The sequence below is a fragment of the Dictyobacter sp. Z7_2 genome (assembly GCF_057551105.1).
In genome coordinates this window covers 691,662-1,153,034 of the sequence record NZ_BAAJPE010000001.1, presented here as the reverse complement: position 1 = coordinate 1,153,034, position 461,373 = coordinate 691,662, and the positions used below count along the sequence as shown (strand labels likewise).

The 461,373-nt window shown below is 50.1% G+C and carries 312 protein-coding genes and 7 pseudogenes (2 of these 319 running past the window's edge); 161 read left to right on the top strand and 158 right to left on the bottom strand.

Going from position 1 to position 461,373, the window contains the following annotated elements:
* Positions 1-1,094 carry the 5' portion of a GTP-binding protein gene (locus tag AC27N8_RS04320; RefSeq protein WP_487064310.1) on the bottom strand. It extends 886 nt beyond the left edge of the window, so the window shows 1,094 of its 1,980 coding nt (coding positions 1-1,094); it begins with the start codon at positions 1,092-1,094; its stop codon lies beyond the left edge, outside the window.
* Between the two features lie 323 nt (positions 1,095-1,417).
* On the bottom strand, positions 1,418-3,997 hold the full coding sequence (gene fxsT, locus AC27N8_RS04315; RefSeq protein WP_487064308.1) for an FxSxx-COOH system tetratricopeptide repeat protein: 2,580 nt from the start codon (positions 3,995-3,997) through the stop codon (positions 1,418-1,420).
* A gap of 497 nt (positions 3,998-4,494) precedes the next feature.
* On the opposite strand from fxsT, the gene AC27N8_RS04310 reads away from it, so the two are divergent.
* The 3 genes from AC27N8_RS04310 (at position 4,495) to AC27N8_RS04300 (ending at position 9,508) form a co-directional block, all read left to right on the top strand.
* Positions 4,495-7,614 carry an FHA domain-containing protein gene (locus AC27N8_RS04310; protein ID WP_487064306.1) on the top strand — a complete coding sequence of 1,040 codons (3,120 nt, stop codon included), beginning with the start codon at positions 4,495-4,497 and terminating at the stop codon, positions 7,612-7,614.
* A gap of 84 nt (positions 7,615-7,698) precedes the next feature.
* Positions 7,699-8,670, top strand: coding sequence for a catalase family peroxidase (locus AC27N8_RS04305; protein ID WP_487064304.1), 972 nt, complete (start codon positions 7,699-7,701; stop codon positions 8,668-8,670).
* 316 nt (positions 8,671-8,986) lie between these two features.
* A complete protein-coding gene (locus AC27N8_RS04300) occupies positions 8,987-9,508 on the top strand; it encodes a DinB family protein (RefSeq protein ID WP_487064302.1) in 522 nt (173 codons plus the stop codon).
* A gap of 48 nt (positions 9,509-9,556) precedes the next feature.
* On the opposite strand, the gene AC27N8_RS04295 is transcribed toward AC27N8_RS04300, so the two are convergent.
* The 3 genes from AC27N8_RS04295 to AC27N8_RS04285 form a co-directional block, all read right to left on the bottom strand.
* Positions 9,557-10,345: a DUF6585 family protein gene (locus tag AC27N8_RS04295; protein ID WP_487064300.1), complete on the bottom strand. Its 789-nt coding sequence runs from the start codon at positions 10,343-10,345 to the stop codon at positions 9,557-9,559.
* Between the two features lie 219 nt (positions 10,346-10,564).
* Positions 10,565-11,785: an MFS transporter gene (locus AC27N8_RS04290; protein ID WP_487064298.1), complete on the bottom strand. Its 1,221-nt coding sequence runs from the start codon at positions 11,783-11,785 to the stop codon at positions 10,565-10,567.
* 104 nt (positions 11,786-11,889) lie between these two features.
* Positions 11,890-12,012, bottom strand: coding sequence for a hypothetical protein (locus tag AC27N8_RS04285; protein WP_487064296.1), 123 nt, complete (start codon positions 12,010-12,012; stop codon positions 11,890-11,892).
* A gap of 274 nt (positions 12,013-12,286) precedes the next feature.
* Here AC27N8_RS04285 and AC27N8_RS04280 point away from each other — a divergent pair, with 274 nt between their 5' ends.
* Positions 12,287-13,069, top strand: coding sequence for an SDR family oxidoreductase (locus AC27N8_RS04280; protein ID WP_487064294.1), 783 nt, complete (start codon positions 12,287-12,289; stop codon positions 13,067-13,069).
* Positions 13,070-13,297: 228 nt separating this feature from the next.
* Here AC27N8_RS04280 and AC27N8_RS04275 read toward each other — a convergent pair whose 3' ends face one another.
* Entirely contained in the window at positions 13,298-14,347 is a 1,050-nt protein-coding gene (locus tag AC27N8_RS04275; protein WP_487064292.1) for a chemotaxis protein CheB, read from the bottom strand.
* 141 nt (positions 14,348-14,488) lie between these two features.
* On the bottom strand, positions 14,489-15,151 hold the full coding sequence (locus tag AC27N8_RS04270) for a TetR/AcrR family transcriptional regulator (protein WP_487064290.1): 663 nt from the start codon (positions 15,149-15,151) through the stop codon (positions 14,489-14,491).
* 209 nt (positions 15,152-15,360) lie between these two features.
* Between AC27N8_RS04270 and AC27N8_RS04265 the strand changes: the two genes are divergently transcribed.
* From AC27N8_RS04265 to AC27N8_RS04250, 4 genes are all read left to right on the top strand, one after another.
* Entirely contained in the window at positions 15,361-15,588 is a 228-nt protein-coding gene (locus AC27N8_RS04265) for a ferredoxin (RefSeq protein WP_487064288.1), read from the top strand.
* Positions 15,575-16,888 carry an NAD(P)/FAD-dependent oxidoreductase gene (locus tag AC27N8_RS04260; protein WP_487064286.1) on the top strand — a complete coding sequence of 438 codons (1,314 nt, stop codon included), beginning with the start codon at positions 15,575-15,577 and terminating at the stop codon, positions 16,886-16,888. The genes AC27N8_RS04265 and AC27N8_RS04260 overlap by 14 nt, the downstream gene beginning before the upstream one ends.
* Before the next feature lie 44 nt (positions 16,889-16,932).
* Complete coding sequence (locus AC27N8_RS04255) at positions 16,933-18,195, top strand: cytochrome P450 (RefSeq protein WP_487064284.1); 1,263 nt, start codon at positions 16,933-16,935, stop codon at positions 18,193-18,195.
* A 336-nt stretch (positions 18,196-18,531) separates the two neighbouring features.
* A complete protein-coding gene (locus tag AC27N8_RS04250; protein ID WP_487064282.1) occupies positions 18,532-19,677 on the top strand; it encodes a glutathione-independent formaldehyde dehydrogenase in 1,146 nt (381 codons plus the stop codon).
* A 58-nt stretch (positions 19,678-19,735) separates the two neighbouring features.
* On the opposite strand, the gene AC27N8_RS04245 is transcribed toward AC27N8_RS04250, so the two are convergent.
* The gene (locus AC27N8_RS04245; RefSeq protein ID WP_487064280.1) at positions 19,736-21,316 is read right to left on the bottom strand and encodes a sensor histidine kinase; all 1,581 of its coding nucleotides are present in this window, start codon (positions 21,314-21,316) and stop codon (positions 19,736-19,738) included.
* A gap of 4 nt (positions 21,317-21,320) precedes the next feature.
* Entirely contained in the window at positions 21,321-22,028 is a 708-nt protein-coding gene (locus AC27N8_RS04240) for a response regulator transcription factor (RefSeq protein ID WP_487064278.1), read from the bottom strand.
* 99 nt (positions 22,029-22,127) lie between these two features.
* Here AC27N8_RS04240 and AC27N8_RS04235 point away from each other — a divergent pair, with 99 nt between their 5' ends.
* Positions 22,128-22,493, top strand: a complete 366-nt coding sequence (locus tag AC27N8_RS04235; RefSeq protein WP_487064276.1) for a hypothetical protein — start codon at positions 22,128-22,130, stop codon at positions 22,491-22,493.
* Positions 22,494-22,573: 80 nt separating this feature from the next.
* Here AC27N8_RS04235 and AC27N8_RS04230 read toward each other — a convergent pair whose 3' ends face one another.
* From AC27N8_RS04230 to AC27N8_RS04210, 5 genes are all read right to left on the bottom strand, one after another.
* Positions 22,574-22,999 carry a CsbD family protein gene (locus tag AC27N8_RS04230; RefSeq protein ID WP_487064274.1) on the bottom strand — a complete coding sequence of 142 codons (426 nt, stop codon included), beginning with the start codon at positions 22,997-22,999 and terminating at the stop codon, positions 22,574-22,576.
* A gap of 125 nt (positions 23,000-23,124) precedes the next feature.
* Complete coding sequence (locus tag AC27N8_RS04225; protein ID WP_487064272.1) at positions 23,125-23,823, bottom strand: response regulator; 699 nt, start codon at positions 23,821-23,823, stop codon at positions 23,125-23,127.
* On the bottom strand, positions 23,820-25,556 hold the full coding sequence (locus AC27N8_RS04220) for a sensor histidine kinase (protein ID WP_487064270.1): 1,737 nt from the start codon (positions 25,554-25,556) through the stop codon (positions 23,820-23,822). Before AC27N8_RS04220 ends, AC27N8_RS04225 begins: the two co-directional genes overlap by 4 nt.
* Positions 25,557-25,688: 132 nt before the next feature.
* Positions 25,689-26,159 carry a hypothetical protein gene (locus AC27N8_RS04215; protein ID WP_487064268.1) on the bottom strand — a complete coding sequence of 157 codons (471 nt, stop codon included), beginning with the start codon at positions 26,157-26,159 and terminating at the stop codon, positions 25,689-25,691.
* An 82-nt stretch (positions 26,160-26,241) separates the two neighbouring features.
* The gene (locus AC27N8_RS04210; RefSeq protein WP_487064266.1) at positions 26,242-28,227 is read right to left on the bottom strand and encodes an APC family permease; all 1,986 of its coding nucleotides are present in this window, start codon (positions 28,225-28,227) and stop codon (positions 26,242-26,244) included.
* A 199-nt stretch (positions 28,228-28,426) separates the two neighbouring features.
* Between AC27N8_RS04210 and AC27N8_RS04205 the strand changes: the two genes are divergently transcribed.
* The gene (locus AC27N8_RS04205) at positions 28,427-28,690 is read left to right on the top strand and encodes a hypothetical protein (protein ID WP_487064264.1); all 264 of its coding nucleotides are present in this window, start codon (positions 28,427-28,429) and stop codon (positions 28,688-28,690) included.
* Positions 28,691-28,700: 10 nt separating this feature from the next.
* Here AC27N8_RS04205 and AC27N8_RS04200 read toward each other — a convergent pair whose 3' ends face one another.
* On the bottom strand, positions 28,701-30,284 hold the full coding sequence (locus AC27N8_RS04200) for a glycoside hydrolase family 64 protein (protein WP_487064262.1): 1,584 nt from the start codon (positions 30,282-30,284) through the stop codon (positions 28,701-28,703).
* Between the two features lie 116 nt (positions 30,285-30,400).
* Complete coding sequence (locus AC27N8_RS04195; RefSeq protein WP_487064260.1) at positions 30,401-31,993, bottom strand: glycoside hydrolase family 16 protein; 1,593 nt, start codon at positions 31,991-31,993, stop codon at positions 30,401-30,403.
* Positions 31,994-32,758: 765 nt separating this feature from the next.
* On the opposite strand from AC27N8_RS04195, the gene AC27N8_RS04190 reads away from it, so the two are divergent.
* Positions 32,759-33,484 carry a type 1 glutamine amidotransferase gene (locus tag AC27N8_RS04190; RefSeq protein WP_487064258.1) on the top strand — a complete coding sequence of 242 codons (726 nt, stop codon included), beginning with the start codon at positions 32,759-32,761 and terminating at the stop codon, positions 33,482-33,484.
* An 87-nt stretch (positions 33,485-33,571) separates the two neighbouring features.
* On the opposite strand, the gene AC27N8_RS04185 is transcribed toward AC27N8_RS04190, so the two are convergent.
* A complete protein-coding gene (locus tag AC27N8_RS04185) occupies positions 33,572-34,411 on the bottom strand; it encodes a sugar phosphate isomerase/epimerase family protein (RefSeq protein WP_487064256.1) in 840 nt (279 codons plus the stop codon).
* A 336-nt stretch (positions 34,412-34,747) separates the two neighbouring features.
* On the opposite strand from AC27N8_RS04185, the gene AC27N8_RS04180 reads away from it, so the two are divergent.
* From AC27N8_RS04180 to AC27N8_RS04155, 6 genes are all read left to right on the top strand, one after another.
* Entirely contained in the window at positions 34,748-35,548 is an 801-nt protein-coding gene (locus tag AC27N8_RS04180) for a helix-turn-helix domain-containing protein (RefSeq protein ID WP_487064254.1), read from the top strand.
* A 162-nt stretch (positions 35,549-35,710) separates the two neighbouring features.
* The gene (locus AC27N8_RS04175; RefSeq protein ID WP_487064252.1) at positions 35,711-36,130 is read left to right on the top strand and encodes a VOC family protein; all 420 of its coding nucleotides are present in this window, start codon (positions 35,711-35,713) and stop codon (positions 36,128-36,130) included.
* A gap of 285 nt (positions 36,131-36,415) precedes the next feature.
* Positions 36,416-37,405: a 3-oxoacyl-ACP synthase III family protein gene (locus AC27N8_RS04170; RefSeq protein WP_487064250.1), complete on the top strand. Its 990-nt coding sequence runs from the start codon at positions 36,416-36,418 to the stop codon at positions 37,403-37,405.
* A gap of 16 nt (positions 37,406-37,421) precedes the next feature.
* A complete protein-coding gene (locus AC27N8_RS04165; RefSeq protein WP_487064248.1) occupies positions 37,422-38,399 on the top strand; it encodes an NAD-dependent epimerase/dehydratase family protein in 978 nt (325 codons plus the stop codon).
* A complete protein-coding gene (locus AC27N8_RS04160; RefSeq protein WP_487064246.1) occupies positions 38,396-39,232 on the top strand; it encodes an MBL fold metallo-hydrolase in 837 nt (278 codons plus the stop codon). The genes AC27N8_RS04165 and AC27N8_RS04160 overlap by 4 nt, the downstream gene beginning before the upstream one ends.
* Before the next feature lies 1 nt (position 39,233).
* Positions 39,234-40,589 carry a F390 synthetase-related protein gene (locus AC27N8_RS04155; RefSeq protein ID WP_487064244.1) on the top strand — a complete coding sequence of 452 codons (1,356 nt, stop codon included), beginning with the start codon at positions 39,234-39,236 and terminating at the stop codon, positions 40,587-40,589.
* Here the strand turns inward: AC27N8_RS04155 and AC27N8_RS04150 are convergent.
* The 8 genes from AC27N8_RS04150 to AC27N8_RS04115 all read right to left on the bottom strand — a co-directional run bounded on the left by AC27N8_RS04150 (position 40,552) and on the right by AC27N8_RS04115 (position 49,647).
* The gene (locus tag AC27N8_RS04150; RefSeq protein ID WP_487064242.1) at positions 40,552-41,829 is read right to left on the bottom strand and encodes a GNAT family N-acetyltransferase; all 1,278 of its coding nucleotides are present in this window, start codon (positions 41,827-41,829) and stop codon (positions 40,552-40,554) included. The genes AC27N8_RS04155 and AC27N8_RS04150 overlap by 38 nt on opposite strands.
* Positions 41,830-42,891: 1,062 nt before the next feature.
* Positions 42,892-43,677 (bottom strand): hypothetical protein, encoded by a 786-nt coding sequence (locus tag AC27N8_RS04145; protein ID WP_487064241.1) that lies wholly within the window; start codon positions 43,675-43,677, stop codon positions 42,892-42,894.
* Between the two features lie 261 nt (positions 43,678-43,938).
* Positions 43,939-45,129 (bottom strand): glycosyltransferase, encoded by a 1,191-nt coding sequence (locus tag AC27N8_RS04140; RefSeq protein WP_487064239.1) that lies wholly within the window; start codon positions 45,127-45,129, stop codon positions 43,939-43,941.
* On the bottom strand, positions 45,126-46,316 hold the full coding sequence (locus AC27N8_RS04135) for a glycosyltransferase family 2 protein (protein ID WP_487064237.1): 1,191 nt from the start codon (positions 46,314-46,316) through the stop codon (positions 45,126-45,128). Before AC27N8_RS04135 ends, AC27N8_RS04140 begins: the two co-directional genes overlap by 4 nt.
* Entirely contained in the window at positions 46,313-47,170 is an 858-nt protein-coding gene (locus AC27N8_RS04130) for an alpha/beta fold hydrolase (RefSeq protein WP_487064235.1), read from the bottom strand. Before AC27N8_RS04130 ends, AC27N8_RS04135 begins: the two co-directional genes overlap by 4 nt.
* A 92-nt stretch (positions 47,171-47,262) precedes the next feature.
* Positions 47,263-48,126: an ABC transporter permease gene (locus AC27N8_RS04125; RefSeq protein ID WP_487064233.1), complete on the bottom strand. Its 864-nt coding sequence runs from the start codon at positions 48,124-48,126 to the stop codon at positions 47,263-47,265.
* The gene (locus AC27N8_RS04120) at positions 48,123-49,148 is read right to left on the bottom strand and encodes an ABC transporter ATP-binding protein (RefSeq protein WP_487064231.1); all 1,026 of its coding nucleotides are present in this window, start codon (positions 49,146-49,148) and stop codon (positions 48,123-48,125) included. Before AC27N8_RS04120 ends, AC27N8_RS04125 begins: the two co-directional genes overlap by 4 nt.
* A 1-nt stretch (position 49,149) precedes the next feature.
* On the bottom strand, positions 49,150-49,647 hold the full coding sequence (locus AC27N8_RS04115) for a MarR family winged helix-turn-helix transcriptional regulator (RefSeq protein WP_487064229.1): 498 nt from the start codon (positions 49,645-49,647) through the stop codon (positions 49,150-49,152).
* A gap of 157 nt (positions 49,648-49,804) precedes the next feature.
* Between AC27N8_RS04115 and AC27N8_RS04110 the strand changes: the two genes are divergently transcribed.
* Positions 49,805-49,975, top strand: a complete 171-nt coding sequence (locus tag AC27N8_RS04110) for a hypothetical protein (protein WP_487064227.1) — start codon at positions 49,805-49,807, stop codon at positions 49,973-49,975.
* A gap of 16 nt (positions 49,976-49,991) precedes the next feature.
* Here AC27N8_RS04110 and AC27N8_RS04105 read toward each other — a convergent pair whose 3' ends face one another.
* Entirely contained in the window at positions 49,992-50,486 is a 495-nt protein-coding gene (locus tag AC27N8_RS04105) for a DinB family protein (RefSeq protein ID WP_487064225.1), read from the bottom strand.
* A 225-nt stretch (positions 50,487-50,711) separates the two neighbouring features.
* On the opposite strand from AC27N8_RS04105, the gene AC27N8_RS04100 reads away from it, so the two are divergent.
* Both AC27N8_RS04100 and AC27N8_RS04095 read left to right on the top strand, forming a co-directional pair.
* Positions 50,712-51,641 carry a helix-turn-helix transcriptional regulator gene (locus AC27N8_RS04100; RefSeq protein ID WP_487064223.1) on the top strand — a complete coding sequence of 310 codons (930 nt, stop codon included), beginning with the start codon at positions 50,712-50,714 and terminating at the stop codon, positions 51,639-51,641.
* 101 nt (positions 51,642-51,742) lie between these two features.
* Positions 51,743-52,621 (top strand): patatin-like phospholipase family protein, encoded by an 879-nt coding sequence (locus AC27N8_RS04095; RefSeq protein ID WP_487064221.1) that lies wholly within the window; start codon positions 51,743-51,745, stop codon positions 52,619-52,621.
* A gap of 166 nt (positions 52,622-52,787) precedes the next feature.
* Here AC27N8_RS04095 and AC27N8_RS04090 read toward each other — a convergent pair whose 3' ends face one another.
* The 3 genes from AC27N8_RS04090 to AC27N8_RS04080 all read right to left on the bottom strand — a co-directional run bounded on the left by AC27N8_RS04090 (position 52,788) and on the right by AC27N8_RS04080 (position 55,559).
* A complete protein-coding gene (locus AC27N8_RS04090; protein ID WP_487064219.1) occupies positions 52,788-53,426 on the bottom strand; it encodes a hypothetical protein in 639 nt (212 codons plus the stop codon).
* Between the two features lie 138 nt (positions 53,427-53,564).
* Entirely contained in the window at positions 53,565-53,954 is a 390-nt protein-coding gene (locus AC27N8_RS04085; RefSeq protein ID WP_487064217.1) for a hypothetical protein, read from the bottom strand.
* A gap of 159 nt (positions 53,955-54,113) precedes the next feature.
* Positions 54,114-55,559: an alpha-L-fucosidase gene (locus AC27N8_RS04080; protein ID WP_487064215.1), complete on the bottom strand. Its 1,446-nt coding sequence runs from the start codon at positions 55,557-55,559 to the stop codon at positions 54,114-54,116.
* A gap of 363 nt (positions 55,560-55,922) precedes the next feature.
* On the opposite strand from AC27N8_RS04080, the gene AC27N8_RS04075 reads away from it, so the two are divergent.
* Positions 55,923-56,972: an ABC transporter ATP-binding protein gene (locus tag AC27N8_RS04075; RefSeq protein ID WP_487064213.1), complete on the top strand. Its 1,050-nt coding sequence runs from the start codon at positions 55,923-55,925 to the stop codon at positions 56,970-56,972.
* 18 nt (positions 56,973-56,990) lie between these two features.
* Entirely contained in the window at positions 56,991-58,013 is a 1,023-nt protein-coding gene (locus AC27N8_RS04070; protein WP_487064211.1) for an ABC transporter permease subunit, read from the top strand.
* A 29-nt stretch (positions 58,014-58,042) separates the two neighbouring features.
* On the opposite strand, the gene AC27N8_RS04065 is transcribed toward AC27N8_RS04070, so the two are convergent.
* Complete coding sequence (locus tag AC27N8_RS04065) at positions 58,043-58,300, bottom strand: hypothetical protein (protein WP_487064209.1); 258 nt, start codon at positions 58,298-58,300, stop codon at positions 58,043-58,045.
* On the opposite strand from AC27N8_RS04065, the gene AC27N8_RS04060 reads away from it, so the two are divergent.
* From AC27N8_RS04060 to AC27N8_RS04050, 3 genes are all read left to right on the top strand, one after another.
* Positions 58,294-58,599: a hypothetical protein gene (locus tag AC27N8_RS04060; RefSeq protein ID WP_487064207.1), complete on the top strand. Its 306-nt coding sequence runs from the start codon at positions 58,294-58,296 to the stop codon at positions 58,597-58,599. The two genes, AC27N8_RS04065 and AC27N8_RS04060, sit on opposite strands and share 7 nt — an antisense overlap.
* Before the next feature lie 82 nt (positions 58,600-58,681).
* Positions 58,682-60,271, top strand: a complete 1,590-nt coding sequence (locus AC27N8_RS04055) for a HAMP domain-containing sensor histidine kinase (protein WP_487064205.1) — start codon at positions 58,682-58,684, stop codon at positions 60,269-60,271.
* Complete coding sequence (locus AC27N8_RS04050) at positions 60,249-60,893, top strand: response regulator (RefSeq protein ID WP_487064203.1); 645 nt, start codon at positions 60,249-60,251, stop codon at positions 60,891-60,893. The genes AC27N8_RS04055 and AC27N8_RS04050 overlap by 23 nt, the downstream gene beginning before the upstream one ends.
* Before the next feature lie 219 nt (positions 60,894-61,112).
* Here the strand turns inward: AC27N8_RS04050 and AC27N8_RS04045 are convergent, their stop codons facing one another.
* The gene (locus AC27N8_RS04045) at positions 61,113-63,890 is read right to left on the bottom strand and encodes a winged helix-turn-helix domain-containing protein (RefSeq protein WP_487064201.1); all 2,778 of its coding nucleotides are present in this window, start codon (positions 63,888-63,890) and stop codon (positions 61,113-61,115) included.
* A 216-nt stretch (positions 63,891-64,106) separates the two neighbouring features.
* Between AC27N8_RS04045 and AC27N8_RS04040 the strand changes: the two genes are divergently transcribed.
* From AC27N8_RS04040 to AC27N8_RS04030, 3 genes are all read left to right on the top strand, one after another.
* Entirely contained in the window at positions 64,107-64,685 is a 579-nt protein-coding gene (locus tag AC27N8_RS04040) for a hypothetical protein (RefSeq protein ID WP_487064199.1), read from the top strand.
* A gap of 65 nt (positions 64,686-64,750) precedes the next feature.
* The gene (locus AC27N8_RS04035; protein ID WP_487064197.1) at positions 64,751-65,776 is read left to right on the top strand and encodes an aldo/keto reductase; all 1,026 of its coding nucleotides are present in this window, start codon (positions 64,751-64,753) and stop codon (positions 65,774-65,776) included.
* Between the two features lie 149 nt (positions 65,777-65,925).
* Positions 65,926-66,639, top strand: coding sequence for an alpha/beta fold hydrolase (locus AC27N8_RS04030; RefSeq protein WP_487064195.1), 714 nt, complete (start codon positions 65,926-65,928; stop codon positions 66,637-66,639).
* Between the two features lie 74 nt (positions 66,640-66,713).
* Here AC27N8_RS04030 and AC27N8_RS04025 read toward each other — a convergent pair whose 3' ends face one another.
* Positions 66,714-68,087 carry a M20/M25/M40 family metallo-hydrolase gene (locus AC27N8_RS04025; RefSeq protein ID WP_487064193.1) on the bottom strand — a complete coding sequence of 458 codons (1,374 nt, stop codon included), beginning with the start codon at positions 68,085-68,087 and terminating at the stop codon, positions 66,714-66,716.
* Between the two features lie 186 nt (positions 68,088-68,273).
* Positions 68,274-69,659: a TolB family protein gene (locus tag AC27N8_RS04020; protein ID WP_487064191.1), complete on the bottom strand. Its 1,386-nt coding sequence runs from the start codon at positions 69,657-69,659 to the stop codon at positions 68,274-68,276.
* A gap of 440 nt (positions 69,660-70,099) precedes the next feature.
* Between AC27N8_RS04020 and AC27N8_RS04015 the strand changes: the two genes are divergently transcribed.
* Both AC27N8_RS04015 and AC27N8_RS04010 read left to right on the top strand, forming a co-directional pair.
* Positions 70,100-71,185, top strand: a complete 1,086-nt coding sequence (locus AC27N8_RS04015) for a methyl-accepting chemotaxis protein (RefSeq protein ID WP_487064189.1) — start codon at positions 70,100-70,102, stop codon at positions 71,183-71,185.
* 287 nt (positions 71,186-71,472) lie between these two features.
* Positions 71,473-72,075: a response regulator transcription factor gene (locus AC27N8_RS04010; RefSeq protein ID WP_487064187.1), complete on the top strand. Its 603-nt coding sequence runs from the start codon at positions 71,473-71,475 to the stop codon at positions 72,073-72,075.
* A 116-nt stretch (positions 72,076-72,191) separates the two neighbouring features.
* Here AC27N8_RS04010 and AC27N8_RS04005 read toward each other — a convergent pair whose 3' ends face one another.
* Positions 72,192-73,652 (bottom strand): glycosyl hydrolase, encoded by a 1,461-nt coding sequence (locus AC27N8_RS04005; RefSeq protein WP_487064185.1) that lies wholly within the window; start codon positions 73,650-73,652, stop codon positions 72,192-72,194.
* Positions 73,653-73,855: 203 nt separating this feature from the next.
* On the opposite strand from AC27N8_RS04005, the gene AC27N8_RS04000 reads away from it, so the two are divergent.
* The 3 genes from AC27N8_RS04000 (at position 73,856) to AC27N8_RS03990 (ending at position 78,404) form a co-directional block, all read left to right on the top strand.
* Positions 73,856-74,455, top strand: a complete 600-nt coding sequence (locus AC27N8_RS04000; protein WP_487064183.1) for a GNAT family N-acetyltransferase — start codon at positions 73,856-73,858, stop codon at positions 74,453-74,455.
* A gap of 211 nt (positions 74,456-74,666) precedes the next feature.
* The gene (locus tag AC27N8_RS03995) at positions 74,667-77,192 is read left to right on the top strand and encodes an ATP-binding protein (RefSeq protein ID WP_487064181.1); all 2,526 of its coding nucleotides are present in this window, start codon (positions 74,667-74,669) and stop codon (positions 77,190-77,192) included.
* Positions 77,193-77,318: 126 nt separating this feature from the next.
* Complete coding sequence (locus AC27N8_RS03990) at positions 77,319-78,404, top strand: cobalamin-independent methionine synthase II family protein (RefSeq protein WP_487064179.1); 1,086 nt, start codon at positions 77,319-77,321, stop codon at positions 78,402-78,404.
* 29 nt (positions 78,405-78,433) lie between these two features.
* Here AC27N8_RS03990 and AC27N8_RS03985 read toward each other — a convergent pair whose 3' ends face one another.
* Both AC27N8_RS03985 and AC27N8_RS03980 read right to left on the bottom strand, forming a co-directional pair.
* Positions 78,434-78,589, bottom strand: coding sequence for a hypothetical protein (locus tag AC27N8_RS03985; protein ID WP_487064177.1), 156 nt, complete (start codon positions 78,587-78,589; stop codon positions 78,434-78,436).
* A complete protein-coding gene (locus tag AC27N8_RS03980; protein WP_487064175.1) occupies positions 78,577-78,777 on the bottom strand; it encodes a hypothetical protein in 201 nt (66 codons plus the stop codon). The genes AC27N8_RS03985 and AC27N8_RS03980 overlap by 13 nt, the downstream gene beginning before the upstream one ends.
* Before the next feature lie 89 nt (positions 78,778-78,866).
* Here AC27N8_RS03980 and AC27N8_RS03975 point away from each other — a divergent pair, with 89 nt between their 5' ends.
* Positions 78,867-81,215, top strand: coding sequence for a leucine-rich repeat domain-containing protein (locus AC27N8_RS03975; RefSeq protein WP_487064173.1), 2,349 nt, complete (start codon positions 78,867-78,869; stop codon positions 81,213-81,215).
* A 52-nt stretch (positions 81,216-81,267) separates the two neighbouring features.
* Here AC27N8_RS03975 and AC27N8_RS03970 read toward each other — a convergent pair whose 3' ends face one another.
* The 4 genes from AC27N8_RS03970 to AC27N8_RS03955 all read right to left on the bottom strand — a co-directional run bounded on the left by AC27N8_RS03970 (position 81,268) and on the right by AC27N8_RS03955 (position 86,174).
* A complete protein-coding gene (locus AC27N8_RS03970) occupies positions 81,268-81,894 on the bottom strand; it encodes a hypothetical protein (RefSeq protein ID WP_487064171.1) in 627 nt (208 codons plus the stop codon).
* A gap of 133 nt (positions 81,895-82,027) precedes the next feature.
* On the bottom strand, positions 82,028-84,442 hold the full coding sequence (locus tag AC27N8_RS03965; RefSeq protein WP_487064169.1) for an alpha-mannosidase: 2,415 nt from the start codon (positions 84,440-84,442) through the stop codon (positions 82,028-82,030).
* 27 nt (positions 84,443-84,469) lie between these two features.
* On the bottom strand, positions 84,470-85,660 hold the full coding sequence (locus AC27N8_RS03960; RefSeq protein WP_487064167.1) for a GntR family transcriptional regulator: 1,191 nt from the start codon (positions 85,658-85,660) through the stop codon (positions 84,470-84,472).
* A 337-nt stretch (positions 85,661-85,997) separates the two neighbouring features.
* Entirely contained in the window at positions 85,998-86,174 is a 177-nt protein-coding gene (locus AC27N8_RS03955) for a hypothetical protein (protein WP_487064165.1), read from the bottom strand.
* A 181-nt stretch (positions 86,175-86,355) separates the two neighbouring features.
* On the opposite strand from AC27N8_RS03955, the gene AC27N8_RS03950 reads away from it, so the two are divergent.
* From AC27N8_RS03950 to AC27N8_RS03930, 5 genes are all read left to right on the top strand, one after another.
* On the top strand, positions 86,356-87,012 hold the full coding sequence (locus AC27N8_RS03950) for a D-sedoheptulose-7-phosphate isomerase (RefSeq protein ID WP_487064163.1): 657 nt from the start codon (positions 86,356-86,358) through the stop codon (positions 87,010-87,012).
* On the top strand, positions 86,987-87,952 hold the full coding sequence (locus AC27N8_RS03945) for an ROK family protein (RefSeq protein WP_487064161.1): 966 nt from the start codon (positions 86,987-86,989) through the stop codon (positions 87,950-87,952). The genes AC27N8_RS03950 and AC27N8_RS03945 overlap by 26 nt, the downstream gene beginning before the upstream one ends.
* A 247-nt stretch (positions 87,953-88,199) precedes the next feature.
* Positions 88,200-88,679: a hypothetical protein gene (locus AC27N8_RS03940; protein ID WP_487064159.1), complete on the top strand. Its 480-nt coding sequence runs from the start codon at positions 88,200-88,202 to the stop codon at positions 88,677-88,679.
* On the top strand, positions 88,613-89,257 hold the full coding sequence (locus tag AC27N8_RS03935; RefSeq protein ID WP_487064157.1) for a hypothetical protein: 645 nt from the start codon (positions 88,613-88,615) through the stop codon (positions 89,255-89,257). The genes AC27N8_RS03940 and AC27N8_RS03935 overlap by 67 nt, the downstream gene beginning before the upstream one ends.
* Complete coding sequence (locus AC27N8_RS03930) at positions 89,254-89,919, top strand: bifunctional nuclease family protein (RefSeq protein ID WP_487064155.1); 666 nt, start codon at positions 89,254-89,256, stop codon at positions 89,917-89,919. The genes AC27N8_RS03935 and AC27N8_RS03930 overlap by 4 nt, the downstream gene beginning before the upstream one ends.
* Here AC27N8_RS03930 and AC27N8_RS03925 read toward each other — a convergent pair.
* On the bottom strand, positions 89,813-90,241 hold the full coding sequence (locus AC27N8_RS03925) for an integrase catalytic domain-containing protein (protein ID WP_487067900.1): 429 nt from the start codon (positions 90,239-90,241) through the stop codon (positions 89,813-89,815). The two genes, AC27N8_RS03930 and AC27N8_RS03925, sit on opposite strands and share 107 nt — an antisense overlap.
* A gap of 92 nt (positions 90,242-90,333) precedes the next feature.
* On the opposite strand from AC27N8_RS03925, the gene AC27N8_RS03920 reads away from it, so the two are divergent.
* On the top strand, positions 90,334-90,627 hold the full coding sequence (locus tag AC27N8_RS03920) for a hypothetical protein (protein ID WP_487064153.1): 294 nt from the start codon (positions 90,334-90,336) through the stop codon (positions 90,625-90,627).
* Between the two features lie 215 nt (positions 90,628-90,842).
* Positions 90,843-91,769 (top strand): LLM class flavin-dependent oxidoreductase, encoded by a 927-nt coding sequence (locus AC27N8_RS03915; protein ID WP_487064151.1) that lies wholly within the window; start codon positions 90,843-90,845, stop codon positions 91,767-91,769.
* A 119-nt stretch (positions 91,770-91,888) separates the two neighbouring features.
* Here the strand turns inward: AC27N8_RS03915 and AC27N8_RS03910 are convergent, their stop codons facing one another.
* Together AC27N8_RS03910 and AC27N8_RS03905 are read right to left on the bottom strand one after the other, a co-directional pair.
* Positions 91,889-92,743: a 3-hydroxyacyl-CoA dehydrogenase family protein gene (locus tag AC27N8_RS03910; RefSeq protein ID WP_487064149.1), complete on the bottom strand. Its 855-nt coding sequence runs from the start codon at positions 92,741-92,743 to the stop codon at positions 91,889-91,891.
* Between the two features lie 296 nt (positions 92,744-93,039).
* Positions 93,040-96,372, bottom strand: coding sequence for an AfsR/SARP family transcriptional regulator (locus AC27N8_RS03905; RefSeq protein WP_487064147.1), 3,333 nt, complete (start codon positions 96,370-96,372; stop codon positions 93,040-93,042).
* Positions 96,373-96,765: 393 nt separating this feature from the next.
* On the opposite strand from AC27N8_RS03905, the gene AC27N8_RS03900 reads away from it, so the two are divergent.
* The 3 genes from AC27N8_RS03900 (at position 96,766) to AC27N8_RS03890 (ending at position 98,036) form a co-directional block, all read left to right on the top strand.
* Positions 96,766-96,936 (top strand): hypothetical protein, encoded by a 171-nt coding sequence (locus AC27N8_RS03900; RefSeq protein ID WP_487064145.1) that lies wholly within the window; start codon positions 96,766-96,768, stop codon positions 96,934-96,936.
* A gap of 34 nt (positions 96,937-96,970) precedes the next feature.
* Entirely contained in the window at positions 96,971-97,186 is a 216-nt protein-coding gene (locus tag AC27N8_RS03895; protein WP_487064143.1) for an Os1348 family NHLP clan protein, read from the top strand.
* Positions 97,187-97,277: 91 nt separating this feature from the next.
* A complete protein-coding gene (locus AC27N8_RS03890) occupies positions 97,278-98,036 on the top strand; it encodes a helix-turn-helix transcriptional regulator (protein ID WP_487064141.1) in 759 nt (252 codons plus the stop codon).
* Positions 98,037-98,080: 44 nt separating this feature from the next.
* Here AC27N8_RS03890 and AC27N8_RS03885 read toward each other — a convergent pair whose 3' ends face one another.
* The 4 genes from AC27N8_RS03885 to AC27N8_RS03870 form a co-directional block, all read right to left on the bottom strand.
* Positions 98,081-98,353: a hypothetical protein gene (locus AC27N8_RS03885; protein WP_487064139.1), complete on the bottom strand. Its 273-nt coding sequence runs from the start codon at positions 98,351-98,353 to the stop codon at positions 98,081-98,083.
* Entirely contained in the window at positions 98,350-106,242 is a 7,893-nt protein-coding gene (locus AC27N8_RS03880) for an amino acid adenylation domain-containing protein (protein ID WP_487064137.1), read from the bottom strand. The genes AC27N8_RS03885 and AC27N8_RS03880 overlap by 4 nt, the downstream gene beginning before the upstream one ends.
* Before the next feature lie 127 nt (positions 106,243-106,369).
* Positions 106,370-109,750 (bottom strand): non-ribosomal peptide synthetase, encoded by a 3,381-nt coding sequence (locus AC27N8_RS03875; RefSeq protein ID WP_487064135.1) that lies wholly within the window; start codon positions 109,748-109,750, stop codon positions 106,370-106,372.
* Positions 109,751-110,156: 406 nt separating this feature from the next.
* On the bottom strand, positions 110,157-111,224 hold the full coding sequence (locus AC27N8_RS03870; protein WP_487064133.1) for an HAD-IIIC family phosphatase: 1,068 nt from the start codon (positions 111,222-111,224) through the stop codon (positions 110,157-110,159).
* Positions 111,225-111,329: 105 nt separating this feature from the next.
* On the opposite strand from AC27N8_RS03870, the gene AC27N8_RS03865 reads away from it, so the two are divergent.
* On the top strand, positions 111,330-111,620 hold the full coding sequence (locus AC27N8_RS03865) for a hypothetical protein (protein WP_487064131.1): 291 nt from the start codon (positions 111,330-111,332) through the stop codon (positions 111,618-111,620).
* Here AC27N8_RS03865 and AC27N8_RS03860 read toward each other — a convergent pair.
* The 5 genes from AC27N8_RS03860 to AC27N8_RS03840 all read right to left on the bottom strand — a co-directional run bounded on the left by AC27N8_RS03860 (position 111,592) and on the right by AC27N8_RS03840 (position 123,043).
* Positions 111,592-112,719 (bottom strand): acyl-CoA dehydrogenase family protein, encoded by a 1,128-nt coding sequence (locus AC27N8_RS03860; RefSeq protein WP_487064129.1) that lies wholly within the window; start codon positions 112,717-112,719, stop codon positions 111,592-111,594. The two genes, AC27N8_RS03865 and AC27N8_RS03860, sit on opposite strands and share 29 nt — an antisense overlap.
* Positions 112,720-112,743: 24 nt before the next feature.
* A complete protein-coding gene (locus AC27N8_RS03855; protein WP_487064127.1) occupies positions 112,744-113,001 on the bottom strand; it encodes an acyl carrier protein in 258 nt (85 codons plus the stop codon).
* Between the two features lie 99 nt (positions 113,002-113,100).
* Complete coding sequence (locus AC27N8_RS03850) at positions 113,101-120,339, bottom strand: amino acid adenylation domain-containing protein (RefSeq protein ID WP_487064125.1); 7,239 nt, start codon at positions 120,337-120,339, stop codon at positions 113,101-113,103.
* 303 nt (positions 120,340-120,642) lie between these two features.
* Positions 120,643-121,047 (bottom strand): hypothetical protein, encoded by a 405-nt coding sequence (locus AC27N8_RS03845; RefSeq protein WP_487064123.1) that lies wholly within the window; start codon positions 121,045-121,047, stop codon positions 120,643-120,645.
* A 106-nt stretch (positions 121,048-121,153) separates the two neighbouring features.
* Positions 121,154-123,043: a hypothetical protein gene (locus AC27N8_RS03840; RefSeq protein WP_487064121.1), complete on the bottom strand. Its 1,890-nt coding sequence runs from the start codon at positions 123,041-123,043 to the stop codon at positions 121,154-121,156.
* Positions 123,044-123,708: 665 nt separating this feature from the next.
* Between AC27N8_RS03840 and AC27N8_RS03835 the strand changes: the two genes are divergently transcribed.
* Positions 123,709-124,188, top strand: coding sequence for a response regulator transcription factor (locus AC27N8_RS03835; protein WP_487064119.1), 480 nt, complete (start codon positions 123,709-123,711; stop codon positions 124,186-124,188).
* Between the two features lie 19 nt (positions 124,189-124,207).
* Here the strand turns inward: AC27N8_RS03835 and AC27N8_RS03830 are convergent, their stop codons facing one another.
* The 3 genes from AC27N8_RS03830 to AC27N8_RS03820 all read right to left on the bottom strand — a co-directional run bounded on the left by AC27N8_RS03830 (position 124,208) and on the right by AC27N8_RS03820 (position 129,853).
* Complete coding sequence (locus AC27N8_RS03830; RefSeq protein ID WP_487064117.1) at positions 124,208-125,749, bottom strand: FAD-dependent monooxygenase; 1,542 nt, start codon at positions 125,747-125,749, stop codon at positions 124,208-124,210.
* Positions 125,750-125,936: 187 nt separating this feature from the next.
* The gene (locus AC27N8_RS03825; protein WP_487064115.1) at positions 125,937-129,041 is read right to left on the bottom strand and encodes a winged helix-turn-helix domain-containing protein; all 3,105 of its coding nucleotides are present in this window, start codon (positions 129,039-129,041) and stop codon (positions 125,937-125,939) included.
* A 320-nt stretch (positions 129,042-129,361) separates the two neighbouring features.
* Entirely contained in the window at positions 129,362-129,853 is a 492-nt protein-coding gene (locus AC27N8_RS03820; protein WP_487064113.1) for a cupin domain-containing protein, read from the bottom strand.
* A 391-nt stretch (positions 129,854-130,244) separates the two neighbouring features.
* Here AC27N8_RS03820 and AC27N8_RS03815 point away from each other — a divergent pair, with 391 nt between their 5' ends.
* From AC27N8_RS03815 to AC27N8_RS03805, 3 genes are all read left to right on the top strand, one after another.
* A complete protein-coding gene (locus AC27N8_RS03815) occupies positions 130,245-133,019 on the top strand; it encodes a tetratricopeptide repeat protein (protein WP_487064111.1) in 2,775 nt (924 codons plus the stop codon).
* Between the two features lie 79 nt (positions 133,020-133,098).
* On the top strand, positions 133,099-133,509 hold the full coding sequence (locus AC27N8_RS03810) for a MerR family transcriptional regulator (RefSeq protein WP_487064109.1): 411 nt from the start codon (positions 133,099-133,101) through the stop codon (positions 133,507-133,509).
* A gap of 12 nt (positions 133,510-133,521) precedes the next feature.
* Entirely contained in the window at positions 133,522-136,878 is a 3,357-nt protein-coding gene (locus tag AC27N8_RS03805; RefSeq protein WP_487064107.1) for a hypothetical protein, read from the top strand.
* Between the two features lie 42 nt (positions 136,879-136,920).
* Here the strand turns inward: AC27N8_RS03805 and AC27N8_RS03800 are convergent, their stop codons facing one another.
* Positions 136,921-137,571, bottom strand: a complete 651-nt coding sequence (locus tag AC27N8_RS03800; protein WP_487064105.1) for a TetR/AcrR family transcriptional regulator — start codon at positions 137,569-137,571, stop codon at positions 136,921-136,923.
* A 173-nt stretch (positions 137,572-137,744) separates the two neighbouring features.
* Between AC27N8_RS03800 and AC27N8_RS03795 the strand changes: the two genes are divergently transcribed.
* Positions 137,745-138,845 (top strand): saccharopine dehydrogenase NADP-binding domain-containing protein, encoded by a 1,101-nt coding sequence (locus AC27N8_RS03795; protein ID WP_487064103.1) that lies wholly within the window; start codon positions 137,745-137,747, stop codon positions 138,843-138,845.
* Between the two features lie 15 nt (positions 138,846-138,860).
* Entirely contained in the window at positions 138,861-139,970 is a 1,110-nt protein-coding gene (locus AC27N8_RS03790; protein WP_487064101.1) for a zinc-binding alcohol dehydrogenase family protein, read from the top strand.
* A gap of 114 nt (positions 139,971-140,084) precedes the next feature.
* Here AC27N8_RS03790 and AC27N8_RS03785 read toward each other — a convergent pair whose 3' ends face one another.
* The 10 genes from AC27N8_RS03785 to AC27N8_RS03740 all read right to left on the bottom strand — a co-directional run bounded on the left by AC27N8_RS03785 (position 140,085) and on the right by AC27N8_RS03740 (position 169,384).
* Positions 140,085-141,035 carry a ribonucleotide-diphosphate reductase subunit beta gene (locus tag AC27N8_RS03785; protein WP_487064099.1) on the bottom strand — a complete coding sequence of 317 codons (951 nt, stop codon included), beginning with the start codon at positions 141,033-141,035 and terminating at the stop codon, positions 140,085-140,087.
* 62 nt (positions 141,036-141,097) lie between these two features.
* The gene (locus tag AC27N8_RS03780) at positions 141,098-141,391 is read right to left on the bottom strand and encodes a hypothetical protein (RefSeq protein ID WP_487064097.1); all 294 of its coding nucleotides are present in this window, start codon (positions 141,389-141,391) and stop codon (positions 141,098-141,100) included.
* A 51-nt stretch (positions 141,392-141,442) separates the two neighbouring features.
* Complete coding sequence (locus AC27N8_RS03775; protein ID WP_487064095.1) at positions 141,443-141,670, bottom strand: MbtH family protein; 228 nt, start codon at positions 141,668-141,670, stop codon at positions 141,443-141,445.
* Positions 141,671-141,752: 82 nt separating this feature from the next.
* Positions 141,753-142,499, bottom strand: a complete 747-nt coding sequence (locus tag AC27N8_RS03770; RefSeq protein WP_487064093.1) for a thioesterase II family protein — start codon at positions 142,497-142,499, stop codon at positions 141,753-141,755.
* Between the two features lie 68 nt (positions 142,500-142,567).
* On the bottom strand, positions 142,568-143,359 hold the full coding sequence (locus AC27N8_RS03765; RefSeq protein WP_487064091.1) for an ABC transporter permease: 792 nt from the start codon (positions 143,357-143,359) through the stop codon (positions 142,568-142,570).
* Entirely contained in the window at positions 143,328-144,326 is a 999-nt protein-coding gene (locus tag AC27N8_RS03760; protein ID WP_487064089.1) for an ABC transporter ATP-binding protein, read from the bottom strand. The genes AC27N8_RS03765 and AC27N8_RS03760 overlap by 32 nt, the downstream gene beginning before the upstream one ends.
* 89 nt (positions 144,327-144,415) lie before the next feature.
* Positions 144,416-153,358 carry a type I polyketide synthase gene (locus AC27N8_RS03755; protein WP_487064087.1) on the bottom strand — a complete coding sequence of 2,981 codons (8,943 nt, stop codon included), beginning with the start codon at positions 153,356-153,358 and terminating at the stop codon, positions 144,416-144,418.
* A gap of 9 nt (positions 153,359-153,367) precedes the next feature.
* A complete protein-coding gene (locus AC27N8_RS03750) occupies positions 153,368-162,448 on the bottom strand; it encodes an SDR family oxidoreductase (protein ID WP_487064085.1) in 9,081 nt (3,026 codons plus the stop codon).
* Positions 162,449-162,600: 152 nt separating this feature from the next.
* Positions 162,601-167,592 (bottom strand): type I polyketide synthase, encoded by a 4,992-nt coding sequence (locus AC27N8_RS03745; RefSeq protein WP_487064083.1) that lies wholly within the window; start codon positions 167,590-167,592, stop codon positions 162,601-162,603.
* A 1-nt stretch (position 167,593) separates the two neighbouring features.
* Positions 167,594-169,384: a fatty acyl-AMP ligase gene (locus AC27N8_RS03740; protein ID WP_487064081.1), complete on the bottom strand. Its 1,791-nt coding sequence runs from the start codon at positions 169,382-169,384 to the stop codon at positions 167,594-167,596.
* Between the two features lie 237 nt (positions 169,385-169,621).
* Between AC27N8_RS03740 and AC27N8_RS03735 the strand changes: the two genes are divergently transcribed.
* From AC27N8_RS03735 to AC27N8_RS03720, 4 genes are all read left to right on the top strand, one after another.
* A complete protein-coding gene (locus AC27N8_RS03735) occupies positions 169,622-169,879 on the top strand; it encodes a hypothetical protein (protein WP_487064079.1) in 258 nt (85 codons plus the stop codon).
* A 371-nt stretch (positions 169,880-170,250) separates the two neighbouring features.
* Complete coding sequence (locus tag AC27N8_RS03730; protein ID WP_487064077.1) at positions 170,251-172,449, top strand: protein kinase domain-containing protein; 2,199 nt, start codon at positions 170,251-170,253, stop codon at positions 172,447-172,449.
* Between the two features lie 58 nt (positions 172,450-172,507).
* On the top strand, positions 172,508-175,009 hold the full coding sequence (locus AC27N8_RS03725; protein WP_487064075.1) for a protein kinase domain-containing protein: 2,502 nt from the start codon (positions 172,508-172,510) through the stop codon (positions 175,007-175,009).
* Positions 175,010-175,038: 29 nt separating this feature from the next.
* Positions 175,039-176,931, top strand: a complete 1,893-nt coding sequence (locus AC27N8_RS03720; RefSeq protein WP_487064073.1) for a protein kinase domain-containing protein — start codon at positions 175,039-175,041, stop codon at positions 176,929-176,931.
* Positions 176,932-176,985: 54 nt separating this feature from the next.
* Here the strand turns inward: AC27N8_RS03720 and AC27N8_RS03715 are convergent, their stop codons facing one another.
* Together AC27N8_RS03715 and AC27N8_RS03710 are read right to left on the bottom strand one after the other, a co-directional pair.
* Entirely contained in the window at positions 176,986-177,471 is a 486-nt protein-coding gene (locus AC27N8_RS03715) for a PNPOx family protein (RefSeq protein ID WP_487064071.1), read from the bottom strand.
* A 221-nt stretch (positions 177,472-177,692) separates the two neighbouring features.
* Complete coding sequence (locus tag AC27N8_RS03710) at positions 177,693-178,664, bottom strand: zinc-binding dehydrogenase (RefSeq protein WP_487064069.1); 972 nt, start codon at positions 178,662-178,664, stop codon at positions 177,693-177,695.
* Positions 178,665-178,911: 247 nt separating this feature from the next.
* On the opposite strand from AC27N8_RS03710, the gene AC27N8_RS03705 reads away from it, so the two are divergent.
* From AC27N8_RS03705 to AC27N8_RS03680, 6 genes are all read left to right on the top strand, one after another.
* Complete coding sequence (locus AC27N8_RS03705; protein WP_487064067.1) at positions 178,912-179,505, top strand: TetR/AcrR family transcriptional regulator; 594 nt, start codon at positions 178,912-178,914, stop codon at positions 179,503-179,505.
* 296 nt (positions 179,506-179,801) lie between these two features.
* Positions 179,802-180,767, top strand: coding sequence for an aldo/keto reductase (locus tag AC27N8_RS03700; RefSeq protein WP_487064065.1), 966 nt, complete (start codon positions 179,802-179,804; stop codon positions 180,765-180,767).
* Between the two features lie 78 nt (positions 180,768-180,845).
* Entirely contained in the window at positions 180,846-181,601 is a 756-nt protein-coding gene (locus AC27N8_RS03695; protein ID WP_487064063.1) for a carboxymuconolactone decarboxylase family protein, read from the top strand.
* A 64-nt stretch (positions 181,602-181,665) separates the two neighbouring features.
* A complete protein-coding gene (locus tag AC27N8_RS03690) occupies positions 181,666-181,896 on the top strand; it encodes a hypothetical protein (RefSeq protein ID WP_487064061.1) in 231 nt (76 codons plus the stop codon).
* Positions 181,881-182,123, top strand: a complete 243-nt coding sequence (locus AC27N8_RS03685; RefSeq protein ID WP_487064059.1) for a hypothetical protein — start codon at positions 181,881-181,883, stop codon at positions 182,121-182,123. Before AC27N8_RS03690 ends, AC27N8_RS03685 begins: the two co-directional genes overlap by 16 nt.
* A gap of 272 nt (positions 182,124-182,395) precedes the next feature.
* Positions 182,396-183,235, top strand: a complete 840-nt coding sequence (locus tag AC27N8_RS03680; protein WP_487064057.1) for a class I SAM-dependent methyltransferase — start codon at positions 182,396-182,398, stop codon at positions 183,233-183,235.
* A 151-nt stretch (positions 183,236-183,386) separates the two neighbouring features.
* On the opposite strand, the gene AC27N8_RS03675 is transcribed toward AC27N8_RS03680, so the two are convergent.
* From AC27N8_RS03675 to AC27N8_RS03665, 3 genes are all read right to left on the bottom strand, one after another.
* Positions 183,387-184,628: an MFS transporter gene (locus AC27N8_RS03675; RefSeq protein ID WP_487064055.1), complete on the bottom strand. Its 1,242-nt coding sequence runs from the start codon at positions 184,626-184,628 to the stop codon at positions 183,387-183,389.
* A gap of 289 nt (positions 184,629-184,917) precedes the next feature.
* A complete protein-coding gene (locus AC27N8_RS03670; protein WP_487064053.1) occupies positions 184,918-185,364 on the bottom strand; it encodes a nuclear transport factor 2 family protein in 447 nt (148 codons plus the stop codon).
* A 78-nt stretch (positions 185,365-185,442) separates the two neighbouring features.
* Complete coding sequence (locus tag AC27N8_RS03665; RefSeq protein WP_487064051.1) at positions 185,443-186,045, bottom strand: TetR/AcrR family transcriptional regulator; 603 nt, start codon at positions 186,043-186,045, stop codon at positions 185,443-185,445.
* 174 nt (positions 186,046-186,219) lie between these two features.
* Here AC27N8_RS03665 and AC27N8_RS03660 point away from each other — a divergent pair, with 174 nt between their 5' ends.
* Together AC27N8_RS03660 and AC27N8_RS03655 are read left to right on the top strand one after the other, a co-directional pair.
* The gene (locus tag AC27N8_RS03660) at positions 186,220-189,345 is read left to right on the top strand and encodes a tetratricopeptide repeat protein (RefSeq protein WP_487064049.1); all 3,126 of its coding nucleotides are present in this window, start codon (positions 186,220-186,222) and stop codon (positions 189,343-189,345) included.
* 44 nt (positions 189,346-189,389) lie between these two features.
* Entirely contained in the window at positions 189,390-190,220 is an 831-nt protein-coding gene (locus AC27N8_RS03655) for an inositol monophosphatase family protein (protein ID WP_487064047.1), read from the top strand.
* 92 nt (positions 190,221-190,312) lie between these two features.
* Here the strand turns inward: AC27N8_RS03655 and AC27N8_RS03650 are convergent, their stop codons facing one another.
* A complete protein-coding gene (locus AC27N8_RS03650; RefSeq protein ID WP_487064045.1) occupies positions 190,313-191,638 on the bottom strand; it encodes a glycosyltransferase in 1,326 nt (441 codons plus the stop codon).
* A 351-nt stretch (positions 191,639-191,989) separates the two neighbouring features.
* Between AC27N8_RS03650 and AC27N8_RS03645 the strand changes: the two genes are divergently transcribed.
* From AC27N8_RS03645 to AC27N8_RS03630, 4 genes are all read left to right on the top strand, one after another.
* Positions 191,990-192,697, top strand: coding sequence for a response regulator transcription factor (locus tag AC27N8_RS03645; protein WP_487064043.1), 708 nt, complete (start codon positions 191,990-191,992; stop codon positions 192,695-192,697).
* Positions 192,681-194,075, top strand: a complete 1,395-nt coding sequence (locus AC27N8_RS03640; RefSeq protein ID WP_487064041.1) for a sensor histidine kinase — start codon at positions 192,681-192,683, stop codon at positions 194,073-194,075. Before AC27N8_RS03645 ends, AC27N8_RS03640 begins: the two co-directional genes overlap by 17 nt.
* 304 nt (positions 194,076-194,379) lie before the next feature.
* Positions 194,380-195,936: a GMC family oxidoreductase gene (locus AC27N8_RS03635; protein ID WP_487064039.1), complete on the top strand. Its 1,557-nt coding sequence runs from the start codon at positions 194,380-194,382 to the stop codon at positions 195,934-195,936.
* Between the two features lie 96 nt (positions 195,937-196,032).
* On the top strand, positions 196,033-196,587 hold the full coding sequence (locus AC27N8_RS03630; RefSeq protein ID WP_487064037.1) for a DUF4334 domain-containing protein: 555 nt from the start codon (positions 196,033-196,035) through the stop codon (positions 196,585-196,587).
* A gap of 191 nt (positions 196,588-196,778) precedes the next feature.
* Here AC27N8_RS03630 and AC27N8_RS03625 read toward each other — a convergent pair whose 3' ends face one another.
* The gene (locus AC27N8_RS03625; protein ID WP_487064035.1) at positions 196,779-198,131 is read right to left on the bottom strand and encodes a dihydrolipoyl dehydrogenase family protein; all 1,353 of its coding nucleotides are present in this window, start codon (positions 198,129-198,131) and stop codon (positions 196,779-196,781) included.
* Positions 198,132-198,351: 220 nt separating this feature from the next.
* On the opposite strand from AC27N8_RS03625, the gene AC27N8_RS03620 reads away from it, so the two are divergent.
* Both AC27N8_RS03620 and AC27N8_RS03615 read left to right on the top strand, forming a co-directional pair.
* A complete protein-coding gene (locus AC27N8_RS03620; RefSeq protein WP_487064033.1) occupies positions 198,352-199,689 on the top strand; it encodes a glycoside hydrolase family 18 protein in 1,338 nt (445 codons plus the stop codon).
* A 378-nt stretch (positions 199,690-200,067) separates the two neighbouring features.
* The gene (locus AC27N8_RS03615) at positions 200,068-201,819 is read left to right on the top strand and encodes a serine/threonine protein kinase (protein WP_487064031.1); all 1,752 of its coding nucleotides are present in this window, start codon (positions 200,068-200,070) and stop codon (positions 201,817-201,819) included.
* 328 nt (positions 201,820-202,147) lie between these two features.
* Here AC27N8_RS03615 and AC27N8_RS03610 read toward each other — a convergent pair whose 3' ends face one another.
* Positions 202,148-202,597, bottom strand: a complete 450-nt coding sequence (locus AC27N8_RS03610; RefSeq protein ID WP_487064029.1) for a nitroreductase family deazaflavin-dependent oxidoreductase — start codon at positions 202,595-202,597, stop codon at positions 202,148-202,150.
* A gap of 264 nt (positions 202,598-202,861) precedes the next feature.
* Here AC27N8_RS03610 and AC27N8_RS03605 point away from each other — a divergent pair, with 264 nt between their 5' ends.
* The gene (locus AC27N8_RS03605) at positions 202,862-203,455 is read left to right on the top strand and encodes a TetR/AcrR family transcriptional regulator (protein WP_487064027.1); all 594 of its coding nucleotides are present in this window, start codon (positions 202,862-202,864) and stop codon (positions 203,453-203,455) included.
* A 111-nt stretch (positions 203,456-203,566) separates the two neighbouring features.
* On the opposite strand, the gene AC27N8_RS03600 is transcribed toward AC27N8_RS03605, so the two are convergent.
* Complete coding sequence (locus AC27N8_RS03600; RefSeq protein WP_487064025.1) at positions 203,567-204,370, bottom strand: DUF899 family protein; 804 nt, start codon at positions 204,368-204,370, stop codon at positions 203,567-203,569.
* A gap of 412 nt (positions 204,371-204,782) precedes the next feature.
* Here AC27N8_RS03600 and AC27N8_RS03595 point away from each other — a divergent pair, with 412 nt between their 5' ends.
* On the top strand, positions 204,783-205,994 hold the full coding sequence (locus tag AC27N8_RS03595; protein ID WP_487064023.1) for a hypothetical protein: 1,212 nt from the start codon (positions 204,783-204,785) through the stop codon (positions 205,992-205,994).
* Positions 205,995-206,057: 63 nt separating this feature from the next.
* Here the strand turns inward: AC27N8_RS03595 and AC27N8_RS03590 are convergent, their stop codons facing one another.
* The 4 genes from AC27N8_RS03590 to AC27N8_RS03575 form a co-directional block, all read right to left on the bottom strand.
* On the bottom strand, positions 206,058-206,990 hold the full coding sequence (locus AC27N8_RS03590; protein WP_487064021.1) for a tetratricopeptide repeat protein: 933 nt from the start codon (positions 206,988-206,990) through the stop codon (positions 206,058-206,060).
* 36 nt (positions 206,991-207,026) lie between these two features.
* A complete protein-coding gene (locus AC27N8_RS03585) occupies positions 207,027-208,358 on the bottom strand; it encodes an AAA family ATPase (protein ID WP_487064019.1) in 1,332 nt (443 codons plus the stop codon).
* Between the two features lie 344 nt (positions 208,359-208,702).
* On the bottom strand, positions 208,703-209,698 hold the full coding sequence (locus tag AC27N8_RS03580) for a fumarylacetoacetate hydrolase family protein (RefSeq protein WP_487064017.1): 996 nt from the start codon (positions 209,696-209,698) through the stop codon (positions 208,703-208,705).
* 93 nt (positions 209,699-209,791) lie between these two features.
* The gene (locus tag AC27N8_RS03575; protein WP_487064015.1) at positions 209,792-210,550 is read right to left on the bottom strand and encodes an SDR family NAD(P)-dependent oxidoreductase; all 759 of its coding nucleotides are present in this window, start codon (positions 210,548-210,550) and stop codon (positions 209,792-209,794) included.
* Between the two features lie 276 nt (positions 210,551-210,826).
* Here AC27N8_RS03575 and AC27N8_RS03570 point away from each other — a divergent pair, with 276 nt between their 5' ends.
* Genes AC27N8_RS03570 through AC27N8_RS03560 form a run of 3 tightly spaced genes read left to right on the top strand, consistent with a single transcriptional unit; the run spans position 210,827 to position 216,503 of the window.
* Positions 210,827-212,506 (top strand): acetate--CoA ligase, encoded by a 1,680-nt coding sequence (locus AC27N8_RS03570; RefSeq protein WP_487064013.1) that lies wholly within the window; start codon positions 210,827-210,829, stop codon positions 212,504-212,506.
* A 7-nt stretch (positions 212,507-212,513) separates the two neighbouring features.
* The gene (locus AC27N8_RS03565; protein ID WP_487067899.1) at positions 212,514-214,250 is read left to right on the top strand and encodes an acyl-CoA mutase large subunit family protein; all 1,737 of its coding nucleotides are present in this window, start codon (positions 212,514-212,516) and stop codon (positions 214,248-214,250) included.
* Between the two features lie 30 nt (positions 214,251-214,280).
* A complete protein-coding gene (locus tag AC27N8_RS03560) occupies positions 214,281-216,503 on the top strand; it encodes an amylo-alpha-1,6-glucosidase (protein WP_487064011.1) in 2,223 nt (740 codons plus the stop codon).
* Positions 216,504-216,564: 61 nt separating this feature from the next.
* On the opposite strand, the gene AC27N8_RS03555 is transcribed toward AC27N8_RS03560, so the two are convergent.
* The 13 genes from AC27N8_RS03555 to AC27N8_RS03495 form a co-directional block, all read right to left on the bottom strand.
* The gene (locus tag AC27N8_RS03555; RefSeq protein ID WP_487064009.1) at positions 216,565-217,152 is read right to left on the bottom strand and encodes a hypothetical protein; all 588 of its coding nucleotides are present in this window, start codon (positions 217,150-217,152) and stop codon (positions 216,565-216,567) included.
* Between the two features lie 867 nt (positions 217,153-218,019).
* On the bottom strand, positions 218,020-218,700 hold the full coding sequence (locus AC27N8_RS03550) for a methyltransferase family protein (protein WP_487064007.1): 681 nt from the start codon (positions 218,698-218,700) through the stop codon (positions 218,020-218,022).
* Positions 218,701-218,777: 77 nt separating this feature from the next.
* On the bottom strand, positions 218,778-218,987 hold the full coding sequence (locus tag AC27N8_RS03545) for a hypothetical protein (RefSeq protein ID WP_487064005.1): 210 nt from the start codon (positions 218,985-218,987) through the stop codon (positions 218,778-218,780).
* Between the two features lie 75 nt (positions 218,988-219,062).
* Positions 219,063-219,794, bottom strand: coding sequence for an ABC transporter ATP-binding protein (locus AC27N8_RS03540; protein WP_487064003.1), 732 nt, complete (start codon positions 219,792-219,794; stop codon positions 219,063-219,065).
* Positions 219,795-219,878: 84 nt separating this feature from the next.
* Entirely contained in the window at positions 219,879-220,643 is a 765-nt protein-coding gene (locus tag AC27N8_RS03535) for an ABC transporter ATP-binding protein (RefSeq protein WP_487064001.1), read from the bottom strand.
* A 4-nt stretch (positions 220,644-220,647) separates the two neighbouring features.
* Complete coding sequence (locus AC27N8_RS03530; RefSeq protein WP_487063999.1) at positions 220,648-221,688, bottom strand: branched-chain amino acid ABC transporter permease; 1,041 nt, start codon at positions 221,686-221,688, stop codon at positions 220,648-220,650.
* Positions 221,685-222,560 carry a branched-chain amino acid ABC transporter permease gene (locus tag AC27N8_RS03525; protein WP_487063997.1) on the bottom strand — a complete coding sequence of 292 codons (876 nt, stop codon included), beginning with the start codon at positions 222,558-222,560 and terminating at the stop codon, positions 221,685-221,687. Before AC27N8_RS03525 ends, AC27N8_RS03530 begins: the two co-directional genes overlap by 4 nt.
* Before the next feature lie 97 nt (positions 222,561-222,657).
* Positions 222,658-223,857 (bottom strand): amino acid ABC transporter substrate-binding protein, encoded by a 1,200-nt coding sequence (locus AC27N8_RS03520; protein WP_487063995.1) that lies wholly within the window; start codon positions 223,855-223,857, stop codon positions 222,658-222,660.
* A gap of 156 nt (positions 223,858-224,013) precedes the next feature.
* A complete protein-coding gene (locus tag AC27N8_RS03515) occupies positions 224,014-225,372 on the bottom strand; it encodes a dihydrolipoamide acetyltransferase family protein (RefSeq protein WP_487063993.1) in 1,359 nt (452 codons plus the stop codon).
* 74 nt (positions 225,373-225,446) lie between these two features.
* The gene (locus AC27N8_RS03510; RefSeq protein WP_487063991.1) at positions 225,447-226,781 is read right to left on the bottom strand and encodes a M24 family metallopeptidase; all 1,335 of its coding nucleotides are present in this window, start codon (positions 226,779-226,781) and stop codon (positions 225,447-225,449) included.
* Between the two features lie 27 nt (positions 226,782-226,808).
* On the bottom strand, positions 226,809-227,834 hold the full coding sequence (locus AC27N8_RS03505; RefSeq protein ID WP_487063989.1) for an alpha-ketoacid dehydrogenase subunit beta: 1,026 nt from the start codon (positions 227,832-227,834) through the stop codon (positions 226,809-226,811).
* Positions 227,821-228,849 carry a thiamine pyrophosphate-dependent dehydrogenase E1 component subunit alpha gene (locus AC27N8_RS03500; protein ID WP_487063987.1) on the bottom strand — a complete coding sequence of 343 codons (1,029 nt, stop codon included), beginning with the start codon at positions 228,847-228,849 and terminating at the stop codon, positions 227,821-227,823. Before AC27N8_RS03500 ends, AC27N8_RS03505 begins: the two co-directional genes overlap by 14 nt.
* A gap of 242 nt (positions 228,850-229,091) precedes the next feature.
* Entirely contained in the window at positions 229,092-229,784 is a 693-nt protein-coding gene (locus AC27N8_RS03495; protein ID WP_487063985.1) for a FadR/GntR family transcriptional regulator, read from the bottom strand.
* Between the two features lie 372 nt (positions 229,785-230,156).
* On the opposite strand from AC27N8_RS03495, the gene AC27N8_RS03490 reads away from it, so the two are divergent.
* On the top strand, positions 230,157-233,627 hold the full coding sequence (locus AC27N8_RS03490; protein ID WP_487063983.1) for an ATP-binding protein: 3,471 nt from the start codon (positions 230,157-230,159) through the stop codon (positions 233,625-233,627).
* 157 nt (positions 233,628-233,784) lie between these two features.
* On the top strand, positions 233,785-234,633 hold the full coding sequence (locus tag AC27N8_RS03485; protein ID WP_487063981.1) for a COG4705 family protein: 849 nt from the start codon (positions 233,785-233,787) through the stop codon (positions 234,631-234,633).
* 15 nt (positions 234,634-234,648) lie between these two features.
* Here AC27N8_RS03485 and AC27N8_RS03480 read toward each other — a convergent pair whose 3' ends face one another.
* Positions 234,649-235,560: a LysR family transcriptional regulator gene (locus AC27N8_RS03480; RefSeq protein WP_487063979.1), complete on the bottom strand. Its 912-nt coding sequence runs from the start codon at positions 235,558-235,560 to the stop codon at positions 234,649-234,651.
* A 194-nt stretch (positions 235,561-235,754) separates the two neighbouring features.
* Here AC27N8_RS03480 and AC27N8_RS03475 point away from each other — a divergent pair, with 194 nt between their 5' ends.
* The 5 genes from AC27N8_RS03475 to AC27N8_RS03455 all read left to right on the top strand — a co-directional run bounded on the left by AC27N8_RS03475 (position 235,755) and on the right by AC27N8_RS03455 (position 241,244).
* Positions 235,755-236,555 (top strand): class I SAM-dependent methyltransferase, encoded by an 801-nt coding sequence (locus AC27N8_RS03475; RefSeq protein WP_487063977.1) that lies wholly within the window; start codon positions 235,755-235,757, stop codon positions 236,553-236,555.
* Positions 236,556-236,876: 321 nt separating this feature from the next.
* A complete protein-coding gene (locus AC27N8_RS03470) occupies positions 236,877-237,641 on the top strand; it encodes a GNAT family N-acetyltransferase (RefSeq protein WP_487063975.1) in 765 nt (254 codons plus the stop codon).
* 195 nt (positions 237,642-237,836) lie between these two features.
* Positions 237,837-238,523, top strand: a complete 687-nt coding sequence (locus tag AC27N8_RS03465; RefSeq protein WP_487063973.1) for an AlkZ-related protein — start codon at positions 237,837-237,839, stop codon at positions 238,521-238,523.
* 52 nt (positions 238,524-238,575) lie between these two features.
* Positions 238,576-239,940 carry a DEAD/DEAH box helicase gene (locus AC27N8_RS03460; RefSeq protein ID WP_487063971.1) on the top strand — a complete coding sequence of 455 codons (1,365 nt, stop codon included), beginning with the start codon at positions 238,576-238,578 and terminating at the stop codon, positions 239,938-239,940.
* Entirely contained in the window at positions 239,940-241,244 is a 1,305-nt protein-coding gene (locus AC27N8_RS03455; protein ID WP_487063969.1) for a DUF790 family protein, read from the top strand. Before AC27N8_RS03460 ends, AC27N8_RS03455 begins: the two co-directional genes overlap by 1 nt.
* 106 nt (positions 241,245-241,350) lie before the next feature.
* Here AC27N8_RS03455 and AC27N8_RS03450 read toward each other — a convergent pair whose 3' ends face one another.
* The 7 genes and pseudogenes from AC27N8_RS03450 to AC27N8_RS03420 form a co-directional block, all read right to left on the bottom strand.
* Positions 241,351-242,304 (bottom strand): GNAT family N-acetyltransferase, encoded by a 954-nt coding sequence (locus AC27N8_RS03450; protein ID WP_487063967.1) that lies wholly within the window; start codon positions 242,302-242,304, stop codon positions 241,351-241,353.
* Positions 242,305-242,447: 143 nt separating this feature from the next.
* Complete coding sequence (locus tag AC27N8_RS03445; RefSeq protein WP_487063965.1) at positions 242,448-243,257, bottom strand: phosphotransferase enzyme family protein; 810 nt, start codon at positions 243,255-243,257, stop codon at positions 242,448-242,450.
* A gap of 477 nt (positions 243,258-243,734) precedes the next feature.
* Positions 243,735-244,613 carry a hypothetical protein gene (locus AC27N8_RS03440; protein WP_487063963.1) on the bottom strand — a complete coding sequence of 293 codons (879 nt, stop codon included), beginning with the start codon at positions 244,611-244,613 and terminating at the stop codon, positions 243,735-243,737.
* A 736-nt stretch (positions 244,614-245,349) separates the two neighbouring features.
* Positions 245,350-246,273: a toll/interleukin-1 receptor domain-containing protein gene (locus tag AC27N8_RS03435; protein ID WP_487063961.1), complete on the bottom strand. Its 924-nt coding sequence runs from the start codon at positions 246,271-246,273 to the stop codon at positions 245,350-245,352.
* Positions 246,274-246,350: 77 nt separating this feature from the next.
* Positions 246,351-246,803 (bottom strand): hypothetical protein, encoded by a 453-nt coding sequence (locus AC27N8_RS03430; RefSeq protein ID WP_487063959.1) that lies wholly within the window; start codon positions 246,801-246,803, stop codon positions 246,351-246,353.
* Between the two features lie 965 nt (positions 246,804-247,768).
* Positions 247,769-248,191: a hypothetical protein gene (locus AC27N8_RS03425; RefSeq protein ID WP_487063957.1), complete on the bottom strand. Its 423-nt coding sequence runs from the start codon at positions 248,189-248,191 to the stop codon at positions 247,769-247,771.
* A gap of 366 nt (positions 248,192-248,557) precedes the next feature.
* Positions 248,558-248,836, bottom strand: a pseudogene (locus AC27N8_RS03420) (tyrosine-type recombinase/integrase); the annotation flags it as partial.
* Positions 248,837-249,920: 1,084 nt separating this feature from the next.
* On the opposite strand from AC27N8_RS03420, the gene AC27N8_RS03415 reads away from it, so the two are divergent.
* Positions 249,921-250,184 carry a hypothetical protein gene (locus AC27N8_RS03415; protein ID WP_487063955.1) on the top strand — a complete coding sequence of 88 codons (264 nt, stop codon included), beginning with the start codon at positions 249,921-249,923 and terminating at the stop codon, positions 250,182-250,184.
* A 60-nt stretch (positions 250,185-250,244) separates the two neighbouring features.
* Here AC27N8_RS03415 and AC27N8_RS03410 read toward each other — a convergent pair whose 3' ends face one another.
* On the bottom strand, positions 250,245-250,598 hold the full coding sequence (locus AC27N8_RS03410; protein ID WP_487063953.1) for a DUF4158 domain-containing protein: 354 nt from the start codon (positions 250,596-250,598) through the stop codon (positions 250,245-250,247).
* A 178-nt stretch (positions 250,599-250,776) separates the two neighbouring features.
* Here AC27N8_RS03410 and AC27N8_RS03405 point away from each other — a divergent pair, with 178 nt between their 5' ends.
* From AC27N8_RS03405 to AC27N8_RS03390, 4 genes are all read left to right on the top strand, one after another.
* Positions 250,777-251,553 carry a tyrosine-type recombinase/integrase gene (locus AC27N8_RS03405; protein ID WP_487063951.1) on the top strand — a complete coding sequence of 259 codons (777 nt, stop codon included), beginning with the start codon at positions 250,777-250,779 and terminating at the stop codon, positions 251,551-251,553.
* 246 nt (positions 251,554-251,799) lie between these two features.
* Positions 251,800-253,287, top strand: a complete 1,488-nt coding sequence (locus AC27N8_RS03400; RefSeq protein ID WP_487063949.1) for a hypothetical protein — start codon at positions 251,800-251,802, stop codon at positions 253,285-253,287.
* Positions 253,288-253,333: 46 nt separating this feature from the next.
* Complete coding sequence (locus AC27N8_RS03395; RefSeq protein ID WP_487063947.1) at positions 253,334-253,981, top strand: toll/interleukin-1 receptor domain-containing protein; 648 nt, start codon at positions 253,334-253,336, stop codon at positions 253,979-253,981.
* 22 nt (positions 253,982-254,003) lie between these two features.
* Positions 254,004-254,384: a hypothetical protein gene (locus AC27N8_RS03390; RefSeq protein WP_487063945.1), complete on the top strand. Its 381-nt coding sequence runs from the start codon at positions 254,004-254,006 to the stop codon at positions 254,382-254,384.
* 49 nt (positions 254,385-254,433) lie between these two features.
* On the opposite strand, the gene AC27N8_RS03385 is transcribed toward AC27N8_RS03390, so the two are convergent.
* Positions 254,434-254,613: a hypothetical protein gene (locus AC27N8_RS03385; RefSeq protein WP_487063943.1), complete on the bottom strand. Its 180-nt coding sequence runs from the start codon at positions 254,611-254,613 to the stop codon at positions 254,434-254,436.
* A gap of 257 nt (positions 254,614-254,870) precedes the next feature.
* On the opposite strand from AC27N8_RS03385, the pseudogene AC27N8_RS03380 reads away from it, so the two are divergent.
* Positions 254,871-255,355: pseudogene (locus tag AC27N8_RS03380) on the top strand (Tn3 family transposase).
* Between the two features lie 321 nt (positions 255,356-255,676).
* Here the strand turns inward: AC27N8_RS03380 and AC27N8_RS03375 are convergent.
* From AC27N8_RS03375 to AC27N8_RS03350, 6 genes are all read right to left on the bottom strand, one after another.
* A protein-coding gene (locus tag AC27N8_RS03375) for an IS3 family transposase (protein WP_487063828.1) occupies positions 255,677-256,851 on the bottom strand; the annotation gives its coding sequence in 2 pieces (ribosomal slippage) (positions 255,677-256,576 and positions 256,579-256,851; 1,173 coding nt in all).
* Between the two features lie 49 nt (positions 256,852-256,900).
* Positions 256,901-258,085 carry a trypsin-like serine peptidase gene (locus AC27N8_RS03370; RefSeq protein WP_487063941.1) on the bottom strand — a complete coding sequence of 395 codons (1,185 nt, stop codon included), beginning with the start codon at positions 258,083-258,085 and terminating at the stop codon, positions 256,901-256,903.
* Between the two features lie 42 nt (positions 258,086-258,127).
* Positions 258,128-258,652, bottom strand: a complete 525-nt coding sequence (locus AC27N8_RS03365) for a hypothetical protein (RefSeq protein WP_487063939.1) — start codon at positions 258,650-258,652, stop codon at positions 258,128-258,130.
* Positions 258,653-258,922: 270 nt separating this feature from the next.
* Positions 258,923-259,111: a hypothetical protein gene (locus AC27N8_RS03360; protein ID WP_487063937.1), complete on the bottom strand. Its 189-nt coding sequence runs from the start codon at positions 259,109-259,111 to the stop codon at positions 258,923-258,925.
* 247 nt (positions 259,112-259,358) lie between these two features.
* Positions 259,359-259,940, bottom strand: coding sequence for an ATP-binding protein (locus AC27N8_RS03355; protein WP_487063935.1), 582 nt, complete (start codon positions 259,938-259,940; stop codon positions 259,359-259,361).
* Between the two features lie 116 nt (positions 259,941-260,056).
* Positions 260,057-261,040, bottom strand: coding sequence for a hypothetical protein (locus AC27N8_RS03350; RefSeq protein ID WP_487063933.1), 984 nt, complete (start codon positions 261,038-261,040; stop codon positions 260,057-260,059).
* 154 nt (positions 261,041-261,194) lie between these two features.
* Between AC27N8_RS03350 and AC27N8_RS03345 the strand changes: the two genes are divergently transcribed.
* Positions 261,195-262,160: a DUF1998 domain-containing protein gene (locus AC27N8_RS03345; RefSeq protein ID WP_487063931.1), complete on the top strand. Its 966-nt coding sequence runs from the start codon at positions 261,195-261,197 to the stop codon at positions 262,158-262,160.
* A 77-nt stretch (positions 262,161-262,237) separates the two neighbouring features.
* Positions 262,238-263,938 (top strand): phospholipase D-like domain-containing protein, encoded by a 1,701-nt coding sequence (locus AC27N8_RS03340; RefSeq protein WP_487063929.1) that lies wholly within the window; start codon positions 262,238-262,240, stop codon positions 263,936-263,938.
* A 24-nt stretch (positions 263,939-263,962) separates the two neighbouring features.
* On the opposite strand, the gene AC27N8_RS03335 is transcribed toward AC27N8_RS03340, so the two are convergent.
* Both AC27N8_RS03335 and AC27N8_RS03330 read right to left on the bottom strand, forming a co-directional pair.
* The gene (locus tag AC27N8_RS03335; protein WP_487063927.1) at positions 263,963-264,514 is read right to left on the bottom strand and encodes an ImmA/IrrE family metallo-endopeptidase; all 552 of its coding nucleotides are present in this window, start codon (positions 264,512-264,514) and stop codon (positions 263,963-263,965) included.
* Positions 264,515-264,889, bottom strand: coding sequence for a helix-turn-helix domain-containing protein (locus tag AC27N8_RS03330; protein WP_487063925.1), 375 nt, complete (start codon positions 264,887-264,889; stop codon positions 264,515-264,517).
* A 152-nt stretch (positions 264,890-265,041) separates the two neighbouring features.
* On the opposite strand from AC27N8_RS03330, the gene AC27N8_RS03325 reads away from it, so the two are divergent.
* The 3 genes from AC27N8_RS03325 to AC27N8_RS03315 are packed head-to-tail and all read left to right on the top strand — an operon-like array spanning position 265,042 to position 272,598.
* Positions 265,042-266,184, top strand: a complete 1,143-nt coding sequence (locus AC27N8_RS03325; RefSeq protein WP_487063923.1) for a restriction endonuclease-related protein — start codon at positions 265,042-265,044, stop codon at positions 266,182-266,184.
* 23 nt (positions 266,185-266,207) lie between these two features.
* The gene (locus AC27N8_RS03320) at positions 266,208-269,729 is read left to right on the top strand and encodes a pPIWI_RE_Z domain-containing protein (RefSeq protein ID WP_487063921.1); all 3,522 of its coding nucleotides are present in this window, start codon (positions 266,208-266,210) and stop codon (positions 269,727-269,729) included.
* A gap of 19 nt (positions 269,730-269,748) precedes the next feature.
* Positions 269,749-272,598, top strand: a complete 2,850-nt coding sequence (locus tag AC27N8_RS03315; protein ID WP_487063919.1) for an RNaseH domain-containing protein — start codon at positions 269,749-269,751, stop codon at positions 272,596-272,598.
* Positions 272,599-272,837: 239 nt separating this feature from the next.
* Here the strand turns inward: AC27N8_RS03315 and AC27N8_RS03310 are convergent, their stop codons facing one another.
* The 4 genes from AC27N8_RS03310 to AC27N8_RS03295 all read right to left on the bottom strand — a co-directional run bounded on the left by AC27N8_RS03310 (position 272,838) and on the right by AC27N8_RS03295 (position 277,128).
* Complete coding sequence (locus AC27N8_RS03310; protein ID WP_487063917.1) at positions 272,838-274,025, bottom strand: MFS transporter; 1,188 nt, start codon at positions 274,023-274,025, stop codon at positions 272,838-272,840.
* 322 nt (positions 274,026-274,347) lie between these two features.
* Complete coding sequence (locus tag AC27N8_RS03305) at positions 274,348-275,415, bottom strand: DUF2332 domain-containing protein (protein ID WP_487063915.1); 1,068 nt, start codon at positions 275,413-275,415, stop codon at positions 274,348-274,350.
* Positions 275,416-275,451: 36 nt separating this feature from the next.
* Positions 275,452-276,537 carry a hypothetical protein gene (locus AC27N8_RS03300; protein WP_487063913.1) on the bottom strand — a complete coding sequence of 362 codons (1,086 nt, stop codon included), beginning with the start codon at positions 276,535-276,537 and terminating at the stop codon, positions 275,452-275,454.
* Positions 276,538-276,576: 39 nt separating this feature from the next.
* Complete coding sequence (locus AC27N8_RS03295) at positions 276,577-277,128, bottom strand: hypothetical protein (protein ID WP_487063911.1); 552 nt, start codon at positions 277,126-277,128, stop codon at positions 276,577-276,579.
* Between the two features lie 876 nt (positions 277,129-278,004).
* Here AC27N8_RS03295 and AC27N8_RS03290 point away from each other — a divergent pair.
* The 7 genes from AC27N8_RS03290 to AC27N8_RS03260 all read left to right on the top strand — a co-directional run bounded on the left by AC27N8_RS03290 (position 278,005) and on the right by AC27N8_RS03260 (position 283,360).
* Positions 278,005-278,247 carry a hypothetical protein gene (locus AC27N8_RS03290; RefSeq protein ID WP_487063909.1) on the top strand — a complete coding sequence of 81 codons (243 nt, stop codon included), beginning with the start codon at positions 278,005-278,007 and terminating at the stop codon, positions 278,245-278,247.
* Positions 278,248-278,428: 181 nt separating this feature from the next.
* Complete coding sequence (locus AC27N8_RS03285; RefSeq protein WP_487063907.1) at positions 278,429-278,716, top strand: hypothetical protein; 288 nt, start codon at positions 278,429-278,431, stop codon at positions 278,714-278,716.
* 674 nt (positions 278,717-279,390) lie between these two features.
* Positions 279,391-279,738 (top strand): hypothetical protein, encoded by a 348-nt coding sequence (locus tag AC27N8_RS03280; RefSeq protein WP_487063905.1) that lies wholly within the window; start codon positions 279,391-279,393, stop codon positions 279,736-279,738.
* Positions 279,739-280,019: 281 nt separating this feature from the next.
* Positions 280,020-280,211 carry a hypothetical protein gene (locus AC27N8_RS03275; protein ID WP_487063903.1) on the top strand — a complete coding sequence of 64 codons (192 nt, stop codon included), beginning with the start codon at positions 280,020-280,022 and terminating at the stop codon, positions 280,209-280,211.
* Between the two features lie 5 nt (positions 280,212-280,216).
* The gene (locus AC27N8_RS03270; RefSeq protein ID WP_487063901.1) at positions 280,217-281,200 is read left to right on the top strand and encodes an MvdC/MvdD family ATP grasp protein; all 984 of its coding nucleotides are present in this window, start codon (positions 280,217-280,219) and stop codon (positions 281,198-281,200) included.
* Positions 281,197-282,360 (top strand): methyltransferase domain-containing protein, encoded by a 1,164-nt coding sequence (locus AC27N8_RS03265; protein ID WP_487063899.1) that lies wholly within the window; start codon positions 281,197-281,199, stop codon positions 282,358-282,360. Before AC27N8_RS03270 ends, AC27N8_RS03265 begins: the two co-directional genes overlap by 4 nt.
* Positions 282,361-282,748: 388 nt before the next feature.
* The gene (locus AC27N8_RS03260; RefSeq protein ID WP_487063897.1) at positions 282,749-283,360 is read left to right on the top strand and encodes a hypothetical protein; all 612 of its coding nucleotides are present in this window, start codon (positions 282,749-282,751) and stop codon (positions 283,358-283,360) included.
* Positions 283,361-283,461: 101 nt separating this feature from the next.
* Here AC27N8_RS03260 and AC27N8_RS03255 read toward each other — a convergent pair whose 3' ends face one another.
* The gene (locus AC27N8_RS03255) at positions 283,462-283,797 is read right to left on the bottom strand and encodes a DUF5990 family protein (RefSeq protein ID WP_487063895.1); all 336 of its coding nucleotides are present in this window, start codon (positions 283,795-283,797) and stop codon (positions 283,462-283,464) included.
* A 3-nt stretch (positions 283,798-283,800) separates the two neighbouring features.
* Between AC27N8_RS03255 and AC27N8_RS03250 the strand changes: the two genes are divergently transcribed.
* Positions 283,801-284,349 carry a hypothetical protein gene (locus tag AC27N8_RS03250; protein WP_487063893.1) on the top strand — a complete coding sequence of 183 codons (549 nt, stop codon included), beginning with the start codon at positions 283,801-283,803 and terminating at the stop codon, positions 284,347-284,349.
* A gap of 15 nt (positions 284,350-284,364) precedes the next feature.
* Here the strand turns inward: AC27N8_RS03250 and recD2 are convergent, their stop codons facing one another.
* Both recD2 and AC27N8_RS03240 read right to left on the bottom strand, forming a co-directional pair.
* Positions 284,365-286,572, bottom strand: a complete 2,208-nt coding sequence (recD2, locus tag AC27N8_RS03245) for an SF1B family DNA helicase RecD2 (protein ID WP_487067898.1) — start codon at positions 286,570-286,572, stop codon at positions 284,365-284,367.
* A gap of 207 nt (positions 286,573-286,779) precedes the next feature.
* The gene (locus AC27N8_RS03240; RefSeq protein WP_487063891.1) at positions 286,780-286,968 is read right to left on the bottom strand and encodes an AMP-binding protein; all 189 of its coding nucleotides are present in this window, start codon (positions 286,966-286,968) and stop codon (positions 286,780-286,782) included.
* Positions 286,969-287,129: 161 nt separating this feature from the next.
* Between AC27N8_RS03240 and AC27N8_RS03235 the strand changes: the two genes are divergently transcribed.
* The 4 genes from AC27N8_RS03235 (at position 287,130) to AC27N8_RS03220 (ending at position 289,613) form a co-directional block, all read left to right on the top strand.
* A complete protein-coding gene (locus AC27N8_RS03235; RefSeq protein WP_487067897.1) occupies positions 287,130-287,543 on the top strand; it encodes an ArsR/SmtB family transcription factor in 414 nt (137 codons plus the stop codon).
* Positions 287,540-288,046: an SRPBCC domain-containing protein gene (locus AC27N8_RS03230; RefSeq protein ID WP_487063889.1), complete on the top strand. Its 507-nt coding sequence runs from the start codon at positions 287,540-287,542 to the stop codon at positions 288,044-288,046. The genes AC27N8_RS03235 and AC27N8_RS03230 overlap by 4 nt, the downstream gene beginning before the upstream one ends.
* Positions 288,047-288,238: 192 nt before the next feature.
* A complete protein-coding gene (locus tag AC27N8_RS03225; protein ID WP_487063887.1) occupies positions 288,239-288,799 on the top strand; it encodes a dihydrofolate reductase family protein in 561 nt (186 codons plus the stop codon).
* Between the two features lie 262 nt (positions 288,800-289,061).
* Positions 289,062-289,613 (top strand): dihydrofolate reductase family protein, encoded by a 552-nt coding sequence (locus tag AC27N8_RS03220; RefSeq protein ID WP_487063885.1) that lies wholly within the window; start codon positions 289,062-289,064, stop codon positions 289,611-289,613.
* 95 nt (positions 289,614-289,708) lie between these two features.
* Here the strand turns inward: AC27N8_RS03220 and AC27N8_RS03215 are convergent.
* A pseudogene (locus tag AC27N8_RS03215) lies at positions 289,709-289,906 on the bottom strand (IS3 family transposase); the annotation flags it as partial.
* Positions 289,907-290,018: 112 nt separating this feature from the next.
* Here AC27N8_RS03215 and AC27N8_RS03210 point away from each other — a divergent pair.
* Complete coding sequence (locus AC27N8_RS03210; protein WP_487067896.1) at positions 290,019-291,173, top strand: epoxide hydrolase family protein; 1,155 nt, start codon at positions 290,019-290,021, stop codon at positions 291,171-291,173.
* Positions 291,174-291,539: 366 nt separating this feature from the next.
* Here the strand turns inward: AC27N8_RS03210 and AC27N8_RS03205 are convergent, their stop codons facing one another.
* Positions 291,540-292,589: an aldo/keto reductase gene (locus AC27N8_RS03205; protein WP_487063883.1), complete on the bottom strand. Its 1,050-nt coding sequence runs from the start codon at positions 292,587-292,589 to the stop codon at positions 291,540-291,542.
* Between the two features lie 241 nt (positions 292,590-292,830).
* On the opposite strand from AC27N8_RS03205, the gene AC27N8_RS03200 reads away from it, so the two are divergent.
* On the top strand, positions 292,831-293,217 hold the full coding sequence (locus AC27N8_RS03200; RefSeq protein ID WP_487063881.1) for a winged helix-turn-helix transcriptional regulator: 387 nt from the start codon (positions 292,831-292,833) through the stop codon (positions 293,215-293,217).
* Between the two features lie 1,160 nt (positions 293,218-294,377).
* Positions 294,378-294,971, top strand: coding sequence for a hypothetical protein (locus AC27N8_RS03195; protein WP_487063879.1), 594 nt, complete (start codon positions 294,378-294,380; stop codon positions 294,969-294,971).
* Here the strand turns inward: AC27N8_RS03195 and AC27N8_RS03190 are convergent.
* A complete protein-coding gene (locus tag AC27N8_RS03190; protein WP_487063877.1) occupies positions 294,911-295,816 on the bottom strand; it encodes a LysR family transcriptional regulator in 906 nt (301 codons plus the stop codon). The genes AC27N8_RS03195 and AC27N8_RS03190 overlap by 61 nt on opposite strands.
* A gap of 186 nt (positions 295,817-296,002) precedes the next feature.
* Between AC27N8_RS03190 and AC27N8_RS03185 the strand changes: the two genes are divergently transcribed.
* The 5 genes and pseudogenes from AC27N8_RS03185 to AC27N8_RS03165 all read left to right on the top strand — a co-directional run bounded on the left by AC27N8_RS03185 (position 296,003) and on the right by AC27N8_RS03165 (position 300,554).
* Entirely contained in the window at positions 296,003-296,863 is an 861-nt protein-coding gene (locus AC27N8_RS03185; RefSeq protein ID WP_487063875.1) for an SDR family oxidoreductase, read from the top strand.
* A gap of 420 nt (positions 296,864-297,283) precedes the next feature.
* The gene (locus AC27N8_RS03180; RefSeq protein ID WP_487067895.1) at positions 297,284-298,297 is read left to right on the top strand and encodes an NADP-dependent oxidoreductase; all 1,014 of its coding nucleotides are present in this window, start codon (positions 297,284-297,286) and stop codon (positions 298,295-298,297) included.
* Between the two features lie 161 nt (positions 298,298-298,458).
* Positions 298,459-299,610, top strand: a pseudogene (locus tag AC27N8_RS03175) (IS3 family transposase).
* Between the two features lie 87 nt (positions 299,611-299,697).
* Positions 299,698-300,030 carry a hypothetical protein gene (locus AC27N8_RS03170; protein ID WP_487063873.1) on the top strand — a complete coding sequence of 111 codons (333 nt, stop codon included), beginning with the start codon at positions 299,698-299,700 and terminating at the stop codon, positions 300,028-300,030.
* Between the two features lie 86 nt (positions 300,031-300,116).
* Positions 300,117-300,554, top strand: a complete 438-nt coding sequence (locus AC27N8_RS03165; RefSeq protein ID WP_487063872.1) for a hypothetical protein — start codon at positions 300,117-300,119, stop codon at positions 300,552-300,554.
* Between the two features lie 37 nt (positions 300,555-300,591).
* Here the strand turns inward: AC27N8_RS03165 and AC27N8_RS03160 are convergent, their stop codons facing one another.
* Both AC27N8_RS03160 and AC27N8_RS03155 read right to left on the bottom strand, forming a co-directional pair.
* Positions 300,592-301,116 (bottom strand): hypothetical protein, encoded by a 525-nt coding sequence (locus tag AC27N8_RS03160; protein WP_487063870.1) that lies wholly within the window; start codon positions 301,114-301,116, stop codon positions 300,592-300,594.
* A 1,001-nt stretch (positions 301,117-302,117) separates the two neighbouring features.
* A complete protein-coding gene (locus AC27N8_RS03155) occupies positions 302,118-304,388 on the bottom strand; it encodes a hypothetical protein (protein ID WP_487063868.1) in 2,271 nt (756 codons plus the stop codon).
* 1,378 nt (positions 304,389-305,766) lie between these two features.
* Here AC27N8_RS03155 and AC27N8_RS03150 point away from each other — a divergent pair.
* Genes AC27N8_RS03150 through AC27N8_RS03140 form a run of 3 tightly spaced genes read left to right on the top strand, consistent with a single transcriptional unit; the run spans position 305,767 to position 309,707 of the window.
* Positions 305,767-306,369, top strand: a complete 603-nt coding sequence (locus AC27N8_RS03150; protein WP_487063866.1) for a hypothetical protein — start codon at positions 305,767-305,769, stop codon at positions 306,367-306,369.
* Positions 306,350-307,009 carry a helix-turn-helix transcriptional regulator gene (locus AC27N8_RS03145; RefSeq protein WP_487063864.1) on the top strand — a complete coding sequence of 220 codons (660 nt, stop codon included), beginning with the start codon at positions 306,350-306,352 and terminating at the stop codon, positions 307,007-307,009. Before AC27N8_RS03150 ends, AC27N8_RS03145 begins: the two co-directional genes overlap by 20 nt.
* Positions 306,996-309,707 carry an NB-ARC domain-containing protein gene (locus AC27N8_RS03140; RefSeq protein ID WP_487063862.1) on the top strand — a complete coding sequence of 904 codons (2,712 nt, stop codon included), beginning with the start codon at positions 306,996-306,998 and terminating at the stop codon, positions 309,705-309,707. Before AC27N8_RS03145 ends, AC27N8_RS03140 begins: the two co-directional genes overlap by 14 nt.
* Before the next feature lie 287 nt (positions 309,708-309,994).
* Here AC27N8_RS03140 and AC27N8_RS03135 read toward each other — a convergent pair whose 3' ends face one another.
* Together AC27N8_RS03135 and AC27N8_RS03130 are read right to left on the bottom strand one after the other, a co-directional pair.
* Positions 309,995-311,719, bottom strand: a complete 1,725-nt coding sequence (locus tag AC27N8_RS03135; protein ID WP_487063860.1) for a DUF2357 domain-containing protein — start codon at positions 311,717-311,719, stop codon at positions 309,995-309,997.
* Positions 311,694-313,073, bottom strand: coding sequence for an McrB family protein (locus AC27N8_RS03130; protein ID WP_487063858.1), 1,380 nt, complete (start codon positions 313,071-313,073; stop codon positions 311,694-311,696). The genes AC27N8_RS03135 and AC27N8_RS03130 overlap by 26 nt, the downstream gene beginning before the upstream one ends.
* A gap of 190 nt (positions 313,074-313,263) precedes the next feature.
* Between AC27N8_RS03130 and AC27N8_RS03125 the strand changes: the two genes are divergently transcribed.
* The 8 genes from AC27N8_RS03125 (at position 313,264) to AC27N8_RS03090 (ending at position 336,470) form a co-directional block, all read left to right on the top strand.
* A complete protein-coding gene (locus AC27N8_RS03125) occupies positions 313,264-318,642 on the top strand; it encodes a DEAD/DEAH box helicase (protein WP_487063856.1) in 5,379 nt (1,792 codons plus the stop codon).
* Positions 318,639-321,542 carry a helicase-related protein gene (locus AC27N8_RS03120; RefSeq protein ID WP_487063854.1) on the top strand — a complete coding sequence of 968 codons (2,904 nt, stop codon included), beginning with the start codon at positions 318,639-318,641 and terminating at the stop codon, positions 321,540-321,542. The genes AC27N8_RS03125 and AC27N8_RS03120 overlap by 4 nt, the downstream gene beginning before the upstream one ends.
* 46 nt (positions 321,543-321,588) lie before the next feature.
* Entirely contained in the window at positions 321,589-325,638 is a 4,050-nt protein-coding gene (locus tag AC27N8_RS03115; protein WP_487063852.1) for an Eco57I restriction-modification methylase domain-containing protein, read from the top strand.
* A gap of 231 nt (positions 325,639-325,869) precedes the next feature.
* Complete coding sequence (locus AC27N8_RS03110) at positions 325,870-326,910, top strand: 5'-methylthioadenosine/S-adenosylhomocysteine nucleosidase family protein (protein WP_487063850.1); 1,041 nt, start codon at positions 325,870-325,872, stop codon at positions 326,908-326,910.
* Between the two features lie 19 nt (positions 326,911-326,929).
* Positions 326,930-330,574, top strand: coding sequence for a hypothetical protein (locus tag AC27N8_RS03105; protein ID WP_487063848.1), 3,645 nt, complete (start codon positions 326,930-326,932; stop codon positions 330,572-330,574).
* Between the two features lie 172 nt (positions 330,575-330,746).
* Positions 330,747-333,173: an AAA family ATPase gene (locus tag AC27N8_RS03100; protein ID WP_487063846.1), complete on the top strand. Its 2,427-nt coding sequence runs from the start codon at positions 330,747-330,749 to the stop codon at positions 333,171-333,173.
* Positions 333,170-334,480 (top strand): McrC family protein, encoded by a 1,311-nt coding sequence (locus AC27N8_RS03095; protein WP_487063844.1) that lies wholly within the window; start codon positions 333,170-333,172, stop codon positions 334,478-334,480. Before AC27N8_RS03100 ends, AC27N8_RS03095 begins: the two co-directional genes overlap by 4 nt.
* Positions 334,481-334,535: 55 nt before the next feature.
* Positions 334,536-336,470 carry a DUF262 domain-containing protein gene (locus AC27N8_RS03090; RefSeq protein WP_487063842.1) on the top strand — a complete coding sequence of 645 codons (1,935 nt, stop codon included), beginning with the start codon at positions 334,536-334,538 and terminating at the stop codon, positions 336,468-336,470.
* Positions 336,471-336,626: 156 nt separating this feature from the next.
* Here AC27N8_RS03090 and AC27N8_RS03085 read toward each other — a convergent pair whose 3' ends face one another.
* The 5 genes from AC27N8_RS03085 to AC27N8_RS03065 all read right to left on the bottom strand — a co-directional run bounded on the left by AC27N8_RS03085 (position 336,627) and on the right by AC27N8_RS03065 (position 344,695).
* Positions 336,627-338,216: a VWA domain-containing protein gene (locus AC27N8_RS03085; protein ID WP_487063840.1), complete on the bottom strand. Its 1,590-nt coding sequence runs from the start codon at positions 338,214-338,216 to the stop codon at positions 336,627-336,629.
* Between the two features lie 45 nt (positions 338,217-338,261).
* Positions 338,262-340,736: a phosphorylase family protein gene (locus tag AC27N8_RS03080; RefSeq protein WP_487063838.1), complete on the bottom strand. Its 2,475-nt coding sequence runs from the start codon at positions 340,734-340,736 to the stop codon at positions 338,262-338,264.
* 149 nt (positions 340,737-340,885) lie between these two features.
* Positions 340,886-341,794, bottom strand: coding sequence for a hypothetical protein (locus AC27N8_RS03075; protein WP_487063836.1), 909 nt, complete (start codon positions 341,792-341,794; stop codon positions 340,886-340,888).
* The gene (locus AC27N8_RS03070; RefSeq protein WP_487063834.1) at positions 341,791-343,704 is read right to left on the bottom strand and encodes a hypothetical protein; all 1,914 of its coding nucleotides are present in this window, start codon (positions 343,702-343,704) and stop codon (positions 341,791-341,793) included. Before AC27N8_RS03070 ends, AC27N8_RS03075 begins: the two co-directional genes overlap by 4 nt.
* A 58-nt stretch (positions 343,705-343,762) precedes the next feature.
* On the bottom strand, positions 343,763-344,695 hold the full coding sequence (locus AC27N8_RS03065; protein ID WP_487063832.1) for a 5'-methylthioadenosine/S-adenosylhomocysteine nucleosidase family protein: 933 nt from the start codon (positions 344,693-344,695) through the stop codon (positions 343,763-343,765).
* Positions 344,696-344,968: 273 nt separating this feature from the next.
* On the opposite strand from AC27N8_RS03065, the gene AC27N8_RS03060 reads away from it, so the two are divergent.
* Entirely contained in the window at positions 344,969-347,698 is a 2,730-nt protein-coding gene (locus tag AC27N8_RS03060) for a WD40 domain-containing protein (RefSeq protein ID WP_487063830.1), read from the top strand.
* A gap of 15 nt (positions 347,699-347,713) precedes the next feature.
* On the opposite strand, the gene AC27N8_RS03055 is transcribed toward AC27N8_RS03060, so the two are convergent.
* From AC27N8_RS03055 to AC27N8_RS03030, 6 genes are all read right to left on the bottom strand, one after another.
* Positions 347,714-348,888 (bottom strand): IS3 family transposase gene (locus AC27N8_RS03055; RefSeq protein ID WP_487063828.1). Its coding sequence is split into 2 segments (ribosomal slippage): positions 347,714-348,613 and positions 348,616-348,888, totalling 1,173 coding nucleotides; the frame shifts between segments, so codons are not numbered across the junction.
* 35 nt (positions 348,889-348,923) lie between these two features.
* Positions 348,924-349,271: a P-loop domain-containing protein gene (locus AC27N8_RS03050; RefSeq protein ID WP_487063826.1), complete on the bottom strand. Its 348-nt coding sequence runs from the start codon at positions 349,269-349,271 to the stop codon at positions 348,924-348,926.
* A gap of 66 nt (positions 349,272-349,337) precedes the next feature.
* On the bottom strand, positions 349,338-351,251 hold the full coding sequence (locus AC27N8_RS03045; RefSeq protein ID WP_487063824.1) for a tetratricopeptide repeat protein: 1,914 nt from the start codon (positions 351,249-351,251) through the stop codon (positions 349,338-349,340).
* A 411-nt stretch (positions 351,252-351,662) separates the two neighbouring features.
* Positions 351,663-351,929 carry a hypothetical protein gene (locus AC27N8_RS03040; RefSeq protein ID WP_487063822.1) on the bottom strand — a complete coding sequence of 89 codons (267 nt, stop codon included), beginning with the start codon at positions 351,927-351,929 and terminating at the stop codon, positions 351,663-351,665.
* A 253-nt stretch (positions 351,930-352,182) separates the two neighbouring features.
* Entirely contained in the window at positions 352,183-352,440 is a 258-nt protein-coding gene (locus tag AC27N8_RS03035) for a hypothetical protein (RefSeq protein ID WP_487063820.1), read from the bottom strand.
* Positions 352,441-352,461: 21 nt separating this feature from the next.
* Positions 352,462-352,803: a hypothetical protein gene (locus AC27N8_RS03030; protein WP_487063818.1), complete on the bottom strand. Its 342-nt coding sequence runs from the start codon at positions 352,801-352,803 to the stop codon at positions 352,462-352,464.
* Positions 352,804-352,945: 142 nt separating this feature from the next.
* Here AC27N8_RS03030 and AC27N8_RS03025 point away from each other — a divergent pair, with 142 nt between their 5' ends.
* A complete protein-coding gene (locus tag AC27N8_RS03025) occupies positions 352,946-353,596 on the top strand; it encodes a hypothetical protein (RefSeq protein ID WP_487063816.1) in 651 nt (216 codons plus the stop codon).
* Here AC27N8_RS03025 and AC27N8_RS03020 read toward each other — a convergent pair.
* Positions 353,490-354,644, bottom strand: a complete 1,155-nt coding sequence (locus AC27N8_RS03020) for an ATP-binding protein (RefSeq protein ID WP_487063813.1) — start codon at positions 354,642-354,644, stop codon at positions 353,490-353,492. The two genes, AC27N8_RS03025 and AC27N8_RS03020, sit on opposite strands and share 107 nt — an antisense overlap.
* Before the next feature lie 545 nt (positions 354,645-355,189).
* On the opposite strand from AC27N8_RS03020, the gene AC27N8_RS03015 reads away from it, so the two are divergent.
* Together AC27N8_RS03015 and AC27N8_RS03010 are read left to right on the top strand one after the other, a co-directional pair.
* Complete coding sequence (locus AC27N8_RS03015; protein WP_487063811.1) at positions 355,190-356,431, top strand: TIR domain-containing protein; 1,242 nt, start codon at positions 355,190-355,192, stop codon at positions 356,429-356,431.
* Positions 356,403-360,551 (top strand): toll/interleukin-1 receptor domain-containing protein, encoded by a 4,149-nt coding sequence (locus AC27N8_RS03010; protein WP_487063809.1) that lies wholly within the window; start codon positions 356,403-356,405, stop codon positions 360,549-360,551. The genes AC27N8_RS03015 and AC27N8_RS03010 overlap by 29 nt, the downstream gene beginning before the upstream one ends.
* A 14-nt stretch (positions 360,552-360,565) precedes the next feature.
* Here AC27N8_RS03010 and AC27N8_RS03005 read toward each other — a convergent pair whose 3' ends face one another.
* From AC27N8_RS03005 to AC27N8_RS02990, 4 genes are all read right to left on the bottom strand, one after another.
* Positions 360,566-361,390: an endonuclease/exonuclease/phosphatase family protein gene (locus tag AC27N8_RS03005; protein WP_487063807.1), complete on the bottom strand. Its 825-nt coding sequence runs from the start codon at positions 361,388-361,390 to the stop codon at positions 360,566-360,568.
* A gap of 73 nt (positions 361,391-361,463) precedes the next feature.
* Entirely contained in the window at positions 361,464-361,898 is a 435-nt protein-coding gene (locus AC27N8_RS03000) for an SRPBCC family protein (RefSeq protein WP_487063805.1), read from the bottom strand.
* Between the two features lie 205 nt (positions 361,899-362,103).
* Positions 362,104-362,823: a hypothetical protein gene (locus AC27N8_RS02995; protein WP_487063803.1), complete on the bottom strand. Its 720-nt coding sequence runs from the start codon at positions 362,821-362,823 to the stop codon at positions 362,104-362,106.
* Between the two features lie 61 nt (positions 362,824-362,884).
* On the bottom strand, positions 362,885-366,025 hold the full coding sequence (locus AC27N8_RS02990; RefSeq protein ID WP_487063801.1) for a WD40 domain-containing protein: 3,141 nt from the start codon (positions 366,023-366,025) through the stop codon (positions 362,885-362,887).
* Positions 366,026-366,475: 450 nt separating this feature from the next.
* Between AC27N8_RS02990 and AC27N8_RS02985 the strand changes: the two genes are divergently transcribed.
* The 3 genes from AC27N8_RS02985 to AC27N8_RS02975 are packed head-to-tail and all read left to right on the top strand — an operon-like array spanning position 366,476 to position 371,854.
* Positions 366,476-368,455, top strand: a complete 1,980-nt coding sequence (locus tag AC27N8_RS02985; protein ID WP_487063799.1) for a VMAP-C domain-containing protein — start codon at positions 366,476-366,478, stop codon at positions 368,453-368,455.
* Between the two features lie 2 nt (positions 368,456-368,457).
* Entirely contained in the window at positions 368,458-369,450 is a 993-nt protein-coding gene (locus AC27N8_RS02980; protein ID WP_487063797.1) for an AAA family ATPase, read from the top strand.
* 7 nt (positions 369,451-369,457) lie between these two features.
* Positions 369,458-371,854: an SAV_2336 N-terminal domain-related protein gene (locus tag AC27N8_RS02975; RefSeq protein ID WP_487063795.1), complete on the top strand. Its 2,397-nt coding sequence runs from the start codon at positions 369,458-369,460 to the stop codon at positions 371,852-371,854.
* Between the two features lie 751 nt (positions 371,855-372,605).
* Here the strand turns inward: AC27N8_RS02975 and AC27N8_RS02970 are convergent.
* A complete protein-coding gene (locus AC27N8_RS02970) occupies positions 372,606-373,916 on the bottom strand; it encodes an NF041680 family putative transposase (RefSeq protein ID WP_487063793.1) in 1,311 nt (436 codons plus the stop codon).
* A 109-nt stretch (positions 373,917-374,025) separates the two neighbouring features.
* Here AC27N8_RS02970 and AC27N8_RS02965 point away from each other — a divergent pair.
* Positions 374,026-375,116: pseudogene (locus AC27N8_RS02965) on the top strand (IS3 family transposase); the annotation flags it as partial.
* A 412-nt stretch (positions 375,117-375,528) separates the two neighbouring features.
* Here AC27N8_RS02965 and AC27N8_RS02960 read toward each other — a convergent pair.
* Together AC27N8_RS02960 and AC27N8_RS02955 are read right to left on the bottom strand one after the other, a co-directional pair.
* Positions 375,529-375,957, bottom strand: coding sequence for a hypothetical protein (locus AC27N8_RS02960; RefSeq protein ID WP_487063791.1), 429 nt, complete (start codon positions 375,955-375,957; stop codon positions 375,529-375,531).
* A 36-nt stretch (positions 375,958-375,993) separates the two neighbouring features.
* Positions 375,994-376,626: a hypothetical protein gene (locus tag AC27N8_RS02955; protein ID WP_487063789.1), complete on the bottom strand. Its 633-nt coding sequence runs from the start codon at positions 376,624-376,626 to the stop codon at positions 375,994-375,996.
* A 149-nt stretch (positions 376,627-376,775) separates the two neighbouring features.
* Between AC27N8_RS02955 and AC27N8_RS02950 the strand changes: the two genes are divergently transcribed.
* Positions 376,776-377,051, top strand: coding sequence for a hypothetical protein (locus AC27N8_RS02950; protein ID WP_487063787.1), 276 nt, complete (start codon positions 376,776-376,778; stop codon positions 377,049-377,051).
* A gap of 5 nt (positions 377,052-377,056) precedes the next feature.
* Here AC27N8_RS02950 and AC27N8_RS02945 read toward each other — a convergent pair whose 3' ends face one another.
* Positions 377,057-379,411, bottom strand: coding sequence for a caspase family protein (locus AC27N8_RS02945; RefSeq protein WP_487063785.1), 2,355 nt, complete (start codon positions 379,409-379,411; stop codon positions 377,057-377,059).
* A 240-nt stretch (positions 379,412-379,651) separates the two neighbouring features.
* Here AC27N8_RS02945 and AC27N8_RS02940 point away from each other — a divergent pair, with 240 nt between their 5' ends.
* From AC27N8_RS02940 to AC27N8_RS02895, 10 genes and pseudogenes are all read left to right on the top strand, one after another.
* Entirely contained in the window at positions 379,652-380,335 is a 684-nt protein-coding gene (locus AC27N8_RS02940) for a transposase family protein (RefSeq protein ID WP_487063783.1), read from the top strand.
* Positions 380,335-380,865: an ISAs1 family transposase gene (locus AC27N8_RS02935; RefSeq protein WP_487063781.1), complete on the top strand. Its 531-nt coding sequence runs from the start codon at positions 380,335-380,337 to the stop codon at positions 380,863-380,865. The genes AC27N8_RS02940 and AC27N8_RS02935 overlap by 1 nt, the downstream gene beginning before the upstream one ends.
* An 818-nt stretch (positions 380,866-381,683) precedes the next feature.
* A pseudogene (locus AC27N8_RS02930) lies at positions 381,684-381,884 on the top strand (ATP-dependent helicase); the annotation flags it as partial.
* Positions 381,884-383,188 (top strand): DUF790 family protein, encoded by a 1,305-nt coding sequence (locus AC27N8_RS02925; protein ID WP_487063779.1) that lies wholly within the window; start codon positions 381,884-381,886, stop codon positions 383,186-383,188. The pseudogene AC27N8_RS02930 and the gene AC27N8_RS02925, both read left to right, overlap by 1 nt.
* Positions 383,189-383,684: 496 nt before the next feature.
* A complete protein-coding gene (locus tag AC27N8_RS02920; protein WP_487063777.1) occupies positions 383,685-384,320 on the top strand; it encodes a TetR/AcrR family transcriptional regulator in 636 nt (211 codons plus the stop codon).
* Between the two features lie 71 nt (positions 384,321-384,391).
* Positions 384,392-385,240, top strand: coding sequence for an alpha/beta fold hydrolase (locus AC27N8_RS02915; protein WP_487063775.1), 849 nt, complete (start codon positions 384,392-384,394; stop codon positions 385,238-385,240).
* Positions 385,241-385,591: 351 nt separating this feature from the next.
* The gene (locus AC27N8_RS02910; protein WP_487063773.1) at positions 385,592-386,284 is read left to right on the top strand and encodes a hypothetical protein; all 693 of its coding nucleotides are present in this window, start codon (positions 385,592-385,594) and stop codon (positions 386,282-386,284) included.
* A gap of 295 nt (positions 386,285-386,579) precedes the next feature.
* On the top strand, positions 386,580-387,011 hold the full coding sequence (locus AC27N8_RS02905; RefSeq protein WP_487063771.1) for an ester cyclase: 432 nt from the start codon (positions 386,580-386,582) through the stop codon (positions 387,009-387,011).
* Positions 387,012-387,053: 42 nt separating this feature from the next.
* Positions 387,054-387,797, top strand: a complete 744-nt coding sequence (locus tag AC27N8_RS02900; protein WP_487063769.1) for a DUF998 domain-containing protein — start codon at positions 387,054-387,056, stop codon at positions 387,795-387,797.
* Positions 387,798-388,403: 606 nt separating this feature from the next.
* Positions 388,404-388,541, top strand: coding sequence for a hypothetical protein (locus AC27N8_RS02895; protein WP_487063767.1), 138 nt, complete (start codon positions 388,404-388,406; stop codon positions 388,539-388,541).
* Positions 388,542-388,609: 68 nt separating this feature from the next.
* Here the strand turns inward: AC27N8_RS02895 and AC27N8_RS02890 are convergent, their stop codons facing one another.
* Both AC27N8_RS02890 and AC27N8_RS02885 read right to left on the bottom strand, forming a co-directional pair.
* Positions 388,610-389,434: an ABC transporter permease gene (locus AC27N8_RS02890; protein WP_487063765.1), complete on the bottom strand. Its 825-nt coding sequence runs from the start codon at positions 389,432-389,434 to the stop codon at positions 388,610-388,612.
* Entirely contained in the window at positions 389,424-390,374 is a 951-nt protein-coding gene (locus tag AC27N8_RS02885; RefSeq protein WP_487067894.1) for an ABC transporter ATP-binding protein, read from the bottom strand. The genes AC27N8_RS02890 and AC27N8_RS02885 overlap by 11 nt, the downstream gene beginning before the upstream one ends.
* Before the next feature lie 217 nt (positions 390,375-390,591).
* On the opposite strand from AC27N8_RS02885, the gene AC27N8_RS02880 reads away from it, so the two are divergent.
* Both AC27N8_RS02880 and AC27N8_RS02875 read left to right on the top strand, forming a co-directional pair.
* Complete coding sequence (locus AC27N8_RS02880) at positions 390,592-395,856, top strand: beta-ketoacyl synthase N-terminal-like domain-containing protein (RefSeq protein ID WP_487063763.1); 5,265 nt, start codon at positions 390,592-390,594, stop codon at positions 395,854-395,856.
* A 6-nt stretch (positions 395,857-395,862) separates the two neighbouring features.
* A complete protein-coding gene (locus AC27N8_RS02875) occupies positions 395,863-402,786 on the top strand; it encodes a MupA/Atu3671 family FMN-dependent luciferase-like monooxygenase (RefSeq protein WP_487063761.1) in 6,924 nt (2,307 codons plus the stop codon).
* On the opposite strand, the gene AC27N8_RS02870 is transcribed toward AC27N8_RS02875, so the two are convergent.
* The 3 genes from AC27N8_RS02870 to AC27N8_RS02860 form a co-directional block, all read right to left on the bottom strand.
* A complete protein-coding gene (locus AC27N8_RS02870) occupies positions 402,780-422,555 on the bottom strand; it encodes a non-ribosomal peptide synthetase (RefSeq protein WP_487063759.1) in 19,776 nt (6,591 codons plus the stop codon). The genes AC27N8_RS02875 and AC27N8_RS02870 overlap by 7 nt on opposite strands.
* Positions 422,556-422,639: 84 nt before the next feature.
* The gene (locus AC27N8_RS02865) at positions 422,640-430,604 is read right to left on the bottom strand and encodes an amino acid adenylation domain-containing protein (protein ID WP_487063757.1); all 7,965 of its coding nucleotides are present in this window, start codon (positions 430,602-430,604) and stop codon (positions 422,640-422,642) included.
* 15 nt (positions 430,605-430,619) lie between these two features.
* Positions 430,620-437,495 (bottom strand): amino acid adenylation domain-containing protein, encoded by a 6,876-nt coding sequence (locus AC27N8_RS02860; RefSeq protein ID WP_487063755.1) that lies wholly within the window; start codon positions 437,493-437,495, stop codon positions 430,620-430,622.
* A gap of 827 nt (positions 437,496-438,322) precedes the next feature.
* On the opposite strand from AC27N8_RS02860, the gene AC27N8_RS02855 reads away from it, so the two are divergent.
* On the top strand, positions 438,323-438,886 hold the full coding sequence (locus AC27N8_RS02855) for a GNAT family N-acetyltransferase (protein ID WP_487063753.1): 564 nt from the start codon (positions 438,323-438,325) through the stop codon (positions 438,884-438,886).
* A 249-nt stretch (positions 438,887-439,135) separates the two neighbouring features.
* Here AC27N8_RS02855 and AC27N8_RS02850 read toward each other — a convergent pair whose 3' ends face one another.
* From AC27N8_RS02850 to AC27N8_RS02830, 5 genes and pseudogenes are all read right to left on the bottom strand, one after another.
* Positions 439,136-439,345: a hypothetical protein gene (locus AC27N8_RS02850; RefSeq protein ID WP_487063751.1), complete on the bottom strand. Its 210-nt coding sequence runs from the start codon at positions 439,343-439,345 to the stop codon at positions 439,136-439,138.
* Positions 439,346-439,727: 382 nt separating this feature from the next.
* Positions 439,728-439,979 (bottom strand): annotated as a pseudogene (locus tag AC27N8_RS02845) (MBOAT family O-acyltransferase); the annotation flags it as partial.
* Positions 439,980-440,190: 211 nt separating this feature from the next.
* A complete protein-coding gene (locus AC27N8_RS02840; RefSeq protein WP_487063749.1) occupies positions 440,191-440,964 on the bottom strand; it encodes a hypothetical protein in 774 nt (257 codons plus the stop codon).
* Positions 440,965-441,584: 620 nt separating this feature from the next.
* Positions 441,585-441,983 (bottom strand): VOC family protein, encoded by a 399-nt coding sequence (locus tag AC27N8_RS02835; RefSeq protein WP_487063747.1) that lies wholly within the window; start codon positions 441,981-441,983, stop codon positions 441,585-441,587.
* A 184-nt stretch (positions 441,984-442,167) separates the two neighbouring features.
* On the bottom strand, positions 442,168-442,359 hold the full coding sequence (locus AC27N8_RS02830) for a hypothetical protein (RefSeq protein ID WP_487063745.1): 192 nt from the start codon (positions 442,357-442,359) through the stop codon (positions 442,168-442,170).
* A gap of 320 nt (positions 442,360-442,679) precedes the next feature.
* On the opposite strand from AC27N8_RS02830, the gene AC27N8_RS02825 reads away from it, so the two are divergent.
* From AC27N8_RS02825 to AC27N8_RS02800, 6 genes are all read left to right on the top strand, one after another.
* Complete coding sequence (locus AC27N8_RS02825) at positions 442,680-443,021, top strand: cupin domain-containing protein (protein WP_487063743.1); 342 nt, start codon at positions 442,680-442,682, stop codon at positions 443,019-443,021.
* Between the two features lie 305 nt (positions 443,022-443,326).
* Positions 443,327-443,644 carry a hypothetical protein gene (locus tag AC27N8_RS02820; RefSeq protein WP_487063741.1) on the top strand — a complete coding sequence of 106 codons (318 nt, stop codon included), beginning with the start codon at positions 443,327-443,329 and terminating at the stop codon, positions 443,642-443,644.
* A gap of 334 nt (positions 443,645-443,978) precedes the next feature.
* Complete coding sequence (locus AC27N8_RS02815) at positions 443,979-444,254, top strand: metal-sensitive transcriptional regulator (RefSeq protein WP_487063739.1); 276 nt, start codon at positions 443,979-443,981, stop codon at positions 444,252-444,254.
* A 31-nt stretch (positions 444,255-444,285) separates the two neighbouring features.
* Positions 444,286-445,494, top strand: coding sequence for a permease (locus AC27N8_RS02810; protein WP_487063737.1), 1,209 nt, complete (start codon positions 444,286-444,288; stop codon positions 445,492-445,494).
* A gap of 414 nt (positions 445,495-445,908) precedes the next feature.
* Entirely contained in the window at positions 445,909-446,658 is a 750-nt protein-coding gene (locus AC27N8_RS02805) for a hypothetical protein (RefSeq protein WP_487063735.1), read from the top strand.
* 208 nt (positions 446,659-446,866) lie between these two features.
* The gene (locus AC27N8_RS02800) at positions 446,867-447,115 is read left to right on the top strand and encodes an AAA family ATPase (protein ID WP_487063733.1); all 249 of its coding nucleotides are present in this window, start codon (positions 446,867-446,869) and stop codon (positions 447,113-447,115) included.
* A 3-nt stretch (positions 447,116-447,118) separates the two neighbouring features.
* On the opposite strand, the gene AC27N8_RS02795 is transcribed toward AC27N8_RS02800, so the two are convergent.
* Together AC27N8_RS02795 and AC27N8_RS02790 are read right to left on the bottom strand one after the other, a co-directional pair.
* Positions 447,119-448,285, bottom strand: coding sequence for an epoxide hydrolase family protein (locus AC27N8_RS02795; RefSeq protein WP_487063731.1), 1,167 nt, complete (start codon positions 448,283-448,285; stop codon positions 447,119-447,121).
* Positions 448,286-448,829: 544 nt separating this feature from the next.
* A complete protein-coding gene (locus tag AC27N8_RS02790) occupies positions 448,830-449,660 on the bottom strand; it encodes an alpha/beta fold hydrolase (protein WP_487063729.1) in 831 nt (276 codons plus the stop codon).
* 656 nt (positions 449,661-450,316) lie between these two features.
* Here AC27N8_RS02790 and AC27N8_RS02785 point away from each other — a divergent pair.
* The 5 genes from AC27N8_RS02785 to AC27N8_RS02765 all read left to right on the top strand — a co-directional run bounded on the left by AC27N8_RS02785 (position 450,317) and on the right by AC27N8_RS02765 (position 455,044).
* Positions 450,317-451,162, top strand: coding sequence for a sugar nucleotide-binding protein (locus AC27N8_RS02785; protein WP_487063727.1), 846 nt, complete (start codon positions 450,317-450,319; stop codon positions 451,160-451,162).
* Positions 451,163-451,493: 331 nt separating this feature from the next.
* Entirely contained in the window at positions 451,494-451,994 is a 501-nt protein-coding gene (locus AC27N8_RS02780) for a MarR family winged helix-turn-helix transcriptional regulator (RefSeq protein WP_487063725.1), read from the top strand.
* A gap of 103 nt (positions 451,995-452,097) precedes the next feature.
* The gene (locus AC27N8_RS02775) at positions 452,098-452,832 is read left to right on the top strand and encodes an N-acyl homoserine lactonase family protein (RefSeq protein WP_487063723.1); all 735 of its coding nucleotides are present in this window, start codon (positions 452,098-452,100) and stop codon (positions 452,830-452,832) included.
* A 42-nt stretch (positions 452,833-452,874) separates the two neighbouring features.
* Positions 452,875-454,572, top strand: coding sequence for an FAD-dependent monooxygenase (locus tag AC27N8_RS02770; RefSeq protein WP_487063721.1), 1,698 nt, complete (start codon positions 452,875-452,877; stop codon positions 454,570-454,572).
* 289 nt (positions 454,573-454,861) lie between these two features.
* Complete coding sequence (locus AC27N8_RS02765) at positions 454,862-455,044, top strand: hypothetical protein (protein WP_487063719.1); 183 nt, start codon at positions 454,862-454,864, stop codon at positions 455,042-455,044.
* Positions 455,045-455,056: 12 nt separating this feature from the next.
* Here the strand turns inward: AC27N8_RS02765 and AC27N8_RS02760 are convergent, their stop codons facing one another.
* Complete coding sequence (locus AC27N8_RS02760; RefSeq protein ID WP_487063717.1) at positions 455,057-455,497, bottom strand: VOC family protein; 441 nt, start codon at positions 455,495-455,497, stop codon at positions 455,057-455,059.
* 122 nt (positions 455,498-455,619) lie between these two features.
* Positions 455,620-456,216, bottom strand: coding sequence for a dihydrofolate reductase family protein (locus AC27N8_RS02755; RefSeq protein ID WP_487063715.1), 597 nt, complete (start codon positions 456,214-456,216; stop codon positions 455,620-455,622).
* A 544-nt stretch (positions 456,217-456,760) separates the two neighbouring features.
* Here AC27N8_RS02755 and AC27N8_RS02750 point away from each other — a divergent pair.
* The 5 genes from AC27N8_RS02750 to AC27N8_RS02730 form a co-directional block, all read left to right on the top strand.
* Positions 456,761-457,279 (top strand): hypothetical protein, encoded by a 519-nt coding sequence (locus AC27N8_RS02750; RefSeq protein ID WP_487063713.1) that lies wholly within the window; start codon positions 456,761-456,763, stop codon positions 457,277-457,279.
* A gap of 211 nt (positions 457,280-457,490) precedes the next feature.
* Positions 457,491-458,360, top strand: coding sequence for an AraC family transcriptional regulator (locus tag AC27N8_RS02745; RefSeq protein ID WP_487063711.1), 870 nt, complete (start codon positions 457,491-457,493; stop codon positions 458,358-458,360).
* Between the two features lie 366 nt (positions 458,361-458,726).
* Positions 458,727-459,470, top strand: coding sequence for an SDR family oxidoreductase (locus AC27N8_RS02740; protein ID WP_487063709.1), 744 nt, complete (start codon positions 458,727-458,729; stop codon positions 459,468-459,470).
* Between the two features lie 114 nt (positions 459,471-459,584).
* Positions 459,585-460,502 (top strand): SDR family oxidoreductase, encoded by a 918-nt coding sequence (locus AC27N8_RS02735; RefSeq protein WP_487063707.1) that lies wholly within the window; start codon positions 459,585-459,587, stop codon positions 460,500-460,502.
* Positions 460,503-460,872: 370 nt separating this feature from the next.
* Positions 460,873-461,373, top strand: partial view of an alpha/beta hydrolase gene (locus AC27N8_RS02730; protein ID WP_487063705.1) — the 5' portion only. Its footprint extends 636 nt past the window's final position; only the first 501 of its 1,137 coding nucleotides appear in the window; the start codon lies at positions 460,873-460,875; its stop codon lies off the right edge, out of view.

The following is a 461,373-nucleotide window of genomic DNA, read 5'->3' as shown; positions in this document are numbered from 1 at the left end:
TCCATCTGCGGGGCGGCAAAGTGGATGGCTTTAATTTTGTCAGACCATACACCTGGCACGTCGCCAATTTTGACGTCTTTGAGACCCCAGACTTTACAAAACTCGCCTGCTTCCACCCTTTGCACCTGGATCGTTTTCCCGGCGGAAAATATGTGCAGTTTTTTAATCTTATCTGTATAGGTCTCGAGGCTACTATCATGATTCTTTCTGCTGACGTGGATGTATTCTCGTGTGCGTATACTGCCTGAAAACACTCTTACATAGGCGATTTTTTCTCCTGCTGCCGCTTTTTCAATTTTGAAGACCACTCCAGATAAGGGAGCGTCCTCCAGACAATCATTGGTGGGAAACATCGTGGCAAGATTGGCCAGCAACTCAGTGATGCCAACTCCTGTGATGGCCGAGCCAAAAAAGATGGGATATACTTTCGCTTCTCGGATGAGATGCTGTAACGCCTTTTTTAGCTGATCCTCGGCAATCGCTGCTCCGCTGACATAAGCTTCCAGGAAGGCTTCATCGTGTAGCGCGACGAGTTCGATACAGTCCTCTAGAAAAGCGCGATCTCCGTCGCGATTGAGGCTGTTTTCAAGGATAGATGCTTGTCTGGTGCCGATTTTTTCGACACGATAGAGGGGTAGCACATGCTCTGCGAGCCTGGCTTTGATGCTCTCGACGAGCGTCTGGGACTGTGCTCCACTGCGATCTATCTTATTTATGAAGAGGATGGTGGGAATCCCAAGCTGCATCAGAATTTTCATTAAAATTTTTGTCTGCGCTTGAATTCCTTCTACCGCTGATATGACGAGAATGGCTCCGTCGAGGACACTGAAGGATCGCTCCACCTCTGCCATGAAGTCGGCGTGTCCGGGAGTATCGATCAGGTTAACTTTAAGATCCTGTACAAAGAAAGAGACAACCGATGCTTTGATCGTGATCCCTCTTCTCTTTTCCAGATCCATCGAATCGGTCTGGGTATTTCCTTGATCTACGCGACCAATTTCCTCAATGACATGTGTCTCATATAATATGCGCTCGGTCAGGCTTGTCTTGCCGGCATCTACGTGTGCGACAATCCCTATATTCGTTATTGGCATGGATTAAAATCCTCTTGTTTTCTTGCATATACATCTCCTCTTGAATGTTGTTATATTGCCGCATGATAATCGTTCTCCAATCTTGTGTCATAAAGCCGTTATTGGCTACTTTCTATTCGCAACGCGCATTATGCTGATGCATAAGCGATTGTTACCATACTTTATATTGATACTAAATGTCAAGCGAAGCAAGGACACCGTAGCACGCTGGCGGGCCTGATCTTACGAGAAACTGGGACATTGCACGCGAGCGTGCAACGCTACACTGTCTTCGCTTCGCTTGACAGCTTTTTGCTGGTCTCCCAAAGTAGTCTCATCTCCCATCAGTGAACTTCAAGGAGAAGAGTTGCTTCCTCTATGCGGCCTGTCCTTTGCAACAGGTCGATCAATGGTTGGCGACTGGCGATGGTGGTGCGGTGATTGATGCCAAAGAGCTGCGCGTGAATGGTATAGACGCGTTGATAGAGGGAGATAGCTTCATGCGTCTTATCCTGAGTTTGCAGAAAGCTTGCATAGTCTTGCAGCGAGATAAGTGTGTCGGGATGCTCAGGTCCCAATTGCTGCTCGCGAATACGCAATGCCTGTTGATAGAGCGGCTCAGCTTTGTCATATTTTTGTTGTCGCATATAGAGATTAGCCAGCCCGCGAATCGGGTCGCTGGCATGGAAGTTCTCAGGTCCAAAATGCAGTTCTCGGATATATATTGCTCGTTGATAGAGCGGCTCAGCTTCGTCATATTTTTGTTGTCGCATATAGAAATTAGCCATCTCATGCAAAGAAAAGGCGACTAAAGGATGCTCAGGTCCCAGATGGTGCTCTCGGAGGTGTAACGCCCGCTGATAAAAACTCTCGGCTTCCGCATAACGTTCCGCATGGGCACAGAGATAGGCCAGGCCAAGCAGCGCATACGTTAAATCAAGATGTTCCGGTCCCCATTGTCGCGTCAAAATATCCAATGACCGTTGGTAGAGAACCTCCGCTTCGGCATATTTCTCCTGCTGGATATACACCCAGGCGAGCCCATTGAGCATTTTGTCTTCGAATGCATGCGCTAATCCAGATTCCTTCCTGACTTGCAGGGCTTGCTGATAGAAGGATTCCGCTTCCTTATACTTGCCTCGGATATTGTAGAGGTTGGCCTGTCCATTTAATGCCAGGATCATCAAGGAATAATCCGGGTCTTTTTGAGCCTTCCAGATGCCTGTCGCTTGCTGGTAGTATGCTTCGGCCTCGACAAACTTTCCCTGTTGCGCATGGATATAGGCTAACCTCTCCAGGCACTCGGCTATTTTGAATGTGTCCGGGTTCTCTTGTTGTTCCCAGATAGAGACGGCTCGCTGGTAGAGGGGAGTCGCGAGCACATATAAGATGCGATTTTTGAGGTATGTGGCGGCGCGATAAAGCAGCTCTGCTGCATCCACGAGGAGGATCTGATGCTCTTGAATCAGGAGATCAGTGGCCTGTACCTGTTCCAGATAGCGTTGACAGAGCTCCCATGTTGCAGATGTCAGGTCACGGGGAAAGATATGATGTAGCGCCCGTACCAGACGCTCGGCCCACTGTCGTTGTTCGTGTAAGGACATGCGATCCATCTGCACGGCCTGCACCAGGCGGTGGATGCTGATGCGGCGGTCCTGAGCTAAGCGTTTCACCAGGGAAAAGGTCAGCAAAGTTTCCAACATTTGATTAAAGAGTAAGGGATTACTCACCGCCTCGCGCAGCGCTGGCGGCCAATACTGTCCTCCCTCGATCAGGAGCTCTTCCGGGATATCGTCCGGCGAGAGCAAGGCGCCGAGCTGTAAGAGTTCGGAGGCGGCTGGATTAGTCTGTTCGACCTGTTGAAATGAGAGGGACCAGGTGGTCGCCACGGAGTCAGGATATCCCATGCTCTGCTTGCCACGTCGTGCCAGCAGCGTAGAGCGGTAGGCTTGATACAATTGTCGATACGTACTCAATGTACATCCGGTCTCTTCGATGTATGCGCCAGCTTGATCAAGCGCCAGAGGGAACTGCCCCAGCGCCACCACGATATTGCTGGCCTCATTCATATCCTCGTCGGAGGCGTGCGCGAAGCGATGCGCTCGACGTAGCAAGAGCATTGTGCTCTCGATGATCCCCATCGTATCGACCTCATAGGAGGAGACCTGCGAGCCAACCGCATTGGCTCGTGTCGTGAGGAGAATATCCCCGTTGCCATGGCGCGGAAGATAGCTGTGGGCCAGCGAGAGATCATCGGCATTGTCCAGGATCAGCAGCCAGGAAGAGGGGGTCTGCTCTAACCAGCGTAGCACCTTCGCCGCAATTTTATGCTGATCCGTCTCTTCTTGAGCAGATATAGTTGGTAAGAGGGAAGCCAGCATGGCAAAGCTGGTCAGGATGCTTTCTGCGCTGACTGCTGAGATCCAGAGAGTATGTCGGTAGCGCGTTTGAGAGCGATAGGCATACTCGACGGCGACCTGCGTTTTGCCGATGCCTCCCAGACCCTTGATGACCTGCGATTGTGTCAGGGCGATCTGCTGGATCTGGTGTGAAGCGTCGCCTGTAGCGCGGGTAAACTGTTGTTCAAGCTGAGAGAGCAATTCCTCGCGTCCGGTAAAATGCGGATTGCGCAGATAAGGAATCGTCCAGAGGACTGTTTCTTGAACGGGAATGGCCTCTGATAGCTTCTCGCCCTCTGAGGAGGAACGTGCTTCAGATGATGTGGCGGCCTCGACCAATCCCAGTTCCTGAGCACTGAGACCAAAGATAGTGCAGAGCTTGGCGCGATAATAGGCGCTGGGCTGTTGCGTGCCACGCTCCCAGCGCTGCACGGTGATCCGCGCGATATTTAACTGGTTCGCAATATCTTGCTGGCGCCAGTTGCGCTGGATACGATATTGACGTAAAAGATCATTTCTTGACATAGAACCTCTCATTCCTGAGGTGTGCGGCTTCCTCTGCGCTACCCATCAGTTTCCACTTCATTTTCTTGGTTGGGGATAGATATAACAAGTTTCTGTATCGGAATTGTCACTTCGAGATGCTCAGTGCCAGGTGGCAGCTTCCCGGAAACTCTTGCTGAGTGGAAAACGCTGACGATCCCAGTCCTAAGGATTAAGGTCATAGAAAAATAATATAGCAAATGTAACCTCATCTAGCAAGCAAATAAGAGCTGCACACGGCAAAAGTAATAGATGCTCGTGTTTTATATATTTTGCTGTCGGGCTCCAACAAGTAAAAAGTATGCAGATCATATTTGTTTCTTCTACTCATCGCCCGGCGTTTTTTATATGGCGGCAGTAAAATTTCAGAGCAAGAAGCGAAAGGGATACATATTTTCTGGTTATCTATCATTTTAACTGAGATGAATTTGGCTTAACTTAAGTATCCTGGTATTGGACAAAAGAGAGAAACAGGTTCTATGGATGTCACATTCCCGCGCTCGGCTTTGGCATATCTCTTCTTTCTGACAGGACCCCTGGCGGGCATCACGGTTCCTGTAACGCAGTTGGAGGTGACACTGGGTCGTCATTCCACAAATGATATTGTCTTGCATGATCCAGAAGTCTCGCGCTTTCACGCTCACCTGACGTATCGGCAGGGAGGGTGGCAGATTGAAAAACTTTCACAGACGAGCTTTGTGCATGTCAATCAATGCAGTATTGAGCGAGAGTTGCTGGTGCAGAATAGTACCGTGAGCCTGGGCAAAAATGTTTCTTTCTGTTTCTGTCTGCCACCTCCCTCAGGCTCTGCGGCCGACACCGAGGCTGCAAAAGCTCCTGAGGAGTTTACGACTGTACCTGTCGCATTTTTGCCCGCTGAGACAGATGATCAGGCTTTAGAGACCGTAGCAGCGCCTTTATCCCCTGTGCCCGGTATGGCAGAGCCGGTTGATCAGGCTTTACCGGATGTGGCGGAAGCGGTTGACCAGGATTTTGGCACGGTAGTTGTCTCTCCTGCGGCTTCGGGTATGCCATCGCTTGAAGTGATCAACACGCACGCGGGTACCCGGACGCAGTATGTGCTCGCCAAAAAAACGCTCGATATCGGTAGCGATCCCACGAACACGATTGTGATCGGGGAGCCGGGCATCGCCGATTTTCATATGCAAATTGTTCAGCAGGAGAAAAATTGGCTGTTATTGCACCCTCATCCTCTGCGCCATGACTCACGCGCCGGCTTCCTCTACGCGGGACGCAAGATCCAGGGCAATCAATCTTTTCGCAAGCTGCTGATTGAAGGGGATACCTTTCGCCTGGATACTCTTGAGGGCACGCTGATCACTTTGATCTTTCACGACGGTCGCGATGTGGTACAGGCATCATCATTGCGGATGCAGCACATTGCCCTGGTGAACGCTGAGATCACTTTTGGTCGCAGCGCGGACAACAGCGTCGTGCTGGATCATCCGCAGGTATCAGGTCATCACGCTCGCCTGGTCAGAGTGGATAACCGCTATGCGATTATCGATGTAGGAAGTACGAATCATATCTACGTGAACGGATTGCAGGTCAGTTATCAGCAACTGCAATGCGCCGATGAGATCCGTATCGGTCCCTATAAACTTGTCTTTGACGGCGTGCAGCTGACTCTCTATGACGAAAGTGGTGGGATTCGTATTGATGCGCTTGGTCTCAGGCAGGTCAGTCAGAATCAGACGGTCCTGCTGGACAACATCTCGCTGAGTATTCCTCCTCGTTCGTTTGTGGCGCTGGTCGGAGCATCCGGTGCAGGGAAATCGATGTTGCTGGATGCTCTCAACGGCCTGCGTCCGGCCCAGCAGGGAGCCGTCTTCTACAATGGACAGGATTATTATCAGAACCTGGCTGCTTTTCGGACGCAGATTGGCTATGTACCTCAGGATGAGATTATTCATCGCGACATCACAGTGGAGCGTGTCCTGCATTATACCGCCAGGCTGCGGCTGCCAAAGGATTTTACTGCGGAGCAGATCTCGCGGCGGATCGATGAGGTGCTGGATGATGTTGAGATGCAGCATCGCCGTCAGTTGCTCGTGCGCCAATTGTCGGGAGGACAGCGCAAGCGCGTTTCTATCGCTCTGGAGTTACTGGCGAAACCGAGCGTGTTCTTTCTGGATGAGCCTACTTCAGGACTCGATCCCGGTCTCGATCGCAAAATGATGGTCTTGCTGCGCAAGCTCGCGGATAAAGGTCATACCGTCGTGCTGGTCACGCACGCGACCAATAATATCAACGTCTGTGACTATGTCTGTTTTCTGGCTCCCGGTGGACATCTGGCGTACTTTGGCCCTCCCGAGCAAGCAAAAACGTATTTTGACAAGGGCGACTTCCCCGAAATTTATAGCGCCCTGGAGCCTAACGATAACGTGGATGCTGCTCCATTGGAGGTTGTCGCACAATTTCAGCGCTCGGCAACCTACCAGAAATATATCGGCGAGCCACTGAATTTAAGGCCGAAGGGCGTTCACAAGTCAGCGGCTTATCTGCGACCGAGATCCGAACCGGCTTCACAGCGTTTGATCGCATGGAGGCAATTTCTATTGCTCTCGATGCGATACATTGAACTCTTGAAGAATGATCGTGGCAACCTTGCCATCTTGCTGCTCCAGGCGCCAGTGATCGGAATATTGCTACTGGTCTTTATTCGAGGTATCGGTCCCGATGGTTTTAATCCCACGGCGGTCGTGCAATGTACATCTACAGTCGCCATTGTGGCGACGGCCGGCTTTCCCGATGTCCCGACGCCAACCAATCCTATCATTTCGCACAGCTGTCAGAGGATAGAGAATTTCTTGCTGTATACGCGAACCGGTCAGGCGTACGCGCACAAGCGAGGCGGTGCTATCAGCGCCTTGCAGGATTTTGTCGTGGTTGGTCCAGGGTATGCACCAACCATCCTTTTTATCATGGCGTTTTCGGCCGTCATGTTTGGGAGCATTAATTCTATCCGCGAGATCGTCAAAGAGGTGCCGATCTATCGGCGCGAGCGGGCTGTGAATCTGGGTATTTTCCCGTATATGGCCTCGAAGATTGCTGTACTCGGTGTCTTATGTCTGTTTCAAAGCTTTATCCTGATGCTCTGTGTCACGATTTTTGATCCCTTTGGGCAGAGCATCTTTCTCTATCCCTTTCTAGAAATATATATCACCATCGCTCTGACATCTCTGGCAGGCCTGATGATGGGTCTCACGGTGTCGGCGTTTGTCTCTAATAACGATCGCGCCATGAGCTTTCTCCCCCTGATACTGATCCCGCAAGTTGTATTTTCGGGGACCATCTTTCCTCTGACCGCCTGGTACCTGCAATATCCAGCGCTCCTCTTCCCGATCCGCTGGGCCATGGCCGCTCTGGGATCATCGGCTGGTCTGCACAGCGACAAGATTTTCAATGATCAGCTTTTCGGTAATATCGATACCTATCATGGAACCCTTTTTTCCATCTATAGTCATGCTGATGCTCTGCGTTATCTGGAATATATGTGGCTGGCTTTAGGCATCATTATTATCCTCTTCGGGATTGCCATCGTTTATGGCTTAAAGCACAAAGATAAGCGTGTGTAAGCACAGAGCCGATAGGAGGATCTCGATTTGTAGTATCATGAATAAAGGCATACGATATTGTAGAATGTAGAACAGGAGAAATATATGTCGGAATATAGCGCAGGTGAGAGCTCTCAACGTCCAGTGGATGAAATGTCGGCTACCGATGCTATCAATACAATTGAAAAGGTGACTGGTCGACACGCTGGCTATCGACGTCTGCATGCTCGCGGCGGAGTGTATCAAGGAACGTTTACGGCGAGTGGTCAGGTCAGCCATCTGACCACGGCCCGCTATCTTACCGATGCCGTGACACCTATCCTGGTGCGATTTTCAAACGGCGCAGGCAATCCCGATGATAATGATACCAGATCGGGGATACGCGGTATGGCGGTTCGCTTTCTCGTCGATGGACATGCGGATGCCGATCTGGTGGCTGCAAGTACTCCCGCGTTTCCCAGTCACAACGCGGAGGGATTTATTGAACTTATCAGTTTGTTATCCGAGGTGGGAAGCGGAAAGTATGGTCCTCAGCAGGTGCAGGCAAAGCTTGGAGCGTATATGCAGCGCTATCCAGAAAGCATCCCCTTATTTCAACGCCTCGATAAGAGTCGTCCATCTGCCAGCGCCGCAACGACACGCTATAATGGTTTGCATGCCTACCTCTTAGTCGATCCGAACGGTGTGCGCCATCCCTATCGCTATCGACTGATCCCGGATCTCGGCGAAATTGATCTGACTCCTGAAGAGGCCGCGCAACGAGATGCACATTTCTGGCTGCCGGAAATCGATCAGCGCTTAGCCTCCGGACCAATTGGATTTACGCTGGTGTTTCAAATGGCTGAGCCGGGCGATCCGACCAACGATCCCTCCAGCGTCTGGCCGGAAGAGCGTCCGCTCATCGTTGCCGGACACCTTGAAATTACCGCCCCAGCACCCGATGCCGATGCTCTGGAGCGCGAAGTATTTGATCCCACGCGCATCCCGGCAGGCATCGAGCTCTCAGACGATCCTGTGCTTCTCTTCCGCACGCAGGCATATGCTGTCTCGGCAGCAAGACGCCTCCAGGGCGAGTAACACGTACTGTAGGGTGCGCTTCATTTTTTGCAGCAAGACAATCCTGAAGCTGTCAAGCGAAGCGATGACAGTGTAGCGTCGAACGCTTGCGTGCGATGTCCCAGAAGCTCGCACGATCAGGCCCGCAACCAGCTCTCTCGTACGTTGAGTGGGACATCGCACGCAAGTGTTCGACGCTACGGGATGCGTGACGATTCAGGTAAGATTGAAGAAGTTTTGTGTCAGTTCCTCATGTTATGATACCTGTGCCACTATCCAAAGGATTAACATATTTCCTGGTTGGCGGCACGGTATTATAAGTAAGGAGGAGACAAATATGATAGAACAGACTCTTTCACTCGCCTCGTTCTATGGCGGTTGGGCTTCCTACCAGAAAAACCTGGTCGCCATGATCGCGCCACTTACCGTCGAGCAACTTGCTCTGAAGCCCTCACCGCATCACTGGACGATAGGGGAGATCGCGCAGCATGTGATTGGGAACCGTGTGTGGTGGTTCCAGGTGTGGATGGGCGAAGGGAGCCCTGAGCTTGCTCCTATTGCGCACTGGGACCCGGCGGATGTGGTGGAGCAGGCTGCACTCAGTCCAGCCGAACTGGTTGCCGGGCTTGAAGCCACCTGGCTTATGATCGCCGATGCGCTTGCTCGTTGGACTCCTGCTGATCTTGAGTATGCTTTACCCAGCCCATCACGCCTGAGCGAAGAGGAGAAAGTCATCTTTGGCACACCCACGCGACGATGGATTATCTGGCATGTGCTCGAACATGAGATCCATCATGGTGGAGAACTTTCCTTTGCGCTCGGCATGTATGGCCTGCGGGGCATCTATGGGCAGGCATGATCCTGGCTGAGATTGATGCTCTGGAGAATGGAGTAGATATGGATCTGTCTATCTTCCACGAGCCAGCCGTATCATCTCTTCGGAAATGCCTACCAGGATAGCTAAATTGGGGACCTTTCCGATCGGGATAGTCCCCACGTTCAGCATCTTGCCACTCACCGAGATGAGCACATATTGGGTGACCTCGATCTTGCGCACCTGCGACCAGGGGATAAATTTGCGCATATCGCTGATACCCTGCTGGTTGACGCTGAACGGTCCAAAGGCCAGAGTTTGTCCCGCTCGGATAGTATCCAAAGCGTCAGGAAGCTGTTCTCGCGTCACGCCCTGAACAATGGCCCTCCCCAACTCGGTGATATCTTTCGTCAAGTCATCTAATCTGGTTTGATCGCCATCTCTATGACGCAATGTGTACGTGTAAGTGTACCTGCCGCCACTCCGCTCATCTCCGCTGTGTCGAACGATGCTCTCCCAGACTTCGGCTACCTGTTGCCAGGGGAATACCTGTATCTGCTCTCCGGTGTCGACAACAATTCCGCGCTGAAAAAGGTACACACGGTGATGAAGCATCCGTATGGTTTGATATACCTTAAAGATGGCAAAGCCAAAAAGCGCAAGGGATACTCCGAACAGCACAATTCTCAGCACAAGTGCCATATCGGAGAAGAACGTGTATGTTATTAAAAGAAATACAACTCCTATGATGAAGATGATGGCCGCTTCGATGAAAGATTTAATAATCCTGGCTTTGTAGACTTTGATACATGTCCCAAGGGGCTGAGCGTTCACTGCTTGCTGCACTGGTAACGGCAACATATCCTGCGATAGCATAAGCATAAATCCGGATATTCCTTTCTCAATTATAGAAGGAAGAGTGTCTTCTTGAGAACTATTTCATTATAGCTTCTTCTTGCGGCAAAAGCTATCAAATTCACTGGAATTTCATGTGTGATGGATCATTATATAGAACATAGTGAATAGACATGAAATTCATGAGAAGCATGCACGTTTATGCAATCAGCAATCAGCAATCAGCATTCAGATGTACCTTCGTATTTATGAATGCTGCGATGGCTTTTTCATCATCCAGGGGATCAGGCCACAGAGCAGGAGCAGGCATATCCCCATGCCGAGGCCAGTTGCCATCCCTCCCTGATCTCCAAGCGAGCCAATCCACGGATTCAGGACGATGCCCGTACATGAGCCAATCAGCGAGAGGGCTGAAAGGGCTGTGGCCCGAGACTTATCCGGGAGAGCCAGGTTGAGCTGGTCATTAATCAGGGGATCGCGCCAGGATGAGCATGCCACAATGGATATGACAAGTGCTCCTGTCAAGCATGGCTGTATCGTCTGCATCAAAAGAAGATAGGCGCATGCTGGCAAAAGGCAGGAAAGAAGTAGCATCATCTTTACCCCGAGGTGGCGGAGAAACTTGTCCATGCGTGCGATCAGGAGAAATTGGAGCCCTACCGCGAGTGCCATGATCGGTCCAAACAAAACCACCGGAATATTTGCACGCACAAAATAGATCTGGTTGTACCAGAAGATAGCATTAATCAAAGTAAAGGCCGCCGAGTTGAAGACCCCTAATCCAATCAGGCGCGGCTGATGGTGTATGGATTGCCACGCGATCCATACAATCTCCCTGATCTTTGTGTGCTCCTGACTGGCGACAACGGCCTGCGAGATCTGCTGTCTGGGAATACACCACGCCGCCAGCAGCGAGCAGATCAGAGGTCCAATGCTCATGGCCACCGCCAGCGTTGGACTATACGCCCCGATAAAGCTTCCGGTCGTCAGCCCCAAAAAGAATCCTCCAGTCGAGGCTGCGCTGAGCAGCGCAAAGGCTGCGTTGCCCTGCTTCTCGCGCCATTCTGCGCTGAGACTGCTATAGAGGAGAGCACTTTCACTCCCCGATGTGCAGGCGATCGCAAAGCCGCTCAAGACATTGGCAAAGGCGAAGATCCAAAAGCCATAGAACAAGGTAAAGCATAGCAGCCCAACCAGATTAAAGATACAGCCAAGGATAATCATCTGGCGATAGCTAAAGCGATCCGCCCAGATGCTCGTCGGGACGTCAGCGATCCAGATTGCGCCCGAAAGAAAGGACTCCATGAGGAACATCGCCGTGAAATTGAGTCCACGCTGCTGCTGAAAAAGGACAATCGTCGTCGAGTAGAAAAAGATATTTGCGCAAAAGCGCGACAGGACGAGCCAGCGCACGGTTGGTAGTGCCAGCAGATCGTGTGCGGGCAGTAGACGCAAGAAAAAGCGCATACCAAAACACTCCTATCAGACAGAGATTTGGGAAAACAAAAAAGCCGCAGGAGACTGATTGACAGATCGTCCACGGCTTTCGTGTTGCGCATTGACTGGTTTTTCTAGCGTCGATACCAACTAAAAAAGGGCACAGCACGGCTATGGGCGATCTGTCGGATATCGCAGATGCGTTGTGCTCGCGCCGCCCATAGATGAGCTATCTGTTGCTGTGTCGTCTGTGCCAATGAAGTGGACCTCGTGTAGGCTCTCTATCCTTTTTAGGAAAGGGCCGGAAGAATTTTAAGACAATATAGCAGAGAATGAATGTTGAGTCAACTGCTCTACCTCTCGAATTACTACCTGGTATTCTTAATGACAAAAACGATAGAAGGGAGAGAAACGCTTAACTCATCAATAGGGATCTTGAAACTATTTTAGTGCTCCTCCGTGCCAAAAAGAGAGATGAGACGAAACGGTACTTATTTTTTTTGGGAATGTAGTAAGGAAAGGAAGTCTGTTATGGATCTGACAGGTAAAGTTGCCTTGATTACGGGGGCTGGATCGGGCATCGGCAAAGCGACGGCGATGCTTCTGGCGCAACAGGGGGCTCGTGTAGCTATCATCAGTCATACCGCCGATGAGATATCTGCGGCGGCCTCCGAGATTACTCAATCTGGGCAGGAGGCGCTGGCGCTCACGGCCGATGTATCGCAGGAAGATCAGGTGCAGAAGGCGGTTCAGCAGACCATCGATAAGTGGGGGCGTATTGATATTGTTTTTGCCAACGCTGGTATCAATGGAGTCTGGACCGCTATCGATGAGCTCTCGCTGGCGGATTGGTCTAAAACTATCGATACGAACCTGACGGGTACCTTTTTGACGATCAAGCACACCGTCCCCTATCTGAAGAAGCAGGGAGGCTCCATTGTAGTGACGGCTTCGGTGAATGGGACACGTATCTTTAGCAACACTGGCGCGACGGCCTACTCGGCGACGAAAGCGGCTCAGGTGGCGATGACGAAGATGCTGGCCGTTGAGCTGGCACCGCACAATATTCGTGTGAACGTTGTCTGTCCTGGAGCTACCGATACCGAGATTAATGACAATACGCAGCAGCAGAACGTCGATGAGATCAAGTTTCCAGTTGAGTACCCGAAAGGTCAGATTCCTCTGGGTGAAGGAAAACCCGCGACCTCTGAGCAGGTGGGAGAAATAGTCCTGTTCCTGACTTCGGATGCCGCAAGCTACATTACGGGCACCGAGATCTGGATCGATGGAGCGTCTTCGCTGATCAGAGGCTAAGAGCGTACGGATCTCCTGGTTTTGCTATGTACTATAAAAAAGGCTTCACGAAAAGTGAAGCTTTTTTTGGCTTTTTTCGTGTTAGTAGCGAGGCGAGTTGAAGAAGCTTGCCTGCATACAGTAGAAAAAGTTCATTCTCTCAACCGCACTGAGCAGAATCATCCGTGCGTGCTACTCATTGCTAATGATGGCATAGGAATAGCCTTCCAGGTGAGAGAGAATGAATTTTTATTGTTGTTGGTCGATATGAGGTCCCAGATGAGTTTCACCATGTGAGGGATCAGTTATCTCTGAAAAAATGCCACTCCGCAATACATCGGTAAGAACATCCGTATTTTGCTCAATCTCCTGGATACGTTTAGATAATGCTTTACTCCAACTGTGCTGATTGTTTTTCTGTGCCCGTTGTTGCATATACCTGGTGAGGCTGGCTTTTTCCTGAAGCGTCTTGAGGGCGGTCCACAGAGCCTCTTCGATCTTTTCTGCCTGCGCGACTTGCATACTTTGTGGTGAAAAGGCGTGTCCAATGCGGCAGCGATATTGCATCAAGGTATTGTCCTGAAATTCCCACAGGACCCCGCCACATTCTGGACAAGAAAAAGCTGAAGGAGAACCTGCCGGTTGGTTCGTATGGAAAGTTGAGCGATCCAATTTTGCCATTCCAATCTCATGGTTCAGGATAGGATCTGCTGAACGGATCTGTGAATCTGAAATATCTTCTTGTCCTATCTTGCTCAGGAACGTTCCTATGTTAGCGAGAGGAGCGCAATAATCGGCCTGTAGATATTTGAGAGCACTTTCTGGCATGCCTGGATACAGTGCATCTTTGGGGTCCTGGACGATCGCCAGTCCTTGCTGGCGTTTGATAGCAAGCAAACCAGCGGCACCATCATCGAGTGCGCCAGTCAGGATAACTCCAATAACTCGTGGACCATAAATCAGGGCGGCTGAGCGAAAGAGTGGATCGATGGCTGGACGGTGCCGATTTTCTTTGGGACCTCGCACGATACGAATAGAGTCCTGTTCTAAAAGCATATGATGATCTGGCGGCGCGATGTAAATATGTCGATGTTCAATCGGTGTCTGATCCTCAGGTTGGATTACGTCGAGTTGGCTGTTACGCTTGAGGATCTGTGGTAACAGGCTCGGAGTTTTTACCGGGATGTGCAGGACAATAAAGACTGCGGCGGGAAAATCTGAGGGGAGATGGCTGACAAGTTCTTTCAAGGCTTCCACACCACCAGCAGAGGCTCCAATGACCACGATATCGCGCTTCATACTTCATAATCTCCGTTTCATTTTTGGTTCGAGTAAAGGTGCAATACATCCAATGTGTACCTGGATAGGTTCTAGACGATTGTTTTCCTTTAGTAGATACGAGAAATAAGCATATTTCGTGTCATTATCAAGGTAAATATTTTATGCTTGTTCGGCGGCAAAAAGCGGGGTAAGGTAGGCTATGACCATGGTTTTAAGTGCGGTAAGGACGATTGTTTGTTCGTCGGCCGGAACGCTCTGGGATAGTTCGAGGAGGGTCTGGGTGACGTTGTAGAGGATGCGCAGGGTGAGGGAGCGCTCGTGGCTAGTGAGGTGGGGGACACGGCTGGCGAACAGTTCTTCCAGACGCGTGAGCAACTCTTGATGGATCTGTTGGGCCTCGGTGGCGAATTCGCTGGAGGCGCTGCCTCCTGTGAAGAATGCTTTGACTCCGCCGTGGGCTTCGTGTAAGCTGATGAGCGCATAAATCAGGCTGTCGAATGATTGGGCGAGCGGCTGAAAAAAGAAGTCGTCTGTCAGGATAGTCTGGATCATGTCACGGTACTGCTGGTGATAACGGGCAATCACGGCTTGCAGGATGGCTTTTTTGTGTGGGAAAAATTGGTAGAGTGAGCCTATCGAGGTGTGTGCATGTGTCGCAATGGCGTTCGTACTTGTGGCCTGATAGCCGATCTCGGCAAAGAGCTGTTCGGCGGCATCCAGAATCATCGTCACACGTTGTTGTCCACGCGTTTGTTGCGGTTGGCGGCGTAAAAGTGCCTCCGGGGTAGTCTGCTCTCTCTCTTGTGCCTGAACCTGATCCATAAATTTGACTCTCCTTCTTACGTCTCGTCTTATCCTGAACGCAAGATACCAGATAAAGTATAGCATAAGTTTCCAGATTGCCCTCCTTTTTTTGCATCAAAATGGCAGGAAGGATCGTATATAAACATGTCAATGTGAGCGAATCGCTCATGTTTTACCTATTGTTTAGTGCCAATTGAGTCAGACTATCCAGGAAAGGATACCGCAAGATGAGAATTTCTGTCGACCTTAACCGTTGTCAGGGGTATGGGCAATGCTGTTTCGCCGACCCAAGCGTATTTCAGTTCCATGGAGAAGAAGCCCTGGAGTTCGATCCCGCTCCAGGCGACGAACGCCGTCTGCATGTTATCAGGGCGGCGAACGCGTGTCCTGTGCAGGCCATTCATATTGGTGAGTCCTATGAAGAGCAAAAAGAGAGGCTGGATGCTCATGCGTAATGGTCATACGCTTGGGAGGCGACAAGATGAACGTATTGTCATCGTGGGCGCATCTCTCGCAGGCCTGCGGGCAGCCGAAGCGTTGCGCCGTGACGGCTTTGCAGGGACGCTGACGATTGTGGGCGATGAGAAATATCTGCCCTATGATCGTCCCCCGCTGTCGAAGCAGGTTCTGGCTGGTCGCCTGCCGGTCGAGCATACACCGCTGGCTATGCTTGAGGATGTGCAGGCGACATGGATACTTGGAGTAGCCGCTCTCGCTCTAGATGTGGAGCGGCATCACATCTCCTTGAGCACTGGTGAGCAGTTGGCATTCGATCAGTTGTTGATCGCCACGGGGACACGCGCCAGACCCTGGCCTAAGGCGCTGGGAGGCAATCTGGATGGTGTCTTTCTGATTCGGGATCGGGATGATGCGCAGCGCTTGCGCGAACGTTTGATTAACAATCCTGAGCGGGTTTTGATTGCCGGTGGAGGCTTTATCGGGTGCGAGGTGGCCAGCGTCTGTCGTGAATTGGATCTGGCGGTAACGCTGGTCGAGCGAGGACCCACACCGTTGTATGGCGCAATCGGGAGCCGTATGGGCAGTATTGTGGCTCGCTTACAGGTGGAACATGGGGTCGATCTCCGTACCATGATGACGGTCGCGGCCTTTGAGGGCGATGAAGCTGGACGCTTGCGCCGCGCCATTTTGTCCGATGGTAGTCAGCTGGATGTCGATGTGGCTGTAGTGGCTCTGGGTGCCTTGCATAATACCGAGTGGCTGCAAGGTTCGGGTTTGGTGGCCGATGAGCGTGGCGTTGTCTGTGATACCTATTGCCGTGTCCTGGATGTCCAGGGCCAGGTGGTTGAAGGCATCTTTGCCGCAGGCGATGTGGCTCGCTGGCCGCAGCATCTCTATGATGACGATCTCATCGCGGTTGAACACTGGGGGAACGCGGTCGATCAAGCTGAGAATGCGGCATATAACATGTTGAGCGCAGCGCATAGCTATCGTGCCTATAAACACATACCATCCTTCTGGTCCAGTCAATTTGGTATTAATATTAAATCGGTTGGCCTTCCCAATCTGGGTGATGAAGTTATCGTTACGCAGGGGTCGATCGAACGCTATCGCTTTGTGGCCGCCTATGGACGTCAGGGACGTGTGATTGCGGCCGTGTCTTTTGATCAGGGACGCTGGCTGGAGGCTTATAACGCGCTGATCGAGAGTCGAGCCGCGTATCCGCCACAGCTGGCGGCCGCTGATCAACCGGAGGATATGCAGTCACAAGCACCGGGCTTCCGCGTTCTGGCATAGCCGGCTTGAATGTGACGTGTAGATTGATGAAAGGATAATAAATCATGACCCAAAAGTCAAAGATAGATTTCAAGCAAATTCTGGATCATTCGCACATCGATAATCCCTATCCACTGTACGCCGAATTCCGTGAGACTCCAGTAGCGTTGCAGGAAGATGGTAGTTATCTCGTCAGTACGTATAATGAGATCGTTTCTCTGCTGCATGATCCGCGTATCAGTTCAGATATGAGTAAGTCCAATGCTTTTCAGCAGATGTGGCAGCAGGCAGAGCAGGAACGAGAACAGTTGATCGCCGAGGGCCAATCTGTCGCGGAAGAGGAAGAGTGGATGCCTTCCTTCATCTTTCAAGATCCCCCGGATCATGATCGCCTGCGCCGGATCGTGATGAGCCAGTTCACGCCGGAGCGTATCAATAGCATGGATACGCGGATCCAGCAGATCGTCAAAGAGCATCTGGATCAGCATACCCAGGGCGGACAGATCGATATTGTGGATGATCTGGCCTATCCACTGCCGGTGACGGTTATCTGTCAATTGCTGGGCGTGCCGCGTGAAGATGAAGCGCGTTTCCATGCCTGGGCAGAGCCTCTGGCGAGTGCGCTTGATCCAGGACAGATCCAGACGGAAGAGCAGCAGAAGCAAATCATGGAAGCCGGTCGGCAGATGCAAGAGTATATGGAGCAGCTGCTCCAGAAGTTGCAGGCTCATCCAGATGATGGACTGCTCTCAGGGATGATGACCGCTAACGATGTCGATGGTCCCATGTCGCCTCATGAGCTGGTAGGAACGGCTGTTCTGCTGTTGGTTGCTGGACACGAGACGACCGTCAACCTGATCACCAATGGAACCCTGGCGATGTTGCGTTCGCCTGAGCTACTGGAGCAACTACGTCAGGACCCTGAACTGGTGATTTCCTATGTTGAGGAGCTACTCCGCTATGATCCACCAGTCCACTTTCGGACGCGGACAGCGTTGGCCGACATTGAGATCGCTGGTACGACGATTCCCAGGGGCGCAACGATCATTCTGGTGCTGGCTTCTGGGAGCCATGATGCTCGACGCTTCGAGCGTTCAGAGGAGTTTATTGCGGATCGTCAAGGGAACGAGCATCTGGGCTTTGGGAGTGGTATCCACTATTGCGTAGGGGCTCCTCTGGCCCGTATTGAAGCACATATCGCGCTCGGTGAGATGAGTCGACGTCTTATTGATCCTCAACTGGCGCTCGATCCACCACCTTATAGAGATAACGCTGCTCTACGTGGTCCTCGCCATCTCCCGGTCGATTTTAAAGGATTACGAGATTAATTGATACGGTTTCCTGGCGTGAGAGAATAGGGTGTTCGCATCCTATTCTCTTGCGCTTTCTCCTCCCCTGATTGCTTGACTCCTGCTAGAAAGCCTCTGACACTTTTTCATACCGCTGTTCGTGTTGTCTGGTAGCCACTGCCTGCCTCCCTTTTTTGAAGACAGGTAGAGGTGATGCGCCCTGTGTTTCTGGCGTAAAAGGATGCTCTCACCGATGACGATCTCCTCTCTATCTCTGCCGTTGTTGAGCGTGATGAGAGGCTTGTATCTCTCTGAGGGGGAGTCTGGGTAGAAAAAGAAGATCGAACATTTAGATAGATAAAGGAGAATGATGGTATGAAGGCACTTGTATATAATGGTCCTCGTGATGTGAGCGTGCAAGATGTTCCCGATTCAAAAATTGAGCGACCTACCGACGCTGTGGTGAGGATTACAAGCACAAACATCTGCGGCTCTGATCTGCATATGTATGAAGGTCGGACCGATCTGGAAAAAGGGAGAGTGATTGGGCACGAAAACCTCGGCGAGGTAATTGAGGTCGGCAATGCGGTGGATCGGGTCAAAGTTGGCGATATGGTCTGTCTTCCTTTTAACATTGGCTGCGGCTTCTGTCAGAACTGTGAGAGAGGATTGACCGGTTTTTGTCTGACCACCAATCCCGATCCTAAGATGGCTGGCGCTGCCTACGGCTTTGCTGATATGGGACCATATAGTGGTGGGCAGTCAGAGTATCTACGGGTGCCATATGCAGATTTCAACTGTCTGGTGCTCCCCGATGATGCCAGGGAGAAGGAGAACGATTATGTCATGCTGGCCGATATCTTGCCGACTGGTTGGCATGCCACCGAACTTGCTAAGGTTAAGCCAGGCGATAGCGTGGTCATTTATGGGGCGGGGCCGGTGGGGTTGATGGCAGCTTATTCTGCCAGCATCAAGGGTGCCAGCAGAATCATGGTTGTGGATCGTCTTCATGATCGCTTAAAGCTGGCGGAATCTATCGGTGCGATTGCGATTGACGACTCAAAAGGATCACCCGTTGAACAGGTATTGGCGCTGACCAATGGGAAAGGGGCCGATAAGGGTTGCGAATGCGTCGGTTTCCAGGCACATGATACGCAAGGCCATGAGCATCCTAATATGACGCTCAACAACCTCGTGCAGTCAGTGAAGGCGACCGGAACGATCGGTGTCGTCGGCGTTTTTGCGCCACAAGATCCGGGTGGTCCCGATAAAGAAAGCCAACATGGCGAGATCACGTTTGACTATGGCACCTTCTTTATCAAAGGACAGTCGATGGGTACAGGTCAGGCCAATGTCAAAGCCTATAACCGCCAACTCTGTGAGCTCATTCACATTGGTAAGGTGAAACCATCGTTTATTGTCTCGCACAACCTGCCATTGAAAAGTGCTCCCGATGCTTACAAGCATTTTGATGCTCGTGATGATGGCTGGACGAAAGTTGTCCTTAAACCTTTAAGTTAAGGTATCAACGTGCTGTCACATATCCTAACAGGTCAGGAATGATCTACTTCCTGGCCTGTCAGGCTGTGCAAGGAGATCGTTCCATGTGGTCCGTTGTTTGCGCTACCGTTAAAAAGATAGTAAACACGCTACCCTCACCAAGTATGCTGGAGACCGTGACATGCCCTCCCATGGCCTCGATCCACTCTTTGACCATGGCCAGGCCCAGACCGGCTCCTCCATGCGTTTGATACTCTGAGGTTTGATAGAAGCGCTCCCAGATATGTCCTAATTGATCTGGAGCAATCCCCTCTCCGGTATCCTCGATGCTGACGGCAACCTGTTCTGCTCGCGTCTCGGCGCTGACAATAATCACTCCTCCGGGCGAGGTGTGCCCCAGGGCGTTGCGAATGATGTTTCTGACCGCTTGCTCCAGACGTTGCAGATCTGCGTTGACGCTGGGTAAACTGTCGGGAAGGTTGAGGGTGATTTCAACGAGGCTAGCACGCCACGCGAGTGGCGCTTCGTTTTTGATCATGGTCTGGAGTAAGGGATGAATGTCGCAGGCACTGATACGGAGTGGCAGCCGTTTTACTTCCGCTTTGGCCAGGACAAATAAGTCCTCGGTGCGCTGCTGTAGCTGTCGAACTTCGCGCTCCATCACTTTGAGGTCCTGCACGACGGCGGGCGGAGAAATCATCTGCTCGTTGTTCAGATTGCTTTCCAGATAGCCTAACAACGTGGCGATCGGCGTGCGCAACTCATGCGAGACGTTGGCGAAGAGTTCACGTCGCTCTTTGAGGAGCGAGGCCACGCGGTCGCGTTCGTATTGTAGATCTTCAATTTTTTGCTGCAAGTCGTCGGCCATGAGATTAAAGTTGGTTTGTAGTTGTGCCACTTCATCCTGTCCAACGACAGGAATGCGGCTGGCATACTTTCCTTGACTCAGATCGGTGGTGGCGGCGACCAGATCAGTGAGCTGCTTGATCGTGCGACGCGTCACGAGCTGGGAAAAGAGGATCAGCGGTGGTGCGAATATCAATAGAATCAATGTGGTTAAGCCACTCATGAAGAACAAAGTAGGGATCAAGTTGAGAAATCCCCAGGCCTGCTGGGTCGTGACACCCCATGCTTCCACACTGCACACACAGACTGCCAGGATTGCTGCGATGATTAAGATATGTGCATAGGTGATATTCCAGGCCAGCGATTGTTGCTTACGCCGATGCCAGTAGCGAAATAAACGCACCATCCAACTGATACAAAAGATCCAACCGCCATTGACGATTGCCAATATGGTAAACGAACTCACTGGCGGAGTATCGTATCTCCTGGGGATGGCAATGAATGGAATGTAATAGGGTACAAAAAAAATGACCTCAAGGAGCAGCATGAGAAGCGTGGCACCGCCGATTTGCAGGATGGTTTGTTTCTTTCTCCAGCGCCGGGTTGGTTGTACACGCAGGACAAACAAGAGGAGGCAGAGTGGATTAATGGTGTAGTTAAGCATCCATAGCAGTTGTGCGTCATAGTTGTGGGAGGGATGTGTGAGCATCTGGAAGCTGTAGCTGGCGATCCAGAGGATAACTCCTATGAGAAATGCTTCACGTAGGGCTTGAGGCCAGGTTAGTGAGAACCAGATGGCAGTGCGGCGTTTCACGTTGCTAGCTCCTCTCACGACGCAGACGGTAGCCAATGCCTCGCACAGTCTCAATCTGCTCACCGGCCGCGCCGATCTTTTTGCGCAGGCGTAGGATCGTATTATCAACCGAGCGATCACCGTCAAGATGCGCCTCATGCCAGATCGTTTGTTGTAGATACGCACGGCTAAATGTGCGCCCCGGGCTGCGTAGCAGCAAGTGCAGGACCTCAAATTCTGTCCGGCTCAAATCGAGTGGGAGTCCCTCAAGGCTCGCCATATGTGCCTGCGCGTCGAGCGTGATCGACCCATAGCTGACAATATCCGTTGCTTCGCGGCTATCGTTCTCCACTATGCCCCGGATGTATTCAAGACGTCGCTGCAAGACATGGATGCGTGCAATCAACTCGCGCAGGCTAAATGGTTTGGTCAGATAATCATCGGCTCCCAGCTCTAATCCCAGCACGCGATCAAACTCATCGCCTCTGGCTGTGAGCATCAAAACGGGCATCGCCGAATTCTGTCGCAGGCGCCGTAGCACCTCCAGGCCATCCAACTCGGGCAGCATCCAATCGAGGATCATGATATCTGGCCGCTCCTGCTGCTGGAGCTGCAAAGCCGCTAAGCCATCCGTGGCGTGCAGCACCTGATACTGGTTGGCGCGCAGTTCGCGGATAATCACCTGGGCAAGTTCAAGGGCATCCTCTACTAATAAGATAGTGGTTGTTTTCATCACACCGTCCCTCCTGTCCCTTGAACTCTAGCGTATTCTCCTCCAAAAGGCAACGTTCTGGCCGCTTTTCTTGAGCTGCGACAGAGTTGCGACAGAGCGATGACACGAACGCGACTGCCATCCAATGCTACTACTCTATCAATGGTCATCGCACCGATGGGGTTATCGGTAGTGTGCGTCCAAAACAGCTCCGGAAGGCGATGGGGTGAGACGCTCACCGACGTAGCGGCGCGGCTCCGCCGTGCTGTCACTTCCCGCACGAATACGTCCCATGTGCATCTGAAAGCAACGCAGACGAGACGATCCACGGTGGGAAGATCCCGCAATGGAACCCCATGGGGAGCGTGGTCGTACGAGTCACAGACAGCACGGCGGAGCCGCGCCGCTACGTCGGTGGGCATCACACCCTATCGCCTTCTAGAGCTATTTTGGACACACATCACCAATACCGCATCGGCGCGATGACTTTTGACAGAGTAGTTACGTTATTAAAAAGCGCCTGGATCAATACGATGATTGATCCAGGCGCTTTGTGAGAAGGGGGCTTACTTATCTGTATCCAGAGCGCCGCCAACCTTCTGTTCGGCTTCGCCAAATTTTGACTCGACGGTGCCGCCGAACTGTTTGGCCTTACCTTTGGCCTCAAGCTTAGGATTATCGGTAATCTCGCCGATCTTCTCCTCGATTTTTCCGACGATCTTGTTCAGGCCACCTTTGGCTTCATGTTCGTGGCCGTGGGCGCCTAAATTCGCGCTTTTGTTATCCAGGGTATGGTCAACTTTTTGTTCTGCGTTACCATATGTGGCCTGCGTTGCGCCGCTCGCCTGATTGACATCTCCACGAGCCTCTAGATCAGGATCGTTGCTGAACTGGCCGGCTTTTTCCTGTCCCTTGCCCAGTGCCTGATCAAATTTGCCTTTTAACGTGTCTTCTTTGCCTTGTGTGCCAAGATCTTTATCTTCGTAAGTCATAGTATACTACTCCTTTTTTATGTGAGATTGTACGGTATATTTGTTGTTTTTCTGTAATTTAACGTCTCTTCTATGTATACTCTTCAGCGTCGCAAATAGATACAAATTGCCAGTCAGTGGAAAGATTAGCCCTCGTCGTCGTTAAAGCGATAGCCCACGCCCGAGATTGTGATGAGGAAGCGAGGATGCGCCGGATCAGGCTCAATCTTGCGTCGCAGATGGCCGATATAGACGTGGAGATAATGAGATTTTTCGTCGTGGCGGGTGCCCCATACCTGAGTCAATAGCATATGTTGCGTCATGATTTTTCCACTATTCAGCACAAATACTTTGAGTAGATCATATTCAGTCGGCGTCAATTTGACCTCTTGATGGTTGACTTTGACCAGTTGTTGGGCAAAATCGATATATAATGGTCCAATTGTCATTGCCGGCTCCGTCCTTGGCTGCATGCGCGCCGAGTGGCGCAGGGCAACTCTGATCCGTGCGAGCACCTCATGGATGCCAAAGGGCTTGGAGATATAATCATCGGCACCAAGGTCGAGCGCATGGACTTTATCACGTTCCTTATTCTTGACGGAGATCACGATAATGGGAAAATCCGATTGTTCTCTCACACGTCGACAGACCTCCAGCCCACTCATGCCAGGCAAGGCCAGATCAAGCAACATCAGATCGGGAGTGCTCTGCTCAATGGCCTCTAAGGCTTGCTCTCCTCTCTCGGCAACCTGAACGTCATAGCCATGACCGGTCAGACTGCGTTGCAAGGCACGCACAATCTCTATCTCATCGTCGACAACCAGTACACGCACTTTTCGTTTCATCCCAACTCCAATTCATCTGTGTTGCCCAGGGGGAGCGTAAAGCTGAGGATAGTACCTCCACCTGCGCGTGATTCGATCCATATGCGACCTCCATGAGCTTCAATCAGCCCACGGCAGATGGCTAAACCCAGTCCTGAGCCTTGCTTCTTGTCAGACGTCTGTGTCTGTCCGAGTACGCGATAAAATTTGTCAAAGACATGCTCCCGCTCTTCTGGTGCGATGCCTGGACCTCGATCCGCAATGCTGACCAGCACGGTTTCCTTCTCTTTATCTCCGTTGTGATCGGCTCTATTGTCGTGAGGATTGCGACCGGCACCAGTCGATGGGAGATTCCGTATCTGGATACTGACATCGATGGGCGAGCCTGCTGGTGTGTGGTAAATCGCGTTTGTGAGCAGGTTTGTGACCACCTGTTCGATCAGAACAGCATCTAATTCTACCGGTGGCAACTGCTCGGGTAGAATCGTCTGTACTTCTCGTCCTGCGAGCAGCGGCTGCATCTGATCCAGTACGTCACGTACCAGGGCATCCAGTGGATACCATTCTTTTTCTGGATGGAGCGAGCCAGCTTCGATACGCGACATATCCAATAGATTCTCTACCAGCGCATTGAGCCGATCGGCTTCGCGCTCGATGGCCGTCATAAAGCCGCGCCGCGTCTCCTCATCCCAGGGAACATCCTCCTCAAGCAGGCTCGTTGCCGCCGTCTTGATCGTCGAAAGCGGCGTGCGCAGGTCATGGGAGACGGAAGAGAGGAGCGCTGAACGGAGCGCATCGGTCTGCTTGAGGACGTTGACGCGAATGCTTTGTTGTCTGAGATGTCCGCGCTCGATGACTGCGACCGCTTGTTCGAGGAAGGTTGAGAAAAATACTGCATCTGGCGTGGGATGATTGGGCTCAAGGCTCAGGATCTCGTCGATGGTCGCTCCTTGCTCGCCCGGCTCGATCTGGAGACGCAGCACTCCCAGGACCTGAAACTCTGTTTTGAGCGGTACCAGACGTACATAGCGTCTGGCTGGAGATCCATGTTTCAGGTTTTGCTCTGTATTGTCCCCATGATCGCTTACGTGCTCGTCGAGCTGAGTCCTCTCTGGAATATCCACGATCTTCGGCTGTTGCAGCAGTTGGGCTGCTGCCTCGCGTTCTTCAGAGGAGAGCATCTCCCTTTCGCTGAACTGAAATTCGCCCGCCTCGTTGGGGAGGAGCAGCCGACAGTCTTGTATCCCCCAGGGAGAAAAGATCTTGATGATAGCTTGCGCCAGGATGGTGAGCTGTCGCTCCAGATCTTCTTCGCGGTTGGTGGCTCGCACCAGATCGTAGAGGATATGCGTTTCACGTTCACGACGATTGGCTGTCTCGGCCCGTTGACGCAGCATTGACGCAAATTGGCTGGTGATGATGGCGGTGACCAGGAAGACAATCAAAGTCAGGACATCTTCAAATTTGTCTACGTTTAACGTGTAGAGAGGTGGTACAAAGAAAAAGTCGAATGAGAAGAAAGCTATAAAAGATGCCAGCAGTGCTGCGGCCAGTCCACGCAGGCTGGCGAGCGAGAGAATGGCCAGCAGATAGAGCAGGAAGCTGTCGGGGATTCTTTGGTAGAGTTGAAAAAGCCAGATGGCTCCCGACAGGAGGAAAATACTCCCCAGGGCTAATAAGCAATCAAGGAGATACCATTTCCAGGCGGCGCTCTCTTTCGGTTTGCGCATGCGTAACGGTTCTGTCTGGCTCATTTCCCCTCTTCGTCTTCTCTAAAGCTACCTCTGAGATGCTTAGCATAAAAGATAGGAGTGTGCGCTGTCAATAGCTTAAAGAGAAGAATTGAATGATTTGAGCTTTATTATCGCGTGTGGTGTGCTACCTGATCACGTGATGGTGCTCCAGCGCGTCAACTTTTGAGCGCTCTTTTTTAAGCTGAGCCAGAATGGATGGACGGGTAAATTTGTCACATAGATGGGGAAACGCAGATCTTCAAGCAGTTGTTTGACTTCTTTGGTGTCAAGCAGAACTCCTGATCCATTGCGTACAAAGAGGAAAATGCCGAGACATTCCATCTCTTGCGCAAAGGCGCGGATACTACGTACTGGATGCGTGGTATGTAGTTCCACGCGGTTGATAGGTATACCCATACGATCGGCTTTGTTTTGTGTAAACTCCAGAAAATCGGTCGATTGTTGAATATCTTCCCAGCGTATCGTGCGCTTCTCTGATCTCCCACGCGGACAAAGTAGCGATAGCAGGATCAATGTGGCCTGGCTATGATGAGCCAGGGATAGCGCATTCGTGATGGCTGCCCCATCAATCCCATGTGTAAACGGTAGTAAAAAGTAGCGCATAGCTATCTCCCGGCTATTATCAGAGGTCTACCGATCTCCTTTTCAGTTAATCAGATCTTTTTCACTCTCAAAACGCTCCTGCTCACCAATGTTTGAGGAAATGAGCGACCTTGCCGCCAGCAGTACTTTCGTAGCGAATCCGGTCCGGATTAATGTCGCCGATCTGACTCGCCGTGGCAGCTGAGAGGATCACATCACTGGGCTGGAGCATCTTCCACACACCAGAGGTCTCGGTGTTCTCGCGCTGTCGATAGACGAAGCTGCGCGAAATTTTGGCGGCTCGGGCGAGGCGTTCGGCCTTGCCAAAGGTTTCTCGTGCCGAGACATCATTGAGATAGGGATCAACGATCTCAAATTGTTGTGGCGCGTGACTTGCGTGATAATTTCCCAGATACAGGAAGATGACTGGTCTCCCATGGGTGCTGTTGATCGCCGTCTCGATGACCTTCACGTTCATGGGATCACCAGGAGTAAGCAGCGCGAGCAAAGAATCGGGCGCAAAATCTCCAAGCTGAAAGGCAGCCAGTGGTGGACGTCCACGACGCATATAGTTCACGGATGCGATACCCATACCGATCAGAGCAACCGTCCCGCCAAAGAGGGCCGATTGCGGTTTGGATACCAGGCTGATCAGCCAGGCCAGCGCGACCAATGCCGTGGTAAGTATCCCTAACCAGAAGTCGAGCCTGGTCCATAACGCGTGGACGATGTGGCGTGAGGTAGAGGAAAGGGTGCGTTTGTTGGCTGCTGGGGTTCCATTCGTCTTATGTACATTGGTGGCCGGTATCTCCTCACCGATCAAGAGCGATGCGGGCACGGCACTTGCAAAAACGTCAAGATTATTTTTGGCGACGATCGCTGATACCTGCATTTTTTTCGAGCGGGATCGTTCTCGCTGGCGAATAATATCTAATCCCAGACAGGTAATCGTGAAGGCGCCGAGCAGCCCAAAGGCGTAGAGATTTCCGAGCTCGTTGATCTGACCGTTGACAAGCAGGAGGATCGCGATAGGGATTCCGGTGGCCAGGGCGATCGACCAGTGAGGGGTATCACGGAAATGGTTTCTTTTAAGGATAAAAGAAGGGAAAAAATCCATGCGCGAGAGCGCTATAAAAACGTGATACGCTCCAATAATAGCGGTATTGCTGGCGAAGACCAGAATGAGGCTGGCACTGACTGCTACTTCGGTCTGCAAAATTGCGTTTCCCCAGTGACCACCCAGCGATGAGATGAGTTGGGTCGAGAGCTCTGTATCAGCGGCCTGCGTCGGTTGCAAGAGGGTCGAAAGTAAGGTGAGGAGAGGGCTCGTTGCTCCAATTGTGAGTACAACCAGCAAGAGCGCTACACTGATGACCTTTTTTCGCGGCTTCTTCATCACAGGAGAAAGCTGTGAAATGCTCTCCAGACCCGAAAAGGCCAGGAAAGCTCCGGCGAAGCCAATCAGGAGCGAGGTTGGTGTTAAGGTTGCGTGCCGGAAGGATGTCAGGAAGAGGGAGATGACATCGGCGAACGAGATGTGCGTAAAGACGGTCCAGAGAATGGCCAGATCGCTGGCGAAGGCGATCAGTGCGCCAATCATGCTCACTTTAGCACTCTCGCTAATGCCGATCCAGTTCAAAAAGCCGAGCAGGATCAAGACCCCAATCGTAATCCAGAGGACCGACGGCAGGACTGCTGGCACGACGACTCCGAAGTACTGGATCGCCGAGAGGCAACTGATCGCAGCCGTCAGAAAGTAACTTACGAGGATCAGCATGCCTCCGAGTGCGCCAGCCCACGAACTGATCGCCTGAGCGGCTACCGAGACCACACCGCCACCTTCAGGGAAGCGCTGACTGACCTCCGCGTACTTGAGCGTCAGCAGCACGAAGACGATCATGGTCAGGAGCACAAAAAAACCAGCAAGAGCACCAACCGAGCTGTAGAGGATACCCGGCACATAATAAATGGATGAGCCAATATCGGCAAAGACAACTGCCCAGCAGAGCAGTGGGCCAAGGCTGACTTTTCCATGCTCATGACTTTGAGCAGGCAAGGACACGTCGCGCGTGGACGCTATCTGTTTCATACAAACTCCTCGTTATGGAGGCACGTCGTTCCTCCATCGCAACGAACATTACAGTGATATCGGCTCGAAAGGGAGTTTTACTGATCAACAGTGTAGCATATTTCTAAAAATTATGTCAAAAAAGCGCTCATATTTCTAAAAATTAGCTAAAAATAATCAGGCCATTTATAAATATAGCCTCAAAATGCTCCAGGCGTCAATGCTCACCGACGTAGCGGCGCGGCTCCGCCGTGCTGTCTGTGACTCGTATGATGCGGCTGGGATGCGTCTATCAATGGGACCCCATGGGCAACGTGGTCGTACGAGTCACAGACAGCACGGCGGAGCCGCGCCGCTACGTCGGGAGCTTGATCTCTTTGGGGGTGATGATTCCTTATTTAAACAGTATTGGACGCCAGCGTACGACGCTGCTTTGAGAATGAGAACTTGCCAACAGACGTTGGCAAGTTCTCAGGTGGCTTGAGGAGGGGATTTTACCAGCCGATGCCGATGGTCAGGCTGGTGGGCGGATTGGCGTTCGGCAGAATTTCAACCGAGCTCTGATTATTGACGTCGTCGTAAGGGAAGCCGTAGGCTTTGCTATTGATGCTGACTTGATGCCAGAACATCGCATAATCATTGTGTACAGAATTTGTGTAGTAGGCGGAGGGTGTGCCCCAGGTGGCGGTGTTTTGAGCGACTCCTCGGTTAAAGGCGGCGCAGAGATTGGAGCCGAGTTGTAATTCCTGGGAGGTCATGCCTGGCCATGCCAGAGAATTGACACATCCCAGTACGTCGCTACTGGTGGGTTTGTTCAGGACATAGGAGCCGGAGCCATTGACGGTGAACTGTAGTTGTCCATTGACTACTTTTCCGGCGAAGGTTGAACCTCCAGTTGTCAGATTAAAGGTATTGGTCGTGTAGTAGCTCCATGTCTGGTCGATATATGACTGCATGTAATTAGCCTGACTCCCACCAGGGGCGAAGATTGACGATGACTTCGGCGCCAGGATGCGATAGGTGGAGGAGAGCGGGGTGAAGGCTGAACCGACGGCTGTGGCGTACCTTGAGTAGACCTGTGCTCTGGAGAGCGTGATGCCAACCGTCTGATCGTATCCGCTAGAGGTCTGCTGCAGGCGTGCCGTCATCGGAAATCCAAACATATCGACCTGCGTTGGATTGCCTCCAAACGCGGTGACACCGTATTGATAGGTAAGCTCGTACCAATCGAAGTACGTGCTGGCGTTGGGATCGCTGGCATTGTTGATATCTGGTCCGCCCCAGCCACTGTTGTCAGATGCGATCGGGATATACATCGGTGCTCCGAGAGAGATGTACATGCGGGCTCCTGAGAAGACTGTGGGCATGGTGATAGTGCTTACTTGCGCCATGGTGAAGGCCATGTTGGCGTAGTTGACACCGTTTTTGGTGAGATGATTCGATGCGTTTGCGTCTAAGTGGTTGATGTGGGTGAATGTGCCGTTGGGCAGTAGATATGACCACTGACCAGGTGTCACCTGTCCTAAAACCATGATATAAATCTGGCTATTGGTCCACGTTCCACCGGTGTTATTTTGTAAGATGAGAGGGAATGTGCCAGCACCACCGGTGTTTCCACCACCGGTAGATGTAGGAGTCGGTGTGGGAGAGGACGCTCCAAAGGAGTAGCTATATGATCCGGTGTCGTATTGTAGTCCACTTTGCTGGTATGTGAATGAGTAAGCGATCACGTTGCCTGTACTCAGGCCACCGATAGTATACTCCCAACGGGCCGTGCCGCTGTTGTAGGTCATATTCAGGTTTTGTTGATTGGCACCGTTCACCGTATAATGCAGGATCACGTAGCCAGCGGTCCAGCCGCCGGGCTGGAACCAGATTTGAGCCTGCGTAGAGCTGGTTGCACTGGCTCCCTGTGTAAATGTGCTGGTTGCTGCGTGCGCTTCCTGACTCAATCCCGGTGAGAAAAATGCCAGTACAGAGCACAAAGCTAGCAGAGCGGAGCAGGCGAGCAGGACGATGCGTTTGCGCCAGGAAAACTTGCGCGAATGTGAGGTGGTGCGTACATCATGTTTATTCATAGATAGGAACTCCCTTTCCTGAGCGAAAAAAGTAGTGCTATCTGGCTTGCCTACAGCCAGTGGATGCGAAGAGTGAAGCAGGCACTGGTCGTAGGCAATCTCGATAGAGCATTATGCTATGGATGTGTCCATGAGTACGAACCGGTGTCATACTGGAGGCCACCTTTTTGATAGGTGAATGAGTATGTCACGGTGTTACCAGAATTTATACCACCAGCGGTAAACTCCCAACGAGAAGAGCCGCTGTTGTAGGTCATATTCAGGTTTTGTTGATTGGCACCGTTCACCGTATAATGCAGGATCACATAACCAGCGGTCCAACCGCTCGGCTGGAACCAGATTTGAGCCTGACTGGAACTGGTACTGCTTGCTCCTACACCAAAGCTGCCATTAGGAATAGGTGTCGGAGTAGGATTGACTGCTCCAAAGGTATAGCTATACGTCCCTGAGTCGTATTGCAGCCCATTTTGCTGATAGGTGAAGGAGTAGGAGATGGCATTTCCCGTACTGAGCCCACCGGCAGTGTACTCCCAGCGAGAGGTGCTGCTGTTGTAGGTCATATTCAGATTTTGTTGATTCCCGCCGTTCACCGTATAATGCAGGATGGCATAACCGGCTGTCCAGCCGCTCGGTTGGAACCAGAACTGAGCCTGACTGGAACTGGTGCTACTTACTCCCTGCGTAAAGCCGCTACCGGATGAGGCGGTGGGAGTGGGGGTAGGCACTGTCGTCGTAGGAGTGACTCCTCCTGTGGAGCCGCCGGATGTGAATACCTGGACGTTATCGACCAGCATGGAGGCTCCCGATTGAGTCGAGGCGGTTGGACCACCACCGAAGGCGTCGGGGAAACCACCGCCCATGGCGAGGTCAAAGATGATGAAGAAGCCGTGATCGACGGCCGCAGTCCAGGTGGCCGCAGGAACCTGATTGGCGTTGACGCTGAAGTAGTTAGCACCATCCAGATACCAGCGTATCTGTTCAGGTGAGACGCTTCTATCAACGATGACTGAATAGGTGTGGTAGCTTGTCTGACAACCTGAGCAGGCATGCTGTCCGCTACCGATACCGGTGGTCTCGTTGCAAGGACCTCCTGAACCAACACCGCAATGCAGTGTTCCGAAGACCGAGCTCAGTCCATTGATATCTTCCATGGCATCAATCTCGCCATCGTTGGGCCAGTTGCCATCGACTCTGAATTGCGCACCGAGCATCCAGAAGGCCGGCCAGTAGCCAGCGGCGGCGGCACCAGAGACGTTGGGCTGCTGAATGGTGGCTGTCATCTCTAATTGTCCGCCAACAGGAGCCGCGAAATCGGAGCGCTGCGTCTCGATACGTCCAGAGGTCCAGTTGCCGCTACCGTCGCGGAGCGCTGTGATTTTCAAATGACCACTACCATCTTGCTGGACGTTGGCTGTGCTGCTCGACATGTTCTCGATTTCGCCTGTGCCCCAACCGGTACCGGTGTCATATTTCCAATTGGAGGTATTAAGTCCCGTGCCTCCGCTCCCATTAAAATCTTCATTGAAAATTTGTGTCCAGGTGGCCGCATGAGCACTTGGCGTCGTGACTAGATTGGCGAAGGCCAGTACCCCTGAACCGATAATAAATGCAACGCAGATACCCAGTATGACTATCTTATGAGAAAGTGAGCGTTTGGGTTGATTAGTAGACCTGACATCCCTGTTGTCTGCATGCTTGAATATTCGCATGACATGCTCCTTCCGATCTATGCTGCCGCACGTGGGCAGAAAAACAGACGTGCTTTCAACTTTGTGGCTGAGGCGTTACAAACAACGTTGTTTGTAATTTCTGTCTCGAAGAGAGACGTTTCTCATCTGTGTGAAATACCTCCTTTGAAAAAACATGACGACTTGATGATAGGATGAAAGAATTATTGACACATAGGGTACTTGGTGCCTGATTTTCTCTCGTTTTAATCGCTCGCCTAAAAGGGTAGTGCTGGTTGAGGTACTAACGAATTAAGGAAATGAGTAAATACGGCTCTTAAGAATCCATCTGGACGACGAACTCCGACGATGTACCAATCTAGCAAGTACGCAGAGAAAACAGCAACTGGAATAGGGGGACTGCATATGCCAGAGGTTAAGCGCCTGGGGCTTTTGAGGTGAAAAGTGTTTCCTACAACCCGCTGAAAAGCATATTGGACGCCATGAGTGGCAAGTGGGCAACAGGTTGTCCGAACCATTTTCTGAAAGAAGGTTCTGGTAGTACAGTACCTACCTTGAACAGTGAGCTTTCCTTGCATAAATCTTCCTGCTTCTTTGCACTTATTGGATGAAAGGAAATTATGTGAAACCGGTTTCACACTCAAACTATAACCGTAAAATTGTTTCCTGTCAAGTCGTATTACTCTGAATAAGATTTTAGAGGATGACTGTGAAAAAATGATAGAATTATCTTATGTGTAATGTGTAGGTATGTAAGGCCAAAGAAACTCTCTAAAGGAAAAAGATATGGCTGACAAGAAACATGCACTTGTGCTGCAACATTTTCATGAGAATCCACCAGGGCGTGTCGGAAATCTGCTTGATGCTCATGCAATTCCTTATGATTTGATTCATGTCGGTCTGGACTCCTTGCCTGATCCTGCTACATATGGTGCTATTATTGTGCTGGGTGGCACGCAGCATCTCTATAATAGAGGCAAGTATCCTTACACCGTGCACGAAGAAATCTACATTTCTAAGGCGATTAAGGATAGAGTTCCTTATCTGGGGATGTGTCTGGGTGGGCAATTGCTCGCGAACACATTCAAGGCTCCCATACGCCGGTTACCAAAGGAGCATATCGGTTTTTTGCGCATAGACTTTACTGAAGCCGGTCAAAATGATCCCCTGTATCGCGGACTCCCGGGCTATCAGCAGGCGTTTCAATGGCATGAAGATTGCTTTGATGTACCGTTAGGTGCGGTCTCGTTAGCCCATCATGAGAACGGTGCCAATCAGGCATTTCGTTATCTCGAATTCGCCTACGGTTTGCAGTATCATATCGAGCTCACGGAAGAGATGTTGGATGTATGGTTGCATGATCCTGCATTAAAACAGGAATTCATTGCTGCGTATGGGATCGAGCAATATGAGAAGGTGGAGCGAGAAGCGATTGATCTCTATCCGACCTATGCGCTGCATGCGCAGACGTTGGTCGAAAACTTCTTACGCATAAGTCTTCTTATCGAGTAGTCTGCACGTGGTATTTTTACGCAGATTTTCAGGTATATATTGCCTTCCCTGGCAATATATATCGTCCGTGACTACAATTACCGTGCTTTAAAGATAGGGCTGTACAATCGCTCGTTCCTGCGCTAATCCCCTCCACTCGTCATCGCTGGGACCATCGTAGATAAGCGTATACGGTCCGACGAAATGAGCTTCACGTGTGATGTCCAGGCAATGGACATAATCTGACTGATCCATGTGATCGGGGGTCGGAAAATGCGCTTTTGTGTGGCAGGATTCCGCGTAACGGGCGATAGATGCGAGCTGCGTGTATTTGTCAGCTCCCTTCCAGTTGCCGAAGTCCAGGCAGAGGCCAACGTAGCCCTCTAACTGCTCAAACAAAGTGTGCACGGTCTCTGCATTGGAGAGGAGTCCGAACCAGTTCTCGGTCATCAGGCGCAGGCCGTTCTCTTCTGCTCTGGGCACTAGATGATTGAGTGCCTGGCCGCTTCTGTGTAGAGCGTCACCAGAGGTGGTTTTGCCCGCAATCACACGAGCGCGTCGGGCACCCAGGTGTCCAGCAATCTCCAGCCAGCGCTCGATCCAGGCCAGATCGCGTTCGGCGTGCTCAGGATGCGTCACGTCGCCCTCGTCGATCAGGAGCGAGAAGAGCTCAATCTTTGCCGACTGTAACGCCGAGCGTAGCTCTGCGAGATAACCCGTATCGAGGTTCGGGAGATGAAAATGGCAGATCTCTAACGTCGTGATGCCAAATGCTGCCAGGCGCTCTGGCAGTTCCAAAAGCGTGACTTGTCCTCGATTGTGCGTCTCAAGTGGAATCTGAAATCCCTGTGCCGCGCCATAAATAGCTGGATCTCCTAGCGTGCGATGCAGGCTCCAGGTTGAAACAGAGAACCTTCTCTGATCGGCGGATGTCTGTGGCGATACCATGAAAATGTCCTTTCTGAGATACGTCGAAGTATCAGAACAGCTTCATCTTATAACATTATGCTGGCCAGCACAACCGAATTGCCCATGAATACACATGAGATCTCTTCTGAATAGCCTGTATCACATGTGGAGGGTAGGCGGAGGTGCGAATACTGGTCTAATACGCCATCAACCTAAGCGTTGATGCGCATTGGGCCACGTCCCCGTTGTGATCAAGCGAATTATGACGCCTGTAACGATCGCATTCTGCTCAAGCTGGCCTGTTCTTTTCCGTTTATGGTTGGGCGGAAAAGAACAGGTCTGTGAAGAAACTTCTGTTTGAGAAGGAAGAATACTATGCAAACAGCCACCCACGTTTTCGATGCAGATCCGGTGTCTGACGTAACCTATGTTGCTCAGACACTGGCGGTGGAACTCGCTCTTCAAGCCATGCACACGCATCTACAAGAACTGCTGACGCTTGAAGATCTGGCTTCGGTCGCCTGTCTCAGTCCCTCGCATTTTACGCGTGTCTTTCGCCGTCTGATAGGCATACCTCCTGGCGAGTTCCTGGCCGCGTTGCGCTTTCAAGCGGCGCGGCGTCTGCTCTTGACGACTCAGCTGAGCGTGACCGATATTTGCTTTGAGGTGGGATACACAAGCATGGGCTCTTTCACTACGCGCTTTACGCAGCGGGTAGGACTCTCTCCGCGCATGCTGCGTCAACGCGCTCATAGGTTTGAACCGCCGCCAGTTGTACCGGCTGAGCTTTATCTCATGCCAGCGTCTGGCATCCAGATAAACAATACGCTGCTGGGCTGGATTAAGACTCCTGAGAGCTTTCGGGGAACGATCTATGTTGGCCTGTTCCGCAGCCCCATTCCGCAAGGGGCGCCTGTGCGTTGTACCCGACTCAACGCGTCAGGAATGTATCGATTGGATGGCATGACTGATGGCGTCTATTATCTTCGAGCGGCCGCTTTTCCCAGCGCTTCAGACGTCCAATCATCGCTGCTGCCCGGCGATAAGATGCTGCTTGGCAACAACCCGGGTCCGCTGATCGTTCATCGCGGACAGATATCTGGCGATCCCAATCTTGTGTTGCATCCTCCGCGTCTGGGCGATCCGCCACTCGTGATGGGCTTACCTCTGTTGTGATGGAGGCAGCGAACATTTGTTCAAAATGATCGGATTGGAGAAGTTTTTTGCTTTTTTCTCTGCTATGATGATGACATTACCCCACCCTCTACAAAGAGTATTCACAGACTATTCAAGAGCATGCTATAAAAAAACAATAGTTTTATGGAAGGTGAAATTATCATGACACAGATTAATGCATACTTATTTTTCAGCGGCAACTGCCGCGAAGCGATGACGTTCTATCAGAAATGCCTGGGAGGAGAACTTAATCTGCAAACCGTTGGGGAATCATCAATGGCCAGTCAGATGCCTCCCGCATCCCATAAAAGCATCATGCACTCCAGCCTGACGGCTGAGCGCTTTACGTTCATGGCCTCCGATATGATGGACCCATCGGATATGATTACAGGCAATACCATTTCTCTCTGTATCAGTTGCGGTAGCGAACAGGAAATACGAACGCTTTTTGCCGATCTTTCGGTCGATGGAAAAGTTGAACATCCCTTGAAAGAAGAATTCTGGGGTGCTATATTTGGCGATCTGACCGATAAGTTTGGCGTCAATTGGATGCTTAGTTTCGATAAAAATCAGCCAGCTTGACCTTGTTCTAAACGTCACTTGAAAAGAAGCGACTCCCGTTCTGTTACTTCAGATAACAGAACGGGAGTCGCTTCTTTTCATTGCAGGGCAAACTTTATGCGTATGCACGTGCAAAGAGATATAATATTTGTCTGATCAGATTTTATTTTGAGATAGCCAGAAGGTAAATAATAGGTCATTTGCCCTATGCGCTGCTCATGGTCATAGGTGTAATTTGAGCGGGTAAAATGACGGTTTGTCTGTGCTTTTTTGTTTTTCTGGCCAATAATATAAAAGGTGGAATGCATGCTTCTAGCGAAAATTGCGGGCCTGGGATGGTATTTACCAGAACGGCGTGTGACTAATGATGACTTAGAGCAGCAATACGGTATGCACGCCGATTGGATTGTGCGTGCTACTGGAGTGAAGGAGCGACGCTATGTTACATCTGAGACAACGGTCAGTATGGCTGCTATTGCGGCCAGGCGAGCGCTGACTCAGGCTGGCTTGACTGTTCATGATCTGGACGCAATTGTCTTTGCATCGTCGGCACCGCAGCAGGTCATTCCATGCACAGCGGTGTTTATACAGCGCGAGATCAACGCTCCAGATGGAAAAAGTGCTTGCTTTGATATCAATGCTACCTGCCTGAGTTTTTTATTTGCTTTGCAGACGGTGTCTCATCTTGTGGCCTCGGGGGTATATAGGAATGTGCTGATCTGTAGTAGCGAACCGGCCTCGCTTTCCATTAATCCGGCTGAGCGCGAGAGCGCTGTTCTATTTGGGGATGCTGCCGCCGCTGCGATTATTACGAAGAGTCAGAGCGATGAGCAGAGTTGTCTCTGGCATGCTCAATTTGAGACGCACAGTAGCGGAGCCGATCTGACGCAGATTCTTGGTGGCGGAACACTCCATCATCCCAACGCCGCCAGCACGACGCCAGAGATGAATCTCTTTCACATGGAGGGTCCAGCCATCTTCAAGCAAGCGCTTCCGCTGATTGATCCCTTTTTGACGCAATTTTTCACGGCGCTTGGCTGGGAGCGGCAGCAGGTGGATGTGGTGGTACCTCATCAGGCCAGTCGCCATGCGCTTGAACTCCTGTCGCGCAAACTCGGTTTTCAACGTGAGAAGGTAGTGAATGATCTTGCCTTGAGAGGGAACTGTGTTTCGGCTTCGATTCCACTGGCGCTGGCGGAAGCGGTCGAGCAGGGACGCATCCAGCGCGGTATGCGTCTTCTACTCGTGGGCACGGGCGCTGGACTCACTCTGGGCGCGGTTGCCCTGACATTTTAGTCATGAGGGGATATCTATGAAGGTTCTTGTGACTGGCGGGACGGGGTTCCTGGGACAGCATCTCGTCAGACGTTTGCTGCTGGCTAATCATGATGTCTCTATGGCTGGCCGTGATTTTACTCAGGTAGCAGCGCTCTGCGCGACTGGCGCACGACCAATTGTGGCCGATCTGCGCAATGATGCTGTTATCCGTCGGGCCTGTGTGGGGATGGAGGTCGTCTTCCATGTCGGAGCTTTATCGGCGGCCTGGGGCAAAAAAGTGGACTTCCATGCTATCAACGTGGGAGGCACACAGGCTGTCATCGCAGGATGTCAGGAACATCGCGTGCGGCGGCTGATCTATGTCTCGTCGCCGAGCGTTGTATTTAGAGGCAGAGATATCTATCATGCGACCGATGATCTTCCTTATCCACAGCATTTTACATCGGTCTATGCGCTGACAAAAAAGCTCGGAGAGGATCTGGTCAATGCTGCCGGGCACAGCCTGGAGACGGTCATCCTGCGTCCCAAGGCCATTTTTGGACCCGGAGATCGTACGCTCTTCCCGCAATTGATCGCGGCCGCACGTCGTAAGCGTCTGCCGCAGATTGGCAATGGCGAGAATCTGGTCGATCTGACCTATGTTGAGAATGTCGTACAGGCTCTCGTGTTGGCTATGGATGCGCGTGCGGCTGTTGGTCAGACGTATACGATCACGAACGATGAACATATCCTTCTGTGGAGAACGATTCGCCAGGTCTTAGGCGAACTGGATCTTGACACGCATTTGCGCCAGATTCCTCTCCCCGTGATGCTTGTGGCCGCTACGTTGATGGAGGCACAGGCAACCATCATGGGCAAGGAGCCTCTGCTCACCCGGTACTCGGCGGCGATCCTGGGATGTACACAGACCTATGATATCAGTGGTGCGAAGCGCGACCTGTGCTATGTACCGCAGATATCGGTAGCGGAGGGGATCAGGCGTACGCTAGCAGCAGTGAAAGTAGAAAAATGATTCAAAACGTGCCCAAACTTCAATGTACGATTCTTGATACTGGCTACTGTACCGCCTGGGAAGATCATCTCATGCGTGGCGGAGCGCATAAACAGATTGCCTGTCATTCGCTGGTGGCGCTGCTGCGCCATCCAGACCACGGATGGATCTTGTGGGATACCGGTTATGCGCCACGCATGCTTGACGTGACACGTCAGTTGCCATTTTCGCTCTATCGACGAGCGACACCGTTGCATCTTGATCCAGAACTGAGCGTCGTCGCGCAGCTTGGACGCTGGCAACTGCGTGCGGGAGATATCCAGCACGTGATTATCTCGCATTTTCATGCCGATCATATTGCGGGCCTGCGCGATTTTCCACAGGCCGAGCTGATCGCCTCAGAAATGGCTTATGCTGATGTGGCGGAGCGCCGTGGCTTCCAGGCGCTCAAGCGAGCCTTTATTCCCGAATTGCTGCCGCAGGATTTCATTAAACGCGCTCGCTTGCTGTCAAACTTTACCGATCAAGCGCTGCCGGCGCTCGGAGCGACGCATGACCTCTTCGGAGACCAATCGCTCTTACTGGTCCCGTTACCCGGACACGCTCATGGACAAATAGGGATGCTCGCCAATACGGAGCGCGGCAGGATACTCTTCGCTGCCGATGGATGTTGGCTGCGCAAGTCAATTGAAGAACGTCGTGCGCCATCACGTCTGACGCATCTCTTTGTCGATGATGCTCGTTCTGTCAGTCGCACTATCAATAATCTCGCTGATTTCGCGCAGGTTTATCAAGATATCACAATTGTCCCCAGCCATTGTCCGGAAGCGTACGAGCAAGAAGTGGAAAAATAAGATGAAACCATCCAGTCTGGCACTCACCGCAGGTCATTTTGTCCGCGCTCGCTGGTATGAAAAGCGTCTCCATGGAGGGTCATTGCAACACTATCAAGAAGCGCGAGCGCAGCGGATCGTGAAGTATGCTCAGCAGCATGCTCCCTTCTATCGTGAGCATTGGGCCGGCCATGATCTACACGATTGGCGTTCGCTTCCTGTTGTCGATAAGCAGTTGATGATGCAACATTTCGATACCTTCAATACGCGCGGCGTGAAGCGCGATGATGCGATGCAGGTGGCGCTCCAGGCCGAGCAGAGCCGCGATTTTCAGCCTCAGATCGCTGATTTAACGGTTGGTTTATCGTCGGGTACCTCTGGCCATCGAGGCTTATTTCTGGTCAGCCCGCAGGAACAGGCATCATGGGCGGGAACCATCCTGGCGCGCACACTGCATAATCTAAAGCTCAAGCGGCTCAAGGTGGCGTTCTTCCTGCGCTCGAACAGCAATCTGTACGAAGAGATCGGGCAGGGACTGATCCAGTTTCGCTATTTCGATCTGATGACACCCCTACGGGAGGCCGTGCAAGCTCTGAATAGCTTTCGGCCTCAGATTGTGATTGGACCTCCCTCGCTGTTGGGCTTGCTCGCCGATGCGCGAGGTGAAGGCCAACTGCACATGCATCCCGAGCGGTTGATCTCGGTGGCCGAGGTGTTGGAGCCTCATGATCGTGATCGGCTGCAAAAGACGTTTGGGATTCCGGTCCATCAGATCTACCAGTGCACGGAGGGCTTTCTGGCTACGAGCTGTGTCAAAGGCGCGCTGCACATTCAGGAGGATCTGGTCGCGCTTCAGTTTGAGGTTGTCCCCGGGAGTAATGGCGCACGCGTCATGCCGATCATCACCGACTTATGGCGTCAGACGCAGCCGATCATCCGTTATCGGCTGAACGACATCCTCGAACTTGAGCCCGGTCCCTGCACCTGCGGCTCCACGTTTCAAGTGATCCGCTCGATTGAGGGACGCTGCGATGATCTCTGCTATTTTGAAGCCGATAACGGCGAGATCCGACCGTTTTTTCCTGATACGATCCGACGCATGATCTTGCTCGCCAGCCCTCAGATCCTGGACTATCGCGTGCTACAGGAGCAGCAAAGTCAGTTACGCATCCATTTGTCTGTGACTGATCCCACGACATTTGCGGCCGTCAGCCAGGCGGTGCGGACAAGCGTCGAGAGCACTATCGCGCACTATGCCTGTCGGCCCGCACAGATCCAGATTGAAGCAGGATTACCCATGCAGGCATCTGATATCAAGCGCCGCCGTGTCCAATCGCTGCTCAGCCGCCAGCGCGATGATCCTCAAGGAGGGCAATGATCTCTGCGCGGTGGAAATGGGTGGCCCATCCTATTGCCGTGGATTGAAATACAGCGTCCTTGATTTCCAGATCATTAGGGACTGTGAGTAGAAGTTTTACTAACGCGATATCGTCACGATCGATCGCAACATGCAGTGGAGTCGTCTGCCATTTACCCCGTTGGAGATGTACCAGCTCTGGATGTTTCTCGAGCAAGATGGGAAGCTGCTCTTTCCATCCCAGATCCCAGGCCGAGAGAAGATCCAGAGCAGCTCCGTGCTCGACAAGCCATGTCGCTGATGCTGGTTGCTGGCAGCGCACAGCGATGTCCAGCGGTGTCAGACCATTGAGCGTGGGCTGGTCGAGTATCTTCTCGTTAAGGCGGTTGAATGCCTCATCGAGCATTGTCGTATCGCCGCGTCCGATTGCCTCTAGAAACGTTATTTCGCTGGCAGTGGGCGCGGGTGCTGCGAGTATGTGCTTGCTCAAAAACCATGTGTAGCCGTAACCCATAGACTGAAAGCCTACGCGTTGGTAGACAGGGCGACCCATCTCGGTGGCATTGAGCACCACGTGATGGCAGCCAAGCTTCTGGGCTAACTCGCATGCGGCCTGTACCAGTGCGGTCCCAATGCCCTGATTACGTGCTCGGGACTTAACCTCCATATCAAATAATCCACCCACGCCCCAAACGCCGGTCGTTACATTCAGCATACACCGTCCGACTTCTCGATCGTGCTGGAATGCTACCAGATACCAGATGCGACGTGGCTTGATGCGAGCCAGCGCGACACGTATCCGAGTAGCTTTGTTCCTGGTATAAGGAAGCTCATCTTCTCCTGTAATCTGGATCTCAAAGGTAGAAGCGTGAGGACGATTGCTCTGAATCTGACGCAGCTCACACCACATCCAGTGCGGACGCCAGTTCGGCTCAACTCCGCGAGCAAAGAGACGTGATTCGAGGCTCACAGGCGCCGTCGGGTGTAGATACCAGCAGACCGCTCCATGCAAAGGTCGCTGACCTCGATACCAGTTCAGAATGCGATCGAGTAGCTGGTCGTCCTGGATGGCGTCCTCTGAGGGGAGTGTAAGGTGCTCGTACGTGCCCAAAATCTCCCCCTCGCGTATAAGCTCGCTTTTACCTTCAGCCGTTGACAGGCGTTCGTAGCAGGCCTGGACGTTGAGGCGTAGCGCTTGCCAGCGCTGCTCAGTCGTAGGATCTTCTTCTAGAAAGACTTCTGTTTCATGTTCTTGATTCATCTGCCTGTTCTTTCTCGATGTAATGTATATTTATATATATCTTTAGAACGAACAGCGTCGAAAGCCATTGATCGCTATCATTCACAGGGAGAGATGGGTGGGTTGCAAGCACTGCCTGCAACAAGAGGACGTGTTTGGGAGCAGGATCAATCTTCCGGCAAGCCTGATCATGAAGCGAGGCAGCAGGTGTGCTGAGGCGACGCTCCCCAGCGGTTGGGCGGATATTTCAAATGGATGGGAAGCGGTCTTCCGAGATGCCGTTCAGACATGTGGATGTTGTCCGGACGAGCTAAAGGATGCTGTTGGCGAAATAGGTCTAGACAAGTAGACCAGTCGATCCGACGTGAGAGATCTTCCGAATTGCCGTTTATACATGCCTAGGGTAACCAGACGCGCTAAAGCCGGTCTCTACCTTGACACGCCATAAATAACGCATACTCCGCTGGAGCACCACTATCTATGAAAATTTATTTTCAGGAGAATGGCTAAAAGCTGATTAATCACCTTTTTCTGGTACTATTGCCCACATTCATGTATCTTGTTTTGCTCTGTATTACACATTTTTTTACGCCCACGGGATGAGCAACGAGATGACCCATTTCTCCCTCGGCCGTCCCGACCGGCCAACGTAGTGCTCTGTCAAAGGTCATGGCAACGTCGTCGAAGCGACTGGCCTGTCACTCCACGGCTTCACGGATCTGTTTGGGAGACACATCTCCCATATGAGAGAGGCGCAATGGTCTTTGACCGTGTCGTTGCGCATCTCGTGGATGCGAAAAATGTGCAATAGTGTCAAGAAAGGTGAATAATCCTATTTTTGCCATTTATGGCGTGCCAAGGTATTTACCGGCTTTATCGCGTCCGTTTATCCTAGACATGTATAAGAGGCAATTTGGAAGAGCATTTCACATCCATTGAAACCCCCCCTCAAAACGTTGGAGATCGTGGTTTCATCACGTTCGCTGCTTTTGCTAATTGACGCGTTGTGACGGAAACAATGCGATAAGGATTTCAATTGGAATTAATACAAGCATTATAGGAATTCACCAATGTGTGAACTTATCATTCAAGACTCGGTATTTGTTTTGTCACTCTCGCCCACTCTTTTTGTATATCTCTTAAATTGTCTTTGTCTGTTGCAAAGCGAATAACCGTGTAATCACTATAGCTTGCTATATTACCGTTGCGCATAAAATCGAATTCTTTCGAGTTATGAGCAACCTCATATCCCGCAGCTCTTAGTTCCCTTTTGGTTTTTTTACTAAGAACAAACGGCCCTCCTATATATTGCTGACTCAAGTCTGAGGTAAATCCCGATGCATCAGTTTCATACCCCTTTTGGTTGAGATTATGTACTGCGTCTCTAACCTGGGGCTCTAATCTATCGCTTCCTGCCATTTGAATAGCATGGTTGCGTAGGTCATTCATATTATCGAATGGTTGTTTGAGTAGCTCTTTTCTACTCGGCCCACTGTTGTCGTTATGACGACGATGATCAGTTTGCTCACCCATAAGATTTTGCAAGGAAGTTCTAGCACTGTCTCCTGAATATGTGCTTGGAGTGTCACGGTCGACATGAACTTGGCTGACCCCCCACCCTTCAGCGGGAGTTATAGACGGACCCTGACGTAAAAAATCGTTATGAGATCTCCTTAAAGCCTCTCCTTGTGATCTAAGTAAGTCGTAAGAGGGCATCTCACCCTCCCTTGGTTGCTGTGCACGTGATGCATCGGATTTTTTTAATCCTTCAGATAGAAGTGATTTTTTTGGCATATAATTATCGAGCAATATCACATAAATAAATTGCTCGTCCTCCTTTCTTTTTACAAAAACGATATGCTTGGACACATTCCATGTGTGATATCAATGGCTGGTAATGAGCCTGTCGCTTTATACTATTTAGTCGAGAGGATAATGCCAAAAATATATCTCATTGCCCCTTTTGAATATAGGGGGAAAGAAGGACAAAAGGTTTTAGTGGTATAAAAGATGGTGAGGAGCTCGAGCGGTCGGCTTTTTTTACCTCACAATGCAGTCTCAGCGGCCCCACGTAAGCCGTTCAAAAACGATTATTTACTGTACATTTTTAGTAATATCCTGACTTTATATCTATCTGGTGCGTTTTTGGATGTATTGGAAACTTCCGCCACGCTTGACTTGCACGATATGCCCTCGCCAGTTGACGCGTTGTGGCGAAAACAATGCGATCAGGATTTGAAATGGGATCAGTATAGTCATCACAGGTATCCACCAGCGCTTGCCTGGTGGAGTTGCCTGATAAAGATACATCTGGTTCAGGCGCTCGATGATGCTGAGGCTACAGCCGAAGTAGAGAAGTGTGTACATGAGTTTTAGCCAGCCTGGGCGTATGAGTAGCGAGAGGAGTAGCAGTGCCGGAAAGAGCGTCGGTAGCACTCCGATGCAATACAGGACGGCCTGATCAAATTTGGAGACGTGACGAAGGATCGATTCGCGTGGGAAGATAAACCAGCGCTGGATCAGGCTGGCATAGTGCGCGGCATCGCGTACGTGTGTACTGATGCCATGGCGCAGTGGTGTTTGTGCCAACGTATATCCATGGGTGCGGCAGAGGTGTGCAATCGCAAAATCATCGGCAAATATCTGGCTCATCGCCTCAAAGCCGCCCATGCCATCGAGCACCGTGCTGCGCATGACATAAAACATACCATTGATCGTAAAGGGCTTGGTGAGCGCCAGATAGGGGATGTAGGTGAGCAGGCTGTTGCTGTTGACGAAGGCTGCTACCATGCTCGACCAGGCATTTGAAAAGTTGACATAATAAGGGAGTCCGAATGCCAGTCCGACGTTAGGCTGATCGAGAAAAGCGAGTGCGCTATCCAATCCATCGATGGGAAGCATGGTATCGTCATCGAGCACGCAGATAACATCGCCGTGCGCTACTTTACGGCCCTCGATGAGCTTAAACGTCTTGGGACTGATATTATCGGGCGTCTGCGGGACGAGGATCAGCTGGGTCTGGCGGTCTGGATAGCGAGCGATGAGCTGCTGGCAGATGCGGATGCCTTCTTTATCCTCCTGATCGAGTAGCCAGATAAATTCTAAGCTGCTCGCACTTTTTAATTTGAGACTGTTCTCCAGGCAGGTTGTCATGGTTGGATCACCACTCAATATGGGCTGAATGATGCTTACGAGCGCAGGCGTATGCTGCGTGACTGGTAATGGACGCTGAAAGAAACGCGTCACCAGCCATTGTTTCCAGAGGCGCTCGCCGAGCATGAAGGCCGCGAGTCCCCAACCCATTTTTTGTAGCTTATTCAAGGTAGTATCTCCATTTTTCCTCCGAGATGAATGCGCAGGCGTTGTCCACGCCATTCAACGTCGTCATTTGATAGTAGCACTCCGAGCACCTGAAGCGGACCGAGAATGGCGATAAGTGGTACAAGGAGCCAGTTTTTGAGTGGCGTCGACCGTTTTAAATAGTAGAGCTCGCATACGATATGGCCTGTCCCAATGATGCCCAGACCGGCTATGAGCGCTTGCCAGGCGGAACGTTTCAGTGTCAGGACAGCTACTACGACCAGCAGGGCTGGCAAGAGTTGTCCGCTGCTCGCGAGGAGCGAAATACCTTGCTCTTTAGATGTCATAAATGGGAGCATGGTTTGACGTGGGAAGGTAAACCAGCGCTTCATCTGCTTGCTATAAGCTTTGAATGAGCCGAAGTAGTTATCCACATCGTAGATCATAGGGGTCTGGACGATGTGCAGACCGGCTTTGCGGACACGACGAGCGATCTCATGATCATCGTCGACGCGCCGTTCGAGCTGAGTAAGTCCTCCCACTTGCTCAAAGGTGGCACGCGAGAGCGCGAAGCAGTGACCGGTGATCGTGTATGGCTCCGTGAGATAGCTGAGCGGGATGTAGCTGATGAGCGCATTGATATTCACGAAGGTACTCATCAGGCTTGACCAGAGCGTGCTCCAGTTGGTATAGCAGGCCAGGCCAAAGGCTGCTCCGACGCCTGATTGGAATAGATAAGGGAGCAATTGGTGCAATGCTTGAGGTCGTAGCGCCACATCATCATCGATGAAGCAGAGGATTTCACCCGTGGCTTGAGGAAGTGCCAGCATCAGTTTTTCTACTTTCGTGGCGACCTCTCCATTCCGGGCCTCGGCCAGAAAGATCTGTGCCTGCAAGTGAGGATATCCTGCGAGCAGTGCTGCTACCTCCTGCTGAATCTCTACATCTTTCGTATCGCAAACGAAGAGATGCTGTATGGTTCCTGGATAGTCCAGTCTGGCTCGGGAACGCAGGCTTTTGGTGAGCCCACTGACGCCACGGGTAAGCGGCTGCAACAGTGTGACAGAGGGCCAATCTCCAGGCTCGGGCGGCGGTGTTCGCTTGAAAAAGTGTATGATGGTGGCTAACTTTGTCATACGATCGAGCGCCAGGAATGTCAGTAAGATGCAAGAGAGCCAATCCTGGGGAGTGTGGGATCGGTGGGTCATTCCTTCTCCTCTAAAAATTGCGCAATGATGGAAAAAAAGATCTCTGTATTGGTCGCCCAGGCCGCATGGCCTGTGCGATGAAAGGTATGTATGCGAGCCGTGGGATAGAGATTTTTAAGTGTGGCTCTGGCTCTAGCCGGTACATAGTTATCGTTATCGGCCTCGATAATCAGTATACTGCCAGCCCAGCTATTGAGATCTTCATCCCCGAACGTATAGTGGCGATAATAATCAAGACACGCTTGAATGCGGCTGACATAATCCTCTTTTGTCAGAGTCCCAATCACGTAGCGATCGAAATAGCGACCCCAGAAGCGCAATTCAGCTGCTCCCCACCTCGTTGAGAGGTATGTCCCACTTCTGAGCAGGAGGCGTATCCATGCAAGCGGCAGCCAGGTCAGGAGTCGTTGATAGATTGTATGGATGCCGATTCGCTCTCTCCCTGGAGGGCTGGTATGATCCAGGATGAGTTTGCTCACTTTGTGTGGATAACGCCGTACCAGACACTGTGCCACCATTCCGCTATAAGAGCCTCCGAGCACAAAGGCTGTATCAACGTTTTCATGTTCCAGGATAGAGACCAGTCCCTCTACCAGGGAGGCCATGGTCGTCACTCCCGCTGGATAGTCGGGCGAGATGACGCGATACTTGCTTTCGAAACTTATGATATGTTGAAAGGCGAGCTCGCCGAGACCGGGGGCGCCAGGGAGCAGGAGTAACGTATCCTGATTGTGCTGACCGCTGATGAGATATTTCCATGCAATACCGGTCACGTTGTGGTAGTGATACAGATGCGTCGAACGGAAATATCGCAATTGTTTGCCGAGCTGCTGTGCTTTTACAGGTAACCCCATGATTGAAGCATGCTTCCTTTTAGACCTTTTGCTATATGCATTGTAATGCATATGCATATAGCTTGCTATGGGGTGAATGGCCTATGCAGAGATTAATTCTTTACGCGTCGCTGAAATGTGGTCAGGCCAAGCAAGAGAAAGACCAGACATGAGACGATCAGCCCCAGGAAGACCCAGGGGAGTCCGAGCGTTGCCTGTCGTTGTCCATTCACCAGTGGCATCATCGCGTAGCGCAGTCCCTCCGAGGCGTAGGTGAGCGGATTGATCAGTGTGACGATTTGAAACCAGCGTAGTGTGCTAAGCGTTCCCCACGGATATTGGACGCATCCGGTAAACATCAATGGCGTCAGGATGAGCGCAAAGGCCAGTCCGATCTGTCCCGGCTCTACCAATGTGCCCAGTGTGAGACCGATGCAGCCAGCGGCTAAGGCTGTCAGGATCATGACGGCTACAATCACGCCGATGGCGTCATTGCGTACGACAAATTCGCTGCCCAGGATAAAGTAAGCCAGAGGAAAAATAACGGCTCCAGCGATGAGTCCGCGAATGGCTCCGAAGACAACTTTTTCGATGGCCACCAGACTGGTCGGGAGGGGCGATAAGAGACGATCATCGATCTCGCGCCCAATGCCCAGATCCAGGACAAGCGGCTGCGCGACTCCTTGCAGCGACGTGGTGACGACTGTCAGTGCTACGATGCCTGGCAGAAGGAGTGCGCCGTAGCCGTGCCTGGCGATCCCGACTCCGGGCAAGATAACTCCAAAGACGAAGAGAAAGAAAAGAGGCTGCAATAAGAACTGCGTTAAAAAGGCCGCGAGTTGACGCCGGGTGACCAGGAGGTCGCGGGAGAGGATGCCCAGAAAGACCATGCTGATCGAACGTAGACGTCTTTTGCGTCCTGCTGGCTGTGCTGTGGCTTCTATGGATGGAGTGTGCGGACTTGTGACCGTCTTCATGAGCGTAGATTCCTTCCGGTGAGATAAATGAACACATCTTCTAAGCTGGGCTTGACGAGATGCAAGTCCTGGAGATCGACACCTATTTCTATCAGTGCACGTGCGGCCTGCCCGACGAGGATCTGGACATCCTCAGCGTAGACGCGGTAAAGAGTGACACCCTCGCTTGCCGGGAGTGGCGTATCCTCGACTTTGGAGACTCCTGGCAGGGCACGCAGGGCCGCAAGCGCCGCTTCAGCTGGAGCTGTTTGTACTGCCAGTGAGGACCTCGCTGTGGATACCTGCTTCGGAAGTGTCAGGCGTAGTTCCAGCATGCTGCCTCCAGGGATCATTTTCTTAAGCTCTGCCGGCGTCGCAAGTGCCAGGATGCGTCCATGATCCATGATCGCGATGCGATCGCAGAGCTGATCGGCCTCCTCCATATCGTGAGTTGTCAATACAATCGTCGTGCCCTGGCTATGCAATTGGCGAATACGCTCCCAGAGGAAGAGGCGAGCCTGAGGATCGAGGTTATTGGTTGGTTCATCGAGGAAGAGCACCTCGGGCGTATGCATCAAAGCGCGTGCCAGCATCACCCGCTGCGCCATACCGCCTGAGAAGCGTCCCAGGATATCGTTTTTGCGCTTCTCCAGACCGAACTCTGTGAGAAGTTCATCTGCTCGCGCCTCCCGCTCCGCTCGCGGGATCAGATGGTAGCGAGCGTGGAAGGTTAATATTTCGCGCACTTGCAGGCTACGGTCCAGATTGCTCATCTGTGGGACGACGGCGATATGCTCTTTGACGCTCACTGGATCTCCCATGACATCAATACCAATAATCTGAGCGGAACCACCCGTCGGACGCACACTGGTGGTCAGGACGCCGATGGTTGTTGTCTTGCCCGCGCCATTGGGACCGAGCAGGCCAAAGACCTCACCCTGTTGTACCGAGAATGAGACGTCATCGACCGAGTTAAAGGTGGCTTTGGCGTAACGCTTGATCAGGTTTTTCACCTCAATGGCGTTTGGAGTTGCACTCATCATATCAATCCTCCAACAAATGCGAAAAAACAGGCAGGATCGCCTGGAGCTGTGACTGTTCTTCGGGACTTAGGTGTTCAATGCGACGCTGTAATAGCGCGACACGCTGCCGATCATATGCAATGATTGCCTGTCGCCCCTGAGGAGTAATCTCTATCCAGATATTTCTCCAGTCCGCATCATCATGGATGCGTTGCACATACTCATGGGCAAGCAAGCGCTTGACGAGACCAGTCACCGTTGGCGGTGTCACCTCCAGATGCGTTGCCAGCGCTTGCATCGTGCTTCGGTTCTGTGTCAGCAGGATGCGTAACAGCTTGAACTGAACCGGCGTTGCCAGAGGAGATACTACTTCCTGCTGATCATTACTCTCTGAAGCGAAAATAGTTCCACTTGTGGAAAGATCTTTGCGCACCCGTGAGAGGACGCGGCTGAACTTATCGAGGAGATCTGCCGCCAGATCTGCCGTATTCAGGTTATCCTGTTGCATATACTCGCTCAATCTAACAATCCTCATAGATAAGACAATTGGCCAACCTCTTTTGTTTTACCAGATAAATAGTTAATAGCATTTTCTTTTAATCAGGTAAATACTTAGCCTGGTTAAGTAATAGCATAGCATAAAGATAGAGCAGGTATCAAGAGGAGAATACTTCTCAATGGATGCGCATCCACGTAGCGGCGTCTGCTTGGCCACGCTGACCACTCGACGTACGATCAAGCCGTATGAAGTGCGCTGGGGAGCGTCTCGTACGAGTCACTGGTCGGCGTGGCAAGCAGACGCCGCTACGTTGGCGAGCGTTTGCGCCTGGGGTGAGGACCTCTCATAGACACGTGAGAGGAAATCTAGCCGGGGAAATCTGCCGGGATGTTGTGTATGCCGAGGGTGAGCGAGAGCTCGCCGCCGTGATGCAGGTCATGCTCCATCACGTGCCAGACGACCCAGGCACGCGATACATCAACGGGCTCGTCGTGGAAAATCTGATGCATGTCGGCAGGACTCCAGCGTGCCAGGCAATCCGTCATAAATTGTCCCGTGCGGTCGATGCCCTGAGCCAGCTTGTTGGCGCTGGGAATAGGTGCTCCACGCTTGAGTGCAAGCTCATTCCACTCTATATATGGCCTCATCTCCTCGCCGCAATTTTCGCCCAGGAACGCGATGAACCAGTAGGCTCGACAACCAATGATGTGCAGGGCATTTTCGCCAATAGAGCGCAGGTGGGGCGCAGGGCGTAGTCCGAGTTGCTCGGAGGTGAGCGGGGCGAGCGCCTCTTTGATGTGATCCTGGTACTCTTTCCAGGAGGTGTAGAATGTTGTAAGCGTGAGTTGATCTTCAGCCATGGATTGGATCTCCTTTTGCAGTGTTTCTTATAGGCTATCATACAATGCGGAAAGAAGTTGTCCTAATAGCGGCGGTTTCATCCGGACTGGAAAAACTGTTTCACATCTGATATACTCCCCCATGACCATTACCAATTGTTTCCAGGCTTTCTGGAATGAGGGCGCTCCACAAGCCGATTTGAACGATGAGCCCCCTCAGAGGGAGCCGATGGAGAGGACCCCCGCATGAATCGTATTGATCGTCTGACTGCCATTCTCTTCTTTTTACAAGGAGGAAAACGCACTGCTGGAGAGATCTCCCATCGTTTTGAAGTCTCCAGGCGCACTATTCTGCGTGATATTCAGGCTCTTTGCGAGATGGGCCTCCCCATTGCAGCCGATCTGGGACCCTCGGGTGGCTATCACTTACCACCAGATTATTCCTTGCCACCGCTCGCCCTGACGTTACATGAAGCTCTCTTATTACGTCTGGCGCTCCAGGGGCTCTCACAACTCAGCGAGACCCCCTTCAAACGGGAGCGTGAGTCGCTGCTGGACAAAGTGGAGACCCTGTTGCCCCGCCGTGAGAGCAAGGCACTTGACCAATTTACAGAAGCGCTTTCTCTCGTCGTTCCCTCACGACCCTATCCGACGCCGTTTCTCGATCCTCTTCTGGAAAGCGTGCTTGTCAAACAGTGGATGACTGTGACCTATCGTTCTGAGAAGGGCGTTTCGCAGCAAACGATCCTTCCGACACGCGTCTATACCAATTTGGGTCTCTGGTATTGTGAGGCGTATTCCTTCGAGCGGAAAGCCATGCGTGTGTATCGTATCGATCGTTTTCTGGAAGTCAGTGCAGCCCTGTCGCCTCCACCGCTGGAGCATCCTGCATCAACTGTGATTCATTTTCATCCCTCATTCCCGCTGGTCCATATCCATCTGACCGCTCGTGGTGTCCTGCGACTGGAGAGCGAACCTCATCTAATGCACCTCCTTCAACATACTGAAAAAGGAGAAGGGCAGCTCATCACGCATTTGCATCCTGAGGAGTACGAGTGGTTAGTACGTGTGTTGTTGAGCCTTGGTACCGACGCGACGGTACTTGAACCAGAAGCGTTGCGCCAGCGTGTTCAGCAGGAAGCGAACGAGATTGCTCATCACTATACTCAAAGGTGACATAGGGTTGTCACCATGCTTGTAGTATGATCTACCAGGTGTAGGACGCTACTTTTCTCCTACAGTTTCGGGTAAAATTTTTATAGAGGTGAGATGAGCAGATGACAGAGACAAAACAACAACCAACAAAAGCACTGGTACTCGGTGGAGGGGGAGTTGTGGGAATTTCCTGGGAGACTGGCATACTTGCCGGACTGGGTCATGCTGGGATAGATGTTCGTGATGCCGATCTCTTTATCGGAACTTCGGCAGGTTCTAATGTCGCAGCGCAGATCACCAGCGGCCTGTCGTTGGACGAACTCTTTCAGCGACAGATTGATCCAGCGTTACAGGCCCAAGAATTGGCACCTCAGCTCGATTTCGTGCAGATGTTAGCTGATTTCGCACGTGCCTTCGCGCAGGGAGGGACTCATGCTGAGATTATGCAACGTGTGGGTGCTCTCGCGCTCGCTGCTCCTACCACATTCGGGGAGGCCCAGCGTCGGGAGGTGATTGGCTCGCGCCTGCCAGTGCATAGCTGGCCTCAAAGCCGCTTAGAAATCGTCGCTGTCGATGTCTTCAGTGGCGAGCGGACTGTTTTCACACGGGAGTCCGGCGTTGAGCTCGTCGACGCGGTGATGGCGAGTAGCGCATTACCTTATGGCTGGCCGCCAGCGACAATCAATCAGAGTCGCTATATCGATGGCGGATGCTATTCGCTGGCCAATCTGGATCTGGCCGCTGGCTTTGACAAGATCCTTGTGCTCCAGCCCGAGATTCCTCCGGTTGCAGTGTTGGAAAGCCTGGAGGAACAAATCGAGCGCTTGCGGCGCGAGGGAGCACAGATCGAAGTCATCACGCCCGACGAAGCGATGAAGGCTGCATTGGCAGCTGTTGGAGGCAATGCGCTTGATCCCACCTTGCGAGGCATCGCTACCAATCTGGGGCGCGAACAGAGCCAGCACGAGGCCGCTCGCGTGGCTGCTCTATGGCATAAGTAGTCCGTAAGAGGTCGAGCGAAGCGAAGACCCCGTAGCGTCGCACGCGAGCGTGCGATGTCCCACTCGACGTACGAGCAGGCAGGCTAGTGTGGTGCGCCGAGATTCTGCTGGCTCATACGAGTCACAGGGACATCGCACGCGAGCGTGCGACGCTACTCATGGCCATTCAGGTGCGACGATCTTCTATCTCCCAGATGTGATCGGTGACGTGCCAGGTGATGCGTCGAATCGCGTAGGTAGTCGGCCAGCCTCTGGCTGTCAATGGTGAGCCGTCGGAGGGCTTGCTCAGGACGTCGGCGATCTCCTGGCGGAGTGCATCCAGAGCAATCTGGTCCTGAGGAGGGAATGGCTTGTGGCGGACTCCAATCTTGCGAGCGTAGGCTCGTTCGGCCTCGATCACGTGGCGGGCGACTTCGTCACGTTCTCGACCGCCGCCGCGTGGTCCTTTGCGCAGATCGTTGGGTGAGGTTGCCACTACCTCGTCCATGATTTTCCACGCCGCTTGTAGGAGAGAGACTCCTCGCCTGGCCGCTGCGGCATCGATAGGATCTGTATCGGTCGCGACGATGATCGATGGCGCTCCAAAATCGGTCGTAGTATTGCCGGGTACGCGCTCGACGATGATCAGATTATCTGGCTCGAAGTCCAATCCGGCCCGTTGGGCGATGATCCGGTAGCGTGGTATGGTGTCGGTCAAGGCCTGCATCGCCTCTTGCTCTGATTTACCGAAACGGCACCAACCAGGCCATTCTAACGAACAGGCGGCGATCTTTTTTGTGCCCACTTCCAGATAGATTGTGGTCATATGCATTTCCCTTCAGTTGCTTGACTGCGCCGAGACGCGCACGATGGATTGAGATCTCTGGCAGTATATCCTGATTGCAGGTTAGAAATGGTCCTCTATTCCAGGATTTTTTCTGAACGGGAAAAACAATGCTTCAGTCTATGCCCTTCTTGACGCCTGGGGACGTAGTGCAACAATCAGGAGAAGCACAATCAGAGAGATCTCAATCAATTTGTCGATGTAGTCAAAGGGATCATATTCTGCGTGAGTGACGACGATCCATACGACGACTGTCAGCGCAGTGTAGGCGATGAGCACCCAGCGTACGATGGGCTGGATGCGCACAAATGATGGCAGGTAGAGTACTCCTAATAAGACAAGGTAGCCAATGCCATTGCATAAAAACAGTAATGGAAACTTGCCTGTGGGCATGCCATGGCCGAATGCGAGCAGTAGATGGACGATGGCCGTCAGGATGGTTAGGACGATAATACCTCCATCCAGTGGGCCATCATTGTCAGCAACGTAGGATTGGGTCATGCTTTTCATCTCTATAACCTCTTCTTGCGTAATAATGAGAAAATTCTATCAATTACAGAGATAAAAAATATCTATCTGATAGGTTTCTCATGGCTTTCTTATCGCTATCACCTATTACTACGCCAGGTGGTTACAGTTATAGCTGTTGCAGAGCAATTTTGCTTTGAATTAATAAATCCTTAAAGTGCCTGCGTAATCGCCTGGTTTCTGTCTGGGAAGTTGAATATGTAATCCGTTGGTATCACGTGTCCAGGTAAGCGCTTCTGCTGAACCAAGGAGCTCTACGCTGGTAATCGCTTGCGGATACAATTCGCTGTCGCTGGCGAGCGTCTTTATCACAACGTAGTGCTGTTCCGGCCACGCCAGAAAGATGGCATAGAGGTTTTCATCCTTGACGGTGAAGCGGATATCCTGACTGGTGAAGGCTGCTTGTTTTTGATCACCGAAATTCCCTTCCGCGATCTGAGTTGGTCCCTCGCCGAAGGTTTTCCAGGGATGTGTCTCATAGATGGCTTCGCCGTTGATGGCTAACCAGCGTCCCAATGATCGCAGAATCTCCTGGTCCTCTTCAGGGAAGGTCCCATCGGCACGCGGACTGACGTTCAAGAGCAGTGTGCCGTTTTTGCTGACGACGTCGACCAGATCACCTATGAGCGAGGAGACGCTTTTATACTGCAATCCTTTGATGTATCCCCAGGAGTTGTAGGCGATGGCTGTGTCGCTCTGCCAGAAGCGCGGCGCGATGCCGGTGGTCTGTCCACGTTCGATATCGAAGACCGCGGCTCCTTCGGCAAAGGAGCGTTCAGGACGATCGACCTGTTTGTAGTTGATAACTACTTCTTTTTGCCATTGTGCGGCGCGGTTATAGTAATAGGCCGCGAAGGTTTGTAGATAGGGCTGAAAGACCGGCTCCTCGATCCACCAATCGAAATAGATCTGCTGCGGTTGATAGAGATCAACCAGTTCACAGAGCCGCTTCAGCCAGTCTGCCAGGAAAGCCTCATCTGGCTCTTCATCTTTGGGATGGGGAGGACCATAGAAATCAGCGGAGCTCGCACTCTGTACATCAGAAGGAAACTTCAAACCCCCATCGAAAAACCACCAGTGCTCTGCGCGATGATAGGAGCAGCCAAAGGTGAGTCCTTGTTCACGTACCGCTGTCGCCAGCTCACCGATCACATCGCGTTGTGGACCCATCTGAACCGCGTTCCACGGCGAGAAAGAGCTGCGGTACATGGCGAAGCCGTCGTGATGTTCTGCGACTGGTACTATGTATCTGGCCCCGGCCTGCTGAAAGAGGGTGGCCCAGGCTACTGGATCAAAATGCTCACCCTTGAATGAGGGGATGAAATCCTTATAGCCAAATGTATCTTGCGAGCCGTACGTCTCTCGATGATGCTGAAAATCAGGCTGATCCTGCTGGTACATATTGCGTGAGTACCACTCGCTCCCAAAAGCGGGGACCGCATAGACACCCCAATGGATGAAAATACCAAATTTGGCATTTTTATACCAGGCAGGCACCTGATAGGTCTGGAGCGATTCCCAGTTGTTCTCGAATGGACCGCTGGCAACCACCTGACGGATGGTTTCATTTATCAATGCCTTGTTCATCGAAGTTCGTCCTTCCTTTTTAGCGCTGAACATGCTTACTGACGCCTGTGCTCTGATCACAAATAATTTGTGGTGTAGAGAAGCAGGCAGGGGGTTAATTGTATTATGCCGTTGTGTGGGTTGCGTATGTCAATGTTTGCTGGCCCATACTGATGTATGGGTATTGCCTCCCTCAAAAGTATGAGAATGAATCACCCTCTTATGTGATCTCATAGCATGCTTCCTCATGTTACACTGCGCATACAAAGTTGTTGCACCGTTCTTTGCTTTAGAAATATGAATATTTCTCATCAATGATGAATTGATGTTAAAAGTGCAAGATTGAAATGTATAAATCATGACGATTAAAAAGGAGTTACCATTATGGAAGATCAGTCTCCTCAGTCTGAAAAAGAATGTATTATCAGTACGTCCCGACTAACAAAATCGTTTGGCAAGATGTGTGCAGTCAACGATCTTCAGCTTCAGGTGATGCGTGGCGATGTCTTTGGTTTCCTGGGTCCCAATGGATCAGGAAAAACGACGACGATTCGTATGTTACTGGGCCTGATTCGACCAACCAGCGGACGGATCCAGCTTTTTGGGCAGGATGCTGCGACCCATCGTGCGGCTGTCCAGCCGCGTATCGGGGCGATTGTTGAAACGCCTGTCTTCTATCCCTACCTGTCGGGCATGGATAATCTACGGACGATAGCCGCCAGCTCTAACATGCAGCTGGGTCGTGTCAACCAGGGCCGTCTTGATGAAGTCCTCGAGATTGTTGATCTGCGAGCGCGTGCCAATGATGCGTACCGTAAATATTCTCTGGGAATGAAGCAGCGATTGGGTATCGCGGCAGCTCTGCTGGCCGATCCGGAGTTGGTATTGCTCGATGAGCCCACGAACGGTCTTGATCCCGAGGGAGTACACGAGATCCGACAATTAATCTTACGCCTGTCAACACTGGGCAAGACCGTGTTTATCTCCAGCCATATCCTCTCCGAGGTGCAACAGGTGTGTAACCGGGTGGCCATTCTGCAAAAAGGCAATCTGATCAAGCAGGGGAGTGTGGAAGAACTCTTGAGCGAGGGAGAGCAGCTCATCATCAATCTGGATACACCCGAAGAGACCGTGATAGCCTTGCATCTCCTCCAGAAAATGAGTGAAGAGAGTCCATGGGTCGCCGATGTCAGGAAAGCTACTGAAGCAGAGAATATGGTTGCATTACGTCTGCATGGTACTTCTGTCTATACTTCGGAGCTTTCGAAGCTTCTGGCTAAAAATAACATTTTTGTGTCTGAAATGTATCGCCGACGTGTCAGCCTGGAGGAGTTCTATCTGGATATCACCACGCAAGCTCCCAGAGATCCTCGTCCAACCATGGCTGATCTGGGCACTCCTGTTTTAACAGCACCAATGAGTATGAATAAATAATTGAAAGTGAGTCAGATAATGAGTACCACACTTCCATCAACTTCTCCCGTGCCAGCAGGCACATCATCAATTGCGATGGGGAGAACTGACTATATCAGCGTTCTGTTTCGTCTGGTTGCCATGGAACTCTATAAGTTGCGACGGCGTTTGCTATCCAAAATGTTATTGGCCTGTGGTATTGCAGCGGTTGTTTTAGGAATGCTCTTTTATGCACTTATCGTTGGCATCGCTGCAAATGCAGACGCCAGCACTTTTGCGCCACTCCCCTGTTCCCAATCCAAGGTTGAGGGATGCCTGACGCACAAACCAAGTCAGGCTGAGTTGGCAGGATATAAGCAGAAGGAGGTTCGTGATCTCTCGACTCCTCTTCGTCTACCTGACTCCGTTGTTGTGATTATCATAGCTGCTGTCACCTATGGCCTGCTGACACCTCTAATTATCATTCTGACCGGGTCGATGGTTGGAGGAGAATATAGTCTTGGCACCGTGCGCTTGATCTTTACACGTGGTCCAACCCGTATCCAATTCTTGCTGGCAAAATTAATCACGGCACTCATCTGTGTGGCTCTGGGAGTACTGATAATCACACTGCTAGGTATCCTCCTTGGCTATATACTCAATCCCATCTCAGGTGTAACACCTGACTTTCACTTCTTGACCGTTCAATGGCTTGGACAGGCGTTATTATTGCTACTCACTGCAACTTTTGTCTGGTTCGTCTATGCGATGGTCACGCTCTTCTTTGGCACGCTTGGACGTTCCACAACGGCGGCCATCGTCGGTGGCATCCTCTGGCTTTTCGCCGAGCCCATTCTGAGTACTATATTGAACGTTGTCTCCGGAAACGTTGGCGGTAGCATTGGCAACGTTTTGCACGCCATCCCAGAATACCTGATCAGCACGAATGCCGCCACGTTATTGGAATCCCAGACGTCATTTTCGTCACAGGACGCACATGCGCTCATCGTGCTCGCTGTTTACCTGATCATCTTCATTGGTCTGTCGTGCTGGCTCACCATTCGACGTGATGTTACCCAATAATATATGGCTGCTAGTAATCTCTTACACCCTTACACATTAGATTTCATCAGGTTGCAGATCTCTTCCCCCGAAGAGATCTGCAACCCAACGTAGCGGCTCCGCCGTGCTGTCACTTCCCGCACGAAAACGTCCCATGTGCCGATGGAAGCAACGCCGACGAAACGATCCATGGTGGGAAGATTGCTCAATGGAACCTCATGAGGAGCGTGGTCAGACGAGTCACAGACAGCACGGCGGAGCCGCGCCGCTACTGCTCTGTCAAAACACAGAAGGACGTTGCGTGGCAAAGGAGGATGGTCCCTTGAACCAGGCGCTCAGGCTCGCCGACGTAGCGGCGCGGCTCCGCCGTGCTGTCACTTCCCGCACGAACACGTCCCATGTGCATCTGAAAGCAACGCAGACGAGACGATCCACGGTGGGAAGATCACGCAATGGAACCCCATGGGGAGCGTGGTCGTACGAGTCACAGACAGCACGGCGGAGCCGCGCCGCTACGTCGGTGAGCCTCTCACCCCATCGCCTTCTGGAGATGTTTTGGAGACACGTTTCCCATGCGACAGAGGTGCGATGGCCTTTGGCAGGGTAGTAGCGTCGGACGAGAGGGCAAATATTCAACAAGTGGTAAAGTGAAGTATAATTATGTATAAATGGTGTCTATCGGGAGGAATATGAAGCAGAAGGGTGTTACTAAGCTACCAACGCAATCGCTAGCGTTCCATCCTCGTCTCAGATGGTCAGGACTCCAGGCGCGTATGACATTTTCTTATGTCTGGATTACGGTTGTGTGTGTGATCTTTCTTGAGATTATTGTGCTTATGCTGGTGCTCGCGATTGCGTTCGTGGTGGTTTTGATGTTAGATCGCAGTGTTGGGATTTCTTTAACTGCGGTTGAGCAGACAGCGCAGATCGATGCCAATAAATTTACGGCTCAACTTACGACGACGAAGCTTACCGATTTGAAACTTGGCGACCCTCAGGTTACTGATCTTACGGGCAGGAGTATAAATGATACCAGTTATGCGATTCCATATGTCAAACAGAGCTATCCCGCCTCGGAATCTGTTGCCTTTGCTCTGCTTATCACCCCTGATAAAAACATCGCGGTGAGCTCGTATCCGGGTCGTTTTGCTGTCAAACATTCTGCCGTGCCACTGCTACCTTATGCCATGCCAGGTATTACTAAAGCGCTCACTGGAGGGTCCGATAAGGGTGTCACCTACAGGACAGCGACTGATACACAGGTGATAGGTGCCGCAGCGCCAATTTTGTACAAACATACTGTTGTCGGTGCAGTGTATGTAGAAGTTCCTGCTTTTTATGCTGATCCATCTGAAAATACATGGAATATTTTAGGAATTGTGGGCTGGATCATGCTTTTTAGCACCATTGTAGCAGTGCTTGTGATTGCCCCAATTGGTGGCCTATTTGGCCTGGTCACGACACGTAGTCTGGTCAAGCGTTTACTCCGTCTGGTATCCGCTACGACGCTGTTCGCCGATGGCGATTATGGGCAGCGCGTCGCCGTGACACGCAAAGATGAGGTTGGTCAGTTGGAGGAACAATTCAATCGGATGGCGGAACAGTTGCGTGAGAGCATCATACAGCGCCAGAAGCTGGCAGAACAAAATGCGCGCTTGTCGGAACGGTCGCGTATCTCGCGTGAACTCCATGACGCCATCTCGCAAGATCTCTTCTCATTGAGTATGTTAGCAGGCGGCCTACAGATAGCGTTGCCTTCTGATTCGCCTTTGCAAACGCAACTCACAACTTTAAGCTCAACGGCGACAAATACTATTCGTGAGATGCGTGCATTGTTGCTTGAATTACGTCCGTTATCGCTTGAAGATCTTGGTCTGGCCGACGGACTCCAGGAACTGGCGACAAGCTATAATACGCGTCTGGGTATCTCTATTCAGACAGAAATCACTGCCGTAGAGGTGAGTGCGAAGGCGGCACATACGCTGTTGCGCATCAGCCAGGAGGCGCTGACAAACGCCGTGCGTCATGCGCATGCCACTGAGATTATCCTCACGCTTGTCCCACTGGAACAGCAGGTCATGCTGAGTATCTGTGACAATGGTTCTGGCTTTGAAGCCGACGAGGGTCGAACTCAGCATGGCCTGGGACTGCATCTTATGCAGGAACGTATCCAGGAATTGGATGGTACATTCACGCTTGAGAGCACACCCGGACAGGGTACATGTATACGCGTTTATTTAGCACAGGAGCAAGCAGGTGATTCAAGTCTTAATTGTTGATGACCACGCTGTCGTAAGGCAAGGTCTTCGTTTCCTGTTAGAGCAACAAGCCGACATGACCGTGATCGGCGAGGGTAGCAATGGCGCTGAGGCTATCAAGCTGGCCACCGAACTCCTGCCCGATGTGATTCTGCTCGATCTGCTGATGCCCGAAATGGATGGTGTGACCGCTGTGCGAGAGATTAAACGTATCACGCCAGCCACGCAGATCATTGTACTGACCTCGTACTACGAAGACGATCAGATCTTTGGAGTGATTAAATCTGGAGCGCTCTCCTATCTGCTCAAGGATACCACTCCTCCTGACCTGATCGCCGCCGTACGGGCCGCAGCACGAGGCGAAAGTATTTTGCATCCCATGGTTGCCGCCCGTGTCCTGCGCGAAATGAAGCAGCAAGCCCAAAATCCGCTTAATGAGCTGACACCACGCGAATTAGAGGTCCTGATGCGCATCGCTCGTGGCCGCTCCAATCACGAAATCGCGCTGGATCTCTCGATCGGCGACCAGACAGTTAAAACGCACGTCTCCAATATCCTCTCGAAGCTCCATCTGGCCGATCGCACCCAGGCCGCAATCTATGCGCTGCAACAGCGCCTGGTGCCGCTGGAGGAGAAAGATTAGCCTTTGCTATCCTTTTGCTGATCAGAAATGGAGTCGGATCTTTGCTTCGTCCCTTCCCTGGTAGGCTACCACGCCGCTAAGGAACGTGCTATCATTGGACGTACATCGGTTTGCGTGCGTGAAGCACCCTCTACATAAATGTCGAGCGAAGCAAGGATACCGATGGCAAAAAACGAGCCCCACCCCTACATGGAACCGCTAGAGATCGGGTAAGCAATGCTAATGTAACGCCATCCCCAGTTCCCTTGCACGTGCAAGCGCCTGGGTGCGGCTCTCTACAGCTAGCTTGCGGAACATATTATTGATATGAGTCTTCACAGTACCCACAGAGACCACAAGCTGCTCTGCCATCTGTTGATTCGTATAACCACGCGCAATGAGCTGGAGGATCTCATACTCACGGGCGCTCAGAAGCTGTCCTCTGGACATATCAGCGCTTGCAACAGTCACAACAGGCTCACCACTCCTTTCGGCAATCCCCCCTAACAAGAGATGAATGTAACGTGTATGCCTTCCTTGCGCCAGGAGGCGGCGCAAGAGGGTTAGCATCCACTCGCCCTCATCAAGGAACAAGCGTATATATCCCTCTGCCTCGGTTTGGCCGAGAAGATCTGCCACCCGCTCAAGCGCACTCTCCATCTTACCCTGCATAGTATCAATCTTTGCGTATAGTCTAGCAACAATAAACGACTCTCCTGGGACTCTCGGAAAAACCTGACCCTCGACCTGGCACGTGTCGAGCTGTTGCCGGGCTTCTTCCCACCGCTGATCGGCAAGGAGGAGGCGAATCTGCGTGAAGTGGATGATATGCCTGAATGCCTTCTCTGGGAGCGCTTTCCCCAACGTCTGACCAAACCAGGCAGTTGCAGCTGCGACCTTCCCTTGCCTCAACCACAGGTCGATGCGTGCGGCTGTCAGCTCAACTTGAAAATTGGGGTTGCGCGTCTCTGACACACGACTCTCAGCACGCTCCAATATCTGCCAGGCGGCTACCAGATCACCCTGGGAAAGCTTTAATCGCAATGAAGCCAGTAGACCTGTCAGGATCACTTCGGGCACATCCGCCCACGCACCTATCTGCAGACTCTCCTCAATCAGAGCCTCTGCCTCTGCAAGTTGATTCCACTCGCGAAGAATCCCGGCAAACTCGATGCAGGCAAACGCAGTCACAGGAAGATGCTTCCCCTTCTCTTCATGGACTAATTGAAGTACCTTGCGATATACTTGAGCGGCTTGTTGGAGCTGCCCCTGTTCCAAACAGAGTTGTCCCAGTTGATGGCTGGCAAAGATCACCAGCGAAGCACTTTCGCGCATCTGCCCATAGACAATCGCTTCTGTGAAGGCATCACGAGCCAGTACAATGTCGCCTCTGGCACGCGAAGCAGAGCCCAATGCGAGCGTTGCCACACAACGTGCAAAGAGATGATCTTTGGCAATCAACGCCACCGCCACCTTTCCCTGCTGAACGGCCTGAATAAAATCTCTTTTCACTAAGGCCAACACGGCCGAGATGGCAGCAATTTCCCCTTGAAGCTCCAATGTGGCTTGCGTCTCCCCACCCTCTTGTCTCTGACGCTCCAAAAGCTGGGTAATCTCCCCAATCTGGCTATCGACCTTCTCAAATTGCCCCAGAAGAGTAAAGGTCCACAACAATGCAACAGCCAGCGTCAGATGCTGCTGGAGAAGCGTGGCAGGCAATGACTCTAGCCAATGGCGCAACATGCCAACTTCCCCTCGCAGCAACAGGATAGGAGTGGCCAGCTCAATCATCTCAACCGCCTGAGCATGCTCTTCAGCTGCCAGGGCATGCTCTATTGCATCCTCAAAAAAGCCATGCTGCCGATACCAATGGCAGGCCTGACGATGAATCATCGCTCCCCATTCAGGATACTGCCGTTGCAACCGTTCACGTAAAAATTGGGCAAATAAGTGATGATAACGATACCACTGACGCTCCTCGTCAAGTGGAACGAGAAAGACCTGCTGGCTTTCCAGTATCCTTAACATCTCTACGCTATCGTCTGATGACACAACATGCGGCAATCCGATACTATCCAGGGCTGTACAGAGCGCAGCATTGAAGCGCTGCAACAACGCTGTCTTGAGCAGGAAATGTTGAACCTGTTCGGGCTGCCGGTCAAAAACTTCCTCTGCAAGATAATCAGCGACTAAGCGATGATTTCCCTTAAACTGCGCAATAGCCTCTCGATAGCTATGATGATTACGCAAATAGAACGCCGCCAATTGGAGTCCTGTGACCCAGCCTTCGGTACGTATCATCAGTTCGTGAATCTCGCTATCTTCTGGTCGTCGCTCCAGAAACGTTGTGAAGAGTTGCGCGGCCTCTGTGAACGTGAAACGGAAATCGCGCTCTTGCACCTCCAACAGGTGGTTGGCGGCACGCAACCGGGCAAGGGAGAGGGGAAGATCACGGCGACTCGCAATGACCAGATGAAAACGCTCAGGCTGATGACTCAGGAAAAACTGTAATATGATATGCACGGTCTCATCGGTAATCACGTGATAATCATCCAGTACCAAAAGCATATCGTGCTCAAGCGATCCCAGATCGTTCATCAGAGGAATCAGCGCATCTTCCAGGTTCAGTGGTCCAGCAGTATGAAAAAGCTCCATCGTAGTTCTGCCCAGCATTGCATCCAAGCGCTGCAACGCGGCAATGAGGTACGTCAAAAAGCGTACCCCATCGTTATCCCGCTCATCTAACGTAAGCCAAGCACAAGGAGAGGCTGTTTGCGCCACCCAGGCACTCAGCAGGGTCGTTTTTCCAGCACCCGCAGGAGCAGTAAGCAGGCCGAGTTTGTAATGGATTATATCATTGAGAAGTTTCAGAAGCGCTGGGCGGGCAACAAGCGTAGGGACAGGCCGAGGAATATAGAGCTTCGCCGCTAAAAGAAGGGGCCGACTGTTGCCCTTCAGAAGACCGACACCCGCTCCATCCACCGCTTCCGTCTGACTATGTGGTCCTGTCTGCATCATTTTACCTACTTTCGTGTGCCAGGGAGAGCACTAGCCTGTCGCGCATCTCTCTCTCCGAAAATTTCTCTCTGTATTCTACCATAAGGCCTGGAGATGGTCAGAAGGAGACGCCCACATTTCTCCACCCGCGTTCTACCTTTTAGTAGATAGGCTTATCTTCTCCAAACTTGTATAGTCAGGCATAGATTAAATAAAAGACGAAAAGGAATGTCTACTATGGAACAAAATACATCTGGCCTCTCTGTCCAGGCATCGGCTATACAGACAGCACGCCAGCTACGCCTGCTCTACTTTATACGCGCCATTTTTGCCTTTCTCTGGGCACTTCTTCTCTTTAGCGTACAAAAAAGTTTCCCAACGGTGACTATTGTCCTTCTTATCATCTATCCAGCTTTTGACGCAGTCTCTGCCGCTTATGATGGCTATATTCATCGGGCAACACACGCCATTATGGCCCAGATACTCAACGTGATCATTAGCCTGCTCACTGTCATCGCTGTTCTTATTGCTTTACAGATGGGGGTCCCGGCCATCCTTCGTGTCTTCGGTGTCTGGGCCATCATCACTGGAGCCCTGGAATTTATTCTCGCATTACGACGCTGGCGCACCCATAAAGGTCAGGCCGTCTTGCTCTTTGGCGGTGCCCTCTCAGTCATTGCTGGTACTACCTTTATCGTCCTCGCTGGACAACCTACCTTTGGCCCGGGCAGCGTGGCAGGATATGCTCTGATGGGAAGCTGGCAATTCCTCTTCTCTGCCATCCGGCTTGGCAAAAAGCAGCAACAAGCAACTTAATCAGGGATAACATACTCTGCTTCGCTAAACCGTTTATCGCATATGTAAAGGAAAGTGTGATTCTGGTGCAAGTCGATGATCAATGTACGTTAGGCACGTCGGGACTCGTTGTCCCGGCGATGGGGGTTGGTATCTGGAGTTGGGGTGATAAAAACTTCTGGGGATATGGTCAGTCATTCACACGCGATGACGTATTGCAGGCGTATCACGCTTGCCTGGATAATGGTCTGAATTTCTTTGATACGGCTGAGATCTATGGCGATGGCGCATCGGAGCGCTTGCTTGGTGAGTGTCGTAAGCAGGATGAGCGTCCTATCGTGATAGCCAGCAAATTTGCGCCGCCGTTTACCCGTTTTTCGCGGAAACGTACTTCAGCCCGTAGCCTATTGGACGCATTGGATGACAGCCTGCAACGTCTGGGAGTCGAGCAGATTGACCTCTATCAAATCCACTGGGCGTCTCCTGTGCTTAAGGTGGATGCGCTCATGGACGTGTTGGCGGAGGCAGTACAGGCAAACAAGATACGTGCTGTGGGTGTCAGTAACTATAGTGCGGATTTGATGCGTGAAGCGCATGCACGCCTGGCACGTTACAATATTCCACTGGCTTCTAATCAGGTTCACTACAGCCTCTTGCATCGCTTCCCGGAAACCAACGGTGTGCTGGATACCTGTCGTGCGTTGAATGTGGCGCTGATTGCCTATGCTCCTTTGGAGCAGGGTATTCTGAGTGGCAAATTTCGCACTGGAGGGTCGAGGTCGCTTGGTCGACATTTGTATCCAAGACTCGATCTCTATGGGCAGACCAGGGGATCAGTATCAACATTTCGGCGCTTGCTCTACGGCGCTCGTGACATGCGGCCTCAAAAATTGGAGCCGTTGTTTAGCGTGCTGGAAGAAATTGCTCAGGTCCACAAGAAGACGATGGCTCAGGTAGCGCTCAACTGGCTGATGAGCAAGGATACGTGCGTTATACCTATTCCGGGGGCCAAAAACGTGCGACAGGTAAACGAGAATGCCGGAGCGTTGGGGTGGCGTCTGACGGGGGAAGAGCATGCTCGTATCAGTCAGATAGAAGTTGCTACGCGCTAATCGTGTTGGTATCAGACCCAGCTTACGGAGGAAAGGTCAATCTGGACCTAAGCATACTTGCATGAGACGATGTTCAAACGAGCATCATTTGATGTCCTTCAAAAACGCGTTACCCAGTGGGGCAGCTCAGAACCCCAGAAAGGAAAGAGATGAGCACATATATACTTATTCACGGAGCAGGGACCGGAGCATGGTGTTGGGACAAAGTCGCACCTAGACTTCGCCAGGCAGGGCACCAGGCTATTGTTTTTGATCTTCCAGGACATGGGCAGGACAAAACCCCTGTTGCAGAAGTCACTTTCGAACGGTATCTCCAGCGTACGGCTGAAGTGCTTACGGCACAAGAAGAGCCAGTGATTCTGGTAGGGCATAGCCTGGCTGGAATACTTCTCTCCCAAATAGCCGAACTTTACCCAACAACAATCCAGCAATTAGTATATCTCACAGCCTACCTTTTAGAAGATGGCGAGACCGTGTTACAAGCGGCTCAACGAGATACCAATGCCCAGGCGTTTTCTCATGCCGTCGTCGATGAGACTGGAACCGCTTTCTCTTATCCACCAGAGAAACTGCAAGAGTTCTTTTACGCAGACTGCTCTCAAGAGGATATTGAGCGTGCCAAGCAACTGACGGTTCCCCAGTCCATGCAGCCGGGAAGCATCCCCCTTCACGTAACAGCTGAGCGCTTCGGTCGGATACCCAGAGTCTATATTGAATGTCTTCAGGATAAAGTGATTAGTCCCGCTTTTCAAAGGAAGATGTCAGGTGCATGGCCCTGCCGGAACGTTTTCTCTCTGGAGACGAGTCACTCGCCGTTCTTTTCCGCTCCCGACGACCTTTCCAGGCTGCTCCTTTCGGTATAGTGCCCCTATCTGCTGGTGAGGAAGAAGAAGCGCCATACGACGATATGGTATCTCCTTGTTGTTTTGTTTCATGGTCAGGTCCGATGGGGCAAATCTGCTCGTGAAAACTTCTCCACGACCTCATAGAGTACGCGTGTGCCCCATTGCAGTGCGCGAATGTTGATCCGCTCATCGTGGCCATGGATGCCGCCCCAGCCACTATCATCGATGTAGCGTGTGGGAGAGAAGCCATAGACTTTGGTGCCCAATCGACTGACATGTTTGGCATCAGTTGCTCCGGTGAGCATGGTGGGTATGATTGTTGCTTCTGGCTCGTGGGCGTGCATGACATCTTTGATGACTTCGAAGAGCGGCGAGGCCGGATCGGCCTCCAGTGGCTCCGATGGATTGATGAACTCGATCTCGCTATCGGCCCCGAAGATGGCGTAGAGCTCCTCTAGATAGCTCTCTAGCGTCTGACCTGGCAGAATGCGTCCATCGGCATACATCTCGGCTTCCGAGGGGATGACGTTGATCTGGGAGCCGGCTTTGAGCATGGTGGGCGAGATGGTGTTTCTCGACATGGCATGCAGTTCGTTTTTGAGCACTTCGTCGATGGATAATTGGTCGATGGCTTCACTGGCATCCTTCTCATCAACAAGGATTTTCATGAATGCTGCTGCAATCTCGGGTGTCTGGGCGCTGGCAATCCCTTCGATGTAACCACGCAGGGTGGCTGTGAAGTGGACAGGTGGCTGATTGGGCTCTTTGCTGAGCAGTGCCGCCAGTCGGAGAATGGCGTTCTTCTGATGCGGTATCGAGCCGTGACCGGGGTCCCCATGTGTCCGAATTTTAAAGCGTGCCGTACCTTTTTCCGCCGTTTCTACGGTGTAGTAGAGTTGGTCATTGATCTTGAAGCCGTCGCCGCCTCCCTCGTTCAGGCCGTATGCGGCCCGGATGAGCTCTGGATGATGATCGACGATCCATTTTGCTCCCTGCTGACCACCGGTCTCCTCATCGGCTTCGGCCATGTAGATTACATCGCGCTTGAGAGGAATACCAGTCCGTTTGAGCAGTAGCATCGTCATCAATTCCATCGTAACCATATTTTTCATGTCGAGCGCACCGCGTCCATAGATATATCCGTCAGCGCTATCGCCGCTGAACGGTCCATGACTCCACTTTTCTGGCTCGACCGCCACCACGTCTGTATGCGACATGAGTAATAAGGGAGGTTCGGAACCATCTCCTTTTAGACGCGTCACCAGCGTGGCTCGATCGGGACTGGGACCGACGATCACGCATTCGAAGCCCTCTTTTTCGAGGATGGTGCGCAGGTATTCGGCCGCTTTGATCTCGTTGCCGGGAGGATTGCGTGTGTCTAAGCGCAAAATGTCGCGCAGATAGCTGAGAACTTCTTTATCTATCGCGTTCCAATCGATGGCTATTGAGCTGTTTGCTTCAGACATGTTTCTTTGCCTTTCTGAATGTGGGAGGAAGATGCTCTCTCTACTGTATGCTATTTTTTCGAAAAGCTCAAATGCGCTATCATTAAAAATATTTATTGTATGTTTTATGCATAAGTGCAGCACAGGGATGCAAAATCCCTGTGCTGTATTAGAGGTGTATTTATATAAAAGATTTTATGGTGTAATTTATGCGGTTGCCCACCCGATCAGCATTTTGATATGGGTGGCGATAATTGTGTTTTTCCCTCCATTCATGTTGCCGATGATCAGCGAGTTTTCTCCATCAGTATTAGTGCTCTCCAACGCATATTTCTGTCCATCGAAGGAAGCATTTGTCCAGGGGAGAAATTTGGCGGCCAGGCTCCACATAGGATAGGCAGAAAGTTTTGTACTTGCCAGCAGTTTAAGACCGGTTCCATTTGTCTGGATGCGGTAGAGTTGGGAACCGGAGGCCTCATTATTTACCTCAAACAGTAGTGTCTTCCCTTGCGCTGCCCGTGCGAGGATCTGGCTGTTGACTGGGGCTTGAAAGATTAGTTGTAATGGTCCGCCTGTAATGGGTTCGATACTGATGCTGGGTACCGTTGGATCAATGCGCGTAGTTGGTTCGCTGCTACAAATCAACTGCGTCCTATCAGATGTGATATCGTAACTCAGGCAGCCATCTTGCTTCAGTGGCGTCGTGATGGATTTCAGATTTGTGCTCTGTTGATCCACTTGTTTGCGGATATCGAGCAATTGGTAGATCTGATGCGGTACTGGACCGCTGTTTGCAACGCCAGGGGTGGCTAATAAGTAGAGACTGTTGTTGTTTGCCCACCTGATCGGTACAAATGTATCGGTGGGCATGCCCGATTGTGGTAGATGCTTGCTTGAATAGTTCAGCATCCGAGCCTGAGAACTCAGGTCATCTACCTGTGCTACTGCCTGGTTGGTTGATCCCTGCCGGAGCGTAGTGGGATAGCCTGGCTGTTGCTTTGAAAGCTCAATCTGTATTTTTCCTGTCGAGGTATCCAGCAGGTTCAAAGTATTTGTGGCTATATCATGAGTCCTCTCATTAAAGACCAGGTGTCGCAGATCCGGTGATAGCAGAGCCCCCTCAAGGAAATCTGTTCCCTGTGCGCAATATATGGTTTGAGCGTACTTACCATCTATGCGCACCAGTTGGATCTCATTTGTTCCGTCTGCTCGCTGTAAGGTAAGCGTAATCCACTGACCATTGGGGGATATACTGGCCTCTATACTGTAGTTGGGATCAGCAAATGTGAATAGGTTTGTGGTTTTTCCTGTTCTTGTATCATACTTATATATCACCTTGTTGGCATTATGCTGTGATAGGTATACGACCGTCTGGCTTTGTCTGGTCGTGAGTGGTGGCAGCTGGGCGGCTCGTCCAGTTCCGGGGGCGGGACAACTGGTTGATGTGTGTATAGGAAGAGTTGGCGTATGTACTGTGCCTGTTGCGCCTGTTGCCCCATTCAGCGTTGTAAAAGAGCTGCAGGCTGATAAAAGTAGCATCATACAGAAAAGCCAGGACCATAGTAAGGATAAACGTAAAGATTTGTTTGACATAGTCTTTTTCTCTTTCTTTCTTTTTTTTCTTTCTCATCATACTGGAGAAGGGATGGTATATATTTGCTGGATCGCTGCAAGCGTCTTGCGGCTTTGTCCTATTAGCAGTATGGAGCAGAATGGACGATGCGGACACAGTCTTTCCACATCGTTTTCTCATCGTTTCCACATCGTTTGCGCGCTTTTCTCCTGCCAGGGGTGCTTTTGGGGATGGTATTTATGCTGAGGAGGTGTTGAGGGAGCGAGATGCATGTAAAAATAGAACCCGGGAGTAGCGTTTATATCTGAGAGCCTTTGATGGTTGTAGCAATTCAAAAGTATTGATACACGATTAGAAAATGAAGTAGCTTTCTCCATTTTATATCTACATCTCTCGATCCTGAATTTTTATAAGCATAGATAGTATGTGTATAAGTGGCAGCATAAGGAGTATTGAGCGCATGGATAGCTTTCCCGTATCTGATTCTATAAGACAATCGAACCCACCACGTCGTCCCTCTCAGGCTCCGGAACCGCCTCCGGCCGGAGGGAATCTCTTCCGGTCGCTATGGAATTGGTGGTCTACATTCACGGGACCACGTAAGGAGTCTTTCGAGAAGAATATCTTTGCTCAGGAACGCTTGCGCCGTGCTCATTTGTTGAGTGCTTTGTTGATACTGATCGTTTTCGTGGTGATCTTGCTTTTGTTCAGCGTCTATCCATCCTCGTCCTCACTATGGATACCCATCATTATTTTATCGCTTGGTGGCATAATCATCACGCTCTTCAATCGAGCCGGATATACGACAATCAGCTCGATCTGCTATGTCTTGCTGATAGATGTTGCGCTGACTGGCTTTCTCTTATTCAAGCCCATGTCTGCTCTGAATAGTACGAACATGACAGCTTTTGATCTCTTTATCGTCACCGTTCTGGTCGGTGGAGTCATTCTTCCGAGAGCACTGATACCGTTGACTGGTATCCTGCAAATCCTGCTTATCTGCTTGATCTTCTTCCTGCGTCCGCACGATGCGACTTTGACTGCGCTGATTAATCTGGCTGGGAATGCCTATGTGGCTCTGACGGCGACGATTGTCCTGCACGTGGTCGGCACGACGCTGGCCTGGTTAAATGCATGGAGCGTTGAACGAGCGCTGGTGCGGGCCAGTCAGGCGGAAGAACTGGCGGCCGCACGTGCCGCGTTAAGCGAGCAAGCCCTGGTCACGGAGACACAGAAGCGACGTCTGGAAGAGGGGATTACTTCTATTCTGGAGACGCATCGACAGATAGCATCAGGCAATCTGGCGGCACGCGCGCCGGTGCATGAAGATCATGAACTGTGGCAGCTGGGACATGCCCTCAATTTTTTACTGATGCGTGTGCAGCAGCAAACCCAGGACTATCATGTCCTCCAGACGACCTGTCAGGAGATAGAGCAGGTGGTTACTGCGCTGAGTGCCACACATACGGGTTCACGGTCGCAGCCACCTCTTCCAACATGTCGTACTCCACTGGCTCAACGTTTGTTGCTCGCTTTGAGACGTTGATCGCGACGTGCCACGGCGCTACGTTAGGTTGCTTGATTCTTCAGTCTGCGAGCCAACGCTGGACTATTTCCCCCGTGAAATGGATCAATTTTTAAAAATTCGCAGAAATGCACTGAAATGCATACCAGATGGGTGCACTGGATATCTTATTATAAGTTCATAGGAATAAGAATATGTAAGAAATCAGTATATTGTAGAAAATTATTTGCGGAGGTCTGTTGCACATGTACACTCACTATCCCATGATAATGAATAATATTCCACATTATGACTTACAGGATGAGTCTATGCGTCTCAAAACTATTGAAGACATGCAAATGGCTATGCAATTATTGCAGACAGGGCAACAGCTCTGCGAGCAGGCCCAAGGAGATGTCTCATCTTTATGTGATGAGGTGAAACGCCTCTCGCAAGATCGAGCGTATTTATCGCTGGGTCATACGCGTCGCCAGCGTAAGGAGAGCCCTACGCTCTCATTGAGCCTGACATTGCCGATTCAATTTAGTCATATCGTCTATGGTACGTTGGCTATTACCAGTGATCCACTCTGCAAAGAGCGCCCCTCGATCCCTGTGCCAGCGGCACAGCTGCTCGGGCAAATTTGCGGCTGGTTGCTCTATACGTTGGAGCAGTCCTCTTTTTTGCGCGGGCAATGCCGCAGCCTGGATTATCATGTGAGTGGACCACTGACGAAACGCGAACGACAGGTGCTCATGCTGATGTGTCGCGGGCATGATCAGGAGTCGATCGCCAATTTACTATGTATCGCGCCTGCGACCGTCGGAAAACATCGGCAGCATATTTATGAGCAGTTAGGTGTGCATTGTGAGAACGATGCCTTATTGGCCGCGTACCAAACGGGCTTATTCTCCATCATCGACCCCGAGTAGCGTCGCACGCTCGCGTGCGATGTCCCACTTGACGTACGATGAGTCTGGCCAGCGTCGCACACCGAAATCCAGCTGTCTCGTACGAGAAACTGGACATCGCACGCGAGCGTGCGACGCTACTTGGGATCATCCTCCAGGAAGCGTAGAGGCAGGTGTTCGGTCTCCGTGAGAATATATATCGGTTCTGAGGTGATCTGTAGCGTCACCTCTCCATCTACTGGTTGTAGCGCCTGCCGCTTGCCTGTAAAGCTGATGGAGGTGATGGGATCGGCGCTGGCTATGGCAATTTTTTGATGTCCGGGCGTTGACCAGAATATGTGTAAGTTATGGCTAAAACGCATATGATAGACATCACCTTCAGCCTCCTCTTTGGCCAGAAACGATCGTCCGGCCAGCAGGCGGATCAGGACCGCGTAGGCCGTATATGAAGGCTTGGGCGTGTAATATCCGGTGGCATCGGGCATTCTCAGCAGACCAAAATTCTGTTCCAACTCCATGGAATTCGTTCCGTCATTGATATAGTCGTACCAGAAATACTTCTGTACCCCGACTGAGAGGCTAAGTACAATGCTTCTCACCAGATAATGTGCCTGCTCAAACTCATTGGTGATGTTAAAGACGTCCGACCATCCCAATTCCGTCAGCCAGATGGGTTTCGCTTGCCCATTATTGTGGGCGCGTATCAGATCTTGTAGGGATTGGAGGCTGTGTGTCAGGCCACGGAACTCGGGTGTATCGACAGAGAGTAGCGAGTAGGGATGAACGGAGATTACGTCGCTATAGGGGAGTGCTCCGGCCTCAAAGAGAGCTTTAAACCAGTCGAGATCAACTCCAAAGGTTGCTCCCACCACGACAGTTACATCCGGGCGGATCGATTTAATCGCTTGATGGGCGGCGCGCAGCATCTGAGCATAATTTTTTGGATCATGAGCACCTGGTCCAGTCGAAAAATGTCCTTTGTTGTATTCATTGTATATCTCGACGGCCTTCAACTGCTGACCATAGTGGGCAACAAGCTCTCTGGCATAGTTGGCGTAGGCGGTAAAACCAACCTCGTCATGAGGTGTCAGGCCATCGTCATAGAAAGGATTATTGTAGTCTATAATCAGCAGCGGATTGAGGCTGCTGCTTTGAAATGCATTCATAAATGTATCAATCGGCTCAAAATGATATTCGCCCCTGGTGGTCTCAACATTGGCCCAGAGAGCATCATCCCGCACCTGGCTGGCTCCCATCAAGGCCAGCTCCCGCGTCGCACCGAGTGGGTTGATCCCGGAGAAATGCGTACTGACGCCGAAGGTTCCATCCATGGGTGGGGTAAAAGGCGAGATGACGGTGAACGGGATCGTCTGGGGTGGAGAGTCGGTCTCGGCATGCTCCTGTATCTTGAGAACATAGTAATCGACCGGGAAGGACGGCAACGACAAAATAGTGCGGTTCTCCTTCACGTCGACCTGTCCCTGCGTGATCAGCGTTCCATTGCGATCACTCACGGTGTACGAGATCGTCCCGGTCGCTGTAGACGTGGGGATTTCAAAGCGGGGCGCTTCTGTCTCAAGAAAGATAGTGCTTGGCATATACTGGCTGCTCCTTGCTCTATATTGATAGTTATTTACTTATATATACTCCGATTGTCCTTAAAGAGTTTTTCTCGCGATTTTGGATCAACTCTTGAGCAACTTTGGAGCAATTTTTTGCTGTTCCAGTCTCTCTTGCTTACCTTATACTGACAACTAGAAGAAATCAATCTATTTCTCTGAAAAAAGAAAGAATGAATGTAATGGCTTCCGTGAAACTGATGAATCCTGGCGTTATCCAGCGGACGCATACAGAGAGCGCTGCCTGGTTTGTGCGACCAGCGACCTTTACTGAAGAGGATCAACGGTATCTTACCTCGATGTGTTACGTCTCCGTCTTCCCGATGCGGCGCTATCCATTTCCGCGTGGAGATGAAAGAGTTATTCCACGTTTACCTCAAATCTCTCCCTGGCGTAGCGAATGGGGAGTTCCTGGCGATATCGCTCTGCTGGCGATAGATTCCAGGACCCAGAAACGCCTGGGGGCAGTCTGGTGCCGTCTTTTTCCGGCGCTCCATGACTTTGTGCCGGGTTTCTATCAAAGCGATGTGCCTGTGCTGGCGCTTGCTGTCGAGCCCGCTGCTCGTCATCGGGGCATCGGTGGATCGTTGCTGCGAGCGTTGAAATATGTGGCCTATCGAGAAGGATATAAGGCACTCAGTCTCGGGGTGGTTTCGCCAGGTCTGGCGCGCTCGCTGTACGAACAATGTGGATTTCAAGATCGTCAGATAGAGACGTATCCCGGTCTCATCACCATGGTTGCCGATTTAAATCTCTCGACCAACAAATTGCCGCCGCTCTGATCCTATCTCAGAAACGCACAATTGCATACTTGACATACCTCTTCTGCATCTTCTCAGATTGATGCATAGTCTCTCCGTTGCTTCTGGCATGGCCTTTGCTAAGTTTTGCTCCTCTCATGTGATAAAATCAAGGTGATAAACGATCCACTGGCACATAACGAGCATGCTGATGTCAATGTATATGTCAATGTATAAAGAAGAAACGATGTCTATGCTAAAGAGAGATGATGCGCATTCTTTAGATGCGCTTACGGCTTTCCGTGAGATGATTACATCTGCCCGCCGTGGGACAGGACATTTACAAAAGGAGCTGGCCGATGCTCTCGGTATTGATGCTCAGGTGCTGAGTCGCAAGCTCCATGGGACGAGGAAGTCTTTTCTCACACATGCCGAAGTGAAGCAGATCATTCGACTCCTGGCGGAGTGGGACGCGCTGACGACTCAAGATGAGGTCTGGCATCTTCTGGCGTTGATGGGTCTCAAAAAAGATAGTTTCTCGCCAGAGGAGTGGAGGTCAGCACCTTTGAATCGACTTGAAAAGGGATCTCCTCCGCATGTATCTGCCGCTGTTCCTCCGCCTCCACCTTCTCAGCACACCTTCTCCTCGCTGCCTAATCCCATTACCTCGCTGGTTGGACGTGAATATCATGTCCAATTGCTGCTGGACCGGCTCCGACACGCGTCTGTGCGCCTGCTGACGCTGTGTGGGATGGGGGGTGTGGGAAAGACGCGTCTGGCCCTGGAGGTGGCCGATGCGGTGCAGCAGGATTTTTCCGATGGTGTTTTTTTTGTCTCGTTAGCTGCGTTGCGTGATGTGGCTCTGCTTCCCGCTCTGCTTGTACAGACGTTGCACCTTGTGGAGCCTAGAGAAGAGGGCGATATCGATGGGCAGAGCACCTTTTCGCATCAGGATGTGCTCCAAAAATTTTGCCGCGACAAACATATCCTGCTGGTATTTGATAATGTGGAACAAATTCCAGGGATCGCCACGTTTATCAGCTCTTTGTTGCAGCATACGCACGCTCTAAAAATTATGGTGACAAGTCGGATCGTATTGCATCTGTATGGGGAATCCGAATTCGATGTGCCACCGCTGCCCGTATGTCCTCCGGAAGATATCTTTAACCTCGACACCTGCGAACAGTTTGGCGCTATTCGTCTCTTTCTTGAGCGAGCACAGGCGATCGATCCTACGTTCTGTCTCACGCCGCACAATGCAGAGACTATCTCGCGTATCTGTACCCGTCTGGATGGATTGCCACTTGCCATCGAATTAGCCGCCGCTCGTACCAAGGTGTTACCGCTACCCAAAATTTTACAGTTGCTGATGAGTGGCACCAGTCAGACGCTTCTGCGCACCACGGCCTATGATGTGCTCCCACGTCATCAGACGTTACAGGCCACCCTGAATTGGAGCTATGAACTGCTGAGCCCACAGTCGCAGGCTATCTTCCGTAGCTACAGCGTCTTTGTCGGCGGATGGACCCTGGATGCGGCGCAGGCCGTTGTCAGATGCGACGATCAGGAGGTAGGCATCGATGACGTTTTTGAGCAGATGGAGTTTCTGATCAATCAGAGCCTGGTGAAACGGATGCCTTCTGAGGATCTATCCTGGGATGAGCATGTGGAGCCGCGTTTTTATCTCCTGGAGACGATTCGCGAGTATGCTTTGGGACAACTGAATGCAGCTGGCGAGCGAGCCGCCGTGGAGCGACGTCATGCTTATTATTATCTGGCACTTGTCGAACGCATCGAGTCTTATTCCTCCGTGGCAGAGCAGCCGGCCGCGATAGCGCTCCTCGTGCGCGAACAAGGGAATCTGCGTGCGGCGTTGACCTGGGCGATGGCTCATGACGAGGCCGAGGTCGCTTTACGCATGAGTAGTGCCCTGGGACGCTTCTGGGAGATACGGATGCAGTTCCGTGAAGCTCATCGTTGGATCGATGCCGTGTTTAAAATGCAGGCGGATACATCGTTAGCTATTCGAGCCCAATTGCTGATGGGTGCTGCACGCCTCGCTCTCTGGGAGATTGGCTACGAGCGTTCACGCGAACTGGCTCAGGAAGCTCTGGCAATCTATGATGCTACGGGGGATCACGTCGGCAAGGTCTGGGCTCTGTTCCAGATCGGCGATACCTGGCATATCCAGGGCGATTATGCTCAGTCGAGCATGTATCTGGAAGAATGCTTACAACTCCTCAAGGCTCAGGAGGACTGGCGTAGTTACGCCTTTACTCTGAGTAGATTGGGCGCTCTGGCAACGCTGCGCGGCGATGTGCAGCAAGCACGTGCCTGGCTGGATGAAGCTATCCATTTCTTGCGCGAATCGACTGAGCCTGGCTTGCTGACTATGACACTGATTTATCTGGGCATCCTCACGTTTCTCCAGAATGATCTGAAACCCAGTCGCTCCTATTTGAGTGAGGGACTCTCTCTTGCGCAGCAAACGGGCAATCGCTACATGCTGGCGACTGATCTGCTGGTTTTTGGCTGCATGCTCGGACGCACGCAGGGACCTTCCTATACCGCGTATTTATGCAGTGCCGCAGAAGCGCTCTATAAAAGCATGAACACCTCTGTGCCAGTCGCCTATCGTCCGCTGTATCAGTCCACGCTGGGCAGGATACAGTCGCAGGTTGATCGTGTCACCTGGGAGGGCTGGTGGGCCGAGGGTCAAGCTCTCCCATTAGAAGATATTTGTTCGCTGGCCATTTCTGCCAGCGCGTTGCAAGGATAATCCATAGGCGCTGATGGATCATCTATCCCGCTAGACGTATTTGAGGGAAGCTTGAAGCGCTCATGTTTTATAATACGGTTGTCATAAAGATAGTTGGAACCTTAATCTCAAAGAGGGAGAACAAAAATGGCTTCACACAGCGAAGTGGTAGGAAGTTTGCTCAGACCTACATATCTGGTAGAAGCGCGGCAGCAGTTTGAGCTTGGACAGTTGACTGCGGCGGCGTTCAAGGTGGTAGAGGATCGGGCGGTGAGAGAAGCGATTGCTTTGCAGGAAGATGCCGGTATCGAGGTGCTTACTGATGGAGAGTTGCGTCGTTACGCTTTCTATGGACATCTGATCGATGCCCTCTCCGGGTTCGACAAATATGGCGGCTGGGCCATTCCTTTTCGCGATGAGAGCGGAGAAGAGTTGGTGCTCAAGCGTCCCGTCGTGGTAGAGAAGCTGCAGTGGAAACGCAGTATGTGCGCGGAAGAATGGGTCTATCTACGCTCCCGCACCGCTCATGCCGGCAAAGTCACGCTGATCAGTGCTCAGCAGGCCGCCGCGTACTATGATCCCGAAAAATCAAAGGCGACGTACCCATCCCGTGATGCCTATCTGGCCGATATCGTGGATTTTTCGCGCCGTGAGGTAGATGAACTGGTACGGCTTGGCTGCACGTATATTCAAATCGATGCTCCTCAATATGCAGCTCTACTCGATCCCAAGATGCGCGAGGGATATCGCCAGCGCGGCAATGATCCCGATAAGATCATCGATACCTGTATCGAAATGGATAATGCGATTATCCGTGACCATCCTGGCATCACCTTTGGCATTCATGTCTGTCGCGGCAACAATCAGAGTAAATTCTATGCCAGCGGCGACTATGAGCCAATCGCTCGCCTCTTTACAAACACGCTCTTCCAGCGCTTCCTGCTCGAATACGATGATGTTCGTTCAGGCGGATTTGAACCCCTGCGACATGTGCCGGAGGATCGCTTTGTGGTCCTTGGCCTGGTGACAACCAAGAAGCCACGGCTGGAGACCGCCGAGGAATTGCATCGACGTATCGAGGAGGCTGCTCGTTTCTTCCCGCTGGAACGGCTTGGATTGAGTCCTCAGTGTGGCTTTGCATCCACAATGGAAGGCAATCATCTCACCTTTGACGACCAGCGACAGAAGCTGGAGCTTGTCTCCCGCGTCGCTCACGAGGTGTGGGGCTCCTGAGCGCTTCCTTATGCTCCTGGCGCCAATGCTCACCGACGTAGTACTCTGTCAAAAGTCATCACGCCGATGCGGTATCGGTGATGTGTGTCCAAAACAGCTCCGGAAGGCGATGGGGTGAGAGGCTCACCGACGTAGCGGCGCGGCTCCGCCGTGCTGTCTGTGACTCGTACGATCACGCTCCCCATGGGGTTCCATTGCGTGATCTTCCCACCGTGGATCGTCTCGTCTGCGTTGCTTTCAGATGCACATGGGACGTTATCGTGCGTGCAGTGACAGCACGGCGGAGCCGCGCCGCTACGTCGGTGAGCTTGCTCTCTTTGGGGGTGATGATTCCTATTCCTTTAAGAAGTAGATATCTGATGTAACTATTCATGACCGGGTTGATGACAGACAAAAAGAAGAGAAAAGAAGGAAAACGAAGAGGGATCAGATAGATCCTCCATAAAAAGGGAAAATGGTGGCATGATTGAGAGCAACGACGATGACCAGGATATTGTTTCACAAACCCTGACCAATATCATCTCGTTAGAACACCCTGATGTCCAATTTCTTTCATCTCTGGCCTCTTTAGAAATATGTGACAGTGATCAATTGACGGATCTGGGTCCCCTCGTGCACCTCTCCACCCTCACGACACTGACTCTTACTAACGTTCCAGCTTTGAGTGATCTTAGCCCCCTGGCTCACTTGCCCGCCTTGACTTCCCTCACTTTGGACAACCTCGAGCTTTTGACTGATGTGAGTTTCCTGGCTCACCTGGACAAGCTGACGTTTCTTGATTTAACTTTCTGCGATCAATTGACCGACCTGCGTCTTCCTTCTGGTTTGTCGGCCTTGACTGCACTCAGTATCATCGGTTGTGCTCAATTGACGGAGCTGCATGTTCCACCAACCCTGGCAGCCTTGACTTTCCTCGCTTTGCATGACCTCCATCGATTGAAGGAAGTACATTTTTCGCCGGCTATGCCAGCCTTGACCGAAATCAGCATAATGGGTTGCAATCAATTGATGGATCTGCATTTTTTCCCAGATTTGCCTGCTCTGACAACTCTCACGTTGTGCGACTTCAATCAGTTGACTGATCTCAAGCTACCTGATCACTTGCCAGCCCTGACGACTCTCGAGTTGTATAACTTTAGCCAGTTAACAGACGTGAGTGGATTAGCAAATGTGCCGGTCCTGACCTCTTTCAAATTGACATTCTGCCCTCAGTTAGTGGATCTGCATCTCCCGCCTGCCTTGCTGGCTTTGACCGACCTTCATATAAGCGGATGCCCTCAGTTGGCGGATCTGCATTTCCCATTTGAATTGCCGGCCTTGACCGACTTCGTCATATTTGATTGTGATCGCTTGAGGCATCTGCATTTTCCGCCTGAATTGCTGGCCTTAACTAGCCTCCACATATTTGATTGTGATCGCTTGACAGATCTGCACCTTGCGCCAGACATGCCTGTTTTGGATCAACTCTACATAAGTGGCTGCCCTCACTTGACGCATTTCCCTCTTCCACTCAACATGCCAGCCCTGACCCTCCTTACGTTGTATGGCGACAGCCAGCAAACCAACCTCGCACTGCCAACACACCTCCCTGCTCTCGTCTCTCTCTCCCTGGATGACTACCCTCGCTTAACCGATGTCAGTGGAGTAGAAAACATGCCAGCCCTGACCTCTCTCTCCCTGAAAAACTGTCCTCGCTTAATGGATATCAGCGGATTGGAAAACATACCCGCTCTCGCTTACCTTTCCCTGAATGACTGCGAGATGTTGACTGATGTGATCATGAAAGAAAACTGGCCCTCCTTGACCTCTCTCGTTATGAACAATTGCCATCACTTGACGGATCTGCATTTCCCACAGAACATGCCCGTCTTGGACTCCCTCATACTGGAAAATTGCTCTCATTTGACGGATCTGCATCTCCCACAGAGCTTGCCAGCCTTGAGCTACCTTAGCCTGAAAAACTGCTCTCACTTGACGGATCTGCATCTCCCACAGAGCCTGCCCGCCTTGACCACTCTCAATGTGAGGGATTGCTCTCACTTGACGAATCTTTATCTCTCACAGCACTTGCCTCCCTTAATCGAGCTCAACGCCAGCGATTGCCCTCTGTTGGAGCAGATATATTCCCTGCCTTATCTGTCAGTTTCTGGCTCATCTGATGACCTCACGAGTGAAGAGACCAAGAGCCACGCATCTTTGACGCCGCACCAGCTCCCTGTAGCCAGGGATTTTCCCTCCGTCCGATTTCTTACGCTCCGTGGCTGTCACCACTTCCATCTCCACGGCTTACCTCCCCGCTTATGGGATATTGAGGAACTGGATATTCGTGATTGTCCCTTGATCACAGAGATTCCAGAGACATTGCACATTCGTTCCTGGCTCGATCTTGGCGGCGCCTCGTTACGTTCCTTACCCGCACACCTCGCGTCTCTTGAGTTACGCTGGTATGGGATACCAATTACAGCGCGTCTCGCCTTTGCGCCAGAATCGATTACTGTGGCAGAGATCCTCGCCGAGCCGAATGTCGAACTGCGGCGCGTGCTGATTGAACGCATGGGGTATCAAAGGTTCATACAACTGAGTGCGGCCGACGTTCTCGATGAGGATCAGGACCCCGGAGGTCCACGCCAACTCTTGCGTGTCTCGCTACCGGACGACGAAGATCTCGTTGTGCTGGCGGTTCGCGACCCCTCGACAACGCGCTCCTACCTGCTGCGCGTTCCTCCTGATATGACGAGTTGCCAGCAAGCCGCTGCCTGGATTGCTGGCTTCGATCATCCAGAGGACTACCAACCTCTCTTAGAAACGTGATATGGTATCTGCTTCTTCATCAGAGATGATCGGTGGAGAAGCAGATGTATGATTAATTGGCCTCTTTAGGGAGAGAAGATCGTTTCCTTTCTTCGTAGTGGCCTTCTATGAAGCCCATTAGCGGCCCCAATATCAAAGCAGCTAACGTCGTATAGAGGCCCAGGAAGGATATAAGGTATGCAAAACTTACAATAGTTACCAGTATCGATAACGGTATGAAATACAAAATTGCCCAAAAGATTCCTGAGGGATTTGCGCGTGAGAATAAGAATTCTAGATTCATCAAGATGATGAGCGCTGTAAAAGGATAAGCCAATATTTCTGCCAGTATTGCTGCTACTAGTCCATTTTTCCAGGTGGGATGCGCCGCTTTACTAACAATCAGATGCCAGCAGCCAACGGCGCTCAGTGTTGGTCCTGCCGCCAGCAAGAGAAATGAGTGCCAGGTCTCTGAGGGTCGCAGTGTTAGCGTGTGGCTGCTATCTTGCGTCAATATTGTGAACCCAAAAAAGCCCGCTGAAAGTAGTACTGCTAGCCCACCTATGGGGATAAGCCAGTAGCGACGCCAACTTTTAATCGCTATAGGGAGTTGTTGTTCATGCTCATTCGTGCTGACTTGTATATCAGGCCGGGCTAAAGGTGCTATCTTTTCATTCTCATGACCAGTATCGGTATCCATAAGTATCCTCGTTCTTCCTAGAAATGCTCAATGCACTATAAAGTAATTAGCCCTACGATAGAAGTGAACATGTTCACTTCTATCGTAGGGCTAATTTGAGATATTGTCAAGAGGATATTTATTTAGTCAGGATTCAGCTTAATAGATCTTCTTCAAGGCCGTTTGTTATTTTCCACAGATTCGTCCCATCATTGCGCAGAGTCAGGAGTCCATAGGGCTTGATCGCGTGTGTTTCCTGCTCTGTATCGAGCGTAATTGTATCGGATTGTCCCTCAACCTCCAGTAGGCGCATCACCAGACCCCGCTCATCTTCGGCTCCTTTGAGCCACGTGACGAGGCTGGATCTGGCTGTAACCGGGAGCAAATTTCCGCTATGGGAGGCGTGACCGCCACGGGAGACATGTGGCGTCACGACCGGAGGCCGTAAAAGCTCGTCCGCCAAACGGTAAGCCGCCAGCATATCGATATCGTTCCCGCTGTGCATACGTAGCGTAAATTCTTGCTCGCCCTGATCGGTATAGAGATAGTCGTTTTCGGGCTGGAGCACGTATGGGTCGTGATGCGCGTAGACTGGCGAGCGTAGTGCTGTGATGTAGAGCGCGTTATCGAGGGCAGTATAAGAATATTTGGCATCATTGGCGAGCGCGAAGCCCTGTCCATTTTGATCTGACACCAGCACCCAGCGCTGAGCTGGATATTCTCTCCCATCGGCTGGACGCAGCATGGAGCCGGCGGGGACCTCGTAACGGAAGGTAGGAGCAGAGAATGCCAGTGGATAGCGTAAGCGCAGCAGCTTATTCTTTTCGTGCCAGTCGATCCGCACATGGATCTCCAAAGGGAGGGCGGGATCGTCGTAGAGCGCATAGGTGCTCACGATCGATGAAGCGCCGATGCGTGTCCAGACGCGGATACTGGTACGGAGTGGACCCTGCTCGATGACTTCGCTGCGCTCAAAGCTGGCGGATGGTCCTGTCAAGCCAAACCCTTCCAGGTTGTGACTCCAGGTATCAGAGAGATCCTCGACCAGCAATGACTGATGGGCGGTTCCTGCAAAGACATCGTGTCCGCTCGCTTTTGCAATCAGATGGGCAATCCCGCCGGTTGTGGTATCTATTTCGAGGCTCCAGGCGGCGTTCTCGATGCGCGTAGATGATGCTGTATGCAGCGAGGTTGATGTCTGAATGCCTGGCTCTCCTGCTGCGACCGTGTAGAGCTGATAACTAAATGGTGCCAGCGAGGACGCAAAGAGCAGGCGACGGATTCCCATCCCAGGGACAAAGCCTTCGGGAGGCAATTCTTGATACATGACCTCTTTGCCTGTATGATCAAGTAGACGCACTGGATGATGTCGGCGCTCCAACCACGGCTCGTACTCTATGGGCATCTGCTGTGCGCTGCCGGTGAGGTTGAAGACCAGAAATGAGGCGGCCTGCGGATCGGGACCAGGAGCGACAATTGCAGCCAGTTGACGTACCGCCGTATTGAGTATCTCATCGGCTCCCTGTATGATCCCTCCGAGCGTTTCGAACGCATCGCGCATTGCGCTGGCGATACAGGCTCCGCCCAGGATGTCATGGAATTGGTTGAACAGGAGCTTTTTCCAGAGCTGGCGTAATGAGTTGTGTGGATAGCTGGCGTGAGCTGTGCGTGCTGCAAGGGCGCTGGCCGCCTCGGCCTGAGCCAGACTGGCCTCCGCACGGCGATTGAGTGACTTGATGCTTGAGACCGCCGAATAGCAGCCAATCGCATGCATCTGAAGCTCGTCGCGTACCTGTGGACGATCCAGAGCGTTCACCGCTGCAAAAAAGCGCGCTGGATCGCTGAAGATTACCGCACGCCCTTCGCTCTGTACTTGATGGATAAGCTCCAGGTTCTCGCGTGTTGGTCCTCCTCCATGATTGCCCACGCCATAAAACGTCATCAGAGGCTGTGCGGACTGTACGGCATAGGCTTCAGCCCGCTCAATCTTGTCGCTGAGTGAGCGGCCGGATGTCTGATATTCATCGGTCAGGCGAAACGTGCTCACAGATGAGCCATCGGGTGAGACCCAATCAAAGAGTGCGGCTGGTAAGGTCTTTTCGTGTTTGCCTGGACGCATAAAGACATACTGCTCAAAGCCAGTATGGCGTAGCAATGTTGGTAGTGTGCCCGCATGACCGAATGAGTCGACATTATATCCAATGCGGACATCGACATCGAATTTCTGACGGAAATAGCTCTTGCCATAGAGTCCCTGGCGAATAAATGCCTCGCCATCCGGGAGATTGCAGTCGGGCTGGAGCCACCAACCGTTGACGATGACCCAGCGACCCTGACGCACAAAATGCTGGATGCGTTCAAATAAGACTGGTTCAAGCTGTTCGATCCAGTGATAAATAATCGCCTCGCCGCGTGTGAAGATAAAGTCGGGATCTTCCTCCAGGCGATCGATGGCGGCCCAGCAGGTGCCGATAGCTTCGGCACAGCCTTCGGTCCAGCGCCATTGCCAGACGGGGTCGATATGAGCATTACCCACCATGTGTACTGCTTGCGATGTTGATGAAACCATTAAATATGACCCTTCTGTGTCTTTCTGTTACTTGCCTATCGATATATTTGAGTCCTGCTGTACCCGTAAGCGTGCGCCGCACGAATCGCGCACAACAAGGCTGGTCGGGAGTTCAATGTACTTGGCTGGTCCGATCTGTCCGTTGATACGGCTGATCAGCAGGTCGCCAGCCTGTCGGCCCATATCAGTAAATGATTGCGCGATGGTTGTCAGTGGAGGACTGGTATGAGCCGAGAAGGAGCGATTGTCAAATCCCACCAGAGCGAGATCTTCAGGGATGCGCAGTCCCTGACGCTGTGCGAGCTGCATAATCTTCAATGCGGTGCCATCGCTGGAAACAAAGAGTGCACCGGGACGATCCGGCCGCGCCAGGAAGCGGCTATAGTCATCGGGGGCGTCATTTGATGTCTGATCGATGGGTGGATAGACCAGCGTTTCGTCGTAAGCGATCCCATAGTCCTGCAATGCCTGACGATATCCCTCCCAGCGTCCACGAGTAGAAGTGGTACGCATGTCCTCGGCTGAGGTGTAGACAAAGCCAATGCGCCGCTGTCCCAGGATCAGTAAATGCTCGGTCGCTCGATATCCACCGCTATGATTATCGATGCCGACATAGTCGGCTTCAAGATCGGGATAGTAGCGGTCGACGAGCACCAGAGGCACTCCCGCCGCTTTCAGTTGCCAGATCGCCTCGATATAGGTCGTATTGCCGAGCGGATAGATCACCAATCCGGCCACCTTATCCAGCAGCAAACGTTGGATATCAAAGGCCAGCTGCTGCGGAGAAGGCTCTGAGAATACAAAGCTGAGCTGATAATTGTGTGATTTGGCCGCCTGCTCAACGCCCAGCAACAGATCCATATTCATATCTTCTGGCAGGCCAACGGCTGGCTTGCCCGGCTGGATAGGTGGCAGCGATGGCGAATAGACAAGGGCAATGCGTTTTTGAGCCACCGGCTCTCCAGCAGATTGCACGGGCGAAGCCTGACGTACAAACGTGCCACGTCGATGTGTGCGTTCGATTAATCCCTCGCGTTCCAGGACATCCAGGGCCAGCCGTACGGTCCCCCGGCTGATATGATATTCTTCCGCCAGCGCCAGCTCCGAGGGAAGACGTCCCCCGGCTGGATACTGCTTCTCCAGAATACGCTGTCGTAAATGCTGTGTGAATTGTACGTGAAGCGCATGAGCATCTTCACCTTTGTCGAACGTGAGCAATCATTCCTCTCAATCCGTCTAGCGCTGCCAGGTCGCTAGCATCTTTGTAGCTCATAATATCATCTTGTGGTATATACTAGAATTGGCCGTTGGTCTGAATAGAGATGGCTCACCTGTTTAATCATTTGCCCCTCTTCTGTATAAAAATGCTCTTTCTTGAGCACTTCCTCTCACATAACTATACTCTCTCTTTGCAAATAATTCAACCATAACGAAAAATCACCCTCGGGTTGACAAATATTTGTTTGTAGTATATACCATAATTACTACCTGGTAATACCAGGCTGACGACGCGATCATGCGAATTGCCGCTCTGCTACTACTCTGCCAAAGATCATCACGCCTCTGTCTCAGAGGAGATATGTTCCCAAAACAGATCCGTGAAGTCGTGGGGTGAGACGCCCACCGACGTAGCGGCGCGGCTCCGCCGTGCTGTCACTTCCCGCACGACACCGTCCCACGTGCCGATGGAAGCAACGCCAACAAGACGCTCCACGGTGGGAAGATTGTGCAATGGAACCTCATGAGGAGCATGGTCGGACGAGTCACAGACAGCGCGGCGGAGCCGCGCCGCTACGTCGGTAGGCGTCTCACCCCATGAGGTGCATATCTCAGATGAGAGATCGGCGCGATGATCATTGACAGAGCATTACGAATGTTGACTGAGTTCCACTTTGCCGTGGACTTTGGGAGGAATGATGCATCCATTACTTGAGGAGTTTCGTGATCGCTATCCTGACATGGCTGCGTGCCTGGAGGATATTCAACGGGCTCTGTCGCTGCTGGAGATGGCTTTCCAGCGTGGAGGCAAGTTGCTGGTCTGTGGCAACGGGGGAAGCGCGGCCGATAGCGAGCATATCGTGGGCGAGTTGATGAAGGGATTTCTACTCAAGCGACCGCTGTCAGCAGCGGCACGTCAGACGCTCACGGAGACCTTTCCGGCCGACCATGATTATTTAACGACGCATTTACAGGGAGCGTTGCCGGCGATTTCTCTGACCAGCCAATCTGTGCTGCTGACGGCCACGGCCAATGATGTGGCGGCCGATATGGTTTTTGCGCAACAGGTGTATGGCTATGGCGCGAAGGACGATGTGGTGATGGGTATTAGCACGTCTGGGAATTCACAGAATATCTGCCGGGCACTCCAGGTGGCACGGGCATTTGGCATGCAGACCATCGGCTTAATGGGAGCTAATGAAGGGCATATGCTGCCATTATGCGATGTCACCATCCGTGTGCCCGCCTATAGCGTGACAGCGATCCAGGAGCGACATCTACCGATCTACCATGTCATCTGTGCGTACCTTGAGGAGAAATTTTTTCATGAAGCCAATCTTGATCGGCATTGATATCGGTGGGACAAAATGTGCTGTCTGTCTGGGTCAGGCTTCTGAGACCACTATCCATATTCTGGAGCGACAGGCCTTTCCTACGCCAGCCACTCCCGCGCAGACTCTGGCACAGATCGTGGCGGCGGTTACGGCTGTCAGAGGAGAGCATGAGATAGCGGCCATTGGTGTGAGTTGTGGCGGCCCTCTGGATAGTCGGCGCGGCATGATTTATTCTCCTCCCAATTTACCGGGCTGGGATGATATCGATATTGTGACGCCTTTGCGCGAGCGCTTTGGTGTTCCAGTCGGCCTCCAAAACGATGCCAACGCTGGTGCGCTGGCCGAATGGCAGTGGGGAGCCGGACAAGGATGTCAAAATCTGATCTTTTTGACCTTTGGGACAGGTATGGGCGCTGGCCTGATCCTCAATGGCTCCCTCTATGCCGGAGCCAACGATCTGGCAGGCGAAGTGGGTCATCTGCGTCTGGCGTCCGCTGGTCCATGGGGCTATGGCAAAGCGGGATCGTTTGAGGGCTTTTGTAGTGGCGGAGGGATCGCTCATCTTGCGCGGCAACTGGCGCGTGAGCACCTGGAAGCCGGTGAGTCCGTTGATTATTGTGCGACACTGGCCGAGCTAGATTTGGTGACAGCCGCACGCGTGGGCGAGGCCGCGCAGGTAGGAGATCCTACCGCCTTGCAGGTGTGGGAGACCGTCGCTCGACGCCTCGGACAGGGATTGGCTATGCTGGTTGATCTGCTTAATCCCGAACGCATTATACTCGGGAGTATCTACGTGCGGCAGCGAGCACTGCTGGAGTCATTGACACTACAGGTTTTGCAAACGGAGGCGCTACCTCAGGCACTTGCCGTGTGCAAGATTGTCCCCGCTGGCCTCGATGAGCAGACCGGCGATGCCGCAAGTCTGGCCGTCGCCCATTATCTCCTCTCAAGCCAGTAGTAGCGTGCATCTCGGCTCGTAAGATGCGCATCCCGTGAGAATTCATACCCATAGGTGCGAACGTAAGCGATCACATGCTCTTCCAAGCTCATCCCAAAGAAGAGAAGAGAGGAAAAAGAAGAAGGTGATCTCTCAAAAGAAGAACAGAAGCAAAAAGTACTTGAAATGGCCAAAAAAAGAGACAAGACAGGTCCTTCTCCGCTATGGTGACAGAAATTCAACCGTCAGTCACCAAAGGAGAAGAACCATGTCACATCTGAGCTATCATACGCAACTTTTGCACCAAGAGCAAGCCCTGAGCCAGATTGATGATGCCGCCTGGCGAGAAATCGTCGATCTCTTACCAGCCGAGACGATCGCACAAGCACGAACCTGCAAAGCCTTTCTTCGGGCCAACGGGCTCCACGATCCGCTTGATCTGCTTCGTGGCATGATTTCCTACGTCTTTTGCATGAACTCCTTCCGGGAAGTGGGAGCATGGGCACTGAGTACCGGACTGAGTATGAATGGAGAACGCTCCTGGGCCAAACGCACCAGACAAGCTGCCGATTGGCTTCTCTGGCTCATTGAGACCCTCTTGATTGTCTCGGATCACTCCGAACACGTGCAACGGCCACACGGGTTCCAGGGACGGGTTCATCTGGTGGATGCGACTCATCTGTGTACCTGGAAACGCGTCGTCTCCACTGTAGCTATGATCTCTTTGGCAAACGACTCGAACAGGTGACGCTAACCGATCACCATGTGGGAGAAGGGCTGCGTCACTTCTGCTTCCAGCCGGGCGATATTGTGGTGGGAGACTGTGCCTATTGTCGTCGCCAGGCTCTCATTGATCAGGTGGATGCCGGCGTTGATGTGCTGGTTCGTCTTCATTGGGTCAGTGCTCCGTTGCTGCACCTCGATGGGATCACCCCGTTTAACTTATCGAACTGGCTCACGGGATTGGATGCGCATGCATCCAGCGATGAGGCCGCCTCCGGAGAGATCACTGTCCTCATGAAAGGAGCCGTACGCTCTCGTGTGGTTCCCATGCGCCTGGTCGCTGTCCGTTTGAGCGAAGCGGCCTCCACACGAGCACAGAAGAAGCGCAAAGCCAAAGCGAGCAAGAATGGGCGCACCAGTCGGGATCTGACCATTCAGGTCGCCGATTGGTTACTGGTACTCACCTCGCTCTCCAGCGAGCAGTGGGACACCTCGCCGTATGATGCTGACGTATGTGGTCAGTGCAAAGTGAGCAAAAGCCTGGCGAAGTCTCAGGGAGATGAGGTATATTCTGGAGAGAGAATAAATGGAGGGTATTCATGATTTCTGTAAAGGTAGAGGGTGTCAGAAGAAATTTTACGATTGGCAGTCCCTTACTGTACAGCGTTTCCTTGATCGACGAAACAGGCCAGTATCTCCTGGTGTTCGGTATTGAGCGCCACGAAGCCTTGCCCATTGTTGCAGCCTTAAATCATTTGACTCTCTCACGCCCAGGGATCATCCATCTGATGGCTGAGACACTCACGTTGCTTCACCATAAGCTGGAAGCAGTATGCATAGAAAGTTACTCAATGCTTCCTCCACTCTATCATCTGTGTGAGTGCAAACTCCATTGGCGCTCTGGCGAGATGGTGCAAGAGCAAACAAAGCACATGCGAGCAGGCGATGCCATTGGGCTGGCTCTGCTTCTGGAAGCTCCTATCTTGGTCTCAGACGAACTGTTCAAGCAAATCGGAGTCTCATTAGTCGATGGGCAGACGCCTGAGCTGGCCTTTGCCTGGTACCTGCTCAAGCGAGAAGGGATCATCTTACCGGAAGGCAAAAAGCTCCGCCTAGGCTTTAGTGGGACGCCGCTACGTGATGCCTTGGTCAAAGAGTTCAAAGCTGCCCTTTTAGGGAAAGCGCCAGTCTTTCCAGAGGAGGATATGCAACAGCACAAAAAGGAGTATCTGGCCTTCTTGCTCGGAGAAAGTACCCCGGCGTGAAGCGCTGCCGAGGGTCAATCCGATCTTTGCGAATGTCCAGAGCTTCGTAGATTGCTATTGCACGCTTTGAATAGAAGACCCCACCACTATCCGTCACAATGGCCTCTGGAGCACCATAGTTGCGCAGGGCACGGGCGAGTACCTGCAAATATGCGGCAGTGTCCTGTCTTTCCGAGATGGCAGAAGCAAGCAGCATTCTTGAAAAGTTCTCAAGAATGCTAATAACATATAATGAACCTTTGATATTTTGAAGCTGTTGATGCTCGATATACCTGATATCTATGCTCCAATACTCGTGCCTCCGAGAGGCTTTAAAGGGCATCTCTTTCTTGGGCTTGGTCGGGCCTTTGGGCTTGTCCCACCCATAGAGGGCTCGGTGCTTCGCCATGATACGGCCACAGGTACGAGGAGACCATGCTCGTTGGCTGGATCTTGATGGAACAGAAAGCGACACGCTGGCGTGCGACCTTGAAAGAGAAAGGGAAACGGACAGGGCAACCCGTGAGCACGTGGGCATTGTGTGCTGTCCTCGTTCAAAGTTTTCGCTCGATGATCCTTGGCTGCTGGACGTGGTCTCAGATGGAGGCATCCATGCCACGCATGGACCGACTGTTGCGGTATCACCCGCAAGAGGATCGTCCCCATCACGAATCCGAACTCATCGCCCATTTGGGTCCCATTGGACCCAAGATGAGGTCGATTTCATGATCGGAAGACCCTCTGTCCGCTTACGTTCGCACCTATGGGCGTAAAACCCCTGTGCTACTCTCTTCGGCGGGAAAGACCTCAAGTTACAACTAGCGAAGTTCTGTCATGAACTCATATAATGGTAGCTGTAAGATGTGCTCTATTAGCGCGACGCTTCTGAGCACGCTTGAGTCATTCTCGTTAGAGAATATGCTACTTTGTTCATTGGAGAAAACATGCGTATTGGATTACAGATAGGTTTGACGAACGAGCAACCGAAGCCCCTTGGAGAATATCTCATTCGCGTGGCGGAGCAGGCTGATCAGGCGGGCTTTGCCTCGCTGGTGATGCCCGATCACTTTTCGCTGCGTCCAGAGAGTACGCCCTTTATCAGGAGGGAGAATAGCGATACCCCGCTACCAGCGGTCACCGATTTCTTTGAGGCCTGGAGCTCGCTGGCCTTTATCGCGGCCCGCACCACGCGTATCAGACTGAGTACGCTGGTCTCCGGGGTCACGATGCGCTATCCGGCTGTCCTGGTGAAGACGGTGGATACACTCGACGCTCTCTCGAATGGGCGAGCCTACCTGGGTGTCGGTGCGAGCCCGGATTTTGGTGCCGATGAGCATCAAAGGATGGGCCTGCCGTTTCCGCCAGCGGGTGAGCGGGTTGCACGCTTCGAAGAGGTTCTCCAGATGGCTCTACAGCTCTGGTCAGGCGAGGATAAACCGTTTGAGGGTAAATATTATCAACTTACGAGCACGATTGGCACACAATTATTTATCCAGCGGCCGCACCCGCCCATTTTGATTGCGGGCAGCGGCAATAAGATGCTGCGCTTGATGGCTCGTTACGCTGATGTCGTCAATGTTGGCTTTGGCCGCGATCTTGATGACCTGAGCAAGAAATTCGATAGTATTCGTGATCATTGTGAGAAAATAAATCGCCCTTATGAGCAGATTGAGAAGACAACGTTTTTTACCGTTCCCTTTGTGCAAAATGGCCGCCTGAGTCAGGAGGCGCTCGATGCCATGGGAGCTCTGGCCGAGCTTGGCGTTGACGAAGTAATGGTGCGTTATCCAGATGATCCCGCAACCTTTGAATTGCTCGCCAATGAACTTATCCCCCTGGTAAACAAAATCCCTGTCAACCCCCAAAAGTAGCGTCGTACACTCGTGTACGATGTCCCACTCGACGTACGAGACAGCAAGATCTCGGCGAGCCACGCTGACCTGCTTGATCGTACGTCGAGTGGGACATCGTGCCCGAGGGCACGACGCTACTAGTATTTGTAAAAGCCCTGGCCGTTTTTGCGACCGTACAGGCCGGCGTCAACCATCTTGACGAGTAGTGGGCAGGGGCGATATTTGCTATCGCTAAAGCTCTCGTAGAGCACTTCGATCGAGTACAGGATCGTATCCAGTCCGATCAGGTCGGCTGTTTCGAGCGGTCCCATGGTGTGACCAAAGCACTCTTTGAAGATCTTGTCGATGTCTTCGACGCTGGCAACCTGATCCTGGACCAGGAAGACTGCTTCGTTGACGGTCAGCATCAGGACGCGGTTGGAGACGAAGCCGGGGACGTCGTTGACGACGACTCCCTCTTTCCCCATCTCCTTGAGGAGGTCTTTGGCTGTGGCGATGGTCTCGTCGGTAGTGTGATAGCCGCGAATGACTTCGACCGTCGATTTCATTGGCACGGGATTCATGAAATGCATGCCCAGTACTTGCTTTGGACGCTTGGTCGCGGAACCGATACGCGTGATCGAGATGGCTGAAGTGTTGGCTGCAAACACACAATGCTCGGGACAGACAGCTTCTAATTGTTCATAGACAGGCTTTTTAATGGGCCATTTTTCTGTCACATTCTCGATGACAAAATCGGCTTCGCTAAAAGGGGCGTACTCCGTTGTAAAGGTGATGCGCTCGATCAACTCGGGGATACTTTCCTGACCGGCCGCATTTCGATTGAACATCCTCTGGAGGCGGATATTGTTCGTGATGCTCTCACGCGCCTGTTTGAGAATCTCTTCGCTTGTATCCAACAGGATTACACGATGCCCCGTCTGAATGAGGTTCTGTGCAACCCCGACGCCCATCACGCCTGCTCCGACAACGCCAACTGTTCGTTTGCTCATAGCATGACCTCCAATTATACTAGTCAGAAATATGAAATTTGACTGCTCTTCGTGAAATACTCACATGTCGAAATGAGCCATGAGAAATACGGTAACACTTGCTAAAAATTCGGATGTGGAGTATATCCCGTATTCGCATGAATAATTGTTCGCTTGCTGTTCTTGTGGCAATTATATCATCGACTGTCTATGTTTTACAATGCATATCTTGTCCTTTAGGGCTGATTTTATTTCATGCTCGGCTTCATTTTCAGGTTGATTTTATCTCATCCTCACTTTTTTGATCTCCGGATGGATTATTCGGCAATGCTGCGGTAAAGCTTTTGCAGGGCTGGACCAGGAGTCGTTTGCAACTCTTCCTGGAGATTCTGGCTGCAGCGCTGAAACTGTCGTAATGCCATCTCTCTTTTGTTCTGCTGTAAATAGCAATGCATGATGCCGTAATGAGCTCGCTCGTCGCAGGAATCGAGCGTTAGAAGATGTTGCCAGTGTTGCAAGCTATCTTTCCAATCCTCCTTTCTCCAGGCGATCTGCGCCAGCTGATGATGGGCATCTATATACATCTGGCGTAACTTATCCCGGCGCACGCTACACCAGTCACTGTAGAAAGCCTGTAAGTAGTCGCCGCTGTAGAGATTGATCATGTGAGTGAAGGCGGTAAAGGCGGCATCATCTTGTTTATTTCCCAACGCTTTTTTAGCTTGCTTATATTGTTCATTGAAAACTTCCACGTCATACCAGATTTTTGTGCCGCCGATGGCTGAGAGGTTTAAGCTGTAGAGACCTGATTGGAAGAGGATACTATTCTCTCCAAAGGCCTTGCGCAAGTAGTAGATGGTGGTACGAACCGTCGAATTGATTTGATCGCTGTCGTGATCGGGCCAGAGGATCGTGATGATCTGCTCTTTACGCATCGGACGACCATTTTCCAGGAGCAAAAAGAAAAGTTCCATGGCCCGGGCCATGCGCCAACGTGTGACAGGTATACCATTCAGCAGCACTTTTGGCTCGCCCAGAGCCATGATTTGTATCGGGCTGATTTCGTCTTGAGCGGGCTCCAGCAGTGGCTGTACTTCTGCCTGTACAGGAAGCTCTTGCATCAGCTGCTCGACTGCAATCTCTAAGGGAGGGTCCGGATCTGGGTTTGTCACAACTCCTTGATCCAACAGGGATCGCAGCTCGGGGTAACGATCCAATTCGACCTGAATAAAAGAATCGAAATCTCCTTTTTGGTTGAGGTCTATGATCTGCTGGCTGGTGCGCTGCGCGAGACGTTTTTTATCCTCTCTGAGATAGCAGACGGCCAGACGCAAGAGCGAGCTAATGTAAAGAATCTGGATGTTGGTCTGCTTGACGAGGCTGGTGGCCTCTTCCAGGGTGGTTTCGGCCTGCTCAAAAATTTGCTGCGCAAGATAGACGGTCCCGCGTGTGAGCAGAAACAGTCCTTTCTCGTAGCCACCCTGTGCATCTGTCTTAAATGAAATTTGATCGAGAAATAATTGAGCAGTGGGGGTATCACCCATAAATATATATGCCAGAGCCATATTGCAGAGGATACAACAGGTAAGATAGTGATCATCGCTGTCACGAGCCAGGTTCAGACTATCCTCCAGATCGTAGAGCGCCTGGGTATATTGGCCCTGACTATTATGGAAATCTCCAAAAGCAAGTAAGACATAGGCCTCATTATTCTTAAACTGGGACGTGGCACGCGTTTGTTGTAGGGCTCGATTAAGGATCTCTTCCGCTTGCGAGTACAATCCCTGGCGCATTTTTAGCAAGCCCATGCTGGTCAGGCAGAAGATAATTCCCTGCGAATTGTTGAGTTTGTCCCAGATCTGTAAGGAGCGCGTCTGATGGTATTCGGCCAGAGCATGATTGCCGATCCAGCTATAGGCGTTGGCCACCAGTCGATGTAAGGTCGCCGTCTGACGTTCGTTCTTTTGGGCTCGGCTCATTTGCAGAGCAAATTGGAGCTGAGTAATGCCTTCCTGGATCTGTCCAGCTCCGACAATCAGTGCAATGCCGAGGTATTGATAGGCTCTAATATGGAGCTTCCGCTCGTCGGGAGGGAGCAATGTCAGCGCTTGCCGACAAAGTTCCTGCGTGGATTGAAACTCTCCCTGAAAGAACATCAGGTGAGCGCGAGCAATCGTGAGATCTGCCTGAAGCATGGTCAGCTGAAGCTGATCCTGAAGCGAGGGATCTGTGTGAAGTAGGATCTCAGCGGTGTCCAGCAGCGGCGCGGCCTGGGAGAAGTCACCGAGCCGTAGATAGATGTTGGATGCCATCAAGAGGAGTTGGGCATGTTGTTTAAAAATAGTTTCTGGGAGCATCTTCAGCCAACTCAGCATCATCTCGCTTTGTTCCTCATAAATAAACGTCGAGGCCATCTCTAAAATGATGCTGGCCGCAAAATCGTATTCGCGGGCCTGACATGCATGCATCAGCGCTTGCTCATGTTGATGGTCAGCCAGTAGAATGTGAGCCGCATGGTTCTGGAGCGCTCGATAGCGCGTCAGGGCGTATTGCTGTAGATGTTCGACTAAAAGGTGTCGCAATAATGGATGGCAGGTATAGAGCTTGGCTTGACCCAACTCACTTTTGCGTTTATTGCGCACAACAAATAACCCTCGCTGTTCGGCGTATGAAAGTCGTTCTGTCGCATCGTTGATCGCGAGGAGCGCGTTGCAGTGCTCGGGAGTGAGTTGGGTCAGAATGGATGTTTGTTCCAGAAATTGATAGGTGCTTGTTTCATGTTTGAAAACTTCATCGGTGATATAACTCAGGATCTGTGCGTCCTCGCTGCTCTCCTCGGGCTCCTCCCAACTTTCCGCCTGGACGGGCGCGCTGTTGTGAATGGAGGAGTGTCCAAGGCGCGAACTCAATAAGATGCCAGCGATCCAACCTTCTGACCTCTGAGCAATCTCTTCTGACTCGTGCTGCGAGAGCGTTGTGAGTCCCTGAAGGTGTCCCAGATCATAAATTTCCTGAGGAGAGAAGCGTAATTTCTGGCTCCCCAGGCCGAACATCTGACGGCGAGCGATCAGGGTCACAAGTGTAAGATCAGGCATGGCCCGACTCTCAATCACGACCACTCCTCGTGGAGGCAAGTTGGCGATCAGATGGTCGATCATTTGATTGATGATGGCGTTCTGCTGTACTTCATGATAATTGCAAAAGATAAGGGCGAAGGGTATTGACGCTTCCTGGTTGAGTGCGTCTATGAGCAGGTCGTTGTGCGCAAGTAGTCTGGATGTGTCACTGCCATCTCCGCTGGTCTCGGCGTAGCTTTGTTCTAGCCAGGGCGCAAAGTTGATGCCGAATGCTAACAGGCTATGCCGAATGCTGACCAGCAGGTTGTTCAGAAACAGTGCTGGATCGGCGTCGGTGGGGTCTAAAACATACCAACAACAGGCAGATGAGAGTTGGCTGGCTGTGTCAACGAGTAGTGTTGTTTTGCCGTAACCGGCTGGAGCACATAACAGCACTAATTTATAATGAGACGATTGACTGGCGCTGTGAGATTCAATGGCTTCGGTGAGTGCTTGCACAAGCCCTTCGCGGTGGAGCATGGTAGAAGGGAGGGTTGGCACTTCGAATTTATCTGATCGTTGGGCAAGATCCATTGACAGCTGTCTCCTTGTTGAAGGGTTTCAACTTATAGATACTAGAGGGCTCGCCTGGTAATGCTAATAAGAAAATGGAAATAGAAAAGAATTCTCAATGGATAGGAATTCTTTTAGGAAAGGCATGTAAAAATATCAATTGGGACCTGGTGGCCGATAGAAGCAAAAGTGAATTGATCAGATAAATCACCTCTAACAGCCTTCTCTCTATTTTTAACATTTTTCAGATGGTATAGCAAGAGATTATTGCACTATGTAGCGAGTAATCTGAGTGCTGACTCACTGCTGACTTTTCTGCTTCTTCTATAATGACACTTTTCCAACAGTCGCTCAATATACTGTAGGCAGTTAGATGAAATATGAATCAACCTTTTATTCAAAGGAGTCGAAACCATGGATCTGCTGCTGAATGGCTACTACGTAATGGCTTCCTGCATTCATTTTTTGGTAATCGTCACTGTCGTGTTAGGCCTGCTGGCTGTTGTGTCGGCCCTGACATCTGGTATCTCCGAGAGAGTTTCCATTACGCATTTGTTCTGTACCGTTGATCCATGGAACGGCTAAGAGCGCATATATATTTAGAGGAGTGAAGCCCCATATGTCATGGCAGACGATTAACCATATTGTGGGACTAGCAATGGTCGACACAGACTTTGCCAGCGAGCTACTGGCTCATCCACTCTCCACCATCCAGGAGTTTGGCTTTGACCTGACTGATAAGGAAAGAGAAGCTCTACAGAATATCAAAGCAGATACACTTGTGGAACTCAGTCAGCTATTGACGGAAAAACTCGCCGCCGATGAACCGTTATAGCGCCTTGCGGAACGTTCCCGCTGCATGACTATTGTTTCCTCTATCTCTGACATACGTGTATCTAGCGACATCAGGAAGGATGACTATCAAAATGATTCTCAATGAGAAACGTAATACAAGATCGAGCTTATTTTATGGGGTGACTGGCGCAGCCTTTGTCTTTGTGACGTTCGCCGCCGCCACGATATTATCAGGTCTACTGCATATCGCCCCGATCGCACAGCCATCATGGTGGATAATTGCTCTGCTCTGGGGTATCCTGATCATTTTTACTGCGACGCTTCAGATTCTGTTTCGACAACATATGCGTTATATTCCCTCCTGGGCCTATCAACAACGCAAACGACTCCTCAAGCAACGCAGAATGGAGACGGCCTTTCACATCGACAGCGAACCACCGCGCCGAGAGTTGCCACGCATGGAAGATCATCTTGGCTTGCTCGCGCCTCAGATCGCCAATGCGCTTGAGCATCCGTTCCGCGCTATGGGCGTACGCACCGAGGAATTTCATCAGGAGATCCATGCAGCCATCCATGCCCTCTACCATCTGGACGCCGACCGTCAGGCGCTCACGAACTGCTTGCAGAGTCTCTTGCTGGCGGCACAGGATAATTGGATGACTCTGGCAACGTTCTCTCCGCGTGAGCAAGAGATTATGGAGCTTCTTTTGCAGGATATCTCCTATAAAGACATGAGCCTGCGCCTCTATGTGAGCTCAAGTACGATCAAAACGCATATCTATCACATCTTTCAGAAGCTTGAGGTCTCAAATCGTGAAGAGGCCGCCCGGTTGATTCAGAAATATGGCTGGTTTCAGCCGCCACAGGTCAAGCAATTGTCAGTGCAATAGCCCGACGTTTATGCCCGGACTCGGACGGCCTCTTTCTCTAATAATCATTTCCAGGAAAAGATGGCATTGACCAGGAAAATAGTCAGACACATCATGCCAATGCCGCATAAACTAATATAACTATTTTGTACAGACGTAAGTATAACCATCGAAAAAATGCCAATCGTGACGACCGAAATGATCTCCAGGATCAGACGTTGACTGGCGGTAAGGCTTCCTCGGGCCTCAGGTTGCAATTTGCCTGCTGCTTGCCAGCCTTGATACTGACCTTCGCGATATCCTTCATACTGTTGTGCTACTGATTCCAAAGGTCTCATAATTCATCTGTCCTTTCTGATGTGGGTGCATTGGATAAAAGTTGAGCAAAGTCTGCTCGTGTGTATTCTGGATGTGCGCTGAGCTGATCGAGTATGAGTCGATAGCGAGCCTGGATGCGTTGAATCGTGGCGCGTTCAAAGAGCTGAGTATTATATTCGATGCTCATATTCATGCTCTCCCGGGCGATGTCCAGCGCCACCGTGAGATCAAATTTAGCCGTGGAGGTGTGCATATCCAGTCCCTTCACCTCCAGATTGGGCAGCGCCAGATCAACGGTCGCGTTATTCTGGAGCACAAACAGTACTTGAAACAGTGGAGAGATGCCCGGTTGCCGCACAGGATGCACGGCTTCGACGATCTGTTCAAAGGGCACATCTTGATGGTCATAAGCTCCCAGAGTCACATCGCGCACGCGGTGCAGGAGCTCGCGGCCCGTCGGATTGCCCGCGAGATTGGTACGGAGCGCCAGAGTGTTCACGAAGAAGCCGACGAGTGGCTCCAGGGCGGTGTGCGAACGATTGGCTATCGGAGAGCCTACTGTAATATCCTCTTGTTGGCTCTCCTGGGCGAGCAGGATCAGGAAGCCTGTCAGCAGAGTCATAAAGATGGTTACACCTTCGTGCTGACTGAACACCTGAAGCTGCTGGGCCAGTGATAAGGGCCAGTGTACAGAACAATGATCTCCCGGTACGGATTGTGTGACGATGCGTGGATGATCAGCCGGTAGGTGCAAGATGGGTGCGTCACTGAGTTGTCGCTTCCAGTAGCCGAGATGAGCAGCCAGCAGCGGTCCTTGCAGATATTGTCGCTGCCAGGCGACGAAGTCGACGTACTGGATGGCGAGTTCGGGCAGCGGCGAAGGTTTGCCTGTCAGGAAGGCATTATAAAGAGCGTTTAACTCTTGCGCCAGTACGCCAAGCGACCAGCCATCGCTGATGATGTGATGCATGACGAAGATCACGATATGCTTGCGCGGACCGAGACGTAGTATGTGGGTACGCAGGAGCGGTCCCTGTGCCAGATCGAATGGGTGCTGGACATGACGGTGAATCTCCTCTAAAAGAAGCGCCTGCCTTTCTGGTAAATCGCCATCCGGGAAGTCGATGATTTCTAGCGCTGCCTGCCCTAAGAGCTGAATGCGCTGGACCGGCGTCAGATGCTTCTTCGGAAAGATCGTGCGCAATACTTCGTGACGGCGTATGATCTCACTCATACATTGTTGCAAGACATCCAGTTTCAAGTTGCCGGTAAAATGTAAGACAATCGGAATATTATAAGTAGCGCTACTCCCTTCTAACTGATCCAGGAACCAGAGGCGTTGCTGCGCAAAGGAAAGTGGATACTCTTCCGTATGTGCAATCGGTACCAGAGCAGGAATATTATGCATCTGCGTTTCTGGCTGTTGGCTGGCCCGGGCTTGTTCAATGACGCTGGCTAGCTCGGCGATGGTCGAGGCGGCAAAGAACTGACGAATGGTGATGGTTACATGAAGCTCTTCCTGAAGAGCGGCGAGCATCTGCATTGCCAGCAAGGAATGTCCACCAATCTCGAAGAAATTGTCGTCGCGTTCGAGCGTCGGCAGCTTGAGGATCTTTTTCCAGATGTGCGCCAGCAACTCTTCAAGTGTCCCCTGTGGCACGTTTGCGCTGACATCCTCTGCTACGCGCTGCTGCTCCAGTGATCCCAGCTTTTGACGATCGATCTCTCCGCCGGGCGTGAGCGGAAATTCTGTGATGACGATGATCGCCGTGGGCAGCAAGGCCGCAGGAAGCTGTCTTTTGAGCGTGAGTCGCAAAAGTGCGACATCCAGGATACAATCGGCCTGCGGCTGTACGTATGCAATTAGCTGTGAGAGACCTTTTTGACTCTCGCTTGCAAGGACGACCACCTGGTGGATAGATGGTTGGCCTCGTAGGACCTGCTCGATCTCGCCCAGTTCCAGGTGGATCGTTCGTCGGTTCGCCTGCTGATCCAGCCTGTCCACATAGACAAGCTGTCCATCGATCCTCTGGTAGACCCGGTCGCCTGTGCGGTACATACGCCTCCCCTCTTCCTCGGACAATGGATCGGGCACAAAGTGTTCTGCGGTCAGGCCGGGCTGTCCCATATATCCTCTGCTAATCCCTTCGCCCGCCAGATATAATTCTCCGCGCAGTCCCGGTGGCACCGGCTGCTGCAAGTCGTCCAGAATATAGCCCCGGACGTTGGGGAGCGGCTTGCCTATCGCCAGATCTCCATTGATCTCCTGAGGCGATAACGCGGCGGGAACGTCGTAAAGTGTTGCGGTGACCGTCGTCTCGGCTGAACCGTAGGTATTGCTGAGCTTGATGCGATTGTCTACCAGCTCTTGCCACTGCCGCCAGAGTTCGACCTCTACTTTCTCCCCTCCGATCATGACCAGACGTAAGCCCGTAGGAAGTGGACGTGGAGAGCGATCCAGCTCATGTATCCACTTATACCAGTAGGAGGTTGGCAGATCAACGACACTGATCCTGGCAGCCTCCAGATAATCATGGAACTGTTCGATGGAGAGGCGTTGCGTGGGATGAAGTATCAGCGCCGCTCCGACGAGCCAGGTTGGAAAGATCTCCTCCACGGCTTTGTCAACGCTCAAGGAATTGAATTGCAATACCCGATCCCCGGCGGTCAGATGATAGTGGTGTGCGATGGCGCTGCTATGGTTGACTACGTTCTGATGTGTCACCAGCACTCCTCTGGGGCGTCCCGGCGAGTCGGCTGTATAGATGACATAGGCGAGCTGCTGGGGATTTTGCTCAGTAATCAGGGCATCTTTGCTCTCCTCCAGCCACCATGTTTCCGCCTCCGCCAGATAAAGCCGTGCGCTGTTGGTTGCTTGCAGGAGCGCATCATATTTTTGTTGCGTAAGCACTAACGTGAGATGAGCATCCGTGACGATAGCGTCCAACTGCTCCTGCGAGAGCTGTGGATTCAGCAGTACATAGGCTCCGCCGGCTTTCAGGATCGCTAACAAGCCGATCATTTGCTCCAGTGAGCTCTCCAGACACAGTCCGACCAGGACATCAACATCAATCCCTTGGCGCTGCAAGCTGTGTGCAATCTGATTCGTGCGCTGATCCAGTTCACGGTACGTGAGCTTCTGTGTGCCGTCTTGCAGGGCGATGGCGTTTGGTGTCCGTGTCGCTTGCTCACTAAAGAGTTCGTGCAGCAGTCGCTTGATAGGATAAGGGCCGGGCGTATGCTGCCAGTCCTGCACCAGTTGTTGACGCTCCCTGTCTGTGAGCAAGGAGATCTCTTGAATATGCATCTCGGGCTGCTCGACGAAGGCGCATAGGAGCATGTGATAGTGGCGCTGAAGGCGCTCGATCGTGGCCGCAGTGAATAATTGTGTATTGTATTTGATGGTCAATTGCAGACCATCAGGATGTTCGCGCATCACAAAGGCGAGGTCGAATTGCGTCGCCGGCGGCGTCACATCGACGTATTGGACGTGCAGATCATCTAGCTCTGGCGTGTAGGTCGGCGTGTTTTGCAGGAGAAAATGGACCTGGCGCAGGGGCAAGCGCGTGGGATCTCGTGGAGGCTGTGCCGCTTCCACGACTTGCTCGAATGGGACTTCATGATGACGGTAAGCGTCGAGAGCCAGCGTGGCGACGTGATGCAGCAATTGGTTCAGCGCTGGATTGCCCGAAAGATCAGCACGCAGAGCCAGATCATTGACGAATAAGCCTACCAGCATTTCTAATTCTGGATGGAGGCGATTGGCAACCGATGTGCCAACCACGAGATCTTCCTGTCCACTGTAGCGTGCCAGCAGGACAAAGAAGGCGGTGAGCAAGGTGATGAACAGCGTCACTTCTTCTTCCTGGCTGACCTTGAGGAGCTGCTGTGTCAGTTGTTGCGAGAGCTGGAAGTTCAGAGCACTCGCCGCAAACGTCTGGATGAGGGGTCGTGGATAATCTGTCGGCAGGGCCAGCGTGGGAGGCAATGGGGTAAAGCATGCTTTCCAGTAAGCAAGGTCCGCCGCGAAATGTGGAGCTCGATGAACGCGCTGCCAGATGACAAAATCTGTGTAGCGGATCGGTAGCTCTGGTAGCGGCGAAGGACGGCCAGGTCTGAAGGCGTTGTAGAGCTGACCGAGCTCTGCGCCGATGACTGAGAGCGACCAGCCATCGGCGATAATATGATGCATGGTGATGAGCAGCACATGTTGGCTGGTCTGGAGCTGGAGCAGGCGGATGCGTAGCAATGGTCCAAGGGCGATGTCGAAGGGACGCTGAACTTCCTGCTGGATTTCGCGCAGCACATAAGGGGCCATATGTATGTTTTGTGCCGACTGCTGTTCGCCTGCTTCTTCCCGCGTGCTTAGATCGACAAAGGTAAATGGCGGCGTGATGTGGTCATCGATAAACTGAAAAGGATTTCCATTGTTGATGCGGACCGTGCTACGGAGTGTCTCGTGACGGCGGATAATCTCGCGTAACGCTTGATAGAGCGCCAGACGATCAAGTGAGCCGCTCAGGGTGAAAACAAGTGGGACGTTGAACATAGCATTCGCATGCTCAAGCTGATCATCAAACCAGATGCGTTGCTGGGCAAAGGACAGCGGTAGTGGCGTATCCGGCGCAAGCACGCGATCATGCACAGAGGCGATCGGCTCCAGCGCTGTGTGTACCGCTGTGTGCTGGAGCTTTTCGGCTATCTGCGCAATGGTCGGGTTGGCAAAAAGATCTTCTACAGCGAGCGACTGTTGGAAATCGCGTTTGATACGCGCCAGCAGGCGGAATGCATGTAACGAATTGCCTCCGAGCGAGAAAAAGTTGTCGTGACGTCCAATCGTAGGCACAAGCAGGATCTCTTGCCAGAGATTGGCTAACCATTGTTCCTGCTTGCTCTGTGAGAGCGTATGTGGCGCTGCGCTCAGACGGAAGCGGGCATCACTGGGACTTGGCAACGCTTTGCGATCGACTTTGCCGTTGAGAGTCTGTGGCAGGCGCTCGAGTTGGATCAAGAAGCTCGGAACCATGTATGCTGGCAGACGATCCTGGAGGTACTGGCGGATCTGTGTCGTATCGTAATCAGACTGTGGCTGAGCGACCAGATAGGCGACCAATTGCTTGTTGCCTGGAACCTCCTCGATGGCAACGACGACGACGTCCGCGATGGTCGGATGCTGGCGCAATTGGGATTCGATCTCGCCGAGCTCGATGCGGAAGCCGCGTATCTTTACCTGATGATCTATGCGCCCGAGATAGTCGATATTCCCATCGGGACGATAGCGTACCAGATCGCCCGTTTTGTACAGGCGGCGACCGGAGATGCGGCTGAATGGATCAGAAACGAAGCGCTCGGCGGTGAGTTTGGGATGATTGAGATAACCATGAGCCTGTCCATCGCCGCCGAGGTAGAGCTCTCCAATAATCCCGATCGGTACCGGCTGCATCTGCGCATCGAGAATATACGCCTGCGTATTCGCCAGTGGACGACCAATCGAGACGGCTCCCGCTTCCTTCGGATCGAGTGTGGTCTCGGTCGAATAGGTTGTATCTTCGGTGGGACCGTACAGGTTGCAGACGCGCCGCACGCTGGTCTGCTCGTAGAGCGCTTGCACGAGATCTCGCGTGAGCGCCTCGCCTGCCAGATTTACTGTCCGCAACGAATCCGGTAGCTCGTTTGCGTTGAGTAAGGCGGTGGCGGCTGATGGGACGGTGTTAAGCAGCGTAATATGTTCTTGCTGTGCCAACTGTGGCAGGTCGAGGACGGAGACTGCCAGGATCGTCTTTCCGCCCCAGCTCAGAGGCGCGAAGATTTCAAAAATCGAGAGGTCAAAACAGATTGAGGTTCCGAAGAGAACTCCTGCTAGCTCATCATCTGAAAACTGCTGGCGCGACCAGTGCAGGAACGCCTGCGCACTTCTGTGACTGATACAGACTCCTTTCGGTCGGCCCGTTGAGCCGGAGGTGTAGATGATATAGGCAAGCTGCTCATTATGCATCTCGCACTGCAAGTTATCCGTGCTCTCCTGAGTGAAGAGCCCCGGCGTATCCAGGCAGAGAGCTTGCTCGGATGAGAATGGCATGCGTCCAAGCAGCTCCTGCTGCGTCAGGATCAGGACTGGCTGGGCATCCTGGATGGTGTACGCGAGGCGATCGCTCGGATAGGTCGGATCGAGCGGCAGGTAGGCCGCTCCGACTTTAAGGATGGCGAATACGCTGACAACCAGGTCGAGCGTACGCGTATGACAAAGTCCCACGATCTGTTCTGGTTCGACACCCTGACGCTGTAGAAGATGCGCCAATTGATTGGCTCGCTGGTTGAGCTGCTGATACGTCAACTGCTGCTGACCGTCGCTGAGTGCGATGGCCTGAGGCGTGCGCCGCACCTGTCGCTCGAAGAGATGGTGGATACCTTCCGTGAGTGTCAGCGGCTCGGTCAGATACGCTTCGTTCCAGGTATGTAAGATCGCTTCTCGTTCTTCCTCGGTCAGACAGGACAATGCGGAAAAGCTTTGCTCTGGTTCCTGCAAGAATGACTGTAGTAATTGGCGATAGTGTGCTTGTAAGCGCTCGATACTGGCTTTGTCGAAGAGATCGCTATTATAAGCAACCGAGAGCGCCAGCTGCTGATCATGCGCATGAAAAATAAAGGCGAGATCCTGTAGGGACGGCTCCGGCAGCGATGGATAGATATAGGCGGAAGTCCCGGTCAACGCTGGATGCTGATGAAATGTAAATGAGGCCTGAAAAAATGGGATACGCGTCAGATCATGCTGTGGATCAATCGCCTCGACGATCTGCTCCAAAGGGATCTCAGCGTGTCGATGCGCCGCGTTGAGTGTGCTATGTACCTGCTGCGCGACCTCACTGGCGGTCAAGCCCTCCGACAGCTGCACGCGGATCGGTATCTGCGTGGCAAAGTTGCCGATGATGGCTGTCAGTTCGGGGCTGCGATGCTCATCGAGGAAGCCCGCGACGATATCTGTTTGGCTGCTGTAGCGGTGCAGGAGCAGCCCAAAGATGGTAAATAGCAGGTGATCCAGTGGCAGCTTTTGCTGTTTACAAAAAACACGTGCCGCCTGTATCAAGGATGATGGTAATTCCAGCGTCGTTTGCGCTGGTTGGATCAGTGTCTGTGCAGCGCGGGCATGATCGTAGGGCAGATTCAGCGTCAGCGTTGCGCCGGTAAGCTGTTGCTTCCAGTAGCTCTGCTGTTCTTTGAGTACCGCCGCTTGAAGATAGTGCTGCTGCCAGTCTGCAAAGTCAGCATAAGTCAGGGAATCTGCTGGTTGCGCTGTCTGCTGACCGGTGACGGCTGCTTGATACAGCGTGATCAGTTCCTGACAGCAGAGATCCAGGCTGTAGCGATCGGCCAGCAGCGGATGCAGCGAGAGCAGCAAGATCTGTTCGTGCTGGTTAAGTCGTACCAGGCTGGCTTTGAGCAAGGGTTCATGCGCGACATCAAAGCTAGATGGTTGATGGGTTCTGAGTAGTCCGATGAGCGTTGAGGATTTCTCCTCCTCGACGATCGAAAGTGTCGCTGAAAGATCGGATTGAATGATCTGCACTGGCTGGTCGTGCTGTGTGGGAAAGGTCGCTCGCAAGATTTCATGACGCTCGACCAGCGTTTGTAAGCTCTGTTGCAGCAGATCTAGCTGTAGCTCCTCCTTGAAGCCGAGCACAGCCGTCAATGGTTGCGCTGGCTGGATTTGTTCTCGCCACCAGGATTGCTCCTGCGAGCGCGAGAGCGGATAACTTGAGCGGTCGGGACGTGCCAATACAATCGGCCGTGTGTCCTCAGACGTCTTGCGCTGTTGAGACTGGCTGGCTGCCGCCTCTTTCTGGAGGAGCTGTTTTAAGAGCATTTTCTTTTTGTCACTAAGATCTATGGATCTTCGATAGGTCGTACTCATATGCCTGTTCCTTTTGATTTCATGCGTCTCAACAACTCCCTGTGCATGATAATTGGCAGTATTTTCTGCGTCGATGTGCATCCTTTTATGACTGGATTGATAGGTGTTTTTTTAACTCAAGATGTAATTATTCTTGCAGCATTGCATCGACTTCATCTTCTGAAAGATTGGCAATCGATAATAGTAGATGTGCAGTCGTTTCAACACTTTCGCGTGTCTCTTCATCTTGCAATAGCATCTCGGCAATCCCGGCGATTGTTGGTTTGTCAAAAAATGGGCGTAGGAGGAGTTCAACCTCAAATGTTTCGTAGACGCGAGCCAATAATTGTGTTGCCAGCAAGGAGTGTCCACCCAGGGTGAAGAAGTTATGATGGACGCCGATGCGCTCCTGATTGAGCACTCCGCGCCATATGTCTGTGAGCACTTCTTCAAGTTCGGTGGTTGGTGCCACATAGTCTTCTATCTCTGCGAGCGGATTCAGTTCGACTGCCGGGAGCGCTTTGCGATTGATCTTTCCGCTGACGGTTAATGGGAAAGCGTCGATGATCACATAGGCCGAAGGAAGCATGTACTCGGGCAAGACATTTCTCAATCGCTCCTGTACCTCTGGTAGGTTGAACGTGCTGTCGCTCTGCGGCAAGAGATAGGCGACGAGCTGAGGATGTCCGGGAAGATCTTCGCGTAGCAGCACGACCGTTTCCTGAATCTCTGGCTGACTGCGCAGGGCTTGCTCGATCTCTCCCAACTCGATGCGGAAACCGCGCAGCTTGACTTGCTGATCCAGGCGCTCGACATAGACGATCTCGCCGTCTCGCCTCCGATAGACGCGATCGCCAGTCCGATACATGCGCCTGCCCTCTTCTCCGCTGAATGGATCAGGAACAAAGCGTTCTCCCGTACTCCTTGCCTGTCCCAGATAGCCTCGACTGACTCCGGCTCCGCCGACATATAATTCTCCGCGCACGCCCAATGGCACGAGTTCCTGTCGCTCGTCCAGGACATAGCTGATGACGTTGGAGAGCGGATTGCCGATAGGAAAGGCGCCGATTTTTTCGGCAGGTGAAAGTGTCGTTGGGACATCGTAAGCGAGCGCGGTCACGGTTGTCTCGGTGGGACCATAGGTATTGCTCAAGACGACTTGATTGCCTACCTGCTCCTCCCATTGACGCCAGCGCTCACCATCGGCTTTTTCTCCGCCAATGATGACCAGGCGTAATGTCGGCGGTAACGGTAGTGGATGTCGGGCCAGTTCCTGCGCCCACACGTGCCAGTAAGCTGTCGGTAGGTCGACGATGCTGATCTGGTGCTCTTCCAGCCAGGCGTGAAATTGCTCGAACGATGTGGGCAGCTCGTTGGGACGCAAGATGAGTGTCGCTCCGCTGAGCCAGGCGGGAAAGATCTCTTCCACGGCGGCATCAAAGCTCAAAGAGCTGAATTGCAGGATGTGGTCTTCCGCCGTGATGTCGTAGCGCTGCATGATGGCTGAGCAATGGTTAATCACGTTGCTATGCGTAATCAGTACACCCTTTGGTCGTCCAGTTGAGCCTGAGGTGAAGATGACATAGGCTAGCTGCTTGGCATGATCCTGATTGACTGGCGTGAGCTGACTTTCATCTTCCCACCATGCCGACTCTTCCAGGTCCAGCCAGGTCCGGCCTACCTGCTCCAGATGCTCCAACTCCTTCTGCTTGCTCAAGACCAGTTCTATCTGCGCGTCGAGCAGGATCGCTTCGATGCGTTCCGCTGGCATAGTTGGGTCCAATGGAACATAGGTGCCGCCAGCCTTCAAGATCGCCAGGAGACCAACCATCTGCTCAAGCGAGCGCTCCAGACAGAGTCCGACCAGCACCTCCGGACCTACTCCCCGACGCTGCAAGCTGTGCGCGATCTGATTGGTCAACTGATCCAGTTCTTGATACGTGAGCTTCCTCTGATCATCCTGGAGCGCAATCGAGTTTGGTGTGCGAGCCGCTTGTTCGGTAAACAGATCGTGCAGCAGACGTGTCGTCGGATAGTCCTGCTCGGTCTGGTTCCAGCTCTGGATCTGTTGCGCACGTTCCTCGGGCGTCAAAATAACGATGTCCTGAATTGTGATCTCCGGATTCTCGCAGAAGCAGTCGAGGACCGTTATGTAGTGCCTTTGAAATTGTGTGATAAATTCGGCTGAGAAGAGGTCGGCGTTATATTCGATATAGCAGACTAATTCCTGTGGCAGCTCCTGCACGTTGAGCAGGAGATCGAACTTGGCATCCTCACGCTCGATCTCGATGCCCTCGAAGGTAACTCCTTCGAAGCTAGCGGTCGTCATCGCGCTATTTTGCAGTACCAGCATGACCTGGAAGAGCGGATTATGCTGGAGGTCTCTGTCCGCCGGAAGCGTGCGCTCGAAGGGCACATTCTGATGTTTCTGACCATCCAGGGTGATCTTGCGCGTGCGCTGTAGCAGCTCGTGGATGGTTGGATTATCCGCTAATTCGCTGCGAAAAACGAGCGTGTTGGCAAAGAAGCCGATCAGCTTTTCCACTTCGGGCACGCTACGATTGGCTCCCGAGGAGCCAACGATCACGTCGGTGACGCCGTTATACCGTGCCAGCGTGACCTGAAGCGCTGCCAGGAGCGCCATAAAATTTGTCACTGCCTCGCGCTGACAGGCGGCCCGTAGATTCTCCTTGAACGAGGCGGGCAGCGTAAAGAAGTGGGTTGCGCCTCGATAACTGGATGTGATTGGCCCCGTTCGATCAGGTGGCAGGCTGACCGCTGTCGGAGCCTCCTCCAACTGCTCGCGCCAGTACTCAAGCGACTTTTCTAGAGCCTCTTCCGGGAGCAGGTTGCGCTGCCAGTAGGCGTAATCGGGATATTGGACAGGTAGCGGCTCTAATGGAGATGCTAATCCCAGACTATAGGCTTTATATAACGTTATCAGTTCTTCAAAGAAGATATTTACAGACCAGAAGTCGGCGATAATATGGTGCAGTACCATGACCAGGATATGTTCTTGCTCCGAAATGTGTAACATGCTGACACGTAACAGAGGTCCCGTGGCGAGATCAAATGGTCGCTGCGTCTCGCTCTGGACAAAGTTTTCCACGTGGGCAGCGAGATCCTGTGCGGCATCCTCGGCCAGCTCAGAGCCAGCGATTTCAATCGATTGAGTAGGAGAAATACGCTGTACAGGTTGTCCATCGCGCTGCTCAAAGGTTGTCCGCAGCGCCTCATGGCGACGGACAATCTCATCCAGGCACGCCTGCAATATCTGCTGACTGATGGCTCCGCGCACACGGAGCGCCAGCGGAATGTGATAAGCGCCGCTTCCAGGCTCCAATTGTTCAAGAAACCAGACGCGCTGCTGCGTCAGAGAAACCGGTGCCATCTCTCGCTCTGGACGCGGTGGAATCGTCAAGATGGGCTGCGTGGATATGGTTTCGTTGCGCATCCGGCTCTTTAAAAGAGCCATCTGCTCAGGTGTCAGAGCCGCTCGGCGTTTCGCTAATTCTTGTTGCAGTGACATAGCTTCTTTCTCCCTCAATTCATATGTGCTTTGTCAAAGGTCATCGCGCTAGGCAGAATGCCCCTTTGCACTAGGCGTAAATGCTTGCCGACGTAGCGCCGTGGTCTTGTAATTCGCTTGATCGCGACGTACCTGGCGACCAGTTCACGCACGAAAAATCTTGCTATAAGGATCTGCATGCACAATTGCCAGTCGCTTTGAGCAAGGATGATCGGTAAAACGATATTCGTAGCATGATCTTTCTCTTCTTCGGCATTGTGTGACAAAATTGGGCGTTACGTACGTCACGAGTCCGCCGGGCGCAAGACCACGGCGCTACGTCTGCTGGCTTGATCTCTTCAGTGGAGACGTATCACTATCTGGAGCACAAGATCACGGCGCTACTGCGTTTGACTTGCAAGCAATATTAAGATTGTTCTTGCAAGTGGAGTTTTACATAAGGAGGAACGGGGGCAATGGTGGTCAGGTCATGTTCAAAGACCAGCATGCCGTCGTGATTGGCGACCTCCCGAAAACCTCCTAACTTATACGTGATCAGCATCATGCGATTCTTCTCGTTGGGCACAAACTCGGCGCGCAGTCGCACGCCAGCGGCTTTGGCCTGGCGCATGATATGACTGATCAAGGTGTTGCCGACTCCACGCGACATGACGCGGCAGGACATCAGTAGTAGCTTGAGTGTCCAGTATTCGGGCTCGCACTTGATCAGAGCTACTCCGATCTTGCCGTAGGAGCCATACTTGTCTTCCAGTCCGGCGATGAGGAGTTGATGATCCTCTGAGATGCGGAAGGCGTTCAGTTCGTCATATGAGTAGGTATAGCCTGTCGTGTTTAATTGATGCGTGCGGACGGTTAATTCTTCCGCTCGTTGCAGATCTTTCTCCTCGGCGGTCGTGATGGTGAAAACCATATCCAGAGTAGCCAGGAACTCCTCGGTCGGGCCAACGTATTCCTGTTCGGCCTGATTGCGCTCGACGTCGCTCTGATACATCTGGCGACGCTTTGCCGAATCCTCGGTGATAAAGCGTGGATTGGTCCCCGGGAAGTCCAGGATCTGCTCGATGCCTGCGATGTCGAGGCAGAGGACCTGCGGATGCACATGCGCGACTTCCTCACGCTCAAAGCCCTGGTCGTCGACGAAGATCAGCGTGTCCTTGCCTATGTTGATCGATTTGGCGATGGTCTCGATGGCGCTCGATTTGGCGTTCCAGCCGATCTGTGGATAGAGGAAGTACTGCTGGATGCCCAACTCCTTCAACTTCTGCATCGTCGTGTCGTGATCGTTTTTGCTGGCGATCGAGTGCAGGATGCCGCGCTGATCCAGCGTCTTGATGATCTCGATCACATGCGTGCGCAACTGTACCTGTTGATCCTCAAGTAGAGTACCATCCCACAACGTGTTATCCAGATCCCAGATAACGCACTTGATGGTGCCGACTGCCTGTGCCTTTTTGGCGGGTGCTTGCTGTATCATCCTGATGTTGGCCCTTTCCATAATTTTACCTGGTCATGTTTTCAAACGTAATGCTTTATCAACTGTCATCGCGTCTCTGTCGCATCGGAGACGCGTCTCCCAAACATGCCCGAAAGGCGATGGGATGAGACGCTCACCCACGTAGCGCCGTGGTCTTGTAATTCGCTTGATCGCGACGTACCCGGCGGCCAGTTCACGTACGGAAACGTCCCCCATCGACGATATTTCGTCTTATCTTGCCGCATTGGGTGGCAAAAACGAGCGGATCATACGTCACGTGGCCGCCGGGCGCAAGACCACGGCGCTACGTCTGCTGGCCTATCACCTCACGGCTTTGCGGATCTGTTTTGGATGCTTGCATACGACGCTACTGGTATCCGCCGCTGGCGATGGTGATCTGCTGAATCTGCGTGCTGCCCTCGATAATCTCCATCACGCGGGAATCGCGCAGATAGCGCTGCACCGAGTAATCGCTGCTACAGCCGTTGGCTCCGTGCAGCTGGACGGCGTCGTTGGCCGATTGGCTGGCTTTGACGGATGCAAAATACTTGGCTATCCAGGTTTGCATCACGGTATTGGGATCTCCCTGCTCTTTGGAGTAGCCTGCTTGCAGGCAGAGTAGCCGGGCCGCACTCAGATTGGTGATCATCTCGGTAAGCATCTGCTGTATCAACTGGTGCTCTTTGAGATAGACTCCGAATTGCTTGCGCTGACTGCTGTAGCTCAGAGAGTCCTCCAGGCAGGCTCGCTGGATGCCGACCGATCCCCAGGCGACGCAGTAGCGTCCGACATCGAGGGCCGAGCTGGCGATGGAGGCCAGGCCGAAGCCGCGTCCTCCCAGCTGATTCTGGGCCGGGATCTGGCAATCGTTCAGGAATAGCTCGGCGACCATCGAGGCGCGTGTCCCCAGGATGCCTGTGATCGGACTTGTCGAGAAGCCGGGCGTGTCACGCTCGACCAGAAAGGCTGAGACGCTTGATCCGTTGCGTGCGAAGATTAAGAAAAGATCGGCGATCTGACCATAGGTCATCCATTTTTTATGGCCCTGCAAGCTGTATCCCTGCTCGTTGGACGTGGCCGTCGTCTGGATACTTTTGGCGTCGCTTCCGACTTCGGGCTCACTCAGTCCAAAGGCCGCGATCGTCTGGCCCGAAGCCAGGCGCGGGAGCCAGTAGGCTTTCTGCGCTTTGCTTCCCCAGCGCGAGATGGCGTAGCTGACCATGCTATGGACAGTGAGCAGGCTGCGCAAAGACGAGCATCCCCGGCCGAGCGCTTCATTGAGCAGTCCAAAGGTGATCATATCCATGCCGGTGCCACCATACTCCGGAGAGATAATGGCACCGAGATATCCTTGCTGCGCCATGCGCTGAATGATCTCCAGGGGCACGCGCTCCTCGCGATCGTAGCGGTCGGCATTGGGCTGTATCTCTGCTTGCACAAAGGCTCGAAAGCTATCCTGACTCTCTTGCTGTTGTGGCGTCAGTTCTATACGCATACATTGCTCCATAACTGGCATTGGCTAATTGACGGATGCTACTTCTGATGTCGTCTTCTTCTCAATCAGAGCTGCAATGGCGTTGACGGTGCGGAAATTGTCGATATCCAGATCGTCGTTGCTGACCTCGATGCCGAAGTCCTTCTCGACGAACAGTACCAGCTGCATCGCAAACAGCGAGTTTACGAAGCCCAGTGCGAAGATATCCTGGTCATCTTGCAGATCGTAGTTCTGGATGTAGCGAGCGAGAAAGGTCTTGATCAGAGTTTTGTTGCTTTCCATGATGTGATTGCTCCTTCTTTAGCATGAATTCTTTGACGTGAAATTTTTACTCAACCAACGAAATGTCGTGCGCCTATCAGGGATGAGATCAGCTTGATCTTATCCCTGGAGACGGCCCTGGATCTGTCTCGCCAGAACTTCGGCGTGCGGGTCCTGGAGAATGGTATAGTGATCACCTGGTAAGGTGTGGGTCTCGATGATCTGGGTCGCAAATTGGTTCCAGCCGTGCGTGAGCTCGTCTGCACCATTCTGCGAGAAGGCGCTGGCCTGGAAGAGGTCGACTGGACCTGCATACTCTTGCAGCTTGTACTGAGAGAAGGCTATTCTATTCTTTTTGAAGGTCGTGAACAGGCGTGTGATGTAGGCGAGATCGACTCCAGAGGGCAGGATGTTGGCTCGTTGAACCTCTAATAAGAGATATTCTAGCTGTGTCTCCGCTGACACGTCGGGTATCTCGATGGCGCTCTGGATGAATGTGGTATCCGCTCCTTTCACTAGATCGCTAATAAATTGGGCCAGTAGTGTGCGTTCGCTCTCATCCTCATCGGCATCGGGCAGGTAGCTGTCGATGATGCCCAGGAATGAGACCTGTTGGCCGCTGGCCTGAAGTTGTCGCGCCAGCTCAAAGGCGATAATCCCTCCTATTGACCAGCCGCACAGCTGATATGGACCCTCCGGTTGCTGCGTGCGTATGGCTTCTATATAATGAGCTGCCATCTCTTCGATCGAGGGTGCTCTCTCCTGGAGCGCATGCACGGCGAAGGATTGCAGTCCATAGACTGGTTGATCGGTTCCGAGATGATGCGCCAGCTGCATGTAGCTGAGCACTTCTCCACCGACGGCATGAATACAGAACAGAGGTGACTTCTGCCCGGTTGATTGGATCTCAACCAGTGAGCGTGAAGTTGTCTGCTCTCCCTGCTGCCGCATGATCTCGCTGAGCTGAGCAATCGTGGCTCCCTCAAAGAGCGTGGATAGCGGAAGATCTATCTGGAACAGGCGCTGGATCTGGGAGAGCAGTCGCACTCCGAGCAGCGAATGCCCACCGAGCTGAAAGAAGTTGTCTGTGATCCCAATCGGACTTACCCCTAATAAGCGCTCCCAGATCGAAGCCAGTTGCAATTCGATGGCATCCCGTGGAGCAATATATTGCTCGGGCGTGGATGCGTTTAACGCACGGCGCTGAGAGAGCGTCTGGCGATCGACTTTTCCATGCGCTGTCAGAGGTAGCTCGTCTATCAAAGAGAAAGAGGCAGGTAACATATAATCCGGCAACTGCTCTTTGAGATAGGTACGCAGCTTATCTTTGGTCAGCGTGACGTTATCCTGTGGCACCACATAGGCCATCAGGCGCTTCTCGCCGGAGAGGCTCTCGCTGAGCACAACGACCGCTTCACGCACTCCAGGATAACTGAGTAGCAGCATCTCGATCTCGCCCAGCTCGATGCGAAATCCTCGGATCTTGATCTGCTGATCGCGGCGACCCAGGAACTCGATTGTGCCATCGGGAAGGTAGCGAGCCATATCGCCGGTCTGATAGAGACGAGCGCCAGGCTGTCCGCTAAAAGGATCGTTTACGAAACGCGCTGCGGTCTGGGCCGGCTTGCCGAGATAGCCTTGCGCCACGCTCTTTCCTCCGATAAAGAGCTCTCCGGGCACGCCGATGGGCTGCATCTCGCCGACGCGATTGAGTACGTACAGCTGCGTGTTGGTGATCGGACGTCCAATCGTTGGTAAGCGATTCTCCTGCGGCTGCGCTGAAATCGGTATCCAGGATGCAGCCACGGTATTTTCCGTGGGGCCGTATTGATTAACCAGCGTGAATGGCATATCCTCGGACGGCGTGCGATGGAGTTGATCTCCACCTGTGAGTAGTAAGCGCAGGCGTGTCGAGGCAGGCCATTTCAGATGTAAAGCCATCTCTACCAGTGCCGTTGGCAGGAATGCGACGCTGATTTCGTGCTTGGCCAGCCAGGGGATCAGGATGTTCGGAGAGAGTCGCGATTTCTCGTCAACCAGATAGAGATGTGCTCCAATGGTCAGATAGGGCCAGATCTCCGCTACGGTGGCGTCAAAGCCGAGATTGGCAAGCTGCGTGGCTCTGTCGGCGGCCGTGATTTCATAAGCTTCCTGATGCCAGAAGATCAGGTTGAGTAGCGCTCGATGGCTGATAATGACGCCTTTCGGTGCGCCTGTCGAGCCGGATGTATAGATCACATAGGCCGGATAATCCGCTGTGATGGTGCGCGGCAGGTTCGCCGTTGGCTGTGATCCCAGCTGCTCCCAGGCTTGCTCGAGTGTGAGTTTGGGGACCGCACACTTCGCCAGACGAGACAGCGTTGCTTTGTGGGTCAGCACGAGCGCCACATCTGCTTCGGTGAGCATCAAGGATGCGCGGGCTGGCGGGGTCGATGGATCGATTGGTAAGTAGGCTGCTCCCGCTTTGAAGATGGCTAAGAGGCCCACTATCATCTCGATGCTGCGCTGGACATACATACCTACGTAGCGACCGGGCTCAACTCCCTGCTCCTGGAGGACGCGCGCCAGCTGATTGGCCTGCTGGTTGAGTCGCGCATAGGTGATGACTCTGCCCTGATCCCAGAGCGCGGGCGCTTCGGGATTGAGTCTGGCTTGCTCCTCGACCAGTTCAAAGACCAGTTGCCTGGTGGAGTAGACTTTCTCAGTCGCATTCCACTGTTGCAGGAGCAGGCGCTCCTCGTGTGTCAGCAATGGCAGATGCGCGATCGTCTGTGCCGGATTATCAATGATGCCTGTGATTAAGGTTTGGAAATGCGTCCCCATGCGGACAATTGTGTCCTGATCAAACAGATCGGTATTGTATTCGAACTCGGCGGTGAGACCCTGCCCATTGCGATTGACCGCCAGAGTCAGGTCAAATTTGGCCGTATCCTGATTAATGGGAAGCTGCGTGACCTCCAGAGGCGCAAGATCTATCATCTCTTGATCCTGAGCTCCGTCCATCTGAATGACAAACATGACCTGGATCAGTGGTGAGCGTCCCCCCAGATCGCGCCCGGGCTGGATCGCTTCGATCACTTGCTCGAATGGCAGATCCTGATAGGCAAAGGCGTCCAGGACCGTCTGGCGCACACGATGGAGCACGTCCAGGAATGATGGGTCGTTGGACAGATCTGTCCGCAATGCCAGCGTGTTGACGAAGAAGCCGATCAGACCTTCGGTCTCGGCTTGCGTGCGATTGGCGATCGGTGTCCCCACCACGATATCATCCTGACCGCTATAGCGATTGAGGAAGACCTGGAAGGCCGAGAATAAGGTCATGAAGAGCGTGGTTCCGGCACGATAGCCGAGCGCCTTCAGGCCATCGGTGACCTCTGGCGAGATCTCAAATTGATAGTTCGCTCCACGGAAGTTTTGTACCGCTCCGCGAGGTCGATCTGTCGGCAAGGAGAGCAGGTCAGGCGCACCGGAGAGCTGCTTTTTCCAGTAGCTCAGCTGGCGGTCCAAAATGTCCCCCTGTAACCAGTTGCGCTGCCAGATGGTATAGTCCAGATACTGCAAATGCAGCGGCGCTAATGGTGAGTCCTGTCCCTCCGAGAACGCCGCATAGAGCGTTGCCAGCTCTCGTCTGATGACGTTGAGCGACCAGCCGTCGGAGATAATATGATGCATGCAGATGAACAGGACGTGCGTGCTGTCGTCGATGCGGATCAGATGGGTGCGCCATAATGGGCCGGTGGCGAGATGAAAGGGCTGTTCAGCCTCCTCGGTGAGCAGGCGTGCTGCTTCGGGCGCACGTTCTGCAACTGGTAGATCGCTCAGGTCCGTGAATGGGAGGGACATAAATGTCCCCGGGCGCGTGATCGCCTGGACAGGAATGTCACCTTTAATTGGAAAGGCGGTGCGCAGTATCGCATGGCGCTTCACGATCTCGTTGAGGCTGAGTTCCAGCGCTTCACGATTGAGCTGTCCAACGATGTTCCAGGCAAAGGGCATATTATAAGTGGTCATGTTTGGATCAAGGCGATCGAGTATCCAGAGGCGCTGCTGCGCGTACGAGAGCGGGATCGATGGCGATTTTGACCAGTCACGAGGTACGCGTGTGATCGGCGGCTGGAGCAGGTGATGCTCTTCCTGACGCGCTTGCACTACAGCTTCTGCTAATCCCTCAATCGTCGGCGCCTCAAACAGACGGCGTAACGGAAGCTCAACTCCCATGATTGTCCGCAGGCGCGAAATGACTTGCGCTCCGAGTAGAGAATGTCCACCATGCTCAAAGAAATTATCGCGTATCCCGATCGCCTCGCGACCGAGCACCTGGCTCCAGATCTCAGCGATTGCCTCCTCAACGCTATCGCGTGGGAACAGTATCTCTTCGGAGTCAGTCTCTACGCTCAGTCTGGTCGCCAGCAGGGCCTGTCGATCGATCTTGCCGCTGGTCGTTTGTGGCAGCGTCGGCAGAAAGACGAAGAAGGTTGGAAGCATATGATCCGGAAGCGTTTGCTGTAAAAATGTGCGGAGCTTTATGGCTGACAGCTCTGCTCCTTCGCGTGGAGCGATATATGCTACCAGGACCTGCTCGGCTCCGGTCAGATCTTTCCGCACGATGACGGCACTGAGTTGTATGTCCGCATGCTGCGACAGGCTATGCTCGATCTCTCCGAGCTCAATGCGGAAGCCGCGTAGCTTGATCTGATTATCCTGGCGACCCAGATAGATTAGTTTTCCAGCGGCTGTCCAACGCGCCAGATCGCCGGTCCGATAGAGACGAGCGCCAGGCTGTTCGCTAAAGGGATTGGGAATGTAGCGCTCGGCGGTCAGTCTGGGACGTCCCAGATAGCCTCGCGTCACGCCTGCACCTCCCAGGTAGATCTCGCCGATCACCCCGACCGGAACTGGCGAGCCATGCTCATCCAGCAGATATGTCTGTCGATGTCCTAACGGACGTCCGATGGAAGGTTCGCCTGCATTGTCTTTGCTGATCAGCTCGCCGGTCGAGTATGTGGTATCCTCGGTTGGGCCGTACAGGTTATAGATGCGCTCGACGTTGGGCAACTGATACAGATCCTGCACCAGTGCCTGCGGTAGAGGCTCTCCTGCCAGATTGATGACGCGTATGGATTGTGGAATGCTCTCACTCTGCATCAACTGGCGCATGACAGATGGGACCGTGTTGAGCAGTGTGATCCGCTCGCGAGCTGCTCCGGTCGGCAGATGAAGCGCGTTCTCGACCAGATAGATTGTGCCTCCGGTGCTGAGTGGGACGAAGATCTCAAAGACCGATAGATCGAAGCATATCGATGTGCCGGCCAGGACGCCCTGTAAGTCGGTGGACGAGTATTCCTGCTTGCCCCAGGAGATCAATGCCTCGGCGTTGCGATGCGTGATGCAGACGCCCTTCGGCTTGCCGGTCGAGCCAGATGTATAGATGATGTAAGCTAACTGCTCCGGGTTTGCGGCGATCCCTTCAACGCATGTCGTCTCTTCCTGAGCCAGACTGGCGCGTTCCTGATCGAGAAAGAGCGTGCTCTCTGGCTGGATAATTCCTTCCCACAGGCTGGCCTGCTGCGTATTGGTGATGAGGAGGCTGGCTTGCGTGTCCTGATACTGAAAGTGCAGGCGCTCCGCCGGATAGTTGGGGTCGAGTGGGAGATAGGCTCCGCCCGCCTTGAGGATACCAAGCATGGCGACGATCAGATCCGCGCTACGGGGCAAACTGAGGCCGACAATCACTTCGGGACCAACTCCACGCTTGCGTAAGGCGTGAGCCAGCTGATTCGCCTGCTGCTCTATCTGGGAGTAGCTTAGTTCCACTCCATTGGCGCTCAAGGCCAATTGTCCGGGCGTGCGTGCGGCTTGCTCTTCAAAAAATCGATGGACAAGTTTGTCCTGTAGAGCATCCAGCTGATGCGTGTTCCAACGGCTGACTACCTGCTCGCGCTCGGCGGCGGCGAACCAGGCCAGTTCGGAGAGCGAGAGTTCAGGTTGCGCGACCAATGTCTCCAGGAGTGTCTGAAAGCGTTGAATGAAGCGGTCAATTGTGTCCGCGTTGAAGAGGTCGCAGTTATACTCAAAGTTTCCGGTGATAATGGCTTCCCCATTTTTTTCTTCATCAACCAGGGCTAAGAGCAGATCAAACTTGGCGACCTTGTTCTCCTCATCTATCTGTGACACGGCGAGACTCTCGGGTTGCAGCGCAGAAGGCATCTCGGTCTGGAGCGTAAAGAGGACCTGGAACAGTGGCGAGTAGCTTAAATTGCGTTCAACCTGGAGCGCATCGACCACCATCTCAAACGGCACCTCGCGATGACTAAATCCGTCCAGCGTAACGTCGCGGACGCGCTGCAAAACTTCGCGGAAGCTCGGATTCCCGGACAGATTTGTCCGCAGCACCAGCGTATTGATGAAGAAACCAATCAACTGCTCAAGCTCGGTGCGCTGACGATTGGCAATCGGCGTGCCAACGGGGATATCATCTTGCTGTGTGTGATGGGATAGCCAGACCTTGAAGGCCGCGAGCAGGGTCATGAAGAGCGTCACCCCTTCACGTTGACTGAGCTCTTTGAGCTCTGCGGTCAGGCGTGGCGAGATCTGGAATGACGTCGTCGCGCCGCGAAAGGTCTGATGCGCTGGGCGGGCCTGATCGGTTGGTAGCTGCAATAAAGCCGGTGAGCCCTGCAATTGATTTTTCCAGTAACCGATCTGCCGCTCAAGCGTCTTGCCCTGGAGCCATTGACGCTGCCAGATGGCATAATCGATATATTGTAGTGGCAGTTCTGGCAGCGAAGATGCTTTTCCGGCGGCGAAATCTTGATACAGGGTGAGCAGCTCTTTGCAGAAGATTTCAACCGACCACGCGTCCGATGCGATGTGATGCATCGACAGGTTCAGGATATACTCTTCCTCATCCAGCTTGAGCAGCTGACCATGTAGCAGCTCTCCCGCCGTCAGATCAAAGGGAAGCTCCGCCTCCGCAGTGACCATCTGCAAAGCCTGCACCTGTCGCTGCTCGGCGTCCAGATGAACCAGGCTCACGATCGGCAGCTGGAAAGGTGTCGGAGCCACGATGCTTTGCCAGGGGACGCCATCGATCGCGACGAAGGCGGTACGAAAAACCTCATGGCGACGCACAATCTCGGTCAGAGCCTGCATGAGAGCATCGGTATCAACCTTCCCACGCAAGTGCAGTGCCAGCGGAATGTTGTAGATAGCTGCTCCCGGATCGAGCTGGTCTAAGAGCCAGAGTCGCTGCTGAGCGAATGAGAGGGCGAAAAGTTCCCCCTCCTTTTTGACGATCGGCTTTAAGCTGGTGCTCACCTCGGCAGAGACAATACCCTCCTGCTTCTTCAGTCTTCGCAAGAGTTCTTTCTTTCCGGTAGAAAGATGCACTGCACTATGTTGTGTATCGCTTATCACAAGATAACCCTTCTTTCATTCTCTATTTGGTCTCGATGTAGTTCTCCTGGAAAAAGGAACTCTTTGCTCTCACTTCGTTTTCGCAAGAACCTTTGCTCGCAAGTGTCGCGTGTGGCTCTCCCGGACCAGATTGTCCAGAGCGTTGATATGGTCATAGTGTACCGATGCCACCGCGATATTACATGTATCTTTGGGTACATTTTTATATGCGTACCCCCGGAGAGGTAGTAAGTACTCTGTCAAAAGTCATCGCGCCGATGCGGTATTGGTGATGTGTGTCCAAAACAGCTCCAGAAGGCGATGGGGTGAGAGGCTCACCGACGTAGCGGCGCGGCTCCGCCGTGCTGTCTGTGACTCGTCCGACCACGCTCCCCATGGGGTTCCATTGCGTGATCTTCCCACCGTGGATCGTCTCGTCTGCGTTGCATTCAGATGCGCATGGGACGTGTTCGTGCTGTCTGTGACTCGTCCGACCACGCTCCCCATGGGGTTCCATTGCGTGATCTTCCCACCGTGGATCGTCTCGTCTGCGTTGCATTCAGATGCGCATGGGACGTGTTCGTGCGGGAAGTGACAGCACGGCGGAGCCGCGCCGCTACGTCGGCGAGCCTGAGCGCCTGGTTCAAGGGGCCATCCTCCTTTGCCACGCAACGTCCTTCTGTGTTTTGACAGAGCACTACGTATGCTTGCTTGCTCTCTTCAGGGGATCGTTTTTTTGCGGGAAAGTGCGAAATGGTCCCGGTATATCTCCTGGCGTTTAGTGTTTTTTGTAGGCATCGAGGATCTCGTAGTAGAGTCCCTGGCGGACCCAGGTCGTGATCGACTCGCGTAGTCGCTCGTCGGCGGAGCCATCGAGCAGGGCCTGCGCCTCCTCGTCTGACAGCACGACGTGCAGGCGCGGGGCCTCGGCGATCAGCTCGGCGTCGGTAAACGACCGTTCCGCGATCTCGCGGCGGATGTGCATCTCGTAGTAGAGCTCTGCGACGGCGCCATCGACGTGCTCCTCCTCCGGCTCGCGTTGCTGCTGAGCGGTGTCAGAGCGCCGCTCGTGGTACATGCGCTGATAATTGCCATCCTGGCGCATATCCGCGATGGTCGAGATCTGATCGTCGACGCGCTTCTGGAGCTCATGGAAGAAGAGCGGCATCCCATTGGGCTGTCCATAGCTATCGCGGCTGCGGAATTTTTTGTGGCGGATATGATCGCGTACGGTGAACATCAGATCGGAGAAGTACAGGTCGGGATCGTTCATGGTGTACTCGTCATTGACCTGATTGATGTTCAGCAGTCGGTTGTAGAGCGTGCGGGCACGCGTGCGCGATGAGTTGGGCTGTGCGTCATGCAGGTCGTTGGAGATATGATGCAGTGCCGCTCTGGACCTCTTCTGGAGGATGACCGGCAGTTCTGGATCATTGACGGCCACCATCGGGACAGCCTCAGCCGGATCAACGGGATCATCCAGCAGATCGGACCCATCTCTGTATGCTTTTTCTTCCTGCTCGTCTGCTTCGTTTACTTGCTCGAGAGCACTCACGATCCAGCGCTCAAAGCGAGCATCATCCGCATTTTGAGTGCTCACTTGTTGATTGCTTGCTTGTATAGAAGCCTCGTCCTCGTCAGAGGGACATCTATCCTCATCCAAGTGAGACAGATCCAGAGCGGTAGCAGCCATATAGGCATGATCATTCTCTCCATGAAAAAATTGCGTGGGTGTCTGTTTCGAATTCGAGTTCGACGTATCTAAAATTTTTATATTTTGATTTGTATTCTTCGAGTTCGAGTTCGAACTCGAAGAAAGTAACGTAATATTATTTATAATATTACTCGAATTCGAAACGTGCGCGGGCGTGTGCGCATGCGCGTGCATCTGATCAGGAGAGAAGACGGAGGATGTGGACACCAATGTCCCCAGGTGTTTTTTTGCAGGTGAGGACATGGATGTCCCTGCGACCATTTCCGCGACTGAGGACATGGATGTCCCCAGGTGTTTTTTTGCGGGTAAGGACATGGATGTCCCCGAGTACTGCTCATCGGATGAGGACATGGATGTTCCCGAGTACTGCTCATCGGATGAGGACATGGATGTCCCCGAGTATTGCTCATCAGGTGAGGACATGGATGTCTCTGGGGGATCAAGATACGCCAGCATATCCAGATCATCAAAGCCTTCTTTCTCTTGGCCCTCATTGGCCACGATCTCGGGATGCTGGCGCTTCCACTCTTCGTGCGCACAACTGCACGCGAAAATTTTGTCGAGGAAGGGATTGCAGTCGAACGATTTGAGTTTCGTCTTTTTTCCGCGCTCGTCGTAGCAGGGCGTGATGATGATCAGTCCCTTCTCGGCCATCGCCTTGAGCTTGCGGCGGATCTGACGCATACTCAATTTGAAGCGTCCCAGCAGCAGGTTGGGATCGAAGCAAGCGACGGGACCGTTCTTCAGGGGGCTACTGTACACGACGGCACGGAGTATCGCCAGCTCCCAATCGGTCGCCTGGGTATCGGGATAGTATTTTTCAATCGCAAAGGGGAGGATCATCATCCCATCGGAAAGCAGTTCCCATCCGAAGTAATTCTTCCAGGCCAGCTCCAGTGGGGAATCTGGACCCAGTATGTCTGTCACGTGTGCGGCGGTAAGGCATGCGCTCATTGGCTGACCTCCTATCGTATCTGCTCTGAAGAGCGTTGAGGCTATCTACGGACATCTCTGTCAGCTGACCATGTCCGTGTTATCGAAGAGAGCTGCATCATCACAGATCGCGTGTTGCTTGCTGATGTCATAGCGGTCGATGGATCGATCTGGCGAGCGCTGGAGAAGCATCAAAGCGGGCAGCAGAAGCATAGCGCAAGCAGAGGCCCGGCATGTCTGGAGCGATCTGATCTGGCAGAAAAAGGAAGGGCGATGCCTGAGGATGTAAGAAGCTGATGAGTTATTTCCACCACCGCTACCCCCTCACATCCACTCGTTTCTAAGGCGGCTTTTCGCCTTTTGAACTACAAACCCATCCTGACTACATCCCATAATACTGAGAAGATTGGGAAATGGCAATACTTATAATTACGTATTTTTTGAGGGCCTATCCATACTTAAAAATAACTACATATGAGGGGTCCTGTAGAGCATGCAGGCTGGCGTGTAGCTCAGGTAGAGCCATGGATGAAGAACTATCCACGGGAAGGTGACGTAATTTCATCCTGGCAGTCGATTGTTCTTCAACCCGCGCTACTGTTATAAACAAGGCAAGACAATATCGTGTTATCGGCAAGAGCATACGTATTTGCGTACATGCATAGGAATGGTGGAAGTTTCAAATTATGGCATATATGATGAAGAGTGGCCGCCCTCAGGAGCTGATGCAGGGACAGACTGCCTTGCTTGAGTCCTCCTCACTTGATGAGCAATTTTCGCGTACGTCCAGATATGACACGCATTCTGAAGCCCCTACTTTTCCCAGGCACGGCGGCCAACTGATGGATTGGATTGAATGCTTGCCTGAGGAGACCTTTTATCATCTGGCACGCATCGTTGTGACCAAAATGGACCCCAATCAGATTGCCGCCTGGCAGGAGAGTCCGACCGAATATTCCAGCTCGCTTGATCCCTTGAGCAAGCGAGAGCTGGAAGTGTTAGCGTACATCGCGGCTGGCCTATCGAATCAGGAGATCGCCGAGGCGCTGATTCTCACGGTCGGAACTGTCAAAAGGCACGTGAATAACATCTATACGAAAATCAACGTACATAATCGCATCCAGGCCGTCAAATACGCCCAGATGCATCGCCTTCTTCCTGCCTAGACAAGACATGCGTTTGGAGTTAGCGTGAACCAAACCAGGTGCGCAACGCGGATTCGACGTCGAGGCTGGCGTTTTCTGCGGTCCAACAGATGTAGCCATCGGGGCGGATCAGGACAGCACTGGCAGCAAAATCAGCGGGCGTACTGGCCTGGATATAGTCTACGTGCGCTGACCATCTGACCGCGACGGTAGTCAGATCGTCGTGGTGACCCAGGTCGAGGAGCAGACCGCGACCGGCATGCAATAACTCGCTGACACGCGTCTGACCTGCTGAAGAATCCAGATCCAGATCAAGCATACGGCGGCCAATCAGCTCCGAAGAGTCCGCGCCCGGCATAGCATACTGTACATCAAGAGCGGAGATCATGCCCGAAAGGTAGCGATTCGTGTCCGGGAGGCGCATCAGATCAATGAACAGCTCGCGTAGAGCGGCCCCATCCCCCTCCTCGTCGCTCTGGAGCATCATCAACAGCCCCTGCGCACGCGTGTTCTGGAGCACACGTGCGCCTACGGGATGGCGCTCTGTGTGATAGCTCTCCAGGAGCCCTGCGGGGGCGTGGCCTTGCACCTGTGCGGCCAGCTTCCAGCCCAGATTGAAGGCGTCCTGGATGCCCGTGTTGAGACCCTGACCACCGGCTGGAAGGTGAATATGAGCTGCATCCCCTGCGAAGAAGACTCGGCCTACCTGATAGTGCTCAACCTGGCGTGAGGCGTCGCTGAAACGCGATGCCCACAGGATTTCTTGCAACTCGACATCGGAACCATACGAAGCCTGTAAAGCGGCACGCACCTCTGCTTCAGTAATCGGCGTATCGCGCGCCATTTTCTGCTGTTCGGAGCCGCCAAAGATCAGGCGGCTGACGCCCTCGCCGAGTGGGGCAAGAACGCCGACTGCATTGCCTTTGTGGTGAATATGTTCACTGAAGTGCCTGCTGCGCGTGGGTACTTTGCCTGCTTCCCCGGTGAGCCGTACATCGGCCACCACCATGGACAACTTACCATCTTGACCAGGGAAATTAACGCCGACGAGCTTACGCACCGTGCTATGACCGCCATCACAGGCAACCAGATAGCGTGCTCGCAGGTGCGTCTCGCCGGTTGGACCACTAACGAGGGCCGTCACACTCGACTCGTCCTGTTCCAGGCCAACGATTGCCCGTCCTCGTAAGAGAGGGATGGCGTACCGGGCCAGCTTCTCTTCGAGAAACGTTTCTACCCGCCATTGGGGAATTGATAGCGGGTAAGGATAGCGTGTCTTCCAGGGAAGATAATCCAGTGGGACCGGCAATCCGGCGAAGTGACCACCAACCGCATCGCGGGGCAGTGCCTGCTCTTGAAGCTCTGCGAGCAGGCCGCGCAGGTCCAGAACCTCCGCCGTGCGAGGCTGTACTCCGGTGGCCTTTGACTGTCCGCTGCGTGTGGGCAGTTTTTCCAGAACCACTACGCGCACGCCAGCCAGGCCCAGTTCATTCGCGAGGAACAGCCCAACGGGACCTGCTCCCACGACGATAACATCTGTATCCATTTCCTGTGTCAGATTGCTTTTGTCAGGTGAAATCATAGAAAGAAACTTCCTTTCGTCTTTGGAACTTCTCAAGAAGATCATGTCTCTTCGTCAGAAGAGGCCATTTATGGCCTGTACCCAGGTAGGGCTACCGTTTACGGCGCCCGTAAAGATCGCTATAAGGAGTGTAGTGCATGGCACAGGATAGGCACATCGCTCAACTGCATGAGACGGTGGATGATTTTTACAGGAGATGTAACAGGCGCGCAAGCTCGCTTGCCTGAAGGCGATTATGTACATTGAGCTTACTATAAATGCTCTGGACCTGGGTACGAACGGTGTGAACAGAGACAACGAGTTCCTGGGCAATGGCGGGATTGGAGTATCCAGAGGCCAGCAGGCGTAAGACCTGGCGCTCTCTGGTGGTGAGAGGTTCATCAGGTAGCGTGTTGGCCTGGATGCGAGAGGCTGACGGTTCCTGGGAGAATGCGCTTAGCAGGGTCTGAAGATAGGTCTGGAGAGACTTTTCTCGGACCTGGGTGAAGGCAACACGTAGCAGGCGTGCCATGATTTCACCTTCATTCAGGAATGGACGGATATAGTTTCCTGTGCGTCCCAGTTCCAAAGCCTCTCGCAGGGTATCCTGTGCCTCGTGTATCTGCTCCGCACGAGCACGAGCGCAGGCCAGGATGATTTGAAGCTCCATCATGCTCTGTATGCGCTTTGCTGCTCGGGCATCTTTGAGCAGGGACTCCAGGAGAGCTAGCGCCTCGATCTGTCTGTCACTGGCCAGCAGGAAGCGAGCCAGAAGTAATTCCTCCCGTTCGCGCAGGGCGAGCGATGGCGTTGCCAGGCGCTGTGCACGAAGATTGTTCCAACGTTGGACAGCGGAGAGGTCGCCGTCCAGGAAACACAGGAAGGCCTGACAGAAAGCGATTTCTCGATAAAGCTGAGGTGTTTCGTGCTCCTGAAGCTGTTGGATGAGCGCGTCACACTGTTGCGCGATGTTGGATTGACCCTGGGCGTGCTGGATGAACAGCAGCAGCATTTGTGCGCCGATGCTGTGTGAGAGCAGGAATAGTTGCTCGCCGAGGCGAAGCGCCTCCTGAGCCTGTTGTTCCGCCTTCGGCAGTTCATTCCAGAGGTAGGAGAGCCATGCCAATCCCAGGTATACCAGACACATATCGTCCAGATCCTTCTGTTGCCTGGCCTCAGCCAGCATCTGGTGCAGAGAGGATGCGGCCTGGTGCAGATCGCCCTGCTCGGCACTGATCATGCTCAACCGTCCCATCATTGCCCGCTTGAGTGTCTGATTGCTGCTATCTGCGCAACGCACCAGCACTGTGAGGAAGCACTGGCGTGCGGCGTCCAGATTGCCGATCATAAATTCGATCTGCCCAATCACATTCGCGCTGATGCTATGCCAGGCATCACCTTCTTCCAGGCAGGCCAGCGCTCGTTCGGAAAATATTCGTGCCTCCCTGGCGTTCTGCTGACGCCAGGACGCCAGTCCACGCATGGCAAAGAGTCGTCCTCGTTCGCGTCCCTCGCCCGTCTCACCCAGACCCTCTTCTGCCAGCAGGAGCAGTCGTTCGATCTGAACCAGCAGAGATGGCGACAAGAGAGCGCCGTTCTGGGAATACAACAGGACAGCGGCGTAATCGAGGCAGAGATGCGGGCGTTGCTGGAACATGGTGGCAGGTAATTGCTCAAACCAATGTGTCATGAGAGACATATCGCCGGTGGGTGGTACTGAGGAGCGTTCTCCGATCTGTTCAAGCAGTTGCGCCGCTTGCGAGCTATCCTGTGCCTGCAACGCTGTTTCGACGGCCTCCGACCACTGTCCCTGCTGCTCATACCACTGGCTGGCTCGACGCAGCACGGACCACATCTCCTTTTCTCCCAGGCGTTGACGCGCCTCGTATTGGAGTGCCTCGGCAAAGAGTGGATGATAACGGTACCAGCGTTCGCCTCCACCAGACGTTTCAAGAAAAAGGTTTGCCTGTTCCAGGGTATGTAGCACACGTTCACTATCGCTTCTGTCCATCACGGCATTGCAGAGAGAGGCCGTCAATTGCTTAAGTCCGCTCGTCTGGAGCAGAAAATGCTGAAGAGCGGGAGGCTGTGCCTCAAAGACCTCTGCCAGAAAATAGTCCAGCACCGGTCGATGGCTACCCGTGAACGTCGCCAGAAACTGCTCGATCTCCTGTTCGGACGTGTATTTTTGTAGAGTGAGAGCGGCCAGACGCAGGCTAGCAGCCCATCCCTGCAAGCGGGCATCAAGGTCGAGCAGACGTTCTGCGGAAAGGTGCGGCGTACGGGCCAGACTCAGGAATTCTTGCGTCTCTTGCAGGGAGAAGCGCAGATCTGCTGCGCGGATCTCACTCAATTCATTGCGTGCGCGCAATCTGGGCAGAGGCAGCGCAGGCTCGCTGCGTGCGCTGATAATCAGGTGGAGGGTGGCCGGCTGATGATCGAGTAAAAAGCTGAGCGTTTCGTGAATCCTGGTCGCTGTGATCAGATGATAGTCTTCTAGAATCAGGATATGTGACTGACGGCTGCCGGCCAGTTCATTGACAAAAGCTGTCACGACGCCCTCAAGGGAGGCTGGCTCAACCGATGGTTGCCAGCGTTTTTGCAGTTGAGTCAGCGCCGCCTGACCGAAATCTGTCCGGGCGATCCGGCAGGCGGCGATAAGATAGCTCCAGAAGCGTGTGGGATCGTTATCATTTGCGTCCAGGGTGAGCCAGGCCACAGACTCCGCCGCGTCGGCGTCGATAGAGGTAGCACGGGCGGCAAGCCACTGGCTCAGCAGGGTAGTCTTGCCCGAGCCAGCAGGAGCGCAGAGCAGCGTGAGTTGGCGTGCAAGTCCCTCGTTCATCTGCATCAGCAGGTGCTCACGTGCGATATGAGCACCGTGCAGGCGCGGCACCTGGATTTTTGGGGTGAGGAAGGAATTGTCTGGCTGCGCCGCTTCAGTGAACTGTCCCTCTGTTTGAGGGAGGGAGAAGACGTCGTTCCCGAGAGTGGAGGCGAGCGTCTCTAAATGTGCGAACGTCAGATGCTCTGAGCGCCCGGCGTATTTTTTTCTGGTGTGTCGCTGCCAGGTACGATAGGCATACCAGTAGCCCTCCCCATAGCGTCGCCGCTCCTTGAGGAGTGTAATATTATGGTCTGATCGACCTTGAAAAGCGAAGGAGGGACACTGCTCCAGCCAGGAGAACCAGCGCTCATCCTCCTGCGTCCATGTCTGGTAATCTCCTGAGGCGTGCATTTCATAGCAATCCTGCTCCGCAGACCAGGTAATAGTATACGCTGCTCCCTTTGGCATAGGCTCCTGTCTCATCATATGCGTAATTCCCCAACACGTCTAGTGGGGAGTATAACAGAGAAGCCAATGCTGCTCAAGCTCTGTGGTGTGATTCATTTTTTGTAATCGGCGCGCTGTTGGATGCAGCATCCCCATGACCAGTGTCGAGCGAAGCAGGGAGATGGAGAGCCAGGGGGAAACCCTCTGGAAAGGTTGGCTCTCTCTCCATCTTGTTGAAACAGTAGGTTCAATGCTTCCTCTCTGCCTTTGGCCCAATCTCTCAGCATTTTCAACCGCGAAAACACTGTTCGCGTGCCGATGCAAAGGGCTTTCGTTGCATGGAAGCCACAGGTAACCTGTTACAAAGCAACCTCAATCCCATATTTTGCAGCGAGAGTTATCACCTTCTGCAAGTCGATTGGTCCGGGAGGAGGTGGTGTGAGAGAACTGGCAGGTTCACCCAGCACTTCTACGAGATGTTCAAATCCCAATGGGCCACCTGGAGAGGTGATCACTTCTAACTTTAAGGGCGTTTCCCCTATGATCTTGAAGGAATGAAGGATTCCGCGTGGCAAGAAGACGTAATCGCCAGGGGAGGCGCTCCAGACCTGATCACCACAGGTAATCGTGGCTTCACCTTCAAGAACACGGAAGATTTCATCTTGCCCATGATGAATGTGTGGGGGTGGTTCCGTCCCTATAGGGTGAGTGAGCAATTGAAGCCCAAAGGCGTTGTGCGTCTGTTCACTCGTTAAAAGAATAATGGCCAATCCACCGAGAAACCAGAATGCTTTTCCCTCTTCAGGTGAAGGAGTTGAAGAAGGAACGAAACCCTGTTGTTGATATACCATACTTTCTCTCTTTGCTTTACTATTTTCCTGGGCTCTTTTTTGCAAGTGCAAGCAACGATTGAGAGCGCTCAGCTGCCTTGCTCACAATTCAAAAAAAGAGGAGCCAGATCACATAGGAAGTATATCTTTCACATCTTTCCTTTGTTAGATCGTCCATTGATCGTTGACCTGTCGGCTGCTTATCGTCTGGCTGCTCTATTGGATATTGTCAATTTTGGCATCAGGGCGTTTCTATAGTACCTCTGCCTACATAGTCCTCCTCTCTCGAGCGAAATAGAAGACATGAGTTACAATAGGGAGACAAAAACGTCCTTATGGAAAGATTAATGGCATGGCTTCTCAGCGTGTCTCTCTTCAAAATCATAGGACACATTTTCCAGGAGAACAAGAGATGGGGAAGGACTTTCATCCAAATGAGCGCTTACATCAGCAGCGCCTGTTACGCAACTGGCGCCTTCAGGATGTTGCTGACCACTTAGGGATTACGGTAACGACGGTCCAACGCTGGGAAAAAGGGCGTCAGTATCCCAGCGTCTACTACCGTGCGCGACTCTGCGAACTCTTTAGCCTCAGCGCTCGGGAGCTGGGACTTCTAGAAGAGATCGCCTCTCTCCATGAAGATCTCCCCACGCCACCCATCTTCGACGGTGTAACGCAAGAACAGGGGCTCTGGCAGGTTCCCTATGCACGCAACCCCAACTTTACTGGACGCGTTGCCATTCTCGATGCCCTGCAAGAGCGTTTTGTTCCTTCTCATTTCAGGCAAGCCATGGAGAAGCAGCCGACCGTGTTTCCCCAGGCTCAGGCCCTCACGGGGCTCGGAGGGATCGGCAAAACACAGATCGCGCTCGAGTACGCCTACCTGGCATATGAACAGAAACGCTTTACCCATGTTTTTTGGATAACCGCTAGTAATGAAGAAAGTATCCAGAGCGGCTTGGCCTCTCTTGCCGAGGTGATGCTCACCCCACAAGAACTTTCTGGGTTGGATCAGCAACGACGAGTCGTAGCAACTCGGAGGTGGTTTGAGCAGTGTGAACAGCCCTGGTTGCTGATTGTGGACGATGTAGAGAGTGCTGATGGTTTGTCCTTTGTCCACGCTCTTCTTCCTCAGCGAGGCAATGGATGCATCCTGCTGACGACACGGGCCAGTGCGGTTGGTGCCTTTATGTCTTCCATTGAAGTGGACAATATGACAGTGGATGAAGGCATTCAGCTGTTGCTACAGCGGTCACAACAAGGAGCGCATGTCGCCTCTGAAGAGATCGCAGAGGCGCGTCGGATTGTCCTGGCTCTCGCACAATTTTCGCTGGCTCTCGATCAAGCGGGCGCCTACATCGAGGAAACAAGATGCTCATTTTCTCACTATTTACCTCTCTACCAGCATCATCGCCGCTCTCTCCTCGCTCGGCGTGGCATTCAGGCCACGCGCTATCCTGACTCTGTCGCAACCACCTGGTCCCTCTCGTTACAAAAAATAGCTCAAGAGAATCCAGCAGCGGCGCAACTCTTCTGCTTGTGTGCCTTTCTGGCACCCGATCACATTCCTGAGGAACTCCTTACCGAAGGGGCACACCATTGGCCGCCGATCCTCCAACAAGCTGTCAGTGATGCGTTCACCTTCAATCGATTGCTTCAAGATCTTCTGGCCTTTTCCCTGATCAAGCGCTTCAGCAGAGATAAGACGTTGAGTGTTCACCGCCTGGTGCAGATCGTTCAGCAAGAGCAATTGACTGAGGAGGAGCAACATCAGTGGGCGGAACGCGTTGTCTATGCGGTGCATTCCATCTTCCCTCGCGATCCGAAAAATGAAGTAAGTACCTGGCCTCGTTGTTCACGTTATCTCGAGCAGGCACGGATGTGTGCGACGCTCATTGCTCATTACCATCTGTGGTTTCCTGAGGCCGCTGAGCTTCTCGACCGGACTGCTACCTACCTGAGTGAGCGGGCCTCCTACACTGTCGCTGAGCCATTCTTCCAGCAAGCTCTGGCGATTCGAGAGCACATCTTCGATATCCATCACCCCGATAGACCTCAAAGTCTCAATAATCTCGCGCTCCTCTATTTGCGCCAGGGACGCTATAGCGCCGCTGAACCCTTATTTCAACAAGCATTGGCGTTGCGAGAACAACTCTTTGGTGCACATCATCCAGACACCATCCAGAGCCTGCATAATTTGGCACTCCTCTATTTGTTACAAGGACACTATCCGCAGGCGGAACCCTTGTCTCAACATGCCCTTTTCGTTGCTGAACAGCAATTGGCTCCTGGATACGAGAAGACGGTGCTCTGTATACAAAATCTGGCACTCCTCTATTTGCGTCAAAGGCGCTATCGTGCCGCCGCATCCTTATTTCAGCAAGCCCTGATGCTCTGGGAGTTGCAGGTGACATCGGAACCTCTATTGAGCATGAGCTCTTCAGAAAAGGCGAGCACCCTGGCAAGGGCACAAAGTGAATCGTTGCAGAGAGATTCACTCTATCAACGAGCGTTAGCGATCCCAAAGATCACAACAATGGACTCAGAAGAGGGTGCAAATACTGGAGAGAGCGGTTCACCAGAAGCAGCGGAGCTGTCCGTACAAGTAGAAGCATTGTACCAGCGGGTACTGGCGCTGGCTGAGCAGTTCAGACCAGATTATTATGCGCAACTCCCTTTCTTTCTGAAAGGCATTGCGGATCTTTTGATGGCTCAAAATCAGCCTGCACGAGCAGAGAGGCTCTATCGCTCTGCATTAGAAATTTGGGAGCACGAGGTCAAATCGGAAAACTTTTATACGGCAGATGTCTTGCACGAGCTGGCCCTTCTCTATCAATATCAGGGCGACGTCAACCAGGCGATCTCTCTCTTTCACCGAGCTCTTTCCATCCGTGAAGTGATCTGGACCTTTCCCCATCCAGATCTGGCTGAAACACAGTTGGCCCTTGCTGTTCTACTGTATGGACAGGGAAAGAACGAAGAAGCTTATGAGCTCTACAAACAAGCTCTTCAAGTGCAAATGGAGACGATTGGAAGGGAACATCCGCATACTGGTAAGACTCGCCAGCGCTTCATGACCCTATTACGTGAAATGGGCCGTACGCAGGAAGCAGAGACGCTAGAAGAGAAGATTTCTCAAGAAGAGCCACTAAAATCGGACGCTCCTCAGGACATGGTTAGGAGATGATAAAGGCTCTTGCTTCTTACGTGTCCAAAGTATAAACTGTAGGCTCAACTCTATCGTCAAGTCTTTTAAAGGAGTCTTCATGTTCATCAAAGAATTGGAAGAGAGGACTGGTCTGACACGTCACACCATTCGTTTTTATGAGAAGCGGGGATTCCTTGAGGAGCGCTCATTCCGTCGCAAAGAAAATAACTACCGGGATTATTCTGAGGAGACGGTCGGCTATCTCATGATGCTTAAAACCGGTCAGGCAGCAGGATTTACTCTGGCGGAGCTTAAAGAGTTCATCGGCGCCTACGAGAAGAATGAATTGCCTCCCCAGCGAAAAATCGAGGTGATTTGTCAGAAGATGAAAGATATCGAGAGGAAAAGGGCAGAACTGGATCAGATGCAGGCGTCCCTCGCCGAGATGCTGGCAAAAAAGCTGGCGTGGATCGAAGCCGCAGAAAATGGGACTGATCCTGGAGAGATCTGTGTCATTCCCGGTCATTGAGGTTTTCTATTGATGAATACCCAACAAATTTTTCAGGACATCGAACCACTTTCCTATAGTCGAAGAATCCAATATATTATCGAAGTTGGTAAACGTTCCTTAACTGATTCCTCGCTACAGGATGCTTTGCGGGATATGGAGCAGGGAGATTTTTATGAGCGTACTCTTTGTTTGCATGCTTGTTTAGGCAACCGCAATAGTAGCTATGCTCTAGTCGCCCTCAGTGACTCCTCGGCCATTATTCGTCAGCAGGCTGTAAAAATAGTACCTCTCATTTGTGACCAGACACAGATCACGCGAGCCCTGCGTGATCTCTCTTCTGACATTTATATGGCTTTTGTTAAGAGGGTTTATAAAGCGGGCTTTCGGCAGGCCATCGATAATTTTATCCAGATACTGGCGCATGACGACGACTACCGTTTGCCAATGGTACTTCCTTTTGCCTCATCTGCAATTGTCGAGCATTATCTTCCGCGTGTCATTGATCGCTTACAGATACAACAGTGGAAGCGACTGGCCAAATTACAGTCCGGGCTGGTGATCAACGTCATGCAAAGGCAGAGCGAGATAACCAGCGAACTTGATGCCGAGTATATCAACCGACTTAACATAATGCTGCCGATCCTGGTCGAGCATGATGCTTATAAGCTTCTGACATTGGTACAATCGCTTGCAGCCAGGCTTTCATTACATCAACTCGATCTCCAGTCCCTGCTTATAAAGTATCCTGTTGAGATCATTGATCTTTATTTAGCCTGCGAGAATGATTTTGAGATAGACCTTACCGATATTGTTCAACGTGTTCCATTAGAGCATATCCAGATGCTCCTGCAAGGACAGCACATCAAGCTCTCCAGCATAAAATACTGGTTTCGCAGATTGCCTGCGTCGCAACGATTAGAACTCTATACGACGGTGCTGCATACGTTTCGTGAAGAGGATGGCGCTTTGCCAGTTAATATTATCAAGTTTCTCCCACAGGCACAAAGAGAACAGGAAGCCCAATCCTATTGGTCATCATCCCATATTTCTGCGGATAATCTCGAAGGCCGCATCGACTACGCACCATTTTTAAGCTGGCATGAGGCGGTTAACAATCTCAGTGCAGATATCCACCAGGGTGACATCTCCAGACGTGGTCGTGCATTAGAGACCCTGGCACAAACGGTCATCTATCATCGTGATCATCTGCATGAACTGCTCGCAATCTTCTCCTCTCATCTCAACGAACCAGATCCAGTACGCGCAAAGATGTTTGCTGGACTCTTGAAACTGCCACCAACTCTGTGGCAAGATCGCGATCTTATAGAAGTTGAGCCACTGATTAAGGCCGCCATTACATCTACAGATGCCTCTAAGAGCACGCTTGCGACCATTTTCAGTCTGCTGATACGCCTGCTGCCTGCACAACCAGTATTTGTCTGCCCACTTATCGTCGGGACCATCAAGATACATGGTTTCTTCGAGACGCTGCGCGAATTTGATGATGATTACTATGAATCAACCATCACAACAATAGAACGCTATCTTACAACCAGGGACGTGCAGATACTAGCTCTCACCCTCTTACCAGTATTAGAAAATTGGATTGAACAGCAGAAATTTGCTGAATTAATTGCTTGCGCCGAAGAATTTGGAAGGCACATCAGCACCTTTACCGGACTTCTGCGCCTCCTCGAACAAGCTCTCACGCACGTTCAGGAGGCCGAGACAGCAGAAGAAATTCTCCTTTTGCTCTTAAAATGGAGCAGCCAACAGATAGATCGCATCATTCCTGCACTGCTACAGCAAGACGCGAGCTGGATACTCTTACCCAGTGTTACATCTTACATGCAGCTTCGCCGCCAAAACCTGTTGAGCGATTACCTGGAGCGCACAACCATCAAGGGGAGATTTTGTCTGGAGGAGAAAAAGTTTATTTTGCCGATGCGGAGAAACTTTCGTCTCCTCACGCATAAACAGCAAGCAATGTTTGCACACAGATTGGAGCAAGAGCTTCCATCCTTAGACCCTGCCGATACGCGGGTAAAAGTTCGTGCTATCAGAAGACTTGGTCTTTTACCGGCGATACCACCGATGCGCCTCGTCACCTTGATCGAGAATGCACACAAGATGGGAGAGCTTGAAGAAGGTCTCTACCGACATGTGGCATTGCAAGCGCTCTCCCAACATGACACTGGCATCGATTATATTGATACCTTTGTCCAGCAGCTCCAGCGACCGGATGCCTACAAAGAGTTTTTTGCCCTCCGTAATCTCGTGAAACGCCTCCCGGAGACGCGTGTTTTTACCCTGATAACATCCATTTCCTCACAGCGCATCATGATCCAGAAAGAGTCTATCCATATATTGGGTGTATTGCACCTTGAAGCGGCCTACCAAAAACTCCTCAAATTGGCGGCAACAAAAGACATCCACCCAGACGTTTATATCGCTATCATCCAGGCACTCTGGCACCATCTCGATCGGGAGGAGACCTGGGAGATACTTACTCAGGCCTCTAAGGATCCTTCAGGCAAACTGGTCGCTCAAATTGGAAAAATCCCGTTAGGGGTCCTCACCACACAAGAGAAAAGACGTGCCTTAACACTCTTCAAAAATATCCTTGATCACTCCACAAACGAAACGTGTCGAACGTTCCTCCAACGTTTGGCAGATATGTCGCTGCGCGATGAAGGACAGATACTTACTCCGACTCTCATTCAGCTTATGCATTCAGAGGATAATGCTAAGTACCAACTCGCTATCAAAGCATTAAAGGCAATTTGTACCGACCATGATACGGTATTCATGCAACAGGCAATCAACCAACTGCGCATAGAGAAATCTCAATCCCAGAGGATGCACCTCATAGAGACCTTATTGATCTCGTTTTCGACTCAAGAGCGTCGAGGGAGATATCCTGTAAAGAGCCGCAGGGGGATTAAAGAGGTCCAGAGCATTGTTCGCACGGTTCTGGCGGAACTTGCAACCGATCCAATTACAATCACGCAGCGTTTACAAGCTGCTTTGCGCATCCTTCCCGTCCAAGAATTTTTAGCATTGTTGCTACAAACGGCACAAGCGGATACATTACATGCGGAGGCTCTCATGACTATCTGTGCAGATATCCACCGGCCTGTTAGATCATCCTTCTTGGATGGGTCGCACACTCCACTTGATGATCTTCGAAAAATTGAGGTCGGCCTTGCCGATCAAGCAGATGAAAGACTACGACGTATTGCGCTCTCAGCATTGTTGCAACAGGCCAACTACGGCCAACATATAGAACAATGGACACCTGCATTGCTCCAACGTTTACAGAGATATCAGGATGATCCTTCTGCTCTGGTCGCAGGAGCCGCCCTGGTTGCGCATCCAAAGATGTAACCAATGTCCTGGCTCCGCTCGAACTCTCAATGCAAAACGGAACTAGGATGAGACCCATTCTTTCCAGGGCTTAGGAGTTTCATACCCGCGTGCAGCGACATATCCGTAAAACGCGAAGCGGTGAAACCACGCCGCGATTTGTCTGGGGGGAGTGCTCATTTCGCTCTCCAGCCACCAGATGATGGTGCCGATCAGGACATGCGCGAGTTGCAGGGCAGAGAGCTCCTGGGGGATGGCTGAATAGACCTGTTTGCTGGTTTTCTCATATTGTTCGAGTTGTTTCTGCCCCTCAAGAAAGAGCGTGATGATATACTCACGCATTCTATCAGCGAACCATGGGCTCCCGTTTTTTCCCAGCATCGCTCTGTACAGACGGTTATGTTCAGCGACATGTTCAAATAATCGTGTCCAGATCTCTGGTGGATTTGTCTCCTTATTCTCATAAGTGTCTTTGTTGAAAGGCTGCAAGTTCTCCACCAGTTGATTGACGGTCTCCTCAAAGATCTTCGCCACCAGATCGTATTTATCCTGATAATGACGGTAGAACGTGGCTCGATTGACCATGGCACGTTCGGCGATATCGCCCACGGTGAGGGCATCGAACCCTTTCTCGACGATCAGTTCAATCATCGCTTCTTGCAAGAATTTATGGGTACGCCGGATGCGTAAGTCTAGCAGTGCTTCGTGCGACATATTTCCCCTCTTTGTTGCATACGTAACAAACGACAAGTATTGATGCTTGCTCAATCATTGCATCGAGGCTACACTCTGTAGTGTAACAGATCGAAGCCTTTGCAACAACCCGTTGCGTCGATAGAAAAATATATTGATCAACACAATATCAAGAGCAAATCAAGAGGGATAGTATGTCACAAAATAACGAAACAAACGCAGTATGGATTTTGGGAGCCACGGGGCGCGTAGGACGCGCAGTGGCGGCTCATCTCATTGAGAGCGGCATCACACCTGTGCTGGTTGGACGTGATGGGGAACGCTTGCGTCAGTTGTCCACACGACTTCATCAAGAGCTACGGACTGTAGTCGCTGGTTCATACGGGGAGATGGCGACTGAGATCAGGCGGCAGCGACCAGCACTCGTTATCAACACAGTTGGCCCTTTCACCGAAACTACGCTACCCATCGTTCGTGCCTGTCTCCCACACAGTCACTATATCGATCTATCCAATGACTTCGTCTCCTCATTGGCGCTGCATGACCTGCATCAGGAAGCAGTCGCCGCAGGCCGCACGCTGGTGACAGGAGCGGGCTTTGGCGTGCTGGCCACTGAGAGTGTTGTCATCAAGTTGTGTCAGGACCGTCCAACGCCTGACCGCGTGCGGACTGATATGCTGCCCTCTCTTGCGATGGAGGAAGGTGTGCTGGGCGAAGCTCTGGCGTCAACTATCATTGATGCTTTGCCTTATGGCGGACGGTGTTACAGGAATGGTCGCCTCGTACGGAATCAGGTTGGCAGCAGCATGGCCGCCATAGCCCTTCCCGACGGCTCAAGTATCACCGCCGCCAGCGTTCCGTTTGGTGAACTTATCGCCGCGCAGCGAGCCAGTGGGGCTCCCAACGTACTGTCCGCCTCCAGCGAGATTCCTACTGGTCCGGTTGTCCGTGCGATTTTTCCATTGGCAAGGATACTATCACAGATCAAGCCATTACGCACTTTCGCAAAGCGCCGGCTGGCTGGTGTGAAAATCTCCGCTCGTGAACGTACACGAGAGCACTCATGGGGACACGCCTCCATTCACTGGTCGGATGGGACACATCTGGAAGGCTGGCTGCGTCTCGGCGATGCCGAAGAGTTTACCTCTGCAGTCACAGCGGAAGTCGCAAGGAGACTGTTAAAGGGCGAAGGCCGGCCTGGATCGTACACTCCTGGTGCTCTCTTCGGGCCAGAACTCGCCGAAGCCGTCGGCGGCGAGTTTATACTAGCAAATTCATATAGTACAGTACATTAAAAGGATAAATCACACATGCCAACGAATACAGCTGCGTGGATCGAAGCGAAACGAGCGAAACTTGAAGTGAAGTCTGCGCCATACACCCATCCACGTGCAGGAGAAATCGTCGTCAAGAACTATGCCGTATCCATCAACCCTATCGACTGGATTATACAGGCTGCCGGGAATATTGTGTTCCCCTGGATAAAATATCCATTTATTCTCGGCTCAGATCTCGCTGGCGAGGTCATCGAGGTCGGAGAAGGTGTCACGCGTTTTTCGGTCGGTGATCGGGTGCTTGGACATGCACTGGGAACGGATAAGCAACGCAATAGCGCGGCGGCAGGTTCCTTTCAGGAATACACCATCCTGCTCGCTCATATGGCAGCACCCATCCCTGACACGTTGTCTTACGAGAAAGCGACCGTTATTCCTCTGGCCCTGTCCACAGCCTCCTGTGGGCTCTTCCAGAAAGATCAGCTGGCGCTCCAGTATCCCACTGTGAACCCGAAGCCCACGGGTAAGACCCTGCTCATCTGGGGAGGCTCAACGAGCGTCGGCAGCAATGCCATCCAGCTCGCCGTCGCGGCCGGCTACGAAGTCATCACAACGGCGTCCCCACGCAACTTCGACTACGTTAAAAAGCTTGGAGCAAGTCAGGTCTTCGACTATCATAGCAAGACCGCCGTCAAAGATATTATCGCTGCTTTTGCTGGCAAGACGAGTGCTGGTGCCCTTGCCATCGGAACAGGATCAGCCGCGTACTGTGTGGATATCATCCATGCCTGTCATGGGAACAAATTTGTCTCGATGGCCAGTCCACCCATCTCGTTCGAAAACTTTACGCGGAATGGGCAGCTTCCGGGGCTCATGTTTCGGTTTCTGTCATCGAACGCATCATTGCAAGTGAAATCACGTTTCCGGGGCATTGGTACTAAATCCATTTTCGGCAGCACGCTGGCGGAAAATGAGGTTGGTAAGGTTATCTACGAAGATTTTCTCCCTCAGGCTCTGGCAGAAAATCGCTACGTAGCAGTGCCGGAACCATATGTGCTTGGCTCTGGACTCGAATATCTTCAAGCTGGGATGGATGCTCAGAGGAAAGGCGTCTCTGCTAAAAAAGTCGTTGTTGCACTCCAGTAACTCGTACGAAACCCTCGATCTCGGGCACGCCATGTCTCACTGCGAGAAATTGCTGCCTGGCAGTACTCGATGCTGGCGATCCGTCTCGTACGAGTCACAGGATATTGTATTCATTTAAAAGGCGGGCACCGCTGGGAGTGCCAGATTGGGCATGTCGATGCTCAGGCCGATGACCTTGAGCTTCTTCTGTAATGAGCGTTGTCCATAGCGTTGAGCTTCCCAGGGATCTTCGTGCTTGTGCAAGAGGATCGGGACAAAGGTGTCCACGGGAGCCAGAGCGTCCAGGGCCACGGGAGCATAGGTCTCGATGGCCTGCTGGACCACCTGGGCGTAGCTGTGATCCTCTTGAATGATGTCGCGCAGGAACTTGACTCCAAAGATGACGTGACGGGATTCATCGCGGGCGACCGCCGTAAAGCCTCCCCGGAAGGCCGGAAAGAGGTTCTTCTTGCGGCACTGCTCCAGCAATTGGCGCTGACCCGCCAGGGCCATGGTGCCTTCGACCAGGATGTGGTAAAGAGTGACTCCCTCGACCAGCAGGGACTTGTCTTCGGGATCATTGCGCAGGCGTTGAGCCATATCCGCCAGCATATCGACCAGAATTGTCCGCATCGACGAATTCATAAACTGCTGTGAGAAAAGCAATGTCTCCTCCACACTGCCTTCATCGATCTGTAAGACCTCTTTGAAGAAGCGATCGAAGAAGATCGTATGGCGTGTCTCATCGACAAGTTGAGTTGTCACGTAGAAACGCATCTCCTCATCGGGCATCGCCGTTACATAGGGAGCCAGCGCATCGGTCACGCAAGCCTCGCCCTGAAAAAAGGAGGCCGCCGTTCTAATGAAATCTAATTGATCATCCTCCGTCATTTGTCGCCATTGCAGCATATCGGGCTTGAAGTCGATCTCCTGAGCCTTCCAGTGCTGCCGCTCCCAGCGATAGTACAGCTCCCGATACGACGGCAGATGAATTAATCCCTGGTCGATGACCTGCAAAACCGAGTCGATGGACGTTTTTTGTAATTGCGTCAAAGAAGCATTGTCGGATGTGATTTCAGTAACCATGGATGGGTCCCTCCTCTATTTTTAACATCGTACGCTTGCGTACGCTATATTTTAGATGAAAATCACCTTTCCCCGAAGAGATCAAGCCAGCCAACGTAGCGGCGCGGCTCCGCCGTGCTGTCACTCCACGCACGAAACCGTTCCACGTGCATCTGGAAGTAACGTAGCCGAGACGATCCACGGTGGGAAAGATGTCCCAATGGAACCGCATAAGGAGCGTGATCGTACGAGTCACAGACAGCACGGCGGAGCCGCGCCGCTACGTTGGTGGGCATCTCAGCCCATTGGGATGCATATCTCCAATGCCACATCGGGGCGTTCGTGAAGACCATGTATCGTAGGGTTTGTGCGCCCATTTGGTGCTTGCATACGATATCCGGCCGGACATCGTATGCAAGCGTCCAGGCTTATGCGCGTTGCGCCTTTGACGCTTCCATGTGTCGGCGCAAACTCAGGGGGCGCATATCGGTCCAGACTTCTTCGATGTATTCCAGGCAAGCATCTTTGGTGCCACTTTTTCCTGCATCATACCAACCGAGGGCATTGGCACGCGCACTCGGCCAGATGGAATACTGCTCTTCGTGATTCACGACAACTTTGTATTCTTCGGTGATGGTCTGATTGCTTGTTGGCATGTGATTTTCCTTTCAAATGGCCTTGTAAATTACTGTGCAAGAACAAGGTTATAGATAGATGTGAGGGCGACTGCCCTCATGGCTAGAGATACAATAAGAGCGATCGGGTTAGCGTGGCCAGAAAACGCTTCTGGTCTGTCTGTAAGAAAAAGTGACCACCGGGAAACATGTGTAAAGAGAAAGAGGCGTTAGTCTGCTCCCGCCAGGAGGCCATCAAAGTCTCGGGTGCGCGAGCATCCTGAGAGCCTCCGTATGCTGAGATAGGTAGATCCAGGGGTGGCGCTATCGTATAGGAATAGGTGTCGTAGACAGAGAGGTCCGCACGTAGAATCGGGAGGACCATCTCGATGAATTCTGGATTGCGTAATAATTCTTTTGAGATGCCGCCAAAGCGCTCGACTTCGGCCAGGAATGCCTTATCGTTCAATTGCGAGATGGGTGCGGCTGCAGGCGGCAATTGGGGGGCGTGACAGCCAGAGACAAAGAGATGCTCAGGCTGTCGTGCTCCCTGGCTGCGTAATCTTCTGGCAACTTCAAACGCTACCAGCGAGCCCAGACTATGTCCATAGAGCGCAAAGGGTTGATCGAGATAAGGTATCAACGCATCGGTTGCCGCCTTGACGAGCGGAGCCATCTGCGCATACGGCTTCTCGCGAAAACGATTCTCGCGACCGGGCAGCTGGATTGGACAGATATCGATCTCGGACGGAAAGCTATCCTGCCAGCTACGAAAGGATAGGGCACCTGCTCCCGAATGTGGGAAGCAGAAGAGGCGTAAACGAACCCCGGGTCTGGGGACAACCTTGACCCATGCATTCATCGTGATCATTTTTATCTCCTTATCGCCGGGGCGTAAAAACTTTACACCCCTGGACTTGTTTGGTAATGCGATCTCTTTTAATAATGCCCGATTGAGCCCTGTACTTTGGCGAGATGCTCGCCCCATTTAAAGATCAGGATACCAACCAGGAGATAGCAGACCGAGTTGATACAGAGTAGGACGAGGCTCCCTTTGGCCCAGGCTTGCGCCAGCGATAATTGGTCGAGTGTGACCTGACGCACTACGATGATGCCTTGCGTGATGGGCAAGGTCTGTGTGATAGCTGTCAGCCAGCCTGGAAAACGGCTGACTGGCAACAATGATCCGGTCAGGAAGAGCAGCAGGTTCTGGACAAGATCGGCCAGCGAGCTGATCTGCTTGAAGATCAAGGCCATGCCGCTCAGGATCAGCGTGAAGCCAAAGAGTCCGGCCAGCGTGATTGCCAGGGCGACGAGCGTCTCCCAGTGCAAGGGGATGCGTATTCCTAGCAGCAAGGCGACGAGCGTCATGGGAACGACGACGATGACTGTTGTCGAGATCAGTAAGGCGATCATGCGAGCCATGAGCAGGATACTGGCAGGCATCGGACTCATATACATCTGCTCCAGAGTGCCGGCTTGAGCTTCGCCCATCAGATCCTCGCTACTACTCATGATCACAATGCGGGCGTAGAACCAGACCAGATAGCCCAGAAGAATCGAGGCGAGCGGCGCTGGATCAAGTTGACCATTTTCGATAAAATAGCTGACTCCAATAAAAATTAAGCTGACGGTGACAATCTGCATCAGAATATCGAATTTATACGCCCAGAGGACGATCATGCGTTTGCGAATTTCATTAGCGATGATTAACGAGGTCTGGTAGAGCATTTCTTTCTTCTTTCTCTTGTTCAATGACGCGGACAAAAACGTTTTCGAGGTCCGGCTCCTGCTGGCTGACGGATAAAATTGGCAGATCCCAGTCGTGTAATCTGGTAAGGATCGTGTGTAGCTCTTCCTGGCTGGTGAGTACTCCCTCCAGGAGCGTCTCGCCGTTTTCAGATGTTTTAGTCCAATCTCTGAAGTAGTCTTCTTGCCGTAGCGTTAAGATCCCGCGCACCTTGAGCTGATAGCGGTTGCGCTCGAATAGATAGAGCAGCTCATTGAGTGGCTGATTGGCGAGAATCTTGCCTTTATACATAATCGCGACGTTTTCGCACAGATCCTGGGCCAGATCGAGTTGATGGGTGGTCAAAATGACGGTCTTGCCCTCTTCTTTGGCCAGGTTAGCAATCCAATTTTTTACCGTGATGGCGGCCTGGATATCCAGGCCGAGCGTGGGCTCATCCAGCAGCACGATCGGCGGATCTGAGATCAGGGCGCAGGCCACTGCAACCTTTTGTTGCATACCTCGGGAGAAGAAGCGCAGAGGCTCGTTGCGACGGTCCCAGAGCTCCAGTTCCTCCAACAGGCGCTGGCTGCGGTCCTTCAAGGAGCGTCCTGAGCAGCCCTTGAGTGCTCCGAAGTACAATAGATTTTGCCAGGCGGTCAGACGCCAGTATACGTTACGCGTTCCTTCCAGGACTGCACCGATCTGGGTGGCGGCCTGGCTGCGTTGATGTCTGACATCATAGCCGTTTACGTTGATAGTTCCCGTGGTTGGAATAATCAAGCCGCAGATCATTTTGATGGTGGTCGTTTTGCCAGCTCCATTGGCGCCCAGGACTCCGAAGACCTGCTTGCCTCCGATGGAAAGAGTCATATTTTCGACGGCGGTAAATGGTGCCTTTTTGAAACCTTTGTAGGTCTTGCTGAGATTCTCTAGCTTGATGCCATCTCGGTCAGGATGGATGCTCATAATTTTCTTTCTTTCTCTTTCTCTGAGTGAATCCCTGGCTGCATAGCCGTACAGGTCGAAACTCTGTATGGCTATGCGGTCGCTAACGGTTATCCAACGATTGTCAGATCTCTCTGTTCGATCTCTTCGATATATGCCAGCTCGATGGCTGCGGCCAGTTCGGCTACGCTGACGGCTTCAAAGATGATCTCCAGCGATAGGTTGACCTGGAAGCTTTGACGGAGCCGTGCGATAAGTTGCGCTCCGATCAACGAATGGCCTCCCAGTTCGAAGAAGTTGTCATTGATGCCGATCTGCTCGATGCCGAGGAGCTCACCCCAGATGTCGATGATGCCTTCCTCAAGTTCGGTCTCGGGCGCCACATACGGCGTGCTCAGAGCTGGTCGCGGATAGGCGGTCGATTGCATCTTGCGCAGCGTCGTGACCGCGCCGATGATCGCGTCGATGGAGAAGGTTTTGCTGCCCTCGACCATGCTCGGGAAATCTTGCGTGGCGACCACGATATGTGTCAGGCGGCGAGCCATGATGCGCGCTAGCGCTTCCATGCCCTCCTCGAAGGAGATGCCATAGTCGCGGCGCTTCTCGATAAAGTAGTGACGCACCTCTGGAGGGAAGCCCTCCAGGCCAGCGGCCCAGGCATCCCAGAGCCACTCGCCCCAATCGATCGAGATGGTCATGCCGTAATCGCTGCTGTGCTTATGCGCAAAGGCATCGAGGAAGGCATTGGCCGCGCAGTAGTCTACCTGTCCGGGACCTCCTCCGGTGCTGGAACTCATGGATGAGAAGAAGATCAGGAAATCCAGTTGCTGTCCTGCTAGCAGCTTCTCAAGGACCATCGTCCCCTGGACTTTCGGGGCCAGTACCGACGCCGCCTGTGCCGGTGTCTTTAGTTGGATCAAACCTCCTGGTGGCAATGCCGCCGCGTGGATCACTCCATGCAAGCTTCCAAAGATTTCTTGCGTTTGTTGCATCACGGAGCGCATCTGCTCCTCATTGGCGACATCGGCCGTCGCCACGAGGATCTGTGTCCCCAACTCCTCAAGTACCTGGATCTGACGAATACGCCTGCCTACCTCGCTCCCTTCTGTCTGGAGATGCTTATCCCACTCGTCGCGTGGTGGCAGTCCAGAACGCCCGACCAGCACCAGCTTCGCCTGATAGGCGCGGGCCAGATGCTCAGCCAGGGCTAATCCGACGCCGCCCAGTCCGCCGATAATCATATAGACACCCTCGGAGCGGAATGGGATCTCCTGTGGCTGGCTCTGCTCAAGTCTGAGTGGCTCGTATGTTTGTATCCAGCGATGTCGACCGCGTAAGGCGATATAGGCATCATCTAAGGGGGTTAGCAACTCTTTCAGCAGCGCGTCGGACTGGCGCGTCGATAGCTCGCTTTGCGCCAGGTCGATGCTGCGGCAGCGAATGTGTCCGTATTCCTGCTGGATGACTTTACAGGGACCGATCGCCAGCGCTTTCGTCGGCACCAGATCTTCGTTGCCGGTGACATCTTGCATGTCGCTGGAAACGACGTCGATCTGGAACTGGCTTGAGCCTCTGCTGCCGAGCGCCTGAGCCAGGGCGAGTAGACTATAGAAGCCGTGCTCGCTCAAGTATTCATCTGCCAGCGCCTGCTCGTCGGCGGTGACCAGCCAGAGATGGGCGATGCGCGTTGGCAAGGTTCCCTGTCTGCTCAATGCCTGGAGCAGTATCTGATAGTCGTCGCGCTCCGAGGGACGAATCTGGAAAGATGTCGCGTCTCGTTGTTGATAACTTGTGCCGCTGGTGACCGTGACCACTTTGTAACCGCGTCCTTGCAGATCGGCGGCGAGACGCTCACCGACTCCGGCCTTGTCCATGAATAGCAGCCAGATGTCATTGGTTGTAGTGGCTTGCTCCTCTCCATATTTTTTCGCTCTGGGTGCCTGTTGCCAGGAAGGCGAGAAGAACCAGTCGGCCGGATCTTCGATCTTCGCCATTTCGCCAGCGATGGCGCGTTCGGCTGAGACGGCGGGACTTTTTGTGCTGCTCGTGCCAGTACCGGCACTGAGCCAGTAGCGTTGACGCTCAAAGGGATAGGTTGGCAATGGAATGCGCTGACGATGTTCGCGGGCTGTAAATCCAGACCAATCGATGTGCGCTCCATTGAGCCAGAGCTGTCCCAGCGAGCGCAGCAGCGTCTCCTGTGCCGAGCGATGTTCGTAGATCGAGGCCATGGTGGCAATGACTGTCACCAGACGCTTCTGCTCGCTCATCTGATGCTGCTTTACCGCTCCGCTGAGCATCTGTCCGACACCGACTTCGAGGAGCAGCCATTCCTTTTCGCCCAGGAGCTGTGAGACGCAGTCGCTAAAGCGTACCGGCTGGCAGAGATGCTGTCCCCAATAGTTGGCATCCTGTACTTGCTCGCTAGTGATCCACTCTCCGCTGACGTTCGAGAGATAGGGAATGGTCGGCATTCGACGCGGTAGAGCCTCGATCAACTCGATCAACTGCTCCCGGATCGGCTCCATGGCGCTGGTGTGGAAAGCGTGATCGCTGGCGATGCGTCGATTGACGATCTCGTTGTCTTGCAGGCGCTGCGCCACCTGAGCCAGAGCATCCTCGGGACCCGAGAGGATACATGCTCCCGGACTGGTTAAGATGGCGACCTCAACACCATCCTCAGGGATGAGTAATGGCTGTACCTGCTCGGCTGCTGCGTAGACGGCCAGCATGCCAGCCGCTGGCAGTGTGGCGACCAGTTGAGCGCGTTGGACAACCAGGCTCAGCGCATCTTCAAGCGTGAAGACTCCGGCGATGGTGGCGGCCATGTATTCGCCCAGACTATAGCCCAGGAGCGCTTGCGGACGTACTCCCCAGGAATGGAGCAGGCGTGTCAGGGCATATTCCAGGATGAAGGTGCTGCACTGCGCCTGGACTGGATCGGTGATGCGTGCCGCCTGGGAACTGGTATCGCGTCCCAGCATGGCTCGTAGATCCAGATCCTGCTTCTTGCCCTTCTGCTCAGGAGCTTTCGTGAATATCGGTAGCAATTCTAGCTGGAAACGCTGCTGGACAAAGGTGCAGCAACGGTCGATATATTCGCGGAACACGGGCTCTTGCGCATAGAGATCACCCGCCATGCCTGCATATTGTTCTCCCACCCCTGCGAAGAGGAAGGCGACAGGACGATCGGTACGCTTTTCGTTCTGGATGAATAATGGATTGGCCAGCTGAGTCATTGCGTCTTCGTGCGACGTACTGACGATCATGGTACGCTGTTCCATCTGCTTGCGACCGACCTGCAAGGTGTGAGCGATATCGGCCAGAGGCACATCGGTGTGGCTTTGCAGATACTCGCTCAGCCTGCGACCACTGGCTTCCAGGGCTGTCGAAGTGCGTGCTGAGAGTAGCAGGAGTTGGTACGGACGCGATGGATCTGAGCGGATCGGCTCGGGCGCTTCCTCGACGATCACATGGACGTTGGTGCCGCCCATGCCCAAAGAATTGACGCCAGCGCGACGAGGTCCATTATATCTGGGCCAGGGAGCCAGGCTGGTATTGACATAAAAGGGACTATTGGCGAAATCGATCGCATCGTTGGGCGAGCTAAAGTTCAGGCTGGCTGGAATCTCGCGATGCTTGAGCGACTCGACGACTTTGATCAGTCCCGAGACGCCCGATGCACGATCCATATGCCCGACGTTGGTCTTGACGGAGCCGATGGCACAGAAGTTGTTGCGCTGTGTCTGGCTGCGATAGGCTTTGGTCAGCGATGCCACTTCGATAGGATCTCCCATCTCGGTGGCGGTCCCGTGCGCCTCGACGTAGCTGATGCTCTCCGGAGAGATATCGGCATGCGTCATGGCGCGCATAACCACCTCGGCCTGTCCGTTGACGCTGGGAGCGGTATAGCTGACCTTCAATGATCCGTCGTTGTTGATGGCCGATCCTTTGATGACTGCATGGATGGTGTCGCCGTCCGCGATGGCATCCGCCAGGCGCTTGAGGACGACGACGGCCGAGCCATCGCCGAAGGTGCTGCCGGTGGCGCGTGCATCGAAGGTATAGCAGTGTCCATCGACGGACTCCTGGCCGCCTTCCTGGTACAGATAGCCTGCCTTGCTGGGGAGGCGTATCGAGACGCCGCCAGCCATGGCGATATCGGTCTCGCCGTTGATCAAGCTCTGGCAGGCCAGATGGGTCGCAACCAGCGATGTCGAGCAGAACGTCTGCACGGTCAGGCTTGGACCTCTGAGGTTCATCTTGTAGGCGATATTTGTTGCCAGCGAATCCTTATCGTTGCCGATCACCAACTGATAATCGAGCAGGCCCTCAAGCACCTCTGGATGCTTGGCTAGCTCAAGCATGTAGCTGCTGATATTGGTGCCGCCAAACATTCCGATCAGGCCCTGATAGCGTTCCGCGTCGTAGCCAGCATGCTCCAATGCTTCCCAGGTGCATTCCAGGAACAGGCGTTGCTGTGGATCGGTGAGTTCGGCTTCACGTGGACTGTAGCCGAAGAAGGCGGCGTCAAAGGTCTCGACCTCCTCGGTCTTGAGGATCGGACGCGCTCGGACGTAGGCTGGATCATTGATCAGCTCTGGATCAAGTCCCGAGGCGAGCAGCTCCTCTTCGGTGAAGAAGGTAAGAGACTCCACACCATCATGCAGATTCTGCCAGAAGGCTTCGACCGAACTGGCTCCAGGAAAGCGTCCGCTCATACCGATGATTGCGATGTCCGACTGGCGTAATCCCTGACGAGCCTGGGCACGTCGTTCCGCCAGGATATTCTGCTCTGGCTCCTCTTCCTCGATCGCTGGACGCAGATACTGTATCATCGTGCTGATCGTCGGAGCTTCAAAAATTGCAATCGCGGGCAGCTGGATCTGGAGCGTCTTGCGAATACGCGAGATGAGCTGAAGCGCCGTCAGCGAATTGCCTCCCAGATCAAAGAAATTGTCGGATCGCTCGACCTGCTCAACGCCCAGCGTCTGCTGCCAGATCTCGGACAGGATACGTTCGTAGTCGGCCGGGACAGGTGCTGGACCAGCGTTTTTGCCCTGCTGTGAGCTATCTCCATCTAACGATTCAAGATAGATCCACTGTCGGAGGCGTGCATCGAGATCGCCGGTCGAGTTGACCAGATGGGTCTCACCAGAGGTGAGTGCTCGTGTAAAGGCGTCCCCGCCCTCTTCGGGAGTCATCGTAAAGACGGCAATCGTGGCTCCCAGATCGCCATGCGGGTTCTCCTTGACCTGCCACGAATCCCAGTTGATGCAGATCCAGGGATATTTCGCCTGCTGATTATATTGAGCTGCAAAGGCATCCATGAAACGGTTCGCCGCCGTGTAGGCCGACAGTCCCAGTCCTCCCAGAATGGTCGAGAGCGACGAGAAGAGGATGCAGAAGTCGAGCGGGCGATCTTTTAACACCTGCTCCAGAGCATAGAGCCCCTGTACTTTGGGGCCGAAATGCCAGTCGCAGAGCCTCGGCTCAAGATCCTGCACCGAGCTAAAGGCACCGTCATCGGAGATACCAGCGGCATGAATCACGCCATGCAGAGCACCAAAGGTTGCCTCAGTCTGTGCAAAGGCCGCGCTCAACTGATCGCTATGCGCGACGTCGGCCTGCAAGATCAGGACCTCGCTGCCGAGCTCCTCAATCAACTGGATCTGCTTGATACGTCGATAGTTCGCATCATCAGCTTCATGGTTTGCCAGCCAGTCTGACCACTCCTCGCGAGCGGGCATTGCCGAACGTCCCACCAGAGCCAGGCGAGCCTGAACTTGCTGCGCCAGATAAGTTGCCAGGAGTAGCCCGACACCTCCCAGGCCGCCAGTGATCAGATAGATGCCTCTCTCTCGGAAGGGGACAGTCTCTGGAGCAAGAATCGTTTTTGCGCTATAGGTCTCGATCCAGCGCTGCTCCTGACGATAGGCAACGGTGCGCTCGACATCCTTGGACAATATCTCAAGCAGAAGCTGCTCGAAAGCCTGTTCGGACTCCGGTAGCTGCTCCAGATCGATACTCCGGCAGAGCACGTCTGGATTTTCCTGCGAGGCCACTTTGCAGAGTCCCAGTAGCGGACTCTTTTCGGGCCAGAGCGCTTCTTGTCCGGTGACTGCCTGGACGTTATTGGTAAGAACCGTCATATGCAGCGATGCGCCAGCGGTCTGCTGCTCAAAGGTTTGCAGCAGGAAGAGCATATTGTACAGGCCGCGCTCCTGGATCGCTTGAAAGCCAGCGGCTCCAGCGGCGATCTCGCCGGGCACGATCAGCGACGAGCAATGGATAATGTGCTCAGGGAGCGTTCCCTGCTCGGATAGCTGCTCAAAGAGCTGTTGATAGGCTTTTTTCTGCGTCCCATCGATCGCAAAGGTACGCTCATCCAACTTCTCCAGCGGAGCATCTCCCTGGACCTGTGGCTGTACACGCGTGACGCGAGCTCCGCGCAGTTCAAGCTTCCGGGCAAGCTGCTCGCCGACATTGTGCGCATCGAGCATCACCAGATAGCCTTGCGCGAGAGCCGGTCGATCGGGCTGTCCGAGCGGAACCTGTTGCCAGGTTGGCTTGTAGAACCAGTCATCTCTGGAGCGCTTGCTATCGATCGTGATGGATGGCGCTGTGATTAATTTGTTGGCCTTGCTTGAGCGTAGTTCAATCCAGAAGCGCTGGCGCTCGAAGGGATAGGTCGGGAGCGGTACGCGTCCGCGCTGCTCCTGGGCGGAGAACTCCTCCCACTTGATCGAAGCACCGTGCTCCCAGAGTTTGCCAAGGGTGGCCAACAAGACTTTTTGCCCGCCCTCATCCTGACTATCTGACGACCCGAAGCTCACGAGGTGTAGAGGCTGTTTGGGATTGTTCGTGCTCTGTGTCTTGAGTTGCTCGATCCAGTGCTGTCCGGTGCCCATGGTAAGTAGAATGCTCTCGTGATCGTCCAGGAGCACTTCTGGATACGAGATCGCTGCCGACAGATGTTGCGCCAGTTCATTGGCATTTTGTGCCTGCTTGTCGGTCAACCATCCCTTCTGCAACGATGACGCCGTAGGGATCTGTGGGGCATTGAGCTGAAACTGTTCCAGCAGATGCGTGAGCGTTTTCTCATCGGTCGTACTCGCCTGGGCCAGCTTCAGACCGTCCTCCAGCGAGATAATCCCGGCGACGATGGCGGCGACGATGGAGCCTGCTCCCTGTCCGAGCGCTGCGCCCGTCTTGATCCCCCAATGTTGCAGCGTATGAGTCAACGCGTACGACCACAGCACATAGCCGACCAGTCTCTGAACGGGATTATTGGTCTGCTTGAGCAGATCCTCGACCGAGCAGTGGAATTGCTGCTTGATAAAGGCCGAGCCATGTTGCAGAGCTTCGCGGATACGAGGTTCGATCAGCAGGTCCTCGCTGACGCTAAATGTATCCTGGAGGTCAGGGAAGAGCAGCGTGACCCGTCTCTGCGAGCTATTTTGCTGCACCGAGGGCTGCTGTGACGCTGCCTTCAACAATGCAATCGCTTCCGTTCTATCGCGACACACGAATGTTTGTCGATGATGGAATGGCGTGCGACCAACCTGCAACGTATAGGCGACATCCAGCAGATCAAACTCATCGTGCTCAAGCAGATAATCAGAGAGCCTCTCAGCCATCTGCTCCAGCGCCTCCGGGCTGCGGGCTGCTAATGGTAAGACTTTCCAATTGCGTCCAGGACGCAGTGCCGCTTGATGCGGAGCCTCCTCCAGTACGACATGGGCATTGGTACCACCGAGTCCAAATGAGTTGACTCCGGCTCGCCGTACGCCTGCGCTGCCGGGTTCCCATGCTCGTAGGCGGGTATTGACGAAAAAGGGACTGTGCTCTAAATCGATATCGGAGCTGGTCTTCTCAAAGTTCAGGCTTGGCGGTAACTGTCGATTGTACAGCGCCAGCGTCGTTTTGATCAGGCCAGTGACGCCGGAAGCGCGATCCAGATGTCCAATATTGGGCTTGACAGAGCCGAGGGCGCAATATTGACGCTCCGAGGTCTCCGGTCCGAACGCTCTGAGCAGGGCGGCCAGCTCGATCGCATCGCCGAGCTTGGTGCCTGTGCCGTGAGCCTCGATATAGCCGATACTGTCGAAAGAGACGCCGCTCTGGCTGATCGCATTAGCGATCACAGCGCTCTGTCCATTGACGCCGGGAGCGGTATAGCCGACGCGAATACTGCCATCATTATTGCTGGCCGAGCCACGGATCACTGAGTAGATATGATCCCGCGCTTCCAGAGCGTCTTTGAGCCGCTTGATGACAACCACGGCGACTCCGCTTCCGATGACGCTTCCTTGCGATTTCGCGTCAAAGGTATGACACTGTCCGTCGGGCGAGAGGATACCTCCATCCTCGTAGATGTAGCCCGATGGCTGCGGCAGCGTGAGTGCCGCGCCACCAGCCAGGGCGATGTCACAATCGTAGGTGAGTAGGCTCTGACAGGCCAGATGTGTGGCCACCAGGGAGGTCGAGCAATAGGTCTGGACCGAGACGCCTGGACCTTTCAGGTTCATCTTATATGAAACTGTGGAGGCCAGCGCGTCGGCGTCGTTGCCGATTGATACCTGTAGCTTGTTGACCAGATGCCCCAATTGGTCTTTCTGGGAGACCAGATTCTGATCTCGATACTCGGATGGTCGTGATCCGGCGAAGACTCCGATCAAGCCGGCGTAGCTATCGGGTGGATAGCCAGCCTGCTCGAGCGCTTCCCAGGAGCACTCTAAGAAAAGTCGATGTTGCGGATCAAGGCATTGGGCCTCGCGTGGCGTGAAGCCAAAGAATGAGGCATCAAAGTCCGTGATCCCATCCAGCTCTGTCCCTGCTTTGACGTATTGCGGGTTGCTGATGAGCTCTGGATCGATACCAGCATCCAGTAGCTCCTGATCCGCAAACGTCTTGATTGAGATAACTCCCTCAATCAGGTTCTTCCAGAGCCCTGGCACATCGTTGGCGCCGGGAAAACGTCCCGACATACCAACGATCGCCAGCGCTGTATCATACATGTCGTCTTGTAAGATTGCATCGCTATTGGTCATATTATCCCTCTATCTAGCAGCACGCTCGCGCATACGCAACTTCAAGTTCTCACGTCGTTTATCGCTCCGCTCCTGACGGACCTCTTGCTCCTCCTGGACCGGCTTCTCATCCTTGCTCAGGAAGGCGGCCATCGACTCAGGGGTGGGAGCCTCGTAGAGCACATACGATGGAAGCGTCTGTAGTTTGAGAGCCTTACGCGTTTGTGTGATCACTTCGATGCCGATGAGCGAGTTGCCACCAAGATCGAAGAAATTGTCCTGAATACCAATACCATCGATGCCAAGGATGTCCTCCCAGACTGCGAGGATTGCTCGTTCCAGATCGGTCTGGGGAGCCGTATACTCGTTGCGCATCGGTGGACGCTCGTGTCGCTGGCGGCTTTGACGCGCCTGCTTGAACTGCTCAAGTGCCGTGGCCGCGTTGTGATGACGGCTCAGTTGCGAGATCACCTGGAAATCCTGGGTTGAGACAACGACTTCGGAGAAGGGTTGAGCCAGAATACGTTGCAGCGCTTCTGCACCGTCCTCAAAGCTGATACCGAACTTCTGGCGATTTGCTTTGAAGAAGGCCTGCGTCTCCTCGTCATAGCCCGAGAGTCCAGCCGACCAGGCGTTCCATTGCCATTCACCCCAATTGATGGAGATCGTACGGCGAGCCCCTTCTGGCTGCTGAATAGCGTGAGCGTCCAGGAAGGCATTGCCCGCGCAGTAGTCGATCTGACCAGGTCCTCCACCGGTCGCCGAGGTGATAGATGAGAAGAGGACCAGGAAGTCCGGTGAGCAATCGCGCAGCGCATATTCCAGCGCCAGTGTGCCCTGGATTTTAGAGGCCATCACCTCGTTGGTCTGTTCTAGCGTCTTGTTCTGGGTCAGACCTACCGCCGGTAAGCCAGCAGCGTGGATCACTCCGTTGATCGTGCCAAAGGTGGCGATGGTCTTCTGGATCACTCCTTCCATGATGTCTTTATTGGCAACGTCTGCCGCCAGCGGTAAGACCTTCGATCCGAGCGCTTCAAGTGCCAGGATCTGGTTGACCTGTCGTCCCACACCATTATCAGGTCCTTGCGTTTGCATGATGTGTTCCCATTGAGATCGCTCAGGTGCGCCACTACGCGAGGTCAGGACAAGGTTGGCTTTCAGGGTCCGTGCCAGGTAGGTTGCCATACCCAGGCCAATGCCTCCCAATCCGCCGGTGATCAGGTACGTTCCGCCCTGGCGTAAGGGGGTCTCCTCCAGGCTTTGGGCCGGGATATGGAGTGGCTCGAAGGTGAGTAGCCAGCGACCAGTACGTCGTAGCGCGACCATCGGCTCTTTGGTCGGAGTGGTCAGCTCTCCGAGCAGATGTCCAATCAGCGTACGCCATTGCGCTGGCTGGGTTGGGACTACCACATCGACGCTGCGGCAGGTGAGCAACATGTATTCCTGTGCGATGATACGCGCCGGACCAATCACCAGCGCTTTCTCTTCACAGATGCTCTCCTGACCGGTCACATCCTGGAGGCCGTTCGAGACGATGACCATATGGCAGGTCTCTTCAAGCTCGACCTCGCCCAGAGCCTGTGTCAGGAACATCAGGCTATTGAAGCCTCGCTCCTGCATGGATTCCAGACGACGCTCGGCGGTGAGGTAGTTCAAGGAGTCAGTCACAGTCCAGCAATGCACGACCTGTTGCGGTAGCCATTGGCGCTGCTGCAAGCTCGCGATAAGTTGCGTATAATCGGCTCTCTCGCCTGGTCGTAGCGCAAACGATGTCTCTGAATACTGAATGAAGCTCTTGCCAGGTATGACCGTGATCACTTCGTGCTGACGCTCGTTGAGTTGCTGCTGGAGCTTCTCTCCGACGCCCTGGTTGTCCAGGAAGATGAGCCAGCGGCGCGTGACTTCAGCTTCCGCTACGAACGGTATCGGTAGCTGAGGAGCAGTGTGTTTCCAGCTGGGTAGGTAGAACCAATCGGAAAGCTCTTCCTTTTTCAGTCTGGCGAGCACATCGTGTGCCGTCTCTCCCTCTTTCGGTCCCTGCTCGGTTGTCTCTTGAGCGCCTGTCAGTGGTGGCGTGCTCTCGATCCAGTAGCGCTGACGCTCAAAGGGATACGTAGGTAGAATCACGCGATGGCGTGTCTCATGAGCATAGTAGCCCTTCCAATCGAGCGGTACTCCGGCGATCCAGGCTTTGCCGAGCGTGTTCAGCAGGAAGGAGTAGGGATCTTGCTTTTGCTGTCCGTGCGGAGCTGGCAGCGTCGGCATGATCAGATCACGTCGCGTACCCTGACCGGCTGGATGTTGCTTCGCGAAGAAGCTCAATGCCTGTCCAGGGCCAACTTCGAGCAACAGGCAATCGGTCTCTTCCAGTAGATGTCCAACGCCGTCGGCGAAGCGGACCGTCTGGCACATGTGCTTGGCCCAGTATGCTGGATCAAGTGCATCCTCCTCGGTGATCCAGGTCCCCGTGACGTTGGATAGGTAAGGGATGCGTGGCGCATGCAATTTGACGCTCTGAGCCAGTTCCGTGACCTTTTCGCTCAGCGGATCAAGCATCTGCGAATGGAAGGCGTGGGTGGTCTCGACGCGTCGGCAGGCGATATCGTTGGCCAGCAGACGCTTCTCGGTGCGCTCGATCGCTGAGGTCGGACCCGCCAGCACACAGGCTGTTGAGCTGTTCTGAATCGCCAGATTGGTCTGTGCATCCAGGTACGGTGTGACCTCAGCCTCCGATAACATCACCGCCAGCATCGAGCCCTGTTCCATCTCGTCGATCAATTGAGCGCGACCCGCTACCAGACGGAGAGCGTCTTTGAGTGTGAGCACTCCTGCGATACTGGCCGCGACATATTCTCCCAGGCTATAGCCGAGCATGGCCTGTGGCTTGAGTCCCCAGCTCAGCAGCAATTGTGCCAGGGCGTATTCGACCGCGAAGACGGTTGGCTGAGCCAGCGCTGTGCGTGTCGGCTCCGCGCCTTTGCTGCGTCCGTTGCGATTGAATAGACTTTGCTTGCCTGCTTTGTCATCGGCCGCCGGATCAGGCTGCTCATATGGCTGGTCGAGCTGCAAGATGCTGTGCAGATCCAGATTGTATTCTTTGTTCAAGAAGGTATGGCAGGCGTCGATGCTTTTGTGGAACGTCTCTTCCTGATGATAGAGCGCTTTGGCGACATCGATGTAGCGCTCGCCGAGTCCTGGGAAGAGGAAGGCTACCTGCTGATCTGTGCGTCGCTCAACGCCTCCGAGTCCCTGGGACTGCTTGCCGGTTGGCGCTTCGAGCGCTTTGATCGCTTCTTCAACGGTGCGGCACAGGAAGGTGAAGCGATGATCCATCAGCTTGCGACCAACGTGGAGCGTGTAGGCGACGTCGGCCAGCGATTGATCGGGATTGGCTACCAGATGATCATGCAGGCGCTGCTTGCTCTGTGCCAGCGCGCTGGAGGTCCGAGCTGAGAGCGTCAGGAACTGCCATGGACGAGAGGGACCAGAGTCTCCTCGCTCGGGCGCTTCCTCGACGATGACGTGCGCGTTGGTGCCACCGAGTCCGAGCGAGTTGATACCTGCGCGGCGTGGTGTCTCACCATTGGTCGTCCAGGGCGACAGCTGGGTGTTGACGTAAAATGGACTGTGCTCGAAGTCGATCTCGGGATTTGGCTCCTGGAAGTGCAGGTTGGCAGGGATCTCTTTGTGCTTGAGGGCCTGGACGGTCTTGATCAGACCACTGACGCCCGCTGCACGGTCGAGATGTCCGACGTTCGTTTTGACCGAGCCGATGGCGCAGTAGCCGCTCTGATCCGTCTGTGTGCGGAACGCCTTGGTCAGCGATGCGACCTCGATTGGATCTCCGAGCTCGGTGGCTGTGCCGTGCGCTTCGATATAGCTGATGCTCTCGGGCGAGATGCCTGCTACTTCGAGCGCCTTCATGACGACCTCTGATTGACCGACGACGCTGGGGGCGGTATAGCTGACCTTGAGTGAGCCGTCGTTGTTGATGGCGGAGCCTTTGATGACGGCGTGGATCAGATCGCCGTCGGCGACGGCCTCGCTTAAACGCTTCAGGACGACGATACCGACGCCATCGCCGAACATGCTGCCCTTGGCCTGAGAGTCGAAGGTGCGGCAGTGACCATCGGGCGACTCCATGCCGCCTTCCTCGTAGACATGTCCGGCCTTCACGGGGACGCGGATTGAGACGCCACCTGCGAGTGCCATGTCGCTTTCTCCGTTCAGGAGGCTCTGACAGGCCAGGTGCACCGCGACCAGTGAGGTCGAGCAGAAGGTCTGGACGGCGAAGCTTGGTCCCTTGAGATTGAGCTTATATGAGACGTTGGTAGTCAGGGAGTCTTTATCGTTGCCGATGACCAGCTGATATCCATCTCCTTGGATGACTGCCGGATGGTTGAGCATACCCATCATGTAGGTGCTGATGTTGGAGCCGCCAAAGACGCCGACCAGTCCCTCGTAGGCTGTCGGATTGTAGCCGGCTAACTCCAGCGATTCCCAGGCGCATTCGAGGAAGAGCCGATGTTGTGGATCGGTCAATTCCGCCTCACGTGGGCTGTAGCCAAAGAAGAGAGCATCGAACTTCTGGACATCCTCCGCTGGCAGGATCGGTCGGGCTGGCACGTAGGATGGTGAGCGTACCTCGCGTGGATCGCAGCCAGCCTCGATCAACTCTTCTTCGGTAAAGAAGCTGACAGACTCGACGCCGTTGCGCAAATTATCCCAGAAGGTATCGACATCGGGAGCGCCAGGGAAGCGTCCATTGATAGCGATAATTGCGATATCCTCGTGTCCCGCTGATTGACGCACTTGCTTACGACGCTCTTTGAGCAGATCTTTCTCCTCTTCGGCCTCCTCTTCTCCTTCGTCGGGCAAGAGATAGCGAGCCAGAGCGCTCACGGTCGGAGCTTCGAACAGCGCAACTGCCGGGATGGGCATATTAAAGGCTTTTTTGAGCTTGGAAACGACCTGGAGTCCGGTCAGCGAGTTGCCACCGAGATCAAAGAAGTTTTCGTATAGTCCAATCTCATTCACCCCCAGAATACTTTGCCAGACCCCGATAATTACCTTCTCGTATTCTTTATGTGAGAGCGAAACACCTTTACCGACTTTTGTGTCCTGCTCATCGTCGTCCTGATCCTGCGCGGATGTCAGTAGCGATTCGAGCTCGATCCATTGTCGGATACGCGCCTGGAGATCGCCGGTCGAGAGTACCACGTGGGGGATACGATGCGCCAGGATGCGTGTCAGGATCTCGCAGCCCTCGGCTGGCTGCATCGTGTATTCGGCGACCGTCGCGCCAATCACATCGTGTGCGTGAGCCTTGATCTCCCAGGTATCCCAGTTGACGCTCAGCCAGGGGAAGTGGGAGCTCTGCTGACGCGAGCGAGCAAAGGCATCGAGGAAGACATTTCCGGCCACGTAGCCCGAGAACGTAATCCCGCCCAGGATCACCGAGATCGATGAGAAGAGCAGGCAGAAGTCTAATGGATAATCCTTCAAGGCTTCTTCCAGCGCATAGAGTCCGTAGACCTTGGGCCGGATCTGCGTGTCGTAGAGTTCTGCTGTGATATCCTGGGTCGCATTAAAGGATTGAGCATTGGTCACGCCTGCAGCATGCAAGACGCCGTGTAAGGTGCCAAATTGTGCGTGGATCTGCTGGATGATCTGGCGTACCTGCTCGGGATCGCCGACGTCGCCGCGCATCAGGACAAAGCGTCCGCCGCCATCTTCAAGCGAGATCAAGCGCTTGAGCTTTAAGCTGAGATCATCCTGATCGTCATGCTCGTCCAGCCACGTCTGCCACTGCTCGCGAGGTGGGAGTCCACTGCGACTCATGAGGATCACGGTGGCCTGATAATTTCTGCCCAGATGCTCCGCGATGATTGGTCCAACCGCTCCCAGAGCGCCCGTGACCAGATAGATGCCTCCCTGACGGAAGGGATTCTGCTCGGCTGGCGCGGCTTCGACTGAGATTTTTTCGTAGATCTGGACGCGTCTCTCGTCGTCGCGATAGGCGATCAATGGCTCGCTTACCTCAGCGGCGAGACATTCCTGGAACAGCTGCTCGACCAGGAGCGTCTTCTCGGAGATCGGCTCCGCTGGCAAGACGATATCGATCGTGCGGCAAGTCACGCCCAGGTTCTCCTGAGGGATAACTTTTGTGGCTCCCAGCAGCGTTGATTTCTCAGGAATGAGCTTCTCTTGCTCTGTCAGAGCATGCAATCCATTGGCAACCGTGAAGATCTGCACCGGATTATTGTCAATAATGGTATTGAGTCCCTGTATCAAGGCGATCAAGCTATTGAAGCCAGGCGTCTGTAGCTCGCGGAAAGTATCCGCGCCAGTCTGATGCTCATCCGTGGTCACATTCCACAGATGGACGATGTTGGTCGGGATCAGCTTTTCGCCCTGAAGTGCTTTCGATAGCGCCTTATAATCGGCGAAGTTATCTGGACGGATCTGGAACAGCCTGGTATTAACCTTGCTGTACTTCTCGCCTTGCTGGATGCGTACGACATTCTGTCCGGCCTTTTCCAGGCGCAACGCCAGATTTTTGCCCAGGCCCGCCTGATCTTCAAAGATCCACCAGTTGCTCGCCTTCACTGGCTGAGGGGCGGTTAATGGCTCAAGCTTCCAGGTGGTTTTGTAGAACCAGTGCGCGAGATCTGGATCTTTTTTACTGGTGAGTTGAGCGGCTAATTGCTCATCCTCGAGCCAGAAGCGCTTGCGCTCGAAGGGATAGGTTGGGAGCGAGAGGCGCAGACGGCGCTCATTCTCGTAGCCCTTCTGCCAGGCGATCGTGACGCCGTTGAGCCAGAGCCGACCCAGCGTCGTGAGCAGGATCTGCCGACTCTCCTGAGCCTCTGTGGGCAGGTGGGTGATGATGCGCTCACCGTATTCGGCCTGATAGCTGGCGGAGCTTTTGATCTGCTCGACTATCTGATTCGTGCCGAGGACTAAAATGGCTGTTTCTTGCTTCTTGAGCATCTGATTGAGCTGCTCTGGCAGGCTGGCGGCGCTTTCAAATTCCTGGAACCAGAACGAGGGCGAGATCGCTTGCTCTTCAGTAATATGTGTCCCGGTGGCGACTGAAAGGTAAGGGATCTGAGCTTTCTGCCAGTCGAGTTGTCGTACCAGACTCTCCAGTGTATCGGCCGACTCCGTACCCGCCTCGATCTCGGAGCGTTTGATCGTCAGCCTGGTGGCGTCCTCGATCGAGAGCAGCCCTGCGACAGCGACGGCAGCGTCCAGACCGTACTCAGTGCCAGTCACCGCATGGGGCTGAATACCCCATTGTAGGATCTGCTGTGCCTGGGCATAGGCGAAAATCAGTGCAGCGACGGCTGTCTCTGCCCCTGTGGATGGTGAAATGAAGGTGTATTTCTCGCAACCGGGGATCTGTTTGACTTGCTGATAGCACTCGTCAACTGTGCTGCGGAACGTACTTTCGTTTTGATAGAATTCTTTTGCGGTTGTAGGATTGAAGCGTGCGCCCGAAGGGAACAACAGTGTCAGAGCGCGATTACGAAATGTCTGATATGACGACTGCAAAGGCTGTTTGGCGGAAAGCTGCGCCAGAGCATCGGCGCGATCACGACCGATCAGGATACGGCGATGATTGAAGGCTGTGCGTCCAACTTGCAGGGTATAGGCGACGTCTGCCTGATTGGCTTCCTGCTGCTTTTGCATATAGCCGAGCAGCTGCCCCTCGATATTTTCTAACGCCGTTGCTGTCTTGGCTGAGAGTACATACAATTGCCACGGCTGTGCCGGCTTGGATGGCTCCAACTGAGGAGCTTCTTCTAAGACCACGTGAGCATTAGTGCCTCCCAGGCCGAACGAGTTGACTCCTGCGCGGCGTGGATGATCGGCGCTCGCCTGCCAGGGCGATAGCTGTGTGTTGACGTAGAAAGGAGTCTTCTCCAGATCAATATCTTTATTGGTGCGCTCGAAATTCAAGCTGGGCGGCATCTCTTGATGCTTGAGTGCCATCGTCGTTTTGATCAGCCCGGCGATGCCCGAAGCGCGGTCAAGATGTCCCACATTGGGCTTGAGGGAGCCGATGGCGCAGAATTGCTTCTTTTGTGTGCGGTTGGCGAAGGCTTTTTGCAGGGCGGCGAGCTCTACCTGATCTCCCAGCATGGTCGCGGTCCCGTGTGCCTCGATGTATGAGATGCTCTCGATATCGACGCCTGAGTTGCTGATAGCCTGGGCGATGACCGAACTCTGTCCATCAAGACCGGGGGCGGTATAGCTGACGCGTACGCTGCCATCGTTGTTGACGTGCGTGGCGAGAATGACGGAATAGATCTGGTCGCCGTCGGCGATTGCATCTTCCAGGCGCTTGATCAGGACAACCGCTGAGCCGTTGCCCATGACGCTTCCGCGTCCATTGGCGTCGAAGGTGCGGCAGGCGCCGTCGGGTGAGAGGATGCTGCCCTCTTCATAGAAGTAGCCGTTGACCTGCGGCATCGAGATGGCGACGCCACCGGAAAGTGCCATGTCGCATTCGTAGTTCAACAGGCTCTGGCAGGCGACGTGGACTGCTACCAGCGAGGTGGAGCAGAAGGTCTGAATCGCCATACTGGGTCCACGCAGGTTGAGTTTGTAGGACAGTGCGCTCGTAAGCGAGTCGCGCTCGTTCCCGACGGCCAGCTGTACCGGATCGACGTCTTTGACGGGACGTCCATCGGTCTGCAATACCCGCGTGAAATAGGGACTCAGTGCTGAGCCAGCAAAGACACCTACCAGTCCTGGATAGGTCTCAAGATCATAGGCGGCATCCTGTAGTGCTTCGTAGGCGCATTCCAGGAAGATGCGATGCTGTGGATCGGTTAGTTCAGCTTCGCGTGGTGTGTATCCAAAGAAGCTGGCGTCAAAGTATTCCGCGCCCTCGAGAATCGTGCCCGCTCTGACATAATTAGGCATCTTGAGTATCTCGGGAGAGACGCCTGCGGCTAAGAGTTCCTGCTCCGAAAATTGACGAATGGATTTGACGCCAGTGCGTAAATTTTCCCACAACGCGTCAACGTTATTTGCACCTGGAAAACGACCAGACATGCCAACGATCGCCAGGGCGGTATCGTACGAAACATTATTTTCCACTCTAGTTAGCTCTCCTCTTACTTATTTGATGTGCGTTTTGCTGCTGGTGAACGGATAAAACGTCATTATTCATATCTTTCATATCTCTCATCAAAGCCTCTACGCCATGTATCTATCGATGCATGAAGAATCAAAGCGATATAGCATCTTTTTTAGCTGACCCTCCTGGAATCTCTCATGCGCTGCTTGAGACTTCGGCTCCGTTTCGCGCTACGTTGACTGGCGTCCTCATCGTCTGTGGCTTTCTGCTTTTGCGTCAGATACTGTGCCATCGCACTCACCGATGGCGCTTCAAAGAGGATATAGGCCGGCAGGTCTTCGATCTGGAGGGCTTTACGCATGCGGTTGACAAGATCAACTCCCAGCAGCGAGTTGCCGCCGAGATCGAAGAAATTATCGTGTACGCCTACGCCCTCGATCACTAAGAGCTGCTCCCAGATATGCGTAATCTGACGCTCCAACTCGTTGCCAGGAGTGACATAACTTGTCTCCATCTCCGGGCGCGGATGTAGTTTCTGCTGTGGATGGTCGTTGCTCCTCTCCTGGAGCAAGTTCTTGACGGTAAATTTTTTGCTGAGATTGATGAGTTCGTCGAGCTCCTGCGTCGAAACGATCAGTTGCGCTTGTCGGCTGTTCAGCGCACGGAAGAGAGCCTCGGTTCCTTCAGAGAAGGTCAGACCATAGCGCCGACGATTCTCCTTGAGGAAATTTGCCATCTCTCCATACCCTGCCATACTCTCTTCCCAGGCATTCCATTGCCACTCTCCCCAATTGATCGTGATGATCCGGTCAGAATCCTTGCTACTCCTTTGCGCGTACGCATCGAGAAAAGCGTTGGCCGCGCAGTAGTCGACCTGACCAGGACTGCCGACGATCGCTGTCGTCGAAGAGAAAAGAGCGAGAAAGTCGAGTGGGATGTCGCGTAAGACCCGTTCTACTACCAGCGTTCCTTGCACTTTGGGATGCAAAACCTGGGCCGCCTGTTCAGCTGTCTTGAGCTGAATCAATCCATTGCCAGGAGTGCCGGCCGCGTGGAAGCAGCCATGGAGAGTTCCAAAGCGCCAGATGGCACGTTGGACGACCTTTTGCATCTGTTCCGGGTTGGCGACGTCTGCTTGTATCACCAGGATCTCGGCTCCTAACTTTTCCAGAGCCATGATCTGGCGGATCGCATGTGTATATTTCTGTGCTTTCTCCTTTTTGAGTAGTGATGCCCATTGGCTGCGCTCTGGTAGGGCAGAGCGCCCGACCAGGATCAATTTTGCATGCACGGTACGCACCAGACGCTCGGCTACAGCCAGCCCGATGCCGCCCAGGCCGCCCGTGATCAGATAGACTCCGCCTTCGCGCAGGACTGAGTGCGAGCTGTCTTTTGGCTGCGGAACAGCCTCAAAGGTTGGTTCCCAGGCACGCTTGCCACGCAAGGCTATCGTCGCGGCTCCGCCGGGAGTCGCCAGGACTGGCAACGCTTGCTTGAGCCATGTGGCCGGATGAGCGTTGCTTTCGGCGAGGTTGATGTCTATGAGCTGGCAACTGAGCGCCGGATATTCTTGTGGAATGACCCGGCATGGACCGATGAGGGTTGCCTTCTCGGGACAGATCTGCTCGCTACCGGTGATATCTAGCAGATTATTCGTGATCACTGTGATGTGACATTGTTCCTGTCCTTGATTTCCCAGCGCTTGAGCCAGGGCGAGAAGGCTGTAGAAGCCATGTTGACATGCCTCTTCAGTCTTGCTGGCATCAAGGATGGCGCTGTCCGGAGTCAATGTCCACAGATGGATAATGCGGGTGATGTTTTCACCGTGGGCACGTAAATCTTTAAGTAAAACATCATAGTCGGCGCAGCTATTTGGGCGCAGGCTATAGTGTGTCTTATCTACCTGGCTGAAACTATCGCCGACCGAGACCGTGATGACCTGTTGCTTGTACTGGCGCAGTTGTGCGCTCAGCGCGAGGCTCGTAGGGCTCTCATTGGTCAAGAGTAGCCAGGACTCTGGCTGCTCTTGTAACTCTGTCCAGGCTGACTCGTGGGTGTTGGCTATCTGCTTCCAGATGGGTTGATAGAACCAGTCGGCTATGTCGTGCTTTCTTCCGCTCTCGGATTGAGTCGGTAGCAGCGTCACGATGTTGCGTCGTGTACTCTCAGCTTTCTCGGGCCAGTAGCTCTGGTGCTCGAAGGGATAGTTGGGCAGACTGACCAGGTGATGCTGTTCGTGAGTGGTAAAGCCTTTCCAGTCGACGGGCAGTCCGATCTGCCAGAGCGTGCCGAGCGTGGTCAGCATGGTGAAACTGGCCGATGTGCGTGAATGGGTCTCGGGCAGGGTGGAGAGTATCAAGGGTGTATACTCTGCATCGTGCTGTTTGACGCGTTCCTGTAAGGTTTGACCAGGCCCGACTTCGAGCAGGATGTACTCCTGAGAGCGCAAAAGCTCTCCCATGCCATCGACAAAGCGTACGGTCTGCTCTATATGTTGTGTCCAATATGTGGGATCTGTGGCCTGCGCGTTCGTGATCCAGGTTCCTGTGACATTGGATATATAAGGAATCGCAGATGTGTGGAGCGCGATATTTTGGATCAATATGGCTAATTTATTTTGCAGCGGCGCGAGCCATTTAGAATGAAACGGTTCGCTGCCTTCATTGGCCCGGCTCTGAATGAGCAGTGTGCGCTGTGTGACCAGTAGCAGAGCATCTTGTAGCGAAAAAACGCCTCCCAGACAGGCTGTGACATATTCACCCAGCCCGTAGCTAAGCATCGCTTGAGGGCGAATGCCCCATTCGATCCACATTTGAGCCAGCGCATATTCGACGATAAAAAGTGCCGGCTGAGCCAGCGTGATTTCGGTTACCTTCTCCTGGACGGCTGTGAGCCCATTGCTGTGCCCATTCTTGCCGTGACCGTTGCTAGAGCCGTTACCGTGTCCATTGCCGTGATTATTATGACCATTGCCATGTCCATTGCTGTGACCATTATGACCGTTGCCGTTATGACCATTGCTCTGTCCTTTGGATGGTAAGAACGCGGTGAAATCGCTGAACTTCCCGCTGCTACATGTTTCTGTCGACTTTTGTGCGACGAGGGCCTGACTCAAATCTAGATTGAGTCCGGTAAGCGTTTTGAGCAGGGCGCAGCACTCGTCAACGATGCGACGGAATGTTGGCTCTGTCGTGTAGAGCTCGCCTGGAAATGTGCTGAATGGTTCAATCAGATCAGGAAACGCGAAGGCGACGGCGTCGATCTGCTTCTCAGGTAGCTGAGATGCCTGCGAGAGCTGAGCGAGAGCATCGTCACGATCCTGACTGACGAGCCAGCGACGGCGATGAAAGCGACTGCGTCCACGTTGCAGTGTGAAGGCGATATCTGCGAGCGGTGTTTCAGGACGCTCTTGTAGATACGTTGCCAGCAGCTGCCGCGCCTGTTCGAGCGCGGTTTCTGATCTGGCCGAGATCGGTAGGATCTGCCAGGGTCGCAGTTGCTGCGGTGCAGCGGATTGCTGTGGCGCTGGAGCTTCTTCAAGAATGACATGGGCATTGGTGCCGGACCAGCCGAAGGAATTGATGCCGGCGATACGCGTAGTCTTCTCCACAGACCAGGGAACGGTGCTGGTCGGAATCGTGATGGCCTGTTTCTGCCAGGGAACATGTGGGTTGGGTGTCGTGAGATGCAGGTGGGCTGGAATCTTCTTGTGACGGAGAGACAGTACAGTTTTGATCAATCCTGCGATACCAGCGGCTCCGGCCAGATGTCCGATATTTGTTTTCACCGTGCCGACGAGCAGATTTTTATCGGGCGTTCTCCCTTCTCCTAAAACGTTATGCAGAGCTTCGAGTTCGATCGGATCACCGAGCGCGGTACCTGATCCATGCGCCTCAACGTAGCTGACGGCATGCGGTTCGACGCCCGCATGAGTGAGCGCTTCGCGAATGACCGCCTCTTGCGCGATGCGATTGGGTGCGGTAATTCCGTTGCTGCGTCCATCTTGATTGACGGCGGAGCCGCGAATCACTGCCAGGACAGTATCGTGATCATTGAGGGCCTCTGAGAGTCGTTTGAGAACAACCAGACCACAGCCCTCGCCCATCACGAAGCCATCGGCGGACTCATCGAACGTCTTACACTGTCCATCTGGCGCGAGCATACTCATTTTGCACGCACTGACCATGTTTTCGGGCAGGATGACCGCGTTGACTCCACCGACCAATGCCAGCTGGCATTCGCTGTTGCGCAGGCTCTGGCTCGCCAGATGCAGCGCCACGAGCGATGAGGAGCAGGCTGTGTCGACGACTAACGCGGGTCCATGCAGATTCAGCAGATAGGGCAGGCGTCCAGATGCAATGCTGGCCGAGCTGCCGACGCCAAAGTAAGGATCATCCAGATAAGTATCATCACACTGCTGTCGTTGTAACTGGGCGTATTCCTGATTGTTCATCATGCCGATAAACACGCCAGTCTGGCTGTTCTCCAACTCGTGTGCCGGTAATCCCGCGTTTTCGAGCGCCTCCCAGGCCACCTCAAGCAACAGGCGCTGCTGTGGGTCCATGCGTAGCGCTTCTCGCGGCGAGATCCCAAAGAAGGGGGCATCGAACTGATCAATATCCTTGATAAAGCAGGCACGACGCGTATACATCTTGCCCGGCGTGTCGGGCATCGGATCATAGAAATCGTCGGCCTGCCAGCGCTCAGCGGGAATCTCTGTACTGGCATCTTTGCCCTGTTGCAGCAGATCCCAGAATGCTGCTGGGGAATTGGCGTCGCCTGGAAAGCGACACGCCATACCAATGATCGCAATAGGCTCTGTCGCTGACGTTGTTGGCGTCTCTGATGGCGTCTGGGGCATCGTCGCTGCGACTGGCTCCTCGCCTGCCAGATGGAGAGCGAGCTGCGCAATGCTGGGATAATCAAAGACAAGCGTCGGCGAAAGCTGGCACTCCAGCCATTCTTCAAGCTCACCAGAGAGGCCTACTGCGTCTATTGAGCTGAGACCATAGCTTTTGAGTGGCTCCTGAATATTGATCTCTTCAGGAGCTACATCAAGATACTCAGCTACCTTAGCGAGCAGCCAGCGTTCGATGGCCGTGCGGCTTAAACTCGCGTGCTCAGGCTCCTCACTGGGATCGTGGTGGTTATAAGATCCACTCATCCTAAGCTCCCATCTCGTTCCAGGCCTTTAATTCACCCTGTAGGAAAGCCTGTCGACATCTCCTGCGCTGTGGCTTGCCGCTCGATGTTTTCAAAACTCCGCCAATTTTTAAGAGGACAATTTGCTCGGCTTTGACGCCGTGCTGCTCAAAGATGGCTTCCTGTACTTTCTTTTTGATCTCTTGCAGGTTCACCGATAGATATCCTGATCCGCTGGCGGTTGGCTCCGCGTTGGCCGCGCGATAGCGATGATCGATCTCGGCCAGTACAATCAGAGACTCTTGCTTACCCTCATCGATCGAGAAGGCGATACAGCCATCGGGTCGGACCGCCGGATGAGCCTGTTCCGTGGTGAGCTCGATATCTTGTGGATAGAGATTACGGCCACTGATGATAATCAGGTCCTTGAGTCGGCCTGTCATAAAGAGATTATCCTGCTGGAGCACTCCGAGATCGCCCGTGCGTAAGAATGGTCCTTCGCCCGTGGTAGTATGCGCATTGAAGATCTCTTCCGTGACCTCTGGACGGTTCCAATAGCCCTGGGTGATGCTGGGACCTGCGACCCAGATTTCTCCAATTTCGTTGTCCGCGCACGGTCGCAAGGTAGAGGGATCAACGATTAGCAGGTGCTGATCGGGAGCCGGTCGGCCACAACTCACCAGGCGCAAGACGCTTTGTGTCTGCTCGTTGGCGACTTCCAGGATGTTTTGTTCTAAACGATCCTTATCTATGCTCAGTACAAGAGGCGACTCGCCCGCATCTATAGAGGTGACAACTAATGTTGCTTCGGCCATGCCGTAGGCGGTGATGAAAAGTGTTTGCGATAGGCCGCAGGGAGCAAAATAGCTGGAGAAGCGTTCCAGCGTGCTGGCACGTATCGGCTCAGCTCCATTGCCTGCGCTGATCCAGCAACTCAGATCCAGCTTCTCCAGATCTTTTTCCGCGATGCGACGCATACAGAGCTCAAAGGCAAAGTTGGGTGCACTGCTAATTGTGCCTTTGTAGTCTGAAATCGCTTGTAGCCAGCGCAGGGGACGCTGTAGAAAGCTCGTTGGTGCCATGATGTAGACTGGATAGCCGGCGAATACCGGCATGAGAATGCCCAGGATTAAGCCCATATCGTGAAAAATGGGTAGCCAGGAGACGCCGACTGAATCTTTTATCTCCGCCAGGTGGAAATAGGTCTCAAGCATGGCCAGATTATGCATCAGGTTGCCGTGGCTGACCATCACTCCTTTGGGAGCCGCTGTCGAGCCCGATGTGTATTGCAGAAAGGCGAGTGTCCCGGCATCAAGATCCTGTTTCCACCATGCGTCGTCGCCCGCCGGAGCCAGCGTATCGGAAGCGATCCAATTCAACTCGAGCAGCGATGGAACTTGATCGATCCAGCGCATCAACTTACTTTGTGTCTCTGCTGTCGTGAGTACAAACTCGGCTTCGGCATCATCGATAATGCTCTGGATGCGTGGGAGCCCACGGGCAGAGTGAGGTATATAGGCAGGAATAGCAATCGCTCCCGCGTAGAGGCAGCCATAGTAGGCCGCGATATACTCCAGGCCGGGAGGGAAGAGGAGTAAGACTGGCTTGCCCGTTGCCCCCTGCTGGTGCAGATAGGTACTAATAGCTTGCGCACGCAGATCCAGCTCTTTATAGGTAAAACTGTCGTTCCCCGCATCACTATAGGTCAAAAACGTATAGACCACTTGTTCTGGCTGCTCTAGTGCACGCCGGTGCAAACGATGGACCAGGGTATCTACTGCCTCCATGATGGAGGGCGTCTGGATGCTCTTCATAACACCTCTCAAATGTTCAGCAATTGCACAACTTGATTTCGTAACTCGGTCAACGGACACAGATGACTTTTCTGATTTATACTTGCAAAGAGGGGTGAAGAACTATCGGGTAGCGAGTTGAGATCTTCTCAACTCGGGTCGTAACTTTCATCAGTACAGCCCCACTCCCCCCGAAATTGAGCTCAAAGACCATCAAAACACTTTTTCTGTTACGCCCAGAAATCCAGTTCGCTCCAGATGTCAACGCTCGTCCACGTAGCGGCGCGGCTCCGCCGTGCTGTCAGTGGCTCGTATGATTCGGCTCGTGTGCGTCTCTCAATGGAACCTTGTGGGGAACGTGATCGTACGTCGAGTGACAGCACGGCGGAGCCGCGCCGCTACGTGGGCTCGCATGATTCGGCTCGTGTGCGTCTCTCAATGGAACCTTGTGGGGAACGTGATCGTACGTCGAGTGACAGCACGGCGGAGCCGCGCCGCTACGTGGGCGAGCATTGACGCCGGGTGCAAAGGGGCATTCTGGCAGGTCAGACGAGCAAAAGAATTCTTTCGAGTAATTGTGTAATTACTGTTAATCGTTACATTCCTGCTAAGAATAAAATACTAGTAATTTTAAAATCAAATTCACTATGTTATAATGAATAGTATATTTGTCGTAATTGTGATAATGATATGAAATGATATGAAATGACATCAAATGATCTAAAGGTAGTGGGCAGAAAGTTATTCTGATTATGGTATAAAGCTGCCATTGTCCACTGTATGTTTATCGGAATAGCTACAGGTCCCAGTCAGAGTGTAAAGAGTGCTACTTAGTTCGTCCTATCATGTATATAGAAATTCTCTATTTGCGGGAACGGATAGTATAGATGCAAGAGTCTTTTCTTCAATATAGTCTTGTAGAGAAGTTAGCGACGAAAACATTAAGAGTAACGTACCTTGCCCATCCAGGGGTGGGGATGCCGGCAAAAGTAGTGATCAAGATATTTGATCGTACATGTGTTGATCAGGCGCAGAGTGTTTCGCGGCTGAAAGCATTGACATCCTTCAATCATCCCAATATTGTACCCGTGCTCGATATTGGTCTGGAGCGGGGACGGCCATACGTTGTGAGCGAATACCGTATGCATGGTTCGCTGCGTCAGCGTTTGGGGAGGCTGAAGGGCTTGAAGCATATGGATTGGCCTGAGGCTTTAAGTATTGTCATCCAGGTTGGTAAGGCGCTGGACTATGCTCACAATCAGGAGTTTATCCATGGTAATCTCAAGCCCGAAAATATTTTTTATAGTGATAATGGAGAGATACAACTCGCTGATTTCAGTCTGTCGCCATTTATTGACACAACCAGGTTAGGATACAAAACGGATCTGTATGCGACGCGTTATATGGCTCCTGAGCAGTTTATAGGGAAAACCGAAAAAGCTAGCGACCAATATGCACTGGCATGTCTCGCTTACGAACTGATTACGGGACATGCTCCTTTTGAGGCACAAAGTTTCTCATCGATGTGGGGAAGCCATACGAATCAGTACGCGACACCGCTCTCCTCCGCTGTCCCGACGATCCCGGCACCAGTTGATATCGCAATCATGCGAGCACTGGCGAAAAAAAGTCAGGATCGCCATGAAAACATGCATGCTTTTTTGAGCACGCTTGAGTTTGGTTTATCACCCAAATTATCTGAACCAGACCTTTCTTCTCTACCACTATTGCCTGCTAAGATGGATCGCATGCCGGACACGCTAACGACCAGACCGGTAGGATCTACTCCTTTTTTGGGAGGATTAGAGGAATTTGATCACGTCAGTATGTCAGGTGTTCCAGAGCAGGCTCATACCTCAAATATAGCAGGCCTACCAGCAGAGCCTGCCTCCCAGGAGCGAATCCAGCCATTTGGTGGCGACTCCGCACCAGTAGCGGATAGCGGATTGTATAGCGAGGAAGCAACGGTCGTCGTACAGCCAGAGGTAGCTCGTCTCGGTGAGTTTGATCAAACGACGGCTCCATTGCCGCTGATAGAACCTGATGATGCAACTCCTGTATATGGTCGCTTAATCAATATTGCTAATCGCGTAACCGCACCTCAGCCTAAAATTATTGTTGCATCGAGTAGTGATGATCGGGCTCCGGTAAACGATGTATTACCATCGATACCATCACACTCCATGGGAGCTCCTGGCTCGCCTAAGAGTGGTAAGGGTGCTAAAAGCAGTAAAGGGAGACGTGCCTTTGTTTTCTGGATAAGTGTTATTTCAGTGGCAATTATTTTGCTGGGTATTGGCATTCCTGCTTTTTTGAATCATCCAGTGCCTCATCCAGATCAGAGCGAGATCAAATATCCCATCAGTACGAAGCTTCCCGCGACAGTTGGCCCTATCCCTGACGGTACCTCTGTGGGTAAGGTTATAATACCCACGTCACAAGCTACGACGATCTCCAGGGGAACGCCTACTTCAATCCCTGACTCGACACCAACCGCAGGAGTTGTCGCCAAACCTGGTGTGACACCGACCACCAGCGTGCCGGTTACCGTTTCAACGCCGAAAAGCTCTGGCACGATCGCACCGGCAGTTGTTGCGACGCCGACGCCGACGCCGAAAATACAGGGGACTGGTTCGGTGCAGATTAATGCAGCTGGTGGTGCCGCAGGCGCTTTTGTGGCTGATCAAGATTATTCAACGGCCCTCTACTCAGGAACCTCCGCGAAAAATGTCGCGATCGATACGAGTGGAGTAACGAATCCAGCGCCACAGGCAGTCTATCAGACGTATCGTGTTGGTAATTCCATCTATACTATTCCGAACGTGACCGCGGGCGTATCTTACACTGTACGTTTACACTTTGCCGAACTCTATTGGAGCACAGCAGGTCCGCGCTCATTTAACGTGATTTTGAATGGCCAGCAGGTGTTGACGAACTTTGATATTGTGGCGGCTGCAGGGAGTATGAACAAGGCGATCGTTGAGCAATTTGTCACGACTCCTGGCAGTGATGGGACTATCACGATTTTATTTGTCACTGTCCATGACAACGCTCAGATCAATGGAATTGAGGTTATCGCAAATTAATTATGAGATTAGATAGGTATAGTTTAAAGTCTCATCTTCGTGTGAACGGATAGTATAGATGCAAGAACTTTTTTTAGAATATCGCCTCGTTGAGCGGTTGGCGGCGAAAACATTACGGGTAACGTATCTTGCTCATCCGATGTGGGAGACGGACACAAAAGTTGTCATCAAGATATTTGATCAAGCATCCGTGCGCCAGAGTCCGCAACTGCCTACGATCCAATCACATGTATTGATGTCCCTCGATCATGCCAATATTGTGCCAGTGCTCGATATGGGGCTGGAAGAAGGAAAAGCCTATATAGTGTGTGAATATCGTGCTCATGGTTCGTTGCGCCAACGGCTGGAGAGTTCGAAGCCGATGGATTGGTCCGAGGCATTGAGCGTGGTCGTACAGATTGGTCAGGCGCTGAGCTATGCACACGCTCATGAGGTGATCCACGGCAATCTCAAACCAGAGAATATCTTTTATCGTAGTAGTAGCGAGGTGCAGTTGACGGATTTTCAGCTCGCTTCGTTGGTGGATGTGACGAAACTGGGATATAGCACTGATATACAGGCTGCCAGATATATGGCTCCTGAACAGCTGCTGGGAAAGGTGGAAAAGGCTAGCGATCAATATGCACTGGCCTGTCTGGCCTATGAACTGATCACGGGTCATGTGCCTTTCGAGAAGCAGGACTTTCCATCAACAGGGGAAACACTCCCATCCAATCATGCGCCCTCTCTGGCCTTGTCTGTTCCAGCCATCCCGATGTCGATTGATCAGGCCATTCTGCGCGCCCTCTCGGAAAAAAGCGCAGATCGCTATGAGGATATGAACGTGTTTTTGGCCGCGCTTGAGCGTGGCCTGAGCGTGCAAGCACCTGAGCCTGATAGTCCCCTTTTGCCAGTTCCGCCTGAGATGATTGAAGAAACAACAGATGCAGTTGCTACAAAGTCTACTCCTCTGGCTGGGCAGCCAGAGAATGTGGATCGGTCAGGCGCTTTGGATGTTGATATGCCGGACGCACAAGTCGACCTCGTGCCTGTTGATCCACCATCGTTATCTCGTCTCAAATGGCTCGGGACCGGTCATGACTTCGATGCACAGTCTAGCACAATGCAGAACGAATCACCTGATCGCATATTGAGTGATCGAGAATTTCCCGATAATCCCTTCTTAGGAGACGAGCCTGACGATGATGAGATGCCAGAGAGCGAATTTTTCGACAAACTCTTTTTTGTGGAACAAAAAGCCATCGCAGATGATATTGATGGCACCATTTTGGATAATCCATTTCTCGATAACGACCCGCTTGAGCAAGATGAAATTTTGCAGAAGCCTCAGGATAGTGCTGCTATTGAGCAAGAAATTCCACAACTGCCATCGACTGAGCGTGAAAAAAGTGTGCATAAGTTCACAAAGGGTGCTGAAATTCAGCAAAAACTGGTTGAGCGTAAATCTATTGAAACTGCATCTGCCGAGGCTGAATCCATTGAGGATGAAATTCCCGCCAGCCTGTTTCCCAATAATCCATTTTTGGAGGATAAGTCTGTTGAGGACGAAGTCAGTAACGATCTGTCCGCGCAAGCGACTGCTATCGTGTTACCTGTTGGATCTGATGAGTCTGCCAATGCCGCCAGTCAGCAATTATCTTTTGCTGCCAGGGTAACGGAACCTCAGGAGGTATTTGCCACAGAGCAAGTCAGCACGCCGCAGCTTGCGCCTGGTGACGAATTGCAGGAGCCAGTCGTGCCACCTCGTAAGAAGAGAAAACGCTCCTCCCTCTGGAGAAGTCTCGCTGCTTCGGTCGCGTTTATTTTGCTGGTGACCTTCATCCCCTACTTTTTGAGTAATCTCTTGCCTGCACAAATGAAGGCATCATTAAATTCCCCCAGCAGCGCAGATGTTACTGCTACCGCTCATGCGCATATCAATAGTACGTCGACGGCACTTATTGCCCAATCCACGGCTCTATCGATTACACCCAAAGCATCTCCGGGTGTCACCTCCACCCCGAAAGTGAGAGCAACGGCAAAGCCAACAGCAGGTGTGCCTGTGATTGTGCCAACATCTGGTAGTTCGGGTTCCACAGCCCAGGTTCCGACGCCTGTCCCGACGCCGACGCCGACGCCGAAACCCAAAGGGACAGGCTCTATACGCATCGATGCCGGGGGAGATGCCGCTGGCTCTTTTGTCGCCGATCAAGATTATTCAACCGCGCATTACACAGGAACGTCGAAGAACAATAATGCAGTTGATACCAGTGGCGTGACGAATCCAGCGCCGCAGGCAGTCTATCAGACGTATCGCGTGGGTGATTCCTCCTACACGATTGCCAACGTCACGCCAGGAGATTCTTATACGGTGCGTTTACATTTTGCTGAAATGTATTGGGACTCTGTGGGGCAGCGCACATTTAATGTCGTTTTGAATGGTCAACAGGTGTTGACTAATTTTGATATTGTTGCCAAAGCTGGAGCAGCTGATAGGGCAGTTGTTGAGCAATTTGTTGTCCAGCCAAATAGTGACGGCACCATCAGTATTCAGTTTGTCACGGTCCATGACAACGCTTAGATTAATGGAATTGAGGTTATCGCAAACTAATGCGAGAAGCATTTCTTCACTATCGCCTGGCTGAAACATTAGCCACGAAAACCTTAAGCATCACATATCTTGCCTATGCATTGGATGAGACGCAAAAGAAAGTCATCATCAAGATATTTGATCAAGAAGCCATCGCTCAAGAGAAGGATCCAGGGAAACTAAAAACCTTGCTATCCCTATCTCATCCGAATATTGTGCCGGTGCTCGATATTGGACTGGAGCAGGGGAGTCCCTACCTGGTACGCGAATATCGAGCCCGAGGTTCGCTGCGTCAACGTCTGGGACGTCGCGGATACGCCGCGCATGGGCATATGGAGTGGCGCATGGCGTTGGAGATTGTCTTGCAGCTTGGTCGGGCACTGAGCTATGCTCATAGTCATGGGATAGTTCATGGTAATCTCAAGCCAGATAATATCCTCTTTCAGACCAGTGACGTGGTACAACTGGCGGATTTTCATCTCGCACCTTTTCTGAATGCTGGCAGACTCGGATATTATACAGATCTGCGTACGACGCGTTATATGGCACCTGAACAGTTTAATGGGACATTGACAATGGCCAGCGATCAATATGCGCTGGCCTGTCTGGCGTATGAGCTGATCACTGGCCATACGCCCTTTGAAGCACAGACGTTGGCATCGTTGTGGAGGAGGCATACCAACTATTATGCGGTCCCGCTCACCTCTCGTGTAGCAGGCATCCCCATGTCGATCGATCTGGCTATTATGCGAGCGCTCTCGAAGAAAAGTCAGGATCGCTACGAAGATATGGAGGCCTTTTTACGGGCACTTGAGCATGGTTTAGCGCCTGTACCATCTGAACCTGATCTCTCGTTTTTACCAGGCTTGCCGGTTGAGGCCGATGGCATACCACGAGCACGGGTAACAAAACCCTTTGGGTTCACGCCTTTTTTCGGAGGATTAAAGCCTGTTGAGCCAGCGAGCGTGCCTGAATCGTCGGAGACTGCGGAGCCAGCGAGTGTGCCTGAATCGTCGAGGGCTGCTGAACCAGCTAGTGTGTCTGCGACACCCGTGGATGAGGTTCAGAAAGCTGACTCTGTCAGGCACGTGTCGGTGCCATCCTCACAACCTGCTCGGCCATTCAAGTCCCCTCTTAAAAGAAGGAGCAAGCGCCTGATTGTCTGGGCCAGCACGCTCGTCGCCGCCCTGCTTCTGCTCGCCATTTTGGTCCCCTATCTCGTGAATACTGGCGTGTTGAGCTCTGCTCTGATCAATGGAGGACGTTTTAGCAACCAGAGAGGCGCTTCTCCAGGTGCTATTGGGCAGAGTACGGCCATCAGTAGTGCCACTCCGCCCGTGTCCGCGTTTGCTCCACCGGCGCAGAAAGAGACACCGACCTCTGTGCCTCTGCCTACTCCCAGGCCAGTATCTACGTCTCGTGCGGGAACTGCTCCCGCGTTGCAAGCACCAGGAACTGGCTCTGTCAAGATTAATGCCGGCGGTGGCGCGGCAGGCGCTTTTCTGGCCGATCAAAATTATTCCACGACATCCTATACGGCCACCACGGTGAGCAATGCCGTGATCGATACCAGCGGTGTGATGAATCCAGCGCCGCAGAGCGTTTATCAATCATTTCGTTTTGCCAGCCCCATCTATACTATTCCAAATGTCACGCCGGGAGCATCTTATACGGTGCGCTTACATTTTGCCGAGACGTATTGGACTGCCGCAGGTGCGCGCGTCTTTAATGTGATGCTGGATGGTCAACAGGTACTGACCAATTTTGATATTATTGCTGCCGCAGGAGCAGCCAATAAAGCGATCGTGGAGCAATTTGTGATCCAGCCAAATAGTAACGGTACTATCGTAATCCAATTTGTCACGGTTCGCGATAATGCCCAGATTAATGGGATTGAGGTCATCGCAAACTGAGGCGAGAAGCATTTCTTTATTCTCGCCCAGTCGAAAAATTGGCGACTGCTCTTTTTAGGGCAAGAGTCGAATACGCACGAGGGCGCATTTTCTGGTTGCCTCGCGTACACTCTCCGGCTTTGGATGACCGGTGTCGTCCACTTCCACATGATACATGCGGATCAAGGAGGGAGCGTGCTTCATTGCACGAAGATAGCCAGTGGCAACCGTCTCATCTCCATAAAACGCTTCCGCCACGCCATCATACCAGAGTCTCTGAAGCAAGACCGAGACCTGAATATTTTCTCCCTGGAGGTTCCTCCACCAGCTCCGGGGAGAAATTATCTCTAGCACCTCGCCCTCGCGCAGATATCCCACCACAAGCGTATAGCTCTTTCCGCTCTTGCGCCCTTTGAATGACAAAAGTATGAATTTTTGGCTGAGCTTCCCATGCAAGGGAGAACGTAAGATTGCTGAAATGATGGCGTTGAATCCTTTCGTCATCATCAGCATAGGCTTTGAAAAAGAAGGAGGGCCAGCAGGTATCGCGTCCGTCGTCATAGTACATTCACCTCACATAATGTTGTATTTCGGGTGCGTCTCATCGATGCACCAATTGCTTGCTATTATAAAAAAAGCAGATTATTATGTGAAGTAGGCAATATTTTCTTATCTAGTTTTAAATACTGAACTAACTTACTTTTTGGAAGGAAGGAAGAATGTTATGCGTGAAGAGATGGATAAGCGCTGCCTGCCTTCTACTATTCATCCCGTGATGATCGTCATAGGATGAGCTGTGTCATGCCGATTGCCTGCCGTGCTTCAATAGCTGCATGGGCATCGGCAGCATGCTCCAGTGGATATCTTTGCCCAATGACGGCGACCAAGCGTCCGGCTGCGGCCTCGTGCAATGCGGCCTCCATATTTGCGTGCGTTTCTTGCTCTGTCCTGGTCATCGCTATCCCCAGGGCACCAATCACCGTGATGCCTCGCAGCGCCAGTTCATGCATCCCAATTGTTGTCTCCGTGCCGGAGGAAGATCCGTATACCACCAATCGACCACGGCCGTTCGCTGTCAGCTCGAAGGCTTGATGCCCAATGGTTCCTCCCACTGCGTCAATGACCACATCGCTTCCCTTGCCTCCTGTGACGTTTTGCACCTGCTCCATCCAGTCATTCTCAAGATAATCAACGACCACATCGGCTCCAAGCCGAGAAACTACCGCGAGCTTCTCCTTGCCACCTGCAGCTCCAATCACGGTGCCCGCGCCTGCGGCTTTCGCCAGTTGGACTAACTGTGAGCCTGTGTTGCCCGCTGCCGCCGTAATTAAAACGGTTTCTCCTGGTTTGATCTGTGCTGTCTTCAGGATGGAGATGGCTGTTCCTCCTGCCATGAAGACACCCAGTGCTTGTTCAATGGACAGTTCCTTTGGAAGAGAGAAAATATTAGTCACATCAGTCACCACTTGCTCTCCATAGCCACCACCAGCCCTGGTAAGCGCCACCACGGACTTTCCCACCAGCGTCAGGTCACCGTCTGGGCCGACCTGCTTGATCTGACCGCCTACCGCCCATCCGGGCACAAAGGGGAGTGGGAAGGGGTACTTTCCCGCACGGATGGATGTGTCTCCAAAAGAGACGCCTGCCGCCTCTACCTCAATCACGACCTGTCCTGGTCCAGCTTGTGGCTCCTGGCTCTCTTGAATACGTAATACTTCGGGGGGACCAAATTGGCGCACTTGAACAACACGCATACGTTATCTCCAATTTCTTTTTTCTTTTTTGTGATCTGTAGCCTGGCATAGCACTGTCCAGGCTACTCTCTCATCGTTTCATGAATAGTTCAGATTGGCATACTTGACAGTTTATTCCATTCGGAACATACTGTTCCATAAAGGATATTCTGTTCTATGTGGAATGACCTGTCTTTTCATAAGAATAGCCGGATACGCACGAAGAAACAAGTTACAATCGAGAAAATATGTTCTGAATGGAACAAAGGTGGCTAAAGTGATCCAAAATACAGGTAACTTACGCGTGAGACGTATGCAGAAACTCTTGCGGGAGGCGTTGCTTGAACTGATCGAGGAGCGCGGCTTTGATGCACTCACTGTCAGCGAGATTATCCAGCGGGCCATGGTGAGTCGGACGGCGTTTTATCGCAATTACCAGGATAAGTATGATCTGGTTGAGCGGATCTTTGAGGATGAGATGCATGTCTTAAAGAGCGCATTGGGCAACCTGGGTCCAGAACGCCCTCCACACCAATGGGTAAACCTCTTCGAGCATGTGGTCGAATACGAGCGGCTCTATCGCGTGCTGCTTGGAGGGAAGGGGAGTCCCTGGTTTGTCTTGAAGATGCGAGCCTCTTTGGCTGAACTGATCAAGGAACATTCGCTTGTTCCAAACAAGCAGCCCATAGCCGATCGTCGCGTATTTGTGAATGGATTTTTGCCAACTTTGCTGGCTTCGATGTTTGTCGATGCAATCACCTGGTGGCTTGAGCAAGGAAGGCCTTATTCTCCTGGTGAGATGGCCTGGTATTGTTCGCATCTTGCGGCTGCGATTTTTCAGGAGGCGAGTATCTGGGAATGACCGCTTTCTGGCTGACCAAATGGTGTATAAGTGGAATAAAATTGTTTGCCTGGATGTGAGATCACTATCTGCGATGGGTCTTGCCAAATTATCTCTATTTGGTCTCGTTGCGCAAGCGTGAATGTTGCAGGATCAGCCAATCATCTTCGAGAATTGTTCTACCGATAGGTATCTTATGTGGCATAAAATAAGACCATAGTAAAAGAGGAGAACACGAATTATATTATTGGAGCGTTTGGAGCTCTGACTAATGAAAGCTGGATGAGATCCAGAGCTGATTCGGAGGAGAAAAAACAATGCAAAAACGTATACTTGGCAAGAGCGGTCTGGAGGTTTCTGCCCTCGGGCTTGGCTGCATGCGTATGACCTTTGGGGATAAACCCATTGGCGATAAGCCGGAAATGATCAATTTTCTGCATGCGGCGGTGGACCGTGGCATCACCTTCTTCGACTCGGCCGAGGTCTACGGACCATTTACCAATGAAGAACTGGTGGGAGAAGCCCTGGCCTCCTTTCGAGGGCAGGTGGTAATCGCCACGAAGTTTGGCTTTCAACTGAACGCCGATGGAAGTCCCGGATGGACAGGTTTCAATAGTCGTCCGGAGCGCATCAGGCAGGTTGCCGAGGAATCGCTTAAGCGCCTCAGGGTGGATGCCATCGACCTCTTTTATCAACATCGAGTTGATCCGAACGTTCCCATCGAGGATGTGGCCGGCGCGGTGAAGGAGCTGATTGCAGAAGGCAAGGTGAAACATTTCGGATTGTCGGAGGCCCCTGCGGAGACCATTCGGCGTGCTCACGCCATCCAGCCGGTGACGGCCGTGCAGAGTGAATACTCGCTATGGTGGCGGAGTCCAGAAGAGGATGTGCTGCCGACCTGCGAGGAACTTGGCATTGGCTTCGTGCCTTACAGCCCGCTTGGTCGGGGATATCTGACGGGCAAGATCGACGCAAATACCACCTTCGACAGCTCGGACCTGCGTAGCCGCAATCCGCGTTTCACACCGGAGGCCATCAAAGCCAATCAGACCGTTATTGACCTGCTGGCCCGGCTCGGAGAGCAGAAACAAGCAACGCCAGCGCAGGTCGCACTTGCCTGGTTACTCGCTCAGAAGCCGTGGATCGTTCCTATTCCGGGCAGCCGCAAGATCGAACGCCTGGAGGAAAACATCGGTGCGGTAAATGTCGAGCTCACCAAAAGTGATCTGGGGGAGATCGACAATGCCATCTCCAAAATCACCGTCCTGGGAGACCGCTACTAAAGCGGAAAAACATGAGCGGATTGGTCTTAGTGTAGGGCATTGTTTTCAAAAACTGGCAAAACATGAAGGGATGCAAATATGAAACCTAACGAGCGAGCACAAAAAAACCACAACGAGCTTTTTCCGGGACACGTCTCTACCCTGGCAGTAACTGATCCGGAGCTCGTTGAAACCTTCGATAACTTTGCTTTCGATGAGGTATTGCGTCATAGCGATCTGGATATGCGGACCAGACTGATGGTCCAACTGGCGGCAATGATCGCCTCCCAGGCGCTACGTGTGTACCGTGTCATGGTTGGTGCCGCGCTCACAGTTGGGGTGACTCCAGAAGAGATTAAGGAGATTGTCTATCAGGCTGTGCCCTATGTGGGCATGGCTAAGGTCTTCGATTTCATCCACGCCACGAATGAGGTACTTACTGAGCACGGTATCTCACTGCCTCTGGTGGGCCAGTCCACAACCACGCCTGAGACCCGTGCCCAGAAGGGCCTGAAGGTCCAAAAGCAGATTGTCGGTGATGAAGCTGTCGAGAAGCTGTACGCCTCTGCGCCTGCCGATCAGCAGCACATCCAGCGCTTTTTATCGGCCAACTGCTTCGGCGACCATCTTACCCGCGCTGGCATCGACATACCGACACGTGAGCTCATTACCTTGAGCATGCTCGTCTCGCTCGGCGGATGCGACCCTCAAGTGAAGGGCCACGTTGCTGCAAACCTCCACGTAGGCAACGATCGTGCGAAACTGATCGATGTTCTGACACAGCTAGTGCCGTTCATCGGCTATCCGCGCACACTGAACGGGCTGCGTGCTATTAATGAGGCCACTGCGTCGTGAGTGCCGCCAGCAAGTAGTAACAACATTAACGGAACGTACCACGCGACAAAATGAGGCATCAAAGATGTGTGTCCAAGATGTGTTCGAGGTGCTATGGGATGACACGTCGACCACTTCCCGTACGATCAAGCTAGCCATCGGCTCGCCTCGCCGAACTGGACGACGTGCCCTGGTGAGCATGTCATACGAGCCCCACCCGTCGGCGTGGCCAGGCCGACGCCGCTACTACACCGTCAAACCTCATGGCAACGTCGGAATGACCCCTTGCACGAGGCGTCAATGCTCACCGACGTAGCGGCGCGGCTCCGCCGTGCTGTCACTACACGCACGACCACGTTGCCCATCGCGTTCCATTGTGAGACGCTCCCAGGCCGGATCATACGAGTCACAGACAGCACGGCGGAGCCGCGCCGCTACGTTGGCTGGCTTGCCTCCTTCGGTGGGAGAGAGCTGAAAATGCTTTGTTTACCTCCATCAATTCCTCCTTTTCAATTTGGCTGTCACGCCCTCCTGCCTGTATAATAGAGTGAAAAACCTGAGAATCTCAGAAAGGAATGATTGGAAGCGTTATGCCGTTCTCTCACTAATCGCGTCGCCAGGATAGCTTGAACTGGCTGGCGGAAACATATTGCACGTACGCTGCTGATCTCCAAGGCTTTATTAGCAACAAGATCGGTGAACCTACAGAGCCCGAGGATCTCACTATCATGCTTGGAACTCCTTCGATCTGAGGAAAAGCTTGAACACTTACAAGGTCAATTGCAGAGAACTGATAAGATAAGGAGGAAAAATACATGTCAAACAAGGAGAAGGGACAAATGTCGCAGCATAGCTTGTGGAGTTCATCTGAGACAGCCGAACATTGGCAGCAGGATCTCCAACGGCGTCGGCAAGATATGGCGGAAGCGACGCAATGCATGCTAGAAGCAGCGGGACTGAGGTTGGGAGATCACGTCCTTGACATTGGAGCAGGCACCGGAGATCAGAGTATATTTGCGGCACGGATAGTGGGACCAGGCGGCTCTATTCTGGCAACCGATAGTTCTGCGGAAATGCTGGGCATCGCTGAGCGTGTCGCGCAGCAGGAGGGACTGACCAATATCACGACACTCGTCATGGATGCCCAACAGCTTGACCTACCAGACAATACTTTCGATGCTGTCATCAGCCGCCTTGTTTTGATGCTCATACCGAACTTGCAACCTGCGTTGAAGGAGATACAAAGAGTCCTCAAACCAGGCGGGAAACTTGCCGCGCTGATCTGGTCGGCACCTGAAAACAATCCTCTCTTTTCATTGCCGCTTGCCATTGTGTCAAAATATGCGCGAGAAGCACCTGCTCATCGACTGCGTCCCTTTGCTCTCTCTGATCCGCTAGTCTATGAACGTGAACTCACGGATGCTGGCTTTGACAAGGTCAGCACGCGTACTCTCCCATTTCAGTCCCATTACGCCTCACTCGATGCTTTCCTGCAATCGACGGCACGTAGATTGACCGCTGATGTAATGGAGCAGCTCAGCTCCCAGGAGCAGCAGCAATTGTTGGCTGAAATGAGACAGGCATTGAGCCAGTTTGAGGGACCTCATGGCCTTGTGGCTCCGGCAGAATTATTGTTGGGTGTGGGGACCAGATAAGATTTGTTGTTCTGGGTATGAGCTGCTCTCGTAGTTGGAAGCAAGCTCATACCTCAAAGCCTCTTTAAAACCTCCTTCTTAATTCTCTCCCCTTTAATCCTGGGAACTACAGGAGAGAAGTCTCACTCTAAGTATCAGCAGCAAACGAGATTTACTTTTGTGGGAATGTGGCTTGCCGCATGTGCTGTGAGAGAAACAGAAATCCAGTGATTACAAGCAGGCCACTCCACATGATACCTACGGTTGGCAACACGCCCAGATGTTCCAGGCTCAGCCCGAGGGCGGAGGAGCCGATGGTCAGGACGCTGAACAAGATCACGTGATAGACGCTCCTGACGCGGCCTTGCAAGGTATCTGGTATGACAGCGATGCGATAGCTGTCCATGAAGACTGCGCGGATCGAGTCAGAGAGAGCGATGCCCGCGAAGACGATTCCTAACAGCAGCGGCGTTGTGATGAAGGCATAGAGCGGCCAGAGCATCACGAACACGAGCAGGGCACCGCCTAACGCGAGGCCAAAGCGTATGCGCCGCTGCAAAGGCGGGCAGAGCACAGCGCCAAGCAGGTTTCCGATGCCGCCAGCTGCAACGATCAGGCCGTAGAGCACCGACGGGATATGTTGCTGTTGCACAATGTCCAGGACGAGAAGTACGCTGGCCGTAATGGTGAGGTTGACATAGCTGGAAATCAGGAAGATCGAGCGTATGACCTTCTGTGACCACACCCAGACGAAGCCCTCGCGTATCTCTAAGAGCAGGTGATGACGCTCCGTCCTCTGTTCGCCTTGCATGGGCGAGCGTATGGAGAGCAATGAGCAGAGCAAGATCAGAGAGGAAAGCGCGTCGGTGACAAACGGGAGTAGCCTGCTGATGCTAAAGAGCAAGCTACCTAACGCGGGTCCGACAAGCGCGCTGGAGCCAACTATCACCTCGTTCTGTGCGATTGCCGTGGTGAGCTGGCTCTTTGGCACGATCCATGCCAGTGCTGCAAATTGGGCTAGCTCGTAGAAAAGCGCAATGGTTCCCAGGCCAAAGGTGATGGCGTAGAGGAGAAGCAGCCGCAGTGGTCCGCTGGAAAGACTCAGCGCCAGGGGAATGCTCGCCACGCATACCATCAAGCCGAAGGTAGAGAGCACCATCACGCGTTTGCGCGGCCAGCGATCCACCAGCGACCCGGCAGGGAGACTTAACAGGACGTAGGGAAGCTGTCCCAGGCTATACGCCAGTCCGGCAGCAGCAATCGAATGTGTCAGTCCCACAATGAGCAGTGGAAACGCGAACTGTGTGCATGACGTGCCGAGCGAGGAGACGGCGTTGCCGAGCCAAAGCAAAAGATAGTCGCGATTGCGCCAAAGGGAAACGGTTTGTGATGGAATAACGTCCGTGTTGGACATGAAACATCCTTTCATTCAACGTATTTCAGCAAGAAGGGAAGGAAAAGGAGCCCGGCAGCCAGGGCGCGGTCCAATCAACACGAGGCTGAGATACATCGCAGGATGAAGGCAACGCACATCCGCGCACCAACGCGATCAGCGTTGCGCGTGAGCAGAGAGCGCTATTTACAAACAGCCGTGTAAGCCAAAAGTGCCGGGCTTACACGGACAAAAGCGGTTTTACACCGCTGGAGGGGAATAGATATCTTTTATTCATCAGCGAGATGATAGCATGGAGACCACATCAGTGTCAATGAACATACGTATTCTTCTCGTCGCGTGTCCATATCGGGATCAATGTTATAGCGGATATGCGCCACTCATCAGCAACTTTCTGGAAGGCGTATTGATAGCGTCCCCCCACCACCCATAAAGTATGGTCAGGCTTGCAATGAGTGGCTTGAAAGTAGGCTCGTACTTCTGCATTATCTCCGGCGATCACGACTTCGTGATTCGTGACGAGATGCTGAGTTGCGGTAAATTCACTCATTCCCCCTTTCCAGGCAGCTATAAGGTCAGTTGCTCGTACCGCAGTAAATGGTTCGCCTCCGATTAATGCAGTATAGTCCGCTGTGACTTCATCGGTAAATACGGCTGCTGGTAATGCATCCCATTCCTTACGATCAGTCAAGGCGGCCATGGTAATAGTTGTCGCGATAATCTGTTGCTGAGCGATTAAATCTTGTTCGGCCTTCATTCTATAATATCCTTTCGGTTTGTGATCTTGCAAAGTGCTGTCACAATGTTTGACAACCGCTTGTAGAGGTTGCTGTTCTCATGATTGTTCGGTAGTATGATCCGGGATTGATCCAGCTTCCGATGAGGATAGATCAGTGGACTGCGCAAAACGATCAATGAGCAATGCAATGCGCCGTCGCAGCACGGTAGCGGTCGGCATATCTCCCTGGACGCCATCGAGAGCAAGCAAGAACACTTCGGCCAACTCCCTGCTCTCCAGGATCGCCTCCACGTTTTGGAGCATGACTTCCTGATAGCGAGCCTCCATCTCAGGCTCAATACGTTCGCACACATCGTGGAATTCATACGCCATCGGTGCTCCCTCGATTTCGGCCCATGGTTCCAACAGCATCACCTCGCAGAGTTTGGATAGGCGCTCGACCTGGCTCCCTGGACCAGTTGCAACCTGAGTAGCTGCCGGATAACGCGTCTCCAACCAGTCCTCGAAGACTCCAAGATAGATCGCCTCCTTATTCTCGAACATGCGATAAAGGAGCGTGCGCGTGATATTGGCTCGCCTGGCGATATCTTCGAGCGACGTTTTCCCGTAGCCGAAGTGGAGAAAGCACCAGCGAGCTGCTTGCACAATGCTTGCCCGGCGGGTCGCTGCATCGTTTATTTTTTTTGTTGGTGTTGACATAAGAACATTATGACATTTTTTACCACATTTGTCAAATTGTAAAATTGCAGTCATTCATAAATGTATCGAATCAAATGATGCGGCGACGTGGGAATTAAGCGAGCTCAATGCGTTATTATTGTAGAATATGAGTGCGCTTGAAAGCGCTTCAGCAGTGCTAGGAAGAAGGATGACATGGACACGTCTGACCCCCAATCATCATCGATACATATAAATCTATTAGCACAAGAGAGAGTTCCCAATGCTAGTAGTGCTTCCTCATCTCCTGTGAACCAGGAAGAGCAGTTGGAGATGTCATATCTGCGAGCGCTCTCGCAGCGAGAAGAGGAGTCAGGACCGACTCATCTGGATATTGTCGGTAGCCTTAATGATCTGGCGCGATTTTACTCTGAGCGTGAGAGGTATGCGAAAGCAGTACCGTTGTATGAGCGAGCATTGGCTCTTCAGGAAGAGCAACTGGGACCTTTTCATCCACAGCTTGTTACTGGTTTGAACAATCTGGCGGGACTCTATGAGATGCAGTACAAGCTTTATAGAGCAGAAGTGTTGTACAAACGAGCACTGGCGATTCAGGAAGAGGATCTGGGACCGACCCATCTTGATTTAGCCAGCGGCCTGGATAATTTGGGGAGGCTCTACAACTGGCTGCGGCGATATAAAGATGCGATACAGTTCTATGAGCGATCCATCACAATCTATAAAGAAAAGTTGGGGCCTTCCCATCCAGATATCCTGAACAGCTTGAGCGCACTGGCGGAACTCTATCGTCACGAGAGGAAGTATGAAGAAGCAGTACTGCTATATGAGTGGGTCATCGCAATCTACGAAGAGAAGTTGGGACCTTCCCATCCAGATATTGCCAGTCGTCTAAATGCATTGGCAGGAATTTACAGCAGGCTGGGTAAATATAATGAGGCAGAACCGTTGTATGCACGAGCACTGGCGATTCAAGAGCGAGAGCTAGCGAGCCAGGAAGAAAAGTTAGGACCTTTCCATCCGGAAATCATTCCCCATTTAAATGCACTGGCAGAACTCTATGAATCACAAGGGAAGCATGTAGAGTCTGAAAAATTGTGCGAGCGCGTACTTGAGATCTACGAGCAAACGTTAATCATCCAGGAAGAGAGATTGGGAACGTTTCATTTAGAGAATGTCAACATTCTTTATAATGTGGCAAAAATTTATCGGGATCGGTGTGATTACGACAAGGCAGAACCTTTATACAAGCGAGCGTTAGCGATTAGGGAAGAGGTTTTAGGACCCCTGCATCCCGAGACGATAAGGGGCCTGAAAGCACTGGCAAGATTTTACTGCGATAGTGATCAGTATACAGAGGCGGAGCCGTTGTACCTTCGAATGCTAGCTATTCAAGAAGATGAGTTGGGGCCAACTCATCTCGAGACTGCCAGCAGTCTTGTTTCTCTTGCTACTTTCTACGAGTGGTATGCATGGCTTGGCGATGCTTCAGATAAGTATGCAGATGCGCAGGAGTTGTATGAACGAGCTGTTGCGATCTATGAAGAAAAGTTGGGACCCACTCACCCTGATATCGCAGGCAGCCTGAATGGTCTCGTGGATCTCTATGCTATCCAGGATAACCGGTACACGGATGCACTGGAGTTGTACCGGCGTATCTTAGCAATCGAGGAAGAGGAGCTGGGACCCACTCATTACTCTATTATCAGCACATTGAATAGCATGGCAGAACTCTATTTGAAGCAAGGCGAATATGGGGAAGCGGAACTGTTGTATCAGAGGGCGCTATCTATCTGCACCCAAAAATCGGATCCATATTATTCTGAACTCTCTAGTAGTCTGAACAACCTGGTAGAGCTCTACAAATTACAAGGTAGGTATGTAGAAGCGGAGCCATTGTACAAGCGCCTGGTTGCTGCCAGCGAAGATAATTCCGGGCCAGCCTCTTCCGAGACAAGAGGTTATTTGAATAATCTGGCGGAAATCTATTCGAAGCAGAAGAAGCACGCGGAAGCGGAGCCGTTGTACCTGCAGGAGTTAACGCTAATGATCGCAGATGAGCAGAAACAATCCCTGCATCCAGATGTTGTCAGGAGGCTTAACACTGTGGCGCTTTTCTATTATATGCAGGGTAAGTACAGGGAGGCAGGGCCGTTCTACGAGCAATTGCTTGAGATGCGGGCATTTAAACTAGGGATATCACATCCTGAGACAATAAGCAGCCTGAATAATCTAGCAGCCCTCTATTATGCACAGGGTAAGTATGAGGAAGCAGAATTGCTCTATGAACAAGCACTTGAAATCCGAGCGGAGAAGCTACGGCCCCTTCATCCAGATACCGCGAGCAGTCTGAATAATCTGGCGCTACTATATAAGGTGCTTGGCAAGTATGCGGAGGCGGAGGATCTATATCAGCGGGCACTCGAGATGCGAGAGTTGAAATTAGGGCTATCGCATCCTGAGACAGCGAGCAGCCTGAATAATCTGGCAGTTCTCTATAAGACGCAGGGGAAGTATGCACAAGCCGAGGAGTTGTATCAGCGAGCGTTAGCGATGCGAGAAGAAGAATTGGGAAGCACTCATCCTGAGACGGCGAGCAGCCTGAACAATCTGGCGGTCCTTTACCATACACAGAGAAAATATCCGGATGCAGAGAAACTCTATCAGCGAGCGTTAACCATCCACGAACAGCAACTGGGAGCATCGCATCCCAGTACAGCCAGCAACCTGAATAATCTGGCAGAACTCTATCAGAAGCAGGGGAAATATGCACAAGCCGAGGAGTTGTACAAGCGAGCGTTAGCAATCCGCGAAGAGAAGTTGGGATCGTTACACCCTGGCACAACGAGCAGCCGGAACAGTCTGATGGAACTTTATGCGTTGCAGGAGAAGCATAGCGCTGTGGAGGCGCTTCAGCAGCGAGCCCGGATCATCCGCGACGGTGCAGAGGACTCCTCAAGCATCATCAATCCAGGTATTCGGGCGATTTTGTCTCAAATGCAAGGCAAGTATGCGGAAGCGGAAGAGTTCTATAAGCAAGCATTAGCCATCCAGGAGCAGGAGTTGGGATCTAGCCATATCCGCACGGAAACCACTCTGGATAACCTGGCGGAGCTTTATAAGATCCAGGAGAAGTATGCAGAAGCGGAGTCATTGTACGTGAGAGTAGTGGCTATGAAAGAAAAGAAATTGGGGCCATCACATTTTGATATTGCTCGAAATCTTTCTGCGCTGGCGGGAATCTATCGTGTACAGGGGAAGCAGACTGAGTCAAATGCATTGTACGAGCGAGTACGAGCGATTCGCGATGGACGCTACGCGTGAGGGTTCTATGGAGTATCACAATCTCTTCAGAGGAAAGGGGACACATGGATTATCGAGTTCATATCATCGAGATGCTCGAAAGCGCCTCTCACATAGCGCGAGACCGTTTTGGGAAGGTCTCTTCAACGACAAAATCTGGTGACAATCAGCAGGTGGTGACTGAGGCTGATCTGGAGATCGGAACGGCCATTATTGAAGCAATCCATCAGAGCTATCCAACGCATAACATCATCGATGAGGAGGCAGGCATCATTGATAATCGATCGCCCTACACCTGGGTGATTGATCCTATCGATGGAACGAGCAATTTTGCGCAGGGAAGTCCGCTCTATGGCTGTATGGTGGGGCTCCTGAGAGAGCATGAAGCGATCGCTGGCGGCTTCGCGCTGCCTGCTTTTCACGAGATCTATAGTGCCGAGAAGGGACAGGGAGCTTACTGCAACCAGCAACGCATGCAGGTGAAAAATGATCAGCAAATGCTTTCAAGCTTGATTGCCTATGGCATCGATGGATATCCAGAGGAACCGGACAGAACCAGAAAAGAATGTGAACTCTTCGCAGAAATTACGCTGGCGTGTAGGAGTGTGCTTGCGAGCAATTGTGTCTTTGACACGGCGATGCTTGTGAAGGGCGTCTATGGAGGATTTCTGCATAAGCAGAATAAAATCTGGGACAACGTGGCGCAGCAGATTGTGCTTGAAGAAGCTGGATTTCTCTACACGGATTTCTTTGGTCAGCCAGTTGATTATATGCATCCATTCACGAAAGTGGAGCAGACCTTCACTTTCTGTGCTGCTCCTCAGGCTGTACACAGCCAGCTCCAGGATATTATTGCTGCCTGGCAGAAGACATGTATGATGGCTGGATCTGTCTAATCCCTGACTCTCACGGTTGTATCCTTCATGATCCAGCGTGGCCAATACAGCGACGAGGGACTTGCCTGGATACAACCGCATCTGTCTATGGTTTAGTGTGTCAATATGGTCTGCTTGCTCTTGAATTCCTCTTGTTTCCAGCGTTGAGCATAGGTGAAGAGATCGCGGAAGGCTCGCAGAATGACTTTCGGATTCGCTCCTGTGGCTTTTCCTCCCTGGCGAGGGAGATGATGGATTTCTACTTCTTTCCACGCATAGCCAGATCGCATCAGTTTGTAGAGGAGTTCCGCGTTGATCAGTGCGCTTCCCGTTTCCAGGGGATGCTCACGCAGAATCTGGGTATGGAACAGCTTGAATGCACAATCGATGTCTCGTACCTGCACGCCCAGCATCAAGCGAATCACCTGTTTCCATCCCCAGGCATTGCATTTGCGTATCCATGAGTCCTGGCGTTTATGACGATAGCCCAGGACGGCATCGTATTGCTCAATAAAAGGGAAAAATGTGGCAAGATCACTGATCGTAAATTGTCCATCAGAATCCATAAAGAATGTCAGATCCTTTGTGGCTGCGGCAAAGCCGCTGACCAGAGCTGCGCCATATCCTCTGTTGACCTCATGTGTTATCAGCTGTACTTCCGGGTGGGTCTGTCCCAGAGCGGCAACCTGCTCGCCTGTGTTATCAGTGCTGCCATCATTGACGACAATCACTTCAAAATCCCGTTGCCAGCCTTGCAATGTAGTCAGAACCGAGGTGACAGTGCTGGCGATAATCTGCTCTTCATTGTGAGCCGGCAACACAATCGAGATACTCTGGGAAGAACCAGCAATGCTCGTGTGTGCAGGTTCGCCTGAATGACGGGCGGTTTGAAGAGAGGATCTATCCATCGTTTCATGCCTTTCTGTTTTCCTGGTAAACACCCATAGATGCATTCCCAGGTAGGAGATAAATGTAGAACCTGAGATGGCGAGAATCTTGGAAACATTCGTCCAGAGTGTGGGATTGGTAATCAATGGTAATAGTATTTTTCCAATTCCCCAGACAAAAATATCGTTGACCAGCATGCCAAAACAGGTAGTAAGGGCAAAGCGAACTAGCTCGGCAAATGTTGTGCGCTGCCTGTGACCGAAGGTCCAGTATTTGTTCAGTACAAAACTGTTGATGGCGCCCAGGCCATACGCCAGTGAATTCCATGCAGCTAGTAGCACAGGATTCTGGGTGGGAAAGAGCCAGAGCAGCGCATTCAAGAGTAACAAATCTACCAGGGTATTCAGGCTCCCAACCACTCCAAAGCGCGTCAATTGCCGTACTATGCTGAACCACGCAGGACGGTCGCGCAATGCGGCCGGAGCTCGTGTGTCCATAAAGGACTCAGTAAGGTAAGGGGCTGTATCCTTAACTTCAGGAGGTGCTTTCATTTTGTGCCTCTGGATACGTTTCTACAAGCAGTTGCGGGGAAGGCCAGTGAATGAGAATAGACACTCCTCGTTGAGCCTGCAACCGCGATTAGATTTCCCCTTCTCATTCGGTCCGAGTATAGCAGGAGCGCTATAAAGATCTGATGAAGAAGTCTTCAATTTTTTGTAAGGTGTTTTCGTTGGGGGAGCGGCCCTGACAGGCCGATACATGGGCAAGAGAGAGTGCTTGTAGCATCCTGGAATACCATCTTCATCAAAACTTTACATGTTTGGAGTATACTCCTGGCAACGATGAATAAACTATTGCTGTTTCGTATAGCCATAATGTGTGATAGAAGAAACCTTGGAATTATGCAGCAAACGATCCTGATCGTCGATGACGACAAAAAAACGGTGGACCTGATCCGCCTTTATCTTGAGAAGGAGCGCTACCAGGTCTGCTCAGCCTTTGATGGTCAGACGGCGCTGGATCTGGCCAGGCAGAGGCAGCCGGACCTGATCATCCTGGATTGGATGCTGCCAGGCATTGACGGTTTGCATGTCTGTCGCATTTTGCATACTGAGTGTGATATTCCGATCATCATGCTGACTGCCCGCTCAACCGAAGATGAGAAGTTGCTCGGATTGGACCTGGGGGCAGATGACTACCTTACCAAGCCATTCAGCCCACGCGAACTGGTGGCCCGTGTACGAGTGATCCTTCGGCGTGCTCATCAGAAACAAGATAAAGAGTACTCGCCCACGCTCTATCTGGGTGAACTCGTTGTTAATTTTGCCGCCCATGAAACCTTGCTGGGCAAGATGCCTGTTCGCCTGACTCCCAAAGAGTTCAAGCTTCTGGAGACGCTGGCCAGAGAGCCTGGCCGCGCCTTCAGCCGCGCCGAATTGGTGACGCGTGTCTTTGGCTTTGACTACGAAGGCTTTGAGCGTACGATTGATGTCCATATGATGAACTTACGCAAGAAGATCGAACCCAGTCCTGACCAGCCACTCTACCTGCAGACGGTTTATGGAGTTGGCTACAAATTGAGAAAAGAGCTGGATGATGAGAATTCGTAGCCTGCGTGTGCGCTTGCTCCTCATGTTTTTGCTGGTTATTATTGTTACATTAGGATCGCTTGCTGTCTTTGCCAGCCAGATCGCTCAAGAGGGCTTTCAAGGTTATTTGGAGAATGAGCGAACCAACAATCAGAAGCTGGTCGCGCAAATTCAGGCGGTATATCACCGGCCTCAAGACAGCCAGAAGCTTCAGTCCTCTATCACACGGAGTGCGGCTCAAACGAAGATGAGAATACTGGTCATCGACCCGGACCAGCGTATTGTCGCCGATTCGATGAGCACGCTCATTGGCCAGACGTTGACCATTTCCCTCTTTTTGACGCTGGAGAACAATCAGAATGCGCTGACGGGAGGCGTCTCCCCACCTGACATGTCGCTTGCTCCTGGTAGTGAGTTGCGTATCGTTTCGACGAATGGTCGCCTTATCGCTGCCGGCTCGCAACTGCCGCCCGCTACCCAATTTATCAACTCGATTAATCGCGCACTCGCTTTCGCGGTGCTGGTCGCGGGAAGCGTGGCCTTTGTTCTGGCACTCACCTTATCGGGGACCATTGTCAAGCCTGTGCGGGCGTTAACCCGCGCGGCCAGACGTTTAGAGCAGGGGGATCTCAGCCAGCGCGTCCAGACGCGAGGGCGGGACGAAATGGGAGAGCTGGCGCACGCCTTTGACACGATGGCGGAGAGTTTGGAGCGTGGTGAACGCCAACGCCGTCAGCTTTTGAACGATGTCGCCCACGAGTTGCGCACTCCACTGACCAACCTTCGGGGCTATCTCGAGGCGTTGCAGGATCAGGTAATCGAACCAGAGCCTGCGATAATCTCTTCCATTTATGAAGAGGCGATACTTTTGAATCGCCTGATCACGGACCTCCAGGATATCACTCTGGCGGAAGCGGGCCAGTTGCGCTTGCACCGCGAGCCGATTGCACTGGAAGATGCTATCATCCAGGCAGTTCAGGCCGTCTCTCTCTCGGCGGAGAGCAAACAGCTCGCGCTCTCCGCCGATCTCCCGGCAAATTTGCCTCTGGTGGATGCAGATGCCCAGAGGGTGGGACAAATTTTGCGTAACCTGTTGACGAATGCGATTAAATATACGCCGGAGGAGGGCAGGATCAGCATTAGCGCCCAGGTGTACCAACAGGAAGTGCGCGTTTCAGTACGTGATAACGGAGTGGGGATTGCAGCCGAGCAGGTGCCCCTGATCTTCACGCATTTTTATCGCGCTGACACCTCCCGTACACGCGAAACAGGGGGAAGCGGCCTCGGTCTGGCCGTCGTCGAGCAACTGGTTCACGCGCATGGAGGGCGTGTTACGGTGCACAGCCAGGTTGGACAGGGCAGTTGCTTTACTTTTACCTTACCGATTACCTGTGGGTGAGGTGTTTATTTTCTCTGGTCATATCTGGAAAGCTCCAGATAACAGTTGTTTCACACGGCAATGTCAGACAAACCAGCGGGTTGAAATCTTCTCACCCTGGGATGTAACTTTCCTCAGTACGGTCTGACGGACTGCCAATTTGAGCTCAGAAGAGCTTGAAATTCGTGGATGCTATCTCGAACAAAAATTGCATTTTGCTCTGCTTTGACCATACAATTTGAGAGCGGACGATCTTTTTTTAGCTTTATCTGGTGGGATAAGCTATGCGCGATGTTATTTCTTGAGAAGTGAGGTGTGTTCTTTCATGTATGACTACATTATCGTTGGGGCAGGATCAGCAGGTTGTGTGCTGGCTCATCGTCTGACCGAAGATCCACACACGACCGTGCTGCTGCTGGAAGCGGGCGCAGCCGATACGAAGCCAGAGATCCGTATGCCGGTAGCGTTCCCGACGCTGTTCCATACTGCCTGTGACTGGGGATATATGACCGGGGAAGAGCCAATGCTGGCGATGCGTAGTCTCTACTGGCCGCGTGGCAAGGTATTGGGTGGGAGTAGTTCCATCAACGCTATGATCTACATTCGTGGGAACCGTGCCGATTATGACCTCTGGCAAGCGGCAGGCAATCAGGGATGGGGATACGATGATATTTTGCCCTACTTTAAAAAGGCGGAGCATCAGGAGCGGGGAGCATCGGAGTATCATGGAGTTGATGGCCCGTTGAATGTGGCAGACCTGCGTGCGCCGCATCCGCTCTCGCAGGCGTTCGTTGCGGCCTGTCGCGAGTGTGGTCTGACAGAGAATCCTGATTTCAATGCAGAGGCGCAAGAGGGGGCAGGCATATATCAGGTCACGCAGAAAAACGGGACGCGTTGGAGCACTGCCAGTGCCTATCTGGTGCCTGCGCGACAGCGACCAAATTTGACAATTCGTACCGAGTCCCATGCGATGCGCGTGCTATTTGAGCAGGATCGGGCCGTCGGTGTGATGTATCATGATGGGAAAGACATCCAGACCGAACTGGCTCAGCGTGAGGTGTTACTCTGTGGAGGTGCGGTCAACACGCCGCAACTGCTGATGCTTTCCGGCATTGGATCAGCCGAGCATCTTGCATCTCTGGATATCCCTGTCCTGGTCGACCTGCCAGGAGTAGGGCAGAATTTACAGGATCATCTCTCGGCGGGAGTGCTCTATCAATCTCTCCAGCCTGTCGTGCTGCCTTTCCACTCGAATATCGCTGAAGCCGGCGGATTTATCACGCTGCAAGCGGACTCTCCTGTCCCCGACATTCAATTTATTTTTACACCTGCGCTTTTTATGAGTCATAGCATTAACTCGCTGGCTGGCCACGGCTTCACAATTGCTCCCATTTTGCTGCATCCGCAGAGCGTAGGGCAACTCTTGCTGAGCTCCAACGATCCCTTTGAGCCAGTGCAGATCGAGGGAAATTATCTGAGCGCTGAAGAAGACCTCAACCTTTTGACGCAAGCTGTCCGCTTTAGCATTGATCTGGCTCATGCGACCGCCTTCGATGATTGGCGCGGCGAGCCGGTGATGGATGATAATGATCTGAGCGATGAAGAGATTATCGATTCAATCCGGGAGAACGCGGAGACGCTGTACCATCCTGTGGGGACCTGCAAGATGGGTCCGGCTACTGATGATGGGGCCGTCGTCGATGATCAGCTGCGCGTCTATGGAGTCAAGGGGTTGCGGGTCATCGATGCATCGATCATGCCAACGATCATCAGTGGAAATACCAATGCTCCCACCATTATGATCGCAGAGAAGGCTGCTGATATGATTAAGCATGCTCAGGCAACGCCAATTGGAAACGCCTCTTATATTGCGCCTCGCTGAGGATTTCTCCCGTTGATATTGATCTTTCTGCTCTTTTCGCGTACTCTATGGAAGGATAGATGATTTGGGGGAAGATATTGCGAGAGGAGCAAAAGTATGGTAGATCCTGCACATCCATCAGATCTGATACGTAATCTTGCACACAAAAACAGAATGAGTACAGAAGAGGCGCTGGCATTGTGTGACGCCCTGCCGGTTGTCGATATTGAGACCATCATCGGCAAATGGCGCGGCACCGAGATTTCAACGGGACATCCTCTCGGTGGAGCGTTAGAGACATTTGGCTGGTATGGGAAAGAATTTATCGATCGTGATCATGTGCGTCCACTCCTGTTTGTGAATAACAAAGGGAAGCTCTTTTCGGTCAACCCGCAGCGACTCCCTTTAGGTCTGGCGCTCAAAGTACCCATACCACAGAGTAAGCTGACACGCCAGATATTTCTCGCCACGCGTTTTTTTGTGCAGACGCGTCAAACAAAGGCCAGAGTACGCATGTTGGAATACCGAGGAAAAGTTAGCGCCTCGATGATCTATGACAATCTCCCTATCTACGATACATTTCGTCTGATCAATCACGATACGTTGTTGGGCGTGATGGATCTGAAAGGCGTGGAGCAGCCTTTCTTTTTTAGATTGTATCGCAACGAGTAGCGCTTTCGCTCATGGCGCTCAGGACAGCCGCGGCGCTACGTCGGCAAACGTGGATGCCTCGTTCAAGGGGTCATCCCTCTTGTCCGGGCAACGTCGCGATGACCTTTGGCAGTGCAATACGTCGGAGAGAGCCTGATCTCTCTGGCGGAGATGTTTCCTTATTTGAACAGTGCGCTTGCGTACTTTGGCATTTAGAGCATGTAGTTTACGTCTGATGAGCTAGTTGGATAGGAATAGATCATCTCTTTAAGGTCGTGCGCGTGGAGGTCCATGCGAATGGCCAGGGCGAAAAGATTGATGACCTCTTCGGCGTTTTGTCCCAGCAGATGTGCTCCCAGGATGTGGTTGGTGCCGTCTTCGATGAGCACTTTAAATCCCGTGTGCGCTAGTTTGATACGTCGCGAGGTGTACCAGCTGGATGTGTCTTCGTGTTTGGTGGTGAAGTGCCGTCCCTGCTGATGCGCCTCCTCTTCGGTGAGGCCTACTCTGGCAAGCGTCGGAGTTGTGAAGACAACGCTGGGGATGCCTTTATAGCTGGGTGTTTGCTCGTTTCCCTGGAGCAGATTATTGGCGACGATACGTGCTTCCATCGTGGCAACGGGAGTCAATGGGAAATCTCCGCTGGCCGCGCAATCTCCGGCCGCATAGACAGCTGGATTGCTGGTGGATTGCAAATAGTGGTTGACTGTGATACCTTTTTTCTCGCGCACAATTCCTGCTGCATCGAGATGAAGGTCATCAATCTCGGGCACGCGACCAGCGGCATGTACGACAATATCTGCCTCGATTGTCTGCTCCTGATCACCTTTTTGGGTATGGACGAGTAGATGATTGGCTTGTTTCTCAAGAGCTGTCACAGCCGTCGCGAGCTGTACGTCAACGCCTGAAGCCTGGGTTGCCTGTGTGAGTTGTGCTACCAGATCTGGATCAAACTTTTCGAGCGCGCGTGGGCCGCGATGGATGATCGAGACGTTGGCACCTGCACGTGCCGCAATATGAGCAAATTCAAATGCGATATAGCCGCCGCCAACGAATACGATGCGCTGCGGTAGAGCCTCCAGACTTAGAAATTGTGTGCTGGTAGTCAGATACTCTTCGCCAGGAATCCCCAATGGAGCATGCTGTGCGCCTGCTGCGATCACCACAAAGCGTCCAATCAGAGTCTCGTCGCCGACTTGTAGTGTGTTGGCATTGATGAAGTGTCCCCGACCATGCCACGTCTGGATGCCAGCTTTGGCAAATGCCTTTTCCATGGTCGCGGGCACAGGCTCGGTGAATGAGCGCTTTAGCTGGATTAGATCCTGCCAGTTGATCGAGAGAGCGGGGGCTGAGATCCCCGAGCTCTGCATACGTTGGCTCCAGTCGACCAGCTCGGTGGCACTCGCCAGGATCTTCTTGGGCTCGCATCCTCGCTGCTCGCATGTTCCGCCGAAGGGACGAGAATCGAGCACTGCGACATTCCAGCCCGCTTCGCGACAGGTAAACGCGATGGTCTGGGCCGCCGTACCTGTCCCGACAATGATCACATCAACATGTATAGGCAATTTTCATTTCTCCTTATAAAGTCTTTCTCTTTAGAGTACGTGCCTGATCTCTATGAGTTGACAAATATTAAATTTTTGTGTCAGTGGTATAGATGTCTTGACTTTTCTACCAGTTGCAGGTACTCTCCCTTTTGAGGAGAAATTTCTCTTGCCGGAGGGATAAGCCAGACGGAAAACCCTCCTCTCTATAATTTATCTATACGTCCGAGAGGGAACTTGCATGAAGCGTTATACTCATTTATCTATGGTAATGATTTTAAGCTGCTTGCTCGGTATCAGTGGTGTCCTGGGACAAAGTAGTGGTGTGGTCAAAGCCGCTGCATCATCCACCTCTAGTAGCGCAAAGGTCAATGGCAAGCAAGTCGTTGGTTACTTCACTCAGTGGAGCATCTATTCTGGTTTCTTTGAGAAAAATCTGGTGGCGAATGGTACCGCTGCCAAATTAACGACGATCGATTATGCCTTTAGCAACATTAGTTCTGATCTTACATGTAGCCAGGGTGATGCCTGGGCTGATTATCAGCGTCCGTTTGCCGCCACGGAGAGCGTCAATGGACAGGATGATACATGGAGCCAGAATCTCCGAGGTAATTTCCAGCAATTGCGCGAATTGAAGCAACTCTATCCCAATCTCAAGATCATGATCTCGATTGGCGGATGGTCATGGTCTACCAACTTCTCCAAGGCTGCCGAGCCTGCGAACCGTGCAGCCTTTGTGCAGTCCTGTATCGCTCAATATATCCAGGGCAACCTGCCGCTGCTGCCATCAGATGTCGCTGGCGGACCCGGCTCTGCCGCAGGAATCTTTGACGGCATCGACATCGACTGGGAATATCCAGACAATCCCGGCAATGGCAACGTCTATGGTCCACAGGACACCGCCAATTTTACCGGATTATTGTCCGAGTTCCGCAGCCAGCTCGATACTCTTGGCAAACAGACCGGCAAGCACTATCTGCTGTCGGCCGCGCTGCCTGCTGGACAGGATAAGTACACTCATCTTCAGCTGAACAAGATCGGTCGCTCCCTGGATTGGGGCGATGTGATGACCTACGATATGCATGGCGCATGGGATGCGACAGGACCGGCAGATTTTAACGCTCCACTCTTCTGTGATCCTCGTGATCCATCGCCAGAGCCAGCCAACAGCTACTGCATCAACCATACCGTCTTCGATTATGTCAAGGCGGGCTTTCCACTCAACAAAATAGTGCTGGGCATCCCATTTTATGGGCACGGCTGGACAAATGTCCCCAATGTCAATCACGGACTTTTTCAAAGTAGTCCAACGATGCAGCCAGCCACACTTGGTGGCGGCACTGCGAACTACAACCAGCTCGCCCCATTGCACATGACCCGCTACTGGGACCCTCTAGCTCAGACCGCCTGGTACTATGACGGGAAGAACTTTTGGAGCTTTGATGATTCTGCGGCGATAACGCTCAAAACGGACTATATCAAAGTGCTCGGACTTGGTGGCGCGATGGTCTGGTCCCTGGATGGCGATGATGCCTCCGGTACGTTGATCAACTCCCTTGCTCACGGCCTCAAAAAGTAGCGTCGTGCCCTCGGGCACGATGTCCCACTCGACGTATGAGACAGGAAGATCTCGGCGAGCCACGCAGAGGTACTGGATCGTACGGCGAGTGGGACATCGCACGCGAGCGTGCGACGCTACTTTTTGTATCTTTAAGATTTAATATAGAAAATTATCCTAATTACTATACGGAATCATTATTGCTCTGTTACAATGAATGCATATTTATCGGTTTATGATGCAAACAGAGTGGACAGAAATCTCTCCCTCTTTCACTAGATATACATCCAACAAGGGAGTTGCTCATCAAATAATGCTTGTACGCTGTTGATAAGCATGTCTCCATGTATCTGGATTCTTGCATACATATGAGTGTAAAAATTCTGATAGGAGAAAAAGGTGCAGTATCAATTTAGTCGCTATGATATTATTACGGTACTCGAGCAGCATCGTGATAATTTAACATATCTTGTCAGTACCCGTGATCAACAGAAGAAAAAAGCTATCCTGAAGATCTTTCAGAAGCCTGCGCTGTTAGGGCTGGAGAAGCGAGAAGCGTTTTCGCAGCGGCTCGACATACTGACTCATATCAAGCATCCACATATTGTCCCAATCATCGACGGAGGCATTGAAAATCGCTGCTCCTACGTTGTCAGCGAGTATATGGCTGGAGGCTCGTTGCGGGCTCGTCTGGATAAGATCACGCCGGAACGCCTGCCTTTCGATGAGGCTTTAACTATCATACTCCATATTGGACAGGCTTTAGACTATCTGCATACGCAGCAGATTGTGCATGGACATCTCAAACCCAAGCATATTTTCTTTGATGAGCAAGAGCGGATATTTTTGTCGGATATCTATAGCCCCGATCAGCTCTGGCCGGTGAAACCTGAGGTGCTGGCTGGTAATATGCGTTATCTCTCCCCGGAGCAATGTCGAGGAACGAACAATGCTATGCTTGTTACGCCATTGAGTGATCAGTATATGCTCTGTTGCATTGCCTATGAATTGTTTACCGGTCAGGTACCTTTTACCAGCACTGATGTCGTCGAACTTAAAGACCAGCTACTGCATTTGAAGCCAGCCTCTCTGACAAGTATCGTGGCTGATCTGCCTGATCCTGTCAACGAAGCGATCCTCAAAGGATTGGAGAAAGATCCCGCTCAACGTTATTCCCAGATGTCGGAATTACTGTCAACCCTCCGAGATGTCGCTCAGACAACCTCTCAACCGGTTCTGCCTATCGTTACCGCCACGCAGCCAACTGTGCTGGTTGTCTCAGGAGAGCAGATAGCAGCACCGGCACCTCAAGTCAACGACATAGCCGCAGATCTCAATGATAAGGCGGCCGTCCAGCCTGCATCAAAAGCGCCCCGGACTACAAAATCAGCGCGGAAGAACAAACTATGGCTTGCTGCGGCACTGCTCTTACTGATCTGTGGGCTCATTGTCTATGTCGTCTATGCGCCACGTAGCTCGTCAGCATCCGTCACGCCTGTCAACAACGACGCACATGCTCAGGTCGATGTATCACCGACAGGTGTATACACTCCACTGCACCATGTCACACCAACCCTTATTCCTACCGCAACGGCTAGCGCCACGCAGACCCCACTTCCGACTGTGACAGCCACTCCCACTCCGAAAGCGACGCCAAAACCAACCCCGAAAGCGACTCCGGCGAAGCCGACCGCGACCGCTGTTATGCCCCTCTTTACTGGCCAGTTGAGCACACATGCTGGATTTCTCAGCGCGACTTCAACGAACCTTATTCCTCAACTCACCGTAGACACCGTCAGAATCGAGGCCGATGTCACCACCGATGGCAATGGTGGTGGCATCGCTTTTCGTAGCAATGCCAATGCGACTGCCGGCTATCGTTTTGTTGTTCAGACCAGTGGCTCTTATAATTTCATGACGTCTTCACAAATACTCGCGACAGGTTCAAGTCCGGCCATCAAGACAGGAAACAACGTCTCCAATCATGTCACCATCGTTGCGGTGGGGAGCCAGATTACCATCTCGATTAACTCGCAAAGTGTGGTAAGTATTTCGGATAGCGCCTATAGCTCCGGCAGCGTCGGAGTTGTCGCCGCGCCTTTCGGCGAAGACACTTCGACGACCTGCAATTTCAATATCTATGCCAAATAATAAATCCTCTGCTGGGGTATTCCCTACTTCCATTTGCGCTCATGCGAAGAAGAATAGGGAAGGAGAAGCTACAAACAGCCTCGTCGGAAGCGTGTAAGTGTAGACAGAAACTTCTGGCTTTTGCTCTGGGTCTGGTGACCGATGAAGAGAATAATTGTGAGGAAGGTATCAATACAATGAGCAAGCATACGCCCTGATTTAGATGGCGCCAGAACTAAGAGCACATGCTAGAGTATTCAAACTATCTTCAAAAATGTGCAGGCGTGAGACAGTATGTGCTACCTCACGCCTGTGCGTCAGGAAACCATGTGCTTCTATTACAAGTCTGCTAGTCCTTCTCAGTGACACATTCTAAGAGCACTATTGGCATAATACGAGACGTTCCTTTTTGAGCCTTAGCGAAGTCGGGTGCTTGTCTTACTACTTCTGCGAAGAGACGGTCTCGTTCGGCTGGTGGCGCAACGGTCGCATGGACGTTCAATTGCTTGGTCTCAACTTCAATTGTGACATCATTTGGATGAGCGAGAATATTATAGTACCAGTCGGGATTGCGGGAGGCACCACCATTTGCGGCAACAAGGATGTACGTGTCACCATCTTTGATGTAGCGCAATGGAGTGGTACGTGGTTGATTGCTCCTGGCACCGTGTGTGTGAAGCAAGAGAAATTCTGGGCCTGGAAAATTTCTCACCTTGCCTCCATGTGTGTGAAACTCGTCAATAATCTGCGGATTAAGCGTCTTGGCTAGCCGAGCCAACTCTTCGTGATTAGTACTCATGTTTTCTTCTCCTATCAACTGCACGAAGTTCATGAAACATGTAGCTTCGTAAACAGCCCTCTTTCCAAAAAAGAGAACCATCTTGCTTCGCTACTACTGTTCTTTCAACAACAGTGTCGTGTATACTACACTGTAGGAAAAATACCATGTGTCTGAGTGCAATGCAATCAGCAAACAGGTAGGTGCGTTGTGTAAACAACATAGAGGTGAAACTGTTGCTTACACGTAGGGGAATATGAGAGCGTACCGAGGGAATAAATCACTATGACATCTGTTAATCCGCGTGATCCACGAGTCAAACGGACCCGTCAACTATTGCTGCAAGCGTTCATCGCCTTAGTGGAAGAACAGCACAATCTTCACTCGATTTCAGTGCAAGAGGTTGCGGAACGTGCTACGGTCAACCGTGCGACCTTTTACGCCCACTTTGAAGACAAATATGCATTGTTACAGTGCTGGATGCATCAGAAGTACCACCAGAGACTCATCAGCCAATTTCCTGCCTCCTCTACCTTGCAATTGAGTACCTTGCGTCAACTGATTCGATCGGTGTTCGATGTGCTTGCGCTCTTTCGTTCCTATCTCAAACCAGCAGATAGGCAGTACGAGCCGCTCTTCGAGAATGTGCTTCAACAGGAACTGTACACCCTTCTCTTGAGATGGCTCAAGCAGGTTCCATCGGAGGTTCCTTTGCAAGAAGAGGTAGGAGAAACCATGGCGCAGGTCATCAGTTGGGCGATCTTGGGTCCCGCCACACAATGGAGTCGGGGAGATCAAACAGTTTCAGCTGAAGAGATGACCCAGCGCGTCTTGAGCATCGTGATTGCTGGCTTGTCACCTGTCACCACGGTTGCTTGACTGGCATTTTAGGCATCGGGGCAGCGCTATCCCTACTGTGAGATCCGAGAGAAAGCAACGAGCAGGAGGGTCATTGAGATGATGCACTGGCTCGTTGCTTTCTCTCGCGTATCACTGCTCGTGGTGGCAGCAGTGTGAGTCAGTAGCGGTGTTAGCCCCGGTGCCAAGATCGTCGGAGCGTCCGGCAGCCAGCCGGGACCATTGGGAGATGGGGCGTCCATTGAGACGGAAGGCATTGGGCTCGCTGGTATTTGCTCCCCAGCGTTGCGGCCAGCCAGTTGGTGAATCCTCCCACTTCTCCTGTCGCCCATAGACGGTCAGATCCAGAAGTCCGTACGACGGTGCCATCACTTCGTTGCCACGGCCGGTGGTCCAGTAGGTCTCGAACACACGGTCCCCGTGCCGCAGATAGCAGACCAGCATCCCGAACTCGGCGTGCAGGGCAGAGGCTGCATCTTGTGCAGAGTACCAGGGAACGGTCCAGCCCATGAAATCGTGATAGCGTGAGCTTTCCTCGTACGGACCTTCGCAGAACGTGGCGTAGGTGACGTCGCGGGAATGCAGGTAGGATAGCTCGTTGATGTGGGTAGTGGAGAATGTACAGCCCTCGCACTGAGCTTCGGCAGGCTGACCGGCGTGCCACATGTGATAATAGGCGATCAAAAGCGTTCGGCCCTCAAAAATATCCAATAGCGGGACCGGTCCGTGCGAGCCGACCAGCTTGATGGAGGCGTCTACCTCCACCATCGGCAGCCGTCGGCGAGCTGCGGCGATCGCATCCCCTTCGCGAGTGTGCGCCTTTTCTCGCACGAGTAGCTTGTCCAGTTCTGCCTGCCAGGTGGCTCGGTCGACCACTGGGGGCAGTGCAGAAGTGTCGAGGCCTCTGGCGAAATTGTGCTGATCAGGTGTATGCATAGGTATCTCCTTCTTTCTTCTTCCTCTTGCATTCGGGATGACGTATGGTGAGTAGGGATGCCACGACCATGTGCAAGTAGATCTATTCTATCAACAGAGAAAGAAAAAAACTTCTTCGATCTTACTCAAATCCTCAGCCCACCACTGATTGTCCTGAACTTCCTGGAGTGCCACTTTCCAGGCGCAAACCTGAACGAGGAGACTGGGCATAAGGAAGTGATCTGCGCTCTTGCCTTTATGTTGAACTATATCTCTTTGTGCAACTTGTGGGTAAAGATAGAGAAGCCTCCCTCCCCTCTGTATAAATTGTGAAACATTACTTTTATAATATATTGATGTTTATCTATTTAGATGTTATAGTTTCTATGTTCTGGTGTCACAGAAAAAGATCATCTTTAGAATAGGAAATTAGATGAAAAAACTTAAATGGCTTGTATTGCCTTTCACCTTTCTGCTTCTCGTTGGTATATTTTTCACGAAGAGTACAAGCATTCAGGCTCATCCCAATAGTATCCTGGACGCGGCCAGTGCGACGGATAATCAGCTGGCATCAGTGGCCAGCCTCTCCTCCTCAGATGTCTGGGCAGTGGGCGCAACGGGTACCAGTAATGCCTACTCCTCGCTTACCGAGCACTGGGATGGCACAAGCTGGCAGATTATTGCCAGTCCAGATCCTCTGGGAGCCACTGATACCGAATTGACAGGAGTGGCGGCCCTTTCCTCCTCAGATGTCTGGGCGGTCGGCTTTGCCAGCATCAGTGGACTGGCGGCCCAGCAGAGCGTCGTTGAACATTGGGATGGTACTGCCTGGAGCCTGATCGCCAGTCCAAATCAGACAGGCAGTACACGCTTGCAGGCTATCACGGCCCTCTCCGACAGCGATATCTGGGCGGTCGGCAATTACATGAACGGCCAAAATGAGTTGAGCCTTATCGAGCACTGGGATGGTACAAGCTGGCAGATCGTCAGCAGCCCAAATCAGAGCATTACGCTGAACGAATTGCTGGGTATAACTGCCATCTCCTCATCAAATATCTGGGCGGTTGGTACTGCTCTGGGATATGCAACGATCGGCACTGCGACCGGTATTCATCCATTGAGTGGAGGTCCCACCTTTTTCGGTTTTCATCCTCTGATTGAGCATTGGAATGGAACGAACTGGAGCACGGTCAACGCGCCCGATCCTCCTGAGGGTTATCAGCAGGTCTATCAGAGTGCCGTGGCTATTTCTTCCACCAACATCTGGGCGGTTGGTTATTCTTTTACGAATAGCAATACGTTTGCGTTTACCGCTCATTGGAATGGAACGAGTTGGCAGAGGGTTCAGAGTCCAACTCCCGGCGTGAATAGTACCCTGTTGAGCGTGACCGCGCTCTCCGCCACAGATGTCTGGGAGGTTGGTAGCTATCATATCGATGCGAACCATGCCGCTGTTCCTTTAACCGAACATTGGGATGGTCAGCAGTGGACAGTCATCACCTCTCCAGACGGTGGCGTTGGCTATGTCGAAGCGTATGGAGTGAGCGCGATTTCTTCTGCGGATATCTGGTTCGTAGGCGGCAATGGTCTGACCGAACATTGGGACGGAACAGACTGGCAGGTTGTAAGTACTCCGGCTTCATAAGAGTCGACACGGAAAAGATAGCCTTGCAGCAGCGGCAGAGACTCAATCTCTGCCGCTGCTGCTTCACTTAAGCCAGCCGCGTTTGATCAGGAATGTAAAGAGCGGATTGATTGTCAGGATATAGGTGAAAAAAAGTATGTAGGCACAGAAGATCACTGTTGAGAATGGCAGCCAGGCCATGTATTCATGTGATAGTCTCCAGAAGATGCTCACCACGATACCGATTGACAGGACAAAATAGATGAAGTTTTGTTTTAATTTCCTGCGCAAGGCGGCGTATTGCCAGAAGAGCCAGTAAAAACGATTTTTGGTTTTTAATGCCAGAAAAAAATTTTTGCGCACGATTTCATCCGTCGGGTCACGCATCAGCGCAATGCGGAAATGTTCAAAGGCGGCCTTTGGATTGCGCTGATTGTTAATCAGAAAGTTTCCATAGCTATTATGCAGCGAGATATTTTCAGGGTCCAGGCTTAACCCCTGTCGAAAAGCCGCATCCGCCTGCTGAAAATCTTCTGCTGCGATGGCAATACGCCCGAGCAATCGATAGTAGCGGGCCGTTTCCGGCGACAATTCGAGCGCTTTGAGGCAATGTTCTCTAGCTTTGGTGATGTTTTTACGGATCAGGAGCAGAAACTCGCTATAGTTGGCATGTGCGTTGTGATAGATGGGTTTGAGTTCGATCGCTCGACGAAAAGCTTCTTCCGCTTGCTGATAGAACTGTGTTTGCTGGGTGATCAGTCCATAGGTGTTATGCGCGCCTGGAAATTCTGGATCTTGCCGCAGCGCCTCCAGAGCTGTTTCCTGAGCATCTGAATAATTCTTTTGGATCAGGTAGATACGCGCCATCATATCCAGGGCGATGCTGTTGCCCGGATGAGCCTGGAGCGCTTGTTGCATGATATTTAGAGCCAGATCATATTTTCTGACACTCATCGCGTACTCTGCTTTGTCGACTTCATCTTTAATCAGCGCCATATCGGCGAAACGATTTCCCATACAATTTATTTCCTATATATATATATAAAGTCTTTCTTACTTCTTCTTTAAATAGTCCAAGATATCATCGTAGGCATTGGAGGCATTGCTATACGTGGCATAATTTTTAGCAATGGAGAGCCATTCTAAGGTCGAGGGTTTGATTTTCTTCAAGGCCTGGAGGAGATCCTCTGTACGAATGGGACGCATCTTCCCGGTTTTCATCACCTGAGCGATCACCGCATCGGCCGCAGCCAGACAGACTGCCTGGATATCGGCTCCTGAGAACTTTTCCATCTGTTTGGCTACACGTACATAATCGATGGCCTCGATGGGTTTGTCCTGCAAATGCAGTTGGAGAACCTGTACGCGTCCCTCCAGATCTGGCGGAGGCACGAAAAGAACGCGGTCGAATCTGCCTGGACGACGCATGGAGGCGTCCACAAACCAGGGACTATTTGTCGCTCCCAGGACGAGTATTTCACTATTATCGGAATCGATACCATCCAATTCGGTGAGCAATTGATTGGTCAGGACACGTCCATGGTGGTTCTGCATTTGCTGACGACTACCACCGAGGGCATCCAGTTCATCAATAAAGATAATCGCAGGCTTTTGGCGTCGCGCCATCTCGAAAATATTATGGAGATTGCGCTCGCTATTTCCTATATACATATCTAACACATCATGGATTGAGATGCTGATAAATTGCGCTTTGCACTCTCCGGCGGTTGCACGTGCCAGAAACGTTTTGCCGCATCCGGGAGGGCCATAGAGGAGCAATCCTCCACCGACCTTACGTCCGAAGGATTGGAAGAGGGCTGGCTGCTGGAAAGGATAGATGATATTCATCTTGATCTGCTCCTTCAGCGCCTCCAAGCCACCGACATCCTTAAACGTAACTTTGGGTCGTTCCACTATATCATGAGGAGCGTAATCATTATCCCCATCGTCCTCAACCAGAGCTTTGGCACGCAGCAGGGACCCTTTGGACAGCAATGAGCGCTTATACTCCAGATCATCCAGTCCCCCATCGCGCTCGATGGCCTCTTCGTAATACTTTCCCGCCATCTGGTAGTCTCCCAACTCGTAGCACGTGCGAGACAGGAGCAAATAATTGTCGGCTGTGGCCGACGGTTGGGCGATAACTTTTAATAGTGTTTGCTGTGCCTCGGCAAAACGTTGGCTATGATAATAAGCTGTACCCAGCTGGACCAGGCATTCAGGATCTTCTGTCTGTCGATAGATCTCCTGCCAATGTGTAATCGCCTCTTCAAAGCGTTGAGCTTGTATCAACAGTTCTGCTACATGCCGGCGTAAACGAATAGTAGGGCTGAATTTGAGCGCCTCAAGTAATGCAGCAATAGCTTTATCCATATCTTCTGTCATAATCGCGATCACCATAAATATATGAAAAGAACAATATCCATGAATAGAAACATGCAAGCACAACTATATCATGAGGAGGAGCATTACTCAAGTAGAGAAGAAAATAATAGCCATAGCTTAGCATTACTATTTCCCATTGGATAAACCTCATGGAGGGCAATGCTGCATAACCAGTGTCGAGCGAAGCGAGGACACCGTAGCGTCGCACGCTCGCGTGCGATGTCCCAGTGACTCGTACGAGACAGTTAGAACTTGGCGCGCTACGCTGGCCTGTCTGATCGTACGTCGAGTGGGACATCGCACGCGAGCGTGCGACGCTACAGTACAAGTCGATATTGTATAGTTTAAGCCTGCAAAGAGCGAGGCTGAGGCTCCCATCCTTTTGGCTCTGGTTGTCCGATTTTATTGCGCAAGATGCCAATACCTGGAATCTCAAGCTCAATGACATCGCCTGCCTGAAGCTTTTTGCCCTGCTCCAGACCACAGCCCAGACCGACCGTGCCTGACCCAAGCAATTCGCCAGGGAGAAGTGCTTCTCCCTGGGAGGCATAGGCAATTAGTTCCTCGACCTTCCAGGTCATGGTTGAACTGAAATTATGGGTCCACTCTTCTCCATTGATGCGTGCCATCATAGTCAGGTTGGTAAGATCAAGCTCGTCGCGGGTGATAATCCAGGGGCCGAGAGCGGTCGCAAAGTCTTTCCCTTTAGCAGGCCCCAGGCCGGCACTCATTTCCTTCATTTGAACGTCGCGGGCCGTGAAGTCGTTCAGTATCGTTACACCAAAGAGATGAGATAATGCTTCCTGCGGGCTCAGATTGCGTCCTGCCTTTCCAATGATGAAGCCTAATTCCAGTTCATAATCCATGTAGTTTGTATAGTTTGGCCAGGGGACCTCCTGCTCATGGCCGATCAGGGTTGTAGCATTCCCTTTATAGTAGACCGGTCGCTTGAGAGTCTCTTCGGGGAAGGGCAGTCCGCCGCGGCTGAAGGCGTTGCGTATATGCTCCTCGAAGGCCATGAAGTCACGCATGAGCGGGGGATCAATTGGAGGTAGTAAACGCACATTGGTCAGGGGAAGGATGGCCTCGTCACTGGCGCTCTGGGCTGCCTGTGCTGCGGCCGTAAGGAAGGTATCACCCAGACTGATTGCCTGAGCCATACTGGATGGAAAGAGGGCCGTTGCGAGGCGAAGAGCGGCATCATGGGTTGCTCCCTGCCTCTCAAGCCTGAGGCGTTCAGCTGTGACAAGATCGATGGCAGATCGCTCATCAGGTTGAATAACAGCCAACCTGCTTACCGCACCGTCCAGGCTATCACGGAGTATTCTTGCTAGTTTCAAAATTTTCCTCCTTGAGTATCGTCTTATAAGGCTATCATACAACGTTGCTGATGCTGGCTCAACTTCTTTTTCTCGCTCAAAAAATCTGCAAGGCTAATGAAGATGCATCCCGCCGTTAATATCTAAAGTGACGCCTGTAAGATAGGGACTTTCATCTGATGCCAGAAAGAGGATGCTTTTAACTACGTCATCCACTGTCGCGAGTCGTCCAACCAACGTACCTCGGGCGAGCTCCTCTTTTTTTTGGGGGGTCAGGAGATCGCCTGCAATATCTGTATCTACCATCGAAGGGGCGACGCAGTTGACACGGATACCCGATGGGGTGAGCTCACGCGCAAGTGCTTTGGTTAAACCCATGATACCTGCTTTCGCGGCACTGTAGGCACTGGTGCCGAAGACTCCACCGCCGCGTTGTCCCGACACGGATGAGAGCGAGACGATACTTCCCCCTCCACGCGCTATCAGTGCGGGCACAGCCGCCTGAGTGGTCAAAAACGTGCCTTTGAGATTTGTATCGAGCACGAGGTCGTATTCTTGTTCGGAGATATCAAGGAAGGATGTAGGTCTCGTCAGCCCGGCGACATTGATGAGGATATCAAGTCCTCCGAACGTCTCTGTCGCCTGCTTGACTACCTGAATCATCGCCGCCTTATCGCGAACGTCAGCCACCATCCCAGCCGCCTGACTAAACTCCTGGAGCTCAGACACGACTCGCTGTACATTTTCCTGTACGATATCAGTGATGACAACGTACGCGCCCTCTCTGGCGAGCGCCAGGGCCGTGCCGCGTCCAATCCCACGCGGCGAAGCGGCTCCCGTCACCAGGGCAACTTTGCCTGTAAACCTATTCATAAATAGTGTATCTCCATAAATCTGCTTAGAGCATATGCTCTTTCCATTTGAGAGGGCACTTTCGTGTCTGCTTCTATGATGCATCTTCACAGAGAGTGCGTCAAGCACACGCACGATTACCTATCTTCCAATCTTTCCGGAGGATCGATATTTCTGCCTTCTTCGATGAAATGAGGTGGTTCGAAGAAGTATGGAACATGATATGATACAAGCAATGATTGCATTTTCACGCTGTTGTGTATTGCTCAAAGGTATCAGCCAGGAGGAACTCTGTGTATGACCACCTCTAAAATCCCCAATATGACTGATTACGAGGCTGAATGTCGTAACTTTTCTCTGGATGTCCCCGAATATTTTAATTTTGCTCTTGATATCATTGATAAGTGGGCACAAGATCCTGATAAGCTTGCGATGCTCTGGATCGGGCAAAGTAAAGCAGTAGAACATATCACCTTTGCTCGATTTGCTGAGCGCTCCAGTCGTGCCGCTAATGCTTTTACTCGTATAGGCATCGTCAAAGGCGAACGCGTCCTCCTGATGTTGCCGCGTATTAGTGAATGGTGGGAGGCAGCCCTGGGCTTGATGAAACTAGGAGCTATCCCTATCCCCTGTACAACACTGCTAACCTCCAACGATTTACAGTTTCGCTCGGAGATTGCTGAGCCTGGCGCTGTGATTACTGATAGCGAAGGCGCCGCCAAATTTGATCTGGTCCGTGAGCAGTGTCCCAGCGTACGCGTAGCGGTCCTGGTAGAACATACTCCTGCGGGCGTCGAGCGCGATCAATGGCTCAACTATCAAGCCATGCTACGAGATGCTTCATCCGAATTCACGGGCGAGAAAACGCGTAGCGCTGATCCCTGTCTGATCTACTTTACTTCAGGCACGGTGGGTTATCCCAAGATGGTCTTGCATACACATGCCAGTTATCCTATTGGACATACCATTACTGCGAAATACTGGCTGGACCTAGATGAAAATGATCTTCACTGGAACGTCGGGGAACTTGGTTGGGCAAAAGCTGCGTGGTCCAATTTTTTTGGCCCCTGGATTATGGGGGCGGCAATGTTTATTCAGGATGCGCGGGGCAAGTTTGATGCGCTGGAGACGCTGAAAATGTTGCATACATATCCTATCACGACATTTTGTGCGCCGCCAACAGTCTACCGTATGCTTGTCCTTGCTGAGTCGATGGAGTATCTCCACGCGCATCCACCAAAGGCGTTGCGCCACTGCGTAGGAGCGGGCGAGCCGCTCAATCCTGAAGTGATTAAAATCTGGGAGAAGAATACTGGCTTGACCATTCGTGATGGCTATGGTCAAACTGAGACGGTATTGTTGTGCGGGAATTTTCCACCATTACGGGTCAAGCCGGGCTCCATGGGTAAACCTGCGCCGGGTTTCGAGGTGAGTGTGATCGATTTCGATGGCGGTGAACTACCTCCACACAAAGAAGGCGATATTGCGGTCAAGATCAAGCCGCACCGTCCAACCTGGATGTTTCGCGAATACTGGAAGAATCCTGAAGCGACCAGCGATTGTATTCGAGGAGATTGGTATATCACTGGCGATCGGGCCTACAAAGATGAAGAGGGATATTTTTGGTTTGTTGGTAGAGCCGATGATGTGATTATCAGTGCAGGATATCGTATCGGTCCATTCGAAGTTGAAAGCGCCCTGAAAGAACATCCGGCAGTCGCCGAATCGGCGGTGATCGCCAGTCCCGATGAAATGCGTGGTGAGGTTGTCAAAGCGTATATCATCCTTGCACCTGGCTATGATGCCTCACCTGAACTGGCAAAAGAGCTTCAGGAGCATGTCAAACGTGTCACCGCTCCTTATAAGTATCCGCGCGAAATTGAATTTGTGGAGCTTTTACCGAAGACCATTTCTGGCAAGATTCGGCGCGTTGAGTTGCGTGAGCAGGAGCGTCAAAGGAAACAAGGAGGCTTTTAAGATGGTCATGAAGGAAAACGATAACATCGGCGAGCCGGCATCGCCACGTACGCCTGCTCAGCAGACGCTCTTTGCGCCCGATGTACTTGAGTCCTTGAAGAGCGAGCGCCAGAAGTGGGAGGAGACGACCCTGCAAGCGTCGCTGCGTCGGATGCCAGAGCGTCCATATCTGCGGACAGCCTCCAGCGTTCCGATCGAGCGCCTCTACACGCCTGAGGATAATCCTGCATTTGACTATCAGAGCGATCTCGGCCTGCCTGGTGCGTATCCCTATACGCGTGGCGTGCAGCCTACCATGTATCGTGCGAAGCCGTGGACGATGCGGATGTTCGCGGGCTTTGGGATCGCTGAAGATACCAATGCGCGTTTCAAATATCTGCTCTCGCAGGGACAGACTGGACTCTCGACCGCTTTTGATATGGCGACGCTCTATGGTTATGATACCGATGATCCGCAGGCGGCCGGGGAATTTGGCAAATGCGGCGTGGCTGTTTCGTCTCTGGCCGACATGGAGATCCTCTTCGCGGATCTGCCCCTGGATACGATTACGACCTCCATGACGATCAATAGTCCAGCCTCGGCTATCTGGGCGATGTATATCGCGAACGCGGAGAAGCGAGGCTTTCCGCGTGCGAAACTGGGAGGGACGCTCCAGAACGATATCCTCAAAGAATACATTGCGCAGAAAGAGTATATCTTTCCGCCAGAAGCGTCACTGCGGCTGGTGACCGATACGATTGAGTTTGGCACCCATGAGATGCCACGCTGGAATACGATCAGCATCAGCGGCTATCACATTCGCGAGGCGGGCGCGACGGCGGTGCAAGAGCTGGCCTTTACGCTGGCCAATGGATTGGCCTATGTTGAGGCTGCTCTCCAGCGTGGTCTGAAGATCGATGAGTTCGCTCCACGCCTGTCTTTCTTCTTTGATGTCCACAACGATTTTTTTGAAGAGATCGCCAAGTTTCGCGCCGGACGTCGTCTGTGGGCCAGATTGATGCGCGAGCGTTATCACGCGCAAGATCCGCGCTCCTGGATGTTGCGCTGCCACGCTCAGACAGCTGGTGTTTCACTCACGGCCCAGCAGCCAGATAATAATGTGGTGCGTACGACCATCCAGGCGTTAGCGGCTGTGCTGGGAGGAGCGAATTCGCTGCACACGAATGCGCTGGATGAGGCTCTGGCCCTGCCTACAGAGAGCGCCGCTCTGATCGCGCTGCGCACTCAGCAGATTATCGCTGCCGAAAGTGGCGTGACAAATACTGTTGATCCGCTGGGAGGATCATACTTTCTTGAAGCCCTGACCGATCGCACGGAGCACGCAGCTCTGGCCTGTATCGAGCAGATTGAGTCTCTTGGCGGCGTGCTGGCCTGTATCGAGAGTGGCTTTTTTCAACGCGAGATCTCTGAGTCCGCCTATCGCTATCAACACGAGATTGAGATGCATCAACGTATCATCGTTGGCGTCAATGAGTATCTCGTACCGGAGAAAATTCGTGTGCCGACCCTCTATATCGATCAGGAGGGGGCTCGTACCCAGATTGAGCGGCTCTCGCGTGTGCGTCGAGAGCGAGATCAGTTGGCGCTGCGCAAGGCGCTGGATAATCTGCGCCGCGTCGCTGAGGGAACCGGCAATACGATGCCCGCTCAGATCGAGGCGGTCCAGGCATACGCGACATTGGGCGAGATTATGAATGTATTTCGCGAGACGTTTGGAACGTATAAAGAATTAGCCGTATACTAATTTCTTTTTACAACCAAGGAGCGTAACGCGATGCCGATCGAAATCAAAGTAGGCCCACCGACTATCACGACCAGTCAGGGACGCACCTTTATCGTCACGACGCAGAGTGGAGAAATCCAGGCCAACACAGACCAGGGCGTCTATGCGCAAGATACGCGTTACGTGAGTTCGTATCGCCTCTATGTCAATCGCTCGCGTCTCGCGGTGATCAATTCGAGCCAGCTCAGCTTCTACGCCTCACGCTTTCACCTCACGAATCCTCAAATTGAGACCGAGGGTGGGACGATCGCTGAGCAAACGTTGCGCATTACCATCGATCGCATCGTGAGCGAGGGAATTCATGAGGATATTGAGATTGCCAACTATACGGGCAAGCCGGTGGCTTTTCTGCTGGAGATAGGCATACGTTCCGATTTCGCGGATCTATTTGAGGTCAAGTCAAAAAACATTGTGCAGCGTGGGAAGCAGGATACCGTCTGGGATGCTCAGGCGAAATGCCTGCGTACCACCTATGACAATAAAGAATTTCATCGTGCTTTTAGCTATCGCATCACCAACGAGGGAGGCGTTGGCTACGCGAATGGACGGCTCTTTTTTGAGATTGAGTTGGAGCCCAATCAGCATTGGCATAGTTGTGGGGAGATGATTTTAGAACATGGGGAGCAGATTAAAGAGCCTACCTCTGGCCTGTGTCGTCGGGACAAGCCAGCGACGGCCTCGTCCGGCGCGACACCCTCGCAGGGACAGGAGCCGCGCAGCGACTTCGATCAGCGTCAGGCTCGTTGGCAGGCTCGTTGTACGGGAGTCTTGACGTCCAATCATATGATTGCCAGCATGTATCGGCAGGCTGTTGAGGATATGGGCGCTTTGCGCATCTATGATATGGATGTCTCGGATGAGGCCTGGATCGCGGCTGCTGGTGTCCCCTGGTTTGTGACGCTCTTTGGACGCGATAGTCTGACGGTCTCTTATCAGAATATGGCCGTCTCGGCAGGCTTTGCCCGTGGCGCTCTCAAGCGTCTGGCAGAGTATCAGGCGACCGAACGCGATGATTGGCGCGAGGCGCAGCCGGGTAAGATTATGCATGAGATTCGCTTTGGTGAATTGGCCCACTTCCATAAAGCTCCCTTTACACCTTTCTACGGCACGGCCGATGCCACAATGCTCTATCTAATCGTGCTTTCGGAAGCCTATCGCTGGACCGGCGACGTAGCTTTGCTCAAGGAGTATCGTGAGACGGCCGAAAAGTGCCTCGATTGGATCGATCACTACGGCGATCTGGATGGCGATGGCTTTCAGGAATATAAAAGCTTCTCGCAGTATCACTACGAAAATATTGGCTGGAAGGATGCTGGCGATGCCGTGGTCTATGCCGATGGCAGTCAGGTGAAACAGCCCAAGGGACTTTGTGAGCTTCAGGGTTATGTCTACGATGCGAAGATCCGTCTGGCCGAAGTCTTTCAGGCTCTGGATGATCAGCCTCGTGCCCGGGAACTGCTCCAACAAGCTGAGGATTTAAAGCGTGCTTTTAATCAGCGCTTCTGGATGGATGATGAGGGCTGTTTCGCCTATGGACTTGATCCAGATAAAAAGCAGATTACTTCGATTGCGTCCAACGCGGGACAATGTTTGTGGAGCGGGATTGCTGATCAGGATAAGGCTGAGCGTACGGCCAGAAGGCTTTTGCAAGAAGATATGTGGAGCGGTTGGGGGATTCGTACACTGTCCAGCAAAAATAGCGCCTATGATCCCTTTGCTTATCAACGCGGCTCCATCTGGCCTCAGGATAATGGGATTATCGCCGCTGGTTTCAAGCGTTACGGTCTGGCAGACGAGGCCAATCAGGTGATCCGGGCCATCTTCGATGCGACCGAACGCTTTGATGCCTATCGACCGCCAGAGCTCTTTGCGGGCATACAACGCGATGGTAACTTCGATTTTCCCATTCTCTATCCTGCGGGAGCAAATATCCCGCAGGCCTGGGCCACTGGCAGCATCTTTCATATGCTCCGTACGATCCTGGGCCTGCGGGCCGATGCGCCTCATAAACGCCTGTATGTTCAGCCAACTCTTCCCGACTGGCTGCCCGATATCGAGTTGCAGCGGCTGCGTGTTGGTCCTTGCTTGCTCTCGATCCGTTTCTGGCGCGACGGTAGTGCCTCGCGCTGGGAGGTGCGCAACATCCAGGCCGATGATGGGATCGCTCAGCAAGACTATATCCAGGTGCAAAACGAACCAGCACATAAGGTGTAATGGCGGAGTATCTCGGAGTCGTGAGACCCTGAGATGGATGTAGATATCCTCTCTCTTTAGCTTATTGCGCTTCTGATCTATTTGTCTGGCCGTTGCTTGTTTCGTTCTTTTCTTCACTCTTTTCTCGTGCCTGCTCAATCACGAGGAATGAAACGCTATCCCATGCGTTATGAATTCCTATAATGACGAAAAGGACACTTGCGGCACCGGTAACAAAGAGTACTGACTTTGGATAACTCGAGAGTATTATGGCTGAGACAACGAGTGCTGTGTATGAGATAAATGGAAAGATTGTATGCCACAGCCAGTCTTCTAGCACTGGTTGATAGTCGGTCTGATTGCGTGCTCGTCGTGCCACGATAATGATATAGATCATTCCTGCGAGACCAAGCATGCCGAGCAGAAGTCCTGCTTGCCAGAGTGCTGTCCATGGGGCACTGAGAGCGGCCGCAATCAGGAGGGTGGCGCAAAAGTGTACTACCGTTGGTGTGCCGAATGCCGCGATTGATCCTTCGGATCGTGACATTCGAGTACCGGCGATCAACGTAATCATCACGAACATCAGTCCCGTCAAAGTGGCAGCTGCGGTGCCGATGATGACGTAAAAGTTTTCCCAGTCGCTAAGTAGTGACTTTACTGTTTCTTGCATAATGGACCATCCCTTCGATATGTTTAGATTCTTTTTTTATTGTAACCCATTTTGGCGAGAAATCGCTGCTATGCTAAGATGTGACATATTTGTACGTATCTTAGCATAGCAAAAGGGAATGATCTTTTTGTACACCATTTACATTTCAGGGCAGATGGCTGCTGCATGACCAATGTGTGAGTGTATGGGGAGGAACGAAACCATATGGCATTCATGCGTATAGGACGCGTTAACGCTTAGCGTAAGACAATCTCAATGTGGGAGCAATACCGACAGCGTCGGATTCTGCGACCATCTATGTGTTCGCTGGGAAGGTATTCATGCTGCCTGCCCATAAAATGTACGCCCGAGGGACAGCGTGTACAATAGCGCTTCATAACGCAATTTGCTCCGCGCACCGGGGGACCCCATATATGGTCGATCGAAGATTTTGTATGGGCTGGATTTCTTTCGCACGTCGCTATGCGCTCACAATCACCATCGTGGATATAGTGCGGCTTGCCCCATATATGTGATGGCTTCCGCTTCTTTTCAATATGTTCTGCGTTGCGTCCACAAACGCGTTGCTGAGTACAATCGGTTGCTGAGACGTACTGCCATGCTCCATATTGATGGTGTGTGCGCATCGATGCTTTGTTACAGTGAGGACGACTACAGTGTCCTGTTTGTTCACAAGCAGCTGCGGAGGGATATTCCCACTCATAGTTGTGAAACCCTAGTGAACAGAAAAAGGGCATAGATATTAACCTCTTTTTAGCGTATTTTGATCCGGATCTATAACATATACGTTCATCTATATGGGCTAGCAGCAAAATGCTCTTCAAGATAGCTCATTCAGGTCGTTCTTTGGATGCGAACCGCTGATTATCACCAGATATAGGGAATGAGGCGATATTTAACCTGTGTCATATAGATAGCGTAGCCTGGTAATTCCTCACGTAGCATGCGTTCCTCCAGAACGGCTCGGACCCCCATCCAGGGAACAAAGAACAAGAAAAGCAAGATGCCGTACCAGGAACCCAGTAGCAGGGGAGTACCAAGAAAGAGGAGGAGTCCACCGGCATACATCGGATGACGAATGTAGTGATAGGGTCCGGTAGTGATGGTCGTGTGTCCCCGCTCGGTTTGGATACGTACTTTTGGCGATAGGAACGAGTTTTCTCGAAAGGTCAGGGAGATGATCAGGAATGAGCCTACCATAATTGCTGCCCCGATCACCTGGAGTACGCGTGGCATCTGTGACCAGTGAAATCTCTGAGCATCGAGTGCTATCAGCACCAGCCAGGTAAAGAGAAACAGCTCGAAGATCCAGAGAAATATCTTGTCCCAGGCTTTTTGATTGCTCTGGGAGACGCTCAGACGTTCTTGCAGTAAGCCAGGATTGTATTTGAGCAATAACCCGCTACCAATCAAAAGCCAGCCATAGAGCAGAATCAACCAGATCCAACCAGCAAGCCAGGCGATGGTGCCCGCCGGCAAAAATAGAAAAACCGCGTTGATCAGAAAGCTTCCTGCAATCATCAAAAGGGCTTTTGTTGCCAGAGTCATAGGTCACCTCTTTCTATGGGGAGAAGTACCCATACCACCTACCTTATTTAAACAGTATTATACGCCAGCGTGTGACACTACGGTAGGGCCAGCTTTTCACCCATCCAGTCAGCCTGCTGTGGCCGATACTTATAAGGGATGTTGTTGCAGACGTGGTTGCCGTCTTCAAACATCCAGAGATCCGCACTGCCAGCGGCTTCCGCCACCATTTTTTCGGAATCCTCTGGCGGAAAGAGCCTGTCGCGCCGCCCCATGATTACGAGGATCGGGGATGTGATGCGTGGCATGGCATCTTGCAGATTGAATGATTGTAATTTTGTGCGTGCGAGAGCTTCGTCTCAAGATATTTTTTTAGTGACTTGCTATTGGGCTTTCCTGGCTGAGAGCGTCCCGCCCAGATATAAATGTCCGATTTCTGGATTGTCCAGGATCTCCTGGTGCGTGCCGGTCAGGAGTACACGTCCGCTCTCCATGACGACTCCGTTGGTGGCTACTCCCAGGCCGGCACGTACATTTTGCTCGATCATGAGAATGGTACGACCCTTCTGATGCATCAATGTGATGTTCTCAAAAACCTGTTTGAGCGTCGAAGGATCGAGTCCGACTGAAGGCTCATCCAGCAAAATGAGTGTGGGATCAAGCATGAGGCAACGCGCAAATTCGACCAGGCGTTGTTGCCCGCCTGAAAGGTTACCTGCCTTGTCATTGGCGCGCGTTTTCACGATCGGGAACATGGCTTCGACTTCGTGCAAACGTTGATTGACCAGCGCTGCATCCTTCACCAGGAATGCGCCCAGTCTGACATTTTCTTTGACGGTCATGTCGATAAACAGGCTATGGTTTTGTGGCACCTGTACAATGCCCCGTGAGAGCACTTTGTAAGGGCTCATCCCGGTGATAGGATGTCCATCGAAGATAATCTCGCCCAGGCGCGGCTTTAGAAGTCCGCTGATGGCACGCATAATGGTCGATTTCCCGGCTCCATTGGGTCCCACAATGCAGGTAATCGAGCCCTTTTCGACCGTGAGGTCAACCCCTTTGAGGATGTCTCCTCCGCCGTATCCGGCGACCAGATTTTTTATCTGTAATACCATGACTGATTCTCCAGTTATCCACCTGATGTGTTAATATGAAACGTGTTAGGTGTCACAAGTATCATGAATAGAAATGGGGCCGTATCATGACTGTTCCTTTCTCAATGCGTCATTAGGATACTGCATTAAATAAGCGTCAAGGACGAGCGGATTGTTGCGTACCTCCTCGGGGGGACCTTCCGCGATGGTTGTGCCACGACTCAGTACCGTGATGCGGTCACATAGTCCCATGACAAATTCCATGTTGTGCTCGACCAGCAGAAAGGTGACACCACGCTTGTTTAAAACTCGAATACGATCGGCCAAGTGATTGAGCAAGGTTGGATTAATGCCACCGGCAGGCTCATCGAGCAGAATCACTTTTGGCTCGGCGATCAGGATGAAGGCGAACTCCAGTAACTTCTTCTGCCCATAGGAGAGGCTGCCCGCCAGTGCATTTTTATATTGCGTGATCCCCACGAAGTCCAGGAGCTCAAGCGCTTTTTGTTGTTCATGTTGAGAACTCCAACGTCTCAGTAATGCTCTTTTCTGATTGCGCTGTGCTGCGACATGCATATTCTCAAGCACGGTGAGTCGTGGGAAGATGCGTGTGATTTGAAAGGTGCGACCGAGACCAAGGTTAAATACTTGATCTGGCCGGGAGCGCGTGATGGATTTTCCGTTGAACTGTACGTCTCCTGTATCGGGAGGTATATAGCCGGTAATCACATTGAAGAGTGTGGTTTTGCCCGAACCATTGGGACCGATCAGTCCCATAATCTCACCCTCTTCAACTTTGATGGAGCAGGTGTCAAGGGCTTGAATGCCACCAAAGGCTTTGCTGATCTGTGCTGTTTTCAGAATGCTCATCGTGTTATCCCTCCTGCCCCTCTGAGACAAAAACTTCGTTGGACGGGTCTGCAATCCGTTCTGTCTCACCTCCATGCGAGGACGCTCGTGCTTCTGCTCGTGCCAGCCATCTCCTGTTGAGCGTGGGAACGATGCCCTGTGGTAAGAGGAGAATGATGACCAGGAATAATACGCCGTAAATGATCAGGTAATACCCACTCACGCCATATTCTAAGACAAAGTATTGTTGGGTCGATTCCAGAATTAGCGCTCCAAGAATGGGACCCGCTAATGTGCCTAGCCCTCCCAGAAATGCCATCAGGGCGATGGCGAGATCGAAGAGCGCATCAAAGGCGAAGGGCGGATAGACAGAGCCGATAAAGTAGGCATACATCGCGCCAGCCATGCCGACAAAGAAGGCTGAAATGACAAATGCAACCAGCTTAAAGGGCTCGGTTTTGATCCCCAATCCCAACGCTCGATCCTCATCATCGCGAATAGCGAGCAGTCCCAGGCCATATTTTGAATTGCGTATCCACCAGGAGACCCCGAGGGCAATCAATAATAAGAGCAGCGAAATATAATAGAAAGGGAGATTGAAGACGTCCCCCGTCCAATCAGGAATGGGTAAGCTAAGTCCGGTAGATCCATTGGTCAGGCCCGTCAGGTTGTAGGCGAGCAGTTGCAAAATAAAGAAGGTCGCCACCGTAATCACCACGAAGGTATGACGACGTGTGCGTAACGCGATCCAGCCCAGAGGTAACGCAAAGATAGAGGCAATCAGACCGGCGAGCGGTAGTAGCAAGAAGGGTGGATAGCCACCCGGGAGATGCCAATCCAGGCTAAGTATCGTGATCGTGTAGGCTCCGATCCCAAAATAGGCGGCGTGCCCGAGGGCGATATAGCCTGTATAGCCAGAAAAAATGTTCCATCCGGTGGCTGCGATAGCGAAGATGAGTGCGAAGACAGCAATGCTCGTAAAGGCTGGATTGGAGAAGACGAGTGGAAAAGCCATAAAGATCGCCAGCAATACACTGAGAAAAATCGGTTTTATAAAGCGCTTCATTGCTGCCTTCCTTCGGCCTGCCCAAAGAGGCCCTGGGGGCGTACCAACAAGATGATTACCAGCATGACAAAGAAAACAGTGCTGGCCCAGACTGGAGACCAGATATAAGCAGTGACATCCTCGATCACAAGCATGGTTAATGAGGCGATCAAAGAACCTCTCAGGCTGCCCATGCCGCCTAAAATGATAATAGCGAGTAAGCGCGAGATCAGATCATAGTGAGATCCAGGATTAAAGGGAGTAGTAGCTCCAAAAGCCATGCCACCTGCCGCCGCCAGAGCCATCCCGATGCCAAAAGTGATGGCCGATACGCGCTCGACACGAATACCAATCAACGCAGCGGCCGTCCGGTTTTGCATAGAGGCACGGACACTATGGCCGAATTTTGTCAGGTAGAGCAGGATATAGAGCGCAATGAGCAATATCAGGCTTAATAAAAAACTAAAGAGATAGATATCACCGAGATAGAAACTTCCGATTTGCACCGAGGCATCGACATACCACTCGTGGAGTTGGATGATATCGTTGCCAAAGATCTGGCTTAATACTCCTTCGATGATCAAGGCAATCGCAAACGTGACCAGGATTGACAGTGTGGTACGGTCAGCCTTGAGTGGACGAATGAAGGCCCATTCGATCAGGACTCCCAGGCCAAACATCACTGGCATAGTAATCAACAGCCCTAAAAAGAGATCCAGGTGGAGATAGGCTGATAAGGCATAACTCAGGTAGGCTCCCAGAATTACAAGGGCACCCTGACCCACATTGATGATATCCATGACGCCGAAGATCAAGGTCAGCCCTGATGCCATCAGCGCATAGATCGCTCCAGTCAGTAACCCTGTAATCGCTGCTTCAAAGATGCCTCCCATCAAAACACATCCTTCCTTGTGCGGCCTGCCTGCCGCACGTTTTGACCGCTATGGTGATGGAGGACAGCGTCCCCCATCACATTTGTAACTCGAACGATTAAGGCCATTGGGGTTTAGGGAATAATGGAGAGGCTGTGGCCGCATCCTTAGGATAGACAGGAACGAAAGATGACTGCTGCCATTGAAACAGATCGGCGATTGCCGCCGTGTTTTGTCCAGTGCTATCGAACTTGACCGGACCTTGCACGCTGGTAAACGTATCTGCGTGTATCTCTTTGATCAGAGCTGCATTGTCAATGCTTTTGATCTTGGTGGCCGCCTGCGCCAACACCTGTCCCACTGAATAGCCTTCGGCGACATCGGCACCGACCCCATCGGCCGTCCCGCCATATTTTGCCAGATAGGCCTTGACCATATCGGCGTTGCCAGGGTTGTTGGCACCAGGATACCAGCCGTTGGGGATCAATATTCCATTGGCCGAGCCTATGCCGACCGCCTTGGTAAACTGGTCGCCCTCATCGGGTCCGGCTGTGGCTACGATGGCTTGCGGATTATAATGCTGCTGCTTAAATTTTTGAATGAAAGCAGTTATGTCGGGTAGGAAGGTACCAAGGACGTCGATCTGCGCGCCAGAATTGATTACTTTGGCTGCGATTGGTGCATAGTCGGTTGTCTCGGCGGGATAGACTTGATAGGAGACGGTCTTGACACCACCGGCTTCTAAAAGTTTCTTCGCAATATCGATCTGTGGCTGTGTAAAAGGATCATCTTCGGTTGCATAGGCGGCAGTTTTTGGTCGTTGCGCTACCGGGAGCGAAAGAATGTATTTGGTAAAGACCGTCAGATTGTTGGCGATCGGTAAGGAAACGTCAAATACGTTGTGTAAATTCTGGTCGAAGACCGATGGGCCGCCGCCCGCTCCTTCAAGCATCGCATACCCATAACGGTTGGCTATCTGTGAAGATGGTTTGGTCAGCAGGGTTGAATAAGGCCCAAAGACAAGGTCAACTTTATCAACAGTAATCAGCCTTTGATAATTCGTCACAACCTGCTGGGGGCTACTGGCATCCGAGACAATATCCAGTTGTACCTGGCGACCAAGCAGACCACCCTGCTTATTGATCGTGTCCGCCCAGAGTTGATAGCCTTGTTTAAACGCTTGCCCATCCGATGAAAAATCGCCCGATAAAGATAGAGAAATACCGATTTTGATGGGCGTTTTATTTTGAGCTGCGGGTGCCGATGAAGAACCCCCACAAGCTGTAGATATGATAAGTACCAGGATCATTATACTCATAAAGCTGAGCGCCACTCTAAGTCGCGAGACGTAATGGTGTATCACGTCTTCTCTCCTTCTCCAGATCCATCTGGATGCTACTAAAATACCATTACACGGGAAACAATCAAACAAATCGAGCTAATAAGTTGCCATGGGGAGTAGAGCATGCATGATTCATCCTACGAGCCCCAGTGGTTCTTCAATGAATTCGGCAATCGTTGCCAGGAATTGTGCGCCACGTGCTCCATCTACGACGCGATGATCGCAGGAGAGGGTGAGCATCATGACTGGCTGTACCGCTGGCTGACCATCGACAGGGATCACCTGATCCGCAATGCGTCCGACCGCAAGAATAGCCGCCTGAGGGGTATTAATGATGGCGTTAAAGGCATCAACTCCATACATCCCCAGGTTGCTGATGGTAAAAGTTCCTCCCTGGAGATCCTGTGGACGCAGTTTTCCGTTCTGGGCGCGTTTGACCAGATCGTTGCGTCGCTTCGCGATAGCATGCAGGCTTAAGGCGTCCGCTTGATGGATGATCGGAACGAGCAGACCATCCTCGCTGGCGACAGCCAACCCTACATTGATCTCCTGCTGTAAGGAGATCGTATCCCCGCTCCATGTCGCGTTCAGGCGTGGATGTGTACGTAATGCCGCCGCGACAATTTTGACCAGTAAGTCGGTATAGGTAACTTTGTCAGAGGACTGTCGTCGCGCGTGTTCGTACCAGGCAATCAGCCGCCTGGCTCGCACCTCACGCACCAGAAAGAAGTGCGGAACCTGCGTCCAACTTTGCGTTGTATGCGCGGCCATCACGCGCCAGACAGTGCTTAATGTCATGCTTTGAGCGCTTGCCGCCATTGGCTCTCTGTCGGGGACCGGGTCTGATGGAGGTGTTGCGGTAGGAATTTCATCTGCTTTGAAAGATGGTGCGGCCAGTACGTTTGCCGCCAGGACTGCGCCATCGGGACCTGTCCCCTGGATTGTGGCGAGATCTTTTCCCTGCTCCTGCGCTAAACGACGCGCTTTGGGTGATGCCATGATGATCTGTTGTGCCGGCCTATCTGTGGATGCCTCTGGATGGTTTTGGAGATAGGCCAGGACATCCGCCTTCTGAATCCGCTTCCCCGTGGGCTCGATCAGATTGAGATCGAGCTTGTGATCGTTCGCAATGCGCGAGGCGAGCCTGCTAGAAGCGACGCGAGATCTCTGCTGTTCGTGACTCTCAGAACGTACGGGTTGGCTCTGAGCTTCGTGCATGGTCGCTGCATGTCGTTGAGATTGCGCTGCTTCAGCGGGAGCCAGAATTCTCGCGATTACCTGACCGACAGGAATTTCTTCACCGACAGCGGCGCTTAATCCTGTCAGCATGCCATCGGCGGGAGCTTCGAGTTCGATCACCGCTTTATCGGTCTCAATCTCAGCAATGGGCTGACCCTTTGTCACATATTCGCCATTGGCCTTGAGCCATTGCACCACTTTTCCCGTTTCCTGCGCCATGCCTAATGCAGGCAAAATGACCTCGGTCGGCATTATTGATCTGATCTCCTTTCATGTGAATACAGTCACATCGTTCATCCATGCCTGATGTGTTGTTCCAGAAAAACTCAAGCCTGGATGGCTGAATTGTCATAGACCGCGCTACGCTGCTGGTCAGCATTGAGATGAGATTGCGCTTCACGAATCGTGGGTAATGGACCTGTGGCGGTGTAGTAGCGCACACCTGCGATGAGTAATGTCTCGGCGGGGAAACGTGTGATTACTTCGCAGCCATCCTTTGTCACGACCAGCTGCTCCTCAATTCGGGCCGCCGACCAGCCGTCGCTTGAGGGCCAGAAGGTCTCAAGGGCGAAGACCATGCCTTCTTCAATCACTTCGGGATGATCAAGCGAGACGAGCCGGCTGAAGATGGGTTTTTCCCAGATGGAGAGTCCGACGCCGTGACCGTATTGGAGTGCAAAAGCGGCCTCTTCGTCGGGGAAACCAAACTCTTGAGCCTTCGGCCACAATCTGACGATATCGGCAGTGGTTACACCTGGTTTGATCGCGTTGATGGCTCGATCGAGAATATCTCGACAGCGTTTGTAGGCATCTACAATTGCAGGTGAAGCGCTGCCAATGGCAAACGTGCGGTAATAGCAGGTGCGATAGCCGTTATAGCTGTGCAGGATATCAAAATATGCGGGATCGCCCGGTCGCAGTGCCCGGTCGGTGTAGACGTGTGGGTGAGGGCTACATCGCTCACCAGAGATGGCGTTGACTCCTTCGACGTGCTCGGAGCCGAGGTCGTACAGGACTTTATTCACCAGACCGACGCATTCATTCTCACGGAAGCCGGGTTTCATCGCACGATACAATTCGTCGTATGCGGCATCGACCATCATGCAGGCGGTATTGAGCAGGGTGATTTCATCGACGGTCTTGATGACACGCGCTGACTGCATTAATTGTTGACCATCGACGACCTTAATGCCCTCAGCCTGTAACGCAAAAAGGACAGGAAGCTCAATCACATCGACGCCCACAGGCTCGTTTAGCAGGCCGCGTTCTTCCAGCTCAATGCGGATTTTGCGGGCCACATCCTCTGCCCGGCCGGATGCGGGTGACATCGCTCCCCGCTGCGTAGAGATGCCGGCCCGTGAACGCTCTCCCAGCCAGGGACAATAGATTTGATGGTGTCGGGCGGCCGAACCGAAGTCCCAGAGGATCGGCTCGTCGTCCTGCGGCAGGAGGCTAAAACGCGTCAGTTTATCGATGCCCCAGGTGCCGATATGGGTCGCTGTGATATAGCGTATATTATTCATATCGAAGCAGAGCAAGGCACCGATATTCGATGTTTTGAGGAGCTGCTTGATACGCGTCAGGCGTTCGGTGCGCAGGCGCTCAAAATTGGTACGCTCCTCCCAATCCACCCCCATCAGCCCATACGTCTTGGTTGTCATGATCTTTTCCTTTCGTTGCTCACCTGGCTACAGGCGCCCACATAGTGTTTTGGCTGCTTCTACGACAGAGAGTGCCGTAGGGACCGTTAGATCTTCTAGCGGTGGAGAGAAAGGGACCGGGACGTTCATTGCGCCCATGCGTTTCACTGGAGCATCAAGATAATAGAAAGCTCCATCTGTGATGATCGAAGCGATTTCAGCCGTGACCCCATATTGTTGATAGCCCTCGTCTATCACGATGGCGTGACTGGTCTTCCTGGCCGATGTAATCAAGGTCGCGGTATCGAGGGGCACTGTTGTGCGTGGATCAATGACCTCGGCATTTATGCCGAGAGGCCCCAGGATATCCGCGGCGGCCAGGGCGATCTGCACCATGCTACTGGTAGCCACCAGCGTAATATCGCTTCCGGGACGCTTGATATCAGCCACTCCCAGAGGAATCGTGTACTCCTCTTCTGGCACCGGTCCCTTGAGTTGATACATCATCTTATCTTCAAAAAAGACAACGGGATTATCGTCGCGGATCGCGGTTTTCAACAGACCTTTGGCGTCGTAGGGAGTCGAGGGAAGGACAACCTTTAAGCCGGGAATGTGACTGACCCAGGCATGCAAGCTCTGACTGTGCTGGGCGGCGGTGCGTCGCGTCGCTCCCAACGTCGTACGCAGGAGCATAGGAACCTTGAGCTTGCCACCGGACATATAGTGTACCTTGGCTGCCTGGTTAAAGAGCTGATCCATGGCAATGCCAAGGAAATCACCAAACATGATATCGATAATCGGACGCAGGCCTGTCATCGCTCCGCCGACGCCGATGCCTGTAATGCCGGCTTCCGAGATTGGCGAATCGATGACGCGAGCGGTGCCAAACTCTTCCACCAGGCCGGAAAGCACCTTGAACGCTGTCCCCGCTTCGGCTACATCTTCTCCCATGATAAATACGGACGGATCGCGGCGCATCTCTTCGGCCAGGGCTTCGCGGATCGCCTGGCCAAGTGTAATGATACGTGTCTCTTTATTAATGTGGTGGCTTACGGCTCTACTAGGCGTAGACATCTTGATCTACCTCATTGAGTTCTGGATAGGGAGCGTTCAATGCGAATTCAACACCGGCTTCAACTTCATCGCGTACCTGTTGGGCGATCTGCTCAGCTCTGGCGGCATCGAGGATGTGTTGCTCGGTCATCCACTTTAAAGACAATTGCAGTGGATCACGTTCGGTTTTCCATTGTTCCTCTTCTTCCTTTGGACGGTAGTACGAGCGCTGAATGTCACCAACATGGTGTCCATAGTAACGATAGGTATTGCAGAGCAGAAAGGCTGGTCCCGCGCCTTGTCGAGCACGGGCAATCAGGCGTTGTGCTGTGGTGTAGACGGCACGAATATCCTGGCCATCGACCTCTGTGGTCAGGATGCCAAAGGCAGCGGCTCTTGTGCGTATATCTCCGGCGGTGGTTTCTAAATAATGCGTGTATTCGTTGTAGAGGTTATTTTCGCAGACGTAGAGCACTGGGAGCTTCCAGAGTGAAGCCATATTCATCACTTCATAGAGGAGGCCCTGACCAAGCGCACCATCGCCAAAGAAGCAAACGGTGACCTGATCCGTGTCGCGCATTTTGCTTGAGAAGGCCGCTCCCGTGGCGATGCCTGCGCTGCCCGCCACGATCGCGTTTGCGCCCAGATTGCCTGTACTCGGGTCGGCAATATGCATAGAGCCGCCCTTACCTTTACAATAGCCGGCCTCTTTACCCAGCAGCTCGGCGAACATCAGATGTACCGAAGCTCCCTTTGCGAGGCAATGTCCATGTCCACGATGGGTACTCGTAATATAGTCATCGCGCCGTAAAGCGGAGCAGATGCCAACCGCAATGGCTTCTTCACCGCTATAGAGGTGAGCGAGACCGGGCATCTTCGCGCTGGTATACAAAGTATTCACGTGCTCTTCAAAAATACGAATTTTGAGCATCTGTTCATACATATGAATCCATTGCTCTCGCTCTACCGTGAGCGTCTCTTCATGGGCAGAAGAGACTCCTCTATCTGCCGGGTTGGATGCTTCGGAATGCAACATGGTTTCTTTCGTGTTCCTTTGCTCAGATAACATGTGTACACCGTATGCATGAGCAGGAGGCGTACGAGCACATGAGAAAAAAGGCATGACTACATGATGACCAGATCACACGATGATGGTGTCTTAAAGTACAAGCACATATGCTTGCCCGGGAACGTAATGCTCGGCCAACGGTCACTGCGACCGAAACAAAAGTAGCGTGCGACGCTACTGGAAATGCGTCTCTTTTCCTGAAGTCGCTTTTAGAGTGCGGACCCTGTATCTTCACGAACTTGTTGTAAATGCGCGATCATAGCTTGATGAGCCGCCTCGGCATCATGATTGATAATAGCGTGAAGGAGCCGCTTATGATGCATCTGTCCGCGCTCCGGGCCTCCCGCAATGGTGAAAATAAGTTTTCGCTGCTCACTTAATAAGCTGACGATAGAGTCGACGAGGGCGAGAATGAGTATATTTTGTGTAGCCTTCGCCATGGCACGATGGAAGTCATTATCGGCGGTAATAAAAGCGTCGGCATTTCGGAGCGTGAGATCCATAGTATCTACCGCGGCCTGTAGCGTAGCAATCTCATTCTCCGTGGCTCTTGTAGCTGCCAGGGCAGCGATTTCAGGTTCGAGAATGTGGCGGACTTCGGTTAGCTGCTCCAGGTTGGGCTTCTGGCCGACCTTCATCATCAGTCCCAAGGAGTGCTGCATGGCTTGCGATGTGGCATCTATGACAATGGTCCCGCGTCCAGGTCGCATATCCACCAGACCTTTTTGTGCCAGCGTTTTCATTGCCTCGCGCACAGCCGTGCGACTGGCTTGAAACTGTTCGCCTAATTCACGCTCGGTTGGTAAACGATCGCCACTACGAAGCTCACCACTAAGAATACGCTGTTCTATCTGCTCCGCGATGCGTTCAAAGACCTTGCTTGATTGTATTGGTTTGTACAATACTTACTCCAACCATCTTTTATAGCTCCACGTGCAAAGAATCCTTTGCCTGCATCCAAATAGGTTCCTGACTACCGCATAATGATACTGTCCATCGTATGATCATCATACCAATATCTACACGCATTGTCAACCTTTGTGGATGGAGAATTATCTGTTGCCTGATGTATGTCAGAAATCCTGTTGGGAGCATAATATGATCTTCAACTTTCTCATCCTGTCTCTGGCTCTTCATGGAGAAGGTCGTGGCTTCGGTGCTGCGGGTTGTTACGTTCCAAGTGCCTATGGTAAAATAATGGAGTTATCTGCGAGGGAAGTCCGCGCTCCGTAATACATAAGGATAGGCGCTTTGCGAAAGAGATTGTATACAAGATGACGACAAATGAGGATATATCTGGCGTTATCGCTGAAGAATCGTCATATTCCGTTTCTCAGAAAAGTACGCCATCTTTCTTGTCTTCTGCCGCTGCTGACATCTTTGCGGGCGGTGGGGAGATGGGGCAGCGTATACGCGCCAAAGATTGGTCAAAGACATCGTTGGGACCGGTTGAGTCATGGCCACAGAGCCTGAAGACGGTGGTACGTATTATGCTGACCTCGCGCCAACCTATCTGGATTGGTTGGGGACCAGAGCTGATCAAGCTTTATAATGATCCATATAAAGCCATCGTGGGTGGAAAGCATCCAGAGGCTCTCGGGCAGCCAGCCTCTGTCGTCTGGCAAGAAATCTGGGACGACATTGGACCCCGGTTACGCACGGCCGTAGAAAATAATGAGGGAACCTACGATGAAGCGTTGCTGCTGATTATGGAACGCTATGGATATCCTGAAGAGACCTACTACACGTTTTCTTATAGTCCAGTTCCGGGCGACCAGGGAACGGTGGAAGGTATTATTTGTGCGAATACAGACGATACTGGACGCATTATCAGTGAGCGACAAGTGAAGCTCTTGAGCATCCTGGCCGCTGCCACGACTGAAGCTCGTACGGTTGAGGATGCGTGTCGCCTCAGTGCTAGCAACCTGGCACAGAATCCGTATGATGTGCCCTTCGCTATGATTTATCTGTTTGATGAGGCAACTAACACGGTCTTTCTGGTTGGAACCTCTGGTATCCCCACGGGACATCAGATCGTGCCAGAAATGGTGACGCTTGATGCCCCTGCCTGCTGGCCTTTTGCCGAAGTCCTGCGTGAGCAGAAGATGTGCATGGTTTCTGACGAAAATCACCAGTTCGCCACACTTCCTATGGGAGCGTGGCCGCGTCCAGCTTATCACGCCGTAGCGGTTCCCATTGCGTCCTCCGGCCAGACGAGAAAAGTGGGTGTGTTGATCGTTGGTCTCAATCCATTCCGACGCTTTGACGAGAAATATCAAGAATTTATTCAACACATTTCAGGGCAGATTGCTGCCAGTATGACCAATGCGCAGGCGTATGAAGAGGAACGCAAGCGTGCCGAAGCCTTGGCCGAGATCGATAGTGCTAAAACGATGTTTTTTAGCAACGTTTCCCATGAATTTCGTACTCCTTTGACACTCATGCTAGGCCCGATTGAAGATATATTAGTCGAAAAGGATGCGCTCACGCCAGAGCAACGCATGAGTATTGAAATTCTGCATCGTAACGCGTTGCGACTCTTGAAACTCGTCAATACGTTGCTCGATTTCTCTCGCATTGAAGCAGGACGTGTCCAGGCACTGTATGAGCCGATGGATCTGGCTACTCTGACGATTGATCTCGCCAGTAGCTTTCGGTCTGTCATCGAAAAAGCAGGCATGGCCCTTATTGTTGATTGCCCCATCCTCGATGAGCCGGTGTATGTGGATCATGAGATGTGGGAGAAAATTATCCTCAATCTTCTCTCCAACGCCTTTAAATATACCCTCAAGGGAGCAATTACCGTGACGCTGCAGCAGTATGAAACCACGGTTGAGGTGACGGTTAAAGATACAGGCGTCGGTATTTCCAGCGAAGAACTTCCTCATATGTTTGAGCGCTTCCATCGTATCAAGGGAACAAGCGGAAGAACAATTGAAGGGACCGGCATTGGGCTCTCTTTCGTGCAAGAGTTGGTCAGGCTCCACGGGGGAACGATCCGCGTGACAAGTACACTCGGTATCGGAAGTGCATTTACTGTCTCGCTGCCACGAGGATCAGCGCATCTGCCACAAGATCGGATTGCTACGCAACATACGCTGACATCTTCTTCAGTCCATACGCGACTCTATGTGCATGAAACGCTCCGATTACTGTCCGGGCAAGAGGAAGAAATTGATATGCTTTCCGCTATCCCCCCTACCGCTGATGGGAGCTATGCAGGCCAGAGAGAAGCGGAAGGTCTTGATCGTAAGCAGGAGACATCGGAGCAGGTCCTCTTTGCCGATGATAATGCCGATATGCGCGATTATGTCAGTCGCATACTCCAACATAAATATCTCGTGCGCACTGTTGCGGATGGGCAAGCGGCGCTCGCGGCTGTGCAGGTGTCGCGACCAGATCTGATCCTGACAGATGTGATGATGCCGGGCATGGATGGATTTGAGCTATTACAAGCGCTGAGGGCCGATCCTCACACACAGAACATCCCGGTGATTCTGCTTTCCGCGCGCGCTGGCGAAGAAGCGAAGATTGAAGGGATAGAAGCCAGGGCCGATGATTATCTGGTGAAGCCATTTAGTGCCCGGGAATTGCTGGCACGCGTAGGAGCACATCTCGAAATGGCTCGTATCCGTAAAGACGCGGAAGTGCTCATCCAGGCTGAGCAGCAACGATTGCGTGATCTGTTCAGACAAGCGCCGGCTCTGATTGCGATCTTGCGTGGGCCAGAGCATGTCTTTGAGCTGGCCAATCCATCATATATGCGCACTATTGGAGCGCATCGAGATATCGTTGGGAAATCCGTGCGCGATGCTTTCCCCGATCTCGCGGAGCAAGGTTTCTACGAGTTGCTGGATACAGTCTATCAGACAGGGAATCCCTTTGTAGGTAATGAGATTCTGGCTCGCTTTGATCCTCAAGGAGATGGAACATTCAAAGATATATATTTTAACTTTGTCTATCAGCCCTCCTATAATCTCAGAGGAGAAATTGATGGGATTCTTTTTTATGGGATCGATGTTACCGAGCAGGTAGAGGCACGGCAACGCATTGAAGAACTTTCACGGCAAAAGGATGAGTTTATTGGCATTGCTAGCCATGAGCTTAAAACTCCAGTAACCAGTGTGAAGGGATATGCGCAATTGCTGGAACGTCGTTTCCGCCAGTCTGGCGATGAACGCTCGGCTGTACTGCTCCAGAAGATGGACGTGCAGTTGGATAAATTGACTGCTCTGATTGGCGATCTCCTTGATGTCACGAAGATAGAAAGTGGCAAGCTCCTGCTTCATCCCTCCGTCTTTGATTTTAATGAACTGATCCGGGAAATCGTCGAAGAGATGCAGCATACGACATCCCGTCATCAGATTGTGATGGAACTTGTCGCGCCCGTGACCATCTCTGCTGATCGAGATCGCGTTGGACAGGTCCTGACCAATCTGATCACCAATGCCATCAAATATTCCCCCGAAACCGATTGCATTACAGTAAAAACAGTCAGGACAACTGAGAGCATCATCACCTCCGTCCACGACGATGGGATTGGTATCCCTCTAGAGATGCAGCCTCACCTCTTTGAGCGTTTTTTTCGCGTCGAAGGAGAGGCTCGGGCCAACTATCCAGGGTTGGGCCTGGAACTTTATATCGCGGCCGAATTCGTCATGCGACACCACGGAACTATCTGGGTGGAGAGCGATGGTGTACAAGGCACCACGTTCTTTTTCTCCTTGCCTCTCTCCCAAACGTAGTATCTGCCAAAATTCCTCTCTTCATAGCATCACACAGCATCGTAAGGCCCCAAATGGGGCAGTATTCATCTTCGCTTCATGTGGACACGTTACAGTACGGAGAGGCTAAGGATTTAAATAGCTGATACAAATATCTCTACCTGGAGAAATTATATCTATGAATAAGTCTCTCTTGCGCCGCCAAACGAAGGCGGCTTCTGATCCTCTCGCTGGCGTTGCTCAATCGATACCTCTCGCCCGACGAGCCTTGAGTAAGGTTCCGGAGGTGACGGTCTATTTCTGGATTATGAAGTTATTAGCTACTGCCATGGGGGAGTCAACCTCAGACTATCTGGTCCAGCATATCGATCCAGTAATTGCGGTGGCTCTCGGGAGTATTGGGTTGGTAGTCGCACTTATCCTGCAATTTGCTGTACGGCGCTATATCGTCTGGGTTTACTGGTTCGCCGTTACGATGGTGGCTGTCTTTGGCACAATGGCGGCTGATGTATTGCATATTGGATTGGGGATTCCTTATCTGGTCTCGACTCTCTTCTTTAGCGTGGCTCTGGCTATTATCTTTGTGGTCTGGTCTGTCTGTGAGAAAACGTTATCTATCCACAGCATTTATACCTATCGTCGTGAGCTATTTTACTGGGCGACGGTGGTGACGACGTTTGCTCTTGGTACTGCCGTGGGCGATCTGACGGCATCAACGCTGCGCCTGGGTTATCTCTCCTCGGGTATCCTGTTTGCGGTCTTGATTGCGATACCAGCTCTGGGCTACTGGCTGCTGGGCTTCAATGAGATCTTTGCCTTCTGGTTTGCGTATATTGTGACGCGACCATTGGGGGCGTCGTTTGCCGATTGGATGGGGAAGCCATATGGCCAGGGAGGAATTGGCGTAGGCTCTGACAAGGTCAGTATCGGCTTAGCGCTTTTGATCCTTGGCTTGATTGTCTACCTGAGCATTACGCATAAAGATAGCAAGCGTAAAGAAAGTTCTCCTGATAAACTCGAGGAATGATCTGGCAAGCGCGGGCTATGTTCGTTGTCCATTCTTCATGAGTTGCTGCGAAATGACGTTGATGAACTCGCGGGCGGCTCGCGAAATTGATCCGACACGGCGATAGACGAGCGCGAAGATGAACTCTTCGGGCAGATCAATGATCGGGAGGAGTGTCAGCTCGTGATTAATCTGAGATGGTCGTATTAAGGCGGGTAGCGTGAGGGTCACACCGATGCCCTGTCTGACCATCTCCTTGAGTCCTTCAATCGATTCGATCTCGACCAGCGGCTGTATCGGCAGGCCGCGTTGGATGAATATCCTTTGAGTGATCTGTCCCATGCGGGAGGTCTGGTCAAGCAGAAGGAGTGGTTCACTTACGGCGCGTTCCAGAGTGACTGCTGGAATGTTCATCTGAGCCAGAGGATGCTGTGAGGAGACGAGCAAGTGTAGCGGCTGGCGAAAAAGTTCCTTGATGATCAGTAGCTCTGATTGCAGGTGTGGATCAAGGACCAGTCCAAGCTCGATCTCTCCCTGTTCGACCAGACTGATCAACTCATCGGTATGATTCACGCGCACTTTTAACTGTACTTGTGGATATTGCTCGTGAAATAAGGCAAAAAAAGTGGGCAAAAAAGCAGTTGCCAGCGATTCGATGCAGCCCAGACGGATCAGTCCACGTTGACCGACTTGCAATCCGCTCAGCCATTGCTGTCCCTCCTGCAACTGCTCCATGGCATTTCTGACGTAGCGTGCAAATTCCTGACCCTCCGGTGTCAGCACGACACGTTTCTTCTGGCGCGTGAAGAGCGCGATCTCTAACTCGTCCTCCAGTAACGCGATCTGACGGCTCAAGGCGGATTGCGCGACAAGGCACAATTCGGAGGCTTTGCGGAAATTTTGTGTCTGAGCCGCTGCCAGAAAATAGGTGAGCTGGTAGAATTCCATCAGAGAGCTCTCCCCTTCACAAGTTGATCTCAGCGTGAGATCATCATTATATCAAATAGGGATTGGACGTATCAACTTTTCTCCTCTATACTTGAGGCATCATCGTTCTCGCGCTCGCTTGTTGGAGTGACGCGTCAGAGCGCTGCCGGGAGACTTTCCAGGCAGCGGAATATGCAACAGAAAAGAGGCTTTTTATGACAACTGATTCATCTGATACAAACGATCTCAAAAAAGCACAGGTGCAGGCATATTTTAGTCGTACAGCCGCCAACTACGTCACCAGTGTGTCTCATCGCACAGGGAGCGATCTGCAACGCATCATCGAGCTTGGCGAATGGGATGCTTCTCTGCACGCGATCGATATCGCCACCGGGGGAGGACATACCGCTCTGGCTGTGGCTCCGTATGTGGCCCAGATCACTGTTACTGATCTCACTCCAGCCATGCTGGAACAGGCGAAGGCTTTTCTGATCGAACAGGGAGTGACCAATGCTCAATATTCTATTGCCGATGCCGAGCAACTCCCTTTCGATGATGCTTCGTTTGAGCGTGCCACCTGTCGCATCGCGCCTCATCACTTTCCCAATCTCGCACAAGCGGTGAACGAGATTGCCCGCGTCCTCAAACCGCATGGCCTCTTTCTTCTCATTGATAGCTGCGCTCCCGGTGATCCAGAATTGGATGCCTTTGTGAATGGGATCGAGAAGTGGCGCGATAACTCGCATATACGTTCTTACACCGAGGAACAATGGCGTGCTTTCTTTCACCGTGCTCATTTAGAGATCGAGCATGTCGAGACCTTTCGTCGGACGCACAATTATAAAGATTGGACCGCCCGTTCACAGTTATCTGTGGAGGAAACAAGCCGGCTTGAAGCGTATATGTTATCTCGTTCTCCATCCATTCAGGCGTATTATGCGATGGTCAAGGACGATGCAGGACATCTGACCAGTTTCGCCACGGATTTCCTCTTGCTAAAGGGGCGCAAAAAGTAGTATGGAGCAGCAGAAGTGATTGACATGAACAGATATGTATGGTAAGTTTTCAACGAGAACGTCACCAAATTCTATAATAAGAGGCCGACTCTGGAATGGACACTTGCGCGTCCACGCGCTCTTCATATGTAACCTGTGGCATGCATCAGCGATGTGAAGCTGAGTGATGTGTTTGTCTGTTTGCCTTTTTCAGATCTATGACAACAGGCTAACTATTACATTTCCACCTCCTGACGTTCTCTCATAGCGGACTTTGCTCTGGTCGCGAGCATGCCACCTCCTTTTTTGTTGCAATACTACCATTTCAGGAGGTCCGCTCGTATGGAGCAACATAATCAGATTCAATCCTACCTGCGTAACGCAGCCACACGTGGTCGCGATGTTCAGCATATCGGCCCATTTATGGTTACCTTTACGCCTCATACCACCAATCCCTTTTTAAATTATGCTATTCCTGATGAGGAAGCTTCTCCCTCATCTGAAGAGATTACCTCTTTGATTACGCTCTTCCAGCAAATGCAGTGTCTACCACGTCTGGAATATCTCCCGCAAATTGCGCCTGCGGTTGAACCGGCCCTGATGTCATCTGGCTTCCATGTGGAAGAACGTATGCCTTTAATGATTTGTACACTGGAGCGCTTTTATGATCCGGGGCTTCCTCCCGAGATTGAGTTTGTGGTCCCTACGACGGATGCGGAGATACGCGCTCTGATCGTCGCTCAGAACGAAGCATATAATGAGGCCGCTCCTGAAGCAGGACTTGAGGATATCAAGCGGCAGCGTGCTTTTATGGCGGCTGGCGGAATCGCTCTGCTGGCACGTGATCGTGTAAGCGGCGATGCTGTCGGTGGCGGGAATTGTACTGTGCCTTTCAACCAGACAACAGAGCTGACATCGGTTGGCGTGCGTATGCCGTATCGCCGCCGTGGAGTCGCAGCCGCGTTGACCGCTCGTCTGACCCAGATGGCCTGGTCCGCAGGGATCTCGACCGTCTTTCTGATGGCTGCTCATGAAGCTGAAGCTCGCATTTATGCGCGTGTCGGCTTCCAACGCGTTGGAGAAGTGCTTGATATCCGTCTAATGTAGCGTTGTCTGCTTGCGTCCAATACTGTGGGGAAAGGGATAAAATCCCTTTCTCCCACGGTGTCAACGCTCACCGACTTAGCAGCGCGCTTGATCTCTTTGGGGAGACGCTTCCTTCTTTGGATACTAGTGTTGACAATATCTTGCGGTTGCGTATAATGCTTCTGAAACAAATTTTCCAGAAAAGGAGCTTGCACCATGTCGCAAGTTATCGTGCACACGTATGAAGAAGCCTGTGGTGTCTTAGAACAACTGGGCATCTTGCCATTATCAGGCGCCATCCCTGATCATCCCTCTCTTGATGCAATCACCGAGCCCGCCGCGTGGCATACAGGAGCCGATACCGATCCCTGGCAATGGCGCTATCGCTTTGCGTCGGAAGGGGTCGCTGCCTATGGTCGGTTTATTGGATCTCGACCTATTTTGATCTCGCGAGAAGTTTTTCCGCTCGTGAAATGTCTGCTCACTCCGTCCCAAACGCTGGCGGAACGCTATGCGAATGGCTTGCTGTCTCGTCCAGCGGTCAAACTCTATGAGATCATTCAGCAGCATCCTGGCATCGAGGTCAGAGCGCTCAGAAAACTGTCCGGCATGCAGGACAAAACTGACAAAAATGCTTTTGACCGTGCCTTGATTGATTTGCAAAATACTATTGAGGTTGTGATCTCTAACATGGCTGAGAATAGCCATCATCAGGGAAGCAACAGTGGTTGGTTTGGCGCCTGTTATATGCTGGCTGAGCATTGGATGGAAGATCATCAGATTGCATCCCTTGCGCTGACATCCGCTGAGGCCAAAACGCAGTTGTTCACCCGGCTCAAGTTGGACTGGGATGAGAATGCTGTGGCATATTTGCAAAAGAAGCTGGCTCCATTTTACCCATGACTTTGAGTCGATACTGTAGACTGACATGGCTGGTCTCTGCTATCATGATGCCATGAAATCATCGATATTTTTTCAGGGTGGTACGCTGGTTCTTCAGCATATCGAAGCCGCTGAGCAGATCCCTCCTCCATTTCAATTTATCAAAGAGCGATGGAGGTGCGAAGCGTATCATTACAGCTCTGTGCTTCCGTGGCTGCGGGAGCAAGCGATCCGCAACGATATTCCTCGCTGGAAACGTCTGGCTCTGACATTGCATGAGAAGAGAGATCCGCATGATTATCAACTGGCTGCCCTGGCTGCCTGGAAGCAAGCCGGGAAGCGAGGCAGCATCGTGTTACCCACGGGAGCTGGCAAGACCTTCGTGGCCATCCAGGCCATCAGTGACATCAATGCCTCGACCGTAGTGATTGTCCCGACGATTTCTCTGGTACATCAGTGGTACTCTCGGCTGGTCAACGCCTTCCAGATCGAGATAGGGGTCTATTACAGCGGCGAAAAAAACATCCAGCCTATCACTGTGACGACGTATAGCTCGGCTGGCGATCTGATCGCAGAAGCTGGCAATACATTTCAGTTGATCTTATTTGATGAGATTCAGCATTTACCAGCCAGATCGTGGGGCGAGACTGCGCTGATGGCACCGGCCCCTTTCCGGCTCGGATTGACGGCGACCTATCCCGAGGAGCATGAGCAGATGAATGGCCGCTGGCGCGTGGATGAGCTGCTTGGGCCGATTGTGTATACGCAGCGCATCGAGAACCTGCTCGGAAAACAACTGGCTCAATATCGGACTCAGCGTATTCGTGTCAACCTGACGTCCGATGAACGGGTGGCTTATGATGCGGCCCACGCTATCTATATGGGATTTGTACGTGAGCGCAGGCTGCGGCAGAGTCATGGGCCAGGATGGCTACGGGAGCTGATGCGACTCTCCTCGTTTGATATGCAAGCTCGTGCCGCCTTTCTGGCTCGTCAGCGCTTGCTCGACATTATCTGGGGCTGTGAAGGCAAGTTTGCAGTACTTGATACGCTGTTGCGTGAATACTCCGGCGAACGTATCCTTGTCTTCACCGAAAGCAACGCCGTGGCCTATCGCATCGCACGCGAATGGCTGATCCCTGTCATCACGCATGAGACTGGCGTGGCGGAACGCAAACATATTCTTGACGCTTTTCAGAATGGCGCTTATCGTGTGATCACAACATCGAAAGTTTTGAATGAGGGGGTGGACGTCCCTGAGGCCAAGGTGGCGATTGTGCTGGGCGGAGGCTCGAGTAAACGGGAATATATCCAACGCCTGGGACGGATTTTACGCAAGCAGGAGATGCGCGAGGCCATGCTCTTTGAAGTTTTGGTCCGTGGGACGGTCGAAGAGGGGAAAGTGCAACGCCGGCACGTGCCCAGGGAGCAACGCTGATGCTGACGAGCGACTTGATACGACCTCGGCTCCGTTTCTCCGGCTCGAGGCTCTCTGTAGAGATGGTGAGCGAGCACGATCCTGAGCTGCAACAGACCGCTGAGGAGTTGATTGCTCTGTTGCAAGGCCATCTGGGCAAGACGCAGCAAGCCTGGGAAGAGGCCATGGAGACGTACGAAGGGAATCGGGTTGATTATGTCTTTGTGCGTGGGCTGGCCAAGGTGCTGACGGATGCAGCGACCTTTACGCCTCTTGAGACGCCACTGCCACTCGCCGTCTTGCGAGAACAGGTCTTCGCATATGGTCCTGTGTTCAGGCACTCCGATATTTTTCATGCTCAGACACGACAGGAGGTGTTCCAGCAGGTGGCCACCGCCTTGACGCTCGATGCGGAGCAGATGGATGATCTGCTCTTTGCCGATCGACCGGCACTGTATCGTCTGACCGATGCCGGTCCCAGGTGGACCGCCTCAGAACTCCTGCACCGCTACAATCTGGAACTGGCACGCGGTGTGCTCTACTGGGCCTCGCGGATCACCATCGAGGCCTTCAGCAATTACAAGGATCTCTGGCGGTATATCAAGTTCTTCAAGCTGATGTTCTGGGCGGAGGCGAAGCCGGAGGGTGGCTATCAGATCGAGCTGGATGGACCGATCTCTCCCTTCGTCTCCTCAACGCTGCGCTACGGCAGGCAGATGGCGGCGTTTCTGCCCGCGCTGCTGCTGTGCGAGCGCTGGCAGTTGCTGGCCCATGTCCGACCGCCGCAGGCCAGGGGAGAGATGATCTATCAGCTCGACTATACCAGTGCGCTGCGCTCCCACTTTCAGCGCTCGGGACCCTTTGATAGTCGCCTGGAGGCAGACTTTGCCGGCGAGTTCGAGCAGAAGATCGGCCAGCAGCGCGGACATTGGCGCCTTGAGCGCGAGAGTGAGGTGCTCTTGTTGGGTGATACCGTCATGATTCCCGATTTTACCTTCGTGGATGAGCAGGATGCGACGCGACGCGTGATTGTTGAGTTAGTAGGCTTCTGGCATCCGCAGTACCTGCGACGAAAAGTCGAAAAGGTGCGTGCCGCCAACTGTGCGCACATGCTGCTGCTCGTCTACAAGGGGCTCAATGTCACGGAAGAAGCCTTTCAAGAGACGGCTAGCGAAGCGCTCTTCTTTCAGCACAAGCCGGTGCTCAAAGAGGTGATGGAGGCGGTGGAAGCTATCGCCGAACGTGTCTATGGGCCACGCCCAAAGCGGAAGCGTGGACGCACGTCTTCCAAATTAAAGCAGTCACAAGAGACCACAGAAAAATAATGGTGATCTCTGGCTGCTACTGCCGCTGCCGCCAGAGATCATCAAGAGCATAGGCTCGGAACCGCGTACGTCGTAGGCGATTTCTTCGCCAGGGACGCGGAGGTTGTCACATCTCTACACTCACATCCTTTTTCACGTTGAGATATTCTCGTGTTTTTCGCATCCCAGCACGCTGATAGAGCCTGGTTGCTCCTGTAAGATTGTGAGAATCAACGGCAAGACCAACGCGATGCAGATCGTGGCGATACAATTCGCCAAAGGCGTGTTGCAGAAGAGCGAGGCCAAGTCCTCTGCCTCGAAACGCTCGCTCAACGGCCAAGCTATTGATCCAACCTGACGGACCAGCATGACACAGGGTACCACCAACCGGCTGATCGCCCGCCCAGGCAATAAAGTAGAGCGAGGGATCAAAATCAGCCTGCTCGATGGCCCAATGCCGCCACTGCGTAAAATCTTCGGAGGTCTCACCCCAATGATCCTGAAAGGCCCTTTCGAGCAGCTCAAAGACCGCGCGATCATCTCTCTCAGAGACAAAGGGCCGCAGCTCTACACCCTCTGGCCACGAAGGTTGCGCAGGCAATTCATTGAGATCAATCTCCATCCGCCAGTTGCGGCGTACTTCCTGAAAACCTGCTCTTTCATACGATTGCAGACTCTCCTGGTCAATCGAGGAGATCCAACTGGAGAGCGTTCCCTCCGCTGCTCGCTGAGACAATGCCATTTTCGTCCGTGCTCTCAGCATCGCTCTGTTCAAGAGATAGTCGCAGAGATACGAGCCTGGCATTGGAGGGAAGGCGCAGATCGCCACCTCGAAGGTGGCAGACCCACTCTGTTCTAAGAGCATGGATCCGACGAGTTGCCCGACGCGATCAAAGATCAGACAGGTATCTTCTGCGAAATCGAGCGCAGGCAGAGAATACGTCGCCTGGACATAGGCCAGAATTTTGTCTGTCGTGCCATAGAGCGCACGTTCATGAGACTGGAGCAGGCGATAGATCGTTGGCACATCGAAGTGTGTGGCCGGACGGATGGTAAAACTCCCTGGTTCGACAGAGTCCATGTTTCCCTCGCTTTTGTTCTTTTTTGAGGAGAGTATATCAGCATTGTTCGCTTCAAGCAGACAAGTAGTATTTACCAAAACTAACGGAGTTCCAAGCTATATGTCAAAGCCGAAGTATGCTCATTTGTTCGATCTTTGTATTGTTACTGCAAAATGTGTTCAAAATAGGTTCTTGCGTGGTCGGCAATCTCTTCAGACGCACCATAGCGTTTCCACCACCATTGAGAAAAATCAGCACGTTTCTGTTGTACAATCGCCGCTGCAAAGCTACAGGCTCCAAAGACGAGAGAACGAAAACGCATGGCGTCCGGCAGATAATCAAGTTCGTCAGTAGTCGGTTGGTGGTAGTGACAATATCCTTCAATGGCTGCTTGGAGAAGCTCTTTTTCTAGATGAAAAGCACCAATTGATAAAGGGTCCCAGGGTGCCCTCCCATCACAGTTCACAAGCAAGAAACCAATATCAATGATGGCAGGTCCCATACCTGCTCCTTCCCAATCTAAGAGGATTACCTGTTCAGATCCAGTCATGAGAGCATTTGCAGGATGACAATCGTTGTGGATGAGCGTGGTTGGCAAATTCGTGCCGCGATTAATTGACAAAAGAGCTTTTTCCAGCACATCATAGTGTGCAATATATGGACGTGGAATCCGAGAGGCAATTGAATCCAATTGTTGCTGTGCAAATGCAAGTTCACCTGCTGGAAGCATACCCGCTTGGGGAGGTGTATAAGGAAGCGATGATGTAAGAGCATGAAGTCGTCCCACAATTGCTCCAAGAGACGAGAAGGTAGGAGGGGTGTATGCTAATGGCGTTCCGACAAGGCATGTGGTCATCAAGAGATGCCAATTGTTCATAGCAACTGTTGTTGTCTGCTCAACTGTGAAAACAATTCGTTCTGCAGGATAGTTTTGCTGTTCGAAGAACAGAAAGAGCCTGGCAATTTCAACCATGATTGCCTTGTTTAGATATTCTAATACATGAATTAACCAATGAGCCCTATTTGCTAGGATTTACCAGATAGATTTGTTTCCTTGAATCACTTAGGAGACAATGAAGAGATACAGTTATCAAAGTACTTTACCACGCATCCTCCATGTTTCTACAGTTTCGCGTGAAAGATTCACACCTGTTCCAACTATGAACAACCACCGTATACGCCCGCTTCAAGGCTACGCAGAGAAAATCCGTCAGATAGATCGCTCCAATTTCCTGCTGCTCCGCCTCATCAGACACATACTGGCGAATTGCTTGGTGCAGCGAACGTCTGTTAGCGATCGCCTATGGAGATGCATGTTAGGTTTGAAACGTTGAACTAAGCATAATATTCTTCATCAAGAAGGGTAATAACAGCCAATTTAACATGTATTACAAGTTCCTTGTGTTCTACCCAATAATCTATAACTTCTTGACTTTGGTTGCATAAGGTACTACAAAGCAATCACCTTGAAACTCTGAACATTAATGCTCCCGTAGACATCTCTCAAACCAATCTGCCTAGCATCAGTATATGTATTATCGCTAGTTTCTAAGAGGGGATGCCTATCAAGAGAAAGGCGAATAGTGTTCCCTGTGATTTCGGCTCGAAAGAGATGCATCTGGGTATCCAGTTGATAATCTTTGCTAGCAGAAGAACCTGGTAGAGGTGATAACACGAAATCTTCGCAATAGCCAGTTTTTAGGGGCTGCTCATCTCTAACAAGCGTAACCATGACTTTCTCTAATGAGGTAGCATTACAATTATTTGAAAAACCTTCTCCTACCTCATAACCAGATTTATTTCCATCTCCACGAAGCATAATACCAAACTCAAATGAGTTCCGATCATTAGTACTTCTTACGAATTGCATCTCAGACTCCACAGCGTAGTTCGCTGTTTTCGGCTCGCAGTCAGACCAAGCGATATACCCGTTTGCTCCGTTTCCATCTCCAGTACCATCTCCTCCATATGTCCCATTATTAATTGGTTTCCATTCTAGAGAACCTGTCCAATTGTTAAATCCAGTAGATGTATTGTATTGGCACAAGACTGTGCCAGAAGTAATAGCTATTGTTGGCGTCACTACTGGCGTTGGTGCCGCAGATAGTGCTGTGGCAGTTGGTTTTATCACCGATGGTAGTGTGGAAATTGGTGTCGGTATTTGTTGGATGTTGTTTTGTTTTGCGAAAAGATAGAAAGTTGTAGAAGCAAAGATAACTACAAGAAATACGAGTACGGTTGTCACAATAATAATCCAACGGTACTTCTGGCAGAAATTTTGGGTCTTTAGCTTGCTGTATCTTGAAGGCTCATCATTATTGTAATTCATATGCTTTCCCTCCTTAAAGTACGTTTGTTTATTTGTATGTTTCCGATGTAGCTATACAGGCATCAACTTGTATTAACAGGATATCTATTCTGCGTAGTAGCCAGAGAAACAAATCGCCAATGATATTACTGTATTGCTTAACAAAATCACCTTCATGTGACATGCAAGCACAAGTTGAATGACAATACTGAGAATCCTCTGGCGAAGCATAATTCCCAGATCTTCGGCAGCAACACGTGCCTACCCCACTAAGCAATTTTGATAGCTAATAAGAAAATGCGCTTGACTGTTCATTAGTAATTTTTTCCTTCTCTTAATTTTATAGCAAAAGTTGTTTCATATTCCTAAAAGGGTAACAGCTAAGGTATAATGAGCGAGCTTTATTAATTATTCTTGTCTTAATCAGCGAAATGAACATCGATAGATGTGCTTTTCACCAAATACAATATGAAGTGTATAACATAATTTCAATTTTATCAATCGGATACTTTAGGGTAGAATCACATTATCCGATGAAAAGCTCCCAAGGTACCTCAAAAATGAGCTCGAATAAGCAGAACTTCACAAATTAATGTAGCTCTACCCATCTTGGCATAATAAGGGTAAATTTTAGAATTAAAAAATGGTCACAAGTGGAAATATTTAGTCATAAGAGATGAAAAAAATTTAAAATTGATACCATCACACTAATTTTTGCAAATTGGTGTTAAAAAGGCAAGGAACTTATTTAGCCGATTTAACTATTCCACCCATCTTCTTTTTTAAACAGAATAGTATTACCCAGTGTGATTGTTACCCTGAAGCGATTCTTAGGATTAGTACGATCTTTTTGATTAATAAGGGAGAAAGTGCCACGGAGGTTTTCCACTTCAAAACTTTTTTCTAAGAAAGGTATCCCCAAAAATTGCCTTCCAGTATCAATAAATGTATGCCCATCAAGCGTTAATGTAAATCTATCGCCTTGAAAACCATGCCATTCAAATTGATACTCAAGTACATGCTTTTGAGATAGCAGAAATTGGACTTTACACCCATGTGTTTTTTTATGATGATGATACTGAACTGCTATGTTACATGGCTCCGTATACGAGTGATGCTCAGGATTATTGCCAGCAGGGTGTGATAGGGGTATGTCGTTAATAGCTTCAAATTTCGCATCAGTTGAATGGGAGGCAAGCAATTGCGCCTTCATTGAAGTAGAGATACCAAGATACTGCATTTTCTTTTGCAGAGCCGGCAGGATTATATTAAAATTTGGTGATCTATAATAATTTATATATTGTATTTCTTCAATACCAGGATAAGAGACATGATCTATACGGAGCGGAATGATATACGGATTATCTGGATCTGGATGTTTCCTTTCATCAATTTCCAGAGCTTTGCGGACCTCATGGTGTCGCTCTCCGTCGGTCATATCAATAAAGTGCCTAGTGAGACAGAGCAGAAATATATCACTTTCTGGTATAGCATGTTTGTAAATAATTGATGACCATTCTTCGCCCCCTCGCAACATCAGGTCAGATCTCCACACCTCTACATTGTGGCGTTCAAGCCATTTTGTCAATTGGATAACAATATCTTGCTTATCACGTAAATCGTGGCAGAGAAAAACTTTTAAGCGGCGAGTGTCCTCATTAGCTGAAGCGTTATTTACCATAGATTTCCTCACTTTCTATTGATATGGATGATAAGATCACTATTCTGAGTAATTTTGGGTTTTAGACACGTCCTCTACTATTTGAAGAGAATAACAATGGTATAGATAACGCCTAAAAGTATGATGAGCCCATGTAGGGCCAGCCAGAGGTTACTCAAACGAACCTTCTTTGACAAGATTGGATATTGCCTTTGATGATCTTGATCAGCTTCCGATTGTAGGAGTTTAATCTGAGCATCCGGACATAACATATCAAGGCGCTCGCGGAACTTTCTGGCGCGTTTAATATGAAAACGACTCCGTTCATGCAATTTTGCAGTCATGATAACACCATAAGACCCCAGAAGCATGAGTAAGATCGTCAGTGGCAAGGCATTCTTTGTAAATCCGGTTTGCGTCAGAATACCTTGAATGATAGAAACAACAATTACAATCAAATTAGTAACCGTAGCTCGTTGATCTTCAGAATGACGTACTTGATTCCAGTTTTCTTCGATCAAGTTCATAAGAACATCTGTAGTTTCAGCCAACTTCATTCGCCTCTTTCATTTTACTCTCCTTACAAGTAATACGCAAAGATAGCTTTGAGATCATATTACTTTATCCAATCTCTACAACATTTCGTTTTATGTGGTTCGTGAGTAAGCTCTGTTACTGTTTACCTCTAGATTTACCATGCCCAAGTGTAACAGATGCAGCTCTAAACAGCGGCAACATTTACCACTGCTCACATTTTAGAAGCAAAGCTTTATCCGGAGCATTGCGTTTGCACTGGGAGCAAAAGCCAATCTTTCCCTGCTGTATCTATCCTGTCGGCAATTATTTAATAATGAGACATATAAAGGTAGGCTAGGATGACTGTAAAATCCTACCACAAAGCAATTTATTATATTTTAGAAGGGACACAACATACCTTCGTAGCTCAGCGTTCATTCGGATGGAATGCAGCAGGCTACTCGTTATCAAAAACTACTGTAAAACTTCTTGGATCTGTAGGGATATGTCCACTAAAGTTCGCTCTTGTTCCCAGGCAGAGAGCTTTTCCAAGGCCTATCGGGATTTAATGCTTGGTATTTTATCAAAGGACTTTCGTTGAGTAGATTGGGTGAGATAAGCAATGGCAGTATAGTAAGTTTACCCTCAGAACTATGATGCAGGATTTGGGGAAGTTCATCTTCTACGATAAAATCCGAGGCGATGAAGTACGCACAAACTAGCTGAAGCGCGATATCAGCGGAATTAATCGCCTCAGTTATGGCCTGCCTCCAATTAGTACCAAGTTAAATCTGAGTATCATCCCAGAAATTGATTAGTTGGGGTTCTAGAGCCTTTAGGTGCTTCCTGAGCATATCTAAGCACAAATGATCCTTTTGTTTATTGATAATCATAATCTTTGGTAATCTTGTTTTCGAGAAACGTGATTGAATATTTATCTGTTATATATTATTATCTGATTTGCCAGTGTAAAAATCGACCTGTCCTCCATGGTCTATCACTACCGTGCCATCAGCCATAGGGGTAGGGATAGAAATGTTCCCTGACCCATTGGAAAGGTTGTTAGCACGAGTGTCAGGGGCAATATTTGGTTCGAGTGGCACAATCTGTTTACTCTTTTTTGAGCAAGTTGGTTGCCTTTATACGTTATGGTTATACCAATAGCAACGACAATGATACTGATTGTAAAAGTAAGGATTACGCTTATGTCCTTGGACAGTCCAATCAAGCTGAACAGCAAGAAGCAAACTGCTGTGACTAATATTTCAAGACTTAAAGCAAGCCAATTTTTTGTTGCATGTCGCAAAAAATGAGAAGTATTGCCAAACATAGCCGGATCGCTGTTGACTGATTGCCGCGTCGCCGCAACACAAAAATGCTCTTCTTCAGGATAACGATTAGGGTTCTGAGATGGTGGTTGCATGATTTTTACTCCATTAGTGATTTTGCGCAATATTATTTGGAATTTGTTGCGTCACTCTTTCTTTTCCAACTGGAGAGCCCTTTGTTTCTCCTTTTTAATTTCGATGATACAGCTTATCAAAAAATGAACTGATATTACGAGAACAGAGGCAATCTTCAGCCCATTGTACAGGTAATTTACAACAGGATAGTTTTGGGTAATATCGATAAAAGCAAAATCGATTACCCATAAGATGAAGAGATTACAGAGAACATAAATTGAAAAAACGATGGTTTGTTTAAGGATAGTTGAAGCTCTTTAGATAAGGGAAATAGCTATCTCCTCCATATTAAACGGAAATTTTCGGATTGCAATCGAGCATCTTGATCAGCCATCACATTCATCCTTAAAATCGACTCGCAATTGTTCCATGGCGTTCTGGCGATCCTCCACGGAGGGCAAACTAGAGCGTCGCGTGGTTTCCAGGCGCTTATGTCCCGCTATTTCAGCGATCAGCACGAGATCGTTTCCACAGCGAACGAGATTGGTCAAGCAGGTATGACGCAAGATGTGAGCTGAGAGTTCCAGATGGACATCAGCCCCGATATGGCCAATGAGGAGGTCAATCGAGCGGGCTGAAAGTCGATTCCCTTTCTGATTGAGAAAAACTGCCTGATTAAATGTTTGTTAGAAACGTTTGCTCCGCTCCTTGAACCAGATCTTAAGTGCCTCGCGCACTTCCGTATTCAGGGGTATTTCGCAGTAGGTATCACCTTTGCCTGAACGGATGATAGTAGCTCCTTTGCAAGCGGAAACACGAGTATTTGTGTAGAAAGAAGAGTAGTCAACAATGACTTCGATTGAAAAAACTGCTTACTCTCATTTTACTTGCGCGTCCTCGGTGAAGGATTTGCGGAATACCTTTACCCCAACCCTACTGATATCGCCTTTACCCCAACCCTACTGATATCGCCTTTGTTACGACTCACGCTCGTGGACCAGTGCAAAAAATTTCCTTGATGATCTTGTTCAAAGTGTATCAACGGTTGCAGTTTTTTCGATCTCTCAATTATCCTTAGAGCGTTTATTATCCACATCAATCGAAAAAATAAAATGCATAATTTATGTCTAATATTTCTTATTAATTTATCTACCTCTAATACTCTTTTATTCGCACCCTCCTGGAAATCAAGAACCCGGGGAAAGAAATACGGCACATTGCCGCTCGTGGTATGCATACAATCGCCCAGGTGATGGGGAGCCCAGCTAATCTCATCAATGCGGCTACCCAAACGTTGCTGTCGGAACACTGCGAGCTTCCTGCTTTTAGTGCCTTGGATCGTGTGACACGCTAATCCACCACTCGCCCATGCTGGGATCTACCAGAAGTATTTTTATGCTCTTCACGCCTGAAGAAAAACGAGCCCTCGCGCGCCTGCTTGAACAGAATGAAGGAAGGTTTCCTATTTACGGCCTTCAATAGGATCAAAGATCCCAAAGAGTGCCACACTCGCCCATTTGGGTGAATGGCTCAGTCGGATCATCTGGCTTCAGTCCCTAGACGCGATGGGACACCTAATTGAAGATTTACGTCCTACGAAGATCACTTATCTGTCACAAGAGGCACAGAGTTTGTATCCCTCAGACCCCCGACTTCGCAGAACCCAAGCGATTCACACTACTGGCATGCCTCATCGTTCAGGCGGTCGTCTCTACCCGTGACGAGATCGTCCAGATGTTTCTCAAACGGATGAGCAAGCTTACAGAGAAGGCGAAGCAGGAACTCGAATGGCTCCGCCATGAAGAGCGGGCCATTACTGAACATCTGGTCGACATACTGACAGATGTGGTACAAACGAGCATCTATGCTAAAGATGCAGCTGAGGGCGGCGTACAGGTACGCGCCGTTCTCAATCGAAAAAGTTGTCCAGCAAAGCTGTTAGAGCAGTGTGAACAAGTCAGAACTCATCACAGAGATTCGCTATCAAGGCTTCGTAAAGAAATTTTATGGTAGTCATCGCAAAGCACTGTTCACGGTTGACAAGACGCTGGAGTTCCATTCAGCCACCTCTAATCAAATCCTGATCGATGCAATACACTTTAACATTACCAATCGGATAAGAGGAATATGACGCTGCCTCGTTCCGCTAGTATCGTAGATTTTCAGATCTGAAACATGCAAGTTAGAATCAATGAGTTTGGTTATATGATTGATGATAGAGAAAGGCACATTACCGAGTGGAATAAAACGCCCTAGACGCTGGTGGGTCTTGAGAAGAACTAGAAAGCCGATCTCGGCCGTTGTGCCCTTTGTCAAACGGAGTGCGAGGAAACGCTCAGCAGGCGTTGGAGTATATACCTCTTCCTGATCATTGGCCAAGAGTATCCGTTTAAAGCGTGGATAAGCCGTTCGTTCAATCGCGGTCACCGCTACACATCACATCTCTTTCTCTCTTTGCCCGATCTGCTAGACAGAACCATTGATTTATGCTAATATAACTTTGCAGAATTAAATGGCGCAATTGACCAAGTCTTATTTCTGCTAAGGTTGCAGATATCCCTTAAATCGTCTTTTTGCTAAGGTTCTTTGAACAGAGGCGGTACTCATGAAGCGGTTAGCCAATCCGTCACTTTCTTCTTCAGGGGAAGCAACTCTGGCACAATATCAGCAGGTTCTTTGGGAACACGAAGATCTAGCAGATGCATCTCGGCGAAACTACCTCAGTTATCTTCGTCATTTTGCTGCTTGGCATGAAGCCAATTCCGTCAGGAGGATAAGCGAGACAGCTTCATCTCCAATTGAATTCCGTCCACAAGCCATCACGACGCCCGCACTGACCCGCTATCGTACATACCTCCCAAAAGACCTACATCAAAAGCCAAATTCGGTGAATAGAGCATTAATCAGTTTAAAACGCTATTGTAGCTGGGCTATCCAGAAACAACTCATTTCTTATGATCCATCGATTCCAGTGAAGCTAGTTGAAGAACATGCGTTAGTAGCAACAATCACCAATGAAGGGACGCTCAGAGAGTATGTCCTCATTATCTTACTTCTGCATACAGGGTTACGAGCCAGAGAAATGTGCCAACTGCGACAGGATCAGGTAAAGATGTGCAAAAGAAGCGGGACACTTGAAGTTATCGGCAAACGCAACAAATACCGCGAAGTTCCACTCAATGCTATGGTGCACAAAGCCTTGGAAGAGTATCTTTCCACCTTGTCTTCGGAGAGTAGTCTTCTGTTCCCTTCTGGTAAAACCAAAGCGGCTCTCTCAGAACGTGCGCTTGGCTATATTGTCAAAAAGTATGCGGAGAGAGCCAAGGTCCGTGATACGAGTCCCCATAATTTGCGTCATCGTTTTGGCGATCATATGGCCTAGTTGGTCCCTCTGCATCGGCTGGCGCAATTCATGGGTTATGGCTCTTTGAATACGACGATGATTAGCATACAAGGGAAGAAGTAGAATTTGCAACAAGAATTTAAGAAGATTGCACGGAAGTAGTAAAGATGTCCGATTCAGAGAAGATTGAGAAATGACAAAATACACAGCTAAGTAATGGAGTAGTTATCGATGTTATTAATGTGCGAAAAATTTTCAACGCAAGATATTAGAACGGACTAGAATATGAGCAAACAATATAGCAACTATGCGCAAGAGGATTTCATATCCTCACCTACCGCATCTGCTACTACCGCCACAGAAACGACCCGCTACCTCTGTGCTGGAGCACACCTTGATGCCAGTTTTCGCAAATATGTGATAGAGCATATCATTCATGAAGAACACAAAGCAATCGTTGTGTCCAACGATGTTGATCTTACATTAGTCATCAAATATTGTCTAGCAGCGAATAACAGAAAATTTATGCGCGATATTTCATTATCTTACCTTTTGCTTATAGCTATTCTAATATTTATCTTTTTTCTTTTGATTACTGGTGTTCCTTTATTCCCCCTTTTCCTATTGTTTTTTCTCATGGCCTGGATCATTGTGGGGGATGAGTTATGGTCTCAGTATTACGGAGCCACTGCTGCTGGATTAGCCAGGGAAAAGTTTCGATCCAATAGTCTTCATTTTCCTCTTGATTCGCATTTGGAGGAAAAGCTGAAATCGCTGTCAAACACGAGAAACAATAATGTTGTTGTCTATAGTGGCTATTCTCCCTTTGTTGGATTTGGGGAGAAGATTGGTGCTTGGTCTTTTGCTGTCAATATTAGCCATGGAAAGATGCAAAGAGAGGAGAGAGTTTGCCCAGAAGATTTTACGCTCATTGAGATTTACGATTACCTGACCCGTAAGCTATCAGTTCTTAGTATAGAAGGGTTGAGTCTTGAAGACAAGCTTTTTGTCAACGGACAGGATATTCGCAATGATAGGCGTTTTCTTGCCAATCCCCACACACGTCCTTACACGCAAGTAAATCCCCGTCTAGTGCAAGATATTAGTGAGCATCCCACGCAAAACGTTCGTCATTATAAATGTATTCAGGTTACATCATGGAATGGAGAACTCATTCTTTCCATCTTTCTGAGATTTTCCAAAGCCGGTAAAAATCTCTTCACTGAAGCAGATTACTTACTTCTCACTCCAGTCCCTCAAGGCTACCGTCGGATAGATAATATTGAAACCTCTTTCACGCTGAGAAAATTCCTGCAAGTAGCACAGCAATCGTTGGGACCCGCAATTTTTTCTTGGCTTTTTTCTCCATTGCTGCTGTTAGGAAGAGGGATTGCTACATTAGAGCATGCACAAAAGAGGAAGAGAATGAGACGTATAATTGACGAAAATCCCGCTTTTGATTATGGTGCCATCAGCAGTCTACGTGAAGTTGCCAGTTCTAGACACTACCAGCAACACTTCCAAACACTTGATAAAGAGAAGTATGTGCAAATTCTTCAAAATCAGATCCTAGATGGTATTGTTGAGTTTCTGGATGAGAAAAATATTGATACCACCGACCTCAAGAAGCGGCAGGAAGTGATAAACAATGGTATCATGATTTCTGGTGGAGAGTTTAAAGGGGATAATATCGCTATCGGCGAGCGAGCAAAGGCTTTTGTCTCGAACATTGCCGGTGCCGTCGGAAAAGCTAATACAGCGAGAGAAGCTTGAACTCAGTAATAGGGAGTCAAGAAATAGGAAAGAATAGAGGAATTAGGTGGATAATATCAACATATCGGGCGGAACATTTCAGGCAGAAAACCTTGCTATTGGCTCTCATGCCAAAGCTGAGAAAAAGGCATACGTTCCTACGGCAAACAAAGAAGTTGAAAAAGTCACTGAGTCTGTGAAAGGAACGCCTACGCCTGCATTGAATATGCGAGTTGAAAAAGTCACTAGACCTTCCCACACGAAAGTTTTTGTGGCGTACAGCCATCAGGACACGAGATGGCTGGAGCTATTGCGGGTTCACTTTAGGCCACTCGAACAAAGAGGCATCATAGAACTCTGGGATGCTTCCCAAATCGTAGCTGGTACAAAATGGAAAGAAGAACTGCAAGCAGCACTTCAGTCATTTGTCATAGCTGTCTTGATAGTGAGTGCCGATTTTCTTGCCTCCGACTTTGTTACCAAATATGAACTACCGACGATTCTATCGCGCGCTGAGGCTGAAGGTACCGCAATCATCCCGATTATCGTTTCACCCTGTCTGCTCGAAGGTAGCGGGATAGAAATATTTCAGTCTATAAACCCTCTAAGCAAACCTCTAAGCGAAATGACGCTTTCGCTACGAGAGGATACGCTGGTCAAATTTGTTAAGGCTGTTGATCAGAAACTAACGCAGACGAAAACTATGCCTACGTAACACAAAAGAAGAGAAAAAGGGAATGCTTTTACTTCTTATAACTGTTTTATCTCTTTACTATTTTATACTCATCTCTTCGGCTGACCTTACCACCATGCAGACACCAGCCATCCACATGGGAGACAAAAGGGAACGTGAGGGTTATGGGATGGGTTGGACGACTGGGGAGTATCTCGACACCCCTAGCGGGGTTATTCAAGGCATCTGGCATGGTGGCACGACGATTGGATACAACTCCATCCCGTTCATGCAACCACAACAGCACTGGGGCGTGGTCATGCTGTTCGACGTCAATAACCTGTTCATCAATACGCTCCCTTTTGATCCCTCGGAAATGCTCAAGCAAGGCATGATCCAGTTTCTCTCAGGTATGAGTTCTTCTTTTGATTCAAGCCAAGTATGAAAACCTTTTACCTGGTCGCGGATATCATAATCGCGACGTTGATCGTGCTCTAGCCACTGTTCAGACTTTTCCACTGGCAGAGATGCTGCGCAAGCAATAAATCAAGCATAAGATTAATTAGCGGCAATGGCTGCTCCTGGGGGGTGCCCTGCCTGGGAGCTATTGGTCCCGCTTCTCTTCTTTCTTGGTCCTCCACTCCTCTTGCATCTCTCGTTTCAGACGTTCCCACTGATCCTCCTTTTTGAAGTGGCTGATTTTGGTGGATGGCTACTGGTAATGATAGCCGTTCTCTTCATTACTGATGTTCTGAGAGGTATTTTGGCCTTCCGAATGCTACATGGTCCTCGAAATTCTTTTCCTATGTTTCACAAAAATAGCACTAGACAAATATTGTAATTTATAATATTTGTCTAGTGCTATATAACTCTTATTATATGGTATTAGCAAGAAAAATGAGAGCAACCAGTGTGTCTTCTATAGGTTTCAATAGATTGGTGTTTTCGAAAAGAAACCTTACGAACAGCAATCCATCATCTCATTACTTACTACAGAACACTTCCTCTCACGGCTCTCTTCAGCGTTAGGAAAACCTCTTCTTCCGATGGTATCCACTTTAGTATGGCAACCTCTAATCTAAACGCACACCATAATTCGTGCTATTTTGGCAGGCGTCGAGGAGTGACATTATATAACCATGTCAACAACCGAAGGGAGCAATACTGGATAGATGTTGTCAATTGCACTATGCGCGATGCGACCTACGTTCTAGATGGATTGCTCTACCAAGATGCACTAGGAATTAAAGAGCATTATATGGATACGGGAGGCTATACGGATCTTGTTTTGGTTTGTTTACTTTGTTGGGATTTCGTTTTGCTTCGCGATTACATGATCTTTCCGATCAGACGCTTTATCGAGCGGAAAAAGGGAGATATCTCCATATGACCATCACGGCATTACATCGCCAGTAAGATGTCCAACCTTCCCTGACCGTCGCACAGCTTGCAAAGCGGTGTTAAAAAATTGAATAGTAATGCGTATAACTTATACAGGAATGGCCGTAGGAGCCGTCGACAAAGCCAGGTATTTGTTGGAACTTTATGCTTATTTTGTTGAATGCTTGCCTCTTTCTTTTATTTGTACGCTATTCTGGAGACACAAGGAAAAGGCATAAAACAAAGCCAGTATCATGAGCACATGAACTGGTGGACGATACCCCTACCTTTTCCATTTTTCTTCATCGCGATGAAGAACCTGGAAGTGACCCGCAAAGATAGAGAGACAAAAGATGGTTAGCTCATCGGTTGATCGTTTGCCTGCTCAAACGAGATCGGACTGACATAGGCTAACGTAGAATGAAGCCGAATTGAGTTGTAAAAACATTCTAAGTACTCAAAAACCGCTTGACGTGCTTGTCGCCGTGTTTGAAAAGAGGATCGGTAGATACACTCTTTCTTCAGTGTTGCAAAGAAAGACTCCATCGCAGCGTTATCCCATGCGTTCCCGGTCCGACTCATACTCACCTGAATTCCTTCCCCGGCCAAACACGCTTGATAGCCCAGGCTGGTATATTCGCTGCCCCGATCTGAATGATGTAACAGTGGAAAACAGTCACTTTCAGGCTGCCGCCGAGCTAAGGCCATGCGGAGTGCCATCGTCACCAGCGCCTCGTCCTCAGTAGCGGCCATCGCCCAGCCCACAACCCGACGTGCGAACAGATCAAGGACGACCGCGAGATAGAGCCATCCTTCCTGTGTCGAGATCATGGTGCAATCGGTGACCCACTTCGTATTGGGTGCCGATGCATTGAAATCACGATCCAACAGATTGGGTGCAAAGCGGGCCGTTGGATCGCTCGCGGTGCCCATGGGACGACGAGACCGCTTAGGCAAGGCTGAAAGACCCAACGATTGCATCAAGCGCACCACCCGTTTGCGTCCACAATGAATCCCCTGTGTGGCGAGCAGCGCATGAATACGTGGGCTCCCATAGACCTGGCGATGCTCGAGAAAGAGTTGTTGAATCAAGGCGGAAAGTTTGGCATCTTCTCGCTCGTGCGTGCTGGCCGGACGGGTTTCCCAGGCATAATAGCCACTTTCTGAGACGTCCAATGTTCGACATAACACGCGAATAGAGTAGTCCTGACGGTGATCCGCAATAAACTGATACGTCAGATCTGGTGTCGTGAGAAGATGCCGATAGCTTTTTTTAAGATGTCACGCTCCTGTCGAAGGACATCAACTTCTCGCTTGAGTTGTCGATTCTCCTCTTCTAATGGAGGAAGATGCCCACTTCCAGGAAATGCTTGTTCTCCTCGTTCGATGAACTGTTTGCACCAATTGCTGAGCGTGCTGTCTGCAATACCCAGGTCTCTGGCAATTTGCGCTTGCGATTTCTGGCTCGATTGCAAGAGCTGCACTGCTTCCAGCTTGAATTCTTTCGTAAACGTGCGTATCATTTTTGCCATGTTCTTGACCCTCCTCTTGGAGTCTTTCTCCAAGTTTACCATATCCATCCTAGCGGGTCAAGTCCAATTGTTCAATCCGTTTGTAGATGGTGCTGAAGAGTATTCCCTCCCTCACACTACCAAAGGATTTGGAACGTTCAGCGTGATGCAACGCTACCACTTCCCACTCATCATTAAAACATGGTGCACCACTTGATCCAGAAACAGCCTTGGTTACATATTGTACAAAACCACTATCATGATACACTTCAGTTACGCCATTACTACTAATTGCAATCTTCATTGTCTCTTCCTTGGGATGTTGCAATATATGAATGCATGTATCTTTATTGACGGTTCGAGAAGAGAAAGGAACAAATGTGATACCTGGAGTTTGTAAAACCTTATCTTCTATTTGTAATAATAGGTAATCCAGCTCATGTATTGGGCTTTGATCGATAATTCCTTTGGCTTCAAATTTATTCTCTGCTCCTTTATTTGATGTGATACATCCAAAGCGGAATTTGGCTACACGTACGTTCTCATCTAGATCGTCGTTCTCGGCTTTCTTAAAAATATGATAATTTGTCAACAATAAATTCTGTGTAATTAAAAAGCCTGTTCCTTGACGACCTGGCAACTCTATACGACATACAGCCGATGCTCGTGCAACAGCTTGCATTAAAAAACCTACATCAAGCAGTTGAGGATCAGGTTTTAAAAAGCTTTGAAGTACCACATCATCTATCGGTGGAGGGCCTTGCCACGGTTGAGATAAAGATGCATCAATATATCCTCTTTGGGTTTCCATCAAAAGAGGAATTTGGTAACGAATAGCCAAATTTTCCCTCTCAGATTGATCTAGACAATGGTGATATATTACCAACAGCCCCGCAATTATTGCCGCTTCGTCGATTCCAACTTCTTGCAAGAGAAGAGTTAATACACTTCCAAAAACAGTAAAATGTGGATGTTGATTTTCAGGATTCGTACCCTTTGTAAGACACCAGTCAATTAAATCTCTAGCATTATATACAGGACTTTTTTTCCAGCTACCAACTCGTTCCCATTTCCAAGAATCTGGTATATCAGCTCTTTTGACGAGATCATCGAAAAAGTCATTGGGATCGCCTGGCGAAGAGGTTGCGTGCTTTATTACAATGTGCGCCAGCTGTTCCTTTACAGAGCTCTTTATCGGTTTTGGTTGAGAGGGCGTATGAAGTGTGTAATCTGATGGCAAGTTATCCCATGTCATTCTTATTCCTCCATTTGTACTGACGGTTGAAGCCACAATCTTCTAGGCATGGGAAGAAACAGACGGCTTTTCTTTTTTTGCGCCTTCTAATTCTTTCCCAAATCCTTTTCTCAATAGACGCTTAAGAGTATCCAACGATTTCAGAAAATCTGATAGTTTTCTTAATATATCAGATTTTTGAATGAAACCAGGTTGTTTTGTTGGCAAAATGCTCTCGTAGAACGTTTCAGTGGTTGTTTTCATATTTTCTGCTTGAAGGTTAACATTATGCAAAATTCGCATTATCTCTAAACGTTTGTCAAGCAGTGGCTTTGGAAGAAGGGGACGCTTTTCCAGTACGGTATAAAGCTCTTGTACTGGTTTTTGTATTGTGCCAACGCCATCGATAATGGGTATACATAGCTGAGGAGATATTACTCCCTCGCTTTTGATTCGTTTTTGTGTATGCGCAAGAGTGGTTCCTAATGACTTTACAGCAGCATAGCAAACACGCGCACATATAAGAGTAGTGCGAAGTTGTCCAGCAAAAACCACCGATCCTTGATCAGCTTTCGATCTATCGGGCATGATAGCAATTCCTCGTACAGAAGCTATCTAAAAACCTACAGATTCGATCATATATTTGCTCTAGCAAATACACTTGCTCAACAAGCTTTTCATCAGATAAAACACATGTCTATATAATGACACATTTCTACATGAGGAACAAGCAAAAGGGTTATCCTCTTACGATCTATTTCATTGACATTTAGACTCCTACCAGTATTTATTTCTCTCTATTGACGATAGCAAATCTTGTCTATATACTTGTCATGTTGGAGTAAAAAAAGGGAAGGCTTATTCAGCCTTCCCATATTGTTTGATGATCTGTAATGCCCACTGCCGCGACAAGGTCATCCATTCCTGTAGGGTTATCTTCCCCTCATTATACTCAGTAGTTATAACCAATAATCCATATGATGCTGCGGGTTGTTCCGTCTCTACGCGTGGTATGTGTCCCTTGATTTCCTCACGTAGTGGGTCCATAGGTTTGTTTCTCCGTTTAACAGTGCATATAATAACTTTCGCTCGTACAATACAAAAAACATTACGATTGCTTACGTTTAAGCACCTCTCTACGCTTCTTCGCAACGGCAGCCAATAACATGCTCAATTTGTCAGGCTCTCGATCCGAGACTGGATGAATAAACAGAGCACGAAAATTTCCTCTCGGCAAATGCTCATCTACAGGAAATATTGTTGACGTATGACGACATTCATTACCACTGTCGTATCACTGTCCATGAATACGATAGTCTTGCGTGTGATCCATTTTGATTACATGTACAAGATTTTTATCCATGAAACGCGAATACAAGCGAGGCTCCATCTTTTCCCAACTATCAGTATTCATGGTAATGACTGTTGGCGCATGGGCATTGTAGCGGTAATTTAATAATTGAAAAAGCTTGTCGTTTGCCCAGGGTGTATTGTTTTGCGCTCCGAAATCATCTAAGAGCAGCAGAGTCGCATCGCACAGCTGTTGAAATCGTTCATCATATTCTTGTTCTGAACGAGGAGAAAATGCGGCACGCAAATAGTCGAGTAAACGAGGAACAACGAGAAATAAGACTAGATTTCTCTCTTCAAGCTGCTTCTTGGCAATGGACACGGCAAGATGGGTCTTGCCACATCCATATTCGCCAATAAGCACGAGCCACCCTGTTGGTTGGCAAGCAAACGCCATTGCCTCCATATAGGCATCACGAACGCCTTGGACAAAAGGATTGTATGTGTCAAAAGAGGCTGAACGAAAACGCTTCAAGGTATGTAAACCTGATACATTTATGAGATATTGTAGCTGTTGCTGCTTCATGTGTTCACGCTTACATTGACAAGGAACAGCCTTCCCAAATTGTGCATGCCCATAGGGGACATCGATGCGAAGATAGCCTGCACCTTTGCACTGGGGACACACTTGTAACTGAAGCTCTACTTGATGCATACAAGCTCTCCCTTTCCCGTGCGAAGCTTTTCTCTCAATTGCAGCACTTCATGAATACCTGTAAACGTTTGCGGCCACTCGGATGGACTGTGGATGGTCAAGATATGGTGCTCCACATGCACTTTTACAACCCAGCGATGCTGTTCGCAGGCACTGCATGCTATAAGGTTGTATTGATGTTTTTGACCTTCACTTGTTACTTGGATGGCAAGTTGCTGAGCCTCCTGCTCCGTCATGGTGTGCTCGGGCCTTGTATATTCAATGGTCACTGGAGACGGTGGATGTTCGGTATATCGCCTGATGTCTGGATGGGATTCTTGATATGCGGACACTCGTTCCTGACGTTGTTTATGTTCTAATGCCGCGATAACACGACGTTTCCCATGGCTATTATGATGGGCTAAATCAGTGACAGTCATGCCACATTGATCATACTTCTTTCTCCAGTAGTCATCTGAACCGTGCAGCCAGGCATTCTTTACGTCTTGAAGACTTAATTCTGGCTGTAAGCTCATGAGAATTACCGCTGCTCGTGTTTGTTGTAAGCGCTCTGATTCGCCAAAAGTGTGGCCGCGAAGAGATGCAATCAGTCGGAGCACGGTTTGTGCTGTTCTCGCTTCGGTAACATCGGGCGGTTGTGGAACTTCGCTTACTTGTTCAGAATTATATTGCTTCTGAGGTGAAATATCTCTTGAGATTTTTTTTGATGATGGTTGAGCAGTAGCAGCAATGTTCGCCATAGCTTTTTTTTGCATCTCTGCTGCCTGTCTAGCTACTCCTTGTATCTTTCCAGGATCGTTCTTCTTCTTTTTACTCTTGTCTTGTGATAAAAAGGGCCTTCGCCCCTCTTCGCAGGCAGTGAGAGGCATCATTTCGCAATCGGTGGCATTTCCGCTATCTATCGGAAACATTGCCGCCAGGCGTCCGAAGTATTTCCGCCACTTCTCGGATGTATTTCCGTCGTCAATCAACTGGTGTAATGTCAGCAGAAATTCCGATGCTTTTGGAGGATAGTCGATACCTCGTTGGATCTGCGCCAGGTGGATCGTATAGATATTTGTTTTGTCTGAGGCATCAACCTCAATATAGCCAAGTGCGACAAGTAAAGGGATCGCCGTATAAGATATGGGACTGATTGAATTTGCACCTGGGAATCTCGTCTATTGCGATGGGAATGTCTATGTCATCCGTGGTCTCGATTTCCAACGCAGCGATACACCCGATCAGGATATGCACTATCGCTTTTGTTCCCACTGTAGTAGTGTCACATTTATTCCCACCGACCACCAATACTGTAAAACCTGTGGAAAAAAATTTGAAGTCTACTCATTTGTAGAAGCTCGCTCCTTTATGGGCATCAAGAACCGAAGTATTACCGCAGCCGAAGAATCACGAGCCAGTGAAGGTTACGATACCCATGAATATCTCTTGAATGAAGGAGCATCAGGCAAAAGAAGTCTTGGTCCTGCCGGCTTTGATGTCACCTATCATCGCAATACCACTATCTTTGCTGTCAACACTGGATTTTATCGCGGAGGTGATAAATCACCGATGGGTTTTGGCATCTGCACTACCTGTGGGCAGTGGAGAGATTCGCATCAAGAAGGATGGGATCTACGCCATCGTAAGAAATGTGCAGGCATCGTGCGCTTCTTCCATCTGGCCTATAAGTTAGAAACAGATGTACTGGAAATAGATGTTCCAGGCGCTACGAATACTTCCTCAGAAGCCGACAAATATCTGATCACCCTCCGGAATGCCCTGACATTAGGGGCCAATCTCGCTCTACAAACCGAAGCGGGTGAGATTGCAGGCTTCACACGCAGTATGCCACGCGAGAATCAGCCAGCGCGTCAAATAGTGCTGTATGATGATGTTCCAGGGGGAGCAGGCTATGTGGAGCGACTCTCACGTATGCTCCCGAAAGCAGCCGGTGCAGCTCTCGAACTCCTTGAACAGTGCGAGTGTGTTGATTCCTGCTATCGCTGTTTACGTAACTACCGTAACCAACGCGAGCATACCTTACTGGACAAAAAGCTGGTTATAGAGACACTCCACCAACTAACTGATGTCATTTCAATCGCACGTTAGCAAAAGCCATCGTGAAGGCCGCGTTTTTGTGGCTCGCAGCGCATTAAAATCATTCTGCATAGAAAAGAAGCAAAAAGATGGATGAGATATACTCATGGATCGAAACAATTTCATCTCCCTGGCGTGAAACACTCGTATCCGCACTCAAGAAAGTTCAGCAAAAACTTTTTATCGTCAGCCCATATATTAAAGAAGCCATTGTCCAGCAGATACATGAGGCGATTCTCCAGCGAGATTCGTCTCTGCCACTAGAAATTCATGTCATCACAAGAAGCCTGCCTGAGGAATTCATTAGCGGATCATCAGATATAGCAGCGCTCCAGCACATCAATCAGTGGAATCGCGAGATCAAGGATTGTCATACTGAAATCCGTAGTATCAACAATGTCCATGCAAAGATCTGGATCGTTGATAACCATGTCGCTATCGTTGGTTCAGGCAACGCAACGCCATCAGGGCTGGACACAAATGTTGAGTACGAACTTGCTGTCACTCATCCAGATATGATTAAAAAGATCCAGCAAGATTGGCAACCCCTCTGGGAATATGCTGAACTGATTACTGATAGTCAACTTACCGCCATGGCTGAATGGGTACACCAGACACAGATAGCCTCCGTCGCTTTAGAGCAAGAAACGCAAGTAAAGCGCCAAGCAATTGAGAAGAAAGTCGGGAAGGCTCCCAAAGTTGGCAAAAGATATACAGTGAAAAAGTTAACTCCGCCGATTGAGAATAAATCCTTATCAGGATCAACTACCATTTTTCAATATTCGCAACCTGTGCCTGCTCGCAAAAAAAAGAAACATGTCGAAGAAGCTCCCTCACTCTTTGATATTCCTCAAGTTTCAATCTTGCCAGCCGAGACTATTCATTCCATCTCAATAGAACGATTCAGGCAAGCACTCACCTGGATATATCCACGCACTAATGATTGGACGACTGATCCTGGTCCCACAGAGACTCTCTTCCTCAAAATAAGTTGGATATCACTGCCAACTACACAGTATCTCCAGCTCAACTGGGCTGATGGCAAACGTCTTTCACAAGCGACTGTGCCTGGACAGAGTAGGGATACCACACAAAGCTGGTCGCTAAGTATCCATTTTCGGCAGATAGCACAACTTTTATCAGCATTATGGGGCATCCAATATTCGCGGCATCAATTCCAGGCTATAACTCAAGAGTTAAATCTTCTGTATCACAAAGAAGGCCAGCAGCCGCAATTATATCTATCCAAGCCAGATCGCACATTCACCAAGCAATCACCTGTTCTGATTGGCACTCAGGCAAATATACCGTTGCTGTTCTCACCGTCCAAACGCCCTATATCGTCTATCATAGTGGAACATAGTCAACTGATTGCAGCGTTGCATCAAGTAGAACAACAATGGTATAGCCTGCACGAGGAACAAAAAAATAGCATCTCTAAATATGGTCCGTATATAGTTCTAGATAAAAAGAAGTATCGCCCAACCATACTCAATATACGTCTAGACACACCAGGAGCGATTTCATCTATCCACTTTTTGTTGGAAGCATCCGGCATACGATCAGAAGTAGAGCTTCCTGGCACCGATTGTACTCTTGTCGGCCCCAGTATCGTGATTACTCTTGACTATAAAGCTCTTTGGCAAGCGCTTCTCGGATCGCAAAATGCCAGCCACACCTGGCAACTGTGTATAGACGTACATATGGATTCGTTATTGCTTCTACCTGCCGAGACACAGGATCCCTTGGTTGCTACTTGGCGACATGAGTTTCAACACATCGAGGAATAAAAAATGAACAGACAAAATATTTACTTAAAGGAGCTTTCTTCCTGTCATGTTGCAGCGATAACGCACCATTTGCAGACTCGCGCCAAAGTGTTGAGCCGTCTCTAAAGACGTCAGACCTCGCTGGCTGGCCCAGTCAAGACCCTGAGAAGAAATCTGTAGAGAGCCACCCAAATATTCAGCTCCTTTCTCATCCTCAACACGATACTCACGAGTAGGTAAACCAGATGAAAGCTGACGCAACCGAATAGGCTCATGGCCCAATAATAAATGAGCTAGTTCATGCATCACATTTGACTCATAACGAGTTGCCGCATGGGTTGGATTATAAATAATTAAATGCTTTTTTTCTTCAACTGGAACAGTGATTGCTGACCAACCAGAGTCTTCTCCAAGCAAAGATTGTAGGGTTACCTCGTCGACATTAGGAATATCTGTTGGACTTATGATTGGGATTTTTAAATGCTGTGCTAGACGCCGAGCAGGTAAAGGATCATAAGCATATAATTTCAACATCCTTCGCACGCGTACACTCTCATTTTCACACCAATCCATTGTTTTTCTATCTAAAACTTTCATTTATTCGTTCCTTAATTTACCCTCTGTAGCAGCTTGATAAGCTGCCTTGACTATCTTTGCCAATGCATCGGCGGTCTCAGGAGCCAGCTCCCTATCGGCGCGTAGATAGCCTTCAATACGATCCACATTACTTATTGTATCTTGTTGTTGCTGCTCATCTGTCTCTTTCTCCTTAATAAATTCCTCAGAGGAAACTTGTAACCAATCACAGATGCGCAGAAAGGTATCCATATCGGGCACTTTTCCATTTTCAATGCGCGACAATGTTGATGGACTCACACCTCCAATTTCCTGAGCAGTCTCTCGTAACCCACGATTTTTTCGTTTGGTCTTGATAAGACCTGCCAGATAATGTATATCTAATTCTTTTGTCATCGTTCCCTCACAATGGGCCTCTTCATTTTAGAAACGCCGTTTCATGTATTGCACAATCAATAAAGATGATGTATACTTGCTTTGTGTTTCTGATATGAAACAGTGTACCATATCTGGAACACAAGATCAAATTACAGAAGGATGTTTTACGTATGGTAAGAATTTTACCGGAGAATGTTTTCCCCTACCTTGCGATCGGTCTGGCAAAGTATGCTGGAAGTGAGCAAAAATATCCCTATCCACCTGAGCTAACCTATGCTCAACATCAATTATCGCTCGCTCTGCTTACATTGTATCCTAGTACTATCACAGACCTTTTCAGCCTCTTTGAAAAACCACTTGAGCAATGGTGGCCTGGCACCTTACCTGATGGAATTGATCCACAATTCGAATTGCTTTACGAAGGTGAGTTAGACGACCAAGTCATAGATTTTTTGCTTGCATATAAGCTTCCTGGAGAAGCATCTCTGCAAGATATCCAAATAATTCTTGACAATCAACTTATGATCAATATCCTCAATGCTGCTAGAAGTGCATATATAACTGATCCGGTCACCGCATGTAGTGAGTACTCCTCCATCAGACAGTTTGTAATCACACATCCCTGGACAAGCAGTGAAGAGATTCGTCAGCACTTCCGTCATCTTCGCTCCATTAAAATCCAAGATATTGGTGCTCTGTACCAGGAGAGCCGATCGCTGAATACAGCACTCCTTTATAAAAAATCGGGCATGAAGGAATTCCGCTATTGGAATTGTCCTTTGTGTGGTCCATTGTACCAGCGTCATAACCGACTGGGAAGTATCAAACCGAATGCTTGCCAGGGGCGTTGCCCAGGACTGCAAGGATGGCAAGATCTCGATCCAAATAATGTCCCTCTGGTTTTAAAAAGAGGCATTCATCTTCGAACTCATATTCCAGGGCTTACAGAGATACAACTCTATCAATGGCTGACACAAGATGTACAACCAAGTATGCCAAAATTGCAGCATGTCGTTTTATGGCCTGGTGTGGACCGTTACGATCTACAACTTCTCTTCCAAAACTTCAATTGGGCCGTGGATGTCAAAGACTACAAAGATCCTTTTGTACTTGGAAGACACATTTCACAGGACAATCGACAGCTTGCGGAGAACGCACTCAAGTGGGAGCAGTGGTATTATGTCTATCCATCTTATCGAGAAATGCAACGGACTGACTACCGTGCCTGTATACTTCGTGCCGCAGGTCAATTACCTCCCAACGTCCATATTCTTAGTGAGAAGCAGTTCAAATCACTTGTTGAGTCTCAATAAATTGCAGGTACAGGGAGAGAGACATGTACGATAGAAGTAAATGGTATCATCTACTAGAGCAAACGCTCAAAGATCAAGATGAAGATGGTGCCCTCAAAGGGAAATACCGGCTCCTTCTCATGGTTGAACTTGGACTGAGGCTCCTTGAGAAACTCGACTTTCTTGATGAGCCCATTGTGGTGCTCTGGGTGCTTCTCAGTGACTTACCCATTCCAGATGCCAGACTTGAGGCATTAGATGAACAACAACAACATGCAATTGCCAACGCCCGTATTCTTTTACCCTTCTCTGGCCGTTTCAATTGGGAACATGCCCTGAGAGAATATGCAACGATTATTCAAGCGTGGCGTTGTTATCAGGTGCAGCCAGATGATCTTGAGAAACAAATGGTCTATAGACCTGATCCTCAACGGTATCATGAGCGCCTTATCGTCTATGATACTGCCCTTGAGGGGATATTACCATTCGCAGAAAGAACTATCAAGCCAGCAACTGCCGAAGTCTTTTACTTTGATGCTATCACAAGACAGGGCAAACAAACTATTCAAATAGAGATTCCTGAAGAGATTGCAGATCTGTCGGTAACAACGATTCCCTGGTTTACTCAATCACGTGCTCGCACCTCTTTACAATACTCACATAACGATCTACTCGCTATCGCGGCTGAATTAGAACAAATACGCCAGCAACGCGGATTAAAAACAGTTCTTGGTTCCCGAAAAAGTTGGATAGATCTCGTTGATCTCATCAGCTATCGTGCAATTCTTTCTGATGGTAGTCTCGCTCCTAAAAACACCATTCCGTTACAATTTAATGGATACACATATGTTGTAGGTGCGGTTGCAACAGGTAAATCAAATCTTTCAAAGATAATCATAGCTGATACAGCCTTACATCCAGAGAAAGATCTCCATGTTACTCTCATCGTTGCGGACACTATGTCCGCCCTTAATCTTGCTGATGAGATTAATACTTTATTCTGCTCATGGGGAGAAAAACCGGTTGCCGTCCCCTTAATTGGACGCACAACACGGGATATTCATCTTCAACGCTTCTATCGTTCTAGTAAGTTTCGTGATGATCATTGGGCTTTGCGTTGGCTAAATCCTGCTTGTCCGCTGCAAGCGCTCGCTACAGACCAGCCACCAGTTTCTGTACTTCCGGGAAAAGAGCCTTGTGAAACACTTTATAAACAACCGAAAAAACCAGGTTCACGCAAAACATATCAATCGTGCCCACTGTTTGCCGTTTGTCCGAGTAAGCAGCTTTACAGAGATATCCCTAATGCACGAATTTGGATTACAACGCCGGGCGCATTAGGCAACTCCAGCCTGCCAACTCAAATCGAACAACGTAAGGGACATTTGAGTGATATTGCCTATGAGCAATCGGATCTCGTTATCTTTGACGAGGTTGATACTATACAAGAATGGTTTGATAATCTTTTTGCTGGTGAGGTTGTGCTTACAAATGGGATAGATGGTCTACTTGACGTTGAGGATGTCGAGACTGCTCAAGCATGGGTTCCACGGCGCACTCAACCGGCCCAGACACGTCGCTGGGTTGGTGCAGAACGTCAATCTCTGACATCCATCTCAAATATCCTTAGCGGTTTGACTGATATTGAGCAGGGTGTACTTTTGCGCAAATGGATAGGACGCAATTACTTCACTGCACTGACTCTTGCCTACAAGCTCTCTTGGCGTCTTCTCAATCTTCCTCCTTTTGATGATTGCCGAGGACAGGATCGTATCAATGCGAATCGAAAGGCTCAGAGTATGGTCCGTTACTTTGATAAACTGAGTCAGTACGATCCAATTACTATGGGGAGACCGCAAAAAAATGTTCAAAAAGATCCAGTTTACCGTCTAGCGCTGATTATGCGCATGCTCATTGCTGCCGGAGATAGTGCTCATAACACTGCAGTGCGAGAAGAGTGTCAGGCATGGATTCAAGATTTTACGCCCAAGATTATGCAAACACTCCAAATTTTGGCACAAAAAAAAGTAGATTGGCTAGCACGACAAAAAATAGAAAAAAACTTCAAAGAGGAGGCACCAGACGACCTGGACACGCTTGCACAAAGATTGGAATTCGTGCTGAGTGTCATGATACTGGACCGCAATATTCGGATTGTATTTTATGAATGGTACAATAAACCCGAAAATATGCTTACCGACCTTAATGAGCACTCGCTAGAACGTTCTCCAAGTAATCTTGCAGACATCTTACCAGTGCCCCCAACTGGTCGCATTTTTGGCACCTACTATTCCAACGATCTGGAAATTGATCAGAGCGAGAAAAAAAAGCGCCCACTCCCTTCAGGATTATCCGTTTTCGCCTATCCCAATATTGGACGTTGGTATACTCTGCACTTTCACGAACTCTTTACCAAACTCGATGGCAAGCGAGGTCCCAATGTATTAGCACTTTCAGGAACCTCATGGCTACCTCATTCCTCACGCTGGCACATCGATATTCAGCCGCAGGGTATACTCGACCCGGCCCTAGAAGCACAAATAGCTATCAAACAAAGCCAATTTTTTTATAAGCCCCAGTTTGTCAGAAATAAAACCAATGCATTGGTACCTGTTCGAGTCTCTGGTGCCCCCGATAAATTACAGCCTATAAAAGATATCATACGAGAGTTGGCCAGTAGCAAGTCTCGACCTTTAAGCGCCTTAGGGGAAGAGCTTGAATGGTTACACACATGGGGGCAGCAAGAACCACAGTATTGGCAGGATAGAGAACGTTTACTCTTGGTAGTGAATTCATATGAACAAGCAGAATGGGCATTTAAAGAATTGCAGACAATAAACCAGTGGCAAACAGCCCCTCCAGGAGAAATTCGCTATCTGTCCAGGAGTGAGGTAGGCGCAGCTGAAGTACTACGAGAAGATATCATTTATCGCAGTGATATTGAAGATTTTGCCCAGACGAATGGAAAAATTCTTATTGCACCACTCCAAGCTATAGGGAGGGGTTATAACATTCTCAATCAGAACGGAAAAGCAGCATTTGGAGCGATTTATTTTTTAACACGCCCAATGCCTTATCCTGCCGATACACAATCACTAGCGCGTGAGTTGAATCGTCGTACATTGGACTGGTGTAAAGATACACAATTCGAGGCCTGGACTGAACAGGAATTGCTCAAAAAGGCTATCTCTCTACGCACAAAAGCCAGGGAGTACTGGCGTAAAGCCGAATTACGGAGCTACTACTCAACGCTTGATCATGACGATAACGATACGACGTATAGCGAACTTTTTGATCTTGCTGCTACAACAGCAGGACAGATTATCCAGGCTTGTGGGCGTCTGTTACGTGGCGGCGTGCCATTTCATGCCTACTTTGTTGATGCCGCTTGGGGACCCAAAACTGCTTTAGATGGAACGATAAAGGAAGCAGCTAAAACTAGTCTGCTCACTGCAATGATCGAAGTTTTACTGGAATATACTCAGACTGATATTGGGCAAGCGCTTTATGAATCAATCGTCGATGCGCTGGTAGATATTCAGAACTTTTTTCCAGATATTAAATAAAGTAGCAAGTGGAGGATTTATGAGACAACAATCACTTATTATGCCAATGCGTTTTCGTGTGGATGAAACCTACCTACGTAATCTTGCAATCTCATCTTCACCATTCGCGTATGATCAAGATTGTAGAGACTTCTTGGAAAATATGAAGCAAATCCATAATCGCGATCAAATTGAAAATCCCCCCTATAGTCGACTCAATACTGCATTGACTGCGCTTGCACCAACGTTGACATACCCATTTATGTATCAATGGAATACAGAAACCAAGCAAAGCGAGCGACAAATGTTAGTGGTCGGTACTGATATTAAGCGACGACCAAATCCTGAACAAATTAGTGACCTGACATACGAATGGGGAAAACAATGGGGACAAAGCCGATTTGAGCAAGCAATCAAAAACACCGGTCGGGATGCCTACAATCGCTTGCTCGACAAACTACAATGCCCGATACAAAGCTGGTCTGAAACTGATGCGGCCTCTCTTTTCCTCAATTTAGATAGTGGAACAGGGCTAGGATATAGAGCTATTCCCAGTGTACTTGCTTCTCTTTTTGCTGGCAGAAAATCAACTATTCACGGGAAAGAAATCTGCTGGCGACTGGCTCAAGATGGTGATAATGGCCTTGGCGTCGTCAGCAACCCATTTCCCTCTCGTTATCAAGATCCTATCACGAAGGAAGAAAAAGAGGGGACATTTGCCTACAAATTAGAATTTCGTCTTCAAACGCAGATAGGTAGTCCTCATCGCTGGATTCATTTGTACATAAGATGCACTCGTTATGTAGATGCCTCACTCACAAATGCAAATTGGAAGCGTGATGTCACCGTTCGTGTTGGTATCGATCGTCCTCGTTTAACAGGTTGGGGTTGGTCACCAACACTGGTTTCACTCCCCGTTGCAGGAGGAGCTTCAAATCCACGTTGGCAGGACAATCTGTCGCAGCTCTTATCTGCAATGCGGGCACGAGATCTCATACCAGCGGAGCAAGTACTACAGCAACCACAAAGCTATCGCAAAGCGAGTCCACAAAGCTATGATGAATATTATGTGGTGCACGCTGAAGGCTTTAGGCCTCAACACGATGTCAAGACAGGCTTCGATTTCGCTGAATTACAAGAAGTTGCCAATGCGGCAGAGAAAATACTGGGGCTTGAGCTCTCATGTCATCAACCGCTTACCTCAGATATATCAGTAACTCAACTGTATCTGAATCATCTTCCATTAATGATGTATGACATGGGAGACATGCAGACAAAAAAATTCATCAAGAAACAGCGGGACCAAACCAAAGAAGATAGTCAGCATCAAAACAGAATTAAGCAACAAAGGATCATCATTGAAGGATTAAAACGTGCTTCTGGAAATAAAAATATCTTTCTTCTCCTCTGCTGGCATAGTGATATTACAAAAAGAACTTGGGAGCAGGAGATACGTCAAGCATTATTCCTAGATACAAATGATGCATGGCCAGACTGCATTAAGCTCGTTATTCCTTCTGAACCTATCCCTAATGAATTGCTAGAACCTCTAGATGGAGGTTTATTGAATCCAATGGACCATTTCAAAAAAAATGTTTTACCGATTGAGCGTCGAAACTTTCAGCAAAAATGGAAGGCTCAAATGAAAAGGGCGTTCAGAGATAAAACACAGGCATGGGAAAGATATCTACAATCTTTATTGCCTGCCAGTGACGAAATTGGATTGGCGTTGATTGAACTACGTCGACTCAGAGAGTTTCAACCAGAAAAACAAACTTTACGAGAAACTAAAAATTATCATCCATCACAAAACATTAAAGGGGCAGTACGCAGAGCGGCTAATAAGCTGAATTTAGCATCACAAATGAATCTCCCAATCAAGCAAAATAAAGAAGGGGAATTAAGCAAAGCTAATCAGTCACGAGCACGCAATAGCGTTACTGATCTCCTATATCGTCAGACAGGTTTGGTGTATGACGCTCCAGTAGATCTCTACATTAAGGCAGGCCTGCCACAAGAACAAGCAGAACAACTCCATGTTATTGCTCTCTATAAGCTTCGCAAAAACATGCCGAGGATGAACTATCCAATGGCTATACGTCTCTGTCCAGACGGTACATTTCAGGCATTATTACCACATAATCCTTATCGATGGCTTCCATTCCTAGAGGCAAAAAAATTAATAGGCGAGATATTCATGAGGGCAAATGAGGCCGATATTCTTTTGAGTCCAGACAGGCAAGCACAATTTGCCGCGCAAGTTTTCACAGAAACAAGAAGTAAACCAACACTGGTCTTGCTTAATGCTAAAGATTGGCGCAATTATAATGTCTTACCTCAATTTGCGAATACAAATAGAATTAAGAATCAACTTGATTTAAAGCATGTAAAAACATATGAGCATCTTTATAATTTAGAAGATTTGCCCAATCTACGCATAATTCGTTTAAGGACGATAGGAACAGCTGGAGAAACGCCACAATACTTTACTGTAACTGAAACAGAAGACGATCAGCTGGAAGAAGATAAAGACTTCAACTACCTTACTGGGTTTGTGGATACCCAAGCCGAAAGCGTATTTTTTCACTACCTCTCAATTGGTAAATTACCAGTCACTGCAAAGAGGCAACAACAGAAACAAGGACTATTCAAAACAGATGAAGGAGGAGGAATTGCATTTAAGCATCAAACAATGGTTGAATTTGTTCCGTTTTTCTTACAGAAAGATGACGATCCACAATCATGGTGTCACATCCCTCACTTCATGCGCACCTCTCCTGCGTGGGAAGGTGGGAATATTGTTCTTCCTTATCCCATGCATATGGCTAAGTGTATAATAGATGATCAGCTCTGCATTATAGATAGTCATGTAGATGAGGACGAGATTTAAAAATCCCCCTGACTCTAAAGTAGAATTGGGCCATCTCTTAGATAAATGCTCCCTCTCAGAACAGGAGGGAGCTCTTTTTTTGTAAAAAAATTCACCAAATTACTGTATTTTTAATAAATGCATTACGACAATTAAAATTAACATTTAAAGGTAAGATACCGCCCATATCTGCTGCACTGTATCTGATCCAATAAAAGAGATTGAGGAAAATGTCAGAAAAACAGATGCAGTGTAGCAGATTATCGCACAGATTTGATGGGGAGGATAAGCCCAGCGGCAAGAAGACTCGACGCTGCCGCCAGAGTAAAGAACAGGGTGAAATTGTTTGGCGAACTCTGAAAGACGAGTCCTCCGATAATAGGACTGAGAATGAGCGCGAGAAAGATGGCGGTATACATCAGGCCGACATCTTTTCCTCGATGTGTCTCAGAGGGAAGGACCCGCACGGCCAATGCAATATCAACACCGAGATAGAGTCCAAAGCCGCATCCAAAAATACTTGCACTTGCAAGCAGGGCGAACCAGGTCGGAAGCATCGCCATGAGAAAGAGACTCACGGCCATGAGGATTGCGCCGAGGAACACGAATGGTTTGAGCTGCTTTAGACGTTTTGAAAGCATGCCTGTACCGACCGCGACAGCTAGTACAAAACCTGTTGAGAGCAGTTGAAAGGTGGTGACCCTGGCTGCCGCATCTGAAATTGAGAAGTGAAGAACACTACGTAAATAGAATAAGAGATAGGCACCCAGCATGGTAAAGGAAAGATAGACGAAACAGCGGGAAAGATAGACATAAACGAAGTCCGGAGATGTTAATGGCTGAACAAACCCTAGGAGAAAACCTTTCATACGGAAGGGCGGGAGTGTATCACGTGTGATTGGTTGCTCGCGCAAGATGACAAGAAAGAATACAATACATACGACAGAGATCGCTGCGAGCAAGATATAGCCTTCTGAGACAATGTAGGTATTGGTGAGACGCGTGACCAGGACTAAGCCAAGTACACCACCAACATTGGGAGCCAGTCCAACCAGGGCGGATAGCAATGACCGCTGTGACTGTGGGATTTGATCAGGAAGAAGAGCTGTTACCGTGGTGAGGATGGTATCCACTCCGATCTGGGCAATGATTTCACCCACCAATAAGGCCGGAAGTGTGGTTGCGCCAGCCATGATTAGCATCCCTGCCACGGTAGCAATGGTTCCCAGGATAATCCATGGACGTCGACGCCCCCAACGCATGCTTGTTCGATCAGAAAGAGCCCCGGTAAATGGAGCAGCAATGAGACCTGCACACGCTCCTACGGATGCAACCAGCGTGAATGAGGTGTTGGTGGTGGTCGGTGCCAGAAGACTGACTTGAATAGGAAGTAACAGTTGTTTTATACACACACTTGAGAGACCTCCAACCATGGTTGCAAGTGTCATACAGAGTGTATACATCCAACTTTTTGGCTCGGTCGTGGTCGCTATTGGGGTCTGTATGCATGAGTCGTTGCCTTCATACGGAGACGTAAGGAGGCCTGATGTTTCTCCGTATGGTTCTCTACGTGTTTCAGGGAATATATCTGTTGAGATAAGATCGGTGTGCGTGTTGTTCTCTGGATGGTGTGGGGGGAACGATGATTCTTTTGTCATATTTTTCCCTTTCTGATGAGTTAAGGACATTCTCGACGTTTATGATTGTTTGATAGTGCTCATGATCTCAGGCAAACACATATTGCTTGCCTGAGAAGGATTTCTACGTGCGCTATTCCGCTGGACAATCAGGTGCACACCAATGCATCCGTTCACCGTGAATTGTGCATGTGGCGAGCCACTCCTGCTGTTCACAGACGCCGCGCTGATACGTGAAGAGTTCGAGACGTGGCTGGCCTGCGTGCGTTGGGTCTGCTTCTAGCGAGATGCGATAGATTGTCCGTCCAAGAGAGGCCTGGAGAATGGCCTGTTCGATCTGTGCTTTGATAGCAATTGGTCCTTGATTGAGCGCAAAACTGTGCCAGAGGCAGATACTTTGATCTTGCGGAACTGTACTCAAGAGTGCAGGAAGGAGATCAGATGCATCGCCAATGAGGGGCGTCGGTGGCGCATCCTGTGCTACGGCGATGGCTGCATCTAAGAGAAGGTAGCGTTCCATTTCCTCCGGCCAAATACAGGCACGCAACCACCGTCTATCCCTTTCCTGGTGAATATTCAGCGGAAACACTTCAATGCCCTGACACTGCGCAAGCGGTGGAAGCGTCGCTGGAATGGGAGGGCGATGCTCTCCTTCGAGCGTGCAGTGAATTTGGACAAAGGAATGCGGCTCTCCAGTTGTGATGGCTCCATAGTGATAGCCAAAACGGCTCCAGTTGAGATTGAGTCCCGCACTGGCTCCCAGTTCAATACATGCCAGTAGTTGACGTCTGCTGCGTTGTGAGACGAGTTCAAAGGCAGGTAAGAGGTTCGCGCACCGGGTCACCTCATTCGTTTGGAGTCGTGTGCCGGTGAGCAACGAGCAGATTTCATCCAGATGTGTGAGACAGAAATCGCGGAAGAACGGATACGCTTGTGCTGCTGGTCGTGGAATCGCATGGAGATATGGATAAAACTCTGCAAATGGATGCTGCTTATCTCGTAAGACAAGAAAGTTCACGACAGAAAAAAACAAAATGAGCATCGGTTGATCCTTGTCGATGTGCGCGAGAAGTGCATAGATTTCTTGATCCTGTTCGATTCCCGCATACAGATGAGTATAAAGCGGTGAAGACTGAAGTGTCTGGGGGATATACCCAAGCCACTGCCGTGGATCCTGGATTTTTTGCGTGTGTGCGGTCACGTTTGAGTTCCCTTTCTGGTGCGAAATGCGTACGAATTAGACTGATTGCATGGGTGGAGAAACGCGCTGCCGGTGCAATCCGCCGTTTTGAGCAGCATGGTGCTTTTGAAGCTCGGTGCCGATGGCTGCTCGTAAGGTCGGATCTACGTTCATGCGGTGCTGAAAGACCTGGAAGAGTTCCTCTTTTTGCTGGAGTTCGAGCCTTGTTTTTTGATACCTTCCTAGCAGGTTGTTGAGTTGTCCCCCAATATGCCAGAGAACAGTTGCCGTTTCTCCCTGGAGTGGGACTCGTGCATCCAGATCACCATTGGCCAGGCGTACATGTGTCTCAAGAATGACGGCAATACTATGATCTAAGACCGCTTTGTCTGCGGCTTTCTGATTGGCAAGGGCTGCCAAATCGTGATGGAGTCGTGCCAGCTCCTCCGCTCGGTCTGCACGCTTAATGGCTGCTCGATTGGTATTCACAAGAATCCAGAGCACTGCGGTGACAATGACATGGATTTGAATCAAGCGAAAGAGTATAGAAAAGTAGCCAGTGACCAGCAGCGCATCGAATGCTGGCGTATGATGTGCGAACGTCAGCATATAGATGCTCAGGAGAATATTGATTGCGGCCACGAGAAAGACGTAATTGATCGGTAGGATCGCGGCCACAAACAGTTCGGCAAAAAAAAGGAGATAGAGAATGTCTTTGTCATTAGGTGATAGTCCTCCATGTGCTGCCGTTGTAAACAGGGTCAGGCACATTCCTCCCACCAGTCCGAGGGTGAGGAGTATGCCAACGAGATTGACATATCCTTTGCGGTTCAGGACGATGCAGATGGCAATAATAGGATAGAGTGTATAAATGACGTTGGCAATCTGCTTGTTGGGACCCAGGTAGGCAATGAGGGCGACGAGCAGCAAAATAGCCACCAGAAAAAGCATACATGCCGCAGCGATTCTGCTGCGACGAATGCGGTCCCGCTGCTGAAAGTCTGCCTCCGGCGGGGCATCAGGCGGTGAGGTGTGTCGATACCACCAGGCAAAGAATCCTGGTTGTTCTTGAAAGTTTTGATCTCCTAAGATCGTGTGGACCCATGAGTTTCGATCTATCGATTTCGTAGGGTTCCGTTTCATACGATAATTACTCCGTTTCAAAAAAGACTAGCATAGAGGTTAGAGCCTGATAATATGCATCTTTTGCATCATTTGCACGATATGTTGGATATCTTGTGGCGATTTCATTAGGAGATGCGCGATCTGTCCGATCGTTTTCGTCCCATCTGCTAAGGCAAATACCCGTTTGTAGGGATGGGTAAGCGACTGCATTTGACTGGGCGATAAGGATACGACTGAGCGTACAGGCACGCCAAGAAGCATGTTGAAGAGCGGCGGGGTATGCTGCTGCTCAAAGCAGTGTTCGATTGGTGCGATATGAGCGTCTGGACTGGTCCCAGAGCGAACATACCAGGTGATATCTCCGAGATGCAGTAATACGCTATAGGCCTCCTGTTGCTGAAGGAGGAGATGATCATCTGGCGTCAAAATCGCGCAAGAATGCAGGGGATACTGGGTTCCTGGCCCGATGAGCAGTTCAGCCCGACAGATCTCTGAGGTCAGCCGTGGGAGAGCTGGAAGGGTGGCTTGTACCGAGACCAGATTAGGCGATGCTTGCATCGCTTCAATAATGGCTTCAAGTGGGAGACGGTACTGATGTTCTCTGAGCATGTCTTCGTTCCTCCTTCCTTGCCTTGTTTATGAGAGACAGGCAGATCCTCTTTTCGTTGTCGCGAAAAAGGATGGATGCTTGGGCGCTGAAAAGACTCAGTGCCGTCATTGAACATGTAAATTCACAAATATTGCATGTTGTTCTGTAAGGGCGTGCATGCCTCACGTCATGACACTTCTCATCATAGCAAGTTACGCTCCTACAAAACTCCTGTTTTCCGTAGTAAATAAGCAGAATAACTCCCACTAAGCTCCCACTCTTCCCCTGATTTTTGGGTCTGCGTCATCTTCCGTGTAGTGAGACGCACTGTTTGTCAGCGCTTTTTGGAGATGTGCTACTGGAGCTGATCGGCTTGCATTCTTTCTACTATAAGGATGAGCTTAGCACGGAAGATGACGCAGACCCAGACAAGTGGCACCAATGCATAATTTTTTTTTGTCAGTTTTCACGGAAGCTCCTCTGACCTATCTTTTCTTTGATTCTTGAAAGGGGCTTCTCAGCTTATCTTTCCTCTGTTTGGATGCGATTCTATGTCTTTTGACTCATGCCGGACAGGAAAAATCATTGCGATTTGCTTTTCTTCGAGATGAGTTGCCTCTGCCCTATTTCTTTCTAGGTATAAAAGGAGTTTTGTAGGAGTGAAAAGCGCTCTGTTATGTGAGAAATAGGAGTTTTGTAGGAGGGTGATTTGCTACTATTGAAATTGAAATGTCGTTTGTGGCGTTTCAGGTAGCCAGTGCATTATTACTCAGATAGATATGCCAAATTATGTAGTGTTCTGTAGAGATCCACCTATGTTCCCCGTTTCTTCTCCTTTTATAAGGAGCAAGTTTGGCGAGCAGAGTGAATGGATATGGAGAGGAAAAGGATACGTGATGCTCGGAGCAAATCACCACCATAGCGATGTCTCGCGCCTCCTGACGCAAATCACCCTTGAATACGAAGCCGCACAACGTGGGATGACCGATCTCTCGTGTGGGTCCTCACGCCATGCATTTATTACTGCGAAAATGGAAAAGATGAACGAGATTCATACACAGCTGCATGATCTGGTGGGTGATCGCGCGATCGCACTAATTGCCGAGCAATTAGGCGCCTGTCCAGATGTCTCCCAGTGAGTTTGCGCATTCCATTCGTATAGTTGTTAGTATGCTAAAAGCATGGGAAAGAGCAACATATATGGAAAGAAGTTTTGGAGTTTTTTTGTGGCGACTATTCCATTTATTCTAGAAGTTAGAATAGAAGTTTCTGACCATTATAGATCGTATTATCTGATTATCACTTGGAAAGTTTGATAGTATGGAATATTGTGCAAAAGAATATCTCTATCGCATAAGAAAAGCGTATCTTGTAACCGTTGAGGATATGTATCAAGCTCTGGATGGCTCAGTTTCTCTACATGATATCTATCTGGTGGAAATGGGAAGATGTACCGATCGTGATATTGCTCAAATGGTGTTGCATGCATTTAATTTTCTGACACATCAAAGCATTAACCTTGATGAGATATGTCTGAACTGTCCATCTAATTATCATGGAGAAGGGCAAGGGAATCTCCTTGCAAGATTACCCGTGCTAAAACTATGAGCATATGAACCATTTTTATTCTTCCAATCAAGCTTACAAAATAATCTGCAATCAGAGTATTGGTTGCTTGTTTCTACGGGCATGTACCATCGTGCTCCTGTTCTTACGAAAGTTTTTGAGGCAGAAAGATCCTGTGAGTCATTTTGATTAAATGTGATCATGGTTGGCGTTCGGATGATCACTGATCATAAAGGGGCAAATTTGAAGGCTTGTCCCTAGTACATAGTATCTATACCGTAGAATTTGGCGGTTACATTGATAATGAAACCGCTCAAAAAGCATTACCTGTTTTTCATACTATTTTTCTAAAATAGTACAATTGTAACCGTCCAGCAGATCTGAAAGGATATATGATCTTTATGCTTCGTATTATTTTCGTTGTACCAGATAATTATTCAAGCGAGATGATGATGTTACTTAAATAATGAGCTTCTGTGTTGTGATGATTGCTCAGACTTTTGTGTAAGGAAAATATTGCTTGGAGACCCGGGAGTATGGAGAACGCGTAAGCGATGTTTGTACTTCCAGGCCTACAAGGGATCTCCAGCTTGTAGGAATCGTTCTGGTGATGACTGATGGTATGTGGTTTCGTGCTGTTACGGACAAGGGATGCCTTGGTATCCGCGCACATTGGCATCCTTTGCTCTTCTCACAAAAGGACAAGGAGAAAATTGGTGGATACAACCACTCATATAGAACTCTCAAGGGCACAATTAAAAGAACTACTTGCCCATCTCAAAACTGATGATGTGTACAAAGACAATTTGAAGGCATTGTATGCTCAACTTCATACGGGAAGTCCCGCTGTTCCATTCGGATTAGAAGTAATCGATAGAATCAGCGTTCTTCATCAAAATGTACCCAACCGACCTATTTCTGATGAGAGGCGTCTGGTATTGATTGGAAAAATAGAGCTGCTCGTTCTGAATACTCCTGAAGAAAGTAAATATGTGCTGTCCATGGATGGTTTGATTGGAAAAAGTGGGACAAAAAAGCAGCCAATGATCTGGGGATGGAGGTAGCCCCATCCTGCACGTCTATTTCGAGACAGAATGGATGAGAAGGAAAAAGCGGAACGAAGCAGCAGCCAATGGTTGCTAGCAGACCAGGGCATATAGATGAGGTTCTCTGACTCATGTATATGTCCTGGCCTACTAGATGCTTTCTGGTAGGTCGGCGGAACCGGTATCCCTGTGCATGGTATACCTGGTTTAGGGGTTGTCATCTCCGCCGAATGACGTGTCCGGCGTTTCTGTGACAGATGAAATATGCTGTCGTTGCAAGGAAAAAGGAGTTATACACCATGGCAATTGTCGAAGAGAAACCTCAAGCCCCTATTCAACCGTTTATCTTACAATTTTTAACGACAGCCCCAGAGAAAACTCCCCTGGCTGCTACAGAGGCATCCACCTCTGGTCAAACGGGGACGGACGGAACATCTGTCACCGATACGGCGAAAGACTCAGATCATCATATGCATTCCTGGGGACGATAAATGGTATGAAGAAGAAATCAGTCATGGTTATAAGCCAGGAGACTGATTTCCATATCCCTCCTGTCCAAAAGGAAATCATACGGCGAGGTTTTACGGTGGAGCGTATTGACCTTGCTGACTTTCCTCTCAAGATGAGCTTTACCGCTCATCTTGAGGCAGGGACATGGAAATCAAACCTGTCGATTGCGCACGCTCTTGAGGCTTCTACATCGCTTTGGTATCGACGGCCACAATTCTATCAAGCATCACAGGCATTCTCTTCTGATATTCGTGTATTTCTCGAACGAGAAGCGTATTACGCATTTGTTGGAGTCCTTGAAAGTTGTCAGATGACTTGCGTGGTCAGTTCTCCTGCCGCGATACAACGAGCTGCCATGAAAGCACTGCATCTGGTAACAGCACAGCGTTATGGTCTGTGTGTTCCTCGCACGTTGATTACCAATGATCCGATGCGTGTACATGCCTTTTACGAGGAATGTCATGGCCATATCATCTGCAAAGCCATCTACAGCAACACTATTGAGATGGATGATCCGACCATTCCTCCCCGGTTCATTTACACCAATCTCATCATGCCAGAGCATCTCAAAAATCTTGAAGGCATTCGTGAGGCGGCACATTTGTTTCAGGAAGCCTTCACCGATTGTCGTGATATTCGTGTCACCATTTTTGGGACCCGCTGCGTTGCGACAGAAATCATCTACACGGAGCCACGGTCACATGTCGATTGGCGTACCGAGTATCGAAAACATGCCTATATCCCACATTCCCTTCCTCACGACGTTGAGGCAAAACTGTTGGCATTTGTCAAAGGTTATGGATTGCAATTTAGCACCATCGATCTGCTACTGGTTGCCGATGATCGCTATTACTTTCTCGATGAAAATCCAAATGGTCAGTTCTATTGGTTGGAGCAAAAGAATGCTGCCATCCATCTTGCTGAAGCAATGGCTGACCTGCTTTGTTTTCCCCAGGAGTATCAGTTATGATGAAGATACATTTTGACAGCGAGAGTACGAAGCTGCGTGAAGCCATGGTCGCGGAGATCATTGAAACGGCGGGGCTGAACTCCCCTAGTGTGATTCATGCCTTTTCCCAGATTCCGAGGGAACGATTTGTTCCCTCGTTCCTCGAACGGACAGCAGATCAAGGATGGGTGACGGTCTCCCCACAGACGATTGGCCAGGATGCCTACATGCGGAAGATCTATACGGATACGCCATTGATTGTGCAGGTGGATCATCGAGGATGGCCGTGTAGCTCCAGTTCGATGCCAAGTGTGATGGCGATGATGCTGGAGGCACTTGATGTGGCTGTTGGAAATACCGTGCTTGAAATAGGAACGGGAACTGGATATAATGCAGCCCTTTTGTCATTGCTAACACACGATGCATCCGGTATTACCACAATCGATTGTGAACACGCACAAGCAATGTCAGATGCGGCGAAACAAACACTGACCGATATAGTTGGTCACGTTCATGTCGTCATCGGCGATGGTTTCCAGGGTGTTCTTTCCGATGCTCCCTATGACCGGATTATTGCAACCGCCAGTGCGCCAACTATTCCGGCTCCCTGGATTGAGCAACTGTCTCCAGGTGGTATTCTGGTTATGGATCTCCAAGGTCCGCTTGAAAGTGGTTTTTTAATGTTAAAAAAAAATGAGCATGAGAGCGGTGGCCATGGCCACTTTCTCAATCGACCATTACATTTTATGCCGCTAGTGAGCGAGCAGATTCCAACCATTTTCGTTGATCCTCATTTTCAACGATTATTACTGGAGCCACATCAACAGCATTTCCTTGTCGATCGTGATGATCTCTTTCCACACATACTCCTGCAAAATCATGCATTTCGCTGGTTTCTACAATGGAATATCCCTTCATGCTCTGTTGTAGAGCATCCAGTCAATGGAATTCCGCATATCTTTGTAATTGTGTCTGATCATCAATCCATTGTGCGCTTCCAACAGACAGGAGATGGCTGGACAGGCGATGTTTTTGGGTGGTTGCCTGTATGGAAGCTCTTACAAGAAGCCTTTCGGACATTTCTTCGTGTGCAAAGCCCACCACAAACAGCCTATACAGTCGAGATTGATGGAAATGGGATGAGACTGGTCACCCATGGCTTTTCTCTGCCACTCAAATAACACGTTCGCATCTCATTCTTTCTATGTACTGGAGAGGTACGTAAAATCTCTCCAGTAGTTTTCATTCCTGTCACGATTGGGTTGCTATAACGCATGTTCTTGTCCCACTTTGAATGATGCTATGAAGCGAAAAGTCAACATATCATGATTTCACTCTGATGATCTGGCAGCAAAATGGATTCGCACTGAAATCCTGGCTAAAAGCTGCAACCAGCAACAGTGTCCCAGGTTACTCTGGAAAATGAAGAAAAAAAACAAAGAGAAAATGACAAATGTAATATTATGCTATATTTAATAGTATGACATGTCTCTGTGCATCAGATACAATCAAAGCTTCTGGGGAAAATGTGTTATAGAACAAAGATTTTGCCTAAGAGAGGAATCATTGGTGATGCTTATGGTGTGGGAAGCTCAGCAGTATTATCTGCCTTTACAAGAAATTGCTTCTACTTTTTGTGTTCCATGGATTTCTATCAATCCTATTGCTTTCCGTTTTTTTTATGTATGGAAATCTGCTACTCATGGCTCACTCAAAACAGATATTAGCTCATCTGTTTCCAATGGTAATAGAGGAGAAAAATCCCTGCATTTGGACACGATAGTTCAATCCATTGGCTCTCTTGAAGAATACGAGGTTGGAGTGATTCATACTGAGCGACTTAGTCAATCGGGACAATTATTGACACTATCTCTTTCACTTGAAAAAGTCACAGATTTGTCTTGGACTATTCCATTGTTAAAACAAAATCAAGAAGAAGTGAATGTTGAGAAGCATAGATATGGAATCCCGGCAGCACATCTAGAGAGATATCTCTCTGATCTAGAGTTACACGGGCCAGTTAAAAGAGAGCAGGTAGGTTACTTTAGAAAAGTAGTAGTAGGAAAAGGCATAGAAAATATGCCCTGTATTTGTTTTAGAATGGATGATCCTCACAATATAAAAGTTATTTCTCGCGCAGATTTTATTACTATTGGCGGAAAACAAAATTTTGGCCTATAACCCGCATTCAGCACCTGTTCTTAACAGCCTAGGCTACAAGTAAGTTCACAATACAAAATAAGCAGAAACTTTACAACGTAGATCAAGCCTATCAGGTTATTCTATTGAGGGATGCTTCTGTTGTTTCCATCCATCATACAAGAGTGGCATGGTTCCACTGCCAGCTCTAGAAATGGAGGCAGCAAAGCAAAGGGTCGCCTCCATTGCGTCGATATGATTCCATAGCACATAGGGTAAGGGGATTTCAACCTTTTTATCCGGTCTGCTGGTTGAGCAGCGTGACGTCTCAAGCTGAAGTAGAGAAAAGGAACCGCAGGAGTTCCATGGATATAGGGGCCTTGACAGCATCCTTGAGATCTCTCATGCTGATAAAGAAGGACAACATCGATCGTATACAGGACTGACCCATCAGGCTGAGAATCCCCAGAATGGAGCACAAGATGGTGATCCTACAACCCAAAATCGGCGTCCATCGTGTCTGGTGGTGTTATGCAGGTAATAATGACGCACAGGTGTTTTCGGTTCGATTGGCTCACGCTACCCTGGCGGTCATTGAAGAGGAAGCATCTCATTCATCAGTCATACTGAAAAAGATAGCTGATCATGAAAAACGGAGAAGGACAGTGACAGAGCAATCATCGCGTTCCAGCCTCAAACAGACGTATGGATGGCTGTATAAAGCATTGCTCCAATTGCTTGCAGAGGACGACGTAATGGGTCTTCTCTCGATGGGAGCACCAGATGATGAATATGAGCCGGAAGTAGACGTCATTTTACAGCAGATGCCAGAAGCGCAATCACCAAACGACGTAGGCCGTATCATTTACGACTCCTATGTTCACTGTTTTGGATCAGCCTTTTCCTTACGCTCCTATGAATCTGCTCATGAACGAACACAGAGGCGCTTTGCGACGCTTGGAGAGAACGCCTGGATAAGGTGGAAACAGTGGACGGATGTTGAAAATTCAGAAGAAAAGGAAAAAGGATAGTGATGCATTGACTTGCTATGCATGTTCGTTTGAAGAGAACTGAGGAGCTTTCTGCAAGCGGTCAGCGAGCGCTGTATAGCGTTGCCGATCCATCACACGCTTGACCGCAAAGCCAATCGTTTTCGTTGGCCCGACCAGAATGGCACGTTGTTTCGCACGTGTGAGTCCCGTGTAGAGCAAGTTTCGGGTGAGAAGCAGATAATGTTGCATGAAAAGAGGTAGTATCACCACGGGATATTCACTCCCTTGCGATTTATGGACAGTGACCGCCCAGGCAAGCGATAACTCAGCGAGATCGGCATAGTCGTACGTGATCAGACGCTCGGAAAATTGGACGATGATCTCCTGTTCCTCTCCATTGATGGCTGCGATGGTGCCAATATCTCCATTAAAAACGTCGCGTGTATAGTCGTTGACCTGCTGGATCACCCGATCTCCAACGCGTAACACGCTTCCTCCCCGTACCACTTCTGCTTTTTCAGTGGCTGGTGGATTCAGCACCTGTTGGAGGCGGGTATTGAGGGCTCGTGTTCCACTCTCTCCACGGGTGCCAGGACAGAGAACCTGAACCTGTTTCACGGGATGTATCCCGTGAGCAGGCAAGTAGTCACGAACCAGATGCACAATCCCTTCGGCTCCAAGAGCAGGCTCTGCTGCCTCCAACCACAGACAATCCGACGCGTCAAATTTCGTCGTCGGTGTCAATAGAGGAAACTGGCCCGTATTAATTCGATGGGCATTGGTGATGATATGGCTTGCCTGTGCCTGTCGAAAGACCTCAGTTAATCGCATCACAGGAACGCGCTCGGAGGCAATGATGTCACGCAACACCATGCCAGGTCCTACGCTGGGCAATTGATCAATATCACCGACCAGAAGGACCTGCGCTCCTGGTGGAATAGCCTTCACGAGCGCATGTGCCAGGAACAGATCAAGCATCGAGGTTTCATCAAGGATCATCGCCTCGGTCTCCAGAGGATGCTGCTCGTCAAAGCGAAAGTGCATGGTTTTGGGATCAAAGGCGAGCAGACGATGGATGGTTGTGGCTTCTCGTTTCGTCATCTCGGCAAGTCGTTGTGCTGCACGTCCTGTGGGAGCGGCTAGCAGCAGAGATTTGCCCATGGCCTTCCAAAGTGCGGCGATGGTTTTCGTCGTGAATGTCTTGCCACATCCAGGTCCTCCTGTTAACACCATCACACGTGAGGAGGCAGCCATCTCGACGGCACGCCGTTGCTCTTCCGATAGGGTGATCCCCATTTTCTGCGTGTATCCATCGATCCAGCGCTGCACACGTGGCATATCCACCTCCACCGGGGTCTGAACCAGTGCCGTGAGCCGTGCGGCCAGAGCTCCCTCGGTGTGATAAAACGCCGGTGTATAGCAGATCTGCTGCGCTTCGAGGTCTCGATAGCCCAGCTGGAGCATGAGGTGCTTTGAGGCACCCATTTCGGCGATGAGGGCAATGATCCGTTCAGGATCGACGGGATGCTCTGGCAGAGCCAGTTGGGTCACCACGCGCTCCACCAGTTCGTCGTGTGGCAAGAAGCAATGACCATCCTCGGAGGCGCTACTGAGCACATGGGTAATCCCCGCTTGATAGCGGAAAGGAGCATCTGGAGCCACGCCCATGTGGCGAGCAATCGTGTCAGCGGTGATAAATCCAATGCCATAGATATCTGTTGCGAGCTGGTAGGGATTAGTAGACACCACCTCGATGGCCTTGTTTCCATACTGCTTAAAGATCTTCACGGCATAAGTCGTCGAGACACCATGGCCCTGGAGAAACACCATCACCTCTTTAATGGCCTTCTGAGCCGCCCATGCGGATGTGACCATCTCGACACGCTTTTGGGCCAGGCCAGGAACCTCGATCAGTCGAGCACTCTGAGTCTCAATAATATCAAGCGTGTCCAGGCCAAAATGAGCGACAATGCGTCTGGCGGTCACCGGGCCGATCCCTTTGATGAGACCACTTCCCAGATATTTCTCGATGCCTGTCAATGTCGCTGGCTTCATTTCCTGGGCCTGCGTCACCTGAAATTGTGGTCCATACTTTGGATGCTCACGCCAGGAGCCGGAAAGCCGGAGCGTTTGCCCTGCCTCGATAGCGGGGAAATGTCCTGCAATCGTGACAAGATCGCGCGTGCCCGGCGTCTTGAAGCGAGCAATCGTATATCCTGACTCTTCAGCGTGATAGGTGACACGCTCCACAATCCCCTGCATCTGCTCAGTGGAAGCATGGAATGAGCGTTTCTCTTGCGGTTGCGATGTCTCAGATGACACTGCTGTTCATCTCCTTTTTCTGTGAGGCGTATGACCAGTATAGCAGTCAATATACCTAATGCCAAGAAGAGAAAAGCTATGATTGGTATACAACGTTCCCATGCAATGAATATCTAGATAGATGTTGTTACTGGGATATCGTTGCCATCAGGAAAGGCGGGCAAACATGGGCTGGATCTGCTCCTGCGTCAGGATCAGCCCGATGTGAGCATCACGGATAGAATACGCCAGACGGTTTGCCAGCGTGCTCGGGTCCGACGGCACATAGGCGCCTCCCGCTTTGAGGACGGCCAGCAGGCTCACAATCAGGTCCAGCCGCTCCCCTGCACTGGGCACGATATACGCGACTAAACGCTTGTCACCGGGCTGGTAGATTCCACGATCGTCTATTTTTCAGGCTTGACAAATGTTCTACTCCGATGTATTCTACCAACTGGTTAATTAACCAGTTGGTAGAATACATCGCCGAAATCATCTTCACTATCAGTGAGATGGCAATGGCACTAGCGAATAGAGGAAATACATTGGGAGCATCGACGCCATCCACCCGTTCATCTGACCCACTAAGCGCAATCTTCGCTGCGCTTGCCGATCCTACGCGTCGCGCAATCCTTGCACGACTCAACCTGGGTGAGGCGACAGTCAATGAGCTTGCGGCACCCTTCAATATGAGCCTTTCCGCGATTTCAAAGCACATCAAAGTACTTGAACGTGCCAAGCTTATCACACGCGAACGAAAGGCGCAGTGGCGTCCCTGTCGACTTGAACCTTACACGATTAAACAGGTTTCCGATTGGGTTGAGTACTACCATCAGCTCTGGGATGACAGCCTTGACAGCCTGGATGACTACTTACAGAAACTTCAGTCACAAGACCGCACTCAAGCCGAGCAGAATGGAGAAACACAATGAAAGATTTGAAAACGGCCCGTGTGGAGCAAACAGAGCAGGAACTTCTCTTTACACGCATATTTCCTGTTCCGCGTAATTTGGTCTTCACCGCCTTTACAACGCCTGAGCACTTAGCCCGATGGTGGGGACCAAAGGATTGGGCGCTTGCTGCCTGTACCCTCGACTTTCGCCCAGGTGGAGTATGGCATTTCTGCCTACGATCAGCCACAGGCCAGGAAGAGACATGGGTTAAAGCCGTCTATCGTGAAATCGTCAATCCTGAACGGATCGTCTTCACCGAGAGCTTTACCGATGCGCAAGGCAATCTGGTTGACGATCTGCCAGAGCGACTTATTACGCTGACATTTGCTGAACACAATGGCAAGACGAAATTCACCGCCTATATTCGTTATGCATCAGCCGCAGATCTCCAGACCGTCCTGGCGATGGGAGTCATTAAGGGGTTCACCGAGAACTGGGATCACCTCGAACACTATCTGACCAACTTGGATGCATCTCTGTGACACACTTGCTCATATGAGTGGGGACACATGCTGCAACGTTACCTGGCAAACCTCGTCACGGATGGTTTGCCAATCCTGGCTGTGAGGATAATAGATGACCCCAAATACGCTCTGCTTTAGGTTTTTCCTCCTTGCTGGATTAGACTGTTGTTATGCAGCATTTTGCAAGAGAAAAGATGAAGGAATATGGACATGAGAAAAGTCGTTTCATGTTTGTTCACCTCCCTGGATGGGATTGTCGAAGCCCCAAATGTCTGGCAAGGAGATCTCGACGAGGACATGATAAAGGACATGGCCACCCAGGTCGCCTTGCAGGATACCGCAATCATGGGACGGATGACGTACCTGCAATGGTTTCGGTATTGGCCGACCTCTGACCTCGAACCATTTGCCAGCTTCATTAACCAGTCGCCCAAATACATTGTATCCAACAGCTTGCAGGCTGTCTCTTGGGGGGAGTGGAAGAACGCGACTCTGATCCAAGGAAATCTCAGTGAGCAACTCGACAAGCTCAAGCAGCAACCTGGAAAGGATATTGGCGTCTGGGGCAGTACGAGCCTTGTCCAATCGCTGATGCAGCAGAACCTGCTGGATGAGCTGCATCTGTGGCTCCATCCTGTTCTTGCTGGCAAGGGAGGGCGTCTCTTTCGGGAAGGAGAAGCGCTCAAGGGGTTGAAACTGTCCTCTTCAAAAACGACCAGAACGGGAACCTTGCTTCTCACCTACCAGTTCCCCGGTCGTAAGAGCGCGTAACGAGATGGGGACACCTGTTCGAACTCTCTCAAGCCTGAGCCACTCTTTGCTTTCCCAAGCACGGTCTGAGCCGCATACGCGCCTGATGATAGTCAACACCCAGCAACGGGTACGTTTCGTCTGCTCCACTCCTCCACGTTGAAGGGGCAAGACGACAACAGCCCTTGCGAGGTGCAGGAACGTTCCCGGCTTGAGCTTATTTCAGTGTTACTGCAGTATGATTGCTCTTCCTATTGGCGTTGATGAGAAAAGGAGAAAGAATATGAGAAAAATTATCGTTTCAGCATTCGTGACGCTCGATGGCGTTATAGAAGCCCCAGGTCAGTGGACCTCCTTTCAATGGGGCAGGGGGAAAGACCAGGAGGCGTTTAAAAGTGATGAACTCTCCGCCTGCGATATGCTTCTACTGGGACGCGCAACCTATCAAGAGTTTGCAGCCTTCTGGCCTACCACATCTGGAGCGGGGGCGTATGGTGACCGTATGAACAGCCTGCCCAAGTACGTGGTTTCCACCACCCTCTCCGAGGTGGAGTGGAATGCCAGCCTGATCAAGGATAATCTCGCTCAAGCAATCTGTCGGATCAAGCAGGAGGGTGAGCGCGATGTGTTGATCTTCGGAAGCGGTGATCTTGTCCATACCTTTCAGCAACAGAACCTCATTGATGAATATCGGCTGGTGATCTATCCCGTTGTCGTAGGAAGCGGAAAGCGTCTCTTTAGAGATGGCAGCGAGCAGATGAGCCTCAAACTTGTAGAAGCCAGATCATTTTCTTCAGGGACCGTTCTTCTTCGCTATCAACCTCACACAAAATAGCTTGGCTTTCAGAGAGCCAGTTTCTCGACGATTGGCCGATTCACATGCTCGATTTCACCAGGAAGCAACGCTGCTTCCTGGTGAAATCGCTTCTGTCAAGAAAAATCATCGTTCTTTCCTGCCTTCTGTTCTTCATAATAAACTGGGCTGAGATATCCTAAAGACGAATGCCTCCTTTTTCGGTTATAGTAGACTTCTATGTATTCAAAAACTGCTTTTTTTGCTTCGTCTCTGCTGGAAAAGATACCATTCTCTGCGCACTCTTTTTTCAATGTCGCCCAAAAGCTCTCAATACCGGACCGAGATCCTCATTCCTTAGAGCCGGTTTGTCAGGGGCGTGAGGCAGCCAACGTGAAATATGCTATCATAAAAATGAAACTTCTAATGAGCGAGAGGAGAACTGACATACATATCCAACCATTCACCATTCAGGTTGCTCAAAGTACCCTTGACGACTTACGCGAACGCTTAGCACGTACCCGATGGCCCGATGAGGTTCAGGGAGCCGCCTGGGATTATGGGACGAACCTGGAGTATCTCAAGGCCCTGGTGGCGTACTGGCACCATCAATTCGACTGGAGAGCGCAGGAGGCAAGGCTCAATCAATTTGCACAGTTTCGTGCTGAAATCGACGGCTTCGGCATCCACTTCATTCATGAACGCGGACTGGGACCGAAACCACTGCCGCTCCTGCTCACTCATGGCTGGCCTGGCTCGTTCTTGGAGATGGTCAAGGTAATCCCTTTGCTGATCGATCCTGCCGGCCATGGCGGCGATCCTGCGGATTCGTTCGACGTGATCGTTCCATCACTGCCAGGGTTCGGATTCTCCGACCGTCCCACTGCTCGCGGCGTGACGACCACGAAAACCGCCGAGTGGTGGGCACGCTTGATGACGGACGTGCTCGGGTACGTTCGCTTTGCCGCCGCTGGCGGAGATATTGGTGCTGGAGTCACACAACGTCTGGCTCTGGCACATCCTGATCGGCTCGTTGGCATCCATCTTACCTACCTCGGATCTCCCTCTACGCACCCTGAACCGCCCGATCTCTCGGAAGCGGAGCAGCACTATTTGCATGCTCTGCAGCAGTGGTCACTGCAAGAGGGTGCGTATGCACATCTCCAATCGACAAAGCCGCAAACGCTGGCCTATGGCTTGAATGACTCACCGGTTGGCCTGGCAGCGTGGATTACTGAAAAATTCCGCACATGGAGCGACTGTGATGGTGAGATCGAGCGGCGTTTCAGCAAAGATGAGTTGCTCACCAATATTATGCTGTATTGGGTGACCGAAACTATTCCTACCTCGGTTCGCATCTACTACGAGAACGCTCACGCATCGTCGCCGCTTCAATCAGGGCAGCATATTGAAGTCCCAGCAGGGGTTGCCCTTTTCCCGAAGGAGATCAGCTTGCCTCCACGCGAATGGGCGGAGCGGAGCCTGCGCGTGGAGCGCTGGACTCCCATGCCACGAGGCGGTCATTTTGCGGCGCTGGAGGAGCCAGAACTGTTGGTCGAGGATCTGAGGGCATTCTTTCGTCCCCTGCGGGCCTCGCGCTAAAATGCAAACTAAAGAGAAAGGGGCTTGAGTATGAATGGATACTGTTGCTTAATGGCCCACCATGCTCAAGAAACCTTGAGTTCCGCAAAGCATGAGATGCGAGTCTTCGCATGTGCAATGCTTGCTCGTTCGTGATGAGTACAAGAGAACTTTCTTGTTCACTCAACCTCGTGTTTTTGGGTTCTCTCAAATGGGTGTAAATTCCAATAGGAAACTGGCCACGCTAGTATAATTTTCTGGTGGAGATAATTTTTATGTTTTGGCTTGGAAGGCCACTTCAAAGGAAAATAGACCACCAGGATAATTCTACCGAAACGACCAGTTTCCTGTTGGGATTTACACTTCAGACAGGGAGGATTTGATTTTTCAGGCAACCGGTATTTTTGGATGCCTGAGCACTCCCAGCTTTCCACCTTCAATTTGAGCAGAACTTTGAGTAATGATGTCATGGGGATTGCCCAGAACCACCTGGCTCACCACATCCAATCGTTCCACTTGCTCTTGCGTGAGACTCAGATTCATCGCCTCAAAAGCCTCTCCAAGTTGTTCGAGCTTGCGGGCTCCTAAGATCGGAATAATACTCGTTGTTGATGCCTCCGCTTTGTGCAGCAACCACGCAATTGAGACCTGGCCAGGTGTCGCACCCTGCTCTTTCGCAATGTCAATCACCGCGTCAAGAACAGCCGTCTCCTGAGGGGTCTTTTCCGTCTGTATCCCATATTCCTTGAGCCTTCCTTCCTCACTTTGACGATACTTGCCCGTCAAAAAGCCTCCTCTCAGCGGCGACCAAAGCACCACTCCGAGTCCCAGCGCTTCGGCCATCGGTAAAAGCTCGCGCTCAGCAGTTCTTTCCACCAGGCTATACTCGAACTGTATGCCTGCAATAGGTGCAAAACCACGCAGTTCAGCCAGCACAGAACCTCGTGAGATGCGCCACGCCGGAAAATTGGAAAAACCCACATAGAGAATTTTCCCGGAACGAACGAGATCATCCAGGCCACGTAACATTTCTTCCATCGGCGTCACTCGATCATCCACGTGTACCCAGTAAAGATCAATACGGTCGGTTTTCAAGCGTCTCAAACTTCCCTCAACTGCCCTGACCATACTCTTACGACTATTTCCATTGCGCGAAACACTCGCTATCTGTTCGGCATCGAGCATGTATTTTGACGCCAGCACAAAATGATCGCGATCAGCCGCGATAAAATCACCCAGCAACTCTTCTGACTGTCCTGATTGATATATTTCGGAGGTATCAATAAAGTTGCCGCCAGCCTTTACATAAGAATCAAAGATCTTCCTGGCTTCATCTGGCTCTGTTCCATAGCCCCGTCGTGTTCCAAAGCTGGCCGTTCCCAGGGCGAGTTCCGCCACACGCAGCCCGGTTTGTCTTCCGAATGTTCTATATCTCATCCTATTCCTCTCTATCACTCGCTCATCTAATTTTTGGTAACACATGTATAACTGGAAGGCATGAATAGTGGCTTACTAGTCGTCATGTCGTCATGCGGTACAGCGTCAACTGTTCACGATTTCTACCTCGTCGAGTATACCCATTCTATGTGCTGGACACAAGTACGTACAAAAATGTGCGATACTGACATTAATGATAGTATCAAAAGACACTGAGACCACCGAAAGGAAGCAATGTTTTATGCAAAAGGAGATCGACGAAACAGAAAAAAAATGTGGCGTGCTAACTGCGATTGCCGTTACGGGAGGAAAGTGGAAGCCATTGATCTTATACTACTTGTTTATCTCTGGTCCACAACGATTCGGAGAACTCAATCGATTGATCCCCGATGTAACCCAGCGCATGCTTACGCTCCAACTTCGCGAGTTAGAAGCAGATAGGATAATTCATCGTGAGATCTACAAACAGGTCCCTCCAAAGGTCGAGTACTCGCTCACTCCATTTGGCCGAACCCTGGAACCAATCTTGTGCCTGATGAAGGAATGGGGTGAATGCTATGCAGATGAGGTCAGTCGAACTCCCACATCTTCGCATCTGTTTACGATAAGTGACAATTGTGAGAACTGATTGGCCTGGGTCAGTTCTGTCGTCACCTCCCACAACTTGGGATTTACACCCGATCGTTCCATCCCACAAGCCCGCGTGACGGACACGATTAATCAGTCGCAGCTTCCGTTTCTGATATCGGTTCTGCTTGTGTTCCCAAGCAAACGAGTTACAGTACCTCTGTCGGGAAGCATTGTCATACCTCCCTGATGACAAACCAAGAGATCTGGTCCAATGTTCATCGTAGACTGAGCGGGGAACTACGTAAGAATCCCCGCTTCTTTGCAGAATTGAGCCTGTAGAACCACCCCAGCTAACCATGACTCTGAAATTTTCACACTCTCAACTGTATGCCAGCATTTCCATCCACGGATCATTGCCAGAAGCTGCTCCTTGCTCCGCATGATTGCTACGACTTGACCCATGGCACATCTCACCCATGAGCTTGACCCAATTTAAAAGAGTCCCTAAAGCTGAGATATACTAAGTCAAGCTTGAAAAAGGGATCAACAATGGGCAAAGTGCAAAAAATCTACATAAAAGAGTTCAAAGGTGCGACACGAAGTCGCTTGTATGAGTGGGGATTCCCCCTCAGCTCAGTATCCAGGTAGATACTTCCCAAGACATTGCGCATCCGCATACAGAGGCAGCCTTTTGGGTATGCAGCGCGTACTACCCGGACGGTTTCTTACGGTACTGGACCAATCATGTGTGCTTTGAGCGACATTGACGTTCTCCCTGAGGTGAAATTTCACCTGTTTCTTCTTCCGTTTTTTTCTTCTCCCTTTCTTTATCGTCAGATGCTTGGGGTTTCGCCAGCGGTATCAAAAGTGAGCCAGGTCCGCAGAATGAAATGATTTACACCTCATATCTATGCTCCAATACTCGTGTCTTCGAGAAGCCGGGAGGGGAGGTGTGCCTTCAAATGGCCCTTCGAAATAGCCCGTTTGTGTGAAGGCACGTACCACTCCATACCGTACAATCTCTTCGTAAATGCCACGTTGGATTTCGTAGGAATAGAGTACATCATAGGTTAGGAGAAATACATTACCATAAAGTTAACAAAGAGTAGGAGAAGCAAAACATATTATCGATACTTATATCGTATAAAGAGCATTTTGTTCCATTATCTCTCTCTCATTCCAGGTAGTGTTTTCTAGAAGAAAGAGGAAAGGAAAAATATGTCGCCAAGAGAGATTAAGTGGAACGATAAGAGCAAGGGAAGAGACACAGGTGGTCGAAAGGAAAGGGGGAATTCATCGCGTGACCTGTATGAAAACGCCTCCCAAAGCAGTAAAGGTAAGGAGCGAGCCACCGGTGAAAAAAGGAAAAAGAGGCTTTCAACGCGTGACATGGATGAAGCCTTCTCTCCAAAAGATGCGGAAGCAAACTGGAACAATTGGACCCGTGATTTAAAAGGCAAAATTCGCACACTTGACTCAAACATAGATCCTACATATGATTGCTATCAGCTTACATTTCAAGATGGGAGAACGAGTGGTGACTTTCCATTACAGAACCACGTGGATGAAAAAACCCAGCATTGGGCATCAAAGGATCAATTTCACAATGATGAAACATTTTATGCCTTTCTCGATGAGGCAATGACACAAGATGAAGGTAAATATTTTGCACCTCTTGGATCCATCGGTCCAATTGCTCCGCTGCCGTCTCCGCAGTTGCAGTGGCATACCAGTCACGCAAGGCTTCTTCTTTATTGTGAATCCCTCTCTCTTGTGACTTCGCGAGCAATTTCGAGCAGCGCTTGCACCTGAGGCGACGACTGCTCTCGTCTCCATGCCATGACGAATTGAACCTGTACTTCTGGCTCAATGAGCCGACGATATGTGACCGTGTTCGCATGGACCTCCCTCAGACAACCCGCCACCAATGCGACCCCCACCCCTGCCGCCACCAGACCGAGGACGGCTTGCTCCGTGGCGGCTTCTTGCACGATCGTGGGACTAAAACCAGTTCGCTGACACAATGCGATAGCCTGATCGTAGGTGTGTGGCTTCTGGCGGCGCCCATACATTACCCACGGTTCCCCTGCCAGATCGCGTAACGGCACAGCAGTGCACCTTGACAAGGGGTGCGCTTTGGGAAGGGCCACCAGGACGGGTTCTGTGCAGAGCAGCTCGTTTGCCAGTTCTGGGAAGAGCCGTTCTTGTCCTTCCCAGATCAGCAGCGCGACATCCAGCTCACCAGAGACGACGTGCTGCTCCGGGGTGGGCGAGACCAGTTCCTTCAAGACCACCTCCACATCTGGAAAGCGCTGGCGAAAGCGATGCACCGTTTCAGGCAAGAGATTGTAGAGGAGCGTACTGAGATAGCCGATGACCAACTGCCCACGTTCTCCCTGCTGAGCACGCCTTGCCTCTTTGACCCCACGCTCAAGATGGGCAAGGGCAACGTAGACCTCTTCCAGCAGCGCACGTCCCGCTTCTGTCAAGGTGACCTGACGCGTAGTCCGCTGAAAGAGGCAGACACCTAACTCCTCTTCCAGTTGCTTGATCTGGAAGCTGACAGGTTGTTGCGCAAGATGTAAGCGCGAGGCCGCCCGCGCAAAATGCAATTCTTCTGCGACAGCCACAAAATAGCGCAGTTGACGTAATTCCATATGCCCTTCCCTTCTGTCGTACGCTCTCAGGTGTGGATCAAACCGATCCCGAGTTATTATACATCGTTTTCATGTGAATAGGTGCGAAATAAGTGTTGGACCTATGAGAATTTCTGGCCTACAATGGGGACATGAGAGAGAGCGACGAATAAGAGTCTCCCTCTTGTTGAAGAAAGAAGGGAACGTATGGCACAAGAGAAAGTATGGTTCATTACTGGAACGTCCACTGGCCTGGGTCGAGCCCTGGCAGAGGCAGTCATTGCCCACGGTGAGAAGGTCGTTGGCACCGTCCGCCAAGCGGATGCGAACCAGGATCTGGTTGAGCGGGCTCCAGATCGCGTCAGCATGCTCCAATTCGATGTCACCCAGTCCGAGCACATTGAGACCGTGGTGAGGAAGGCAAGAGAGGCATTTGGACGGATTGATGTCCTGGTCAATAATGCTGGCTACGGTCTGTTCGGCGGCGCAGAAGAGGTCACGGATGCACAACTTCGTCGTCAGATCGAGACCAATCTGATCGGGTCGATCCAGCTCACACGGGCGGTGTTGCCGCTGTTGCGTGAACAAGGGTCAGGCCACATCATCCAGATTTCGAGCCAGGGCGGGCAGGTGACCTTCCCTGGCTTGAGTCTCTATCACGCGACCAAATGGGGGATTGAGGGCTTCTGTGAGGCTCTGGCGGGAGAGGTCGCAGCCCTGGGTATCCAGGTGACGATCGTCGAGCCTGGTGGAATACGCACCGACTGGAGAGGGAGAAGCATGGACTTTGCCACACCCCTCAACGCCTATGCCCAGACCGCACTCGGCCAGATACGTCGTCGGGCGTCTCAGCAGACCGGCAACACTATTCCGGGTGATCCGGCGAAGATGGCCGAGGCGATTGTGAGCGTTGCCAGCCAGTCATCTGCTCCTCTGCGTCTCGCGCTGGGAAGCGATGCATATCAGGGGGTGCGAGCCGCACTCCAGGCACGCCTGACCGCACTGGATGCCCAGGAGGCACTCGCCAGATCAACGGATGCCGATGTTATCACCCGGAACGTCCAGTAAAAATCAGATAAGGGCATCCTGTCTTTAGGTCGACATGTCGGCATGCCTTACCTGAATCGGGGATGCCTTCTCTTCTCCCTGAAAAGAAGAAGCGGACGCGCATGCCTGGCTGATCCGCGTTCGCTTTTTTCACAGACACACGTTTTTTGTTCTGTTGAACAAGAGCACAGGTATTCATAATCGAAGAGGGCACGACTCACACTACTCTGGGGATGCCTGGTATCGCGCCGAGATGAGCAGACTCAAGTTACACTGTCAGATTGATGGCTTACTCATGCTAAGAATGCTTCAAGGAACCATCAGTCCTTTTCAAGAACAGGCAACCCTCTTCACCGATATGTTCATGCCACATATCCAGAAACAGGAAAGCGCTGCGGAAATTCCCCCAGCGTCATCAGCAGAGATACAAGGAGAAAACAGATTATGACGACAACGAATCATCAATTCCGTCTCGCAGCTCGCCCCGTCGGTCTCCCAGAACGGAGCAACTGGACGTATACAGAAGAAGGAGTATCAGAACCAGAGGCTGGCATGTTCCTTGTCAAAAACCTCTATATCTCTATTGACCCTGCGATGCGGGGCTGGATGAATGAGGAAAAATCCTACATTCCTCCTGTTGGCATCGGCGACGTAATGCGTGCACTTGCTGTTGGCCGCATCGTCGCCTCCAACCATCCCAATTTCGCCGTCGATGAGTTCGTGGTTGGCCTCTTTGGGGTACAGGAATATGCCTATTCCGATGGGCGCGGCATCACGAAAGTGGATGCCACGAGAGCTCCCTTGCCCCTCTATCTGAGCACCTTGGGCATGCCTGGTCTGACGGCCTATTTTGGCCTGCTCACTATTGGTCAGCCCAAAGAGGGGGAAACCGTTGTCGTTTCAGCCGCTGCCGGATCAGTTGGTATGGTGGTGGGACAGATTGCGAAAATAAAAGGCTGCCGCGTGGTTGGTATTACCGGTGGACCTCAAAAATGCGAGTATCTTGTTCAGAAACTCGGCTTCGATGCAGCCATCGATTATCACGCACAAGATGTGGAACAGGAGCTTCTCAAGCAGTGCCCACAGGGGATCGACGTATACTTTGATAACGTTGGTGGCGAGATCCTCGATGCCGCTCTCACGCAACTTGCTCCCCATGCCCGTGTCGTCCTTTGTGGGTCAATCTCACAATACAATAGCACGACTGCTCCCAAAGGGCCAGCCAATTATATGGGCCTCCACGCCAGCCGCGCAAGTATGACGGGTCTGCAAATTACAGAATATGCCAACCACTTTGTTGAAGCAGGATACGAGATGGCTGGCTGGATGCAAGCTGGTAAGCTGAAGTCATGTGAGGATATTGTCGATGGCCTTGAAACATTCCCAGAAACATTTCTTAAACTGTTTCGTGGCGAAAACCTTGGCAAACTCTTGATGAAAGTTTCCGCAGATTAAGACCTTAGAGTGTGTCGTAAGAACCAAGAGCAGCCGATAAGAAAAGAAAGGACGAGTGCAAACGAGAAGAAAGGACCCAAAGCGATGTGGACCGATTTGACCTTGACCCACTTTCATAGAGGATCGAAACACGTGTATACTAGACAGGAAAGAGGATCACTATGAAAACTGGAAAAAGAGTCTTTACTCCTGAGTTCAAACGAGACGCGTTGGATCTGGTTGAACTCAGTGGAAAATCACTGGCCCAGGTCGCCCGCGAGCTGGGTATCTCAGACAACACTTTTCATGGCTGGAAGCAGCAGATGAGAGCACACGGGACCGATGCCTTTCCCGGCAGTGGACATCAAACGCCACCAGAAGAAGAGATGCGTCGGCTCAAACGAGAAAACGAGATTCTAAAGCAGGAAAGGGATATCTTAAAAAAAGCACTTGCCATCTTTTCACGAACCGAACGATGATCTACCAATTCATCGAGGCGACGCAGTCTGAGTATCCGGTGACCCGGCTTTGTGACATCCTTGAGGTATCCGGAAGTCGGGTACTACGCATGGAAACGACGTCCCCAGAGCCAGCATGCACGAGAAGATGGCGAGTTGACATTGGCAGTTGAAAGCGTCTACAAAGCGAGCAAGGAGCGATATGGAAGTCCGCGCGTGCATGCAGAACTCCATGCTCAAGGGTCTCGCTGTTCGCGCAAGCGTGTGGCCAGGATCATGAGAGAGCAAAACCTCTCTGCACGTACAAAACACCGTCATGTCCACACGACCCGTCAAGATCCAACGCATCCCAAGGCGGAAAATGTACTGGATCGGGACTTTCACGCAGAGGCTCCCAATCAAAAGTGGGTGGTAGATGTCACCATGTTCCAGACGCAGGAGGGACCGTTGTTTCTGGCCGGGGTGCTTGACCTCTTTTCACGATCGCTGGTGGGCTGGGCATTGGCTCCCCAGCAAGACACAGTACTGGTTGAGAAGGCATTGCAGATGGCAGTGCTGCATCGACATCCATCCGCCGGTCTTTTGCATCATTCGGATCGTGGCTCACAGTACACCAGTACACACTATCGGAATCTTTTGGATCAGAAAGGCATGATCGTGAGTATGAGCCGAACAGGCAATTGCTATGATAATGCCGTTATAGAGTCTTTTTGGAGCACGATCAAGTGGGAATGCCTCTCTCGCACTCGTTTTCCGACTCATGCTCTCGCACGAGCGGCCATCTTCGAGTATGTAGAAACGTTCTACAATCGGCAACGCCGTCATTCTTCTTTAGGATACCTGAGCCCTTTCCAGTATGAAGAATCGATGACCTAACCACCCATTTGTACTGTCCATGAAAGCGGGTCAAGCACACACTCCTCAGATGCAAGTCCCAAGGTTGATACGTATTTTGATAGAGTGGTGAAATATATCCCTTCAGATATTATTGCTGCTTGGACGGCTGCTACTGGCTTGATCAATAGCACGTCAAAAATAACTCACGATACGATCTTCTGGCTTGCTTTTCTGGTAGGTGTAATTCTTACAGCATTATGGACACTCAAACAAACCACAGAACCAAAAAAAACACCGGCTCGTACACAGACGCTTATTGCTGTAGGAGCTTTTATCGTTTGGGTAATGGCTTTGGGAGGGCCTTTTGCGACATTAGCGTTTTACAATACTATATATGGTTCGCTTTTGCTTATTGCGTATTCTTTAGTCACAGCTCTTGTTATTCCGCCAGAAGGATAAAGATGCAAAATAGAGAAAGAAAATAGTTATATATCTGAAGTAGATTGAATGGTAGCGAAAAACGAAAAAGCTTGCGTGATGGTAAGATGCCAGACCAGCAACCTTCATCTCAATCCTGGAAAAAAAGGAATGTTAGAAGTAACCTACAACAACGGTTTCAAGACTATCAAAATGATCTTCGGAGAATATATGAGCAACTTCTCACGGAAAACGATTTGCGAATGATTTTGAAGGATGATGTACTTGTAACAAGTTATAAAAATGAACTGAGTAAAATGCTTGTGGGCGTAAAGAAGGTTAAGGAAAAAACACAAGCTCGAGAATGTATAAAAAACGGAGCAATAGATGAATTTTGTACTAGAATCGATGAGGCTATTACACAGCTTGATGTGACTTTAGATGCTTTGGAAATTTTAAGTAAGAAATTTGACAGTGATATTAGGACACAAGCATATAATACATTGAAAAATTGCCGAACGTTTTTAAATGCAGCTCTTGATTTATTTGCTCCTTCGAAATTATAATAAGTTTATTTATAAATAACGTAGAGCATTTGTGTGATCAAGGTGCAATTTGCTCTTCTTCTATTTGTAGTTGGTGCATAAATCCATTAATTTGACGTGCAATAGTATTGCTGCCTTGTAAGAGATAATATATCTTATTAAGGATATCTTGTCGCAGTTTTAGATCTTGGAAGGATGGTGTAGTATGGTTGAGTGCCTGGAGATGTGCCTCGGTGAGAAGGAGTCCTAGCTCCTTAGCGTGTAATTCAACTGTATGTACAAGTAAGAGCAAAGAATAACGAGCAGGACGAATTAATGAGGGAATATGAGGTGAACGATCGAAGTATTTGTATAACATGTGAGTGATGTATTCTGTCTGCTGAACAGGTTCTAATAGTTTGAAATAAAAATGAGGATTGATAACTTCCTCTTTCTTTATCTGCTTACTCACTTTGCTGATTACGCCGTTTGCCAAAAGAAGATTCGATCGGTAACTAAGCACTTTGTCGAGAAACTGGTTTGATGAGCGAGCCTCTAAACAACGCTGTTCATGTTGAGTACGAAATGGTAGTATTTTGCCCATACCTTTTCTTTTTCTTTCTGCATTTTGATAGCACAACACTTGTACTGTTCACTCTTTAAAGAGAAGGTGTATGGTTACTATGGTTTATAGCAAAGGGTTAGATGGTATCAACTGGATGTACACATCCATTAACCCCATATAAAAACCGAATGACTCCTATTACGACGAGTATATCATATTTATGCATGTGAATGAATTGTATGTCTCATGACTTTACCTTGTAACATCGTGGGAGAAATGTGCAAGGTGAGAGGTTAGCTGATTCGATGGAGTTCTGGGTGGCGTGCCTGGGGACGTGCCAAGAGTAAACATTTGCCACCAATGTAATAATGCGAAGAGCGTCGACGATGCGCTCCTCCGCGACGTGCGCGTGGTGGAGCACCCCATCGCAGAGGGCATCCGTCAGGGTGCCCACGAGCGTTCTCTCTTATCAAGAAAACATCTCAATATCCTCGCGCCTCTTCACGCCTGCGCTATGTGCCCTCGCTGACCGGTTTAGGAATTTGGCTTGCCGAGCCTATACTCCCAAAAGATCGACTGCATGATATCATCGCGCAGCTCATGCGGAGGCTAATGGTTGCGTATGAGAACTATGAGCTATCACAGACAACAGCCATCGATGTGCTGTGAGTAGTTGATGCAAAGGTAGCCCCCACAGATGCGCAGCGTTGGACGGCAGATGCGAGTGGTAGCGGCATGATCCACACCATGTAAGCTGGCGAAGAGTCTGTCTTCTAGTAGGTCTACTACCATTCGTTGACACCGGGACATGCCGACCTGAGCCAGTGGTGGCTGCGCTTTTATGAACGCGTTGTGTACTGGGTTGGCACGGATATATCGAATCTCTCACTCGGTATGTTCTGGCGAAGATAGAGCTATACGCTATTCTTACCACCAGACATCAGTCAGGTTCGTTGTCTCCTGCCTTGAGCAGAAACAAATAATGTTGGGGCTACATTTCTTCTCAAGCATCTCTAACAGATCCGGGTGAATGAGTGCATCTATTCATTTCTTCTCATGAGCTTACCTCCACCTGACTTTATGGCTTCCCTTACGATTTCTGTTATATCCACAATAAATTCATTCATTTTACTATCTACGGTTTCCTCATTGATGGGTACAGCTAAATCGTAAATTGCTGCTATCTCTCTTGCTCTAACTCTTGTTGATCCAGTTCCACGGTGAGAAAATGCTGCTCCCCAGTCGAGTATATGATCGTTGATTAACCGCTTTCGGGCAAGCTTGCGCAGTTGTGAATAAAACTCACGAGCAATACTATCTATTGCTATCTGTTTCTTCTCTTCTTGGACTTTGCTTGAGGGCTCCCATTTGATCGGACTCTCTAGGAATCTCATAATTTGTTCGCTCAATACTCTGATTAAATCAGCTACTGGCCTGAGATTATCATATTCATCCGTTCCCCACTGTGCCGGACGTCGTGACAGTGCCTTAATTCGAGTCCAATGCTCGGGAGAAATCCCTGAACGAGATAGCAGACCTAAACGTCCACGCCAAGGTTCATGAAATGCCTTTACTGCTTTTTGAACGGAGAAGAGGAGAAATGTATCATCGTAGATAGGTTTTACTTCTGCTGTTACTGGTGGTGACTTTATTTCTTCAAGGGTGGTTAACATTCTGTTTAATTCAGTTCGCGTTAGTTTTGCTTTCTCAGGAAGTTGATTCTGGATATTGGATACAAAAAAAGGCTCATTCTTATCAAGAGAACTTTTTAAAGCAAAACTAGCACGTTGTCCTAAATCTTTACTGATTGCCATAATCGTATTATCCAATGAGTTACGAACATGGCTTTTCTTTGTCTCTTGATTCGGAAGGTTATCCCCTTTGACCATGTCAAAATGGGTAAAACAGATTAACAACTTTGAGACATGGCCGCTCGATACAATACTTCTCAGAACAGCGCTTGGAGCGGCTTGCAATGGCTGTGATGAGCTATCAACAAGGAGAATTGCATCTGCTTTCTCATAAAGATCTGTAATTCTGGTGGAGATACTCTCAGTTGTATCAGGAGTATGACCAAGCCCTTCTCCATCCATGAGGATGAGATGTGGTATAGAACCATCTTTCCACGCTGGCTGAAATGGTCCAACTGCACGAATTCCTTGCACTAATGGTGTCAGTAACCGCCCAAAGTTGGGCGCATAATTACTAGAAAATTGGTTAATCGTCTTCAGGAATTCTTCACGATTTGATGTTTCATATGTCCAAAGTGATGGCCATTCACCCTTTTCACGTATAAATTGACCTTTTTGTAGTATTTCGAACCGTCCCTCAACATCATCTAAAATGTCATCAACCAACCTATGAAATGCTTCCTGATTATAGAGCTCATCTTCTAATAATTCTTGGAAAGCATCTCTATCATCTTTATTAGCATCTTCCCAGGAGAATTTTAGATTTGCTGCAAGTTCATTGCGAGAGATATCAGCAAGAGATTGGACTGATTGAAGGTAGTGATGAAGGCGTTCAATCAATAGACGACGCTCTTCGGGAGAGATGATATCCTGATCGATTATCTCCTCTTCCTCACCTTCATCTTCGTCAGAGAGCTCATCTTCTTTTTCTTGCTTAGATAATGTTGATCTCGTACCTAAAATATAGCTCAGACGAAAACGCTGTTCGTTATGTTCAAGTAATTTTCGTTCAACTTCCCTGAGCCCTCTGTTTTCTAAATAAACAAGTACCGCAGCAGCGACGCACTCCTCGATGTATGTTTGTACCCAATCTTTTGGCAGGAATGAGACAACCGCTCGGAAAGGACCTTCTGCTAACATAATCTCCAGATCAGAGATGGTTGTCTTTGCTGCTGAAGTTGAAGGAAAACGTTCACTTTTTGGATCAGTTCCAAGAAGTTGCCGAACAATAGTGGTTTTTCCAGCGCCAGTAGTACCAATGAGCAATACACGAGTGTAATCATGTAGAGTAGAGAGAGGAATGATACTTTCTCGAACCTCCCAGAAGTTTTGTTCAGTTGGAGTCAGATTATCATAAAAAGCACTTACTATACGGCTATCATAAAGACGTTTAGCTCGTACTTGATTCGCCGGATTCCACAATGTTTTATCTGCGAGCAAATCATTCATTTGATTTTTAAGTTGCTCAGCTTCAGCACGATCTGTACTTCCAAGTCCTCGCCGTACTCGTAGGCCTAAGCGTCCCTGAGTATCTCTCCGGAGGGGGTGACGAAAAATTATACACCATGCACGACGTCCTTGACTCTGACTTAAACTTGCCTTGAACAGTTGTTCGGTCATATTGCACCCATTTGACTTTCATTTTAGAAAACTTGAATGGTTGTTCACGGTTGTTCCAAATATATATTGGAAAGAAAGAAAAGTCAATCTTTTTTGGAACAACCATAAACAACGTGTTTGATGAGGACAAAGAATCCTGAGGAGATATTGTGTAATGTTTAGTCGTGAAATGGAGGTAACTGAAAAAGGGTCCTTGTGGATAGAATATAATGAATCTAAGACTCCTCACGACTCGTACTTTTTATGATGTGAAAACCAGGCAAAAAGGGATAGAGCAACTGCTGGATAAATTCTTCTGCATGAAATAAGTTTCTATTCATTTTAAAAATATATATTGTGTCTTCTGATATTTATGCGCACTATTTGTGTGAGGCATTACGAAACTAGGCGAGTATCAGATTGTGAAGAGCCAGAAAAGAAGAAACGCATGAGCATATGGGCATATAGGTTTTGGTTGATATTCTTTCTGAGTAGGTAGGAGCGCTGAAGCAGTACTCACATGGAGAGGAAATACGATTTGCCAAGGTGGAATATAGGCATATCATTCTTGAATAAGTGTTGCGGATGTAGTAATTATATATATTTGAGTAAATAGTGACTCCAAGATTGTTGGCTGTTTCGACAGTATCTGAAGGGTTCTCTGGAACATAATACTATCTCTCTTGCGGGCTTGCAAACTCACGCCTTGTTTACCTGCATCATGTATAATATGAAATAGGTGTCAATAGTCTGTATTATTATGTATTACAGCCAAGATAAAAAGAGATGCCAGAAGCTGACTAGCAATGTTGCCAGAGTATGATAGCTCATGTTTCCTCAATTGCAGGTGCGGCCACAAGAGATATCTGGTGTGACAGGGTTGTTAGTCAGCCTGTCTAGCTTTTTCATTTAGAGTATACACAATAAACTAGATATAGAAGTAGGCATAAGGTGGGCAAGAAGGGGGCAAGAACTAACAAAACTCAAATACGGGGCATGCTATCGTTTGATGAAAGATAGCATGCCCCGTATTTGATAGAGTAACAACCTTGTTACACAGAGATACATTTTGTGATGATACGACCTATTCCCTCAGTTTCGCAAGAATTCCTTGTAAAATATCTTCCGGCGAATTATACTTTTTCTCAAAGAGTATAAAAAGGTTATTGTTGGTTCCACTTGCAGGTGCGGCCTCGGCGATAATCTGGTGTGACAGGGCATGATTGATAACTCCTTTTGTAGTTGCATTTTTCCTTGCCCTGCGAATACGAGAAAAGAGAATAGATAGTATGGGCAAGATGAATTTGATCCCCCATTTCCAATGGTGTTTCCTTGCTGTTTCTTGGCGCTCTGTCTTCTCAAGGCAAGGAGGCCAAACACAATGAGGTATTTGTATCCATTGCCGAAACGCGTTTTTGTGATTCTGGTGTGTTTCTTGGCGCTTTTTGGTGCCACACTTCTATGGATACTCAATCTGGAGGTGATAGTTACTGGACCCTGGGCGACTGTTTTAAGTGTGCTCTGTACTGTTTTAGGTGTCGTGTTTGCATTTTTACAATGGAAAACGCCCTCCCCCTCCACTGTTGCACCGGCGCAGATACCATCGGTATCTATGTTGTCTCAGAGTGGCCTGTTTAACGTCCCCAAATCTCTTGGTGCGAATAAACAAAAAGGGGCACTTATTATTAAAGCACGAAAAAAAGATCTTGGGGCAACTATTCACCTCTGTGTTGGATTTATTCCTACATCAACCACAACAGATTTTGCTGCAAATATTACTGAACACGAATCTGGGAATAGATCGGTATTTCTTGCGCTCTTTCCGGTCCTTGAACCAGGCAACTATACCGTTTTTCTTCAAAATTCGTCATATTCTGCATTTGTGACGATCTATGCAAGACAAGTTTCTATGGTCGATTGTCGTATTCGCGTGGCCAATAGGTTGATGAAGATGATCAACAGGTTCATGAAAGGAGGAAATAATGGGTGCTTCCTCTTCTAGTTTTTCTCATCTTCTTCGTGATACGCGCTTGCGTTGCCATTGGTCTCAGGAACAACTAGCAAGGAAGATGAAAATTACGCGTGTGACGATTTCCCGGTGGGAGCGTGGTATTTCGGTACCATCGTCTGCACACTGGCGAGATCTGAGCGCTTTTCTGAATAGGCAGGTTGAGCCATTTTTTCTGTCAGATGACATTACTCATACAGTCATCGCTGAAAGTCAAATGATTGCTGAAGAGAAAGCTTTGGACGCTGCCTTTTTTTCACTCTTACACGTTCCTGTTATGGATCAAAGAGACATTTCACCGCTGGATTACCCTATATCCTCATTATCATCCCAAATACCAGCGTCAACTTCTTTGAGCTTATCAGAGGAGAAACGACGTATGATGCTTGAGCAAATACAACATGATCATGACATGTTTGAGATTGTGTCCGCTTTACTTAATCCCTGTACGACTCAAGGCTTTCGCATGCGTATGCTCGATCACCTGCTTTTTCCAAAGGAACCGCTTCAACAGGGAGCTAACCATGAATTTGCGCTTATTTCATTTTCACAGATCAAAAACGCTTTCGATCTTACTCAAAATGAAGAAATACAAAATATCCTTTTGAGGAACGTGGCTCATGATGGCGAATGATTCTGTTGAAAAAAAAGCAGTACCAAATAATCGGTTACGCCAAGAGCGGCAATTACGTAGTTGGACCTATAAGCAGGTTGCGAATCTAATTGACTTGCCTGATTTTCGTACTGTGGGTCGGTGGGAACGTGGTGTTACTTTTCCTTCTGCTTATTATTGTCAGAGGCTTTGTCTTGCTTTCGACAAAAGCCTTGAGGAACTAGGCCTGCTTAAATCCTCTTTCAAGGAGGATGAATCGAGAAAATACGTCAAACAAATGGGGGCATTTTCTCGATTACCCATCATCTTTAAAACATTTATCGGACGTAAACAAGAGGTCAACGATGTAAATAAGATGCTCATACGTCCCGATGTCCACTTACTCACCCTGCTTGGAACAGGAGGCATCGGGAAAACAAGCCTGGCAATAGTGGCTGCAGAACAGGCACAGGAGTATTTTGTCGATGGTGTGTGCTATATATCGCTCGCCCCCATCGTCGATCCAAGCATGCTCATTCCCACGCTGGCCTCAGCACTTGGCCTCCAGGATAGTACATCGCTCACGCCCATTCAACAGATCAAAAACATCCTCCGAGATAAACATATGTTGCTCCTCATGGATAATTTTGAGCACCTTATTAGTGCTTCAGGAGTAATTGAGGGGCTTCTCCAGGATTGTCCACAGATCAAGGTGCTGGTTACAAGTCGCGAGGTACTTCAACTGGCAGCTGAACATATTTTTGCGGTCTCGGCCCTCTCCAAGCCAGACCGTGACCATCTCCCCACAGCTGATCACATGATGCAGTTCGATGCCGTTACGCTCTTTGTACAGCGAGCTCAAGAATATCTTCCCTCCTTCACACTCACAGAGGCCAACGCAAACGCTGTCGCCGAACTCTGTATCCGATTGGATGGATTACCGCTCGCGATTGAGCTCGCAGCGGTGCGCATTAAGCTCTTCACTCCCCAGGCGCTCCTTAAAAAGTTAAATCAGAATCAACATATGCTGAAAAGTAGCGAGCGTTCTATCCCTGAACGGCACTATACACTCGATTATATGATCAAGTGGAGCTATGACCTGCTCAGTGAACAGGAAAAATGGTTTTTTCAACACTTCTCCGTCTTTCTTGGTGGAGCGCAACTTGAGACGATTGAAGCCTGTTTCAATGCTGTCATGCAGCCATCATCCATGATCAAAGACATGGTTGATGTAGTCGATTTGCTCCTGAACAAAACGTTGATTCAGCGTCTCGAACCACAGGAAAACAATGAACCACGTTTTATAATGATTGAGACGATTCGCCAGTATGCACAGGATTGTCTACGTGGGAGCGGTGAGTTAGAGGCTCAGTATCGTGCATACGCCTTGTATTATCTTCATCTTGTTGAGCAAGCAGCTCCATTACTAAAAGGAGCTGAGCAAGTGCGGTGGCTGGCAACGTTAGATCTGGAAGTGGATAATCTGCGTAATGCTTTGCGCTGGTTACTTGAACAACAAGAGACTGAGTTAGCCTTACGCTTTACCGAAGCTTTTAGTAAATTTTGTGGCTTACGTGGATATTGGAAGGAGGAAGAGCGCTATCTCACAGAGGCACTACAACTTCCCGCGCTTCCAGGAGCACCGCAGGCAATTCGCGCTAAAGTACTGCGACGAGCAGGACATCTCTCGTATCGTCTCCGTGACCTGGTCAATGCACGCTGGCAACTTGAACAGAGTGCAGCCTACTTTCGTGAAATCCATGACTTGGAAAATCTGGCAGGTGCGTTGAATTCGCTGAGCTGGGTCTTGTATCGAGACAACGAACCCGAAGAGGCCAATAATCTACTTCAGGAGTGCGTACAGGTGGCCTATCAATCTAAAAACGATTGGGTTCTGGCAAATGCGCTGGAAAGTTGGGGACGCTTCATGCGCAGCCAGGGAAAAAACGCGGAAGCCCACTTACTCCTGGAAGAGAGTATCGCAGCGGCCCGTAGGGCGCAAGATGCAGAAAGTCTGGCAAGAATACTGACAACACAAGTCAACATAGAAATAGCACAAAACAATCTCGAGCACGCCATGGAGCTTGCACAGGAGAGCCATGAGCTTGCTCTGGAACTTGGTACCAAACCACTGATTGCTCTGACTCTCGATGTGCTCGGCGATGTTGCCTTCCACCAGGGAAACTACCTGCAGGCTGGAGAGCTCTTTACAGAGCGCATTGGCATCGCTGAGCAACTTGGAGACATCTCAACCGCTATCAGCAGGCAAATAAAATTAGCCGAAGTGGTGCTCGCGCTCGGAGATGTCACGGAAGAAACTTCCAACATGGTCAAAAAGGCGCTGGATTTCCTCCAGAAACAAGGTGACAAATCTGAAGCCACGAGCTCATTATGTATCCTGGGAGATCTCCAACTGGCAGCTGGCAACCAAAAACATGCTGAGGACTGCTACCTCGCAGTCCTGCAAGGCTACAAAGAGCCTGGTGATAAAAAGCAGGTGGGCCGTAGCCTGATCGGTTTAGCTCAAATCATGCTGGAAAGAGGAAGGAACGATCTCGCTATGATGCTCCTGGGAGCTGCCACATCCTGGATACATACCTTTGATATGCATCCACAGCAACAGAGTAATTTCCAACGAGCGCAAGAAAGAGTCAGGCATATGCTGGAAGTGGCTAACACTACCTCGAATTTGGCAGTAGGGGAGAATATCTCCATTGAAAGTATTTTGAACTGCCTTTGATAGCTTCTCTGGTCCTTTCTGCCTCGAAAGAGGTTTAGTTGATGAACAAAATCTGCTACAAGGAGGTTCTATTATCCTACATAATATACAAAGCATGTAGCTGAGACCCTTAAGCGGTGTATAGCAAGGCCTTAAAAGATCAACTATAGAAAAAATATGTATGAAGTCTATCAGAGTTTGAGTATAGATGTGAGTTTTTTTGTAAGCAATAATTGTAATCGATATCGAGATTTCTATATTAAGATTGGCCAATTGTATGCCTTTTATCATTTTTTCTGGGTAGCTAGCTAGTCGATAAGATAGGCGTAATAGAGGAGATCTTTCAGTTTTTCTTGCACATCATGCTTGCTGCGGTCTGAGATATAGGGGAAAAATGGAAGCGCGCCAATGCGATCATTGCTCTGGGTATATAATCTGTTGCCAGGATAGATACAGTAGGCACTGCTGACGAATGGTGGAGGAAGAGATCCTCGGGTTCTGCTGGTTGGTGCTGCTTCCTGCTTGTAATGGATGTTGTTATAGTAGTTATCCATGGCTTGGATGGCATCAGGATGAGGCATAAATGTGCCAGACCGATTGGCTCTCCAGCGATATTTGGCGTCGAAGATTAAAACGGTTTGTGGCTTTTCTTCATGATACACTTCTACTGCCATGTCGGGAGTGAGAGGTCCTCCGGTTGAGGTCGTTGCGACGAGCACTGTGCGTCTATCTATTCTTGCTTGATTTGGATAGTAGGGTTCATATTTGATTTCTACACGTGTGCTATCTTTCTCCAGAATAATGCTGGCAACGTTCGTTTTCACGTTAAAATGAAAGAGGTTTTCGGTGATTTCGAAGGTTGTATTGGCAATCATCTGATAGCCCGCCTCTTCCAGGATGGCTATGATGATGCGGGTGACTCCAAAAATACTCCACATCTCATAGAGGGCGCTCACTTTTTTCAGGGAGAGGGTCGTAATGAACGTGTTCGTCTCGATCGTTGTTTGCAGGCGCTGCTGAAACTGCAAGTAGAGTTGATAAAAGCGACTATAGGCGGGATCTTTCTGGAGAAATTGGCTGGCGGAGCCAGTGATATTTGCATGTTTGACTCCTTGTAAAAATGCCTCACTCATCCAGTAGATGCAGCGCTGTTTCATCCAGTCACACTCTTGAATAACGGTGCTTAATTTGTGGCTTAACTGTTTGTCTTCTGGATTATGATAGCGTCGGTAGGTGATGTCGACTGCACCCTGTTCTTGTCTGGCTCGTTTCTGTATTGCTATGAGCTTGGGGATGAGTTGTTGTTGGATAAAGTATTTGAGCAAACGGTTCTCGTTGTTGTCATAGCTCAGATGAGGTTGCCGGACGATCCACTGTCGGGGTAAGGATGTCGAAGGGATTGGATGCAGATCAGGTGTCTGGCGTATAGGCAAGCGTACTCTGTCACCAGGGATCGGGATCATTTCTGGGGAGAAGCGTGTCATCTGTGGTATATTCTGTCGGATGGGCTCTGTATAAAGAATCGTGTGGGGCTCACGTCGTATGCGGAGCATAATATCACGCATTTCAGCGATGATTTTCCGAAGCTGCTTATAGTCCTGGAGCGCCGATGTCTGCTGGGTGCGTGGTATGTAGTGGGCGTGTTCTAATGCTGGTGAGTTCAAATGAAAGAGCAGGTCAATGGCGATTTGACTGAGCTCATCTTTCATGTGCTCATAGGCTTTTTGTGTGAACTTGTGAGGGAAAACACGTATCCAAGCCTCTTGATCTTGCTGGCCAGGCGCAGTCGCCGTGAGTGTATAGAGTCCTGCATAGTGTTTCGGATGAAAAAGCCACAATCCATAATGCTCGCTTTCAACTCTCTCCCCATCAATGAAAAGAGAGACTTCTTCTGGAGCGTATGGTGTTGTCTTAATTGTATATTCGCCGTATTCATGAAGATCGAGTTGCTGATTCTCATCGTCGGGACGACAAAAGATCAAGCGCCCTTGGATTGAGAGCCAGCTGTTAGCGCCAGAAACTGGTGTATCCATCGCGCTGTAACCTATATTTCATTTCATCCAGACGTTTTTCGGTACGTGTGAGCATGTTGTTGTGGGCAAAGGTAGACAAGTCATCGATGGTTTTCTTAATGACTTCTGTGCCACGTATGCGCGGCAGAATGCGTTGTTTGACTTGGAGATCGAAGGCGATGTTTGGCTCCAATAGTGCCTGGCTGTTTGCCATATAGCGTTCGATGTCATGCAAAATGCGGAAACCCAGTCCCAAATCTGCTCGATTGAGAATATGACTGATCTCGATGACTTGAGGCCGGAAGGTGCTGTCTCGCTGAGTACTGACATAACTGTGCCATGTGTAGGCTGAAAGAGAAATAGGCGAAGGTGGTAGCTCTGCGGGCTGGGGAGTTTTTTCCAGGTCGACACTGAAGAATTCTATGGTATTGGCGCGGTCGATGACTTTGTCACTGATTGATTTTGTCGTTTCATCGACGTTGATGGTGCCAGTAAAAAAGAGGTTGATTGGTAATTGGAGCAGAGGCTGTATCTGCTCTTTGTTCTCTAATCGTTGATACATACTCTCGCCTATCAGACGAACGATGCGCTCTTCGGGATTCTCTTCCTCCATCGCGCTTAAAAATTGTGAGAAATAGTGTTCAACGTGGGCCAAATTCATTTCATCCAGGCAGAGGAAATAGAGATTGGCTGTATCTGTATTGGCTTTCATGATGAAGTCTGCTGCTGACTCCGTGATGTATTGGCCACTAATCGTATCAAAATAGCCGAGCAGCGCCTGATCGTTGTACCAACTCGGATTGACTGGTAAGCGTAAATACTGTTTTTTATACCCCAATGCTTCGGCATAGAGCTGCGAGAGCTTGGATTTGCCCGTGCCAGAGAGTCCAGCCAGGATTGCAAACGGCCTGGTTTTCAAACAGATATGGTAATTATCGAGTGTTTCACGCTCAAAGTAATAACCTCGATCCGCTATATAGGCAGCTATTTTATCAAGTAATACCCGCTCTTCCATCTTACTACCACCCATCTTTGTCGTCACGATAAAGGTAAAATCACTCTCTGTTAATTGCAACGTCTCGCTTTGAATATGGTTGCGGAGTAGCGAAGTGAGCGTCTTAATATCATCCATCACGACGTTCTGTTGCTGAATCTCCATTAATTTGAGTGTCAGTGAGCCTGTGCTACGATTTAATGCTTCAACAGCATAAACGAATGGATAGATGAAATTGTCCGATTGAGGCTGCACTAACAGAATCTGGTCGCCGACCTGTAAGTGCGGGGCCGGTTGATTTAAGATAAGGCGAGATTGATGCGCAGTAATGCGCCTATGTGTGGAGGAGGTGGAGAGAAACAAGAGATAGGATTTACTCATGTTCCAGCTTTCTATTAATTTGAATATATAGAATACAAAGAAATAGGTTTAACTTTCTTTGCCACTCTACTGCAATCAGAGTGAAAAGTCAAGGAGAAAGTGGTATTCTCGTTGGAGGAGTATTTATTGACAGTCGAGAATTTGCTGGTTATAATGCAGGAACGTTGATGTGTTTCCTCATCGAGGTTTTATGATGAATATTTTTGATCTACGCCATTTCCTTATTGATGACTATGCCTCTTATATTAAAAGCTTTATTCAAATCAGAACTCCCCGCATACGAGACTATGTCCAGAGTACCTTATTTGAGGAGAATATGCTCTGGCCTGATCCATTGATTCAGTTGAATCCAGTTTTTGAGCCTGGACAGACAATCGATGAATTGGTGGCTGAAAATATCTTACATCAAGCGTGCGCGCAGATCTTTCGTCGTGGGAAGAATGCAGAGCATCCGCAAGGTGAGCTTTTACGCTTATATACGCATCAGGAAGAAGCGATTCGCATTGCACGTGAGGGACAGAGCTATGTGTTGACGACGGGGACAGGTTCAGGGAAAAGCCTCGCTTATATTATCCCCATTGTTGATTATGTCCTGCGCCATCCTGACCAGCCGGGCATCAAAGCCATCGTTGTCTATCCGATGAATGCGCTGGCGAATAGTCAGCTTGGTGAATTAGATAAATACATGCAGGTGCATTTTCCCACTTCTGCTCGTCAGGTCACGTACAGGCGTTACACTGGACAGGAGCGCCAGAGTGAGCGCGATGAGATTATTAATCATCCCCCCGATATTTTACTGACCAATTATGTGATGCTGGAATTGGTCTTGACGAGACTGCGTGAGCGACGACTGATGCAAAATGCACAGTTGCGTTTCCTGGTGCTGGATGAATTACATACCTATCGAGGTCGGCAGGGAGCCGATGTGGCGCTATTGGTCCGTCGTGTCCGTGATCGACTGACTGCGAGAGATGCAGAGTTGCAGTGTATCGGGACTTCGGCGACGTTGGCTGGTGCTGGTACCTACGCTCAGCAGCGTCTGGAAGTTTCGGTGATGGCTTCGCGTATCTTTGGCTGTGAGGTTCGAGATGATCATGTGATCGGAGAGACGCTGGTGCGTGTGACTGATGAAGTGCAGGAAGATGCTCCTGCATTCCACTCGGCACTCGCGCAACGCGTGGCGAACTATCACGCCTCACAGCCGCAAACCTATCGCGAGTTCCAGCATGATCCGCTCTCGATCTGGATTGAGAGCACCTTTGGGGTGCAACGGCAAACTGATGGACGCCTGGGACGCAGAAAACCGCTACGTATTACCGGGACAGGTGAGGCCGAGAGTGCTGCTGCCATGCTCCAACGGGTCACAGGAGAATCGGAGCAGCAATGCATCGAGGCCATCACGCAGGGATTGTTATCGGGCAATGAAAAGATTCGCAGTCCTCTTACTGGACGCGCTCCGTTCGCGTTTCGCCTGCATCAATTTATCAGTAAAGGTGATACTGTCTACAGCACGCTAGAACACGATCCTGAGCGCCATGTCACGCTTCAGCGGCAACAATTTGCGCCTGGTGGGCGTGAACGCGTCCTGTTTCCACTGGTCTTTTGTCGCGCCTGCGGCCAGGAATATTATGTGGTGCGCTGGCAGGATGAGTCTTCGTTCATTGAGCGCGAAGTGCGTGATCAATTACGTTACACCAGTGAAGGAACTGTTCCGCTTACCCAGAAAAATTCGCTGATTGGGGTCCCTGGCTTTCTCTATGTGGCTCAAGATGACCAGGATCAATGGCCGCTGGACGCGGCTGAGATCCTGGCGAAGGTGCCAGGGGAGTGGAAAGAGATCTGGAAGGATAAAGAGCGTCTGATTTCTTCTTCGATGAGGAAGAATGTCCCTCAACCGTATTATGTCACTCCTGCCGGACAGGTCCTGGATGCTGCTGAAGAAGAAGGACTGCTCTGTCATTTCATTCCAGCGCCATTTCGTTTCTGTCTGCACTGTGGCGTTTCCTATAGTACTTTTATCGATAGTGATTTTGAGAAGTTGACGGAGTTGAGCTCTGAGGGGCGTAGTACCGCGACGACGATTCTGAGTTTGTCTGCGATCCAGCATTTGCGTGAGGCTCAGGAACATGGCGATGCGTTGCAGATGGCGGCCAAGATGTTAAGCTTTACCGACAATCGACAGGATGCTTCGTTGCAAGCTGGTCACTTTAACGATTTTGTCGAGATTGGTCAATTGCGGTCTGCGCTCTATTGTGCCGTGAAGAAAGCGGGGAGCGCAGGAATTCAACACGATACGTTGGCGCAACAGGTCTTTGAGGCGCTGGCTTTGAGTCCGAGTGCTTATGCTGTCAATCCAGAAGCGAAGTATAGCGCCAGGGTCAAGACCGAGCAGGCGCTGCGGAACATTCTTGGTTATCGTCTCTATCTGGACTTGCGGCGTGGCTGGCGCATCACGTCTCCGAATCTGGAGCAATGTGGCTTGCTGCGCATTGAATATCAGGATCTGCGCGATGTGTGTGCAGATCAGAACTTCTGGCAAAGCACCTATAAGGCCAAAGAGAAGGAGGTGCAATATCATGAAGTGTTGCGCTCTCTTCCTGCGCATGATCTGTACAAGCTGTGCCGTACGTTGCTTGATCACATGCGGCGGGAACTGGCGATTCGGGTTGATTATCTGGATGAGACGCGACTGGCAGAGTTTAAGCAGCAAAGCAGCCAGCATCTGATCGAGCCGTGGGGCATGGATGAAAATGAAGAGCCGATTTTTGCTAGTCGTTTATATCCTCGCTCGCGTGGCAATGACAATGATCGCAGCGAGCGCTATCTTTCCGGTTTAAGTAGCTATGGTCGCTATGTGCGTACGATTCTGCGTAGCCACGATATTGTCATTAAGGCTGACGAGACCCAGAAAGTTATTCGTGATCTGCTGGTGGCTCTTTCGATGGTGGGACTGGTTGACGAGGTGCAGCCCGCACGTAGTCGGGGGAGAGGCAAAGGTGAAGGAGACCATCCCGATGATCTCCCAGTTGGAGGCTACCAACTGGCCGCATCCGCTATTATCTGGAATGCTGGCGATGGCACCGAACCGTATCATGATCCTTTGCGCACGCCGAATCTCCCCGATCTGCCGGAGCAACGGGTGAATCAATTTTTTGTGCAGTTTTATCAGGAGAACGCCAACGAACTCTATCGGATACGCGACTTGCGAGCGGCTGAGCATACAGCTCAAGTACCGGCGGAGCGGCGCGAGGAGCGTGAAGATGCCTTCCGCGCCAATGAGTTACCTATCCTGTACTGCTCGCCAACGATGGAACTGGGTGTGGATATCGCTGAGCTGAATGTGGTCAATATGCGCAATGTCCCTCCCACGCCAGCGAACTATGCCCAGCGCAGTGGACGCGCCGGACGCAGTGGACAACCGGCACTGGTTTTTTCCTATTGTTCGACTGGTAGCTCGCATGATCAATATTTTTTTCAACATCCAGGCAATATGGTCAGTGGAGCTGTGAGCCCGCCCCGGCTTGATCTGACCAACGAAGATCTATTACGCGCTCATGTCTATGCCATCTGGCTGGCGGAGACCCAGCTTTCCCTGGGGGAATCGCTGAAGGAACTTTTGGATGTCGAGGGCAATGAGCCAACCCTGGCGTTGCAGCCACATATTCTCCACCATCTACGCGATCTCCCTTCACGTCAGCGAGCTACGGTCCATGCGCAGAAAGTGCTGCGCACGCTGGCTGGTGATCTGACTGAGGCGGCTGCTCCCTGGTTTACTGATGAGTGGGTACAGATGCAGCTGGATACGATTGAGCAGAGTTTTGAGGCGGCAACTGAGCGCTGGCGGGGCTTGTATCGGGCGGCTCAGGCGCAACGCGATACGCAAAATGATATTGTGCGTGATGCTTCACGCGGCGATGATGATAAACAAAAAGCCAAGCGCTTGCGCTCGGAGGCCGAGGCTCAGATTGAACTGCTCACCGCCAGTAGTTCGTCTGAACGTACCGAGCTCTCCGAATTTTACAGTTATCGCTACTTTGCCAGCGAAGGCTTTTTACCGGGCTATAACTTTCCGCGCTTACCACTTTCGGCCTATATTCCGGCGCGGCGTGCAAAGCAGCGCGACGAATACCTTTCGCGTCCGCGCTTTCTTGCGATCTCCGAGTTTGCTCCCCGTGCAATTGTCTATCATGAAGGCTCACGCTACATCATTAATCGCTCGATTCTCTCGGTGCGCGATGATCGTTCTGGCGTGCTGACTAGCTCGATCAAGCAGTGCAAGCAGTGTGGCTATCTGCATCCGCTGGATGCGTCGCGCGCCATCGATACCTGCGTGCGCTGTCATCATAAGCAGTTCTGGGAGCTAACGACGCTCTATAAATTGCAAAATGTCTCGACGCGGCGGCGCGATAAAATCAATTCGGATGAGGAGGAGCGTCTGCGCCAAGGCTATGAGATTCGGACCGGCGTCCGCTTCCCTAATCGCCGTGATGGCAAGCCCTCGTATTTTGAGGCGCTACTTGAGGATGTACAGGGGGGGCCGCTTGCTCGCTTAACCTATGGGCAGGCGGCTTCCCTGTGGCGCATCAACTTTGGTCCGACGCGGCGCAAAGATAAAGAGACGCAGGGCTTTATGCTGGATACGGAGCGTGGCTACTGGGGCAAGGATGATGAGTCGATGGATGATCCCGGTGATGCCATGTCAGAAAGTCGCAAGCGCGTCATCCCCTATGTCGAGGATAGCCGTAATTGTTTGCTGTTTGAGCCGCTGATTCCTCTGAATGCCGAGCAGTTATTATCTGCGACGAATGAAAAGCAGCGGGAAAAATATCAGCGCTATCAGATGACCTCGCTTCAGGCGGCGTTGAAGAATGCGATTCAGGTGCGCTTTCAACTTGAGGATAATGAGTTGGCTGCTGAACCTTTGCCCGATGCGAAGGATCGGCGCATGATCTTGTTCTATGAAGCATCTGAAGGCGGCGCTGGCGTTTTGCGTCAGTTGATCGATACCCCGTTTGCAGTCTCAGCAGTGGCACGGGCGGCGCTGGAATTGTGCCATTTTGATCCTGACACGGGTGAAGATCACCTGAAAGCTGAGCATGCTCTCGATCCGTGCGAGGCCGCCTGCTATCACTGCCTGATGACGTATGCGAATCAGAAAGATCATCCTGGGCTGGATCGGCAGCCGCTGAAGTCGTATTTGCAACGCTTGCTGGGAAGTACGCCGGCGATCCAGGCGACCGAGCTGAATACGGTGGATGCATTGGATGAGACGCTGGCTGAGGTCGAGCAGGAGTGGTTGAGGCTGGCTGAGGCACACTTATTTGTGCCACCGGATCAGCATCATTGCGCGGTGCCCGGCACTGAGGTGGCTCCCGATTTCCTCTATACGCAAGACAATCGGGCGCTGGCAATCTATGTCGATGGCGATGCGCTTGAGCGTGTAGAGCGTGATGCGGCTGCGGTTGAGCAGTTAGAGGATGCTGGCTATATGGTGTTGCGCTTTGGAGCACGTGCACAATGGGATGCGCTGTTTGCTGAGTATGAGGATCTTTTCAGGAGGAATTCATGACGTATGCGGTTGGTTCGCTCGTCAAGGCGCGGGGACGCGAGTGGGTGGTGTTGCCAGATTCGGATGAGCAGATGTTGATTGTTCGTCCGCTTGGCGGGACGGATGATGAGGTCTCCGGAATCTTTTTGCCGCTAGAGGGACATGATGTTGCGCCAGCTCAGTTTGCTTTACCTGATCCGAAGCAATGGGGCGATTATCGCTCTTGTCGCTTGCTGCGCGATGCGGTACGCCTGGGCTTTCGGTCAAGCTCTGGACCTTTTCGCTCGTTCGCGCATATCGCCGTCGAGCCGCGCCCCTATCAGTTGGCGCCGTTGCTGATGGCTCTGCGTTTAGATCCTGTACGCTTGCTGATCGCCGATGATGTGGGCATTGGGAAGACGATTGAGGCTGGCTTGATCGCTCGCGAGTTGCTGGATCGGCGCGAAGTGGATCGGCTGGCGGTCCTGTGTCCTCCGCATCTGGCTGAGCAGTGGCAGACGGAACTCCAGGAGAAGTTTCATATCGATGCGGTCCTGGTGCTCTCGAGTACCGCAACGCAACTGGAAAAATACTGCCGTCAGGATGAGTCGCTCTTTCAGCATTATCCCTTTGTGATTATTTCGATCGATTTTATTAAGGCTGATACGCGCCGCGCCGATTTTGTGGCTGCGTGTCCTGATCTGGTGATCGTTGATGAGGCGCATACCTGTGCCTTTTCGCACGAGGCACGTGGAGGACGTCATCAACGGTATCAATTGCTGGCGAGCCTGGCCACGCGCAAGGAGCGCCATCTGATCCTGGTCACGGCGACCCCGCATAGTGGCGACGAGCAAGCATTCCGCTCTCTATTGACGTTACTCGATGCGGATTTTAAGGATTTGCCTGAAGATTTGAGTGGTCGGCAGAATGAGCGCTATCGCCAGCAGTTGGCGGAACATTTTGTGCAGCGCCGTCGCAGTGATATCCAGGCGTTTCTGAAGCAGGAGACGCAGCTTGAGACGCCGTTCCCTGATCGTGATGATCTGGAGAAGCAATATATTTTGACGCCAGAGTATCGCCGCCTGGTTGATCGCATTATGAGCTATGCGCGTGAGACGGTGCGCGATACCAGCGGCGGACGCGGACATCAGCGGGTGCGCTGGTGGTCGATCCTGGCGCTGCTGCGCTCGATGGCATCCAGCCCGGCAGCGGCGGCCACCACATTGCGCAATCGTGCGCAGGTCGCGGATATCGAGTCGGAGGCGGAGATCAATGCGATTGGGCAGCGGACGGTGCTCGATCTGACCGATAGCGATACGACTGAGGGGATCGACATTACTCCCGGTAGCGATTTTGAAGCTGAGGCTGATGCGTCGGGTGGCGAGAAGAAGATCCGGCAGCGCCTGCTGGCAATGGCCCGTGAGGCGGAGTCGCTGCGTGGAGCCAAGGATGCCAAGTTGCAGCAGGCAATGGTGCTGGTCGCACAGATGGTCAAAGATGGCTATCAGCCGATTGTCTTCTGCCGCTTTATCCCGACCGCCGAGTATGTCGCGCAGGAGCTGCGGAAGTATTTGCCTCATGCGGTTGAAGTCGCCGCCGTTACCGGCGTCTTGCCACCAGCCGAGCGCGAAGATCGCGTAGAGCAACTGTCACACGCGGCACAACGCGTCCTGGTCTGTACCGACTGCCTGAGTGAAGGTATCAATCTGCAAGAGTCGTTCAACGCCGTTTTACACTATGATCTATCATGGAATCCTACGAGGCATGAGCAGCGCGAAGGGCGCGTGGATCGCTTTGGACAGGCTCATCCGAAGGTGCGCGTGGTGACCTACTATGGTAAGAATAATATTGTGGATAGTATTGTGCTCGATGTGCTGATCAATAAGCATCGCAAGATCCGCAGTACGCTGGGGATCTCGGTGCCGGTGCCACTGAATACCGAACAGGTGGTGGAGGCGCTCTTCGAGAGTGTGTTGACCCATGATGAGGATCTCTCGGAGCAGCAACAGTTGCCGGGCTTTGATAATCCGATCCGTACGCAGCGCGAGGAGCTGTTTAAGCGCTGGGATGTTGAGGCGGAACGTGAGAAAGTTTCGCGCAACCTCTTTGCCCATCATAGTATCAAGACCGAAGAGGTGCGCAAAGAATTGGAAGCGGTCCGCTCCGCCATCGGTATCGCCACCGATGTCGCGACGTTTACCAGCGATGTCTTGCAAGGCTACCATGCCTCAGTCAGCAGCACCGCCAATGGCGAGATCGTGGATTATCGCTTGAAGGATGTGTCGCTGCCAGTCAAAGATGCGATCGGAGCGCAACGCTATCAGCTCAAGGGAGAAGAGAAGCATCTGCTGGTCAGCTTTAGCCGTCCGGGACTGCCCGGCACCATCTATTTGAATCGCACGCATCCGCTGGTGGAGGGTCTGGCCGGCTATGTGATGGATACATCGCTGGACAGTGTGCCAGATGAGCGATATCCAGCGCTGGCCCGGCGTAGTGGAGTCATCAAGACGAGTCAGGTCAAAACGCGCACGACGCTATTGCTGGTACGCATGCGCTTCCACATTACGACGCCGCAGCGAGTCGGGAGTGAGGCGCAGCCGCTGCTGGCCGAGGATTGTCACATCTTCGCATTTGAGGGTGTTCCGGCGACGGCTCGCTGGCTGGAGAATGAGCAGGCGGTTGAGCATCTACTCTCGGCGACATCTGAGGCCAACCTGCCCGGCGTTCAAATCCAACATTTCTTGCAGCAAGTCCTGAGTGGCTATCAGGAACATCTGGCTCCCCATTTGCAGGATTTGGCATTCGAGCGTGCTGCCGCCTTGAAGGATGCTCATCGGCGTGTCCGACGTGCGTCCTCCTTAAGTATCCGCACCGTCGCCGTCGAGCCGCAATTGCCACTCGATATCCTCGGCGCTTATGTCTATCTGCCCATGCAAGGCTAATGTCCCTACGAAACTAAAGCAACTTGAGAGAGGATGCGGTCCGTTTATGCGTAATCGTCAGCAATCAACGTTTTCCAGCGTGAGCAGCGAAGGGGCACTGTTGCCCCTCGACGTCTTGCAGCGCATCGCCAATTTCGATCCCGAACTGGGCGGCATGAGCGCCGAGGAGTATTATAACGAGGGCGAGAAGCTCAATGAAGTTATCAGCCGCTCCTGGTCCAAAGTTCTGCGAGCCTGGCAAAAGTTCCAGCATCAGGTCACGGACCTGGCAGAGAGTCAGAGCGGCATCACGCAGACACGCGAGCTGTGGTTGTTGCCACTCTTTTCGGAGCTGGGCTATGGACGCTTATTTACGATCAAGCCGCTAGAGGTTGCCGAAAATAGCTATCCGATTTCACACGGCTGGCAACATGTGCCCATCCATCTGGTTGGCTTCAGGACCGGTCTGGATCAGTTGAGTCGGGGGACTGCGCTGGCGACGGGTGGTTCCGGCAACTTCAAGCGTAGCCCATCGAGTCTGGTGCAGGAGCTCTTGAATCGTTCGCCCGACCATCTGTGGGGCATCGTCTCGAATGGCTTGCACCTGCGCTTGCTGCGCAAAAACGTCAGCCTGACACGGCAGGCGTATGTCGAGTTTAATCTGGAGTCGATTCTGCGTGGCGAGCTCTATGCTGACTTTGTGCTGCTCTGGCTGCTCTGCCATCAATCGCGCTTCGAAGCCGAACGTCCCAGCGATTGTCGACTGGAAAAGTGGTCGCGCCTGGCTCAGGATCAGGGGATGCGTCTGCTCAACAAGTTGCGCGATGGCGTCGAGACGGCGATCAATACGCTGGGAGCTGGCTATCTGGGTCATCCAGCCAATCAGGAGCTACGCCAGAAGCTACGCGATGGTCTTGTGTCGCCGCAGGATTACTATCGACAGGTGTTGCGCTTTGTGTATCGCATGATCGTGCTCTTTGTCGCCGAGGATCGCGACGTCCTCTTCGCGCCCGAAGCCGATGAGCTATCCAAAGCTCGCTATACCCGCTACTACTCCACCGCTCGCTTGCGCCGACACGCCGAATTGCGTCTGGGCACGCGCCACTCCGACCTCTATCAAATCCTCTGGCTGGTCATGGAACAGATCGGCGGAGAAACAGGCTCGCTCGGCTGTCCAGGACTCGGCCTGCCCGCCCTCAACGGCTTCCTTTTCTCCTCCCAGTCAGTCAGCGACCTCGTTGGTTGTCAGCTGACCAATTTCGACCTCTTAAAGGCCGTCCGCTCGCTCTCGCTGACCTTCGATAACAACGTCCCGCGCCACGTCGACTATAAAAATATCGGCTCCGAAGAACTGGGGAGCGTCTATGAATCGCTGCTCGAACTGCATCCAGAAATGAACATCGAAGCGCGCACCTTCGCCTTGACCACTGCCAGCGGCAACGAACGCAAAACCAGCGGCAGCTACTATACGCCGACCAGCCTGATCGATTGCCTCCTCGACTCCGCCCTTGATCCAGTCCTCGAAGAGGCGTGCAAGGACAAGCCCAAGGCCGAAGCCATCAAAGCGATCCTCGACCTCAAAGTATGCGACCCCGCCTGCGGCAGCGGACACTTCCTGATCGCCGCCGCTCATCGCCTCGCGCGCAGCCTCGCCGCCATCGTCACCGATAGCGAAGAGCCAGACGCGCAAGCGCGCCGCGCCGCCCTGCGCGACGTCGTCGGACACTGTATCTACGGCGTCGATATCAATCCCATGGCCGTCGAACTCTGCAAAGTCAACCTCTGGATGGAAGCTATCGAACCCGGCAAGCCGCTCTCCTTCCTCGATGCTCATATCCAGTGTGGCAACAGTCTGCTCGGCAGTACTCCCGCACTCCTGCGGAGCGGCATCCCCGATAGCGCCTTCAATCCCATCGAAGGCGACGACAAAAAAATCTGTAGCGAATTCAAAAAGCGCAACAAGCAATATCGCGAATCTGGACAGCTTACGCTCTTCGACGAAGAGAATGAAATGCCCTGGGATCGTCTGGGAAATCTTGCTGCCAGCATGACTCAGATGGAGGAGATGGATGATGATACCGTCGAGGCGATCCATCGCAAAGAAGAAGAATATAACAACCTCATCACATCCACAAACTACGAAAACGGTAAACTGCTCGCCGACGCCTGGTGTGCCGCCTTCGTCTGGAAAAAGAATAGCGAATTTGCCTATCCGATCACCCAGGAAATCTTTCGCCAGCTGGAACAGAGTCCCTATAACATTGCTGGCTGGATGAAGGACGAGATCAAGCGTCTTGCTGAGCAGTACCAATTCTTTCACTGGCATCTGGCCTTCCCTAAAGTTTTCAGGCTTCCTTCGAAAGGCGAGACTCCTGAGAACGAGCAAGTTGGGTGGTCTGGTGGTTTCGATGTGGTGTTAGGCAATCCTCCCTGGGAACGAATCAAGATACAAGAAAAAGAATGGTTTGCTTCACGAAAACCAGAGATTGCTGAGGCTGCTAATGCGGCACAACGTAAGCGTATGATTACGCAACTTCAATATGACGATCCTGAGTTATATACAGCATTTTATGAAGATCAGCGTCAGGCAACTGGCGAGAGTCATATCGTTCGTGATAGTGGCCTCTATCCTTTATGTGGTCGGGGTGATGTCAACACCTACGCAATTTTTGCTGAGGATATGCGACACATTATAGGATCGACTGGCCAACTTGGTTGTATTGTTCCAACTGGCATCGCGACAGATAATACAACACAATTCTTCTTTCGTGATCTTGTTGACTCTATGACAATTGTAAGTTTTTTCTCTTTTATCAATGAAGCCAAGTTATTTCCAGGTATAGATCATCGTGTAAGCTTTGCTTTGCTTACTATTTCAGGTGTTCGAAGGCAAGTGACTAAATCCGATTTTGCTTTTGGCATATATCGCACAGATGATCTACACCTGGATGATCGGCATTTTTCACTGTCTGCTAATGAAATTTCATTGCTTAACCCAAACACAAAAACTAGTCCGATTTTTTATTCAAAGCGTGATAAAGAAATTATTGTCAAGATCTATAAGAGCATTCCAATTCTTATAAAAGAGGGAACACCAGAAGAAAATATATGGAACATTAAATTTCATAGGATGTTTGATATGGCCAATGCTTCGCATCTTTTTCGTTCACGTGAACAATTAGAAAAAGAAGGCTGGAGCTTAATCGGTAATGTGTTCGAAAAGGATAATGATTGCTATTTTCCCTTGTATGAAGGAAAAATGATATGGCAACTGGATCATCGTTTTGGAACTTATGTGGGCCAAACACAAGCTCAAGCAAATCAAGGTAAATTGCCTGAATTTAATCAGCAACAACATTTAGATCCTTTATTATTTCCTTTGCCTCGTTATTGGATTCATGTTTCTCATAAACCTAATGCATTATCCAAAGACGTGAATGCGCTTTTAGCATTTAGAGATGTGACAACATCTTCGGTTCTTCGTACCGCCATTTTTTGTATAATACCACCAGTTTTTTGCAATGATAAACTTCCAGCTATTGTGGTTAAACAAAAGAATCCTCGAAGAATAGTATATTTAGCTAGTTGCGCATCTTCATTTATATTTGATTTTGTTACACGGAAAAAATTAGGTGGATCCAAGATGGCGTTTTTTTTGTTGAAACAGATACCTATATTATCACCTAGTAAATATGATGATTTTTGTGATTGGAATGGCACTATGTCGTTAGGCGATTGGGTTTGGTTTCATTTTATTGAACTTACTTACACTGCATGGGATCTTGAAGCCTTTGCCAAAGATTGCGGCTATAACGGCCCTCCCTTTCGTTGGGATGAAGCACGACGCTCTTTGTTGCGCTGCGAGCTTGATGCTGCCTACTTCCATCTTTATGGTATCAAGCGTGATGATGCTGATTACATTATGGATACATTTCGGGTATGGAGAGAAAAAGAGGAAAAGCAAATTGGCGAGTACCGCACGAAGCGCGTGATCTTGGAGATCTACGATGAGATGCAGCGAGCAATTGAGTCGGGAGAACCATATCAGACGAGGCTTGATCCTCCTCCAGCTGATCCAGTGGTCGCGCATGCGCCTCGGACGAGTATTGAAGTCTAGTCATAAACTTTTTCCTGCAACTGTTCTTGGCGCTCTATTTCTGTTGCAGATAGTTAGCTATACCTATCTGTATTTTATGAGAGTACTGTATAAAGTCTATCTATCAATTAAAGCTATATCAGAAAAGTTGTGTGATTGTATTGAGGATTAATATTCATCACCTTTTATGTTAGAATGTTTAAGCTAGAAAAAGAATTATATTGTACCTTACCTCTTAAAGGATTGGAAGCGATGAAGAAAACATCTGTAGATGTAGCACAATACAGGATCGCTATAGTTACTGCCCTTCCAAAAGAATTTGCTGCAGTTGAAGCAATGCTTGATTATCATAGTGACATAGCCTTTCTTGATGATCCTGGACGCTATACGGTTGGTGTGATTGGTACACATCCAGTTGTAGTAACGTTGTTGCCTAGAATGGGTAATAATCTTGCTTCTGCTATCGCTAGCAATCTTCTTCGTAGCTTTCCTAACGTTACTGAGGTACTCATGGTTGGGATTGCAGGAGGTGTGCCAGACCCAAAAAACGTAGAGAGCCATGTTAGACTTGGCGATATTGTTGTCTCTATGGATCGTGGCGTAATACAGTTTGATCTTGGTAAACGTGAACAGGTTGTTCACGAAGGCGAAGCGCCCAATGCTCATTTCACTATTCGTGCCACAGATCCGCCGCCTTCGGCTCGTTTGCAGCAGTCAGTACACTTTTTAGAAGCGAGGAGGATACGCAACGAGTATCCTTGGGAGCAATATATTCGCCGTGCTACTCTCCTTGAAAATGCTGCGAGGCCCTCAAACACGAAGGATGTATTGTATGACTCTGTCGATCCGAATAAAATCATTCAGCATCCCAGGGATTCAACACGAACTTCTCGAAGAACAAAACTTCACTACGGTTTGATTGGTTCATCTAATACTTTGCTGAAAGAACCATTGTTACGTGACCGTCTTCGTGACGAACATAAAATTCGTGCCATTGAGATGGAGGGTTCTGGAATTGCCACAGCCACATGGATGAATGGTAAAGCTGGATATCTTCTCATTCGTGGAATTTGTGATTATTGTGACGCGCATAAGAACGATGTATGGCAAGGGTATGCGGCAGCCGTAGCAGCAGCATACGCTAGAGCTTTGGTTGAATCTATTCCAGAGGACACTCTGACATTGACTACCCGTCAGCAATCCGAATTTCAACCAGGCGAACGCAATATTAACATAAGTGGTAATGCTGTAGGAGCTACGATTATTAGCGGCGATCAGAACATTGTGCGCTAGAATAAGAAACATTAATAAAATGCCTGATCAAAAACCCTTGGATGAGCTCTTAGAAGCCTTGAAGCCAATTATAGACGGTAATGCTAATGCTACTGATGAAGAAATATTGCAGAACGCATTGCAAAATAGTCAGTACTCTATTAAAATCGGAGATCGCTCTGTAACAATTGGTGGTAATGCTAATGATGCTGTTATTGTCACGGGTGATGGAAATATCGTATACATCATTAAGGATTTAGACAGTTATACTCTTACCATCATGAAGCGGCTCATTGAAAAATCCCTTGCTTTGCCAGCCTTACTTACACCAGAACAATTTTTTCAACGAGCCGAAAAGGAAGCATTAGTTGGACATAACCAGTTGCTTGTTGGTCGTGAACTCCTTCTTGAAAAAATTAAAGGTGAGTTGACGAGAGATATCCAGTTGCTTGTGCTTTATGGATCAGGAGGAGTAGGAAAAACGCGCTTATTATTCTCTTTGCAAGAGTGCGTTCAACCGGAGACCACGATCTGGTTTATTCGTACTGAGGCTGAGTCTATTGAGCATGCTATCGCTGTATTAGATCAGCAACATTCCCTTGTAATTGTAATTGATGATGCGCACCATTTTGAACCCCTGAGACACGTTCGTGAAATTCTGATGAATCCAGGCTTTACTGGAAAAGTGACAATCGTTCTCGTTACACGCCCCAATTTTAAAGATATGATGGTTGATAGCCTATCACCATTGCGGGGAGATCGCGTGAGCTTTATGAACGTGGGCTCGCTTACCAATGCAGATATAGACCAAATTTTACAACAACGGCCATTTACAATCACACATGAACACGTTCGACATGCCTTAATAAATATTGCTGATGGGAATCCGCTTTTTGCCTCCATTGCGGCTCGTGTTTTTCAAAATGGCGCTCCTATATCAGCTCTCACACGTGATCAAGTACTTACTTCTCATCTTGATACTATTATTCATGATCTGGCTAGAGATGATGTTGATAAAAATTACTACGAAGACTATATTAGCTATCTCGATGTACTTGCAGCGTTAGGATCACTTGAAATCCACAATCAAGCTCTGATGAAGCCAGTGCATCAGCTTATTGGAGTCTCACAGCAGGAAGGAGACCGTATTTTAACGAAACTTCAAACGGCAGGTTTAGTGAGCAAGCATAGATCTACATGGACTATAGCCTCAGAAGTCCTGGCTGACTATATCCTTTTTCGTCACTTTTTTAATCCTCAAACTAAACGCCTCGATTATCGTCAATCTATTATCGAAACATTTTTCGCAGTGAAGCCCAAAGATATCTTAAAGCGTTTGGCTGAAGTGGAACTGAAAGGTAACTCGCAGGAGGCAGAATCACTATTAGCAGATTTATTAGATGGCTTATCTCAACTTATTAAAACGAGAGGAAATGCTGGTAAGTTAGAAATACTAACTTTATTGAATGATGTCGCTTATTTCCACTCGGACGATATATTAGCAATCGTTATGGATATAATTGATAAACCAGTGTTGGAGATCGAAACTGTTCATTATCCTGGATGGGGCAGCTTTGCAATTAGTCATGAAATGGTTCTTTCTCAAGTCATAGAACTTCTGGGTAGCACGATACATGGACTTAGCTTGGACGATGCTATTACTTGCCTTCACAAACTCACGATATATGAGCTCAAGGAACGCTCATATATGGCAATACGGGATAAAGCAAAGCATGCTTTAATTGGTATCGCTGGGTTTATAGAAGGAAAACCCTATGTAACCCAAAAAACGTTGTTACGATATATTTCCTCGTGGATTGAGCAAGATTTTACTGAAAATTGGAGCCTGAGTGTTGACCTCATTTCACCTATGCTTAGTATGAGATGGGAAATTACAGAGCAAGATCCAATCGAGCCTTCTGTTATTAGAATAAAGTGGGGGGTGCTCTCCCATAGTGACATGCTTTTGGAAATACGTCAGCAAGCCATCAGTTTGCTTCTCAAAATGTATCAGTTATCTACTTACCTTACAGAACGTGTGAAGATTGTGAAAGCTCTAGAAGGAGCTATACCTAGTGCAGGGTCAGACATTGAAGTTTCGCTGGAAACCCAGACCTGGTTGCGGCCCGATTGTATAGAAGTAGCCTGTTTCTTGGGTAACGTGGTGAGTACCAGTATGGAATTACCAGTCTTAGATGCAATTGCAAATTGGCTCACATGTGCTTTGTATTCGGGAAAGTACGAGGGAGAAGAACTTCTACACATACAACAAATTTTAAATACTCATTCCCAATATCAATTATATTGTTTGCTTGTTGGCCGTTTTCGATACAGTAACCAGGATGAGAGGTTGGATTGGCGTGCAAATGAATCAAGGCATGTTCAACAAATCAAGGTTTTTCTAGAGAGAACTTCTGAGTCAACAATAACACAGATGCTAGACGATCTTACACTTATTGCAGAACGAGCTCATGAGGCAAGTTTAGACAATGATGTGTACTGGTTGAGTATTTTACTGGAAAGGCTGGGAGAATATTATACAGCTTTTGCTGATCAACTAATCGTGAAAGCCTTATCAGATAATTCTGCACTGAAAATCCACTTTGAATATCTATTAGCAGGTCTGTATCGTAGCAACCCTGAAAAAGCCATAAGGTATATTAATTTGTGGGTTACAAGCACTGATGAGCTGCTCTCTAGTATTGCTGTAAGGGGCTATCGTTTTATCAAATGGGATAAACTGCAAGAAGCTGAATGGAATGTTTTCTATCAATTTGTCTCTGAAAGTTCTCCTCAACTTGACGTGAATATTTTGCCGTTAATACCAGATATTTGGCCTCATAAGCCAAACCTAGCCATAGATTTACTCAAAGCAATAGCAAAACGTGGCGACCAAATCATACTGCATCGAGTCGCAGATATTCTTACTGAACCTGATATAAAAAGTGAAAGAAAATGGAAAGTTCAGATTACTAATAAACAAGATTTTGTTGATATCATCCGAAATTTTGAATCATTATCGGATTTTGATTATACAATGGAGGGTCTTTTAGATCGCTTGGGACAATTAGACCCAATGTTAGTAATAGACTTTTTTGAAAGGCGTATTCAATATAGTCTTGAGCATAAAAGCCAGTTTACTGGATATAGTCACACACACTATCGTGCAATTCCCTTTAGTTTCAATACTCCAATGGAAAGCATTCGATCAAGTGTAGTATACCGTGAGGTATTGCAACGTATATGCAACTGGACTCTCAATGAAACTTCTGCTTTATATGGTCCAGCTTCACAGATGTTAAAATTAGTCGCTGGCCATCTTGACGAAACTCTTTATGATGTTCTGATCGAATGGGTCCAATCAGATATTCTTCAAAAACAAGGAATTGTGGCTCAAATATTATATATGTTTAACGAGGGTCAAGCATTTTATGATTTAATTCGTGAAATTATAATTCGGACAGGTAATGAATCTGTGATAGATACAATTAAGGCTGTCATTGCTAGCACACCGAACTCAAGTGCTCTCAGTGATTTCCGAAGTTTTTATCAGAAACGTATATATGATTTGTCTCCTTGGCTTCAAGACAGCCATCTGCGTGTTCGACGTTTTGCAAAGGGTGAAATTTTATATTTTAGACAAATGTTAGAAAATGACGAAGAGGAAGGTAGAGAGAAAACGTAACAACACTGTCAACTTGTTTTTTATCGATATCGTGGAGAAATATTGAGGTCCATTCCCTCTTAACATAGATACAATTGGAAGATAGAATGAATGGTTGTTATCTAGTATTCCTATATATAAAGTAAAATTTCAGTGATAGATAGTATGCTGATTTTGTAGGATTGAGGAATAGATGGTTTTACAGGAAATCGATAGTCATTCATTTAATGTAGAGTTAGATCCGCGCCTCCTTGAGGATATACTGCGTTGTCATAAAGAGCTAGAGGCTGCTGGAAAACTACCATCCAGGCAGCAACTGGCAGAATATTATCGGACTTTTCGTCAGAAGTTTGGACCAGAGCAGTTAGCTTTGTTGGATGGTGAAGCTCTCTTAATGACGATGCATAGTTATGGCACGAAGGATAGCCTCGTCTATTGGCTGGAGTTCAAGAATGATGAGGAGTTCCCTGGGATCTTTGGTGGCATTTCGGGAGGCAGTGCCTATAATTATGGTCTCTATTATAAGAAAGAGACTGATGCATGGATGAGTGGAACTTCTCATGCTCATCAAGAAATTACTGTGACAGAGGCTATTGTGCAAGCACGAAGGCATCGCGATGAGCTCGTTCGTGGCAGTGAGTTGCTGGATCACTTGCCAGTAGATTCGAGTCTCGCAGCGTATGAACAATTACAGTTGGATCTGTCACGCGTGGCTCCTTTTGTTTCAGCAACCGCATGGGGTCATAAATATTTTAGTTTGCTTTATCCTGATAAGCTTGATGATTTTCACAATGCTAATTATGCTCGTTACCATTTGATCAAACTTTTGCTACCCCCGCCAACAGTAGAAGGGCGTTATGTCACTGCCCCTTATTTTATGCATATGGCTCACACTTTGCAGATGCCAGTGAATACTCTCACGACTGTGTTGAACAAACGTGTGGTTGGCAAGATTGATGGCTATTGGCGGATTGGGGTTGCTCGCTATGATGAAGATGCTCATCGTTTGCAAGATGATTGGTTGTCGATGCAAGCAGGAAATTTTTGTGCCCTTGGTGCTCCTGAGTGGTTACAGGTTGGTGATCTTTCTACGGTGACGAAGAATGAAAAGCAGGAGGGCAAATTGTTAGAGACGCTTAGGCAGGCTTTCCCTGATCGCAAGTCTGCTGTGATTACGAAGTTCCGCAATCAGCTCTTTGATTTTAGCCAGAGCATCGGTATTGGTGACCTGGTGCTTGCCGCCGATGGAGCAACGATACGTGGTATTGGCCGTGTCACTGATACGTACAAATATGATCCTGACGCTCGCTATCAACATCAGTTGCCGGTTAAATGGCTCTCATTCAATGAATGGAAATTGGAGGTGAATAACGGTAGCTTTGAAGGCAAGCTGACCAGCGTCTATAAGATCAAGCAGACAGATAATCTTCTCAACGTCGAAAGACATGTTCTGGACGGCGACATAACACTTAGTATTCCACATGATGATTTACCTAGTAAGAGTGATCCAAAGCCGCCAGTATTGCAGAAGCCACTAGCTGCTCTGGCTGGTTTGATGAGACGTATTCAGGTGACTCTGGAGCGTAAAGGGCAGCTGATCTTGTATGGTCCTCCGGGGACGGGCAAGACGTATTGGGCCGAGCATACGGCTCGTGAATTGGCGGCCCGTTCTCGTTATCAGAGGACGTTTGAAGATCTGACTCCTGAGCAGGCTTTGACAATTGTTGGCGATGGCAAGGGGCGTGCGGGCTGTGTGCGTATCTGTTGCTTTCATCCAGCTTATGGCTATGAAGATTTCCTGGAGGGCTTTCGTCCTGATACGTCTCATGGACTGATGCAGTTTGTGCCACGCGATGGCATCTTTAAGCAGTTGTGCCATGATGCGGCCCGGGAGCCGCGTGAGAACTTTTATTTGATTGTCGATGAAATCAATCGTGGCGACATCCCCAGGATTTTTGGTGAACTGCTGCTGGTCCTGGAAAAAGACAAGCGTGGAAAATCTATCCTGCTGCCCCTGACACAGCAGTATTTTGAGGTTCCACCCAATGTCTTTCTGCTCGGTACGATGAATACGGCTGACCGCTCGATTGCCTTGCTCGATACCGCTCTGCGACGCCGCTTCGGCTTTATCGAGTTGTTGCCCGATTATACGCCGTTGAAGCTTGCTGAGGCGGGCGGTATTCCGCTGGGACTCTGGTTAGATGCTCTTAATAGTCGCATCTGCCAGTATGTTGGTCGTGATGCGCGCAATCTGCAAATTGGTCATGCCTACCTGATGGAAAAGGGTCTCCCAATCAATGATCTCACGACGTTTGCCCGTATCATTCAGGATGACATTCTGCCACTGCTGGAGGAATACTGCTATGAGGACTACCAGCGGCTGGAGCAGATTATGGGCTCGGGCTTGATTGATGTCAAGTCACAGCAGGTGCGCTATGATCTCTTTGAGCAGGCGCAGCAACCTAATTTAGTCCAGGCGTTACTTTCACCGTGTCCTGAAATTCTCACCTCGGCGCAGGCCATCGACATCGAGGAACAGCAGGCGGCTCGCGATGAGGATGAGCTCGAAGACGATGAGGACGATGCCACTCTACGTGAAGATAATGGTCACAATCTATGAGTATCGTACTTGATCTGCATGAGTGGCAAACGGTCACGCCAGCCACTCATCCGCAACTGGCGGGCATTGTCTTACCACAGGATGCTACGACTCAGAATATCGTCGAGGAATTGACCGTCTCAGAGCGACTCAGTATCATCCAGCAACCGCATGGTTTGCGGATCGAAACCACCTCTCACATTGGACGCATGCAGTTGGGCGATATCTCGATCACCATCCAGCCTAAAATTGCCGGACTCCCTTTCGTCCGGCTCATGCAATATGCCTATGGCTTGCATCCACTCAAGCTTTTCTCCACCACCCCGTTTGATCTAGAGACGAGCTCGTTTCAAGAACTCATCCTCCAACAACTGTTGGCCGAAACCAATGAGCTATTGTTACATGGACTTCAGAAGAACTATGTACAACGTCACGAAGCTTTGAGCAGCCCCAGAGGCCGTATCTCGTTTGCCAGCCTCGCCAACCAGGGGGGTATCGTTACATCCACGCTCCCGTGTACGCATTATCTGCGCCTGGAAGATACATTACTGAATCGTGTCCTCAAGCAAGGTGTGCGTCTGGCTGCTCAGCTTACTGCCAATCATCGACTGCGTGCAGACTTGCAGCTCCTTGAACGCTATCATCTGTCAAACATCACGGCAACCACTCTGGATGCCCAGATCCTCACGCAGGTCCGCCACGCGATGACCCGTCAGACTCTATCCTATACGCCAGCGATTACCTTGATTGAAATATTACTAGCCGCTAGCGGCATCAGCGTCGCCGGTCAAGCACAAAGGATACCACTCCCAGGTTTCCTGTTTGACATGAACCTCTTCTTCCAAAATCTGCTCTACCGTTTCCTCTCCGACAACCTGCCCGACTATCAGATCCAGGAGCAATACGTCCTCGATAACATCATCAGCTACAGCGAAAATCCGCGCCATCGTCAGGCACCACAGCTCCGACCGGATTACGTTGTCAAACAAAAAGGTAAAGCCGTTGCGATCCTGGATGCCAAATATCGCGACCTCTGGGATAAGTCCTTGCCGCCCCACATGCTCTATCAGCTCATCATGTATGCTCTCGGGCAGACAGACTGTGATCGTGCCACCATTCTCTATCCAACCATCGGACCGGTTGCCAGTGAATCCCGTATCGAGGTACGTATTCCTCTTTATCAGCGAGGCAGCGCCTACGTGATTCTGCGGCCTGTTGATCTACTGCGGCTTGATCAGCTTATCCAGCAAGCGCGAGCGCATCAGGGTCAGCGCGAACGGACTGGCTTCGCTCAGCAACTTGTCTGGGGTCGTATAAGCTCTATCTGATGATATGGATATATTGCATCGATTGGTATTCATGGAATAAAAGATGTGAGTTTGCATGTTTAATGAGAAGAAGAATTTAAAAAATTATTTGAGTATTGCCGTTTACTTTTATATAAAAAGAGAGCCTCGTATTTGGGAAGTAAGGAAACATATGAGCAACATCGATGCACGATCAAAGTCTGTGCGCAATCTGTTAGATGGTATGAAATATACAATCGACTATTATCAGCGCGAATATAAATGGGAAACTAAACAAATCACTGAGTTGCTGCAAGATCTTGAAGCAAAATTTCTTGATAATTATCAGGAAGCCCATGAACGTACACAGGTCGAATACTACTCTCATTATTTCCTCGGTTCCATTATTATCTGCAATCGCGATGGGCAAAAGTTTATTATTGATGGGCAACAGCGCCTCACGTCATTAACTTTGCTCCTGATGTATCTCCATAATTTCCAAAAAGAGTCGTTTGAGTCTGTCAGCATACGCAACCTCATTTTTTCTGAAAAGTTCGGCAAAAAATCGTTTAATCTTGATATTGCCGAACGTATGGTCTGTGTGGAAGCACTCTATAATGGCGGAACCTTTGATATCAGTAATCAACCTGAATCTGTCAGAAATATCGCATCACGCTATGCTGACATTGAAGAACATTTCCCCAAGGGACTCAAAGGACACGCTTTGCCGTATTTCATTGATTGGCTCAAAGAAAATGTGGTGCTTGTTGAGATTACAGCGTTTAGTGATGACGATGCGTATACCATCTTTGAAACGATGAATGATCGTGGACTGAGTCTGAGTCCCACTGATATGCTAAAAGGTTATCTGCTGGCTAATATTCTAGAGAGTAGGGAGAAGGCGACTGCAAACGATCTTTGGAAAAAGCGTCTGGCTGAGTTGATTGTACAGAACAAAGAAGATGAAGCTGATTTTTTCAAAGCGTGGCTTCGTGCAAAATATGCCGACTCGATACGAGAAGGGAAAAAAGGATCCAAACCACGGGATTTTGAGATGATCGGCACCGCTTTCCATAAATGGACCCGTGATCATAAAGATCAATTAGGCTTGAAGAAGAGCGAAGATTTCCGCCGTTTTGTGATGGATCATTTTAACTATTTTTCCAACTGTTACTTGCTCCTGCGTGAGGTATCGCAAGATCTTCATGCGGCCAAGAAACATGGCTTAGAATATGTCTTTTATAATGCACATAATAATTTTACGTTGCAATATCCACTGATCCTTGCTTCGCTGAAGGTCGAAGACGATTTTGAGACCGCATTACATAAAATACGGCTGGTCTCTGGCTATCTGGATATCTTCATTATTCGGCGTGCCTTTAGCTATCGTACGCTTGATTACTCATCCATTGTTTACACGATGTTCAATCTCATGAAGGAAATTAGAGAAATGGACATTCCAACACTTGCTACGACCTTCAAACACAAAATTGAGAAAATGGATGAGACTTTTTACAGTGGCTTTCATCTGAATATGTGGAGCAAGCGTTATATTCAGCATATTCTTGCGCGCATGACGAGCTATCTGGAGGAGCAAAGTGGACATGATTCCAATTTTTCTATGTACGTTTCGCGAGAGGTAAAAAAGCCATTTGAAATCGAACATATCTGGGCCAATCAATATCAACGACATACGGACGAATTTGACTCTGAGGCAGAATTTGCCGCCTACCGGAATCTCATTGGTGGCCTGGTTCTCCTTCCAAGGGGATACAATCAAAGCTTAGGCGATAAGCCCTATGAGAAAAAAGTCCAGGATTATGCCAAACAAAATTTGCTTGCTCGCTCACTCAGCGAACAGGGCTATCAAAACGAGCCATCCTTCCTGGCATATGTCAAACAAAGTGGCCTGCCGTTCCGAGCTCATCAGGAATTCAAAAAGGCCGATGTCGATTTGCGCCAAAAACTGTATATACGTCTCTGTGAAGAAATATGGAGTCCAGCCAGGTTTGATCGTGAGCTCGAAGGATGATGATGTTTCCTGTTTGAGTGTGAGACTGGTCTAAAAGAATACTGCCAAATCACCTTACCACCCCAATCAAGCGTATTTGGAGAACGGACAAGTGGCCAGACAACAGTAGTGGCTGTGCTTAAAGCACAACGATAAGCATTTCTACGCTTTGAAATGCTAAGGTAGGATTGAGTCTAGTACGTCATTTATGACAGAAGAGTGATTGGCTTGCATACACAGTTTTTCATCAATGAGCTTGACTTGTGTTTTCACGAGAGGATTGTCTTTATTCTGATTAGATGCTATCTCTAACATCTGCCGGGCTCCATCGGGCCAGGTGTGAGGTGACTGCTTCAGGAATCTTGTGCGTAGATCATGATCTGCGACTACACATGATATTATCTTGACACCTCTCTTTTTTAACAGTTTGGCTGTTTCTACTATAGAAGATGATTGTAAAAACTTTCCATCAGATATAACGATCAATATTTTTTCTCTTTTTTGGTATTGAGGATCAATAAAACGGATAGCTGCTTTATCTAAGGCTTGAGCAAAAGGTGTATTATCTGACATAATATTTTCTGCTGTGCTATGTTCTTTTTCGATAAGAGGAAGAATATTAGTTAGTTGCTGTATTGGTCGCGTAACTTCTCGCATGGAGGCGAGTTTAATCCAATACGGAAATTCCTGTTGTATCTGCATTTCAAAATTTTCTGTGAAAATACCGTAGATTGTCGTTTCAATCAATGGTCTAATAATATTCCATCCAAATTTTGCAATACAGCGTGTTGTAAGATCACGTACTTTCTGATTGTTGATATGTGCTCCGATGCTTAACTTGGAAATCTCTAAAAGCCCTAAATGCTTGGTCATGATAAGCTGAATGCTGTTCTTGACCTCCATTTCTAGCTCTGATTGTACTTGTGATACAAGTATCAATATTTTTTCTTTGTCTAAGTTATCAACGAGCTCAGCAATGTTAAAACCAAGCGTTAGTGCTTTTAATGTTGAAGATGTATAGCTCTCGATAAATTTTTCTACACACTTTTTAATGATGTTTGTGTATCGACCAGCGTTTTTTTCAAAATTGCTTATTGCACTGCCAATGACATTATCAACGTATTTTTGTGCATCCTGAAATGAAATTTTGGCTATTTTCTGCTCTCTACTAGTTACATGATTTTGTGCATATTTTGCGAGCCAGTGGGGTAATCGTTTTTGTTGTTTTATTTGTGATAGTTTGAATTGCCAGCTCCTTCGTAGCTTCCGAGTGGCTGATTGATACATTTCTTGCTGTACATAATATTTTAATTGTTCTTCAACCGCTTCGGTGATAGTTGAATGTGCGATGATGTCTTTTGCATAGCCTTGCCATCGCTGATTGAGTTGTTCTTGGAGTTTACTGAGCTTATCCTTATTTGGTACGGTATCTGCTAGTGCTAGCAGATCGCAAACGAGATTGTCTATAGGTAGTGTTTTGACATTGTGATCCATTCCATGATCTTTTTGATAGCTGATATTTTTACCATTTGTATGCATCAACGTTTTAAATCCCATACCCAGGCAGAAAAATTCCGTATCATCTATCTTTTCTGTGTTTTCTAGTGCATCCCAAATTGTGTATATGCGTTTATTCAGTACATCTCGAATTACCTCAATTTGCGCTATTTTTCGACCGTCTTGATTGTTCCAGTTACTTTGCATAGAACTGGAAACATCGAGAATGACTCCTAAAAGAATAGCGGCTGGTTGTGTAGAAATCGTCATGGTCTGTGCTCCTCCGTTCGACCGAGTTGTAGATGAGTTAAAATGCTAGCCATTAAATTGCGTGTCGCTATTAGGCACTTCTAAATGCCCTAATGTAATGCGTGTGAACTCTTTTAAGACATCTGAATGGTTTGCCTGTACAAAGAGTTTGGATTGGGGATAGATGGTCCAGCCCTTGTTTAGAAGAAATGTTTCAACAGGTGTATTTTCTTTTAATGGTGATGCCATTTCAAACATCAATCGTGCTTCGTCACTCCACTCAGTTAATGGTTGATTGCGCAATTGGCGGGAATCTACCTCATCTTTGTCTGTTATAAGGCAGCAGAGGATGGTGATCCCCATTGCTTTTAACTTTTCCGTGAGGTGAAGGGGTGAAGACGTTGTAAACTTTCCATCAGAAATGATAAAAAGAATGGGTTGCGTTTCCTCTTTTCGTATTTTCAACTCTCTTTGAAAGCGAGCAACAATTTTTGTTAATACATCAGTAATTGGTGTCGTTTTGCCAAAAAGGATATCTTCTGCATTGTCTAGCAACTCTTCACTTTCTTTCCACCATTGAATAATGTCATCTAGTGCAAGCGTGGTATCTCCAATGGCAACTGCACGGCTTTCAATACTCTCCTGCATATCATGCCAGATACGTTTACGTATTTTTTGTCGTCCAGCTTGTTGTGCAATTTTCTCGGCAAGATCCGCTGTATTTCTTGCACCCAGAGTGCGTATGAGCTTCCCAAGCCCTTGATACGTATCAGTTATCGCTTGTCTTTCTTGTTTGTATTGTTGTACCTTTGCATTTACGAGCTCATGTGTAAGAATTTGTTGACTTGCTTTCCAGAGGGACAATAGGTCGCAGATATTCATCGCTTGCAAACCGAACGCATATATGAACATATCGATTTCGGTTGCAGTATCATCGGTTGAGCCGTCTTGTATACCCTGATGGGCAGATTGTACAAGCTCTTTAAATGCCTTTTGAATGCTTGTTAACCGTTTTGTCTCATCACCAGAATGATTGAGAAAACTTTTTTTCATCGATGCTGAAAGATCAAGTGCAATTCCAAAAAGTACCCTGATATTTTCAATATATAAGGGTTCTGAAACTTCTCCATCTGTTTCTTGATCGTGGAACTCTAGCGGTTCTGGCGGTTGTTCGCCTTTTTTGATTAACAATGGTCGCAGTAACGTGTTTGGAAAAGCATTTGTTATGCGTCGATTTCCTTCTCTGTATGCATGCTCTATATCTTTCCCCGCCGCAATTGCATCATAGAAACCATCCGAAAATTCTATTGCTACTTGATCGTCGAGTGCGTCATCTATCGCGATGGTATACGGGATATGTTGCGAGATCAAAGATCCTTGTAGCAATGAATGGCATGCATTGAGAATGAGACATTGAATTGTCGCGTGATATTCTTGAAACAAATTTTGCAGCGTTTTTAGGTCGACTTGCTTACGTCCACCTTGATCATTGGCTAAAACGAGGCCTTGCTGATTTCCATAGCTTGCTATATGGACAATTTGAAAGTCCTCATTCAACATCTCTCTGCTTAAATCGCTAAATGTTGCAGCGGGAAGTGTCTGTAAAAAAAATTTTTCATTGTGCTTACTTCGATTAATAGCGTTGCGAATGGTACGTTCCTCAACATCGAGATGTAATCGGCCCGTCCCTATGGGATTTGCAAATATTGCCAGGACACGAATCTTATTTGTCTCGACCTCTTTTGTCTCCATAGGCTGCGCCAATAACACGCTATCGTCCGTTTGAAACTTGGCTAAAACTTCCATAGCGAATGCGCTGGCATGTTGAGCTGCCTGAATTTGGTATATGGTATTCTCATTTTTGGGTTTATCTGTAATGATAGAGGCGATTCCTCGAATAATAAGGGTGTCTATGTGCTGATTTGCATACATTGCTCTGATAAAACCGTACCCTTCCATTTCGATCGCAAGTGTATCTCCATAGTTCTCTCGGAGAAGGTGGATTGTTTCTGAGTGGAGTGAGGCGATAACTTTTTCACCAGCGGCTATCGGTCCGACGTGTACCTGGGGAATATATTCGTGTGTATATGCCTTGATGCGTTGCCTCCAATCATCCTTTTTGGCTTCAGCCATAGCTCGTTGTTCCAGTGCATGAGTTGGTTTCCCTATTTCTGGAAGTGGTTCAAATAGAGTACTGGCTTTACCCGATTCGTAACTATATACTTTGTTGGCTGCTATCACATCGCCAATTTGAACACCTGTAAATCCTTTCGCCATACCAACATGTAGAACCACAGATGGTTTGAAATAGGTAATCGCTCTTTCTGCTGCCGCAGCTGCGGCAGCATTATTTCCCGCACCGACTTGCGTAATACCGACTAGCCAGATGTGTTTTGGGGTCTGAAGATGTCCCTCTTCATAGATAGTTCCTTTGTGAATCTTTTCTTGTAAATTACTGAGCTGGTCTCGAACCGTCTGATATTCTAGACGCGTTGTTGTAAGAATAACTGCCTGCTTATTGGGTAATTGGTGAGAAGACATGTCCAATACCTCTTTCTCTAAGGGGAACCTGATCAAACCTTCTATCAGATCGATTCCACTTGTCCCGATACAACGCGATTGGCTTATTTTCAGGCAACGATGTATTATAATTGGTAATGTTTTTTATGCTTTGCTGATTCTTGTTCGCATCAAGACACGATATCTTCTTTGTCTTGAGCTGATAGGCCAGCAGCGATCACGGTATTTTCTAGGCCGATGTGTTTTTTTTCTTGGAAAACTTCTAGTTGTGTAAAGTACATATGGGAAATTTGGTCTGGCGAGTCTCCCCCAGCAAAGCCTTCCTGAATACGGGCTTGTAACACGTCTAACGTTTCTTTGGCTACTCTGTCTCGTATGTCATGGCATATGTCATAGAGCTGACTCTTTGTGCTCTCTTGGCGTTTAAACTCATTTTCCTTTATTTCATGTAGACGTTTTTGCTCTGCTTCATAATTTTTAATTTTATACTGTGCTGCTAATCGTTCAAGTTGTAGCTCTGTCTCTCTCTGAATCTTTAATACTTCTGTGTCTGGCCCTTTAACAGGATAAAAGGTTGCTCTATTGTTCTGAGCGATAGTGAATCCATCTACGTGCAGTGTCGCGTCATTCCAGTATTCTATAGGTAAGGGATTTTGTTGTAAGTTGTCAGAATGTGTTGTCGATGCGTATTGTGTTATTAATTGACGTAGTTTACGTATAACTTCCCTTACTGGATCTAATTTTTGAATATAATTGTATGCTATTCGATGTGGATCTTTTACTGTGAGTGCTATGGGAATTTCATAGCGATACTGATAATTGTCGCTTGTGGTAACTGTGCCTGCCAGTTGCCGATATTGAATTGTGTGGGCAACTGCAATCACTATATCGCCGTCGTGAGCTTTGATTTGATCATTTGGAGCTATTTGTGCTGGCTTGATATACTCTCCTGGTATATCGTTGTGGAATAAAAGCATGCTGTAATCAGCCTTCGCTTTTATAGTTTTGGTCATAAATGGCAGGCAAGAGATACCTATTGTTTGTACTATGCCTAGCTGATCTGTGACAAGATTGCTCATGCGTGAACCTCCGATCGTGTTTGGTGCGTCGATATACCATCAAGTACTGTGGATGCCATACGTTCCAGTGAAGGATTACGAAGTTTTCCTTCTTTCTGCCATTGTTTTAAATATCTCTGATAGATAGCGCTACTTGCTGCTGATCGCTTTCTCTGTTGTTGGAGATGCTGTTCCCACTGTTGTATTTTGTGACCAAGTTGGACCATAAAATCGACATAGGAAGTATAAATACGTTGTGTATGCTGATCGTGTGTTTGAGCGAGTATATTGATCACCGTTTCAGCCCAGTTTCTCAAAAATGTCATTGAAACATCGGCATGCGTTGTGATGATGGCTGATCGGAACATCATTATTAACCTCTCTTTAAGTGGATCATTTTGCACAATAGCTGCAATGAAAATGTGATAGTCGAGATTGACAATGTGAATTCGTTCTGATGGCAATTGTTGTTGTTCATACACTGCTGAGTATATTGGATATCCTTCCGGGCGGATTGTTGCAGCTATGACAAGAAAGAAAGCATCATTTATGCATTGGAGACACAAGTCTCTTTGCTGTCGTTTGTTTGCTACTGTGGCGAGATCATTTGTGACGGACCATGTATCAATGAGGTTCTCACATAGATCGGATAGACTTTGTAGTACTTTGCGTAAGTGACCGGACCAGGTGAGGCTGACATAGGTAGAGATACACGCAGAAGAAAGACTGGTCGTGCAGTCTTTGTCGTGTATTGGTAACATTGTCAGTATATCTGCTATTTGGGATAATGCAATCAAGGGGAATTCTTTCCCAATAAAGTTGTATGAATACCCAATCGTACGCCCTAAGAAAACATTTGTTTTTATCGGGGGCTGATTATTTTGCTCGTTACGTATTTTCTGTATCCACTTATCAATAATCCCGAGAGCAGATAAGCTGTGCTGTTCAGTAAATTGTTCGTGTCGCTCGCATTCGTATGCTCCGGCGAGTAAGGATGAAGCACGGCGATAGCTTATGGTTGAGTTCTGTTTGACGAATTCGTCAGCCTGGGCTCGCACCTGGTGTATGTTTTTTATGCGTAGAATGAAGCCGAGCGCCTTGGCAGCGAGCCAGTAGTCATACCCAGATTCTCGATTTTTTGCCCACTCTTTCGCTTTCTTGAAAAAGAAGTCACCGTAGCTCCCTTTATTCATAAATTCTTTGCTGAGAAATGTCAGGATACGTGCACTAAATAGTGATGAGCCGTAGTCATCGGCATCAATCCAATAGATGCATGCAACTCCTTTTGATTGGCGCATCATCGTATAGGTATGAGCGTGGAGATCTTGTCTGAATTGATGGTGTTGCCGAGGAAATGCCGATAAGTTGTCAACAGGTACTTGCGTTGAAGAAATGTAGTAATTTTCTATTTCATGCTTTTTAATTTCTTTATAAAGACTTTCTGCTTGCTTAGAGATAATATCTGCTGGTGCACTATGCAGAATTGCGGTTGTAAACACATAATGTTGCTCGTATTCATCCAAAGCATAAAACCATGTTGCCATTTCTTCTTCTGTTACCAGTGTTATGTTGGTATTCTCGGTGGAGGAAGCATTGGTAAAGGAAATTTGAGTTTGTTGCTCAAACGCTAAATCGTTACCTAGCGACTTTATTTGGTCATGTATTGCCTTGTCATCTTCTGGTTCATTATGATCATCTATTTGCTCTGCAATTTTACTTGCTTCACGTATAATGCCATAATAATTATTATAATGAATCACGACATGTTGGTAATCACCAATTGGTGAGATGATATTGCCTGACTTTGTCTCCTGGCTAATAGTGGCATTATGTGTTCCCGTTTGGGGCACACCTTCGTTCGTTGTGTGCACACTATCTTCCGGATTTGTGTTTTCTTCTGTACCTTGATTCACATCAATATCTTGCTGCATTTTTAGGTTCATTTCCTCGGAGTGTCTCGTATGTGTACGAGTCTCGCTCTCTCACTGATTACGCATCTTTATCTTTGTGCTGTGTGGTGTTTTGAGTGTAATGAATGATATTGTGCTCGCCAATAGGTGAAATAATATTACCAGATGTTGTTTGTTGGTGAATTGAGTATGGAATTGTTGGATGTGGTGGTGTTGGTTTCGATGGGCTATTGCCACGTGTGCCCTGTAGTTCATCGGGAGTCAGCTTGGAGAGCACCTCAAAAGTAAATGCGCTGGCATAATCGGCGGCAATTTCTTGAGAATTGTTTTGGTCTGTCACACTTTTATTGTCAATGAGATCTGATATTCCTCTGATGATGAGCGCTTCAATGTGTTGATTGGCATGAGTTGCCTGTAAGAAACCATGCCCTTCCATTTCAACGGCAATGGCGTTGCTGTAATTTTTTTTGAGAAATTGATATGTAGCAGAACGCGTAGAGTTAATCACTTTTTCTCCAGCTGCGATGGCATCGACGAAGACACGAGGTTGTAGCGTAAGGCTTGCTTGCCTTGATCTCTGGAGCCATTCATTCCCGCGAGCTTCCTTCTGAGCTCTTTGTATCATTCGATAGGTTGATTGACCAATTTCTGGCCGAGGAAGAAAGGAAGTGCTTGCTTTCCCTGACTCATACCCATATACTTTTGTCGCTGCAACGACATCCCCAATCTGTACATCTTTTAGTCCTCCGGCAATGCCAACGAAGAAGATTACTTGTGGTTTAAAATAATCTATAGCTCGACCGGCCTCAAATGCGGCATTTGCGCTCCCTTGCCGCGTTTCTGCAAGACCTATCTCCCATCGTCTATTTTGTGCCAGGAAAACACCACGTTCATAGAGTGTTCCCTCAGGATGAACTTCTTCTTCTAGCTCGACAAGATGATGACGTATAGCTTGATATTCAATAGGAAGAGCCGTCAAAATGACCGCGCTAAGATGAGTCTGTACATTCAATGTATAAATCTCCTTATTATTTTAGATGTGGCATAGCTTTCTTTTCTTGAATACACTAGCTATACCTGCTACACTTGTTGCTAGAGTAGTATCAGCATTTCATACTTTTTGATTAAGTATGAGTTCCTCCGCTGTTTGATAAAAATTCTTTCATAAGCTTACCGTAGTTTACATTGCACTGGAACTAGAAACGGTGGACACTTGCCAGACAGTTTGGGGACATTTACCATGTTCTTCCATGTCTGTTTTATGAGGATGTTAGGCGGTACTTAAATGAAGCAACGTAAAAATTTCTCTGAGCTGTTACGATATGAACGCGAACAGCGTGGATGGTCTCAAGAGTTCCTTGCTGAGCGTCTCCAAACCAATTCAAAAACCATTTCCCGTTGGGAACAAGGGAAAAACCTTCCGCAGTCTTATCAACGTCAATCGCTGTGCCAACTTTTTCAGAAAACTGCTGGTGAACTTGGCCTACTTGAAAATGATGATGTCTCTTCTTACGCCTTTGAGCGACAGGATTGGGGAGATGCACCATTGGGTGGCCATTTCTATGGGCGCGTGCAACAGCTTCATCAATTACAGCAATGGATTGTAGAGCGAAGGTGTCATGTTGCAGCTATTGTTGGACTTGGAGGCATAGGAAAGACCTCATTGTGCGCGAAGGCTGCTTCTACTGTACAAGAATCTTTTGAGTATATATTTTGGCGTTCTCTTCAAAATACTCCACCCATTGAGCAGTTTATGCTCCAGTGTATCCGATTTCTGTCTGATGGTCAGCCTGTTGAGGCCTCTGAAGCTTTTGATGACCAAATGCTGCATTTGCTTCGTTGCCTGAAGCGTTCACGCTGCTTGCTTGTTCTAGATAATGTTGAGTCTATTATTCAGGAAGGTCATTCTAATGGACAATACCATCCAGGATTTGGTGGATATGGACGTCTTATTCAAATGATAAGCGAAACGTCACATCAGAGTTGTCTGCTTTTGACGAGTCGTGAGAAACCAAAAGAAATTGCTCTTGCTGAAGGGAGCGTTTTTCCTGTTCACGTATTGCATTTGCAAGGAGTTGCCTCTGGTGAGGGGCAAGAATTGTTGAAAGAAAAGGCCTTGATAGGGACTCAGGATCACTGGCAAACGCTTACCAATCTGTATGCAGGTAATCCACTTGCGCTCAAAATCGTGTCAGATACTATCAGAGAAATCTTTCATCGAGATATTGAACCGTTTCTTCAGAGTGGTGAAGTTTCTTTTGATTTGTTAGAAGATTTAATTGACCAGCAATTTTATCTCTTAACCCAACAAGAACACACTATCCTGTATTGGTTGGCTATTGAGCGCGAGCCCATCTCTATAGAAACCATTTGCGATGATATAGTCCCTACAGTAACACGTAAAAATGTCTTTACGGCCTTGGAATCTTTAAGAAGGCGCAATTTTATTGAGCTACGTCCTATGGCGAAGTTCACATTACAACCGGTTATTATGGAATATGTTACCAACAATTTTATTGAAGTTTTACTGGATACTTTTATCACGAAGGATAATGAACCCTGGAGAAACTATGTTCTGTTGAAAGCACATAGTAAAGACTTCATACGGATTAGTCAGGAGCGTCTTCTTCTCGTGCCAATTGTTGAGCGTCTCCTGTCTACGTTAGGAAAGAAGAATGTACGAGAACATATATGCGAAATGCTTCAGGTCCAGCGGCATGAAGCTCCTTTGCAAAGAAACTACCTTGCGAATAATATGCTAAGGATGCTGATGTATTTACATGAGGATCTAAGAAGTGTGGATTTCTCATTGCTTGCTTTTAAGCAGGCATATTTTCAGGATGTTTCTCTTCATGGGACTAATTTTTCACAGGTACATTTTGTTTCATCAACCTTTAAAAGTAATTTTGGGAATATACTGTGTATTGCTTATAATGCGCAAGAAAACAGTTTTGCTATGGGAACTGCCACTGGTGATGTATGGATTTATCATGCGCTCAGTTGTGTAGCTCTTGCACACTATACGGGTCATACCGATGGCGTTTGGTCGATAGCGTATAGTCCCGATTGCACACTCCTGGCAAGTAGTAGCGATGATCAAACGATACGTTTGTGGCATGTTGAAACAGGGCGATGTATCAATGTGCTGTCTGGTCATACAGATAGAGTGAGATCCGTCGTGTTTAGTCCAGATCAGAAATGCCTTGCGAGTGGTAGCGACGATAGAACGGTGAAACTATGGAATATTGATAGTAGTGTATGTATTGCGACGTTTCGAGGCCATGTAGATCGTGTCTGGTCTGTTACGTTTAGTCCCGATGGCCAGGTATTAGCTACGGGGAGCACAGATGGTACCATTCGTCTATGGAATATCCTGACGAGAGCATGTTCTACCATATTAGAAGGCCATTCAGGCTGGATACGGTCTGTCGTGTATAGTCATAATGGGGACTTTCTCATAAGCGGGAGTGACGATCGAACCATTCGTTTGTGGGATGTAAGTGAGAGTCGCTGCCTCCAGACGTTTGTTGGTCATCAAAATCGTGTGTGGTCGGTAGCCTTTCATACGACTGACCACATGATTATAAGTAGTAGCGAGGATCACAGCATTCGCCTGTGGGATAGTCGTAATGGTCTCTGTTTGCGAATCTTGCAAGCGCATATTGGTGGTGTACGAGCTATTGCGATGAGTGCAGATGGAAGTCTTTTGGTAAGTGGTGGCGATGATCAAGCAATTCGTGTCTGGGAAATATCCTCTGGTACTTGCCTGAAAATACTAAGTGGTTATGCGAACCGTGTGTGGTCGGTAGCCTTTCATCCAGAGAATCAGACATTCATGAGTAGCTCAGAGGATCAACATTTAAGGGTATGGAAATTGAAAGAGAATATGGAGGCAGACATATTAGATATAAGGGAAGCACAAACACATGGAGTGCGTTCAGTTGCATATAGTCCAGATGGAAAAGTCTATGCGAGTGCGGGAGAGGATCAAACTGGAAGTGACCCGCAAAGATAGAGAGACAAAAGATGGTTAGCTCATCGGTTGATCGTTTGCCTGCTCAAACGAGATCGGACTGACATAGGCTAACGTAGAATGAAGCCGAATTGAGTTGTAAAAACATTCTAAGTACTCAAAAACCGCTTGACGTGCTTGTCGCCGTGTTTGAAAAGAGGATCGGTAGATACACTCTTTCTTCAGTGTTGCAAAGAAAGACTCCATCGCAGCGTTATCCCATGCGTTCCCGGTCCGACTCATACTCACCTGAATTCCTTCCCCGGCCAAACACGCTTGATAGCCCAGGCTGGTATATTCGCTGCCCCGATCTGAATGATGTAACAGTGGAAAACAGTCACTTTCAGGCTGCCGCCGAGCTAAGGCCATGCGGAGTGCCATCGTCACCAGCGCCTCGTCCTCAGTAGCGGCCATCGCCCAGCCCACAACCCGACGTGCGAACAGATCAAGGACGACCGCGAGATAGAGCCATCCTTCCTGTGTCGAGATCATGGTGCAATCGGTGACCCACTTCGTATTGGGTGCCGATGCATTGAAATCACGATCCAACAGATTGGGTGCAAAGCGGGCCGTTGGATCGCTCGCGGTGCCCATGGGACGACGAGACCGCTTAGGCAAGGCTGAAAGACCCAACGATTGCATCAAGCGCACCACCCGTTTGCGTCCACAATGAATCCCCTGTGTGGCGAGCAGCGCATGAATACGTGGGCTCCCATAGACCTGGCGATGCTCGAGAAAGAGTTGTTGAATCAAGGCGGAAAGTTTGGCATCTTCTCGCTCGTGCGTGCTGGCCGGACGGGTTTCCCAGGCATAATAGCCACTTTCTGAGACGTCCAATGTTCGACATAACACGCGAATAGAGTAGTCCTGACGGTGATCCGCAATAAACTGATACGTCAGATCTGGTGTCGTGAGAAGATGCCGATAGCTTTTTTTAAGATGTCACGCTCCTGTCGAAGGACATCAACTTCTCGCTTGAGTTGTCGATTCTCCTCTTCTAATGGAGGAAGATGCCCACTTCCAGGAAATGCTTGTTCTCCTCGTTCGATGAACTGTTTGCACCAATTGCTGAGCGTGCTGTCTGCAATACCCAGGTCTCTGGCAATTTGCGCTTGCGATTTCTGGCTCGATTGCAAGAGCTGCACTGCTTCCAGCTTGAATTCTTTCGTAAACGTGCGTATCATTTTTGCCATGTTCTTGACCCTCCTCTTGGAGTCTTTCTCCAAGTTTACCATATCCATCCTAGCGGGTCAAGTCCACTCTCCGATTTTGCTAAAGAGTGATCTGATTTACGAAGTTGTTCAGCAAATGCTGCCATCATATTGATTGGTGTCGGGTTGCGCTCATCTATAAATGCCGTTAAGCAGTAACTTTTGTATGCAATCTCGCTACACCTTTCTCTCAATTGTTCCAGGAAAACCGATTTTCCAATACCACCGATTCCTGAAATCCAAACAATTCTATAATTGACGACTTCAGGTATGAGGATATCTTGCACAAAGGCGGCTAGTTCTCGAAAACGGACAATCCATAAGGTTTGAGCCGCCCTCGTCTTAGTTCCCTTCATGAGTGACATAATGTCATTATCTCCCCACATATTAGCTAAACAGCCTCATGTTCTCTCCAACAAGCTTTTTCTTGTTCATGAAAGGTTTTGTAACCTCTGTTGGGCAAGGTTCAGGCTCTTATATGCAGAGGCAGTATCAGGATCGAGTACAATAGCCCTTTGGAAATTATCAATAGCAAGTGAATACTGTTCAAGGCTGTAATAAATATTTCCCCGATTATTGTAATAGTTAGCCACTTTAGGGTCAAGATAAACAGCTTTGTCAATATCTTCAAGTGCTTCTTCATAATGACTCAGGTTATAGTAAATAATGCTTCGCTTGTAGTGAATGCTAGCAAGCGAGGCTGCTGAAAAAAACGGATATCGGGAAAATTCGTCCAGAAATCTATCTGTTACTTCTAGAGCGTACTCAGATGCTAAATTGTCCATTTCAAGAAATTCAAAGAGTGTCTCTATCAATCTTTTTGTATTTTGATTAGAAGTTATCTGAGGATCGAAAACTCTTTGCATAAGATTGCGTAATCTTCCAATAATTTCTGCTGAGTCTTCTGTTTTCTCATGGATATCAAGGATGCATTCTATAGCTTGAATCTGATTTTTCTCCCCCGGCAAGAACATTAACTGCTCTACTAAGGCAAACACAAGATCCACCCATTCATCAAGGTGTAAGAGTTTTTGATCCTTTTCGGTTTGGATCATTTTAATCTTTCGTCTATAGTGCTCAATAAGATCCAAGCGAGTTTGGTTGTAGTTATTTGTAGACATTTGGTAAAGATATCTAATGAAAAGAGCTTGTACAAGTTCATGATAATAATGGTGGCCATCATGAATATTTACTTTCACAAAAGGAAGGTCTATTAACCAACGATAGAGCGCAAATCGCTCATTCTCTGACTGAGGCAGATAGGTGAACACCTGCAAATCATCTAGATTAAAAGACTTAGAAAAAAGTGCTGCATCGAGGGCTAAACTGCGTTTGACTTGCTCTTGACTAGGAAGCCAACGCAAGAAGTTTTCCACAATATTTGCTGTTGGATCAAGTTCAATTTGTGAAGAGGTCAGCAGTGCCAAGTAGATGGGTAAGCCATGTGAACGTTGCCAAATTTCGGCAATCTTAGTTGGATCAGTAACCCCTCGCATTATCAAATACTTCTCTGTCTCCTTCTGAGAGAAGCTCTCTAAGAACATTGAAAATATATTATCCGAATCTAGATAAGGTAGCCATTTCTTCGGTTCATTTGGAATTGATTGCTCAATTGTGTTTCGTCCTACAACAAGGAGAACAACATTGATACTGATATCCTCCTCTAGAAAATAATCAAGCAACCAAGGAGCAATTGTAGATGCTAGCATCTCAAAGGTATCGAAGCAAAGGATAATTCGCCGGCTACGTTTGTTGTGATTTGTAGTGCTAAGTAGAACTTTGCGTTCAGCTAAAGTGTTAAGTTCAGCGACAAAAGCCTTTGTAAGATCTCGAATTGGGTCATCCAGCCCCTTTATCTCTTCGAAGAGTTGCTGAGGGAAATTTTTTTCGGTCAAAAATTCACCGGTTACTGGAACGTTCCTTATAGATGTACTTACCAACTCTGATACTCCTTTAAGCAAATATGCAGGGACCTCTTTTTGTATTTTTTGAAATTTGAGTAAAATTGCTTTATATCTACTTAGTACCTTTTTGAATTCTCCATCTATTTTTAGCTGTGTTGCGAAATGCTCCATGACTCTAGCAGGGGTAACCTGTTGCTCATCCACTAGTGCAGTAAGACAGTAATCCTTGAAACTAACAGACCGGGTTTCATTGATAAAATGTGTAAGTAAAGTACTTTTGCCAACACCTCCCTGCCCGGCAATAGAAATGATATTGTGCGAAGGAACATCTGAGGTAAGAATGTTGTCGATAAAGAAGTGTATTTCTCTATTACGACCAATGAAAAATTTATCGCTGTTAGCAGTTCTCTGATGTTCATCAACTTTTTTGATGAAAGGCACAGACTCCACCTCGCTTCATAGGTTTTGTTAGTCGAGAAGAATACATCTTCTAGCATTTAATTGGCATTAAGCACCGAGTTAGTTATTGTACTCTAGTATAGCACGGATGAAAGTCCCTGATAATCCACTAGACTCACCTCTTAAGTTTTAAGCAGTAACGGCTTGGATAGAGTGTTTTCTCACAAGAGATGCACTCCTAGACATGGTCATTTCTTTTTTGAACATTGGTGGTAAAATTTGTGTCTATCACATGTCTTATAAGTAGTTCCCTGTGTTCGCCGTCTGGCATAATGGCGGATCATGAGAGTGTGGTGCCGTTCTGGCTCTGTTGCCGTGTTTTAGTGTGAGAGGTCGAGACAGCGGTGGCCGGACGGTGAAGCGTTGTTGAGAGAGACCAAAAGAGTGGAGATGTTACATGGCAGAGATGAGAGCGCACCGGTAAAAGTACTGTTTTTGGCGGTCAATCCAGCGATGACGACCTGTCTGGCGCTTGATGAAGAGAGGTGCGAGATCGAGCAAAAAGTTCGTGTGCCGACGTATCGAGATGCCCTGGTGTTTTAGTTGGCTTGGGCGGTGCGCCCCGATGATCTGCTCCACGTGTTCAATGAGCATCAGTCGTAGGCGCTTCAACCAGTGGCGTTGTGGATGATGGAGCGCAAGATACGAGTGGTTGCGCATGAGGATGCCGTGCGCTCCTGGAACAGCCGCTACACGATGTCAGTCTCACCCTGATGCCAGAGGGATTCTTCCACCAATTGGAGATGATCAATCGTGGCTTGCTGTTGGAGCGTGAGCCAGGGATCTACCATTTTGCCCATTTCACGTTCCAGGAATATCTGGCGATGGTGTCCCTGCAAGAGCAGCATCTGGAACAGCGCTTGCTGCGTCTGTGGGAAAGATGTGGTGTATAAGGTGATTCGGCCTATCGTGCCTAGGCGGATGCGACGCCTATCATAGACGCTTTAGCTTGCACATCGCGTACGGAGATGGAGCGAGCCACTGGTTGCCATTGGTGCGTATGTGCTAGGGCTCCTATGATCGTTCTCAACGCACTGGCTTGTATATCACGTGGGGAGATGGAATGGGCCACTTTTTTCGCCTGAACCCAATGATGGGCGTGTGCTCGTGCTGCTACGATATCCCGTAATGCATACGCTTGAAGATCGCTCATCTGGATGGAACGGGCCATGGCTTCGGCCTGTTCCCAGCGTCAAGCATGTGCGAGTGCTCTTGTAAGGAGAAGTAATGTATGGGATGTGCGCTCGGAGAGAGAACGGGCCATGTCTTCTGCGAGCTTCCAGAGTGGCGCAGCCTGTGTGAAGCGGTGTGCTCGTGTGAGTGCTTCCGCTAAGGCACTCAATGCCTCGACTCGCTGATTGGGATCAGTGAGAGAATGGGCGATCTCTTCTGCAAACTTCCAGGCGGCTTCGGCTTGGTGCCACTGCTGCGTGTGGGAGCGCGCAGCAGCGATGGTACTCAATGCCGTGGCCTCCAGATATGGAGAGCGCGATCTCTGTTGCTTGTTGCCAGAGGTAGGCGTGTGTGAGCCCATCAGCGAGAGCACTTAACACGAATTCTTGACCTATAGTTTGATCACTGTCTTGGATAGAGCGAGCGATGTCTTCAGCTTTTTGCCAGTGTTGCGCGTGTATGAGTGCTGTTGCTAATGCCTCTATTGTTTCATATGTGCTGGTGTGCTGACCACTTATGACGATCGGGTAGATGATGTCATCCATACGCTTCAGGTATTGCTGGCTTTCGGTGGAACGACCGGGTTGGGTAGCGAGGTAGTCGGCGATCATCAGAAAGATGGTGGCCTTTCTGGCGGGATCGGTGAGGACCTCGACTTGTCCGAGCTTCTCTTGTTCGCGTCCGCTGAGCAAGAGGAGACGAAAGAGGGCGTCAGGATAGTGATCTGCCTGGCTTCTCAGACTGCCACGCAGGAGTGTATAGCGCCAAAGTCGTGGAAGGTGTTTGCATGCCTCGTCTGGTATCCATCTTCCACCTGCCCATTGGGAGGCGCGACGTCCGTAATCAAGGTCGTCGATATAGGCGTGAGCACTGACCTCGTGGCGTATTTTGGCGTGGCCATAGTCTCCCGCATTCAGGATGGCACAGAGGCGATCCCACTGCTGTGCATAATAGTGGTGAGCGATCAGATGCTGGCGTGCGTAGTGTCGTCATGCATGTTCCCTAGGCTCCGTTGTCTCATCCCAGAGCACATTCAAACCGCCCTGCTCACCAGGCGGCAAGCTTCGCGTGCCAGCCTTCTTCCTCATCAGTGGCAAGGACGTAATCCTGCTTGGGGTTGTATGCATCCTGACGCAGGTGCTCATGCAATTTGAGATGGAACAGGGTATAGTGCTGTTGTCCGGTATCGGTGAGTAAGCCTCCCAGCGCATGAAGCGCATCACGCAGTTGCGCTTCATCGATTTGGAGCAGCGATCGCAGTGGTCGTTGTCCGAGGGGCTCCCGTGCGACCAACAGGACGCCCAGCAACAGCTTGAGGACTTCGCACCAGACGAGGCGTCGGCGCTGGAGACGCCTAATTGATAAGGTGAAGACCTGGTGTGGATTGCAAGCCAGTCGTGCGATGACCTCCTGGGGAGACATCTGGGTATCGCTCCCGACGGTGAGGGCGATTTCCTGGGCGAGAAGATCAAGAAAGAGGGCATTACGGCCCATGGCGGTGTAGCAGTGATCGATCACTTGAGCATCCAGATGGACGTGCCGCTGAGCAAGGAGGAGATCAAAATCAGCGCGACTCAGATCGGGGAGCCGATACTCGGTGCGCGGTTTGAGCAGTTCGAGGGGGCGCAGCGTATCATCGAGCCGGGTCCCCAGTACAAAGACTATGCCTGCCGGGGGATTGGTAGGCAAGAAACTGAGATCGCGCACGCCATTGAGGTCTTCTTCGAGCTGATCGAGACCATCGAGAAAGATCACTTCTTGTTTGCCCAGCGCGGCAATATCCTGTAAGACACGAGGGAAATAGTCCCGCAGCGCGGCTCGACTCTCACTGGCGACAGAGAGATCGGCCAGATCGTATTTGAGGATGAGACGGGCCATGAGGTTGCGGAGTAATCCGACCTGATGATTGGGACCAGGGGTGAGAGGAATAAAATGCGAGGCGATCAAGTTGGTGTGCTGCTGTGCCTTCGCGTGCTCGACGAGTGTCGCCATGAGACTACTTTTGCCTTGCCCTGCCTGTCCAGTCATGGTGATATATCCGCCGGTGGGCATGGTCATGCGGATGCGGTGCTCGATGTCGAAGAGTTCCTGCTGGCGTCCGACAAAGCTTGCCCGGCGATCGTTGATGAAGCCCTGATGATCGGCACAGAACGCTCGTAGTTTGCGTTCGTGTGCGCTGTAGGGTGCAGACGATGTCGTCAACAGCGCCAGAATATCCTTGACAATCGCGTACATGGCGTGCTCACGGCTTTTTGATTCCGCGAGGGGGGGCCAGTGCGAGGAAGACATTGGAGTTGTTCGAAGGGGGTGCCTTGCAGATTGATGGCGTGGACCATGATGGGGAGAACAGGAAAACCGCGAGAGCTTCTGTTCCCCTGACAAAGGATACATTAGGTTGCTTTAAACGACCTCTTTCTTTCAATTGCGCAGGAGATGATATTTCGTAGGAAGAATGTGTGAATTTCTTCGTATTCACACGTCTTATAAGTAAATCCTTTTATCCACTGTCTATAATTATGATAACTGATGCACTTTTGGTACCTTTTCGGCTCATTGTCTCGTGTCGTGAAAGATCGCCATGGAGACATCGGTGGTTTTGTGGACATGTCATGAGAGACAGACGAGAGAGAAGGTGAGCGTGCTCTTTCTGGTAGCTAATCTAGTGGGGACGCGCTGGTTCGCTATTAATAATAGAGATGCACGAGATGATGCAAAAATGCAAGCTTCGTCGTATCAGGAGGAAGAATATGTTTCTAAGGGAGAATTTGTATGCTTTGGTCATTGGCATTGCAGATTATCTACATATCAATAAACTTCCGCAGACTGTGGTTAAGGATGCACAGAACGTTTACGATCTGTTGGTTGACCCGCAACGCTGTGGCTATTCATCAAAAAATGTGCATTTGCTGCTTAATAGTCAAGCAACGCAAGCAGCTATTCGTCAAGCCTTGATTGATTTAGCTAAGAACTGCAATCAAGACTCTACTGTCTTCTTTTATATTTCTAGCCACGGGGGGTGTATTGAAGCCGGGCCTTATGCTGGTGAGTATTTGTTGCCTGTGGATGCATCCTATGATTCTGAACAAACAATTGCCCAGACAACAATCTCCGACTCTGAATTCACTAATGCATTGCGTATCATTACTGCTCGTAAAGTGGTGGTTATATTTGATTGTTGCCACTCTGGTGGAATAGGTCAGCCCAAAGCCGCAAAAACACAAATGTTCAAAGCTGGCTTGTCCGAACACTACTATGAAATCTTACAATCCGGTAGGGGCCGTGTCATATTGGCTTCATCGCGAAGTACAGAGTTTTCTTATATACAGCCTGGAGCTAATAATAGCCTCTTTACTCAGCATCTGCTTGCTGGATTGTATGGTGATGTACTTGGTTCTGGTGGGGTTATTCGGATCTTTGACCTCTTCCATTATATCCAGTCCAAAGTTACTTCTGAGCAGCCTAATCAGCATCCCATTTTTAAAGCAGAGTTGGAGGAGAACTTTCCGATTGCACTCTACTTGGGTGGCAAGGTTCCAGTATTAACTTCCACAATGGTTAATATGGATCATTTTGTGTACGATGTTTTTATTAGTTATCGCCAACAGGAGCCTGATAAGACGTGGGTTCGTAAGAAGTTGTTGTCTCGGTTAAATGCAAGTGGCTTACGTGTGTGTATTGATTGCTACAACTTCAGACTAGGTGCTCCTCTTATCAAAGAAATAGAACGTGCCGTTGAACAGAGCCGCTATACTCTCGCCGTCCTATCTCCAACATATCTAACAAGTAACTTTACTGAATTAGAGAATATACTTGCTGAATATTTTGGATTAGAACAGAGCCAGCGTCGTCTATTAACCATTATGCGTGAGACATGTGTACCTCGCTTAGGTATACGTTCTCGTTTGTGGTTAGATATGACCGATGATGAAGATTTTGAGATGAATATCGAACGATTAATATATGAAATACGGGAATCGCCAAATATTTAAAGATATGGATCAACTGCATTTATACGATTATATCGAGCCTAACCAGTCTAGGCTATTTTGTAGAGAGGAAAGAAATATGCCTATTGAATTAGAGTACGATCTTTTTATTTCTTATGCGCAAACCAGTGAGCATGACCGAAGTTGGGTAGAAGGCTATCTAATACCTGCACTTGGTTTGCCTGAAGGAAGAATAATTACCCCAAAAGAATTTCGTCCAGGAGCCTCAATAATAGAAGAGTTTAATTGTGCAATTACTACTAGCCGCTACACTGTACTCGTATTTAGCCCTTCGTATCTCGCTGATAAGTGGTCAGTCTTTAGCGAACAACTCGTCTCTTTTGCCAACATTGCTCATCAGAAGGATCGTTTGATCCCCTTGCTTAGGAAATTTTGTCCTTTGCCTCTACAAATTGACTTTCGGGTATGTCTCGATTGTACTGATCAAAATAATTGGAGACAGGAGATTGATCGCCTTAGAACTTTGCTCGGTTGGCAGGAACCAAAACGAGGCGATATTCTTTGCCCATATCTAGGAATGATCCCTTTTTCTCAAAAAGATGCCTCTTATTTCTTTGGGCGTGAGAACGAAATTGAGTCTTTATACATGCGGTTGCGCCATCAAAATTACTTCTTCGTTATCGGCCCATCTGGTTCTGGCAAAACCTCCTTCATTTTTGCTGGACTTCTTCCACATCTATATAAGCGACAATCTGATCAATGGTTAGTGATATCAATACGTCCTGGCACTAGTCCTATGCAGACAATGATGGATGAATTCGCTAACCTTGGGATTAAAACCTCTCTTTCTCCTGAAAATTGTACAGAAATCGTTGAATGTCTTCTTACGTATAGTGATCATAAAAAAAGCTTGATGATAGTGATTGATCAATTCGAAGAATTGTTTGCCCAATCACCAAAAAATGAACAAATAAGATTTATTAATCTCATTAAGGCTTTGCGCCAGATAAAACAGTGTGTACTTATACTGCTGATGCGTGCAGATTTTTATTCCGATTTAATGAATAGTTCTCTATGGAGAGTGACTTCGGATGAAAGGATAGAGATCACTTCTCTACGAGGACAAAATCTTAGAGACGCGATTGCTAAACCCGCAGAAAAGCTTGGTGTTTACCTTGAAGAAGAGTTATTAGAACGTCTAATGATAGACGCATCTGATGAACCAGGAGTTCTTCCCTTGCTTCAGGAGACAATGATGCTTCTCTGGGAGAAAATGGAACAGCGTCTTCTTACTTTAAAGTATTACGAAGAAATCGGCCAAAAGCAAAAAAGTGAATTTACTGTCCAAAAAAGTGGGCTTGCCGTTGCACTTTCTACTAAAGCTAGTGCAACACTTGTTCAGCTAATTGAGCCACATCAGAAAGCTATTGCCCGTCGCATCTTCCTACGCCTTGTGCAGTTTGGTGAAGGGCGAGCTGATACTCGTCGCCGGCTGTCAGTTACTGAGTTAAGTTCGAGTGGTGAAGATCCGAATCTTTTTAATGAGACATTGCAACATTTGACTGAGAATCGATTGCTTACTCTTAGCGGTGAGGAAAAAAGCATTAATAAATATGTAGATATCTCTCATGAGGCACTAATTATTGGTTGGTCTACTTTGCAAGAGTGGTTAGTTGAGCGCAGAGAAGCGGAACAAATGCGAAGACGCTTGGAAGTGAAAGCAAAGGAGTGGATACGTCTGGGTCGAGGCCAAGGTGCTTTACTATATAACGTTGAATTACTTGAGGCAGAGAGTTGGTTAGCCAGTTCTGGTGCCGCAGACATCGGTTCTAGCCTGGATCTCCAATCATTGGTGAGAGCGAGCCAAGAGCGCCAAGAGCAGGAAAAACAGCAACATCAAGAGGCTGAATGGCAGCGTAAAGTTGCACTAGCTCGCCAATTAGTGATGCGGGCAGAATCCTTGCGAGATCAGCACCCTGCACAAATTGAACGTAGCGTATTACTTGCGATAGAAGCAATAAAACGTCTTCCTTCTGTAGAGTCAGACCATGCCCTTCGCCAGGGATTAAACTTTCTACGCCGCCCATTGAGCTTTCTGACTCATGAAGACGCTGTAAAAGCCGTTGTTTTCAGTCGTGATGGGCGTTACATAGCCACTGCGAGCGAAGATCTTACCGCTAGGGTTTGGGACGTCGCTAATGGACATCCGATTATCAGCTTCCGACATGATGAATCAGTAAAAGCTGTTCATTTTAGTCCAGATGGAAATTATTTGGCAACTGCGAGCGATGATTGTACAGCGAGAATATGGGAAATTAAGAGTGGCCGCCAACTAGTCCTTTTTACATTAGAGGATTGTGTAAAAGCCCTTGCCTTCAGTCCGAATGGATACTATCTAGCGGCTGGTTGTGACGATGGTACCATCAAAATATGGGAAACTGCCACAGGTAACCTGGTGACACATGTGACTCACGAAGGCATAGTGAATGCAGTAACTTTTAATCCGAAGGGTGATTTTCTGGCCTCGGCCAGTTGGGATGGAACAGCTAGGATATGGGAAGTTACTAGTGGCCGCCGAATTGCCAACCTTACCCATGACGCCGGCGTACTAGCAGTTGCTTTTAGCCCTGATGGCACATGCATAGCCACGGCAAGTTTTGATCATACCGCCTGTGTTTGGGAAGTCGCGAGTGGCCATTCTGTTGCCTGCATAACCCACAAAAATAGTGTAAATATGCTAACCTTTAGCCCTGATGGTGCTTGCGTAGCTACCGCTAGCTTAGATCGAACTATAGGAATATGGGAAGGTATGACTGGACGTTCCATTAGTCGAATGACTCATGAAGCTGGTGTAAATGCGTTAACCTTTAGTCCTGACGGTGCCTGTCTGGCTACTGCGAGCGATGACCATACTGTTGGGTTATGGGAAGTAATGACCGGACGTCAGTTTGCTCGCTTAGCTCATAAGAAAAGCGTAAATGCTGTTAGTTTCAGCCCTGACGGAATATATTTGGCCTCTGCGAGCAATGATCACACTGCAAGAGTCTGGGAAACATCGGTTGATCGTCAATATACCCCATTTTCTCATGGAGGATTTGTTCATGTAGTAACTTTTAGCAATGATGGTAACTACCTGGCTACAGCCGGTGAAGATAAGACAGCAAGAGTCTGGAGAACAACACATGGTCATCCACTTCTACAGCTAATCCATGAGGATGTTATAAACGCTGTAGTTTTTTTTCCAACGGGTCATTATATTGTAACAGCAAGTCACGATGGCACTGCTAAGGTATGGGACGTAAATAGCGGTGCACAAATTACTCAGATGAGCCATACACAGCCCGTGTATGATGTTGCTGTAAGTCCAGATGAGGAATATGTAGCTACAGCCAGTTGGGATCATACTGCACGGATCTGGAAGGTACTGACCGGTCAACAGATAACAACTCTATCTCATAAAGAGATCGTGTGCGCTATCGCCATAAGTCCAGATGGAAGATATATAGCCACAGCCAGTTGGGACCACACTGCAGGAATTTGGGAATTTCCTAGTGGCCGTTTAATAAAGTACCTAGAGCATGGGGATAGAGTAAATGCTGTCACTTTCAGTTCAGATGGATGCTATATAGCTACAGCTAGTACAGATCGTTCAGCGAAAGTGTGGGAGACATCTAGTGGCCGTCTCCTTACCATCCAATCGCATAAAGACGCCGTTAACGCTGTGGTTTTCAGTAATGATGGACACCATCTGGTTACAGCCAGTGACGATCACACAGCAAAGGTATGGAAAATAAACGATGGTAGTCAAATGGTTCAATTCGTCCATGAAGATAGGATTTATGCTGTTGATATAAGTTCCGACGGCCGCTATGTAGGAACTGCAAGTCATGATAATACTGCTGGAGTCTGGGAAGTATCTAGTGGTCAACAATTGGCACGTCTAACTCATGAGGAGTATGTATATGGGGTGGTATTTAGCCACGATGATACTTATATAGCCACGGCGAGTAAAGATGGTACAGCAAGAATTTGGCGATGGCAGCCAAATAGCTTAATTGCAGAAGCATGTAGACGACTAACACGTAATCTTACAGAAGAGGAATGGCAATTATATCTTAGCAATGAGCCATATCAAAGTACTTGCCCACATTTGCCTATGTGAAGCTTGAGGATAAGTCAGACTGCATAAGAAATTTCAACTAGAAGGGGAAGATGATCTGACCCTGTCTTTGCCAAAAATTGAGCATCGAGAGTTTTCAAAGGAGAAGAATGAAATAAGTGATCGATCCTGATAAGGGGAATGGCAAAAGGTATATATAGTGAAGGAGTGCGATTTGCAGGCCAGCTAAAGCCCAACCTTTTTCCAGATGAACGATATGCATCTTTTACTACTTGGACTAGCTTTTTATAGTCAAGAGACTTGCTTGTGAGATTGAAGTCTCCAGCGGCTACAGTTGGATGATTATCTTCTACGAGTAATTTAACAAGTTTATCAATCTCGTCGCTACGAGCTTGGTGATTATATGTAGGCCAAGGAATACAGGCAAAGAATGGATCACGGCCAATGTTAATCCACGGAAATGTTAGATGAATATTATAAATTGATATTATCTTGTCCTCAATATTGATTAATGCATGCTGTTGTGGCACAATTCCAGTTTCAGCTAACTTAAAGTTATCAACCTTCAAGATAGGATACTTACTTAAAATGCCTGAAGCAACTTGTTTTTCTTCCACAAAGGGGCTGTAAGAGAGATATTGGTAGTCACAAGACAATTTAGCCCAATGTTTATCAACATAGTCACACGTAATTTCTTGGAGGAGTACAATATCTGCATCAACCCTACGAATTAGTTGATCAAGATTCCTATAATCGGGCAAATCTTGGCCTACATTATGGGAGAGAATACGCAAACAATGGCTTGAATCCTCAAGATGAGAGGTGGAAGGTCGTGCCATTTTTTTTACGCTTGAATAGTGTTGTAATCGTCTTAAACCCATAACGAAAAATCTCCTTAAAAAATTTAAAAAAGTTGAGACAGTTTTTCAACGAGAAAAACTCCACTAATCGTTGTTATTCTAAAACTGTATCTAATTTCCTAAAAAAGCTGTTGAGTAAATTTTTCACAATACCCTCTCCAATAGGATTACTAACAATAGAAATGGGACCCTCCAAATCTGCTGTTACACTATAGGCTAATAACGAGCCATCAGCTTCTTCGGTGACATTTATATGAACTACTCCATCTATAGAGCCGCCTGTCCCCTTACGATGTTCCTCAAGAACTACTAGATTCGGCCTTTGCCGTTTTTCAATCTGAATGATGATGCTATACGGCCCCTTTAGCCCAGGCAAGGGTGTAGTTAACTGTACATTCAAATGATCATTATCTAGATATTCTATAGATTGGCAATTAGGTACACACTGTCTTAAAATAGATGGATCTAAAATTGCATCAAAAAGCTGCTCGTTAGGTGCCTTGAATCTACGTCTGCCACTTAGTCTCATAAACCCTCCTTAACTAATCATGATACAAACTTTGAATAGAAAGCCTGCAAATTTGCAATTGAGATTTATATAGTACAATTATATTCTACGCGTTCACAAATGAAATTTCAAGCTTTTGAAGTTAGAGACGATGTGTCCTTGATCTCACAAAATTAGTGAGCCTACCTCGAATTTGGTTTTAAGGAACACTAGAACGAAAACTGGTTCAGACTATACTGGTACCAGAATCCTGGTTCTGCATCAGCATGCGATGCATAGCGTAGTACGACGACAATAAACAATATAGATTTTTTTGATGGAGAGCATCGATGTGTTGTCTCATCAGTTTATGGAAGCCATGTCCAGGATATAGAGCTTGGGCCACAACAGTCATCAACTGACTCAGGTGGAAACGCCCGATGAGGTGATTGAGCACCGAGTCATCTAAAGTTCTAGAATTTCCTATCGTTGCTGTGGCAGGTTCTTTCGAGAGCAGTTGGCATGTCGCAATTTGATCGCGTGATAATCTATCTTTATGTGCGTACGAAATAAATATTCCCATTAGGGCCATGTGTGCTGTACCTTCCTTATTTATCCTTTGTTGATGAGAGATACGTGTGGTTTGCTTCAAAACATCTCTATCTTGAGTGGAAGATGCGACAAGAGGCTGGCGACGTTCAATCAATAGGACCTGATGGGGATCAATATGCTCTTTCATCAGCAACTTAGGATTCTCCTCTTCAGGGATCCCTTCAAGCAAGAGCGATGCGGCGCCCTGATTAAATGCCTGTTGAAGAGAATGCCCAAAACCAATTGCACGATAAAAGGAGGAGGAAAAAACTGCGGCAGCTATATCATGACTGCTCTTATTCATGCCAATCACACAGTCCACAGTCTCGACAAGGGCTTGAGCCTGTTCTGGTGAATAGCATGCATTGAGGAACACCACACGAATTCCTGACAAATTTTATTCAGATGTCATCGCTAGTATTCTAGAACAACATCATTTATAGATCAATACGTATGCCTGTAATCCCCCATCTTAATTGATTTAGTGGATCTGTATCCTTGTCTTCAAAATCAACGTATTTTATTCCTTTTAAAAAAGAAGGAATACTATGGTTTTTTGAGGCGCCAGGTAAAAATACAGGTATGACTGAGCATTTTCTGTGAACAAATTCTTGCAGCGTACTGGCAATTTCTGGTCGCTTCCAATAGTTAATATCTTTGCTGCCTAAGAAGACTGCTACTGATTTTACCTGGTTTCTTTGCTGTTCTAAATGCAAGGCCCTGGCCTGTCCAGGTGGAACTTCCCATTGATCGAGCCATGGTAAAATTCCATACCCTTTCAATTGTTCAGCTATAGATTTGACTGCATCGATGTCATCGGGATGATAAAAGAGAAGAACATCAAAATCATCCGTGAATTCTTTACCCTGTATGATTGATTTAGTCGTTTCACGATCTCTTTGCTCGTTAGATGCGTGGTCTGATTGTGAAATGAGTGATGTTGGTATCTCTTCGAGCCTCTCTTCCCGGTCGAGCAGTGAAATGGGGCGTTGGCAGTCCGGAATTGGGCATGAAAGAGATGTATAGTTTCGTGATCTCATCATTCTAATATGTTGTTCCGTGACCACATAGCCACAATGCCCACAGATAAATATGCGGCGTCGCTGGATACTTTGAGGAAGTGCTTTACGCTGGAGATGCAAAGAGACTAGCTCTTCAAAAAGGAAACGAGTCTGTTCATTTGCTTGGCCGTCGAAGCGAAGAGCTAGCTCACCACGCCCTTCACCTTTATTATACAGGATTACGCCGCATGTTCCACCAGTATTTGCTGCGTACATAGCTGCATCTTTCCATAAATCGATTTTTTTGAAGATGTCACTCTGCGAGAGACGGACGACCAGGGTAGTATAGATGTTTAAAATTGGTCCCTCAAACTCAAAGACGACGGTTCTCATTTCTGAACTGAGGAGCTCAGGATTTTCTCGAGTTGATTGTGATGGAAAAACGAGGAGTTCACCTTCGCGTAGTACGATTTCGCGGCGTAACAGATCTTCGATCATCGCAATGAGCAAAAGTTTTTCCTGCTTTCGATTTGGAATGCGCTCATCAGATGGCAAATCGAAATGGCCAATCCGGGCCTGCTCTTCTGCAATTGTTCCCAGACCATCAGGTTCACCTTTGACTGCGTTAATAAGTGCCGACGCATAGGCATCTAGCAGTTCAGGCTGAAGCAGAACAAGATTACCAAAACTTAATTGCTTAATGAAACCAGTTGATTCGACACGTCCTATACAGGTTTCAAATTGAGCTTTTAATCTGTCTGTTTCAACAGGAGCATTATTGGAGTTTAGAAAGAGATGATAGAGAGACTCAACAGTGGAGAGAAGCTGTCCTGCTTTTTTTTGTTCGACAAGAAAATTTTTGATGTCCTGAAAGAGAGATGTAGAACTAACTTTTGGTAATTGTCTCCAATTGATACTTTCAAGAATTACCTTTTGAACATCAGAAATCTGTTTCCCCTCTTTCGCACTTGTTTCAAAGTAGCCATCAAAGCTTAAATCTTTTACTAGTAATTCAATACGCTCCGCACTGACGCCAATCCCTCCACGGTCTGTTCGAGCAGCCACTAAAAATTTCTTTAGTGGGAGGCTGGCATCTCCCTGAATGACTTTGGCTTGACGTAACGCACGATCCCAATGTTGGACACCAGCAAAAGGATCTGTTTCGCTATGAGCGTCAAAAACAACCAGAGCAACGGCTACTTCATCTAAGTGCAATTGATGAATAAGGCGGTATCCTGGCTGTCCAGCTAAATCCCATAAAAGAATTTCACGTCTTTCTTTCTGCCGCCCTTCGTCATGTACTTCCCTTGTATCAAAAGTCCAGACGCGCCGACCATGAGTGGATTCAGTAGGAGTAAAGACCTCTCCACTCAGCGCCAGACCAAGACCTGATTTACCCACACCGCTATCTCCAACCAGTACTACTTTCGCATTTGAGTAGTGGACTGTGTTTCTGAGTGCGGAGGTGCTAAGAAGCTTTGCCAGATCAAGTTCCCAAATGCTGGCATCGGGGTACTTTGCTCCTGGTAAGGCAAGCATTGCTTCCGTTGGATGGACTGCGACGGGAGCATTTCCTGTTAGATGTAACGCAGCGATCGTCTCCCAAGTATCTGTATACCAGATATGAACATCTTTTCCACCACCTGAGGGGGAATAGGACGCAAGAAAATATCCGTTAGGAAAAAATTGGAGTGCGTCAACTGTATTGGTATGCCCTTCTAAAATGTTTGTTAATTGACCTGTTTGAATATTCCAGAGGCGAATAGTGCGATCATAAGATCCAGATGCTAATACATATCCATTAGGAGACCAAGCTAGGCTCTTCACGGCAGATGCGTGACCAGAGAATGTATACCGTATTACACCAGTATTGACATACCAGACATAAATAGATCCATCGTTTGTACCAATTGCGAGCATGTGTCCATCAGGTGACCATACCAGGGACGTAATTGCATTTGAAATACGGCGGGAAGGCAATTCTTTAGGTAATCCGGTCTCCGCATCCCAAACATATATTGAACCGCCACTGGAACACGTAGCCAGGAATTCCCCATTAGGTGACCAATTTATTAATTTGAATGTATCGTATTCTTTGCACAAAAAAACATGCTGTATCTGTTCTGTTTTTGAATTCCATAATGTAATGGACTCAAATAGAAAACTATACGCGAGCATATCTCCGTTAGGTGACCATACAAGTGTTTTTACTGTCTCTTTTTTATCATAAGCTGCAATAAGACGTTTTCCTTTTCTTGTCCAAACATTCCATATATATATTCCTCCATCTTCCGACGATGATGCGATATGCTTCCCATTCGAAGACCAGGTTAAATGTCGAATACTATCTTGATGTTCGCCGAATATATGTATAAGTGAGCCTGTATGTCGGTTCCATAAACGGATTGTATGATCAAACGATCCTGAAGCTAATATATTTCCATCCGGAGACCACTCTAGAAGTCTAACAAAGCTTGTATGCCCGGAGAGAAGATAACGTAAAATACATCCTCGAACATTTTCATTTTCTTTGGTATAAGAGGAGGAAAGAGTGTCACAGGTATCTTTTTGTTGCACAGCTAAAAGAACTCCACATCCCCTGTTTCTTTTGACCAGGGAATACTAATATACTGTTAAAGGACTCATGATAGGCATATAATAAGTTTTTATAGTGTAGAGTACGCGTATTTTACTGTCAACATAGCGGGAGCTGTACCACCAAAAAGTAATAGATATCAATATAGAACATTTCATCTATACTATATCTATATTTCAATTCGCTGAAGGGAGTGAGAATTGAAACTTAGGATACTCATGGGAGATACTGGCTGGAATTGGATCTTTGTTTCTCCAAATTTCATATTTTTAGCTGCTTGTGAAGGGTATTAGAAGATGATATAATCTTTGTTACTACAAAAACAGATTGAGCAAAAGATATAAGGATGTTTATGTATTTTTGTCTTTCTGTGGGAAATATTTTCCAGATGAATTACTCTCACAATGTTAGAATACCGGAGATTGAGTATTATGTCAGGTATTTTTCCTCCTTTTTTTTTACCATCTCAGACAGATGTTTTAATCTGTTCTAGTCCTAAAGATAAACAATATATGCAAGAGTTGCGTAAACACTTTTATAACGCTAAGCTGCATATCTGGGATGAGACCATTGCTGCTTCTGGCTCAATATTGTGGGATGAACTAAAGCAAGCCCTTCAATCAGCCAAGGTTGTTATTGTACTTAGCAGTGCAGATCTTTTTTCTTATGAAAATTTTCTCACCTACAAATCTTATATAATTAAGGAAGCTTTACAAAAAAATATTACCCTTATCAATGTTATTCTTAGCCCTTGTAATTTGGACGATGTTGGATTGGCTCAATTTCAACCTGTAAATCCATTATCTCATTTTGCGCCACTTATAGGAATGAATAAAGCAGAACGAGAGAATATATGGATGAAGGTAGTAGAGCAGGTTCGTACCAGAATTGAACGGCCTGTACTTCCTTTTGAGCTTTCATTTGATCAGACTGAAACTCTGACAAAGGTAACGCATTATTTTTTGCAATGCTATTGCATGAATAGCAAGACATTGCGAGAAAGGTTACTGCTCCGACTTTCTCGTTCTCGGGAATGGAAACAGGAGATAAATATATTTCATCAAGATATGGCCGATTTTGTGGGTATCTGTTCTTCTCATAAAGATGGATTTGAAAAACTTGCATATGAAATTTATCAGATAGAACATGCTTCGAAGCCATGGCTAGAGCTCGATAATTATCTGCGTAATAGTCATAAAAAAATTGTGACATATACAAGACTGCAAGAGCTGTACAGTATAATGAAGTCGAAGAAAAAGCTAGATTACCTTTTAGGTCGAGCATACTTGGAAAGTATTCCTCATTGGGGGGAGCCTTGCAACTATAATGTACTTAATAAGCTCCATGTAATTGTTGAGCATCTCGCCTCGTTTTCTATGCAAAATGATAATACCTTTCCAATCCTTGAATTTGTTCAGCGCCTTGCTGACTTTGCTTTGGATCTATCGGATAGAGCACTTCATGATAAGTTAAGTACGTGGGTGAAGAAACGATCAGATGAACTCGGCTTAACTGAGAATCAACGTTTAGCATTAAATGAAAAAGCCAAAAAGAAACGATACGACTCGACTTTCTACCTTCTACTGACACTCGATATTGCAAGTGAGTCTACTTTTTATGTTCAGTTTTGGCTTTTTGATGACCAGAATTGTCTCATTCCAAATGTAATTGTTGATATGCCTGATGAGCCATGTTCGCTTGCAGATGTATCTGAGCTGCTTGAAAATGTGCTGATACAATGTCAAGGACATCTCCAAAAGGAAATGAATAATCTCATTATCGAATTTGCTCTTCCGTTGGAATTACTATCCTATCCTGTTGATCACTATGAAATTTCTATTCACAAGAAAAAGCGTCCCATTAGCCTTGCTCACCCAATTGTTGTGAGATCGCTCGATCGTATGCAAAAAAAATCTTACCAATGGGAACATAAGTGGGAACTTTTTCGGAAAGATGCGAAGGATATGCCGCTTCAAATTGAGGACAAAAGTGGGATGTTCATTTATTCTAAAGAATACTATAAGGGACCCGAAGCGTTCTATGCTACGTTACGAGGGACTTCTATTGCTTGTCTTGCATTCACATTTGTGCCATCAAATCCTCCATTTCAGAACGATGAAGTTCTTCTGGCTGTTTTGGAGGCGGGAGTTCCTGTTGCTTTCTGGCCAAGAGAGCAAACAAATTATCCGAAAGCTTTTCATGAACTCTTGACTGATGTAGTCTCGCAAGGCTCGTTGTCTCAGCTTCCTGCTTTTGTTAAACAGCAACGTTATGATGCTCTTGCAAGTGGGAATAAACAGCGGCATCAAGGGCATCATTTGACACTCTTATGGGATGATCCAAATCGGTTGCCTCCTCCTATTGAAGCAACGAGACAACTGAGAATGCCTTCACCACGGAGAGGAAGATAGATATGGGTCAATGGAGAATCTTCACGGGGAATGGGAAACCTCATGATGGTATACAACGCCTCCCAGCTGCACCTCCTTGGCGAACTTTTACTGGTCGCATTATTGATGTGCTACCTCGTGATGAAGATGATGATTTTATGAAACGTATGCTTGCTCGTGGAGAAGTATTTCAAGCCAGCGAAGAAGTAATTGAACTTGTGAATGCCGCCCTTTATCTTAGACGCCCTCTTCTTGTGAGTGGAAAGCCTGGATATGGTAAATCTTCGCTCGCTTATGCTGTTGCTCGTGAATTGAAGCTTGGCCCTGTGTTGCGCTGGTCGATAACGACACGTTCTTCTCTTGGAGATGGCCTTTACTCCTATGATGCTCTTGCTCGTTTACAGGATACTTCTTATGGTAAAGGAACGTCGGTAGATGAGGCGCTTCCTGATATTGGTCAATATATTCGTCTTGGTCCGCTGGGGGCAGCTCTTCTTCCAGTAGAAAGGCCACAAGTACTGTTGATTGATGAAATAGACAAGAGTGATATTGACCTGCCAAATGACCTTCTCCATATTTTTGAAGAGGGGGAATTTGATATTCCTGAGTTGGTACGTCTTGCCCAACACAATAAAACTGTGCAGGTGTATTTTGGGAAAAACAAGAGTGCAAAAATCTCGATAGAGGAAGGCCACGTGCGTTGTTTGGCTTTTCCTTTAATTATCATGACGAGCAACGGAGAGCGAGAATTCCCCCCTGCCTTTTTGAGGCGTTGCCTTCGTCTCACGATGAAAGAGCCGACAAAAGATGAGCTCGTTTCTATTGTAGAAGCTCACCTTGGATCAGATGTAGCCGCTAAGGCTACAGAAATTATTGATGATTTTATGAATAAAAGACAGCGTGGTGATTTGGCGACAGATCAGCTTTTGAACGCGATATATCTTGCCTCTCGCGGTTTCGATACGCGTGAAAAAAGATATATTTATGAGGCTATTTTGAGGCATCTTTCATCATAGGAGAAATATGCTTTCAAAGCTTATTTCAGTACTCCAAGATGCTCGTCTTTATATGACAGCAGAAGAAATCGCTGATACATTATGGCTTGCACTCCAGATGATATCTCAGCAAGAGGAAGAAGATAGTGTGGAGGACTCTCATACTTCAAATTCTCAGATGCTAGAAGAGACCCCATTAGATCGAAATTCTCTCTTTTTACCGCTTAAATATTCTGATGCTGAAATATCAGATAATGTTTCCATTTATCCATACCATTTTACCAATGATACTATTCCTTCAGTCCCTGGGGCTTCTTTTCGGAGCCCTGAAGCGTCGGCACTGCCAAATGCATTGGCACTTGCACGGGCCTTATACCCTTTCATGCGTCGTGTGTTATCAAAAAATGCTGTTGTTTTTAATGAGAGAGCCACAGCACAAAGAATAGCTGAAATGCAAGCACGTTTGTGGCTTCCTGTTTTTGATCCTGCCGCTATACGCTGGTTTGATGTTGAGCTTATTATTGATGGTGGTGTTTCGATGTGGTTTTGGCAGGAAACTGTTGTTGAGTTGCAGCGCTTACTCGAACATCTCGGTGCATTTCGCAACGTGCGCGTTTGGAAGCTTGCTACAGATAATACCGATCATGTCGAGGTATATGCAAGGAACAATGTTGTTCAAGAACAGGTTCAAGCACATAACCCTAAGGAACTCATCAATCCTAGTGGGCATAGATTACTGTTAGTTGCTTCTGATTGTATCTCGCCAGCATGGCATAGCGGCAAAGTACAGGAACTCCTAGAGCTATGGGGGCAAAAGAATCTTGTCACACTGATTCAAATGTTACCTCGGCGCCTCTGGACGCAAACAATGTTGAAATATGCTGATATAGGGCGTGTTTCTTCATTTCATTCAGGTGAATCAAATCGACGCTTACAATTTAAAAGGGTGTTGGTGCAGTTTGATGACAACAAAGCTGCCCTGTCATCCCTTCCTCTTCCTGTTATCACTTTAGAAACAAGCTCATTTTCATCTTGGGCATCTATAATGACAGCTACCAAAAAAACATGGGTTATTGGTGCAATATTTGAACAAATATCTACTGATAATGCAGTATATAATAGTCTTTCTATTGAGCACTTCCGCGAAAATGACCTCTCTCCCAAAGAAAGAGTCCAACTTTTTCGATTGATTTCATCTTCTTTGGCACGTAAACTTGCTGGATTGCTTGCTGTCGCCCCCATGCCCATCAGCCTTCCAGTTGTAAGAATCGTTCAAAATACAATGTTGCAAGATGCGAATCAGGTACACATTGCTGAAGTATTTCTTGGTGGTTTATTAGAAGAGATCTATCGTGATGAGACAGATCAAGATTTCAACCATGTTCAGTATGATTTTATTGCTGGCATCCGTGATGAATTGATTAATACTGTATCTGTGCCAGACGCTCATCAAGTTCTCCGTGAGACGTCTCAGTTTATTCGAGATCGATATGGCCAACAAAGAGATTTTTTAGCATCTATTGAGGCCTCACAAGTGGGTATGGATCAAGATGTATCGATTGCAATGGGGGGTCGCCCATTCGCGTATATTGAGTTAAGTGCGCTGCGAAGATTTGGTGGTGCGTTTGCCTCTCTTCTTGATCACCTTGAGTCGCAAACTAGGAATTTTAATAAAGTGCAAGTTGAAGAAACAAAAATTGATGAGACTATGATTATCAATTCTTCTAAATTAACAATATTTGAGCAAAAAATTGCAGATATAGAAAAATATATTGATACTAACAGCTTTACGGAATTAACGCTAGAATATTTTATAGAAATAAATATTGAAATAAACAATGCAATATCTACTATACGTCGATCATATCGTCTTTTGGAAGGAAGTATAGATGAGGTGGTGAATTATTTGCGTCTTGCGAGAAAAAACATACAATTAGTAATTGATGATTTTTATTCGACAAAGAGAATTGGGCGGAGATATCAATATATTAAGTCAACTGGACAAGAACTTAGAAGGGCTTTAACTAGTTGGAATATAAAGCTCATTGTTCCCCAAATTGAAGTAGAAGAAATAAAAATTGATGAGATAACAGCTATCGATACTTCTGAGTTGATGGTGCTTAGGCGAACGATCGCACATATAGAAGAAATTATTGACACTACCATTTTCGAAGCATTGACAACAGAATATTTTATAACAGCTTCGGAAGAAATCAATCGTGCAATATATGTTATAAGAGAATATGGACTTTCACCTGGAGCAAATGCAGCTATAGTGCTGAAACATTTGCATCTTGCGAGAAAAAATATACAATTAGTAATAGGTGAACTTTATTCTAAAAAGAAAATTGAGAGGAGATATCAATATATTATGTCAATTGGACAAGAACTTAGAGAATGCCTTAATTATTGGAAGATAGTTTAGCAATAATATAAAATCGGAAAATCAGTCTTTTGAACTCTTCAATATGCAGTAACCTCCTCATCAAAAAGGCTTCTATCTACTTAATGCGCTGATCTTTTTTTACTTTTTATTCAGTCATGCTTTTGATTTTCTTGTTTGTCCACACTCTCTATGGTTCAACCTGCTGGACACCTTTACTCCAAGAGGCTGCTAGTGATTTCTTACTGTTTAATCGTATGCTTGAGCAATTCCTCAAGCTTTCTCTGGTAAAGCGTCTTATAGAAGACTATATGCTAGCATTCATCGCTTAGTGCAGGTAGTACAAATAGATACGATGGAGCAGGGCGAACAACACTAGTGGGTAGAGAGAGTTATACTGGCAGTCAATAAGGTATTTCCTGATAATAGCAAAGATCCAATCACATGGTCATAGTACCTTTGTTCTCTCGATCAAGTACAAGGTTACTACGTTCTGGTAGCAGACACATGCTTCAACTTATTGAGGCGGTGAATCTTCTGAATCGAATAGGTCTCTACTTACATACATGTGCTTTGTACACTTGGGCTGGATAGACTTTCTTGGAGGAGGTAAACTTGAGAGAAAGCATCCAACAGGAGCGTATTAATGAACAAAGAGCAAAGAACCTTCACCAAGGAATTCAAGTTGGAAGCAGTGCGATGAGTTTGATGTTTAGACTAAACGGATCTATCAGAACTTCGAAAGAAGTTCCGTTCAAGAACAAGGACACGAGCTCACATGCCAAAACAGCCGTCACGATGGAACAATTTGAGGCATCTTTGGCTTTTTACGAACCACAGGGAAACGCTCAGCTTTCTTCACGTGCGCTCCTTTTTTGCGGCCTTTCGATTTTCCGCGTGGTTGTGGATGACGTGCTGGCGTCCCCAAAGATGCCAACAATTTGTGCATCCCGCGTCGCACCTGTTGAGGCGTCGGCGAGCGATGGACGCTTTCCCAGGGTCGGCGCTCTGTTTCCACCACCGAGCGTGCCAGGACCAGATGATTGTGGGCAATGGCAACGATCTGGCTCCAGCGCTCAAATTGCTCCGGAGTTCGCAGTCGTGGCCTCTCCCACAGCAAACATTGCTTGTCAAAACGATAGCCATGCTCTTGCCCAAAGCGCAACACGTACCCCAATGCGATCTGGACCACATCGGCACTTTGATCCCCCAACCACACAAACCAGCTGGTGCGTGGATCACGTTCTTTGTTGGTCGCGTGAGGCCGAACGACACGTATGACGGTCAGATCCAAGTAACGCGCCTGCTTGATATGCAAGTCTTTCCACCAGGTCACTTCCACCGGACGTGCTTTGGAATCTTCCCCTTTCCACCCCCCTGTGGGATCGTGATGCGTCGTCAGATCGTTGGGCTGCAATTTGTCTCCGTCTTTGCGTGGGCATCCTCTTTTGCCCGTCGGCGCGGGCGCCATCCGGTAGAAACACCGATTGCTTTTGAGACGTCCCAGCACTCTCACGTGCAGAGTACTGCAGCGACACCACAACCAATTGGCATCATAGCCTCGGTCCAGCACAATGATGACATGCTTGGGCAACAACGGTATCAAACGCCGCAGTTGGGCCTCTGCCACTTCAATGGCAGTGGTCTGCGAGTGGACACGTTGTTGATCGAGCACGTAGGTCCAACTACTGACTGGTTCAGCCAACGCGACCACCGTCGAGAATTGCCATCCAAAGGTGACTGGTTTCTTGCATTCGGGCAGATTATGCATATGTTGAGCCGTCCGATCAGCCGAAGTCATGGCAGCTGGACGCGCAATCATGCTGGCGTCGATGCCAATCCACAGCCATTTGCCCACCTCAGGTGGAGGCAGGTAGCGAGCCAGCAACTCGCGCAGGCGCTTCTCATCGATACGCCCATCTTCGAAGGCTTCGTACAAACTGGGCCAGTTTCGTTCAAACCAGAGCGATTGCGAAATCTCAGGAAAGGATTTCGCGTCTGTTTCGGTCATCAGTCCATCAATCGTATTGAAGAGAGCATCCTTGGCTCGTGGAAAACAGTCATAGATATCGTGACGAAAGTGTCTCAATGTGTTATGGTTCATACAAGTAAAGCTCCGTTTTTTGATTATGAAGGAAACTTTACTTGATCAGGCCGCCCTCCGCAAGGTTGGGGGGCCTTTTGTTCTGTTTAGTCTAAACGTCACATGAGTACAAACCAGTGGAAAAGCGCAGATCCAGGTGGCACGTGATTTGGGTATTGCCGATAGCACTCTGCATTATTGGTGCAAGGAATTCGCACAGGCAGGTGAGAAGGCGTTCCCCAGCAGTGGAAATCCTCCAGCAGGTGAGGAGGAAATACGCCGCCTCAAGCGGGAACTAGAGGTCACGCGGCAGGAGCGCGATATTCTAAAAAAAGCCTTGGCCATCTTTTCGCGCAACCAACTCTGAGCTATCCGTTCATTGCGGAACATGCTCAGCAGTATCCGGTGAAGACGATGTGTCAGGTCTTGGGAGTCAGCGTCAGCGGCTATTACAACTGGTCCAGGCGAGAACCCAGTGCCCACGAGCGGGAAGATGGCGAATTGGCCACGCATATTCTGCGTCTCTTTTCGGCACATCGAGGCGTCTATGGAAGCCCTCGTATTCATGCTGAACTATGTGAACAGGGCATCAAGTGTTCGCGAGTGCGTACCGCTCGCTTGATGCGCGAAATGGAGTTGTGTGCGAAACCCAAATGTCACAAGCCTGTCGGCACACAACGACGCACGGATGCGACGCCTGCTCCCAACGTGCTCAACCGGGATTTCACCGCTCACGAGCCAAACGCGAAATGGGTCAGTGACACGACCTTCGTGTGGACAGCCCAAGGATGGTTGTACGTGGCCGTCATCCTTGATCTCTTTTCCCGCTTGGTCGTTGGCTGGGCTATGGATGAGCATAACAATGAGGAATTGGTCCGGCGCGCATTGGAAATGGCTCTGCAGAGCCGTCTTCCTCCAGCTGAGATGCTGCTCCACTCGGATCAGGGAAGTCCTTACACCAGGAGAGGATATCAGTGGAGGTTGGCTGAACTGGGGATCATTGCCAGTATGAGTCGAAGCGGTGACTGTTATGACAATGCGGCAATGGAAAGTTTCTTCAGCACCTTGAAAGGTGAGTGTGTCGAACGTTCCATCTTTCAAAGCAAGCAAGAGGCTCGACACGTCATCTTTGAGTACATTGAGTGTTTTTACCATCGGATTCGTAAACATTCTACACTCAAGTATATGAGTCCAACGGTCTATGAACAATTGATGAGATAATTTTCATCTTTCCTCTCTCCGAAAAAGTCCTAGAAGTCCACACTATAGTCGGGCCATTGTGTTGAAGCGTGCGCTTAAGATAAATAAGGAGTAATTTGGGAGTAACGCATCTCGACGCGGCACAGAGCCTGAATAATTTGGCTGCTCTCTATGTTATCTAGGGAAGTATGCAGAGGTGGAACAAATGCTTCGCATATCTCTCAAATATCTATCTTTCTAGGTTGGCTCTACATCTTGCTCTCATTTTTGCTATTTGCTTCTTTGCTCAGTTTATCACGCAAAGTGAGGGAAAGCCTCTCTCTTAGCCAGTCTCCAGAAACTGATCAGGGTGAATTCACTTTTATATGTCATCTCTGTAATTCTATGGGGACTACTGAAGTAGCGCTCAGCAGGTGAGATTGCTGATCTACAGTCACATCACTTCTTGACATTGTGTGATGAAAGTTTCTAAGTTTTGTAAGCTTGAAAAAATTTTTTCAAATTCTTTACTCACACTCTGAAAAACAGATGGTGAATTGATGCCCTGTAAAAAATAGGCGAGAACGATGGATATCTTTTGACTTACATATCTTTCCTCGCAGACAAACCTGTAATCTAGCTCAGGATAGTCAAGCATTGGAGTAGTAACAAAAATATCGCTTATTCCATCGATTGAGTTTTTTGCCTGCTTAATACTCTCGACAATCTGAGTCATCTCAAACTTTTCACCCGTTTTCAACACCTTATAAGCCGATTGTAGCTTTTCTCTTGCCGCACGAGTGTGTCCGTAGGCCAAAGCAATTAGATCTTCATGTTCTTGATGTAGGGAGTCACAAGGTTCTTTTGATTGCTCTAAATCCATATGTAGCCTCCAGAGTAGACTCTCAGATAAATATAACTATCGATGGTTTCTGTCAAGGAGAATCTTTTTTGCGTATCTTACGGAATCAATTATTGGCTTCTGCTGGATCTCTTGAAAAACACAGATCAAGATGCGATTGATTTTCGATTCATCAGCGTTTAACCCAAAAGAGATGAACTCCCCTTTCAACTGATGATCCCAGAAGAATATACCAGGAAGATCGTTAAAACCTATCTGAACGCCTGATTTCTTCAAGACAGGAGAATTTTTTAGATAATCAAATGTCTCTGCTGGATGGTTGAATTGTTCAATACTCAGATAGACATCGCATTTATCACGTGACATGCCATCGATAGTCTCATAATGTTTCAGTATATAGGACTTGATACCATCATCCATCGAGGTATAAAGAAACCGAGCATGTAACGGAATATCCTTGAATCTTGCAAGCGGATCTTCCAATGGTACTGTTTGACTTATCTGAACGTTAATTTCCTGATCTATAAGTTTTTTCAGTAGTATACTGTGGGTAGTTCCATTTTGTAATGCTTGCCAATCCCCAATATATGACCACAATGGATCATTCTCGTACCCTGTATAAATTTTATCGATAGATTGCTCATCCGATCTCTGGGATTTTGTACCAAAAGCATCAAAAATATTACTCATCTTCATTCATCCTTGTTTGCAGTTTGATATCGTCTCTCTATGAGAGAGAAAAAAGGCTTATACCAATTGAAGTAGTAGCAAAAAACATGTATAATGTTGTATAGTACTTTGATAGTATACAACATTATACATGTTTTTGAGGCGCTTAGATGACTGACATCGAAAATTTTGATGACGGGGATGAAGATATCTTTTCGAATGAAGATATAAGCCATGACTCGCCTTCAAAGGGTAATCGTATCATTCCTTCATGGCTGATGGGAGATTTCTTGTCCTGGCTTGATAATGATCGTCCGGATATTCATATGGTCTGGAACTTATCTGAAAATGATCTGGAGCGACTTATCAATGAATTTGAATATTTTGCTTGCCATCGTTACGGCTTTAATGTTAAGGAATGGCAGCATAACCTTAGGCCCAAATAAATGTGCTACAAACTCTGCCTGAGTGCGACCGAGAATGCCTTGATATTAGCCCAACGCTCTGTAGGCTGGCGGGTGACTGCACGCCTAATAGTTTCATTGAGTTGTGGAGGGACGGCTGGATTATAAAAACTCAGTAACGAGCCTGGTGAGAAGGTTCGATGCGTAATAAGAAGATGGAGTATAGTGCCAAGTTGATAGATATCTGTTGCGGGTCCGGGCATAGTTTCAATATCAGTATTTGGCTCTTCTTGTTCTGGGGCTAAAGAATTCTGCTGCATGTTTTCGCCCTTTTTAGGCTTCCAAGCAGCTAAGCCTATGTTCTGTAGCATCGCATATCGTCCTTTAAATAGGATGATCGTATCGAGAGATAGACAGCGGTGAGATTGATCTTGCTTGTGCAGAATACTCAATGCTTCGCAAAGTGGAAGCATGCTTTGAAGAATGCCTCGTATTGAGGATGCATCGGGCAATTTTTTTGTACCCCCTAACGTCTGAAACAAACTTTGTTCGTTGGTTAATATGTACGCGAACGTAAAGTCTTTTTCGGTATCACTATCTATGAGTGGAAATATAAACGGAAAATCGCGCCGCCCTGCATCCTCCAGTTCGATCAGTATTTGGCGTTCCCTTTTAAGGATTTTTTGCAAATTCATTCCATCTTTGGTAGGGCCTATAATATGCACCTGTTTCAGCCAGAGCGTGAGATCCGTTCCAACATGCCGTGCCTTTGCCTCACGTAAAGTTGCTCCATCGTCGCCAGTTGGTCGTTCTCGGACGGTTGCATGTTCAAGTACATATTTCTCACCCTGTATAGTGATCTCCTGCATATCTTTCCAAGAAAGCGCACCTACCGGCGGAGAAAAAACCACAACATGATTTCTAGGAACTACTTTACTAGCGGGACGGATTTCTTCTTGATAATAAGCCATGATAATATCGCCTTGCCCATTATCCACTGTTATACGCGGATGCTGAAAACAATTATTGGTCATTGCCCACCGTATTACTTTATCAAGTATGTAATTGTAAATATCATGCACTGAAATGCGATCTTTTCCATTGAAATCAGCTTTACCACCTTGCAGCGCCTTCAGCAGATGATAAGTAAACACGCTGCACTTTTTCTCTTCCCACACATAGCTATTCTCACCTATGTCACAGGATGTGAGGATAACAAGTCCCTTTGCCTGCTCAAAGACGCGTTCGATAAATGCAGCGGACATAGATTGTGGTATTCCCTTGCTACCTGGAGGAGTTTCTGTACGGCAGGTATCTAGAATAATCACTTTCTTCTGAGCTGGTGCCCGGAGCATTATGTCTTTCATGACAGAAATCGCCAGTGCAGTATATTTTAGCGTGTTTCTACGTCCGTCGTGGGCAACGAGATAACTCTCTTTACCATCCTGACTTCCGTGACCCGTATAGTAAAAAAGGAGCAAATCTTCAGGATGTGTTCTTTGCGCGATAGTCTCTAATGCTTCGATAATGTTTCCTGCCGTTGGTTTGCTCAATCGGGCATTGTCTCCAGTGAGTTCTAGTATCAATGTATCCTCATCAGCGTCTCCATCGATAAGAAGGCGTATATGCTTTGGATCATAGCCATTATATGTAAGTTGTTTTGCCACATTTTTAGCGTCGTTCACACAAACGTGCAAGGGAGAATAGCTTGTATCTTCATATTCATCGACGCCTACTAATACGCCCCAATAGTTCACCACATTATCATGTACCTGTTCTAGTACAGGGCGTGCCGGTATGAAATCTTTTTGTACTGTTGGTTGCCTTCCATTACCGGATGAAGACAGCGATCTGTCAGTGGAGTAATGAGAGGAGGAGTCAGGGGACCCTTTTGTCATAGATGAGTTGTCTTTAGATCCTACTGATTGTGTTGGTGTAGGAGGAATTAACCCATCAACTATTTTTTTTACGCCCATGGCAATATTCAGAAAAGCTTTGTCTTTATTTCCCCAACTACTTACTGCTATGCCTTTATTTGGTAAAGGCTGGAGTATGCCAAAAGGGGCTTCTTTCCAGTAGGTTTCACGTAATAGGATAGGGATGACGTGGATCTCTCCTACTTTATGCCGTTGTATAAGTTGCTGCATTTCCTTACTATCGCAAAAAGCCAGATTCATAAAATCAGCGCTAATAAGCAAAAGGATAATTTGAGCAGCCTGTAAGTGTTTATTTATCTCTTGGGCTGTAATTCCACCCGCTCTAATATCACGCTCATGCCAGAGACTGATGAGCCCTTGTTGTTTAAATGACTTGAAGGGTCCCTCAAATGCCTTAAGTAACATATCCAGAAATCTCTCGTCTTCCCTCGCAGAGGCGATAAATATTTCGAGTGTTTTGACCATATTTATGTTCTACCCCACTACTCTGTGCAATTAAAATATGTGTACATATCAATTTATTGATGGTGTGAAATCTATTTACTGGCTTAGGATATCCAACAGTATAGTACAAATGAGCTTTACATGCAATATGCGAAGTGATGGAGAGCAGGGCTTCGCAAAAGTCAGGGAGGAGGTGAAAAAAAAGAGCCAATCCAGTAGAATGAAAAAAATCAAACAACTTCATTCGCGGAGAGACTCAAAATGGAATATACCACACTGAGAGCAGAGGTCAAGGCTTCTGAGAGACTTACAAGGCAGCAAAGTATCTCATTGTATCAACTTTGCCAGCAATTTCACGATGGGCGAGCAGCATGTGGCAAACAATATGATCTGGCGGGATTACTGGTTGCCCTGCTCCTGGCGAAATTGGCAGGGATGAAAAGCTTATTGGGAGCCAGTGATTGGGTTCGAGATCAACAACAGCGATTACGTACGCAATTGAACCTTTCCTGGAAACAGATGCCGTGCGCAAATACCTACAAATACGGGCTCATGCACCTTGATAGCCAGCAGGTCAATGAGCAAATTGCGGCCTGGTTAGTACGGCAAGAGGCACAAAGTCGTCGCACAGAGGAACCGAGTCGCCTAGCAACGCAGTCTCCAGGGCGACCTGTCCATTTGGCCATTGATGGGAAAGTCCTTAGAGGCACAGGAAAGCAGGCTTATGGCGGGGAAAAGCCACAAAAGCAGGTGTTACATGTCTATGAGGTCCATGCAGGCATTGTCTTGCAGCAATTTCCAATTGATCAGAAAGAGAATGAGATCAGTGCACTCAACCCCTTCTTGAACGAGGTGCTATGCAAAGGGCGCGTTTTTACTACTGATGCCATCAAAGCTATCACGAGTTTGGACGCACTGTTCAGCGTGCCGGAGGAGATGTGGTGATGATCATCAAAGACAACACGCCAGCCGCACACGCCGATTTGGAATTATTCTTTGAAGATCCCGAGGCAGATCGACACACATGGCAGTCCTTTGAGCAGGTAGAAAAAGGCCATGGTCGTCTGGAGCGACGTCAGATCCTCACGAGCCCGGATCTCAATGAGTATTTGTATCGTGATTGGGGAGAAGTAGAACAGGTGTTTCGGGTGCAACGAGAGCGCAAGATAACGGGTACAAGCAGTCTGGAAGTTGTCTATGGGTGGACGAGTTTGCAGCAGAAGCAGTTTTCAGCCAAACACCTCTTGCAGATCATTCGAGGACATTGGGCCGTGGAAAATCGGCTTCATTGGCGTCGTGATGTCACGCTGGGCGAAGACGGATGTGGTATTCTTGTCCCGTCTGTCGCCCAAATGCTCGTAGTGCTCAATTCCCTGGTGCTTGCGTTGATGGATAGGCATCAGGTTCCTAATGTGGCTCGTCAAATTCGACGTTTTGCATCCCATCCCAATGAAGCCCTTGCCTGGTTGATTTGATAGGATGAGTTACGATGACTTTTGCGAAGCCCTGTGATGGAGAGCACGGTTCCTATTTTCGCAAATTTTTCTATCGATATTACAAGTTTTTGTTACAGAAGCTAACATCTTACACTGTGAGAGTTTGCAACTGATTATCTATAGTGGCAATGCACTTTCAGCCGATCTCCAACGATGTTTCTTATACTCATCTACACGCAGCACTTCACAACCTCTATTGACCAGCAAAAACGCCCATCAAGAAGTTGGATCTTTGGCTTGCCACTGGTAATATATCATCTTATATTGGTGGGGCCATTAATCCCATTATGTGTCTTGCCGATGACAGCTTTAGGCACCTTTTTTGCCGCACAAACATCTAATTTTGTATGCTCTCCCTTCAAAACTCTCAGAAGCGTGGTATGCACTTTAAATAGTGGAAAAAATAAATATGTACAATTATGATACTTTAACCCACCATCTCACCAGACGTGATCTATGATCAGGAACATCTTTCTCTGCCACTGCATAGTAGTGCGGATATCTCTAACTAGTTGCGCCATAAGCTGGCTCAATATCTCATACTTGAGGTCACAGAAATTGATCCCTTTCAGCCATTTTTTTGCTATGGGTTGGGATTGGCAGATCTTGTTGGTCTCTTCGGAGAACTTGAAGACTGGTTAGGTTATGGACTTTTGCCTCTTCAAAGAATGTTGAATGGGGTCTAGTTGCTTTTGATTTCGCAACCAGTAGCATCCTATAGCAGTGCTGGATTAATAAAGAAGCCGTGCTCATTCGTCACACCGATCAGATAGCGTGTTACCTGTCCGACACCGTTCAATGAGGGGGTGGACGTCCCTGAGGCCAAGGTGGCGATTGTGCTGGGCGGAGGCTCGAGTAAACGGGAATATATCCAACGCCTGGGACGGATTTTACGCAAGCAGGAGATGCGCGAGGCCATGCTCTTTGAAGTTTTGGTCCGTGGGACGGTCGAAGAGGGGAAAGTGCAACGCCGGCACGTGCCCAGGGAGCAACGCTGATGCTGACGAGCGACTTGATACGACCTCGGCTCCGTTTCTCCGGCTCGAGGCTCTCTGTAGAGATGGTGAGCGAGCACGATCCTGAGCTGCAACAGACCGCTGAGGAGTTGATTGCTCTGTTGCAAGGCCATCTGGGCAAGACGCAGCAAGCCTGGGAAGAGGCCATGGAGACGTACGAAGGGAATCGGGTTGATTATGTCTTTGTGCGTGGGCTGGCCAAGGTGCTGACGGATGCAGCGACCTTTACGCCTCTTGAGACGCCACTGCCACTCGCCGTCTTGCGAGAACAGGTCTTCGCATATGGTCCTGTGTTCAGGCACTCCGATATTTTTCATGCTCAGACACGACAGGAGGTGTTCCAGCAGGTGGCCACCGCCTTGACGCTCGATGCGGAGCAGGTGGATGATCTGCTCTTTGCCGATCGACCGGCACTGTATCGTCTGACCGATGCCGGTCCCAGGTGGACCGCCTCAGAACTCCTGCACCGCTACAATCTGGAACTGGCACGCGGTGTGCTCTACTGGGCCTCGCGGATCACCATTGAGGCCTTCAGCAATTACAAGGATCTCTGGCGGTATATCAAGTTCTTCAAGCTGATGTTCTGGGCGGAGGCGAAGCCGGAGGGTGGCTATCAGATCGAGCTGGATGGACCGATCTCTCCCTTCGTCTCCTCAACGCTGCGCTACGGCAGGCAGATGGCGGCGTTTCTGCCAGCGCTGCTGCTGTGCGAGCGCTGGCAGTTGCTGGCCCATGTCCGACCGCCGCAGGCCAGGGGAGAGATGATCTATCAGCTCGACTATACCAGTGCGCTGCGCTCCCACTTTCATCGCTCGGGACCCTTTGATAGTCGTCTGGAGGCAGACTTTGCCGGCGAGTTCGAGCAGAAGATCGGCCAGCAGCGCGGACACTGGCGTCTCGAGCGCGAGAGTGAGGTGCTCTTGTTGGGTGATACCGTCATGATCCCCGATTTTACCTTCGTGGATGAGCAGGATGCGACGCGACGCGTGATTGTTGAGTTAGTAGGCTTCTGGCATCCGCAGTACCTGCGACGAAAAGTGGAGAAAGTCCGTGCCGCCAATTGTGCCCACATGCTGTTGCTCGTCTATAAGGGACTTAATGTCACGGAAGAAGCCTTTCAAGAGACAGCTAGCGAAGCGCTCTTCTTTCAGCAAAAGCCGGTGCTCAAAGAGGTGATGGAGGCAGTGGAAGCTATCGCCGAGCGTGTCTATGGACCTCGTCCAAAGCAGAAACGTGTACGCACGTCTTTAAAGTCGAAGCAGTCAGAAGAGACGACGGAAAAATAATGGTGATATCTGGGAAATACCCGTTACTTGGCGATATGCTAATGGCTTGCTGAATCTCAAAACCTGGGAGCAGAAAGGGAATATGTGACAAGATAACCACCTTGAAGCAATGTTTAATCGAAAAATGTTCCTCTCTCTCTTTTACGAATCAGGGTTGTATTCGAAGCACGAAAGTTGAGGGAGATCCTTCAAATCGGGAGAAGATCAGGTATGTGTGAACCTCAATACAAGGGTTCGGTAACATACGTAGAGAGACCTCCTTTTGAGAAATTGTTGTGTTACCTTCTCATGAGAGATCTTTTTTCTTTTATACTACTAGCTTGCTTACATCTCGTTGCGCATCCCGTGGGATGATCGGAATACTGTTGGGATTTCCACCTACCTTCCTGATTTATGAGTGAATCTCAGAATACAAACTCTTGACAAATGTTCTCCCTCTCTGTATATTAAAAATGTCCAAACGTTTGGACTCGAATGAAAGAGAAGAAGGGCAATAATGGTTTTAACCAATAGCGAGAAGCATAGCTCACACAGTCGCGCCCTCATCTTACAATCAGCCCTTCAACTCTTCAGCGCACGTGGATATGATGGCACATCGATTGATGATATCCGTCAGGCGGCGGGATTTAAGTCGAAGGCCAGTCTGTACACACACTTCAAAAGCAAGGAGGAGGTGGCATCAGCCCTTTTACAAGATATCATGGGAGAAAGGGATCGCGTAGTAATGCTGGCATATACTATGACTGATCCAGAACCCTTACAGAAACTTGTCGCTATCGCCAGGGCTTTTATTACCTGGGGAGTAAGTCATCGACAGGAATATGCCTTTTGCTTTTTGCGTGTGCAGCAGGAGATATTAATTCAGGGAAAAGCGCCTTCTTATGTCGTAGAAAAAGGCTTACAGCCTTCGGATCTTCTCCTGGTCAACATTTTGCAAGAGCTGCGTAGAAGAGAGTATCCGGTGCGCCAGATCGCCGACTATGCTCTGTTCAGTATGATAATCGGTATGATCAGTCGGGTGATCATAGACCAGGCGGCGTTTGGCCCAGCAAATCAGGAAACGAGAGTAGAGTACATCCTGCAAGTCTGCTTTGGTATCCTCTTTAGCGAACCTGTACCTATTCCGGCGTAAATGTCTATGCTTTTTTAACTCTAAAAATGTCCGAACGTTTGGACTTTAAAGCAGGAGAAGGAATACCTACCATGGCGCAAAATATGGAAAGCAATGGAACGTTTATCACAGTTCCCGGTGGAACACTAGCCTATGAGGCTACCGGTCAGGGGCCTGTTGTGCTCTGCCTGCCGAGTATGGGAGATACGCGACGCGAGTTTGAGCACTCTGCTCCCCAACTCATAGAGGCTGGATACCGTGTCATCACCACTGACCTGCGCGGGATGGGGCAATCTCGTGGACATTTTACCGCCTATACCATCCAGGCTCTCTCAGCCGATATAGAGGCTATTCTGGAAGCTGAGCATATTGAGCGTGTCTTTCTGGTAGGATGTTCAATATCAGCAGCCTCGGCGGGCCTGTTTGCACTGGAACATCCTGATCGTATAGTGGGATTGGTACTGATTAGTCCGATGGTCTATACACCATCAAACATGATACTACCTGTTCTGCTTGCTACGTTGCTACGCATTCCCGTTCTAAGCCAGGCGATCTGGACGAGTTACTTTAAGAACCTCTATCCCTCGCGTCCAGTAGATTCTGACTACCTGGAAGGCTTGCGTACTAGCCTCAAACAGCCAGGGAGCATGAAAAGTATCTCGGGTATGCTCCTGGCTCCTCGCCTGGATGAGCGTCTCGCACAGATGAGCGTTCCAACACTGGCGTACTTTTGTACAAAAGATCCTGACTTTACCAACGAGCAAGGAGTACGTGAGGCTGCAGCAAAGCTTCAGCGCCAGATACCTGATGCCGAGGTGGTTATTCTGGATGATTTGGGACATTATCCACAGCGAGAGGCTCCAGAACTCATCATGCCAAAGATGGTCAGCTGGCTAAGAGCATTGTCTGGCTCACCAGCCAGAAACAAGCCTGTGATTTGACATTGGTTTTGTCCTCATCATCGAAGCATATGCTGTCCTATGACCAGCGCTGAGAAGCGGTTTAAGCAGGAAATAAACGTGTGCCGTTGGAGCAGGCGGCTGAAGGGATGCGCCTGGCCGAGTCAGGCAACATGGTGGGCAAAGTTGTGCTGGTCCCTGGCATGGCCTAAAGTGTAAAACACGGAATGAAATGGGAGGAATATGTACACATAAGTGGGTCATGATTCCCTCAAAAAGTGAGAGTGCGACCCCCTGATTATCACATTTTGGCTCACTTCATTCCGTGATTTACAGTATAGGAACTCAAGATCTATCATTATTCTGATAACAACACCTATCGGAGGCTTCATCATGAACAAGACCAGTCTGGAAGACACCGAGGCCAACAAGGTTGCTCAGCGTCTGAAAAGCCAGTTCGCTCCAGCCTATTTGACGCTTGCAAGCATCATCCAGGGCGTGACTCTTTCAACATTGGTCGCTCGTGTCGAAGCGACCAATACAGGATTTGATGCGGTGGCATGGCTGCTTACGATAACAACATTCCTGGTCATTCTCGATATCTGGAACGAATATCTGATGATGGTTCAGGCCTATGTTTGGCTGCCGAGCTTGCTCGATTCGATCGTTCCTTTTGCCTTCGTCGCAGCTGAACTCTTCCTTGTCCATTTCATCTATGGGAACATGCGTGGATGGCTCCTTGCCTATGCAGCGTGCTATCTTGTGGGCATCGCGGCGTGGTTCCTGCAACAGGTACAAGTCCGTGGTCTGACCGAAGAGAACAAGGGAATTCATGCGTTGCTGGTATCCCAGGATCGGTCTCGCGGTGTGCTCGTTGTGATCCTTACCATCCTCAGCTTCCTGGCATGGGGGCTCTATGATGTGCTGCATTTGGAGCAGGTGCAACTCATCATCGCATTGGGTGCCTTCATTGGATGTATTCTCTTCATCAGTAGCTCTATCCCGTTTTGGAACCAACTCATCACCTATGCTTTGGGGAAACCTGTTCCTGAACAGCAAAAAAACCTGGAGCGGCGAGCAAAGTAGTCGTATGTGACTCCAATCATCTGATCAGCGTCGGCGATGAAGGGGCTTCTTCCCTCATGAGATACTGCTCGAAGTCGTCTAGGCGCTGATCCAAGTTTTTGAAAGATGGGAGCGATTTCCCCCAACACAAAATGTCCGGTAATACTTTGTGCTCATTCTTGTTTCTACGCTGCTCAGTTATACCCATGTGGCTTCCTTATGCAAACCCTTGACAAATGTTCTCACTCTCTGTATATTAAAAATGTCCGAACGTTTGGACTCGAATGAAAGAGAAGAACGGAAAAGGAAATATGCTATGTCTTTCCCATCAAACAAAGAACTCTGGCTCCCCTGGATTGCGTTATGGAATGGAAATCTGTCCATTGCTGATGAAATCATTGCACCAAACTTCGTCACTCATTTTGCTCCCATTGGGAATAGTCCTGGTGAGGTACATGGTCCCGATGGACTGAAGCAGTGGATTGGTGCGGCAGTCAGAGCCTTTACTGACTACAGCTTTACGACGACGGTTGGTCCTCTTGCAGATGAAGACCATGTTGCGGGTCGATGGCTCTTTCGTGCAATCTATCAAGGGGGAATGCCAGGAGCTTCACCTGATGCAGTTGGAAAACAGGTTGAGTATGCAGGGATGGACCTCTTTCGTGTCGAAGCTGGGAAAATCGTCGAATATTGGCTCTGTGCAGACACGCTGCAATTATTGCAACAAGTCGGTGTAATTCCCTCCTGAAAGAGGCTCTTCACCTCTCCCAGACAACAGAAAGGCACAACTATGACTGACTATAGACCAACCGTACGCCAGGATCAGCCGTATCCGAGCACATTTGCGGGTACCTACCAGCGGGACCAGGGATTGAGCATCGCTGCAGCCACTCTCTTGATCATTGCAGTATGCGAATATTTGGCGCTAGAGGCGATCACTGCCTCAGCGTGGAAGACACCCGTGTATAGCTACGCATCCAACTGGATTAGCGACCTTGGAGTACCCGATTGCAGTATCTTTCAAGGCCGACAGATTTGTTCACCACTTCACAATCTTATGAATACAGGATTTATTATCCAGGGAGCGCTTTTTCTCATCGCCAGTATCCTGCTACTGCGGCTCTTTTCGAAGGCGTCGCAATGGGTCTATCTTCCTCTTGCGCTTCTCTATAGCATCGGCATCATTCTTGTGGGAACATTTCACGGATCCGCTGCCGCAACCGAAAACGGCACCGTCGCCTTCCACTTCCTCGGTGCTTTCATGGCAATTCCGGCGGGAAACACCATCGCAATCGTGACGGGTTTCCAATGGCATCGTCTCAAGACTCCACGCTGGTTCGGCAGAATAAGCATCGTCCTCGGCTTCATCGGAATCGTGAGTGTGATCGTTCTCTTTCCCACGATTGGTCGTATTCCGTCCGGCATTCCTGAACGCGTCTCGGTCTACACGATCCTTCTCTGGCAGCTTCTCACTGGCATCGTACTCCTCGTCGCCTGCGTCAACGCACGGGGTCAAAGATCAAGGAAACACTAGGCCCCTGAGCAGTTGCACAACGCTGTCTCCTTGCTCAGACTGTTGCTAAATTGTTTTTCTGTGCTCAGATATGAGTGTATATTCCTCGTTGGCCTCAGCCAGGTAAATGAATTTAGCAACAGTATCCGTTGCTACTGAAAATTCCTCAACGGTTCTACCGTTTCATGGTACGTCGTAGTGCGCCCAAAGAGGCCTCTCATCCCTGTATCACTCAAAAATGAATCTTGCGTGAGATAGACCCGATCGACAAATGGGAGTGTGACTAATGGGATAATATGGCCGCCCAGGTCAAGATATCGTTTTATGGCAGTTTTTAAGATCGCGTTTTCAAGCTCAAAACTTGTCATTCGTTACATGCTTTCGAGGTTGCTAAATGCTGAGCGCCCTTCAGAAGCCGATGAAAACTGTTCATAAAATTTGTACTTTCGGCCAACTTATGCTTTGTAGCAAGCAAGGGTGTTTGAGCTTGATTAGTTGTGCTTAACGGCCAATTTATGGTTTTTTGGGTGGCCATTAATTGCTTTTAGTCACAAAAAGACGTATGTAACACTGAAAATAAGATAGTATTCTATCCATGCCTTACCCAAGAAGAAAGGACTATCTAGAATGACTAAAAAAGGTAAAGAGATTGCTGAAAGAGTCTCTTCCGAAGAACCCAGTCACAGCGGCAGCCCGAATATAGAACGCGAAGTTGCCGGGAAAACACGCCGGGAAAAGAACACAGAGTATCAAAGCACCTACTGAGCCTCGGCAATAAACTGGTAGATCATCGTTCTGTTTTCGAAAAGATGGCCAGCGCTTTTTTTAGATTATCATGCAGTACGCCAATCGAGAAAGATATACGTCAGCGTAAGAAAAAAGATGGAAAAGAAAACAAGAATAGCTATATCAAAGGCAAAATTGAGATGCAGCTGATTGGAGAGAACAGCACGAAAGGCATCGGCGACATAGGTTGTAGGTACAAACCGTGCGATGATCTGTAAAGGCAATGGAAGCACGTTCGCGGGAATCATCATGGGGGAAAGAAAACCAACAAAGATAAGTAGGATATTTCCCATCATGTTTGCTATTTGTCCATTAGGAGTATAACAACCCAGCAAGGTTCCTAACGCTGTCATTGGCAAGACACATAGTGGGATTAATGGTGCCAGTAAGAGATGATTTACTGCTAATGGTAAGCCGAAGATCAAGCTACCGATGACGTAGATACCAATAATGCCTGGTAGCGCGAATAGTAAAGAGACCGTAATAATCGCAAAAACCAGTGTGAATTTTGCCAGTGGGAGAGCAATCCAATATTCGAATTCTTTGATTTGCTTGGCCCAGCCGATTTTTGAAATGAGGAAGTTAGTTGGGCCGAAGGCAATTGAGGCTGCCATGTTGCCGCCTAATAAGAAGATGGCCTGATCCTGACTTTTGACCACTCCTACAGCTTTCAAAAAAAAGATGATACCAGCTGGCAGGAGTAATCCCATGAAGACCTGGAGAAACCAGATTGTCCGATACTCAACTAACATGATACGGAACATGACGATATATTGTCTTATAGCGGCAAGAATAGTAAAGCGTCGTCGAGGATAGGGAGGTAATGCCATATCTCCATGTTGTAATTCAGACGCCAATAGTTTATTCGACAAGGTCGCTTCCACCTCCAAATTTCAGATAGACATCCTCTAGCGAAGGAGTCTGAACACGAAAATCTTCCAGTTTGTCGAGTCCGATCTGAAATATGATGAGATCCATGGCACTACGCGTAGCGTCACGATCACAAAGAATGTTTACATGTTGCGGTGTCCGGTTGTGGACCTCACCAAGTGAAGCAAATAGCTCGCGATATGCCTCGACAGAGGCATATTCAGCTTTTAAGATCACTTCAAGTCTGATGCGTTGATCAACCTGGGACTTTAACTCACCAATCGTGCCAAGCGCAAGCAGGCGTCCATGGTTAATAATGCTCACGCGCTGGATAATACGCTCGGCTTCCAGCACGTTGTGCGTGACGATGATGATGGTCTTGCCCTGGCGGTTCAGATCGAACAGTTTTTCCCATACTTTGATGCGTACGACCGGGTCGAGATCGTTGGTCGGTTCATCAAAGATTTGGATCGGTCGATCGCCCACGAAGGTCAGACCAAGGTGGACAAGGCGTAGCTGACCCCCTGAAAGATGGCGCATGAGCTTTTTACGAAACTCCCCAAGACCTAGCTCATCCACGAGTGCTTTGGTTTGTTTACGCGCTTCAGCACGTGAACAGCCACGCAATTGTGCTGTGTATTGTAATGCTTCTTCGGGATAAAGATCACGTAACGCGAACATCTCTTGCGTTTGGAGGGAGATATATTCAGGGATGATGTGCGGATTCCTGGTGACATCCATGCCATAGAGATGAATAGAGCCGGATGTGGGACGCGTTAAGCCAGAGAGCTGGTTAATCAAGGTGGATTTACCAGCTCCATTTGGACCCAGCAAACCAAAGATTTCTCCTTCCTGAATAGAGAACGAGATGTTATCGTTGGCCCTGGTTGTGCTTCCCTTATATATCTTTGTTAATTGCGAAATAGAATAAACAGTACCCATTGTATAATGATAAACATAAATAAAGTTAACCGTCAAATATGGTTTGCGCAGTACCATAAATCTGGCCGTTATTTTGTGTATATTTCACTTGCATTTTAGCACGACTCTCATGCATAATAGTTGTAGTTTTTGGTGCATGAGTTCACTATTTAAGTGACCATCAACACATTTAATTTTTTATGCAACAACCATTGAGTTCTCTTTTCACAAGGAATATGTGAATACAATCATTCAGAAACCAAATCATTTCGGGGATAATTTTGTTGATTTACTGCGTTGGAGAGCAGAACAACAGCCAGATGAACAAGCTTGCATATTTCTTGCCGATGGTGAAGAACGCGAAACACCTTTGACATATGCAGAACTCCATCAGCAAGCCTGCTATATAGCCTCACTCCTACAAGCTCAGATGAAGCAGTCCGGTGAGCGAGTGTTACTCCTCTATCCTTCCGGTATAGACTATCTCGCGGCTATTTTTGGCTGTTTATATGCAGGGGTCATTGCTGTCCCTGCCTATCCCCCTAAGATGAACCATAATCTGCAACGTATTGAGGCCATTCTGCGCGATGCACAAGCGACGATTGCTTTGACCACACTGCCAATTTTGACGTCTTTGCAGCAAAAATTCGCGGATAATCCATATATCCAGAAGATACAGTGGATTGCGACGGACGTGAAAAAAGCAGAAGGTGATGTCTATGATTGGAGCATACCAGCTATTACGGGTGAGACTGTTGCCTTTCTGCAATACACATCGGGCTCGACCGGAGCGCCCAAAGGCGTGATGATTACTCATAATAACTTGATACGCAACGCCAGCTTTATTCAAAAGGGAATGGGGTTTCGACCAGATATTCCGATGGTTAGCTGGCTGCCTCCTTATCATGATATGGGATTGATGGGAGGAATATTAGAGACGGTGTATGTTGGGGGGCCGCTGGTACTTATGCCTGCCGCTGCTTTCCTCCAACAACCTCTACGCTGGCTACGTGCTATTTCTCGTTATCACGCACAAGGAAGTGGAGCACCTAATTTTGCCTTTGATCTGTGTGTGAGTAAAGCAACTCCTGAAAACATTGCCGAGCTCGATTTGAGTAGTTGGGAGGTGGCTTTTTCAGGGGCCGAACCGATCCAGCCCCAAACCCTTGAGCGCTTTTCTCGTACATTTGCCTCATGTGGATTTCGTCAAGAGGCTTTTTATCCCTGTTATGGTCTGGCGGAAGCCACGCTTTTTGTCGCTGGTAGCTTTAGAGAGCAATCTCCACGCGTGCAGTATGTTGACGCTGCTGCGATCGAGACCGGACGGGTTATTATCAACCCAGCCCAAAGTGCTCAGACACGTCCGTTTGTGAGCAGTGGACATGCCATGGCAGGACAACAGATTGCGATTGTTGATCCAGTGAGTCTGACCAGATGCGCCTCTGACCAGATTGGCGAGATCTGGGCCTCTGGTCCAAATATTGCGGCTGGCTATTGGAACAGACCGTCAGAGAGCCAGCAGACGTTTCAGGCCTCTATGCAGAATAGTAACGAGGGTCCCTTTCTCCGAACAGGCGATCTGGGCTTTTCCTTACAGGGAGAACTCTTTGTGGTGGGACGCCTCAAAGATGTGATTATTATACGCGGCCGTAATCTCTATCCACAGGACATTGAAACCAGTGTTGAAAACAGCCATCCTGCTCTCCGCGCAGGATGCTGCGCCGCATTTTCTTTCAATGATGAACAAGGCGAACATCTGGTCGTTGTGCAAGAAATCGAGCGACATCATCAAAAGTGGGAGAAAACGGCGATTGTTCAAGCCATACGCCAAAAAATCGTCGTGGATTTCGATATCGAAGTTTCTGCCATCGCGCTGCTCCGTGCCGGTACCATTCTTAAAACGACGAGTGGCAAAATTCAACGTCGAGCTTGTCAGCAAAGTTTCCTCGATGAAAGCCTCAATGTTGTGTATCAATGGAGCCAGAAAGCCGTCCAGACACAAACAGCCCAACTATCTGATAGGCCACCCTTTGCCAAAGAGGAGGGAGCGGCAGCAACGCACCTATCTCTTCCTGCGCAAGCGACACCTGACAGACACGCAATTGTGCGTTGGATGAGCGAGCAGATCGCCCAACGTGCACAACTTGATCCTCACACCATTGATCCTCATCTCCCTTTCGTCAACTATGGACTTGATTCTGTGGCTGCGGTGAGTCTCTCGGGCGATTTAGCACAATGGTTGCAACGCTCGCTTTCTCCAACGTTGATATATGATTATCCATCGATTGATGCACTCTCATACTATCTTTCCGACGAAATATTTCCTCAAGAACAGACGCAAAAAAGTGGAGTTGCAGAAGTAAACCATTCAGCATCAACCCGGGAAACCGATGCCATCGCGATTATTGGATTTGCCTGTCGCTTTCCAGGAGCACCCAATATCGACGCTTTCTGGCAGGTATTGCATGATGGTGTTGATGCTATTTCGGAAGTACCTGCTGACCGCTGGTCACTGGATACATGGTATCAAGCTGGTCCAACTGCGGCGAATAAGATGAATACCCGCTGGGGTGGTTTTTTGTCCGATGTGGATCAATTTGATCCGACGTTCTTCGAAATATCTCCTCGTGAAGCTGTAAAGATGGATCCTCAGCAACGACTCCTGATGGAGGTGGCCTGGGAGACATTTGAACATGCGGCTCTGGCTCCTCATACGCTGGCTGGCAGTCGGACTGGCGTCTTCATTGGCATCAGCGGTAGCGATTATACGCTCTTACAGCAACAAGCCGGCTCGGTGGATGCGTATGTGGGTACTGGTAATGCGCATAGTATCGCCGCGAACCGTCTCTCGTATGCGTTTGATCTGCGTGGACCAAGTATGGCTCTCGATAGCGCCTGTTCCTCTTCTTTGCTGGCACTTCATCAGGCCGCTCAAAGTATCCGTAGCGGCGAAAGCTCATTGGCGCTCGCCGGTGGCGTAAACTTGCTTTTGACACCCGAACCAACGCTTACGTTCTCGCAAGCTCATATGATGTCTCCCGATGGACATTGCAAAACCTTTGATGAAAGCGCCGATGGCTATGTACGTAGTGAGGGCTGTGGTCTGGTTTTACTCAAGCCCCTGGCTGATGCACAGCGTGATGGAAATCGTGTTTTTGCTCTTTTGCGTGGGTCTGCGACCAATCAAGACGGTGCCAGCAATGGCTTGACGGCACCCAATGGCCCAGCGCAAGAGATGGTTATCCGTGAGGCATTGGTGAACGCCAACGTGTCGGCAGCGCAGCTCAGCTATATCGAAACCCATGGAACTGGTACGTCGCTGGGTGATCCGATTGAGGTGACTGCACTCAAAAATGTATTGCTTCCACAGCGTGATGCGCAACAAGTATGCTGGCTGGGCGCTGTGAAAACGAATATTGGACATCTAGAGGCGGCCGCTGGTATTGCCAGCGTGATTAAAACAGTGCTTAGCTTCATGCATCAGGAAATTCCAGCCAACCTGCATTTCCAAAAACTGAATCCTCGTATTCAACTTGAAGGGGGGCCTTTACAGCTTGCCACGACACGGCAGCCATGGCCGCAACAGGCGCGGCAACTGGCAGGGGTAAGTGCCTTTGGCTTTGGGGGCACAAATGTACATGTGATTCTGGAGGCCGCTCCCGTTGTGACTCACGAGCATATAGCGCCTGAGCGCACTCCCGCCGTGGATGAACGCCCACAACATCTGCTGACACTCTCGGCCAAAAGCGAGGAAGCGTTTGCTCTCCTGACACAGCGTTACATCGCTTTGTTTCAAGAGCCAAACGCGTTATCCTTCCCTGATATTGCCTTTAGCGCCAACACGGGACGAAAACATTTCCCGTATCGAAAAGCGTTTGTTGCCTCTTCAAAGACGCAGCTCAATTTACAATTGCAAGAGACAGCTCGGACTCCTCCTCAAAAATTGATGACTCAGACAAGCTCGCGTAAGATCGCGTTTCTCTTTACTGGTCAGGGGGCGCAATATGCGGATATGGGACGCCAATTGTACGAGACACAGCCAACTTTTCGTCAGGCACTCACGCGCTGTGATGTGATTCTGCGTGATGAACTCGAATATTCGTTACTTGAAGTCATTTATACCAATACCGAAAAACAAAAACTCCTGGATGAGACATCCTATACACAACCAGCACTCTTTGCGCTGGAATATGCGCTCGCTCAACTCTGGCGCTCCTGGGGCGTCGCACCCGATATGGTAATGGGGCATAGCGTTGGCGAGTATGTGGCCGCCTGTATTGCAGGAATACTCAGCCTGGAAGACGCGCTCAAGCTTGTGACCAGACGTGGACGTTTGATGCAAGCACTTCCTTCTCATGGCACGATGCTGACTGTGCTGGCTCCGTTAAGTGATTGGTCTGACTTGCGCACGTCTTTTCAGTCGGAGATCAGTATTGCCGCTATCAATGGACCACAACATATAGTCATTTCAGGCACTGAGACCGCGATTGATACCGTGGAGCAGCAATTGAAAATGAAGGGTATCATCACACGCTCATTGCACGTTTCGCATGCCTTCCACTCGTTTCTGTTAGAGCCGATGCTTGAGTCCTTTGAGCAGTATGCGCAGACGCTTCCTGCACAGCCAGCACGTATCCCGCTGGTCAGTAATCTGAGTGGAGAAGTTATATGGCCTGGTGACACGATAGATGCGCAGTATTGGCGACGACAAGCTCGTGAGACTGTACAATTTGCCGCCAGCATTCAGACCCTGGTTCAGGCAGGTATCACCCATTTTATTGAACTTGGACCCCATGCTGTCCTTACGACGATGGCTCAAACGAGCCTGACGCAGTCGGGAGAGCAGCAGGCGACGAGGTATCATTGGTATAGCAGTCTTCGTAAAGGACAAGAAAACTGGCAGACGTTGCTTGCTACCGTTGCGGCTCTTTACACGCACGGGATAGAGATAAATTGGTCTGGTTTTGATCGCGACTATCAACGCCGTTATGTCACGCTACCAGGGCATCCTTTTATCCGACAACGCTACTGGATAGACAACAAGCAGACAGCAGAAAAAGAGGCTACAGTTGTCGCTCATAGCGATGTCGTTCAGTCAACAAGCAGGCATCCACTGCTTGATAACTATCAGATTCGACTTCCGGCCGCCAATATTCATGTCTGGGAGAGTCAATTGGATGCAGCACGGCTGTCGCAATTACAGCATCATCGCATACAAGGAGCCGTGGCTCTCTCGATGTTTACCTATGCGGAAATTGCGCTTGCCGCAGCGGCCGAAGCCTTTGGAGATACCAATTATCGTCTACATAAATTGCAGATTGAAAAAATGTTGCTCTTGCCAGAACATGGAACCCGCAAGATTCAATTTGTTCTGGAAGCAAGCGCAGCGCATGCGATAGATTTTCGGCTCTACAGTCAAGTTGCTATGCCTATGACCCAGGATGACAAGGATGTCTGGATGCTTCATGTCACAGGTACGTTGCAGTATGGATACAAAAGGTAAAACCTCGTGCAGAATTTAGAAACACGCTTTGTCACCACACCTGAGCTGGTGACAGATCAGAAGATTGATTTTGGATTGATCTTCTTTTCCAGTAATGAGGCCTCTACGGAGCAAAAAAAGTATCGTCTGGTGCTTGAGAGTGCGACATTTGCCGATCAACATGGTTTTTCTTCAATCTGGGTACCTGAGCGTCACTTTACACAAGAAGGCAGCCTTTATCCAAATCCAGCCATTTTACACGCAGCACTGGCAACACAGACACACCATATCCAATTGCGAGCAGGTAGTGTGGTCTTACCCTTACATAATCCTATTCAGATCGCTGAAGAGTGGGCGATGATCGACAATCTTTCTGGCGGTCGCGTTGAGATCTCCTTTGCATCGGGTTGGCATCCCAATGATTTTGTGCTCAATCCAGATGCGTATACGCAGCGGAACGAGATGATGTATGCTGGCATCGAGACAGTGCGGAAATTATGGCGTGGGGAAACAATCACAGCACGCGCCGGCGATGGTCAGATGGCAGAGGTGCGGACCTATCCAGCTCCTTTGCAGCGTGAGCTTCCATTCTGGATTACGGCGGCTGGCAATCCAAATACCTTCGCAACTGCGGGTCGTCTGGGAGCAAATCTGTTAACCCATATGTATAACCAGAGCGTTGAAGAATTGGCTCAGAAGATTCAGATCTATCGCGCTGCACGTGCACAGCATGGCTATGATCCAGCCACAGGTCAGGTTTCTGTCATGTTGCACACGTTCGTGGGACCAGATGAAGAGACGGTACGTGCACAACTTCAGGGTCCTTTCTGTGCTTATTTGCGCTCAGCGACGCATTTACTTGATGCCATCGCGCATAGTCGTGGACAAAAAGTTGATATGAGTACGCTCACCCCTCAGGATCTCGATGATTATTTGATCTTCGTCTTTGAGCGCCTCATCTCCAATCAGCGCGTCCTCTTCGGGACTCCTGAGAGCTGTCTCAAGTTGGTCAAGCAATTGCAGGCCTGTGGCGTCAATGAGATCGCCTGTCAGATGGACTTTGGGGTTTCGACCGAGCTTGTCCTCAGTAGTCTTCCCTATCTTGCCGATCTGAAAGAGCAAGCCAATCTGGTCGCTTTTCATCAGGAAGAGAAGCTGGATCTGTCTGAAATGCGTGTGTATGCAGAAAATTCATTTTCTGATGCCATCCAGCCTCCTCAAGCCTTTTCGCGACAAGTGTTACCGGGATCTGTCCTTGAGCAGATACAACGACGTTGTCGGACGTATCTTGCTCCCGGCCAACTGTATCAGCAGATGGAACAGCACGGCCTCCAATTGAGCGGCCCGTATCAAGCGATCAGCGATATCTGGTACACGACGGGTGAAGCGCTTGGCCTCATCAACACAATTGAGCAAGATGATGAGATGAGTGGGCTCTATCAATTGCCTGTAACGCTGCTTGATACCTGTTGTCTGCTTCTAGTGGCCGCACTTCCCTCAGAAGTTCGCAGCGCTACCAATGTCAGCTATCTTCCAGGAGGCATGAATGATCTTGCCATCCATCAAACAGTGCCACGGCGTCTATGGAGTCATGCACGATTAAGCACACCTCTGACTGGAGGGGAGGCGCAAACCATTATTGGCAATGTGACACTCTATACAGATGATGGCATCTGTATCACAGAAATATCTGGACTACAACTCCAGCGCGTAGAGATAGCCACTACGACGCCTGTCCCTACCTCCGTTGCAGGCTCACTGGACGATCTACTTTATCACTTGCAATGGGAAGAGATGGATTTCTCAAGGCAACAGGCGATGACTGCACAACCATCAGGGGGTCCATGGCTGGTCTTCGGGGATGAACAGGGCGTTGGTGCACAACTCGCGACGCGCTTGCGTCAGCGCGGCGAGCGTTGTGTGTTGGTGACAAAAGGGAAGTCTTTTACGCAACTCGATGAAGGTCATTATCAGATCCAGGCCGATGCGGTCACGGGCCTGCAACACTTGTTGGATGAGCAAAAAGTTTCACCCTTTGGGTATATTATCCATCTCTGGAGTCTGGATGCACCAGTAGCGGAAAGTTTAACGGCCGATGAACTGCTCACGCAACAGGAATTGAATCTCGCCAGTGTGCTCCAGATTATCCAGGCGACCCTGATGTACAGTGATACGCATTCACCACGACTCTGGCTGGTGACACGCGGCGCACAACCAGTTATCATTGATGACATATTACCCGCAATCGCTCAGTCCTCTATATGGGGACTGGGCAAAACCTGTGCCATGGAGCATCCTGAGTTGTGGGGGGGACTGATAGATCTTGATCCTCAGGCAACAGTCTTCTCTTCGGCTGAGAGTCTCCTCGCACATATTTATCCCGAGCAACAAGAAGATCAAGTTGCTTTTCGTCATAATCGGAGCTATGTCGCCCGTCTGCTGCATGCAGCACCGCCCATGATACAGTCTTCCTCTATTCAAGCGGACGCCAGCTACCTGGTCACTGGTGGCTTGAGTGGTTTAGGATTGGCAAGCGCTCAATGGCTACTCGATAAAGGAGCACGTTACCTTGTTTTGCTTGGGCGCACGCAGCTTCGTCCACGAGAGCAATGGGAATATCCTATCTCAAGTGAAATACATGAGGCTGCTATACAGACACTGGAGCGACGCGGCGCTCACATTCATTATACGGCGGTAGATATTGCTGATGCGGACCAATTACAAGCGGCCTTTGACGATCTTGGCACCCAGAAATTCCCTCCACTCCGTGGCGTGTTGCATGCCGCAGCTGTCTGGCAAGATAAGCAGAACCAGTCGCTGATACGACCTTTAGCGATGCTGACAGAGAACGATCTGCGGGAAGTATTACGTCCCAAAGTAGGCGGTAGCTGGAATCTCGTTCGACTCCTCAAACAGGTGCCTCTGGACTTCTTTGTCTTATTCTCTTCTGTTGCATCACTGTTGGGTTCTGCCTCACAGGGAAATTATGCAGCGGCAGGTGAGTTTCTGGATGTGCTGGCTAGCCACCAGCGGATGCAAGGGCGACAGGCAGTAAGCATCGACTGGGGAGCTGTTGCTCATGTCGGCTCTGGCGCAACGGCAGAAGGACTGCATGTTCACACATATTGGGAAAAACGTGGTATCCAACGTCTCGAGCCCCGCAGCGTCTTTGATGTACTGGACCATCTTATTTCACAGGCGAGCAGTCGTGTGGGCGTCGTGAAGATCGATTGGGCTTTACTCGCACAAAGCTATCCTCATTTAGTGGCCTTGCCATTGCTCAGCCACCTGATCTCACCATCAAAAAGTAGCGCAGCTGACGTATCGCCACAAGGCCAGCGGTCCCCACGACAACGGATACTGGCAGCGGCAAACGTACAGCGTTATCCGTTGCTGGCAGAGTATCTTCATCTACAAGTGGCGCAAGTATTACAACTTCCTCCGAACCAACTCGATCCTGATCAGTCGCTGGCCTCATTCGGGCTGGATTCGTTGATGGCTCTTGATCTCAAGCACCAGCTTGAATTCCAGTTGTCTATTCGCATCCCTGTGGTCACATTATTGCAAGGACCGAGTATCGCTCAACTCACGACGTCTCTTCTAGAGCAATTTGCCACAGAAGAGCAGCCACAGTTAGATCCTCACAATGGCAGTTCAGACGTAACTCTGATCCAGCATCGGTTAATGCAGACCCAGGCTGAACAGATGGAACGCTGGGAAGCCGTGTCGTATAACCAACAGGCGCTCTGGTTCCATGCGAATATTGCTCCCGAAAGTTACGCCTACAATCTTCTCTACGCTGTCCGTATCTTTGAGGCCGTGGATAGCTCAGCCTTACAAGCCGCATGCGAACAGGTAGTCCAACGTTATCCTATTCTGACAGCGACCTTTGCGGTAGAGGATGAAAAACTGTCTCTCCATATCGTGCCTCGATTGGCGATCCCCATCGAAGAAATTGATGCTACCAGTTGGAGTAATGAGGCGTTACAACGGGAACTTGAGACCAGAGGCAATCAAGCGATTGATCTGGCTCAGGGACCTCTCTTTCGTATCGTGCTCCTGAGTAAAGGTACTGATGAGACGATTCTGGCTTGTATCTCACATCATATTATTCTCGATTTTTGGGCTTTTAATATTCTCGCCGATGAGCTTTTTCTCCTCTATGGTGCCGCTAAAACACAGACAACAGTAACGCTACCACTACCAGCAACCCAACATAATGACTATGTCCGCTGGCAACAGACGATGCTCTCCAGCCCGATTGGACAACAGCACTGGGACTATTGGAGAGAAACTCTTGCAGCCCCTTTGCCTATACTGAGCCTGCCCACCGATCACCTGCGACCCCCTGTGCAGACCTATTCTGGTGCGACATTCAACCTGACGTTGAGTCAGACACTCACTGAGCAGCTCCGCAGGTTGGCAAATCAGGAAAAAGTTACGCCATTTACGTTGTTGCTGGCAGGCTATCAGACGCTTATCTTTCGCTACACGAACCAGGATGATATCCTGGTTGGAACTCCAGCCCTCGGACGCGATGAAGCGCTCTTGGAACGTATTATTGATGATGTCACGAATCCCGTTATCATTCGTAGCCACCTGACTCCAGGACTCTCTTTTGTGCAGCTCTTACGAGAATCCCAGCAGAAAGTCTTGCAGGCATTAAAGCATCAAGACTATCCTTTCCCGCTTCTCGTCGAACGCTTACAACCCGCACGTGATCTCAGCTATCCTCCACTCTATCAGACCGCCTTTATTTGGGATAAGCCGCGCAGCCGCTCTGGATCTACGCGCTTAACATTTGAACCATTTCTCTATGGTCAGCAAGGGGCACTCTTTGATCTCGCACTGACGATATTTGAATTTGACGATACATTAAGCACGAGTTTTCGCTATAATACAGATCTCTTTGAGGCCGCAACGATTGAACGTCTGGCGAGGCACTTTCTGGTTCTGTTGGAACATATCGTGACACAGGTAGAGCAACCAATTCAAGCCATTCCCTTGCTAACACCGCAAGAACAGCAGCAAATTGTCGTGGATTGGAACAAGACAGCATGTATATTCTCCCCAGACCTCTGCATCCAACTGATCGAGAAGCAGGCTTTTCAGCAGCCTGACGCTATCGCTATCCGCTTTGACGATAATGAGATCAGCTACCAACACTTAAACATGCAAGCCAATTATTTAGCGGCGCAGCTTCAACGCCATCATGTTGGTCCAGACACGCTCGTGGGCGTGTATATGGAACGCTCTATTGAGATGGTCATTGCCTTGCTTGCCATTTTTAAAGCCGGAGGAGCCTACGTCCCACTTGATCCAGCCTATCCGGTAGTACGCCTGGAGTATATGCTTGGCGATGCGCACGTCGCGCTTATTCTTACGCAAGAACCGTTGCTCGCACATTTGTATACAACGCATACGAGCGCAGAAATCATCGCTGTCAAAGCCGGCCCATCTACTCTATTAGAGCATGCCCCACAGATACAGATCGATCCTGCCCATCTGGCCTATATGATCTATACATCAGGTTCCACCGGCACACCCAAAGGAGTCATGATTAGCCAGCAGGCGCTTTCCAACCGTCTGCTATGGATGCAAGAGGCATATCATTTGAGCCCGGAGGATCGCGTTTTGCAGAAGACACCATATAGCTTTGATGTCTCTGTGTGGGAATTTTTCTGGCCTTTAATCACTGGAGCCAGTCTGGTTGTGGCGGAGCCAGAGGGACATCAGGACCCGGGCTATTTGAAAGCGCTAATTATCGAGCAGGCTGTCAGTACGCTGCACTTCGTGCCATCCATGCTTCAAGCGTTCCTGCTGGAGTCAGATCTACACGCATGCCTGAGTTTGCGTCGGGTTATTTGTAGCGGAGAAGCCTTACTCCCTGATCTCCAGGCGCAGTTCTTTATACAGTTTCCAGAGCACGTTCATCTGCATAATCTGTATGGCCCTACAGAAGCAGCTATCGATGTCACCCATTGGACCTGCCAGTCAGGTGAGGCCTACGTTCCTATTGGTCGTCCCATTGCTAACACTCAAATCTATCTGCTTGATACTGACCTCCAGCCTGTTCCTATCGGCGTGGCCGGAGAGCTTTACATAGGAGGCACAAATCTCGCTCGTGGTTACTTTAACCGTCCAGAACTAAGCGCTGAAAAATTTGTGCCGAACCCGTTCAGCCAGCAAGAGGGCGGCCGTCTCTATCGTACGGGCGATCTGGCCCGCTATCATCGTGATGGCGCTATTGAGTTTCTCGGACGTATTGATCATCAAGTCAAGCTACGTGGCTTCCGTATTGAACTGGGCGAGATCGAAGCTGCACTGCGCAAGCACGAGGAGATTAAAGAGGCTGTGGTGCTCCTGCATGAGTATCATGATATGGGATCTCTACTGGTGGCTTATATTACTCCATACACAACGATTACAGCATCCATAGAACAATTGCGTGGCTATCTCAGTCGCTTCCTGCCCGCCTATATGGTGCCCGGCACTATCATGACGTTACCCGCTTTCCCGCTGACTGCTAACGGGAAAATTGATCGGCAGGCATTACCTCATCCTGACCGTCAGCAGCGTACAACGGAAACGAGCTTTGTTGTGCCACAAACAGCTCTGCAAGAGCAACTAGCCGCAGTCTGGTGCCAGCTCTTACAGATTTCACAGGTTTCAATCTATGACAACTTTTTTAATCTTGGCGGTCATTCACTGCTGATCACCAGGCTCGCAACGCGCATTCAGAATATGTTTGAAGTCAAAATCTCCTTACGAGAGCTTTTTGAAGTACCAACCATCGAGCAGATGGCGGTACTCATCGAGCAACGCCAGCTGGAGCTGATCATGCAGGCTGAGCAGGTCGATAATGAGGATCTTATGCGGATGCTGGCAAATTTGGATGAGCTCTCCGATGATGACTTACGGCTTTTGTCGGAGCCGAACGATCCTCAATAAATCTTTTTTTGTTCGGCCTCATCGATACAGTGTTGTAATTGACTTGCAAGTGTCGTGACGTGTGGCTCTATCAGCATCGAGAAGTGATTGCCCGGGACGGTATATTCCTTCAGTGGCTGGGTGATAAAAGGTGTCCAGCGCTCCTGAATGTCATCGGATGCCTCTGCGCAGCGCAATATGGTCAGCGGTCCATGATAGGTACCAGGACGATATTGTAGGTATCCTTGCTGATTGATGATAAGGACGTGCATAAGTTGCTTGAATTCTTCCATGCTCATGGATTGCGCAAGATGGTTAGCGACTTTGAGGTGCTCTAAGACGATCTGAAGCTGTCTTTCTGGCGATTCATCACAGAGCTGTTCATAGGTCAGCGCCAGAGATTGAGCGCGGTAACCACTGAAGACTTTGAGATAGTCAATTAAGATGCTGGCATGGATGGCTTTGTCCGATGGTAGAGAGCGAGCAAATGTACTTGAGGTTGCTTCTGTGCCGGGAACTGTGTCGAGCAGGGCCAGCAGCGCTATCTCTGATCCCCGGGCCTGCAATTGGCGTGCCATCTCGAAGGCGACCATCCCACCGGAAGAATGACCTCCCAGGAAGTAAGGCCCCTCAGGCTGGACCTGTGTCAGAGCTTCCACGTAGGCTGTCGCCATCTCCTCGACGCTGGAGAATGGCGTTTGTCCACTGGCCAAACCACGCGCTTGTAAGCCGTAAAATGGGCGATCGGGCCGTAAGCTATGTGCCAGTTGGACATAGCTGTAGACCGTTCCCATCACTGGATGGATACAGAAGAAGGGGCTTTTTTGTCCTGCGTGTTGCAGCGTGACGAGCGGATTCCACGTGTCTATCCGTTTGGATTGCGCTTGTAGGAGAATGGCCTGTTGTTCAATAGTGGGCGCGTTGAAGAGCGCGACAAAGGAGAGCGCTATGCCCAGGCGTTCTTGCATGCCATTGAGTAGTTGGACGGCGAGTAAGGAATTGCCTCCCACTTCAAAGAAGTGATCCTGTATGCCCACCTGAGCGGTTTGTAACACATCGGCCCACAATACCGCCAGTTCTTCCTGTAAAGGAGTCTGTGGAGCCAGATAGGGTGTGCGATGACTCAGATCTTCTATGGTGGGAGCTGGCAAGGCTTTGGTGTTGATTTTGCCGTTGAGTGTGATAGGCCACGTGTCTAAGAAGACTATGTAGGTTGGGACCATGTATTCGGGTAGGAAATTGCGTGCCTGCGCCTGGAGTTGATGCGTGGTGATCCTGTCCTCGCTGTGCCGCAGGATGACATAGGCCACCAGATATTTTTGTGTATTGCTTTCCTCGCGTAATACCACCAGGGCTTCTCGAACTTCTGCCATTAGCTCAAGTACCGATGCAATCTCGCCTAATTCAATACGGAAGCCGCGCAACTTGACCTGCTGATCGTTACGTCCCAGATATTCAAGCTCACCTGTGGTTAGCTGACGGACACGATCTCCAGTACGGTAGAGGCGCTCACCAGGGAGCGTACTAAATGGGTGCGGGATGAAGCGCTCCGCTGTGATCGTCGGTTGTTGCCAATATCCGCGTGCGAGTCCTGGACCTCCAACATATAATTCTCCGGGTATTCCCTGTGGGACCAGTTGGAGGTGCTCGTCGAGGACGTAACAGGATAGGTCGGGGATGGCCTGCCCGATTACACTTCCGGGTTGGGTGACGATGTCTTGCCGCGTGATGGCTCGATAGGTCACATGGACCGTGGTCTCTGTAATGCCATACATATTGATGAGTTGCGGATGCTGATCGTCATGGCGCTTGATCCACGGGGCCAGACGCTTGAGCTCTAAGGCTTCACCCCCGAAGATCACCAGTCGTAACGCCAGCGGAGTTGAGCGCGTCTCGCGGGCTTCGGCTTCGATCAATTGCTGAAAGGCCGAGGGCGTCTGATTGAGCACGGTAACGGCTTCCTGACCGAGGAGTTGGTAGAATATGCCCGGTTCGCGACTGATTGCATAGGGGACAATGATCAAGCGTCCACCTGTCAGCAAGGCACCCCAGATCTCCCAGACTGAGAAATCGAAGGCATAGGAGTGGAAAAATGTCCATGTATCTTGTGGCGTAAAGTGCAACCAGTCATGTGTCTCTGTGAGAAGGCGTATGACGTTGGCGTGCGGGATCATGACACCTTTGGGTGTGCCTGTGGAACCTGATGTATAAATCATGTAGGCCAGATGCTCTGGCTTGCTGCTGTGGTGTAGATTGCTGACCGGTTCGTTTTCCCAGCGTTCTCCCATGGTGTTCAGGCAAAGATAGCGCGTCGTCTGAGATGCGATGATCGCTTCAAAGGTTGCTTGCGTTAACACGAGCAGCGGATCGGTCTCGTCCAGCATCAAGGCCAGGCGCTCGACTGGATAAGAAGGATCAAGCGGTACATAGGCTCCCCCTGCTTTGAAGATCGCCAAAAGTGCGATAATCAGGTCGGGACAACGTTCCAATGCGACGCCCACAAAGATATCGGGTCCGACTCCTTGACGACGTAGATAATGTGCCAGTTGATTCGCACGGCTATTTACTTCTGCATAAGTTAGGGCTGTCTGCTTACCCAGTACAGCGATAGCATCCGGGGACCGGGTGGCCTGAGCTTCAAATAGTTGCTGAATATTCCCTGTGGGTGGTTTCTGAGCACTTCTGGCGTCAGATTGTGCGAGTTGGATCTGCGTCTCAGTGGATGTCATCAATGGAAGTTGCTCGATTGTAAGCTCTGGATGAGTTACAATGGCTGCTAATATGACTTGCCAATGGGTGATCATGCGCTCGATCGTTTGGGCTTCAAAGAGCGATGTATTGTATTCAAATGATACGACAAGCTCATCGTTGTATTCGCGTGCCTCTACAATCAGATCAAAGCGCGCATTTTGTATCGCACTTCCCAATGGCTTCCAGGATAACTCTGGTAGCTCCAGTGCCGTGTATGGATAATTCTGGAGCGTAAAGAGTACCTGGAAGAGGGCTGTGTGACTGAGTGAGCGCTCGATAGGAAGAGACTCTAGCAGCTTTTCAAAGGGAACATCCTGATGCGTGTAGGCATCCAGTGTCATGTGTCGTACGCGTGCGAGCAGGCGTAGAAAACTTGGATTTCCATGCAGATCGGCGCGTAATACCAGCGTGTTCACAAAGACGCCAATCAGATTTTCAAGCGCAGGCTGTGTGCGATTGGCGATAAAGGTGCCGGTCGCAAAGTCTTGCTGACCACTATAGCGCATCAGTAAGATCTGCCAGGAGGCCAGGAGCGTCATGAAGAGCGTCGCATGCTCACGTTGGCTGAGGTGTTTGATCTGTGCAAGCAATGCGTGTGGCATCTGCCAATCGATGCGTCTGCCTTGATAGGTCTGCACGGCCTGACGTGGATGGTCCAACGGCAGATCCAGGAGTTCTGGTAGATCTTGGAGCTGGCTTTTCCAATAGGCCAGCTGCGTTTGCAGGACTGTTCCCTGGAACCACTGACGCTGCCAGAGGGCGTAGTCGACGTATTGGATAGGGAGCTCCGGCAACGTGATTGGCTTCCCTGTTGTATACGCCTGATAGTATGCTGTCAGATCACGTACTAGCAATCCTGTAGACCATCCATCCGAGAGAATGTGGTGCAGCGTCAGGAATAGCACGTGTTCCCGCTCGCCGAGTCGCAGGAGCGTGGTGTGTAGCAATGGACCGTGTACCAGATCAAAGGACTGTTGAAATGCCTGTTGGACCAGTTGTGTCAGAAGCGCCTCGCGTGTCTCGGCTGACAAATCGCTGAGATCGAGCAGCGGTAAGCTGACCGAGGATGTGGGGGCGATGACCTGGATGAGTTGTCCGCGTGTGTTTGCAAAGGTCGTACGCAGGATTTCATGGCGGTGCACCAGGGCCTCAAAGCTGCGCTGGAGGGCAGCAACGTCGACACGGCCCTGGAGACGTAATGCGGCTGGCATGGATGTGCCACTGCGGTCAAGTTGTTCAAGCAGCCAGAAACGTTCCTGGGCAAAGGAAAGTACCTGGGGCTGCTGACGATCTCTCGCTACAAGCGGAGGCATGGATGCGGTGAGTGGATCTCGTTGCAGGCGTTCAATCTCCTGGGCCAAGCCTCTGATGGTGGGCGATTGAAAGAGGCTGCGTACCGGCAGCTCAAGATGGAAGATCTGGCGCAGGCGTCCAATAATCTGCGTCGCCAGTAAAGAATGACCTCCCAGCGCAAAAAAGTTCGCATCTATGCCGATGTGGGGGTGCAGCAGGACTTCAGACCACTGGGCTGCTATAAGCTCCTGGATCGGTGTTTGTGGCTCAAGTAAGACCTCATGTGTATCAGATATATCAAGCGTTGGGCGTGGTAAGGCTCTGCGATCGATTTTACCACTCGCGGTAAGGGGTAGGGCAGGCAAGCTGATAAAGAAGGATGGAAGCATATAGTCGGGAAGCTGTCCGCGCAAAAAGTGGCGTAACTCGTCTCTATTGATCTCGTGCTCGCTGGAGGAGGGGACGAGATATGCGATTAGAGAAGATGTCGCAGCATTTTCCTTGTGAAGTATGATAATGCTTTCTTTCACTGTCGGGAAAGAGGTAAGCACCGCTTCAATCTCACCTGGTTCAATGCGGAAGCCTCGCAGCTTGATCTGTTGATCCACGCGTCCCAGGAACTCTATATTTCCATCGGAGCGATAACGTGCTAGGTCTCCAGTGCGATACAGGCGCTGCCCCGGAGTCCGGGAAAAAGGATGGGGAAGAAAGCGTTCTGCGGTCAATAGCGATTGTCCGAGATAGCCACGCGCCAGATTATCACCGCCGATATAGAGCTCTCCAACGATGCCCACTGGCACAGGCTGTCCAAGTGTATCCAGTACGTAGAGCTGCGTATTGTCGATTGGACGACCAATTGGCGGCAGAATTGGCCACTGTTGCGGATTATTATGCAGTGCATAAGAGGTGACGACATGGCTTTCACTGGGTCCGTAATGATTATAGAGCACACTTTCGGGGAGACGCTCCATCCAGGCTACAATCGACGGTGTGATCTGGAGCTGTTCTCCGGCGGTAATGATGCAACGCAGTGCCAGCGCCAGATGGGCTTGTGTCTCTGCCTCCAGTGCCAATTGCTGCAATGCGACATATGGTACAAAGATACGCTCAATCTGCTGGCGTGCGAGGATGGCTAATACTGCTTCGGGATCGCGTCGCATCTCGTCGTCAGGCAGCATGACAAGCGTGCCGCCACTCTGCCAGGTCGTGAAGAGTTCCTGACAGGAGACGTCAAAGTTCAAGGGCGCAAATTGCAGGACGCGTGTTCCCATCTGCAAGGGAAGTTCCTGTGCCTGCCAGGTGAACAGGTTGAGGAGCGCTTGATGCGAGAGCATGACTCCTTTCGGCCGGCCTGTCGAGCCAGAGGTATAGATGACGTACGCCAGTTGCTCCACAGACACATTGATGTCTGGATTCTGGGTGGGTTGGTGCATCAGTTCGGCTGGAGGTTGATCCATTGTGAGATAACGCAGATGTGCCTCTGATGCGAGCTCATCAAAGAGCGCGAGAAGCGCAGTCTGCGTCAAAATCCAGGCAGGCTGAGCATTTTGGAGCAGAAAGGCGAGACGCTGCTGCGGATAGGATGGGTCGAGTGGCAGATAGGTTCCACTTGCTTTGAGTATCGCTAATACCCCTATGGCAAGCTCGCTGCAACGCTCCATGCAGATACCAATGACGGTCTCAGGACCAACTCCCTGTCGTTGGAAATAGTGAGCCAGTTGATTGGCACGTCGGTTGAGCTCAGCGTAGGTGAGCGATTGTTCCTCAAAGGCTACGGCTACGACGTCTGGAGTGCGCAGCGTCTGCTGCTCAAAGAGCTGATGAATACCCTGCAATGGATATGGATGGTGCGTCGCATTCCAGGTCTCAAGCACTTGAACTTGTTCGTCCGCTGTCAGTAGTGGTATCTCTCTGACGTGTTGGTGTGGATGTTGTACGACGCCTTCCAGCAATGTTTGCCAGTGGCGCAGCAGATGTATCATGGTGTCTTCTTTGAAGAGATTGGTATTGTATTGCAAGGTTCCGGCAAGACCTTGCTCTGTCTCTCCAATAAAGAGCGTCAGATCGAACATGCTCGTGGTTCGTTCTATGTCAAGCACACTCATCTGTAATCCCGTTTGAGCCCCCGGCTCCTGAGGTGTGTTCTGCAAGACAATGAGCACCTGAAAGAGTGGGGTTCGACTCATGTCGCGTGCAGGCGAGAGTTCTTCTACAATTTTTTCAAAGGGGAGGTCCTGATGAGCATAGGCATCCAGGCAGATCTCTCGTACACGTTGCAGGAACTGCTCAAATGGAGGATTCTCAGAGAGATCGCTACGCATGACGAGCGTGTTAACGAAGAACCCTATTACATCCTCAATTTCGCTCTGCTGACGATTGGCAATGGGCGTTCCTACGCTAATGTCGTTTTGTCCACTGTAACGCATGAGTAGCACCTGGAAGCTCGCAAGCAGCAGCATAAAGAGCGTTACATGCTGTTGCTGGCTGAGCGATTGCAATGCCTCAGAGAGTTGTGCCGAGAAGCGCCATGCTTGATTGCGTCCATGGAATGTCTGTATCGCTGCACGTGCGTAGTCTGTGGGCAGATCGAGTGGAGCGCTGGCCGTCAACTGCTTACGCCAGTAAGCCATCTGTTGTTCCAGAATGTCTCCCTGGAGCCACTGCCGCTGCCAGAGCGCATAGTCGGCATACTGTATGGGCAGCGGAGGCAGCGGAGACGCTTGTCCTGTGGCAAAGGCGTGGTATAGCGTCGTGAAATCGCGCACTAGCACGCTGTTAGACCAACCATCGGTGATAATGTGGTGCTGGGTCAGCAGAAGTATATGCTGGTTGGGGGCCAGACGCAGAATGGTTGTGCGCAGTAACGGCCCCTGTTTTAGATCACTGGGCCGTCGAGCCTCCTGTTCGGCGAACTGTCGCACTTCCCGTTCTTGCTGCTCTTGAGGAATTCCATGCAGATCAAGTACTGGGACATTTATCTGTCCGACGGTATGAATTACCTGCACCGCTTGTCCATCATACTCCATAAAAGTCGTGCGTAAACTTTCATGGCGTTGCACTAACGCTTGGAGACTCTTCTCCAGTACTGATACGTTCAGCTCACCCTGGATGCGCAGGGCAATTGGTAGGAGATAAACCGTATTTCCCGGTTCCAACTGGTCCAGAAACCAGAGTCGCTGCTGGGCAAAGGAGAGTGGGATCACTGCGGGGCGTGTCTGTATCTCCAGAGATGGCAGCAGGATTGCTTGTCTCTGACGCATGGCTCGCTCGATGCGCTGCGCAAACGCGGCGATGGTGGGAGCTTCAAAAACTGTCCGCAACGGGAGGTCGATCTTTACTACTCTACGCACTTGCCCGATCAGGCGGGTCGCCAGCAAAGAATGTCCTCCCACCTCGAAGAAGTTCTCGTCTAGTCCTACTGTGGGACGTGCCAGTATCTGTCTCCATATGCCTGTCAACAGATCCTCAAGCGGCGTTCTGTCCCTGTCTGCCAGGGACACGCTGTCTGCTTGAAGCGTTTCTGGCGCAGGTAAGGCGTGTCGATTAACCTTGCCGTTAGGTGTTAAAGGTAACGCTGCGAGGAATACAAATGCCGCAGGGAGCATGTACGTTGGGATACGCATTTGGAGTGCACTACGTAGCTCGTGGCTGCTGAGCTTCGCGTCTGGTCGTCCCACGACATAGGCGACCAGACGTGTGTCCCCAGGCCGGTCTTCGCGCATTTGAACGATGCTATTCTCAACGTTCGGATGCGCCTTCAGGGCCGCTTCGACTTCTCCCAACTCAATGCGATAGCCTCGCAGTTTGATTTGCTGATCACTGCGTCCCAGATAGTCAAGAATGCCATTGGAGCGATAACGTCCCAGGTCGCCCGTACGATAGAGGCGAGCTCCTGCATCTTGATGAAAGGGATCAGGGACAAACTTCTCGGCGGTTATCGCAGCTTGTCCATAGTATCCTCGCGCCACACCGACGCCACCGACGTAGATCTCTCCCGGTACGTCGGGTGGAACCGGATGCATGTCAGCATCCAGGAGATAGATGTGCGTGTTGGCGATAGGACGTCCAATCGGCAGACCGGCGTGTGGATCCAATTGACTAGCTTCATAGTAGGTCACGTCTGCGGCAACCTCAGATGAACCATACAGATTGAGCAAACGCGCCCGGGGAAGCGTTGCGGGGAAGCGTTGCGCCAGTTCCACCGGGAGCGGCTCTCCACTACTAACCCAGAGGGTCAGTCGCCGCAACAGGAATCCTACCTGTTCTTGCTCCGTCAGAATCGCGTGCAATAAGGAGGGGACCAGTACGATACGGGTGACGGCCTGCTGTTCAAGCAGCAGACACAATTGTGATGGATCTTTGACGAGCTCATCGGTGATGATCACGAGTGGTATGCCCTGGAGTAGAGGTCCAAAGATTTCCCAGACGGCATCTACAAAGCTAAGATTTGTTTTCTGACAACATATCTCTTGTGGCTCAAATGGATATGTCTGCCACATCCAGGAAAAACGGTTTACAGTCGCACGGTGCGTACCCATGACCGCTTTCGGACGACCAGTCGAGCCGGAGGTGTAGATGACATAGGCAAGTTGGTCAGATGATCCGGTCCAGCGTACTGGCTCATGCGACAGCTGTGAAAGATGTGTCCATAGTTGATCGAGATAAAGCACATCCATAGATGTGTGTGGAAGGCGTTCCCGCACGGAGGTGTGACTCAGGACAATTTCTACCTGAGCGTCCAGGAGCATGAAGGCCAGACGCTCCTGGGGGTAGGCTGAATCGAGCGGAACATAGGCTCCTCCCGCTTTGAGGATACCAAGCAAGCCTATAACCATTTCTAGCGAACGCTCCATGCATAGGCCGACCAGTACCTCGGGACTCACTCCGCGTCCTTGCAAATATCTGGCTAGTTGATTGGCACGTCGATCTAGCTCAGCATAAGTGAGCAGCTGCTCCTCAAAGAGTAGCGCTACCGCATCAGGTGTCCGCTGCGCCTGCTGCTCGAAGAGCTGATGCACTGCCAATTCCTGTGGATAGTCACTCTGTGTGGCGTTCCACTGGACCAGTATCTGCTGGCGTTCCTGCGTTGAGAGCAGCGAGATATTCTCCAGTGGCTGTTGCGGTTGCTCTACCAATGTCTGGAGGATGGCCTGAAGCTGCTGGAGTAGTCGGCTGATCAGCTCTTCCTCAAAGCGTGTCGCATCATACTGTATGCGCAGTAGTAGCGTATCGTTGTCGGGAAAGACCCAGAGTACTAGTGGAAAATTGGTTTGTTCCTGATGTCTGCTTTCTTCCAACGTGATCTCCTGGGATTGTCCTAATAGCGATGCTGTCACCGGGTAGTTCTGGAAGATGATGAGACTTTCAAGTAAGGGGTGTTCGGTGGGAATCTCACTCCAGGTCTGGATCTGCATCAGCGGAGTATATTCATACTCGCGTGCCTCGATCTGTTGGTTCTGTAGTGTTCGTAGCCAGTCTCCTGCGGCTCTCCGGTGGGGAAGATGGACACGTATCGGTAGCGTATTGATAAAGACTCCAAACATCGTCTCTACTCCCGAAAGCTCCGGAGGACGCCCCGTGGTCGTGGCCCCAAAGAGTACATCATCGTCGCCACTGTAGCGACTCAGTAAGAGCGCCCAGGCCCCCTGAATCAATGTATTGAGTGTGATCTGCTGCTGCTGGGCTCCGGCGGTGATGGTCGCTGTCAGCGCTGAAGAGCACACGACGTGTTGGGCTACGGCCGGTGTCCAGTGTGGGTGAGTGGTCTGCTCAGAGCGTCCTGGTAAGCGCGTGGAGGTCCGCAGTCCCTGAAGATATCCTCTCCAGAATTGTTCTGCTTTCGCCAGATCGTGCTGTTGCAGCCAGAGTAGATAGTCGCGATATGGGCGGACGGCTGGCAGGTTCGGTTGCTTTCCCTGGCACAACGCTTGATAGTAGGTTTGCACTTCGGTCAGCAGGAGCGCTTGTGACCAGCCATCGGTGATCAAATGATGCATGCTGAGATGGAAGGTGTAGGTCTGGTCCTGCAAACGCACGAGCGCCAGACGTAGTAATGGAGCAGTACCCAGCTGTGCGCTGGTGAGTTGTGTGATTTCTCTTAATCTCTCCAGTCGCTCCTGCTGTTGGAGTGGTGAGGAGGAACGCCAATCCTGGAATTCACAGGAGCTTTCTATATGGCGTAACACGACCTGTAGCGGTTGCGTGACTCCTTCCCAGACAAAGAGGGTACGCAACATGGCATGACGCTGGATCACGGAACTCCATGCCTCTTGCCAGGCCGCAACATTTACCGCTCCCTGGATAATCCACTCAAACTGATTATCGTACACATCAGCTTCTGGGGTATAGAGACTATGAAAGAGGAGTCCAGTTTGCATTGGTGAGAGCGGATAGATGTCTTCGATAGCCTGACCGGGTCGACCTGTCTGTGCCTGCGGAATCTGTGCCACGAGAGCATCAAGCTCGGATTGGGTGAGCGTCACGAGCGGGAAATCTGAGGGGGTGTAGCCGCCGACCTCGGGCGTCTGACACAGCTCGATGAGTGCGACGAGAGCATCAAGATATGCTTGAGCCAGTTTCTCAATGGTCCGGGGCTGATGCACTTCCTGGCTATACTGCCAACTGAAGTACAGCTGTTCCCCTTCGATACTGCCAACTATTTCTAAGAGATGAGGACGTATCTCTAATGAACTGCGCGTGGCTCCGGTATCAAGTGGAGACGCAGAGAACAACGACGTGGAGGAAAATGAGGCATCAAATTGCCCAAGGTAGTTGAAGATAATCTGCGCTCGCGGCTGCGCTGCCAGAGCAACAACCACCTGGGGGTCTTGCGTCAAAAAGCGCAGCATTCCATAGCTCATACCCTTGTGTGGCACGTGTCGCAGTTGCTCTTTGACCGCTTTGAGCGTGTCCAGGGGATGGGTCGCACATTCTAACAGCAGCGGAAACAGGGTCGTGAACCAGCCAACGGTACGGGTGATGTCCACCTCGTCGCTGATCTCCTCACGGCCATGCCCCTCCAGGTCGATAAGTACGCGAGACTGTCCCGTCCAGCCGGTAACAGCTTGTACCAGAGCAGCCAACAACACCTCGGTGATCTGTGTATGATAGGCTTCCGAGACCTCCTGAAGTAAGGCGTGTGTATGCGTTCGCGAGAGCGCGACACGATGCGTTCGACTATGGGCAAATGTTGGCTGGCTGGCTGGCAGATCCTGAGGGAGTGGCTGGATGTGAGCACGGGCGGGATCAAGCCAGTAGGTCTGATCTGAGCGGAGCCGGGGTGTCTGGGCATACTGTCGGAGATAGTGGGACCAGGCTTGCCACGAGGTTGTTTTATCCGCGAGCCCGATGGGCTGATGGCTTGAAAGCTGCTTGTAGGCCGCCTCAAGATCTTCGAGCAGGATGCGCCAGGAGACGCCGTCGACGGCGAGATGATGAATGATTAGCAGTAGATACGCCGCATGGTCTGATCCATGTAGAAAATAGAGCGAACGGAACAAGAGACCCGCGCTCAGATCCAAGTGTGCCTGTGCAGACTCTGCCAGAGCTAGTTGGATCGGGAAGCGCTGTTGTTCCGGTAAGCCGGAGAGATCGACGAAGAGTCCCGGAGGCGTCGTCGGGGTAGCGGCGATCTCCTGTTGCCATCCGTCAATGCGGGATGTAAAGCGCAGGCGCAGCGCGTCGTGGTGCAGGACGAGTTGTTGTAACGCCTGTTGGAGCCAGTGCAGCTGGAGTGGTTCAAGCGTCGAGAGCATGATGGCCTGATTAAAGTGGTGAGGGGCAGGCAACGAGCGCTCGAAGAACCAGTGCTGGATCGGTGTCAGCGGGACAGGTCCTGTAACCAGGGCTTGTGATGATTGAATGGTTGTAGTCGCTGTGGCCACGCGGGCCAGTTGGGCGATGGATGGGTATTGAAAGAGTTGTTTGGGCGTCAGATGCAGTCCGGCGGCTCTGGCGCGTGAGACCATCTGAATGCTGAGAATGGAGTCGCCTCCCAGCGTAAAGAAATTGTCATGAACGCCGATCTGCTCAACTCGGAGTAACTGCGACCAGATGCGGGCCAGCAGCATCTCTGCTGCGTCGTTCGGCGCGACAAACGTTTCGGCGGGCTCGGATTGTAATTGTTCAGGGATAGGTAGGGCACGTCGATCGACTTTGCCGTTGGGGGTGAGGGGGAGAGCGTCTAGCAAGATAAACGTCGCAGGTAGCATATACGATGGCAGGCGCTCTTGTAGAAATGCGTGTAACTCATTGCTTGTGAGGGTGTGCTTTGTTTCTCCTACGACATAAGCCACCAGACGTTTTACGCCTGGCTGATCTTCTCGAGCCAGGATAACACATTCCTGCACACCTGCCTTGGTCCGCAGGGTGGACTCGATTTCTCCAAGCTCGATGCGGTAGCCGCGTAGCTTTACTTGTTGATCATTACGTCCTAAAAATTCGAGCGTGCCATCAGGTCGATGACGGGCCAGATCGCCTGTTTTGTATAAGTATGCACCTGCAATCTCTGCAAAGGGATTATGGACGAATTTGGCGGCTGTCAACGCTGCGTCATGGAGATAGCCTGCACCAACTCCACTTCCTGCGATGTAGATGTCTCCTATATGCAGTGGAGGTACAAGCTGCATGTGGGCGTCCAGGATAAGTAGCTGCGTGTTCGCGATTGGATGGCCTAAGGGAATCGTGGCGTCGACAGTCAACTCGGCTTCAGTGATGCGATGGAAGGCTACGACATCACTGCACTCGGTCGGTCCATAGGTGTTGACTATTTTTCCCTGAAATAGTGGAGCATGCAGCCAGGACCGAAGTCGGCTTGGCGTGATTGTCTCGCCCCCTAAAAACACTGTGCGCAACGATTTCAGGGATTCATATGCGCCGGCTTCCGCTGCTTCAAGCAGAGGGTAGAACATGCTCGGTGTGCAGTTGAGGAGAGAGATTTGGCGCTGAGCAATTGTCTGGCAAATCAGATCAATATCGTAACCGGTCGACTGTATGTTTACGCAGCCCCCAACCAGCAAGGGAGCAAGCAGGTTTTTCTGGGTGAGGTCAAAGCTGAACGAGGTTATGACCAGATCTTGATCATGCGCACTGAGGTGGAATTCAGAGATAAGCCAGGTAAGCAGGTTGAAGAACCCTTTGTGATAGACACCTGCTCCTTTGGGAACTCCAGTTGAACCAGACGTATAGATCATGTACGCGAGATTGGCAGGTGTGACTAGATTGGGTAGATTGCTGGTAGGCTTGTCGTGGAAGGTAGACCAGGATACATCATTAATCAGGAGGATATGGCCGGATATGATTGCTTGAAGTTCTGGGAGCTGTGTTTGGCTGAGTACCACGTACGGTTGACATTCGGCCAGGATGCGTGTAATACGCTCCTGCGGATAGGTTGGATCGATAGGCACGTAAGCTCCTCCCGCTTTGAGGACTGCGAGCAAGCTGACGACTATCTCCAGTGAACGCTCCAGGCAGAGCGCGACCAATACATCTGGAGCCACTCCCAACGTCCGCAGATGATGAGCCAGTTGGTTGGCACGTTGGTTTAGCTCAGCATAGGTGAGCTGCTGCTCATCGAAGACTAGCGCCACAGCATCGGGTGTCCGCTGGACTTGCTGCTCAAAGAGCTGATGAACAGTTAGATGACCGGGATAGTCGCGCTGCGTGGCATTCCATGCGACCAAAACTTGCTGACGCTCCTGCGCTGAGAGGAGCGAGATGCGGTGCAGAGGTTGTTCAGGTTGCTCTATAAATGCCTGGAGGATGCGTTGAAGTTGCTGGAGCAGACGATTGATGAGATCCTCTTCAAAGCGAGCGGCGTCATACTGGAGGCTGAGTCCTAACGTGTTTTGATGAGGGACGATGAGCAGTGCCAGGGGATAGTTGGTTTGCTCCTCATGCCTGCTTCCCTCCAACTTCATCTCTTCGGATTGCCCCAATACTGATGTCGCCTCAGGATAGTTCTGGAAGACGATGAGACTGTCAAAGAATGGCTGTCCGGTGGGAATCTCACTCCAGGTTTGGATCTGCGCCAGCGGAGTGTATTCATGCTCGCGAGCCTCGACCTGTTGGCTCTGTAAGGCGCGTAGCCAGTCTCCTACTGAATGGGTTGGGGAGACCTGTACGCGTACTGGCAGGGTGTTGATGAAGACACCTAACATCGTTTCGACGCCGGGCAACGACGGCGGACGCCCCGTCGTTGTGGCTCCAAAGAGTACTTCATCCTCGCCGCTGTAACGACTCAGCAGGAGCGCCCAGGCTCCCTGTAGGAGCGTGTTGAGGGTGATATGTTGTTGCTGCGCTCCAGCGGTGAGCGCCGCTGTCAGTGAGGTGGAGCACGCGACGTGTTGGGTCATGGCCGTGGTCCAGTGCGGATGGGTGTCCTCTGTACGACCTGGCAAGCGCGTCGCGGTGTGTAGTCCCTGGAGATAACGTCTCCAGAACAGCTCTGCTTTGTCCCGGTCATGCTGCTGGAGCCAGAGCAGGTAGTTGCGATACGGATAGACGGCTGGCGGGTCTGGTTGCTTTCCCTGGCAGAATGCCTGATAGCGCGTCTGTACTTCGGTCAGCAGGAGCGCGTGCGACCAGCCGTCGGTGATTAGATGGTGCATATTGAGATGAAAGGTATAGGTCTGATCCTGCAGACGTACAAGCGCCAGGCGCAGCAGTGGAGCGGTTTTTAGATCCTGACTGGTTATCTCAGTAGCTTGTCGCAAGTGCTCCAGGCGTTCCTGCTGTTGGAGTGGTGAGGAGGAACGCCAATCGAGAAGCTCACAGGAAGGTTCAAGCTGACGCAACACGATCTGTAGTGGCTGCGTGACTCCTTCCCAGACAAAAAGGGTACGCAAGATGGCATGACGCTGAACCACAGCGTTCCAGGCTCCTTGCCAGGCGGCCAGATTCACGGCTCCTTGAATCGTCCACTCCAACTGGTTGCCGTATACACCGGCTTCTGGCGTGTAGAGACTGTGAAAGAGGAGTCCCGTTTGCATCGGTGAGAGCGGATAAATGTCTTCGATGGCCTGGCCTGGGCGTCCTGCCTGTGCCTGTGGAATCTGCGCTACGAGAGCATCAAGTTCGGCTTGGTCGAGCGTCACGAGCGGAAAGTCTGAAGGGGTATAGCCGCCGGCCTCGGGCGTCTGACACAGCTCGATGAGTGTGATCAGGGCGTCAAGATACCATTGGGCTAACTGCTCGATGGTCTTGTACTGATGTATTTCCTGACTGTACTGCCAGTTGAGATGCAGGTGTTCTCCCTGGACGTTTGCTGTGATCTCTAGCAAGTGTGCCCGCGGCTCGGATGGACTGCTGGTTGTTCCTGTTGGCGTTGAAGCAGGCGTGAGTACTGATGTGGGAGAGAATGAGGCATCAAATTGTCCGAGATAGTTGAAGACGATCTGGGCCTGTGGTTGTGCGGCCAGGGCGGCGATCACTTCGGGGTCCTGATTTAGAAAGCGCAGCAGGCCATAGCTCATGCCCTTGTGTGGCACCTGTCGTAGTTGCTCTTTGACCGCTTTGAGGACATCTATGGATGAGCTTGTTATGTCATACTGGAACAAAATCGGAAAGAGCGTTGTGAACCAGCCGACCGTACGAGTCAGATCCATCTCCTCGTTGGTCTCTTCACGACCATGACCTTCTAGATCAATAAGCAGACAAGGCTGTCCTGTCCAGCGTGCAAAAGCTTGCACCAGGGCGGCCAGTAACATCTCGGTAATCTGCGTATGGTAAGCGTCTGCCACTATGTGCAGCAATGCCTGAGTGTGCTCCTGGGAGAGGGTGATCTGGTGTATGCGACTGCTTCTCATCGTGTTGTTGCCCGTTGCCCAATCCTGTGGTAGCGGCTGGATGTTGGTGCGTGCGCTATCCAACCAGTAGGACTGGTCTGCGTGGATTTTTGATGTCTGCGCATAGCGCTGGAGGTGGTTAGACCAGATTTGCCACGAAGTCGTTTTGGCGGCAAGCCTGATGGGCTGGTTGGCGGCTAATTGTCCATATGCTATCTCAAGATCTTCGAGCAGAATGCGCCAGGAGACGCCGTCGATGGCGAGATGGTGAATGATTAGGAGCAGATACGTCGGATGGTGTGATCCATGCAGAAAATAGAGCGAATAGAGCAAGAGACCTGCGCTCAGATCCAGTTGCACCTGTGCAGATTCTGCCAGGCTCAGTTGGGTCTGGAAGCGCTGGCGTTCGGGTAGGCTGGAAAGATCAATGATGAGGCCGGGAGACGTTGTTGGGATGCCAGCAATCTCCGGCTGCCATCCGTCTGTGCCTGGTGTAAAGCGTAAACGTAAAGCATCATGGTGTAGAACGACGCTTCTTATAGTCTTGAGCAGCCAGTGCAAACGCAGAGGTTGCGTGGTCACAAGCATGATGGCCTGATTAAAGTGTTGAAGGGCGGGCAACTGGCGCTCGAAGAACCAATGTTGGATTGGTGTCAACGAGACAGGCCCTGTGACCAGAATTTGTGGCGTCTGACTGGTAGAGGTGATAGAGACAACACGGGCGAGTTGGGCAATGGATTGGTATTGAAAGAGCTGTTTGGGCGTCAGGTGCAGTCCGGCGGCTCTGGCGCGTGAGACCATCTGAATGCTCAGGATCGAGTCGCCTCCCAGTGCAAAGAAGTTGTCGTGGATGCCGACCTGCTCGACTCTGAGGAGTTGCGACCAGATGCGAGCAAGTGTGACTTCTGTCTCGGTGGCTGGCGCGACAAAGCTTTCGGCGAGCTCGGGATGTAGTTGTTCTGGTATCGGCAGGGCACGGCGATCGATCTTGCCATTGGTGGTCAGGGGGAGAGCGTCAAGGAACATAAACGTTGTAGGTACCATATAGGATGGCAGGCGCTCTTGCAGCAGTGTACGTGATGCATTACTCGTAAGCGTTTCTTCTCCCTGTCCAACGATATAGGCGACCAGACGTTGCTCGCCCGGTCGATCTTCGCGGACCAGAACGATACAGTCCTTGACCCCAATCTGGGCTCGCACGACGGTCTCGATCTCGCCTAACTCGATGCGCTGTCCCCGGATCTTGACTTGCTGGTCCAGACGTCCCAGGTATTCAATGGAGCCATCGGGCAGATGACGCGCCAGGTCTCCGCTGCGATACAGGCGTTGCCCCGGCTCGCTACTCCAGGGATGGGGGATGAAACGCTCGGCGGTCAGATTGGCGCGCTTCAGATAGCCACGAGCCAGGTTGATTCCTCCGATATAGAGCTCGCCGGCCACGCCAATGGGCACGGGTTGCAAGAAGCGATCAAGCAGATAGATCTGGGTGTTGGCGATGGGCATGCCGATGGGCACGATGGTGTCTGTGGGCTGGCAAGACCAGGCGGTGACATCGATGGCGGCCTCGGTGGGACCATAGAGGTTATGCAACTGTACGTGTCGGGGAAAATGAGCGAAAAAGCTGGTCTGGAGATCAGGGGAGAGCGCTTCTCCGCTGCACATGACCTGACGGAGACTCTGGCAGGCGTCCAGGGCAGGTTCCTGCAAAAAGACGTGGAGCATGGAGGGGACAAAGTGGAGCGTGGTGATAGCTTGCTCGACAATCAGATCGCGCAGATAGGTTGGATCGCGATGTCCCTCCGGACGAGCCATGATCAGGCTGGCTCCCGTGGTCAGCGGCCAGAAGAATTCCCAGACCGAGACATCAAAGCTGTAGGGCGTTTTTTGCACGACGCGATCCCACGGGAAGAGATGATAGTGTTCCTGTCTCCAGTACAGATAGTTTCCAAGCCCACGATGGGTGTTCATGGTGCCTTTAGGCTTGCCGGTTGAGCCCGATGTGTAGATCACATAAGCGAGATTTTCAGAAGCTACGTCGACTGGTAACTTGCTCGATGTTGTCTCCGTGATCTGTTCCCATTGACGATCCAGATGGATAGCCTCAATGCCGTTCGACAGAGCCAGAGGAAGATCCTGATGTGTCAAAACTATCTGCACATTGGCATCAGCCAACATGAATGAGACGCGTTCAGCCGGATAAGTGGGATCTACTGGTAGATAGGCCCCGCCTGCTTTGAGCACCGCGAAGAGTGCTATAACCATCTCCAGGGAACGTTCCATGTAGATTCCCACGAGCTCGTCGGGACCAACTCCCCGCTGTTGCAAATAAGCGGTCAGTTGATCGGCGCGCCGGTTTAGTTCTTCGTAGCTGAGTTGGTGCCCCTCAAAGATCAAGGCGATGGCGTCGGGAGTGCGTTGCACCTGTTGCTCAAAGCGTTGATGGATACATATGTCCTGAGGGTAATCGCGCTGTGTTCGATTGTGTAATCCCAGAATATGTTCGCGTTCGCCCTCAGTTAGTAGAGGCATCTCATCAATAGAGCGGTGCGGATCGCGTAGCACGGTTTGGACGATGGTTTGCCAATGATTCAGCAGGTGCTGGATTGACTCCGCTTCAAAGAGCTTACTATTGTACTCGACTGTACAAAGTAATCCGTGCTTGCCTTCTGTTACTGTGAAGGTCAGATCAAATTTGCTGATGCTGCTTTCTACCTCTAGCAGGCTCATCTGAATATCGGCCACGTTGTATTGTTCGTAGGGCGTGTTTTGTAAGATAAACATGACCTGGAAGAGTGGCGTGCGACTCAGGTCACGATCAATGTCGAGCGCCTCGACAATCTGCTCAAAGGGCAGATCTTGATGAGCATAGGCACTCAAGCAGACCTCGCGTACACGCTGAAGTAGTTCTAGAAAGCTGGGGTTGCCGGAAAGATCGCTACGCAGCACTAATGTGTTGACGAAGAAACCAATGACGTTCTCGATCTCGGCCTGCTGTCGATTGGCAATCGGAGTCCCGACGCTGATGTCGCTTTGTCCGCTATAACGCATCAATAGGACTTGAAAGCTTGCGAGCAGCAGCATAAATAACGTCACGTTTTCCTGTCGACTCAGACCTTGTAATCCCTGGGTGATCTCGGGTGCAAGGTGCCAGGATTGGCTGGCTCCCTGCTGGCTCTGGATGGCCGGACGTGGATGATTGGTAGGTAAGGCCAGTGGTGATACCCCATCCAGCTGAGTTCGCCAATAGGCCAATTGGCTCTTTAAAACCTCTCCTTGCAACCATCCTCGCTGCCAGAGAGCATAGTCGGCGTATTGAACGGGAAGAGGAGGCAAGGGCGAAGTTTGTTGAGCTACGGCGGCGCGATATAATGTGGTTAACTCACGCACAAAGACTTCGTTGGACCAACCATCAGTGATAATGTGGTGCAGGGTGAGCAAGAGTACATGGCGATCTGGCTCTAGCTGGAGTAGCGTTGTGCGCAGCAAGGGGCCATGCACTAGATCAAAGGCGTGCTGTGCTTCCTGACTGGCCAACCGTTTCAGCTCTTGCTCGCGAAGCTCAGGTCGCAGTCCTTTCAAGTCGATAACAGGTAGAGATGCAAAACCTGTTGGCTCGATTACCTGGACTGGCTGTCCATCCCGGGCTAAAAAGGTGGTGCGTAAGCTCTCGTGCCGCTCAATTAATTCCTGCAAGGCTTGTTTCAAGTAATGGACTTTGACGTCTCCGGCTAACTGAAGTGCGATGGGAATCAGATAAGCCATGCTGTCAGGTTCTAATTGATCCAGGAACCACAAACGCTGCTGGGCAAAGGAGAGCTGGATGAAGTTTGGTGTAGAACGTCTTGTAATAGTCTTTTCATCCAAAACTTGCGTATGTTTACCTTGAGTCCATTTTGCGAAAAGAGCCTGCTTCGTTTTTGAAAGCTGTGACTTTTTTTCTGAAATAGTGTCTTTATCAGGCATCTTGCACCTCTATATGTGAATCCGTATGTATATGAGATCGCGACGTCGCTGCGTAAGCGCGACGTCGACGATGGCTGTTCGTTATTAGTTGTCGGTTTCAAAGGAAGATAATAATTCTAAAGCCTCTTCTTCGGATAATGTTTCTAGCTTTTTGACAATTTCTTCTTCAACAAGCTCGGCCATTTTGGCGATGGTTGAGGCATCCTCAAAAAGTCGACGTAGCGGTATATTGATGCGGAAAACCTCTCGTAGCTGATAACTCAGTTGGATTGCCAGTAATGAGTGTCCTCCCAGCTCGAAAAAGTTTTCATGTATTCCGATCCGTTGTTGCCCCAGCACCTTCCTCCACATTTCCAGCACTAACTCCTCCACCGGTGTCCCGGGCTCCTCTAGCACATCGCTGCTTGCTACTTGCAGCGTATCAGGTGCAGGCAATGCTCGCCGGTCTATTTTGCCGCTGGAGGTCAGTGGCAGAGCAGCGAGGAATACAAATGTCGCTGGTATCATGTATGCTGGCAGGTGTCTTTGTAACGCACTGCGGATCTCGCCGTTGTCGAGATCCGTCCCTGGCTGTGCTACTATGTAGGCTACCAGACGAGTATCTCCGGGACGATCTTCACGGGCCAGAACGACACAGTCCTCGATTCCGATCTGCGCCCGTACGACGGTCTCGATCTCGCCTAACTCGATGCGCTGTCCCCGGATCTTGACTTGCTGGTCCAGACGTCCCAGGTATTCAATGGAGCCATCGGGCAGATGACGCGCCAGGTCTCCACTGCGATACAGGCGTTGTCCTGGCTCGCTACTCCAGGGATGGGGGATGAAACGCTCGGCGGTCAGATTGGCGCGCTTTAGATAGCCACGAGCCAGATTGACTCCTCCGATATAGAGCTCACCGGCCACGCCAATGGGCACGGGCTGCAAGAAGCGATCAAGCAGATAGATCTGAGTGTTGGCGATGGGCATGCCGATGGGCACGATGGTGTCTGTGGGCTGGCAAGACCAGGCGGTGACATCGATGGCGGCCTCGGTGGGACCATAGAGGTTATGCAGCTGTACGTGTCGGGGAAAATGAGCGAAAAAGCTGGTCTGAAGATCAGAAGAGAGCGCTTCTCCGCTGCACATGACCTGACGGAGACTTTGGCAGGCGTCCAGGGCAGGTTCCTGCAAAAAGACGTGGAGCATGGAGGGGACAAAGTGGAGCGTGGTGATAGCTTGCTCGACAATCAGATCGCGCAGATAGGTTGGATCGCGATGTCCCTCCGGACGAGCCATGATCAGGCTGGCTCCCGTGGTCAGCGGCCAGAAGAATTCCCAGACTGAGACATCAAAGCTGTAGGGCGTTTTTTGCACGACGCGATCCCACGGGAAGAGATGATAGTGTTCCTGTCTCCAGTACAGATAGTTTCCAAGCCCACGATGGGTGTTCATGGTGCCTTTAGGCTTGCCGGTTGAGCCCGATGTGTAGATCACATAAGCCAGTTGGTCGGATGATCCTATCCATCTGAACTGATCGTGTGGCATCTGAGACAGAGGAGTCCATATGTGATCAATGCAGAGACCTTTTTTGAGCGTTGGTGGGAGGCTTTCTTGCAATGTAGTATGGGTCAAGACCACGTCTATTTGCGCGTCCTGAAGCATAAAGGCCAGACGCTCCTGTGGATAAGTAGGATCAAGTGGCATGTATGCTCCTCCGGCTTTGAGGACTGCCAGCAAGCTCATGACCATCTCCAGCGACCGTTCCAGGCAGATTCCCACCAGCGCCTCAGAACGAACTCCTTGTTGGCGTAAATAGTGGGCAAGTTGATTGGCGCGCCGATTCAGCTCGGCGTAGGTGAGCAGCTGTTCCTCGAAGACCAGCGCTACAGCGTCAGGTGTCTGCTCTACCTGTTGCTCAAAGAGCTGATGCACGGCCAATTCCTGCGGATAGTCGTCGCGTTGCGTGGCATTCCATTTGCGCAAGACTTGCTGGCGTTCCTGCACTGAGAGGAGCGAGATCAACTCCAGCTTTTGTGCTGGCTGCTCTATAAATGCCTGGAGGATGCGTTGAAGTTGCCGGAGCAGACGGCTGATGAGTTCCTCTTCAAAACGCATTGGGTCATACTGTATGCGCAGGATCAATGTGTCTTGATGAGGAATGATCAGCAGGGCCAGAGGATAGTTGGTTTGCTCCTCATGTCTGCTCGTCTTGAGTGTCATCTCGGTGGATTGTGCGAGTACTGATGTCGCCTCCGGATAGTTCTGGAAGATGACGAGACTATCAAAGAATGGCTGTCCGGCGGGAATCTCGCTCCAGGTTTGGATCTGCGCCAGCGGAGTGTATTCATGCTCGCGAGCCTCAACCTGTTGGCTCTGTAAGGCGCGTAGCCAGTCTCCTACTGAATGGGTTGGGGAGACCTGTACGCGTACTGGCAGGGTGTTGATGAAGACACCCAACATCGTTTCGACGCCGGGCAACTCTGGCGGGCGTCCCGTCGTTGTGGTCCCAAAGAGCACCACGTCCTCGCCGCTATAGCGGCTCAGGAGGAGCGCCCAGGCTCCCTGTAGGAGCGTGTTGAGCGTGACGTGTTGTTGCTGCGCTCCAGTGGTGAGCGCCGCTGTCAGGGATGTGGAGCAGGCGACGTGTTGGGTCATAGCCGTGGTCCAGTGCGGATGGGTATCCTCTGTACGACCTGGCAAGCGTGTCGCGGTGTGCAGTCCCTGGAGATAACGTCTCCAGAACAGCTCCGCTTTGTCCCGGTCATGCTGCTGGAGCCAGTGCAGGTAGTCACGATACGGACGGACGGCTGGCAGGTCTGGTTGCTTTCCCTGGCAGAATGCCTGATAGCACGTCTGTACTTCGGTCAGCAGGAGCGCATGCGACCAGCCGTCGGTGATCAGATGATGCATATTAAGATGAAAGGTATAGGTCTGATTCTGCAAACGCACGAGCGCCAGACGCAACAGGGGAGCGGTTCCCAGATCCTGACTGGTTATCTCGATGGCTTGTCGCAAGTGCTCCAGGCGTTCCTGCTGTTGGAGCGGTGAGGAGGAACGCCAATCGAGAAGCTCACAGGAAGGTTCAAGCTGGCGCAACACAATCTGTAGCGGTTGTGTGACTCCTTCCCAGACAAAAAGGGTACGCAACAAGCCATGACGTTGGATCACGGAGCGCCAGGCCTCTTGCCAGGCGGCCACATTCACGGCTCCTTGAATCGTCCACTCCAACTGGTTGCCGTACACACCAACCTCTGGGGTGTAGAGACTGTGAAAGAGGAGTCCCGTTTGCATCGGTGAGAGCGGATAGATGTCTTCGATGGCCTGGCCGGGTCGCCCTGTCTGTGCCTGGGGAATCCGTGCCACAAGTGTATCAAGTTCGGCTTGCGTGAGCGTCACGAGCGGAAAGTCTGAAGGGGTATAGCCGCCGGCCTCGGGGGCCTGACACTGCTCGATGAGCGCGACGAGAGCATCAAGATACCATTGGGCTAAGTTCTCAATGGTCTTACGTCGATGCAGCTCCTGACTGTACTGCCAGTTGAGATGTAAGCATCCTTCTTCGATCCTCGCAGTGATCTCTAGTAGATGAGGTCGTGTCTCCGATGCACTGTGCATGGCTCCCGTAGAAACTGGTGTCGGTGTGAATAATGACGTAGGCGAGAATGAGGCGTCGATTTGTCCAAGGTAGTTGAAGACGACCTGTGGCTGCGGTTGCGTCGCAAAGGTGGCAATCAGAGTAGGATCTTGCGTCAGAAAGCGCAATATCCCATAACTCATGCCTTTATGTGGCACATGCCGAAGTTGCTCTTTGATTGCTTTGAGCGCATCTGTCGGAGAGCTTGTCATAGCACTTTCCAGCAGCACCGGGAATAAAGTTGTGAACCAGCCGACGGTGCGAGAGAGATCGATATGCTCGATCACCTCTTCGCGTCCATGGCCTTCCAGATCAATGAGCAGACGAGGCTGTCCTGTCCAGCGCGTAAAAGCTTGCAGCAGAGCTGTCAGTAACAGCTCGGTAATCTGCGTATGATAGACATCTGGTACGTCTTGTAGTAAGGCTCGTGTGTGCTGCTGTGAGAGCGTAATCTGATACGTTCGATCGCTCACGAAGGTATTATCACCGGCAGGAAAATCCTGAGGAAGAGGCTGAATATCTGTCCATCTAGCGTCGAGCCAGTAGGTCTGATCTGCACGTAAAGAGGCTGTCTGCGCATACTGCTGGAGCTGGTTGGACCAGGCTTGCCATGAGGTGGTTTTGTCTGGCAGATGCATTGGCTGGTCGGCGGCTAGTTGTCCATATGTCGTCTCAAGATCTTCGAGCAGGATGCGCCAGGAGACACCGTCAACGGCGAGGTGATGAATGATCAGGAGCAGGTACGCCGGATGGTCCGATCCATGCAGAAAGTAGAGCGAACGGAGCAGTAGACCTGCGCTCAGATCCAGTTGCGCCTGTGCAGACTCTGCCAGGCTCAGTTGTGTCTGGAAGCGCTGCTGTTCAGGCAAGCCGGAGAGATCAATAGTGAGGTCAGGTGACGTTGTTGGGATGCCCGCGATCTCTTGCTGCCATCCGTCGAGGTCTGGTTGAAAGCGTAGGCGTAAAGCATCATGGTGTCGGATGAGTTGTCGCAATGCCTGCTGTAACCAGTGGAAACGCAGAGATGTAAACGTAGATAGCATCACTGCTTGATTGTAATGCTGGGGTATGGATAACTGGCGCTCGAAGAACCAGTGCTGGATCGGTGTCAACGGGACAGGCCCTGTGACCAGGGCTTGTGAGGTCTGACTGACTGCGCTTGTTGTGACTACGCGAGCCAGTTGGGCAATCGATTGATCGTGAAAGAGTTGCTGTGGCGTGAAGTGAAGTCCCGCTTGTCGGGCACGCGAGACCACTTGAATACTCAGAATCGAGTCGCCTCCCAGCGCAAAGAAGTTGTCGTGGATGCCGACCTGCTCGACTCTGAGGAGTTGCGACCAGATGCGTGCCAGCGTGACTTCTGTCTCGGAGCTTGGCGCGACAAAGGTCTCGGCGAGCTCGGGATGTGGTTGTTCTGGGGCGGGCAGGGCACGGCGATCGACCTTGCCACTGGTAGTTAAGGGGAGGGCGTCTAGCGAGACAAATGCCGCAGGGATCATGTACCCTGGCAAGCGCTCTTGTAGGAACGTACGCAACGTGCTATCTGTGGGCGTATCTCCTGCACGTCCGACGATATAGGCGACCAGGCGTTGCTCACCCGGTCGATCTTCGCGGGCCAGAACAACACAGTCCTCGATTCCGATCTGGGCTCGCATGACGGTCTCGATCTCGCCTAACTCGATGCGCTGTCCCCGGACCTTGACTTGCTGGTCCAGACGTCCCAGATATTCAATGGAGCCATCGGGTAGATGACGCGCCAGGTCTCCGCTGCGATACAGGCGTTGTCCCGGCTCGTTACTCCAGGGATGGGGGATGAAACGCTCGGCGGTCAGATCGGCGCGCTTCAGATAGCCACGAGCCAGGTTGACTCCGCCGATATAGAGCTCGCCGGCCACGCCAATGGGCACGGGCTGCAAGAAGCGATCAAGCAGATAGATCTGGGTGTTGGCGATGGGCCTGCCGATGGGCACGCGCTCGTCTGCGCGTCGACAGGCCCAGGCGGTTACTTCAACGGCGGCCTCGGTGGGGCCATAGAGGTTATGTAGTTGTATGTGCTCGGAAAAGCGGGCGAAAAAGGTCTCCTGAAGATCGGCAGAGAGCGCTTCTCCGCTGCACATGACCTGACGGAGGCTCCGACAGGCGTCCAGGTCTGGCTCCTGCAAAAAGGCGTGCAACATGGAGGGGACAAAGTGCAGTGTGGTGATAGCTTGCTCGATGATCAGATTGCGCAGATAGGTTGGATCGCGATGTCCCTCCGGACGAGCCATGATCAGGCTGGCTCCCGTGGTCAGCGGCCAGAAGAATTCCCAGACCGAGACGTCAAAGCTGTAGGGCGTTTTTTGTACGACGCGATCCCTGGAAGAGAGGTGATAATGTTCCTGTCTCCACAGCAGATAATTCGCTAATCCTCGATGGGTATTCATGGTGCCCTTGGGGGTTCCTGTAGAGCCGGAGGTGTAGATGACATAGGCCAGGTTCTCCGGAGCGATATTGACAGTGACTGGATGTGGCTTTGTGGCGGCGATCTGTTCCCATTGGCTATCCAGATGAATAATTTCAACGCCGGTTGGCGGCGAAAGAGGGAGATCCTGGCACGTGACGACTATCTTCACATGTGCATCTGTCAGCATAAAAGATAGCCGTTCGGTTGGGTAATCAGGATCAAGGGGCACATAGGCGGCGCCCGTTTTGAGGATGGCGAAGAGCGCCACGACCATTTCCAGTGAGCGCTCCATCAAGATGCCTATCAGCACTTCGGGACCAACTCCTCGCCGCTGCAAATGCGATGCCAGTAGATCGGCGCGTCGATTTAGCTCCTCATAGCTAAGTTGGTGCTCCTCACAGATCAAGGCGATTGCGTCGGGCGTGCGCTGTACCTGCCGCTCAAAGAGGTGATGCACGGTCAACTCTGGAGGATAGTCGCGCTGCGTGGCATTCCACTGTTCCAGGATTTGTTCACGTTCCTGCTCGATCAGGAATGATATCTCTCCAATGGTGACATGGGGCGCGCGCAGCACTTCTTGCAGGATCGTTTGCCAGTGATTCAGTAGCTGTGCGATGGTCGTGGCTTGAAAAAGCTCGGTGTTGTACTCGAGCACACAATGGAGTCCCTGCTCATCTTCCAGTGCCGTGAGCGTCAAATCGAACTTGCTGACCGTGCTCTCCACTTCCAGCACACTCATTCCTACGTTGGTCAGTGCTCCAGAATCCTGGGGCATGTTTTGTAGGATAAACATGATCTGAAAGAGCGGTGTGCGGCTCAGGTCGCGGATGGGTTCGAGCGCTTCTACCACTTTTTCGAAGGGCAGGTCCTGATGGGCATAGGCTCCGAGCATGACGGTGCGTACGCGTTGGAGCAATGCTAGAAAGCTGGGATTACCTGACAGGTCGGTACGCAAAACAAGCGTGTTGACAAAAAAGCCGATCAGGGTTTCAAGTTCACGATGAGTGCGGTTGGCAATTGGAGTGCCAACCATAATGTCGTCTTGTCCACTGTAGCGCAGCAGCAGTACCAGGAATGCTGCGAATAAGGTCATGAAGAGCGTGACCCCTTCTTGCTGGCTCAGTGCTTTGAGTTGTGAGGTGAGAGGCGCTGAGATCTGAAGGCTACGCTGCGCTCCCGCAAAGGTCTGGATGGGCGGGAGGGCATGATCGGTGGGAAAATCGAGCACTGCAGGAGCATGGGCGAGTTGCTGTTGCCAGTAATGAAGTTGCTCTTGCAAGACCTCATCCTGGAGCCACTGACGCTGCCAGAGGGCATAGTCGGCATATTGGATCGGTAAGGGCGGCAGCGTGCTCGGCTTCCCAGCGATCTCTGCTTGATAGAGTTGTGAAAGCTCGCGAATGAGGACGTTGCTTGACCAACCATCAAAGATAATGTGGTGCAGCGTCAGCAGCAGTATATGATGCCGGAGACTCAGGCGCACTACTACAGCCCTCAGTAACGGGCCAGTTTCGAGGTTGAAAGGCTGCTGCTGCTCTTGATACGCAAGCTGCTGAATCAGCTCTGCTTGCTCTTCTGTTGTGCTTGTGGATAGATCAATCAGCGGAAGTGACATGTTATAAGGAGGAGCAATGACCTGGGTTGGTTTTTCATTGTGCTGGTGGAAGACGGTACGTAAAACCTCATGGCGTTGGATAACTGTGGTGAAAATATGCTCAAGCATTCCAACAGAAAAAATACCTTTAAATTGGAGCATATTTGGTATGTTGTACGCCGCGCTCTGGCTATCAAACTGATGCAGAAACCATAGCCGCTCCTGGGCGAACGAGAGCACGATCCCATTTTCGTCACGCTGGCGAGGGAAAATATGCTGCTGGACAACGCCCGCTTTGCGTTGTTGCACTTGCTGCTCAACCATCTTTTGTTGCATTTTTTTGAGAAGCGCTTCACGTTGCTCCGGTGAGAGTGCGGAAATATGTTTGGCGAGATCACTCATCAAGGTATCCTTTGATTACAAGTCGTTGGTGAATAATTGCAGCAGATCGTCGTCAGAGGTTCCACCCATTTCGAGCAACATCTGTGCTAGATGTTCATCATCGGCCTGCTGTAAAAAATTACGCTGCATCTGCTCAATGAGCAGGGCCATTTCGACAATGGTTGGATGGTCAAACATGCTCTGGAGCGGTAACTCTACCTGGAAGATGGAGCGTACTTCAGAGAGGATCTGGGTCGCTAATAATGAATGTCCTCCGACTGCAAAGAAGTTGTCCGTGGTTCCGAGATTGTCGAGATGAAGGAGTTCGCTCCAGATCTTCAATAGTTCCTCTTCCATAAGTGTGGCTGGCTTTTGACTGTTCAGGCTGTGCGGAGCGGTGCGCGGCTTCGGTGTGTAGAACTGAAACTGTTGATAGATTTTCTCTACAGAATTCAATGTTGTGGCAATCTTGCTGAGTTGTGCCTGATGCAGGCGTTCTCCTGTCTCAATGCGGGCGGTCGGCGTTGACCGGGCATCCGTTGTAGCTAGCGATGATACTTGTTGTTGCTCCGCTGCGCTAGCGGGATGAAATTTGAGCTGAGCCGCTACCTGAGCCGGGAAAATAATCTGCCAATCTTGCTCCTCCCGCTCACGTTTGAAGGCGTGCCCCGTTTGTGTTAAAAAGTCAGCGGCAGGCTGATTTTTTGCGGTTGCTTGATAAGGAAGTGTAACTGTATCCAGGCCGTACTCCTGCACTAGCGCTCCCAGATAGGCAATGATGCGATGCTCTACTCCTCGTCCTAACACGCGACAACTTAAGAGGAGGGTGTCAACGCGCAGTGTGGACTGCTCTTTGGTACATAAGACCAGTCCCACTAATCCATACACTCCAAAGCGATCATCGACATGAACCACGAAGGCTTCATTGTGCTCCTCAAGACAGAACTGGCGGATCTCGTTTTCGTTGCGCCGGATGGTCGTAAGATTAAATTGGTTGGTCCGGAGCGTGAGTTGGGCCGCCCGCGTAAGATGTTTATCCTCCAGGCGTGTGATATGCACCTGTACGTTCAGCTTTTCCAGGAAATCTGCGAACGCGTTGGTTGATTGTAAGAGGCTTTGCCGTTGCTGTTCCTGCTGATAAAAGTGGGTGCGTTGTCGATCTTCATCTGTACGTGCTACCTGGTCGAAGGCCCAGAAATGTGTGAGCAATTGAGGAAGGTCCTCAATGTGTGACGGAAACGGAAAGATGAGCACTTCTGGACACCGGGCCTGCACATCTGCTTGCTCAAGCGGGTTGTCATCCAGAAAAATCATGCTGTCCAGCGCTAGATTGAGTGCTTGCGCCAGAGAGCGTAGATTGTTGGCTTTCGATTGCCAGTTAATGCGTACCTGCGCCAGATGTTTACGCTGGAGTGGCATCTCCGGATGCGCATCAAAGACGTCGAAGACATCTTGCGGATTGTTTTTGCTACAGAGACAGATCAACATTCCGGCTTCGTGCTGCGCCACGAGAAATTCTTGCAAGATCCTTCTGGGAGTATCAAGCGTAATGCCCTGTGGACCATCCTCACCGCAGACTCCTTGCCAGAGGGTTTGATCGCAATCGACCACAATCACTTTGTATGGCTGAAATGTGAATGCTGCTATCTTGCGGGCGATTAGCGTGCCCAGTGCCGTAAAAAAGTGGGGCGTGAAAGGAATATGTCCCGTGCTATCCGTGTTGAGGTCGTAGTAGTTAGCTACTGGATAGAGAGCTGCGACCTCTTGTAAGGAAATGAAGTATGTCCCGCTTATTTGACTGATCTCTTGCGTCAGAAGCTGTTCCATCTGCTGGCATAATGATGCGAATGTGGGATCAGCCTGTATCTGAGGTGAGGATGGACAGATACAGAGGATGCAGGGCACGGAGGTGCGTTGTCGTACTTGTTGGAATGCCTGCAAGAATTCATGCGTCTCCCGGGCGATCATGTGTTGAGAGAGGCTGGTGCGTTGAGAGGGCTCCGTAAAGCGTAGCCAATCCTCAAAGCGGAGCAGAATAAGATTGACGCCATTGGTATTGGTTGAGAGCAGACTCTGTGGGTCCAGAAATTGTTGCCATATCTGGTTATAGGCGGCAAAGCTGATGGTGGTCGGAAGTTGCAGCTCACGCATCCAGTAGGAGAGCGGACCCTCCAGTGGTTCAGCCGTGAACGTTGCTGTGATGGCCAGGGTCTGTTTCTGCGCACGACGACGGGCAGATTGTGCCTGGCGTAATAGTGTATCTGGCAGTTCAAATGCTTCCAGCGGTGTGTTTGCTTCCTGGGTAATCCGTTGGAGTGTTTGCTGATACGCCTGGAGTAAAGCGTCGATTGTGTCAGCATGAAAAAGTTCGGCATCGTACTCGCAGGTGATTTGTAAACCATCCCCACGCTCTTGAGCGACAAAACGGAGATCTAGCAGAGCATCCTGGGGAGGAAGTGGAAGAAAATCAAAACGTAACTCGTCTATTTCTAAGGCTTCTTGCGGCATGTTTTGTAGGAGGAAGGCAACGTTATAGAATGGGTTGTGGTGGTGGGTGCGGTCAGGTTGAAGCGCCTCAACAATTTTCTCGAAGGGCAGATCCTGATGCGTGTAGGCTGCTAAGACGGTCGTTCTGATCTGAGAGACTAATTGCTCCCAGCTTGTGTCAGGTTTGAGTTGCGTGCGCAGGACCAGGAAATTTAGAAAACAACCGATTAATGGTTCAATTTCTATGCGTGTACGACCCGAAGAGACTGTTCCAATCGCGAGATCATGCTGTCCACTCCACTTGAATAAAATCACCTTGAGGGCGGCCAGCAGCGTCATAAATAACGTGACATCCAGCTGCTGAGAGACTTGTTTGAGCTGTTCGGTGTTTGTGCGTGTGACAAGTATCGTGCGTGATAAGCTTTGTTGATTGTAGATATGATGACGCAAACGATCAAGTGGAAGATCAAGATGGGTCGGGACATGCGCTAATTGTGCCTGCCAGTAGTCAAGGTGATCTTGTAAGACCTTTCCTTGTAGCCACTCACGCTGCCAGAGCGTATAGTCGGCGTATTGGATTGGTAAGGCGGGTAATGGTGATGGTTGCTCCTGGACAAAAGCATGATAAAGTGTTGTGATCTCTTGTACCAGAATGCTCATTGACCAGCCATCAGCGATGATGTGATGCATGGTCAAAAGAAATAGATGTTCAGATGCTGAGTGCCGTATCACGACGGTCTGCCAGAGAGGTCCGTTTTGTAGATCAAAGGAAGTCAATGCCTCTTGTTCAATCAGGGTAGGCACTAACGTTGCCGAAGATGAGGGCGTCAGCGACTGAAGATCGATTAATGTGATGGGGGGCGTGCCTGAATCAGTGATGGTCTGTACGGGACCGGATGCCTGGATGGGGAAGGTGGTACGTAAGATCTCGTGTCGGCTGGCAAGATGCGTTAAGGCTTTCTGCATGGCCATGAGCCTGAATGGTCCGTGGATGCGTAAACCAACGGCGATCGTGTAGGCAGTACTGTGTGTGTTAAGCTGGTGAAGAAACCATAACTGTTGCTGAATAAAGGAAAGTGGAATAGCTTGTGGACGCCTCGTGGCAGGTATAGGATCTATCGGCATCTGATCCGCACCTTGTTGCAAGGATTCAATCTGGGCAGAAAGATCAATAATACGTGGGCACTCAAATAACATGCGCAGAGGAATGTCGATGTGAAGCGTTCTCCTGAGGCGTGAAACTACCTGCGTCGCCAATAAAGAGTGTCCTCCGAGCTCAAAGAAATTGTCTTGAATATTCACGTGCTCCTGCCCAAGCAGTTCAGTCCAAATCTGTGTCAAAAGCTCTTCTAAAGGTGTGCGCGGGGCGATATACGCATGATGCAGCACTACTGATGATAGGTCGGGAGCAGGCAACAGGCGGCGATCCACTTTCCCATTCAGCGTTATCGGGAGTTCGTCCAGGAAAACAAAAAATGCTGGGATCATGTATTCTGCCAGGTATGATTGCAGGGCTGTTCGCAATCCGTGAGCGGTCAATTGTGCTTTCCAGGCATGGGTAGGAACTACGTAGGCTACCAGATGCAGATCTCCTGCTTGCTCTGCACTCGCCTGGACGATGCATGCTTCAACTCCGATCTGAGCTCGTATGACGACCTCGATCTCTTCCATTTCGATACGGAAGCCCCGCAATTTCACCTGGTGATCTACGCGTCCTAGATAGATTAATTCACCATCTGCCGTGATACGTACACGATCACCTGTCCGGTAGAGTCGCTGCCCCGGTTGCGAGCTAAATGGATGTGGGATGAAACGCTCAGCAGTGATCTCTGGTCGCTGCCAATAGCCTCGTGCGAGTCCTTTGCCGCCTACATACAATTCTCCCGGCACTCCAATGGGTAGCACATGTTGCTGCCCATCAAGCACATAGTAGTCCAGATCTGCGATGGCATGCCCGATGACGCTGCCAGGCTGTTGTGCAATATCTCGTTGTGTAATAGGACGATAGGTGACATGGACCGTGGTCTCGGTGATGCCATACATGTTGATGAGCTGGGGATGTTGATCTCCATGACGCTTCATCCAGGGTTCCAGGCGTGCCAGATCCAGTGCTTCCCCTCCAAAGATCACGGTCCGCAGGGCTCGCAGCGCTGAGGCTTTTTCTTGTATATCAGCCTGCATCAGCGCGTAAAACGCGGAGGGGGTCTGGTTGAGGATGCTTACTCTTTGCTGGCAGAGAAGCTGATAGAAGGTGTCGTGATCTCGGCTGACCCAATAGGGAACGATAATCAGGCGAGCCCCCGTCAGTAGCGCTCCCCAGATCTCCCAGACCGAAAAATCAAAGGCGTAGGAATGAAACAGGGTCCAGCTATCCTGTGACGTCAACTGAAACCAGTCCTGTGTCTCGGTCAAAAGACGTAGCACATTGGTGTGTGGAATCATAACCCCTTTGGGCTTGCCGGTTGAGCCGGAGGTGTAGATCACATAGGCCAGATGTTCAGGAGATACATTGCCAGGAAGCGGTTGTGCCTCAGTGATCTGTTCCCATTGACGCTCTATTCGGAGTGCCTCAACGCCGGTCGGTAGAGAAAGAGGAAGATCCTGGTGCGTTAAGACTATCTTGATGCCTGCATCAGCCAGCATAAAGGAGACGCGTTCAGCCGGAGAATGAGGATCAATGGGGACATAGGCGCCTCCGGCTTTGAGAACTCCGAGCAAGCCAGTGATCATCTCTAAAGAACGCTCCAGGTAGAGACCTACGAGTACGTCGGGACCGACTCCTCGTTGACGCAAATGAGCGGCCAGATGATCGGCGCGTTGGTTCAGTTCCCCATAGCTAAGTTGCTGTTGCTCAAAGATCAAGGCGATGGCATCTGGCGCACGCTGTACCTGCTGCTCAAAGAGTTGATGGATGGTCCACTTCTGAGGATAGCTTTTCTCGATCACATTACCTGATTGCAGGACCTGTTCGCGTTCCATGTCGGTTAGCAGGGATATCTCTTCAATGGAAATGTGCGGATCGCGTAGCACTGCTTGGATGATGGTTTGCCAATGACTGAGCAAACGGGTCATTGACGCAAGCTCAAAGAGCGAGCTGTTATACTCTAGCGTGCCATGTAGGCCTTGCTGGCCTTCTATCACTGTAAGCGTCAGGTCAAACTTGCTGGTCGTACTTGCCAACTCTAATGGATTGACCTGTAGCGTGTTCACGTTTTCCGCATCCTGGGGCACATTTTGCAGGGCAAACATGACCTGGAAGAGTGGCGAGCGGTTCAGGTTGCGGACAGGTTCGAGTGCTTCTACTACTTTTTCAAAAGGAATGTCTTGATGGGCATAGGCACTCAGGCAGACCGTGCGTACGCGCTGGAGCAATTCTAGAAAGCTGGGATTACCCGCGAGATCGTTGCGTATCACCAGGGTGTTGGCAAAAAAGCCAATCATGCCTTCGAGTTCAGCTAGTTGCCGATTGGCAATTGGAGTGCCGACGCTGATATCATATTGGTCGCTATAACGCATCAGTAGGATCTGGAAGCTTGCTAGTAGGAGCATGAACAGGGTCACGTTTTCCTGTCGACTCAAGTGGAGTGCTCTCTGCGTAATCTCAGAGGAAAGACGCCAGGATACGCTTGTTCCTTGCTGGCTTTGTCGTGCCGTACGGGGATGATCATGCGGTAAGGCTAGCGGCGTTGTCTCTGACAGTTGCGTACGCCAGTAGGCTAATTGGGTCTCTAGCACCTCCCCTTGCAACCATTCCCGTTGCCAGAGTGCGTAGTCGGCATACTGAACAGGAAGAGGCGCTAACGTAATAGGGTCGCCAGCGAGAGAAGTACGATACAGGGTGGCGAGTTCACGAATAAAGACTTCGTTGGACCAACCATCGGTGATAATATGATGAATGGTGAAGATAAGAATGTGGTCATGCTGCGTTAGACGGAGCACCCGTATGCGCCAGAGGGATTTGTCTTCGAGTGAAAATGGATGGTAAAGCGACTGATGAACCAGTTCTTTCATAAGTGCTTCCTGGCTGTCAGGCTCAACGTTTTGTAGATCTATCAGAGGAGCATGGATGGAATACGCTTTGTGAACTATTTGCACAGGAACGTCTTGCTGTTGCGTAAATGATGTGCGGAGTGTTTCATGCCGTTGGACTAGCGTATTCAGGCTCTTTTCAAGTATTTGTAGCGAAAATAATCCCGTTATGCGAAGCGAAGCTGGAAAAATATAGGCAGCGTTCTGTGGTTCTAATTGATCCAAAAACCAGAGTCGTTCCTGGGCAAATGAGAGAGGAAGTGGGTCACTACCATGTGGTCGTGGCAGAATTGTCTGTTTGGAATTTGTGGTCCCACGATTTTGTTGGAGTTGACGTAGAAGCGCTTTTCTCTTCTCGGGTGAGAGCGCTACAAAACGTTTAGCTAGGTCGCTCATGTATATGCGTGTATCCTTCACTTTTCCAGAGCTATGTAAGAGTCGCCAGGTTGCAGGCAAAGTGATAGCAGATGTGCCTGCATGCTACGATAGGAATTGTTATACTTTGTAAGGTCTCAAATGCGTTTGGAGAACTTTCTATTACCTTATTTAGAGCATGGTAACTAAAAGAACCTATTTCATTATGCCTGAAAATCCCTATAAAATGCAAGCGAAATACCAATAAGATAGGGTTTTTTAATTTTCCCCGGAGGTCCCAATCGCCAAACAAAAAGGATGAGAACCTGTGAGAGTGATCATACCAAAAAACGTCATGAAACGAGGACTCATCTATGATGAACTATGCCATGATAGATGATGCAAGGGAACTGGCAGGATGGAATGCAGAGAACGAAGCGTTGCTTTCCTGTGAGGACGTTTTGCCCCCCATCCTCTGAGAAGACCTCTTGTCAGTCATATTGGCCCAGTAACACGCAATCGGCACCAGTGGGAAAGTCACTATTGGTTTTGGCCGCCATGTGAGGTGGCAGCCCTGGTGCCGAGCTCGTCGGAGCGTCCAGCCGCAAGCCGAGGCCATTGGGCTGTGGGATGTCCGTTCGTGCGGAAAGGATGCTTGCTGGTTGATCTCTGAGCTCTTCCTGATAGAGGACCAACTGGAGCTAGGAAGAAGAAGGAAGTCCTTGCCTGGCTTATCGCGCTATCCAACAAAATTTTCTGGGTGTACCTGAACCTTCTTTCAACGAATAATATCCGAATAAAGCAAAAGGATAGTATATACTATTCGTATGTTTCTCTCGAAAAGTACATGTGAGGAGAGTCTAATCATCATGAGCTTACATATACACCTGCACACCTTTCCAACCCTGGAAACGGAACGCCTGATCTTACGGCAACTCGCAGCAACGGATGCTCAGGATGCCTTCCTGTTTCTGTCCGATGAAGAGACGATGCGCTACTACGATCCAGCTCCGATGACACAGCTAGAACAAGTGGCAAAGAGTATTGAACGTCATCGAAGCCGCTTTGCTCAACATGAAGCACTACGCTGGGGCATCACAGTGAAGGGAGAGAACAAGATCATTGGCAACTGTGGATATGCGTGGGATGTCGAGAATCGACATGCAACCCTGAGCTATATCCTCTCAAAACACTACTGGAATCAAGGGATCATGACGGAGGCCTTGACTGCGATTATTCATTTCGGCTTCGAACAGATCCATTTGCATCGCATTGAGGCTCAGGTTGCGTATCCCAATCTTGCCTCCACGCGCCTGCTCGAAAAGCTCGGCTTTCAGGAAGAGGGACGCCTCCGCGATCGTCAATATGTGAACAATCAGTTCGTTGACGAAAGAATATTTGGACTTATCAATACTAACAATGTGGATGAATAACATCTTCTTATTGGATGATACTTCCTGTAGCGGCAGGCCAATTGGCACTCGGATAAGCCCATGGGAAGATGCTCGATACTATTGCAAGCAATAGGAGTGTAGATGTTTCCTCTTCTTCTTCTGGATACCAATCTGCTCATATGCCCACCGCGTATCGTGAGAGGTAAACATGGTGCCATTGTCTAAAACAGGCACCTCTGGCATGCCAAAATGTCTGATAGCGTCGTAGAGAACCGCGAAGAAAGCCAGTTACCGAGTGAGATGATGAAGGGCTGCCGTAATCGTAGCAAGAGTCATATCCAGGCGATTCCATTGAGCGAACCCCCATTGTTCCATTCCCTCAAGATCCTCCTGATCTTGCTCCTCAATCGTATTTTCTTGCAAGATATTCAACACGCGAGCCATCCAATCTGCCATGTAGCGACGCAACAGGTAAAAAGCGAAGCGATCAATGTTCAACTTGAATGTTCCTCACAAAAGAATCCGGGCAGACATGAATCGTGGCCTGTAATTGGCGCAATCGCTTCAGTTGGGAGCGTATCGCTATATGCTGTTTTGCCCACTCTTACATAGATTCTAATATCACCAGTGACGTTGGTCCATGCACTCGACTTATCTAATCGACCAGGTCGGTTGCATTCCTGGCAGTTGCCAAGCGCCCAACGAGCTGAATATGGGATGGTGAGCAAATGATCGCTTCTTCCCAAACCGGACCTCGCTGTGGATAATGACAAAAGTCAGGATGTTTACGACAAGCAAGTATCCAAGAAAGAAATACACATTTGCCCTCGTCTTTTTTGTCGCAGACAAGCACCACTGTGTTTGTCTATCAGGTAGGCACGGAAAGTTCTGTACCGGGCATGGCTTTTACTTCTGTCCATAGAAGGCCAATATTGTTGGCCAGAAGTACTTTTTTCGCCAGGCCGCATAAGAAGCGGTCCATCCCGGAATGAAACTTCCGGAAGGTCATGCTCCTGTCGGTCAACTGCGATTCGATGTCTGCATACTTCACAATCGGTCCGGCTACTAGCTGTGGGAACATCGAAATATAAAGGGCGAAGAGAACCGGGCTTTTCTGCGGTCTGATTTTTCCCCATGATTTCTTCTATCCTATTCAAATAGTACTGATATCCTATTCAAATAGTACTGAACTGATTTTTCTTTTCACCGAACGAATTATCAAGTAAGAAAAAAATCCATACATTCTTAAGATAGTACAAGAAATCTGCTCCTCTCATGTTCTATGTAGCGATCAAATAGACATAGAAGTAATTAAAGAGAAGATAAGCTTAGAAAAAGCAAATTTACTGCATTCTTAATGTGCCGTCTTTTAAAATTTGTAATGCCTTTTCTCCTCCTCCGCGATTATTCCCAGCGATTTCTCTTCCACTTGCGTAGTTTTCGCCATTGGAGACCCATTTAATCGCATCGGCTCCAGGTGGGTGCCAGTAGTCCTGAAAGATCTGAATGTTCAATCCGTCATCTGGGTCGGTGATGCTGATGCACTTGTACATTTCGCTGTTGCGACCAACCCAGGGTACCCACAAATCTCCATTCCATACTCCGCCAGCAGCAATGGAGAAGGTCTGTTGCGTATTTTCGCCATTTCTAATGGTTATAGCATACAGAAATGGATTGGTAATTGATTTGATGTTGGTGACATGGGCTTGATACCGAGTGCGAGCCTGTGGTCGTACTGAGAACGGTTGGATACGGCTGTTCGATGCAGTGCCTTCGACCTGATAAATGAAGGGATTCGCGTTGATCAGGCTGTTGAGGCTGGCGATTAATGCTTGTCTGACGACTCTTTGAACTTCGGCTGCGTTCCCTGGATTCGTGAGCCCTAGATACTGTTGGGGAATGATGGCAGTTGCAACGGTTGACCCGCCGTTGACGCCATCTATCTGGACTTGCAAGTTTAAGTCGCCACCAGACAATGGATTTTGTCGATCAATACGGACAATCCCATTATCCAGGATGGTGCCTCGTCCTCCTGGAATAGATGCATAGAGCAGTTGTCCGATGAGCGTTTGGGTGGCCCGTATAATTCCTCGCGTGAGACTTCCCGTGTTGCGCATAGGATTTCTTTGCCCTGAAATGAGCGTGTTGGTGTGAGTGTTGTGCAATAAGGCATATGAATGCTGATATATTTGTTGATGGGTAGCCTGAGCCCGAGCATGATGTACGTTTATCGATGTCATCAGGCTTAATAGTAGGAAGCAGCTCATTATAACAAGAGGCATCTTGTAGTGTATTTTTTCTTTTATTCTAAAATACATCATTGATTTTCTTTGCTCACTTTCATGTTTGTATCGCTGAAAATATGACAGTTACTTATTTAGTATACGCACGTAGTGCAATAACTCCCCTCAGGAGCTGGTCCCTCTTATTCGTAAGCAGTCTCTAGAATGACTTCCCTAATTCATACGCCGGGTCTTGTAATGGCATGTTGTTATACATACTATGCAGAAAAATGGATAACTATGTCACTTATATGTCATGTGGTGTGTTTCAATCAGCGAGGACGAGAGTGGACCCCCAGAAGAAGGAGGGAGTGGCACGGAAACAGGGGAGGAGTGGTATGATGCGAACATCCGTGCCTGCATGATAAACGAGCCAGCCGAGCCCTAAACTCTCTATTCTGGCGAATTCACGTGTCAGAAGACATTACCAAATGATCGCTGGAAAAGCAGGTCATTTATGCGTGGGTAATGTCGTGGTTGATAGCAGAAAGCTCCTGTAAGAGCCATGAGTTGCCATCGGGGTCGTTGAATGAAACATACTTTACGCCCCCGAGATCATTAATCTCACCTACTTTCACGCCATGGCTTGCGAGCTCTGCACGGGCCTTCTGTATATCTGCAACTACCAGATGTAATGCCTTGAGTGTGCCGGGCTGCATGGCTGAGATTTCTCCCATACCGCTTCCGATAACGATTGAGCACGCGGAACCAGGTGGCGTGAGTTGTACAACTCTGACGCCGTTCCCAGGTTGTACATCATGGTCCGCGTGAAATCCCACCTGTTCAACGTAGAATGCTTTGGCACGGTCGATATCAGAAACGGGTAGTGGCACAAGTTCAAGTTTCATATCCATCTTGTTTAAGTTTTCCTTTGTCCATCAAAGCGGGTAATCATCACAGAAAAGACGGATGATCTACGCGACTTCATCATAACATATAGCATCGGGAAAACTTCTCCAATCTTACTCTTTTTGGGTGGAAAGGATCAAGCAGGGATGTCAGCTACTGCTCAGTCAAGGCAGCCTGTTGAAAAATTCCTTACTCATCTTCTACCGCTGGTTCATTATTTGTTTGGTTGACACAGTGGGCACAACGCACTCGGTAAGGTTCATCGAGAATACAGGCGGCGCCGCTGGCGGTGGCATCGCCTGTATCGACGGAGAAAGTCAAATCTGGCCGAGATGAGCAACAGGTGCTCCCGGTGGCCTTATGTGTGCATCCCTTGACCATGATGGTTTCCTCCTAAAGCTAATGAGTCATCACCGGGGCAATCCCTACCTGCGTTCGGTTGTGACGCACATGGCTTGGGGAGTGAGTGTCTCATGTACGAGGTAACTATGTATCTGCCCACTACCACTGTTTGGCACAACGCATTGGGAGAAAACGGGCAATTGTGGCCTTTGGCGCATAGCATTCTGGTCATTTCCCCCAAAAGCGGGGACTTCCAAAATGGTCTGTGACAATCGACGCTGAATGGTCCTATACAAACGGCCTTTTTTCGTCTAGCATAATCAGGTACAGAAGAATGAATGAGCAGGAGGAATTTCCACATGTCAAAAACGTTGTCTTGGACCATCGCTAGCTTGAATGAACAACATCAACAGTCAGGACATGCTTATCACGAATTTTTACGTGTCCCAGCCATGAGTGCAGGAATATATCAACTGGCTGCTGGCTCCGTCGATACACAGCTACCACATACGGAAGATGAGTTATATTATGTGGTCCAGGGACGTGCCTCGCTACAGGTTGAGGATGAAGATATTTCTGTAACAGCTGGCTCACTTGTCTTTGTGGCCGCAACAGATAAACATCGTTTTCACAGTATCAGTGAAGACCTCAACATCCTCGTCTTCTTTGCCCCAGCTGAATACACGCATCGTCCTCAATAATGAAGACCATTGCTCATGATAAGTGCTTCGTTATCATTTACAGATCAATACGTATGCCTGTAATCCCCATCTTAATTGATTTAGTGGATCTGTATCCTTGTCTTCAAAATCAACGTATTTTATTCCTTTCTATATTCCAACTCGCTGATTCTAAAGAATACTATAAGGGACCCGAAGCGTTCTATGCTACGTTACGAGGGACTTCTATTGCCTGTCTTGCATTCACATTCCTCATATTCTTACCAGATTAGATGTGTTTGCCGGGGGCTACGAGCTCGGAGAATACTGCCTGGCAACAGATGGAGATGGCACGGTCATTGAGGACCTGTCAGGGATCTTTCCATTCCCTTTTTCACGCTGAGGTCTGGTATCGGGATGCCAATGCTGTGCCCACCTGGCCACCAGAGAACGTTAATTCAATGGTTGCTCTTGAGGGTAGGGATACCGATCTTCCTTCGGGTAATCGTACACGTTTCCGCCCTCTTGATAGGTTTCGGGTAATGGGTTGCGTGATGACTGAGATCCTGGCTCACGTCTCTGGGATGAAGGCTGTTGCTGCTGGCGAGGCAGAGATTGTCTATTCTGCACCAAATGCACTACAAACCACACAAAAACGCCTATGACTGCAAGACAGACCAGGATTCCAACAATCATGCCCCATCCACCACCCATCATATATCCGCCACTATCATATCCGTTCATCATCTGCATATTCTTTCTGATGAGATCTTTTACGTTTCTCGCCCCAAATCATGGGAGGAGTTTCCCATCATTGGTAGCATACCGCATCAATCTCACCATGACGTCACGCCATTGCTCTCACTCTCACAAAGTGATCACAGGCTCTCCGCAAAGAACGTCACAAAGAGATGACCGTGTGTTTCTTGACAGATACCCCCTGGGGGTATATTCTTAGTATACATACCCCCAGGGGGTATTATACTGAAGGAGGATATCATGGCAGCATCGGGTGAGCTCACACACCACCTATTGACTCGTCTGCGGAGAATTGAAGGGCAGACACGGGGCGTGCAACGGATGGTTGAAGAGGAGAAATATTGCGTGGATATTATGAATCAGATTACAGGAATACAGTCCGCACTTGAGCAAGTCTCGCTGCTTCTGATGCAAAATCATCTGGAGCATTGTGTCTCTGACGCGATCATCGAGGGCAAGGGCGAGGAAAAAATCAGTGAAATCATGCACGTCATTCGCCAGTATATGAAAGCATAGCGCGTACATACAGACAGAAAGGATCACAGGAATGCGTATGGATATACTCATGTCTCTTGGTGATGCACTCTTTATGGCCTGGAGTATGTTATGGGAAATTCTCTGGCCGCTGATTCTGGGCTTTACGCTCTCAGGGATCATCCAGGCGGTTGTGTCCCATCAAAGCATTGCCAGAGCGCTCGGCGGTGACGCACCAAAGCATCTGACACGTGCGACGTTGTTTGGGATTGCGTCCAGTTCCTGTTCGTATGCAGCAGTGGCACTGGCTCGTTCCATCTTTGAGAAAGGGGCCAGTTTCACCTCGGCAATGGTCTTTGAGCTGGCTTCCACAAACCTTGTGATTGAGTTAGGCATCATCCTCGTCGTATTAATGGGATGGCAGTTTGCGCTGGCAGAATATCTGGGTGGGTTGTTGATGGTCATTTTCCTGGCACTGATCTTCCGCCTGACTTTAACGCCTCGTCTGGTCTCTCGGGCAAAAGAACAGGCAGCGCATGGGAGAATGGGTAGAATGGAGGGACATGCCGCGATGGATATGAGTGTTGCAGGAGGATCATTCTGGGCCAGGCTTCTCAGTGGCAAAGGGTTTACTGCTCTGAGTCAGTACTTTGTTATGGATTGGGCATCTGTGTGGGTTGATATCGTTCTCGGTTTATTGATCGCCGGAGCGTTAGCGGCCTGGGTCTCAGAATCCTTCTGGCAAACGTTTTTCCTCTCGAATAATCCCACCCTGGCAAAAATTGAGGGTCCTCTGGTCGGTCCTCTGGTGGCCATGGTCAGTTTCGTCTGCTCCGTCGGAAACGTGCCACTGGCCGCCGTGCTCTGGAGAGGCGGAATTAGCTTCGGAGGCGTGGTCAGTTTTATCTTTGCTGATCTCATTATTCTCCCCATTTTGGACATTTATCGCAAATACTATGGCTGGAAGGCCATGGGCTACATTCTCGCCACTTTCTATGTCACGATGGCCGCAGCCGGTTATGTGATTGAGTTCGTGTTTGCAGTCCTGGGCATTATTCCCCAGAATCGCCAGGTGGTCGCGCTGAGTGCAGGCATTCAATGGAACTATACCACCATCCTCAATATCCTGTTTCTGGTGCTCGCCGCAATCCTGGTTATCCGTTTTGTGAGGACCGGTGGCCTTCCCATGTTGCGGATGATGAAGGGATCAGCACAGAGCATGGAGCATCACGAGATGGAGCATCACGAGATGGAGCATCACGACATGAGCCATGAAAAGTAAACTGCCTGGTGGTTGTAGGAGATCTCGAAGCTGAGATTATGGAGTTAATCTGGACCCATGGAAGATATGATGATGTTACTCATGATCCAAACGGAACTCCCGTCTCGCCATGTCGGCAAAATATACAGTGTGCGGATGGTCCTTTCCAGCATTGGTGCATCGCTTGGATGTGCGGTGGCCCTTCCCGCTTTTGCCTATCTGAGCGTTCAAATATTCCCTGAGTGATCATCATCTCGGCCCTCTTTTTCAAGAGGCAGAATATCACGCCGATCATGTTGCTCATGCGTTGTCTGATCACCCTTACACATAGAAAGATGGGGCTTCGTTTCCCCATCTTTCTATGTGATTATCTATCTGAGTAATTGATCAAATACACACAGATAATATTCATCCTTCACAACGAAAGGGAGATCTATGTCTTCATCATCCCTCTGGCTCCTTCTGGGAGCCGCCGCCGTGGTTGCAATCCTCCATTCCATTTTGCCAGATCATTGGGTTCCCTTAGCAGTCATCGCACGAGCACAACGCTGGAGCCTTTTCCGTGTCGGACGAGTTACTTTTCTTGCATCGCTTGGGCATGTGATCACATCTCTGGTGCTGGCCGGGATTCTTGCCGTGATTGGGTTACAATTTCAAAAGGAGTTTGAAACGCAGCAAGGACATCTTATCGGCATCGTTCTCGTGCTCACAGGATTTTTCTTTCTGGTCTGGGGAATCGTTGGCTTTGGGCCTCATGGCCATCACCATGGAAAAGGCCAGACGCATACGCATGGATCAGGACACAACGAACATGAGCATGAGCAGGCTCACACACACGACCATGCGTCTGATGACGGCGAGACGCATGCACACAATGCACATAACGCGGAGGAAAGATCCATCGGGAGGCGACTTGCAGCCATCGCGGTCCCCTTTGGTGTTGCCGCCTCGCCTGATTTAACGATCTTGCCAGTGGCATTGGCGGCCAGTGCGATTGGAACAGGAGCCATTATCAGCGTCTTGAGTGTATTTACGGTCATGACAATGGTCACTTTTATTGCTCTGACAGTTATTGCAACGATCGCAGGATACCAGATCAAAGGGGAATGGTTAGAGAACAACGCCAACACACTCACATCACTTGTTCTCATTGCTCTTGGTGTGGTTGCTTTTCTTGGTTTCTAGCAGCATTGCTTATGAAAGGTGTTCTATTGCAATCAGTTAAGTGCTCACCGGTATAATAACTGGTGTGAGACGCTGGATAGGTATGAACAACGCGATATGGGAGTTTCAAAGAGCCTAACGTTTTTCATCGGCTCTGATCTCTGCAAAGCCAGGGTAAATCTCTGCTGTTGCCGCTTCAACGGGACGTGCAGCGCAACGTCTTGCGGAGATGGCGAAGCGAGAAGCCACGTCCATTCACCGCCTGCTGGCCTTTGATCCCAAAACCATGTACTTTCGCTTCGACGAGCAGCATCCGCTAGAGACCGAGGCGATGATCCTGGATGAGAACTCGATGCTTGATCTGTTCCTGGCATATGTACTCGTGTACGCCATCGTGTCCTTGCAAGGCCTGCTTGAGATTTGCGCAGAAGATGACGCAGAGCCGGAATTCTGGTATCAGTATACATTGATATGGTGACGCCTACCAGGTCAGTCCTCCATACTCGTTTTTCTCTTTAAGATCGTGAAAGAACGTTCGGATATCATTAGCTAGCAACTCAGGTTCCTCTAGTGCGGCAAAGTGCCCTCCGCGTGGCATTGCCGTCCATTGCTGGACATTGAACCAACGCTCTGCCCATTCGCGCGGTGCAGGTAGTAAGTCTTGCGGAAACCTTGCTATTGCTGCTGGAACACTACTTTTTCCTTGTGGTGTGCCATTTTGTGTTTCCTCATAATAGAGACGATTCGCGGAATTGATCGTTTCCGTTGCCCAGTAAAGCATGATCGTCGTCAGCAATTCGTCTTTCGTAAAACGCGTTTCTACGTCCCCATTGCAATCGCTCCATGTGCGGAACTTCTCTACAATCCATCCAGCCAGACCAACCGGAGAATCGTTCAGTCCGTAGCCAAGTGTCTGTGGCTTCGTCCCCTGAATTGCCCCATACGCACCCTCTTGCAACTCCCAAGGACCGACTGCTGCCAGATACGTTTTCTCGTCTTGTGAAGGATTGTCAACTTGCTTGATCGTAAGTGTAGAGGGCATATTATCGAGGTGAAAGCCAAGCAACACATCAGGGTGTTCTAGAGCAAGTTGTTGCGTTACATCACTGCCCCAATCACTACCTTGTGCGACGAAACGCGCATAGCCCAATTCTTTTGTCATCAAATCTGTCCATATATCTGCGATCCGCGAGATGGTCATACCACGTTGCGCTGGTCGGTCTGAAAATCCGTATCCTGGCAATGATGGGACGATAACGTCAAAGCTATCTTCAGCTTTTCCGCCGTGACTTTGCGGGTCTGTCAAAAGTGGAATAATCTTGTACATTTCAAAGAAAGAACTGGGCCAGCCGTGCGTAAGAATAATTGGCGTCGGATTCGGCCCTTTCCCGCGCTCATGAATAAAGTGGATGCCCAGACCATCGATCTCCGCACGGAAATGCGAGAACCGATTGAGTAGAGCCTCCTGCTTACGCCAATCGAATGTGTGTTGCCAATAATTCGCCAGTTCTTTTAGATATCCAAGGTTCGTGCCGTAGTCCCATCCCGCGTTCTCTATCTCGTCAGGCCAGCGGGTGTGACCTAATCGTTCATGCACATCATCAAGTGTTGCCTGTGGAATGTCCACTTGAAATCGTTGAATGCTCACAGTGTATCTCTCCTCTGAAAATCGGTTTACTCTCGTTTCTGTTCACGAAAAAAAATTTTCTAGTAATGATTATACCCCCTGCCAGATGAAACGCATTTTGTCAACTCATCATCATGCATCTTCAGGGCTTTTTGGTAGTCCCGAAAGAGTGAAAAACACGCCATTTCTTGCTAAAATAACGAAATTCTCAAGAGGTCATCGTTTGCCAATCGAGGCCATGTTTTCTATCAAGAGCGTAAATATACTCAGGCGTTACAGGATTATGAGCGAGCCCCTCTTACACGCATAGAGATCAAGATCTATGGAATCAACTTGACGTCTATCTCTAGCTGGTACGATTGTAAAATTATTGCTGGGGCAGAATGGACAAGAGAAATTGATGTGCATTTAGAGGCTGATACTGTTGGGAACCCGTTTTGCCAGCTTGCGGTACTGTGAAAAACAAGCTCAATACGTGCCAGGCTAGAGAGTTTCCCAACAGTATCAAAATGTGGGATGGCCAACTGAAATCTCTTTTCGCGCTCCAATAACGGTAAAGCGTCGTTTATAGATTGCTTTCGAACTCGTTTACTGTAGCCAACAAGCAGGAAGAGAAGGCCCGCGGATGCAATAGACAGCCGATATGATCGCCGGGGAAGGTGCGTACTGCGATGTGCAGGCACTGTGCCAGCGTTTCCGTTGCTTGAGAGACCAATGTTGCCTGTTCACGCGAACGTTGGCCCACTGCGAGCATCAGCTTGCTTGAGAGCGAGGTCAGCACCTCAACATCCGGTTGATAGCTCAAAATGGCGGGGACAGTGTGCTGATAGAGAACCTCAGCCTTCGCCAGGGCACCTTGCATATCAGACGGTGGCAATTGCACATCCGCTTCAGGCGCTTCTCTGGCGAGCGGAGTATCAAGCGCGCTCTGTTGCAACGCGGCCATGACGCCCTCGCTACGGTAGAGTGCTAACTGATGGGCCTGCGAGGCATCGAACGTTGGCAGAACACCGGGCACCGTTGGTTCGTGAGCGATCAACAAACGGATCTGTTGGGGATAGCGCACAAGCAGATCAAGACCGATCAGGCCACCCGCGCTACTCCCGAAAACATAAACGGGTTCTGTCTCCAGCTTTGTTAACAGCAGATGGGCATCGTGACTGTGCCGTTCAATACTCATATCAGCCTGAACCTCGCGTAGAGGACTCTTCGGCCCACCCAGGCGATCATAGAGCACTACGGTATATTGCCTCGACAGGTAGTCAGCGATATCAGCATACCCGCTGCTACTGCCGCTCCCGCCAGAAATCATCAAGAGCACAGGCCCGGAACCGCGTACGTCGTAGGCGATTTCTCCGCCAGGGACGCGGAGGGTGTTGGATGGAATAGATACCATTTCTTTTTCCTGAAAAACATTATTTTAGAGACACAAAGAAGCAATCGCCAGATCACAAGCACATGCGATTGTTCCAAAGAAGAGAAGTGGTTCATTTTACTCGTTGCTCATGGGAATCCGTCTCCTGAAAACCTGGTGTCTCGCACGCCCGGTCAGCAAAAAGCTCACCTTGATGCTCGGCTATCTCTGTCACAGTGTGCTCCGCGTCCCTCCCAACTATACGTCACACCATGAGTATCCCATGGTTGTCAAGGAACGGCTTCAAACCAACAAAAGAGTCAGCAGAATGCACGCGATACCTTTGTGGTATGGGATCACAAATGTACGATTACGACTCTTTTATTGAGAGTATATGAGGGACAAGCTTATCCCTCGACACCACGAGAATCTATAGCCAGCCAACGATTGAGCAACTTTCGATAAGCACGCGTATAATCACAGCAGGAGAGTGCAAACTTTGCCATTTCCAGGAGAGCTTTCCCACTTTCCTATTTTGGGGAAAATGGTTGCTGAACGTATGTCCATCCTCCATTATTAAGTAGTCGTTTCTCGAAATGTACTCATTGCTCTGAAAATGTGATACGCTCTCCTCATACTCAAACATGGGAGTGGGCAGTTGTCGATTTTTGCGTGATAATGCGAGAGAATGAAAAGAGATGAGACACAAGCAACGTGTGCTCCTGCTTGGCTCGGCAGGCTATCTTGGGAAAGCACTCATGGTGCACCTACAACTACAAAGCGATGTTATTCCTACCCATCGAAGTCAGGCACATTTTGCTCATTCGTATTTCTATGACTTTTGGATCGATGATGTTTCTTCCCTTGTAAATCTTCATCACATTGATACGGTGATCATCGCGGCGAGTATGGCAGGTGACGTCGCATATCCTCCCAGCGAGGGGACTCTTTTTCAGCAACGAGCAGAGCGGCTCATTGAGGGGTGTCAACACTGCCGGGTCATCTATATCTCCAGCGATGGTATCTTCGATGGAAAGAAGGGCCATTACGCCGAAAGCGATATTCCGACGCCCATGACGCTCTATGGACAGAATCTCCACTGTCTGGAGAAGACGGTCCAGGATCTTTGTTCAGATTACTGTATCATCCGACCCAGTTATCTGTATGGATATTCGCTCTCACAGCTTGATGCTCGTCTTTCTCATGTCCAAAACCAACTCCTTGCAGGAGAGCAGCTTCTGTTCTTCACGGATATGATGAAAAGCCCGATGGAGGTCAATCAGGTTGCCGAGGCAATCACCATCCTCGCACACTCAGAGTATATTGGCATTGTTCATGTGGCAGGAGAAGCCATGAGTGTGTACGACTTCTACCGAGAAGCCATGAACAGCCTGGGGATTGCATCAGAACGCCTCTGTGCAGGACAGATGCCTTTAGATTTCGCTCATCCCAGAGACACATCGTTAGCTATTCACCTCATGAAAAAACTGACGAAGATCGAGCCACTTGCTGTACGCTTCGCTCTCCAGAGAAAGGATATGTGATGGTGGGCTGCCATGCTCAGTAAAGAGAGCAAATGGAACATATCTTGTATTTTAATTTTATTCTAACAAACCTTCCCTTGCCTGATTTCATGAAGATACGCTTGCCAATAAGGAAAAATCTTCTCTTTCATCGGTGTTAAATAGTCGTGTCTGACAAAAGGAGGATAGGTCCCTGTATTGAGTCGTATCCGCAACTCATTATCAGTCACAAGTTCGATGAGGGTATGATTCAACAAACCGCGGGTAAATATGTGGCAAATAGTGATTGATTTAATCTGCAAACAGGTATATAATTAACTAGTAAACTATCGACGAAATGAGAGGAACTACAATGCTCCCTGATTTGCTAAAATATCAGGCGACCTGGAATGGCGCTCACCAGTATCTTGGCGACGAGGCCAATACTGTCCTGGCATATCTGCTCATTCTGCGTACCGGGCATGATCTTGAGACACTTTTCACCCCATTCTTTGAGCGTTACCAACTCTCGCAGGGACGTTTTTCTGTGCTGATGCGTTTACTTGATGTCCCAGAGCACATACTTGCCCCCTCCCAGCTTGCTGACTCACTTGGAGTGACGCGAGCAGCTATTACCAAGTTACTCGATGGTTTGGAGCACAATGGGTTGATCGAACGTCGTCTCGATCCCACTGATCGTCGGGCCTGGCTCATCACCCTAACCGCTGCCGCGCGTACACTCCTGGAAGAGATACTCCCACCGCATTTTCAGCAGATCAGGCACATCATGAGCGCGCTCACCAGAGAAGAACAGGACCAATTGATTACGCTCTTGCTCAAACTCGACGAGCATCTCATAGCCACTACACCATAGTATCCTCCTTTGCTTGTTGCCATTTTTCCTTTTGTCAGGGAAACAATCTTTCTTTTTCCTGGTAGTTAACCCGTTAATTATATATTTAGAAAGGAACGAGATCATGAAACTCTTTTTCCTTCAGGTAGGCCGGGTGCGCCCACCAAATCACGGGGAGGAAACCATCCTTCCCGTCCCTGCTTACCTTCTCGAGACTGATACAGGGGAGCATATCCTGATTGATACAGGGCTTGACCGGCGTCTCATTGGTGCCTATCATCACCAGCCTCATCTTCCTCATCTTCTGGATGAGGAGGAGGATCTTCTTACTTACTTAGCCCGACTGAACCTCACTGCACAGGATATCCGCCTGGTGATTTGTAGCCATTTTGATCCTGATCATGCTGGGAACCTGGCGCTCTTTCAACAGGCAGAGATTGTTGTTCAGCGGCGCTTATATGCCGCTGCGATTAAGGGAGAGGTTCCTCGTTTTGAGAGGACACGAGATCAATGGGATGCACCGGGCTTGCGCTTCTTGCTCGTTGATGGTGATATCACGCTCGTCCCAGGGGTGACGCTTCTGGAAAGTGAAGGACATACTCCAGGCCATCAATCGGTCCTGGTATCTCTTCCCAGGACCGGCCCTGTTCTGCTAGCTATTGATGCGCTCCCTTCTCAAGCTCATCGTGATCCTATGACACGGGCTATCGAACCATTCGATCTCAACGAACAGCAAGTGCGGGCCAGTACAAGCAAGCTACGCACCATCGAACAACAAAAGGATGTCGCTTTCATGGTCTATGGTCACGATCCTCGTCAATGGCAAACCTTGAAACATTTCCCTGATTTTTATATGTAATAGGAGATAGATTTTCCCCTCTTCAAAGAAAGGACAATACAGATGACTTCTTTCCCTTCAGAACAAACAGGCATTCTTATTGTGGGCGCGGGACCGGTTGGTATGGTGCTTGGTATGGAACTGCTGCGCAGAGGTGTTCCCTGTCGTCTGATTGATCAGGCCGAAGCTCCGGCGAAGACCTCGCGCGCGTTTGGGATTCATCCGCGTACCATGGAATTGTTCGCTCGCCTGGGGATTGCTGATCCTATCGAGGAACGAGCGCAGAAACTCTACGATATGCGCGCCTATGCCGATGGACGCGAATTGACCCACGTGATTATGGACGCGGAAGATCTTTTCACTCGCTATACCTGCACCTATTCGCTTCCACAGGTCTATACTGAAGAGATTATGCGCCAGCGTCTGGTCGAATTAGGTGGTCGGATCGAGTACGCAACCCGTCTGGAACGCCTGGAGCAAGATGAGCATGAGGTTATGGCTGTTGTGCGTGATCCCGATGGTCATTCCCGGCAGATTCGTGCCTCCTGGCTGATCGGGTGCGATGGCGCACATAGTACGGTCCGCAAGCAACTGGGCATTCCATTTGAGGGAAGTCCCTCCGAAACCTGGATGATTGCCGATACGTACCTGGATTGGGAATTTGGGCGTGAGATACGACAAGATACGCTCTATATTCTTCTGTCCGAGCAAGGGGCTCTCGTGACGTTTCCCTTTCCCGAAGCGAATCACTGGCGTGTGCTCGATACCAGCCCGGATCTCTCTGAGGGCGATGATGCGAGGGTGATTATACCCCAGTTAACCCGCAAGCTCCGGGCCGCGATTGGCTCGACGACCGCGCAGGTACGCGATGTCTCATGGATCTCTGCCTTTACGATCCAGCAACGTCGGGTCTCTTGTGCCCGTGTGCAACAGGCCTTTGTCGCCGGAGATGCTGCCCACTGCCACAGTCCAGCAAGCGCACAAGGGATGAATACAGGGGTCCAGGACGCGTTCAATCTGGGTTGGAAACTGGCTCAGGTCTATCATCAGCAAGCACCAGTGTCGCTCTTGGAGAGCTATTCGGCAGAGCGAGAACCAGTGGCTGCTACCGTTCTGGCAAGCACACAAACCGTGACACGCGCCTTGAGTATGCGTGAGCCATCGGGTCGCTGGATGCGCAATAGTCTGATCTCGATGGTGACGAATTCCTCTGAAATGCGTGAGTCCTTCCTCAAACGGGTCGTCCCGGAGTTTTTTGAACTGGGTGTCTCCTATGAACACAGCGCTCTTGTCTCGCAACATTGGTATCCGACGTTTGCGAGCTTTGATCGTCAGCCAGCCGGACTCAAGCCAGGAACGCGCGTGCCTGATTATCCGTTCGCCTTTGTGAAAGGGATGCCGAGCCAGCGTTTGCATGAGGTGCTCAATTCCACGGAATATGCATTGCTCTTGTTCACAATGGGAGCTAGTGGCGAAGACTATCATCGCCTAGAGTATTTTGTGCAGGAAGTCCAACGCACGTATGGGGGGCTGGTGACGCCTATTTTTATCGTGCCTGTATCCCATCAACAACAACTGGCCCAATGGCAGGGGCAGTTGTTGGTTGACAGTGGGCATCCCTATCATACGCTGCACTACTTCTTTGGGGTGAGCCGGCCCAGCGCCTATGTGATACGCCCCGATGGGTATGTTGCTTACCGGGATCAACCACTGGATGAGGACCGTATCCGGGCGTACTTTCAAACCGCTTTCGCGCTGTGAGGCGAGAGAGGAAGAGAAGCAGTCTTTTTCTCCTTGTGCTCACTGCATAACATCAGCAGAAGTCGCCGGAGGGAGATACAAAGAAAAGTGAGATCTCATAAATTTATAAACGGTGCTTATTAAATCGGAGAAGAGGGTCGGCAAAAGACCCTCTTCCTTCTGTTTATCCCTCCGCTCAAGAGAAGCAAACTCCTGCACTACGCAGATTCACCTCACGCCAAAGAGCCTAACTTTTTTCATTGGCTCCGGTCGTCACAACAGTGACCCTAACCACCCATTTGTACTGTTCATGAAAGTGGGTCAAGCTCAAAATGCTACCAACCTGGCGAGCGCCTTTGTCAAACTGGTGGAGCAAGACAGGATGCTGCAAGCCGACGTGAAAAGCCTGCTCGATCCCAAATGCTATCCGATGAGTCTGGTGCAATGGTCGACTAAGTCTCTGGCACAGTTGGTCCAGCCGCGATCCACATGAAACCGCGGCGACTCAGCCGAGTTCTTGGGCCAGCCCGATGAGAAGTCCTTCAGGTCCGCGGATGTAGCAGAGTCGATACGCGTCTTGGTACTGGACCACTTCGCTGCTGACAAGCTCTGCGCCGTGCTTGCGGAGCCGGACGAGTGTATCGTCGATGTCGTCCACGGCAAACATGACGCGTAGGTAGCCGAGAGCATTAACTGGGGCGTTCCGATGATCGGCAACCACAGGAGGCGTAATAAATCGCGAGAGCTCGAGCCGACTGTGGCCATCTGGTGTGCGCATCATGGCGATCTCAACGTGCTGGTCGCCCAGTCCAGTGACGCGCCCTGCCCACTCGCCTTCTACGATGGATCGCCCTTCGAGCTCGAGGCCGAGCTCAGTGAAAAAAGAGATAGCGGCATCGAGGGATTCCACCACAATGCCAACATTGTCCATTCGTTTAACCGTCATGTTGTCCATCCTATAATATTGTTGTCTGTCCTATCAACGAGCGCAGACCAGGAGCAGGGCTTTTTTTAATCCCCCCAAAGAAGTCAAGTATCCTTTCGGCCAGTTTTTATTGGCATAGGCGTTTATCCGTTTTTGGGAAGGACTGCGTAACGCACGAGAATGTTGTCGGATTCCTCCCAGGTGCGGACATCGATCAGCCGAAGCGATGTGGGAGGCTTGCCCACAAAGACAGGGACTCCTTCGCCTAAGACGAGGTTACCAATCATCAGATGGATCTCATCTACCAGATCGTGAGCCAGCAGATCGTTCCAAAGGGTCCTACTACCTGTCATCAAAATATCTTTGCCTGTTTGGCGTTTGAGATCGGCAATCTGCTGATACGCGTTCGCACGCCTGATGATGCGGTAATCGGGCCGGTTGTCTGCCAGCGTATCTGAAACGATGATGTTGTTGACGGACTTGCCCGCCTGTACCATTTCTCTTTGTTCGTCCGTCCACTCATCTGAATCAGGATTCTCGGCGACCTTTGGCCAGTACCCGTGGAACAACTCATGGGAAACACGGCCCACAAGAAATGTGTCGGCGGTACGCAGCAGTTCGGCGTTATAGCCGTTGAAGGCTTTGCCTCCCATCACAGGAAACATAACTGAGACGTCGTTGTCTGGCCCGGTGTGGTATCCATCCAGGGAGATGATGTTGTAGACAATAATTTTCCGCATGTTCGTTTTCCTTTGTTCGTTGGCTCTCTGCAGGAGTAAGCCTCTTCACTCTTCTCCTCCTCTCTTCTTGCCGTGACTGCAAGAACCGGCAAATTGTTTAGAATTGACTGTGAGATGGCACGGCCCACCACGACGAGAGAAACCAATGAACGCGTAAAAACTTCTTGCTGGTTGTCCAAATTTTCAACTTCTGCCTTATAGGTTTCATTTATCAGGTAAAATTATATTATCTCAATAATTTGAGGGAGCAAGTGCGCGTCAGATTTTTGCACAGCTCTACAAGCAGAAGAGTGATGGACAAAACTTATCAGAGATCTGTCATGCTCACCGCTCGGTCTTTGCGATGAGCGTGCGGCAGGAAAAGATGGGATGCTGATAGCAAGGACGACTGTTTGAGCGAGGTTGATGATTTCATTTCAATCAGGGCCGATTCTGTCCGCATACAGCAGTATGCTAAACATAGAAGGTCATTCATCTTGCGTCAAGGTAGATGATAAGCCGGAGCGGCCTACGTGCTCCAGTACAATACAAAAAGGGGTACCATATGTCAGAAAGAGTCCAGGATCTCTCATATCTCAGTACATTTGAGCAAGTTGCGCCAGCATATCACCATCGTCAGAAATTTGTACGGCCCGGCAATGCCCTCATCACATCCAAGGTGTATCTCAAGTGGTATGACATCTACCATGAAGAACTGCCCATTTCATCCACGCTTGTTGAGGATGCGCGTTCGTTCTTGCTTGTTGAAATGGAAGCGGGACGCTTGCTCCTGACGAATGAGCTTGGTTTTGTCATCCATCACCAGTGTACAAATTTCTACATTTTGTACGTCTGTACATGGCGCAACGAAAATGAGTTGTGGGAAACCCTCTGCCACAAAGACCTTACTGGCGATGGCACATTTCACGTGCTTGAACGTAGCGCAACGACTCCGACATTTTGTGTCTGGGTACTGGGCGCTGTGTGGCATGAGCAGCAAGCCTGGACTCGCTACCTCTCTACTCAACGCGATAACGCCGCGAAATACGCCTACGTACAGGACCAGATGACTGGTTTAGTCTAATTGCAGCCTCTCCAGAATCTGTCACAAGTTACATTCATGCTGTTTATATCGCATGAACAATTGCGTTCAAACCTTGTAGAGGTATCGGCGTGCTACAATCCTGGCACCCTGGGTGATTGCTCTTGACGTGACGTCAAAAAGGGGGTAGTGTAGGAATATGTCTCTATTCAGAGCGCGATTCCTGTGGTCATGAAAAGGAGTGCAAATAACAATGCAGACGGACGATCAGCAGCGGCGAACCTCCCCTCAGGCAGGAATACTCCGTTCCAGTGAATTGCTGGGCTGGAGGGGAATAGTTGTCGAGCAGCGCTATCACCCCGCTGGAGAGTATGTTTTCTCCAGTTTATCCTCTCACATGATTTGCTTGCACCTGGGGCCACCTATTTCCATTGAACAAGTTCGCAACGGGCGTCCTTTTACCGGTATAATGGCTCGTGGAAATTTACAAATTGTGTCCGCTGGAACAGAAAGCATCTGGCGACATCAAGATGGAGCCAGCCATATACACGTGCTCCTCACACCAGAATTGCTACAGCAGGTTGCGGCAGATCATGATCATGATCATATCGAGCTTCTTGATCATTTTAGTAGCCAGGACCCTCGGATTGAGCACATTAGTTCAGCCTTGCTGACAGAGGTTCTTGAGGGGGGAGTTACAGGACGGCTCTACGCTGAAGGCCTCGCTACTGCTTTAGCGGCCCATCTCATTCATACATACACAAGTACGCCTCGCCCCCTTCCCGAGATGACCAAAGGATTGTCCGCATCCCTCTTACAGAGGGTTACCTCTCTCATCGAAGATCGCCTCAGCGAGAACCTGGGTCTGGCTGAACTTGCCTCTGAAGCGAATCTGAGCCCATCATACTTCTCAAGTGTGTTTCGGAAGACAACTGGTCTCTCTCCCCACGAGTATATTGTGCAACGCAGGCTGGAACATGCTCAACGCTTGCTCAGATCAACCAGGCTTTCGATCGGTGAGATTGCTTCTACCGTCGGATTTTACGATCAAAGCCACCTGGTTCGCCATATGCGACGCGTCATGGGAGTCACGCCAACATACATCCGAGAGCACCTCTCCTGAGATTGTACCAGGCAAACCGATCCAGGGATACTATGGTTTGCACCGACCATAACCACTGTTGTTTGCACTATAGCTGCGCTCAAGAGGACTTCATCGTGGCCTAAAGAGCCTCCTGAAGATTTCAAGATATGTGGTTTTTGTTGCAATGCACCAACTTCTTTTGTTCTGAGACCACCGCCGAGTGAGTCGTTCTGCCACTAAAATCGTGAAAACGTCCAAATATTCTGCAGAATGTCCAAGACCGGCCCCTCTGATTTCCAGTACACTATGCATGAGCGATGGAGAGAGCACACAAAACCGATTGTATATCTCCTCCTATCAGTCCCTCACTTCGTCATCATGAAAAGTATACAAGGAGATAGAGAAATGAGTACACCATTGACAAACAAAGTTGCCATCGTAACCGGCGCATCGCGTGGGATAGGCCGCGCGATCGCGGAATCGCTGGCAGCCAACGGGGCGAACGTCGTCATCAATTATGCTCGCAACAAAGGTTTCGCCGAGGAGATCGTTCACCGTATTCAGCAAAACGGCGGTCAGGCTCTGGCTGTACAGGCAGATGTCAGTAAAATTGCTGACCTGGAGGCTCTGTTCAAGACAACCATTGAACATTTTGGGCGCATGGACATTCTCGTCAATAATGCCGGTATTATGACGACAAAGCCTCTCGAACAGGTCACGGAACAGGACTTCGACCGGGAGTTTGCCATCAATGTGAAAGGGACCTATTTCGCCTGCCAATTGGCGACGAAGTATCTGCAAGCAGGCGGACGCATTATTAACTTCTCCACCTCTGTCCTGGGACAAATGATCCCCACCTACAGTCTCTACGCGGGCACCAAGGGCGCAGTCGAACAAATCACGCGACAACTTGCCAAGGAGTTGGGTCCGAAAAAAATCACCATTAATGCGGTCGCCCCAGGACCGGTGAACACGGAACTGTTTTCCGCTGATAAATCAGAAGCACAAATTGAGACGTTCAAGCACATGATCGCCTTTGGTCGTCTTGGCGAACCTGAAGATATCGCCAAAGTGGTACTGCTTCTGGCAAGTGAAGAAGCCGGATGGATCACCGGACAGATCGTGCGTGTAAATGGTGGTTTCATCTAGCACAAGTCAGATGGTACGGTTCACCCATGCTTTGAGCCCATCCCTCTCACATGATACCGAAAACATGACTATTTATGTCAGAACACTATCAACAAAAGGAAGGAGCTTATTCCCATGAATCAAGCTAACCCATGCGTCATTCTGGTCACTGGTGCCGCCACCGGCATTGGTCAACTGACCGCTCATAGCCTGGCCGAGGCTGGGTATACCGTCTACGCTAGCATGCGTGATATCACCGGTCGCAACGCGGATCGCACGCGCAAAGAGCTCGATTACGCTCAATCCCACAGAGTGGACCTGCACGTTGTCGAACTGGACGTGACCTCGCAGGAGTCGGCCAACCAGGCCGTGCAGACTATACTGGCGGAACAAGGCCATATAGACATAGTCCTGCACAATGCCGGGCATCTTGTCGTCGGGTATGTGGAAGCCTTCCAGGCCGAGGAGATCGATCACCTGTTTCACACCAACGCCTTCGGTGTCGTGCGGGTCAATCGCGCCATCCTGCCGCACTTCCGCGAGCGTGGGGCGGGTCTGCTGCTCTACACAGGCAGTACCACATCAGTGGTGGTCCCGCCGTTCCTGGGTCCCTACGTGGCCTCGAAGATGGCCATGGATGCCCTGGCGCAGACGACGGCCTACGAAGTGAGTCAGTTCGGTATTGAAACGTGCATTGTGATGCCCGGACCCTTTACTCAAGGCACTGAGCACTTCCCAGATGCGACTCGCCCTGCCGATACTGCCACGAGTACTGCATACGCGCGACTGGATAGCATGGTGGCGCGCAATGAGGAAGCGACCAGCAGCCTCTTCACGCCAGGGGTGGATGCTCACCCACAGGCTGTCGCCGACGAGTTTGTTCGGATTGTGAACCTGCCTGCTGGGACGCGTCCGTTCCGCTCGGTGGTAGACTTTTCGAACGCTGACGTGGAAGCAGGAAATGCGCTGCTCTGGAAGCTCCAGGAAGACTATCTGACGCGCATGGGATTTGCCAATCTGCTCCACCCAGTACTCACTCACACTGAAGCCTGATTCGGGAACAGCGCTACTCATGGGAACGGTGCTTATTAAACAGAAGGAAGAGGGTCTTTTGCTGACCCTCTTCCTTTTCAATGGGGGAAGAATGTTGGGTAGTTGCTGTAATGGTCGCGTAACTTCTCGCATGGAGGCGAGTTGAATCCAATACGGAAAGTCCTGTTGTATCTGTATTTCAAGTTTTTCTGTGAAAATATGGTAAGCTATCGCTGAGCGTGTCTATGGACCACGTCCAAAGCAGAAGCGTGGAAGCACGTCATCAAAGTCAAAGCAGTCACAAGAGACCATAGAAACATAACAGCGATATCTGGTGAGCGTGAGAGCATCTCAACAACATCTTCATACATGATTTTACACAGAAGGATACATGATGTCTGTAATTTTGGCTATTATTATCTTGCTGATCCTACTTATTCTACTGATCCTTATTTGTACTATAGGACTCAGTTGGTTCATTTCAAATAAGCTTCTTCATCGATCTCCCACCTCAAGAGCTTTGACTATTCCTGTGCGAGCAACAACGGCAGAGACAATCACACTCAAAAAAACAGCGAAGACGCAGCGTCAAGGCGTCTTTGGCGTCACTTCTGCCGCTGGACAGGCTATTGTGGGACCCATCATCTCGTCTGACGCCGAGACAATCACGCGCTCCATTAACTATGTTGTAGGAACAATTTCTGACAAGATCGCATGGAACACAACCGTGTATGGTGGTGCGTTCAGAGATCAATACCTGAAATTACCTCTCCAGGATGTGCTCATCCCGAGTGTTTTCGGCACGATGCCAGCCTGGTTTGTGCCAGGCACGCTCGACACCTGGGTCATGATGGTTCATGGTGCGAGTGGAACGCGGGAACAATCGCTGCGC

Excerpts from the sequence above, each read along its gene's own strand:
- AC27N8_RS03275 (WP_487063903.1), top strand. The coding sequence starts at position 280,020 with ATGGCAATTGTCGAAGAGAAACCTCAAGCCCCTATTCAACCGTTTATC.
- AC27N8_RS03270 (WP_487063901.1), top strand. The coding sequence starts at position 280,217 with ATGAAGAAGAAATCAGTCATGGTTATAAGCCAGGAGACTGATTTCCAT.
- AC27N8_RS02835 (WP_487063747.1), bottom strand. The coding sequence starts at position 441,983 with ATGGATATGAAACTTGAACTTGTGCCACTACCCGTTTCTGATATCGAC.
- AC27N8_RS03115 (WP_487063852.1), top strand. The coding sequence starts at position 321,589 with ATGCGTAATCGTCAGCAATCAACGTTTTCCAGCGTGAGCAGCGAAGGG.
- AC27N8_RS03475 (WP_487063977.1), top strand. The coding sequence starts at position 235,755 with ATGACAACTGATTCATCTGATACAAACGATCTCAAAAAAGCACAGGTG.
- AC27N8_RS04125 (WP_487064233.1), bottom strand. The coding sequence starts at position 48,126 with ATGAAGACGGTCACAAGTCCGCACACTCCATCCATAGAAGCCACAGCA.
- AC27N8_RS04095 (WP_487064221.1), top strand. The coding sequence starts at position 51,743 with ATGACAGAGACAAAACAACAACCAACAAAAGCACTGGTACTCGGTGGA.
- AC27N8_RS03635 (WP_487064039.1), top strand. The coding sequence starts at position 194,380 with ATGTATGACTACATTATCGTTGGGGCAGGATCAGCAGGTTGTGTGCTG.
- AC27N8_RS03340 (WP_487063929.1), top strand. The coding sequence starts at position 262,238 with ATGGATGAGATATACTCATGGATCGAAACAATTTCATCTCCCTGGCGT.
- AC27N8_RS04010 (WP_487064187.1), top strand. The coding sequence starts at position 71,473 with ATGCGTCTCAAAACTATTGAAGACATGCAAATGGCTATGCAATTATTG.
- AC27N8_RS03310 (WP_487063917.1), bottom strand. The coding sequence starts at position 274,025 with ATGACACTTGCAACCATGGTTGGAGGTCTCTCAAGTGTGTGTATAAAA.
- AC27N8_RS03855 (WP_487064127.1), bottom strand. The coding sequence starts at position 113,001 with ATGGAAAGCAACAAAACTCTGATCAAGACCTTTCTCGCTCGCTACATC.
- AC27N8_RS02915 (WP_487063775.1), top strand. The coding sequence starts at position 384,392 with ATGGCGCAAAATATGGAAAGCAATGGAACGTTTATCACAGTTCCCGGT.
- AC27N8_RS04240 (WP_487064278.1), bottom strand. The coding sequence starts at position 22,028 with ATGAAAACAACCACTATCTTATTAGTAGAGGATGCCCTTGAACTTGCC.
- AC27N8_RS02840 (WP_487063749.1), bottom strand. The coding sequence starts at position 440,964 with ATGCGCAACACGGGAAGTCTCACGCGAGGAATTATACGGGCCACCCAA.
- AC27N8_RS03695 (WP_487064063.1), top strand. The coding sequence starts at position 180,846 with ATGAAACCTAACGAGCGAGCACAAAAAAACCACAACGAGCTTTTTCCG.
- AC27N8_RS04310 (WP_487064306.1), top strand. The coding sequence starts at position 4,495 with ATGGATGTCACATTCCCGCGCTCGGCTTTGGCATATCTCTTCTTTCTG.
- AC27N8_RS04155 (WP_487064244.1), top strand. The coding sequence starts at position 39,234 with ATGAAACCATCCAGTCTGGCACTCACCGCAGGTCATTTTGTCCGCGCT.
- AC27N8_RS03005 (WP_487063807.1), bottom strand. The coding sequence starts at position 361,390 with ATGGGTTTAAGACGATTACAACACTATTCAAGCGTAAAAAAAATGGCA.
- AC27N8_RS03725 (WP_487064075.1), top strand. The coding sequence starts at position 172,508 with ATGCAAGAACTTTTTTTAGAATATCGCCTCGTTGAGCGGTTGGCGGCG.
- AC27N8_RS03785 (WP_487064099.1), bottom strand. The coding sequence starts at position 141,035 with ATGGTTACTGAAATCACATCCGACAATGCTTCTTTGACGCAATTACAA.
- AC27N8_RS03795 (WP_487064103.1), top strand. The coding sequence starts at position 137,745 with ATGTCACAAAATAACGAAACAAACGCAGTATGGATTTTGGGAGCCACG.
- AC27N8_RS02955 (WP_487063789.1), bottom strand. The coding sequence starts at position 376,626 with ATGAGTAATATTTTTGATGCTTTTGGTACAAAATCCCAGAGATCGGAT.
- AC27N8_RS03285 (WP_487063907.1), top strand. The coding sequence starts at position 278,429 with ATGGAATATTGTGCAAAAGAATATCTCTATCGCATAAGAAAAGCGTAT.
- AC27N8_RS03885 (WP_487064139.1), bottom strand. The coding sequence starts at position 98,353 with ATGAGACCTTTGGAATCAGTAGCACAACAGTATGAAGGATATCGCGAA.
- AC27N8_RS03360 (WP_487063937.1), bottom strand. The coding sequence starts at position 259,111 with ATGGACCCACTACGTGAGGAAATCAAGGGACACATACCACGCGTAGAG.
- AC27N8_RS04135 (WP_487064237.1), bottom strand. The coding sequence starts at position 46,316 with ATGACCCACCGATCCCACACTCCCCAGGATTGGCTCTCTTGCATCTTA.
- AC27N8_RS03315 (WP_487063919.1), top strand. The coding sequence starts at position 269,749 with ATGAGACAACAATCACTTATTATGCCAATGCGTTTTCGTGTGGATGAA.
- AC27N8_RS03800 (WP_487064105.1), bottom strand. The coding sequence starts at position 137,571 with ATGTCGCACGAAGCACTGCTAGACTTACGCATCCGGCGTACCCATAAA.
- AC27N8_RS03075 (WP_487063836.1), bottom strand. The coding sequence starts at position 341,794 with ATGAGCAATCTTGTCACAGATCAGCTAGGCATAGTACAAACAATAGGT.
- AC27N8_RS03070 (WP_487063834.1), bottom strand. The coding sequence starts at position 343,704 with ATGCAGCAAGATATTGATGTGAATCAAGGTACAGAAGAAAACACAAAT.
- AC27N8_RS03520 (WP_487063995.1), bottom strand. The coding sequence starts at position 223,857 with ATGAGTATAATGATCCTGGTACTTATCATATCTACAGCTTGTGGGGGT.
- AC27N8_RS02950 (WP_487063787.1), top strand. The coding sequence starts at position 376,776 with ATGACTGACATCGAAAATTTTGATGACGGGGATGAAGATATCTTTTCG.
- AC27N8_RS04290 (WP_487064298.1), bottom strand. The coding sequence starts at position 11,785 with ATGCGCTTTTTCTTGCGTCTACTGCCCGCACACGATCTGCTGGCACTA.
- AC27N8_RS02980 (WP_487063797.1), top strand. The coding sequence starts at position 368,458 with ATGGGTCAATGGAGAATCTTCACGGGGAATGGGAAACCTCATGATGGT.
- AC27N8_RS03720 (WP_487064073.1), top strand. The coding sequence starts at position 175,039 with ATGCGAGAAGCATTTCTTCACTATCGCCTGGCTGAAACATTAGCCACG.
- AC27N8_RS03700 (WP_487064065.1), top strand. The coding sequence starts at position 179,802 with ATGCAAAAACGTATACTTGGCAAGAGCGGTCTGGAGGTTTCTGCCCTC.
- AC27N8_RS04300 (WP_487064302.1), top strand. The coding sequence starts at position 8,987 with ATGATAGAACAGACTCTTTCACTCGCCTCGTTCTATGGCGGTTGGGCT.
- AC27N8_RS03660 (WP_487064049.1), top strand. The coding sequence starts at position 186,220 with ATGGACACGTCTGACCCCCAATCATCATCGATACATATAAATCTATTA.
- AC27N8_RS03335 (WP_487063927.1), bottom strand. The coding sequence starts at position 264,514 with ATGAAAGTTTTAGATAGAAAAACAATGGATTGGTGTGAAAATGAGAGT.
- AC27N8_RS04005 (WP_487064185.1), bottom strand. The coding sequence starts at position 73,652 with ATGCCAAGCACTATCTTTCTTGAGACAGAAGCGCCCCGCTTTGAAATC.
- AC27N8_RS02855 (WP_487063753.1), top strand. The coding sequence starts at position 438,323 with ATGAGCTTACATATACACCTGCACACCTTTCCAACCCTGGAAACGGAA.
- AC27N8_RS03405 (WP_487063951.1), top strand. The coding sequence starts at position 250,777 with ATGAAGCGGTTAGCCAATCCGTCACTTTCTTCTTCAGGGGAAGCAACT.
- AC27N8_RS03500 (WP_487063987.1), bottom strand. The coding sequence starts at position 228,849 with ATGTTGCATTCCGAAGCATCCAACCCGGCAGATAGAGGAGTCTCTTCT.
- AC27N8_RS04100 (WP_487064223.1), top strand. The coding sequence starts at position 50,712 with ATGAATCGTATTGATCGTCTGACTGCCATTCTCTTCTTTTTACAAGGA.
- AC27N8_RS04185 (WP_487064256.1), bottom strand. The coding sequence starts at position 34,411 with ATGGTATCGCCACAGACATCCGCCGATCAGAGAAGGTTCTCTGTTTCA.
- AC27N8_RS02825 (WP_487063743.1), top strand. The coding sequence starts at position 442,680 with ATGTCAAAAACGTTGTCTTGGACCATCGCTAGCTTGAATGAACAACAT.
- AC27N8_RS03565 (WP_487067899.1), top strand. The coding sequence starts at position 212,514 with ATGAAGGAAAACGATAACATCGGCGAGCCGGCATCGCCACGTACGCCT.
- AC27N8_RS02740 (WP_487063709.1), top strand. The coding sequence starts at position 458,727 with ATGAGTACACCATTGACAAACAAAGTTGCCATCGTAACCGGCGCATCG.
- AC27N8_RS04260 (WP_487064286.1), top strand. The coding sequence starts at position 15,575 with ATGCTCATGCGTAATGGTCATACGCTTGGGAGGCGACAAGATGAACGT.
- AC27N8_RS02985 (WP_487063799.1), top strand. The coding sequence starts at position 366,476 with ATGTCAGGTATTTTTCCTCCTTTTTTTTTACCATCTCAGACAGATGTT.
- AC27N8_RS03450 (WP_487063967.1), bottom strand. The coding sequence starts at position 242,304 with ATGGACTCTGTCGAACCAGGGAGTTTTACCATCCGTCCGGCCACACAC.
- AC27N8_RS03195 (WP_487063879.1), top strand. The coding sequence starts at position 294,378 with ATGTCGCCAAGAGAGATTAAGTGGAACGATAAGAGCAAGGGAAGAGAC.
- AC27N8_RS03265 (WP_487063899.1), top strand. The coding sequence starts at position 281,197 with ATGATGAAGATACATTTTGACAGCGAGAGTACGAAGCTGCGTGAAGCC.
- AC27N8_RS03505 (WP_487063989.1), bottom strand. The coding sequence starts at position 227,834 with ATGTCTACGCCTAGTAGAGCCGTAAGCCACCACATTAATAAAGAGACA.
- AC27N8_RS02975 (WP_487063795.1), top strand. The coding sequence starts at position 369,458 with ATGCTTTCAAAGCTTATTTCAGTACTCCAAGATGCTCGTCTTTATATG.
- AC27N8_RS04070 (WP_487064211.1), top strand. The coding sequence starts at position 56,991 with ATGAGTACCACACTTCCATCAACTTCTCCCGTGCCAGCAGGCACATCA.
- recD2 (WP_487067898.1), bottom strand. The coding sequence starts at position 286,572 with ATGCAGGGGATTGTGGAGCGTGTCACCTATCACGCTGAAGAGTCAGGA.
- AC27N8_RS03440 (WP_487063963.1), bottom strand. The coding sequence starts at position 244,613 with ATGAATTACAATAATGATGAGCCTTCAAGATACAGCAAGCTAAAGACC.
- AC27N8_RS03290 (WP_487063909.1), top strand. The coding sequence starts at position 278,005 with ATGCTCGGAGCAAATCACCACCATAGCGATGTCTCGCGCCTCCTGACG.
- AC27N8_RS03645 (WP_487064043.1), top strand. The coding sequence starts at position 191,990 with ATGCAGCAAACGATCCTGATCGTCGATGACGACAAAAAAACGGTGGAC.
- AC27N8_RS04235 (WP_487064276.1), top strand. The coding sequence starts at position 22,128 with ATGACACGAACGCGACTGCCATCCAATGCTACTACTCTATCAATGGTC.
- AC27N8_RS02900 (WP_487063769.1), top strand. The coding sequence starts at position 387,054 with ATGACTGACTATAGACCAACCGTACGCCAGGATCAGCCGTATCCGAGC.
- AC27N8_RS03710 (WP_487064069.1), bottom strand. The coding sequence starts at position 178,664 with ATGCGTGTTGTTCAAGTGCGCCAATTTGGTCCCCCCGAAGTATTACGT.
- AC27N8_RS03745 (WP_487064083.1), bottom strand. The coding sequence starts at position 167,592 with ATGAGTGGATCTTATAACCACCACGATCCCAGTGAGGAGCCTGAGCAC.
- AC27N8_RS04190 (WP_487064258.1), top strand. The coding sequence starts at position 32,759 with ATGGCTGACAAGAAACATGCACTTGTGCTGCAACATTTTCATGAGAAT.
- AC27N8_RS03640 (WP_487064041.1), top strand. The coding sequence starts at position 192,681 with ATGATGAGAATTCGTAGCCTGCGTGTGCGCTTGCTCCTCATGTTTTTG.
- AC27N8_RS03730 (WP_487064077.1), top strand. The coding sequence starts at position 170,251 with ATGCAAGAGTCTTTTCTTCAATATAGTCTTGTAGAGAAGTTAGCGACG.
- AC27N8_RS03680 (WP_487064057.1), top strand. The coding sequence starts at position 182,396 with ATGTCAAACAAGGAGAAGGGACAAATGTCGCAGCATAGCTTGTGGAGT.
- AC27N8_RS02810 (WP_487063737.1), top strand. The coding sequence starts at position 444,286 with ATGCGTATGGATATACTCATGTCTCTTGGTGATGCACTCTTTATGGCC.
- AC27N8_RS03620 (WP_487064033.1), top strand. The coding sequence starts at position 198,352 with ATGAAGCGTTATACTCATTTATCTATGGTAATGATTTTAAGCTGCTTG.
- AC27N8_RS04090 (WP_487064219.1), bottom strand. The coding sequence starts at position 53,426 with ATGACCACAATCTATCTGGAAGTGGGCACAAAAAAGATCGCCGCCTGT.
- AC27N8_RS02920 (WP_487063777.1), top strand. The coding sequence starts at position 383,685 with ATGGTTTTAACCAATAGCGAGAAGCATAGCTCACACAGTCGCGCCCTC.
- AC27N8_RS03890 (WP_487064141.1), top strand. The coding sequence starts at position 97,278 with ATGATTCTCAATGAGAAACGTAATACAAGATCGAGCTTATTTTATGGG.
- AC27N8_RS03605 (WP_487064027.1), top strand. The coding sequence starts at position 202,862 with ATGACATCTGTTAATCCGCGTGATCCACGAGTCAAACGGACCCGTCAA.
- AC27N8_RS03325 (WP_487063923.1), top strand. The coding sequence starts at position 265,042 with ATGGTAAGAATTTTACCGGAGAATGTTTTCCCCTACCTTGCGATCGGT.
- AC27N8_RS03130 (WP_487063858.1), bottom strand. The coding sequence starts at position 313,073 with ATGAGTAAATCCTATCTCTTGTTTCTCTCCACCTCCTCCACACATAGG.
- AC27N8_RS02775 (WP_487063723.1), top strand. The coding sequence starts at position 452,098 with ATGAAACTCTTTTTCCTTCAGGTAGGCCGGGTGCGCCCACCAAATCAC.
- AC27N8_RS04170 (WP_487064250.1), top strand. The coding sequence starts at position 36,416 with ATGCTTCTAGCGAAAATTGCGGGCCTGGGATGGTATTTACCAGAACGG.
- AC27N8_RS03015 (WP_487063811.1), top strand. The coding sequence starts at position 355,190 with ATGTTTCTAAGGGAGAATTTGTATGCTTTGGTCATTGGCATTGCAGAT.
- AC27N8_RS03910 (WP_487064149.1), bottom strand. The coding sequence starts at position 92,743 with ATGAGCAAACGAACAGTTGGCGTTGTCGGAGCAGGCGTGATGGGCGTC.
- AC27N8_RS03525 (WP_487063997.1), bottom strand. The coding sequence starts at position 222,560 with ATGGGAGGCATCTTTGAAGCAGCGATTACAGGGTTACTGACTGGAGCG.
- AC27N8_RS03990 (WP_487064179.1), top strand. The coding sequence starts at position 77,319 with ATGGCTTCACACAGCGAAGTGGTAGGAAGTTTGCTCAGACCTACATAT.
- AC27N8_RS02945 (WP_487063785.1), bottom strand. The coding sequence starts at position 379,411 with ATGGTCAAAACACTCGAAATATTTATCGCCTCTGCGAGGGAAGACGAG.
- AC27N8_RS03585 (WP_487064019.1), bottom strand. The coding sequence starts at position 208,358 with ATGACAGAAGATATGGATAAAGCTATTGCTGCATTACTTGAGGCGCTC.
- AC27N8_RS03515 (WP_487063993.1), bottom strand. The coding sequence starts at position 225,372 with ATGCCGACCGAGGTCATTTTGCCTGCATTAGGCATGGCGCAGGAAACG.
- AC27N8_RS04280 (WP_487064294.1), top strand. The coding sequence starts at position 12,287 with ATGGATCTGACAGGTAAAGTTGCCTTGATTACGGGGGCTGGATCGGGC.
- AC27N8_RS04265 (WP_487064288.1), top strand. The coding sequence starts at position 15,361 with ATGAGAATTTCTGTCGACCTTAACCGTTGTCAGGGGTATGGGCAATGC.
- AC27N8_RS04055 (WP_487064205.1), top strand. The coding sequence starts at position 58,682 with ATGAAGCAGAAGGGTGTTACTAAGCTACCAACGCAATCGCTAGCGTTC.
- AC27N8_RS03810 (WP_487064109.1), top strand. The coding sequence starts at position 133,099 with ATGTTCATCAAAGAATTGGAAGAGAGGACTGGTCTGACACGTCACACC.
- AC27N8_RS03600 (WP_487064025.1), bottom strand. The coding sequence starts at position 204,370 with ATGCATACACCTGATCAGCACAATTTCGCCAGAGGCCTCGACACTTCT.
- AC27N8_RS04160 (WP_487064246.1), top strand. The coding sequence starts at position 38,396 with ATGATTCAAAACGTGCCCAAACTTCAATGTACGATTCTTGATACTGGC.
- AC27N8_RS04105 (WP_487064225.1), bottom strand. The coding sequence starts at position 50,486 with ATGGCTGAAGATCAACTCACGCTTACAACATTCTACACCTCCTGGAAA.
- AC27N8_RS03490 (WP_487063983.1), top strand. The coding sequence starts at position 230,157 with ATGACGACAAATGAGGATATATCTGGCGTTATCGCTGAAGAATCGTCA.
- AC27N8_RS03120 (WP_487063854.1), top strand. The coding sequence starts at position 318,639 with ATGACGTATGCGGTTGGTTCGCTCGTCAAGGCGCGGGGACGCGAGTGG.
- AC27N8_RS03780 (WP_487064097.1), bottom strand. The coding sequence starts at position 141,391 with ATGGGCGCACAAACCCTACGATACATGGTCTTCACGAACGCCCCGATG.
- AC27N8_RS03330 (WP_487063925.1), bottom strand. The coding sequence starts at position 264,889 with ATGACAAAAGAATTAGATATACATTATCTGGCAGGTCTTATCAAGACC.
- AC27N8_RS03140 (WP_487063862.1), top strand. The coding sequence starts at position 306,996 with ATGATGGCGAATGATTCTGTTGAAAAAAAAGCAGTACCAAATAATCGG.
- AC27N8_RS03400 (WP_487063949.1), top strand. The coding sequence starts at position 251,800 with ATGAGCAAACAATATAGCAACTATGCGCAAGAGGATTTCATATCCTCA.
- AC27N8_RS03480 (WP_487063979.1), bottom strand. The coding sequence starts at position 235,560 with ATGGAATTCTACCAGCTCACCTATTTTCTGGCAGCGGCTCAGACACAA.
- AC27N8_RS02765 (WP_487063719.1), top strand. The coding sequence starts at position 454,862 with ATGAAAGTGGGTCAAGCTCAAAATGCTACCAACCTGGCGAGCGCCTTT.
- AC27N8_RS03940 (WP_487064159.1), top strand. The coding sequence starts at position 88,200 with ATGTCACATCTGAGCTATCATACGCAACTTTTGCACCAAGAGCAAGCC.
- fxsT (WP_487064308.1), bottom strand. The coding sequence starts at position 3,997 with ATGTCAAGAAATGATCTTTTACGTCAATATCGTATCCAGCGCAACTGG.
- AC27N8_RS03925 (WP_487067900.1), bottom strand. The coding sequence starts at position 90,241 with ATGCCCTTTAAAGCCTCTCGGAGGCACGAGTATTGGAGCATAGATATC.
- AC27N8_RS04150 (WP_487064242.1), bottom strand. The coding sequence starts at position 41,829 with ATGAATCAAGAACATGAAACAGAAGTCTTTCTAGAAGAAGATCCTACG.
- AC27N8_RS03470 (WP_487063975.1), top strand. The coding sequence starts at position 236,877 with ATGGAGCAACATAATCAGATTCAATCCTACCTGCGTAACGCAGCCACA.
- AC27N8_RS03390 (WP_487063945.1), top strand. The coding sequence starts at position 254,004 with ATGCTTTTACTTCTTATAACTGTTTTATCTCTTTACTATTTTATACTC.
- AC27N8_RS03200 (WP_487063881.1), top strand. The coding sequence starts at position 292,831 with ATGCAAAAGGAGATCGACGAAACAGAAAAAAAATGTGGCGTGCTAACT.
- AC27N8_RS02735 (WP_487063707.1), top strand. The coding sequence starts at position 459,585 with ATGAATCAAGCTAACCCATGCGTCATTCTGGTCACTGGTGCCGCCACC.
- AC27N8_RS03965 (WP_487064169.1), bottom strand. The coding sequence starts at position 84,442 with ATGGTTTCATCAACATCGCAAGCAGTACACATGGTGGGTAATGCTCAT.
- AC27N8_RS03570 (WP_487064013.1), top strand. The coding sequence starts at position 210,827 with ATGACCACCTCTAAAATCCCCAATATGACTGATTACGAGGCTGAATGT.
- AC27N8_RS03435 (WP_487063961.1), bottom strand. The coding sequence starts at position 246,273 with ATGGTAAATAACGCTTCAGCTAATGAGGACACTCGCCGCTTAAAAGTT.
- AC27N8_RS04230 (WP_487064274.1), bottom strand. The coding sequence starts at position 22,999 with ATGACTTACGAAGATAAAGATCTTGGCACACAAGGCAAAGAAGACACG.
- AC27N8_RS02785 (WP_487063727.1), top strand. The coding sequence starts at position 450,317 with ATGAGACACAAGCAACGTGTGCTCCTGCTTGGCTCGGCAGGCTATCTT.
- AC27N8_RS03980 (WP_487064175.1), bottom strand. The coding sequence starts at position 78,777 with ATGAATAGTTACATCAGATATCTACTTCTTAAAGGAATAGGAATCATC.
- AC27N8_RS04225 (WP_487064272.1), bottom strand. The coding sequence starts at position 23,823 with ATGAAACGAAAAGTGCGTGTACTGGTTGTCGACGATGAGATAGAGATT.
- AC27N8_RS04130 (WP_487064235.1), bottom strand. The coding sequence starts at position 47,170 with ATGGGGTTACCTGTAAAAGCACAGCAGCTCGGCAAACAATTGCGATAT.
- AC27N8_RS03655 (WP_487064047.1), top strand. The coding sequence starts at position 189,390 with ATGGATTATCGAGTTCATATCATCGAGATGCTCGAAAGCGCCTCTCAC.
- AC27N8_RS03920 (WP_487064153.1), top strand. The coding sequence starts at position 90,334 with ATGCTCGTTGGCTGGATCTTGATGGAACAGAAAGCGACACGCTGGCGT.
- AC27N8_RS03835 (WP_487064119.1), top strand. The coding sequence starts at position 123,709 with ATGGCATATATGATGAAGAGTGGCCGCCCTCAGGAGCTGATGCAGGGA.
- AC27N8_RS04040 (WP_487064199.1), top strand. The coding sequence starts at position 64,107 with ATGGAACAAAATACATCTGGCCTCTCTGTCCAGGCATCGGCTATACAG.
- AC27N8_RS03590 (WP_487064021.1), bottom strand. The coding sequence starts at position 206,990 with ATGGGAAATCGTTTCGCCGATATGGCGCTGATTAAAGATGAAGTCGAC.
- AC27N8_RS03320 (WP_487063921.1), top strand. The coding sequence starts at position 266,208 with ATGTACGATAGAAGTAAATGGTATCATCTACTAGAGCAAACGCTCAAA.
- AC27N8_RS04255 (WP_487064284.1), top strand. The coding sequence starts at position 16,933 with ATGACCCAAAAGTCAAAGATAGATTTCAAGCAAATTCTGGATCATTCG.
- AC27N8_RS03665 (WP_487064051.1), bottom strand. The coding sequence starts at position 186,045 with ATGTCAACACCAACAAAAAAAATAAACGATGCAGCGACCCGCCGGGCA.
- AC27N8_RS03975 (WP_487064173.1), top strand. The coding sequence starts at position 78,867 with ATGATTGAGAGCAACGACGATGACCAGGATATTGTTTCACAAACCCTG.
- AC27N8_RS03040 (WP_487063822.1), bottom strand. The coding sequence starts at position 351,929 with ATGCGCAACCACTCGTATCTTGCGCTCCATCATCCACAACGCCACTGG.
- AC27N8_RS03825 (WP_487064115.1), bottom strand. The coding sequence starts at position 129,041 with ATGATGAGACAGGAGCCTATGCCAAAGGGAGCAGCGTATACTATTACC.
- AC27N8_RS03790 (WP_487064101.1), top strand. The coding sequence starts at position 138,861 with ATGCCAACGAATACAGCTGCGTGGATCGAAGCGAAACGAGCGAAACTT.
- AC27N8_RS03690 (WP_487064061.1), top strand. The coding sequence starts at position 181,666 with ATGTGTGTCCAAGATGTGTTCGAGGTGCTATGGGATGACACGTCGACC.
- AC27N8_RS03465 (WP_487063973.1), top strand. The coding sequence starts at position 237,837 with ATGTCGCAAGTTATCGTGCACACGTATGAAGAAGCCTGTGGTGTCTTA.
- AC27N8_RS02790 (WP_487063729.1), bottom strand. The coding sequence starts at position 449,660 with ATGGTATCTATTCCATCCAACACCCTCCGCGTCCCTGGCGGAGAAATC.
- AC27N8_RS04020 (WP_487064191.1), bottom strand. The coding sequence starts at position 69,659 with ATGTCAAACAAATCTTTACGTTTATCCTTACTATGGTCCTGGCTTTTC.
- AC27N8_RS03355 (WP_487063935.1), bottom strand. The coding sequence starts at position 259,940 with ATGAAGCAGCAACAGCTACAATATCTCATAAATGTATCAGGTTTACAT.
- AC27N8_RS03415 (WP_487063955.1), top strand. The coding sequence starts at position 249,921 with ATGAGCAAGCTTACAGAGAAGGCGAAGCAGGAACTCGAATGGCTCCGC.
- AC27N8_RS03815 (WP_487064111.1), top strand. The coding sequence starts at position 130,245 with ATGGGGAAGGACTTTCATCCAAATGAGCGCTTACATCAGCAGCGCCTG.
- AC27N8_RS03300 (WP_487063913.1), bottom strand. The coding sequence starts at position 276,537 with ATGAAACGGAACCCTACGAAATCGATAGATCGAAACTCATGGGTCCAC.
- AC27N8_RS02885 (WP_487067894.1), bottom strand. The coding sequence starts at position 390,374 with ATGGGTACTGTTTATTCTATTTCGCAATTAACAAAGATATATAAGGGA.
- AC27N8_RS03875 (WP_487064135.1), bottom strand. The coding sequence starts at position 109,750 with ATGTCACTGCAACAAGAATTAGCGAAACGCCGAGCGGCTCTGACACCT.
- AC27N8_RS02800 (WP_487063733.1), top strand. The coding sequence starts at position 446,867 with ATGGCGAAGCGAGAAGCCACGTCCATTCACCGCCTGCTGGCCTTTGAT.
- AC27N8_RS03425 (WP_487063957.1), bottom strand. The coding sequence starts at position 248,191 with ATGCAACCACCATCTCAGAACCCTAATCGTTATCCTGAAGAAGAGCAT.
- AC27N8_RS04295 (WP_487064300.1), bottom strand. The coding sequence starts at position 10,345 with ATGCTTATGCTATCGCAGGATATGTTGCCGTTACCAGTGCAGCAAGCA.
- AC27N8_RS03915 (WP_487064151.1), top strand. The coding sequence starts at position 90,843 with ATGCGTATTGGATTACAGATAGGTTTGACGAACGAGCAACCGAAGCCC.
- AC27N8_RS02870 (WP_487063759.1), bottom strand. The coding sequence starts at position 422,555 with ATGCCTGATAAAGACACTATTTCAGAAAAAAAGTCACAGCTTTCAAAA.
- AC27N8_RS03510 (WP_487063991.1), bottom strand. The coding sequence starts at position 226,781 with ATGACAACCAAGACGTATGGGCTGATGGGGGTGGATTGGGAGGAGCGT.
- AC27N8_RS03050 (WP_487063826.1), bottom strand. The coding sequence starts at position 349,271 with ATGTCACTCATGAAGGGAACTAAGACGAGGGCGGCTCAAACCTTATGG.
- AC27N8_RS03545 (WP_487064005.1), bottom strand. The coding sequence starts at position 218,987 with ATGCCACGCATCACATCCCCGATCCTCGTAATCATGGGGCGGCGCGAC.
- AC27N8_RS03110 (WP_487063850.1), top strand. The coding sequence starts at position 325,870 with ATGAAGAAAACATCTGTAGATGTAGCACAATACAGGATCGCTATAGTT.
- AC27N8_RS04305 (WP_487064304.1), top strand. The coding sequence starts at position 7,699 with ATGTCGGAATATAGCGCAGGTGAGAGCTCTCAACGTCCAGTGGATGAA.
- AC27N8_RS03755 (WP_487064087.1), bottom strand. The coding sequence starts at position 153,358 with ATGACCAATAGCGATGCAATCTTACAAGACGACATGTATGATACAGCG.
- AC27N8_RS03870 (WP_487064133.1), bottom strand. The coding sequence starts at position 111,224 with ATGATACAGCAAGCACCCGCCAAAAAGGCACAGGCAGTCGGCACCATC.
- AC27N8_RS02895 (WP_487063767.1), top strand. The coding sequence starts at position 388,404 with ATGACTAAAAAAGGTAAAGAGATTGCTGAAAGAGTCTCTTCCGAAGAA.
- AC27N8_RS04270 (WP_487064290.1), bottom strand. The coding sequence starts at position 15,151 with ATGGATCAGGTTCAGGCACAAGAGAGAGAGCAGACTACCCCGGAGGCA.
- AC27N8_RS02910 (WP_487063773.1), top strand. The coding sequence starts at position 385,592 with ATGAACAAGACCAGTCTGGAAGACACCGAGGCCAACAAGGTTGCTCAG.
- AC27N8_RS02745 (WP_487063711.1), top strand. The coding sequence starts at position 457,491 with ATGCAGACGGACGATCAGCAGCGGCGAACCTCCCCTCAGGCAGGAATA.
- AC27N8_RS03905 (WP_487064147.1), bottom strand. The coding sequence starts at position 96,372 with ATGGATCTTGCCCAACGATCAGATAAATTCGAAGTGCCAACCCTCCCT.
- AC27N8_RS02780 (WP_487063725.1), top strand. The coding sequence starts at position 451,494 with ATGCTCCCTGATTTGCTAAAATATCAGGCGACCTGGAATGGCGCTCAC.
- AC27N8_RS03225 (WP_487063887.1), top strand. The coding sequence starts at position 288,239 with ATGAGAAAAGTCGTTTCATGTTTGTTCACCTCCCTGGATGGGATTGTC.
- AC27N8_RS03085 (WP_487063840.1), bottom strand. The coding sequence starts at position 338,216 with ATGACGATTTCTACACAACCAGCCGCTATTCTTTTAGGAGTCATTCTC.
- AC27N8_RS02925 (WP_487063779.1), top strand. The coding sequence starts at position 381,884 with ATGCTGACGAGCGACTTGATACGACCTCGGCTCCGTTTCTCCGGCTCG.
- AC27N8_RS03010 (WP_487063809.1), top strand. The coding sequence starts at position 356,403 with ATGAAATACGGGAATCGCCAAATATTTAAAGATATGGATCAACTGCAT.
- AC27N8_RS04075 (WP_487064213.1), top strand. The coding sequence starts at position 55,923 with ATGGAAGATCAGTCTCCTCAGTCTGAAAAAGAATGTATTATCAGTACG.
- AC27N8_RS03775 (WP_487064095.1), bottom strand. The coding sequence starts at position 141,670 with ATGCCAACAAGCAATCAGACCATCACCGAAGAATACAAAGTTGTCGTG.
- AC27N8_RS03460 (WP_487063971.1), top strand. The coding sequence starts at position 238,576 with ATGAAATCATCGATATTTTTTCAGGGTGGTACGCTGGTTCTTCAGCAT.
- AC27N8_RS02905 (WP_487063771.1), top strand. The coding sequence starts at position 386,580 with ATGTCTTTCCCATCAAACAAAGAACTCTGGCTCCCCTGGATTGCGTTA.
- AC27N8_RS02970 (WP_487063793.1), bottom strand. The coding sequence starts at position 373,916 with ATGAACCATAACACATTGAGACACTTTCGTCACGATATCTATGACTGT.
- AC27N8_RS03950 (WP_487064163.1), top strand. The coding sequence starts at position 86,356 with ATGATGCATCCATTACTTGAGGAGTTTCGTGATCGCTATCCTGACATG.
- AC27N8_RS03155 (WP_487063868.1), bottom strand. The coding sequence starts at position 304,388 with ATGACCGAACAACTGTTCAAGGCAAGTTTAAGTCAGAGTCAAGGACGT.
- AC27N8_RS03860 (WP_487064129.1), bottom strand. The coding sequence starts at position 112,719 with ATGCGTATAGAACTGACGCCACAACAGCAAGAGAGTCAGGATAGCTTT.
- AC27N8_RS03595 (WP_487064023.1), top strand. The coding sequence starts at position 204,783 with ATGAAAAAACTTAAATGGCTTGTATTGCCTTTCACCTTTCTGCTTCTC.
- AC27N8_RS03295 (WP_487063911.1), bottom strand. The coding sequence starts at position 277,128 with ATGCTCAGAGAACATCAGTACCGTCTCCCACTTGAAGCCATTATTGAA.
- AC27N8_RS03650 (WP_487064045.1), bottom strand. The coding sequence starts at position 191,638 with ATGAAAGCACCTCCTGAAGTTAAGGATACAGCCCCTTACCTTACTGAG.
- AC27N8_RS04045 (WP_487064201.1), bottom strand. The coding sequence starts at position 63,890 with ATGATGCAGACAGGACCACATAGTCAGACGGAAGCGGTGGATGGAGCG.
- AC27N8_RS03985 (WP_487064177.1), bottom strand. The coding sequence starts at position 78,589 with ATGGGGAGCGTGATCGTACGAGTCACAGACAGCACGGCGGAGCCGCGC.
- AC27N8_RS03820 (WP_487064113.1), bottom strand. The coding sequence starts at position 129,853 with ATGGTATATCAACAACAGGGTTTCGTTCCTTCTTCAACTCCTTCACCT.
- AC27N8_RS04180 (WP_487064254.1), top strand. The coding sequence starts at position 34,748 with ATGCAAACAGCCACCCACGTTTTCGATGCAGATCCGGTGTCTGACGTA.
- AC27N8_RS04175 (WP_487064252.1), top strand. The coding sequence starts at position 35,711 with ATGACACAGATTAATGCATACTTATTTTTCAGCGGCAACTGCCGCGAA.
- AC27N8_RS03900 (WP_487064145.1), top strand. The coding sequence starts at position 96,766 with ATGGATCTGCTGCTGAATGGCTACTACGTAATGGCTTCCTGCATTCAT.
- AC27N8_RS04110 (WP_487064227.1), top strand. The coding sequence starts at position 49,805 with ATGGATGCGCATCCACGTAGCGGCGTCTGCTTGGCCACGCTGACCACT.
- AC27N8_RS03995 (WP_487064181.1), top strand. The coding sequence starts at position 74,667 with ATGCTAAAGAGAGATGATGCGCATTCTTTAGATGCGCTTACGGCTTTC.
- AC27N8_RS03090 (WP_487063842.1), top strand. The coding sequence starts at position 334,536 with ATGTTTAATGAGAAGAAGAATTTAAAAAATTATTTGAGTATTGCCGTT.
- AC27N8_RS03105 (WP_487063848.1), top strand. The coding sequence starts at position 326,930 with ATGCCTGATCAAAAACCCTTGGATGAGCTCTTAGAAGCCTTGAAGCCA.
- AC27N8_RS03100 (WP_487063846.1), top strand. The coding sequence starts at position 330,747 with ATGGTTTTACAGGAAATCGATAGTCATTCATTTAATGTAGAGTTAGAT.
- AC27N8_RS03445 (WP_487063965.1), bottom strand. The coding sequence starts at position 243,257 with ATGGTTGAAATTGCCAGGCTCTTTCTGTTCTTCGAACAGCAAAACTAT.
- AC27N8_RS03455 (WP_487063969.1), top strand. The coding sequence starts at position 239,940 with ATGCTGACGAGCGACTTGATACGACCTCGGCTCCGTTTCTCCGGCTCG.
- AC27N8_RS03345 (WP_487063931.1), top strand. The coding sequence starts at position 261,195 with ATGGGACTGATTGAATTTGCACCTGGGAATCTCGTCTATTGCGATGGG.
- AC27N8_RS03235 (WP_487067897.1), top strand. The coding sequence starts at position 287,130 with ATGGCACTAGCGAATAGAGGAAATACATTGGGAGCATCGACGCCATCC.
- AC27N8_RS03715 (WP_487064071.1), bottom strand. The coding sequence starts at position 177,471 with ATGACGACGGACGCGATACCTGCTGGCCCTCCTTCTTTTTCAAAGCCT.
- AC27N8_RS03670 (WP_487064053.1), bottom strand. The coding sequence starts at position 185,364 with ATGAAGGCCGAACAAGATTTAATCGCTCAGCAACAGATTATCGCGACA.
- AC27N8_RS02770 (WP_487063721.1), top strand. The coding sequence starts at position 452,875 with ATGACTTCTTTCCCTTCAGAACAAACAGGCATTCTTATTGTGGGCGCG.
- AC27N8_RS03560 (WP_487064011.1), top strand. The coding sequence starts at position 214,281 with ATGCCGATCGAAATCAAAGTAGGCCCACCGACTATCACGACCAGTCAG.
- AC27N8_RS03165 (WP_487063872.1), top strand. The coding sequence starts at position 300,117 with ATGCCAGACCAGCAACCTTCATCTCAATCCTGGAAAAAAAGGAATGTT.
- AC27N8_RS03000 (WP_487063805.1), bottom strand. The coding sequence starts at position 361,898 with ATGAGACTAAGTGGCAGACGTAGATTCAAGGCACCTAACGAGCAGCTT.
- AC27N8_RS03765 (WP_487064091.1), bottom strand. The coding sequence starts at position 143,359 with ATGCTCTACCAGACCTCGTTAATCATCGCTAATGAAATTCGCAAACGC.
- AC27N8_RS03250 (WP_487063893.1), top strand. The coding sequence starts at position 283,801 with ATGGTGATCCTACAACCCAAAATCGGCGTCCATCGTGTCTGGTGGTGT.
- AC27N8_RS02820 (WP_487063741.1), top strand. The coding sequence starts at position 443,327 with ATGGCACGGTCATTGAGGACCTGTCAGGGATCTTTCCATTCCCTTTTT.
- AC27N8_RS02860 (WP_487063755.1), bottom strand. The coding sequence starts at position 437,495 with ATGAGCGACCTAGCTAAACGTTTTGTAGCGCTCTCACCCGAGAAGAGA.
- AC27N8_RS04030 (WP_487064195.1), top strand. The coding sequence starts at position 65,926 with ATGAGCACATATATACTTATTCACGGAGCAGGGACCGGAGCATGGTGT.
- AC27N8_RS03530 (WP_487063999.1), bottom strand. The coding sequence starts at position 221,688 with ATGAAGCGCTTTATAAAACCGATTTTTCTCAGTGTATTGCTGGCGATC.
- AC27N8_RS04205 (WP_487064264.1), top strand. The coding sequence starts at position 28,427 with ATGCTCACCGACGTAGCGGCGCGGCTCCGCCGTGCTGTCTGTGACTCG.
- AC27N8_RS03370 (WP_487063941.1), bottom strand. The coding sequence starts at position 258,085 with ATGACATGGGATAACTTGCCATCAGATTACACACTTCATACGCCCTCT.
- AC27N8_RS03365 (WP_487063939.1), bottom strand. The coding sequence starts at position 258,652 with ATGCCCGATAGATCGAAAGCTGATCAAGGATCGGTGGTTTTTGCTGGA.
- AC27N8_RS03205 (WP_487063883.1), bottom strand. The coding sequence starts at position 292,589 with ATGAGATATAGAACATTCGGAAGACAAACCGGGCTGCGTGTGGCGGAA.
- AC27N8_RS03630 (WP_487064037.1), top strand. The coding sequence starts at position 196,033 with ATGGTAGATCCTGCACATCCATCAGATCTGATACGTAATCTTGCACAC.
- AC27N8_RS03145 (WP_487063864.1), top strand. The coding sequence starts at position 306,350 with ATGGGTGCTTCCTCTTCTAGTTTTTCTCATCTTCTTCGTGATACGCGC.
- AC27N8_RS04200 (WP_487064262.1), bottom strand. The coding sequence starts at position 30,284 with ATGAATAAACATGATGTACGCACCACCTCACATTCGCGCAAGTTTTCC.
- AC27N8_RS03535 (WP_487064001.1), bottom strand. The coding sequence starts at position 220,643 with ATGAGCATTCTGAAAACAGCACAGATCAGCAAAGCCTTTGGTGGCATT.
- AC27N8_RS03185 (WP_487063875.1), top strand. The coding sequence starts at position 296,003 with ATGGCACAAGAGAAAGTATGGTTCATTACTGGAACGTCCACTGGCCTG.
- AC27N8_RS02940 (WP_487063783.1), top strand. The coding sequence starts at position 379,652 with ATGGAATATACCACACTGAGAGCAGAGGTCAAGGCTTCTGAGAGACTT.
- AC27N8_RS03805 (WP_487064107.1), top strand. The coding sequence starts at position 133,522 with ATGAATACCCAACAAATTTTTCAGGACATCGAACCACTTTCCTATAGT.
- AC27N8_RS03895 (WP_487064143.1), top strand. The coding sequence starts at position 96,971 with ATGTCATGGCAGACGATTAACCATATTGTGGGACTAGCAATGGTCGAC.
- AC27N8_RS03970 (WP_487064171.1), bottom strand. The coding sequence starts at position 81,894 with ATGGATACCGATACTGGTCATGAGAATGAAAAGATAGCACCTTTAGCC.
- AC27N8_RS03830 (WP_487064117.1), bottom strand. The coding sequence starts at position 125,749 with ATGATTTCACCTGACAAAAGCAATCTGACACAGGAAATGGATACAGAT.
- AC27N8_RS03760 (WP_487064089.1), bottom strand. The coding sequence starts at position 144,326 with ATGAGCATCCATCCTGACCGAGATGGCATCAAGCTAGAGAATCTCAGC.
- AC27N8_RS03540 (WP_487064003.1), bottom strand. The coding sequence starts at position 219,794 with ATGGTATTACAGATAAAAAATCTGGTCGCCGGATACGGCGGAGGAGAC.
- AC27N8_RS03485 (WP_487063981.1), top strand. The coding sequence starts at position 233,785 with ATGAATAAGTCTCTCTTGCGCCGCCAAACGAAGGCGGCTTCTGATCCT.
- AC27N8_RS02760 (WP_487063717.1), bottom strand. The coding sequence starts at position 455,497 with ATGACGGTTAAACGAATGGACAATGTTGGCATTGTGGTGGAATCCCTC.
- AC27N8_RS04195 (WP_487064260.1), bottom strand. The coding sequence starts at position 31,993 with ATGCGAATATTCAAGCATGCAGACAACAGGGATGTCAGGTCTACTAAT.
- AC27N8_RS04220 (WP_487064270.1), bottom strand. The coding sequence starts at position 25,556 with ATGAGCCAGACAGAACCGTTACGCATGCGCAAACCGAAAGAGAGCGCC.
- AC27N8_RS03135 (WP_487063860.1), bottom strand. The coding sequence starts at position 311,719 with ATGGATACACCAGTTTCTGGCGCTAACAGCTGGCTCTCAATCCAAGGG.
- AC27N8_RS04080 (WP_487064215.1), bottom strand. The coding sequence starts at position 55,559 with ATGAACAAGGCATTGATAAATGAAACCATCCGTCAGGTGGTTGCCAGC.
- AC27N8_RS03770 (WP_487064093.1), bottom strand. The coding sequence starts at position 142,499 with ATGATCACGATGAATGCATGGGTCAAGGTTGTCCCCAGACCCGGGGTT.
- AC27N8_RS03125 (WP_487063856.1), top strand. The coding sequence starts at position 313,264 with ATGATGAATATTTTTGATCTACGCCATTTCCTTATTGATGACTATGCC.
- AC27N8_RS04165 (WP_487064248.1), top strand. The coding sequence starts at position 37,422 with ATGAAGGTTCTTGTGACTGGCGGGACGGGGTTCCTGGGACAGCATCTC.
- AC27N8_RS04210 (WP_487064266.1), bottom strand. The coding sequence starts at position 28,227 with ATGAAACAGATAGCGTCCACGCGCGACGTGTCCTTGCCTGCTCAAAGT.
- AC27N8_RS04275 (WP_487064292.1), bottom strand. The coding sequence starts at position 14,347 with ATGAAGCGCGATATCGTGGTCATTGGAGCCTCTGCTGGTGGTGTGGAA.
- AC27N8_RS02935 (WP_487063781.1), top strand. The coding sequence starts at position 380,335 with ATGATCATCAAAGACAACACGCCAGCCGCACACGCCGATTTGGAATTA.
- AC27N8_RS03880 (WP_487064137.1), bottom strand. The coding sequence starts at position 106,242 with ATGAGTACGACCTATCGAAGATCCATAGATCTTAGTGACAAAAAGAAA.
- AC27N8_RS03230 (WP_487063889.1), top strand. The coding sequence starts at position 287,540 with ATGAAAGATTTGAAAACGGCCCGTGTGGAGCAAACAGAGCAGGAACTT.
- AC27N8_RS03220 (WP_487063885.1), top strand. The coding sequence starts at position 289,062 with ATGAGAAAAATTATCGTTTCAGCATTCGTGACGCTCGATGGCGTTATA.
- AC27N8_RS03555 (WP_487064009.1), bottom strand. The coding sequence starts at position 217,152 with ATGCAAGAAACAGTAAAGTCACTACTTAGCGACTGGGAAAACTTTTAC.
- AC27N8_RS03550 (WP_487064007.1), bottom strand. The coding sequence starts at position 218,700 with ATGACTCTGGCAACAAAAGCCCTTTTGATGATTGCAGGAAGCTTTCTG.
- AC27N8_RS04250 (WP_487064282.1), top strand. The coding sequence starts at position 18,532 with ATGAAGGCACTTGTATATAATGGTCCTCGTGATGTGAGCGTGCAAGAT.
- AC27N8_RS02865 (WP_487063757.1), bottom strand. The coding sequence starts at position 430,604 with ATGAGTGATCTCGCCAAACATATTTCCGCACTCTCACCGGAGCAACGT.
- AC27N8_RS03575 (WP_487064015.1), bottom strand. The coding sequence starts at position 210,550 with ATGAATAGGTTTACAGGCAAAGTTGCCCTGGTGACGGGAGCCGCTTCG.
- AC27N8_RS03945 (WP_487064161.1), top strand. The coding sequence starts at position 86,987 with ATGAAGCCAATCTTGATCGGCATTGATATCGGTGGGACAAAATGTGCT.
- AC27N8_RS02830 (WP_487063745.1), bottom strand. The coding sequence starts at position 442,359 with ATGGTCAAGGGATGCACACATAAGGCCACCGGGAGCACCTGTTGCTCA.
- AC27N8_RS04120 (WP_487064231.1), bottom strand. The coding sequence starts at position 49,148 with ATGATGAGTGCAACTCCAAACGCCATTGAGGTGAAAAACCTGATCAAG.
- AC27N8_RS03035 (WP_487063820.1), bottom strand. The coding sequence starts at position 352,440 with ATGGCCCGTTCCATCCAGATGAGCGATCTTCAAGCGTATGCATTACGG.
- AC27N8_RS03865 (WP_487064131.1), top strand. The coding sequence starts at position 111,330 with ATGCCCGAAAGGCGATGGGATGAGACGCTCACCCACGTAGCGCCGTGG.
- AC27N8_RS03060 (WP_487063830.1), top strand. The coding sequence starts at position 344,969 with ATGAAGCAACGTAAAAATTTCTCTGAGCTGTTACGATATGAACGCGAA.
- AC27N8_RS04025 (WP_487064193.1), bottom strand. The coding sequence starts at position 68,087 with ATGTCTGAAGCAAACAGCTCAATAGCCATCGATTGGAACGCGATAGAT.
- AC27N8_RS03740 (WP_487064081.1), bottom strand. The coding sequence starts at position 169,384 with ATGAAGAGCATCCAGACGCCCTCCATCATGGAGGCAGTAGATACCCTG.
- AC27N8_RS03610 (WP_487064029.1), bottom strand. The coding sequence starts at position 202,597 with ATGAGTACTAATCACGAAGAGTTGGCTCGGCTAGCCAAGACGCTTAAT.
- AC27N8_RS03675 (WP_487064055.1), bottom strand. The coding sequence starts at position 184,628 with ATGTCCAACACGGACGTTATTCCATCACAAACCGTTTCCCTTTGGCGC.
- AC27N8_RS02815 (WP_487063739.1), top strand. The coding sequence starts at position 443,979 with ATGGCAGCATCGGGTGAGCTCACACACCACCTATTGACTCGTCTGCGG.
- AC27N8_RS02750 (WP_487063713.1), top strand. The coding sequence starts at position 456,761 with ATGTCAGAAAGAGTCCAGGATCTCTCATATCTCAGTACATTTGAGCAA.
- AC27N8_RS04085 (WP_487064217.1), bottom strand. The coding sequence starts at position 53,954 with ATGAAAAGCATGACCCAATCCTACGTTGCTGACAATGATGGCCCACTG.
- AC27N8_RS03190 (WP_487063877.1), bottom strand. The coding sequence starts at position 295,816 with ATGGAATTACGTCAACTGCGCTATTTTGTGGCTGTCGCAGAAGAATTG.
- AC27N8_RS04215 (WP_487064268.1), bottom strand. The coding sequence starts at position 26,159 with ATGCGCTACTTTTTACTACCGTTTACACATGGGATTGATGGGGCAGCC.
- AC27N8_RS03685 (WP_487064059.1), top strand. The coding sequence starts at position 181,881 with ATGCTCACCGACGTAGCGGCGCGGCTCCGCCGTGCTGTCACTACACGC.
- AC27N8_RS02960 (WP_487063791.1), bottom strand. The coding sequence starts at position 375,957 with ATGGATTTAGAGCAATCAAAAGAACCTTGTGACTCCCTACATCAAGAA.
- AC27N8_RS03080 (WP_487063838.1), bottom strand. The coding sequence starts at position 340,736 with ATGTCTTCTCACCAATTACCCAATAAGCAGGCAGTTATTCTTACAACA.
- AC27N8_RS03735 (WP_487064079.1), top strand. The coding sequence starts at position 169,622 with ATGTCAACGCTCGTCCACGTAGCGGCGCGGCTCCGCCGTGCTGTCAGT.
- AC27N8_RS03030 (WP_487063818.1), bottom strand. The coding sequence starts at position 352,803 with ATGGGCTCACACACGCCTACCTCTGGCAACAAGCAACAGAGATCGCGC.
- AC27N8_RS02805 (WP_487063735.1), top strand. The coding sequence starts at position 445,909 with ATGTCTTCATCATCCCTCTGGCTCCTTCTGGGAGCCGCCGCCGTGGTT.
- AC27N8_RS03930 (WP_487064155.1), top strand. The coding sequence starts at position 89,254 with ATGATTTCTGTAAAGGTAGAGGGTGTCAGAAGAAATTTTACGATTGGC.
- AC27N8_RS03840 (WP_487064121.1), bottom strand. The coding sequence starts at position 123,043 with ATGAGCGCATGCCTTACCGCCGCACACGTGACAGACATACTGGGTCCA.
- AC27N8_RS04000 (WP_487064183.1), top strand. The coding sequence starts at position 73,856 with ATGGCTTCCGTGAAACTGATGAATCCTGGCGTTATCCAGCGGACGCAT.
- AC27N8_RS04015 (WP_487064189.1), top strand. The coding sequence starts at position 70,100 with ATGGATAGCTTTCCCGTATCTGATTCTATAAGACAATCGAACCCACCA.
- AC27N8_RS03160 (WP_487063870.1), bottom strand. The coding sequence starts at position 301,116 with ATGGGCAAAATACTACCATTTCGTACTCAACATGAACAGCGTTGTTTA.
- AC27N8_RS02755 (WP_487063715.1), bottom strand. The coding sequence starts at position 456,216 with ATGCGGAAAATTATTGTCTACAACATCATCTCCCTGGATGGATACCAC.
- AC27N8_RS03095 (WP_487063844.1), top strand. The coding sequence starts at position 333,170 with ATGAGTATCGTACTTGATCTGCATGAGTGGCAAACGGTCACGCCAGCC.